Source organism: Achromobacter sp. HNDS-1 (assembly GCF_040084795.1).
In the GTDB taxonomy this organism is placed as follows: domain Bacteria; phylum Pseudomonadota; class Gammaproteobacteria; order Burkholderiales; family Burkholderiaceae_B; genus Achromobacter; species Achromobacter ruhlandii.
Map to the genome: position 1 here is coordinate 2,874,784 of NZ_CP157584.1, position 452,906 is coordinate 3,327,689.

At 65.9% G+C, this 452,906-nt stretch carries 408 protein-coding genes, 4 tRNA genes and 2 riboswitches (2 of these 414 only partly in view); of the genes, 189 read left to right on the top strand and 223 right to left on the bottom strand.

Annotated elements, in window-relative coordinates:
- From slmA to ABFG95_RS13365, 3 genes are all read left to right on the top strand, one after another.
- Nucleotides 1–84, top strand: the 3' end of a protein-coding gene (slmA, locus tag ABFG95_RS13355; protein WP_049076910.1) for a nucleoid occlusion factor SlmA. It extends 492 nt beyond the left edge of the window; only the last 84 of its 576 coding nucleotides appear in the window; its start codon lies off the left edge, out of view; the stop codon is at nt 82–84.
- A gap of 286 nt (nt 85–370) precedes the next feature.
- Nucleotides 371–1,864 (top strand): DASS family sodium-coupled anion symporter, encoded by a 1,494-nt coding sequence (locus tag ABFG95_RS13360; protein WP_080977523.1) that lies wholly within the window; start codon nt 371–373, stop codon nt 1,862–1,864.
- Between the two features lie 12 nt (nt 1,865–1,876).
- Nucleotides 1,877–2,926: an Ldh family oxidoreductase gene (locus ABFG95_RS13365; protein ID WP_049076915.1), complete on the top strand. Its 1,050-nt coding sequence runs from the start codon at nt 1,877–1,879 to the stop codon at nt 2,924–2,926.
- An 845-nt stretch (nt 2,927–3,771) separates the two neighbouring features.
- Here the strand turns inward: ABFG95_RS13365 and rodA are convergent.
- The 5 genes from rodA to ABFG95_RS13390 all read right to left on the bottom strand — a co-directional run bounded on the left by rodA (nt 3,772) and on the right by ABFG95_RS13390 (nt 9,419).
- A complete protein-coding gene (gene rodA / locus ABFG95_RS13370; RefSeq protein ID WP_049076918.1) occupies nt 3,772–4,908 on the bottom strand; it encodes a rod shape-determining protein RodA in 1,137 nt (378 codons plus the stop codon).
- A complete protein-coding gene (mrdA, locus tag ABFG95_RS13375) occupies nt 4,905–6,833 on the bottom strand; it encodes a penicillin-binding protein 2 (RefSeq protein ID WP_068953171.1) in 1,929 nt (642 codons plus the stop codon). Before mrdA ends, rodA begins: the two co-directional genes overlap by 4 nt.
- A 17-nt stretch (nt 6,834–6,850) precedes the next feature.
- Nucleotides 6,851–7,420, bottom strand: a complete 570-nt coding sequence (gene mreD, locus ABFG95_RS13380; RefSeq protein WP_049076923.1) for a rod shape-determining protein MreD — start codon at nt 7,418–7,420, stop codon at nt 6,851–6,853.
- The gene (gene mreC, locus ABFG95_RS13385; RefSeq protein WP_049076925.1) at nt 7,407–8,291 is read right to left on the bottom strand and encodes a rod shape-determining protein MreC; all 885 of its coding nucleotides are present in this window, start codon (nt 8,289–8,291) and stop codon (nt 7,407–7,409) included. The genes mreD and mreC overlap by 14 nt, the downstream gene beginning before the upstream one ends.
- Nucleotides 8,292–8,375: 84 nt before the next feature.
- Nucleotides 8,376–9,419, bottom strand: a complete 1,044-nt coding sequence (locus ABFG95_RS13390; protein WP_006216320.1) for a rod shape-determining protein — start codon at nt 9,417–9,419, stop codon at nt 8,376–8,378.
- 228 nt (nt 9,420–9,647) lie between these two features.
- On the opposite strand from ABFG95_RS13390, the gene gatC reads away from it, so the two are divergent.
- The 5 genes from gatC to ABFG95_RS13415 all read left to right on the top strand — a co-directional run bounded on the left by gatC (nt 9,648) and on the right by ABFG95_RS13415 (nt 13,909).
- Nucleotides 9,648–9,956 (top strand): Asp-tRNA(Asn)/Glu-tRNA(Gln) amidotransferase subunit GatC, encoded by a 309-nt coding sequence (gatC, locus tag ABFG95_RS13395; protein WP_049076928.1) that lies wholly within the window; start codon nt 9,648–9,650, stop codon nt 9,954–9,956.
- A gap of 3 nt (nt 9,957–9,959) precedes the next feature.
- Nucleotides 9,960–11,495 (top strand): Asp-tRNA(Asn)/Glu-tRNA(Gln) amidotransferase subunit GatA, encoded by a 1,536-nt coding sequence (gene gatA / locus ABFG95_RS13400; protein ID WP_049076929.1) that lies wholly within the window; start codon nt 9,960–9,962, stop codon nt 11,493–11,495.
- Nucleotides 11,496–11,497: 2 nt separating this feature from the next.
- Nucleotides 11,498–12,955 (top strand): Asp-tRNA(Asn)/Glu-tRNA(Gln) amidotransferase subunit GatB, encoded by a 1,458-nt coding sequence (gatB, locus tag ABFG95_RS13405; RefSeq protein ID WP_049076931.1) that lies wholly within the window; start codon nt 11,498–11,500, stop codon nt 12,953–12,955.
- A gap of 127 nt (nt 12,956–13,082) precedes the next feature.
- Nucleotides 13,083–13,334 (top strand): hypothetical protein, encoded by a 252-nt coding sequence (locus ABFG95_RS13410; RefSeq protein ID WP_063583586.1) that lies wholly within the window; start codon nt 13,083–13,085, stop codon nt 13,332–13,334.
- Nucleotides 13,331–13,909 carry a type II toxin-antitoxin system VapC family toxin gene (locus tag ABFG95_RS13415; RefSeq protein ID WP_278992883.1) on the top strand — a complete coding sequence of 193 codons (579 nt, stop codon included), beginning with the start codon at nt 13,331–13,333 and terminating at the stop codon, nt 13,907–13,909. The genes ABFG95_RS13410 and ABFG95_RS13415 overlap by 4 nt, the downstream gene beginning before the upstream one ends.
- Here the strand turns inward: ABFG95_RS13415 and pyrE are convergent.
- A complete protein-coding gene (pyrE, locus tag ABFG95_RS13420; RefSeq protein ID WP_063583587.1) occupies nt 13,824–14,513 on the bottom strand; it encodes an orotate phosphoribosyltransferase in 690 nt (229 codons plus the stop codon). The genes ABFG95_RS13415 and pyrE overlap by 86 nt on opposite strands.
- 134 nt (nt 14,514–14,647) lie before the next feature.
- Between pyrE and ABFG95_RS13425 the strand changes: the two genes are divergently transcribed.
- Both ABFG95_RS13425 and gdhA read left to right on the top strand, forming a co-directional pair.
- Nucleotides 14,648–15,436 carry an exodeoxyribonuclease III gene (locus ABFG95_RS13425; RefSeq protein ID WP_049076940.1) on the top strand — a complete coding sequence of 263 codons (789 nt, stop codon included), beginning with the start codon at nt 14,648–14,650 and terminating at the stop codon, nt 15,434–15,436.
- 452 nt (nt 15,437–15,888) lie between these two features.
- Entirely contained in the window at nt 15,889–17,235 is a 1,347-nt protein-coding gene (gene gdhA / locus ABFG95_RS13430) for an NADP-specific glutamate dehydrogenase (RefSeq protein WP_054500375.1), read from the top strand.
- 201 nt (nt 17,236–17,436) lie between these two features.
- Here gdhA and ABFG95_RS13435 read toward each other — a convergent pair whose 3' ends face one another.
- Nucleotides 17,437–17,928 carry a copper chaperone PCu(A)C gene (locus tag ABFG95_RS13435; RefSeq protein WP_068953177.1) on the bottom strand — a complete coding sequence of 164 codons (492 nt, stop codon included), beginning with the start codon at nt 17,926–17,928 and terminating at the stop codon, nt 17,437–17,439.
- Between the two features lie 19 nt (nt 17,929–17,947).
- A complete protein-coding gene (locus tag ABFG95_RS13440; protein ID WP_049076946.1) occupies nt 17,948–18,847 on the bottom strand; it encodes a LysR family transcriptional regulator ArgP in 900 nt (299 codons plus the stop codon).
- 149 nt (nt 18,848–18,996) lie between these two features.
- On the opposite strand from ABFG95_RS13440, the gene ABFG95_RS13445 reads away from it, so the two are divergent.
- The 7 genes from ABFG95_RS13445 to ABFG95_RS13475 all read left to right on the top strand — a co-directional run bounded on the left by ABFG95_RS13445 (nt 18,997) and on the right by ABFG95_RS13475 (nt 26,174).
- Nucleotides 18,997–19,629, top strand: coding sequence for a LysE family transporter (locus ABFG95_RS13445; RefSeq protein ID WP_049076948.1), 633 nt, complete (start codon nt 18,997–18,999; stop codon nt 19,627–19,629).
- A 5-nt stretch (nt 19,630–19,634) separates the two neighbouring features.
- Complete coding sequence (locus ABFG95_RS13450; protein WP_059272796.1) at nt 19,635–20,000, top strand: antibiotic biosynthesis monooxygenase; 366 nt, start codon at nt 19,635–19,637, stop codon at nt 19,998–20,000.
- Between the two features lie 52 nt (nt 20,001–20,052).
- Nucleotides 20,053–20,994: a LysR substrate-binding domain-containing protein gene (locus tag ABFG95_RS13455; protein WP_063569609.1), complete on the top strand. Its 942-nt coding sequence runs from the start codon at nt 20,053–20,055 to the stop codon at nt 20,992–20,994.
- A gap of 333 nt (nt 20,995–21,327) precedes the next feature.
- Nucleotides 21,328–22,491, top strand: coding sequence for an ABC transporter substrate-binding protein (locus ABFG95_RS13460; protein ID WP_049076952.1), 1,164 nt, complete (start codon nt 21,328–21,330; stop codon nt 22,489–22,491).
- Nucleotides 22,492–22,633: 142 nt separating this feature from the next.
- The gene (locus ABFG95_RS13465; RefSeq protein WP_049076953.1) at nt 22,634–23,506 is read left to right on the top strand and encodes a branched-chain amino acid ABC transporter permease; all 873 of its coding nucleotides are present in this window, start codon (nt 22,634–22,636) and stop codon (nt 23,504–23,506) included.
- A gap of 3 nt (nt 23,507–23,509) precedes the next feature.
- Nucleotides 23,510–25,435 (top strand): branched-chain amino acid ABC transporter ATP-binding protein/permease, encoded by a 1,926-nt coding sequence (locus ABFG95_RS13470; RefSeq protein ID WP_348996017.1) that lies wholly within the window; start codon nt 23,510–23,512, stop codon nt 25,433–25,435.
- Between the two features lie 16 nt (nt 25,436–25,451).
- Nucleotides 25,452–26,174 (top strand): ABC transporter ATP-binding protein, encoded by a 723-nt coding sequence (locus ABFG95_RS13475; RefSeq protein ID WP_047992089.1) that lies wholly within the window; start codon nt 25,452–25,454, stop codon nt 26,172–26,174.
- Nucleotides 26,175–26,660: 486 nt separating this feature from the next.
- Here the strand turns inward: ABFG95_RS13475 and ABFG95_RS13480 are convergent, their stop codons facing one another.
- The 3 genes from ABFG95_RS13480 to ABFG95_RS13490 all read right to left on the bottom strand — a co-directional run bounded on the left by ABFG95_RS13480 (nt 26,661) and on the right by ABFG95_RS13490 (nt 28,614).
- The gene (locus ABFG95_RS13480; protein ID WP_024070675.1) at nt 26,661–27,089 is read right to left on the bottom strand and encodes an organic hydroperoxide resistance protein; all 429 of its coding nucleotides are present in this window, start codon (nt 27,087–27,089) and stop codon (nt 26,661–26,663) included.
- A 154-nt stretch (nt 27,090–27,243) separates the two neighbouring features.
- Nucleotides 27,244–27,705 carry a MarR family transcriptional regulator gene (locus ABFG95_RS13485; RefSeq protein ID WP_049076957.1) on the bottom strand — a complete coding sequence of 154 codons (462 nt, stop codon included), beginning with the start codon at nt 27,703–27,705 and terminating at the stop codon, nt 27,244–27,246.
- A gap of 201 nt (nt 27,706–27,906) precedes the next feature.
- Nucleotides 27,907–28,614 carry a Crp/Fnr family transcriptional regulator gene (locus ABFG95_RS13490; RefSeq protein ID WP_054419840.1) on the bottom strand — a complete coding sequence of 236 codons (708 nt, stop codon included), beginning with the start codon at nt 28,612–28,614 and terminating at the stop codon, nt 27,907–27,909.
- A 168-nt stretch (nt 28,615–28,782) separates the two neighbouring features.
- On the opposite strand from ABFG95_RS13490, the gene ABFG95_RS13495 reads away from it, so the two are divergent.
- From ABFG95_RS13495 to ABFG95_RS13525, 7 genes are all read left to right on the top strand, one after another.
- Entirely contained in the window at nt 28,783–30,759 is a 1,977-nt protein-coding gene (locus tag ABFG95_RS13495; protein WP_059272799.1) for an AMP-binding protein, read from the top strand.
- Nucleotides 30,760–30,764: 5 nt separating this feature from the next.
- Entirely contained in the window at nt 30,765–31,661 is an 897-nt protein-coding gene (locus tag ABFG95_RS13500; protein ID WP_068952406.1) for an ABC transporter ATP-binding protein, read from the top strand.
- Between the two features lie 10 nt (nt 31,662–31,671).
- The gene (locus ABFG95_RS13505; RefSeq protein ID WP_049078187.1) at nt 31,672–32,601 is read left to right on the top strand and encodes a branched-chain amino acid ABC transporter permease; all 930 of its coding nucleotides are present in this window, start codon (nt 31,672–31,674) and stop codon (nt 32,599–32,601) included.
- Nucleotides 32,602–32,624: 23 nt separating this feature from the next.
- The gene (locus tag ABFG95_RS13510; RefSeq protein WP_049076964.1) at nt 32,625–33,689 is read left to right on the top strand and encodes a branched-chain amino acid ABC transporter permease; all 1,065 of its coding nucleotides are present in this window, start codon (nt 32,625–32,627) and stop codon (nt 33,687–33,689) included.
- Between the two features lie 227 nt (nt 33,690–33,916).
- Nucleotides 33,917–35,257 (top strand): ABC transporter substrate-binding protein, encoded by a 1,341-nt coding sequence (locus ABFG95_RS13515; protein ID WP_080977525.1) that lies wholly within the window; start codon nt 33,917–33,919, stop codon nt 35,255–35,257.
- A gap of 58 nt (nt 35,258–35,315) precedes the next feature.
- Complete coding sequence (locus ABFG95_RS13520; protein ID WP_049076966.1) at nt 35,316–36,158, top strand: ABC transporter ATP-binding protein; 843 nt, start codon at nt 35,316–35,318, stop codon at nt 36,156–36,158.
- A gap of 82 nt (nt 36,159–36,240) precedes the next feature.
- On the top strand, nt 36,241–37,509 hold the full coding sequence (locus ABFG95_RS13525; protein WP_049076969.1) for an AMP-binding protein: 1,269 nt from the start codon (nt 36,241–36,243) through the stop codon (nt 37,507–37,509).
- 77 nt (nt 37,510–37,586) lie between these two features.
- On the opposite strand, the gene ABFG95_RS13530 is transcribed toward ABFG95_RS13525, so the two are convergent.
- Genes ABFG95_RS13530 through ABFG95_RS13545 form a run of 4 tightly spaced genes read right to left on the bottom strand, consistent with a single transcriptional unit; the run spans nt 37,587 to nt 40,041 of the window.
- A complete protein-coding gene (locus ABFG95_RS13530; RefSeq protein ID WP_175144663.1) occupies nt 37,587–38,825 on the bottom strand; it encodes an FAD/NAD(P)-binding oxidoreductase in 1,239 nt (412 codons plus the stop codon).
- Between the two features lie 13 nt (nt 38,826–38,838).
- Nucleotides 38,839–39,276, bottom strand: a complete 438-nt coding sequence (locus ABFG95_RS13535; RefSeq protein WP_049076974.1) for a YeeE/YedE family protein — start codon at nt 39,274–39,276, stop codon at nt 38,839–38,841.
- A gap of 1 nt (nt 39,277) precedes the next feature.
- A complete protein-coding gene (locus tag ABFG95_RS13540) occupies nt 39,278–39,709 on the bottom strand; it encodes a YeeE/YedE family protein (RefSeq protein ID WP_175203240.1) in 432 nt (143 codons plus the stop codon).
- A complete protein-coding gene (locus ABFG95_RS13545) occupies nt 39,703–40,041 on the bottom strand; it encodes a metalloregulator ArsR/SmtB family transcription factor (RefSeq protein WP_054505676.1) in 339 nt (112 codons plus the stop codon). Before ABFG95_RS13545 ends, ABFG95_RS13540 begins: the two co-directional genes overlap by 7 nt.
- Nucleotides 40,042–40,167: 126 nt before the next feature.
- Between ABFG95_RS13545 and ABFG95_RS13550 the strand changes: the two genes are divergently transcribed.
- From ABFG95_RS13550 to ABFG95_RS13565, 4 genes are all read left to right on the top strand, one after another.
- Nucleotides 40,168–41,031 (top strand): MBL fold metallo-hydrolase, encoded by an 864-nt coding sequence (locus ABFG95_RS13550; RefSeq protein ID WP_175144662.1) that lies wholly within the window; start codon nt 40,168–40,170, stop codon nt 41,029–41,031.
- A gap of 101 nt (nt 41,032–41,132) precedes the next feature.
- Nucleotides 41,133–42,599, top strand: a complete 1,467-nt coding sequence (gene pap / locus ABFG95_RS13555) for a polyphosphate:AMP phosphotransferase (protein WP_049076982.1) — start codon at nt 41,133–41,135, stop codon at nt 42,597–42,599.
- Between the two features lie 20 nt (nt 42,600–42,619).
- Nucleotides 42,620–43,069 (top strand): GNAT family N-acetyltransferase, encoded by a 450-nt coding sequence (locus ABFG95_RS13560; protein ID WP_278989850.1) that lies wholly within the window; start codon nt 42,620–42,622, stop codon nt 43,067–43,069.
- Nucleotides 43,066–43,530 carry an HIT family protein gene (locus ABFG95_RS13565; protein ID WP_049076988.1) on the top strand — a complete coding sequence of 155 codons (465 nt, stop codon included), beginning with the start codon at nt 43,066–43,068 and terminating at the stop codon, nt 43,528–43,530. Before ABFG95_RS13560 ends, ABFG95_RS13565 begins: the two co-directional genes overlap by 4 nt.
- Nucleotides 43,531–43,560: 30 nt before the next feature.
- Here the strand turns inward: ABFG95_RS13565 and ABFG95_RS13570 are convergent, their stop codons facing one another.
- The gene (locus tag ABFG95_RS13570) at nt 43,561–44,709 is read right to left on the bottom strand and encodes a glycosyltransferase (RefSeq protein WP_049078193.1); all 1,149 of its coding nucleotides are present in this window, start codon (nt 44,707–44,709) and stop codon (nt 43,561–43,563) included.
- Nucleotides 44,710–45,209: 500 nt separating this feature from the next.
- On the opposite strand from ABFG95_RS13570, the gene nhaA reads away from it, so the two are divergent.
- On the top strand, nt 45,210–46,433 hold the full coding sequence (nhaA, locus tag ABFG95_RS13575; RefSeq protein WP_068981099.1) for a Na+/H+ antiporter NhaA: 1,224 nt from the start codon (nt 45,210–45,212) through the stop codon (nt 46,431–46,433).
- A gap of 50 nt (nt 46,434–46,483) precedes the next feature.
- A complete protein-coding gene (locus ABFG95_RS13580) occupies nt 46,484–46,885 on the top strand; it encodes a DUF488 family protein (protein WP_278989854.1) in 402 nt (133 codons plus the stop codon).
- A gap of 54 nt (nt 46,886–46,939) precedes the next feature.
- On the opposite strand, the gene ABFG95_RS13585 is transcribed toward ABFG95_RS13580, so the two are convergent.
- The 3 genes from ABFG95_RS13585 to ABFG95_RS13595 all read right to left on the bottom strand — a co-directional run bounded on the left by ABFG95_RS13585 (nt 46,940) and on the right by ABFG95_RS13595 (nt 49,827).
- The gene (locus tag ABFG95_RS13585) at nt 46,940–47,788 is read right to left on the bottom strand and encodes a lysozyme inhibitor LprI family protein (RefSeq protein ID WP_063581433.1); all 849 of its coding nucleotides are present in this window, start codon (nt 47,786–47,788) and stop codon (nt 46,940–46,942) included.
- 23 nt (nt 47,789–47,811) lie between these two features.
- Nucleotides 47,812–49,014, bottom strand: coding sequence for a hypothetical protein (locus tag ABFG95_RS13590; RefSeq protein WP_236749496.1), 1,203 nt, complete (start codon nt 49,012–49,014; stop codon nt 47,812–47,814).
- A 150-nt stretch (nt 49,015–49,164) separates the two neighbouring features.
- Entirely contained in the window at nt 49,165–49,827 is a 663-nt protein-coding gene (locus ABFG95_RS13595; RefSeq protein WP_278989859.1) for an N-acetylmuramoyl-L-alanine amidase, read from the bottom strand.
- Between the two features lie 409 nt (nt 49,828–50,236).
- On the opposite strand from ABFG95_RS13595, the gene ABFG95_RS13600 reads away from it, so the two are divergent.
- Together ABFG95_RS13600 and tenA are read left to right on the top strand one after the other, a co-directional pair.
- Complete coding sequence (locus tag ABFG95_RS13600) at nt 50,237–51,022, top strand: 3-hydroxybutyrate dehydrogenase (protein WP_049076994.1); 786 nt, start codon at nt 50,237–50,239, stop codon at nt 51,020–51,022.
- A 177-nt stretch (nt 51,023–51,199) separates the two neighbouring features.
- A complete protein-coding gene (gene tenA, locus ABFG95_RS13605; RefSeq protein ID WP_059272806.1) occupies nt 51,200–51,862 on the top strand; it encodes a thiaminase II in 663 nt (220 codons plus the stop codon).
- Between the two features lie 34 nt (nt 51,863–51,896).
- Here the strand turns inward: tenA and ABFG95_RS13610 are convergent, their stop codons facing one another.
- The 6 genes from ABFG95_RS13610 to ABFG95_RS13635 all read right to left on the bottom strand — a co-directional run bounded on the left by ABFG95_RS13610 (nt 51,897) and on the right by ABFG95_RS13635 (nt 64,892).
- On the bottom strand, nt 51,897–52,487 hold the full coding sequence (locus tag ABFG95_RS13610) for a hypothetical protein (protein WP_278989863.1): 591 nt from the start codon (nt 52,485–52,487) through the stop codon (nt 51,897–51,899).
- Between the two features lie 48 nt (nt 52,488–52,535).
- On the bottom strand, nt 52,536–53,216 hold the full coding sequence (locus ABFG95_RS13615; protein ID WP_278989865.1) for a hypothetical protein: 681 nt from the start codon (nt 53,214–53,216) through the stop codon (nt 52,536–52,538).
- 738 nt (nt 53,217–53,954) lie between these two features.
- Nucleotides 53,955–54,494 carry a DUF6862 domain-containing protein gene (locus ABFG95_RS13620; protein ID WP_278989868.1) on the bottom strand — a complete coding sequence of 180 codons (540 nt, stop codon included), beginning with the start codon at nt 54,492–54,494 and terminating at the stop codon, nt 53,955–53,957.
- 50 nt (nt 54,495–54,544) lie between these two features.
- Nucleotides 54,545–55,048, bottom strand: coding sequence for a hypothetical protein (locus ABFG95_RS13625; protein ID WP_278989869.1), 504 nt, complete (start codon nt 55,046–55,048; stop codon nt 54,545–54,547).
- Nucleotides 55,045–63,192: a hemagglutinin repeat-containing protein gene (locus ABFG95_RS13630; RefSeq protein WP_278989870.1), complete on the bottom strand. Its 8,148-nt coding sequence runs from the start codon at nt 63,190–63,192 to the stop codon at nt 55,045–55,047. Before ABFG95_RS13630 ends, ABFG95_RS13625 begins: the two co-directional genes overlap by 4 nt.
- 71 nt (nt 63,193–63,263) lie before the next feature.
- The gene (locus ABFG95_RS13635) at nt 63,264–64,892 is read right to left on the bottom strand and encodes a ShlB/FhaC/HecB family hemolysin secretion/activation protein (RefSeq protein WP_278989872.1); all 1,629 of its coding nucleotides are present in this window, start codon (nt 64,890–64,892) and stop codon (nt 63,264–63,266) included.
- Between the two features lie 384 nt (nt 64,893–65,276).
- Here ABFG95_RS13635 and ABFG95_RS13640 point away from each other — a divergent pair, with 384 nt between their 5' ends.
- From ABFG95_RS13640 to ABFG95_RS13650, 3 genes are all read left to right on the top strand, one after another.
- A complete protein-coding gene (locus ABFG95_RS13640) occupies nt 65,277–66,038 on the top strand; it encodes a uracil-DNA glycosylase (RefSeq protein ID WP_278989874.1) in 762 nt (253 codons plus the stop codon).
- A 277-nt stretch (nt 66,039–66,315) separates the two neighbouring features.
- On the top strand, nt 66,316–68,091 hold the full coding sequence (locus ABFG95_RS13645; RefSeq protein WP_059272810.1) for a DEAD/DEAH box helicase: 1,776 nt from the start codon (nt 66,316–66,318) through the stop codon (nt 68,089–68,091).
- Nucleotides 68,092–68,177: 86 nt separating this feature from the next.
- Nucleotides 68,178–69,359 carry an SAM-dependent methyltransferase gene (locus ABFG95_RS13650; protein ID WP_278989876.1) on the top strand — a complete coding sequence of 394 codons (1,182 nt, stop codon included), beginning with the start codon at nt 68,178–68,180 and terminating at the stop codon, nt 69,357–69,359.
- A 9-nt stretch (nt 69,360–69,368) separates the two neighbouring features.
- Here the strand turns inward: ABFG95_RS13650 and ABFG95_RS13655 are convergent, their stop codons facing one another.
- On the bottom strand, nt 69,369–70,472 hold the full coding sequence (locus ABFG95_RS13655) for a CCA tRNA nucleotidyltransferase (protein WP_278989878.1): 1,104 nt from the start codon (nt 70,470–70,472) through the stop codon (nt 69,369–69,371).
- The gene (locus ABFG95_RS13660; RefSeq protein ID WP_278989880.1) at nt 70,469–72,511 is read right to left on the bottom strand and encodes a lytic transglycosylase domain-containing protein; all 2,043 of its coding nucleotides are present in this window, start codon (nt 72,509–72,511) and stop codon (nt 70,469–70,471) included. The genes ABFG95_RS13655 and ABFG95_RS13660 overlap by 4 nt, the downstream gene beginning before the upstream one ends.
- Before the next feature lie 303 nt (nt 72,512–72,814).
- Here ABFG95_RS13660 and ABFG95_RS13665 point away from each other — a divergent pair, with 303 nt between their 5' ends.
- The 6 genes from ABFG95_RS13665 to ABFG95_RS13690 all read left to right on the top strand — a co-directional run bounded on the left by ABFG95_RS13665 (nt 72,815) and on the right by ABFG95_RS13690 (nt 79,222).
- The gene (locus ABFG95_RS13665) at nt 72,815–73,492 is read left to right on the top strand and encodes a 5-formyltetrahydrofolate cyclo-ligase (RefSeq protein ID WP_049078201.1); all 678 of its coding nucleotides are present in this window, start codon (nt 72,815–72,817) and stop codon (nt 73,490–73,492) included.
- A gap of 420 nt (nt 73,493–73,912) precedes the next feature.
- Nucleotides 73,913–75,343, top strand: coding sequence for a circularly permuted type 2 ATP-grasp protein (locus ABFG95_RS13670; protein ID WP_054418474.1), 1,431 nt, complete (start codon nt 73,913–73,915; stop codon nt 75,341–75,343).
- A gap of 2 nt (nt 75,344–75,345) precedes the next feature.
- Nucleotides 75,346–76,332 (top strand): alpha-E domain-containing protein, encoded by a 987-nt coding sequence (locus ABFG95_RS13675; protein ID WP_278989885.1) that lies wholly within the window; start codon nt 75,346–75,348, stop codon nt 76,330–76,332.
- Between the two features lie 13 nt (nt 76,333–76,345).
- The gene (locus ABFG95_RS13680; RefSeq protein ID WP_175144650.1) at nt 76,346–77,149 is read left to right on the top strand and encodes a transglutaminase family protein; all 804 of its coding nucleotides are present in this window, start codon (nt 76,346–76,348) and stop codon (nt 77,147–77,149) included.
- A gap of 55 nt (nt 77,150–77,204) precedes the next feature.
- On the top strand, nt 77,205–78,068 hold the full coding sequence (locus ABFG95_RS13685) for a proteasome-type protease (protein WP_054418480.1): 864 nt from the start codon (nt 77,205–77,207) through the stop codon (nt 78,066–78,068).
- Between the two features lie 155 nt (nt 78,069–78,223).
- Nucleotides 78,224–79,222, top strand: coding sequence for a tripartite tricarboxylate transporter substrate-binding protein (locus ABFG95_RS13690; protein ID WP_049077023.1), 999 nt, complete (start codon nt 78,224–78,226; stop codon nt 79,220–79,222).
- Nucleotides 79,223–79,389: 167 nt separating this feature from the next.
- Here ABFG95_RS13690 and metF read toward each other — a convergent pair whose 3' ends face one another.
- From metF to ABFG95_RS13735, 9 genes are all read right to left on the bottom strand, one after another.
- Entirely contained in the window at nt 79,390–80,232 is an 843-nt protein-coding gene (metF, locus tag ABFG95_RS13695) for a methylenetetrahydrofolate reductase [NAD(P)H] (protein ID WP_054418482.1), read from the bottom strand.
- A gap of 137 nt (nt 80,233–80,369) precedes the next feature.
- Nucleotides 80,370–80,705 (bottom strand): phage holin family protein, encoded by a 336-nt coding sequence (locus tag ABFG95_RS13700; RefSeq protein WP_006389784.1) that lies wholly within the window; start codon nt 80,703–80,705, stop codon nt 80,370–80,372.
- A 120-nt stretch (nt 80,706–80,825) separates the two neighbouring features.
- Complete coding sequence (gene ahcY / locus ABFG95_RS13705; RefSeq protein ID WP_049077027.1) at nt 80,826–82,244, bottom strand: adenosylhomocysteinase; 1,419 nt, start codon at nt 82,242–82,244, stop codon at nt 80,826–80,828.
- 100 nt (nt 82,245–82,344) lie between these two features.
- Nucleotides 82,345–82,480: riboswitch (S-adenosyl-L-homocysteine riboswitch) on the bottom strand.
- A gap of 67 nt (nt 82,481–82,547) precedes the next feature.
- Complete coding sequence (locus tag ABFG95_RS13710; protein ID WP_049077029.1) at nt 82,548–83,588, bottom strand: glycosyltransferase family 1 protein; 1,041 nt, start codon at nt 83,586–83,588, stop codon at nt 82,548–82,550.
- Nucleotides 83,589–83,667: 79 nt separating this feature from the next.
- Nucleotides 83,668–83,904 carry a DUF1289 domain-containing protein gene (locus ABFG95_RS13715; RefSeq protein WP_047993175.1) on the bottom strand — a complete coding sequence of 79 codons (237 nt, stop codon included), beginning with the start codon at nt 83,902–83,904 and terminating at the stop codon, nt 83,668–83,670.
- Nucleotides 83,905–84,112: 208 nt separating this feature from the next.
- Nucleotides 84,113–85,009 (bottom strand): alpha/beta hydrolase, encoded by an 897-nt coding sequence (locus ABFG95_RS13720; RefSeq protein WP_175144649.1) that lies wholly within the window; start codon nt 85,007–85,009, stop codon nt 84,113–84,115.
- Nucleotides 85,010–85,038: 29 nt separating this feature from the next.
- Nucleotides 85,039–85,677, bottom strand: coding sequence for a 3-isopropylmalate dehydratase small subunit (gene leuD / locus ABFG95_RS13725; protein ID WP_175144648.1), 639 nt, complete (start codon nt 85,675–85,677; stop codon nt 85,039–85,041).
- Nucleotides 85,674–87,095, bottom strand: coding sequence for a 3-isopropylmalate dehydratase large subunit (gene leuC / locus ABFG95_RS13730; protein ID WP_175144647.1), 1,422 nt, complete (start codon nt 87,093–87,095; stop codon nt 85,674–85,676). The genes leuD and leuC overlap by 4 nt, the downstream gene beginning before the upstream one ends.
- Before the next feature lie 61 nt (nt 87,096–87,156).
- Entirely contained in the window at nt 87,157–88,131 is a 975-nt protein-coding gene (locus ABFG95_RS13735) for a tripartite tricarboxylate transporter substrate binding protein (RefSeq protein WP_059272820.1), read from the bottom strand.
- A gap of 131 nt (nt 88,132–88,262) precedes the next feature.
- On the opposite strand from ABFG95_RS13735, the gene ABFG95_RS13740 reads away from it, so the two are divergent.
- Nucleotides 88,263–89,186 (top strand): LysR family transcriptional regulator, encoded by a 924-nt coding sequence (locus tag ABFG95_RS13740; protein WP_175144646.1) that lies wholly within the window; start codon nt 88,263–88,265, stop codon nt 89,184–89,186.
- A gap of 18 nt (nt 89,187–89,204) precedes the next feature.
- Here the strand turns inward: ABFG95_RS13740 and ABFG95_RS13745 are convergent, their stop codons facing one another.
- From ABFG95_RS13745 to ABFG95_RS13755, 3 genes are read right to left on the bottom strand one after another with little or no spacing between them, the layout of a single operon-like run.
- Nucleotides 89,205–89,828: a flavin reductase family protein gene (locus ABFG95_RS13745; RefSeq protein ID WP_175144645.1), complete on the bottom strand. Its 624-nt coding sequence runs from the start codon at nt 89,826–89,828 to the stop codon at nt 89,205–89,207.
- 1 nt (nt 89,829) lies between these two features.
- The gene (locus ABFG95_RS13750; RefSeq protein WP_006389774.1) at nt 89,830–90,594 is read right to left on the bottom strand and encodes a GntR family transcriptional regulator; all 765 of its coding nucleotides are present in this window, start codon (nt 90,592–90,594) and stop codon (nt 89,830–89,832) included.
- A 34-nt stretch (nt 90,595–90,628) separates the two neighbouring features.
- A complete protein-coding gene (locus tag ABFG95_RS13755; RefSeq protein ID WP_063583725.1) occupies nt 90,629–91,588 on the bottom strand; it encodes a polysaccharide deacetylase family protein in 960 nt (319 codons plus the stop codon).
- Between the two features lie 197 nt (nt 91,589–91,785).
- On the opposite strand from ABFG95_RS13755, the gene ABFG95_RS13760 reads away from it, so the two are divergent.
- The 3 genes from ABFG95_RS13760 to ABFG95_RS13770 are packed head-to-tail and all read left to right on the top strand — an operon-like array spanning nt 91,786 to nt 96,362.
- The gene (locus tag ABFG95_RS13760; RefSeq protein WP_047993169.1) at nt 91,786–92,976 is read left to right on the top strand and encodes an ABC transporter substrate-binding protein; all 1,191 of its coding nucleotides are present in this window, start codon (nt 91,786–91,788) and stop codon (nt 92,974–92,976) included.
- A gap of 18 nt (nt 92,977–92,994) precedes the next feature.
- The gene (locus tag ABFG95_RS13765; RefSeq protein WP_175144644.1) at nt 92,995–93,873 is read left to right on the top strand and encodes a branched-chain amino acid ABC transporter permease; all 879 of its coding nucleotides are present in this window, start codon (nt 92,995–92,997) and stop codon (nt 93,871–93,873) included.
- Nucleotides 93,873–96,362 (top strand): branched-chain amino acid ABC transporter ATP-binding protein/permease, encoded by a 2,490-nt coding sequence (locus tag ABFG95_RS13770; protein ID WP_348996020.1) that lies wholly within the window; start codon nt 93,873–93,875, stop codon nt 96,360–96,362. The genes ABFG95_RS13765 and ABFG95_RS13770 overlap by 1 nt, the downstream gene beginning before the upstream one ends.
- Nucleotides 96,363–96,416: 54 nt before the next feature.
- Here ABFG95_RS13770 and ABFG95_RS13775 read toward each other — a convergent pair whose 3' ends face one another.
- On the bottom strand, nt 96,417–97,391 hold the full coding sequence (locus ABFG95_RS13775) for an Lrp/AsnC family transcriptional regulator (protein ID WP_348996021.1): 975 nt from the start codon (nt 97,389–97,391) through the stop codon (nt 96,417–96,419).
- A gap of 112 nt (nt 97,392–97,503) precedes the next feature.
- Between ABFG95_RS13775 and ABFG95_RS13780 the strand changes: the two genes are divergently transcribed.
- The gene (locus ABFG95_RS13780) at nt 97,504–98,808 is read left to right on the top strand and encodes an MFS transporter (protein WP_175144641.1); all 1,305 of its coding nucleotides are present in this window, start codon (nt 97,504–97,506) and stop codon (nt 98,806–98,808) included.
- A 98-nt stretch (nt 98,809–98,906) separates the two neighbouring features.
- Nucleotides 98,907–100,334, top strand: a complete 1,428-nt coding sequence (locus ABFG95_RS13785) for an amidase (protein ID WP_175144640.1) — start codon at nt 98,907–98,909, stop codon at nt 100,332–100,334.
- Between the two features lie 65 nt (nt 100,335–100,399).
- Here ABFG95_RS13785 and metK read toward each other — a convergent pair whose 3' ends face one another.
- Nucleotides 100,400–101,563 (bottom strand): methionine adenosyltransferase, encoded by a 1,164-nt coding sequence (metK, locus tag ABFG95_RS13790; RefSeq protein WP_049077057.1) that lies wholly within the window; start codon nt 101,561–101,563, stop codon nt 100,400–100,402.
- 274 nt (nt 101,564–101,837) lie between these two features.
- Here metK and ABFG95_RS13795 point away from each other — a divergent pair, with 274 nt between their 5' ends.
- From ABFG95_RS13795 to xerC, 5 genes are read left to right on the top strand one after another with little or no spacing between them, the layout of a single operon-like run.
- Nucleotides 101,838–102,704, top strand: coding sequence for a lysophospholipid acyltransferase family protein (locus ABFG95_RS13795; RefSeq protein ID WP_059272825.1), 867 nt, complete (start codon nt 101,838–101,840; stop codon nt 102,702–102,704).
- Between the two features lie 47 nt (nt 102,705–102,751).
- Complete coding sequence (locus ABFG95_RS13800; protein ID WP_049077062.1) at nt 102,752–103,642, top strand: lysophospholipid acyltransferase family protein; 891 nt, start codon at nt 102,752–102,754, stop codon at nt 103,640–103,642.
- 51 nt (nt 103,643–103,693) lie between these two features.
- Nucleotides 103,694–104,605, top strand: coding sequence for a diaminopimelate epimerase (gene dapF / locus ABFG95_RS13805; protein WP_278989905.1), 912 nt, complete (start codon nt 103,694–103,696; stop codon nt 104,603–104,605).
- 4 nt (nt 104,606–104,609) lie between these two features.
- Nucleotides 104,610–105,287 (top strand): DUF484 family protein, encoded by a 678-nt coding sequence (locus tag ABFG95_RS13810; protein ID WP_049077067.1) that lies wholly within the window; start codon nt 104,610–104,612, stop codon nt 105,285–105,287.
- A 34-nt stretch (nt 105,288–105,321) separates the two neighbouring features.
- Nucleotides 105,322–106,296, top strand: coding sequence for a tyrosine recombinase XerC (xerC, locus tag ABFG95_RS13815; RefSeq protein WP_278989954.1), 975 nt, complete (start codon nt 105,322–105,324; stop codon nt 106,294–106,296).
- A gap of 13 nt (nt 106,297–106,309) precedes the next feature.
- Here xerC and ABFG95_RS13820 read toward each other — a convergent pair whose 3' ends face one another.
- From ABFG95_RS13820 to ABFG95_RS13840, 5 genes are read right to left on the bottom strand one after another with little or no spacing between them, the layout of a single operon-like run.
- On the bottom strand, nt 106,310–107,461 hold the full coding sequence (locus ABFG95_RS13820) for a nickel transporter (protein ID WP_278989908.1): 1,152 nt from the start codon (nt 107,459–107,461) through the stop codon (nt 106,310–106,312).
- Nucleotides 107,452–108,135, bottom strand: a complete 684-nt coding sequence (locus tag ABFG95_RS13825) for a DUF1007 family protein (protein WP_049077073.1) — start codon at nt 108,133–108,135, stop codon at nt 107,452–107,454. The genes ABFG95_RS13820 and ABFG95_RS13825 overlap by 10 nt, the downstream gene beginning before the upstream one ends.
- On the bottom strand, nt 108,096–109,091 hold the full coding sequence (locus ABFG95_RS13830) for a metal ABC transporter substrate-binding protein (protein ID WP_175144638.1): 996 nt from the start codon (nt 109,089–109,091) through the stop codon (nt 108,096–108,098). The genes ABFG95_RS13825 and ABFG95_RS13830 overlap by 40 nt, the downstream gene beginning before the upstream one ends.
- A gap of 18 nt (nt 109,092–109,109) precedes the next feature.
- Nucleotides 109,110–109,976 (bottom strand): metal ABC transporter permease, encoded by an 867-nt coding sequence (locus ABFG95_RS13835; protein ID WP_175144637.1) that lies wholly within the window; start codon nt 109,974–109,976, stop codon nt 109,110–109,112.
- A complete protein-coding gene (locus tag ABFG95_RS13840; protein ID WP_059272831.1) occupies nt 109,973–110,695 on the bottom strand; it encodes an ABC transporter ATP-binding protein in 723 nt (240 codons plus the stop codon). The genes ABFG95_RS13835 and ABFG95_RS13840 overlap by 4 nt, the downstream gene beginning before the upstream one ends.
- Before the next feature lie 337 nt (nt 110,696–111,032).
- Here ABFG95_RS13840 and ABFG95_RS13845 point away from each other — a divergent pair, with 337 nt between their 5' ends.
- The 5 genes from ABFG95_RS13845 to hslU all read left to right on the top strand — a co-directional run bounded on the left by ABFG95_RS13845 (nt 111,033) and on the right by hslU (nt 115,797).
- Nucleotides 111,033–111,536: a Fur family transcriptional regulator gene (locus ABFG95_RS13845; protein WP_063581460.1), complete on the top strand. Its 504-nt coding sequence runs from the start codon at nt 111,033–111,035 to the stop codon at nt 111,534–111,536.
- 375 nt (nt 111,537–111,911) lie between these two features.
- Complete coding sequence (locus ABFG95_RS13850; RefSeq protein WP_049077083.1) at nt 111,912–113,042, top strand: GTP-binding protein; 1,131 nt, start codon at nt 111,912–111,914, stop codon at nt 113,040–113,042.
- Nucleotides 113,043–113,168: 126 nt separating this feature from the next.
- Nucleotides 113,169–113,633, top strand: a complete 465-nt coding sequence (gene dksA, locus ABFG95_RS13855; protein WP_006389752.1) for an RNA polymerase-binding protein DksA — start codon at nt 113,169–113,171, stop codon at nt 113,631–113,633.
- 215 nt (nt 113,634–113,848) lie between these two features.
- Complete coding sequence (gene hslV, locus ABFG95_RS13860) at nt 113,849–114,388, top strand: ATP-dependent protease subunit HslV (protein ID WP_006391917.1); 540 nt, start codon at nt 113,849–113,851, stop codon at nt 114,386–114,388.
- 74 nt (nt 114,389–114,462) lie between these two features.
- Nucleotides 114,463–115,797 (top strand): ATP-dependent protease ATPase subunit HslU, encoded by a 1,335-nt coding sequence (hslU, locus tag ABFG95_RS13865; protein ID WP_049077084.1) that lies wholly within the window; start codon nt 114,463–114,465, stop codon nt 115,795–115,797.
- Between the two features lie 162 nt (nt 115,798–115,959).
- On the opposite strand, the gene ABFG95_RS13870 is transcribed toward hslU, so the two are convergent.
- A complete protein-coding gene (locus ABFG95_RS13870; protein WP_049077086.1) occupies nt 115,960–116,265 on the bottom strand; it encodes a copper-binding protein in 306 nt (101 codons plus the stop codon).
- Nucleotides 116,266–116,406: 141 nt separating this feature from the next.
- Here ABFG95_RS13870 and ABFG95_RS13875 point away from each other — a divergent pair, with 141 nt between their 5' ends.
- Nucleotides 116,407–116,970 (top strand): cob(I)yrinic acid a,c-diamide adenosyltransferase, encoded by a 564-nt coding sequence (locus ABFG95_RS13875; RefSeq protein ID WP_059272834.1) that lies wholly within the window; start codon nt 116,407–116,409, stop codon nt 116,968–116,970.
- 134 nt (nt 116,971–117,104) lie between these two features.
- Here the strand turns inward: ABFG95_RS13875 and lipA are convergent, their stop codons facing one another.
- On the bottom strand, nt 117,105–118,112 hold the full coding sequence (gene lipA / locus ABFG95_RS13880; protein WP_278989912.1) for a lipoyl synthase: 1,008 nt from the start codon (nt 118,110–118,112) through the stop codon (nt 117,105–117,107).
- A gap of 148 nt (nt 118,113–118,260) precedes the next feature.
- Here lipA and ABFG95_RS13885 point away from each other — a divergent pair, with 148 nt between their 5' ends.
- On the top strand, nt 118,261–119,073 hold the full coding sequence (locus ABFG95_RS13885) for a substrate-binding domain-containing protein (protein ID WP_278989914.1): 813 nt from the start codon (nt 118,261–118,263) through the stop codon (nt 119,071–119,073).
- Nucleotides 119,074–119,168: 95 nt separating this feature from the next.
- Here ABFG95_RS13885 and ABFG95_RS13890 read toward each other — a convergent pair whose 3' ends face one another.
- The 10 genes from ABFG95_RS13890 to ABFG95_RS13935 all read right to left on the bottom strand — a co-directional run bounded on the left by ABFG95_RS13890 (nt 119,169) and on the right by ABFG95_RS13935 (nt 127,495).
- On the bottom strand, nt 119,169–119,897 hold the full coding sequence (locus ABFG95_RS13890) for a tetratricopeptide repeat protein (RefSeq protein ID WP_278989916.1): 729 nt from the start codon (nt 119,895–119,897) through the stop codon (nt 119,169–119,171).
- A complete protein-coding gene (lipB, locus tag ABFG95_RS13895; protein ID WP_049077122.1) occupies nt 119,894–120,532 on the bottom strand; it encodes a lipoyl(octanoyl) transferase LipB in 639 nt (212 codons plus the stop codon). The genes ABFG95_RS13890 and lipB overlap by 4 nt, the downstream gene beginning before the upstream one ends.
- A gap of 11 nt (nt 120,533–120,543) precedes the next feature.
- Nucleotides 120,544–120,816 (bottom strand): YbeD family protein, encoded by a 273-nt coding sequence (locus ABFG95_RS13900; protein WP_047993153.1) that lies wholly within the window; start codon nt 120,814–120,816, stop codon nt 120,544–120,546.
- A 105-nt stretch (nt 120,817–120,921) separates the two neighbouring features.
- Entirely contained in the window at nt 120,922–121,788 is an 867-nt protein-coding gene (locus ABFG95_RS13905) for a D-amino acid aminotransferase (protein WP_049077123.1), read from the bottom strand.
- A gap of 97 nt (nt 121,789–121,885) precedes the next feature.
- Nucleotides 121,886–123,148, bottom strand: coding sequence for a D-alanyl-D-alanine carboxypeptidase family protein (locus ABFG95_RS13910; RefSeq protein WP_100508966.1), 1,263 nt, complete (start codon nt 123,146–123,148; stop codon nt 121,886–121,888).
- A gap of 148 nt (nt 123,149–123,296) precedes the next feature.
- The gene (locus ABFG95_RS13915; protein ID WP_049077126.1) at nt 123,297–123,950 is read right to left on the bottom strand and encodes an alpha/beta family hydrolase; all 654 of its coding nucleotides are present in this window, start codon (nt 123,948–123,950) and stop codon (nt 123,297–123,299) included.
- A gap of 33 nt (nt 123,951–123,983) precedes the next feature.
- The gene (locus ABFG95_RS13920) at nt 123,984–124,583 is read right to left on the bottom strand and encodes an ABC-type transport auxiliary lipoprotein family protein (protein WP_054418522.1); all 600 of its coding nucleotides are present in this window, start codon (nt 124,581–124,583) and stop codon (nt 123,984–123,986) included.
- Nucleotides 124,583–125,536 carry an MlaD family protein gene (locus tag ABFG95_RS13925; protein ID WP_049077130.1) on the bottom strand — a complete coding sequence of 318 codons (954 nt, stop codon included), beginning with the start codon at nt 125,534–125,536 and terminating at the stop codon, nt 124,583–124,585. The genes ABFG95_RS13920 and ABFG95_RS13925 overlap by 1 nt, the downstream gene beginning before the upstream one ends.
- Nucleotides 125,523–126,362: an ATP-binding cassette domain-containing protein gene (locus ABFG95_RS13930; RefSeq protein WP_049077132.1), complete on the bottom strand. Its 840-nt coding sequence runs from the start codon at nt 126,360–126,362 to the stop codon at nt 125,523–125,525. Before ABFG95_RS13930 ends, ABFG95_RS13925 begins: the two co-directional genes overlap by 14 nt.
- Nucleotides 126,362–127,495, bottom strand: a complete 1,134-nt coding sequence (locus ABFG95_RS13935; protein ID WP_049077134.1) for an ABC transporter permease — start codon at nt 127,493–127,495, stop codon at nt 126,362–126,364. Before ABFG95_RS13935 ends, ABFG95_RS13930 begins: the two co-directional genes overlap by 1 nt.
- Nucleotides 127,496–127,590: 95 nt before the next feature.
- Between ABFG95_RS13935 and ABFG95_RS13940 the strand changes: the two genes are divergently transcribed.
- From ABFG95_RS13940 to ABFG95_RS13950, 3 genes are read left to right on the top strand one after another with little or no spacing between them, the layout of a single operon-like run.
- On the top strand, nt 127,591–128,445 hold the full coding sequence (locus tag ABFG95_RS13940) for a biotin--[acetyl-CoA-carboxylase] ligase (protein WP_348996022.1): 855 nt from the start codon (nt 127,591–127,593) through the stop codon (nt 128,443–128,445).
- The gene (locus ABFG95_RS13945) at nt 128,442–129,248 is read left to right on the top strand and encodes a type III pantothenate kinase (RefSeq protein ID WP_054418525.1); all 807 of its coding nucleotides are present in this window, start codon (nt 128,442–128,444) and stop codon (nt 129,246–129,248) included. The genes ABFG95_RS13940 and ABFG95_RS13945 overlap by 4 nt, the downstream gene beginning before the upstream one ends.
- A gap of 18 nt (nt 129,249–129,266) precedes the next feature.
- Nucleotides 129,267–129,431: a hypothetical protein gene (locus ABFG95_RS13950; protein ID WP_167352803.1), complete on the top strand. Its 165-nt coding sequence runs from the start codon at nt 129,267–129,269 to the stop codon at nt 129,429–129,431.
- A gap of 21 nt (nt 129,432–129,452) precedes the next feature.
- Here ABFG95_RS13950 and ABFG95_RS13955 read toward each other — a convergent pair whose 3' ends face one another.
- Entirely contained in the window at nt 129,453–130,766 is a 1,314-nt protein-coding gene (locus ABFG95_RS13955; protein WP_278989925.1) for a 3-deoxy-D-manno-octulosonic acid transferase, read from the bottom strand.
- Nucleotides 130,766–131,797 (bottom strand): lipopolysaccharide heptosyltransferase I, encoded by a 1,032-nt coding sequence (gene waaC, locus ABFG95_RS13960; RefSeq protein ID WP_100508963.1) that lies wholly within the window; start codon nt 131,795–131,797, stop codon nt 130,766–130,768. The genes ABFG95_RS13955 and waaC overlap by 1 nt, the downstream gene beginning before the upstream one ends.
- Before the next feature lie 17 nt (nt 131,798–131,814).
- Here waaC and ABFG95_RS13965 point away from each other — a divergent pair, with 17 nt between their 5' ends.
- The 8 genes from ABFG95_RS13965 to ABFG95_RS14000 are packed head-to-tail and all read left to right on the top strand — an operon-like array spanning nt 131,815 to nt 140,506.
- A complete protein-coding gene (locus ABFG95_RS13965; protein ID WP_100508962.1) occupies nt 131,815–133,737 on the top strand; it encodes a nucleoside-diphosphate sugar epimerase/dehydratase in 1,923 nt (640 codons plus the stop codon).
- Nucleotides 133,734–134,765, top strand: a complete 1,032-nt coding sequence (neuB, locus tag ABFG95_RS13970) for an N-acetylneuraminate synthase (RefSeq protein WP_175144632.1) — start codon at nt 133,734–133,736, stop codon at nt 134,763–134,765. The genes ABFG95_RS13965 and neuB overlap by 4 nt, the downstream gene beginning before the upstream one ends.
- 7 nt (nt 134,766–134,772) lie before the next feature.
- Nucleotides 134,773–135,906 (top strand): UDP-N-acetylglucosamine 2-epimerase, encoded by a 1,134-nt coding sequence (neuC, locus tag ABFG95_RS13975; RefSeq protein WP_175144631.1) that lies wholly within the window; start codon nt 134,773–134,775, stop codon nt 135,904–135,906.
- Entirely contained in the window at nt 135,896–136,528 is a 633-nt protein-coding gene (locus ABFG95_RS13980; RefSeq protein WP_100508959.1) for an acetyltransferase, read from the top strand. The genes neuC and ABFG95_RS13980 overlap by 11 nt, the downstream gene beginning before the upstream one ends.
- Nucleotides 136,525–137,496 carry a Gfo/Idh/MocA family oxidoreductase gene (locus ABFG95_RS13985; RefSeq protein ID WP_100508958.1) on the top strand — a complete coding sequence of 324 codons (972 nt, stop codon included), beginning with the start codon at nt 136,525–136,527 and terminating at the stop codon, nt 137,494–137,496. Before ABFG95_RS13980 ends, ABFG95_RS13985 begins: the two co-directional genes overlap by 4 nt.
- Before the next feature lie 5 nt (nt 137,497–137,501).
- Nucleotides 137,502–138,200: an acylneuraminate cytidylyltransferase family protein gene (locus tag ABFG95_RS13990; protein WP_100508957.1), complete on the top strand. Its 699-nt coding sequence runs from the start codon at nt 137,502–137,504 to the stop codon at nt 138,198–138,200.
- Complete coding sequence (locus tag ABFG95_RS13995) at nt 138,200–138,994, top strand: SDR family oxidoreductase (RefSeq protein WP_100508956.1); 795 nt, start codon at nt 138,200–138,202, stop codon at nt 138,992–138,994. Before ABFG95_RS13990 ends, ABFG95_RS13995 begins: the two co-directional genes overlap by 1 nt.
- Nucleotides 138,995–139,006: 12 nt before the next feature.
- Nucleotides 139,007–140,506 (top strand): aminotransferase class I/II-fold pyridoxal phosphate-dependent enzyme, encoded by a 1,500-nt coding sequence (locus ABFG95_RS14000; protein ID WP_278989936.1) that lies wholly within the window; start codon nt 139,007–139,009, stop codon nt 140,504–140,506.
- A 14-nt stretch (nt 140,507–140,520) separates the two neighbouring features.
- On the opposite strand, the gene ABFG95_RS14005 is transcribed toward ABFG95_RS14000, so the two are convergent.
- The 6 genes from ABFG95_RS14005 to ABFG95_RS14030 form a co-directional block, all read right to left on the bottom strand.
- Complete coding sequence (locus ABFG95_RS14005; RefSeq protein ID WP_100508954.1) at nt 140,521–141,627, bottom strand: hypothetical protein; 1,107 nt, start codon at nt 141,625–141,627, stop codon at nt 140,521–140,523.
- Nucleotides 141,611–142,558 (bottom strand): Gfo/Idh/MocA family oxidoreductase, encoded by a 948-nt coding sequence (locus tag ABFG95_RS14010; RefSeq protein ID WP_100508953.1) that lies wholly within the window; start codon nt 142,556–142,558, stop codon nt 141,611–141,613. The genes ABFG95_RS14005 and ABFG95_RS14010 overlap by 17 nt, the downstream gene beginning before the upstream one ends.
- A 31-nt stretch (nt 142,559–142,589) precedes the next feature.
- Nucleotides 142,590–143,549, bottom strand: a complete 960-nt coding sequence (locus tag ABFG95_RS14015) for a Gfo/Idh/MocA family oxidoreductase (protein ID WP_175144630.1) — start codon at nt 143,547–143,549, stop codon at nt 142,590–142,592.
- Nucleotides 143,542–146,424: an O-antigen ligase family protein gene (locus ABFG95_RS14020; protein WP_175144629.1), complete on the bottom strand. Its 2,883-nt coding sequence runs from the start codon at nt 146,422–146,424 to the stop codon at nt 143,542–143,544. Before ABFG95_RS14020 ends, ABFG95_RS14015 begins: the two co-directional genes overlap by 8 nt.
- Nucleotides 146,421–147,662: a UDP-N-acetylglucosamine 2-epimerase gene (locus tag ABFG95_RS14025; RefSeq protein WP_100508950.1), complete on the bottom strand. Its 1,242-nt coding sequence runs from the start codon at nt 147,660–147,662 to the stop codon at nt 146,421–146,423. The genes ABFG95_RS14020 and ABFG95_RS14025 overlap by 4 nt, the downstream gene beginning before the upstream one ends.
- Nucleotides 147,663–147,750: 88 nt before the next feature.
- Nucleotides 147,751–149,076: a hypothetical protein gene (locus tag ABFG95_RS14030; protein WP_157810471.1), complete on the bottom strand. Its 1,326-nt coding sequence runs from the start codon at nt 149,074–149,076 to the stop codon at nt 147,751–147,753.
- 145 nt (nt 149,077–149,221) lie between these two features.
- Between ABFG95_RS14030 and ABFG95_RS14035 the strand changes: the two genes are divergently transcribed.
- Complete coding sequence (locus tag ABFG95_RS14035) at nt 149,222–150,391, top strand: acyltransferase (protein WP_348996023.1); 1,170 nt, start codon at nt 149,222–149,224, stop codon at nt 150,389–150,391.
- Nucleotides 150,392–150,439: 48 nt separating this feature from the next.
- On the opposite strand, the gene ABFG95_RS14040 is transcribed toward ABFG95_RS14035, so the two are convergent.
- Nucleotides 150,440–151,537: a sterol desaturase family protein gene (locus tag ABFG95_RS14040; protein ID WP_278989942.1), complete on the bottom strand. Its 1,098-nt coding sequence runs from the start codon at nt 151,535–151,537 to the stop codon at nt 150,440–150,442.
- A 110-nt stretch (nt 151,538–151,647) separates the two neighbouring features.
- Here ABFG95_RS14040 and ABFG95_RS14045 point away from each other — a divergent pair, with 110 nt between their 5' ends.
- From ABFG95_RS14045 to ABFG95_RS14080, 8 genes are all read left to right on the top strand, one after another.
- A complete protein-coding gene (locus tag ABFG95_RS14045; RefSeq protein WP_175144626.1) occupies nt 151,648–152,496 on the top strand; it encodes an aldolase/citrate lyase family protein in 849 nt (282 codons plus the stop codon).
- Nucleotides 152,497–152,523: 27 nt separating this feature from the next.
- The gene (locus ABFG95_RS14050; protein WP_278989944.1) at nt 152,524–154,011 is read left to right on the top strand and encodes a lipid II flippase MurJ; all 1,488 of its coding nucleotides are present in this window, start codon (nt 152,524–152,526) and stop codon (nt 154,009–154,011) included.
- Between the two features lie 37 nt (nt 154,012–154,048).
- The gene (gene asnB, locus ABFG95_RS14055; RefSeq protein ID WP_278989946.1) at nt 154,049–155,851 is read left to right on the top strand and encodes an asparagine synthase (glutamine-hydrolyzing); all 1,803 of its coding nucleotides are present in this window, start codon (nt 154,049–154,051) and stop codon (nt 155,849–155,851) included.
- Nucleotides 155,841–156,476, top strand: coding sequence for a sugar transferase (locus tag ABFG95_RS14060; RefSeq protein ID WP_254600971.1), 636 nt, complete (start codon nt 155,841–155,843; stop codon nt 156,474–156,476). The genes asnB and ABFG95_RS14060 overlap by 11 nt, the downstream gene beginning before the upstream one ends.
- Nucleotides 156,477–156,499: 23 nt before the next feature.
- Nucleotides 156,500–157,756 carry an O-antigen ligase family protein gene (locus tag ABFG95_RS14065; RefSeq protein ID WP_175144623.1) on the top strand — a complete coding sequence of 419 codons (1,257 nt, stop codon included), beginning with the start codon at nt 156,500–156,502 and terminating at the stop codon, nt 157,754–157,756.
- A gap of 110 nt (nt 157,757–157,866) precedes the next feature.
- Nucleotides 157,867–158,436, top strand: a complete 570-nt coding sequence (locus ABFG95_RS14070; RefSeq protein ID WP_175144622.1) for a carbon monoxide dehydrogenase subunit G — start codon at nt 157,867–157,869, stop codon at nt 158,434–158,436.
- 96 nt (nt 158,437–158,532) lie between these two features.
- Nucleotides 158,533–159,891: an MFS transporter gene (locus ABFG95_RS14075; protein ID WP_278989956.1), complete on the top strand. Its 1,359-nt coding sequence runs from the start codon at nt 158,533–158,535 to the stop codon at nt 159,889–159,891.
- Nucleotides 159,892–159,906: 15 nt separating this feature from the next.
- Nucleotides 159,907–160,791 (top strand): DMT family transporter, encoded by an 885-nt coding sequence (locus ABFG95_RS14080; RefSeq protein ID WP_175144621.1) that lies wholly within the window; start codon nt 159,907–159,909, stop codon nt 160,789–160,791.
- Here the strand turns inward: ABFG95_RS14080 and rfbC are convergent.
- From rfbC to ABFG95_RS14155, 15 genes are all read right to left on the bottom strand, one after another.
- Nucleotides 160,788–161,339, bottom strand: a complete 552-nt coding sequence (gene rfbC, locus ABFG95_RS14085; RefSeq protein ID WP_059272853.1) for a dTDP-4-dehydrorhamnose 3,5-epimerase — start codon at nt 161,337–161,339, stop codon at nt 160,788–160,790. The genes ABFG95_RS14080 and rfbC overlap by 4 nt on opposite strands.
- Nucleotides 161,339–162,232 (bottom strand): glucose-1-phosphate thymidylyltransferase RfbA, encoded by an 894-nt coding sequence (gene rfbA, locus ABFG95_RS14090; protein WP_278989950.1) that lies wholly within the window; start codon nt 162,230–162,232, stop codon nt 161,339–161,341. The genes rfbC and rfbA overlap by 1 nt, the downstream gene beginning before the upstream one ends.
- Nucleotides 162,229–163,281 carry a dTDP-glucose 4,6-dehydratase gene (rfbB, locus tag ABFG95_RS14095; protein ID WP_175144618.1) on the bottom strand — a complete coding sequence of 351 codons (1,053 nt, stop codon included), beginning with the start codon at nt 163,279–163,281 and terminating at the stop codon, nt 162,229–162,231. The genes rfbA and rfbB overlap by 4 nt, the downstream gene beginning before the upstream one ends.
- Before the next feature lie 63 nt (nt 163,282–163,344).
- Complete coding sequence (gene clsB, locus ABFG95_RS14100) at nt 163,345–164,556, bottom strand: cardiolipin synthase ClsB (protein WP_049077146.1); 1,212 nt, start codon at nt 164,554–164,556, stop codon at nt 163,345–163,347.
- Nucleotides 164,553–165,419, bottom strand: a complete 867-nt coding sequence (locus tag ABFG95_RS14105; protein WP_049077149.1) for an endonuclease/exonuclease/phosphatase family protein — start codon at nt 165,417–165,419, stop codon at nt 164,553–164,555. Before ABFG95_RS14105 ends, clsB begins: the two co-directional genes overlap by 4 nt.
- A 357-nt stretch (nt 165,420–165,776) precedes the next feature.
- Complete coding sequence (gene aspS, locus ABFG95_RS14110; protein WP_336728728.1) at nt 165,777–167,564, bottom strand: aspartate--tRNA ligase; 1,788 nt, start codon at nt 167,562–167,564, stop codon at nt 165,777–165,779.
- 40 nt (nt 167,565–167,604) lie between these two features.
- On the bottom strand, nt 167,605–168,267 hold the full coding sequence (locus ABFG95_RS14115; RefSeq protein WP_049077153.1) for a DUF502 domain-containing protein: 663 nt from the start codon (nt 168,265–168,267) through the stop codon (nt 167,605–167,607).
- Nucleotides 168,268–168,284: 17 nt separating this feature from the next.
- Nucleotides 168,285–168,602, bottom strand: coding sequence for an FmdB family zinc ribbon protein (locus ABFG95_RS14120; RefSeq protein ID WP_049077155.1), 318 nt, complete (start codon nt 168,600–168,602; stop codon nt 168,285–168,287).
- A 262-nt stretch (nt 168,603–168,864) separates the two neighbouring features.
- The gene (locus tag ABFG95_RS14125) at nt 168,865–170,148 is read right to left on the bottom strand and encodes a putative Na+/H+ antiporter (RefSeq protein ID WP_049077157.1); all 1,284 of its coding nucleotides are present in this window, start codon (nt 170,146–170,148) and stop codon (nt 168,865–168,867) included.
- 127 nt (nt 170,149–170,275) lie between these two features.
- A complete protein-coding gene (locus ABFG95_RS14130; protein WP_049077159.1) occupies nt 170,276–171,172 on the bottom strand; it encodes a hypothetical protein in 897 nt (298 codons plus the stop codon).
- Complete coding sequence (locus ABFG95_RS14135) at nt 171,169–173,100, bottom strand: StlD/DarB family beta-ketosynthase (protein ID WP_059272855.1); 1,932 nt, start codon at nt 173,098–173,100, stop codon at nt 171,169–171,171. The genes ABFG95_RS14130 and ABFG95_RS14135 overlap by 4 nt, the downstream gene beginning before the upstream one ends.
- Before the next feature lie 35 nt (nt 173,101–173,135).
- Nucleotides 173,136–174,044, bottom strand: coding sequence for a fatty acid desaturase (locus tag ABFG95_RS14140; protein ID WP_059272856.1), 909 nt, complete (start codon nt 174,042–174,044; stop codon nt 173,136–173,138).
- The gene (locus tag ABFG95_RS14145) at nt 174,028–174,804 is read right to left on the bottom strand and encodes a sterol desaturase family protein (protein ID WP_054419898.1); all 777 of its coding nucleotides are present in this window, start codon (nt 174,802–174,804) and stop codon (nt 174,028–174,030) included. The genes ABFG95_RS14140 and ABFG95_RS14145 overlap by 17 nt, the downstream gene beginning before the upstream one ends.
- Nucleotides 174,805–174,928: 124 nt before the next feature.
- Nucleotides 174,929–175,822, bottom strand: coding sequence for a 4-hydroxy-tetrahydrodipicolinate synthase (gene dapA / locus ABFG95_RS14150; RefSeq protein ID WP_238909635.1), 894 nt, complete (start codon nt 175,820–175,822; stop codon nt 174,929–174,931).
- Between the two features lie 308 nt (nt 175,823–176,130).
- Nucleotides 176,131–176,616, bottom strand: a complete 486-nt coding sequence (locus tag ABFG95_RS14155) for a GAF domain-containing protein (protein WP_348996024.1) — start codon at nt 176,614–176,616, stop codon at nt 176,131–176,133.
- Nucleotides 176,617–176,783: 167 nt separating this feature from the next.
- Between ABFG95_RS14155 and ABFG95_RS14160 the strand changes: the two genes are divergently transcribed.
- From ABFG95_RS14160 to ABFG95_RS14180, 5 genes are all read left to right on the top strand, one after another.
- The gene (locus ABFG95_RS14160) at nt 176,784–177,986 is read left to right on the top strand and encodes a PLP-dependent aminotransferase family protein (RefSeq protein ID WP_049077171.1); all 1,203 of its coding nucleotides are present in this window, start codon (nt 176,784–176,786) and stop codon (nt 177,984–177,986) included.
- 100 nt (nt 177,987–178,086) lie between these two features.
- Nucleotides 178,087–179,013, top strand: a complete 927-nt coding sequence (gene ubiA / locus ABFG95_RS14165) for a 4-hydroxybenzoate octaprenyltransferase (protein WP_049077174.1) — start codon at nt 178,087–178,089, stop codon at nt 179,011–179,013.
- A gap of 69 nt (nt 179,014–179,082) precedes the next feature.
- The gene (locus tag ABFG95_RS14170) at nt 179,083–179,493 is read left to right on the top strand and encodes a DUF1090 domain-containing protein (RefSeq protein WP_175144613.1); all 411 of its coding nucleotides are present in this window, start codon (nt 179,083–179,085) and stop codon (nt 179,491–179,493) included.
- A gap of 396 nt (nt 179,494–179,889) precedes the next feature.
- Complete coding sequence (locus tag ABFG95_RS14175; protein WP_080977534.1) at nt 179,890–180,285, top strand: DUF4148 domain-containing protein; 396 nt, start codon at nt 179,890–179,892, stop codon at nt 180,283–180,285.
- 208 nt (nt 180,286–180,493) lie between these two features.
- Nucleotides 180,494–181,612 (top strand): saccharopine dehydrogenase C-terminal domain-containing protein, encoded by a 1,119-nt coding sequence (locus ABFG95_RS14180; protein ID WP_059272857.1) that lies wholly within the window; start codon nt 180,494–180,496, stop codon nt 181,610–181,612.
- Nucleotides 181,613–181,614: 2 nt separating this feature from the next.
- Here ABFG95_RS14180 and glcC read toward each other — a convergent pair whose 3' ends face one another.
- Nucleotides 181,615–182,373, bottom strand: coding sequence for a transcriptional regulator GlcC (gene glcC / locus ABFG95_RS14185; protein ID WP_049077184.1), 759 nt, complete (start codon nt 182,371–182,373; stop codon nt 181,615–181,617).
- Nucleotides 182,374–182,609: 236 nt separating this feature from the next.
- Between glcC and ABFG95_RS14190 the strand changes: the two genes are divergently transcribed.
- The 3 genes from ABFG95_RS14190 (at nt 182,610) to ABFG95_RS14200 (ending at nt 186,692) form a co-directional block, all read left to right on the top strand.
- Nucleotides 182,610–184,784, top strand: coding sequence for a malate synthase G (locus tag ABFG95_RS14190; protein WP_278990912.1), 2,175 nt, complete (start codon nt 182,610–182,612; stop codon nt 184,782–184,784).
- A gap of 124 nt (nt 184,785–184,908) precedes the next feature.
- Entirely contained in the window at nt 184,909–185,526 is a 618-nt protein-coding gene (locus tag ABFG95_RS14195) for a TetR/AcrR family transcriptional regulator (RefSeq protein WP_049078203.1), read from the top strand.
- Between the two features lie 308 nt (nt 185,527–185,834).
- Nucleotides 185,835–186,692, top strand: a complete 858-nt coding sequence (locus ABFG95_RS14200; RefSeq protein ID WP_068950499.1) for a cysteine hydrolase — start codon at nt 185,835–185,837, stop codon at nt 186,690–186,692.
- 131 nt (nt 186,693–186,823) lie between these two features.
- On the opposite strand, the gene ABFG95_RS14205 is transcribed toward ABFG95_RS14200, so the two are convergent.
- The 6 genes from ABFG95_RS14205 to ABFG95_RS14230 all read right to left on the bottom strand — a co-directional run bounded on the left by ABFG95_RS14205 (nt 186,824) and on the right by ABFG95_RS14230 (nt 191,729).
- Complete coding sequence (locus ABFG95_RS14205) at nt 186,824–187,414, bottom strand: TetR/AcrR family transcriptional regulator (RefSeq protein ID WP_049077196.1); 591 nt, start codon at nt 187,412–187,414, stop codon at nt 186,824–186,826.
- A 131-nt stretch (nt 187,415–187,545) separates the two neighbouring features.
- Entirely contained in the window at nt 187,546–187,851 is a 306-nt protein-coding gene (locus ABFG95_RS14210; protein WP_049077199.1) for a DUF4148 domain-containing protein, read from the bottom strand.
- Nucleotides 187,852–187,928: 77 nt separating this feature from the next.
- A complete protein-coding gene (locus ABFG95_RS14215) occupies nt 187,929–188,234 on the bottom strand; it encodes a DUF4148 domain-containing protein (RefSeq protein WP_049077201.1) in 306 nt (101 codons plus the stop codon).
- A 249-nt stretch (nt 188,235–188,483) separates the two neighbouring features.
- Entirely contained in the window at nt 188,484–189,212 is a 729-nt protein-coding gene (locus ABFG95_RS14220; protein WP_348996025.1) for a class I SAM-dependent methyltransferase, read from the bottom strand.
- Between the two features lie 528 nt (nt 189,213–189,740).
- Nucleotides 189,741–190,262, bottom strand: coding sequence for a single-stranded DNA-binding protein (gene ssb, locus ABFG95_RS14225; protein WP_026382027.1), 522 nt, complete (start codon nt 190,260–190,262; stop codon nt 189,741–189,743).
- Nucleotides 190,263–190,544: 282 nt separating this feature from the next.
- Nucleotides 190,545–191,729, bottom strand: a complete 1,185-nt coding sequence (locus ABFG95_RS14230) for an MFS transporter (RefSeq protein WP_054419625.1) — start codon at nt 191,727–191,729, stop codon at nt 190,545–190,547.
- 127 nt (nt 191,730–191,856) lie between these two features.
- On the opposite strand from ABFG95_RS14230, the gene uvrA reads away from it, so the two are divergent.
- On the top strand, nt 191,857–194,718 hold the full coding sequence (uvrA, locus tag ABFG95_RS14235; RefSeq protein WP_348996049.1) for an excinuclease ABC subunit UvrA: 2,862 nt from the start codon (nt 191,857–191,859) through the stop codon (nt 194,716–194,718).
- 42 nt (nt 194,719–194,760) lie between these two features.
- Entirely contained in the window at nt 194,761–195,423 is a 663-nt protein-coding gene (locus ABFG95_RS14240) for a glutathione S-transferase family protein (RefSeq protein ID WP_063583662.1), read from the top strand.
- A gap of 85 nt (nt 195,424–195,508) precedes the next feature.
- Here the strand turns inward: ABFG95_RS14240 and ABFG95_RS14245 are convergent, their stop codons facing one another.
- The 3 genes from ABFG95_RS14245 to ABFG95_RS14255 are packed head-to-tail and all read right to left on the bottom strand — an operon-like array spanning nt 195,509 to nt 198,377.
- Complete coding sequence (locus ABFG95_RS14245) at nt 195,509–196,636, bottom strand: deoxyguanosinetriphosphate triphosphohydrolase (protein WP_054419639.1); 1,128 nt, start codon at nt 196,634–196,636, stop codon at nt 195,509–195,511.
- Nucleotides 196,637–196,662: 26 nt separating this feature from the next.
- Nucleotides 196,663–197,739, bottom strand: a complete 1,077-nt coding sequence (gene aroB, locus ABFG95_RS14250) for a 3-dehydroquinate synthase (protein WP_278990908.1) — start codon at nt 197,737–197,739, stop codon at nt 196,663–196,665.
- Nucleotides 197,736–198,377 (bottom strand): shikimate kinase, encoded by a 642-nt coding sequence (locus tag ABFG95_RS14255; protein WP_049077210.1) that lies wholly within the window; start codon nt 198,375–198,377, stop codon nt 197,736–197,738. The genes aroB and ABFG95_RS14255 overlap by 4 nt, the downstream gene beginning before the upstream one ends.
- A gap of 115 nt (nt 198,378–198,492) precedes the next feature.
- Here ABFG95_RS14255 and ABFG95_RS14260 point away from each other — a divergent pair, with 115 nt between their 5' ends.
- The gene (locus tag ABFG95_RS14260) at nt 198,493–200,940 is read left to right on the top strand and encodes a PBP1A family penicillin-binding protein (RefSeq protein WP_049077212.1); all 2,448 of its coding nucleotides are present in this window, start codon (nt 198,493–198,495) and stop codon (nt 200,938–200,940) included.
- Nucleotides 200,941–200,987: 47 nt separating this feature from the next.
- On the opposite strand, the gene cyaY is transcribed toward ABFG95_RS14260, so the two are convergent.
- Nucleotides 200,988–201,317 (bottom strand): iron donor protein CyaY, encoded by a 330-nt coding sequence (gene cyaY, locus ABFG95_RS14265; RefSeq protein WP_049077214.1) that lies wholly within the window; start codon nt 201,315–201,317, stop codon nt 200,988–200,990.
- A 55-nt stretch (nt 201,318–201,372) separates the two neighbouring features.
- Between cyaY and ABFG95_RS14270 the strand changes: the two genes are divergently transcribed.
- A complete protein-coding gene (locus ABFG95_RS14270; protein WP_049078207.1) occupies nt 201,373–201,540 on the top strand; it encodes a lipoprotein in 168 nt (55 codons plus the stop codon).
- On the top strand, nt 201,537–202,829 hold the full coding sequence (gene lysA / locus ABFG95_RS14275) for a diaminopimelate decarboxylase (RefSeq protein ID WP_063584691.1): 1,293 nt from the start codon (nt 201,537–201,539) through the stop codon (nt 202,827–202,829). The genes ABFG95_RS14270 and lysA overlap by 4 nt, the downstream gene beginning before the upstream one ends.
- Before the next feature lie 64 nt (nt 202,830–202,893).
- Here lysA and ccsB read toward each other — a convergent pair whose 3' ends face one another.
- The 3 genes from ccsB to ABFG95_RS14290 all read right to left on the bottom strand — a co-directional run bounded on the left by ccsB (nt 202,894) and on the right by ABFG95_RS14290 (nt 207,146).
- Nucleotides 202,894–204,240 (bottom strand): c-type cytochrome biogenesis protein CcsB, encoded by a 1,347-nt coding sequence (ccsB, locus tag ABFG95_RS14280; protein ID WP_006392019.1) that lies wholly within the window; start codon nt 204,238–204,240, stop codon nt 202,894–202,896.
- Nucleotides 204,241–204,248: 8 nt separating this feature from the next.
- Nucleotides 204,249–206,327 (bottom strand): cytochrome c biogenesis protein ResB, encoded by a 2,079-nt coding sequence (locus ABFG95_RS14285; protein ID WP_175144605.1) that lies wholly within the window; start codon nt 206,325–206,327, stop codon nt 204,249–204,251.
- Between the two features lie 117 nt (nt 206,328–206,444).
- A complete protein-coding gene (locus ABFG95_RS14290) occupies nt 206,445–207,146 on the bottom strand; it encodes a c-type cytochrome (protein WP_100503279.1) in 702 nt (233 codons plus the stop codon).
- Between the two features lie 255 nt (nt 207,147–207,401).
- On the opposite strand from ABFG95_RS14290, the gene yihA reads away from it, so the two are divergent.
- Together yihA and hemB are read left to right on the top strand one after the other, a co-directional pair.
- The gene (gene yihA / locus ABFG95_RS14295) at nt 207,402–208,025 is read left to right on the top strand and encodes a ribosome biogenesis GTP-binding protein YihA/YsxC (RefSeq protein WP_049077223.1); all 624 of its coding nucleotides are present in this window, start codon (nt 207,402–207,404) and stop codon (nt 208,023–208,025) included.
- Nucleotides 208,022–209,038 carry a porphobilinogen synthase gene (hemB, locus tag ABFG95_RS14300; RefSeq protein WP_049077224.1) on the top strand — a complete coding sequence of 339 codons (1,017 nt, stop codon included), beginning with the start codon at nt 208,022–208,024 and terminating at the stop codon, nt 209,036–209,038. Before yihA ends, hemB begins: the two co-directional genes overlap by 4 nt.
- Before the next feature lie 126 nt (nt 209,039–209,164).
- On the opposite strand, the gene ABFG95_RS14305 is transcribed toward hemB, so the two are convergent.
- From ABFG95_RS14305 to cutA, 3 genes are all read right to left on the bottom strand, one after another.
- On the bottom strand, nt 209,165–210,028 hold the full coding sequence (locus ABFG95_RS14305) for a DMT family transporter (RefSeq protein ID WP_049077226.1): 864 nt from the start codon (nt 210,026–210,028) through the stop codon (nt 209,165–209,167).
- 131 nt (nt 210,029–210,159) lie between these two features.
- Nucleotides 210,160–212,034 carry a protein-disulfide reductase DsbD gene (dsbD, locus tag ABFG95_RS14310; RefSeq protein ID WP_278990903.1) on the bottom strand — a complete coding sequence of 625 codons (1,875 nt, stop codon included), beginning with the start codon at nt 212,032–212,034 and terminating at the stop codon, nt 210,160–210,162.
- Nucleotides 212,034–212,381, bottom strand: coding sequence for a divalent-cation tolerance protein CutA (gene cutA / locus ABFG95_RS14315; RefSeq protein WP_278990902.1), 348 nt, complete (start codon nt 212,379–212,381; stop codon nt 212,034–212,036). The genes dsbD and cutA overlap by 1 nt, the downstream gene beginning before the upstream one ends.
- 119 nt (nt 212,382–212,500) lie before the next feature.
- Between cutA and ABFG95_RS14320 the strand changes: the two genes are divergently transcribed.
- On the top strand, nt 212,501–212,938 hold the full coding sequence (locus ABFG95_RS14320) for an HIT family protein (RefSeq protein ID WP_049077232.1): 438 nt from the start codon (nt 212,501–212,503) through the stop codon (nt 212,936–212,938).
- Nucleotides 212,939–213,041: 103 nt separating this feature from the next.
- Here ABFG95_RS14320 and rplQ read toward each other — a convergent pair whose 3' ends face one another.
- From rplQ to ABFG95_RS14415, 19 genes are all read right to left on the bottom strand, one after another.
- Entirely contained in the window at nt 213,042–213,434 is a 393-nt protein-coding gene (gene rplQ / locus ABFG95_RS14325) for a 50S ribosomal protein L17 (RefSeq protein WP_006389635.1), read from the bottom strand.
- A 187-nt stretch (nt 213,435–213,621) separates the two neighbouring features.
- Nucleotides 213,622–214,608, bottom strand: a complete 987-nt coding sequence (rpoA, locus tag ABFG95_RS14330) for a DNA-directed RNA polymerase subunit alpha (protein ID WP_006216514.1) — start codon at nt 214,606–214,608, stop codon at nt 213,622–213,624.
- 213 nt (nt 214,609–214,821) lie between these two features.
- A complete protein-coding gene (gene rpsD / locus ABFG95_RS14335) occupies nt 214,822–215,445 on the bottom strand; it encodes a 30S ribosomal protein S4 (RefSeq protein ID WP_006389633.1) in 624 nt (207 codons plus the stop codon).
- A gap of 11 nt (nt 215,446–215,456) precedes the next feature.
- Nucleotides 215,457–215,858, bottom strand: coding sequence for a 30S ribosomal protein S11 (gene rpsK, locus ABFG95_RS14340; protein WP_006216516.1), 402 nt, complete (start codon nt 215,856–215,858; stop codon nt 215,457–215,459).
- A 15-nt stretch (nt 215,859–215,873) separates the two neighbouring features.
- Nucleotides 215,874–216,239 (bottom strand): 30S ribosomal protein S13, encoded by a 366-nt coding sequence (gene rpsM / locus ABFG95_RS14345; protein WP_006389632.1) that lies wholly within the window; start codon nt 216,237–216,239, stop codon nt 215,874–215,876.
- 43 nt (nt 216,240–216,282) lie between these two features.
- Nucleotides 216,283–216,396, bottom strand: a complete 114-nt coding sequence (gene rpmJ / locus ABFG95_RS14350; RefSeq protein ID WP_003806928.1) for a 50S ribosomal protein L36 — start codon at nt 216,394–216,396, stop codon at nt 216,283–216,285.
- A gap of 34 nt (nt 216,397–216,430) precedes the next feature.
- Nucleotides 216,431–216,649 (bottom strand): translation initiation factor IF-1, encoded by a 219-nt coding sequence (gene infA, locus ABFG95_RS14355; RefSeq protein WP_003806927.1) that lies wholly within the window; start codon nt 216,647–216,649, stop codon nt 216,431–216,433.
- A 7-nt stretch (nt 216,650–216,656) separates the two neighbouring features.
- Nucleotides 216,657–217,982, bottom strand: coding sequence for a preprotein translocase subunit SecY (secY, locus tag ABFG95_RS14360; protein ID WP_006389630.1), 1,326 nt, complete (start codon nt 217,980–217,982; stop codon nt 216,657–216,659).
- Nucleotides 217,983–217,996: 14 nt separating this feature from the next.
- Nucleotides 217,997–218,437, bottom strand: coding sequence for a 50S ribosomal protein L15 (gene rplO, locus ABFG95_RS14365; protein WP_020925824.1), 441 nt, complete (start codon nt 218,435–218,437; stop codon nt 217,997–217,999).
- A gap of 9 nt (nt 218,438–218,446) precedes the next feature.
- A complete protein-coding gene (rpmD, locus tag ABFG95_RS14370) occupies nt 218,447–218,632 on the bottom strand; it encodes a 50S ribosomal protein L30 (protein ID WP_006216520.1) in 186 nt (61 codons plus the stop codon).
- A 3-nt stretch (nt 218,633–218,635) separates the two neighbouring features.
- Complete coding sequence (gene rpsE / locus ABFG95_RS14375; RefSeq protein WP_006389628.1) at nt 218,636–219,157, bottom strand: 30S ribosomal protein S5; 522 nt, start codon at nt 219,155–219,157, stop codon at nt 218,636–218,638.
- A gap of 15 nt (nt 219,158–219,172) precedes the next feature.
- Nucleotides 219,173–219,538: a 50S ribosomal protein L18 gene (gene rplR, locus ABFG95_RS14380; RefSeq protein ID WP_006389627.1), complete on the bottom strand. Its 366-nt coding sequence runs from the start codon at nt 219,536–219,538 to the stop codon at nt 219,173–219,175.
- Nucleotides 219,539–219,559: 21 nt separating this feature from the next.
- A complete protein-coding gene (gene rplF, locus ABFG95_RS14385; RefSeq protein WP_049077235.1) occupies nt 219,560–220,093 on the bottom strand; it encodes a 50S ribosomal protein L6 in 534 nt (177 codons plus the stop codon).
- A gap of 12 nt (nt 220,094–220,105) precedes the next feature.
- Nucleotides 220,106–220,501 carry a 30S ribosomal protein S8 gene (gene rpsH, locus ABFG95_RS14390; RefSeq protein ID WP_006216525.1) on the bottom strand — a complete coding sequence of 132 codons (396 nt, stop codon included), beginning with the start codon at nt 220,499–220,501 and terminating at the stop codon, nt 220,106–220,108.
- Nucleotides 220,502–220,511: 10 nt separating this feature from the next.
- Nucleotides 220,512–220,817, bottom strand: coding sequence for a 30S ribosomal protein S14 (gene rpsN / locus ABFG95_RS14395; RefSeq protein WP_006227037.1), 306 nt, complete (start codon nt 220,815–220,817; stop codon nt 220,512–220,514).
- A gap of 12 nt (nt 220,818–220,829) precedes the next feature.
- Nucleotides 220,830–221,369, bottom strand: coding sequence for a 50S ribosomal protein L5 (gene rplE, locus ABFG95_RS14400; protein WP_006389624.1), 540 nt, complete (start codon nt 221,367–221,369; stop codon nt 220,830–220,832).
- Nucleotides 221,370–221,381: 12 nt separating this feature from the next.
- Nucleotides 221,382–221,702: a 50S ribosomal protein L24 gene (gene rplX / locus ABFG95_RS14405; protein ID WP_006389623.1), complete on the bottom strand. Its 321-nt coding sequence runs from the start codon at nt 221,700–221,702 to the stop codon at nt 221,382–221,384.
- Nucleotides 221,703–221,713: 11 nt separating this feature from the next.
- Complete coding sequence (gene rplN / locus ABFG95_RS14410) at nt 221,714–222,082, bottom strand: 50S ribosomal protein L14 (protein WP_006216531.1); 369 nt, start codon at nt 222,080–222,082, stop codon at nt 221,714–221,716.
- A gap of 352 nt (nt 222,083–222,434) precedes the next feature.
- Nucleotides 222,435–223,199 carry an aspartyl/asparaginyl beta-hydroxylase domain-containing protein gene (locus ABFG95_RS14415; RefSeq protein WP_348996026.1) on the bottom strand — a complete coding sequence of 255 codons (765 nt, stop codon included), beginning with the start codon at nt 223,197–223,199 and terminating at the stop codon, nt 222,435–222,437.
- A gap of 186 nt (nt 223,200–223,385) precedes the next feature.
- Between ABFG95_RS14415 and ABFG95_RS14420 the strand changes: the two genes are divergently transcribed.
- Both ABFG95_RS14420 and ABFG95_RS14425 read left to right on the top strand, forming a co-directional pair.
- Nucleotides 223,386–224,813, top strand: coding sequence for an NAD-dependent succinate-semialdehyde dehydrogenase (locus ABFG95_RS14420; protein WP_278990894.1), 1,428 nt, complete (start codon nt 223,386–223,388; stop codon nt 224,811–224,813).
- A gap of 200 nt (nt 224,814–225,013) precedes the next feature.
- Nucleotides 225,014–227,170, top strand: coding sequence for a metallophosphoesterase (locus ABFG95_RS14425; RefSeq protein ID WP_278990892.1), 2,157 nt, complete (start codon nt 225,014–225,016; stop codon nt 227,168–227,170).
- A 70-nt stretch (nt 227,171–227,240) separates the two neighbouring features.
- On the opposite strand, the gene ABFG95_RS14430 is transcribed toward ABFG95_RS14425, so the two are convergent.
- Complete coding sequence (locus ABFG95_RS14430; protein WP_054419978.1) at nt 227,241–228,200, bottom strand: helix-turn-helix domain-containing protein; 960 nt, start codon at nt 228,198–228,200, stop codon at nt 227,241–227,243.
- Between the two features lie 165 nt (nt 228,201–228,365).
- On the opposite strand from ABFG95_RS14430, the gene ABFG95_RS14435 reads away from it, so the two are divergent.
- Genes ABFG95_RS14435 through ABFG95_RS14460 form a run of 6 tightly spaced genes read left to right on the top strand, consistent with a single transcriptional unit; the run spans nt 228,366 to nt 234,068 of the window.
- Complete coding sequence (locus ABFG95_RS14435) at nt 228,366–229,262, top strand: alpha/beta fold hydrolase (RefSeq protein WP_278990890.1); 897 nt, start codon at nt 228,366–228,368, stop codon at nt 229,260–229,262.
- Nucleotides 229,263–229,278: 16 nt separating this feature from the next.
- Complete coding sequence (locus ABFG95_RS14440; RefSeq protein ID WP_049077246.1) at nt 229,279–230,451, top strand: substrate-binding domain-containing protein; 1,173 nt, start codon at nt 229,279–229,281, stop codon at nt 230,449–230,451.
- A 12-nt stretch (nt 230,452–230,463) separates the two neighbouring features.
- Nucleotides 230,464–231,234 carry an ABC transporter ATP-binding protein gene (locus ABFG95_RS14445; protein ID WP_049077248.1) on the top strand — a complete coding sequence of 257 codons (771 nt, stop codon included), beginning with the start codon at nt 230,464–230,466 and terminating at the stop codon, nt 231,232–231,234.
- Nucleotides 231,231–231,983: an ABC transporter ATP-binding protein gene (locus tag ABFG95_RS14450; RefSeq protein WP_278990888.1), complete on the top strand. Its 753-nt coding sequence runs from the start codon at nt 231,231–231,233 to the stop codon at nt 231,981–231,983. Before ABFG95_RS14445 ends, ABFG95_RS14450 begins: the two co-directional genes overlap by 4 nt.
- On the top strand, nt 231,980–232,990 hold the full coding sequence (locus ABFG95_RS14455; protein ID WP_049077251.1) for a branched-chain amino acid ABC transporter permease: 1,011 nt from the start codon (nt 231,980–231,982) through the stop codon (nt 232,988–232,990). Before ABFG95_RS14450 ends, ABFG95_RS14455 begins: the two co-directional genes overlap by 4 nt.
- Before the next feature lie 10 nt (nt 232,991–233,000).
- A complete protein-coding gene (locus tag ABFG95_RS14460; RefSeq protein ID WP_068950490.1) occupies nt 233,001–234,068 on the top strand; it encodes a branched-chain amino acid ABC transporter permease in 1,068 nt (355 codons plus the stop codon).
- Nucleotides 234,069–234,116: 48 nt separating this feature from the next.
- Here the strand turns inward: ABFG95_RS14460 and ABFG95_RS14465 are convergent, their stop codons facing one another.
- The 17 genes from ABFG95_RS14465 to ABFG95_RS14545 form a co-directional block, all read right to left on the bottom strand.
- The gene (locus ABFG95_RS14465; RefSeq protein ID WP_236749500.1) at nt 234,117–234,698 is read right to left on the bottom strand and encodes a hypothetical protein; all 582 of its coding nucleotides are present in this window, start codon (nt 234,696–234,698) and stop codon (nt 234,117–234,119) included.
- 97 nt (nt 234,699–234,795) lie between these two features.
- A complete protein-coding gene (gene rpsQ / locus ABFG95_RS14470; protein WP_006216549.1) occupies nt 234,796–235,077 on the bottom strand; it encodes a 30S ribosomal protein S17 in 282 nt (93 codons plus the stop codon).
- A gap of 2 nt (nt 235,078–235,079) precedes the next feature.
- Nucleotides 235,080–235,271, bottom strand: a complete 192-nt coding sequence (gene rpmC / locus ABFG95_RS14475; RefSeq protein WP_003806912.1) for a 50S ribosomal protein L29 — start codon at nt 235,269–235,271, stop codon at nt 235,080–235,082.
- A 13-nt stretch (nt 235,272–235,284) separates the two neighbouring features.
- Nucleotides 235,285–235,701: a 50S ribosomal protein L16 gene (gene rplP / locus ABFG95_RS14480; protein WP_006389610.1), complete on the bottom strand. Its 417-nt coding sequence runs from the start codon at nt 235,699–235,701 to the stop codon at nt 235,285–235,287.
- Between the two features lie 2 nt (nt 235,702–235,703).
- Nucleotides 235,704–236,495 (bottom strand): 30S ribosomal protein S3, encoded by a 792-nt coding sequence (gene rpsC / locus ABFG95_RS14485; protein ID WP_006389609.1) that lies wholly within the window; start codon nt 236,493–236,495, stop codon nt 235,704–235,706.
- Between the two features lie 9 nt (nt 236,496–236,504).
- Entirely contained in the window at nt 236,505–236,834 is a 330-nt protein-coding gene (rplV, locus tag ABFG95_RS14490) for a 50S ribosomal protein L22 (RefSeq protein ID WP_006389608.1), read from the bottom strand.
- A gap of 3 nt (nt 236,835–236,837) precedes the next feature.
- Nucleotides 236,838–237,113, bottom strand: a complete 276-nt coding sequence (gene rpsS / locus ABFG95_RS14495) for a 30S ribosomal protein S19 (protein WP_006216555.1) — start codon at nt 237,111–237,113, stop codon at nt 236,838–236,840.
- A 12-nt stretch (nt 237,114–237,125) separates the two neighbouring features.
- Nucleotides 237,126–237,953 (bottom strand): 50S ribosomal protein L2, encoded by an 828-nt coding sequence (gene rplB, locus ABFG95_RS14500; protein WP_006389607.1) that lies wholly within the window; start codon nt 237,951–237,953, stop codon nt 237,126–237,128.
- Nucleotides 237,954–238,250, bottom strand: a complete 297-nt coding sequence (gene rplW, locus ABFG95_RS14505) for a 50S ribosomal protein L23 (RefSeq protein WP_006389606.1) — start codon at nt 238,248–238,250, stop codon at nt 237,954–237,956. It lies immediately after the preceding gene.
- Entirely contained in the window at nt 238,247–238,864 is a 618-nt protein-coding gene (rplD, locus tag ABFG95_RS14510; RefSeq protein WP_006389605.1) for a 50S ribosomal protein L4, read from the bottom strand. The genes rplW and rplD overlap by 4 nt, the downstream gene beginning before the upstream one ends.
- A gap of 4 nt (nt 238,865–238,868) precedes the next feature.
- Nucleotides 238,869–239,558 carry a 50S ribosomal protein L3 gene (rplC, locus tag ABFG95_RS14515; protein WP_006392074.1) on the bottom strand — a complete coding sequence of 230 codons (690 nt, stop codon included), beginning with the start codon at nt 239,556–239,558 and terminating at the stop codon, nt 238,869–238,871.
- 332 nt (nt 239,559–239,890) lie between these two features.
- On the bottom strand, nt 239,891–240,202 hold the full coding sequence (gene rpsJ, locus ABFG95_RS14520) for a 30S ribosomal protein S10 (protein WP_003806903.1): 312 nt from the start codon (nt 240,200–240,202) through the stop codon (nt 239,891–239,893).
- Nucleotides 240,203–240,276: 74 nt separating this feature from the next.
- Nucleotides 240,277–241,467, bottom strand: a complete 1,191-nt coding sequence (gene tuf / locus ABFG95_RS14525; protein WP_054495833.1) for an elongation factor Tu — start codon at nt 241,465–241,467, stop codon at nt 240,277–240,279.
- Between the two features lie 76 nt (nt 241,468–241,543).
- On the bottom strand, nt 241,544–243,646 hold the full coding sequence (gene fusA, locus ABFG95_RS14530; protein WP_049077256.1) for an elongation factor G: 2,103 nt from the start codon (nt 243,644–243,646) through the stop codon (nt 241,544–241,546).
- 18 nt (nt 243,647–243,664) lie between these two features.
- Entirely contained in the window at nt 243,665–244,135 is a 471-nt protein-coding gene (rpsG, locus tag ABFG95_RS14535) for a 30S ribosomal protein S7 (protein ID WP_006389600.1), read from the bottom strand.
- Nucleotides 244,136–244,310: 175 nt separating this feature from the next.
- The gene (gene rpsL / locus ABFG95_RS14540; protein WP_005017264.1) at nt 244,311–244,688 is read right to left on the bottom strand and encodes a 30S ribosomal protein S12; all 378 of its coding nucleotides are present in this window, start codon (nt 244,686–244,688) and stop codon (nt 244,311–244,313) included.
- Nucleotides 244,689–245,302: 614 nt separating this feature from the next.
- Entirely contained in the window at nt 245,303–245,947 is a 645-nt protein-coding gene (locus ABFG95_RS14545; RefSeq protein ID WP_263899455.1) for a winged helix-turn-helix domain-containing protein, read from the bottom strand.
- 317 nt (nt 245,948–246,264) lie between these two features.
- On the opposite strand from ABFG95_RS14545, the gene ABFG95_RS14550 reads away from it, so the two are divergent.
- Genes ABFG95_RS14550 through ABFG95_RS14560 form a run of 3 tightly spaced genes read left to right on the top strand, consistent with a single transcriptional unit; the run spans nt 246,265 to nt 250,456 of the window.
- Nucleotides 246,265–246,981 (top strand): response regulator transcription factor, encoded by a 717-nt coding sequence (locus ABFG95_RS14550; RefSeq protein ID WP_049077259.1) that lies wholly within the window; start codon nt 246,265–246,267, stop codon nt 246,979–246,981.
- A 33-nt stretch (nt 246,982–247,014) separates the two neighbouring features.
- Nucleotides 247,015–248,124: a FecR domain-containing protein gene (locus ABFG95_RS14555; RefSeq protein WP_278993391.1), complete on the top strand. Its 1,110-nt coding sequence runs from the start codon at nt 247,015–247,017 to the stop codon at nt 248,122–248,124.
- A gap of 10 nt (nt 248,125–248,134) precedes the next feature.
- On the top strand, nt 248,135–250,456 hold the full coding sequence (locus ABFG95_RS14560; RefSeq protein ID WP_278993390.1) for a CHASE2 domain-containing protein: 2,322 nt from the start codon (nt 248,135–248,137) through the stop codon (nt 250,454–250,456).
- Between the two features lie 20 nt (nt 250,457–250,476).
- Here ABFG95_RS14560 and ABFG95_RS14565 read toward each other — a convergent pair whose 3' ends face one another.
- Nucleotides 250,477–251,784, bottom strand: a complete 1,308-nt coding sequence (locus tag ABFG95_RS14565) for a hypothetical protein (RefSeq protein WP_063584699.1) — start codon at nt 251,782–251,784, stop codon at nt 250,477–250,479.
- A gap of 158 nt (nt 251,785–251,942) precedes the next feature.
- On the opposite strand from ABFG95_RS14565, the gene ABFG95_RS14570 reads away from it, so the two are divergent.
- The gene (locus ABFG95_RS14570; RefSeq protein ID WP_278993388.1) at nt 251,943–252,338 is read left to right on the top strand and encodes a TssQ family T6SS-associated lipoprotein; all 396 of its coding nucleotides are present in this window, start codon (nt 251,943–251,945) and stop codon (nt 252,336–252,338) included.
- 110 nt (nt 252,339–252,448) lie between these two features.
- Here ABFG95_RS14570 and rpoC read toward each other — a convergent pair whose 3' ends face one another.
- The 17 genes from rpoC to hisN form a co-directional block, all read right to left on the bottom strand.
- Entirely contained in the window at nt 252,449–256,693 is a 4,245-nt protein-coding gene (gene rpoC / locus ABFG95_RS14575; RefSeq protein WP_348996027.1) for a DNA-directed RNA polymerase subunit beta', read from the bottom strand.
- Nucleotides 256,693–260,805 (bottom strand): DNA-directed RNA polymerase subunit beta, encoded by a 4,113-nt coding sequence (gene rpoB, locus ABFG95_RS14580; RefSeq protein ID WP_020925808.1) that lies wholly within the window; start codon nt 260,803–260,805, stop codon nt 256,693–256,695. The genes rpoC and rpoB overlap by 1 nt, the downstream gene beginning before the upstream one ends.
- 163 nt (nt 260,806–260,968) lie before the next feature.
- Nucleotides 260,969–261,349 (bottom strand): 50S ribosomal protein L7/L12, encoded by a 381-nt coding sequence (rplL, locus tag ABFG95_RS14585; protein ID WP_006389590.1) that lies wholly within the window; start codon nt 261,347–261,349, stop codon nt 260,969–260,971.
- 81 nt (nt 261,350–261,430) lie between these two features.
- On the bottom strand, nt 261,431–261,955 hold the full coding sequence (rplJ, locus tag ABFG95_RS14590; RefSeq protein WP_006389589.1) for a 50S ribosomal protein L10: 525 nt from the start codon (nt 261,953–261,955) through the stop codon (nt 261,431–261,433).
- A gap of 270 nt (nt 261,956–262,225) precedes the next feature.
- Complete coding sequence (gene rplA / locus ABFG95_RS14595) at nt 262,226–262,927, bottom strand: 50S ribosomal protein L1 (protein ID WP_006389588.1); 702 nt, start codon at nt 262,925–262,927, stop codon at nt 262,226–262,228.
- Between the two features lie 2 nt (nt 262,928–262,929).
- Nucleotides 262,930–263,361 carry a 50S ribosomal protein L11 gene (gene rplK, locus ABFG95_RS14600; RefSeq protein WP_006389587.1) on the bottom strand — a complete coding sequence of 144 codons (432 nt, stop codon included), beginning with the start codon at nt 263,359–263,361 and terminating at the stop codon, nt 262,930–262,932.
- 61 nt (nt 263,362–263,422) lie between these two features.
- Nucleotides 263,423–263,956, bottom strand: coding sequence for a transcription termination/antitermination protein NusG (nusG, locus tag ABFG95_RS14605; protein WP_006389586.1), 534 nt, complete (start codon nt 263,954–263,956; stop codon nt 263,423–263,425).
- Between the two features lie 9 nt (nt 263,957–263,965).
- Nucleotides 263,966–264,346, bottom strand: coding sequence for a preprotein translocase subunit SecE (secE, locus tag ABFG95_RS14610; RefSeq protein ID WP_006389585.1), 381 nt, complete (start codon nt 264,344–264,346; stop codon nt 263,966–263,968).
- A gap of 63 nt (nt 264,347–264,409) precedes the next feature.
- A tRNA-Trp gene (locus tag ABFG95_RS14615) sits at nt 264,410–264,485 on the bottom strand.
- Between the two features lie 151 nt (nt 264,486–264,636).
- The gene (gene tuf, locus ABFG95_RS14620; protein ID WP_054495833.1) at nt 264,637–265,827 is read right to left on the bottom strand and encodes an elongation factor Tu; all 1,191 of its coding nucleotides are present in this window, start codon (nt 265,825–265,827) and stop codon (nt 264,637–264,639) included.
- Between the two features lie 68 nt (nt 265,828–265,895).
- A tRNA-Thr gene (locus ABFG95_RS14625) sits at nt 265,896–265,970 on the bottom strand.
- A gap of 12 nt (nt 265,971–265,982) precedes the next feature.
- Nucleotides 265,983–266,056: transfer RNA gene (locus ABFG95_RS14630), tRNA-Gly, on the bottom strand.
- A gap of 150 nt (nt 266,057–266,206) precedes the next feature.
- A tRNA-Tyr gene (locus ABFG95_RS14635) sits at nt 266,207–266,293 on the bottom strand.
- Between the two features lie 113 nt (nt 266,294–266,406).
- Complete coding sequence (locus ABFG95_RS14640; protein ID WP_175144595.1) at nt 266,407–267,570, bottom strand: iron-containing alcohol dehydrogenase; 1,164 nt, start codon at nt 267,568–267,570, stop codon at nt 266,407–266,409.
- Between the two features lie 20 nt (nt 267,571–267,590).
- The gene (locus tag ABFG95_RS14645) at nt 267,591–268,982 is read right to left on the bottom strand and encodes an aldehyde dehydrogenase family protein (protein ID WP_278991454.1); all 1,392 of its coding nucleotides are present in this window, start codon (nt 268,980–268,982) and stop codon (nt 267,591–267,593) included.
- Between the two features lie 43 nt (nt 268,983–269,025).
- Entirely contained in the window at nt 269,026–270,411 is a 1,386-nt protein-coding gene (locus tag ABFG95_RS14650) for a glutamine synthetase (protein WP_263899462.1), read from the bottom strand.
- Nucleotides 270,412–270,475: 64 nt separating this feature from the next.
- Complete coding sequence (gene hisN, locus ABFG95_RS14655; protein WP_049078213.1) at nt 270,476–271,282, bottom strand: histidinol-phosphatase; 807 nt, start codon at nt 271,280–271,282, stop codon at nt 270,476–270,478.
- Nucleotides 271,283–271,497: 215 nt separating this feature from the next.
- On the opposite strand from hisN, the gene ABFG95_RS14660 reads away from it, so the two are divergent.
- From ABFG95_RS14660 to ABFG95_RS14675, 4 genes are read left to right on the top strand one after another with little or no spacing between them, the layout of a single operon-like run.
- Nucleotides 271,498–272,508: an ABC transporter substrate-binding protein gene (locus ABFG95_RS14660; protein ID WP_278991451.1), complete on the top strand. Its 1,011-nt coding sequence runs from the start codon at nt 271,498–271,500 to the stop codon at nt 272,506–272,508.
- 51 nt (nt 272,509–272,559) lie between these two features.
- Complete coding sequence (locus tag ABFG95_RS14665; protein WP_263899464.1) at nt 272,560–273,567, top strand: ABC transporter ATP-binding protein; 1,008 nt, start codon at nt 272,560–272,562, stop codon at nt 273,565–273,567.
- Between the two features lie 37 nt (nt 273,568–273,604).
- Nucleotides 273,605–275,287: an ABC transporter permease subunit gene (locus ABFG95_RS14670; protein WP_278991448.1), complete on the top strand. Its 1,683-nt coding sequence runs from the start codon at nt 273,605–273,607 to the stop codon at nt 275,285–275,287.
- Between the two features lie 19 nt (nt 275,288–275,306).
- Nucleotides 275,307–276,068 carry a DeoR/GlpR family DNA-binding transcription regulator gene (locus ABFG95_RS14675; RefSeq protein ID WP_059268689.1) on the top strand — a complete coding sequence of 254 codons (762 nt, stop codon included), beginning with the start codon at nt 275,307–275,309 and terminating at the stop codon, nt 276,066–276,068.
- A 7-nt stretch (nt 276,069–276,075) separates the two neighbouring features.
- On the opposite strand, the gene ABFG95_RS14680 is transcribed toward ABFG95_RS14675, so the two are convergent.
- The 4 genes from ABFG95_RS14680 to ABFG95_RS14695 form a co-directional block, all read right to left on the bottom strand.
- Nucleotides 276,076–277,077 carry a tripartite tricarboxylate transporter substrate binding protein gene (locus ABFG95_RS14680; RefSeq protein ID WP_278991446.1) on the bottom strand — a complete coding sequence of 334 codons (1,002 nt, stop codon included), beginning with the start codon at nt 277,075–277,077 and terminating at the stop codon, nt 276,076–276,078.
- A gap of 166 nt (nt 277,078–277,243) precedes the next feature.
- Nucleotides 277,244–278,839 carry a rhodanese-like domain-containing protein gene (locus tag ABFG95_RS14685; RefSeq protein ID WP_278991444.1) on the bottom strand — a complete coding sequence of 532 codons (1,596 nt, stop codon included), beginning with the start codon at nt 278,837–278,839 and terminating at the stop codon, nt 277,244–277,246.
- A gap of 2 nt (nt 278,840–278,841) precedes the next feature.
- Entirely contained in the window at nt 278,842–280,053 is a 1,212-nt protein-coding gene (gene metC, locus ABFG95_RS14690) for a cystathionine beta-lyase (protein ID WP_278991443.1), read from the bottom strand.
- A gap of 5 nt (nt 280,054–280,058) precedes the next feature.
- Nucleotides 280,059–280,646 carry a hypothetical protein gene (locus ABFG95_RS14695; protein WP_054418885.1) on the bottom strand — a complete coding sequence of 196 codons (588 nt, stop codon included), beginning with the start codon at nt 280,644–280,646 and terminating at the stop codon, nt 280,059–280,061.
- A 130-nt stretch (nt 280,647–280,776) separates the two neighbouring features.
- Between ABFG95_RS14695 and ABFG95_RS14700 the strand changes: the two genes are divergently transcribed.
- Nucleotides 280,777–281,658, top strand: a complete 882-nt coding sequence (locus tag ABFG95_RS14700) for a LysR substrate-binding domain-containing protein (RefSeq protein ID WP_049077297.1) — start codon at nt 280,777–280,779, stop codon at nt 281,656–281,658.
- A gap of 47 nt (nt 281,659–281,705) precedes the next feature.
- Here ABFG95_RS14700 and ABFG95_RS14705 read toward each other — a convergent pair whose 3' ends face one another.
- The 8 genes from ABFG95_RS14705 to ABFG95_RS14740 all read right to left on the bottom strand — a co-directional run bounded on the left by ABFG95_RS14705 (nt 281,706) and on the right by ABFG95_RS14740 (nt 291,868).
- Nucleotides 281,706–282,710: an asparaginase gene (locus ABFG95_RS14705; protein ID WP_068950225.1), complete on the bottom strand. Its 1,005-nt coding sequence runs from the start codon at nt 282,708–282,710 to the stop codon at nt 281,706–281,708.
- A complete protein-coding gene (locus ABFG95_RS14710) occupies nt 282,703–283,620 on the bottom strand; it encodes a ParB/RepB/Spo0J family partition protein (RefSeq protein ID WP_026382435.1) in 918 nt (305 codons plus the stop codon). Before ABFG95_RS14710 ends, ABFG95_RS14705 begins: the two co-directional genes overlap by 8 nt.
- A 45-nt stretch (nt 283,621–283,665) precedes the next feature.
- Nucleotides 283,666–284,481, bottom strand: a complete 816-nt coding sequence (locus tag ABFG95_RS14715) for a GNAT family N-acetyltransferase (protein ID WP_059268696.1) — start codon at nt 284,479–284,481, stop codon at nt 283,666–283,668.
- Between the two features lie 12 nt (nt 284,482–284,493).
- Nucleotides 284,494–285,294 (bottom strand): AAA family ATPase, encoded by an 801-nt coding sequence (locus ABFG95_RS14720; RefSeq protein ID WP_049077304.1) that lies wholly within the window; start codon nt 285,292–285,294, stop codon nt 284,494–284,496.
- Nucleotides 285,291–285,980, bottom strand: a complete 690-nt coding sequence (gene rsmG / locus ABFG95_RS14725) for a 16S rRNA (guanine(527)-N(7))-methyltransferase RsmG (RefSeq protein ID WP_059268698.1) — start codon at nt 285,978–285,980, stop codon at nt 285,291–285,293. Before rsmG ends, ABFG95_RS14720 begins: the two co-directional genes overlap by 4 nt.
- Nucleotides 285,977–287,896, bottom strand: a complete 1,920-nt coding sequence (mnmG, locus tag ABFG95_RS14730; RefSeq protein WP_059268701.1) for a tRNA uridine-5-carboxymethylaminomethyl(34) synthesis enzyme MnmG — start codon at nt 287,894–287,896, stop codon at nt 285,977–285,979. The genes rsmG and mnmG overlap by 4 nt, the downstream gene beginning before the upstream one ends.
- 2,498 nt (nt 287,897–290,394) lie before the next feature.
- A complete protein-coding gene (locus tag ABFG95_RS14735) occupies nt 290,395–290,601 on the bottom strand; it encodes a cold-shock protein (protein WP_006389561.1) in 207 nt (68 codons plus the stop codon).
- Between the two features lie 232 nt (nt 290,602–290,833).
- A complete protein-coding gene (locus ABFG95_RS14740; RefSeq protein WP_054418877.1) occupies nt 290,834–291,868 on the bottom strand; it encodes an AbrB family transcriptional regulator in 1,035 nt (344 codons plus the stop codon).
- A gap of 114 nt (nt 291,869–291,982) precedes the next feature.
- On the opposite strand from ABFG95_RS14740, the gene ABFG95_RS14745 reads away from it, so the two are divergent.
- Entirely contained in the window at nt 291,983–293,149 is a 1,167-nt protein-coding gene (locus tag ABFG95_RS14745) for a pyridoxal phosphate-dependent aminotransferase (RefSeq protein ID WP_059268703.1), read from the top strand.
- Nucleotides 293,150–293,317: 168 nt separating this feature from the next.
- Here ABFG95_RS14745 and ABFG95_RS14750 read toward each other — a convergent pair whose 3' ends face one another.
- The 5 genes from ABFG95_RS14750 to ABFG95_RS14770 all read right to left on the bottom strand — a co-directional run bounded on the left by ABFG95_RS14750 (nt 293,318) and on the right by ABFG95_RS14770 (nt 298,663).
- The gene (locus tag ABFG95_RS14750) at nt 293,318–294,844 is read right to left on the bottom strand and encodes a tripartite tricarboxylate transporter permease (RefSeq protein WP_059268705.1); all 1,527 of its coding nucleotides are present in this window, start codon (nt 294,842–294,844) and stop codon (nt 293,318–293,320) included.
- Nucleotides 294,841–295,278, bottom strand: a complete 438-nt coding sequence (locus ABFG95_RS14755; protein WP_049077319.1) for a tripartite tricarboxylate transporter TctB family protein — start codon at nt 295,276–295,278, stop codon at nt 294,841–294,843. The genes ABFG95_RS14750 and ABFG95_RS14755 overlap by 4 nt, the downstream gene beginning before the upstream one ends.
- A gap of 119 nt (nt 295,279–295,397) precedes the next feature.
- The gene (locus ABFG95_RS14760) at nt 295,398–296,396 is read right to left on the bottom strand and encodes a tripartite tricarboxylate transporter substrate binding protein (RefSeq protein ID WP_049077321.1); all 999 of its coding nucleotides are present in this window, start codon (nt 296,394–296,396) and stop codon (nt 295,398–295,400) included.
- A 115-nt stretch (nt 296,397–296,511) separates the two neighbouring features.
- On the bottom strand, nt 296,512–297,888 hold the full coding sequence (locus ABFG95_RS14765; RefSeq protein WP_049078215.1) for a sensor histidine kinase: 1,377 nt from the start codon (nt 297,886–297,888) through the stop codon (nt 296,512–296,514).
- Between the two features lie 97 nt (nt 297,889–297,985).
- Nucleotides 297,986–298,663, bottom strand: coding sequence for a response regulator (locus ABFG95_RS14770; protein ID WP_049077324.1), 678 nt, complete (start codon nt 298,661–298,663; stop codon nt 297,986–297,988).
- A gap of 491 nt (nt 298,664–299,154) precedes the next feature.
- Here ABFG95_RS14770 and ABFG95_RS14775 point away from each other — a divergent pair, with 491 nt between their 5' ends.
- Nucleotides 299,155–300,546, top strand: a complete 1,392-nt coding sequence (locus tag ABFG95_RS14775; RefSeq protein ID WP_278991438.1) for a ClcB-like voltage-gated chloride channel protein — start codon at nt 299,155–299,157, stop codon at nt 300,544–300,546.
- Between the two features lie 265 nt (nt 300,547–300,811).
- On the opposite strand, the gene ABFG95_RS14780 is transcribed toward ABFG95_RS14775, so the two are convergent.
- Entirely contained in the window at nt 300,812–301,282 is a 471-nt protein-coding gene (locus ABFG95_RS14780; RefSeq protein ID WP_278991437.1) for a GNAT family N-acetyltransferase, read from the bottom strand.
- Nucleotides 301,283–301,287: 5 nt separating this feature from the next.
- Complete coding sequence (gene mnmE / locus ABFG95_RS14785) at nt 301,288–302,640, bottom strand: tRNA uridine-5-carboxymethylaminomethyl(34) synthesis GTPase MnmE (RefSeq protein ID WP_059268711.1); 1,353 nt, start codon at nt 302,638–302,640, stop codon at nt 301,288–301,290.
- A gap of 115 nt (nt 302,641–302,755) precedes the next feature.
- Here mnmE and ABFG95_RS14790 point away from each other — a divergent pair, with 115 nt between their 5' ends.
- From ABFG95_RS14790 to ABFG95_RS14830, 9 genes are all read left to right on the top strand, one after another.
- Nucleotides 302,756–304,342, top strand: coding sequence for an ABC transporter substrate-binding protein (locus ABFG95_RS14790; protein WP_175144585.1), 1,587 nt, complete (start codon nt 302,756–302,758; stop codon nt 304,340–304,342).
- 22 nt (nt 304,343–304,364) lie between these two features.
- Entirely contained in the window at nt 304,365–305,339 is a 975-nt protein-coding gene (locus ABFG95_RS14795; RefSeq protein ID WP_006389548.1) for an ABC transporter permease, read from the top strand.
- Nucleotides 305,336–306,253 (top strand): ABC transporter permease, encoded by a 918-nt coding sequence (locus tag ABFG95_RS14800; protein WP_348994711.1) that lies wholly within the window; start codon nt 305,336–305,338, stop codon nt 306,251–306,253. Before ABFG95_RS14795 ends, ABFG95_RS14800 begins: the two co-directional genes overlap by 4 nt.
- An 11-nt stretch (nt 306,254–306,264) precedes the next feature.
- The gene (locus tag ABFG95_RS14805; RefSeq protein ID WP_054504527.1) at nt 306,265–307,260 is read left to right on the top strand and encodes an ABC transporter ATP-binding protein; all 996 of its coding nucleotides are present in this window, start codon (nt 306,265–306,267) and stop codon (nt 307,258–307,260) included.
- On the top strand, nt 307,257–308,273 hold the full coding sequence (locus ABFG95_RS14810; RefSeq protein ID WP_081330292.1) for an oligopeptide/dipeptide ABC transporter ATP-binding protein: 1,017 nt from the start codon (nt 307,257–307,259) through the stop codon (nt 308,271–308,273). Before ABFG95_RS14805 ends, ABFG95_RS14810 begins: the two co-directional genes overlap by 4 nt.
- A gap of 132 nt (nt 308,274–308,405) precedes the next feature.
- Nucleotides 308,406–309,608 (top strand): M20 aminoacylase family protein, encoded by a 1,203-nt coding sequence (locus ABFG95_RS14815; protein WP_054504528.1) that lies wholly within the window; start codon nt 308,406–308,408, stop codon nt 309,606–309,608.
- Nucleotides 309,609–309,832: 224 nt separating this feature from the next.
- The gene (locus ABFG95_RS14820) at nt 309,833–310,747 is read left to right on the top strand and encodes a TauD/TfdA family dioxygenase (protein WP_059268717.1); all 915 of its coding nucleotides are present in this window, start codon (nt 309,833–309,835) and stop codon (nt 310,745–310,747) included.
- A 31-nt stretch (nt 310,748–310,778) separates the two neighbouring features.
- Nucleotides 310,779–310,973 carry a hypothetical protein gene (locus ABFG95_RS14825; protein WP_100503263.1) on the top strand — a complete coding sequence of 65 codons (195 nt, stop codon included), beginning with the start codon at nt 310,779–310,781 and terminating at the stop codon, nt 310,971–310,973.
- A 113-nt stretch (nt 310,974–311,086) separates the two neighbouring features.
- Nucleotides 311,087–312,013, top strand: coding sequence for a pyridoxal-phosphate dependent enzyme (locus ABFG95_RS14830; protein ID WP_348994712.1), 927 nt, complete (start codon nt 311,087–311,089; stop codon nt 312,011–312,013).
- A 301-nt stretch (nt 312,014–312,314) separates the two neighbouring features.
- On the opposite strand, the gene ABFG95_RS14835 is transcribed toward ABFG95_RS14830, so the two are convergent.
- The 5 genes from ABFG95_RS14835 to rpmH form a co-directional block, all read right to left on the bottom strand.
- Nucleotides 312,315–313,760, bottom strand: coding sequence for a catalase (locus ABFG95_RS14835; RefSeq protein WP_348994713.1), 1,446 nt, complete (start codon nt 313,758–313,760; stop codon nt 312,315–312,317).
- Between the two features lie 273 nt (nt 313,761–314,033).
- Nucleotides 314,034–315,722, bottom strand: coding sequence for a membrane protein insertase YidC (gene yidC, locus ABFG95_RS14840; protein WP_054418853.1), 1,689 nt, complete (start codon nt 315,720–315,722; stop codon nt 314,034–314,036).
- Between the two features lie 48 nt (nt 315,723–315,770).
- A complete protein-coding gene (gene yidD / locus ABFG95_RS14845) occupies nt 315,771–316,043 on the bottom strand; it encodes a membrane protein insertion efficiency factor YidD (protein WP_100503281.1) in 273 nt (90 codons plus the stop codon).
- A gap of 47 nt (nt 316,044–316,090) precedes the next feature.
- The gene (locus tag ABFG95_RS14850) at nt 316,091–316,462 is read right to left on the bottom strand and encodes a ribonuclease P protein component (RefSeq protein ID WP_026382422.1); all 372 of its coding nucleotides are present in this window, start codon (nt 316,460–316,462) and stop codon (nt 316,091–316,093) included.
- 46 nt (nt 316,463–316,508) lie between these two features.
- Nucleotides 316,509–316,643 (bottom strand): 50S ribosomal protein L34, encoded by a 135-nt coding sequence (gene rpmH / locus ABFG95_RS14855; RefSeq protein ID WP_003816025.1) that lies wholly within the window; start codon nt 316,641–316,643, stop codon nt 316,509–316,511.
- 426 nt (nt 316,644–317,069) lie between these two features.
- On the opposite strand from rpmH, the gene dnaA reads away from it, so the two are divergent.
- The 3 genes from dnaA (at nt 317,070) to gyrB (ending at nt 322,191) form a co-directional block, all read left to right on the top strand.
- Entirely contained in the window at nt 317,070–318,536 is a 1,467-nt protein-coding gene (dnaA, locus tag ABFG95_RS14860) for a chromosomal replication initiator protein DnaA (protein ID WP_278991428.1), read from the top strand.
- A 2-nt stretch (nt 318,537–318,538) separates the two neighbouring features.
- Nucleotides 318,539–319,648: a DNA polymerase III subunit beta gene (gene dnaN / locus ABFG95_RS14865; RefSeq protein WP_049077351.1), complete on the top strand. Its 1,110-nt coding sequence runs from the start codon at nt 318,539–318,541 to the stop codon at nt 319,646–319,648.
- Nucleotides 319,649–319,743: 95 nt separating this feature from the next.
- Complete coding sequence (gyrB, locus tag ABFG95_RS14870; protein ID WP_068950216.1) at nt 319,744–322,191, top strand: DNA topoisomerase (ATP-hydrolyzing) subunit B; 2,448 nt, start codon at nt 319,744–319,746, stop codon at nt 322,189–322,191.
- A 121-nt stretch (nt 322,192–322,312) separates the two neighbouring features.
- Here gyrB and ABFG95_RS14875 read toward each other — a convergent pair whose 3' ends face one another.
- Entirely contained in the window at nt 322,313–323,236 is a 924-nt protein-coding gene (locus ABFG95_RS14875) for a LysR family transcriptional regulator (protein ID WP_175183279.1), read from the bottom strand.
- Between the two features lie 315 nt (nt 323,237–323,551).
- On the opposite strand from ABFG95_RS14875, the gene ABFG95_RS14880 reads away from it, so the two are divergent.
- From ABFG95_RS14880 to ABFG95_RS14905, 6 genes are all read left to right on the top strand, one after another.
- Nucleotides 323,552–324,238, top strand: a complete 687-nt coding sequence (locus ABFG95_RS14880) for a hydrolase (protein ID WP_047992354.1) — start codon at nt 323,552–323,554, stop codon at nt 324,236–324,238.
- A gap of 117 nt (nt 324,239–324,355) precedes the next feature.
- Nucleotides 324,356–325,948: an MFS transporter gene (locus ABFG95_RS14885; RefSeq protein ID WP_063569790.1), complete on the top strand. Its 1,593-nt coding sequence runs from the start codon at nt 324,356–324,358 to the stop codon at nt 325,946–325,948.
- A gap of 42 nt (nt 325,949–325,990) precedes the next feature.
- Entirely contained in the window at nt 325,991–326,695 is a 705-nt protein-coding gene (locus ABFG95_RS14890) for a pirin family protein (protein ID WP_063580918.1), read from the top strand.
- Nucleotides 326,696–326,719: 24 nt separating this feature from the next.
- Complete coding sequence (locus ABFG95_RS14895) at nt 326,720–326,980, top strand: XapX domain-containing protein (protein WP_049070330.1); 261 nt, start codon at nt 326,720–326,722, stop codon at nt 326,978–326,980.
- 129 nt (nt 326,981–327,109) lie between these two features.
- Nucleotides 327,110–329,005, top strand: coding sequence for an amidohydrolase (locus tag ABFG95_RS14900; protein ID WP_348994714.1), 1,896 nt, complete (start codon nt 327,110–327,112; stop codon nt 329,003–329,005).
- An 11-nt stretch (nt 329,006–329,016) separates the two neighbouring features.
- Entirely contained in the window at nt 329,017–329,472 is a 456-nt protein-coding gene (locus tag ABFG95_RS14905; protein WP_348994715.1) for a DoxX family protein, read from the top strand.
- Nucleotides 329,473–329,547: 75 nt separating this feature from the next.
- Here ABFG95_RS14905 and ABFG95_RS14910 read toward each other — a convergent pair whose 3' ends face one another.
- Nucleotides 329,548–330,480, bottom strand: coding sequence for a LysR substrate-binding domain-containing protein (locus ABFG95_RS14910; protein ID WP_006389526.1), 933 nt, complete (start codon nt 330,478–330,480; stop codon nt 329,548–329,550).
- Between the two features lie 171 nt (nt 330,481–330,651).
- Between ABFG95_RS14910 and ABFG95_RS14915 the strand changes: the two genes are divergently transcribed.
- From ABFG95_RS14915 to ABFG95_RS14940, 6 genes are all read left to right on the top strand, one after another.
- Complete coding sequence (locus tag ABFG95_RS14915; protein ID WP_049070333.1) at nt 330,652–331,560, top strand: amino acid ABC transporter substrate-binding protein; 909 nt, start codon at nt 330,652–330,654, stop codon at nt 331,558–331,560.
- Between the two features lie 103 nt (nt 331,561–331,663).
- Complete coding sequence (locus ABFG95_RS14920; RefSeq protein WP_049070335.1) at nt 331,664–332,416, top strand: amino acid ABC transporter permease; 753 nt, start codon at nt 331,664–331,666, stop codon at nt 332,414–332,416.
- 8 nt (nt 332,417–332,424) lie between these two features.
- Nucleotides 332,425–333,114 (top strand): ABC transporter permease subunit, encoded by a 690-nt coding sequence (locus tag ABFG95_RS14925; RefSeq protein WP_054442481.1) that lies wholly within the window; start codon nt 332,425–332,427, stop codon nt 333,112–333,114.
- Between the two features lie 51 nt (nt 333,115–333,165).
- Nucleotides 333,166–333,900, top strand: a complete 735-nt coding sequence (locus ABFG95_RS14930; protein ID WP_049070339.1) for an amino acid ABC transporter ATP-binding protein — start codon at nt 333,166–333,168, stop codon at nt 333,898–333,900.
- Nucleotides 333,901–333,905: 5 nt separating this feature from the next.
- The gene (locus ABFG95_RS14935; protein WP_175146026.1) at nt 333,906–334,964 is read left to right on the top strand and encodes a GntG family PLP-dependent aldolase; all 1,059 of its coding nucleotides are present in this window, start codon (nt 333,906–333,908) and stop codon (nt 334,962–334,964) included.
- 40 nt (nt 334,965–335,004) lie between these two features.
- Nucleotides 335,005–335,910 carry an EamA family transporter gene (locus tag ABFG95_RS14940; RefSeq protein WP_049070341.1) on the top strand — a complete coding sequence of 302 codons (906 nt, stop codon included), beginning with the start codon at nt 335,005–335,007 and terminating at the stop codon, nt 335,908–335,910.
- Nucleotides 335,911–336,060: 150 nt separating this feature from the next.
- Here the strand turns inward: ABFG95_RS14940 and ABFG95_RS14945 are convergent, their stop codons facing one another.
- The gene (locus ABFG95_RS14945; protein WP_049070342.1) at nt 336,061–336,345 is read right to left on the bottom strand and encodes an acylphosphatase; all 285 of its coding nucleotides are present in this window, start codon (nt 336,343–336,345) and stop codon (nt 336,061–336,063) included.
- A gap of 161 nt (nt 336,346–336,506) precedes the next feature.
- Between ABFG95_RS14945 and ABFG95_RS14950 the strand changes: the two genes are divergently transcribed.
- On the top strand, nt 336,507–337,403 hold the full coding sequence (locus ABFG95_RS14950; RefSeq protein ID WP_049070344.1) for a phytanoyl-CoA dioxygenase family protein: 897 nt from the start codon (nt 336,507–336,509) through the stop codon (nt 337,401–337,403).
- A gap of 201 nt (nt 337,404–337,604) precedes the next feature.
- Nucleotides 337,605–338,768, top strand: a complete 1,164-nt coding sequence (locus ABFG95_RS14955; RefSeq protein ID WP_059268730.1) for an alpha-hydroxy acid oxidase — start codon at nt 337,605–337,607, stop codon at nt 338,766–338,768.
- A 471-nt stretch (nt 338,769–339,239) separates the two neighbouring features.
- On the opposite strand, the gene ABFG95_RS14960 is transcribed toward ABFG95_RS14955, so the two are convergent.
- Nucleotides 339,240–340,082 (bottom strand): IclR family transcriptional regulator, encoded by an 843-nt coding sequence (locus tag ABFG95_RS14960; protein WP_278992510.1) that lies wholly within the window; start codon nt 340,080–340,082, stop codon nt 339,240–339,242.
- A 197-nt stretch (nt 340,083–340,279) separates the two neighbouring features.
- Here ABFG95_RS14960 and ABFG95_RS14965 point away from each other — a divergent pair, with 197 nt between their 5' ends.
- The 9 genes from ABFG95_RS14965 to ABFG95_RS15005 all read left to right on the top strand — a co-directional run bounded on the left by ABFG95_RS14965 (nt 340,280) and on the right by ABFG95_RS15005 (nt 349,279).
- A complete protein-coding gene (locus ABFG95_RS14965) occupies nt 340,280–341,350 on the top strand; it encodes an ABC transporter ATP-binding protein (RefSeq protein ID WP_054418837.1) in 1,071 nt (356 codons plus the stop codon).
- 1 nt (nt 341,351) lies between these two features.
- Nucleotides 341,352–342,239: an ABC transporter permease gene (locus tag ABFG95_RS14970; protein WP_049070352.1), complete on the top strand. Its 888-nt coding sequence runs from the start codon at nt 341,352–341,354 to the stop codon at nt 342,237–342,239.
- A gap of 15 nt (nt 342,240–342,254) precedes the next feature.
- Complete coding sequence (locus ABFG95_RS14975) at nt 342,255–343,049, top strand: ABC transporter permease (RefSeq protein ID WP_054418835.1); 795 nt, start codon at nt 342,255–342,257, stop codon at nt 343,047–343,049.
- Nucleotides 343,050–343,086: 37 nt separating this feature from the next.
- Complete coding sequence (locus tag ABFG95_RS14980) at nt 343,087–343,416, top strand: (2Fe-2S)-binding protein (RefSeq protein WP_059268734.1); 330 nt, start codon at nt 343,087–343,089, stop codon at nt 343,414–343,416.
- Nucleotides 343,413–344,798 carry an FAD/NAD(P)-binding oxidoreductase gene (locus ABFG95_RS14985; RefSeq protein WP_348994716.1) on the top strand — a complete coding sequence of 462 codons (1,386 nt, stop codon included), beginning with the start codon at nt 343,413–343,415 and terminating at the stop codon, nt 344,796–344,798. Before ABFG95_RS14980 ends, ABFG95_RS14985 begins: the two co-directional genes overlap by 4 nt.
- Nucleotides 344,795–345,967 (top strand): FAD-dependent oxidoreductase, encoded by a 1,173-nt coding sequence (locus tag ABFG95_RS14990; RefSeq protein WP_049070360.1) that lies wholly within the window; start codon nt 344,795–344,797, stop codon nt 345,965–345,967. The genes ABFG95_RS14985 and ABFG95_RS14990 overlap by 4 nt, the downstream gene beginning before the upstream one ends.
- Complete coding sequence (locus tag ABFG95_RS14995; protein ID WP_348994717.1) at nt 345,964–347,031, top strand: ABC transporter substrate-binding protein; 1,068 nt, start codon at nt 345,964–345,966, stop codon at nt 347,029–347,031. Before ABFG95_RS14990 ends, ABFG95_RS14995 begins: the two co-directional genes overlap by 4 nt.
- Before the next feature lie 99 nt (nt 347,032–347,130).
- Nucleotides 347,131–348,069, top strand: coding sequence for a glyoxylate/hydroxypyruvate reductase A (locus tag ABFG95_RS15000; RefSeq protein ID WP_278992517.1), 939 nt, complete (start codon nt 347,131–347,133; stop codon nt 348,067–348,069).
- Between the two features lie 376 nt (nt 348,070–348,445).
- Nucleotides 348,446–349,279, top strand: a complete 834-nt coding sequence (locus ABFG95_RS15005) for an AraC family transcriptional regulator (protein WP_054418729.1) — start codon at nt 348,446–348,448, stop codon at nt 349,277–349,279.
- A gap of 84 nt (nt 349,280–349,363) precedes the next feature.
- Here the strand turns inward: ABFG95_RS15005 and ABFG95_RS15010 are convergent, their stop codons facing one another.
- A complete protein-coding gene (locus ABFG95_RS15010; protein ID WP_223203265.1) occupies nt 349,364–350,260 on the bottom strand; it encodes a LysR family transcriptional regulator in 897 nt (298 codons plus the stop codon).
- A 169-nt stretch (nt 350,261–350,429) separates the two neighbouring features.
- Between ABFG95_RS15010 and ABFG95_RS15015 the strand changes: the two genes are divergently transcribed.
- From ABFG95_RS15015 to ABFG95_RS15025, 3 genes are read left to right on the top strand one after another with little or no spacing between them, the layout of a single operon-like run.
- Nucleotides 350,430–351,410: a tripartite tricarboxylate transporter substrate binding protein gene (locus ABFG95_RS15015; protein ID WP_348994718.1), complete on the top strand. Its 981-nt coding sequence runs from the start codon at nt 350,430–350,432 to the stop codon at nt 351,408–351,410.
- A gap of 40 nt (nt 351,411–351,450) precedes the next feature.
- Nucleotides 351,451–353,508, top strand: coding sequence for a hydantoinase/oxoprolinase family protein (locus ABFG95_RS15020; RefSeq protein WP_348994719.1), 2,058 nt, complete (start codon nt 351,451–351,453; stop codon nt 353,506–353,508).
- Nucleotides 353,501–355,231 (top strand): hydantoinase B/oxoprolinase family protein, encoded by a 1,731-nt coding sequence (locus ABFG95_RS15025; RefSeq protein ID WP_348994720.1) that lies wholly within the window; start codon nt 353,501–353,503, stop codon nt 355,229–355,231. The genes ABFG95_RS15020 and ABFG95_RS15025 overlap by 8 nt, the downstream gene beginning before the upstream one ends.
- On the opposite strand, the gene ABFG95_RS15030 is transcribed toward ABFG95_RS15025, so the two are convergent.
- A complete protein-coding gene (locus ABFG95_RS15030; protein ID WP_049070371.1) occupies nt 355,218–356,015 on the bottom strand; it encodes a GntR family transcriptional regulator in 798 nt (265 codons plus the stop codon). The genes ABFG95_RS15025 and ABFG95_RS15030 overlap by 14 nt on opposite strands.
- Nucleotides 356,016–356,246: 231 nt before the next feature.
- Here ABFG95_RS15030 and ABFG95_RS15035 point away from each other — a divergent pair, with 231 nt between their 5' ends.
- The 13 genes from ABFG95_RS15035 (at nt 356,247) to ABFG95_RS15095 (ending at nt 378,953) form a co-directional block, all read left to right on the top strand.
- Nucleotides 356,247–357,278 (top strand): ABC transporter substrate-binding protein, encoded by a 1,032-nt coding sequence (locus ABFG95_RS15035; RefSeq protein WP_049070372.1) that lies wholly within the window; start codon nt 356,247–356,249, stop codon nt 357,276–357,278.
- Between the two features lie 56 nt (nt 357,279–357,334).
- Nucleotides 357,335–358,390, top strand: a complete 1,056-nt coding sequence (locus ABFG95_RS15040; protein ID WP_059268750.1) for an ABC transporter ATP-binding protein — start codon at nt 357,335–357,337, stop codon at nt 358,388–358,390.
- Nucleotides 358,387–359,253, top strand: a complete 867-nt coding sequence (locus tag ABFG95_RS15045; protein ID WP_278992522.1) for an ABC transporter permease — start codon at nt 358,387–358,389, stop codon at nt 359,251–359,253. The genes ABFG95_RS15040 and ABFG95_RS15045 overlap by 4 nt, the downstream gene beginning before the upstream one ends.
- 1 nt (nt 359,254) lies before the next feature.
- Entirely contained in the window at nt 359,255–360,055 is an 801-nt protein-coding gene (locus ABFG95_RS15050) for an ABC transporter permease (protein WP_006389497.1), read from the top strand.
- The gene (locus ABFG95_RS15055; protein WP_068951756.1) at nt 360,055–361,212 is read left to right on the top strand and encodes an FAD-dependent oxidoreductase; all 1,158 of its coding nucleotides are present in this window, start codon (nt 360,055–360,057) and stop codon (nt 361,210–361,212) included. Before ABFG95_RS15050 ends, ABFG95_RS15055 begins: the two co-directional genes overlap by 1 nt.
- Nucleotides 361,196–361,504: a (2Fe-2S)-binding protein gene (locus ABFG95_RS15060; protein ID WP_006389495.1), complete on the top strand. Its 309-nt coding sequence runs from the start codon at nt 361,196–361,198 to the stop codon at nt 361,502–361,504. Before ABFG95_RS15055 ends, ABFG95_RS15060 begins: the two co-directional genes overlap by 17 nt.
- Nucleotides 361,501–362,943, top strand: coding sequence for an NAD(P)/FAD-dependent oxidoreductase (locus ABFG95_RS15065; RefSeq protein WP_348994721.1), 1,443 nt, complete (start codon nt 361,501–361,503; stop codon nt 362,941–362,943). Before ABFG95_RS15060 ends, ABFG95_RS15065 begins: the two co-directional genes overlap by 4 nt.
- Before the next feature lie 9 nt (nt 362,944–362,952).
- The gene (locus ABFG95_RS15070; RefSeq protein WP_278992525.1) at nt 362,953–364,116 is read left to right on the top strand and encodes an FAD-dependent oxidoreductase; all 1,164 of its coding nucleotides are present in this window, start codon (nt 362,953–362,955) and stop codon (nt 364,114–364,116) included.
- Complete coding sequence (locus ABFG95_RS15075; RefSeq protein WP_049070378.1) at nt 364,113–364,499, top strand: RidA family protein; 387 nt, start codon at nt 364,113–364,115, stop codon at nt 364,497–364,499. The genes ABFG95_RS15070 and ABFG95_RS15075 overlap by 4 nt, the downstream gene beginning before the upstream one ends.
- A gap of 224 nt (nt 364,500–364,723) precedes the next feature.
- A complete protein-coding gene (locus tag ABFG95_RS15080; RefSeq protein WP_348994722.1) occupies nt 364,724–366,547 on the top strand; it encodes a ShlB/FhaC/HecB family hemolysin secretion/activation protein in 1,824 nt (607 codons plus the stop codon).
- A 67-nt stretch (nt 366,548–366,614) separates the two neighbouring features.
- Entirely contained in the window at nt 366,615–378,254 is an 11,640-nt protein-coding gene (locus ABFG95_RS15085) for a hemagglutinin repeat-containing protein (protein ID WP_348994723.1), read from the top strand.
- Nucleotides 378,255–378,260: 6 nt separating this feature from the next.
- Entirely contained in the window at nt 378,261–378,554 is a 294-nt protein-coding gene (locus tag ABFG95_RS15090; protein ID WP_175146038.1) for a hypothetical protein, read from the top strand.
- A gap of 144 nt (nt 378,555–378,698) precedes the next feature.
- Complete coding sequence (locus tag ABFG95_RS15095; protein WP_175146039.1) at nt 378,699–378,953, top strand: MafI family immunity protein; 255 nt, start codon at nt 378,699–378,701, stop codon at nt 378,951–378,953.
- 81 nt (nt 378,954–379,034) lie between these two features.
- Here the strand turns inward: ABFG95_RS15095 and ABFG95_RS15100 are convergent, their stop codons facing one another.
- The 5 genes from ABFG95_RS15100 to ABFG95_RS15120 are packed head-to-tail and all read right to left on the bottom strand — an operon-like array spanning nt 379,035 to nt 384,952.
- Nucleotides 379,035–380,312, bottom strand: a complete 1,278-nt coding sequence (locus tag ABFG95_RS15100) for an amidohydrolase family protein (RefSeq protein ID WP_278992755.1) — start codon at nt 380,310–380,312, stop codon at nt 379,035–379,037.
- A gap of 16 nt (nt 380,313–380,328) precedes the next feature.
- Nucleotides 380,329–381,279: an ABC transporter permease gene (locus tag ABFG95_RS15105; RefSeq protein ID WP_054418758.1), complete on the bottom strand. Its 951-nt coding sequence runs from the start codon at nt 381,277–381,279 to the stop codon at nt 380,329–380,331.
- 10 nt (nt 381,280–381,289) lie between these two features.
- Nucleotides 381,290–382,363, bottom strand: coding sequence for an ABC transporter permease (locus ABFG95_RS15110; RefSeq protein WP_020925735.1), 1,074 nt, complete (start codon nt 382,361–382,363; stop codon nt 381,290–381,292).
- A gap of 31 nt (nt 382,364–382,394) precedes the next feature.
- On the bottom strand, nt 382,395–383,924 hold the full coding sequence (locus ABFG95_RS15115; RefSeq protein ID WP_278992754.1) for an ABC transporter ATP-binding protein: 1,530 nt from the start codon (nt 383,922–383,924) through the stop codon (nt 382,395–382,397).
- Complete coding sequence (locus ABFG95_RS15120; RefSeq protein ID WP_054418762.1) at nt 383,921–384,952, bottom strand: BMP family protein; 1,032 nt, start codon at nt 384,950–384,952, stop codon at nt 383,921–383,923. The genes ABFG95_RS15115 and ABFG95_RS15120 overlap by 4 nt, the downstream gene beginning before the upstream one ends.
- 449 nt (nt 384,953–385,401) lie before the next feature.
- Between ABFG95_RS15120 and ABFG95_RS15125 the strand changes: the two genes are divergently transcribed.
- The 6 genes from ABFG95_RS15125 (at nt 385,402) to ABFG95_RS15150 (ending at nt 389,944) form a co-directional block, all read left to right on the top strand.
- Nucleotides 385,402–386,316 (top strand): VTT domain-containing protein, encoded by a 915-nt coding sequence (locus ABFG95_RS15125; RefSeq protein WP_049077355.1) that lies wholly within the window; start codon nt 385,402–385,404, stop codon nt 386,314–386,316.
- Between the two features lie 226 nt (nt 386,317–386,542).
- On the top strand, nt 386,543–387,469 hold the full coding sequence (panE, locus tag ABFG95_RS15130; RefSeq protein WP_049070394.1) for a 2-dehydropantoate 2-reductase: 927 nt from the start codon (nt 386,543–386,545) through the stop codon (nt 387,467–387,469).
- A 165-nt stretch (nt 387,470–387,634) separates the two neighbouring features.
- The gene (locus tag ABFG95_RS15135) at nt 387,635–388,246 is read left to right on the top strand and encodes an NAD(P)-dependent oxidoreductase (RefSeq protein ID WP_049070395.1); all 612 of its coding nucleotides are present in this window, start codon (nt 387,635–387,637) and stop codon (nt 388,244–388,246) included.
- A 161-nt stretch (nt 388,247–388,407) separates the two neighbouring features.
- Complete coding sequence (locus ABFG95_RS15140) at nt 388,408–388,860, top strand: nuclear transport factor 2 family protein (protein ID WP_049070397.1); 453 nt, start codon at nt 388,408–388,410, stop codon at nt 388,858–388,860.
- A gap of 12 nt (nt 388,861–388,872) precedes the next feature.
- Complete coding sequence (locus ABFG95_RS15145) at nt 388,873–389,442, top strand: flavin reductase family protein (RefSeq protein ID WP_049070398.1); 570 nt, start codon at nt 388,873–388,875, stop codon at nt 389,440–389,442.
- A 4-nt stretch (nt 389,443–389,446) separates the two neighbouring features.
- A complete protein-coding gene (locus tag ABFG95_RS15150) occupies nt 389,447–389,944 on the top strand; it encodes a nucleoside 2-deoxyribosyltransferase (RefSeq protein WP_278992753.1) in 498 nt (165 codons plus the stop codon).
- 43 nt (nt 389,945–389,987) lie between these two features.
- On the opposite strand, the gene ABFG95_RS15155 is transcribed toward ABFG95_RS15150, so the two are convergent.
- Nucleotides 389,988–390,668: a TetR/AcrR family transcriptional regulator gene (locus tag ABFG95_RS15155; protein ID WP_175146045.1), complete on the bottom strand. Its 681-nt coding sequence runs from the start codon at nt 390,666–390,668 to the stop codon at nt 389,988–389,990.
- A gap of 150 nt (nt 390,669–390,818) precedes the next feature.
- Between ABFG95_RS15155 and ABFG95_RS15160 the strand changes: the two genes are divergently transcribed.
- The gene (locus tag ABFG95_RS15160) at nt 390,819–392,027 is read left to right on the top strand and encodes an MFS transporter (protein WP_241121298.1); all 1,209 of its coding nucleotides are present in this window, start codon (nt 390,819–390,821) and stop codon (nt 392,025–392,027) included.
- 117 nt (nt 392,028–392,144) lie between these two features.
- Here the strand turns inward: ABFG95_RS15160 and ribB are convergent, their stop codons facing one another.
- Both ribB and ABFG95_RS15170 read right to left on the bottom strand, forming a co-directional pair.
- A complete protein-coding gene (ribB, locus tag ABFG95_RS15165) occupies nt 392,145–392,864 on the bottom strand; it encodes a 3,4-dihydroxy-2-butanone-4-phosphate synthase (RefSeq protein ID WP_068981151.1) in 720 nt (239 codons plus the stop codon).
- 108 nt (nt 392,865–392,972) lie between these two features.
- Nucleotides 392,973–393,130: riboswitch (FMN riboswitch) on the bottom strand.
- A gap of 643 nt (nt 393,131–393,773) precedes the next feature.
- The gene (locus ABFG95_RS15170) at nt 393,774–394,301 is read right to left on the bottom strand and encodes an SET domain-containing protein-lysine N-methyltransferase (RefSeq protein WP_006389476.1); all 528 of its coding nucleotides are present in this window, start codon (nt 394,299–394,301) and stop codon (nt 393,774–393,776) included.
- 109 nt (nt 394,302–394,410) lie between these two features.
- Between ABFG95_RS15170 and ABFG95_RS15175 the strand changes: the two genes are divergently transcribed.
- Nucleotides 394,411–395,331 (top strand): bestrophin family ion channel, encoded by a 921-nt coding sequence (locus ABFG95_RS15175; protein WP_059272877.1) that lies wholly within the window; start codon nt 394,411–394,413, stop codon nt 395,329–395,331.
- A 137-nt stretch (nt 395,332–395,468) separates the two neighbouring features.
- Here the strand turns inward: ABFG95_RS15175 and ABFG95_RS15180 are convergent, their stop codons facing one another.
- Nucleotides 395,469–395,939 carry an Lrp/AsnC family transcriptional regulator gene (locus ABFG95_RS15180; RefSeq protein WP_006389474.1) on the bottom strand — a complete coding sequence of 157 codons (471 nt, stop codon included), beginning with the start codon at nt 395,937–395,939 and terminating at the stop codon, nt 395,469–395,471.
- A gap of 93 nt (nt 395,940–396,032) precedes the next feature.
- Here ABFG95_RS15180 and ilvB point away from each other — a divergent pair, with 93 nt between their 5' ends.
- On the top strand, nt 396,033–397,853 hold the full coding sequence (gene ilvB / locus ABFG95_RS15185) for a biosynthetic-type acetolactate synthase large subunit (protein ID WP_156525640.1): 1,821 nt from the start codon (nt 396,033–396,035) through the stop codon (nt 397,851–397,853).
- Nucleotides 397,854–397,958: 105 nt separating this feature from the next.
- Here the strand turns inward: ilvB and ABFG95_RS15190 are convergent, their stop codons facing one another.
- The 5 genes from ABFG95_RS15190 to ABFG95_RS15210 form a co-directional block, all read right to left on the bottom strand.
- Entirely contained in the window at nt 397,959–398,741 is a 783-nt protein-coding gene (locus ABFG95_RS15190; protein WP_278991747.1) for an SDR family oxidoreductase, read from the bottom strand.
- A 14-nt stretch (nt 398,742–398,755) separates the two neighbouring features.
- Nucleotides 398,756–399,610, bottom strand: a complete 855-nt coding sequence (locus tag ABFG95_RS15195; RefSeq protein WP_054418774.1) for an ABC transporter permease — start codon at nt 399,608–399,610, stop codon at nt 398,756–398,758.
- A gap of 7 nt (nt 399,611–399,617) precedes the next feature.
- Entirely contained in the window at nt 399,618–400,388 is a 771-nt protein-coding gene (locus tag ABFG95_RS15200) for an ABC transporter ATP-binding protein (RefSeq protein ID WP_020925717.1), read from the bottom strand.
- Between the two features lie 2 nt (nt 400,389–400,390).
- The gene (locus tag ABFG95_RS15205; RefSeq protein ID WP_049070409.1) at nt 400,391–401,446 is read right to left on the bottom strand and encodes an ABC transporter substrate-binding protein; all 1,056 of its coding nucleotides are present in this window, start codon (nt 401,444–401,446) and stop codon (nt 400,391–400,393) included.
- A gap of 133 nt (nt 401,447–401,579) precedes the next feature.
- A complete protein-coding gene (locus tag ABFG95_RS15210) occupies nt 401,580–404,231 on the bottom strand; it encodes a DNA topoisomerase III (RefSeq protein ID WP_054485405.1) in 2,652 nt (883 codons plus the stop codon).
- Nucleotides 404,232–404,293: 62 nt separating this feature from the next.
- On the opposite strand from ABFG95_RS15210, the gene ABFG95_RS15215 reads away from it, so the two are divergent.
- Nucleotides 404,294–406,951 (top strand): GDYXXLXY domain-containing protein, encoded by a 2,658-nt coding sequence (locus tag ABFG95_RS15215; RefSeq protein ID WP_348994724.1) that lies wholly within the window; start codon nt 404,294–404,296, stop codon nt 406,949–406,951.
- A gap of 133 nt (nt 406,952–407,084) precedes the next feature.
- Here the strand turns inward: ABFG95_RS15215 and gluQRS are convergent, their stop codons facing one another.
- The 4 genes from gluQRS to ABFG95_RS15235 all read right to left on the bottom strand — a co-directional run bounded on the left by gluQRS (nt 407,085) and on the right by ABFG95_RS15235 (nt 411,849).
- Complete coding sequence (gene gluQRS, locus ABFG95_RS15220) at nt 407,085–407,966, bottom strand: tRNA glutamyl-Q(34) synthetase GluQRS (protein WP_278991751.1); 882 nt, start codon at nt 407,964–407,966, stop codon at nt 407,085–407,087.
- Between the two features lie 99 nt (nt 407,967–408,065).
- Nucleotides 408,066–408,524, bottom strand: coding sequence for a DUF494 domain-containing protein (locus tag ABFG95_RS15225; RefSeq protein ID WP_049070415.1), 459 nt, complete (start codon nt 408,522–408,524; stop codon nt 408,066–408,068).
- A 238-nt stretch (nt 408,525–408,762) separates the two neighbouring features.
- On the bottom strand, nt 408,763–410,787 hold the full coding sequence (locus ABFG95_RS15230; protein ID WP_049070417.1) for a TRAP transporter permease: 2,025 nt from the start codon (nt 410,785–410,787) through the stop codon (nt 408,763–408,765).
- 102 nt (nt 410,788–410,889) lie between these two features.
- Nucleotides 410,890–411,849 carry a TAXI family TRAP transporter solute-binding subunit gene (locus ABFG95_RS15235; protein ID WP_006389462.1) on the bottom strand — a complete coding sequence of 320 codons (960 nt, stop codon included), beginning with the start codon at nt 411,847–411,849 and terminating at the stop codon, nt 410,890–410,892.
- A gap of 198 nt (nt 411,850–412,047) precedes the next feature.
- Between ABFG95_RS15235 and ABFG95_RS15240 the strand changes: the two genes are divergently transcribed.
- Entirely contained in the window at nt 412,048–413,187 is a 1,140-nt protein-coding gene (locus ABFG95_RS15240) for a DSD1 family PLP-dependent enzyme (protein ID WP_348994725.1), read from the top strand.
- A 33-nt stretch (nt 413,188–413,220) separates the two neighbouring features.
- Here the strand turns inward: ABFG95_RS15240 and ABFG95_RS15245 are convergent, their stop codons facing one another.
- Genes ABFG95_RS15245 through ABFG95_RS15260 form a run of 4 tightly spaced genes read right to left on the bottom strand, consistent with a single transcriptional unit; the run spans nt 413,221 to nt 416,071 of the window.
- On the bottom strand, nt 413,221–413,958 hold the full coding sequence (locus ABFG95_RS15245) for an amino acid ABC transporter ATP-binding protein (protein WP_063583206.1): 738 nt from the start codon (nt 413,956–413,958) through the stop codon (nt 413,221–413,223).
- The gene (locus ABFG95_RS15250) at nt 413,939–414,595 is read right to left on the bottom strand and encodes an amino acid ABC transporter permease (protein ID WP_175143539.1); all 657 of its coding nucleotides are present in this window, start codon (nt 414,593–414,595) and stop codon (nt 413,939–413,941) included. Before ABFG95_RS15250 ends, ABFG95_RS15245 begins: the two co-directional genes overlap by 20 nt.
- The gene (locus ABFG95_RS15255; protein ID WP_006389456.1) at nt 414,592–415,260 is read right to left on the bottom strand and encodes an amino acid ABC transporter permease; all 669 of its coding nucleotides are present in this window, start codon (nt 415,258–415,260) and stop codon (nt 414,592–414,594) included. The genes ABFG95_RS15250 and ABFG95_RS15255 overlap by 4 nt, the downstream gene beginning before the upstream one ends.
- 28 nt (nt 415,261–415,288) lie before the next feature.
- The gene (locus ABFG95_RS15260) at nt 415,289–416,071 is read right to left on the bottom strand and encodes a transporter substrate-binding domain-containing protein (RefSeq protein ID WP_054418795.1); all 783 of its coding nucleotides are present in this window, start codon (nt 416,069–416,071) and stop codon (nt 415,289–415,291) included.
- Nucleotides 416,072–416,346: 275 nt separating this feature from the next.
- Between ABFG95_RS15260 and ABFG95_RS15265 the strand changes: the two genes are divergently transcribed.
- The gene (locus tag ABFG95_RS15265) at nt 416,347–416,676 is read left to right on the top strand and encodes a YegP family protein (protein ID WP_054485399.1); all 330 of its coding nucleotides are present in this window, start codon (nt 416,347–416,349) and stop codon (nt 416,674–416,676) included.
- A 164-nt stretch (nt 416,677–416,840) separates the two neighbouring features.
- Here the strand turns inward: ABFG95_RS15265 and ABFG95_RS15270 are convergent, their stop codons facing one another.
- Nucleotides 416,841–417,806 (bottom strand): tripartite tricarboxylate transporter substrate binding protein, encoded by a 966-nt coding sequence (locus ABFG95_RS15270; protein ID WP_063582404.1) that lies wholly within the window; start codon nt 417,804–417,806, stop codon nt 416,841–416,843.
- Between the two features lie 213 nt (nt 417,807–418,019).
- Between ABFG95_RS15270 and ABFG95_RS15275 the strand changes: the two genes are divergently transcribed.
- Nucleotides 418,020–419,213 carry an acetylornithine transaminase gene (locus ABFG95_RS15275; RefSeq protein ID WP_348994726.1) on the top strand — a complete coding sequence of 398 codons (1,194 nt, stop codon included), beginning with the start codon at nt 418,020–418,022 and terminating at the stop codon, nt 419,211–419,213.
- Between the two features lie 207 nt (nt 419,214–419,420).
- On the opposite strand, the gene ABFG95_RS15280 is transcribed toward ABFG95_RS15275, so the two are convergent.
- The 3 genes from ABFG95_RS15280 to ABFG95_RS15290 form a co-directional block, all read right to left on the bottom strand.
- On the bottom strand, nt 419,421–420,218 hold the full coding sequence (locus tag ABFG95_RS15280) for a TIGR02391 family protein (protein WP_348994727.1): 798 nt from the start codon (nt 420,216–420,218) through the stop codon (nt 419,421–419,423).
- 126 nt (nt 420,219–420,344) lie between these two features.
- Nucleotides 420,345–422,090 carry a hypothetical protein gene (locus tag ABFG95_RS15285; protein WP_348994728.1) on the bottom strand — a complete coding sequence of 582 codons (1,746 nt, stop codon included), beginning with the start codon at nt 422,088–422,090 and terminating at the stop codon, nt 420,345–420,347.
- A 38-nt stretch (nt 422,091–422,128) separates the two neighbouring features.
- Complete coding sequence (locus ABFG95_RS15290; protein WP_348994729.1) at nt 422,129–423,271, bottom strand: dsDNA nuclease domain-containing protein; 1,143 nt, start codon at nt 423,269–423,271, stop codon at nt 422,129–422,131.
- 520 nt (nt 423,272–423,791) lie between these two features.
- Between ABFG95_RS15290 and ABFG95_RS15295 the strand changes: the two genes are divergently transcribed.
- A complete protein-coding gene (locus tag ABFG95_RS15295; RefSeq protein WP_054504342.1) occupies nt 423,792–424,124 on the top strand; it encodes a hypothetical protein in 333 nt (110 codons plus the stop codon).
- A gap of 91 nt (nt 424,125–424,215) precedes the next feature.
- Here ABFG95_RS15295 and ABFG95_RS15300 read toward each other — a convergent pair whose 3' ends face one another.
- Nucleotides 424,216–424,695, bottom strand: a complete 480-nt coding sequence (locus tag ABFG95_RS15300) for a helix-turn-helix domain-containing protein (RefSeq protein ID WP_348994730.1) — start codon at nt 424,693–424,695, stop codon at nt 424,216–424,218.
- Nucleotides 424,696–424,795: 100 nt separating this feature from the next.
- On the opposite strand from ABFG95_RS15300, the gene ABFG95_RS15305 reads away from it, so the two are divergent.
- From ABFG95_RS15305 to ABFG95_RS15335, 7 genes are all read left to right on the top strand, one after another.
- Entirely contained in the window at nt 424,796–425,221 is a 426-nt protein-coding gene (locus ABFG95_RS15305) for a hypothetical protein (RefSeq protein WP_049054749.1), read from the top strand.
- A gap of 320 nt (nt 425,222–425,541) precedes the next feature.
- Nucleotides 425,542–434,202, top strand: coding sequence for a hemagglutinin repeat-containing protein (locus ABFG95_RS15310; RefSeq protein WP_348994731.1), 8,661 nt, complete (start codon nt 425,542–425,544; stop codon nt 434,200–434,202).
- A 1-nt stretch (nt 434,203) separates the two neighbouring features.
- Nucleotides 434,204–434,629 carry a hypothetical protein gene (locus ABFG95_RS15315; RefSeq protein ID WP_278991772.1) on the top strand — a complete coding sequence of 142 codons (426 nt, stop codon included), beginning with the start codon at nt 434,204–434,206 and terminating at the stop codon, nt 434,627–434,629.
- A gap of 300 nt (nt 434,630–434,929) precedes the next feature.
- A complete protein-coding gene (locus ABFG95_RS15320; protein WP_278991774.1) occupies nt 434,930–435,337 on the top strand; it encodes a hypothetical protein in 408 nt (135 codons plus the stop codon).
- A 635-nt stretch (nt 435,338–435,972) separates the two neighbouring features.
- On the top strand, nt 435,973–436,269 hold the full coding sequence (locus ABFG95_RS15325; protein WP_278991776.1) for a transposase: 297 nt from the start codon (nt 435,973–435,975) through the stop codon (nt 436,267–436,269).
- A gap of 356 nt (nt 436,270–436,625) precedes the next feature.
- Nucleotides 436,626–437,054, top strand: coding sequence for a hypothetical protein (locus ABFG95_RS15330; protein ID WP_348994732.1), 429 nt, complete (start codon nt 436,626–436,628; stop codon nt 437,052–437,054).
- A 562-nt stretch (nt 437,055–437,616) separates the two neighbouring features.
- On the top strand, nt 437,617–437,853 hold the full coding sequence (locus ABFG95_RS15335) for a hypothetical protein (RefSeq protein WP_278991782.1): 237 nt from the start codon (nt 437,617–437,619) through the stop codon (nt 437,851–437,853).
- A gap of 268 nt (nt 437,854–438,121) precedes the next feature.
- On the opposite strand, the gene ABFG95_RS15340 is transcribed toward ABFG95_RS15335, so the two are convergent.
- Together ABFG95_RS15340 and ABFG95_RS15345 are read right to left on the bottom strand one after the other, a co-directional pair.
- A complete protein-coding gene (locus ABFG95_RS15340; protein ID WP_348994733.1) occupies nt 438,122–438,412 on the bottom strand; it encodes a PIN domain-containing protein in 291 nt (96 codons plus the stop codon).
- A gap of 101 nt (nt 438,413–438,513) precedes the next feature.
- Nucleotides 438,514–438,666 (bottom strand): hypothetical protein, encoded by a 153-nt coding sequence (locus ABFG95_RS15345; protein WP_156430269.1) that lies wholly within the window; start codon nt 438,664–438,666, stop codon nt 438,514–438,516.
- A gap of 226 nt (nt 438,667–438,892) precedes the next feature.
- Here ABFG95_RS15345 and ABFG95_RS15350 point away from each other — a divergent pair, with 226 nt between their 5' ends.
- A complete protein-coding gene (locus ABFG95_RS15350) occupies nt 438,893–439,279 on the top strand; it encodes a YkvA family protein (RefSeq protein ID WP_348994734.1) in 387 nt (128 codons plus the stop codon).
- Between the two features lie 13 nt (nt 439,280–439,292).
- On the opposite strand, the gene ABFG95_RS15355 is transcribed toward ABFG95_RS15350, so the two are convergent.
- The 6 genes from ABFG95_RS15355 to ABFG95_RS15380 form a co-directional block, all read right to left on the bottom strand.
- On the bottom strand, nt 439,293–439,994 hold the full coding sequence (locus tag ABFG95_RS15355) for a hypothetical protein (protein WP_348994735.1): 702 nt from the start codon (nt 439,992–439,994) through the stop codon (nt 439,293–439,295).
- Between the two features lie 12 nt (nt 439,995–440,006).
- Entirely contained in the window at nt 440,007–440,639 is a 633-nt protein-coding gene (locus ABFG95_RS15360) for a LysE family translocator (RefSeq protein WP_348994736.1), read from the bottom strand.
- Between the two features lie 39 nt (nt 440,640–440,678).
- Nucleotides 440,679–441,203 carry a DUF4189 domain-containing protein gene (locus ABFG95_RS15365; RefSeq protein WP_054419529.1) on the bottom strand — a complete coding sequence of 175 codons (525 nt, stop codon included), beginning with the start codon at nt 441,201–441,203 and terminating at the stop codon, nt 440,679–440,681.
- A gap of 8 nt (nt 441,204–441,211) precedes the next feature.
- Nucleotides 441,212–441,820 (bottom strand): isochorismatase family cysteine hydrolase, encoded by a 609-nt coding sequence (locus tag ABFG95_RS15370; protein ID WP_049070447.1) that lies wholly within the window; start codon nt 441,818–441,820, stop codon nt 441,212–441,214.
- 113 nt (nt 441,821–441,933) lie between these two features.
- Complete coding sequence (locus ABFG95_RS15375) at nt 441,934–442,839, bottom strand: hypothetical protein (protein WP_348994737.1); 906 nt, start codon at nt 442,837–442,839, stop codon at nt 441,934–441,936.
- Between the two features lie 244 nt (nt 442,840–443,083).
- A complete protein-coding gene (locus tag ABFG95_RS15380; RefSeq protein WP_348994738.1) occupies nt 443,084–444,415 on the bottom strand; it encodes a PLP-dependent aminotransferase family protein in 1,332 nt (443 codons plus the stop codon).
- 141 nt (nt 444,416–444,556) lie between these two features.
- Here ABFG95_RS15380 and ABFG95_RS15385 point away from each other — a divergent pair, with 141 nt between their 5' ends.
- Nucleotides 444,557–445,297 (top strand): sulfite exporter TauE/SafE family protein, encoded by a 741-nt coding sequence (locus ABFG95_RS15385; RefSeq protein WP_278991794.1) that lies wholly within the window; start codon nt 444,557–444,559, stop codon nt 445,295–445,297.
- A gap of 70 nt (nt 445,298–445,367) precedes the next feature.
- Nucleotides 445,368–446,429: a DUF1963 domain-containing protein gene (locus tag ABFG95_RS15390; RefSeq protein ID WP_348994739.1), complete on the top strand. Its 1,062-nt coding sequence runs from the start codon at nt 445,368–445,370 to the stop codon at nt 446,427–446,429.
- A gap of 34 nt (nt 446,430–446,463) precedes the next feature.
- On the opposite strand, the gene ABFG95_RS15395 is transcribed toward ABFG95_RS15390, so the two are convergent.
- From ABFG95_RS15395 to ABFG95_RS15410, 4 genes are all read right to left on the bottom strand, one after another.
- Complete coding sequence (locus ABFG95_RS15395) at nt 446,464–447,696, bottom strand: MFS transporter (RefSeq protein WP_054419519.1); 1,233 nt, start codon at nt 447,694–447,696, stop codon at nt 446,464–446,466.
- A gap of 125 nt (nt 447,697–447,821) precedes the next feature.
- Complete coding sequence (locus ABFG95_RS15400) at nt 447,822–449,837, bottom strand: acetyl/propionyl/methylcrotonyl-CoA carboxylase subunit alpha (protein ID WP_348994740.1); 2,016 nt, start codon at nt 449,835–449,837, stop codon at nt 447,822–447,824.
- A gap of 180 nt (nt 449,838–450,017) precedes the next feature.
- Nucleotides 450,018–451,625, bottom strand: coding sequence for a carboxyl transferase domain-containing protein (locus ABFG95_RS15405; RefSeq protein ID WP_006386958.1), 1,608 nt, complete (start codon nt 451,623–451,625; stop codon nt 450,018–450,020).
- 303 nt (nt 451,626–451,928) lie between these two features.
- Nucleotides 451,929–452,906: the 3' portion of an acetyl-CoA C-acetyltransferase gene (locus ABFG95_RS15410; RefSeq protein ID WP_054495587.1), read on the bottom strand. Its footprint extends 204 nt past the window's final position; 978 of the gene's 1,182 nt are visible here — the last part of the coding sequence; its start codon lies beyond the right edge, outside the window — the gene reads right to left on this strand; the stop codon is at nt 451,929–451,931.

Below are 452,906 nucleotides of genomic sequence, written 5' to 3' on the forward strand. Positions count from 1 at the left end.
CGCTGGCTACGGTACGCCCAGAGCGGCTGGCGCGTGGTGCCCACGCTGCACCTTGACGAACAACTGCGCCTGGCGCTGGGCTGACTTCATTCGCGCCATAACACGAACGAAATAACGGTCTCGCGCGGCTGTGGCTGTGTCATTTGTTTGTTTTTATGCAACATTCGTAGGGTTGCGATTTTCGGCGGCCGACGAGCATAATCTCCGGATCGGTTTTCCGACAAGCACGATTGTCCCCCGAATTGACATCTATCAATACGGGTTTTCCTTAATGCCGTCACGATCATTCTGTAGCGTCGGCACTTCGCTTTGATCCAGCCTCGGGCTTGTCAGCGGCGTGCCGTCAGTTTGACCTCAACCGGAGATGGATATGACTGCGGAAACCGCTGTCCCTGCCTCGCAAGCCCCCAAGAAAACCAAAATACCGATCGGCCTGGTCGCCGGTTTCCTCGTCATGATCGGCGTGTTGATGATGCCGCTGCCCGCCGACCTGCCGGTCGCAGGGCATCGCATGCTGGCCATCCTGGCCTTCGCGGTGGTGGTGTGGATCACGGAAGCCGTGTCCTACGAAGCCAGCGCGATCATGATCACGACGCTGATGGCCTTCCTGCTGGGCACCGCGCCCACCATCAAGGATCCGCAGGTGGTCTATGGCACGTCGGCCGCCATCAGCATGGCCCTGACCGGCTTCGCCAACTCGGCGCTGGCGCTGGTCACCGGCGCGCTGTTCATCGCCGCGGCCATGACCTTCACCGGGCTGGACCGGCGCATCGCGCTGGTGACCCTGTCCAAGGTTGGCACCAGCACGCGCCGCATCCTGATCGGATGTATCGCGGTGACCATCGTGCTGAGCCTGGTGGTGCCCAGCGCCACCGCCCGCAGCGCCGCCGTGGTGCCCATCATGATGGGCGTGATCGCGGCCTTCGGCGTGGACAAGCGCTCGAACATCGCCGCCGGCATCATGATCATCGTGGCGCAGGCCACCAGCATCTGGAACGTCGGCATCCAGACGGCCGCCGCGCAGAACCTGCTGACCGTCGGCTTCATGGAAAAGATGCTTGGCCAGCGCGTGGCCTGGTCGGACTGGCTGATCGCCGGCGCGCCGTGGTCGCTGATCATGTCGGCCGTGCTGATCGTCATCGTCCTCAAGCTGCTGCCGCCGGAAAGCGACAGCATCGCGGGGGGCAAGGAAGCCGTCGAGAAATCGCTGCTTGAACTGGGCCCCATGACCGGCGCGCAAAAGCGCCTGATGGCCGTGTCCATCATGCTGCTGCTGTTCTGGTCGACCGAAGGCAAGCTGCACAAGTTCGACACCACTTCGACCACCTACTTCGGCCTGGTCCTGTTGTTGCTGCCGCGCTTTGGCGTGATGACCTGGAAAGACGTGCAATCGCGCATTCCATGGGGCACGGTGATCGTGTTCGGCGTCGGCATCAGCCTGGGCACCGCGCTGCTGACCACGCAGGCCGGCCAATGGCTGGGCAACCAGGTGGTGGCGCACACCGGCCTGGACCACCTCGGCCCGCTGGCCATCTTCGCGATCCTGTCGGCCTTTCTGATCATCATCCACCTGGGGTTCGCCAGCGCCACCGCGCTGACCTCGGCGATGCTGCCGATCCTGATCTCGGTGCTGGCCACGCTGCCGGGCGACTTCAGCCGCCTGGGCATGACCATGCTGCTGGGCTTCGTGGTCAGCTACGGCTTCATCCTGCCGATCAACGCGCCGCAGAACATGGTGTGCCTGGGCACCGAAACCTTCAACGCCAAGCAGTTCGCCAAGGTCGGCATCCTGGTCACCCTCGTCGGCTATGCGCTGATGATGCTGATGGGCATGACCTACTGGCGCTGGCTCGGCTGGCTGTAAGGAGGTCGCATCATGAAGATCTCCATCGCCCAAGCCAATGAATACGGCCGCCGCGTGCTGATGGCGCAAGGCGTGCCGGAAGACATCGCCCGCGACGTGGCCGAGCACCTGGTGGAGTCCGACCGGGTCGGCTACACCAGCCACGGCCTGTCGATCCTGACCAACTACCGGCGTGTGCTGGGCGAAGGCCTGGCGCAGGCCGACGGCCGCCCCGAGCTGCTCAACGACCGTGGCGCAATGCTGGCCTACGACGGCCACAACGGCCTGGGCCAGTACATCGGCAAGGTCGTGATCGAGAAGGCCATCGAGCGCACGCAGGAGCACGGCCAGTGCATCCTGACGCTGCGCCGCAGCCACCACCTGGGCCGCATGGGCCATTACGGCGAGATGGTGGCAGCCAAGGGCCTGATCCTGCTGGCCTTCACCAACGTGATCAACCGCGCCCCCACCGTGGCGCCGTTCGGCGGCGCGCGCGCCTGCCTGACGACCAATCCGCTGTGCTTCGCCGGGCCGCTGCCGGGCGGCCGCCCGCCTTTCATCGTCGACATGGCGACCAGCTCGATCGCGGTGAACAAGGCCCGCGTGCTGGCGGCCAAGGGCGAACAAGCGCCGCCGGGGTCGCTGATCGATGCGCAGGGCAATCCGACCACGGATCCGGGCGCGCTGTTCACCGATCCGCCAGGCGCGCTGCTGCCGTTCGGCGGCCACAAGGGTTACGCGATGGGCCTGGTGGCCGAGCTGCTGGCGGGCGTGCTGTCCGGCGGCGGCACGATCCAGCCGGAGCATCCGCGCAACGGGGTGGCGACGAACAACATGTTCGCGCTGCTGCTGGATCCGCAGGTGGACTTCAATACGGACTGGCGCTCGATGGAAGTGGGCGCGTTCATCGACTACCTGCATGCCTGCCCGCCGCAACCGGGCGTGGACGGCGTCCAGTATCCGGGCGAGTACGAAGCCCGCAACCGCGAGCTGAACGCGGAGTCGCTGGAATTCGCGCCTCCCATCTGGGAGGGATTGAAGAAGCTGGCCGCGGACTTAGGGGTGCCTGAAGCGTTGCCTTGAGGATTTGTGTTTACGGTTGTTTTTGCGGGCGGCTCAGGGGTTCTTGAGCCGCCCGTTGCGTTGGCGGGCGGGGGCGGCGGGGCTACGATTGCGGTCCGGAGCGTTCGCTCCGGACTGCCCCGTTGTCAACCTCGTACGCCTTCGGCTCCCTACGGTTTCCCTCGGGCGCATCTACACGCCCCGCCGCCCCCGCCCGCCAACGCAACGGGCTCACGTCGTCTCGGGTTCAACATCGCAGGGGCGAATTGGGTGCTTGGCGTTTTTGCCAGCGACGGAGGGGGAGAGGAGGATCTTGCGGGGCCCGCCCAAAGCCGGCCGCGCGGGCGGCCTTTTTGGGCTTACGCGATCAGGGACGTCGAAGGGATGGTGGCGGCGCCGCTGGTGAGGGGACGTGTTATGTTCATCGGCATCGTAGGTTCAAGACTGACTGACGGCTACCACCACATCGAAAAGCGGCCAATGCCGCATCGAAAAGCAGCGCTCTCGGATGCATCAGAATGCGCCGCGCACACAAGTAGCCCAACCACGCGCAGCGAACCCCGCCCCGACGCCAGACACCATGTATGCCGATGATGGCCGCCCGCGCGGCCATCATCGGCGGGCGACGCAAGACTCTCTCCTTACCCCACGCTGCAGCAGCGCCACATTTCTCGACAGCGGTAGCCCGGTGCGGGTGGCGCACGGGTGGGCGCGCCGTCAGATGCGCCCGACGGAAACCGAAGGCAGCCGCCGTAGGCGGCAACGAGGTTGAGTAAGGGGAAGTCCGGAGCGAACGCTCCGGACCGCAATCGCAGGCGCGCCCACCCGTGCGCCACCCGCACCGGGCAGCCTACGAAGCAAAACGCTCAGCTCTTGACCGACCGATGCCGACTGATGCTCATCATGATCCCAAACGCGATCCCCATGGTGAACAACGCCGTGCCGCCGTAACTCATGAACGGCAATGGCACGCCGACCACCGGCAGAATCCCCGTCACCATGCCCACGTTCACGAACACATAGATGAACAGCATCATCGTCAACGCCCCGGACAGCAACCGCCCGAACTGCGATGACGCGCGCGAAGCGATGGTCAGGCCGCGGGCCATCATCAGGCCGTACAGCACCAGGATGGCGATGCCGCCGTAAAGGCCGAATTCCTCGGCGTAGACGGCGAAGATGAAGTCGGTGGTGCGTTCGGGAATGAAGTCCAGGTGGGTCTGCGTGCCCTTCATGTAACCCTTGCCGTAGACGCCGCCCGAGCCCACCGCGATCATCGACTGGATCGTGTGGAAGCCCTTGCCGAGCGGGTCGGAGCTGGGATTGAGCAGCGTGCAGACGCGGTGCTTCTGGTAGTCGTGCAGCACCACCCAGTTGACGTCCGGTTCGCACAGCTGGTCTTCGTAGTACACCAGCGTGCCGATGCCGATGATGCCGGCCAGCATGACGGGAACCAGCAGCTTGAACGACAGGCCGGCGAAGTAGATGACGAAGAAACCGGCGCCGAACACCAGCAGCGCGGTGCCCAGGTCGGGTTGCAGCACGATCAGGCCGAAGGGGGCCGCCAGCATCGCGGCGGCGGCCAGGAAGTCGCGGATGCGCACGGCGCCCTCGTGGCGCTGGAAGTACCAGGCCAGCATCATGGGCACGGCGATCTTCATCATCTCGGACGGCTGGATGCGGGTCACGCCCAGGTTGAGCCAGCGCGTCGCGCCCTTGCTGGTCTCGCCAAAGAATTCCACGCCCAGCAGCAGCACCACGCCGACCACGTAGAACGGCAGCGCCAGCTTCATCAGCCACTTGGGCGGGATCAGCGCCATGGTCCACATGGCGAAGAAGGCGATGATGAAGTTGCGCGACTGCTCGGCGAAGCGCCAGTCGGTGCCGCCCACCGCCGAATGCATGACGGTCAGGCCGAGCGCGGCGAACATCATCAGGATCGCCAGCAGCGGCCAGTCGAAGGCCGTGAAGACGCGCAGCAGGATCAGGCCGAGACGCTTCATTGTTGGCGCACCAGGTCGGAGGTGATGGTTTCGACCGAGGCCGTCGACGCGTTGCGCTCGGGGCGCTGGATCTTGTCCTGGCGGTCCTTGGACAGCCAGTAGTCGAACACCTTGCGCGCCACTGGCGCGGCCACGCTGGCGCCCCAGCCGGCGTTCTCGACGATCAGGGCGACCGCGATGCGCGGGTGTTCCAGCGGCGCGAAGCCCATGAACAGCGCGTGGTCGCGCAGGCGTTCGTCGATGGCGCTGGCGCGGTAGTGGCCGCCGCGCAGGCTGAACACCTGGGCCGTGCCGGTCTTGCCGGCGGCCTGGTAGGGCGCATTGGCAAACGCGCGGCGCGCGGTGCCGGCACGGACCACGTCGGCCATGGCGTTCTTGATGACGTCGACGTTGGCCTGCTTGAGCGGAATGCGGTAGTCGGGCGCGGACTCGGTGGGCTTGGCCACGCCCGAGCGCGGATCGCGCACCGCGTGCACCAGGTGCGGACGACGGTACAGGCCGTTGTTGGCCAGGGTCGAAGTGCCCTGCGCCAGCTGCAGCAGGGTGAAGGCGTTGTAGCCCTGGCCCACCGCCACGGAGATGGTCTCGCCGGCGTACCAGCGCTGGCGTTCCTTGTCCTTGTAGGCCGAGCGCTTCCAGTCGGTGGACGGCAGCACGCCGCGCTTTTCGCCTTCAAGGTCGATGCCGGTGATCTGGCCGAAGCCGAACTGCTTGGTGAAATCGTGCAGCGCGTTCACGCCGATCTCGGGACCCAGCGAATAGAAATACGTGTCCGACGACACCACGATGGCCTTGTGCATGTCGGTCATGCCGTAGGCGGCGCCGCCGGCGTTGCGGAACTTCTGCCCGCCAAACTCGAAGTAGCCCGGGTCGGAGATGCGGTCGGTGGCGCGGCGCTTGCCCAGCTCCAGCGCCGCCAGGCCGACGAAAGGCTTGTAGGTCGAACCGATTGGATAGGTGCCGTACAGGGGACGGTTGATCAGCGGATGGTCCGGCGACTCGTTCAGCATGCGCCAGTTGTCCACGTCGATGCCATCGACGAACAGGTTCGGGTCGAACGAGGGCTGCGACACGAACGCCAGCACCTCGCCCGTGTCGGGGTCGATCGCCACCAGCGCGCCGCGCTGGCCCTCGAAGGCCTCCTCGGCCACTTTCTGCAGGCCCAGGTCGATCGACAGCATGATGTCCGAGCCGGGCACCGGGTCGATGCGGCGCAGCGTGCGCATGGGACGGCCGCCCGCGGTCACCTCGACCTCTTCCAGGCCGGTGCGGCCATGCAGCGCTTCTTCCCAGGTCTTCTCGATGCCCTTCTTGCCGATGACGTCGGTGCCGCGGTAGTTGCCCAATTGGCCGGCGCGCTCGAGTTCTTCGATGTCGCCCTCGGCAATGCGGCCGATGTAGCCAACCACGTGGGCGGCGGACTGGCCTTGCGGATACTCGCGCACCCAGCGCGCGCGCAGCTCGACGCCCGGGAACTGGAAGGCATGGGCGGCGAACCAGGCCGCCTCGGTTTCGTTGAGGTTGTTGCGCAGCTGCAGGCTGGCGTAGCGGCTGGACTCGGCCGCGCGGCGCTTGAAGCGGCGCTGGTCGGCCGGGCTGATATAGACCACCTGCGTCAGCCGCTCGAACAGCGCATTCATGTTGCCGGCCTGGGCCGGCACCACTTCGAGCGTGTAGGTGCGGTAGTTGCGCGCCAGCACCTCGCCGTTGCGGTCGAGGATCTCGCCGCGGCGCGGCGGAATCGGCACCACCGCGATGCGGTTGCGGTCGGCGCGCTCGGACAGGCCCTCGTAGCGGTCGACCTGCAGGTACCAGAACCGGCCCACCAGCACGCCGAAGCAGGCCAGCGCGAAGATGCCGCCCACCCAGGCGCGCAGGCGGAAGCGCTGCTTCTGCTGCTGGCCGGTTTTCTTGAATTCGAACATGGGACGCGGCGCCGCCGTCAGGCGGAGGAAGATTCGGCGTCGTCGGCGCCGCGCTGCGGCAAGTGCAGCACCCAGCCCGCCAGCGGCCACAGGGCGGCCGTGATGGCCACGCTGACGCCCCAATCCCAACCCGGCCACTTGCCGGCCAGCCAGGCGTGGATGATCTGGGTGAGGAAACGGGCGATCAGGAACACCGGCAGCATGTGCATGGCCTGGCTCCAGAGGTCGAACCGTTGCAGGCGGCGGTGCAGCACCACGGCGCCATAGGCGACCAGGGTGTAGGACAGCGCGTGTTCGCCGAGCAGGCCGGCGTCATGCACGTCCATCAGCAGGCCGAAGAAGAAGGCGGTGAACAGGCCGACCCGGCGCGGCTCGTGCACGCACCAGAAGGCGATGATCAGGATCAGGACATCCGGCGCGCCCTGCCACAGGCGCCAGGGCAGCAGCGACACCAGCCAGACCAGCAGGATGGTGCCCCAGACGAAGACCCCGTGCGCGGGGCCCGACAGGCGTTCCGGGTGCACGTTGCTGGGCGTGCCCAGGCGGCGCCGGGGTTGCCCGGATGATGGTTGATTAGTCCGATCCACCGGAATCGACCTCCTGACGGTTGGACTCGGCACGTTCCACATCCACCTGCAGGACCAGGAAGTGGCGATAGCGTTCAGGGTGGGCCAGCGGCTCGCAGACGGCGCGCGCGAAGCCGGAAGCGGTGTCGCGCTCGACCGAGGTTACCTTGGCCACCGGCAGGCCGGCGGGAAACAGCCCGCCGACGCCGCTGGTGACGATGGTATCGCCTTCCTTGATGTCGGCATTGGCGGCGAGGTAACGAACTTCCATCTTGCCGGGAGAATTCCCGCCGAAGGCGATCAGCCGCAGGCCATTGCGCAGCAACTGGACCGGGATCGACACCTGTTCGTCGGTGACCAGGGCGGCCTCGGCCGTCATGGGCGTGACGCGCACGATCTGGCCGACCACGCCGCCTTCGTCGATCACCGGCATGCCCGGCGCCAGGCCGGCCTTGCTGCCCTTGTTGAACACCAGCCGCTGGTTGAAGGCGTTGGTGGGTTCGTACAGCACTTCCACCACCACGGCCGACTGCGCCACGGTGTCGGTGACGCCGAGCAGGCGGCGCAATTGGGCGTTTTCGGCGGCCAGCTGGGCGGCGTGCGTGGCCACCTGGGCCAATTCGATGCGCTGGCGCTGCAGGGCTTCGTTTTCAGTGCGGATGAGGTTGGCGGCGTTGACCCATTCGTTGACCTGTTGGACCAGGTCGCGCGGCGCCATGACGGCGCGCTGGAAGGGGTAAAGCGCCACGGACATCGCCCGGCGCGCCGGTTCCAGCATGCGCCATTGCGAATCCATGATGATCAAAGCCAGTGCCAGGACGACCAGGATGACCAGCCGCACCTCCGCCGGAGGGCCGCGCCTGAATAGGGGAGGAGTCCCTTGTCGTTGCATGAATCTCAGCCCGGGCGCCCGCGCCCGCAGCCCCCGCAGCGGCCGGAGCCGTGGAAAAGCGGGGCTCCGGGCTGGCGGGCAGAATTAGTCGTTGATGAAGATGGCGCCCAGTTTCTCAAGGTGTTCCAGCGCCTCGCCGCAACCGCGCACGACGCAGGTCAGGGGATCATCGGCGACCACCACCGGCAGGCCGGTTTCTTCCTGCAGCAGGCGGTCGAGGTCGCGCAGCAGCGCGCCGCCACCGGTCAGGGCGATGCCCTTGTCGGTGATGTCGGCGCCGAGTTCGGGCGGGGTCTGCTCCAGGGCGATCTTGACGGCCGAGACGATCTGGTTGAGCGGATCGGTGAGCGATTCCAGGATCTCGTTGGACGAGACCGTGAAGCTGCGCGGCACGCCTTCGGCCAGGTTGCGACCCTTGACTTCGATTTCACGGACTTCGGAACCCGGGAATGCCGAGCCGATTTCCTTCTTGATCAGTTCGGCGGTGGGTTCGCCGATCAGCATGCCGTAGTTGCGGCGGATGTAGTTGACGATGGCCTCGTCGAACTTGTCGCCGCCAACACGCACCGAACCCTTGTAGACCATGCCTCCCAGCGAGATGACCGCCACTTCGGTGGTGCCGCCGCCGATGTCCACGACCATGGAGCCGCTGGCGTCGGAGACGGCCAGGCCGGCGCCGATGGCCGCGGCCATGGGTTCTTCGATCAGGAACACGTGCGAGGCGCCGGCGCCGAGGGCCGATTCGCGGATGGCGCGGCGTTCCACCTGGGTGGAACCGCAGGGCACGCACACGATGATGCGCGGGCTGGGCGCCAGCATGTTGCGCGGGTGCACCATGCGGATGAACTGCTTGAGCATCTGCTCGGTGACCGTGAAGTCGGCGATGACGCCGTCCTTCATGGGCCGGATGGCCTCGATGTTGCCGGGCACGCGGCCGAGCATCTGCTTGGCTTCGTGGCCGACGGCCTGGATGATCTTCTTGCCGTGAGGCCCGCCTTCATGACGGATCGCGACCACGGAGGGCTCATCGAGCACGATGCCCTTGCCGCGGACGTAGATCAGCGTATTGGCGGTACCGAGGTCGATCGCCATATCGCTGGAAAAATAACTGCGCAGGAATCCGAACATGGGAGCTCAGCTAAATTCTGGGGGGAATTGGGGTCATGCCGCGGGGCGTACGACCCAGGAAAGCCTGGGTGCGCCTGTCATCACGGCGATTAAACCGTGAATCATAACTTATAATTTCCCCGGAAATAGCGCATAAATGCAGGCTATTCAAGCTTTGTAACGGGTTTGGCATGTGCATACTGCCCAGTCCCGCCCCTCGGCCTCCGCTTCTCGATATTCGCACTCCCCATGGCGCTCAATGACACAGATGTGGCCCGCATTGCCAGGCTGGCCAGAATCGAACTGACCCCGGACCAGCGCGCCCACGCGCAGGCCGAACTCAACGGCATCCTCCACCTGATCGAACGGCTGCAGGCCGTCGACACCCAGGGCGTCGACCCCCTGGCCCACCCGTTGTCGGCCCACGAGGACATCGTGCTGCGCCTGCGCCAGGACGCCGTGACCGAAACCGCCTCGGAGGCCCGCCGCGCCGAACTGCTGGCCAATGCTCCCGACGCCCAGGACGGTCTTTTCCTGGTCCCCAAGGTTCTCGATTAAGCCATGACCCAACCCGCCCTGCATACTCAATTCGAGGGGATCGCCGCCCTGCGCGCGGCCCTCGCCCAACGCCAGGTCAGCGCCGTCGAACTGGCGCAAAGCTCGCTGGCGGCCGCCGAGGCGGCCAGCGGCCTGAACGCCTTCTTACATATTGATGCCGAATTGACGCTGGCCCAGGCCCGCGCCGCCGATGCCGCGCTGGCCGCCGGCAATGCCGGTCCGCTGGCCGGCGTGCCCATCGCCCACAAGGACGCCTTCGTCACCCGCGGCTGGCGCACCACCGCCGGCAGCAAGATGCTGGACGGCTACGTCAGCCCGTTCGACGCCACCGTGGTCGAGCGCCTGCAGGCCGCCGGCGCCGTGTCGCTGGGCAAGCTCAACTGCGACGAGTTCGCCATGGGTTCGGGCAACGAGAACTCGGCCTACGGCGCGGTCCGCAACCCCTGGGACCCGGCCGCCGTGCCCGGCGGTTCGTCGGGCGGTTCGGCCGCGGCGGTCGCCGCCCGCCTGGTGGCCGCCGCCACCGGCACCGACACCGGCGGTTCGGTGCGCCAGCCCGCCGCGCTGTGCGGCGTCAGCGGCATCAAGCCGACCTACGGCACCGTGTCGCGCTACGGCATGGTCGCCTTCGGCTCCAGCCTGGACCAGGCCGGCCCGCTGGCTCCCAGCAGCCGCGATCTGCTCGAACTGCTGGATGTCATCAGCGGCTTTGATCCGCGCGACGCCACCAGCCTGGAAAAATGCGACGCCGCCGTCAACGAGCCGGGCCGCGTGCGGCGCGATTTCGATGCCGCGCAAGGCAGGTTCGACGCCGCCGGCAGCCAGCCCCTGAAGGGCCTGCGCATCGGCGTGCCCGAGGAATACTTCGGCGCCGGCCTGGCCCCGGACGTGGCCGCCGCGGTGCAGGCCGCGCTGGCCCAGTTCGAAGCCCTGGGCGCGGTGCGCGTGCCGGTGTCGCTGCCGCGCACCGAGCTGGCCATCCCCGCCTACTACGTCATCGCCCCCGCCGAAGCGTCGAGCAACCTGGCGCGCTACGACGGCGTGCGCTACGGCCACCGCGCCAAGCAGTACGGCGACCTGAACGAGATGATCAGCCGCTCGCGCGCCGAAGGCTTCGGCGACGAGGTCAAGCGCCGCATCCTGATCGGCACCTACGTGCTGTCCCACGGCTATTACGACGCCTATTACCTGCAGGCCCAGCGCCTGCGCCGCATGATCGCCCAGGACTTCCAGCGCGCCTTCGCCGGCCAGTGCGACGTCATCATGGGCCCGGTGACCCCGACGGTGGCCAAGAACATCGGCGACAACCGCGACGACCCCACCGCCGACTGGCTGGCCGACGTCTACACGCTGGGCGTCAGCCTGGCGGGCCTGCCCGCGATGTCCGTGCCCTGCGGCTTCGGCGGCGCGGGCCGCCGCCCCGTCGGTCTGCAGATCATCGGCAACTACTTCGACGAAGGCCGCCTCCTGGCCATCGCCGACCGCTACCAACAAGTCACGACGTGGCACAAGGCCACGCCGGCCCAGCAGGACGCCTAAGCATGAACTGGGAAATCGTCATCGGCCTGGAAACGCATACCCAGCTTTCCACCGACTCCAAGATCTTTTCGGGCAGCAGCACCGAGTTCGGCGCCGCGCCCAACACCCACGCCAACGAAGTCGACCTGGCCTTGCCGGGCAGCCTGCCGGTCATGAACCGCGGCGCCGCCGAACGCGCCATCCGCTTCGGCCTGGCGGTCGGCGCCGAGATCGCGCCGCGCTCGGTGTTCGCGCGCAAGAACTACTTCTACCCCGACCTGCCCAAGGGCTACCAGATCAGCCAGTACGAGCTGCCGGTGGTGGTGGGCGGTTCGCTGTCGTTCTTCGTCGGCGAGGAAGAAAAGACCGTCAACCTGACGCGCGCGCACCTGGAAGAAGACGCGGGCAAATCCTCGCACGACAATTTCACCCTGGCCAACGGCTCGCCGGCCAGCGGCATCGACCTGAACCGCGCCGGCACGCCGTTGCTGGAAATCGTCACGGAACCGGAAATGCGCTCGGCCGCCGAGGCCGTGGCCTACGCCCGCGCCCTGCACAGCCTGGTGGTGTGGCTCGGCATCTGCGACGGCAATATGCAGGAAGGCTCGTTCCGCTGCGACGCCAACGTCTCCGTGCGCCCGGTCGGCCAGAAGGAATTCGGCACCCGCACCGAGATCAAGAACGTCAACTCGTTCCGCTTCCTGGAACGCGCCATCACCTATGAAGCGCGGCGCCAGATCGAGCTGATCGAGGATGGCGGCACCGTGGTCCAGGAAACCCGCCTGTACGACGCCGACCGCGACGAAACCCGCAGCATGCGCAGCAAGGAAGACGCGCACGACTACCGCTACTTCCCCGATCCCGACCTGCCCACGCTCGTGATCTCGCGCGAATGGGTCGACGAGGTCCGCGCCGCCATGCCCGAACTGCCGGCCGCCCAGCGCGCTCGCTTCGAGTCCGAGTATGGCCTGCCGGCCTACGACGCCGCCCAGCTGACCGTCAGCCGCGACCTGGCCGCCTATTTCGAGGCCGTGGCGCACGCGCTGCCGGCCGGCCAGGCCAAGCTGGCCGCCAACTGGATCATGGGCGAAGTGGCCGCCACCCTGAACAAGGAAGAAAAGGCCATCGCCGACGCGCCGGTGCAGGCGCCGGCCCTGGCCGCGCTGATCAACCGCATCATCGACGGCACGATCTCCAACAAGATCGCGCGCGAAGTGTTCGGCGCCATGTGGGCCGGCGAGAACGGCGGCCAGCCCGACGCCATCATCGAAGCCCGCGGCCTCAAGCAGATCAGCGACACCGGCGCCATCGGCGCCATGATCGACGAGGTGCTGGCGGCCAATCCGGCCATCGTCGAGGAGTACCGCGCCGGCAAGCAGAAGGCGTTCAACTCGCTGGTCGGCCAGATCATGAAGGCCGCGCGCGGCAAGGCCAACCCGCAGCAGGTCAACGACCTGCTCAAGCAGAAGCTGGATAGCTGATCCCCGCGCCGGCCCGTCATCACGAGGACCGGCGCAGTATCAGACCGAACCGAAGGCCGCGGCATCTTGCCGCGGCTTTTTGTTTGGCCAAGAATGGGCTGGTCGATTTCGCGCCGGAGACTTGGCCATGACTACCCCCTACCTATCCGTTCCACACGAACAGGTCGCGCAGCGCCTGGACGAACTTATCGAGGCCGCCCACGGGGGCACCCGGGTCGTCATCATGCGAGATGGCATGGCGTATGCCCAGTTCTGGCGGGTCAACCCCCTCCTGACCGAAGAGGCGCACCGCGCGATCGAGGAACTCAAGCAACTCAAGGGCATCCCGTATGTGGACGACGCCACCTGGTGGTACGCCGTCAAGGGGATACGCGAATGAAGCTCGTGCTCGATGCGTCGGTTGCCTTGAGTTGGCTGCAATTGCCCAGCCAGACCCACAGTGGACAAGCGCTCGCGATACTGGAAGGCCTGATTGATAAACCCGCCCTCGTCCCCTTGATCTGGAAGCTGGAGGTCGCCCAGGGAGCGCTGCGCATCGAACGGTCGCGGCAAGCCACGCCAGCCATGCTGGCCAAATTTTCAACGCGGTTGAAGAGGGCGCCAGTGGTCAACGAACACCGACCTGCCACCACATGGCTGCCGCGCTGTGTCGCCCTTGCCCGGCAACACGCCCTCACGGTGTACGACGCGTCGTATCTGGAACTTGCGCTTTGGCACGATGCCGCACTGGCCACCTTCGACAAGCGCCTGACGCAAGCGGCATATGCGTGTGATCTCGTCGTCATCGGCGCTGAGGGGCCGGCCAACAGGCTGGAGTCCCCTGGAGTCCGATACGGAAGCCGGCGGGCCAAGTCCCACCGGCCCGGGTTTACTTCACCCCGTACTTCGTCCGGTATGCCTGCACCGCCTCGCGGTGCTCGGCGAACGCGGCGTCGTCCTGCAGCAGCGCCATGATGTCGGCCAGCGAGGCAATCGCCACCACCGGGATACCGTAGGTCTTGGCCACGTCCTGCACCGCCGAGTGCGCGGACAGCGCGTCGTCGGCGCCCGCGCGTTCCATGCGGTCCATGGCGATCAGCACGGCGGCCGGTTCGGCGCCGGCGCTGCGGATGATCTCCACCGACTCGCGCACCGAGGTGCCCGCGGTGATCACGTCGTCGATGATGACGACCTTGCCCTTGAGCGGCGCGCCCACCAGCGTGCCGCCTTCGCCGTGGTCCTTGGCTTCCTTGCGGTTGTAGGCGAACGGCACGTCGCCGCGGCCCTGCATCGCCGGGTGGCCAGCCAGCGCCACGGCGGTGGCGGTGGCCAGCGGGATGCCCTTGTAGGCGGGCCCGAACAGCATGTCGAAGGCCACGCCCGAATCCAGCAGCGCCTGGGCGTAGAAGCCCGCCAGCTTGCCAACCGATGCGCCGCTGTTGAACAGGCCCGCGTTGAAGAAATAGGGACTGATACGACCGGACTTCACCTTGAAGCTGCCGAAGCGCAGCACGCCTTCGTTCAGGGCGAAGCGGACAAAGTCGAGCGAGGTGGCGGAGGCGGTATGGGCGGCAGACATGCGAGGAGGATCCGGGAGGTGGCAAACCCCGGCATTTTATCCGCTGTCGGGGCCTTTCCCGGACAACGTCGCCCAGTCGGTTAAATTCCTGGCATTGTTCCGGCCGTTTCCGGCCGCTCTACAGGAGTCCCGCTTTGCTGCGCATCACGTCGATCAACCTCAATGGCATCCGGTCCGCCTTCCGCAAGGGCCTGCAACCCTGGATGGAAAAGCACGCCGCCGACGTGCTGTGCCTGCAGGAAATCAAGGTGTCCGACGAGGATCTGACCGACGACCTGCGCCACCCGCCGGGCTACACCGGCCACTTCCACCATGCCGTCAAGAAAGGCTACAGCGGCGTCGGCATCTACCTGCGCGACGCGGCCGAGCGCGTCAACATCGGCCTGGGCTGCGAGGAGTTCGACCCGGAAGGCCGTGTCATCCGCGCCGACTGGAAAAACCTGTCCGTGATCAGCGCCTACCTGCCCTCCGGTTCCAGCGGCGACGAACGCCAACAGGCCAAGTACCGCTTCCTGGACCGCTTCGGCCCGTGGATCGACGAACTGATGCACGAACACAAGAAGACCGGCCGCGAATTCATCATCTGCGGCGACTGGAACATCGCCCACAAGGAAATCGACCTCAAGAACTGGAAGGGCAACCTGAAGAACTCCGGTTTCCTGCCCGAGGAACGCGCCTGGCTGACCGACGTGTTCGACAAGCGCGGCTTCGTCGACGTGTTCCGCACCATCGACGACCGCCCCGACCAATACACCTGGTGGAGCAACCGCGGCCAGGCCTGGGCCAAGAACGTCGGGTGGCGCATCGACTACCAGATCGCCACGCCGGGCATCGCCGCCCGCGCGCGCAGCGTCGCCATCTACAAGGACGAACGTTTTTCCGACCACGCGCCGCTGACCATCGACTACGACGCCACGCTCTGAAAGACGGGCGGCGGAAGACGGATTCCGCCGCCCGCACGCATGATCCTGCTCAAAATATATTTAGGGACATATTAAGTGGATCTGGCCCTGCAAGATGAGGACCATATCCCGCCAAAAGGCTGGATTCCCCTATGGGGCGGCGATCCCGCACCGCTTCCCAGATTCCCATAATATTGGGGACATATTAATTTTCCCTGTGAATTCAACGGCTCATGGCTTCTGCTATGAAGTCTCGGGTTCCACACCTGCACGCCCAAGCATAATGTGTCCCCAATAAAAATAAGAAAAAGTGCTTTGATATCAAGACGATGGCGCACTTTCCGGCTTTGCGCAGGGCAACAAATTAGCCCTACAATCCCGCACCAAGCCGGTGCCAATCGCACCAAAACGGAGACACCGCGCCCCAAAACGGCGCATCTCCGCACCCATTCGAAGCGCCCCCCAAGGAGATCATGTTGAAAGTGCAGCGTCTGGACGACTTCCTGCGTAGCGTCGCCGTGCGCGATCCGCAGCAACCGGAATTCATGCAAGCCGTCCAGGAGGTGATGCTGAGTCTGTGGCCTTTCATCGAAAAGCACCCCCACTACGCCGAGCACGCCCTGCTCGAGCGCCTGGTGGAACCGGAACGCGTGATCCAGTTCCGCGTGTGCTGGACCGACGACAAGGGCCAGGCGCAGGTCAACCGCGCTTTCCGCATCCAGCACAGCTCGGCCATCGGCCCGTTCAAGGGCGGCATGCGTTTCCACCCCTCGGTGAACCTGTCGATCCTGAAGTTCCTGGCGTTCGAGCAGACCCTGAAGAACTCGCTGACCACGCTACCCATGGGCGGCGGCAAGGGCGGCTCCGACTTCGACCCCAAGGGCAAGTCCGACGCCGAAGTCATGCGCTTCTGCCAGGCCCTGATGATCGAGCTGTACCGCCACCTGGGCCCGGACACCGACGTGCCGGCCGGCGACATCGGCGTGGGCGCGCGTGAAGTCGGCTTCATGGCCGGCATGATGAAGAAGCTGTCGAACTCCACCGCCAGCGTCTTCACCGGCAAGGGCCTGACCTTCGGCGGCAGCCTGATCCGCCCCGAAGCCACCGGCTACGGCACCGTCTACTTCGCCGAGGAAATGCTCAAGCGCGTCGGCAAGTCGTTCGATGGCCTGCGCGTGTCGGTCTCGGGCTCGGGCAACGTGGCCCAGTACGCCATCGAGAAGGCCATGGCGCTGGGCGCCAAGGTCGTGACGGTGTCCGACTCGAACGGCACGGTGGTCGACGAAGCCGGCTTCAACCACGAGAAGCTGGTGGCGCTGATGCACGTCAAGAACGACCTGCGCGGCCGCCTGGACGCCTACGCGCGCCAATTCGGCCTGGTCTACGAACCCGGCAAGCGCCCGTGGCACGTGCCCGTGGACGTGGCCCTGCCCTGCGCCACCCAGAATGAACTGGAACTGGCCGACGCCGAAACGCTGATCAAGAACGGCGTGCAGTGCGTGGCCGAAGGCGCCAACATGCCCGCCACCCTGGACGCCGCCAAGGCCTTCATCGCCGCCCGCGTGCTGTACGCCCCGGGCAAGGCCAGCAACGCTGGCGGCGTGGCCGTGTCGGGCCTGGAGATGGCCCAGAACTCGGCCCGCCTGGCGTGGACCCGCGAAGAAGTGGACACGCGCCTGCACGCCATCATGCGCGACATCCACGAGAATTGCGTGCGCCACGGCCACAGCGAGCGCGAATACGTGAACTACCTGGACGGCGCCAACATCGCCGGCTTCGTCAAGGTCGCCGACGCGATGCGCCAGCAAGGGCTGTATTGATCGACATGCCGGCGCCCTCCGGCGCCGGCAATGCGACGATAAAAAGGCGGCGGGCTGTTCGAGCCTGCCGCCTTTTTCCATTGCGGACCGCCGTGCGGCCAGAGATCATTTCGGATCTCTGCCCTGCCTGCCCTGATGCCGCAGCGCCCGGCGCGAACGGCATACGAGCCCCGTACCGGCGCGCCGCCGATGCCGCCGGGATCAGTGCTTCATCGCCCCGTGGTCATGGCTCATGCCGGGATTGTGCGAAGCCGGCTTGACCTTGAACTGCACCGCCACCTCGCCCGCCTTTTCAAACTTGAGCGTGGCCGGCACGGTGGCGCCCTCGGCGAACGGCGCCTTCAGCTTGATGAACATGACGTGATAGCCGCCCGGCGAAAGTTTGACCTCGCCATTGGCCGGCAGCGGGATGCCGCCCTCGACCGGGCGCATCTTGGCCACGCCGTTGGCGGTTTCGACCGTATGCAGCTCGACGCGCTCGGCGGCGTCGGACGAGATCGACAGCAGGCGGTCGGGCGTCTTGGCATCGTTGTCGATATCCATGTAACCGGCGCCGTTGGATTGGCCCGGCGCGGACGCGCGCACCCAGAGATCATCGACCTCGACCTCGCCAACCTTGTAGTCCTTGGCCCAGGCGGACCCGGCCGCGCACAGGCCCAGGATGGCGACAGCGGCGAACTTGCGGATGTTCATGAGGTGTTCTCCTAAAGGGTTAACGCCGCCGGACCAGGCTGCGGGCGGCTGACAGAACCGAGTCGGTCAAAGCTTCCATGGCCTCGGAGTTTACCCGCCAATGCTGCCAATACAGGGGCACATCCTCCCAGGCGCGGCCTCGCAGCAGCACCAGATGACCTGCGTCAAGGTGTTCCTGCACCAGCGGCAGCGGATTCATCGTCCAGCCCAGCCCGCCCAGCGTGGCCTGCACGAAGGCGCGCGTGGACGGCACCCACCAGACCGGCGGCTGCCACGGCGCCGGGTCGGAGATCTTGTGGGCGAAGCGGGCCTGCAGCGCGTCCTTGCGGTTGAACACCAGCACCGGCGCCTGCGCCAGCGTCTGCGCGTTCACGCCTTGCGCGAAATAGCGCTTGTGGAAAGCCGGCGTGCACGTCGCCACATAGCGCATGCTGCCCAGCGCGTGGATGCGGCAGCCCTGCACCGGATCGGCCAGCGTCGTCACCGCGCCGAGCACCGAGCCGTTGCGCAGCAACGCGGCGGTGTGGTCCTGGTCTTCGGACTGCATGTCGAGCGTGGCGCGGGTGCGGCTGGAAAACTGCAGCGCCGCGTCGACGAACCAGGTCTCCAGGCTGTCGTGGTTGACGGCGATGGGGATGCTGGCGTGCGGCACATCGTCGTCCGCCACGCCCAGCCGGTTCAGCGCGTCGTGCTCCAGCAGCGCGGTCTGCTCGGCCAATTGCACCAGTACCTGACCGTCGGCGGTGGCGGCGGCCGGCACGGTGCGTTGGACCAGCAGCCGGCCCATGCGGTCTTCGAGCGCCTTGATCCGCTGCGACACCGCCGACGGCGTCACGCTCAACGCCAGCGCGGCGCGCTCGAAACTGCCTTCGCGCACCACCGCGGCCAGGGCGCGCAGGTTGCCATGATCGATCTTCATAGGATTAGTTTTACTTAATATAGTGAAGGAAAATTAGCTGTATTTCATATTGGCGGCAAGCGAAAATGTTGCATTGCCGGCATGCGCGACGCTGCCGGCCCGGTATCCAAGCGCCGCCACAAGGCGTTGCAGTCAAAAGGTTCGCAGTCATGTTCGCCACGTTGTCCTCCCCCCTCTTCCTCACCGCCTGGGCCAGCGGCACGGCCACCGGGCTGGGCCTGTTCGCCGTTGTCGGCGCACAGAGCGCATTCATCCTGCGCCAGGGCTTGATGCGCGCGCACCTGCTGTCGGTGGTCGCCATCTGCGCCCTGATCGACGCCATCTTCATCTTCGCCAGCGTCTCGGGCCTGCAGGCCCTGACCGCCTGGTTCCCGTGGCTGACCACCGCGGTGCTGTGGTTCGGCGTGGCGTTCCTGTCCTGGTACGCGCTGCAATCGGCGCGCCGCGCCTGGACCGCCACCGGCGGCCTGGCCGCCGCGCGCGACGTGGTGCCCTCGCGCCGTGCCGCGATGCTGGGCGCCCTGGGCTTTTCGCTGCTGAACCCCCATTTCTGGCTCGACATGGTGGTGGTCGGCTCGCTGGCCCACGGCTTCGACGACGCCCGCATGGCGTTCGCCGCCGGCGCCTTCACCGCCAGCCTGCTGTGGCTGGCCGTGCTGGGCATCGGCTCGCGCCTGTTCGCGCGCTTCTTCGCCAGCGCCTCGGCCTGGCGCGTGCTGGACGGCGTCATCGCCGTGGTCATGGCCGGCCTGGCGATCAGCCTGGCGGTCAAGGGCGTCTGACGGCCGTGCCCGGTACCGCCGCCTGTCCTGCTGGCCCCGCCCACCCGGGGCCGGCGCGCTACACCGCCACCTTCATCTTCGCCAAGAAGCAGTTCGACGACGACTTCCACCGCCTCGACCAGGCCATCGCCACGGCGGCGCGGGCTACCCCCGGCTACCTGGGCGAAGAGGCCTGGGAAGATCCCGCGCGCGGCCTGTACGCCAATGTCTATTACTGGGAATCGCTTGAAGCCCTGGAAGCCCTGATCCGCCACCCTGCCCACCAGCAGGCCAAGGCCGCGCAGTCGCGCTGGCTGGACGGCTACCGGGTGATCATCGCCCAGGTGCTAAGGGAATACGGGGACGGACTGCCCGGTCCAGCACTTTTATAATCGCCGGGTTGCCACTCTTTCGTCGGGCGCATGGCCGGCCCGCCAGACGATCATGCGCGGACCCTCTCCTTCCAAAGACGTGCGCCTGCCGCCGCTGGCCGCCATCCAGGCCTTCGAGGCGGCCGCCCGGCTCGGTTCGTTCGAGCGCGCCAGCGAAGAACTGTTCGTCACCGCCAGCGCCATCGGCAAGCGCATCGCCGCGCTGGAAGCGCAGCTGGACGTCACCCTGTTCATCCGCAGCAGCCGCGGCGCCACCCTGAGCGCCGCCGGGCGCGAATACCTGGAGCAGGTGCGCACCGCGCTGGACCTGCTGTCGGACGCCTCGCTGCACAAGCGCGGCGAACCCAAGCTCGAACCCCTGCGGGTCGTGTCCACGCCCACCTTCGCCCGCCAGGTGCTGATCCCCGCCCTGCCCGGTTTCACCGCCGCCCATCCGGACGTCGAGCTGGAGATCATGCTGTCCATTCCCTACCTGGACATCACGCCGCCAAACGCCGATGTCTGGATCCGCTTCGGCAGCGGCAAATACCCCGGCCTGCATGCCCGGCCGCTGACCACCGACCCGGTGTTCGCCGTGTGCTCGCCGGCCTATCGCGACGCCCACGGCCCGTTCGACCGTCCCCAGGACCTGGCGCGCGCCGCGCTGCTGCGCTGCCCGATGGAACCCTGGCGTCCATGGCTGGCCGCGGCGGGATTGGACTGGCCCGAGCCCGCCCGCGGCGTCTGGCTGGTCGACCTGGGCATGATGCTGGCGGCGGCCCGCGCCGGCCAGGGCATCGCCTTGACCCGCCGCACCCTCGCCGCCGAATGGCTCGATGAAGGCAAATTGCTGCGCGTGCTCGACATCGAAACACCGGGTGAATCCCAGTACCACCTGTGCACCGAAATCTCGCGCCCGCCCGGCGGCGCGGCCCAAGCGTTTTCCCTATGGCTGGCCGAGGTCTGCGAACGCGCATCCCAATGGCCGCGCGGCCTGCCGGCCAAGCCGGAATAAATTTCCAGCCCCGGGCGGAAGGAAATTCCGCGCACCCTGGCGCATCGCTGGCTAGGATGCGCCGAACATGGCCGCGCGCCGGAGGCAGGCGCCGCGTCATGGCGTTGCCCGATCCTTTCCCATCTGATGCTGCATCGCAGCGCCCGGGTCCGGCACCCTTGCGCCCGTACTAGGTATTTACGCGGAAAAACCCCGCGCGGTCAGATTCGCGTAAGCGATTAAGCAGACAGTCACAACACGCAACACAGGAGCGCGCCACCAACCTCTTTCCTCGCCGCCTGGCGCCGGCACACGGTTTTCCACGCAGTTCTACTAATTACAACGGAGACATCCATGGATTTTCGTTTGAAGCTGCTTGCAGGAACCCTTGCTTTTGCCGTATCGGCCGCGGGCTACGCCGCCGACCCCATCAAGATCGGCGTGGCCGGTCCCTACACCGGGGGCTCGTCCTCCATGGGCGTCAGCATGCGCGACGGCGTGCGCCTGGCCATCGAGGAAATCAACAAGAGCGGCGGCGTGCTCGGCCGGCAACTGGTCGCGGTGGAGCGCGACGACGAAGCCAAGAACGAACGCGGCGTGCAGATCGCCCAGGAGCTGATCAACAAGGAACAGGTCACGGCCACGGTCGGCTACATCAATACCGGCGTGGCGCTGGCCTCGCAGCGCTTCTATCAGGACGCCAAGATTCCGGTGTTCAACAACGTCGCCACCGGCAGCGTCATCACGCACCAGTTCAAGGCGCCGGAGTACCCGGACAACTACGTGTTCCGCAACGCGGCGCACGACAGCATCCAGGCGCCGATGATTGTCGAAGAAGCCATCACGCGCCGCGGCTTCAAGAAGGTCGCGATCCTGGCCGACTCCACCAACTACGGCCAGCTCGGCCGCGAGGACCTGGAAAAGGCCCTGGACGCCAAGGGCATCAAGCCGGTGGCCGTCGAGAAGTTCAACATCAAGGACGTCGACATGACGGCCCAGTTGCTCAAGGCCAAGGCCGCGGGCGCAGAAGCCGTGCTGACCTACGGCATCGGCCCCGAGCTGGCGCAGATCGCCAACGGCATGGCCAAGCTGGGCTGGAAGGTGCCGATCATCGGCAGCTGGACGCTGTCGATGGCCAACTACATCGACAACTCCGGCGCCAATGGCGAAGGCGCGCGCATGCCGCAGACCTTCATCCAGGACCCGGACACGCCCAAGCGCAAGGCGTTCATCGACGCCTACCTGGCCAAGTTCAAGCCCAAGAACAACCGCATCGACTCGCCGGTGTCGGCAGCCCAGGGCTATGACTCGATCTTCCTGCTGGCCGCGGCCATCAAGCAGGCCAACTCCACGGATGGCCCGAAGATCCGCGAGGCGCTCGAAAACCTGCAGACGCCCGTCGAAGGCGTGGTGATGACCTACAACAAGCCCTTCACCCACGACAACCACGACGCGATTACCGCCAAGGAAGTGGTCATCGGCGAGGTCAAGGGCGGCCGCGTGGTCAAGGCCAACTAAGTTCGTCCGCAGCAATGCGGCGGCGGCTGCCCGGCCGCCGCCGCCGGCGTCCCCGTGCGCGGGGCGCCGGCATGCAGTCGCCTGACAACAGCGTTCTGCCCAAGGGGGTTGGGACGGAACACAGCGCCTCACGACACATACCATGATTCTTCTACAGCTTATCTATAGCGGTATCGCGCTAGGCATGATCTATGCCGTCATCGCGTTCGGATACCAGCTCACCTTCGCCACATCCGGCACCCTGAACTTCGGCCAGGGCGAAGCCCTGATGCTGGGCGCGCTGGTCGGGCTCACGCTGGTCGGACTGGGCGTGAACTACTGGGTCATGATCCCCATCGTCTGCATCTTCGGCTTCGCGCAAGGCGTGCTGGTCGAACGCGTCGGCGTGCGGCCGGCCATCAAGACGCGGTCGGAGTTCGGCTGGATCATGGCCACCATCGCACTGGGCATCATCTTCAAGAACGTGGCCGAGAATGTCTGGGGCCGCGACGACCTGCGCTTTCCCTCGCCGCTGCCCGAGGCGCCGATCCAGGTGCTGGGCGCCAACGTGCTGCCGATGGAGCTGCTGGTGGTGTTCGGCGCGCTGGCGATGATGCTGCTGGTGGAAGTGTTCAACCGCAAATCCATCTATGGCAAGGCCTTCGTCGCCACCTCCAATGACCGCGACGCCGCCGGCCTGATGGGCATCAACACTGGCATGGTGATCACGTTTTCGTATGCCCTGTCGTCGCTGACCGCCGCCTTCGCGGGCGTGCTGGTGGCGCCGCTGACGCTGACCGGCGCCACCATGGGCGCGGTGCTGGGCCTGAAGGCCTTCGCGGTCGCCATCATCGGCGGCCTGTCCAGCGGCATGGGCGTGGTGGTGGGCGGCCTGATCCTGGGGATCGCCGAAACCACCACCGGTTTCTATCTTTCGACGGGGTACAAAGACGTGCCGGGACTGGTCCTGCTGCTACTCGTACTGACCTTCAAGCCCGCCGGCCTGTTCGGCAAGACCGCGATCAAGAAGGTGTAATCGATGAAACCCCTGCACCTTCTGCTATCCATTGTGGCCGTGGCCTGCCTGGCCGCCGTGCCGCTGGGCGTGACCAACACGTACTACCTGCACCTGATCGAAACCATCATGATCTATTCGATCCTGCTGTTCGGGCTCGATATCGTAGTGGGCTATACCGGCCAGGTGTCGCTGGGCCACGCCGGCCTGTTCGGCATCGGCTCGTACGTGGCCGGCGTGCTGTTCTTCCATCTGCAGATGCCGATCTGGGTGACGCTGCCGGCGGCCATCCTGATCGCGGCGGTGTTCGGCGCGGTGCTGGCGCTGCCGGCGCTGCGGGTCACCGGCCCGTATCTGGCGATGGTGACGCTAGCGTTCGGCACCATCATCCAGATCCTGATCAACGAGATGACCTTCATGACCGAAGGCCCCCTCGGCATCAAGATTCCCAAGCCGTCGATCGGCGGGCACATCCTGACCAAGAGCGAGTACTTCTGGCTGGTGGCGGCGTTGCTGGTGCTGTCGCTGATCGTGGTGCACCGCATCCTCAAATCGCACCTGGGCCGCTCGTTCGAGGCCCTGCGCGACAGCCCGATCGCGTCGGACTGCATGGGCGTGTCGGTCTACCGGCACAAGGTGTTCGCCTTCGTCATCAGCGCCGGCTTCGCCGGCCTGGCGGGCGCGCTGTACTCGTATTCCGAGCAGTACATCTCGCCCAACACCTACAACTTCGAACTGACCATCCTGTTCCTGCTGGCCATCATCATGGGCGGACGCAAGAGCCGCACCGGCGCGCTGCTGGGCGCGTCGATCATCGTGCTGCTGCCCAAGATGCTGGACGACATCGGCACCTTCCGCCTGATCGCGCTGGGCGTGGCGATCCTGGTGACGGTGGGTAGCGCCATCGCCATCTCCAAGGGCCGCACCGAGGCCCGCCGGGTGGCGGTGCCGGTGGTCGGCACCATCCTGCTGGCGGTGTTCTCCTACTGGCTGGACGCGGTGACCGACTGGCGCCTGACGATCTTCGGCGCCATGATCCTGTTCGTCGTGTACTACCTGCCCGACGGCATCGTCGGCTTCGTGCGCAACCTGTTCTTCTCGACCCGCCGCGCGGCGCTGTCGGTCAAGAAGGACCTGGTCAAGGAGCAGGAGGCGGTCGCGCCCGAAAGCGCGCGCGGCCAGGGCGAGACCCTGTTGGCGGCCAAGCAGGTGCTGATGCAGTTCGGCGGCCTGAAGGCGCTCAACCAGGTCGACCTGACCATCAAGCGCGGCACCATCCACGGGCTGATCGGCCCGAACGGCTCGGGCAAGAGCACCATGATGAACGTGCTGACCGGCATCTACGTGCCGACGGCCGGCTCGGTGGAGTTCTCGGGCAAGTCGCTGGTGGGGCTGGCGCCGGCCGACATCGCCGCATCCGGCATCGCCCGCACGTTCCAGAACGTGCAACTGTTCGGCGAAATGACGGCGCTGGAGAACGTGCTGGTGGGCCTGCACCATACGTTCACCACCGGGCTGGCGGGCATCGCGCTGCGCACGTCCAAGTGGAAGGGCGAGGAGCAAGGCGCCCGCGCCCGCGCGCTGGCGCTGCTGGAGTTCGTCGGGCTGGACAGCATGGCCAACGAGGAGGCGCGCAACCTGCCCTATGGCAAGCAGCGCCTGCTGGAGATCGCCCGCGCGCTGGCGCTGGATCCGCAATTGCTGCTGCTGGATGAGCCGGCGGCCGGCCTGACGGCGCCCGACATCGTCGAGCTGCTGGCCATCATCCGCAAGGTGCGCGACCACGGCATCACGCTGATCCTGATCGAGCACCACATGGACGTCGTGATGGGAGTATGCGACACCGTGTCGGTGCTGGACTTCGGCCAGAAGATCGCCGAGGGGCTGCCCAACGAAGTGCAGAGCAACGCCAAGGTTATCGAGGCGTATCTGGGCGGCGCGCCCGCCTGACGCCAAGGACGACAACATGCTATCGATCAAGAATCTGGAAGCGGGCTACGGGAAGGTGAAGGTGCTGCACGGCATCAGCATGGAGGTCCCGAAGGCCAAGGTGGTGACGCTGATCGGCTCGAACGGGGCCGGCAAGACGACGACGATGCGGGCGCTGTCGGGGATGATCCGGCCGACCGCGGGCGAGGTCACATTGGGCGGCAAGCGCATCGACGGGCTGGAGTCGCATCGGATCGCGCGGCTGGGGTTGGCGCATTCGCCGGAAGGGCGGCGGGTGTTTCCTACGCTTTCCGTCACCGACAATCTGCTGCTGGGCGCATTTCCCCGGTTGACGGGTAGCCGGCCCAAGGGCGACGTGCAGGCGGACCTGGGGCGGGCGATGGATCTGTTTCCCCGCCTGAAGGAGCGACGCGAGCAGTTGGCGGGGACGCTGTCGGGCGGCGAGCAGCAGATGCTGGCGATGGCGCGGGCGGTGATGCTGAATCCGGAGCTGGTGCTGCTGGATGAGCCGTCGATGGGGTTGGCGCCGATCCTGGTGGAGGAGGTTTTCCGGATCATTGCGCGGCTCAAGGATGAAGGGGTGACGATGTTGCTGGTCGAGCAGTTTGCGGCGGCGGCGTTGAATGTCGCGGATTATGGGTATGTGTTGGAGAATGGGCGGATTTCTGTGCATGGGAGTGCGGAGAAGTTGAAGCATGATCCGGCTGTGGTGGCGGCTTATCTTGGGGGGGCGCATTAGTTTTTTTGTTGTTGCGTGGGATTGAGTTCTTGAGACGCACGGCGGGGCGGCGGGCGGTGGCGGGCAGGGCTACGATTGCGGTCCGGAGCGTTCGCTCCGGACTGCCCCTTCGTCATCTTCGTCACAGCCTTCGGCTGTTCCTTCAGATTCCCTCGGGCGCATCTACACGCCCCGCCCGCCACCGCCCGCCGCCCCGCCGTGCTCGCGATTGTTCTGATTCCTGCGTTGCCGGGGTTAGCCGTGTGCTTGGCATGCTTTGGCCGCGGGTGCTCTCGCTGAAGATCTTGCGGGGCCCGCCCAAAGGCGGCCGCGCGGGCGGCCTTTTTGGGCTTACGCGCTGGTTTTGCGTTGGCGGATGACGCTGCGCGCGGGTGACGGACGGCTTGGTGGGCCGCCTGTTCTTGGGAGTGGAGCGGATAAAAAAAGGCAGGATTGCGCTTGGCGCAATCCTGCCTTTGCTTTTGGCGCGCGGGACGCGCGCTGTGCTTAGACGGTGATGGTCAGGGTGACGTCGATGTTGCCGCGGGTGGCGTTCGAGTAGGGGCAGACGATGTGGGCGGCGGCGACGAGTTTTTCGGCTTCGGCGCGGTCCATGCCGGGCAGCGAGATCTTCAGTTCGGCTTCGATGCCGAAACCGGTGGGGATGGGGCCGATGCCGACCGAGCCGTCGATGGTGGCGTTGGCGGGCATGGCGATCTTGTCGCGGCCGGCGACGAACTTCATGGCGCCCATGAAGCAGGCGGAGTAGCCGACGGCGAACAGCTGCTCGGGGTTGGTGCCGGCTGCGCCGGCGCCGCCCAGTTCCTTCGGGGTGGTCAGCTTGACGTTCAGGTTGCCGTCGCTGGAGACGCCAGTGCCTTCACGGCCGCCGGTGACGTGGGCGTGGGCGCGGTAGAGGACTTTTTCGATGGACATGGTGCTTTCCTTTTGGATGAAGGTGAGGGACTGCCGGGCTGGCGGGAACGTTCCCGCTTCGACCCTTACTGATTTGATAGCACACGATTACATCGTGCGCTATTTATAACCGGGAATGACAGCGATTGCCATCATCCTCCGCAAAGACTGCGAATCAAAGACTGCTGACCAACTTTTCCCGCAATTCGTGCAACGACTTCATGGTGCCCTGCGCCTCTTCCAGCGAACACTGGGCCGCTGCGGCGATGGCGTGGGGCACGGCTTCGGCCTGGTTGCGCAGGTCGCGGCCCTGCCGGGTCAGGGTGACAATGACCTGGCGTTCGTCATCCTGCGCGCGGGCCCGGGTAACCAGGCCCGCCGCCTCCAGCCGCTTGAGCAGCGGCGTCAGGGTGGCCGAGTCCAGGAACAGGCGTTCGCCGATGTCGGTGACCGTGATTTCGTCGCGTTCCCACAGCACCAGCATGACCAGGTACTGTGGATACGTCAGATCCAGGCCGCGCAGCAGCTTGCGGTACACCTTGTTCATCGCCAGGGAGGTCGAGTACAGGGCGAAACACAGCTGGCTGTCTAGCAGCAGCGGGTTGAACGCGCTTTTGGGCTGGGATCTGGATTTCATTGTGCAATATTAAATAGCGCGCTATTTATCGTCAAGCACTTTTTCCGGGCTTTTGTATCCGCCATGGCGATTGGCGCCCCCTCGCGTGCTGCGCTGCGGCAGGAAGGCCCCGACGAAGATGGTGAGCAGGGGGGTACAGGCGACACCCCCAAGGGCCTGATCCCCGTGCCGTGTCGACCAAGGCAGGCGTCTCGGCCCCGTTCAGGCGGCGTGCTCGCCTTCCAGCGCCCCGCGGTCGGAACCGTAGCGCTTCAAGCCGTCCAGGTCCAGCACCCGCACGGCGCCGTACTCGACATTCAGCAGCCCGGCCTCTTCCAGCTTGCGCAGCGCCTGGTTGGCGCGCTGGCGCGAGACCCGCGCCAGGTAACCGACCTCTTCCTGCGTGATCGTCAGGCGCATGCCCATGCCGGGGTACAGCAGCGGGTTGAACAGCTCGGCCAGGCAGCGCGCCACGCGCGCATCCGGATCCAGCAGGCGGTCGTATTCGGCCTTGCCGATGAACTGGGCGACGCGTTCGTTCAGCTGGTGCAGCAGGTAGCGGTTGAAGGGAATGCTGGTGTCCAGCAGCCAATCGAAAGTGGCGGCCGGCAGGCGCGCGACGACGGAATCGCGCAGCGCCACGATGTCGTACTTGCGGACTTCGCGCTTGAGCAGCGAGCCTTCGCCGATCCAGCCGCCCGCGGGCACGCCGGTCAGCGATGCGACCTTGCCTTCGGCATTTCCCACCGACACCTTCACCAGGCCGGCCAGCACGCCGATCCAAGCCTGGGCGAGTTCGCCTTTGCGCTCTATGATCGACCCGGCGGCAACCTGCTGCACGGACAGGTCTCGCTCAACGCGCGCTTGCTGCTCGGCGTCGAGTACGCGAAACCAGGCCGCGGCCAGTTGCAGGGAGTCGGATAGCTGCATCGGGAATACCCTAAAAGTTCCTTGAATGTCGCGATGGTGACAGTTGGTAGCAACCCAACCTTATACCTTAACTCCTGCCGTAAATCTAAAACCAACTGGTCAAGCGCGATCTCCCGCGCGCCGCGTTAGCGGCCTCGGGTGCGATGTGCCCAAACCGGAGGAGACAACGTGGCACATTCATCGCCCGCATCCGCAACGATGCCGGCGGCGCTGGATACTTTTCCGGCGCTGCTGTTCGCGCATGCCGACGTACGCGGGTCGCGGCCCGCGATACGTGAGAAAGACCTGGGTATCTGGCAAACCCTTACCTGGTCGCAAGTGGCGGAGCACGTGCGCCAGGTCGCCCACGGGCTGGCATCGCTGGGCATCCAGCCCGGCATGCACGTGGCCGTGATCGGCGAGAACCGGCCGCGCCTGTACATGGCCATGATGGCCACGCAATCGCTCGGCGCCATTCCCGTTCCGCTCTACCAGGACGCCGTGGCCCAGGAGATGGTCTACGTGCTGCAGGACGCCGAGATCAGCGTTGCCGTAGTCGAGGACCAGGAGCAGGTCGACAAGATGCTGGAAGTGCGCGAGCAATGCCCCGCGCTCAAGCACGTGGTCTACGACGATCCGCGCGGCCTGCGCCACTACACCGATGCGATGCTGCTGTCGTACGACCGGCTCGAGGAGATTGGCCGCGAGTACGCCGCGCAGCATCCCGACTTCTTCGCCCGCGCCGTGGCCGCGGTGCAGCCGCACGACGCGGCCGCGATGTTCTATACCTCCGGCACCACCGGCAAGCCCAAGGGCGTGGTGCTGACGCACCATGCGCTGATCGACCGCGCCCGCGCCGTATCCGAAATGGAAAACCTGACCGACCGCGAGGACGTGCTGGCCTACCTGCCGCCGGCCTGGATCGGGCAGAACATGTTCTCGTACACGCAACTACTGGTCACGGGCTTCACCGTGAACCATCCGGAGTCGCCCGATACCGTGTCGATCGACATGCGCGACATCGGCCCCACCTACTACTTCGCGCCGCCGCGCGTGCTGGAAGGCCTGCTGACCCATGTGATGATCCGCATGGAAGACGCCGGTTATCTCAAGCGCAAGCTGTTCCATGCCTGCATGAAGCTGGCGCGCCGCGTCGGCACCCGCATCCTGGATGGCGAACCGGTCAACGCCTGGGACCGCCTGCGCTACGCGCTGGGCAATGTGCTGATCTACGGTCCGCTGCGCAATGCGCTGGGCATGAGCCGCGTGCGCGTGGCCTATACGGCCGGCGAGGCCATCGGCCCCGACCTGTTCGTGTTCTACCGCTCCATCGGCATCAACCTCAAGCAGCTCTACGGCTCCACCGAAACCTCGGTGTTCGTCTGCGTGCAGCCGGACGGCCAGGTGCGCGACGACACCGTCGGCCCGCCGGTGGCCGGCGTGGAGATCCGCGTGGCCGACAACGGCGAAATCCTGGTCAAGAGCCCCGGCCTGTTCAAGGAGTACTACCGCAACCCGGACGCCACGCAGGAGGCGCGCAGCGCCGACGGCTGGTTCCACACGGGCGACGCGGGCTACCTGGACACCGACGGCCAGCTCAAGATCATCGACCGCGCCAAGGACGTCGGCAAGCTGGCCGACGGCAGCCTGTTCGCGCCCAAGTACCTGGAGAACAAGCTCAAGTTCTTCCCGCACATCAAGGAGGCGGTGGCGTTCGGCGCCGGCCGCCAGGACGTGTGCGCCTTCATCAACATCGACCTGGAAGCCGTGGGCAACTGGGCCGAGCGCCGCGGCCTGCCCTACGCCGGCTATACCGACCTGGCGGGCAAGGACGAGGTCTACCAGCTCATCGCCGATTGCGTCGAGCAGGTCAATGCCGACCTGGCCACCGATCCCAAGCTGTCGGCCTCGCAGATCGGCCGCTTCCTGATCCTGCACAAGGAACTGGATCCGGATGACGACGAACTGACGCGCACCCGCAAGGTGCGGCGCGCCTTCATCGCGCAGAAGTACGGCGTGCTGATCGACGCCCTGTTCGAAGGCAAGCCGTCCCAGTACATCGAAACCGAAGTGAAGTTCGAGGACGGCCGCACCGGCAAGATCGCCGCCGACCTGAAGATCCGCCCGGTCAAGACGTTCCCCGCCATCACCGCCCGAGCCGCGTAGAGACCATGAGCAACAACGACCGCGACCAGCGCATCGGCGACGTGATGCTGGACATGCAGAACATCTCGCTGTCCTTCGGCGGCGTCAAGGCGCTGACGGACATTTCCTTCAATGTGCGCGAGCATGAGATCCGCGCCATCATCGGCCCCAACGGCGCGGGCAAGAGCTCGATGCTGAACGTCATCAACGGCGTCTACACCCCGCAGCAGGGCGGCATCGCCTTCCGCGGCGAGCGCTTTTCGCGCATGAATCCGCGCCGCGCCGCCGAAATGGGTATCGCGCGCACCTTCCAGAACCTGGCCCTGTTCAAGGGCATGAGCGTGCTGGACAACATCATGACCGGACGCAATCTGCGCATGAAGTGCGGGCTGCTGGCGCAGGCCTTCCGCCTGGGCGCCGCCGAGCGCGAAGAGATCGAGCACCGCCAGTTCGTCGAGAACATCATCGACTTCCTGGAAATCCAGGCGTATCGCAAGACGCCCGTGGGGCGCCTGCCCTACGGCCTGCAAAAGCGCGTCGACCTGGGCCGCGCGCTGGCCATGGAGCCGCGCCTGCTGCTGCTGGACGAGCCGATGGCCGGCATGAACATCGAGGAGAAGCAGGACATGAGCCGCTTCATCCTCGACGTGAACGACGAATTCGGCACCACCATCGTGCTGATCGAGCACGACATGGGCGTGGTCATGGACATCTCCGACCGCGTGGTGGTGCTGGACTACGGCAAGAAGATCGGCGACGGCAAGCCCGATGAGGTGCGCGCCAACGAAGACGTCATCCGAGCGTACCTTGGCGTCGGCGGCGAAGCCGTCGTCACCCAGGACGCCGAAGCGCAGGCAACAGCCCCCGCCCCTAACCCTCCTCCCGAGGGGAAGGGAGAAAACTCACTGGCTGCACGGACTTAAGGGGCGAATGATGGGATTTTTTCTGGAAACCTTATTCGGCGGCCTGATGAGCGGCATGCTGTACGCCCTGATCGGCCTGGGCTTCGTGCTGATCTTCAAGGCGTCGGGCGTGTTCAACTTCGCGCAGGGCGCCATGGTGCTGGTGGCGGCGCTGTCGATGGCGCGCTTCTCGGAGTGGATACCGCGCTGGTTCGGCTTCGAAAACATGATCCTGGCCAACGTGCTGGCGTTCATCGTCAGCGCCATCCTCATGTTCCTGCTGGCCGTGGCGATCGAGCGCTTCGTGCTGCGCCACCTGGTCAACCAGGAGGCCACCACCCTGCTCATGGCCACCCTGGGCATCAGCTATTTCCTCGACGGCCTGGGCCAGATCTCGTTCGGCAGCTCGGTCTATTCCATCAACGTCGGCATGCCGAAGGATCCCTTGATGATCCTGGACTCGGTGTTCGAAGGCGGCCTGCTCATCAACCTCGAAGACCTGACCGCCGCGGTCATCGCCGCGCTGCTGGTGGCCGCGCTGGCGCTGTTCTTCCAGTTCACCTCCACCGGCCGCGCGCTGCGCGCCGTGGCGGACGACCACCAGGCGGCGCAGTCCATCGGCATTCCGCTGAACCGCATCTGGGTCATCGTCTGGAGCGTGGCCGGCCTGGTGGCGCTGGTGGCCGGCATCATCTGGGGTTCCAAGTTCGGCGTGCAGTTCACGCTCTCGACGGCAGCGCTGCGGGCGCTGCCGGTGGTGATCCTGGGCGGCCTGACCTCGGTGCCGGGCGCCATTCTCGGCGGCCTGATCATCGGCGTGGGCGAAAAGCTGTCCGAGGTCTACCTGGGGTCGCTGGTGGGCGGCGGCATCGAAATCTGGTTCGCCTATGTGCTGGCGCTGGTGTTCCTGCTGTTCCGTCCGCAAGGGCTGTTCGGCGAGAAGATCATCGACCGCGTCTGACCACGGCCTTCTAGGATAAAAACATGTTCTATCGCGAAAACGGCCAATTCAAGACCAGCTATCGCGCCGACCAGCAGATCTTCCCGATCCGCCAGGACCGCGTCTTCATCTGGCTGCTGCTGGCGGTGGCGTTCATCGCCATCCCGGCGCTGTCCAGCGACTACCTGCTGCGCGCCATCCTGATCCCGTTCCTGATCCTGTCGCTGGCCGCCGTCGGCCTGAACATCCTGGTGGGCTATTGCGGCCAGATCTCGCTGGGCACGGGCGCCTTCATGGCGGTGGGCGCGTATGCCGCCTGGAACTTCGGCGTGCGCTTCCCGGGCATGCCGCTGATCGTCCAGATCCTGCTGGGCGGGTGCTTCGCCACCATCGTCGGCGTCATCTTCGGCATTCCCAGCCTGCGCATCCGCGGCCTGTACCTGGCCGTGGCCACGCTGGCGGCGCAGTTCTTCGTCGACTGGGCGTTCCTGCGCATCCCGTTCTTCACCAACTACTCGTCGTCGGGCAACGTCTCGGTGCCGCCGCTGACCGCCTTCGGCCTGCCGGTACAGAGCGCGCTGGAAAAGTACCTGTTCGTGCTGATCCTGGTGGTGATCTTCAGCCTGCTGGCCAAGAACCTGGTGCGCGGCGCCATCGGCCGCCAGTGGATGGCGATCCGCGACATGGACGTGGCCGCCTCGGTCATCGGCATCCGCCCGATGTACGCCAAGCTCACCGCGTTCGCCGTCAGCTCGTTCATCGTCGGCGTGGCCGGCGCGCTGTGGGGCTACATCCACCTGGGCTCGTGGGAGCCGCTGGCCTTCGACCTGACGCGTTCGTTCCAGCTGCTGTTCATGGTCATCATCGGCGGACTGGGTTCCATCATCGGCAGCTTCTTTGGCGCGGCCTTCATCGTGCTGGTGCCGGTGGCGCTGACCAACGTGCCGCACATGCTGGGCCTGTCGCTGTCGGTGGACACCGCCGCGCACGTCGAGCACATGGTGTTCGGCGCGCTGATCGTGTTCTTCCTGATCGCCGAGCCGCACGGGCTGGCGCGGTTGTGGAGCATCGGCAAGGAAAAACTTCGCATCTGGCCCTTCCCCCACTAATGATGGGCCCACCCCCGAAAGCGCCTGCGGCGCTTCCCCCCTCAAGGGGGCGCCGCTGGGGACCGGCAAAGCCGGATCCGCCGCGGCCCGGATGGTGCGGCTCCCGTTGTGATCATCGTCGGTAGTAGCGGTATGCGCGCCACGACCGACGTCCTGAATACCCGGCTCCAGACCGGGCCAACCCCGGTGTCCGAGGGTTTATGACCCAAACACCACGCAGGAGGTAAATGGAGATGAAGCGTCTTAACCTGAAGTTGGCGGCAGCCTTGGTGGCCGCAGCCGGCGCCGTGGGCGCCGTGGCCACGCCGGCAATGGCGGCGGAAGAGCAGTTCGTTCCGTTGCTGGTGTACCGGACCGGGTCGTTCGCGCCGCTGGGCATTCCCTGGGCCGATGGCAAGCTGGATTACCTGAAGCTGGTCAACGAACGCGACGGCGGCGTCAACGGCGTCAAGATCACCTACGAGGAATGCGAAACCGCCTACGCCACCGATCGCGGCGTCGAGTGCTACGAGCGCCTGAAGGGCAAGGGCACCGGCGCCTCGGGCTTCGACACGCAATCGACCGGCATCACCTTCGCGGTCAGCGACAAGGCCATGGTGGACAAGGTGCCGGTCGAGACGATGGGCTACGGCCTGTCGCAATCGGTCGATGGCAGCGTGTTCGAGTGGAACTTCCCGCTGCTCGGCACCTACTGGACCGCCGCCGACGTGATGATCCAGGACATCGCCAAGAAAGAAGGCGGCATGGACAAGCTCAAGGGCAAGAAGATCGCCCTGGTCTACCACGACTCGCCCTACGGCAAGGAACCGATCCCGCTGCTGCAGAAGCGCGCCGCCAAGGAGGGCTTCGAGCTGCTGCTGTATCCGGTGACCGCCCCCGGCGTGGAACAGAAGTCCACCTGGCTGCAGATCCGCCAGGCGCGCCCGGCCTATGTGCTGCTGTGGAGCGCCGGCATCATGACGCCCACCGCCATCCGCGAAGCGCAGGCCAGCGGCTACCCGCGCGACAAGATGTACGCGATCTGGTGGGCCGGCTCCGAAGGCGACGTCAAGGACCTGGGCGATGTCGCCAAGGGCTACAACGCCATCACCATCCACAACAGCGGCGCCGACCACGACAAGGTCTATGACGACCTGAAGAAGTACGTCTACGACAAGGGCCAGGGCTCGGACAAGACGGGCAAGACCACGCTCGGCACCATCGCCCACACCCGCGGCATGATGATCTCGATGCTGCAGGTCGAGGCGATCCGCACCGCGCAGGAAAAGTTCGGCAAGGGCAAGGCGCTCACGCCCGACCAGGTGCGCTGGGGCTTCGAGAACCTGAACCTGACGCAGGAACGCCTGAACCAGCTGGGCTTCGGCCAGATCATGCGCCCGGTCAAGACCTCGTGCAGCAACCACAAGGGCGACGACTGGGCCCGCATCGTGCAGTGGGACGGCGCCAAGTTCAAGGTCGTCTCGGACTGGTACCAGGCCGACAAGACCCTGCTGGACCCGATGGTGAAGGAAGCCGCGGCGAAGTACGCCAAGGAAAAGAACATCACGCCCCGCACTTGCGAGAACTGATGTGAACCGGCGGCCGGCGCCCCACGGCGTCGGCCGCCACCAAGCCGCAGGAACCGCCATGACCGCAGCAACGACTACCGCTACTACCGCCGACACCCCCAAGGTGCTGCTCGATGTGAACGGCATCGAGGTGATCTACAACCACGTCATCCTGGTGCTCAAGGGCGTGTCCCTGCAGGTGCCGGAAGGCCGGATCGTGGCCCTGCTGGGCGCCAACGGCGCCGGCAAGACCACCACGTTGCGCGCCATCTCGAATCTGCTCAAGGGCGAGCGCGGCGACGTCACCAAGGGCCACATCCAGTACCGCGACCAGCGCATCGAAAAGCTGTCGCCGGCCGAACTGGTCAAGCGCGGCGTGGTGCAGGTGATGGAGGGCCGTCATTGCTTCGCCCACCTCACCATCGAAGAGAACCTGCTGACGGGCGCCTACACCCGCGACCTCAGCCGCGGCGACACCAGCGCGGCGCTGGAGCGCGTCTATCAGTATTTCCCGCGCCTGAAGCAGCGCCGCGCCAGCCAGGCCGGCTACACCTCGGGCGGCGAACAACAGATGACCGCCATCGGCCGCGCGCTGATGGCCAACCCCAACATGATCCTGCTGGACGAGCCGTCCATGGGACTGGCGCCACAGATCGTCGAGGAAATCTTCGAGATCGTGCGCGACCTGAACCAGCGCGAGCGCGTCAGCTTCCTGCTGGCCGAGCAGAACACCAACATCGCGCTGCGCTATGCCGACTACGGCTACATCCTGGAGAACGGCCGCGTGATGATGGACGGCGCCGCGCAGGACCTGGCCCAGAACGAGGACGTGAAAGAGTTCTACCTGGGCATTTCCAGCGGCGAACGCAAGAGTTTCCGCGACAACAAGTTCTACCGCCGCCGCAAACGCTGGCTGGCCTGATCCCTGGAGCGGCGACGCCGGCGCGGTCCGGCTCGCCGCCGGCAACGACACCGCAGTACGGCACACGAGAGGGTGCGATCCCATGTCCGAGTTTTTCGATGTCCTGGAAACCCGAGCGCCCGAGCAACGCGAGCGCGACCTGATGGCGGCCCTGCCCGACGCCATCGCCCGCGCCATCGCCCGCGCGCCGGCCATTGCCGAGCAACTGCGCGGCATCGACCCCGCCACGGTCACCTCGCGCGCCGCGCTGGCGCGCCTGCCGGTGCTGCGCAAGCACGAGCTGCTGGAACGCCAGCAGCACAGCCGCGAACAGGCGGCGCAACCGGCCGGACCGCAAAAGGCCTTCGGCGGCTTCTCGGCCATCGGCTGGGGCGAAGCCATGCGCGTGTTCGCCTCGCCCGGCCCGATCTACGAACCTGAAAGCGCGCGCGCCGACTACTGGCGCTTTGCCCGCGCGCTGTACGCCGCGGGCTTTCGCGCCGGCGAGCTGGCCTACAACTGCTTCTCCTATCACTTCACGCCAGCCGGCTCGATGATGGAGACCGCCGCGCACGCCGTCGGCTGCACCGTGTTTCCCGGCGGCACCGGCCAGACCGAACAGCAGGTGCGCGCGATCCAGGACCTGGCGCCCAGCGGCTACACCGGCACGCCCAGCTTCCTGAAGATCATCCTGGAAAAGGCCGACGAACTCGGCGTGAAGCTGGATTCGCTGCGCCGCGCGCTGGTGTCCGGCGAGGCCTTCCCGCCGTCGCTGCGCGACTGGCTGGCCGCGCGCGGCATCGAGGGCTACCAGGCCTACGGCAGCGCCGACCTCGGCATGATCGCGTTCGAGACGCCGGCCCGCCAGGGCCTGGTGCTGGGCGAGGACATCATCGTCGAAATCGTGCGCCCCGGCACCGGCGAACCGGTGCCCGATGGCGAAGTGGGCGAAGTCGTGGTCACCACGCTGAACCCCGACTACCCGCTGGTGCGCTTCGGCACCGGCGACCTGTCGGCGGTGATGCCGGGCATCTCGCCCTGCGGCCGCACCAACACCCGCATCAAGGGCTGGATGGGACGCGCCGACCAGACCACCAAGGTGCGCGGCATGTTCGTGCATCCCTCGCAGGTGGCCGACGTGGTGCGCCGCCACCCGGAAATCCTGCGGGCACGCCTGGTGATCAGCGGCACCACCGGGTCGGACAAAATGGTGCTGCGGGTGGAATCACGCGTGCGCGGCGAAGACCTGGGCGCCCGCATCGCCGAATCGGTGCGCGACGTGACCAAGCTGCGCAGCGACGTCGAATGGGCCGAGGCCGGCTCCCTGCCGAACGACGGCAAGGTCATCGACGACATCCGCACCTACGAATAACAAGGATAAGAAGAAGAAAGGCGCGCGCCCGGGACCGGCAAAGCCCGGGCGCGGCAGCGCCGCCGGCGACGGCAGGCTCAATTGCCCAACGGACGGGCCAGCCATTCGCGGCCCTTGAGCATGCCGTTCCAGTAGATCCACGGGAGCATCGTCGCCTTCAGGAACCAGGCGCTCTTGCGCGGCACGGTCGGGTCCAGCGGGAAGGTGGGCAGCAGCTTGCCGCCATAGCCGAACTCGGCCAGCACGATGCGGCCGCGCTCGACCGTCAGCGGGCACGAGCCGTAGCCATCGTACGTGACCGGCAGCGCATGCCCTTCGCGCACCGCCAGCAGGTTCTCGGCCACCGTGACGATCTGCTTGCGCGCCGCCGCCGCGGTCTTGGCGTTGGTGGTGCTGATGCCATCGCCCAGCCCGAAGATGTTGTCGTAGCGCACGTGGCGCAGCGTGGCCGGATCGACCTCGCACCAGCCGGCCGCATCGGCCAGCGCGCTCTGGCGCAGGAAATCGTGCGGCACCTGCGGCGGCACCGCGTGCAGCATGTCGAATGACTTCTCTACACGGGTCACCGCCCCCTCGGCGTCCTTGACGTCGAACCACGCCTTGCGCGCCGGGCCGTCCACCGCCACCAGCGCCGAATTGAACGCCAGCGAAATGCCGTAGCTTTCCACATAGCGCATCAACGGCGGCACGAAGGTCGGCACGCCGAACAGCACCGCGCCGGCCAGGTCGAATTCGACCTCGACGCGATCCAGCACGCCGCTGCGGCGCCAGTGGTCGCACGCCAGGTACATGGCCTTCTGCGGCGCGCCGGCGCACTTGATCGGCATGGCCGGCTGCGTGAACAGCGCCTTGCCGCCTTTCAGGCCGCGCACCAGCTCCCAGGTATAAGGCGCCAGGTCGAAGCGGTAGTTGGAACTGACGCCATTGCGGCCCAGCGTTTCCGACAGGCCCTCGACCTTGTCCCAGGCCAGGCGCAGTCCCGGACACACGATCAATTGCTGGTAGCTGACCGCGCTGCCATCCGCCAGCCGGACCTGATTGGCCTCGGGCTCGAAACCCGCCGCCGCGGCCTGCAGCCAGGTGGCGCGGCCCGGCATCACCGACCGCGTCGGCCGCACGGTCTTGGCGACGTCGAACGCGCCCCCGCCCACCAGCGTCCAGGCTGGCTGGTAGTAGTGCTTGTCGCTGGGCTCGATGACCGCGATGCGCAGGTCCGGACGGCGGCGCAGCAGGCTGGCGGTCACGCCGATGCCCGCCGAACCGCCCCCGACCACCACCACGTCGAAATCGCGCCGCGCCTGTGCTGCCGTCTGCATGCTTGTCTCCCTGCTATCGACCGGTCCGGGGTGGCCGGTTCGTCATGTATTGAATTGCCGAGTACAGCGCCATGCCGGCCACCATGGCCGCCACGAAGATCAGGGCTTCCCGCACGCCGGCCGCCGCCGCCACCAGCGCCGGGCCGGGGCAGAAACCCGCCAGCCCCCAGCCCGCGCCGAACGCCAGGCTGCCCAACGCCAGCCGCGGATCGATGCGCGTGGCCGTGGGCCAATGCAGCGGCTCGCCGGACAGGCTGGCACGGCGACGGCGCAACCAGGCAAAGCCCGCTGCCGTCACGGCCAGCGCACCGCCCATCACCAACGCCAGCGAAGGATCCCAGCTTCCCGCCAGGTCCAGGAAGCCCAGCACCTTGGCGGGATTGGCCATGCCGGAAACGAGCAGTCCCAGCCCGAAAACCAATCCCGAGAGAAACGCGAACAAGGCCACCATGTCAGCCTCCCACCAGGTGCCGCGCGACATACACGGTGGCGAACCCCGCCGCCATGAAGAGCGCCGTCGCCGCCAGGGAACGGCGCGAGCCGCGCGCCAGCCCGCAGACGCCGTGGCCGCTGGTGCACCCCGACGCGTAACGCGTGCCGATGCCAACCAGCAGGCCGGCCGCGATCAGCCTTGCATTGCCCGCTTCCACCACGATCGGCGGCAGCGCGCTGCCCAGCCGATACAGCCAGGGCGACAGGCACAACCCCAGCAGGAACGCCAGCCGCCAGCCGGCATTTCGATCAGGCGGCAACAGCCCGCCGAGGATGCCGCTGATGCCGGCGATGCGGCCCGCGCCCAGCATCATGAGGACGGCGGCCACGCCAATGACCGCGCCGCCGGCGAGCGCGCTTGCGGGGGTAAAGGCGGACAGGTCGATCATGATGCGAGCGCCGCCATGGTCCGACCGCAATACAGGCTCGACAGTGTCTTCATGACCTGGTTGACCTCGAAGCTGGCCAGTTGGTAGTACACGTACTTGCCCTGGCGCCGCGTGCTCACCAGGCCCTCGTCGCGCAGCACGCCCAGTTGCTGCGACAGCGTCGGCTGGCGGATGCCGGTCAGGGATTCCAGTTCACCGACGTTGCGCTCGCCCTGCACCAGTTGGCACAGCAGCAGCAGCCGGTCTTCATTGGCCAGCGCCTTGAGCAGCGCGCAGGCCTGGGAGGCGGATTCGCGCAGCGCGGCGACTTCGCAATCGTTCAGGGCAGTCAGCATTTGATGGGGATCAATCGGCGGAAAAGAGTTTGATCATTATATTGACGGATAAACTATCCAACAATATTATTGAAAAATATATATTGTTCTGCGCACCCTCCTCCTTTGCTCCCGGCGCCCCCTCTCATGAACCCGCATATCCAGGCCTTCTTCGACCCGGTCACCGCCACCGTTACCTACGTGGTCCACGAGCCCGTGGCGGGCGGCGCCTGTGCCATCATCGATTCGGTGCTGGACTACGACCCCAAATCCGGCCGCACCAGCACCGCCAGCGCCGACCGGGTCGCCGCCTATGTGCGCGAACACGGACTACGCACCGACTGGCTGCTGGAAACCCACGCGCACGCCGACCACCTGTCGGCCGCGCCCTATCTTCAGCGCCAGTTGGGCGGCGTCATCGCCATCGGGCAGAGCATCCGCACCGTGCAGGGCGTATTCAAGAAGATCTTCAACCTCGAACCCCAATTCCAGCTCGACGGTTCGCAATTCGGCCGCCTCTTCGCCGATGGCGAAACCTTCCAGATCGGCGCCCTCACCGCGAGCGCCATGCACGTGCCCGGCCATACGCCGGCCGACATGGCCTACCGCATCGGCGACGCCGTCTTCGTCGGCGACACCCTGTTCATGCCCGACGTCGGCACCGCGCGCTGCGACTTTCCCGGCGGCGACGCCCACCAGTTGTACCGCTCCATCCGTCAGCTGCTGAGCCTGCCGGACGACACCCGCCTTTACATGTGCCACGACTATCCGCCCGCAGGCCGAGAAGCCGCGTGGCAGACCACCGTGGCCGAGCAGCGCCGCGCCAACATCCACGTGCGCGACGGCATCGGCGAAGACGACTTCGTCACCATGCGCACGCAGCGCGACGCCACCCTGTCCATGCCCACGCTGATCCTGCCCGCCATCCAGGTGAATATCCGCGCGGGCCATTTCCCGCCGGCGGAAGACAACGGCGTGCGCTACCTCAAGATTCCCGTCGACGCCCTGTAGCGGGCGCGCGCCGCGGCTTGCCGGGCGGCGCACTTGCGCGCCGCCGGGATATCCCGCAAGATCGGCCGGTCACAAGATTGCCGATCAAACGGAATCCCCTCATGTTCGCCGAAGCCGAAGCCGACCCCGTCCTGTCCAAGGAAGCCTTCAAGCCGCTGGAAGCCAAGCTGCGCGTCGCGCTGCTGAATGCGCAATACCAGCGTTTGCAGAAAGCGGAGAAATCCCTGCTGGTGGTGGTGGCCGGCATCGACGGCGCCGGCAAGGGCGCCACGGTCAACCTGCTCAACGAGTGGATGGACCCGCGCCACATCAGGACGCTGGCCTACGGCCCGCCGGAAGGCGGCGAACTGGAGCGTCCGCCGATGTGGCGCTACTGGAAAGACCTGCCGCCCAAGGGCAGCACCGGCATCGTTTTCGGTTCCTGGTACACGCCGCTGATCCGCGAAGCCGCGCGCAAGAAGCCCAACCAGGACAGCATCGAGGCGCAGTCGGTGGCCATCCGGCGCTTCGAGGCCATGCTGGCGGCCGAGGGCGTGCAAATCCTCAAGCTCTGGTTCCACCTGTCGTCCGACGCCCAGCGGGCGCGCGCCAAGCGCCTGCTGGCCAGTCCCGAGACCTCCTGGCAGGTCAGCCCGGTCGACCTCAAGGTGTACAAGAAGTATGACCGCATCCGCAACAGCGGCCAGGTGGTCATCAACCATACCGACAGCGGCCATGCGCCCTGGGTGGTGATTCCCAGCGCCGATGAAAACATGCGCGCCGCGCGCACCGCCGAAGCGGTCCTGGCCGCCATGCGCCAGCAGAGCGTGCCGCGCATCCCGCCGACGTTCGTGGCCCACACCGGCCCGGCCCGCATCCTCGACCGGTTAGGTCAATTGGACTATGACGCCAAGCTCGACCGCGAGGACTACGAGTCCGAGCTTGGCTTGTTGCAAGGCCGGCTGGCGCGCGCGGCGCGCTCGAAGAAGTTCCAGGAACGCTCGCTGGTGTTGGTGTTCGAGGGCCAGGACGCCGCCGGCAAGGGCGGCGCCATCCGCCGCATCACCCACGCGCTGGACGCGCGCCAGTTCGACATCACGCCGGTGGCCGCGCCCAACAGCTATGAACTGTCGCGCCCGTACCTGTGGCGCTTCTGGCGCCATGTGCCGCGCCGCGGCCGCATCGCGATCTTCGACCGCTCCTGGTATGGCCGGGTGCTGGTCGAACGGGTCGAAAAGCTCACCCCGCCCGCGCAGTGGCGCCGCGCCTATGCCGAAATCAACGACTTCGAGGCACAACTGGCGGGCAGCGGCGCGCTGGTGATGAAGTTCTGGCTGGCGATCACCGCCGATGTGCAGCTCGAACGCTTCAAGGACCGCGAGAAATCGCCGTTCAAGAACTTCAAGATCACCCCCGACGACTGGCGCAATCGCGACAAATGGAAGGAATACGCCGCCGCCACCAATGAAATGCTGGCGCGTACCGACGTCAAGCACGCGCCGTGGCACCTGGTGTCGGCCAACGACAAGCGCTACGCTCGCCTGCAAGTGCTGCGGCACATCGTCGAAACCCTCGAAAACCAACTTTGATCCGCAGGAGGCCCCGCGCCATGAGCTCCGCCGAAATCCGCCCCGCCGTCGCCACCGATTTTGACGTCTGGCTGCCGCTGTGGAAGGGCTACCAGGACTTCTATCGCGTTGACATCGCCGATGCCGTCACCCGCAACACCTGGGCCCGCTTCCTGGATCCCGCCGAGCCGATGCACGCGGCATTGGCCTACGACAGCGGCAGGGCGGTCGGCATGGTGCACTGGATCTTCCACCGCTCGACCTGGACGGCGGGCGATTACTGCTACCTGCAAGACCTGTATGTGGATCCCGCCACCCGCGGCACCGGCGCCGGCCGCAAGCTGATCGAGCACGTCTACGCCCAGGCCGCCGCCGCCAACTGCGCCCGCGTGTACTGGCTGACCCACGAGACCAACGCCACCGCCATGCAGCTGTATGACCGCATCGCCGACCGGTCCGGCTTCATCCAGTATCGCAAGGTGCTGCCGTGAGCGCGCGCGATCCGGACTGTCCGCTGTGCCAGACCGACGGCGGCACGTTGCTGTGGCGCGGTCCGCACCTGCGCCTGATCGAGGTCGACGACCCCGACTATCCGGGCTTCACCCGCGTGGTCTGGAACGGCCACCTGGCCGAGATGACCAGCCTGTCGACCCATGGCCGCGACCTGCTGATGCGGGCCGTGTACGTGGTCGAGGAAGCGCAGCAGTCCATCCTGGCGCCCGACAAGATCAATCTGGCGTCGCTGGGCAACATGGTGCCGCACCTGCATTGGCACGTCATCCCGCGCTGGCGCGGCGACCGCCACTTCCCCGACCCGATCTGGGCGGCCCCGCGTGTCGCCGCGGGTGCCGAATCCGCCGACTGGCACGCGCGCCAGGCACGCGTTCGCGCCTTGTTGCCACGCTACCGCGACCGGCTGGTCGAGGCCATGAACGCACTGCTGTGGCACTGAGGCAGCGGCACGGAACGCGCCGGCCCGATTTCACCGCCGGCCGCCGGCCCGCCAGCCGCGGGCGGCCAGCCAGCGCAAATAGACGTACTCCACCTGGGTGGCGGTGACGGCCGGCGAAAATCGCCCTCCCTCCACATAGGCGCGGCCCATCCGGCCCATGGCGCGCCGACGCGCCGGATCGTCCAGCAATTCGTCCAGCGCCCGCGCCAGCGCCGGCACGTCGCCCGGCGGCACCAGCAGGCCCGACACACCGGGCAGCATGGTTTCCGGCACGCCATCCACGTCGCCGCCGATCACCGGCACGCCAAGTCCGGCGGCCTCGATGAACACCGTGCCCAGGGCTTCGCGACGCGTCGGCAGCGCGAAGATGTCGAATGCACTCATGACGTCGCCGATGTCTTCCCGCCGGCCCAGGAAATGGACGTGGCCTGCCAGGCCGAGCGCCTCGGCGCGCTCGCGCAGCAATGACAACAACGGTTCGCCATCGCCCGCCAGCACCAACCGCGCCCGCGGATGCCGGATGACGACGCGGCGGAAGGCGTCCAGCAGGTCATGGTGGCCCTTGTCGGCCCTCATCGCCGCGACGCAGCCGATGACGGGCGTGTCGGCCGACAGGCCAAGCTCGCGCCGGACACGGCCGCCGCCATCCGCGCTCAGCGACTCGACCGGGGAATGGACCATGGCGACCTTGTCCGGCGACGCGCCGCCATCGAGCAGCTGGCGGCGCACGAAATCGCTGACGGCGATCACGCCGTGCGCCAGCCAGGTGTAGGCATAGAGCGAGTGGATCGGCTTGGCCAGGTGGCGGGTGCGCACGATCAACGGCGTGCGGGCCAGGCGGCCGGCGATGGCCCCCAGCACCGTATCGCGCCGGCTATGGGTATGGATGACGTCAAAGGGAGTCCGGCGCAATTGCCGGTGGATCCAGGCGATGGTGCGCCAGAAATTGGCCACGCCGTCCATCGGCAGCATGTGCACGATAAAGCCGGCCTGCTGCAGGCGCACCGCCAGTTCCGAGCGCGGCTGGCACACGGCTTCGAGATGGTGGCCGCGCTCGCGCATGGCGACCATTTCCTTGTAGATGCAGTATTCCTGGCCGCCGAACGAGGTGGCCGCCTCCGTGTGCAGGATGCGCAACCGGGGCGGACCGTCGTCGGGCAGGGCCGCCGGCCCGGCCATCTCCTGGTTCCAGCCGCAGCCCTGCCAGACCAGATAGGCGCCAAGATAGGCGCAATCATCGGGCGCAAGGCCCGGGGCCCCATCGCTTGGGGCTTCGGCGGCAACCAGCCGGGTGCCTTGCCAGACGCGGATGGCGCCCGCGGTGGACAGGTCGAACCGCGCCCCCTGTGCGACCCAATCCATCACCCGGGCGCTGGCCTGTAGATAGGCCACCCGATAGGCGGGGTCCGGCGCTACCATGGGCTCTGGCCGCACCTCCACCATCCGGCCGGGGCCGTCCGCTTTCGGGTGGTACATCAAGACGTAAAGCGGCGACAAAGCGTGATCTCCTGGCATTCGGAACGACGGATTCGGGATGGGACCGGACACCGGCCTCACCGGGTCGAACAGAGTCAAATCCTATAGAAATCAACGCCCTTTACGCCTAGGACTGGTCTGAATTCAGGTAATATTCAACATCACAGGTTTTACGCTGCACCGCAGCAATCAAGGAGTGGATATTGACCCTGCAGGCCCCGCGCCCGTCCCGGCCCGTCTCGTTTCTGCAGGCGTTCCTTCGCTCCGAAGCGCTCGGCGGCTATGTGCTGATGCTGGCGGCCGCGGTCGCCCTGGTCATCGCCAACAGCCCGCTCGCCCCGCACTATTTCGAAGTGCTCGGCACCAAGCTGGGATTCCAGGCCGGGCCGGTCATGCTCAAGGAATCCGTGCTGCACTGGATCAATGACGGCCTGATGGCCGTGTTCTTCCTGCTGGTGGGCCTGGAAATCAAGCGCGAGGTGCTGGATGGCCAACTGCGCGGGGCGGCCCGCATCGTGCTGCCCGGCATCGCCGCCCTGGGCGGCATGGCAATGCCTGCCCTGATCTACGTGCTGATCAACCTGGGCAGCCCCGACACCCTGCGCGGCTGGGCCATTCCGGCCGCCACTGACATCGCCTTCGCGCTCGGCATCCTGGCCCTGCTGGGCAGCCGCGTGCCAACCTCGCTGAAGGTGTTCCTGACCGCGCTGGCGATCCTGGACGACCTGGGCGCCATCGTCATCATTGCCTTGTTCTACACGTCCGAACTGAACCTGTTCGCGCTCGCCATGGCCGGCGCGCTGCTGGCCTGCCTGGTCTGCCTGAACCGGGCCGGCGTGCTGCGCCTGACGCCCTATCTGCTGATCGGCGCGGTGCTCTGGTACTTCGTGCTGAAGTCCGGCGTGCATGCCACGCTGGCGGGCGTGGCGCTGGCGCTGACCATTCCGCTGCGCCCGCAGAACCAGGGCCACGCCGGTGCGCACTCGCCGCTGCACGCGCTGGAACACGCGCTGCACAAGCCCGTGGCCCTGCTGATCGTGCCGGTGTTCGGCTTCGCCAACGCCGGCGTGTCATTCGCCGGCATGGGCCTGTCCAGCCTGGCGCAGCCGGTGCCGCTGGGCGTGGCGCTGGGCCTGTTCCTGGGCAAGCAACTGGGCGTGTTCGGGTTCGCCTGGCTGGCCATCAAATCGGGCCTCGCCAGCCTGCCGCGCCATGCCAGCTTCACGCAGCTCTATGGCGTGGCGCTACTGTGCGGCATCGGCTTCACCATGAGCCTGTTCATCGGCGCGCTGGCCTTCACCGATCCGGCCGCGGTGGACGCCACCAAGATCGGCGTGCTGACCGGCTCCCTGGCCTCGGCGGTCGTGGGTTTCCTGCTGCTGCGCGCTGGCGCCGCCGCCGCGCCCGAAGCCAAGGCCACGGTCTAGCACGGGGCTTGCCGGGGAGTAGACTTGGGGCATCCGCCACAGGAGCCGCCATGAAGCCGTCCGCCATTTCCGTGCAACGCGTCTACGAAGGCATCGGACCCGACGGGCACTACCGGGCCCTGGTGGACCGCCTGTGGCCGCGCGGCCTGCGCCGCGCCGACCTGGCGCTGGACGAATGGGCCAAGGACCTGGCCCCGAGCGCCGAACTGCGCAAGTGGTTCTGCCACGTCGACGAACGCTGGGACACCTTTCGCGAAAAATACCTGGCCGAACTGGCCGAACCCGCCCAGCAGGCCCGCATGGCCGCCCTGCTGCAAGCCGCCGGCGAACGTCCGCTGACCCTGCTGTATGGCGCCCGCGACACCGAGCACAACCAGGCGGTGGTGTTGCGCGACGCGCTGCTGGACCATGCCCGGCACCACCGCAAGCACCTGGCCCGGACCACGGGCTAGCCGACATTCACAAGACGCCTCGCAAGGTTGCCCGCAAGGGCAGTTTTTACAACCTTAGCGGCCCGCCGTGGTCGGGTTGGACAGCGGGAAGCTGCTGTCGGTCAGGCAGGCCTTGATCCAGCCGTAATCGTCGCTGTCGTCGACCTCGCCATCGACCTGGGGCAACGGCTTGGACGGATAGGTCGGCGCGTGCACCTTGGGCCCCGTATTCCAGCGCGCGTCATCGGCAATGCTGCCCGGACAGCTCTCGTCATTGCCGTTGTACGAGCAGGACGCCACTGGCACCGGCTTGTTGTCCACCACCTTCGCTACGTAGCGCTGGACGTAGACCGAGCCGGTGGCCCAGTATTCATCCGTGCTGCAGACGCGGTCATTGTTCTGGTAGTAGCGGGTGGCAAAGCAGGCGTAATACTTGTAGTCCGGCGGCAGCACGTCGCAGGACACGTCATAGCCGGAGTATGGACCGCCGGTGAACTGCTTGCGGAACTCGCGCTGGCTCAACGCCACGCGGATCAGCCTGGGGATATCGTCGCCCTTCCCGCGTTCCTTGAACTCGCTGGCGCGGGCACGGATCAGGTCGGCCGCGATCGCGCCGGGCGTCTTGTCGTCGGGCAGCGATTCGGGATCGGACGCCAGGCCCTCCAGGCGCAGGTCACGGGCTTCGACCCAACGCCGCTGGCTGGCCACCAGCATCGCGCGGATCTCCGCGTCCGGCGCCTGCTTCAGCAAGGCGGCGTAGGCGCGGTTCAACTCGGCGTCGGCGGCCACCGCCGCGCGATCCGAACAGATCAGCTTCTCGGCCGCGTTGCCGGCCTTCTGGCAATTGATTGCCAGCGCGGACGCCGATACCACGCTGATGCCCACCAGGCCCAGCAGTTGTGCCACGCGCTTGCCGAAATGCATTGTGCTTCTCCCCGGCGGCAGCCTCAGCGGCTGACGACCTCGCTGTCTTCCATGACGATGCGGTAGCGGTTGCGCAGGTCAAGGACGTAAGTGAAATTGGACGTGCCAGTCGCGGTCTTGCCCCGCTCCGGGCTCGACACCTTGAAATCGTAGAGGCCCTTGACCATGCACATCTGGTCCTGGCACTTGGCCTTGAGCGAATTCTGGTCCACCACGAATCGCCGCACCGGCCAGCGCGCGAAGTAGGCCTTCTTGTCCGCCAGGATCTCCGACTTCGGCCGCGACTTCTTGAAGTAGTCGACCGTGTCGGCATAGAACTCGCGCGTGAAATTCATCGCCTCTTCATTGGTGCCGCTGCCCGCCTGGATCATCAGGGTCGCGGCGTTGATCGCGCGCTGTTCGTCCGACAGCGGCGCGGGCGCGGGATCCTTGGTCATGTAGGGATTGGCCACCGGCGGCGGGTTGGACGGCGCCGGCGCGGCGGCGGGCGCGGCCGGCTTACGCGGCGGCAGCCGGGTGTCGTCGTCGGATGCCTGGGCCTGCGGCGCGGGCGCGGCGGCTGGCGTGGAGGCCGGCGCTGGCCGCTGGCCGCCCTGCTGCGACTCGTTGGCGGCCGTTTTCACATTGCCGGTGCGATTGATACCGTACTTGATGATCTCCTGCGGCGAGAAGAAATACATTTCCTTGGACGGGGTGCTGAACATGATGCCCAGCACGTCGGCCGACACCCCGTACTTGGGCAGGGTGGTGACGATATCCGACACGCCGAACTGCGCCTGTTCGCCCGTCATCTCCGGCGCGGTGATCTGGTGCACGCCGAGCCGGCCTTCGGCCAGACGCTGGCGGCCGGCGAAGAACACGAACGCGCACGCCGAGGCACAGTAGCTGTCCTTCGGAATGTAGGTGTTGAGCCCGCGTTCGTAGACCTCCTCGGCCACCACCAGCCCGATGTGCACCAGGCCGCCGCCGTTGTTCTGCAGGATCAGGGTGGAGATGGTCGGATGCTCGCGCAACGCCTTCTTCATGTGCAGCAGGTCGTTGGCGCTGACCGCGCCGACGTAGATCAACAGGTTCGGTTCGCTGGGCAGGTAGAAGAACGGGCCATAGCGCTCGGGTTCTTCCTTTTGCGGCGCGGGCGACTGTGCCTGGGCGGGCGCCATGGACAGGCCCGTCAGCGTGAGTGCCAGGCCCATGGCCAGTGTCGTCAGTTTTCTTTTCAGCATCATCAGTCCTTGTCCTCGGAACGCATGCCACGGGCCGGATCGCTTCCGGTTCGCGCCGTCATCCCCGCGTTGGGCGGCGCGGCCCGCCCCCTCGAATCCGGGATTTTATCCATCTCGCCGGCCATCGCCAGTTTCCGAGGCCCGCGAGTCGCGCTACCGCGCCTGGCAGGCCTGCACGCCGCCGGCAATCGCGCGCGCCAGCCACTGGATGGTCTCCGGCCTGGCAAGACGCGCCTCCTCGTCCGGATTCACGATCACGCCCGCCTCCACCAGCACCGCGGGCATGGTGGCGGTCTTGAGCACCGCCAGCCCGTCGTAGCGATGCACGCCCAGGCGCCGGTCCAGCAACGGCCGGTTTTCACCGGCGATGGGTTCGGCGTGATACAGCGACGGCTTCTCGCCCGCCGCCAGCAACGCCTCGCCGATCGCCTGTGCGCAGCGCAGGCTGTCTTCGTAGCGCGGATTGAGCTGCGAGACAAAGATGGAGAACCCGGCGAATTCACGCTGGCGGCCCGCGTCGATGTACTTCTGCTGCATCGAATCGTGGTGGATCGAGATGAAGAAATCCGCATCCGGCGCGATCCGGGTGCGCCGGCCCAGCGGCACCTCGGCGCCGTCGGCGGACACGCGGGTCACGCGGTTCCCGGCTGCCGCCAGGTCGGCGGCCACCGCGCCGCTCAGGTCCAGGTTGTACAGATACTCCACCCGGCCGCTGGCGCCGGTCGCGCCCGGCTGCTTCGGGGTATGGCCGGTGTCCACCACGACGTGGGCGGCCTGCGCCGCCCCTGCCGCCAGGACCAGCAAGGACGCCGCCATGCGCCGCGCCCATTTTCCCGCCACGTTCCCGCCCTTGCCCGCCTGACCCGCCATGACCGATGCCACGTTTGTCTTTGTCCTGTAAGAAATCCGGATAGCCGCCTCGCGGCGGCGTCGACTGCCGCGGATTCTCCCGCAGCGGGCAGCAATCGGCAATGTCCGCTTGGGGCGTGCAGGGCCGGTTGGTAACAGCCCGTCCCGGCGCGCGCCGCGCCGCCGACGGCCGCCTCTCGGCCGCGATGCCGGTGTCGGCTCTGGCGCGAAGCGCCGGTGGAAGCAAATGACATAGATGGTTACCGAGCCGTGGCGTTCAGGCCGCTCTCATTTTGGCGCGCTACCATCGAAACCATGCCCCTCGCATCCGCGGGCGCATCCCGGCTCGCGGCATCCTTACCCGGAGGTCCCCAGCATGAGCAATCTGAATGGAAAAGTCGCCGTCGTCACCGGCGCCGCCAGCGGCATCGGCAAGGAAATCGCGCTGACCCTGTCGCGCGCCGGCGCCGCGGTCGCCATCGCCGACCTGAACCAGGCCGGCGCTGACGCCGTCGCCCGCGAAATCGAACAGGCCGGCGGCAAGGCCATGGGCGTGGCCATGGACGTCACCAACGAAGACGCCGTCAACCAGGGCATCGACCGTGTCGCCGCCGCCTATGGCAGCATCGACATCCTGATCTCGAACGCCGGCATCCAGATCGTCAACCCCATCGAGAACTTCGCCTTCGCCGACTGGAAGAAGATGCAGGCCATCCACGTCGATGGCGCCTTCCTCACCACCAAGGCCGCGCTCAAGCACATGTACAAGGATGATCGCGGCGGCGTCGTGATCTACATGGGCTCGGTGCACTCGCACGAAGCCTCGCCGCTCAAGTCCGCCTACGTCGCCGCCAAGCACGCGCTGCTGGGCCTGGCGCGCGTGCTGGCCAAGGAAGGCGCCAAGCACAACGTGCGTTCGCACGTCATCTGCCCCGGCTTCGTGCGCACCCCGCTGGTCGAGAAGCAGATTCCCGAGCAGGCCAAGGAACTGGGCATCAGCGAAGAAGACGTGGTCAAGAAGGTGATGCTGGGCGATACCGTCGACGGCATCTTCACCACCGTCGAGGACGTGGCGCAGACGGCGCTGTTCCTGTCGACCTTCCCCAGCGCGGCGTTCACGGGGCAGTCGTTCGTGGTCAGCCATGGGTGGTACATGCAATAAGTGCAGCACGGAGCGAGAGCATCGCGGCCCGTCCCGAGGCCGCGGCCCGCCCCGCTATCGAGGTTCCGCCCATCGGCCTGGCGTGCGCGCAAACGCTGCCGGGAAGTCTTGATATCCTTGAACCGTAGCCACGGCGCTGCGCATGATGCGCCGTCCGACTTCGATTTGAGGATTGCCATGTCTTTCAGCACCGACGCCTGGGCGCGCAACGCCGCGCTGTACGAAAAAACGCGCACCATGCCGTTCAACCAGGAACTGGCCAGCGGCCAGCTCAGCGAGCAGGCGTTCCGCCACTACATGATCCAGGACGCGCACTACCTGCTGGCCTTCGGCCGCGCCCTGGCGGTCGCCGCCGCCAAGGCCGACCATGCCGACGGCGTGGTGCAGTTCGCCGATGCGGCCAAGAACGCGGTGGTGGTCGAACGCAGTCTGCACGAAGGCTTCATGAAGCAATTCGGCATCGATGCAGAGACGTTCGCCAGTACCCCGCTGTCTCCCGCCAGCCATCACTACACCAGCTTCCTCATCGCCACCGCGTGGAGCGCGCCGTATCCAGTGGCGCTGGCGGCGTTGCTGCCGTGCTTCTGGATCTATGCCGAGATCGGGCGCGACATCCACTCGCGCGCGACGCGTCCCAACCCCTATGGCGCGTGGATCGATACCTACGCCGGGGAAGAATTCCACAGTCTGGTGCGCGAAGTCATCGCATCGGTGGACCAGGCGGCGGACAAGGCGTCCGCGCAAACGCGCGAGGATATGCACCGGGCGTATACGCATGCGGCGCAGTTGGAATGGATGTTCTGGGACTCGGCGTATCGGTTGGGGGAATGGCCGGTGTGAGACGACGCGTAGCGGATAGGCCCTGCGACTGCGGTCAGACCTTCGGCATCACGGTCGCAGGGGGTTCCGGGCAGGGCGAAGCCGGCGTCAGCGGCACCTGCCGTTCCGCTGCGCTGGCGCCGGGCACCGTGATGTCCTGCACCACGACCGCGCGCCGCTCCACATAGACCTCGTAGTCCTTGCCAGCGGCTGGCGTGAAATACCCCGCATTCTTCGTCTCGGGCCAGCTCGTGGTGGTCACGGACCCATAAGGCCCGGCGCTTCTGTACGTCCCGCCGACCTGACCGTAAATGGTTACCGGAATACCCGCCTTGATGATGAATTCGTCGAACACCAGGCCCGAGATGTTCGGCGAAGGCGGCATTCCAACGCTACCGCTACCGCGCATGTGCGAGCGCTGGATCGTTTCCAGGCCGTCACCGTGACCGAACAGGCCCGATGCGGGCAGGAAGCACGTCCTGTCAAAATCCAGGCGGATGCGATCCGCCGTATACACATACACGCGAACCCGCGCACTGCTGCCAGCGTCGTAATGGCTGAGGATATTGGGATTGGTGGCGGAGCAACCCGCCAAGGCACCGCCCAGCAACAAAGCGGACGCCACGCAACGCAATACAGCAATCATCTACCACTCACTCAAAAGAAAGGAAATTAGCCAGGGCAAACGCGGTGCTCACTTGCCATAGGCATCGCGAGGCTCGGCCAGGCGGAACAAGCCCGTCTTGCCGCATTGATAAGGATAGGCCTCGGTGCAGCGCTTGCGCATCGTGCGCGCCAGCATTTGCGCCATATCCGCCGCGATCCGCAGGCCGTCTGCGGCCGGCCCCCGATTGGAGTAGTCGCGCAAGGAAATCGGATAGGTGTCTTCGGCGTAGCCGCGGTATTCACCCGATACGGCGTCATACAGGCGCACCTTGATGCTTACCGATGGGCCGTATTGCTGATAGCCGCCAAAGCCATAGGGTTCGCCCAATGCCACCACATACTTTGCCCCGATGGCCGCCGCGTCTTCCTTCAAGGTCAACGGCCGCGCGGAATCCGGATTGACCTTGCGCAGCTTGAATGTCGCCTTGATACCCGCCGCATCCATCGCGCCGGGTAGTTCGTTGTTCAGGGCCTTGCAGACCGCCTCGGCTGCATACAGCGCTGGCAGCGCAGTACGTGCGCCGATCCAGCCCGTGTCGTCGATTTTCTTCTGGTAATTGCAATCGGAGGTGTAGATCAGCACGGGAGTGATGACTTCGCCAGGCTCAGGGTTGGTGACAAGTGCCTTGGGAGGCGAACCCATGATGAAGGAGCAGCCTGACGTCAGCAGCAGCGAGGCCAAAGCAATAATTGACTTGATGCGGGTCATGTGATTCGGGAGATCGAAGCAAGATGAATTAGGACGAAGTAATAGACGCAGTGGTCCGATTTGTCTCAAGCGAAGCTTACCCAAGCATGACAAATAAAGGCACACCGGCAACTTTCAAACCTATATCTCTAACGACAGCAATGCGGTGAATTTAAGAGTCTATTTTTTTAGTGCTGGCGCAACACTTTCACGCCCTCGGATCTTCTCAACAAGAATGCCCAAATCCCTGCTGTTCCCATTGAGGGTCACGGGAATCCCTCTGAGCACAAGATTCAGCCTATTGCTCCCTGCCTCATATGGAAATCGAAGCCTTATCTCCCTATATTTGTATAGGATTGCACAGAACAAACATACCACCAGACAATTCTCATATGCGCTAAATCGGTAAAACCCTCCACCAAAATGCATCCCCCCTTTTCCAAAAAAAGCAACCACACGCACCTGAGCTAACAGCCGTCCCCCACTCTTTTCGCGCCCCCTCTTAATTCCGGGGATGACAATAAAAATAACGGAACAAGCCGCAAGCAGCACAAATAGCAATAACCAGCCATAGACCGGGGAAATTTCAGCAAAGTAGATTGGACTCATTCTTTACAGATGTGACATGCCGATAAAAAGACGTAATTCTGCTCAAGATCTTAAATTAACCATCAGCACGCAGATGCGTAACCAACCCTTCGCGACAATTACTCCGGCACCGGGCAGATGGGCCTGAGTCTCGACAAAACGTTCGCTCGATTACTGGTCGCATCCACGCACCGCAGATGCTATTCCACTCAGCGCGCCACCACCACTATCAATCGCCAGCCCTTCAGCAACACTGGCAGCTATCGTGTAATGCCAAGTTCCATCCCGGGGATCGGGCGAAGCTTGAAGCATAGGAGAATCAGCCCGCACGGCAAAAGGCACACCGCGCTGATCGAAGAACACAAAGTTACCGCTCGTTGTTGCCAGTTGGATAGCCACGCCGCACAGGGGAGATGTCCGATCCGCGCAGGCGCTTGCCAGGTCTTTGTCGCGTTGCGCCGATATGCCTCCCAGTTCTCGCGCCCGATCGCAGGCATCTGGATTCCTGGGACCGCAAGAAGCGATTGCCGCGTCGAATCGGCGCTGTTCGGCAGCCCAGAGCCCCTCGGGTTTCTGCCCGAGATAGTTGTTCTCGGTCTCGATCTGGGCAGCCAACGTCGCGACAGCGCTATCTCCACCCAGGGCAACAGTAAGGCCAGCGACAAGGCTAGCGACCAGGTTGACGCGTGCTTCTTTCTGCTCGGCCGTCAACTCTTTCGCGTCTTGACCAGAGAGCCCCTGGGAACCAGTCAATTGGAATATTAATTTTCAAGCACGCGCATAAACTTCTCGACATCAACCACATCAACATCCCTATATTCAGAACTCAGACTCGAACCACAAACAAATCCGACACTATTGCAATAAGCCGCATATATAGATCCTGCGTGGCAGTCAGGACGAAACACGTCCAACGAAGGACTAGAAAATTCGCCACCACACCACGAAATCAATGCCCCTCTATTAACAAACCAACGTAATGAGGCCTCAACACTCTCCTTCCAGCGTCTTTCTGTTGGCCATAAGTTGATCTTCATTTCGAAAGAAACGTTGCTTAAATCCTCCCCAACCCACTCACGCGCCTTTATTTCAGAAAAATCGTCCCAGATATTTTTAAAGGAAGATATATTCTTCGCCACGTCAGACGAATACCCTTCTTTCCAGTAACCAAAAAATATCAAACCAGGCACTTCTTCCTGATATATCTCCCCTGTATTCTTATCTACAACTGTCCAATAGATTCCAAGACTCGCACTAGTCCTCATAGGCCAAAATTCCTCATCTGTTGGGCGGAGGGCTTGATTGCCGTAACAATATCCCCAGCCGCAACTTTTCCAACGTTTTCTTTTGCCACAAAGATAATTACATCATCCCCGTTAATTTTCCTATAAAAGCCCTTTACCGCTTGCCCACCTTGACTCATAACATGATCGAAAGTTTTTTCTGGATTTGTCAAGATAATCTGTCCAATTTCCTGAAACGCTTGTCTGGCCGCTTTTGATCCAGAATTCGCTGTGATTATCCCTGCTTCGATCAAATGTCTAGCCGAATGATCTATTCGACCAATATTTGAAAGTGCGGCTCGCGCGGCATCTTCGGAAAATCCTAGCGCGGCCTTGCCACCGATTGAGCCTCCAATCTTGCCAACATCAACCGCCTTCCCCACGTCAGCAAAAACATGCAGCGCCTGCCCTCCCTTCTTCAGCATCCCTCCAACAACAGGCACCAGTCCCAACGAAGAGAAAAACCTGTTCGCCTCTTCGCCCGTCGCCGTCCTCCCCGTCACCAGTTCATACAGCGCACTGGCGTTTGACACCCCGGGCGCGAGGTCTAGCACCGCCTGGGCAAGTGTGTCGGCCTTCTCTTTGGTCAGTTGCGGGTAGTGGCTGAGTATCAGCGCCACATCGTAGGCCGACGCCATCCGGTCTGCTCGATCAAACCCATCCTGGAAGCAGCGCGCGTCGGTACACTCCCTCAACAACTCGTCAGTCAGCTCGGCTTTCAACCGCCCAACCTTATCGCGGTTCATATAGCGGCTGTTGTTCTCTAACTCGATACGCGCCGCGACTTGGGCAGCACTGGCTGCATTCGGATCGATAGCCGCCGCAATACCGGCAACAATGCTGGTTATCAGATTGACGCGGGCCTGCTGATCCTCCGCAGATAGATTCTTACCACCATCTCCCTCCAGATTTTCCAGCAGTTTGCTCAGCACCACGCCTGATAGCGCGCCCACACCGCCTGCTCCGCAGGAAGCTCCTTGAGCAGCCGCTCCCGCGCAGCCAAGCACGGCATGCAACGCCGCATGACCTGCCGAGCCTTCACCACCCAGCTCACGGCTCAACTCTTTGATCTGCGCAGCGCCCAGCGTCTGCAGGTAATTTACGGTGGCCGCCTGAACGAACTGACCCGTGCCTCCCATTACGTTGCCACTCGCCGCGCCCAGGATGATGGTGCCCCACTGGCTGTACGTTCCTCTGGCCCCCCATTTGCCTTCCAGATCTGCATACTCCTTCGCGGCTTGGATGCGCTCGGCATAAGACAAGCCCGGCTCTTCAGAGCGCTGCTTGGCAGCCTGTATTTCCCTAGCCCGATTCGTCAGGAACTGCCCCAACTGCCGGCTGGCCTCCGACGCGATCTCGAACCCCGCCTCGATCTTCTCCTTGTCAAAGATCGGCTTCAGCGTGTTCAACGTGTCCGACGTATCCCGATTCAGCGCCGCAATCGTCTCCGCCACAGTCTTGCCAGTCAGCGCCCGCTGTCCTTCTTCATCGCGGATGATGATGGTGCCGCCACTGATGGCGCTTTGGGTCGTGGAACTGCTATTGCCGCCGGCCGCAACCACCGTCGGTAAATTGGCGGAAAAGCCCCCACTCGACGCCAAGGAAGTGCCTGCGTCCTTGCTCGCGCCGCCGGCCACCTGGTTGCCCTTGGTGGTGCCCAAGCCAGCGGGGCTTTCTCCCCCCGCCGACGCACTACCGCCAAACCCGAACCCTCCGCCCACGGCGATTTGGTTGGCGCTATAGCTCGCCGAGTTCTTGATGTCGCGAGTGACCAATGTCCCGGTGCTAAGCATGTTCAGTCCATCTGCCACCGCCTTGTCGCTGCTGGCGATGACACTACCGATCAACGTCGTGTTGTTCTTGACGTCGATCAGGAACCCACCGTCGCCCGCCCACAAGCCCGTCTGTTCAGTGACAGACTTGAAGTTGCTGTTCATCTTGCCGGTGCCGAAGTTGGCGGCAGCCGTACTCTGGCCATAGCAATAGGGCGGAATGCACAACGTGATATTCACGCCAGCGCTGGTCTGTTTTGAGGTGTACGTGCTTGTATCTTGCAGGCTCTCCAGCAACAGGTTGCCTCCTACCGAGGCCAGAATCTGTTCAGCCTTTCCGGATGCGCCTTTTAGGGTCGTGTCTCCCCCCGACTGCAACGCGAGCACATTGCCCGCGGTGACGGAACTGTTGGTCCAGCTATCATCCCGGCCGTTCTCCTTGCCCCGTGCAATGGAGGCTCCCAACTCCACCGTCAAACCGTTGGATGTGCCGGTGCTGTAGCCGATACCAATATTGAAACCGCTGCTCTTGCTGTCCGTCTTCTGTTCGTAGAAGTTCTTGGCCGCCTGCAGCAGGATGTCGCCGTCGGCCTTCAGCACGGCATTGTTGCCCGCCGACAAGTTGGAACCCGAAACCGTTATATCCGATGCGCTTCCCGCGCCCTTGGCGACAATCGTCAGGTCCTTGCCCGCAGCGATGTTCGATCCCACCGAGGTGGACGAGCTTCTATCCGTAGTGCTGCTGCTCTTGCTGCTGCCGAAGCTGATCTTGATGCTGCCGCCGCCCATCTTGTCGATGGCACCGGCGTCCTTTACCGCGCCGGCGGCCGCGACCGCGTCATAGGCGTTGCTGGCCGCAAGCGCTGTGGTTCCACCCGCCAGCGCGGTCATGACAGGATTGCCGGACTTTCCGGACGCTTCCGCCATACGTCCGGCCGTTTGCATGGCGCTGACCACAGGTGTGCTGGCCGTGACACTGAAGCCAGACTGCTTCATCTCGTGCACTTCACGCTGGCGCATCGTGTCGAAACTGCCAACGATACTGACGTCCCGGCCGATCATCGTGATGTCGCCTTGCCGTGCCAGGACATCACTGCCAAGCACGTTCAACGAACCGCCCGCGTTGATCAGCACGTCCCCCGTCACACTGCCGATGGTGCTACCAGTATTCAGGCCACGCTTGGTGTCCATCCAATCCGTCGTCTGACGCGATCCGTAGCTGAGGCCTCCCAGTCCACCAAAGCCGGACTTCTTGATCTTCTCGTACTGGTATTCGTTGGCGGAGTTCTTTTCGGCAACGATATTGACATTGCGATCCGCCGACATGACCAAGTCGTTCTGTGCCGCCACGTTGGAACCCAGCACATTCAGATCACGCCCAGCCACCATCACGGCGCTATCGCCGGTGAAGGTGGAAGACACCGCCTGCGTCCAGGACGCTTCCTTGATGCGGTGTGTCGTCTTGCTGGAGAGGAACCCCTTCGTCTTGTAGTAAATCTCGTTGTAGGTATACCCGCTGGAATCCCCCGCCAGCACATTGATATCGCGCCCCGCGCCCAGCGCCAACTGCTTGTCGGACGACACTTGCGCGGCAATGGCATTGATATCCTGCGCAGCCATCAGCGTCAGGTTCCCGGCAGCGGCTATGCGGGTTCCCACGTCTTCCGTCGTACGCATCTCCGACCGGTTCTTCTTGCCGAAGTTGAACGACTCGCCATAGCTCGTTCCCGCGGCGGTCAGGTTGATATCGTTGCCGGCGCGAATGCTCGCATCACCGCTGGTGACGATGGCGGCAGCCTGCGCGTTGACGTCGCGGCCCGCCTGCGCATTCAGCGTTCCGGCGTCGATACGGGCGACCCCGTCGACGATGGTGTTGCTGATTCCGCCCCGCACGTTCGATTGGGTGCTGGCCGTGAGGTTGATATCGCGGCCCGCGGTCAGCGTGACGCCGTCACCCTTGAGCAGTCCCGCCAGGTTATCGATGTCGTTGCGCGCATTCAGGTTGACGGTCTTGCCCTGGATCGTGCCCACGGTGTTGCGCACGTTCTGCGCATCGACCACCAACGCGTTGCGTGCGCCGAGGGTGCCGCTGTTGTTCACGTCGCCCGTCGCGCTGATCTGCGTGTCACGGCCCGCGATCAGCGTGCCATCACCGCGCAGGTCGCCCGGCTTGACGGCCAGGTAGACCTGCGGCGCCAGCACCTTCTGCTGCGTGCCGTCGGGCAGCGTGACGGTCTGCTCCACCATCCAGACGATGTCGCTGGTCAGGTGGCGCATCTGCTCTTCGGTGAGCGCGGTGCCCACGGCCAGGCCGAACTGCTTGGCGAAGTCGGCGCCGGCGGAAAGCAGCGCCTTGTACTGGGTCTCGTTATCGGTGTAGTCGCCGACGAAGCGCTGGCCGGTCGCCAGCATGACCTGTTCGGCCACCAGCTTCTGCTCATAGAAGCCGTCGCCCAGGCGCTTGAGGACGTGGCCAGGGTCCTGGTTCAGTTTCTCCAGCAGGAAATCGCTGGACACCACGGGGCGCGAACCGATGAACTGGCTGTCGGTGGCGATCAGGTAGGGCGCGTTGGGCGCCGTGATGACCTGGTACAGCTTGCTGGTCGGAAGGGTCGGCGGCAGCACCACGACAGCGATGGTCTGGTTGCCCGGCAGCGTGATGCGCGTCAGGGTCGCCGGCGGCAACGCCTGGACGACGGTGCTGGCGCCCGGCGTCTGGCCAGACGGCGCGACCGCGGCGCCGCCCTTCGCGTCGCCCAGGCCGGTCTCGATGCGTTCGGCCAGAACGGTGGCGTTGTAGTCGGAACGGTTGTACTTGCGGGAGTCGTTCTTCTCGTAGGTGTAGGCCATGGTGCCGACACGGTCGACCGTGCGCAGTCCCTCGGCGCCGACGTTGCTCAGCGTTCCACCCTCGGTTTTCAAGGCGCCGCCGGCGAGGATGCGGCTCTTGTCGTTGACGATGTCGCCAACAAGGCGGGCATTGCCGCCCACGATGATCTTGCCCGGATCGCTCTCTGTGATGCGGGTCTCGCGCGTGATCTGGGTCACCTCATAGAAGGTGAAATCCTTGATCATGCGGTTGTTGCGGAAGTCGGCGTTGAAGTCCTTGATCTTCTCGTTCAGCGTGTCGTACAGCACCAGGTCGTGGTCGTACTGAGCCTGTTGCTGGGCCAGGTCCGCGGGGCAACGCAAGCCGCAATCATCCGGCGACGGGGGCCGCCTGATGCCGCTGGGACGCTCTACCTCGAAGACGGACCAGATCTTGGCGTCGGGCTTGTACAGGAACTGTGCGGGGTTGGTGTAGCACCCGCCCGCATCGCCGCCACTGCAGCCGGAGTATTCGGCGATATATGCCAGGCCAATCGGCGCGCTGACACCCGCGCGCCCCTGCTGGTCCTCCTGGATGTTGCTGTAGTCGAACGGCGGCCCATACTGGCTTTCCGGATAACGCGCCGACGGCATCAGCAGGCGCCGCTCGTCGTACTGTCCCATCCAGCTGGGGTCGCGACCGCAGATGGACTTGACGGTGTTGCAGAACCACATGCCTTCGCCGTCGACGATGTCGGTGGTGCCATCCAGGCGGTAGAACCATTTGGCTTCGCGGCTGACCTCGACGCTTTCGCTGGCGAAGTGCAGGTTGCGGTTCTGAATGCTGGCGGCGGCGATGTCGGCGTTGCGCTCGACTTCGATAGTGGCGGACTCGTTGGACAACAGCGCGGCCTGGCCGGCGGCCTTGCCGGTGGCGTCCAGCGTGCCGCCCAGCCGCAGGTCGCCCGCGGCGTAGATCAACGCGTGTTCGCGGTTGGTCAGCGTGCCCACGCCCAGGTCCATGTCGCCACGCGAGGCGATGACGGCATTGGGTTCGTTCTGCAACAACGGCGTCTTGATGCCGATGCGATCGCCGTAGATGCGGCCGGTGTTGAGCAGATTGCCCGCGTTGATGAGTGTGTAGCCGCCGTCGATCAGGCCGGCGTTGCTCAGCAGGCCGCCGATGATCAGTTCGTTGTTGCGCACCGCGATCAATTCGCCGCCGGCGCGGTTGGTCAGCGTATTGGCGGTGATTTTCAGGTCCTGGCCAGAGTGGATCTTGCCGTCGTTGTCGAGGTTGCCGGTGACCAGCTCCAGCGAGGTGCCGGCGGTCAGGGCGCCGCCGGTGTTGGTGATGCTGCTGAAGGCGAGCTTCGCATTGGCGTCGGACGAGACGTTGCCGCGCGCATTGTCGAGCGCGCCGGTGGACAGGGCCAGGTCCTGGCCAGCGCCGATGCGGCCAGCCTGGTTGTCGATGGATCCGGTGTCCAGCATGACCTGCTTGCCCATCAGGCCCAGGGCGCCCGCGGCCGTGCTGCCTGCGCCGGCGATGCCGTTGGCGAGGGTGTCGCGGTTCTTCAAGCTGCCGGCGGTCAGCGCCAGCGCGTTGTCGGCCTGGATCAGGCCGGCGCTGTTGTCCAGCGTGCCTTGCGTCTTGAGCGTGAGGCCGTTGGCCGCGACGATGCCGCGCGTGTTGGCCAGGCTTTGTGCGCTCAGCGCGGCCTGCCCTTGCGCGGCGATGGTGCCGCCGGCGTTGTCGATCGCGCCGACGGTCTTCAGGTCCAATTCGCCGCCGCTGGCGACCTTGCCGCCGCTGTTGGCGAGACTTGCCGCGTCGATGCCGACCGTGCCGCCATAGAGGCCGCCTGACTGGTTCTGAATCGCGCCGCCAGTGGTGACCGCGAGTTTGGCGTCGGCCTGGGCGATGCCATTGTGGTTGTCGAGGCTGGCCGCCTGGATGTCGGTGGCGCCGCCGAGCAGCTTGCCGCCACGGTTGTCGAGCGCGCCGGCCGTCTCGACGCGCAAGGCGTCGTTGGCCTGCACCGATCCCCCCTGGTTGTCGATGCCGTCGGCGCCGCGCAGTGCCACGCTCTGGCCCGAGATCACGCCACCGGCCGCGTTGACCACGGACCTGCCGCGCAGGTCCACCGCGCCGGCGCCGGCCAGCGTGCCACCGGTGTTGTCGATGGCGCCCGCCACCTGGCCGTCGAGCGCCGCACCGCTGGTGAGTTTGCCGCCCGTATTGTCCAGGCCGGCCGCGCGCAAGGCCACGGAGCCGCCATAGACAGAGCCGCCGCGATTGGTGACCGCGCCCGTGGCGTCCACGCGCAATGCGCCCCCGGCGACGAACTTGCCGCCCGACAGCCCCAGCGCGTTCGCGGTGATGGTGGCGTCCCCGCCTGCCACCAGGGTGCCGGGGCTGAGCAGCTGGTCCACCTGCGCGCTCAAGGCGCCGAGCGGACTGATGGAGCCGTCCGCCTGCAAGCCCGCCGTGAGCGCGCCGCGGTTCTCCAGCTGGCGCGCCACGATGCTGGCGTTGCCAGCCGAGGACATGGCCTGGTTGTTGATGACCTTGGCGGCGGCGTTCAAGCCCAGCGCGCCGCCCGCGGCGACCGTGCCGTCGTTGACGATGTCGCGGGCGCTTTGCACCGAGAGGTTCGTGGCGGCCTGCAGACGACCCGAAGGCTGGATCCGGACGTCGCCGTTGGCGCTGACCGTCAGCGTGCCCGTCAGCGCCGTCAGGTTGCCGCCGATGTTCACGCCGACCCCGGCTTCGGTGCCGATCAGGCGGATGCTGTTGGCATACATGCCGCCCAGCGCGGCGACGTCCAAAGCCACGCCGGTGCCCGCGCCGGCGCCGGTCAGGGCCGACACGTCGATGCCGTCATAGCCGACGCGCGCCGCGCCCGCGACCACGTTCAGATTGTTGGCCCAGACTTGGGCGTTCAGTTCCAGCGTGCGCGCCATCAGGTCGAGCTGACTGAGGTTGGCGCCGTAAAGGCCCGCGCCTTCGATGGCGAGGCGACCACTGGCGATGTCGAAGCCCAGCGCGCCATCCGGACCGATGACCGGCTTGCCGGTGGTCAGCGTGGCGCGGTTGGCGTTCAGGAAGCCGCAGCCGTTACAGGTGATGCCGGCGGGGTTGGCGACGATGACGTTGGCGCGGTTGCCCGCCACTTCGAGCATGCCCATCAGTTGCGACGGATTGGGCGCCGTCACCTGGTTCAGGATGGTGGCGGCGCGCTGGTTGCCCAGCATCGGGTTGCCCGCGACCTGTCCGGCCAGTTGCGTCTGGCTGGCCGCGCCGCTGTTGTTCAGCACCACCCCCGAGGGGCCAACGTTGAACTGGGTGTAGCGGTTGTTCGAGACGCCGCCGGCCGAAGGCGGCGCGATATTGACCACCGGCACGCCATTCGTTACGCCCACCACGGGCTTCTGGCCCGGCACGCTCTTGTCGACGGAGATGGGCAGGGTCTGCGCCAGGACGGGCGTCCAGATCTGCGTGTACAGGACCAACCAGACGACTGCGGAGCGAAGCTTGGACATGACGAGGCAACTCTCGGTAAGCGTGAAGCAACTGAACGGACGACGGCCGGGGCGCACGGCCCCTGTACGGTCTAGAACTCGAACATCAGCGTGGCGGCGAAGACCGTGCTTTGGGTCTTCAGGTTGTCGGGCTTTTTCAGGGGCCAGCCGGCCGACAGGTCGTAGCTGGCGTTGACCGCATTGGCAACCCCGGGCACGGCGATGCGGCCGCGCAGGCCCGCGACCGCGCCGACGAGGGTGCGGCTGGTCAGGTACTGCGCCGCCGGGCCGCCAACGCGGCCGGCATCCAGGCCCGTGTAAAGTTGCTGGCCCAGGTTGCCCAGGTTCAGCGACAGATCATTGCGCAGCGTCCAGCCGTCTTCCGCGGCCAGCGTCATCTGGCCATCGAAGCCGCGCACCGCATAGCGGTTGCCGATGGTGAAGTAGTCGGCGGGCACGATGGGCGTCTTGGCGTGCTGGATCTGCCAGTTGGCCTGGTACGCCATCTGCTGCCCCGCCACCTTGAAGGGCAGGTATAGACCTGCATTGGCCGTCAGGATGGTGCTGCGGCCGTTCCAGTCGGGATCGCCGTAGACGTAGCCGGGCTGGTCGGAGAACTGCGGCAGCGTGCCGCGCACGCCGCCGCCAACGTCCAGCACCATCTGGTCGATGTATTGGCGGTGGCCGTAGCTGAATTCGTAGCCGACCACGTCGCGCCGCTGCACCTCGATGTCGATGTCGTTGAGGGTGCTGCTCGCGCGCTTGCGCAGGAACTTCAGCATGGCGGTGCCCTTGTAGCTGGCGCCGCGGTAGGGCACCACCGACACGCCCGCTTCCACCTGCTTGCTGGTGCCGCCGTAGACGATGGGCTCATCGAAGCCGGCCACGGTCTGGCGGTAGCGCGACTTGCTGGCGCCGGCGAACAGGGTCCAGTAGCCGAACGGGATGCTGTAGTTGACGGAGGCGGCGCGCGAGCCGGCGTCGCTGTTGCGCAGGTCGGCGTTGCTGTTCCAGGAGACCGACAACTGGTCATACAGGAACAGCGGCGAGTCGAGCGTGAGTCCGGCGTTGACCTGGTTCTTGCCGGTGGATTCCAGGCCGGCGTTGTCCCCGCCCACGTAGGCATGCCAGCGCTTGCCGGTGCCGGGCTTGATGATGATGTCCGAGTCGCCCAGTTCAGGGCCGGGCGCGATGTCGATCGACGCGTCCGCCTGGCCGCCCAGGCGACGGATGTTCTCCAGCGCCTGGTCCAGATCGCGCTGGTTGACCTCGCCGCCCGGCCAGGTCGGCAAGGCGGTGCGCCACCAGCCGGGCGCGCCGTCGCTCTTGACCCCGGAGATACGGCCCGGCACATAGCGCAGGGTCAGGGTGCCGCTGGCCAGCGATTGCTCCGGCACCAGCACGCGGGCGGTGATCTGGCCACGGTCGATCAGGCGCGCCATGAGGTGTTCCTGCAAGGCGCGCAAGCCCTGCCCGCCGATGCATTGCCCCAAGACGGTATGGACGTCGCGGCGCAGCGCGGCCGGTGGCGGTGAGCCATCCCACACCACCTGGGCGATCGTGAAGCAGGGTGATTCCGCGGGGAAGACGAGCGGCCCCTCGCCGGGGACGACGGGCGGCGCCGACAGCACGTCCGGCCTTTCGGCGGCGCGTGCGCGCTGCGCGTCCAGCTCCTGCTCCTGGCGGCGTTGGATCTCGCTGGCGCGCGTGGCGGCCTCCACGGGGAGGGATTGCGCGACCAAGGGGGGCAGGAAGGCGATGGACGAAACGAACAACGCCAGGCAGGGAAGCCACCTCTGCCGGAGGCGGCCTCGCGATACGATGGTATGCACTTGTTTCTTATTGAAAATGCTAATTTCTTTCCATAACGGAAGATTTCACAGCTAATTAAGCGCATATTTCAATTTATGCCGTCTTTTTCCCCGATTTTCTCGCTTGAATAGAAAATACAAAATTTGGCGACAGCGCCCGAATGGCAACATTTGATTACGTGCATGCCTGCCGCCCGGGGGTGTCTCCTTGAGATGAAGCGGCTTTGAAAATGCGAAGGCGGCATGACTTCCGACCCGCCGCGACCTCGCCGGCGCTGTGCAAAAATCACGGCCATGCCGACCGATAACCGACTGATTCCCAATGCCCTCGCCGCCCAGACGGCGCAATTGCCTGCCTCTTGGCAGGCCGCCCTGCGCGCCCCGCGCGTCGCCGAAGCCCTGCAGGCCGTGACCGCCCATGTCGAGCGGCGCCTGGCCGAAGGCGCGGTGGTATATCCCGCCACGCCGCTGCGCGCCCTGCAGGGCCTGGAACCATCGGATGTGCGGGTGGTGATCCTGGGCCAGGATCCGTATCACGGCCCGGGCCAGGCGCAGGGCCTGGCGTTTTCCGTGCCGGACGACTGCAAGCGTCCGCCCAGCCTGCGCAACATCTTCAATGAGATCGCCCAGGAATACCCGGGCACGCCGCTGCCGACCGGCAACGATCTGAGTCCCTGGGCCGAGCAGGGCGTGCTGCTGCTGAACACCGCGCTGACGGTCGAGGACGGGCAGCCCGCCTCCCACGCCAAGCGCGGCTGGGAAACGGTGACGGATGCATTGATTGCATGGGTGGCGCAAGACCCGTCGCCCAAGGTGTTCATGCTGTGGGGCGCCCATGCCCAGGCCAAGCAGGCGTTGCTTCCGCACGACAGTGGCCACCTGGTACTGATGGCGAACCATCCCTCGCCGCTATCGGCCCGGCGTCCGCCCGTGCCGTTCCTGGGCTGCGGCCACTTCCTGGCGACCAACCGCTGGCTGGTCGACCAAGGGAAAAACCCTATTGATTGGAAGCTGGACAAAAAAATAATTCCCGTGCAAGGCGAATTCGGGTTATGATCGCCGCACTGCACCAAACGAGTTCGGCATTTACCGCCTTGATTTAGCGGAAATTTCAGCAGTCTGCCGGGCAACCAAGCCCAGCCCATGCCGAACATCATCGATTCCTGACCTCCTTTCCTTTCGCCCTGCGTTCCAAGCAGCATTACGGGAACGCGCCACGCGCACGGTTGATTCGGTCGGCACGATGCTCCATCAACCGTCGCCTGGATCCGGCCGCCTAATCCCCTGGCCCGACCAAGCACTGCGTCGCATTTGATCGCGGCAAGGGAAAGTTATGTCTTTCGAAAACCTGGGCCTCGCGCCCGCCCTGTTGTCGGCCCTGCAAGAAGCTGGCTTCACCACCCCCACCACCGTGCAAGCCTCGGCCATTCCGCAGGCGCTGGCCGGCCACGACCTGATGGTGTCGTCGCAGACCGGTAGCGGCAAGACCGCCGCCTTCATGCTGCCGGCGCTGCACCGCATCGCCCAGATGCCCGCCAACAAGGGCGTCGGCGTGCAGGTGCTGGTGCTGGCGCCGACGCGCGAACTGGCCCTGCAGGTCACCGAAGCCACCGCCACCTACGGCCGCAAGCTGGCTGACCTGCGCACCGCCACCGTCGTCGGCGGCATGCCCTACGGCGCCCAATTGAAGGCGCTGTCGCGCCGCGTCGACGTGCTGGTGGCCACGCCCGGCCGCCTGATCGACCACCTGAATTCGGGCCGCGTCAAACTCAATACCGTGCACACGCTGGTGCTGGACGAAGCCGATCGCATGCTGGACATGGGCTTCATCGAGGATATCGAGACCATCATCAGCCGCCTGCCGGCCGAGCGCCAGACGCTGTTGTTCTCGGCCACGCTGGACGGCACCGTGGCCAAGCTGGCCGCCCGCATGATGCGCGATCCGCAGCGCATCGAAGTCGCCGGCGCCAAGGAAAAGCACACCAACATCACGCAAAGCCTGCTGTACGCGGACGACGCCAGCCACAAGATGCAATTGCTGGACCACGTCCTGCGCGACGCTTCGCTGGACCAGGCCATCGTCTTTACGTCGACCAAGCGCGGCGCCGACGATCTGGCCGACCACCTGGCCGACCAGGGCTTTGCCGCCGCCGCCCTGCACGGCGACATGAACCAGCGCCAACGCACCCGCACGCTGTCGCAACTGCAACGCGGCCAGCTGCGCATCCTGGTCGCCACCGACGTGGCCGCCCGCGGCATCGACGTGCAAGGCATCAGCCACGCCGTCAACTTCGACCTGCCGATGCAGGCCGAAGACTACGTGCACCGTATCGGCCGTACCGGCCGCGCCGGCCGCAACGGCCTGGCGTTCACGCTGGCCACGCACTCCGAGCGCCACAAAGTGCGCCGCATCGAGCACTACATCGGCCAGTCCATCACGCCCGAAGTGATCGCCGGCCTGGAACCCAAGCGCACCCCGCGTCCCTCGACCGGCGGCGCGCCGCGCGGCGGCAAGCCGTTTGGCAAGCGTCCGGGCGGCTTCGGCGGCGGCTACCAGGGTCACCGTGAAGGCGGTTCGCGCGAAGGCCGTTCGTTCGGCGGCCCGCGTGGCGAATTCAAGCCGCGCGAAGGCGGTTACCAGGGCGCCCGCGAAGGCGGCGGCTACCAAGGCAACCGCCCGTTCGGCGACCGCCCGGCCCGTTCGTTCGGCGATCGTCCCAGCTTCGGTGATCGTCCCCAGCGCGAAGGCGGCTACCAGGGCAATCGTCCCTTTGGCGACCGCCCCCCGCGTGAAGGCGGCTTCCGTGGCGGCGATCGTGATTCGCGCCCGAGCTTCAGCGACCGCCCCAGCTTCGGCGATCGCCCGCAGCGCGATCCGCGTCCGTTCAACGAGCGCGGCCCGCGTGAAGGCGGCTTCCGTGGCGGCGACCGCGATTCGCGCCCGAGCTTCAGCGATCGCCCCAGCTTCGGCGACCGTCCGCAGCGCGAAGGCGGCTTCCGCGGCGGCGACCGCTCGGAAGGCGGTTTCCGTGACCGTCCCAGCTTCGACAAGCGCCCCGGCGGCCCCGCCAAGCGCTTCAACAAGCCGGCCGGCGCCCGCCGCGGCTAAGCCCTGATCGGCACCCAGCAAACCCCGCGCCTGTCGCGGGGTTTGTTTTTTGGGAAAATGCCCTCTTCGACGCTTCTTTTTCCGCCATGCAACGCCCCGCCCCTGCCAACCTGCCCCCGCTGCCTCCCGCCGCCCAGGCCCATAGCGAAGCCGTCGCCGCGCACCTGCGCGCCGCGATTGGCGCCGCGTCCGGCTGGCTGCCGTTCGATCATTGGATGGCCGAGGCGCTGTATGCGCCAGGGCTGGGTTATTACGCGGCCGGCAACGTCAAGCTGGCTGAAGCCGATGCGAGCGCGCCCGCGGGCGATTTCGTCACCGCGCCGCAACTGACTCCGCTGTTCGCCCGCACCCTGGCACGCCAGGTGGCCCAGGTGCTGCGGCAGACCGATACCCAGGCGGTGCTGGAGTTCGGCGCCGGCACCGGCGCGCTGGCCGAAGGCGTGCTGCGCGAACTGGACGCGCTGGGGCTGCAGGACACGCAGTACCTGATCCTCGAAGTATCGGCCGACCTGCGCGCGCGCCAGGCCGAGCGGCTGGCGCCGTTCGGCGAGCGGGTGCGCTGGCTGGATGCCCTGCCCGACCGTTTCCGCGGCTGCGTGCTGGCCAACGAAGTGCTGGACGCCATGCCGGTGTCGCTGTTCCGCTGGGGCGACGACGGCACGGTGCTGGAACGCGGCGTGGCGTGGGACGCCACGCAGGGTTTCGTCTGGGAAGATAGGCCAGCCCCGCCGCGCCTGGCCGAGGCGGTCGCGGCGCGCATGCCGGCGCTGCCTGGCTATGTGTCGGAGATCAACCCGCAGGCCGAAGCGTGGATCGACGCCATGGGCCGCTGGCTGGAACAGGGTGCGGCGCTGCTGATCGACTACGGCTTTCCGCAGGGCGAGTACTACCACCCGCAACGCGCCGGCGGCACGCTGATGTGCCATCTGCGCCACCACGCGCATGGCGACCCGTTCACCGCGCCGGGGCTGCAGGACATCACGGCGCACGTCGACTTCACCGCCATGGCGGACGCCGCGCAGGCGGCCGGCCTGCAGGTGCTGGGCTATACGTCACAGGCGCGCTTCCTGATGAACGCCGGCTTGATGGAACTGCTGGCGCAACTGGACCCGACCGATGCGCGCGCTTACGCGCAGGCGGTGGCGCCGGTGCAGAAGCTGCTGTCGGAAGCCGAGATGGGCGAACTCTTCAAGGTGCTGGCCGTGGGCCGCGGCATCGCGCAGTCGCTGATCGGCTTTGCGCGCGGCGCCCGCCTCGGCAAGCTGTAGCAGTCGGCGTCAGGCGGCGCGCAGCCGCTGCAGGCGCGCCTCGCGCACGCTCTGCTTGATGCGCGCCGGATCGCCGGCGCAGGCGCGGGCGATGGCGCCGGCATCCACGCCCCGCACCGCTTCGGCGCGTTCGCGCCAGGCGCCGATAGCCACCGGCCGCAGCACCGCCACCGTTTCCAACAGATCGAAAAAGCGCTCGGGCTTGCGCAGCGCGTCGACGCGCTCCATCAGCGCGAGCTGCGCGTCGGCTTCGTCGGCGCCGGGCGCCTGCGTGGCGTCCAAGCCCGTCAACATCTCGGGCAGGAGCCGTGCGTAGTCGTTGCATTCGGTGGGCACGCGCAGGCGCCGGCCCAGCGCTTCCCGCTCGGGTGACAGGCGGCACAGCAAGGCATAGCGGCCCGGCAGCGACAGGTTGCGCGCGGCCGCGCGATCGACGTCACCGCCGGTCTCCTCGGAGCCCTGCAACTCGGGCATGACGCGCTCCAGCGCGCCGGACTGCCGCAGCACGTCGAACATGCGCGACGGCGCGGCGGCCATCAAGCCACGCGATACTTCTTTCCAGACGCGCTCGGCCACCAGGGCGTCGGCCTCGCCGGCCTCGACCATGCGGCGGCACAGCGCCAGGGTTTCGGGCGCGACGCTGAAGTCGGCAAAGCGCGCGGCGAAGCGCGCCAGGCGCAAGATGCGCACCGGATCTTCCTCGAAGGCCTCGCCCACGTGGCGGAACACGCGCGCGCGCACGTCGGCCGCGCCGCCGAGCGGATCGACCAGTTCGCCGTCCTGCTTCTGCGCGATGGCGTTGACGGTCAGATCGCGGCGGCGCAGGTCCTCTTCGAGCGTGACGTCGGCGCCGGTGTAGAAGGTGAAGCCCTTGTAGCCGCGGCCCGATTTGCGCTCGGTGCGCGCCAGGGCGTATTCCTCTTTGGTGACCGGGTGCAGGAACACCGGGAAATCGCCGCCCACCGGAATGAAGCCGCGCCGCGCCATGTCCTCGGGCGTGGCGCCGACCACCACCCAGTCGTGATCGCCGGGCGTCAGGCCGAGCAGCGCGTCGCGCACTGCCCCGCCCACGATGTAGACCTGCAGGCCCTGCGTCGCCACATCCTCCATCATGGCAGGGTGGTGCTTTCCGCGCCCAGCGGGACCACGTTGCCCAGCCGCTCTTTCAGCGACTGCGGCTGGCCGCTGAACATGGCGGCGTAGTAGACCGAGTTGGACATCACGTTCTTGACGTAGGTGCGCGTCTCGTTGAACGGAATGGTCTCGGCGAAGATCGCGCCTTCGACGGGATGGTTGAAGGTGGAACGCCAGTTGTGCGGACGGCGCGGTCCGGCGTTGTAGCCGGCGCTGGCCAGCATCTGCGAGCCGTTCAGGTCGCGCAGCACCATATTCAGGTAGTTGGTGCCCAGCTCGGTGTTGGTGTCGAAGTCGTTGACGCTGTCGGGCGTGAAGTTGCTCATGCCGATCTTGCCCGCCACCCACTTGGCGGTGGCCGGCATCAACTGCATCAGGCCGGAGGCGCCGACGTGCGAGCGCGCGTCCATGATGAAGCGCGATTCCTGGCGGATCAGGCCGTAGACCCAGGCGGGGTCGAGCGCGATGGCGTTGGCCTTGGCCGTGACACGGCCTTCGAACGGCGCGATGAAGCGCTGGCTGAAGTCGAATTCCTTCTCGGTGCGGTCGGATGTGTTGACCACGCGATCGTAGATGTTCTCGGCGCGCGCCAGTTCGGCGGCGGCGAGCAGTTGGCGGTCGGTCATGCCGCGCAACGCGAAGTTCCATTCGGGCACGGCCTCCTGGCGCCAGCCCAGGCGGAACAGCTGTACCGCGCGGCGCAGGCCCGGGTTGGCACGGGCCTCGGCGATCTCGCTGTCCGTGATGGGCGCCGGACGCGGCGGCACGGTGATGCGGCGGCCCAGTTCCTCGGCGGCCAACTGGCCGTAGAAGTCGAAGCGATCGGCGATGGAGGCGTAGGCCGCGTTGGCCTGGTCGCGCCGGCCGGTCGCGGCCATACCGCGCGCCTTCCAGTAGATCCAGGACGGATCCTGCTGTTGCGCGGCGGGCATCTGATCGATGGATTCGATGACCCACTTCCAGTCGATCTTCGGTTGACGCAGCGCCGCCCGCACCTTCCAGCCGGCGTTGTATTCCGTCATGCGGATATGGCCGGCCTCGTGGTACCAGTCGTCGGCGCGGCTGTCCAGGTTGAGCGCGGCCACCAGCGCATACTGGCCACGGATCCAGGCCAGGTTCGACTTGGCCATGGACTTGGCCCACTCGCGCCGCAGGTAGGAATCGGCCACGTTGATATCGGAGCGGGCCAGGCGCGCCAGCGCGATGGTGACCAGCTCTTTCTCGTTGCGGCCCACCGGCAGGCGGTCTTGCCGCGTCAGCCAGCGCATCGGGTCCTTGATGAGGAGATCGTAGGTCTTCTGGTCGCGCGGCTCGAACATGTACTGCACGAACTTGCGCGCGTCGGCGGTCTTGTTGGCCTCGATGGCGTCGCGCAACTGCGGTTCGAGCTGATCCCAGCCCAGGACGTTGTCGGCGACCAGCTGGTCGTACAGCGCCCAGCAGGCGCCGCCCGGCGCGAACACGGCCATGGCCTGCGCGGCGGTGGCGCGCTGGCCGGTCATGTGCTTGGCGTTGAGGATGGCGCACTCGACCTGGGCGTTGCTGTTCTTGACCGGCGCCAGCTTGCGCACGGTTTCGAAGTCGCCGCTGCGCGCGGCGGCGAGCAGCCAGTCGGCGCGCAGCCGATCGGCCAGGTAGGCGTCGCCATTGCCGCTGATGAACTTCTGCAGTTCGGCGTTGGGCCGTCCGCCCGGGGGCGGCGTCCACAGCTGATAGCGCAACAGCCAGTATTCCGGATACATGCCCAGCGGGTCGGACTTGGCCTGCGGCACCAGGGCGCCCAGGATTGACCACTGCTTGCGATTCATGGCCTCGCGCGCGGCCACCACGGCGGCCAGGGCCGGCGTTTCGGCGGTGGGCGGCAAGCCCGCCAGCACGGCCGGCGGCACGGCGATGGCCGGTTGCGGCGCCTGCGCGGCGGGTTGGGGCTGGGGACTGACGGACGCGGTGCGTTGCTGGGCGTCGACGGGCGCGCAGGCGGCCGTGAACAGCGCCAGCAATGGCAACCAGCGACGCAAGCCTGCACGGGTGTCGACCGCGCGCAGGGATTTCCCACCGGTTTTCTGATACCGTCCGGATTGCGGGGCCCGGACTGCGCCCATGGCGTTGCGCGCGGGCTTCATGCGTGGACCCGGGCGGCGGCTTGCGGGTCCGCGCAGTGATAGGCGCAGAGACAGGCGCGGCGATGCGCGCCGTCGTGGGCGCGATGGCCAGCTTGGCGACTGGCTGCGTGATGATCCGCGCGCGGGTGCGCGCTATTGCACGTGTTATCACTGACCCGCATTGTCGCCCTCATTTTCCACCCCTGTTACAGCTACCGCATGACTACGCAAAATACTCCAGAGGATACCGCAAGCCAGCTACGCACGCGATTGCGGAAACTGCGTGCCGAACTGCCCGAAGACCAACGCAGCCGCGGCGGCCTGCTGATGCGCGCGCGGCTGTTCACCTGGCTTAACGTGGCCCGCGACGAAGCGGTGCGGGCCGGCCGGCGGGCGCCCGCGGTGGTGGCCGCCTTCTGGCCGATGGAAGACGAGCCTGACCTGCGGCCGCTGCTGGAGCAATGGACCGAAAATGGTGTCACCGTGGCGCTGCCGGTGGTGCGCGAGCGCAACGCGCCGCTGGCCTTCCTGCCGTGGACGCCGGACGCCGAACTGCGCGCCGGCCCCTACGGCATCCAGGAACCGGTCCAAGGGGCCGAGGTGCTGCCCGATGTGCTGTTGGTCCCGACCCTGGGGTACACCGAATCCGCCGACCGCCTCGGCTATGGCGGCGGTTACTACGACCGCACCCTGGCGGCGCTGCGCGACCGTGGCCACGCCTTCACCACGATCGGCGTGGCCTGGAGCTGCGGCGAACTGGAACCCGGTTATGAACCGGCCGCGCACGACTTCCGCCTGGACGCCGTCATCACGCCCGATGGCTGGGTGCCGCACGCGCCGCAGGAACAGCCTGGCCAGGGCGGCGGCGCCACGCTGCACCGCTACACGCTGCGCTGACGCACCAGTTTCGCCCCGGGGCTTGCACCATGACGGTGCAAGCCCTATGATCTGCCCCTGATATTCTCGATTGCCGCCTGGCGCGGCATTGCCGGCGGGCACGCCTTCCGCCGCGCTGCGCGGCCCGCTGCCTTGGCCCGTCCGCGGGACGCCGCCGCGCTCCCGCGCAGCCACGCTTCGCATCATTTCCCCACGCCATCCGCCCCCCGGGGACCCGCCGCCCCACCCGCGCCACCGCTGTCTCGGTGCATCCGGAGGCTAGCCATCCGCCGCCGACCAGAGGATATTTACCTCCAGGCTGTATCCCGACCGCGCCAGCGCAAGCTGGCACACGGGTTGCTTATTCATTCAGACCGGCCACGCAAGGGCCGGCCAACGGCCGCGCCCTAGCGGGCCGTCAGCATCTGCAACGGAGGAGCCATGAAGGACAGACCATCCCGTCCCGCCGCCTATGACGAAATGCGCGACAGCGCCGGCGGCATACGCTCCCACTACCAGGCCTTCGAGCGCTGGCACCAGGAGCAATCGGCGGAAGCCATGGCGGCGCGCCGCCTGGAGGCCGACCTGAGTTTCCGGCGGGTCGGCATCACTTTTTCAGTGGCCGGCGACGCGGCCGGCACCGAACGCCTGATCCCGTTCGACATGATCCCGCGCATCATCCCCGCCGACGAATGGCGCCGCCTGGAGGCCGGCCTGAAGCAGCGCGTGCGGGCGCTGAACATGTTCATCCACGACATCTACCATGGCCATGAGATCGTGCGCGCCGGCGTGGTGCCGGCCGAGCAGGTGTTCCTGAACGCCCAGTACCGCCCCGAGATGCAGGACGTGGACGTGGCCGAGGACATCTACTGCCACATCGCCGGGGTCGACATCGTGCGCGCCGGCGCCGGCGAGTTCTACGTGCTGGAGGACAACCTGCGGGTGCCGTCCGGCGTCTCGTACATGCTGGAGAACCGCAAGATGTCGATGCGGCTGATGCCCGACGCGTTCAGCCGCATCAAGGTCGAACCGGTGGCGCACTACCCCGACCTGCTGCTGGACAACCTGCGCGAAGTGGCGCCGCACGGCGGCGATGATCCCACGGTGGTGGTGCTGACCCCGGGCATGTACAACTCGGCCTATTTCGAGCATGCCTTCCTGGCGCAGCAGATGGGCGTGGAACTGGTGGAGGGCCAGGATCTTTTTGTCGAGCAGAACACGGTCTACATGCGCACCACGCAGGGGCCGCGCAAGGTGGACGTGATCTACCGCCGGCTGGACGACGACTTTCTCGATCCGCTGTCGTTCCGCGCCGACTCGGCGCTCGGCGTGCCCGGCCTGTTGTCGGTGTATCGCGCCGGCCGCGTGACGCTGGCCAATGCCATCGGCACCGGCATCGCCGACGACAAGTCCACCTACCTCTACGTGCCCGACATGATCCGCTTTTATCTGAGCGAGGAGCCGATCCTGTCGAACGTGCCGACCTGGCGCTGCGGCCGTCCCGACGAGCTGTCGCACGTGCTGGCCAACATGCACGAACTGGTGGTCAAGGAAGTGCACGGCGCCGGCGGCTACGGCATGCTGGTGGGACCATCCGCGACCCACGCCGAGGTCGAGTCGTTCAAGGATCGGGTGCGCGCCAATCCCGCCAACTACATCGCGCAGCCCACGCTGGCCCTGTCCACGGTGCCGACCTACGTTGAATCCGGCGTGGCGCCGCGCCACGTCGACCTGCGCCCCTACGTGCTGTGCGGCAAGGACATCCGCACCGTGCCCGGCGGGCTGTGCCGCGTGGCGCTGACCGAAGGCTCGCTGGTGGTCAACAGCAGCCAGGGCGGCGGCACCAAGGACACCTGGGTTCTGGAGGAATAACGATGCTGAGCCGAACCGCCGACAACCTGTTCTGGATGTGCCGCTACACCGAGCGCGCCGAGAACACCGCCCGCATGCTGGACGTGAACCTGCAGATGTCGCTGCTGCCGCAGGACGCGCAGACCCGCGAAGGCTCGTGGAACGCCGTGCTGCGCATCTCCGAGCTGCAACGGCTGTACCACGCCAAGCACGCCGCGGTGTCACCGCAGGACGTACTGCAGTACATGGTGCGCGATGCCGAGAACCCCTCGTCCATCTACAGCTGCATGCGCGCCGCGCGCGAGAACGCCCGCGCCGTGCGCGGCAGCCTCACCACCGAAGTCTGGGAGACCTACAACACCACCTGGCTTGAACTGCTCAAGCACCTGCACACCGGGTTGCTGGAACGCAACCCGGGCGAGTTCTTCGAGTGGGTCAAGTTCCGCTCGCACCTGGCGCGCGGCGTCACCATCGGCACCATGCTGGAGGACGAGGCGCTCTACTTCCTGCGCATCGGCATGCACCTTGAACGCGCCGACAACACCGCGCGGATGCTGGACGTGAAGTTCCACGAGCGCGACGGCAACGGCACGCCGCAACAACAGCAGGACGGCCGCGGCGAGGGCCCTGCTTCGGGCGCCCTGCAAAGCGAGTTCTACCGCTGGTCGGCGCTGCTCAGCTCGGTGTCCGGGCTGGAGATCTATCGCAAGGTGTACCGCGATGTGATTACGCCGGACCGCGTGGCCGAGCTGCTGATGCTGCATCCCGACATGCCGCGCTCGCTGCTGGCGGCCATGCGGGCGGTATCCGAGGATCTGGCCCGTGTGTCCAACCAGCGCTCGACCGAAACCCAGCGACGCGCCGGCATGCTGTGCGCCGAACTGCAATTCGGCCGCGTCGAGGACATTCTGCGCAGCGGCCTGCACCAGTACCTGGAGCACTTCCTGGACCGCATCAACGACCTGGGCAACCGGATCAGCCAGGACTTCCTGGTGCCGTTGTCGGCATGACAAGGAGACAGGCATGAAACAGATCATCACGCACGTCACGCACTACCGCTATACCGCGCCCGTCACCTACAGCATCCAGACGCTGCGGCTTACGCCGCGCGACGACGAGCACCAGCGCGTGCTGCGCTGGCACATCGAGGCGCCCGGCGTGCTCGAACAGCAGGTGGACGCCTACGGCAACATCACCCACACGCTGACGCTGAACCGGCCCCACACGGAAATCGAACTGCGCGTGGTCGGCCAGGTGTTGGTCGACCCGCTGGCGCAAGGCGCGCTGGGCGGCGAGGACAGCCGCCTGCCGGTGCACGCCTATTGCGTGCAGACGCCGCTGACGCAGGCCGACGACACCATCCTCGCCTTCGCCCACGCCGTGCTGCCTGACGGCCTGAACACGCCCGCCGACGTGCTGACACTGGCCACCGCGATCCACGACCGGGTCGCCTACGAGCCCGGCACCACCGACGTCACCACCGCCGCCGGCCAGGTGCTGGAGCTGGGCCATGGCGTCTGCCAGGACCACGCCCACCTGTTCCTGGCCTGCGTGCGCGGCCTGGGCGTGCCGGCCCGCTACGTCAGCGGCTATCTGTACACCACCAACGAACACGCGGCCAGCCACGCCTGGGCCGATGTCTGGCTGGCGGGCACCGGCTGGACCAGCGTGGACGTCACCAACCGCCAATTCGCGTCCGATTGCCACTGCCGCCTGGCGGTGGGGCGCGATTATGATTCCGCCTCACCCGTGCGCGGCGTGCGCACCGGCGGCGGCGAGGAGTCCATGGAAGTCTCGGTGCAGGTGCAGACGGCATTGCAGCAGTAACCCCGCCCGGCCACGCCGCAATACAATGCGGTGTGGTTTTTTCCCTTTTTCGATCATGACCTACTGCGTAGCCGCCCGCCTCGACGCCGGCCTGGTATTCCTGTCCGACTCCCGCACCAATGCCGGGGTCGACCAGATCAGTGTCTTCCGCAAGATGACCGTTTTCGAGCGCCCCGGCGAGCGCATGATGGTGCTGATGACCTCGGGAAACCTGGCCGTCAGCCAGGCCGTGCTGAACGCGCTGGCGCGCCAGCATGACGAGGGTGGCGAAACCGTCTGGAACGCGCCCGACATGTTCGAGGCCACCCGCCGGGTCGGCGCGGCGGTGCGCGCGGTGTACCACCGCGAGGCCGCGGCCTTGCACGAGCAGGGCGTGGATTTCAACGTCAGCCTGATCTTCGGCGGCCAGATCGGCGCCGAACGCTGCCGACTGTTCCAGGTGTATTCGGCCGGCAACTTCATCGAGGCCGGCTCCGAATGCCCGTACTTCCAGATCGGCGAGGCCAAGTACGGCAAGCCTATCCTGGACCGCGTGCTGCGCCCCGATACCTCGCTGGACGAAGCCGCCAAGTGCGCGCTGATCTCCATGGACTCGACGCTGCGCTCGAACATCTCGGTCGGCTTGCCGCTGGACCTGCTGGTCTATGACGCCGACGCGCTGCGCGTCACGCACTTCGCCAGCATCGACGAGCACAACGAATATTTCCGCATGATCCGCGGCACCTGGGGCGAACGCCTGCGCCAGGTGTTCGCCGAGATCCCGGATCCGCTCTGGACCCGTCCGGAAGACCCGGGTTCGCTGGTGCCCGCCAGCCGGGAGCACCAGCCGCTGCGGGCCGAACCGGTGGACGTGCCACAGGTCGTCTATCCCGCGCCGCAAGTGCTGGCGGAGGACCCGGGCAAGGATCAGCCGAACTAGGGCTCGGACCTGTCCCACCGTACAAACCCGGCTTTCCGCTTCCCTAAACCCGGCTTGTAAAACCACAAATTCTCATCTCGCGGCTGGCGCGCCACACTGACGCCAGCCCGCCATGCTTCGTCTTGCGGGTCGCCATAACACCATAAGGACGAGACATGACCCCGAATTTCCCGCGCGCCCTGCGGCGCCTGGCCGCGCCTCTGCTGGCGCTGGGCTGCCTGGCAGGCGGCCCGGCCACGGCCCAGGACAACTATCCCAACCACGCCATATCGCTGGTCGTGCCGTTCGCGGCGGGCGGCCCCACCGACGTCGTGGCCCGCAGCCTGGGAGCCGCCATGTCCAAGACCCTCGGCCAGAGCATCATCGTCGAGAACCGGCCCGGGGCGGGCGGCACGCTGGCGGCCACGCACGTGGCGCGCGCCGCGCCCGACGGGTATACCTTCCTGATCCACCACAACGGCATGGCGACTGCCCCGGCGCTGTACCGCAAGCTTCCGTTCAATCCGCTGACCGACTTCGCCTATGTCGGCCAGGTGGCCGACGTGCCCATGACGCTGCTGGGCCGCAAGGATCTGCCGCCCGCCGACATGGTGGAATTCATCAAGTACGCGCGCGCCAACGGCAACAAGATCAACCTGGCCAACGCCGGCCTGGGGGCGGTGTCGCAGCTATGCGGCATGCTGTTGCAGGAAGCGCTGGGCACGCAGTTCACCACGATCCCGTATGCCGGCACCGCCCCCGCGCTGACGGCGCTGCTGGGCGGTCAGGTGGATGTGCTGTGCGACCAGACCACGCAGACCATTCCGCACATCAAGGCGCAGCGGGTCAAGCTGTACGGCGTGACCACGCTGGATCGCATCAAGACGCTGCCCGATGCGTCGACCCTGCAGGAAAGCGGGCTGAAGGGCTTCGAGGTCAAGGTCTGGCACGGCGTGTACGCGCCCAAGGGCACCCCGCCGGAAGTGGTGGCGAAGTTCAATGCATCCCTGCGCGCGGCGCTCCAGGACCCTGCCTTCACGCAGAAGATGGCCGAGCTGGGCGCGGAAATCGTGCCCGAGGCCAAGCAGACGCCGGCCGGCCTGCAGAGCTGGCTACAGTCGGAAGTGGACAAGTGGGGGCCGATCATCCGCAAGGCGGGCGTATACGCCGACTGAAGCGTCATGCGGGCCGTTGAGGCGCGTTTGCCGTCGCCCCCAGCCGGCCCGTCGCTGCCACGCGGCGCGCGTGCCGGTCAGGCGCGCTGAGACCCTGACACGCCCGAGAAAAAAGGCCGGCAATAGCTGCCGGCCTTTGCGTTACTACGCGCTGCGCGCCGCGGGGATCACACGCTCAATTCCTTCCACACGGCCAACGGCGCTTCGGCGTGGTTGAGGGTGTAGAAGTGCAGGCCCGGCGCGCCATTGTCCAGCAGGTTCTGGCACAGCTCGGTGACCACATCCACGCCAAAGGCGCGGATCGAGGCCTTGTCGTCGCCGAGCTCGGCCAGGCGCAGGCGGATCCAGCGCGGCACTTCGGCGCCGCACATTTCCGAGAAGCGCAGCAGCTGGGTGTGGTTGGTGATGGGCATGATGCCCGGCACGATCGGCACCCGCACGCCCTTGGCCTGGGCCCGGTCGACGAAGTCGAAGTAGGCGTCGGCGTTGAAGAAGTACTGGGTGATGGCGGCATTGGCGCCCGCGTTGACCTTGGCCACGAAATGATCCAGGTCCGCCGACGGATTGGCGGCCTGCGGGTGCATTTCGGGATAGGCCGCCACTTCGATGTGGAACCAATCGCCTGTTTCCTCGCGGATGAACGACACCAGTTCGTTGGCGTAGCGCAATTCGCCGGCGTCGCCGCCCATGCCCGAGGGCAGGTCGCCGCGCAAGGCCACCACGCGCCGCACGCCTTCGTTCTTGTAGGCCTGCAGGATCTCGCGCAGGTCCTGGCGCGAGGCGCCGACGCACGACAGGTGCGGCGCCGCGTCGCAGCCCAGGTTACGCAGCGTGCGCACCGCGTCGGCCGTGCCGGCGCGGGTGGAGCCGCCGGCGCCGAACGTCACGCTGACGTACTTGGGCTGGATCGCCAGCATCTGCTTGGCCGCGCGGACCAGCCGCTCCTGGCCAGCCAGGTCGCGAGGCGGAAAGAATTCCAGGCTGAACGCCGGAGAAGTCGAGTCGGACATATCGGATCAGTTATCCATAGCGCCATGCGCATTGCATGAAACAGGTGCCGCCCCCTCGGGGCGCCGCGGACCGGCTTGGCCGGTCCGCTGGCACGCCCCCTTCGAGGGGAGAACGCGTAGCGCTCGGGGGTGGGAATTCAGGGGATCAGTTTGGTAAGCAGGCCCGAGATGATGCTGTACAGGATCGCACCGCCCACGGCCCACCAGAACCCGTTGACCTGGAAGCCCTTCAGCACGGAGCCGACGAACCAGAACAACAAGGCGTTGATGACGATGAGGAAGAGACCGAGCGTGACGATCGTGATGGGCAGTGTCAGCAGCACCAGCACCGGCTTGACCAGCATGTTGACCAGACCCAGCACCAGCGCGGCGATGAGCGCCGAACCAAAGCTGGCCACGGTGATGCCGGGCAGCAAGTAGGCAACGGCCAACAGGGCCACCGCGTTCAGGATCCAGACGAGTATCAATGCCATTGTTCGACCTCCTGTATTGACGCTCCGCGGCCCCGCCATCGCCAGGCGAGACGGGCAAGCCCCGCGGACCGGAAAGCCCGCGCCGACATGGCGCGGCACTTTCCTATTTTGCTACAAGCATCAGTAGCGGTAGTGATTCGGCTTGTAAGGACCTTCGACCGGCACGCTGATGTAGTCGGCCTGGTCCTTGCGCAGCGTGGTCAGGTTCACGCCCAGCTTCTTCAGGTGCAGGCGCGCGACCTTCTCGTCCAGGTGCTTGGGCAGCACGTAGACTTCGCCCGACTTGTAGGCTTCGTTGCGCGTGAACAGTTCGATCTGGGCGATGGTCTGGTTGGCGAACGACGACGACATCACGAACGAGGGGTGGCCGGTGGCGCAACCCAGGTTCACCAGGCGGCCCTGGGCCAGCAGGATGATGCGCTTGCCGTCCGGGAAGATGACGTGGTCGACCTGCGGCTTGATCTCTTCCCACTTGCAGTCGGCCAGGCTGGCGACGTCGATTTCGTTGTCGAAGTGGCCGATGTTGCAGACGATCGCCTGGTCCTTCATGGCGTTCATGTGCTCACGCGTGATGACGTGGAAGTTGCCGGTGGCGGTGACGAAGATGTCGCCGTGGGCGGCGGCTTCTTCCATGGTCACGACCTTGAAGCCTTCCATGGCGGCCTGCAGGGCGCAGATCGGGTCGATTTCGGTGACCCACACCTGGGCGCGCAGGGCGACCAGCGCCTGGGCGCAACCCTTGCCCACGTCGCCGTAACCGGCCACCACGGCGATCTTGCCGGCGACCATCACGTCGGTGGCGCGCTTGATGCCGTCGACCAGCGATTCACGGCAGCCGTACAGGTTGTCGAACTTGGACTTGGTGACCGAGTCGTTGACGTTGATGGCGGCGAAGGCCAGCTCGCCCTTCTGCGACATCTGGTACAGGCGGTGCACGCCGGTGGTGGTTTCCTCGGTCACGCCCTTGATCAGGGCGAGGCGGGTCGAGTACCACTTCGGATCTCGCTCCAGCGTTTTCTTGATGGCGGCGTACAGCACGCGCTCTTCCTCGCTGCCGGGGTTGGCCAGCACCGAGATGTCCTTCTCGGCCTTGGTGCCCAGGTGCAGCATCAACGTGGCGTCGCCGCCATCGTCGAGGATCATGTTGGCGTTCTGGCCATTAGGCCATTCGAAGATCTTGTGGGTGTACTGCCAGTATTCTTCCAGCGTTTCGCCCTTGACGGCGAAGACCGGCGTGCCCGACGCGGCGATGGCGGCGGCGGCGTGGTCCTGCGTGGAGAAGATGTTGCACGAGGCCCAGCGCACTTCGGCGCCCAGGGCCACCAGCGTCTCGATCAGGACGCCGGTCTGGATGGTCATGTGCAGGCTGCCGGCGATGCGGGCGCCCTTGAGCGGCTGCTTGGCGGCGAACTCTTCGCGGATGGCCATCAGGCCGGGCATTTCGGTTTCGGCGATGGCCAGCTCGCGACGGCCCCAGCCTGCCAGCGACAGGTCGGCGACGATGTAGTCGGAGAAGGATTTATCGGTGACAGCGTTCATGGTGTGTAGCTCCACGTGAATGACGAACGGCGCACGATACGGCCGGACAACGCGAAACCACCACGACAATCGAGTGCTCGCCTTTTCCGCCATACGCGACAAAAGGTGAGCGCCGTTGCTGTAACGCCGTGCGTGGCACGGCGCTTGAACAAGGATTCCTGAGCCTGGCGAACCGGGTTCCGCGGGCCATGGGAGATGGCGGGAACCGCGAGGTCGTCGCAACGCTCCTCAGGATTGACGGGCATTGTACCGGTTTGGCCCGGGCGGTGGAAAGCCCGATATGCAATGTCGGATCGGCGGCGCTCAGCCTGCCGGGGCCAAGGGCCTGGCCAGCTCCGCGCCGGGGGTCAGCGGCACCAGCGATGCCAGCAGATCCGTGGCCACGGCATCCCAGCTGCGCGTCAGGGCGTGCTCGCGCACGGCGTGCCGGTCCAGCGGCAAGGCGGCGCGGCAGGCGTGGGCCAGATCGTCGTCCAGGAAACCGGTGACGCCTTGCGTCACCACCGCCAGCGGCGCCTCGCTGCGGAACGCCGCCACCGGCGTGCCGCAAGCCATGGCCTCCAGCATCACCAGGCCGAACGTGTCCGTCAGGCTGGGAAACACGAAGACGTCCGCCGCGCCGTAGAACGTCGGCAGGGCCTCGTCGTTCTGCATGCCCAGGAACACCGCCTGGGGAAAGCGCTTTTTCAGCCGCGCCTCGTCGGGGCCCGCGCCCACCACCACCTTGCTGCCGGGCAGGTCCAGCGACAGGAACGCATCCAGGTTCTTCTCGCGCGCCACCCGGCCGACCGACAGGAAGACGGGGCGCGGCAGGTCCTGGAACGCCCGGCCCGGGGTGGGCTGGAATTTGCGCGGATCGACCCCGCGCGACCAGATGCGCAGGTTGGCGAAACCGCGCCGCACCAGGATGTCGCGCACGGTCGGCGTGGGCACCAGCACGCATTGCGACGGTCGGTGAAACCAGCGCAGGAAGCGCCACGGCAACGCGGCGGGAATGCCCATGCGCGCCTGCAGGTAGTCAGGGAACATGGTGTGGAACGAGGTGGTGAAGCGCCAGCCGCGCGACAGCGCCATGCGCCGCGCCGCCAGGCCCAGCGGGCCTTCGGTGGCGATATGGAGCGCGTCGGGCACGATATCGCCCAGGATGCGGCGCAATTGCCGCCCCGGCTGCAGGCACAGCCGCAAATCAGGCTCCGAGGGGGCCGGCACGGTGCGGCTGCCCTGGGGATTCACCACGATCAGCTCGTGGCCCCAATCGGTGAGGATCTGCTGCATGGTCGTCCAGGTGCGGACGACGCCGTTGACTTGCGGATGCCAGGCATCCGTAACCAGGACGATGCGCATGATGGGGCCGGAAGTGGGCAATAGCGCGATTTAGCCCGCGCCATGTGACACCCTCAAGACCGCGCCCGGCGCCGCCGGCCTAGTTGTTGCGGCGGGGATACCCCTGCGCCTTGATGCGGATCCAGACCTCGCGCTTTTCCTCTTCCGTCATGAAGACCCAGTTGGCCACTTCCATGGCCGTGCGGCCGCAGCCCCGGCAGATATCGTCGAACAGCGTGGAACAAACGGCAACGCAGGGGGAATCCGAGGCCCGGAAGGCGCGCTGGGCGTCCTCCGGTTCAGGCAATTCGGTCAGATCGGCAAAAGAGGGATTCATGGCCGAAGGTTACCACCGGCGGTGCGTCCCTTTTTGGATGGCCCTATCGCCCGCCGTGGCTTGATTGACAACAGGCCAAGGGACCATCCAGGCCGCAGGCCTGACTGCCGGCCGGTGGCGACGGCCGGCGTGGAGGGCGATGGAAAGTCGCCAAGCAGGCTGCTGCGGCACCCGCGCTGGCCCGTGCCGGCCGCGAGGGCAGCCGCCTCTATTCCCGCCCGCCCCAGCCGAAAAAGCCGGCCACTTCGCGCAGCAATGCGTCGGGCGTTTCCTCGGCCAGGTAGTGGGCGCCGGGCAACGGTCCGCCCGTGACCTCGTCGGCCACCGCCCGCCACAATCCCAGCACATCGAAATTGCGCCCCACCGCGCCGCGCTCGCCCCACAGCACGCGCAGCGGCATGCGCAGGCGCTCGCCGGCCGCGCGGCCCTGGCGGTCGTGCTCCAGATCCAGCGTGGCGGACGCGCGGTAGTCTTCGCAGATACCGGTGGCCCAACCCGGCAGGCGCGCGGCGCGTTCATACTCGGCCATCGCCTCAGCGGAGAAATGCGCCAGCCCGCCAGGCCGGCCGCCCATCACCGAACGCAGGTAGAACACCGGGTCGCGTTCGATCATGGTCTCCGGCATGGGCGCGGGCTGGATCAGCCAGAACCAGTGGTAGTAGGCCTGGGCGAAGGCGCGGGTGGTGTTTTCGTACATGTCCAGCGTCGGCGCGATGTCCAGCAGCATCATGCGCCCGACCGCGTCGGCATGGTCCAGTCCCAGCCGGTGCGCGACACGCGCGCCGCGGTCGTGGGCCAGCACATCGAAACGTTGATGGCCCAGGGCGCGCATCAGCGCCACCATGTCGGCGGCCATGGTGCGCTTGGAATGCGCGGCATGGTCCGGCATGGCGGCCGGCTTGTCGCTGTCGCCGTAGCCGCGCAGGTCGGCCGCCACGCACGTGTGGCGGCGCGTCAGCTCGGGCCACACCCGGTGCCAGATGGCGTGGGTCTGCGGATGGCCGTGCAGCAACAGCAGCGGCGGCCCCTGGCCGTCGATGCGGGCGGCGATGTGAATACCGTTGACCTCGTGGCGGCGCACGGGAAGATCGAAGAAAGCGGTCATTGCGGTCGGTGCCTCTCAGTCTGTGGCGTTCATTGGCCGAGCCGGTCGCGCACGCGGCGCGCCACGTCTTTCATCCAGGGATGCCGCGCCCAGTGGCCGGCCTCGAAGTGTTCCACATCCGCCAACTGCTGTAACGAGGCGCCCACCATGTCCTGCCCTTGCGAGAACATGCGGCGGTGCCGCGCCGGCAAGTCGAAATGCCCGGTCCAGCCGTCGGCGGCCCGCACCGTGCCCGCCAGCGCGTCGATCTCGACGCGGTTGGCGCCGGGGTCGGACACCCACGCCAAGAGCGCGTCGACATCGGCCGGCGGCAGGCTCACCAGCAGCAGACCATTATTGAGCGCGTTGAAGTAGAAGATCTCGCCAAAGCTGGCGGCCACAACGGCGCGGATACCGTACTGCATCAGTCCCCAGACGGCATGCTCGCGGCTGGAGCCGCAGCCGAAGTTGGGGCCGGCCACCAGCACCGACGCGCCCGCGTAAGCGGGCTGGTTCAGTACACAGTCCGGCCGCGGCTCGCCGTCGGCGTCAAAGCGCAGGTCATAGAGCAGGCCGCGATCCAACCCGGCCTTGTCGATGATGCGCAGGAACTGCTTCGGCATGATCTGGTCGGTGTCCAGATTGGAATACGGCAACGGCGCGGCAACGCCGCTGATGATCTGGTTCATTGCAGGTTCTCCAAGTCGCGCACGTCGACGATGCGGCCGGCCAGCGCGGCGGCGGCGGCCATGGCCGGGCTCATCAGATGGGTGCGCCCGGCGCGGCCCTGGCGGCCCTCGAAGTTGCGGTTGGTGGTGGATGCGCAGCGCTCGCCCGGCCGCAGCACGTCGTCGTTCATGGCCAGGCACATGGAACAGCCCGGCTGGCGCCATTCGAAGCCGGCATCGACCAGCGTGGCGGCGATGCCCTCGGCCTCGGCCTGGGCGCGCACCGCGCCCGAGCCCGGCACCACCATGGCGCGCACGCCATCGGCCACCTTGCGGCCACGCACGATGTCGGCCACCACGCGCAGGTCCTCGATGCGCCCATTGGTGCACGAGCCGATGAAGACCCGCTCGATCGGCACCCCGGCGATCGGCGCACCGGGCTGCAGGCCGATGTATTCCACGGCCTTTTCCAGCGCCAGGCGTGCCAGCGCATCCGGCTCGGCCTGGGGATCGGGGACCGTGCCGGTGATCGGCATGGCCTGGTCCGGGCTAGTGCCCCAGGTCACGAACGGCGCGATCAGCGCCGCGTCGAAGACATGCTCGGCGTCGAACGCCGCGTCGGCATCCGTGCGCAGGGTGGCCCAATAGGCGCGCGCCTGCGCCAGTTCGCTGGCGTCCAGGTGTCGCGCGCGGGCAGCGACATAGGCGTCGGTGGTGGCGTCGGGTGCGATCAGCGCGGCGCGGGCGCCGGCTTCCACCGTCATGTTGCACAGGGTCATGCGGGCCTCGGCCGACAGGCCTTCGATGGCGCTGCCGCAGAATTCCACGGCATGGCCGCGCGCGCCCTGCGCGCCGATGCGGTGGACCACGTAGATCACCAGGTCCTTGGCCGATACGCCCGCGCCCAGGCGGCCGTCGACGCGGATGCGCATGTTGCGCGCGACCCGGTAGACCAGCGTCTGCGTCGCCAGGATGTGCTCGACTTCCGAAGTGCCGATGCCGAAACCCAGCGCTCCCAGCGCGCCGTAGGTGGTGGTGTGGCTGTCGCCGCACAGCACCACCATGCCCGGCAGGATCATGCCGTGCTCGGGCGCGATCACGTGTTCGATGCCTTGCAACGGGTCGGTGGTGTCGAACAGCGCGATGCGCTGCTCGTCGCAATTGCGCTTGAGGTTGCGGGCCTGGCGCGAGGAAGCGTCATCCGCAATCACGCGCAGCGCGGCCGGCACCGGATGGGTGGGGATGATGTGGTCCACCACCGCCATCTGCTGCGCGGGCCGAAGCACATCGCGGCCGCGCGCGGCCAGGCCGCTGAAGGCCTGCGGACTGGTGTATTCGTTCATGATGTGCAGATCCACGTACAGCAGGATGTGCTCGTCGTCGATGCGGGCCACTTCATGGCTCGCCACCAGCTTGTCGTATAGCGTCATGCCAGGCATGTCGGTGCTTCCTTGCTTAGAACAACGCGCCCACGCGAGGCGCGCGATGTGTCGCCGGCCGTCAATTGGCCTCGATGCCGGCGTCCTTGACGATGCCGGCCCAGCGCGTCATTTCGCCCTTGACCATGGCGTCGGTCTCGGCGGGCGTCGAAACGAGCGGATCGAACCCTTCGCGGCGCATGCGATCTGACAATTCGGGCGATTGGAGGGCCTGCGCCAGCTTGGCGTTCAGCGTGTCCACGACAGCCTGCGGCGTGCCGGCCGGCGCGCTGACCGCGAACCAGGTGGTGAAGGCATAGCCGGGCAGGCCGGACTCGGCGATGGTAGGCACGTCCGGCAGCAGCGGCGAGCGGGTGGTGCCGGTCACGCCCAGTGCCTTGAGCTTCTTGCCGTCGACCTGCGGCTTGGCCGCGGACAGCACGGGGAAGCTCATCTGCACCTGGCCGCTGATGGTGTCGACCATGGCCGGACCGCCGCCCTTGTAAGGCACGTGCAGGATCTGCGTGCCGGAGACCGCCTTGAACAGTTCAGCGGCCATGTGAAAAGTGCTGCCCGTGCCGGCGGAGCCGAAGCTGAGTGCATTCGCCGGGCGCGCGCGGATGTAATCGAGCAGTTCCTTGACATCGTTCACCGGCAGCGACGGTGACACCGTCAGCACATGCTGCGAAGTTCCAACCGTGCCGACCGAACGCAGATCGCGGGCGGTGTCGAACGGCATGGCGCGGAACAGCGCCGGATTGATCGCCAGCGACATGGTGTTGATGCCCAGCGTGTAGCCATTGGGCTCGGCGCGGGCCACGGCGGCCATGCCGATGTTGCCGGAGGCGCCGGCGCGGTTTTCGACGATCACGCTCTGGCCCAGGGCCTTGCCCCAGGCGTCGGAAATCAGGCGCGCGGCGATATCCACGCTGCCGCCCGGAGCGAACGGCACCACCAGGGTGATCGGGCGCTGCGGAAAGGCATTGGCTGCCATGGCCGGCGCCGTCCAACAGGACGCGGCGGCGGTCAGCGCGCACAACAGATGGCGGACTTTCATGGGTGGGTCTCCTTGAGGGCGGCCGCGTCAGGCGGCTCTGTGTATCGGTCGACCCAGTGTATAAGTCCGTTCCATTCTTATAATGGATGAATAAAATAAATCTTTATTAAATTGAATTTATAAATAAATCCATGGACGCGCTGTCGGACCTAGCCTTCTTCTCCCTGCTGGTCAAGCACGGCAATCTGTCGGCCGCCGCGCGCGAGCTCGGCCTGACGCCGCCGGCGGTCAGCACGCGGCTGGCCAAGCTGGAACAGCGTCTGGGCGTACGCCTGCTGAACCGCAGCACGCGGCGCGTCAGCGTCAGCCAGGAAGGCGAGCTGTACTTGGCCGAGGGTAGCCGCATCCTGGCCGATCTTCAGGCGCTGGAACGATCCGTGTCGAGCAGCCGCGCCCAGCCGCAGGGGCTGCTGCGCCTGAACGCCACCTTCGGCTTTGGCCGCGCCCACGTGACGCCCGCCATCTCCGATTTCGCGCGGCAATATCCGGAAGTGGAAGTGCAACTGCGCCTGACCGACAGGCCCCTGAACCTGATCGAAGAAGGCTTCGACGCCGCGGTGCGCTTCGGCGACTTGCCCGACGCGCGCCTGACCGCGCGCAAGATCGCCTCCAACCGGCGCCTGCTGTGCGCGTCGCCGCGCTACCTGGAAACCTTTGGCGAGCCGCGCACACCCGGAGAGTTGCAGCGCCACCGCTGCATCGTGGTGCGCGAGAACGACGTCGCCTACGGCACCTGGCGGCTCGAATCCGGCTCGCGCACGGAAACCGTGAAGGTGCGCGGCCCAGTCAGTTCGAATGACGGCCAGAGCGCGCTGGAATGGGCGCTGGACGGCCACGGCATCGTCATGCGTTCGGAATGGGAGACCGCCGCGCTGCTGCGCGCCGGCCGCCTGCGCCAGGTGCTGACCGACTGGGCGACGCCGCCGGCGGACATCCACGTGCTGTACCCGGAGCGGCTCAACCTGCCGGCCAAGACATTGGCCTTCGTCGATTTCCTGGCGCAACGCTTCGCCCGCCACCTGCGCGCGCCGGGTTCGCAGGCCGCCGTGTGGTGACGAACGTCCCGCGCGCTGTCAGATCTCGTCGATGGCGGTGCTGGCCGGCATGTCGCCGATGGCATAGCGGTCGCGCGTGGTGACGTAGAAGCTGGCGCCAAAGCGGCCCACCGGAAAATAATCCTGCAGCCGCACGCGCCAGGTGTCCGTGTCGATCAGGCCGTCGCGCGCATGCAGCCAGCGCACCTGGCCGATGAAGATCTGGCGGCTGGCGGTTTCCAGGGTCTCGAACAGGGTGCATTCGAATGCCACCGGCGCCTGCACGATGCGCGGCGGCGCCACCCGCTGGCTGGGCGCGGCGTCCAGGCCGGCGTGCGCCAGCTCGCTGACGTCGGCCGGCAGGCGGTCGCCGCAGCGGTGCATCTTCTCGGCCATGGCCTCGTCGGTCAGGTGCACCACGAATTCGCGGTCGCGCGCGATGTTGCGCGCGGTGTCCTTCAGGTTGCCATCCTCGAGCCGGTTGATGCTGACCATGATGATGGGAGGATCCTCGCCCAGCATGTTGAACATGCTGAAGGGCGCGGCATTGACCACGCCGGTTTCGGACAGCGTGGTGATCAGCGCGATCGGCCGTGGCACGATCAGGCTGGCCATCAGCTTGTAGCGCTGGTATTCGGTGATTGAATCGAAGTCGATGTCCATGTCAGGCCATTCCCAGCATCTGGGCCAGGGTTTGTGCGGGCTGCGGGCGCTCCAGGCTGATGCGCCGCTCCAGGTCCGCGAGATGGTTGTCGTTGATCTTGACCGCCTCGGCCACCTGCCCCTGTTCCATCAGATCGACGATCTGCACGTGCTCGCCATGCTCGCAGGCGGCGTTGCCGGGCGGTTCATACAGCGCCACGATCAGCGAGCAGCGCGACACCAGTTCGGCCAGGTAGCCGTGCAGGATGGCGTTGCCCGACAGCTCGCCCAGACGCACATGGAAGGCGCTGGCCTGGCGCGCCCAGGCAGGCTGGCCGGCGCGGTGCAGCAAGGCGTGCTCGTCGCGCAACTGCTTGCGCAGCGAGGCGTAGTCGGCCTTGGTGGCGCGCGCGGCCGCCAGCGGCAACAGGGCCGCTTCCAGCGCGCGCCGCGCCTCGAAGATCTGGCGCGTGTCCTCGGGGGTGGGCTCGGCCACCACCGCGCCGCGGTTGTGGTGCAGGTCGACCACATGCTCGTGGGCCAGGCGCTGCAGCGCCTTGCGCGCGACCGAGCGCGAAACGCCGAAGATGTCGCACAGCGCCGCCTCGGGCAGCTTGGTGCCCGGTGTCAGCCGCTGGCTCATGACACTTTCATAGACCGCCTCGCAAATGCGGCGCTCCATGTCGGCATCGGGGGCGGTGTCCTCCAGGTGTTCGGACACGGCGGCGGCGGCGCGGCGCGAAGGCGTCGCCCTGGGACGGGATTTGGCGGGATCGCGGGTAGGCATGGCGGACTCGGTGGCAACGAAGACAAAGGGTCGGTCAACGGGAAGACAGTCCGGGCGCTGGCGACAGTCCATCGACGTGCGCGCAGATCTGGCCCGGCGTGGCGAACCAGATCTCGCCCCGGTCGCGCGCGGCCGCCAGCGGGGCCAGCGCCCGGCGCAGGTGCCGCAGACGGTAGGGCTGCCCCACGATATACGGATGCAGCGCGATGCCCATCACCAGGGGCTGGCGCTGCGCCTGGAGCCGCATTTCCTCGAACTGGTCGAGAATCATATCGGCAAAATCGCGCGCATCCATCTTGCGGCCCATGATCATGGGAATGTCGTTCAGCTCCTGCGGGTAGGGAATCGCCCACAGATCGCCGCCACGCGTGCGCATGCGCGTGGGCTGGTCGTCGTGGCACCAATTCAAGGTGTAGCGGTAGCCGGTCTCGGCCAGCAGGTCCGGGGTGGCGCGGCTTTCCGAAATCCATGGCGACAGCCAGCCGGCCGGGGCGCTGCCCGCGTGGCGGCCGATGCGCTCGCGGCAGTGTTCAAGCAGCGCTCGTTCCTCGGCCTCGCCCAACCCTCCCTGGCGATGCGCGTTGCTGTAGCCGTGGCCGATCAGCTCGTCGCCGCGCGCCAGGCAGGCATCGACCAGTTCCGGACAATGGTCATACAGCGCGGTGTTGATCAGCGCGCCGGTCGGCAGTCCCAACGCGTCGAACAGTTCCAGGCAGCGCCAGGCGCCCACCCGGTTGCCGTACTCGCGCCAGGCGTAATTGAGCACATCCGGATGCGGCGAGGCCGGCCCCAGCTCGGCGCCCAGCCCCTCGCCAAAGGCGAAATGCTCGATGTTGAACCCCAGGTAGACGGCCAGCCGCGCGCCGTTGGGCCAGGCGTAGTCCGCGCGGCCGGTGATGGGCTGGTAGGCGAAGCGGTCGTGGCCGGCCAGCGGCGCGGGAGACCAGGGCGCGGCAGGCCCCGCATTAGTGCCTTGAAGCAGGGATGGATTCATTTTGGTGCAAATCCTGATGCATGATTGTGAACAAAAACCCTGTTCTTTTGAAAACAAAAACAGGATCCAGCGTCGACAAACCACCAATTTCCCCCTGGGACACGCCCCCGAGGCGCGGGTGGCATGGATCTTGCATTGGGAACGGCAGCAGCACCTCTCCCATGCAAGATCCATTCCACTTTTCCAGGAGTGCCCCGATGCGCCCGACCCGCCGTTCCTTCATGCTCCGCGCCACTGCCGCCGCCCTGTTCGCGGCCGGCCTGGCCGCGCAACCCGCGCTGGCCGCCGACCCCATCAAGATCGGCCTGATCACCGCCCTGTCGGGGGAATCGGCGCGTGCCGGCGAAGCCTTGACGCGCGGCATGACCATCGCCATCGACGAAATCAATGCCAAGGGCGGCCTGCTGGGCGGGCGCCAGGTGGTGCTGGTGCGGCGCGACGACGAAGGCAACCCCGCCAAGGGCATGGCCGCGGCACGCGAACTGATCTACAAGGAAAAGGTCGCCGTGCTGTTCGGCGGCCTGGACACGCCGGTGTCGATGGCCATCGTGCCCATCGTCAACCAGGAGAAGGTGCCGTTCATGGGCCCCTGGGCCGCCGGCACCGCGATCACGCACAACAAGGGCAACCCAAACTTCGTGTTCCGCGTCTCGGCGATGGACGAGATCGTCGACAGCGCCATGGTGCAGTACGCCCGCAAGACGTTCCAGAGCGCCAAGCCGGGCATGATCCTGGTGAATAACCCCTGGGGCGAATCGAATGAAAAGGGGCTGGACGCCGCGCTCGCCGCCGCCAAGATCACGCCGGCCGGCGTCGAGAAATTCCAGCCCGCCGACCTCGACGTCACGCCGCAACTGAGCCGCCTGAAAGCGGCCGGCGCCGACACGCTGTTCCTGGTGGGCAACGTCGGGCCCTCGGCCCAGGTGGTGAAGTCGCTGGACCGCATGGGCTGGAAGGTGCCGGTGGTGTCGCACTGGGGCCCGGCCGGCGGCCGCTTCACCGAACTGGCCGGCCCCAACGCCAAGAATGTGCACTTCGTGCAGACCTACAGCTTCTTCGGCAAGCAGGGGCCGGTGGGCGAGAAAGTGATGCAGGCGCTCAAGGCCAAGTATTCCGACATCAAGGGTCCGCAGGACATCACCCCGGCCGTGGGCGTGGCCAATGCCTATGACGGCATGCAACTGGCGGCGCTGGCGATCGCGCAGGCCGGTTCCACCGACGGCGACGCCGTGCGCCAGGGCTTCTACAAGATCGGCAAGTATGAAGGCCTGATCAAGACCTACGAGCAGCCCTTCACGCCGGCCTCGCATGACGCCCTGCGCGAAGACGACTACGTGTGGACGCACTTCGTCGACAACCGCATCCTGCCCGTCAAGGGCGCGCAGTAAGCGCGAGGGGAGAGACGCATGCTGTGGATGTCCGCCATCGTCAGCGGCCTGGGGCTGGGTAGCATGTATGGGCTGATGGCCCTGGGCTTCTACCTGACCTACGCCGTGTCCGGCACGGTCAATTTCGCCCAGGGCAGCTCCATGATGCTGGGCGCGGTGCTGACCTATACCTTCGCGCAGACGCTGGGCTGGCCGCTGCTGGCCGCCTTGCCGCCGGCGCTGGCCTTGTGCGCGCTGTATGGCCTGGTGGTCGAGCGGCTGGCGGTGCGGCCATTCGCCAGCCGCGGCTCGAACGCCTGGCTGATGTCGACGGTGGCCTTGGGCATCGTGCTGGACAACCTGGTGATGTTCACCTTCGGCAAGGAGCCCCGCAGCCTGCCGTCTCCGCTGGCGCAAGCGCCGCTGGAAATCGGCGGCCTGGGGCTGGGCGTGTATCCGCTGCAACTGCTGATCCCGCTGGTCGGACTGGCATTGGCTGCCGCCCTGCACGCCTTGTCGCGACGCACGCGCTGGGGCGTGGCACTGTTGGCCGTGGTACAGAATCCCAACGCCGCGCGGCTGATGGGCATCCCGGTGCGGCGCGCCATCATGGCCGCCTTTGCCGTCTCGACGCTGTTCGCGGGCGTGGCCGGCGCGCTGGTCGCGCCGCTGTTCAACGTGCAGGCCGACATGGGCACCCTGTTCGGACTGAAGGCCTTCGTGGTCGCCATCCTGGGCGGCATCACCAGCGCCTGGGGCGTCATGCTCGCCGGCCTGCTGTTCGGCGTGACCGAAGGGCTGATCACCGTCGCGCTGGGCTCCGGCTACACCCAGATCATCAGCTTCGCGCTGGTCATCGCCATCCTGGCCATGCGGCCCAACGGATTGTTCGGCCGCGCGGCCGTGAGGAAAGTCTGATGGCCCGGCAATCTGCATTCTCTTGGCCGGCGCTGGCCGCCTACGCCCTGCTGGCGGTCGTCAGCCTGACCCTGGCGGCCAGCGTCAACGGCTATTACGTTTTCGTGATCGGCAACGTGGCCTTGCTGGCGCTTGCCGGCATCGGCCTGAACGTGCTGCTGGGGCTGACCGGCCAGATGTCGTTCGGCCATGCCGCGTTCTACGCCATCGGGGCGTACACGGTGGCTATCCTCACCGGCCAGGCGGGCTGGAATTTCTGGCTGGCATGGCCCGTTGCCGCGGCGGTGGCAGGGGCGTTCGGGCTGCTGCTGGCGCTCCCGGCGCTGCGAGTCCAAGGGCCCTACCTGGCGATGATCACGATCGCCTTCGGCTTCATCGTGGAACACACCCTGGTCGAGGGCGGCGATCTCACCGGCGGCCAGAACGGGCTGATGGGCATTGCGCAGCCCGCGCTCGGCGCGCTGGGCGGAGACCGCGAGGTGGCAATGCTCGCGATCGTGACGGTGTTCGCCGCGCTGGCCGGTTATGCGCTGCTGGCGCGCGGCAGTTGGGGCGCGGCCATGCGCGCGGTCAAGGACAGTGAAACGGCCAGTGAATCCATCGGCATCAACCCGCTGGTGGTGAAGGCCGTGGCCTTCATGGTGTCGGCGGCCGTGGTCGGCCTGGCGGGAGGCCTGTATGCGCCCCAGGCCGGCATGATCACGCCGCACAACTTCAACTTCATGCAGTCGATCCTGTTCGTGCTGGCCGTCACCATCGGCGGCGCCGGTTCGCTGGCGGGGCCCTTGCTGGGCGCGGTGGTGGTCGGACTGCTGCCCGAACTGCTGTCGAGCCTGGAGGAATATCGCCTGTTGTTCTTCGGCGCCTTCCTGCTCGTGGTGCTGTGGGCGGCGCCCGAAGGCGCGGCGGGACTGCTGGCCCGCTGGCGGCGACGCGGCCTGACACCGCGTCTGGCCCCACGCCAGGGCGGCCTGGCCGCCAATGGCCGGGCCCGCCGCGCCCTGCGCGCCGACACGCTGACCATGACGTTCGGCGGGGTGCGCGCGGTGCAGGGCGTATCGTTTCACGTCGCGCCCGCCGCCATCACTGCGTTGATCGGCCCCAACGGCGCGGGCAAGTCCACCGTCATCAACATGCTCAGCGGCTATTACCAGCCCACCAGCGGCAACGTCGCGCTGGGCGCCGCGCCACTGGCCGGCCTGCCGGCCCACCGCGTGGCGCGCGAGGGCATCGCGCGCACCTATCAGACCTCGCAGTTGTTCGACACTTTGAGTGTCGAGGACAACGTCGCACTGGGCCTGTTGCGCGGCCGGCTGGGCGGCCTGCTGGCCGCACGCCGTTATCTGTCGTCCGATGCGCGCGAGCGGGCCCGCGCCCTGCTGGCCTTTTGCGGATACGAAGGCGACCTGGACACGCCAGCCGCCGATCTTGCGCACGTGGATCGCAGGCTGGTGGAGATTGCCCGCGCGCTGGCCACCGACGCCGACGTCCTGTTGATGGACGAGCCCGCGGCGGGCCTGTCCCGCGAGGACAAGACACGACTGGCCGCCCTGCTGCGGCGCATTGCCGAGGCCGGCGCCGGCGTACTGCTGGTCGAGCACGACATGGCATTGGTGATGGGCGTCTCGGATCACGTTGTCGCCATCGACGCGGGGCGCGAGTTGGCGCAGGGATCCACCGGCGAGATCCAGCAGTCCGAAGCCGTGCGGCAAGCCTACCTGGGCGACGATGCGGCGCGCCAGGCGCCCACGGCGCGTGCGCGTCCGGCGACTGGCGGCGTCGCGCCGGAAGTGCTGGGCGTAGGCAGCCTGACCACCGGCTACGGCGCCAACCCGGTGCTGCATGGCATCGACCTGCAGGTCCGCGAGGGCGAAATGGTGGCGCTGCTTGGCGCCAATGGCGCCGGCAAGTCGACGCTGATGCGCACCCTGGCCGGGCTGCACCGGCCCGTCCAGGGCGGCATGCACCTGCAAGGGCAGGAATTGCAGGGGCTGAGCGCGGACCGCATCGTGGCGCGAGGGCTGGTCCTGGTGCCCGAGGGGCGGCAGGTGTTCCCGGACCTGAGCGTGCTCGACAACATCCGGCTGGGCGCCTTCCTGCATCCGGCCGATCGGGAAGCCCGCGTAGAGGAGATGCTGACGCGCTTTCCACGCCTGCGCGAGCGGCTGCACCAGCGCGCCGGCCTGCTGTCCGGCGGCGAACAGCAGATGCTGGCAATCGCGCGCGGGCTGATGTCCAAGCCGGTGATCCTGTTGCTGGACGAGCCGTCGCTCGGCCTGGCGCCGAAGATCATCGACGAATTGTTCGAAGCGCTGGACAGGCTGCGGGCCGAATCGATGACGATTCTGCTGGTGGACCAGATGGCCGCGCTGGCGCTGTCGCTGGCCGACCGCGCCTACGTACTGGAGTCCGGCCGCGTGGCGGCGCACGGCACGGCGCGGGAAATCGCCGCCGATGGAGCGCTGGCGCGCGCCTACCTCGGCGCGTGAGAATGCACCGGAGCCTGGCGCGGCGCAGGCGCGCCAGGCTCCGCGCCAGAACGCTCAGGCGGCCTCGCCGCCCAGCCGCGCGCCCTCGCGCACGATGCCGCAGCGCTTGTAGGCGCGCATCACCACGCCCACTTCACTGGCCAGCACGCCATCGAGTTCGCCAAGCCTGCGCGTGACCACGTCCCACAAGTTCAGGCTGTCGCGGCACAGCACATGCCAGAACAGTTGCGAAGCGCCGCTGGTGCCGAACAGGCAGCGCGTATTCGGATCCAGCGCCAGGTGCGCGGCCAGGGCATCGACCGCCTGCGGCCGCACCTGCACCGAGATCACCGCCTCCACCGGAAAGCCCACCAGGGCAGGCTCGACTTCCACGCGGAAACTCAGCGCGCGCCGCTCCACCAGGTGTTGCAACAGGCGATGGACGGTGGGCTCGCTGACATCGGCATGCGCAGCCAACTCGGCCAGGCTCGCGCGGCCATCGCGCATCAGATGGGCGACGATACGCTGTTCCGGCTCGGTCAGCGCGGCTGGCGTTTGCGCCGTCGCCGGTTCCGGTCCATCGGGCGGGCCGTCGCCGGCCTGGATGCGCCACTGACCGGCGCGGCGGAAAGGCCGCAGCACCAACCGCGCCTCCACGTGCTCCACCCCCTCGATCGACGGCAACACCCACGTCACCACGTCGGGCATGTCGGCTGCGTCCGCCAGCGTCAGTTCCGCCATCAAATCGGCCGTGCCGGCCAGGGTCACCACCAACTGAGTGATGCCGAGCTGCGCCAGGGCTTCCGCCGCCTCGGCCACGCGGCCCGAGCGGCAGCGCACCCAGGCGTGCAGCACCACGCCACGGCCTGTGGCCAGCGGGTCGGCCTCCGCAATGACGCGCAGGGCGTCGGCATCCATCAGCCGCTTGATCCGGCGCGCCACCGTGCGCTCGGCGATGCCGGTGGCCGCGCCCAGCTCGCGCCAGGACGCTCGCGGGTCGGCCTGCAAGGCGATCAGGCAGGCCAGATCGGTGTCATCGAGCGCCGGCATTAGGGACTTACCCTTACTTGACGTGACCATATTCATTAATCTAACGTTCGCGCATTGATAAAAACACAAAATTTAACGGTCTATTTGACCAAAAAATAAAACCGAGGACGTTATGAGTACCCCTTCCGCGACCCTGCGAGCCACGCAGGGGGCAAACGCCGCGCCCGTGTCGCGCGCCCGCACGATTCTGGCCGGTAGTGTAGGCAATGCGGTGGAATGGTTCGACTGGACCATCTATGCGTCATTCGCCATCTTCTTCTCCAAGCAGTTCTTCCCCGAAGGCAATGAAACCGCCGCGCTGCTGGCGACCTTCGGCATTTTCGCCGTCGGCTTCTTCATGCGCCCGGTCGGCGGCTGGGTGCTCGGCATCTTCTCCGACCGCTACGGCCGCAAGGCCGCGCTGGGCCTGACCATCCTGATGATGGCCGGCGGTTCGCTGATCATCGCCGTCACCCCGACCTATGCCACCATCGGCCTGGCCGCCCCGCTGCTGCTGACCGCCGCGCGCCTGCTGCAAGGCCTGTCGCTGGGCGGAGAGTATGCCTCGGCCACGACCTTCCTGGCGGAAATGGCGCCGCCCAACAAGCGCGGTTTTTACTCCAGCTTCGTCTTTTTCAGCGCCGCCGTGGGCATCCTGGCGGCGTCGGCGGTGGGCTGGCTGCTGACTTCGACCCTGACCAAGACCGAGATGGCCGACTGGGGCTGGCGCATTCCGTTCTTCCTGGGCGCGCTCGGTGGCCTGGCGGGCATGTGGATCCGCCGCGCGGTCCCCGAAACCGAGGCGTTCTCGCACGCCAAGAAGGCCGGCGTCGAAAAACAGCCGCTGCGCACCCTGCTGCGCGAGCACCCGCGTGAGGTGCTGCGCATCGTCGGCTTCTCGATTCTGACGACGTTCGCCTTCTATATCTTCGTGGCGTACGTGCCGACCTACGCCATCCGCCAGGTCAAGGCCGATCCGCAGGTGGCGTTCGCCGCCAACACCGTCGCGCTGATCGTCTTCATGCTGGTGCAGCCCGTGTTCGGCATGCTGTCGGACCGCATCGGCCGCAAGCCGCAGCTGATCTTCTTCGCCGCCGGCTACCTGGTGTTCTTCTACCCGCTCATGACCACGCTGGGCCCGTCGTTCGGCTCGATCCTGGCCGTGGAGCTGTTCGGCCTGGTGCTGTACGCCATGTACACGTCGATCGCGCCGGCCATCATGTCCGAGCAGTTCCCCACCAGCGTGCGCGCCGTCGGTATCGGCACACCGTACAACCTGGTCGTGGCGCTGCTGGGCGGCACCACGCCCTACCTGCTGACCTGGCTGCAAAGCAAGGGCATGGAGCGCTGGTTCTTCTATTACGTGCTGGCCGGCGCCGTCATCACGCTGATCACCTTCATCCGCATGCCCGAGACCCGGGGCCAATCGCTCAAGTAAGACCGGCTGAAACAAGACCGCCCCCGGCGCTGACGCCCCGTCTCAACGCTTTCCGGCTCCTCCTGGGCCGGAAAGCTTTTCCTTTTTTCGTGAGAGCCATGCCAGAACAAGACACCGCCCTGCACTTCCGAGAAGCCCGCGAACTCGCCCGCGCCATCCGTGCGGGCGAATTGAGTTCGCGCCAGATCACCACCCATTTCCTGGATCGCATTGCCCGCGCGGCCGACCTGGCCGCGTACAGCGAGGTGACGGCTGAACGCGCATTGGCCCAGGCCGAAGCCGCCGATCGCCTGCTGGCGGCCGGCATTTCGATGGGGCCCCTGCATGGCGTGCCGGTGGCGGTGAAAGACAGTGTGCAATGGGCCGGCACCACCGCCAGCGGCGGCTCGCAGACCCGCCGCGGCGTGGTCAGCGATGAAACCGCCACCGCCGTGCGCGGCCTGGCGGCGCAGGGCATGGTGATCCTGGGCAAGACCCGCATGACCGAATTCGCGTTCGGCCTGTCGGGCCAGAACCCGACCCAGGGCACCGCCCGCAACCCCTGGGACGCGGGCACCCCGCGCGCACCCGGCGGCTCGTCCAGCGGCGCCGGTGTCGCGGTGGCCGCGGGCCTGGCCCCGCTGGCGCTGGGCGGCGATACCGGCGGCTCCGTGCGCGCGCCCGCCGCGCTCAATGGCGTGGTCGGCTACAAGCCGTCCTCCGGCCTCATCAGCCGCGCCGGCTGCCTGCCGCTGTCCGAGACACTGGATGTGCTGGGCCCCATCGCCCGCAGCGTGGCCGATGCACGCCTGTTGACGCAGGTGCTGGCCGGTCCGGATATCGACGATGTCGCCACGCTGGACGTCTCCGCCGCCAGCATCGCCGCGCTGCGACGCCCGGCCCCGCGCCGCGGCGGCGCCATCGCGGTGCTGGCGCCTCAGGCCTGGCCCGCGGCATTGGCCGACGAGGGCCTGCGGATCTGGCACGAGGCGCAGGAACGACTGGACCAGGCCGGCGTCACGCCCGCGACCTGGCATCCGCCGGCGTCGCTGTCGTTCGCGCGCATGGCGGACGACAACTCGCTGGTGCTGGCCTACGAGGCCTACCGCCATTTCGGCCACCTGGCCGAGGACCCGGCGCAGCCGCTGTGGGAAGTCGTGCGCGCGCGCATCGCCGCCGGCGGCCGCATCGCGCCGGCCGACTACGCTGCCGCGCTGCAACGGCGGCAGGCCGACATGGCCACGTTCGCCGCCGCCATGCAGGGGATCGACGCCTTGCTGATGCCGGCCTGCGACCAGGCCGCACAGGCCTTGGACGCTGCCGACGTGCGCCATGCGGGCCTGGGCAGGCTGTTGCGTCCCGCCAACTTCCTGGGCGCGGCGGCCATCGCGCTGCCGGCCGGGTTCGACGCCGACGGCATGCCGATGGCGGTGCAATTGCTGGCGCCCGCCGGCGCCGATGCCGCGCTATTGGACTGCGCCGCGGCGCTGGAACGCATCCTGGCGCCAGTCATGCGCACACCCGACCTCTCGGCCTGGAACCTCTGACCCGGCCGAGGCCGTCCAAAAGAAAACGCCCCTGCATGCAGGGGCGTCTTGCCAGGCGGGGAGGATCAGGCCGACTTCTTCAGGGCCTGGACCTTGTCCGTGGCTTCCCACGAGAACTCCGGCTCGGAACGGCCGAAGTGGCCATACGCGGCGGTCTTGGTGTAGATCGGGCGCAGCAGGTCCAGCATGTTGACGATGCCCTTCGGACGCAGGTCGAAGTGCTCGCGCACCAGCTTGGCGATCTGGTCGTCGGGAATGACGCCGGTGCCTTCGGTGTAGACGGTGATGTTGATCGGCTCGGCCACGCCAATGGCGTAGCTGACCTGCACCTGGCACTGGCGCGCCAGGCCGGCGGCCACGATGTTCTTGGCCACGTAGCGGGCGGCGTAGGCGGCCGAACGATCGACCTTGGACGGATCCTTGCCCGAGAACGCGCCGCCACCATGCGGGCAAGCGCCGCCGTAGGTGTCGACGATGATCTTGCGGCCGGTCAGGCCGCAATCGCCCTGCGGACCGCCGATGACGAAGCGGCCGGTCGGGTTGACCAGGAACTTGGTCTTGGGCGTGATCAGGCCTTCGGGGAAGCTGGGCTTGATGATGTCTTCGATGACCGCTTCGCGGATCGTCTCTTGCGTGACGTCCGGCGCGTGCTGGGTCGACAGCACCACCGTGTCGACTTCCGCTGGGCGGCCGTCGATATAGCGGAAGGTGACTTGCGACTTGGCGTCGGGGCGCAGCCACGGCAGACGACCGTCCTTGCGCAGTTCGCTCTGGCGCTGCACCAGGCGGTGCGCGTACCAGATCGGAGCCGGCATCAGGTCGGGCGTTTCGTCGCAGGCATAGCCGAACATCAGGCCCTGGTCGCCCGCGCCCTGGTTCAGGTAGTCTTCCGAGCTGCGATCCACGCCCTGGGCGATGTCGGGCGACTGCTTGTCGTAGGCGACCAGCACCGCGCAACCCTTGTAGTCGATGCCATACTCGGTGTTGTCGTAGCCGATGCGGCGGATCGTGTCGCGCGCGACCTGGATGTAATCGACGTTGGCGGTGGTGGTGATTTCACCGGCCAGCACGACCAGACCCGTGTTGCACAGGGTTTCCGCCGCCACGCGGGCGTTGGGGTCCTGGGTGAAGATGGCGTCCAGAATCGCGTCGGAAACCTGGTCGGCTACCTTGTCGGGGTGCCCTTCGGAAACGGATTCGGAAGTGAAGAGAAAGTCGTTATTGGCCACAGATGCGTCCTTTCGTGTCCGGTACACGGAGCATAGGTTCACGAGGCGCGTTGCACCCCGGACGGCATGGCATGCACTGATCTGGGCGCGACGCTTTAGCGGATTTGGCAAGCGACGCATGACGCGCCTGGACCTTGCCGTCGCCCCGCAAGTTGTCGGTTAACTCGGCGACCTGCCGATTTTAAGCGAAAATGCGGGTCTTATGCTTGTGCCGGGGGTGGGGTCTTTCCCCCGAGTACCGGTATTACCATGCCCGATATCACTCATTTGCCGCATGCTGCTCGCCCTGTTCCGCCTGTTCGCCGCCCTGCCCCTGCCCGTCGCGCACGCGCTGGGGCGCCTGCTCGGCCGCATTGCCTACGCCTTCCCGGGCAAGTACCGGCGCCGCCTGCGGGCCAACGCCACGCAGGCCGGCTACCCGGACGCGGCCTTCGCGCGCCGGGCGGCCGGCGAAGCCGGCGCCATGATCCTGGAAATGCCGCGAGTCTGGTTTCGCAATGAACAAAGCCTGGCCCAGGTCATCTCGGACGACAACGCGGTGGTGGAAGCCGCCCGCGCCGAAAACCGCGGCATCCTGTTCCTGACCCCGCACCTGGGCTGTTTCGAGATCACCGCGCGCTACCTGGCCCGCCTGATGCCCATGACCGTGATGTTCCGCCCGCCGCGCAAGGACATCCTGGCGCCGCTGCTGGAAACCGCGCGCAACAGTTCGGCCGTCAATGCCGTGCCCGCCACCATGCAAGGGGTGCGGGAATTCGTGCGCGCCCTGCGCCGCGGCGAATCGGTCGGCATGCTGCCGGACCAGGCGCCGGGCGTCGGCGACGGCGTCTGGGCGCCATTTTTCGGACGCATGGCCTACACCATGACCTTGCCCGGCAAGCTGGCCACCCAGACCGGCGTGCCGATCATCCTGACCGCCGGGGAACGCCTGCCGGGCGGCCGTGGCTGGCGCATCCACTACGTACGGGTGCCCGAGCCGCTGCCGGCGGACCCGCAGGCCCAGGCCGCGCTGCTCAACGCTGCCATGGAAACGCTGATCCGCCGCTGCCCGCAGCAGTATCTCTGGAGCTACAACCGCTACAAGACCCCGCGCGGCGCCCCGCCCGCGCCCGCCGAGGACACGGCCACCGCCTCCCGCTGACGCCGCCGCCCCGCCGCCGCCCTGGTCCCAAGCCCCACAATCCGCCCATGAACGAATCCAAAACGCGCACGCTGGTCAACCTGCTGAAATGGTTCGGCCGCATGCGGCCGTCCACGCGCCTGCGCATCGGCGCCGCGCTCGGCTGGCTGGCCATGCGCCTGGCCAAGTCGCGCACCCGCATCGTGCGCCGCAATCTCGAGCTGTGCTTTCCGGACCAGCCCGAGGAAGTGCGCGAACGCTGGGTGCGCGAACACTTCCGGGCGCTGGCCCAATCCATCGTCGACCGTGGCGTGCTGTGGTACGGCACGCCCGAAGCCATCAAGGACATGGTCACGCAGAGCGGCGCCGAACGCATCAACGACCTGACCGCCCAGGGCCGCTCGGTGATCCTGCTGGCGCCGCACTTCATCGGCCTGGACGCGGCCGCGACCCGGCTCACCATGGAAGTGCCAAGCGCGGCCACCATGTACACGCCGCAAAGCGATCCGCACATCGACGCGGTGGTGGCCGCCGGGCGCGCCCGCTTCAACGAGGTGTTCCTGGTCAGCCGCAAGGATGGGGTGCGCGAACTGATCCGCCACCTGCGCGCGCCGCGGCCGGTGTACTACCTGCCCGACATGGACTTCGGCCGCCAGGGCGCGGTGTTCGCGCCTTTCTTCGGCGTGCAGGCGGCGACACTGCTGGCCACCGCCCAGCTGGCCAAGAAATGGGACGCGGCGGTATTGCCAATCCTGGACTTCTGGAACCCCGAAACCGGTCGTTATCACGCGGAAGTCCTGCCGCCGCTGGAGAACTTCCCCGGCGACGACTCGCTGGAAGAGGCCACCGCGCGCCTGAACCGCGAACTGGAAGCCTGGGTGCGCCGCTGTCCCAGCCAGTACTACTGGGTGCACCGCCGCTTCAAGACCCGCCCGCCGGGCGAACCCAAGATCTACTGACCCGCATCCGAGTTCCCCCGGGGCCGCGCGAAAGCGGTTTCCCCGGCCAGAATGGGCGATAATCCCCCCATGAACTGGAACTTCACCAAAATGCACGGCGCGGGCAACGATTTCGTCGTCCTCGACGGGGTCCGCCAGGCCATCGAGATGACGCCCGAGCGCGCCCGCGCCCTGGGCGACCGTCACTTCGGCATCGGCGCCGACCAGATCCTGCTGGTCGAACGCGCCACCCGGCCCGACGCCGACTTCCGCTATCGCATCTTCAACGCCGATGGCAGCGAAGTCGAACACTGCGGCAACGGCGCGCGCTGCTTCGTGCGTTTCGTGCACGAACAGGGCCTGTCCGACCGCAACCCCCTGCGCGCCGAGATCGCCACCGGCATCCTGGTGCTGAACGAAGGCGACGACGAGCAGGTCACCGTCGACATGGGCAGCACCCGTTTCGACCCGGCCGCGTTGCCGTTCGACACCGCTGGCCTGGCCTCGCGCACCGAAGGCCAGGACACACTCTGGCAGTTGGAACTCGATGTGCCCGCCGGCCTGCCGCGCGGCGTGGCCCTGTCGGCCGTGGCCATCTCCAACCCGCACGCCGTGCAGGTGGTGGACAACGTCGACACCGCGCCCGTCGCCATCGTCGGCCCGCTGATCGAAAATCACCCGCGCTTCGCCCGCCGCGTCAACGCCGGCTTCATGCAGATCGTCGATCGCCACAACATCCGCCTGCGCGTGCACGAACGCGGCGCCGGCGAAACGCTGGCCTGCGGCACCGGCGCCTGCGCCGCCGTCGCCGCCGGCATCCGCCGCGGCCTGCTCGATTCCCCGGTGCGCGTGCAGACGCGCGGCGGCGTGCTGACCATCGCCTGGAATGGCGACCAGCTGCGCATGACCGGCCCCGCCGAATCCGTCTTCACGGGCCAGGTCGATATCGACAAGCTCGTCTTCTCCATGGCGCTGAACCGATAACCCCATGACCGATACCGCTTTCACCGCCCAGGACATCGCCACTTTCCTGCAGGAACACCCCGGCTTCTTCGACCAGCACGCCGACGTTTTCGCCACGCTGCAGGTGCCGCATCCGCACGGCTCGCGCGCCATCTCGCTGGGCGAACGCCAGATCCTCACACTGCGCGAACGCAATCGCGAACTCGAGTGGCGCCTGAACGAACTGGTGCGCAACGCCACCGCCAACGAAACCATCGGCGGCCACATTTCCAAGTGGTGCTGCCGCCTGTTGTCCGAACCGGACCCGCAGCGTGTGCCCGGCGAGATCGCCCTGGGCCTGGCCGAACAATTCGACCTGAACCACGTGGCGTTGCGCCTGTGGAACCTGCCCGAACTGCCCGAGACCGGCTACGGCGAACCCGTCAGCCAGGACGTGCGCACTTTCACCGACAGCCTGAAGACGCCCTATTGCGGCACCGACACGGCCTTCGAGGCGGTCGCCTGGCTGGACGCCAAGCCCAAATCGCTGGCGCTGGTGCCGCTGCGCCTGGAGGCCGACGGCGCCAGCGTCGGATTGCTGGTGCTGGGTTCGGACGACGCCGAACGCTTTACGCCCGAGATGGGCACCGCGTTCCTCGAATCCATCGGCCAGCTGGCCTCGGCCGCGCTGCACCGGTTGAACCCGGCCGCGCCCAAGGCGTAAGCGCACCATGAGTACGGGAGCCCCGGAACACGCCATGCAGGATCCGGCGCCGGACGCTCCCCTGCCCGATCCGATGGCCGCCTGGCTGCGCCATCTGGAAAGCAACCGCCGTTATTCTCCCCACACGCTGGACGGCTACCGGCGCGAACTGCGATTCCTGCATGCGCTGGCCGAACGCGCCAGACTGCCGCTCGACCAGCTCGGCAACGGCCACATCCGGCAATTCGTCGCACGACTGCACGCCCAGGGCCGCGGCCCGCGCAGCCTGGCCCGCACGCTGGCGGCCTGGCGCGGCTTCTACCAATGGTGGGCGCCCACCATCGGGCTGGCCGGCAATCCGGTGGCCGGCGTGCGCGCGCCCAAGGCGCCGCGCGGCCTGCCCAAGGCCTTGTCGGTGGAGCAGACCCAGGCCCTGCTCGACCGCGCGCCGGCAAAGGTCGCGACCGAGCCGGCCGCGCTGCGCGACCAGGCCATGTTCGAGTTGCTGTATTCCAGCGGCCTGCGCCTGTCGGAACTGGTCGGGCTGGATCTGCGCTACACACGCTCGGCCGACTACGAATCGCGCGGCTGGCTGAACCTGGACGAAGCCGAGGTCATCGTACTGGGCAAGGGCGGCAAACGCCGGTCGGTTCCGGTCGGCCAGGCCGCCCTGGCGGCGCTGCGGCGCTGGATCGAGGCGCGCCCGCAACTGGCGCCGCCGGCGGCGTCGGCGGACGACGCCGCCGCGCTGTTCCTGGGCGCGCGCGGTCGGCGCATCTCGCCGCGCGTCGTGCAACTGCAGCTGGCGCACATCGCGCAAGCCGCCGGCCTGCCAACCCACGTGCATCCGCACGTGCTGCGCCACAGCTTCGCCAGCCACGTGCTGCAATCGGCCCAGGACCTGCGCGCCGTGCAGGAAATGCTGGGCCACGCCAACATCTCCACCACCCAGATCTATACCCGGCTCGACTTCCAGCACCTGGCGCGCGCCTACGACCAGGCGCATCCTCGCGCCGGCCGCAAGTCCTGAGACCGGCGCGCGTTCAACCGCCCCCTGCCAGCATGCCGCCCAGCAGCAGCACGCCCAACGCCAGCACCGCCAGCGCGGCCAACGCTTCCACCGCGTAGCGCAGCCGCGCCGCCGCCGCGCTCGACAGGCGCGCGCCCAGCGCATCCGCCGCGCCCCCGGCCGCGACCGCCAGGCAGGCCAGCGCCGCCACGGTCAAGCCCGTGCCCAGGCCCATCGCCAGCGCCGAAGCCACGCCCGCCAGGAAAAACCCCTGCGACAGCGCGAATACCAGCACGATCAGCGCGCCACTGCACGGGCGCAGGCCCACGGCAAGAATGGCGGACACGGCGCGGCGCCAGTTCAACGGCCCCGCCATCTGCTCCGCCGGCGGCACGTGGGCATGGCCGCAGCCGCAGGCGTCGTCATGATGCGGGTGATCATGGCGGTGGTGCCCATGGACGTGTGCGGGTTCGTGGAGCGCCGGCTGAGCGCGTGGCGCGGCGGCCTGCACCGTGATCGCGCGCAGCGCCGCGGCGCCCTTCAATCCCGGCCCGCCGGCGACCGCCGGCGTCGCGGGCCGGGCCGGCGCAGCCGCGACACGCGCGGCGGACGACCGTCGCCGCCACAGCGGCCTGATCGCCTTGACCCACACCAGCCACGCCCCCAACAGCGTTACCAGCGCATACGACGCCAGCTCCAGCCAGCGTGTCGCCTGGTTCATGGAAGCCGCCGTGGCGTTGAACACCAGCGCCAGCACCGCCACCATCGAAATCGCCACCAAGGCCTGCACCAATGACGACAGCAACGCCAGCAGCGCGCCATTGCGGGCGGTCTGTCGATTGGCCAGCACATACGACGAAATCACCGCCTTGCCATGGCCCGGCCCCAGGGCATGGAACACGCCATAGGCGAACGACAGGCCGATCAGCAGCCAGCCGCCGCCATCGGCCTGCCAGGCGCGCACCGCCGCCGTGAGTTGGCGGTAGAAATGGGTCTGCCATGCCGACACCTGGCCGAAAAAGCCCGCCAGCCAGCCGGGACCGCCCAGGCCCGCGCCGCCGCTCTCGGGCACGCCGAAGGGATGCGCGCCCTGCGCCGCTGCCTCCCCTGCCCAGGCCAGCGCGACGAACAGGGCCAGCAGCCACGCGAGCGTGACGGTTGGCGGACGGCCGCGCGCTACGGGCATTGCACCTCGATACGATGCGTCAGGCCCTTGGTGATGGCGAAAAGCTCCTCGGGCAACGCCTCCGGATCGGCCGGGATCGCGGCCAACTGCTGCATGGTGTTCCAATCCAGTTCCTTGGGCTTGCGGTAAGCCTGCTTGCAGGCCGCCGCGCCAGGCCCTTCCAGCGCGACCGCCCCCTTTTCATCGAAGGCGTAGGCAACGAAGTACGTCGGATCGTAGATATCGACCTGCGCCCCCGCGGCGTCCGGCGCGACGGGTTCGGCCAGCGGCAACGTGAACGCCAGCGCCAACCGCCCGGTCTTCGGATTCCAGGTCACGCGCGCATCGCGCGGCGCGGCGAACGCCGCACTCTTGCCCGCCACGGTGACACGCGTGAAATAGTGCGACACCGGCTCGCCCAGCGCCTTCATCCAATCCTGCGCCATGCCCTTCAGGGTGTCGTCGGGCAGCGTGCCCCCCTTGCCCTTCTTGAGTCCCTGCGTGGCATAGGCGCCGAACATCTCATCGAACTGCCAGACCTGCCGCACCGCGGTGACCCGATGCTGTTCGTCCAGGTCGATCACCGCGCGGGCGTCGATCCACATATGGGGATGCGCGCTGGCGGCGGTGGCCGCCAGCGCGCCCGCCATGGCGCTCAGGGCTGCAAGGCCGCGGCGAGCTGACGTACGTTCCATTCAAACATTTCCAGATAGGTGGCGCCGGGCTGTCCGGGCTTGGACAGCGCATCGGAATACAGCGTACCACCCACCCTGGCGCCGGTTTCGCGCGCGATCTGCTGCACCAGGCGCGGGCTGGTGATGTTCTCGACAAACACCGCCGGCACCTTGTCGCGCTTGACCTGCTCGATGATGCGCGCGACGTCGCCAGCGGACGGCTCGGCCGCGGTCGAGATGCCCATCGCGGCGATGAAGTCCACGCCGTAGGCATCGCCGAAATAGCCAAAGGCATCGTGCGACGTGACCACCTTGCGGCGCTCGGCCGGAATCGCGGCGAAGGTCTTGCGCGCGGCGGCGTCGGCGGCCTGCAGCCGGGCGACATAGGCGTCGGCGCGCTTGCGGTAGGCATCGGCATGAGCCGGGTCGGCCGCGGCCAGGCCCTCGGCGACATTGCGCGCATAGATCACGCCGTTGGCCAGGTTCTGCCACGCGTGCGGATCGGCGTCGCCATGATGATGGTGACCGTCATCCGCGCCATGGGCATGGCCATGATCGTGGTCGTGGTGGTCGGCGCCATGGTCATGCTCCTTGTCGCCATGGCCGGCGAACTTGCGCGGCGTCACGCCCTGGGATGCCACCACGGTGGCCCCGTTGAAACCGGACGCCTTGACCAGTCGCGGCAACCAGGCCTCGAAGTCCAGGCCGTTGACGAACAGCACCTTGGCTGCCGCCAGCTTCTTGGCATCGCCTGGAGTGGGTTCGTATTCATGGGCGTCGCCGTCCGGCCCGACCAGGATGTCAAGCCGGACGTCATCGCCGCCGACCTCGCGCACGATGTCGCCGAGGATCGAGAAACTGGCCACGACCGGCAACGGTTCGGCGGCATGCGCCGCGCCAAAGGTCGCGGACAGCCACAAGCCGGCCGCCGCGAGCAAGGCGCGGCGGCGCGAAAGCGCCGGCAGAATGGAACGCATAGCGAATCTCCTTGAGGTTCAGGCCCGGCGCGATCGGCGCGGCGCCCGCAGCAGCCCGCCATGCGGGCCGCCAACGATGGAAAACAGATAACAGACACCCGCCGCCAGAATGATGGCGGGCGAGGCCGGCACGTTGAAGTGGTAGGACACCAGCAGGCCGACGATCGAGGCGGTCACGCCGATACCGGCGGCCAGGGGGATCTGGCCGGCCGCGGAGCGCATCCAGAATCGGGCGGCCGCGGCCGGCAGCATCATGATGCCGACCACCATCAGCGTGCCCAGCACCTGGAACCCGGCCACCAGGTTCACCACCACCAGCACCAGGAAGCTCATGTGCACCCAGCCGCCCCGGCCGCCGCTGGCGCGCAGGAAACCAGGGTCCAGGCACTCGGCCACCAGCAGGCGGTAGAGCCCGGCCAGCGCCAGCAGCGTGACGCTGGCGGTCGTCGTCACCAGCAACAGCGCATCGTCATCGAGCCCCAGCACCGTGCCGAACAGCACGTGCAGCAGGTCCATGTTGGAGCCGCGCAGCGACACCAGAAGAACCCCCAGGCCCAGCGAGATCAGGTAGAACGCGGCAAAACTGGCGTCTTCGCGCAACGGCGTGAGCCGAGCCACCAACCCTGCCAGCAGGGCCACGGCCAGCCCGGTGACGATACCGCCCAGCATCATGGCGCCGAGCGACAGGCCGGACAGCAGGAAGCCCGCCGCCACGCCCGGCAGGATGGCGTGCGACATGGCATCGCCCATCAGGCTCATGCGCCGCAGCACCAGGAATACGCCCAGCGGCGCCGCGCCCAGGGAAAGGGCGCTGGCGCCGGCCAGCGCGCGCCGCATGAAACCGTAGTCGAGAAAGGGCGCCACGGCCCATTGCAGCGCCGTCATGCGAAGGCCCTCGTATGCCATTGGCGCGCCGTTCTCAGGTGCGTCTCGCTCAGCGCCATCCCGGTCTCGCCCCAGGCCACCACCGAACCGGACAGAAGCAGGCATTGCGGAAAGCGATCGCGCACCAGGTCCAGGTCATGCAACACGGCGATGACCGAGCGTCCCTGCCCATGCAGGTCGCAAAGCAGGGCCATCAATTCGTCGGCGGTATGGCTATCGACGGCGGTGAACGGTTCGTCCAGCATCAGCACGGGCGCATCCTGAACCAACATGCGGGCAAAAAGCGTGCGCTGCATCTGGCCACCGGACAGCGTGTCGATGCCGCGGCCGGCCATGTCCGCCAGGCCCACGGTCTCCAGCGCGTGCATGCAGCGGTCGATTTCCTCGCGACCGTAGCGGCGCCAGCTGCCGACCCGGCGCCAGGCGCCCAGCGCCACCAGGTCCAGGACCTTGGCGGGAAAGGCGCGGTCGAGTTCGGCGGCCTGCGGCAGCCAGGCCAATTCGGACCGCCCCGCGCCACCGATGGTGACGCTGCCGGCCATGGGCCGCAGCACTCCCATGATTCCCTTGATCAGCGTCGACTTGCCGGCGCCGTTGGGGCCCACCACGGCTGTCATCGCGCCGGGCTCGAAACGGCCCGAGATGCCGCGCAGGGCCGTATGCCCGTGCCAGCCGAAGGACGCATTGCACAGTTCGATGGCGACCGGCGCGGCCTTCATCGCGGCCACCAGTCCAGCGCCCAGCCGGTCAACGCCCACAGGGCAGCGGCTGCGGCCACCGCATAGGCCATGCGGCGCCAAGCGGAAGCGAGGAAGGCGGAACGGAAGGAAGTGCACGGGTCCGGGGCATTGCCGCGGTGCGGGGGTAGAAGCGAAGAGCGGGACATGGAAACGGCAAGCAGCAAAAACTGGAAAATGGCGCCGGCTGATTGAGCATATTATGTTATATCATAACCAATAAACTGGGATCGGTTGGTTTTGCCCGTAGCCAGTTGTTTTCTGCTACCTTCCTGACATCTCGCGCGTCGCGCGCGTCCCTATTCAGATGAAGCCCGCCATGCCTGCTCCACCCCGTTCCCCCCGCAGTGACACCGTAGGTGCCCAACTCAGCGTCGCTGAAGCGCTGTGCGAACAGCGCGGCCGGCGCCTGACGCCCATCCGCCGCAAGGTGCTCGAGCTGCTGCTACGCCACGGCCGCAGTCTCAAGGCCTACGAGTTGCTCGACGCCATGCGCGAAGTGCACCCTGGCGCCGCGCCTCCCACGGTCTACCGCGCCCTCGACTTCCTGATGGACGAAGGCCTGATCCACCGCCTGGATGCCGTCAACGCCTGGAGCGCCTGCCACGACGTCGGCGGCGCGCCGCACGACCTGCTGGTGGTCTGTACCGCGTGCGGCGCGGTCGCCGAGATATCCGATCCCGCCATGAGTCGTCAACTGGCCGAACGCGTGGCCCAGACCGGCTATGTGCTGGCCACCCACGAGACCGAGATCCGGGCCCTCTGCCCGCAGTGCCAGAAGAAGCAGCCCGCGGACGCCGGGCATCATCACCACCATCACTGACAGGGCCTGTCCCTGCCCGCTGCCGGACCCGCCACAGGCGATCAGGCAGCGGGGGCCGACGCCTCGCTCGTCGCGCGCTTTCCATCCGGCCCTTGAAATCCGGAAAATTGCCCCAAAATAGTGATATCGCCCGATACTTGACGGCGTACAGCCGCGATCTGGGCGGCTACGGCCCCCGGGTTGGCCCGGGGTTTGCCCCCCGCCCCCGACTGTGCTGTAATCCTGCGTCCGGCCGCGATAGGCGGCCCTCGCAGCCTGTGGCAGTAACATCGGTCGAGCGATGTCTGGCAGGCACTCGGCACCCACTGCCGGCCGCCAGACCCAGCGCTTGACCGCCGTGTTTAACCGCCTTTACTTCACGCAAGCAGCTTCGCCATGAACACCCCGCGCAGTTTGGACAAAATGGTTCCCGTCACCATCCTCACCGGCTTTCTCGGTGCGGGCAAGACCACCCTGCTCAAACGCATCCTGACCGAATTCCACGGCCGTCGCGTCGCCGTCATCGAAAACGAATTCGGACCGGAAAGCATCGACAACGACCTGCTGGTCCAGGACAGCGATGAAGAAATCATCGAGCTGTCCAACGGCTGCGTCTGCTGCACGGTGCGCGGCGACCTGATGCGCACCCTGTCCGACCTGCGCGCCAAGCGCGAGGCCGGCGCCCTGAATTTCGAACGCGTCATCCTGGAAACCACCGGCATGGCCAACCCCGGCCCGGTGTGCCAGACGTTCTTCATGGACGACGACATCGCCGAGTACTACCGCCTGGACGCGGTGGTCACGGTGGTCGACGCCAAGCACGGCATGGCGACGCTGGACGAACAACCCGAAGCGCAGAAGCAGGTCGGCTTCGCGGACCGCATCCTGATCTCCAAGAAGGACCTGGTCAACGACGTCGACTACGAAGCGCTGCGCAACCGCCTGCTGCGGATGAACCCGCGCGCGCCCATCACGCCGGTCAACTTCGGCGACGCCGACCTGAAGTCGATCATCGACATCAGCGGCTTCAACCTGAATTCCATTCTGGACATCGACCCGGACTTCCTGGCCGATGAGCATCCCGATGCCGCCCACAGCCATGCCCACGGGCACGGCCACGATCATGATCACGGCCACGACCACCACGGTCACGACCATGACCACGATCACGACGGCGAATGCGGGGCGCACTGCAATCACGCGCATCATCACCACCCCAAGCACGACGACGAGATCGGCGCCTTCGTGTTCCGCTCCAACAAGCCGTTCGATCCTGCCCGCCTCGAGGAATTCCTGGGCGGCGTGGTGCAGGTCTATGGCCCGGACCTGTTGCGTTACAAGGGCATCCTGTACATGAAGGGCATCAACCGCCGCATGTTGTTCCAGGGTGTGCACATGATGATGGGCGCCGAACCCGGCAAACCGTGGACCGCGGCCGAAAAGCCGTCCACCAAGATGGTCTTCATCGGCCGCAAGCTGCCCCAGGAGATTTTCACCCGGGGCTTGGAGCAGTGCCTGGCGGGGTAATCCCCTTTTTGGATACGTGACGCGGTGCGACGAAGGCAGTACTGTGAGGGTACGAATAGCGTAGGCAGCAAACACGGACCGGGAAGACAAGCCCGCGCCAGGATCGATTCATAGTGGAGTGTTTTCATGGCTACCAAGGCAGCAACCAAAAAATCAAGCAAGTCGACGAGCGATACGGCGATTGATCTGCCCAGCGAGAAGGAATTGCTGGCCATGCCCGAGTCCGACTACATGAACGAACGCCAACTGGCGTTCTTCAAGGAACGGCTCAAACAACTCGAACAGGACATCCTGGCCAACGCCGGCGAAACCACCGAGCACCTGCGTGAAACGCAGTTCGTGCCCGATCCCGCCGACCGCGCCACCATCGAGGAAGAACACGCCCTCGAGCTGCGCACCCGCGATCGCGAACGCAAGCTGCTCAAGAAGGTGCAACAGTCCATCGCCCGCATCGACAGCGGCGAATACGGCTGGTGCGAGGAAACCGGCGAACCCATCGGCATCCCGCGCCTGCTGGCCCGCCCCACCGCCACCCTGTCGCTGGAAGCGCAGGAACGGCGCGAAATGCGGCAGAAGCTGTACGGCGACTGATCCGTCCCGTTATTCAAGCGCCACATCGAAAGGCTATGCTGGTTTCCAGCATGGCCTTTTTTTCATTGCCGGGCCGCCTCATGCCAAGAATGCCCCTCTCACCGGGAAAGGCAGCCGGCAGAAGGCGCGGCGTGGGCGCCTCCATTCTTCCTCGGCCCGCAAGCCTTGATTTCGTTCGCTTCGCCCCCAGCTAGTCCTTTCAAAGGAAGGAACGCATGGAACAATTTCACGCCACCACCATCGTGTGTGTGCGCCGCGGCAACCGCGTCGCACTGGGCGGCGATGGCCAGGTCACCCTGGGCAACATCGTCATCAAAGGCACGGCGCGCAAGATCCGCCGCCTGTACCACGACAAGATCCTGGCCGGCTTCGCCGGCGCCACCGCCGACGCATTCACGCTGCAGGAGCGTTTCGAGGCCAAGCTCGAAAAGCACCAGGGCAACCTGATGCGCGCGGCCGTCGAACTGACCCGCGACTGGCGCACCGACCGCGTCCTGCGCCGGCTCGAAGCCATGCTGATCGTGGCCGACGCCGAGCACACGCTGGTGCTGACCGGCAACGGCGACGTGCTCGAACCCGAGCACGGCCTGGCCGCCATCGGCTCGGGCGGGGCCTATGCCCAGTCCGCCGCGCTGGCGCTGCTGCGCAATACCGACCTGGCGCCCGAGACCATCGTCAAGCAATCGCTCGAGATCGCCGGCGACCTCTGCATCTACACCAACCAGAACCACGTCATCGAGACGCTGGGCGACTGACGCGCGCCTCGCGGCGCCCACCCGGCGCCGCGGCCCGTCCTCCCAGCATCGCCCCGCTTCAAGGATCCGCCCTCATGTCCGCCTCCAACATGACGCCCGGAGAGATCGTCTCCGAACTCGACAAGTACATCGTCGGCCAGAACCGCGCCAAGCGCGCGGTGGCGGTGGCCCTGCGCAACCGCTGGCGCCGCCAGCAGGTGGCCGAGCCGCTGCGCCACGAGATCCACCCCAAGAACATCCTGATGATCGGCCCCACCGGCGTGGGCAAGACCGAGATCGCGCGCCGCCTGGCCAAGCTGGCCAACGCGCCGTTCATCAAAATCGAGGCCACCAAGTTCACCGAGGTGGGCTACGTCGGCCGCGACGTCGACACCATCATCCGCGACCTGACCGAATACTCGATCAAGCAGACCCGCGAGCTGGAAATGCGCCGCGTGCGCACCCAGGCCGAGGACGCCGCCGAAGACCGCATCCTCGACGCCCTGGTGCCGCCGCCCCGCGGCGCCTCGGGCGAGCCCGAGCGCGGTGAAGACAACAGCGCTCGCCAGACCTTCCGCAAGCGCCTGCGCGAAGGCAAGATCGACGATCTTGAGATCGAAATCGAAGTGGCCCAGGCCGCGCCGCAGATGGACGTCATGACGCCCCCAGGCATGGAAGAAATGGCCGAGCAACTGCGCGGCATGTTCGCCGGCCTGGCGCGCGACAAGAAGAAGTCCAAGAAGATGAAGGTGCGCGAAGCCTTCAAGCTGATCGTCGACGAGGAAGCCGCCAAGCGCATCAACGAGGAAGACCTGCGCACCGTCGCCATCAACAACGTCGAGCAGAACGGCATCGTGTTCCTGGACGAGATCGACAAGATCGCGGCGCGCCAGGAAAGCGGCGGCGCCGACGTTTCGCGCCAGGGCGTGCAGCGCGACCTGCTGCCGCTGGTCGAGGGCACCACCGTCAACACGCGCTACGGCATGGTCCGCACCGACCACATCCTGTTCATCGCCTCGGGCGCCTTCCACCTGGCGCGCCCGTCCGACCTGATTCCCGAGCTGCAGGGCCGCTTCCCGATCCGCGTCGAACTGGAATCGCTGACGGCCGAGGACTTCGTGCGCATCCTGGGCGATACCGACGCCTCGCTGACCAAGCAATACACGGCGCTGCTGGCCACCGAGGACGTGCAGCTGGAATTCACCGACGAAGGCGTGCGCCGCCTGGCCGAACTGGCCTACGAGGTCAACGAGACCACCGAGAACATCGGCGCCCGCCGCCTCTACACCGTGATGGAAAAGCTGCTGGACGAACTGTCGTTCGACGCCACCGCCTCCAGCAACAAGACGGTGAAGATCGACGCCGCCTACGTCAACGCGCAGTTGGCCGAAGCCGCCAGCAGCCAGGACCTGGCCCGCTACGTGCTGTAAGGTCCGCGCCCCGGCCCTGGTCGGCGGCACAGACACGAAGGCCCGCCGCAAGCGATTGCGGTGGGCCTTTTGCTTTTGCGTTGGGACTCGATATCGGCGCCTGCGGCAGCGATGGCGCTTCCCGTGCCAGGCGAGCGCCATATCGGCGCGCGCGGCGCCCGTTCAATTGGTGATCGAGGTCACCACGTACTTGCCATCCTTGCGCTCGGCGGTGAAACGCACCTTGTCGCCGGCCTTGATCTTGGCCAGCAGCGCCGGATCGGCGTCGTACACCAGCGTCATGGCCGGCAGGTCGAGCGCCTTGATGGCGTCGTGCTTGATGGTGACCTTGCCCGCGCCCGGGTCCACGCGCCGCACTTCGCCGCTGGCGTCGGCCTGCTGCGCGAACGCCAGCGGCGTGGCCAGCGACACAACGGCCATCGCGGTGGCCACGGCCATGGGCGTGGTGTATTTGCGATTGAAAGCCATGCTCTATCCTCCGATTGCCATGAAAGCGCCGCGCCGGTCTTGCCGCGCGCCCGCTTTCCACAATGCTAGGATACCGCCCTTGTGCAATAGTTTCCCCGTAATAACGCAACAATCCTGACGGTTGTTTGCAAAGGACATCTCATGGCCAACCGCCTTTCAGTCATTGCCACCCGCACCGGCGACGACGGCAGCACCGGGCTGGGGGACGGGTCGCGCGTGCCCAAGGACGCGGCCCGCATCGCCGCGCTGGGCGATGTAGACGACTTGAACAGCGTCATCGGCCTGCTGCTCACCGAACCCATGCCGGCGGACGTCGCTGCCGATCTGCTCACGATCCAACACGATTTGTTCGATATGGGCGCCGAATTGTGCATCCCCGGCCACGTCGCGCTGGCCGATGCCCAGGTTGCGCACCTGGATGCGCGGCTGGCGCATTACAACGCGGCCCTGCCGCCCCTGCGCGAGTTCATCCTCCCCGGCGGCTCGCGCGCGGCCGCGCAGGCCCATCTAGCGCGCACCGCCTGCCGCCGCGCCGAGCGTGCGGTGGTGGCGCTGGCGCGCGAGGAAGCGGTGAACGCGCCGGTGCGGCAATATCTGAACCGTCTGTCGGACCTGATGTTCGTGCTGGCGCGCTACCTGAACCGCGAAGCAGGCCGGCCCGACGTGTTCTGGACCAGCCGCGTGTCGCGCCAGGCCACGGAATGAGAGATGCCCCCCAGCCGCGCCTGCGGCTTGCTGCCTTCAAGGGGACGCTTTCATCTTGAGGATGCCTCGGCGCTGAAAAGAAAAATGCCCCTTCGCGGGGCATTTTCCTTGTTGGCGTCGAGACGGCAGGAGCCTTAGTTGGGCACGCCAGCCGCATGCGCCTGCTCATCGGCGTGGTACGACGAACGCACCATGGCGCCCACCGCCGCATGCGAGAAGCCCATCGCATAGGCCTCGCGCTCGAACATCGCGAAGGTGTCGGGATGCACGTAGCGCAGCACCGGCAGGTGGTGTTCCGACGGCTGCAGGTATTGGCCGATGGTGAGCATGTCGACGTTGTGTTCGCGCATGTCGCGCATCACCTGCAGGATTTCCTCGTCGGTCTCGCCAAGGCCGAGCATCAGGCCCGACTTGGTCGGCACGTTCGGATGCAGCTTCTTGAACTCGGCCAGCAGCTTGAGCGAGTGCATGTAGTCCGAACCCGGGCGGGCCTGCTTGTACAGGCGCGGCACGGTTTCCAGGTTGTGATTCATGACGTCCGGGGGACCGGCGTTCAGGATGGTCAGGGCGCGGTCCAGGCGGCCGCGGAAGTCCGGCACCAGCACCTCGATGCGGGTGGTGGGCGACAGTTCGCGGATGTGGGTGATGCAGTCGACGAAGTGGCCGGCGCCGCCGTCGCGCAGGTCGTCGCGGTCGACCGAGGTGATCACCACGTACGACAGCTTCATCGCGGCGATGGTGCGCGCGAGGTTTTCCGGTTCCTTGGTGTCGAGCGGGTCGGGGCGGCCATGGCCCACGTCACAGAACGGGCAGCGGCGGGTGCACTTGTCGCCCATGATCATGAACGTGGCCGTGCCCTTGCCGAAGCATTCGCCGATGTTCGGGCAGGACGCTTCTTCGCACACCGTGTGCAGGTTGTGCTCGCGCAGGATGCGCTTGATGTCGTAGAAGCGCGAACCCGGCTGGGCCGCCTTGACGCGGATCCATTCCGGCTTCTTCAGGCGTTCGGCCGGGATGATCTTGATCGGGATGCGCGCCGTCTTGGCCTGGGATTTCTGTTTCTGCGTCGGATCGTACGCCGTTTCCGCGGACGCGGCGGCGGCTTCGTTCGAGGGCACAGACGACTCGGCAAGCGTGGACATGGAACACCTTCACGACCGGCGCGCGCGGCGTTGCGGTCTGGGACAAAAGAAGACATTTTACCCCCTGCGCCCGAATCCGCCCCGAATGGCCCGGCGCCGGGCCGCGCCGGGTTATCGTCACGCCTGATGAATCCGTGCCGCCTGCCCCATGTCGACCTTGCCGCTCCCCCGCCCCATCGCCCTGATCGCCCCCCGGCTGGACGCCGGACCGGCCGCCCGCGCCGTGCAAGCCTGCGCCGAACGGCTGGCGCCTGCCGGCTACTACTTGGCCGCCGCTCCGTGGCGTGACGCGGCCCTGCTGCCGCTGCTGACTCCGTTGGCGCCGGCCGCCGCGCTGGTGATCGGCCCGCTGGACGATCCGCAGCTGCGCGCGGCCGTGGCGGCGCTGGAAATCCCGGTAGTGGAAACCTGGAGTCCGCCGGCCGCCCCGCTGGACAGCCTGATCACGGTCGACAATGCCGAAGCCGGCCGGCAGGCGGCCCGCCATTTCGCCGAAAAAGGCCACGCCCGCATCGCCTGCGTCAGCGCCGACACCCCGTGGGAGCGCGCCCGCCGCGAGGGCTTCATCGGCAGCGCGGCCGCGCTCGGGCTGGATCTGGTCGCCGACATCGTGCAACCCGAGGCGCAGCAACTGAACGATGGCCGCATGGCGTTTCTGCGCCTGCTGGCCACCAATACGATCTTCGATGCGGTGTTCTGCACGTCGGACGTGCTGGCCGCCGCCACGGTGTCGGAGGCCCACAACCGCGACTTGCAGGTGCCGCAGGACCTGGCGGTGCTGGGATTCACCGAGGACGGCAGCGCGCCGCAATGGGTTCAGGGCCTGACGACGCTGGGACTGGACGCGGCCGAGCTGGGCCGCCGCGCGGGCCAGTTGCTGCTGGACCGGCTCGATGGCGAACAGCCGGCCGGCACGCGCCTGACGCTGGACATTGTGTTCGATGCGCGCCTGAGCACATAGCGCGCGGACCGGGATGATGGACGAAGCCACGTTGGCACAAAGAGGAGTGCCTCGTACCGGGCCTGGCGCCTAGGGCGTGGCCCCGCCCGCGCCTTTCAGGCGCCGGTTTCGTACAGCGCGGGAAAGCCGCAGTCGCGCAGCATCGCGTCGGCTTCACGCAGGAAGGCCGGCGTGGAGGTCTCGGGCACGCGCGCCAGCCACTGCACCGCCTCTTCCTTGCGGCCGCGCAGCAGCAGCATGCGGCCCAGGTGGAACATGCCGCGGAAGTCGCCGCCCTCGGCGCAGCGCTGGTAGCAGTCGAACGCGCGCTCCAGGTCCTGCTCGACCACGTCACCCGCTTCGTAGAAGCGGCCCACCACGCCGATGGATTTGACGTGTCCGGCCTGCGCGGCCTGCTGGTACAGCGCCAGCGCCGCGGCGCGGTTCCGCGCCACGCCCCCGCGGCCGCTCTTGAGCATGTGGGCGTAGTTGTACATGCCCCAGTCCAGCCCGTGATCCGCGGCCAGCCGGAACCAGTAGGCCGCCACGGTATCGTCCGCCGCGACGCCCCAGCCGTTCTCGTAGCAGCGGCCGATCATGTTCATGGCCATCACGTGATCGGCGTTGGCGGCGCGCTTGAACCAGGCCAATCCTTCGGCCTGGTCCTGGGGCACCCCGACGCCGTCGAGCAGCATCTGGCCGAAAATGGTCTGGGCCTCGACCAGGCCCATTTCGGCCGCCGTGCGAATCCAGGCGGCGTATTGCGGCGCCGGCCCGGCGCGCAGGCCGGCCAACGCTTCAGGGGTGGTCGCGGCCACCTCGGCCGGGGTATAGCTTGTCTTCATGCGGGTGTCCTTGCCTGGCGCCACAAGCGGGCCAGGTTGCGCGCCAGCGCGTCGCCCACTTCCGTGGGCTCGCGCCGCACGCTACAGGACGCCATGTCGACCGTGCGCAGGCCGGCGTACCCGCAAGGATTGATGCCCAGGAACGGCGCCAGGTCCATCGCCACGTTCAGCGACACGCCGTGATAGGCGCGGCCGTTGCGGATCTTGATGCCCAGCGCGGCAATCTTGGCCAGATCGCCGCCCTCGGGATGCGCCACGTACACGCCCGGCGCGCCCGCCTTGCGGCAGGCGCCGGGCAGGCCCATCTCGTCAAGCGTGTCGATCACCGCCGATTCCAGCAGGGCCACGTACTCCTTCACGTACATGTCGACGCGGCGCAGGTCGAACAGCGCGTAGGCCATCACCTGGCCGGGGCCATGGTAAGTGACCTGGCCGCCGCGGTCGCAATGGACGATGGGGATGGCGCCGGGGTTGAGCACGTGCTCGGGCAGGCCCGCCTGGCCCAGCGTGTAGACCGGGGCGTGCTCGCACAGCCAGATTTCATCGGGCGTTTCGGCCGACCGCTGGTCGGTGTACGCCTGCATGTCCCGCCACACGGACAGGTAGTCCGCGGGCCGCGCGAGCCACTTGATCACAACCGCCGGCCCTACAGGACGATCGACACCATCGGGTGGCCGTGCAAGGCCTGATACAGGCTGTCGAGCTGCTCGCGCGAGGTGGCGCGCACCGTGAAGGTCAGGCCCATGTAGTTGCCGCCCTTGCTGGGCCGCATCTCGACCGTGGCGGCATCGAAACCCGGGTCGAAGCGCAGCACGACTTCGGTCAGCGTCTGCGCGAAGTCGGGATGGTGCTTGCCCATGACCTTGATGGGAAAGTCACTGGGGTACTCGATGAGGGATTCTTCGGGCGGAATATGCATGATGGATGGCCTGGGGCGTCAAACTATCTATATGGGGGCAGGCATCGTGCAGGCAAGGCCCGCCGCCGGCGCGGGGGGCCGCCAGGGCCGCCCCGCGTGGCCGTTCTAGAGCGCGGCGATGCGGGCATCATAACCCGCGCGCAATTGCGCAAAAACGGGGCCAGGCTTGCCCGAACCCACCGGCCGGCCGTCCAGCGACACGATAGCCAGCACTTCCTTGGTGGCCGAAGACAGCATCAGTTCATCGGCCTGGGCGACCTCGTCCTGGGTGATGCGGCGCGCCTCGAACGGGATGCCGGCTTCGGCGGCCAGCTCGCCCATCAGGCCGTAGCGGATGCCTTCCAGGATCAGGTTGTTCTTGGGCGGGGCCAACAGCTTGCCGCCGGAGACCACCCAGATGTTGGTGGACGAACCCTCCGTGAGAAAACCGTCGCGGAACTGCAGCACCTCGTCGACATGGGCATCGACCGCCTGCTGCTTGGCCAGCACGTTGCCCAGCAGCGACACCGACTTGATCTCGCAGTGCAGCCAGCGCTCGTCGGGGATGGTGATGGCGGACAGACCCTGCGCGCGGGCCGCGGCCGACGGCGGCGCCCAGGCCGAGACCATGCCGAACACCGTCGGCTTGACCGGCTCGGCCGGGAACTGGTGGTCGCGCTTGGCCACGCCGCGCGTGACCTGCAGGTAGACGATGCAGGTGTCCAGGTTCGAGCGCGCCAGCAGCTGCTCGATCAGGTCGATCCAGCCCGCGCGGTCGAACGGCTGGGCGATGCGCAGGGCCGCGAGGCTGCGGTCCAGGCGGTCCAGGTGTTCAGCCATGCGGAAGGCATTGCCGCGGTAGACAGGCACCACTTCGTAGATGCCGTCGCCGAAAATGAAGCCGCGATCGAGCACCGAGATCTTGGCCTCGTCGATACGCACAAACTCGCCATTGAGAAACACCTGGCTTTCGCCCGGCACGCCCGGAATCATGAGCCGCTCCTGAGAATCAAATGGATAGGGACGGGCCACCCGGCCCGCCCCTTCTTGGTGAAGCTTACACCCGCGACCGCGCCAGTGGCGCGTCCGCTTACTGGAACCAGCGCTTGACGGTGTCGACCATGCGGCCGAAGAAGCCGGCGCGTTCGACGGCGTCCTGCACCACCAGCGGCTCGGTGCGCAACACCTTGCCGTCCAGCGTGAACTGCAGCGTGCCGACCTGCTGGCCCTTGGCCAGCGGCGCGATCAGCGGATCGGTGCGCTGCGCCACGGGCTTGAGGTCGCCGGCCTTGCCGCGCGGGACCGCGATCGAGACCGGGTTGGGCGGACCGAGCTTGACGTTCTCGGCCGTGCCTTCCCAGACGCGGGCGTCGATGCCGGGCTGGCTCTTGTCGAACAGCTTGACCGTGTCGAAGTTCTGGAAGCTCCAGTTCAGCAGCTTCAGGCTTTCCTCGGCGCGCGTGGCTTCGCTGTCGGTGCCCACCACCACCACCAGGATGCGGCGGTCGCCGCGCACCGCGGTCGACACCAGGCAGTAGCCGGCCGAATCGGTGTGGCCGGTCTTCATGCCGTCGACCGAGGGATCGGCCCACAGCAGGCGGTTGCGGTTGGGCTGGGTGATCTTGTTGTAGGTAAAGCTCTTCTGCTTGTAGTAGTGGAAGAACTGCGGGTGATCGGTGATCAGGTGCGCCGACAGCGTGGCCAGGTCGCGCGTGGACGTCATGTGCTGCGGATCGGGCAGGCCCGTGGCGTTCATGAAGTGGGTGTTGCGCATGCCCAGGCGCTCGGCTTCCTGGTTCATGAGCGAGGCAAACGCGGTTTCGCTGCCGCCGACCGCTTCGGCCAGCGCGACCGAGGCGTCGTTGCCCGACTGCACGATCATGCCCTGGTTCAGCTCATCGACAGTAACGGGCTTGCGCGGCTCGATGAACATGCGCGAACCGCCGGTGCGCCAGGCGTGCTCCGACACGGGCACGGTCTGCTCCAGCGTCAGGCGCTTTTCCTCGAGCGCATTGAACACGACATAGGCCGTCATGATCTTGGTGAGCGAAGCCGGCTCGACCTTCATGTCGGGGTTCGACGCCGCCAGGGTCTGGCCGCTGTTCACGTCGATCACGATCCAGGCCTTGGCCGCGATGGTGGGCGCCGGCACCGCCGACACGTCGCCCACCGGCACCACGCCCGTTGCCGACGGCGCGGGAGCCGTGGCGCCCGCGGCCGCCGGCGCCGCGGCCGGCGCCTGCTGGGCCCAGGCCGGCAGCGAGGTCGCGAGCATCGCCGACAGCACCGCGCCGGCCAGGGCGCGGCGGGCAAAGACAACGGGGGAAGGGGTGGAGTGAGACAAATTCTTCATCGGCAACGTGGGTCCAGGAAAGACGCCCGCCGGCGCGGGGCAAGTGGCTGACAATTATAGGCAGTCGATGAGACCCGTCCGGCCCGGGATGGGTTCCTCGGCCATTTAAAACATGCAACTTGATGCAACGCGGCGCGTTGCGCGGCGCTCAGTCAAGCTTGACCTTCAGGTGCGCCTGCACCAGCTGGCGCAGCACCAGTAGCTTGCCGTGGAAAAAGTGCGATGCGCCGGGAATCACCACCACCGGGATCGAGCGCGGACGGGCCCAGTCCATGGCCTCGGACAGCGGCACCACCTCGTCCTCTTCGCCATGCACCATCAGCGTGTCGCCCGGCACCTGCACCTCGTGCGACTGGAAGCGGTTGACGGCGGGGCCCATCAGCATCAGCGCGCTGGGCAGCACCGCATCGCCCTGGTCGGCCAGTGCGGCATAGGTCTGCGCGGCGACCGCGGTGCCGAAGGAAAAACCGGCCAGCACCCACGGCGCGGACGCCAGTTCCGGATGGCGCTCGCGCATCTGCGCGACCACCGCCAGCATGTCCTGGGTCTCGCCCACGGATTTGTCGAATTCGCCTTCGGACAGCCCGACGCCGCGGAAGTTGGGCCGCACCGCCACCAGGCCATGCTGGACGCAGGCGCGCGACAGCGTGGTCACCACCTTGTTCTCGCGCGCGCCGCCCTGCAGCGGGTGCGGATGCAGCACCAGGGCCCAGCCCCGCGGTGTGCCGTCAGGCCAATCCACGGCGCAGTCGATGCGGCCGGCGGCTCCGGTAAAGGCGTGGGTTTCAGTGCTTGCGGGCATGTCGGACTCGTGCTGCGTGGAAAAGAAGAGATGTTAACCGCCGGGCCGCGCCGCGGCCTTGGGCTGGCTGGCCAGCCATTGCGCCAGCTGGTCGGCCGCATCGTCGGTGGCCTGGCGCAACGCGGCCACGCCGCCGGCGGCGTCCTGCGTCGGCGCCGGCGCCTGCGTCGCAATGCGCACCTGGCCCACCACGCTGCGGCCATTGAGCAGGACCGCCTGCAGCAGCACGCGGCCTTCGCTGGCCGCCCCATCGGGGGTGAACACCTGTTCGAACTGCGACAGGTAGACCTGCAACTGCGGCGTCTGGCCGCTGGCGCGTTCCGCCAGCACCGGCCCCTGGCGCGACAGGCGCTCGATCAGGCGCTGGCGCACCAGGTCGGACGGCGACGAGGCCCAGCGATAGGTGGCATAGGACTTGGGCGTGGCGCTGTCTCCGACGCGCCAGATGACGCCGGTGCTCGACAGCGTCGGCACCGCCGAGAACACCAGGGCGACCGGCTCGCGCGCCGGCAATTGCGGCGTCGGCCGGCTGTCCAGCCCCAGGTCGAACACGGCGGGCGGCGCGCCGACACGGCCCACGCCGCAGCCAGCCAGCGCCAGGGTCAGGATCAGGATTGCGCTACGCATCTTCATCACGGCTGTCTCCCAAAGCCGGCGAATCCGGCCTCGCCGGGTCCAGGCGCCGCCGGCGCCGGCCCGAACAATAACGATTGCGGCGTGTTGTCCACGCGCCGCAGGGTGAAAGTGGCGCCGCGCGCGGCCTCGGTGACGCTGGCCGCCATCCCGGTGACGGCGGGCAGGGTCTCGCCATCCAGCCGCGAAGCGGCAAAGGCAATGTCGTTCAGGCTGCGCGTGGCCGCGGCCAGCGCGCCGTCCGGCGCGTTCAGGCGCGCCAGCGACTGGCGCGCCTGCTGGGCCAGGTCGGCCACTTCGCGCGCCGCGCGGTCGGCCTGGCGCGAGGTGCTGCCCAACGAATCGACCAACGGTCCCAGCTTGGCCAGCGCCGGCCCCAGGTCGCGGCTGGCGTCCTTCAGCGACTGGGTGATGTCGGTGGCGTTCTGCAGGCTGGCGGTCAGGGCCTGCACATTCTGCTCGCTCAGCAGGCGCCGCAGCTGCTCAGTGGCGTCCTCGACGTTGGAAATGAGGCGGCCGCCGCGCTGCTCGATGCGGTCCAGAAAGCCGGGACGCAGCGGAATCGCAGCCGGGTTGGCGGCGCTGGATGCCAGCCGCTTGAACGAGCTGCCGTCGTCGCGCAGTTCGACATTGGCCATGCCGGTCACGCCCTGCACGCCCAGTTCGGCCCAGGTCGATTCAGTGATCGGCGTGTTCGGCGCCACGCCGATGCGGATGCGCACCTGGCCCGGCTTGTCGGGGTTCAGCGCCAGCGACTGCACCTTGCCCACCGGCACGCCCTGGTAGCGCACCGTCGACTGCGGGTTGAGGCCGCTGACGGCGGTCGCCGAGACGATTTCGTAGGTCTGCAGTTTGGTGCGGTCGCGGCCGATCCAGACGGCCACCAGCGCAGCGGCGGCCAACAGGACCAGCGTGAAGATGCCGGCCATGAGCGCGTGACTACGGTTTTCCATGATGCGTTCCCTTCGGCGCCATGTCCCCGAGCGCGCGCAAGCCGCGCTCGCCCAGGAAGAATGTATGAATGAACGGGTGGTCGACCTTCAGCACTTCCGGCACCGTGTCGCACACGATCACCCGCTTGTCCGCCAACACGGCGACACGCGTGGCCAGCGCGAGCAGCGTGTCCAGGTCGTGCGTCACCATGACGACGGTAAATCCCAACTGCCGGTGCAGGCTGCGCACCAGGTCCACGAATTCGTCCGAGCGCAGCGGATCCAGGCCCGCCGTGGGCTCGTCCAGGAACACCAGTTCCGGGTCCAGCGACAGCGCGCGCGCCAGCGCCACGCGCTTGACCATGCCGCCTGAAAGATCCGAGGGCCGCTTGTCCGCATCCTGCGCCGACAGGCCGACCATCGCCAGGCGGCACATCACGACATCGCGCACCAGGTCTTCCGGCACCGTGCGCAGCTCGCGCAGCGGCAGCGCGACGTTGTCGTACACCGACAGCGCCGAGAACAGCGCGCCCGCCTGGAACAACATGCCCCAGCGGTAGGACAGGCGCCGACGTTCGCTTGGCGTCAACTCGGACAAGGTGTTGCCGAGCACCTGGATGGTGCCGGCCGCCGGCCGGTCCAGTCCGATGATCTGCCGCAGCAACACCGTCTTGCCCGTGCCGGAACCGCCGACCAGCACCAGGATCTCGCCGGGAAAGACGGTCAGGTCCAGGTTGTCGTGCACCACGTGGTCGCCGAACGCCGTGCGCAGGCCGCGCACGGTGATCACGGGCGCGACCGTGACCTGCTCCTCGGTAAACAGGCGATGCTGTTCGGCGCCGGCCATCAGATGCCCACCGAACTGAAAATGACCGCGTACAGCGCGTCCAGCAAGATCACGCCAGTGATCGACGTGACCACCGACGTCGTGGTGCCGCGTCCCAGGCTTTCCGTGTTGGGCTGGATGCGCAGGCCGAAATGGCAGGCGATCAGCGCGATCAGGATGCCGAAGGTCACGCCCTTCAGGATACCGATCCAGTAATTGGTCAGGGAAATGGCGTCAGGCAGCGACTGCAGGAACCACTGCGCCGACACGCCCAACTGCACCTGCGCCGCCAGCATCCCGCCCAGGATCGCCATGGCGTCGGTCCACAGCACCAGCAGCGGCATGGTGATGGCTAGCGCCACCACCCGCGGCAGGATCAGCCGCTGGCCGTGCGAAATGCCCATCACCAGCATCGCGTCCAGCTCCTGCGTGACCCGCATGACCCCGATCTGCGCGGTGATGGCCGAACCGGAACGGCCCGCCACCAGGATGGCCGCCAGCACCGGCCCCAGCTCGCGCACGATCGATACGCCCAGCAGCCGCACGATGAAGCGGTCGGCGCCGATCATCTGCAATTGCTGGGCCGACAGGTATGACAGCACCACGCCAATCAGAAAACCCACCAGCGCCGTGATGCCCAGCGCCTGCGCCCCGGTGCGATACACCTGGGCCGAGATCTCGCGCCACGGCCCCCGCGACGGCCGGCGCAACATGCCGAAGAGGTCCAGGACCAGTTGACCCAGCATGGTCAGCAAGGCGCGGCCGTTCTCGCCGGCCTGCAGCACGGCCCCGCCCAGGGCGCGCAGCCAGCCCCACGAGGGCTCGGGACGAGGCGGCGCCTGCTTGCCGCCCTTGTTCGTGGCCAGGGCGGTGAACACGTCCTGCTGGCCGGCCGACCAGCGCACACGCTCGGGCAGTTTCTCGCCCCAGGCCTGCCAGATCAGCAGCGCGCCAATGGTGTCGAGCCGGCTGATGCCCTGCAGGTCCCAGCGCACGCCGGCATCGGCCGCCTTGGCCATCGCCGCGCGGCGGCGCTCGACCTCGCCCGGCTCCGCCAGCGCCAGGACGCTCCAGTCGCCCCCGACGTGGCACACACCCGCTTCCTGGCGGAAGGGCGTGGCGGCGCGGGACGCGGTCGGAGCGGAAAGCGGCATGTAGCGGGACAGGAATGCAAAAATGTATCCACAATCATATACGCTGGGGGCGACAGGCCGCGAGCGCGGCCCGCGCGTGCCCTACAATCGCCGCCATGTCCGATCACGTCCGCCCCATCGACCTGCCCGCGCCAGACGACCTGGCCCGGATGTTGGGTTCGCGCCTGCCCGCCTTCCAAGACATCGCCTGGACCGCCAGCACCGGCTCGACCAACGCCGACCTGCTGGCGCGCGCCCGCACGGGCGCGGGCGCCGGCAAGCCCTGGCTGCTGGGCACCCATCTGCAGGAAACCGGCCGCGGCCGCGCCGGCCGTCCCTGGCAGAACCGGGTAGGCGCGGCGCTGATGTTCTCGTGCGCTTTCGACGTGCACCTGCCCGCCGCGCAGCTGCCCGCCCTGTCGCCCTTGGCCGGCCTGGCGGCCTGCGAGGCGCTACGCGCCGTGGCGGGCCCTGGCGCCGATGGCCTCTGCATGAAATGGCCCAACGACATACAGTGGCACGACGCCAAGCTGGCCGGCGTGCTGGTCGAGACCACCCGCAACCCCGGTGGCCGCGAAACGGGCTATACGGTCGTCATCGGCATGGGCGTGAACCTGGTCGACGCCGACGCCTTGTCGCAGGCGCTGGGCCGTCAGGTCGCCGATTGGGCCGGCGTCACCCGCCACGCGCCTGGCCACGCCGCCACCGCCGCCGACCTGGTGTGCGCCGCGGCAAACGCCTGGCACGAGGCCGTCCGCGCCCTCGAACGCGACGGCTTCGCCGCCTTCTCGCAACGCTTCGACCAGGTGGACGCGCTTGCCGGCCGCGCGATCAACGTGCTGGACAAGGGCGACGTGATCCTCAGCGGCACCGCCTGTGGCGTCGATGGCCAGGGCCGCCTGCTGGTGCAAACGCCCCAGGGCGCCATGCCGATCTCGGTCGGTGAAATCTCGATTCGACGCCAAGCATGATCATCCTCATCGACTCCGGCAACAGCCGCCTCAAAGTGGGTTGGCTGGATCCCAGCAGCCCGGACATGCCGCGCGAGCCGGCCGCCGTCGCCTTCGACGGCCTGGACCTGGACGCCCTGGACCGCTGGCTCGCCGCCCTGCCGCAACGGCCGTCGCGTGCGCTGGGCGTGAACGTGGCCGGCGCCGAGCGTGGCGCCGCCATCTCCGCCATCCTGCAACGCCATGGCTGCGCGGTGACCTGGGCCTCCTCGCAGGCCACCACCCTGGGACTGGTCAACCGCTACAAGACGCCGTCACAATTGGGCGCGGACCGCTGGGCCTCGCTGCTGGGCGTGCTGTCGCGCCTGCCCGGCGCCCATCCGCCCTTCCTGCTGGCCAGCTTCGGCACCGCCACCACCATCGATACCGTGGGGCCGGACAACGTCTTCGCCGGCGGCCTGATCCTGCCTGGTCCGGCGATGATGCGCAACGCGCTGGCGCACGGCACCGCCAACCTGCCGATCGCGGAAGGCCAGGTGGTGCCCTATCCCACCGACACGCATGAAGCCATCGCCTCCGGCATCGCCGCCGCACAGGCCGGCGCGGTGGTGCGGCAGTGGCTCGCGGGCCGCCAGCGCTACGGCCAGACGCCGCAGATCTTCGCCGCCGGCGGCGGCTGGCCGGAAGTGCACCAGGAGATCGAACGTCTCCTGGCCGACGCCGGCGGCGCGTTCGGCGCCGCGCCGGTGCCGATCTACCTGAACCACCCCGTTCTGGATGGGCTGGCCGCCATCGCGCGCGCCAATCCGGCAACGGGCGCCTGACACCGACGAGGCCGCGCCATGCGAGTGCTCTTCATCCTGATCCTGCTGGCCAACCTGGGCGTCTACGCCCTCGGCCAAGGCTGGCTGGGCGTGCGCCCGGAAGACGAAGGGCGCGACACGCGCCGCTTCAGCCAGGAACTGAACCCCGGCGCCGTTACGCTGGTACCGCGCAAACCCGCCTGAGGCGCTTGGCGGGCGCGGACCTTACCGCAACCAGGGCGCCAGCGCGTCCATGGTCCGCGCGGTGGCGCCGGCATGGCCGGCGAACCAGGCCCGCGCCGCGTCACCGGCCGCCTGCCGCGCCACGGGGTCGGCCAGCAGCGCCAGCGCGGCCGCCACGGCCCGCTCCGGATCCGGCTGGCGTTGCGCCGCGCCCGCCTCGATGGCATCGCTGGCGGCCTGCTGAAAATTGAAGGTGTGTGGCCCGACGATGACCGGCACGCCGGCGGCGCAGGCTTCGATCAGGTTCTGCCCGCCCAGCGGCGCGAAACTGCCGGCCACCACGGCCACATCGGCGGCGGCGTAATAGAAAGCCATTTCCCCCAGCGTGTCGCCCAGCAACACGGTCGTGCGCGGCTCCGGCTCCTGGCCTGTCGACCGCCTCACATAAGGCAGGCCGGCCTGTTCCAGCAACGCGGCGGCCTCGTCGAAACGCTGTGGATGGCGCGGGATCAACAGGAACAGAGGCCCACCGGGCGTGCCCGCGAGACGTTTGAGGGCCGCGATGAAAGGCCCGTCCTCGCCTTCGCGGGTACTGGCCAGGGCGACCACCGGCCGGCCCAGGCGCGCGCGCCAGGCCTGCCCCTCCCGCACCCGGTCCTGGGGCAGAGACAGATCGAACTTCAAATTGCCGGAGACGGCCGGCTGCGGCGCGCCAGCCCGCGCCAGCCGCTCGGCGTCGGGCGCGGTCTGGGCCAGCACCAGGTCCAGGCCGGCCAGCGCCTCGCGCATGACGCCGCCCAGGCGTCCCGCCTGCCGCAGCGACGACTCCGAGAACCGGGCGCTCACCAGCGCCATCGGCACGCCTGCGCGTCGCGCCGCGGCCAGCAGGTTGGGCCAGATCTCGCGTTCGATGAGGATGCCGCAGCGCGGCTTGGCCGCCGCCAGGAAGCGGCGCGTGGCGCCGGGAAAATCGTAGGGCAGCCAGGCCTGCCGCAATTGGCCTTGGGCGATGGCCTCGGCAAACAGGCGCGCGCCTTCGGCACGGCCGGTGGCGGTGATGTGCGTCAGCAGCACCGGCAGGCCGCGATCGAGCAGGGCCTGCAGCAGCGGCTGCGCGGCACGCGTCTCGCCCAGGCTGACGGCGTGCACCCACACCGGGCCTTCGATCGCTGCGGTAGCCCCGGTTTTGCCGGGCGCAAAGCGGTCCGGCACGGTCGCGCCCGATACAGCCCGCCCGAATCGCTCGGGCGAAAAGATTCCCCATTCACCCCCGGCCCGCCTGGCGCGACGCGCCATCCACAGCCACACCAGGGGCGCCAGCGCCCGCAACCCCAGCGTGTAGACGGTGCGGTTCATCAGCGCGCGGCCAGCGCCTGCTCCACCGACGCCATGACAGCTTCGCGCGACGGCGAGGCGCCGCGGTCGCCCAGGCTGGCGGTGTAGTTCGAACCGACCAGCGGCGTGCGCACCGGCGTGGAAGCGCGGTAGATGCCGATGGTGGGACGGCCCAGCGCGGCCGACAGGTGGGTCAGGCCGCTGTCCAGGCCGACCATCAGGCGCGCCCCGGCCAGCAGCCGCGCAACCGAGGTCAGGTCCATTCGGGGCATGACTTCGACGTCTTCCATGCCGGCCACCAGCAGCTTGGCTCGCTCCGCCTCCCTGTCATTGCCGGCCAGTAATTTCAGCGCACAGCCCGCATCGCGCAAACGGCGGAACACTGCGCGCCAGTCATCTTCAGGCCAGAGTTTGTCGTCACGGCTTGCCGAAGGCATTATCACCGCGTAATCCTGGCTGGTATCCAGGTGCAGCACCCGCGACACTTCGTGCCCATGGTCTTCTCGAGACACATCCTCAGCGGGTGGATTGACGGATTGTCGACAAAATTCCTGCAGACCGAAATCCGGGTGGCCAGAATAGCTGTAGCCAAATGTCAACGCCGCCAACTTCCGCTGACGAATGACTGCCGGTTGCCAGAACTCGACTCGATGACGGACGTTATAGAATAGGCTCGCCAATGGCTCCCGCGCAGACCGCCAATCCAGACCATGCTTGACACCTCGCGTCTGGCGGACTAGCCATGCTGACTTCAACAGTGCCTGCATATCCAAAATGATATCGAATTCTTCAGCGCGCAAACGTTGTGCCAGCGCCTTCCGCTCAGCCCGGACTTCCGGGGACCACCAGGATTTCCGCCAACGGCGATGAGCAACCTTTATTACTTCGTGAACTCCTGGATGCCAGCTAGGAATCTCCGCGAATGCCTCCTCGACTATCCAGCTAATCCGCGCCTCCGGCACATGCCGAACGATATCGGATATGGCGGGCAGCATGTGAACCAGATCCCCAAGGGATGACGTGCGAACGATAAGGATACGGGGATGTTTCATTTAGGTAGAATTCTATAATGCCGATCACATTGCTAGCTTCACTTTCTGCGCGCCTGTTGAACTTGCCGCGAGCATACAAGCGTATTGCGACTATTGTTGTTGACGCTGCCCTGTTGTTCGTGTCGTTTTATGCCGCCCTTTGGCTACGCTTCGACTTCCTGTACTTCTCCAGGGAATACGGCCTCTACTCCGTCATCGCCGTACTCAGCGCGCTGTGTGGCATGTATCTTCTGGGAGCCTACCATTTCACCCTGAGATCGTTCAACGGGCGCACGCTCCTGTCGATCACAGGCGGCATCGTGCTATCGATCATGGCAATCGGCACGATCGACCTGTTCTTCAGAATTCTACCCGCCGTGCTTTCGCGCGGATTTTTGGTTCTTTACGTCTTGCTGGCAATCACGATGCTCGCACTGTCGCGAGTCTTGCTGCGCACTGCGTTCGGCGGGGGCCTGTTCCCGGAGACTCGTCGAATCCCCGTCATCATCTATGGCGCGGGCAAGGCAGGGCAACAGTTGGCCAACGCATTGCGCGCAACCCCGCACTACCGACCAGTGGCATTGGTGGACGATGAACGGGCCAAGCAGAAGCTGTGGATCGCCGGCCTGCGCACCTACGCGCCCTCAAGCATCCCGACATTGATTGATCGGTACCAAATCGAACAGCTCTTCATCGCGATGCCTAGCGCCGCACGCAGCCGGCTGCGTGAAATTGCTCTGGATCTTGCGTCGTATCATTTGCAGATCCGCACCCTCCCTCCTTTGGCCGAACTCATCGATAGCGAGATTGATCATCGGAAGCTGCGCACCATCCGGATCGAGGATTTGCTCGGCCGCGACCCTGTTCCGCCCATCCCTGATCTGATCAGCAAGTGCGTGACGGGCAAGTCCGTCATGGTGACTGGCGCTGGCGGCTCCATCGGATCAGAACTCTGTAGCCAGATTCTGGCGCAAGGACCCGCCAGACTGGTCATGCTGGAGGTGTCCGAAGCCGCGCTTTACACCACCGAGCAATACCTGCGTATCCATCACCGCGATTGCACCGTGGAGATCATCCCCATCCTCGGGAATGTGCGCCATCGGGAGTACTGCCTTGAGCAGATCCGCCGGTATGGCGTGCAAACCGTGTATCACGCCGCGGCATACAAGCATGTCCCTATCGTCGAACACAACATTTCAGAAGGCATCCTGAACAACGCGTTTGGCACACTGCATATGGTGCAGGCCGCAATTGAAGCCCGCGTCGAGCACTTCGTGCTTGTTTCGACCGATAAGGCCGTGCGTCCGACCAACATCATGGGAACCACGAAGCGCCTTGCAGAACTCATCCTTCAAGCACACTCGCGTACGCAGAGCTGGACTCAGTTGTGCATGGTGCGGTTTGGCAATGTGCTTGGCAGCTCCGGCAGCGTAGTCCCCCTATTTCGCAATCAAATACAGGCGGGCGGCCCCGTCACCATCACCCACCCGGACATCATCCGGTACTTCATGACCATCCCCGAGGCCGCCCAACTGGTGATGCAGGCTGGCGCGATGGGCAAGGGCGGCGAGGTATTCGTGCTCGACATGGGCGAACCGGTCAAGATCGTCGATCTGGCGCGCCGCATGATTCAACTATCGGGTCTGGAAGTCCGTGACGCCGACAATCCCGCGGGCGATATCGAAATACGCGTGACCGGGTTACGTCCAGGCGAAAAGCTCTATGAAGAGCTCCTGATTGGCGAAAACGTCGAAAAGACTGGCCATGAACGCATCATGCGAGCCAATGAACATGAACTCGAGTACGGCGAACTCATGGCTGGCCTTGAGCGCCTGGCCGCAGCACTGCGCGAAAACCGCCTCTTCGACGCTGTGACCTGCCTCAAGGAGCTGGTGCCCGAATACGTGTGCCAGCTCGACATGGGTCGCATCCCCAACCATCACCATCTCGTCACACAATGAACACGTTCATCATTGCCGAAGCCGGAGTCAATCACAACGGTGATACCGCTCTTGCTCTAGAGCTAGTAGACATTGCCGCGGACGCCGGGGCAGACGCCATCAAGTTTCAAACGTTCAGCGCCGACCGGCTCGTCCGCGAAGGAGCACCCAAGGCAGAGTACCAGCGCACCCAAACGGGAGATGGCGATCAGCACCAGATGCTGAAGGCGCTGGAATTGCCGGAAGCATCCTATGAAGCGCTGGTCCAGCGTTGCGCGGCCCGCGGCATCGAATTCATGTCGACGCCCTTCGACGAAGAAGCCGCCTCCTTCCTCATCGGTCTGGGCATGCGCCGCATCAAAGTCCCTTCCGGCGAAATCACCAACATCCCGTTCCTGAAGATACTGGCGGCCTACGGCGTGCCGCTCATTCTTTCCACCGGAATGGCGAATCTGCAAGAAGTCGAAGCGGCCGTTGCAGCGGTGCAGGCCACGCGCGAGGCCCTCGGCCACACCGGCAAGCTGTCCGACTACGTAACGGTCCTGCACTGCACATCCAACTATCCGGCGGCGGCTGCCGACGTTAACTTGCGCGCGATGGCCACCATGCGTCAGGCGCTGAATCTGCCCATCGGGTATTCGGACCATACCGATGGCATCGCCATTTCGATCGCCGCGGTCGCGCAGGGCGCGAGCGTCATCGAGAAGCACTTCACGATCAGCCGTGACATGAAGGGCCCTGATCACAAAGCATCGCTTGAGCCCGCCGAATTGCGCACCATGGTTCAGAGCATCCGGTTGGTGGAACAGGCCCAGGGTGATGGCGTGAAGACGCCTGCGCAAAAGGAACTGGCCGTACGAGACTTGGTACGACGCAGCGTCACGTCCGCCGCCGCGATCAAGAAAGGCGAGGTCTTCGGCGCTCATAACCTGACCTTGCTGCGCCCGGGAACGGGTATCGCTCCCGCTGACTTGGCCAATCTGTACGGCAAGACCGCCACGCACGATATCCCGTCCAGAACCACCTTGACCTGGACTGACGTCGAGTAGCCCGACCATGCGACGCATCGTCTATATCTCCGGCACTCGGGCCGACTACGGCCTGATGGCGGCCACATTGCACAGGATCCAGGCTAATCCTGCCTGCCAATTGAGCCTCATTGTCACGGGGATGCACCTCTCTCCCGAGTACGGCAATACCGTGGCGGAAATCGAGCACGATGGCCTGCCCATCCTGGCCCGCATCGTGCTCCCCATGAATACCGGCACGGGCGCAGGGATGGCCCGCGCGATCGGGTACATGGTCATGCAGTTCAGCGACGTCCTCGAACAAGCCCGGCCGGATATCGTCTTGCTGCTCGGTGACCGAGGTGAAATGCTGGCCGGCGCCATCGCTGCCGCACACCTGGGCATTCCGATCGTGCATATCCATGGCGGCGAGCGTTCCGGCACGATTGACGAACCCGTGCGGCACGCCATTTCCAAGCTTGCGCACTGGCATTGCGTCGCCACCCAGCAGTCGCGCGACCGCCTGATCCGCATGGGCGAGCAACCACGACATATTACCGTCACCGGCGCCCCCGGGCTGGACGGACTCGCCGAAACGCCTCGCGCGAATCGCACGGAACTTTGCCAGTCGCAGGGCCTGGACCCCGATTTGCCCCTGGCGCTGATGGTGTTCCACCCCGTCGTGCAAGAAGCCGACCGAGCCGCCGAACAGGTCGATACGCTGCTGCGGGCCGTCCTCGCCCACGGCTACCAGTTATTGGCGCTGAAGCCCAATTCCGATGCAGGTAGTACGGCGGTGGCCCAAGTTCTGGAGTCCCTGAAGGACAGGCCCGATGTCCGCGTGCTCACGCATCTGAGACGCCCGGAATTCATCGCCTGGATGGCCGCGGCCGACCTGATGATCGGCAACTCCAGCAGCGGCATTATCGAGGCCGCCACATTCGGCACGCCCGTCATCAATGTGGGGTCACGCCAAAACTTGCGTGAGCGCAATCCGAATGTCCGGGATTGCGACACCGACGCAGCGTCTATCGAGGCCGCGCTCAAGCACGTGCGACAGAGTCCCGGCCGCATATCTTCGGCTAACGTCTATGGCGACGGCCATGCCAGCGAACGCATTGCAGCGCTGCTGACCATGATGCCTCTGGACGATTCGATCTTGATGAAATCCAATGCCTACTAGCCAGGTGCTGATAGTCGGCGCGGGCGGCCATGCCAAAGTCGTCTTGGATGCCCTGCTGCTCATGGGCGGCTACTCGCCAGTCGTCATCGATGACAACCCCGCCCTGGACGGCACGACATTGCTGCATGTCGGTATTCGTGCGCCGCTGGATGACTCGATGTTCCGTGACCAGTATTTCCATATCGCCATCGGTTCAAATGTCGCGCGGGCAAAATTGTTCGCCCGATTTGTTCGCGCTGGTGGCAAGCCGCTGACCATCGCACATCCGACGGCATGCATTTCCCCGCACGCCTGCATTGCCGATGGCGTATTCATTGCCGCGCGCGCCGTCGTGGCGCCCGCGAGCCGCATCGAATCTGGGGTCATCGTCAATCACGGCGCCATCATCGATCACGACTGTGTCGTGGGCCAACATGCCCATATCGCTCCGCAAGCCTCGCTCGCCGGTGGCGTTCAGATCGGCGAACAGGTCATGATTGGCGCGGGTGCAAACATCCTGCCTGGACTGAAGATCGATTCACGCGCCACCGTCGGCGCGGGCGCAGTCCTGCGCAACGATGCCGGTCCGGACTCCCTGTGGGCGGGCGTTCCCGCCGTCCTGCGAAAGGCAACGGCGACATGAAGATACTCGTCATCGGCACAGGGTCGATCGGCCGGCGCCATATCAACAGCCTGAAATCGCTGCGCCAGGACCTTGGTTGGGTGCTGCTGCGGTCCCGCGCTTACCACGATGCGCTCAGTGCGAGCCTGGACGCGATCGTGTGCGACAACCTCGACGACGCCCTCGCCGAGAAGCCGGACCTCGCTGTCATCGCCAGCCCTTCCTCCCTGCATATCGAGGTCCTGCCAAAGCTGCTTGACGCCGGCATCGCGCTGTACATCGAGAAGCCTGTCGTGACGAATCGCGCACAGCTTGCCCAGCTCATCGAGGCGGCAGACAGGCACCGCGGCAAGGCGCCGACGCTGGTGGGCTGCAATCTCCGATTCCTGCCAGCGCTCGCGCAGATGCGCCAGCGGCTGCTCGAGACAGATATGGGAGCAATCGTGCGCGGCGACTTCCAGGCGGGCCAATGGCTGCCTGACTGGAGACCCGCGAGCGACTACCGCAAGAGCTACAGCGCCTCGTACGCGCTGGGTGGCGGCGTCATGCTGGATCTCATCCACGAGGTGGATGCCGCTCGCTGGCTGCTGGGCGAATTCGACAGCGTCAAGGCGTTTTCGGGCAAAGTGAGTTCGCTTGAAATCGAGACGGAAGATGTGGCCTGCATCGCGATGCGAGCCCGGCAAGGCGCGCTGGCGACCGTCAGCGTCGATTACATCTCGCGCCAGCCCTTGCGGCGTTATCTCGTCGTTACGGAGTCGGGCACCCTGGTCTGCGACCTGATCGGCAAGACGCTCCATCTGAACCAGGCGGGCGGCCGTCAACTGCTTTTGACCAATGACCCGGCAGATTTCGACGTGGCTGCCACATATCCCGCAGCCATGGCCGAGTTGCTCAGTGCCTTGGATACCAATCGAGAAACCAGTCAACCCCTTACCGAAGGCATCGCCAGCCTTGACTTGTTGTTGCGAGCCCGCGAAGCCTGCTGAAATCCATGAAAACCATTGCTACTATCTGCGCACGCGGGGGATCTGTTGGCGTGCCCCGCAAGAATATTCGGCTACTGCACGGCAAACCGCTGATTACTCACACGATTGAGCAGGCGCTTGCCTGCGACCTGATCGACGAAGTCTACGTTTCGACCGATGACGACGAGATCGCCGCCGTGGCGCGCCACGCAGGCGCGTTGGTGCCGCTTCTCCGTCCGGCTCATCTTGCCACCAGCGAGGCCGGTAAATTGCCGGTGATTCAACACATGGCCGATTGGGTGAACGCTAACGCGGGCCCCGTCGGGCGGGTGATTGATCTCGATGCCACATCCCCGCTGCGCAATGCGCAGGACATCGTTGACTGCATCGCCCTGCTGGACGACGATACCGATGTAGTGATCACGGGATACGAGGCCGAAAAGAACCCATATTTCAACATGGTGGAGCGTCAGCCGAACGGCAATATCGGTCTGGTCAAAGTGCCCGATCAGGCCGTGCTGGGTCGCCAACACGCTCCAAAGGTCTATGCAATGAATGCATCGATCTATGTATGGCATTACCATTCCCTGACAAAGGGCTTGTGGAACGGACGCACGCGGCTGCATGTCATGCCGCGCGAAAGATCAATCGATATCGATAGCGAAATCGACTTCCGAATTGTCGAGCTGATCATGGCATCCGCGCAGACGACTCAAGGCAAATAATGACTGACTTCACACTGACCGGAAAAACCATCCTGCTCACAGGCGCTGCTGGCATCCTGGGCTCACGACTGACCCGTCATCTTCTGGATGCCGGCGCACAGACTGTCATTGCGCTTGACCACTCCGAAGCAGCCTTGCGCACACTGGAACAGGATATCGGAGAGCCGTCTCGCTTGCGCGCTGAATGCGCCGACATCACGTCCAAGCCCGCACTGGAAGCGATCCGCGAACGCCTCAGCGCCGACATGCCCGCCATCGATGTATTGATCAACAACGCGGCAACCAAAAGTCCGAACTTCTTCGAGCCGTTCGAGACGTTCCCGCGAGACGACTGGGACATGGTCATGGACGTCAACGTGACCGGCGCCATGCATTGTTGCCAGGTGTTCGGGACCCCGATGGCGCAAGCAGGTCGAGGCAGCATCATCAACACCCTGTCCATCTATGGAATCGTCGCCCCCGATCAGCGCATATACGAAGGCTCCAGCTATCTGGGAAGAGCCATCAACACTCCCGCCATCTACAGCGTCAGCAAGGCCGCCCTCTGGGGCCTGACTCACTATCTGTCATCTTATTGGGGCGCTCAGGGTGTGCGCGTCAATGCCGTGACTCCCGGAGGTATATTCAGCGGACAGAACACTACCTTCGTTGACCGCTACTCAGCGCGAGTGCCGCTCAACCGCATGGCGCAACCTGATGAACTCATGGGGGCCTACCTGTACTTGGCCTCGGACGCATCCTCGTACACTACAGGCCAGAATCTCGTCGTCGATGGCGGCCTGACCGTTTGGTAAATGAGACAGAACATGAAACCTACCGAGAAAAAGAGTCCGATCACAGAGCTCTGCGTTACGCGGGGTGTCACGCTGCGCGAAGCGCTGGAGCGATTGAACCAATCCAACCACGCGCACGGCATGCTGCTCTTGGTCTCGCCGGACGGGCAATTGGAACGCACCGTGACCGACGGGGACTTGCGCCGTCTCATTCTCAATGGGGCAACGCTGGAAAAAACCCTGGAAACGCTGGATCGCACGACCCCCATTGTTCTGACGGAGGGGTATACCCGCCATACCGCGCTTGAATTGATGAACCAGCACGACATCAACCATCTTCCGGTGACGGATGCGCAAGGCAGGCCAATCAAGGTAGTAACGAGAGCAGACCTGGACGCTCAAGTTTTCCTTTCGTCACCCCACTTGGGAGAGCTGGAGCGAGAGTACGTCGAAGAAGCCTTCCGTACCAACTGGATCGCCCCCCTGGGGCCAAACGTCGACAATTTCGAGAAGGAGCTGGCAGCCTATGTCGGCATCGGCCACGCTGCCGCGCTCAGCTCGGGCACCGCTGCGATTCATTTGGCGTTGCGCATATTGGGAGTCACCACCGGTGACACCGTGTTCTGCTCTTCGCTGACGTTTTCGGCTAGCGCCAACCCGATTGTCTACCAGGGAGCGCAACCCGTTTTCATCGATTCGGAGCCAGAAAGCTGGAACATGTCGCCGCAGGCGCTCGCGCGCGCATTTGAAGACGCCAAGCGCAAGGGAAAACTGCCCAAGGCGGTGATCGTGGTGAACCTGTACGGCCAGAGCGCCGACATGGACCCGATCCTTGCCCTTTGCGACCAGTACGGGGTCCCCCTGGTTGAAGACGCCGCCGAGTCCCTCGGCGCACGCTACAAAGGCCGCGCCAGCGGCACGCTCGGCGCCATCGGCATCTACTCGTTTAACGGCAACAAGATCATCACCACGTCGGGTGGCGGCATGCTCGTGTCGAATGACAAAGCGATCGTCGACCGGGCCCGTTTTCTGTCCACTCAGGCCCGGGATCCGGCCCCGCACTATCAGCACAGCGAAATCGGTTTCAATTACCGCATGAGCAACATTCTGGCGGGCGTCGGCCGAGGTCAGCTCAAGGTGCTGGAGGACCGGGTACAAAGCCGGCGACACGTCTACGCCCAGTACCTCGACCGCTTCCAGCGCGTGCCTGGTGTCCACATGATGCCCGAACCCGATTGGAGTTTCTCGACCCACTGGTTGAGCGCGCTCACGCTGGATCCGAAGATCGGGGTGACGCCGACCGATTTGATCCAGGCGCTGGGTGCCGAGCACATCGAAGCTCGCCCGGTCTGGAAGCCGATGCATCTGCAGCCAGTCTTTGCATCTTGCGAGTATTTCAAGCACGGTGAAGAATCCGTTTCAGACGGACTCTTCCACAACGGTATCTGCCTGCCCTCCGGTTCGAACATGAGCGAAGGCCAGCTCGAGCGCACCATTGCGTGCATCGAAACAGCACTGAAAAAGCGCAAATAAACGCCTATTCAGGCTTAGAAGGCCTTCAGCAAAATGAGACTGCCGGTGATCCAGTTCAACACTTGAAGCTGGTCACCGCTGCAGCGCACGGTCAAGGGATCGAACAGCCTCCCCTTGCCTCGCCCGAATCCAAGCCGCTCACCGCGAGGCATGAAAGCGTGATCAAACGCAAAGACATTGCCTTGCTGCTTGCAGACCGCGTAGAAGCCTTTGGCCCCCTCGCAGATGTCATTCAATAGCAGTATTCCCGGCAGAGCCTGAACCCGGCAGGCAAGACTGCCAAGCTCCACTACGACGATGACGCCCGGGGCGGTCCAATCGGACAGATAGAGCCGATCGCCGATACGGCGCGCGCGATCCACCTGCCGAATAGGCAATTTGACTCCTGCCGCGTGATCGCCGATCGGAAAGACATGGCCGTCGTAATCCACTGCCCAGAGTTCCGCTGCCATGGAGAACATCAGGACAATAGGCCGATGATGTTCCACATGATCAATGGTGCCGTTATCAAATACATCAGCGCCATTTGAAAAAATCGAACCGATGCTAATGCGCCCAGGAGCGATCAAGTCCAGCTGACTCGGGTATCCGCAAGACTGCCCGCCGGATTTTCCCTGCCAATGCCACCGGACATTGTCTGGCCCCGAAATCAACAGGAGTCGCCCCCCTCCCTCCAGGTCCAGCCAGTCCCATGGCGCCGGCGCACCGAGCAACGTCTCTCCCTGCACGTCACGCACCACATCGACGTCGCGATCCAGCCAATCGCGCAGGAAGAAGTTCAATTGCTGCAACTTCATGCGTAGCGGTCTACGGCTCTTCCCGCCTTCAAGCAAGCGCGAGTAGAGCCTGGATGCATGGTCCGCCAGAGCAGTCAACCGCTCGTCCCGCTCTTGGTCCGCGCCGCCACCCAACAGCGCCGCCCGGATCAGATCGAGATCGCCTTCCGCCACCGTGTCGACCGTAGCTGCCAATAACCTGTCCACCAAATCGCCGATAACCGGCTTCTCGGGCAGACCCCGAACCGACCAGCCGTCCGATGGCAAGATATCGTAGAAGACCAGGGGATCCAGCGGCCGCGCAAGAAACGCGGCGACGTCCAGGGTTTTAGGCAACCGCGTCATAACCAAAGATTTTCTCAATGACTTCGAGATGAGCCACCAGATCGTTCAAACCCACGACGGCCGATTGACCAGCCGGCGCCAGCCAAGCCCTTAGCATTGGCTCAAAACCGCACTTGACCTCGCCCGAATAGGGCGCCATCAACGTTTGGGGTGCGATGGTCCCGCGTTCGGTGAAGGTCACGCCTTCCATCGGCATCAGGTCGTAGCGCCCCCGCGTTGTGCTCACGCTCAGCCACCAGCGTCCAGCGCTGCGCCAATCCGACATGTAAGTGAACGGAATATCTCTGTCCGAGCTTCCTGATCCGGCGAACACGGCGCCCGCAGGATGCCAGGATATGGTGTCCTTGCCGCCGATAACGCTATGCAGCGCCTTGGGCATGCCGATAAGGTCGAATGCGGTTGCTATCACGTGGATGCAGTTGCTGGCCCCCCACCGAGCGAGCTCGAGAGTGGAATACGCGGTGGCATCAATGCGATGCACCCACTCCGTGAACGAAAACGCGGCGCTGGTGACTTCTTCGCCCTTCATGTGCTCGCGCAGCAATTGAACGGAAGGGAAGTACAGGCGGTTCAGCGCGACGGCCGCATCAAACGACGGATGCGCCGCAATAAAGGTGCGCAACGCCTGGCTCGACAGCGCGACAGGCTTTTCGACGAGCACTTTTTGTGCGCCGATGTCAGCCAGCACATTCATCAGGGGCATCAAGCTTTCGATCGCGGATGCCAGCACAACGCCGTCGTACTTTCCACCGACCTTGGCCAGCGTATCCGCCCCACCGCCGAACGCCTGGCCCAATTGCCAATCCCGCGCAAGCTTCTGTGCGGAGGCTTCTGTGCGAGCCAACACATCGATATTCTGAACGCCTACAGCACGCAGCGCCTTGACATACTCGGGGGCAATCCCGCCCGCGCCAACCAACAAGATATTCATGAGTTCCAACTCCTCGTGCGCAACAGGCTATTCAGGTGATGGGGCAAGCGAGGTCACGCTCATGCCGCCCAGTCAATTGAACATTGAATGTCTTCAACATCAGACGGTTCATAGCCGCGGATTGCTCCAGGGTCGGCAACAAGCAGCGGCCCTCACGTTGCTCCGCAAGAATTGGCGCAGTCAGCGCGCTCACCCGTGGCACATTGAAGACAAGACCCTGCAATGGGGCGAGATCGCTGACCACGGAACCCGTCGCTTCATCGAACACGACCCGGCCGAATTCGCCTTCCACACAGATGCGCGGAGCCGCGGCTGGTGCCTTGTCGTGGTAAGTCACGCGAAGTTGACCTCCGAGATCATCGGACGCAACGGCCTTGCCCGTGAACTCCACGAAATTGCCGCCCCGCTTGGATTCGTGGACCGGCTTGTCGATTTCCGCCGCCAGCTCGCTCACGTTCGAGCCGGTCAGATAGGCAAAGAGATCGACGTAGTGAATGAGATTGCAGCCCATGCCATCGCCGTCGATGTCCACGGACATGGACACTTGCTGGCCGACCGTCAGGGCGCGCAATTTGTAAAGAGCGTCCAGGTAACGGTAGATATGGTTCACGCGGATATCTGCGCCTGCCTCGGCCGCCACCATCAACGCGTCATCCAGTTCTGCTTCGCTTTGAAAAAGCACCTTCTCGCACAGGACTCGCTTGATCCCCAGGCCAAGCACCGCGCGCAATACTTGCAAACGTCCTGGAGCGGGGGTGGCAATCACGGCCGCATGAAACGGCCCGCGCCGTGCAACATCGTCCAATGCGGCGAAAATCAACTCCTTGCCCTGGCAATTCGGCACATCGTGCCATCGCGTACGGGCAACTTCCGCAGCCGCCTGGCTGGGTTCCACCACCACCACGCGCCCGATCCACGGAGCATCTGCCAGACTCTGCAAATGCCGGCTTCCCAGGTTGCCAGCGCCAATTAGTAAGATGCTCTCATTCATAGTCAGGATTTCCAGAAAATTCGGTGTACAGCTTCACGCCAGAGACGGAGATAGGTTCGCTCTTGCTCTTGCCGGTCAACGTGAACCGGTAATAGTCATAACCCGGCGTTGACCGCAGCGCATACCACTCGGTTGCCCCTGGGGTCAGATCCTCACGGCGGCTGCGCCGATCCAGGTCGACCCAGGATTGACCATCGTTTGATCCCTCGAAGACCCAACTGACTGGCGGCTTGCCGTCTGGCTTGGCGTAGTTCGGCAGCATGATTTCATAAAGGAACGGTGCCGCGCGCTTGGCCCTGCGGGCATCGATTACGATTTGATCGCCATCACGTCCTGCCCACGACGTCGTGGCCTTTTCATCCCCCAGCACAGGCGCGGGCTTCACACCCTCCGCCGTCACCGTGGTAATTGCATCAGGACGCGCCAGATTCATGCCTACAGCGATCACGGCACCCGACTCCAGGCGTACGTAAGGGGCGTTGACGCGCATCGTCATATCAACCGCCTTCAGACGCTCTCCCTCGCCGAAAGCCAGGGGGATACTCCGATCCTCATCGATATGGACGCTGCGGCCATCCTGATAGATCAAGTCGAACTCCAAACCCGTGTGCCGCACTGGGGTCAGTTGCCGTTGAATGCGGCTGCGCTTTTCGGCTTCTGTCTGCGAGTCGCTCAGCTTGAACTGCAACTGAGTCACGAACGGTGCGATACGCCGCCATTCGCTCAGCTCATTCACCGGGACATGCGGGGCGCAGTCGCGCGGCGTTCCAAACAGCGAAACATCATCGTCACGGACTTTGCCGCACAGGACGTCGTCCAGCCCCAATGGCGCCACGTATGGTGAAGACCCCACCCTCAGCAGCGACACCGCCGGCGAACTGCTGCGGACCATCTCCCAACCATAGGGCAAATTGAAACTTGGCGCCAGGCCGTAAGGGCGGTAAAAATTGAAACGCTGGCTCTTCACCAGGTTGGGATAGGCACTGTCGTGCGCCCCAGACCAGAAGACCCAGGATCCCGTAGGCAGATCAAGCGCCTCGCCGTTATCACGCAATTGACGGAACGACACGTTCTTTATAGAGGGAATCCAGTTGCCCATCACGGAAAAGGCAAATCGTCCCACCGCCGTCAACAGACCCGAATTGCTGTAGACCACCTGAGGCACATGTTGCGCGTTCATGAGCGCGCGAGCGCGCAGAAAGTCCGTCAAGGGCATTGTGTAAGTCGGGCTCGTGAGCACGACCCAAAGGATCGATGCAAACGCGCTAAGCGCAATGCCAACCCGGCCCCAGCGGTTCACAAGGATCGAGCGCTCCCCCGTTGTAACCGACCCGTTGGGAGCACAGACTGCCAGCGCCAGGATCGCGAACACCATGAGAAGATTCCAGTCGCGCTCCTTGGGGAAGAACAAGGTGGCAATGCCCAGCATTACCACCATACCCACGACGCCAACCATGTACAGCCCGCAGGGATCACGACGGAACAAGACACGCCACAGGCAGTACCCGCCGATGCCCGCGAAGAACAGGAACAATAGCACCGGAGCCGGAATGCCCAGCATCAGCGCGGCGTCCACTAGAAGCACGTGAGACGAATCGGTGCAACGTTCGCCGCCCAACACGCGGCCGGACAAGGGAATCACGCAACTCGGACCATATCCCGACAGGGGCTGCTTTTCAATCGCCTTTAGCGCGCCGCCTGCCAGATCGAAACGGGCCACGTTGGTCTGAGCAAGGATTTCAACCGACGTACCATCTCCCTCGATCTTGCGTTCCGCTTTGTCATAGAACACCAGCGACGCAAACATGGGAATGACGAGTATCAACGCCACAATCATCGGGCGATACAGGCTTGCCCGCACCCGCCAAAAACAGACCAGGCATGCGACGGCGCCGAGACAGATACCAACACTCAATGCGCGGGTACTGTTCAGCGCCAACGTACAGGCCAGTATTGCAAAACCCGCCACTGGCAACCATTTCCGCCGCACGTTCGCCGTCAGCGACACCATGACGAACAGACCAATCGTCAGGAACAAATCCAGACTGCCGTGGTAATAATATGCTCCACGCACCCGGCGGATGTAGTCCAAGCCATCTGGAAATTCCAGGATGTAGGCCCAGTCTCCCACCGCCATCTGCACCAAAGCGATCAACGCCTGGAACACCATGGCCAGACCGACCGTCGATAGCAATAGGGTGCGATCGCGCTCGGTCTTGACCAAGAGCATGACCAAGAATGCAGTCAGGATGAATGCGTACCAGATGGCCGAGGCCGCCATTACGCTACTGACAGAACGCTCAAGCAAGGAGGCGCTCTCGGCGTCCGTCGACAACTCGCGAACGGCATCATAGAGACTCCACAGCGCATTGCCGAACAACCAGACGCCGAACAGCGCCAGCACGATGAGTACATACCGGCCCATCGGGTTATGCCGCGTATCCCGCCAGCAGAGAAACCCGAGCCCAGCGAAAAGAACACTATCGACGATGAGCAATTGCACTGCCGGCGCGAGGTTGAGCGGATAGCCCATGACATAGTGCACGGCATCCGCCACATACTGCAGCGGCCTGACCAGCAAGCCGGCATGCGAATGAGCCATTGGCAGGAGCATCAATCCCACCAGAGTCAACCCCAGGACCACACCCAGCCATCGGGGCACACGGGGATGAAGCACGAGAACGACGATTGCGAACAATCTACATGCATCGCCCCAGACGGGAAGGATCGGCAGACTCGCGGCGGTGAACAGCCCTAGGGCAAGCAGAACCAGCAACCTGCCCCGCCAGCGCGTCGCCACGTCATCGGCCACCAGCGGTGCCGAGGCGTCCTGCGCCGGCCCAGTCTCGCCGAATATTGCATTCTGCGGGCTCATGAACGGGCCTCTCGAATCTCGGCGAGCGTCTTCGCATGCTCATTTTCAAGCACATCGCAGACACGCTCGGCCGCGTTTCCTGGAGGCGGCAACGTCTTGCGGGCCGCAGCGAGTTTGCGGGCAAGCGGCGTGTCGTTCAGCACCTGTTCCAGACCTTGCCCCACTTCCTGCAGATCGCCAAGCACTAGCGCGCCGTCCGCTTCGCTGTAGCTTACCAACGCATCGTATTGGGACAACTGTAGGACGATGGCGGGTTTACCCGTCAGCAACATCTCCATCGCCACCGTGGACGTCAGCGTAACAACGGCATCCGCCGCGGCCGCCACCACCGGCAACGCATCTTCCGCAGGGCTGTGCAACGCGCCGTCGGGAATAACCTCACCACGCGGATCGGTACTGCTGGGGTGCAGTCGTACAACCAGGCGCCACCCTGCGCGCCGTGCGCAAAGCTCAGCGAGGAACGCCCTTACCCGCCGGGGCAGTTCGGGATTCGACGGTTCGGGCTGCTCCGCCCAGAGGATGAGCTTTTCTTGATCCGCGACCCCATGTCGATGGCGCCACTCCGCGCCCAGCCGTTGCAATTCGGGATCATTGAGCGCATCGAATGCCGGATTGCCAGTCACGAAAATACGTTCGCGCATCCGCCCGGCCTCCACCAGGCGATCGACCACGGTCTGCGAATAGACCGTCAGCAAGTGCCCGTTGTCAGGGCGGCGCAACCAAGGCAACTCAAGGATGGCAAAAAGATCGATGACGCAGATGCTGGGGATATGCAGCTGGCAGGCCGCCCGCAATAGCGCGGATTCCATGCGGGGCGAGGCTGTCGCCACCACCCAGTCAGGCTGTTCCGATTTGAGAATGCGGCTCGCCGTGGCCACCGGTGAAAACGCATTGAGGCCGCGCTCTTCATAAGCAGCCCACGCCGCGGTCTCTCCAATCTCATCAACCAGATCCCGCATCGAAGCGCCGAGGTAGGCAATGGACTCTTCCCTCGGAATGCCCTTGCCTTCCGTATGGTGCTTCTCGGCTAGCTTGCCACCATACAGCGCGACCCGCGCGTCAGTCGCATCAACATAATCACGGACCGTCCGGTGCGCGATACCCAATCGGCTCAACACCGCGGAAGCCGTCGTCAACGCGAGCGGCACAACCTCGTGACCTCTGTTTTTCAGCGAGCGGATAAGCGGAACGGCGGCGGTGACATGGCCCCCTCCGTAAAACACCAAGAATACTTTCATTATCTCTGGATCAGTATCGACGTTTCGAATCTGCTCGAATCATTTGTTCGGATCAATTATGAGGTCCGAGCAAGATTTCGGCGCTGCATCATACAACCGTATGTAACGCTACGTGGTATCCGCCAAAGCGACCCGCTGCTCCCACGCCAATGTGCGACAGACTCTGCAACATCATTGTCTGGTCGTCCAGCACATAAGTCCATTCGGAATTCGGCGTGATGACATCAAAATTGTCGTGAAAATAGCGCCCATCACGCGTGCGCAATGCAAGGAATGGCTGCGGACCGAAGACCTGTCCCGCAACCACGTTCACGTAAATACGATTATTTTCCACCCGAAGCGCAAGCTCCAACGGCTTTATCGATTCGCTTTCAGCGCTGACGTGCGCCTGTGCCGCCTCATGGGCCCCGGAAAACCGTATTTTCACGTCAGGAAACTCGGCACGCACCTCTTGCAACATTGCGCGCAAGGTTTGGACGTCTGGTCGAATATCCCGATAATCGTGATCGGCAAAGGCCAGAATCGCCGACCCATTCTCACTCGCCTGCCTGAAAGCATCCCTCACATGCTCGATCTGCATTACCCGCAAGCGCGTTCCCAGATTTAAACACCGAAAAATCCAGCGCCGGCAGTTTCCAGGCACTTGATAGTCGTCGTGACTGGGATGATAACCAAGCCAATCCGCCGGGGCACGGGACCAATCGCCAAACCGACCAAGCTGAGTATCACGCTGCGCCGAGATCGCCGACTCATGCGACTGACTGGCATAGTCAAAGGGAATCCACTGTTCGAAAAACAAATGCGAATCCGGGCGCTCGGCATGGAAGCCGGGCCGGTTGGTAGTGGGGAACCAGTGATTATCTATAATGCGTCGCGCAATAGTAGGCATCAAAATATCCATACTATTCGCAAAAGACGTTGCAGCATGAAGCGGGTGCCGAGTCAATGACAGCGGGTGGAAATGCCAATCAATTTCATCGAGCTCGGAATTCGTCTCGCGTATCTTGTCTTGGTAGTAGCGAAAAATATTTCCGTACCCAAAATCCTTACGCCGGGGATTCTCATTCAATCCCAAATGGTCCATGCAATGCCAGCTATAGACCCAACCACGGCCAAAATCATCGACCATCTGGTTGCGAAAGGGGGCGCTCATGCAATCATCAAGCATCGCGCCCACGTCATGCCAAGTGCGGTTATAGGCCATCAGCGAGGGCGAAACGACCTTGGCAACCTCGTCTTCCAGGCCATCCAGCGGGATCTGACGTTGCTGCAGCTTGGCCAGGTTCTCACGCGTGGGGGGAAGCACCACGTTAAACAACTGCCGCAGGCGAACAAAGGTATCCGCAAGGCTCTCGTCGAGCGGGCCCTCTGTGTCAATGCAGTGCACGACATGTAACGTGGGGTTATTTTTCATGGATAATTTCGCGGCAGTGGCCAATGTAGGTAGGCGAACATTATAGTGCGATGCCCGGGCTAGCCACACCCAAAACCGCCCACGCCCCGCCTACCTGTGCAAAAATTGCGCACTTCCGTCGCACCCCACCATTTCAATCGATGACATGATGACTTTCGCTCTGAGCGCCGGCTCCGCAGCCCATCCCAAGGACACCCTGGTTGCTCTGCCGCCTCGCAACAACTTCGACGCCCTGCGCCTTGCAGCGGCGTTCATGGTCGTGTACTCCCATGTGTTGCGCATCTTCGCCCTTGGCCCCTGTCCCGTGTTGCAATGGTCCGGCTATGACGACTTGGCGACCGTCGGCGTGATCACCTTTTTCGTGATCAGCGGCTTTTTGGTAACGCGCAGCTTGATTGCCTCGCCAACTATTGGCGGCTACATCGTCAATCGCTCAGTGCGCATCTTCCCCGGCCTGATCGTCTGCATGCTATGGAGCGCCTTGATCCTGGGCCCGATGGTCACAAGCCTGCCCCTTGCGAGCTACTTGTCCCACGAACGCACGTGGCTTTATCTGCTGAATATTTTCCTGTTCCCACTGCAAACCGTACTGCCTGGCGTTTTCGAAGGCCAACCCCGGCCCTTCACCGTCAACGGTTCCATCTGGACCCTCAGCATCGAGTTCTCGGCTTATCTCATCGCGATAGCCTTGCTGTTTGTCAGGGGCCGCAAGTGGCCGTACGTCCTCGCCCTGGCCATCATTGCCGCGGCCTTTTTTCTCAATGGCATGGCTACCAATGACAAGACACTTTGGTATGCGATGCAATCGATCAACAACAATAAAGAAGATTATTTTTTCTGGCTGTATTTTCAACCAGTGAATGCAGCCCGCTTCATCGCCTTTTTTTTCATCGGGGCGCTATTCAATTGGATACCCCTGCGCTTCTTGCGGCTTGACGTTGCGGCGATCCTGGTTGTTGTTTACATACTGACTTTCAAGACCAGCGCCTACTATCCTGTGCACTTCATCGCACTGCCATATATTGTCATGGCCATTGGAGTGCGCCATTCGCGACTGGCCGATGCCATCCACCGGATGGGAGACATCTCCTACGGTGTATACATATATTCGACACCGCTGCAGCAAATGGCGTATTACTACCTGAACGGCAAGGTTTCGCCCGTTGCAGGCGCATGGATCTCGGTCGCGTTCAGCATCACAGCGGGCCTGTTGTCCTGGTACTTGGTAGAGAAACCCGCCTTGCGGCTCAAGCGCTACTCAACGCGTCCTGAAGACCCCTCTCGCCGCGCCACAGCTGACATGCAGGCAAAGTAAGCATCGAACTGGCTCCCGTGCGCTGCCCGCGGCGGGAGCCGATGCTTCCTAGACCTTGACCGGTTTACGGAAAATTCCTCGCCAGAATCGCTTGAATGGCGCCCACATATCAAAACCGAATCCCCGCCGGTTAAAATAGTTGTCTGTCACGCCATAAACGGGATCAACATCCTTCCCTTTGTACCTTGTACCAAACAAGTCATCCCAAAACGAGAAAACCACAGCATAGTTTTGGTCGAAATGCTCAGGCTTGGACGAATGGTGCAACAGGTGAAAGCGCGGTGACACGATAATACGACCAAACCAGCCGAAGCCGACATTGAAATTGGAATGCTGCAGCAGAATCACCGCGTGGTGAATCATTGTGTAGACCACGTACTCCGGAATGCTGGGCCCGACCAGAATCAACGGAATCGCGCGCAGCGGATACTGCATCGCCACTTCGAATGGATGATTTCTGTGCGCCGTCAGCAGATTCATGCTGAGTGCGGAATGGTGGAACTTGTGCAGCTCCCAAAGCGACGTCGTTGTATGAGCGAAGCGGTGAAACCAATACGCCAGAAAATCCGCAACCAGGATGAATACAAGAAACGCCGCCCACGACGGCATATATTGCCCAATACCGATCTGGACGTTATTGACGAGAATCCCAAAAATAATAAAGGGCCCCAACAAGCCCAACGCCATGACCACCAACCCATCAAGCGACAGCGCGTAATACAGGAATAGGTAGAGATCGGTCCGTTCGCTCTTGTCGCCGAATGCAAAGCGATACAGCGACGTTTCGCGCATTCCAATTCGGAAGTCGCCCCGCTTCCACCAGTAGTAGAAAATCTCAAACACCAGCAAGGCAGTGGCAATTCCAATAATCATCAGAAAACCCACTGACGCGACCACCCCCCAAAAATCATATTTCTCCAGGACATTGTAGAAATAGTAGCTGGCGTAGCTTGAAATCGCAGCAGGCGTAGAGGTGAACAGATAATGCAGCACCGGACGAGGCCTTAGGCTACCCGAACCACTTGCCCCCACGATATAAAACCCGATGCACAATACGACAAACACCAGACCAACTCGGAGCATGGTTTGTCGAAAATTGAGATCGGGAGTTTCTTCCGAAGCGACGAGCTGACTTGATCTACTCATAGTTATTCATTGGTTCCGCTGACCAGAAACACACCAATTTGTATCTGACCGAAAACCCATTTATGGGCAGGATAGTGTACACTCTGCCCGCTATAGACGGGTGGACCACGATGAACTACATGCTGATCACGAACTTGCCGGACATCGCCCGGTACGTCGTCAAACACGGAGTAAGTCGTGTGTTTGTCGACCTTGAGTTCACAGGAAAACTGGCCCGCCAGGGTCATTTGAACACTGTCATCAGCCGCCACACGCTAAGCGACGTGGATACCATCCGGCAAGCAGCTCCCGACGCAGACCTCCTCGTACGCATCAATCCCCTGGACGGCAACACCCAGGAAGAGATTGAGCAGGTTTTGAGGCGGGGCGCCGACATCATCATGCTTCCGATGTTCGCGGACGCGGCTGCGGTCCGCCAAGTTAGCCAATGGATCGACGGCCGCGCCCGCCTGATTCCCCTGCTGGAAACCGTAGGCGCCACGCGATCTCTCGCCGAAATCGTCGAGATCGCCGGCGTATCCGAACTTCACATCGGGCTCAACGATCTGCATCTTGAGCTAGGCTGTACCTTCATGTTCGAGCCGCTGGCCAGCGGCCTCATCGACGAACTGGCCGCCATCGTGTGCAGCCAGGGACTCCCCTTTGGCATTGGAGGCATTGCCCGGGTTGGCGAAGGACAATTGCCCGCCGAAGTCATCCTCGGCGAACACGTCCGCCTCGGCTCGTCCAGCGTCATTCTGTCGCGCACCTTCCACCGGATGGCACAGAGCCTCGACGAACTCAAGTCCAACATGGACTTTGAACACGAAATCGGCAGGCTGAACCAGGCAATCGCCCAATTCAAGGCATCGCCCGCATTGGTGGATGAAAATCGGCTGCGCCTGCGGCGCATCGTGGATGATATCGTCTCGCAGAAGCAAATTGCCGCGGCCGCAGCCGGCTCAGCATCCAAGCCCTGACAACGCCGCCTCGCACCACGACACTCGATGGGCAAAAGCCTGATACGAATGGGAGTAGTCCTGTCCGTCGCCATCCTGGCGGGACGTATTACAGGCTTCCTACGCGAAATCGTTCTTGCCAGCCACTTCGGCGCCACCGCCCAGGCAGATGCCGCGGTGCTGGTGTTGACCCTGCCCGACCTGCTGGTCAATCTGCTGCTCGCTGGAGGGCTTGCAGGAGCACTCGTCCCGGAATTCAAGAGCCTGGACAAAACGCGCGCGGCGAACTTGTTCGTGCAATCCTCGCTTGTGATCGGTGGCCTGTTCGGCACACTCGCCCTGCTGATCGCATCGTTTCCCATCCAGGTTCTCGGCCTGCTCGGTCCCGGCCTTGTCGCGCAAGCCTATGACGACGGTGCGGTCGCAATGCGAATCATGGCGTGGGCGATCCCACTGAGCGCTCTGGCCGGCACAACAACCGCCTATCTACAAGCCAACGAGCGGTTCCTCTCCAGCGGGCTTGGCACACTGATTTTCAACACGTGCATCATCGCCGTTTTATTGATCCCCGGCGTGAACACATCGTTGATCGTAGCCCTGGCCCTCGCCATCAACGCCGGCGCGTTTTTCCGCTGGGCCGCGCAATTGGCGAATATCCCCCGGGAAAGGCCACGCAACATCTGGACGGACTGGCTAATAAACCGCGCCCTTTTGACCCGCTACTTCCAGGCACTCCTGTCCAGCAGCATCCTGTTGGCGGTACCCGTGCTTGCGCGCGCCTACGCCTCCGCCAGCGGAGAAGGCGGCGTCGCCATCTTCAACTACGCCAGCAAGCTAGTGGAACTCCCGCTATCTGTATTCATCACGCTGATCGCATCCATCACGTTCCCCAGGCTATCAAAGCACTTCACCGCTTCCATCCGGTCACCCGAAGGGTATGTGTTGCTGGGGCAGGCGCTGCGCCTGACGATCCTGCTGTCCGTGTCGATCACGCTAATCTGCGCGTGGTACGCCCTCCCCCTCGCAACGCTCGTCTATGGCCAGAGCGGTAGCCTGTCTGGCAAGGAACTCGACGATCTCGGCAGCCTGGCGGGAATCGGCTTCTTATCCTTGCCGCTGCAAGGGGCGTGCTATATGCTCGCCACAGCCCTGAACGCGCAAAAGCGCACCCACGTCCCTATGTGGATAAGCGGGTTGTGTGTCGGTGCGATGGCCATCGCCATGGCCTGGTTCGCGGGCGACCTCGCCATTGGCTCCGTTATGCTTATACTTAACGCGACCTACGCAGTGATGACGGTTTGCCTATGGATTGCAACCGGCCCGAAACTCTGGGGCAACAACGGAGTTTTCGACTCGCGAGTTGTGAGTGCGATCGTGATGTCATCTGCCGTCTTTGCGATGCTTGCCACCCTCCAGACCTACCTCTCCCTGCCGCACTGGATGCTGCTCGGATGGATAGCGCTGGCCGGCCTCGCGGTCCTCGCCGTGAATCTTGGCGTTGGCATACCAAATCTTAAATCTCTAGTCAGGCGCTGAAAATGCCGGCCCTGAAATCCAGATAGGAATTAAATAAATGTGCGGCATTTTTGGCTATTTTGACCGAGACAAGGCAAGTCTCAGCGCAGACACGCTTTCCGCCATGGCGAAGGTATTGCACCATCGCGGGCCGGATGAAAATGGCGTGCATGCCGAGGCAGGCGCTGCGCTGGGAAACTGTCGTCTTTCCATTATCGATGTCAAAGATGGGCATCAGCCCTTTATCTCCGATGATGGCCAGATCATTCTGGTTCAGAACGGCGAGATTTTCAATCACGTCGAACTCGCGGCGGAATTGGCGACAAAGGGGGTACACTGCCGCACCCATTCCGATACCGAGGTACTGCTTCGCCTGTATGAAACAGAGGGCATTTCGTTCGTAAGCAAACTCAATGGCATGTTTGCGATCGCTATTCTGGATAAGCGCGAGCAAGCCATGTACCTGATCCGCGATCGAATCGGCGTCAAACCGCTGTACATCGCCGAGCAAGGCAAGCGACTGGTTTTTGGATCGGAGATCAAGGCCTTGCTGCTGGCAGGCATTCCGGCCGTGCGTGACGAAGAGGCACTCCACCACTATCTGACCTACAACTACGTTCCCGCGCCTTACACCATGTTCAAGGGCGTGCGGCATCTGATGCCCGGACATTGGATGAAAATCAGCGCCGTCGGTAGTTCCGTACATCAGTGGTGGGATCTGGCCAAGGTGCAGCCAGAGCACAACCGCAGTGAATCCGACTGGATCGAAGAATTCAACGCCATCCTGGACGATGCGGTCCGCATTCGCCTGCGCTCCGACGTGCCAATCGGCGCATTCCTGTCGGGCGGCGTCGACTCAAGCAGCGTCGTCGGTCTGATGGCGCGCCACATGTCGCGCCCCGTACAGACATTCTGTATCGGCTTTGACGACCCGCGGTACGATGAAGCGTCTTTCGCTCAGGCCGCAGCGGATCGCTTTGGCACGCAGCACACGATGGAACGTGTTTCTCCCAACATGCTTGATCGTTGGCCCAAGGCAACCTGGTACTGCGACCAACCTCACGGAGACGTATCGTTTCTGCCGACGTGGCGTGTTTCCCAGCTTGCCGCCAAGCACGTCAAGGTGGTGCTGACCGGCGACGGCGGCGACGAGCTGTTCGCAGGCTACGACAAGTACCTGAGCTTCTTCTCGCAACCCGGCATTGATGAACTGGATCAGGCCTCATTTACCCGGCGCTATTTCGACAGCATCAGCCTGTTCTCGCCGGAAGCCAAGATCGACCTTTATCGGCCGGCGGATCAGCAACGCCTGAGCAACGTGGATTCGTTCGTCATGGCCCGCGACATCATGGCCCAGGTCCCGCACCAGGACCGGATCAATCAGGCCCTGTTTCTGGACATGCAATTGCTGCTGTCTGGCAATAACCTCGTAAAGCCGGACCGCATGGGCATGGCGGAGTCGCTCGAGGCGCGCACGCCGTTCCTCGATTACCGCATGATGGAATTCGCCTTCCGCATGCCCGGCACGCTGAAGCTGCGCGACGGCGTGACCAAGTACCTCTACAAGAAGGCAGTCGCGCCGATGATCGGCGATGATCTGGCGTACCGCCGTAAACAAATGTTCACGGTGCCGGTTGGTGACTGGTTCCGCAATGAGCTCGCGGGTTTTTGCAAAGACCATCTGGTTGGCGAAAAATCGAATCTGCCGGCCCTCTTCAAGCCTGAGCGTCTCAGATCGATACTGGACGATCACATCAGCGGCAGCCACAACTACACTCGCGAAATCCGGGCCTTGATCGCGCAGAACCTATGGGAAGAAGTTTTCCTGCGGAACACCGGGGAAAACCAACGTGCAGGGTAAGACCAAGCAGGCGTATTGCCTGAAACGCCCGATGGATTTCCTGGCGGCTTTGCTATTGCTGCTCGTTCTAGCGCCTGTCCTGGCAGGGTTGGCGCTGGCAGTCCTGATCAAGGAAGGCCGTCCGATTTTCTTTCGGCAGACCAGGGTAGGCAAGGATCTGCGCAGGTTTCGCATGCTTAAATTCCGAACGATGACTGTCGCTGTCGATGGCGGTGATGTACCGGAGAGCGTGCCCTTGGAAGACGTCAAGATGCAGAGGTCGGCATTCCGCACGACCGAAGTGAATGATTCGCGCATTACACCAATCGGGGCTTTCCTGAGAAGCACCAGCTTGGATGAACTGCCGCAACTCCTGAATGTGCTGACGGGAGACATGTCTCTGATCGGACCTCGGCCCATGACCCCCGTGCAACGTGCCGATTTCGCTGCTGATGATTGGCAACTGCGTCATGGCGTCAGACCCGGCATCACGGGCCTGGCCCAAGTCTGTGGCCGCAGCGCACTCACCCAGGAGGAGCTCGTCGCCTACGACACCGAGTATGTGCGCAATTGCACCTTGCGGCAGGATCTTCGCATCGCCTTCCTGACCCTGAAGATTGTTCTCAAACGCAGCGGCGCGAACTGACTGCGTCTACTATGCATAGATCTTTGAAATCTTTGCTGGTGGCGGTACTTGCCGCCATTCCATTGCTGAACATGGCCTCTGGTTACGGAGGCAGTCTGCTGTCCTACTTGGCGATAGTGATGGCTTTGGCGCTGTTGGCATGGCCGCGCAGCGCGCCCTCGCCCGATGCGCTCACGGCGACAGGCTACAGGGTGTTCATCGTGTTGATGTGCCTTCCGATGCTCACCGTCGTGCTGAGCCAATGGGCCAAGCACGGATGGTCATCATCGGATATCGAACGCGCCTTCCGACTGGGCCCGAGCGTTGTCATATTGCTCTTTGCGCTATTGCGCATCGATGAACAGAAACTCCGATTCGCAATCCTCGGCACTCTCGGGGCCGCGGTGGTCGGAGCAGCCACGGTGCTCGAACTCGCACTGACCACGAGCGGGCGGCCCGTTACCGGGGACTACAACGCCGTCAGCTATGCGAACTTGCTGCTGCTGTTCGGATGCATGAGCCTGTATTCATTGGCGGTGCCCTTCTCGCGACATCCTCGCGCGGAAAGAATCGCGAAACTGTTGATAACGGCCGCTTCCGTGATAGGTGTCATCCTGACGTTCACCCGCTCGACGTGGATGGCATTCCCAATTTTCGCGGCGATCGGACTGGTGCTTTTCTTTCCGAAGATTCGCCCGGTGCGCCTGGTGGCGGCAATGCTGGCGTTCACCGCCGCGGCATCCGCCCTCGCCTTCAGCAGCAGCGGATTCCGTGAGCGAATCTATCTGGCTCAGCAAGAAATACATGAGTGCATGACGCAAAATGATCGGGCTGACAGCTCGGTTTGCATCCGCGTCCAGCTGGCACGTGCTGCATGGCACATGTTCCAGCAGGATCCCTGGCTTGGCAGCGGCAATGGCAAGCGATATGAACAATCCTTGCCACGGCTTCAGGAAGCCGGAATAGTCTCGGAGTATGTCACCAACAACTTTGGTGAAACCCACAACGATATGCTCATGGCAATGGCCAGCTATGGCATCCTCGGCGCAAGCGCCCTGCTGATTGTTTATTTCGCACCAGCCGTCGTTTTCTTGCGTAGACTCAGGCAGCCTTTAGCGATGCCCGCCCGAGCCTCAGCGGCGATGGGATTGGCGCTCTGCCTGAGTTTTGTTGTATTTGGCCTGACTGAACTGATGTTCCGAGGCATGCGCACCATATCAATGTACGGCATGCTGATCGCCCTGTTTTTGGCCTTGTCTCACCCTCGCAGCGCCACCGGATCACCTGCGGAACGACGCTGATCACCAACTGAACCCGTGCAAGGGGGCCACCCGAGGGCTCGCACACGCTCATGGCAGATTTCCTGGTTTAGGGCCACAATACTCAAACAAGGCCCGAAAAGGAGACAGCCATGCGCATAGCCGATGCCCAGTGGATTCCTTCGACCCAGCATCAAACCTGGGACGCCCTCACGGATCCCGCTGTGTTACAGCGATGCATACCGGGTTGCATCAGCGTGACACAGCGGTCCGCCACCGAATATGCGGTCACATTGCGGGCCAAGGTGGCCGGCATCGATACCGACTACGAAGGCGAAATCCTGCTATCCGACGTAGACCCTCCCAATAGCTGCACGCTGGTATTCGAAGGCAAGGGGCTGGCGGCCTGCCTGGCGATCGGCACCGCCCAGGTCAATCTCAGCATCAAGGACGAAGGCACCCGCGTTGCCTACACCGTCGCCGGCATGACGGGGGGCAAGCTGGCCGAATGCGGCGAAAGCCTGGTGCTGAAGGCCGGAGAGAAAATCATCGACCGGTTTTTCACTGAATTCATCGATTACATGGCGGCGCAGCCCCGGGTGGCGCCGCCCCCCCCTCCGCCTGAGCCCCCGGGCCGCGGACTGTCTAATTCGCGCTGGTCGTGGGCGATCGTGGTGCTGGTCATCGCGGTTTTCTGGAGTTACCACGCGTTCTACAAGTGAAAACCCTAGTGGGCCGATGATATGCTTGGCGGCATGAACCCGCCCCCCCCATCGACCCAGCCCGCCGCCCCCGTGCATTCCCGCCGCGATCTGCTGATGGCCATGGCAGGGGTATCCGCCACCGTCGTGCTGGCGGCATTCGATTCCACCATCATCAGCACCACCTTGCCACGCGTGGCTGAGGCCCTCGACGGCATGTCCCTGTATGCCTGGGTGGGCACCGGCTACCTGCTGGCCACTGCTGCATCGATCCTGATCTTCGGTCGCCTGGGCGACATGTTTGGCCGCAAGCCGTTGATGTTGGTGTCGGTCCTGATCATCGCCTTGGGCTCCATCGCCTGCGGCCTGTCGCAATCCATGACGCAGTTGATCGTATTCCGCTCGCTGCAAGGCATCGGCGGCGGCATGATGATCGCGACCGCGTTCGCGGCGCCAGCCGACCTGTTCCCCGACGCCAAACAACGCGTACGCTGGATGGCGCTGGTGTCCGCCGCGTTCGCCATGGCGAGTGGAATCGGCCCGGTACTGGGCGGCGCAGTGACACAGGCCATGGGCTGGCGCGCCGCATTCTTCATTTCCCCGGTCGCGGCGGCCATCACGCTCTTCCTGCTCGCGCGCTATTTCCCTCGGATCCGGCCACTGCACAATGAAAGCCGCAAGATCGACTGGCTTGGCGCCATACTGCTGGTGGTCGCGGTGGGTGCGCCCCTGGCAGCCCTGGAGCTGGCCTTCGCCAGCGGCGACCACGCCCACCCCTTGGTGGGACTGGCCCTCGCCGTTGCTGGCGCGCTAGCCATCGCCGCCTTGATTCCCATCGAACGCCGCGTCGCATCCCCGATATTTCCGCTGCGTGTACTGGCGGCCTGGGAATCACGGTTGCTGAACCTTGCCGCCATGATGGTGGGCGCCGTCATGTTCGTCCTGATCTTCTACAGCCCGCTGCTGCTGCAACAAGTGCTCGGCTACACCCCGAGCGAGGCCGGCCTGCTGCTGACCCCGCTGGTGGCCGCGATCTCGGTGGGCAGCGTCATCAATGGCCGCCTGTTTCCCCGGCAGACGGAACCGCAGCGCCTGATGGTGTTCGGCGCCGGCCTGCTGGCGGTGGGCACGCTGATGGTGCTGCTGATTTCGCCGGGCACCTCGGCCTGGTGGATCCTGGCGGCGTTCTTCGTCAACGGCTGCGCGCTGGGCTTCCTGCTGCCCAACCTGACGTTGTTCATGCAGATGCTGAGCGAACGACGCGACGTGGGCGTGGCCTCGGCCCTGGTGCAGACCACCCGCGCCATCGGTAGCGCATTGGGCACCGCCGTAGTCGGCATCCTGATCTCCCACGGCACGATACTAAACGGAGTGCGCACCGGGCTGGTCCTGTGTATTGTCCTGTGCCTGACCTGCGCGGTACTCGCGCATCGGGTCAAGATGAAGAATCTGGCAACCAGCCGGAATTCCACCTGATTCTCAGGATTTATCATGCGCCGCCGCGATTTGCTGGACCTTCTGCTCCTGGCCGCCGTCTGGGGCGGCTCTTTCCTGTTCATGCGCTTGGCCGTGGGGGAATTCGGCCCGGTTGCGCTGATCGAGCTGCGCGTGGGCCTGGCCGCGCTGTTCCTGCTGCCAGCCGCTTTGTGGCGCGGCAAGCTGACCATCATCGGCAGGCACTGGAAGGCCATATTGGTGGTGGGCGTCTTGAACGCCGCCCTGCCGTTCCTGCTATACGCTTACGCCGCCCAATCGCTCGGCGCGGGATTCCTTTCCGTGGCCAACGCCGTCACACCAGTATGGGGTGCGGTGGTCGGCTGGCTATGGTTAAAGGACAGGCTGCCCTGGTCGCGTTCGCTGGGCCTCGCGATCGGCCTGCTGGGAATCGTGGTGCTGGTGTGGGACAAGCTCGATTTCCAGCGCGGCGGGACCGGCCCTGCCGTGCTGGCGGCTGTGTCGGCCCCCATCTTCTACGGCATCGCGGCAAACTGGACCAAGCGCTTCCTGACGGGCGTGGACGCCCTGTCCAACGCGACCGGCAGCATGCTCGCCGCCAGCCTGGTACTGCTGCCGCTGGCGCTGGCCGCTTGGCCCGAAGCGCCGATATCGGTCCGCGCGTGGGGGGCCACCGTTTTGCTGGCAGTTGTCTGCACCGGTGCCGCCTACATCATCTTCTTCCGATTGATCGCCAATGTCGGTCCCACCGGCGCGGTCAGTGTCACATTTCTAGTCCCGGTATTCGGGGTGGTGTGGGGCGCGTGGTTCCTGGACGAGGCCATCACCGTGTCGATCCTGACTGGCGCCGGCATCATCCTCGTGGGCACGGCGCTGGCACTGGGCCTGGTTGGCGGCAAGCGGCGTGCGGCGCCAGGCTAGCCCAGTTGGATCCGGGGAGCGCGATCCAGGGTCAGGCCATGCTGGTCCGGCAGCGACAATTGGGGGGGATCGCTCAATGGCCAGGGTACCGCCAGGGCCGGATCATTCCACAACAGGCACTGTTGATGCGCCGGTTGGTAGTAGGCCGTCGCCTTGTACGACACCACGGCACGCTCGGACAACACCAAAAAGCCATGCGCGTAGCCTTCCGGAATCCACAACTGAAGATGGTTCTCTGCCGACAAGCGCTGGGCCACCCACTGCCCGACGGTCGGCGAGTCCAGGCGCATGTCTACGGCCACATCGTAGATCTCGCCTTCGGTCACGCGTACCAACTTGCCCTGGGGATCCTGGGTCTGGTAGTGCAAGCCACGCAGGACGTGCCGATAGGACTCCGACTGGTTATCCTGGACGAAGCGCAGCTCGCGTCCGACCACGGCGTCCAGCACTGATTGCCGATAGGTCTCGAGAAAGCACCCGCGCGCATCGCGGTGCACTTCAGGTTCGATCAGCAGGATATCGGACAGCGACAGGGGTGTGATTTTCATCAGAAAGGCAGCCGTTTGAGCAGGCTCATCAAATAGTCGCCATAGCCGCTTTTCTGCAATGGACGTGCCAACGCCTCCAATTGCCCGGCATCGATCCATTGCTTGCGAAAGGCGATTTCCTCGGGACAGGCCACTTTCAGTCCCTGACGGCGCTCCAGCGTAGCGATGAACTGGCTGGCCTCAAGCAGACTGTCGTGCGTGCCCGTATCCAGCCAGGCATGCCCGCGGCCCATGATCTCGACATTGAGGCGGCCCAGTTGCAAATACGCTTGGTTCAAGTCCGTGATTTCCAGTTCGTTGCGGGAGGACGGACGGATGTGGCGCGCCATCTCCACCACTTGTTCGTCATAGAAATACAGGCCGGTGACGGCATAGCTGGACTGCGGCAAAGCCGGTTTCTCGTCAATCCGCTGCGCGCGGCCAGCGGCATCGAACTGCACCACGCCATAGCGTTGCGGATCCTGCACGTGATACGCAAACACGGTGGCGCCCGCCTGGCGCGCGTCGGCCCGCGCCAGCAACTGCGGCAGATCATGCCCGTAGAAAAGGTTGTCACCCAGGATCAACGCGCAAGGCGCCCCGCCAATGAAATCGGCACCGATGAGGAAAGCCTGCGCCAACCCGTCAGGCGACGGTTGCACGGCATACCGCAGGCTCAACCCCCAACGTCTACCATCCCCCAGCAAGTGGGCAAAGCGCGGCGCATCGTCGGGGGTGGTGATGATGAGAATTTCGCGTATGCCCGCCAGCATCAGCGTGCTGAGCGGATAGTAGATCATCGGCTTGTCGTAGACCGGCATCAGTTGCTTGCTCAGGGCCAGCGTGGCTGGATGCAACCGGGTACCGGACCCGCCGGCCAGGATGATGCCTTTGCGCGGCACGGTCGGACTCATGGCGCTGGATCTCCCTGGCGGTAGGCGCCCGATACGATGTCGGCAACCCATTGCGGGTTGTCCAGATACCAACGCACGGTTTTCTCCAACCCCGAAGCGAACGTCTCGGAAGGCCGCCAGCCCAATTCGCGCTGGGCCCGCGTCGTGTCGATGGCGTAGCGGCGATCGTGCCCAGGGCGATCCGCGACCTTCGCGATCTGCGTCTTGTAGGCCGCGCCATCGGCACGCGGGCGCAGCTGGTCCAACAGTTTGCAGACGGCCAGCACCACGTCCAGGTTGGTGCGCTCGCTGTTGCCCCCCAGATTGTAAGTTTCGCCGGGAAGGCCGCGGTCGAGCACCTTGCGCAGGCCGGCGCAATGATCCGTCACGTACAGCCAGTCGCGCACATGTAGGCCATCTCCGTAGACGGGCAATGGCAGGCCGGCCAGCGCATTTTGGATCATCAATGGAATCAGTTTCTCCGGAAATTGGCGCGGCCCGAAGTTGTTGGAGCAGTGCGTGGTCAGCACCGGCAGGCCGTGCGTCTTGCCGCAGGCCCGCACCAGGTGATCGCTGGCCGCCTTGCTGGCGGAATAGGGATTATTGGGCTGAAACGGGCTCGATTCGGTGAAGGCGGGGGCATCGGGCGACAGCGAGCCGTAGACCTCGTCGGTGGAAACATGCAGGAAGCGGAAGTCGTCGCGGGCCGGGCCGGTCAGGCCCGCCCAATACGTGCGCGCCGCCTCCAGCAGGCCATGCGTGCCGCAGATATTGCTCTGGATGAAATCCCCCGCCCCGGCAATGGAGCGGTCCACGTGCGACTCCGCCGCGAAATGCAGGATCGCGCGCGGCTGGTGCGTTTGCAGCAGACGGGTCACCAACGCGATGTCGCCGACATCGCCCACCACGAACACATGGCGCGCGTCGTCCTTCAACCCGTCCAGGTTGTGCCGGTTGCCGGCATAGGTCAGCTTGTCCAGATTGACCACGGGCTCGCCCCCCTGCGCCAGCCAATCCAGCACAAAGTTGGAACCGATGAATCCGGCGCCGCCGGTGACGAGAATGCTCATTGCGTAGTGCCCGAGTGAAGGCGCCGCCTTCCAATCCGGCAGTTTACCGCCGTGGCCGCCGGCTCAATACTTATCCGACGTCCCCGTCAACGCCACCCCGATCCGCAGCAACGTATACGACATCGCATCCACCCACCGCCGCACCCACCCCCGCCGCTGATACTCCAACGGACGGATGAAGCGCCCGCCTTCCTGGATCGCCGCTTCCAGCCGTTCCTGCAGGTCCCAGGCAAACGGCTGGTCGTCGACCACCACATTGGCCTCGCGCGCCAGCAGCAGGCTGAACGGATCCAGGTTGGACGAACCGACCGTGGCGACGTTGTCGATCACCGCCACCTTGGCATGCAGATAGCTTGGCATGTACTCATAGATCTCGATGCCATCGCGCAGCAGCTGGTCGTACAGCGAGCGAGTGGCGTGGTACTGCATGCGGTATTCGACCTTGCCCTGCAGTAGCAGCCGCACGCGCACGCCGCGCGCGGCGGCCTTGGCCAGGGCGCGGCGGAACTGGCGGCCGGGAAAGAAATAGGCGTTGGCGATGAGGATGTCGCGCCGCGCCTGCGTGATGCCATACAGGTAGGCGCGTTCGAAGGTCTGGCGGAAACGCAGGTTGTCCCGCAGCACCAGCGCGGCGCGCAGGGTGCCACAGGGCGCCACCGGCGCGTGGCTGGGCTTGGTCAGCCGCATGCGGTTCCAGTCGCGCGGATGGCGCCGCAGACGCGCCCAGTTCAGGCGCACCCACAGCAGGTCCTGCGCGTACGCCGCCTCTGTCACCAGCGGGCCGCGCACCTGGACCGCGAAATCGAATCGCGGCGCCGAGATGCCGTCGGTGGGATCGAGATCGTCATAATCGTCGATGATGTTGATCCCGCCGATGAAGGCGACGCTGCCATCGACGATGGTGACCTTGCGGTGCAGGCGCCGCAGGCGGCTGCGCGAGGGAATGAACTTCGCGAACCAGCGCGGCTCGGGACGGAAGATGCGGCATTGCGCCCCCGCGCTGGTCAAGCGCTCACGCAGGGTATCCGCGGTTTCGGCCGCGCCGAAGCCATCGAGCACCACGCGCACCTTGACGCCGCGCGCGGCCGCCGCCGTCAGGCAGTCCAGCACCTTCACGCCGGTGCGGTCCAGCATGAAGATGTAGGTTTCCAGATGCACGCTGGATTGCGCCGCATCGATCGCCTGGCACAGCGCCGGAAAGAAGTCGGTGCCGTTCTGCAGCAGCCGGATGTCGTTGCCGTCGGTCCACTCCAGCCTGACCTGCTCGGCCTTCACGGGAGTTCCAGCTCGGCCAGCAAGGGGGAATGATCGGACAGCCGCGCCCATTCGCGGCCGCGCAGCACGCGCGCGCTGCGCACGGCGAAGCCGCGCTGGTAGATGCGGTCCAGGCGGAACCAGGGAAACACGGCGGGAAAGGTGCGCGGCGGCGGCAGCAACAGGGGCGAATTGCCGTCCATGCCCAGCTGATTGGTGCGTTCCAGCACGGATACGCCGCTGTTGGGCAGGCCGCGCAGGGCGTTGCTCAGGCGCTTGACCGAATCGCGCAAGCGCGGCAATTCGCCGCCATGACTGCGCGGGGCGTGCGAAAACACCTCGTACAGGCCCAACTGCTGCACGAACAGCGGCGCCAGCCGGTCGCCCCAGTCGTTGAAATCGCCCGCGATCAGGATCGGTTCGCCATCGGGCACCATGCGCCGGATGCGCTCGGTCAGCGCCAGGATCTGGCGGCTGCGGCTGCCGGCGAACAGGCCCAGGTGCACCACGAAGCAATGCACCGCCCGGCCGTCGAGTTCGATGGTCGCGTGCAGCAGCCCGCGCTGCTCCAGGCGATGATCGGAGATGTCCTGGTTTTCGTGATCGAGGATGGGAAAGCGCGACAACAGGGCGTTGCCGTGGTCCGTGGCGCTGCGGATCGCGTTGCGGCCGTAGGCCACGTCCAGCTTGAGCGCGGCGGCCAGCGACTCGTGCTGGGCGTCGAGCAGCGATTTCTGCTCGTTGCGGCCCTGCACTTCCTGCAGGAAGACCAGGTCGGGGCGCAGGCCGTAAAGGCCCAGGCGCAGTTCGTTCAACGAGTCGCGACGACCCAGCGCCGAGCGACCTTTATGGATGTTGTAGCTGACGACACGAATGAGCGACATGGAGGAGATGGCGCCTTCTCAAGACAGTGAAACCGCCAACCGAGGCCCACAAAAAAGAAGCGTCCCGGCAAGCACCGCCAACCCAGGCGGCGTTTGCCAGATTACTCCAATTCCATGAACCCTTCCCACCTCGGAGACACCCTGAAACGCAGCGAACGGGCCCGGCGCGGCTCAGAGGCGCATCCGCTCAGGCAAAGCCCCGCACCCGGGACGCCCCCAAGCCGAGCACACACAAGGCAAGCAGAAAAACGCCACAAACCCGAGACACCATCCCTAGCCAGGCCGCCGGGATCCGGCTCCGCCGGTCCCGCGCGGCGCCCCCTTGAGGGGGAGCGCCGCAGGCGCTCGGGGGTGGGCTTACTTCGGCTCTGCGTTGCGCAGGCGGATATGCAGCTCGCGCAGTTGCTTCTCGTCGACTTCCGACGGCGCCTGGGTCAGCAGATCCTGCGCGCGCTGGGTCTTCGGGAAAGCGATCACGTCGCGGATCGATTCGGCGCCGGTCATCATCGTGACGATGCGGTCCAGGCCGAAGGCGATGCCGCCGTGCGGAGGCGCGCCGTACTGCAGCGCGTCCAGCAGGTAGCCGAACTTCTCGCGGGCTTCCTCGGCGCCGATCTTGAGCGCGCGGAACACCTTGCTCTGCACTTCCTCGCGGTGGATACGGACCGAGCCGCCGCCGATTTCCCAGCCGTTCAGGACCATGTCGTAGGCCTTGGCGAACGCCTTGCTGGGATCGGTCTCGAGGAAGTCCTCGTGGCCGTCCTTGGGGCTGGTGAACGGGTGGTGGGCGGCGGTGTAGCGGCCGTCTTCCTCGTCGTATTCGAACATCGGGAAGTCGACCACCCACAGCGGCATCCAGCCCGCGGTGAACAGGCCGGTCTTCTTGCCGAATTCGCTGTGGCCGATCTTCACGCGCAGCGCGCCGATGGCGTCGTTGACGACCTTCTCGCGGTCGGCGCCGAAGAAGATGATGTCGCCGTCCTGCGCGCCGGTGCGCTTGACCAGTTCGGCCAGGGCGGTGTCATGCAGGTTCTTGACGATGGGCGATTGCAGGCCGTCGCGGCCCTTGGCCACTTCGTTGACCTTAATGTAGGCCAGGCCCTTGGCGCCGTAGATGCCGACGAACTGGGTGTAGGCGTCGATCTCGCTGCGCGACATCTCGGCGCCGCCGGGCACGCGCAGGGCGACCACGCGGCTGCCGGGCGCCGTGGCGGCGGCGGCGAACACCTTGAAGTCCACGTCGCGCATGACGTCGGTCATGTCGGTGAATTCGAGCTGCACGCGCAGGTCGGGCTTGTCCGAACCGTAGCGACGCATCGCTTCGGTCCAGGTCATGATGGGGAACGGGTTGGCCAGGTCGACGCCCTGCACCACCTTGAACACGTGGCGGATCATGTTCTCGAAGATCTCGCGGATCTCGAGCTCGTTCAGGAACGAGGTTTCGCAGTCGATCTGGGTGAATTCCGGCTGGCGGTCGGCGCGCAGGTCTTCGTCGCGGAAGCACTTGGTGATCTGGTAGTAACGGTCAAAGCCCGACACCATCAGCATCTGCTTGAACAGCTGCGGCGACTGCGGCAGGGCGAAGAAGTGGCCGGCGTTGACGCGCGAGGGCACCAGGTAGTCGCGCGCGCCTTCCGGCGTGCTCTTGGCCAGCATCGGGGTTTCGATGTCGATGAAGCCCAGCTGGTCCAGGAACTTGCGGGTTTCGATCGAGACGCGGTAGCGCAGCATCAGGTTGCGCTGCATCTGCGGGCGGCGCAGGTCCAGCACGCGGTGCGTCAGGCGGGTGGTTTCCGACAGGTTGTCGTCGTCCAGCTGGAACGGCGGCGTGACCGACGCGTTCAGGATCTCGACTTCCTTGCACAGCACTTCGATCTCGCCCGAGGCCAGCTCGGCATTGGCGGTGCCCGCCGGACGCTCGCGCACCAGGCCGGTGACGCGGATGCAGAATTCGTTGCGCAGGCGCTCGGCGGTGGCGAAGGCGGCGTTATCCGGATCGAACACGATCTGCGCCAGGCCCGCGCGGTCGCGCAAGTCGATGAAGATGACCCCGCCGTGGTCGCGGCGGCGGTTCACCCAGCCATACAGGGTGACGGTCTGGCCGAGATGGTCGCGGCAAACCTGGCCGGTGTAGCAGGTACGCATCGGGATAACTCCGTTGTGTGCTTGGTAGTAGCGTAAAGGGTTACAGGTCGACGCCCGGCGCGCGCTGCGCGTCCGGCGTCGGAGAGAGCGGCGCCGGCCGGGCGCCCGGCGCGGCCGGACCCGGGGCGACGACGCCCATGGAAACGATGTACTTCAAGGCCGCGTCCACGCTCATCTGCAGGTCCACCGTGTCGGCACGGGGCACCATCAGGAAGAAGCCGGACGTGGGATTCGGCGTGGTCGGCACGTACACGCTGATGTGGTCCCCGGGCAGCCGGTCGGCCACTTCGCCGCTAGGCGTGCCGGTGACAAATGCGATGGTCCAGCTGCCGGCGCGCGGATACTGCACCAGCACCGCGCGGCGGAATGCCTGGCCATTCGGGGCCAGCACGGTGTCGCTGACCTGCTTGACCGAGTTGTAGATCGAGCGCACCAGGGGAATGCGGCCCAGCAGGTTTTCCCACTGGTCCACCATGGTGCGGCCGATCAGGTTGGCCGCGAAAATGCCCGTCAACAGCACCACCACGATGACCAGGACGAAGCGGAAGCCGGGAATGTCGACGCCGAACAGCGACTCGGACGACAGAAAACCAGGCACGAACCCTTCGAGGGTGGCGACCAGCAGACCCAGCACCCACACCGTGATGACCAGGGGAACCCAGATCAGCAGGCCGGTGATGAAGTACTTCTTGATGACGCGCATACGCATCGCGCGGTTACTCAGGAGGCGGTGGACGGCCCCGCGGCGGGCGCGGGGGCAGCGGCCGGCGCAGCCGGTGCGCTGGCCGCCGGCGCGGCGCTTTCAGCGGGCGTCGACGGGGCACTGGCGCCAGTGGCCTGCTGGCCGCCGCTGCCGTTGCCGCGGAAATCGGTGACGTACCAGCCCGAGCCCTTGAGCTGGAAGCCAGCCGCGGTCACTTGCTTGGAAAACGTGCTTTGGCCGCACTCGGGGCAAACCGAAAGCGGCGCGTCGGAAATCTTCTGCAGGACGTCTTTGGCATGGCCGCAGGCGCTGCACTTATAGGCGTAGATGGGCATCGAGGGCTCCCAGGCGCGGGCCCGGTGTATCAGTAACCGTCGGCCAGACGTTGCAAACCCATTGCGCAAAACCAGGGGCTCGAGGAGTCCTCCAAACCAAAGGGAGGCCCCGGGGCCGGAACTGGCGCTGGACCGGACAACGGCCGGGCACGGCCGGAAAAATACGGGAAAGTCTTGAATTTTAGCGGTTTTTCGTGAAAGGCCGGTGGCGTCCCCACAGCGGGGTGCCCGGGGGCTCCGCCGACGGGCTCGCCCCGCGCCCTCAGACGGGCAACAGGAACATCACGGCGGCCACCGCCGTCGGCCCCAGCGCGGACAAAAACAGCCGCCCGGACGAGATACTGCCGTCCGGAAAATGGTTCTTCAGGATGGCGAAACCGGCCGGATTCGGCGCGTTGGCGATCACGGTCAGACCGCCCCCCGTCACCGCGCCCGCCACCAGCATGTAGCGCCAGGCTTCGCTGGTGCCTTCCACCAGCGACCCCAGGTAGGTCAGCGCGGCGTTGTCGGTAATGGCCGTCAGCGCGGTCGCGCCCCAGAACAGCACGAACGGCTCCAGCCCGCCCAGCAGGTCCTGCAGCCACCACTTCTGCAGGCCGCCCAGCACCACCAGGCCGGCCAGGAAGAAGCCCACCATCAGCCCTTCCTTGATCAACAGGCGGTTCTGGTGGCGCTTGTAGGCCTCGGCAAAGCCGATGAACATCATCAGCAGGCCGAGGAAGATCGCCGGGTGGTGCGCGCTCAACACCACCGCCACCAGGAACACCAGGTGGATCAGCATCACCAGCGCCGGCACGGGCGGCCGGTTGTCCTTGCCTTCCGGGGCGTCGACTCCACCGCCCGTGCCCACCGAGCGCTCCAGCAACGCCTTGCGGCAGATGAAGGTCAGCAGGCCCGCGTTCAGGCACACCGCCACCGCCGCGCGCCAGCCGAAATGCTGCGCCATGAAGGCCGAGTCCCAGCCGAAGGTGGACGCCACCATCAGCACCGGCGGCGCCGCGTAGGAGGTCAGCACGCCGCCGATCGACACGTTGACGAACAGCACGCCCAGCGTCAGGTACTTGAAGCCGGCGCGGCCGCTGGTGCGGAAATAGGCATCACGCAGCAGGATTGCCGCCAGCGTCATGGCCGCCGGCTCGGTGATGAACGAGCCGCCCAGCGGCACCAGCGACATCACCACGAAGAACGTCGCCAGCTCGCGCGGCAGCGGCAGCGCGCGCGCCGTGGCGCGCACCAGCAACCCCACCAGCTCCAGGATCGGCCGGCTGGCCGCCACCACCATGATGGTGAAGACGAACAGCGGCTCGGTGAAGTTGCGGGTGTCCATGTAGCCGATGGCCGCGGACGGCCCCGACAGTGCCGCCATCGCCACGATCAGGGCGAACGCCCACACCCCGAAAACCGCCTCGACCTCGGCCAGCAGGTGCCAGAAGCCGGCATGCGGCCCGCCGCGATGGGCCAGGCGGGCGAACATGGGAACGGAAAAGGTGTGCAACACCGCCACGACGAACAGGAGGGTGGCGATGATCTCTATGGGCTGGGGCATCGAAAGCGCTTCCGGAATGAAGACCCGGGCCGCGCGCACGCGACCCCGAATCGGCGGACAAGGGTCGCACTATAGCGTAGCGAACCCGACCCGCCCTACAGGGACAACGCTAGGATTCGACCACTTTTCAGGCGATAGGCGCGGGCGGTTCGCCGCCCTGCTGTGCATCGCGCATCTCCATCAGCAGGCTGTGCAGCATTTCGGTCGACAGCCCATGCAGCACCAGCCGGTACCCGGCGCGCAGCGTCGACATGGGCACCAGCGGATGACTGTTGTTGACCAGGATCAGGTGCTGCGGCGCGCCCAGCAATTTGGCCGCGTAGATGCCGATGGTCTCATCCAGCTGCAGCGAATTGGCCGCGCGCCAGAAGTCGTTGTCGGTCAGCATCAGCTGGTAGAGCGGCGTGAACAGCTCGATGGCGCTTTGCAGGTCGAGGAAATTCAGCTTGCCCTGCGGCATGTCCTCGAGCTTGAGATCCGGGTCGCGGATCATCGAAAAGTCCACGCGCTCGGGCGCATGCATCTCCACGCCCGCGTCGCGCAAGGCCTGGTTCAGCCGGATCACGAAGTTGAACAGGTTGAGGTCGTGCTTGACGAACAGTTCGTCCTTGAGATCGTCGATCTCCATCGGTTCGAGCGGCGTGGTGGTGATGCGCACCGGCGAGTTGGCCGCGATGAACGCCAGGATCTGCGCGCCCAGATGGAAATGCCGCAGGATCAGCCAGTTGGCCTCTGGCGAGACGAAGCGCTTCAGGCCCCACGCCAGGATGCGATGCAGCAGCCGCGAATGCGACCAGCGGCGCGGCAGGAAGGTCTTGATGACCTGGATCAGGATGATGCAGGCGCGCGCCAGCGGCCGCAGGAACGGCAGCAGGTACTGGCGCGAGCCGCAGCTCGAATCGGTCAGCCAGGCCTTCTTGACCTTGTCCGGCAGCGGCGTGCTGCGATCCAGGTACAGCGCCAGCCACGGACTCGGATCGGCGGGATCGTGGCCCTTGGCCAGGAATTCCGGTTCCTTGTTCATGCGGCATCATCCTCCATCACGTGATGAAACTGCATCAGGTACAGCGCGGCCGTGCGGCGCGCGGTGTCGACGATACGCTGCTCGGCGCGGCCGTCCTCGTCGCAGTCCAGCGCCAGTTCCACCGCCGTCAGCCAGCGCGCCAGGTGGTTCTCGTCGTTGTGGCCATGGTATTCCAGGAAGCGGAAGGCGTCCGGCGGCAGCTTCAGGCTGGCCTTGAGCAGCGGCAGCAGGGCCGGCACGATGCGCTGGCCGGTGCCCTCGATGATGTAGATGGCGCCCAGGAGGCCGATCGGGTCGCGCGTGGCGGCCAGGCTGTGCAGATAGGCGTTGAGCGCCTCGCCGCCGGGGTTGCGGCGCAGCGCGTCGATGTTGTCGATGGCGCCGCCGGCCGTGCGGTAGTCCTGGAACAGGATCTGGAAATCGTTCTGCTCCTCGCCCGCATGCATGTCGATCAGCGCAGCCAGCGGCTGATATTGCTCGGTCAGCGAGGCCGCGCCTTCGCGCATCCACTTGCTGCCCTCGCGCACCTGCGGGATCCAGTTCTCCATCCAGTTCAGGTAATCGGCGGTCTCGAAGCGGCGGTTGCGCAGGCGCCGCACCACCGGCGTGCGCCAGACGCGCGAGCGGTAGTCGTGCCAGATCGCCGCCAGTTCGGTGAGCAACTGGCCCAGGCCCTGCGGCGCCATGTCCGGATCGTGCGGCGGCGCGATGGCGTCGGCATCGGCGCTGTGGGCGTCCTCGCGCCCGGCCGCCGCCGGCGTGGCGCCCACGGCCACCGACGGCGCGGCGTCATGCGCGGCCTCGGCCTCCAGCAGCATGTAGGCCGCCATGAAGCGGCCCGACTCGGGGATGTAGCAGAAGATCTGCTCGCCCGGCTTGATCTCGCGCGTTTCCAGGAACTCGGCCAGCATGATCAGGATCGACGCCGCGCCGGTGTTGCCACGCCAGGCCAGGTTGCTGAACCAGCGCTCTCGCGGGATCACCAGGCCGGCCTTCTCCATCAGGTCCTCGACCACCGGAATGAATTTCTCGGATGAGTAGTGGCACAGGAAATGATCGACCTGGTCCGGATCCAGCCAACCGTCGCGCACCAGCTTGGCGTACTCGTGGATGCCGATGTCGAACAGGTGCGGCAGCAGCCGGATGTCCTGGCGCAGCGACAGCGCGCCATCGGCCTCGGCCTCGTTCCACGACGGATAGTCCAGGTGGCCCTTCTGCCGGTCGGCCGACAGGCCCAGCTGCATGCACACCGGATAGTCGCCCGAGAACGAGCGCTGGTGCACCCACTTCAGGCGCAGCCGCACGCCCTTGGAGGCGCCCGGCAACGGCCGGCCGCCGCGTCCCAGCAGCAACGCGCCAGCGCCATCGGACAGCATCCAGCGCAGGAAATGCGCGTCGAAGTCGGCGTCGTAGCCGCGCGCGGCAAAGCGCGACCGCTTGAAAAGGCGTGACGGCAGCTCGGCCGCGACCGCCAGCGCGCTGGCATGGCCGCCCATCTCGACGCCCTGCGCCGCCACCTGGATCGCCGACACGCCCGCCGCGCAGATGCCGTGTACCGACAGCGTCTCCATCGGATGCGCGGCCAGCTCGCCCTGGATCATGTTGGCAAAGCCCGGCATCAGCGCATCGCCGCCGGACGAGCCGCTGGTCAGCAACGACACATCCGCCAGGTCGCCGTCATTGCGCCGCAGGCAATCGCGGATGGCGTTGGCGGCCAGCTGCGCGTTGGTGAAGACGGTGCCGCCCTCGGCATCGATCGCGTAGTAGCGCTGCTTGATGCCGTTCTCGGCCAGAATGCGGCTCTTGATGCGGCTGGACATGCGGTTCAGCGGCGCGATGTAGCTGTCCATGGCCTCGTTGGACACGGGTTCGCCCGGCATGAAATAGCCGGCGCTTTCCAGGTAGACACGATTGAACGCGATAGGCATGGCGGGTCTCTAGTGGCAGGTATGGAGTGGCGGCGCTAGCGCACGTGCTCGGGCGCCATGCACGAGCGGCTGCGAAAGCGCGGCAGGAAGGTGCCCAGCACGAACACGCGGAACATGTAGGGCGTCAGGCCGCCCTCGTTCAGCGCGGGCGTCACGCGGGCCCGGTAGTGGTCGCGGTGCAACCGGGTCAGTTCGGACCAGTGCGCGCGCGGATTCTCGTGGTGCGCGGTGTGCAGGCCGATGTTGAACAGCAGCGGATTGACCAGTCCTTCGAAGTTGCGGGCGTAGTTCAGGCCGGCGACGGCGCGCGGTCCGCCATCGGCGTGCGCATGTTGCAGGTAGTTGGTGGCCAGCAGCCAGTGCAGGCCGTGCAGTTGCGGGATGATGACGAACACCAGCGCCTTGACCGGATTGATGGCCAGCAGGCCGCCCCACAGCCCCAGCCAGGCGCCGTACTGGCACATGCAGTAGCGCCACGCGCCCGGCCAGTGCCGGCGCAGCCGTCCCAGCCAGGCGAAAAACAGCGGATACAGCACCCACACGGCCTGCACTGGATGGATCAGGTAGCCCCACAGGTGATTGGTGTCGCCGCCGAAGCGGTAGGTGCGTGCCACGTCGCGCGCGCCATGCTTGTAGCGGTGGTGGTTGGCCACGTGCGCCGGATAGAACACGAAAGTGGGATGCCCCTGCAGCAGCGTGATCCAGAAATCGGTGGCGCGGTTGGCCCAGCGGCCATGCCACATGCGGATGTGCGTGTGGTTGTGGTGGATCACGCCGATGCCCAGCGTCAGGAACAGCATCAGCGCGTACAGCGGCCACCAGAAGCCATGCAGCCACTGCCACGCCGCCAGGGCGGGCAGCGCGGCCAGGTAGGCCAGGCTCTGCCAATCGCGCCGGTTGCGCAGCGCGGGCAGCCGGCGCGTCTTGCTAAGCCCGTCCGCCAAGCGATTCTCGCTGCCGGAAAGCTTCCAGCTGGGGCGCGGCCGCCTCGGCCTTCAGCCGGGTGCGGAACAGGCGGTCCATGAACGTGAACTGGAAACCAAAATTGCCGTTGTAGCAGGCGTGGTGCAGGTGATGCCGACGGCTCGCCGCAAACCAGTGCGCATACGACACGTTGGGAAAGAAGTCGTAGTTGGCGTGGCCGATGCAGTTGAAGAACAGGCTGAACAGCGGCACCGACGCCAGCGACCAGAAGCTGAAATCATGCAGCACCATCGGCAGCATGATCACGTTGCCCAGCATTAGCGCTTCGATCGGATGGAAGCTGTAAGTCGAGAACGGCGTCGTCACCACCGAACGGTGGTGCGGCAGGTGGAAACGGCGCAGCAGCTTGGTGTGCAGCAGCCGGTGGTTGATCCAGAAATGCACGTCGTTCCAGGCCACCAGGGCCAGGATCTCCAGCGTGATTTTCTGCCAGCTGGCATCCGGATCCAGGTGCGCCCAGCCCAGCTGCAGCAGGCCCCACGGAAAGATCATGCCGGTGCCGAACAGCAGAATCGACACGCCCGACTGCGTGAATTCACGGCGCAACTGGCCCGGCGCCAGCGGCCGCGGATCGAGCGGCCGGCCGATGCCTAGCGCCGGCAGGATGTACTGGGTCAGCAGCCAGGTGGCCGCGCCGAACAGCAGGTAGATGCCGCCGAAGAACAGCAGGCCCGCCAGCATGACCTGCCAGGCGGACAACGCGACAAAAGCTTGGGCCATGAACGTTTTGTTTCACCCCGGAGAATGGCCGCATCATAAGCAATCCGTCAGCCGCGCGGTGAGACATTTATTACTAAATGAATCCGGACGCCACAAAGCTGCCGCTCCCAGGCCGAAGTTGCGCCTATTGGCAGGGAAACTGCCGGTTCAAGCCTGCTACCGCCGCATCCATGCGCCGAGCCAGGGCCGCGCTCGCGGCCGGCATCGGCTCGCGCAGCTCCGCGCTCAACAGCCCCTGGCGCCCCAGTTGCGCCTTGACCGGTCCCGGATTGGGTTCGGCGAACGCCAGTTGAATCACCGGCGCCAGCGCCTGGAACAGCTTGCGGGCCAGATCCAGTTGCTGCGCCCGCACCGCCTGGTACATGGCCACGAACAGGTCGGGCCGGATGTGCGCCGCCGCCGCGATCAGGCCGCTGCCGCCCAGGCACAGCAGCGACAGCGATTGCAGGTCCTCGCCCGCCAGCACGTTCATGTTGCCGTCGGCGATCAGCGCCAGGGTCTTGTCGAGCGAACCGCCGCAGTCCTTGACCGCGGCGATGTTCGGATGCGCGGCCAGCGACAGCAATGTCGCGGTCTCCAGCGTTGTGCCTGTGCGATAGGGAATGTCGTACAGCACCAGGGGAAAACGCGAGGCATCGGCCAGGCTGCGGAAATAAGCGGCCGCGCCGTCCTGGCCCGGGCGCACGTAGTACGGCGCCGGCGCCAGGATGCCGGCCAGCGGCCGGGTGCCGAACGCGGCCAGCCGCTGCAGCACGTGCCCCTGGTGATTGCCCGCCAGGCCCATCACCACCGGCATGGCGCCGGCCTCGTTCAGCACGGCGTCCAGCACCGCCAGCTGCTCGGCGTCATCGAGCGCCGCGGCTTCGCCCGTGCTGCCGCAGACGACCAGGCCGTCGACGCCCGCGGCCTTGAAATGGCGCACCAGCCGGCGCAAGGCCCCGCCATCGACGGCGCCGCCGGAAAACGGCGTCACCAGGGGGATCCAGACGCCTTGGAACGGGGATTGATGAGTTTGCATGAACACTCCTTCGGTGTAAGCGGACCGTGGTTGGGCCGTACAGAAGTGCTCGGGATACCAGGGGGTGCGCGCGAAGGCGCCGTGGCGCCGCCGTGAGGCCGCTGTTCCGTCGCCCATCTGACGGAACAGCATGCTCCGGTCAGATGAGCGGCTGTTTTTTGGATTTCAGGCCGGCGCAAACCGTCGCCACGCCGAGGGCGCGGAACAGGAAAGCGGACTGGATGGCCTGAGGAATCATGAATGGAATAAAGGGTTGAAACCGGCCGCGGGCGACCGATGCGCAAATCTACCGGGCCGCCGCCACGCTGTCAACGCAGGCTGGCCAGGAAGATCGCGCACAGCGCTTCCATGCCCTGGCGATCGTCTTCGTCGAAGCGGTCCGGCACCGGGCTGTCCACGTCCCACACGCCGATCAACTCGCCCTGGTGCACCAGCGGCACCACGATCTCGGAACGCGAGGCCGCGTCGCAGGCGATGTGGCCGGGGAACGCGTGCACGTCCGGCACCAGTTGCGTCTTGCGCTGGCTGGCGGCCGCGCCGCACACGCCGCGATTGAGCGGAATGCGCACGCAGGCCGGCTTGCCCTGGAACGGGCCCAGCACCAGCTCGGTGCCGTCGAACAGATAGAACCCGACCCAGTTCAGGTCGGGCAGCGCCTGGTAGGCCAGCGCGCTCAGGTTGGCGGCATTGGCGATGCGGTCGTGCTCGCCGTCCAGCAGGGCGCGGGCCTGCTTGGCCAGTTCGGCGTACAGCGCGGCCTTGGAGTCGGCGGTGATCGGGGCGGCTTCAAACATATATCTAAATGTAACTGTACAGGCGATTATCGATGCAAGTGATTTTAGGGGCTGCCCACGATAAAGGGGCCGCCTTGCCACGCTGTGGGACAATAGTTTACGCAGTAACGTCTTTACCGCGCCGTTGTCATCACCCCGTCACTCCCTTCTTGATTAAGAAGCAAACCATGGACAAGCCTCTCGAACCGACGTTCGCCTTTTCCGAACGCGCCCTGCAACTCACCAGCTCCGCGATCCGCGAGATCCTCAAGGTCACCGAGCGCCCCGAAGTCATTTCGTTCGCAGGCGGCCTGCCGGCGCCCGGCGGCTTCCCGGTGGAAGTGGTGCGTGCGGCATTCGACAAGGTACTGTCCACCAATGGCCGCGCGGCCTTGCAATACGGCCCCACCGAAGGCTACGCGCCGCTGCGCCAATGGGTCGCCGACGACCTGAACCGCGCCGGCGCCAACGTCGCCGCCGACCAGGTCCTGATCGTGTCCGGCTCGCAGCAGGCGCTCGACCTGCTGGGCAAGGTGCTGGTCGACAAGGACAGCAAGGTGCTGGTCGAAGACCCCAGCTACCTGGGCGCCCTGCAGTCGTTCAGCCTGTACCAGCCCAAGTACGTGCCGGTGCCCACCGATGACGGCGGCCTGATTCCCGAGGCCATCACCCCCGAGCTGGCCGCCGGCGCCCGCTTCCTGTACGCGCTGCCCAACTTCCAGAACCCCACCGGCCGCACCCTCAGCCTGGAACGCCGCATCGCGCTGGTCAAGCGCGCCGCCGAGCTCGGCTTGACCATCATCGAGGACGATCCCTACGGTGAACTGCGCTACGCCGGCGAACCGCAACCGGGCCTGATCGCCCTGGCCGCCGAATACGGCGCCAACGTCGTGCGCCTGGGCACGTTCTCCAAGGTGCTGGCCCCTGGCCTGCGCCTGGGCTACATCGCCGCCGCCCGTCCGCTGATCAACAAGCTGGTGCAGGCCAAGCAGGCCACCGACCTGCACACGCCCACGCTGACCCAGATGGCCGTGTACGAAATCGTCAAGGACGGCTTCCTCGAAGAGCACCTGCCCAACGTGCGCGAGATCTACCGCGCCCAGGGCAGCTGCATGCTGGACGCCATCGCGCGCGAATTTCCCGCCACCGTCAGCTGGACCAAGCCCGAAGGCGGCATGTTCATCTGGGTGACGCTGCCCGAGCACATCGACAGCACCAAGCTGCTGGAAAAGGCCATCGCCCAGAACGTCGCGTTCGTGCCGGGCGCGCCGTTCTACAGCGGCGCCGGCCGCGCCAACACGCTGCGCCTGAGCTTCGCCACCGTGCCGGAAGACAAGATCCGCACCGGCATCGCCATCCTGGGCAAGCTGCTCAAGGAATACACGGCCTGAAAACCGGGTCCTGACCAGGCTTGACGGTCCCACGGCCGGGCGCGATGCCTGGCCGTTGTTTTATGCTGTCGGCTTTCCTCCCTTTTCTTTCGCCGTGACAGTGAGCGCTCCGCAATCCTCTCCCGTCGACCTCAGCGACATTGTTTTCACCGACTGGGTCGAACGTTGGCTGCCCAAATCGTGGCGGCCCTACGCCCGCCTGTGCCGGCTCGATCGCCCCATCGGCACCTGGCTGACACTGCTGCCCTGTATCGCCGCACTGGTCCAGGCTGCCGGCGGCCTGCCCGACCTGCAACGCCTGGTGGTGTTCTCGCTGGGCGCGCTGCTGATGCGCGGCATCGGCTGCACCGTCAACGACATGTGCGATCGCAACTTTGACAAGCACGTCGAACGCACGCGCTTCCGTCCGCTGACCAGCGGGCAGCTCAGCATGCGTAATGCGGTCTGGTTTTTGCTGGGCCAATTGGTGGTCTGTGGGTCGCTTTTGTTCTTCCTGAATGGCATGAGTCGCTGGCTCGCCGTCGCCGTTCTGCCGTTCGTTTTCATCTATCCGCTGTGCAAGCGCGTGACCTACTGGCCGCAGGTGGTGCTGGGCATCTGCTTCAACTGGGGCATGCTGATGGCGTGGTCGGATACGCAGAACCATGTGCCCCTGGCGGCCATCGCGATGTGGTTCGGCGCGGTGCTGTGGCAGGTGGGTTACGACAGCATCTATGCCTACGTCGATGTGCGCGATGACCGCAGCCTGGGCCTGCATTCCACGGCCATGCGCTTCGGCGACCAGGGCAAATTATGGATCGGCGGCTTCTATCTCGGCACCGTGATTTTGTGGGCCTGGGGCGGCTTTGCCATCGGCATGTCGTGGGCCTATTACGTCGGCATGGCGGCGATCGCCGTGCACCTGGCGTGGCAGTTGAAAGTGTTCGATATCCAGCGTCCGGATCGCAACTTCATGCTGTTCCGCGCCAACCTCTGGCTGGGTGCGATCCTGGTCGCGGCGGCGCTCGCGGGCACCCTGATCGGCTGATCCGGCGCATTGCGGACGCGCCATGCTTGGGAGATGATGGCCGCTCCGACATGCTTTACGGAGTCACCGATGTCCGCTCTGACCAAAACCCTGCTGGCCTTTGCTTCGGCCAGCGCCCTGCTCGGCGCCCTGCCGGCTCACGCCCAGGCCACCACCGATTGCTCGGCGCAACGGGGCTGCGCCGCCAAGTTCTGCCGTCTCGAGAACGAAATCACCTACGCGCGCGCCCACGGCAACACGCACCGGGTGGCCGGCTTGCAGAGGGCGCTGGCCGAGGCCAAGGCGTACTGCACTGACAGCCGCCTGCAATCGCAACGCGAGGCCGATGTGCGCGACAAGCAGAACAAGGTGTCCGAGCGCGAAGACGAACTCAAGGCCGCCCGCGCCAAGGGCAAGCAGGAAAAGATCGACAAGGCCCAACGCAAGCTGGATGAGGCCCGTGCCGAATACGACGCCGCGCTGGCCGACCTGAACCGCTGATCCCTCCCCCTTGATCCGCCCCCGGGGCATCGTCCCGGGGTGGCGCGCGTTGCCCCTCGCTTGCGCTGCGGTATCTCCCCCGTCCTCGCCTCTGTTCCCGGCACGCCTGGCTCTGCCGCGTGCGCCCCATCGCGGGTCCGGCCCCCGCCCCTCCCCGCCCGATCTCTCCTGCGACCACTACCTATTGCGTCATCAAATGGAAATATCGCCACCTATGGTGCCATTTGGTAAGTTCCATCGTGATTAGTATTCATTTTGGAAAGATGTTTTCAGGGAATAAGGGTTTATCCCAAGGTTATTTGGGCCGAGAATGCAACTCATCGGGACACAGCAAGCGACCCCCGGCAATCAGGCCAGAGGATCGGATCCCAAGCTCAAGACATATGGAGGTCTGCTATGAAAACCCTTGCTACCGCTTTGATGCTGTCCATGTCCGTTCTGGCCGCCGCTGGCGCCCAAGCCGCTGAAGCCGACCAAGGCCCGACGCGCGCCCAGGTCCAGGCCGAACTGCAACAGGCCAAGGTTTCCGGCCAGTACACCTTCGGCGAAGAAGGCTACCCCGCCGCCATCGCCCAGAAGTCCAGCCTGACCTCGCAGCAAGTGCAAGAACAGCTTGCCCAGGCCAAGAACGCCGGTGAAGTCACCTTCGGCAACATGGACTACCCGCCCGTCGCCCACGCCGCCAGCACCACGTCGCTGAGCCGCAGCCAGGTCCAGACCGAACTGGCCCAAGCCAAGGCGGAAGGCCTGGTCACCTTCGGCAACATGGACTACCCCCCCATGGGCAGCTGATTGCATGGCCTGGCTTCCAGGCCCTGGCAATCGCCCCCCAAAAGCCCTCCGGCCTCACCCGGAGGGCTTTTCTTTTTGACGTTTCGGCATTCAATTAAGTCATAACGACGTTAGATATAACCGTTACGACGCTTTGGTATCTACAAATCGACAGCGCCCACGCATAGGATGAGGCCAACCCATCCCCCCTCTATGCAGGAGCCGCACCATGTCCCCCTCCCCCAAGCCCGTCCTCCTCCTGGGCGCCGGAAAAATCGGTTTCGCCATTGCCTTGATGCTTGAGCGCAGCGGCGACTATTCGGTCCTGGTCGCCGACCAGGACCCGGCGCGCCTAAGTGTTGTCGCGGAACTGGGCTGCGACACGCGCCAGATCAGTGACGATGCGTCGCTGGCCCGCTGCATCGAGGGCCGCTATGCGGTCGTCAACGCCTTGCCGTTTCATCGCGCCATCGCCGTCGCGCAACTGTGCGCGCAGGCCGGTGTGCACTATTTCGACCTGACCGAGGATGTCGCCAGCACGCACGCCATCCAGGCGCTGGCCGGCGATGCCCGCGCCGTCTTGATGCCGCAATGCGGCCTGGCGCCGGGTTTCATCGGCATCGTCGGCAACGCGCTGGCGCGACGCTTTGACACCTTGCTGGACCTGCGCATGCGCGTGGGCGCATTGCCGCGCTACCCCTCCAACAGCCTGCGCTACAACCTGACCTGGAGCACGGAAGGGTTGATCAACGAATACTGCAATCCGTGCGAGGCCATCGTTGACGGCCAGTTGACCAGCGTGCCGGCGCTCGAAGGCTACGAGACCTTCGCGCTGGATGGGGTCGAGTACGAGGCCTTCAACACCTCGGGCGGCCTGGGCACGCTGCCCGCGACCCTGCTGGGCCGCGCCCGCAATGTCGACTACAAGTCGGTACGCTATCCGGGCCACTGCAACCTCATGAAGCTGCTGCTCAATGACCTGCGCCTGCGTGACCGCCGCGATCTGCTCAAGGACATCTTCGAAACCGCCATTCCCACCACCGAGCAGGACGTGATCGTCATCCAGGCGCAGGCATCGGGCCATCGCCACGGCCGGCTGGAAGAAGAGTCGTATCCGATCCGCGTGTTCGGCGCCGATGTCGACGGCCATCGCCTCAGCGCGATCCAGTTGTCGACGGCGGCCGGCATCTGCGCGGCGCTGGATCTGGTGGCACAGGGTGTGTTGCCGCAGCGCGGTTTCGTGGGCCAGGAACAGATCGCGCTGGAAGCCCTGCTGGGCAACCGCTTCGGCCGCGTCTACGCCGGCAAGCCGCTGGCGCTGGCCAACGCCATGACCGAAGACCGCTAACGCTAAGTCCAGCCCTCCAGGCGCAGCGTCGCCCGCACCAGGCGCTGCTCTTCCTGCTCGATCTCGGCCAGGTTCTGCCGCACGCTGTCGACATGGTCGGCCGCGGCGCGGCGCGCCTGCTCCGGCTGGCGGCCGATAACGGCGTTGAACAGCCGCGCATGCTGCTTGTCGATCTGGCGCTTCTCGGGTTCGCGGTGGTACAGATTGTTGACACAGGCGAACACGGAACCAAGCATCAGGTCATTGAGCGACTGCAGCGTGTGCACCAGCACCGGGTTGTGCGAAGCCTCGCAGATGGCCAGGTGGAAGGCATGATCCAGGTGCGCGTGCGTGGCGGTGTCGGCGGCCTGGGCGTTCACCATCTCGTCGTAACGACGGCGGATCATGATGAAGTCGGCCTCGGTGCCGCGCAAGGCCGCCAGCCGCGCCGAATCCGCTTCCAGCAGCGAGCGCACTTCCAGCAGGTCGTACAGCGTGCGCGGCTGCGAATTGAACAGGTGCATCAGCGGACCGGCATCCACCTTCGAGATACGGGCCACGAACGAGCCCTTGCCTTGCGAGGTGTGGATGATTTCCCGGGCGCGCAGCAGCTTCAGGCCTTCGCGCAACGCGGTACGCGACACGCCCAGCTTCTCGGTCAGCCGCCGTTCCGACGGCAGCGCCTGGCCGGCCTTCAGGACACCGTCCAGGATCAGGCGTTCGATGCGCTCCGCTACTTCATCCGCCACCTGGCGGGGTTTTGCTTCAGTTTCCGCGTGCATGGGCTCTCCGCGCCAGTGGTATGACCAAGCACGCATACCAAGCAGCCTGCCAGATTCCACCTTCGTAAGTAGCTGATATAAAACCATAAAAAAACGATGTTTGCCCAGCAGTCCGCGAACAAACTGGTATGACCAGCGGGTTTTGATATGGACTTTGCGGCGCACGCGAACGATGATGTACGGACAGATTCGCCCGGCGCGCGCGCCGCCCAGACCTCCAATCGTCAGAGACCCGCATGACTCAACGCATCCAGCACCACGGCCTGCAAGTGGCGGCCAATCTCAGCCAGTTCATCGAACAAGAGGCGCTGCCCGGCTCCGGCCTGGACGCCGACGCGTTCTGGAAAGGGTTCGCGGCCCTGGTACACGACCTGGCGCCCAAGAACCGCGCCCTGCTGGCCGAACGCGATCGCCTGCAGGCTGAGCTCGACCGCTGGCATCGCGCCCACCCCGGCCCCATCGCCGACCCGGCCGCCTATCGCCAGTTCCTGGAAAGCATCGGCTACCTGCTGCCGCAGCCGGCCAGCGTGCGCGCCACCACCGACAACGTCGACACCGAAATCTCGCACCAGGCCGGGCCGCAACTGGTGGTGCCGGTGTCCAACTCCCGCTACGCCCTGAATGCCGCCAACGCGCGCTGGGGCAGCCTGTACGACGCGCTGTACGGCACCGACGCGATTCCCGCCACGCCCGGCGACAACGGCGCCGGCTACAACCCGGAACGCGGCCGCGCCGTCATCGCCCGCGCCCGCGCCTTCCTGGATGGCGCGGCGCCGCTGGCACAGGGGTCGCACGCCGACGCCCACGGCTACTCGGTCGAGAACGGACAGCTCAAGGTGGCGCTTGCCAACGGCGCCACCACGCTCAAGACGCCGGCCCAGTTCCTTGGCTACCAGGGCGACGCCGCGGCACCCGGCGCCATCCTGCTCAAGAACAATGGCCTGCATTTCGAGATCCAGGTTGATCGCGCCCACGCCATTGGCGCCACGGATGCCGCTGGGGTCAAGGACGTGTTGATCGAGGCCGCGCTGACCACCATCATGGATTGCGAGGACTCGGTTGCCGCGGTCGACGCGGACGACAAGGTTCACATCTACCGCAACTGGCTCGGCCTGATGAAGGGCGACCTGACCGAGGACGTCACCAAGGGCGGCAAGACCTTCACCCGCAAGCTCAATCCCGACCGCCAGTACACGCGTCCGGACGGCTCGGCGCTGACGCTGCATGGCCGCTCGCTGATGTTCGTGCGCAACGTTGGCCACCTCATGACCAACCCGGCCGTGCTCGACCGCGACAGCCAGGAGATCCCGGAAGGCATCCTCGACGCCGTCGTCACCAGCCTGGCGGCGCTGCACGACCGTGAGCGCAAGCTCAATTCGCGCACCGGCTCTGTCTACATCGTCAAGCCCAAGATGCACGGCCCCGCCGAAGCCGCCTTCGCGAGCGAGCTGTTCGACCGCGTTGAAGATCTCCTGGCGCTGCCGCGCCACACCCTGAAAATGGGCATCATGGACGAGGAGCGCCGCACCAGCATCAACCTCAAGGCCTGCATCGCGGCCGCGGCGGCGCGCGTGGCGTTCATCAACACGGGCTTTCTCGATCGCACCGGCGACGAAATGCACTCCAGCATGGAGGCCGGTCCGATGCTGCGCAAGGGCGACATGAAGTCCACCGCCTGGATCACCGCCTACGAGCGCAACAACGTGCTGGTCGGCCTGGACGCAGGCCTGCGCGGCCGCGCCCAGATCGGCAAGGGCATGTGGGCCATGCCCGACCTGATGGCCGCCATGCTCGAGCAGAAAATCGCGCACCCCAAGGCCGGCGCCAATACGGCCTGGGTGCCCTCGCCCACCGCCGCGACGCTGCACGCGCTGCACTACCACCAGGTGGACGTGCAGGCGGTCCAGCAGGGACTCGAACGCACCAAGCTCGACAGCGTGCGCGACGAACTGCTGGCCGGCCTGCTGACGGTGCCGGTGGGCGACCGTTCCAAGTGGTCCGCCGCCGATATCCAGCAGGAGCTGGACAACAACGTGCAGGGCATCCTGGGCTACGTGGTCCGCTGGATCGACCAGGGCGTGGGCTGCTCCAAGGTGCCGGACATCCATAACGTCGGCCTCATGGAAGACCGCGCCACGCTGCGCATTTCCAGCCAGCACATCGCCAACTGGCTGCGCCACGGCGTGACCAACAACGACCAGGTCATGGAGACCTTCAAGCGCATGGCCAAGGTAGTCGACGGCCAGAACGCCGGCGATCCCCACTACCTGCCGATGGCCGGCAACTTCGACCGTTCGCTGGCGTTCAAGGCCGCCTGCGCCCTGGTGTTCGAAGGCCTGACCCAGCCCAATGGCTACACCGAACCGCTGCTGCACAAGTTCCGCCTGGAATTCAAGGCCGCCCAGGCCTGATTGCCAGAGGCCGCCGGCTACGGCGGCACGCCTCACATTCCGGACAGCCCAGGCTGTCCGTTTTTTTTGCCGGCTTCAGGAATGGCCGAACCATTTTTCGCACAGTCGTGCTAAATTTCAGCGCATGACTGCCAAGACTGAAAAAAGCGAACTGACGTTCGCGGCCATCGTGGACGCGGCGCTGGACATGGCCGCCGCCCAGGGCCTCGAAAGCCTGTCGCTCGGCCAGGTGGCCAAGCGACTGGACATCAGCAAGAGCGGCGTATTTTCGCGCGTAGGGTCGCGCGAAGCCTTGCAGCAGGCCGTGCTGGACGAATACGAACGCCGTTTCGTGGCCGCCGTCTTCACCCCCGCCATGTCGCAGCCACGGGGGTTGCCGCGCCTGAATGCGCTGATGAGCCTGTGGATCGAACGCGCCTGCAACGTCGAACTGCTGACCGGCTGCATCTATATCGCCGGCGCGTTCGAATTCGACGACGTCGAATCCCCCTTGCGCGAAATCCTGGAAAACAACCTGCGGCGCTGGCGCGGGGTCATGGTGCGCACGGTGCGGCAGGCGCTCGACGAAGGCCACTTGCGGCCGGACACCGATCCCGAGCAACTGGTGTTCGAGGTCTACAGTCTCATGATCGGGCTGATGCATGACGCCCGCTTCCTGCGCGACCCCAAGGCCCGCGAGCGGGTCCGCGCCGCTTATGAACGCCTGATTTCCACGTATCGCAGTTTCAAGTACATCGAGTAGTCGTTATCCGGAAGCCGGCGCCAGCCGGCATGGTTTTCAATCAATTTCGCACGATCGTGCGATTTATGCGGCATGGAGCGGATCATGGTTTTCTATCTCAGCGCGGCGGCAGTAGCGGTGGCGGGCATGGCGCGAGCGTGGCTCTCATGGCGTGCGCTGCTGCGCCAGTTGCCCGATCTGCCCCGCCACTTGGTACTGTTCTGAGACACGTTGGCCGCGGGGGCCGGCCAGGGCCGCAGACGCGCGGACGCTCGCGCGCAGCGCGCCTCCCGGTCTATATTGCATACTCACTCCCCGCCTGTGCCTCCATGTCGCGTTCCGCTCATCTCCTGATCATCGATCCGCAGAATGATTTCTGTGACCTGCCCGCCAGCCATCTGCCTGTCGATCCCCTGAGCGGCCAGGCCATGGCCCCCGCGCTGCCGGTCCCCGGCGCGCATGCCGATATGCAGCGGCTGGCGCGCTTCATCGACGCCACCGCGCCCGCCTTGTCGGCCATTACCGTCACGCTGGATTCACACCACCGGCTGGATATCGCCCATCCCACCTTCTGGCGCACCGGCGACGGTCGCGCGGTCGCCCCTTTCACCCCCATCACCGCCAGCCAGGTACGCTCGGGCGCCTTCCAGCCGCGCCACGCCGACGACCTGCCGCGCACGTTGACCTACCTGGAGGAGCTGGAGGCGCGCGGCCGCTACACCCTGATGGTATGGCCGGTGCATTGCGAGATCGGCAGCTGGGGCCACAACGTCCATGCGGATGTGCGCGCGGCCTATGCCCGTTGGGAAGACGAACGCCAGTTCATCGTGCGCAAAGTGCCCAAGGGCGCCAACCCGTGGACGGAGCACTACAGCGCACTGATGGCTGAAGTGCCCGACGCCGATGACCCGCGCAGCCAGCTCAACCGCCGGCTGCTCGATTCGCTCGACCGCGCCGATCTCATCATCGTTGCCGGCGAGGCTGGCAGCCATTGCGTCAAGGCCACCGTCGAGCACATTGCCGAATACCTGCCGGGAGGCAATCTGTCACGCGTGGTCCTGCTGACGGACTGCATCAGCCCGGTCACGGGTTTTGGCGAAGCCCAGGCGGGTTTCCTGCAACGCATGCGCGACCTGGGCATGCAGGCACGCAGCAGCACGGACATGGCGCGCGCACTGACGGCCTGACGCTACGGGCGGCCGGACTTCCCGACGTCCGCGACTGGCGGCGCACAACACGACAGCGTCGGCGCGGATCCGTAAACACAACGGCCGCAAGCTTGCGCGTTGCGGCCGTGGCGGAGGAAAGACGGAAAGCCTCAGGCGGCGGGCTTGTCCTGGCATTGGACGTAGAGGGCGCTGATCGCCTCGCACAAGGCCGGCGGCGCCTGGAACAGGCGCGACACCAGCATGCAGCCCTGCACCGTGGCGAACACCGCCCGGCCGGCCGCTTCGGCGGAGCCCGAGAACTTCAGCGTGCCTTCCTCGGCGCCTTGCGCCAGCACGCGAGCCAGCCAGGCTTCGTGCGCCCGGAAAAATCCCTGCAAGGCGCCGCGCACGCGGTCGGGCAGGCTCATCATTTCGGCGGCCAGCATGCCACCCAGGCACAACTCACCGTGGCCACAGGCCTTGGACTCCATCATCGACAGATACGCGTCGAGCTGGGCATGTGCCGGCTGCGCGGTGTCGATGCTGCGCACGGACGCCAGGGCGCGGGCGCTGTAGGCCTCGACGGCCTCGTACAACAGGTCGTCCTTGCCGGGAAAGTAGTAATGGATGCTGGACGTCTTCACGCCCACATGCTCGGCCAGATCTCGATAGCTGAAGCCGTTGCAGCCGCGGGTACGGATCAGCTTCTCGGCGTGGGCCAGCAGCTGGTCGCGGGTGGTGTTGGGGGTCGGAGTGTCCATGGCTGAATATTACCTACTAATAGGTCGGTACGTCATCGGCGGTATTCCCTATGCGGGGCTCCGATGCAACCGTGCGAACCCCGGCCGGGAATGTTCCCGCCCCCCGGGGTTCGCAGTGGCCGACATCGGACTCAGCCTTGCACGGGCGGATAGTCCAGTTCACCGCTTTCGGTCAGGCCCTGGGCGCGGGCGGCGGCCAATTCCTGCTTGACCTGGGCGCGGCTCTTGTCGCCGGCGCTGGCGTAAGCGGTAGCTGCGTAGCCTTCTTCGCCGCTGGCCAGTTCACCGTTGGCGCGAGCGGCCGCCAGTTCTTGCTGCACCTGCGCGCGGGTCACCGTGCTGTGGGTGTCGACGGCGGGCGGATAGTCCAGTTCGCCGGCATGGGCGGCACCGAGGAACGAGGCGGTCAGGATCAGGGCGGATACGAGGGTCTTCATGGTTGATCTCCAGTAAGGATCGGCAATGCGATTCAGGAAGTGCTATCTATCCATAGATAGATTCGAGGTCAAAAACATCAGCCTTGGACGGGCGGGTAGTCCAGTTCGCCGCTTTCGGTCAGGCCTTGGGCGCGAGCGGCGGCCAGTTCCTGCTTGACCTGGGCGCGGCTCTTGTCGCCAGCGCTGGCAAACGCGGTGGCGGCGTAGCCTTCTTCGGTCGTGGCCAGTTCACCGTTGGCGCGGGCCGCGGCGAGTTCTTGCTGCACTTGGGCGCGCGTCACGGTGCTGTGGGTGTCCTGGGCGGGCGGATAGTCCAGTTCGCCGGCTTGGGCGGCGCCGATGAAGGAAGCGGACAGGATCAGGGCGGATACGAGGGTCTTCATGAGGGATCTCCAAATAGCGATGGCTAGGTTGTTTCGTCTAAACTATCTACTTATAGGTAGATAACACGGCAAATAAAAAGGGGGGTGCTACTGTATTTCTGGTTTGGGCGACGCCGCGTTGCTGTCTGGGTGCTGCGTCGATGGATGAATCTTACCTACTACTAGATAGATAGCGCAAGCAGGTTTTGTGCAACATATTATTTCACTGTATTCGACGTCCCCTCTTCCCTCCCGCCAGGGCGTTCTCCCCTACCGGTTTGCCGCCACCAGCAGCATCATGGGCCGATCCCGCTCCTGCGCCAGCGCCGGTTGCGCGGCCAGCTGGGCCGCGTCGGGCGCCCATTCGTCCAAGTGCGTGAGCGTGAACCCGGCGCCGATCAGCAGGTTCACATAGTCCGCCACCGTGCGGTGCTGCTTGATCACGCCTTCGGCGAGCCAATCCGTGCGCCGTTCGCCACGCAAGGCGTATTGGTTCAACGGCCAGATTCGTTGCCCTTCGCTATCCTCGATGAACCCGGGGCGCGCCGGCGCGGTGTAGATGGGATGCTCGCAGGAAAACACGAAGCGCCCTCCGGGCCTGAGCGCCCGGTGCACGGTCGCGACCAAGGCTGGCAGGCGCTCCAGGTAATGCAGGGTCAGCGAGCTGTAGGCAAGGTCGACGCTTTGCGCGGGCAACTGCAACCGCTCCAGGTCTGAATGTTCATAGCGGATGGTGGCGCTGATGGTCGTGGCGCGCGCCCGCGCCAGCATGTTGGCGGACACGTCCAGCCCCAGGATGCTGGCCGCTCCCTGTTCATCGGCCCAGCGGCAGAACCAGCCAAAGCCGCAACCCAGGTCGACCACGTAGCGCCCCCTCACGTCCGCCACCAGTGCCCGCAGCGCCGGCCATTCCGGCGCGCCGTCCAGGCCATGCACCGAACGGGCCAGGCGGCTGTAGCCCTCGAAGAATTCGGGCGTGTCGTAGATGTTCTGAGTCATGGGGATTTCCTCGCGGGACCGGTCGGCGCGGTCACGGCATGTGGCGCACGGATGATCGACGGCTGATGGCGGACAGCGACAATCCTAGCGCGAACCCGACAACCCGCCCCGCCCCCTGTTGAAAAGCTGTGGAAAACCCCCGAATAGCGCTGGATAAGCTGTGTAAATGCTGTGGGCAGCCTGTGGATAGGGACCGCCCCGCACCGATGCGGACCAAGGCGGCTTGCGGGCTACCGTCGATCACGAAGTTGGCGGACGATATCCCGCCAAGTGGAAAGACTGGAAAGCCTCGATAACAGCGCCAATCCGGCCTTTGCACCCCTTGTGCAAAAGCTGTGGAAAAGGCCGGAAAATCGGTGGGAAAGCTGTTGAAATGCTGTGCACAGCCTGTGGACAGCTGTCCGGGATTCAGGGGGAAGACCACGGTTTCCGTAGACACACGGGAGCGGCGAGACGCCCAAACGACACAAAGCCCGGCAAGCGCGAGGCTTGCCGGGCTTTGTCGATCGACCGCCGGGAAGGCGGAAATCAGAACGGAATATCGTCGTCCATATCGGCCAGGTTGGCGCCGCCGCCCGCGGGCGCGGCCTGGGGCGCGGGACGCTGTTGCGGCGCCGGACGCTGGGCCGGGGCGCGCTGCTGCGGCTGGCGCGCCGGGGCGTCGTCGTAACCGCCGCCGCCACCGTAGCTGCCGCCACCGCCGCCGCCGTCTTCGCGGCCACCCAGCATCTGCATCTGGTCGGCGACGATTTCGGTGCTGTAGCGGTCAGCGCCGGTGTCCTTGTCCTGCCACTTGCGGGTCTTCAGACGGCCTTCGATGTAGACCGAGCGGCCCTTCTTCAGGTATTCGCCGGCGATTTCGGCCAGGCGGTTGTACATGACCACGCGGTGCCATTCGGTTTCTTCGCGGCGTTCGCCCGAGGCCTTGTCCTTCCAGGTGGAGGTGGTGGCGATGGACATGTTGCAGATTGCGGCCCCGTCGGGGCTGTAGCGGACTTCCGGGTCGCGACCCAGGTTGCCCACGAGAATGACTTTGTTAACCGATGCCATGCCGTTGTCCCTCTGTTGTTGACAGCCTGTGCCACGCGTTGCCGCGAGCGCGCCGGCAACAACATAAATAGCAATGTTGAAGACCGGCTTCATGAAACTCGCCGGTCATCGCAGCGATGACCGGCGACGCCGGTGAAGCCCTAATTTGCCTTCTATTATCGACGAAAAGCGCCCGCCGCGCCAAACCCGATTGGTGACAAAGCCGTCCACCCGGGGAAACGATTTCACCGCTGTTGGACACCGTTGGCGGCGCGATCCGCGACTTTCGCCAACGGCAGCCGCCTAGGCCAGCGGCTTGAGCGCCCAGGTCACGGCCAGCCAGACGGCGGCCAGCACCGCGGCGCCGATGAACACGGCGCCGGCGCCGGAATGCGAAGCGACCCAGCCGCCCAGCGCGCCGCCCGTGAACAGGCCAGCGGCCTGGGCGGTGTTGTAGAAGCCCAGCGCCAGGCCCTTGTAGGCCTGCGGCGCCACGCGCGACACCAGCGAGGGCTGCAGCGCCTCCAGTACGTTGAAGGCCACGAAGAAACCGGTCAGGGCCGCCGCCAGGGGGTAGAAGCCATGGCTGGCCGCCGGCAGCAGCGCGCACACCAGCACCAGCCCGGCCACGGCGGCGCGTAGCGCACCGCGGTGGGCGCGGCGCTTTTCGGCCACGAACACCACTGGCACCATCAACACGAACGACACCAGGATCACAGGCAGGTAGACCTTCCAGAGCTCACGCGCGTCCAGGCCGCCGGCCTTGGCCAGCAGCGCTGGCACCACCACGAACAGCGACACCTGGATCATGTGCAGCACGAACACGCCAAAATTGAGCCGCAACAGATCGGTGTGGGTAAGAACCTGGCGCGGACTGGCGGCCTGCATGCTGCGGGCCTGCGTGCGCGGCACCACCGGCACCACCCAGCGCGCCACCGCCAGGCAGATCACGCCCAGGCAGGCAATGGTCCAGAACAGGCCCGACAGGCCCCACCAGCCCACCAGCACGGGCGACAGCACCAGCGACGCGGCGAACGACAGGCCGATCGAGCCGCCCACCATGGCCATGGCGCGGGTGCGCACCTCGTCACGGGTGGCGTCGGCCAGCCAGGCGGTCACGGCGGCCGAAATCGCGCCCGCGCCCTGGATGGCGCGGCCGATGGTGATCCAGAACACATCATCGGCCTGCGCACAGACCACGCTGCCCGCCACGAACAGCAGCAGGCCGAACAGCACCACGGGCCGGCGCCCCCAACGGTCCGACGCCAGCCCGAAGGGAATCTGCATGAACGCCTGGGTCAAACCGTACATGCCCAGCGCCAGCCCGACCCGGGCGGGGTCGTCGCCCCCGGGCAGGCCACGGGCGGCCACGGCGAACACCGGCAGCAACAGGAACAACCCCAGCATCCGCGCGGCGAACAAACCGGCCAGCGCCACGCTGGCGCGGCGCTCGGAAGGCGTCAATTTCAGTTTCGTGTCTGCCGGCATGCGAATTTTCAACGGTGACGAGGGCCGTTCGCGCGCGGATGTCATGCGCTTGCGGTCTGATCTATGGCCTGAGGACTCGGCGCGCTATAGTACCAAGTTGGCCTTTGCAACCGCTTAAAAGAGCCCGATAGACGTGACCATACGCATTCGGGGTGCCCGCACCCACAATCTCAAGAACGTCTCGCTGGATCTGCCGCGCCACAAGCTGGTGGTGGTCACGGGCCTGTCCGGCTCGGGCAAGTCCTCGCTGGCATTCGATACGCTCTACGCGGAGGGGCAGCGGCGCTACGTCGAAAGCCTGTCCGCCTACGCCCGCCAATTCCTGCAGTTGATGGACAAGCCCGACGTCGATCTGATCGAGGGCCTGTCGCCGGCCATCTCGATCGAACAGAAGGCGGCGGGCCACAACCCGCGCTCCACGGTCGGCACCATCACCGAAATCCACGACTACCTGCGCCTCTTGTACGCGCGGGTCGGCACGCCCTATTGCCCGGACCACGGCCTGCCGTTGCAGGCGCAGAGCGTCAGCCAGATGGTGGACGCGGTGCTGTCCTGGCCCGCCGACACCCGCCTGGCGGTGCTGGCTCCCATCGCGCGCGGCAAGAAGGGCAGCTTCGAGGACGAATGCGCCAGCCTGCAGGCGCAGGGCTACGTGCGTCTGCGCGTGGACGGCCAGATGGTGGAAATCGACGGCATGGCGCCGCTGAAGAAAACCGAGAAGCACGACATCGACGTGGTCATCGACCGCCTGCGCATCAAGCCCGAAAGCAAGCAGCGCCTGGCCGAGAGCTTCGAGACCGCGCTGCAGCTGGCCGACGGCCGCGCGCTGGCGCTGGACATGGACGGCAGCCGCGAACAGGTGTTCTCCAGCCGCTACGCCTGCCCGGTCTGCAGCCACAGCCTGCCGGAACTGGAACCGCGCCTGTTCAGCTTCAACAACCCGATGGGCGCCTGCCCCAGCTGCGACGGCATCGGCCAGGTCGGTTTCTTCGATCCCAAGCGCGTGGTCGCCTTCCCCGAGCTGAGCCTGGCGGCCGGCGCCATCCGCGGCTGGGACCGCCGCAACGCGTTCACCCACTCGCTGCTGACCAGCCTGGCGGCGCACTACGAATTCGATATCGAGGCGCCCTTCGAGGACTTGCCCGAAGCGCTGCGCGACAAAGTGCTGTATGGCTCGGGCGACGAGGAAATCTCGTTCCTGTACCTGAACGAAAAGGGCCGCAGCACCGTCAAGCGCCACACCTTCGAAGGCGTGATCCCGAACCTCGAACGCCGTTGGCGCGAGACCGATTCGGCCACCGTGCGCGAGGAGCTGGGCAAGTACCGCAACATCAAGACCTGCCCCGACTGCGGCGGCTCGCGCCTGCGGCCGGAAGCGCGCAACGTGTTGATCGGCCAGGACCCGCGCGGCGGCGAACGCCATGGCCAGGCCATCTATGAAGTCGAAGCGATGCCGCTGTCGACCTGCCTGGCGTGGTTCCGCGACCTGGCCCTGACCGGCGCCAAGCAAGAGATCGCGCAGCGCATCGTGCGCGAGATCGAGGCGCGCCTGAGCTTTCTGAACAACGTCGGGCTGAACTATCTGTCGCTGGACCGAAGCGCCGACACCATCTCCGGCGGCGAGGCCCAGCGCATCCGCCTGGCCAGCCAGATCGGCTCAGGCCTGACCGGCGTGATGTACGTGCTGGACGAGCCCTCCATCGGCCTGCACCAGCGCGACAACGATCGCCTCATTGGCACGCTGCAGCATCTGCGCGACCTGGGCAACAGCGTCATCGTGGTCGAGCACGACGAAGACATGATCCGCATGGCCGACTGGGTCGTGGACATGGGGCCGGGCGCGGGCGAGCATGGCGGCGAGGTGGTTTCGCAAGGCGATCCCGAGACCGTGCAGCGCGACCCGAATTCGCTCACTGGCCAGTACCTGAGCGGCCAGCGCGCCATCGCCATTCCCAAGCGCCGGCCGGTCACCGAGGACCTGCCCTGGTTGACGCTCACGGGCGCCAGCGGCAACAACCTCAAGAACGTCGACCTGCGCCTGCCCGCCGGCCGCCTGATCTGCGTCACCGGCGTGTCCGGTTCGGGCAAGTCGACCCTGGTCAACGACACGCTGGCGGTAGCGGTATCGCGCCAGTTGCATCACGCCCAGAGCGAACCCGCCCCCTACGCCGCGATGCAGGGCCTGGAGAACTTCGACAAAATCATCAGCGTCGACCAGAGCCCGATCGGCCGCACGCCGCGCAGCAACCCGGCCACCTACACCGGCCTGTTCACGCCGATCCGCGAACTGTTCGCGGGCGTGCCCGAGGCCCGCACCCGCGGCTACGATCCCGGCCGCTTCAGCTTCAACGTCAAGGGCGGGCGCTGCGAGGCCTGCCAGGGCGACGGCGTGGTCAAGGTCGAGATGCACTTCCTGCCCGACATGTACGTGCCCTGCGACGTGTGCCACGGCAAGCGCTACAACCGCGAAACGCTCGAGATCCGCTACCGCGGCCGCAACATCAGCGAAGTGCTGGACCTGACCGTCGAGCAGGCGCTGGAGTATTTCGAATCGGTGCCGGCGATCGCGCGCAAGCTGCACACGCTGATCGACGTCGGCCTGTCGTACATCCGGCTGGGCCAGAGCGCCACCACGCTGTCGGGCGGTGAAGCGCAGCGCGTGAAGCTGTCGCAGGAACTGTCGCGCCGCAGCACCGGCCGCACGCTGTACATCCTGGACGAACCCACCACCGGCCTGCATTTCCGCGACATCGAACTGCTGCTGCAGGTGCTCAACCAGCTGGTGGACAGCGGCAACACCGTGCTCATCATCGAGCACAACCTGGACGTCATCAAGACCGCGGACTGGCTCGTCGACATGGGCCCGGAAGGCGGCGACGGCGGCGGCCGGGTGGTGGCGCAAGGCACGCCGGAAGACGTGGCGGCGGCGCCGGAAAGCCACACCGGACACTATCTCGGCAAACTGCTGCGCCGCACGCCCGGCGGCTGAACGGCGCGGCGCAATCAGGGCCTGTCACGAAGGGGAATCGGCATGTACACCTTGATCATCGGCAACAAGAACTACTCGTCGTGGTCGCTGCGGCCCTGGCTCGCGCTGCGCGCCACCGGCGTCGCCTTCACCGAACAGAAGCTGGGCCTGTTCACCGAGGCATTCGCCCGCCATCTGGAAACGCTTACGCCGGCCGGACTGGTGCCGGTGCTGCTGGATGGCGACCTGGCGGTCTGGGACTCGCTGGCGATCTGCGAATACGTGGCTGAACAGCATCCCGAGGCCCGCCTGTGGCCGCAGGACGCCCGCGCCCGGGCCCGCGCCCGTTCGCTGACCGCGCAGATGCACAGCGGTTTCGGCGCGCTGCGCCAGGCGCTGCCGATGAACATCGAGGCGCACCTGCCCGGCATCGACATCCCCGAGGCCGCGCGCCAGGAGATTTCGCGCATGCACGCCATCTGGCAGGACACGCGCGCGGAATTCGGCCAGGGCGGCCCGTTCCTGTTCGGCGCCTTCTCGATCGCCGATGCGTTCTTCGCCCCCGTGGTGTCGCGCTTCGTCACCTACGGCATCGCCGCGGCCGGCCCGGTGCGCGACTACATGGACGCGGTGCTGGCGCTGCCGGCGATGCAGGAATGGATGCGCGACGCGCGCGCCGAAGCCACCTTCGTCGAAGCCGACGAACCCTACCGCAAGCATCGTTGACGCCGCAGGGCCGCGTCTCGCCACCAGAACCCGGCGCGGGTGCCGCCAAGGACACGCCAGCCTGAACGCCGCCTGGCGCCGGCTCCTAGCTCATGTCGAACAGGCGCCGGTGCTCGCGGATGGCGTAGCGGTCGGTCATGCCGGCGATGTAGTCGGCGATGGCGCGGGCCTGGTCGTTGAAGGCGGCGCGCCGATAGTCCGGCGGCAACAGACGCGGATCATCCAGGAACGCCGCGAACAGTTCGCGCACGATGCGCCGCGCCTTGGTGGTCATGCGCAACACGCGGTAGTGTCGGTAGAGATTGTCGAACAGGAACTTCTTGAGTTCGTCGGCTTCGCGCCGAATGTCGTCCGAAAATCCAGCCAGCGGCGGCGCGCGGCGCACGTCGTCGGCGCAGGCTGGCGCCGCCTCGCGGATGCGCGCCAGCGACGTGCGCGTCAGGTCGCCGATCAGCGTATTTATCATGCGGCGGATGGTCTCGGCCACCGCGCGGCGCGACGCCAGATCGGGGTAACGCGCCAGCACCTCGGCATGATGACGCTGGAAGATGGACACGCCCTGCAATTGCTCCAGTGTGATCAGTCCCGAGCGCAGGCCGTCATCGATGTCGTGGTTGTTGTAGGCCACTTCGTCGGCCAGGTTGGCGATCTGCGCCTCCAGCGACGGCTGAGTGCGGGCCAGGAAGCGTTCGCCCACTGCGCCCAGCTGCCGCGCATGGGCCGCCGAGCAATGCTTGAGGATGCCCTCGCGGGTCTCGAAGCACAGGTTCAGGCCGTTGAAGTCGGCATAGCGCTCTTCGAGCTCGTCGACCACCCGCAGGCTCTGCAGGTTGTGCTCGAAGCCGCCGGCCTCGGGCGCCAGCTCGCGCATGCAGGCATTGAGTTCGTCCTGGCCGGCGTGCCCGAACGGCGTGTGGCCCAGGTCGTGCGCCAGCGAAATGGCTTCGGTCAGGTCTTCCGACAGCCCCAGGCTGCGCGCCAGGGTCCGCGCGATCTGCGCCACTTCCAGGCTGTGCGTCAGGCGCGTGCGGAACAGATCGCCTTCGTGGTTCACGAAGACCTGGGTCTTGTACTCCAGCCGCCGGAACGCGCCGGAATGGATGATGCGGTCGCGATCGCGCTGGAATTCCGTGCGGTTTTCCGGCGCGGGTTCGGCATAGGCCCGGCCGCGCGATCGGGACGGGTCGGATGCATAGGAAGCCAGTTCTTTCATCTGCGACACCGTCTCTCCAGCGATCTTTATTGAGTGGTTCGGGCCAGTACGGCGCGCACGGCATCGGCCGGCGCCGCCCGCATCATCGCTTCGCCGATGCGGGTCATGAGCACGTAGCGGATCTCGCCGCCCTCGGTCTTCTTGTCGACCTGCATCAGGTCGAGCCAGCGATCGGCTCCCAGGTCGGGCGCGACCACGGGACAGCCAATGGCTTCGACCAGGGCGCGCACGCGGGCCACGTCGGCGCGGGGGAAGCCGGCCACGTCGGCCGACAGTTCCGCCGCCTGCACCATGCCGCAGCCGACCGCCTCGCCGTGCAACCAGGCGCCATAGCCCAGGCCCGCCTCGATGGCGTGGCCGAAGGTGTGGCCCAGGTTCAGGATGGCGCGCAGGCCGGATTCGCGTTCGTCCTTGCCCACCACCTGCGCCTTCAGTTCGCACGAGCGGCGGATGGCGTAGGCAATGGCCTGCGGGTCCAGGCTGCGCAATTTCCGCGCATTCTGTTCGCACCAGGTCCAGAATTCCGGATCCAGGATCAGGCCGTACTTGATGACTTCGGCCAGGCCGGCCGACACTTCGCGCGCCGGCAGCGTGGCCAGCACGGCGGTGTCGATCTCGACCGCCAGCGGCTGGTAGAACGCGCCGATCATGTTCTTGCCAAGCGGGTGGTTCACGGCCGTCTTGCCGCCGACCGACGAATCGACCTGGGCCAGCAGGGTCGTGGGCACCTGCACGAAACGCACCCCGCGCATGTACACCGCGGCGGCAAAGCCGGTCATGTCGCCAATCACGCCGCCGCCCAGGGCCACCAGCACGCAGCGGCGGTCCAGGCGATTGCCCAGCAGCGCGTCGAAGATCAGGTTCAGGGACTGCCAGTCCTTGTACGACTCGCCGTCGGGCAGTTCGATGCGCAGCACCCGCTTGCCGGTGCGCGCCAGGGCGGCTTCGGCGCGCTCGCCATACAGCGCCGCCACGGTCGGGTTGGTCACCACCGCGATGGCGGTGGCGTCGGCGGGGATGCTTTCGTCCAGGGCATCCAGGCGCCTCGGCGCGATGCGGATGGGGTACTGTCCGCCCGGGGTGTCGACCTCAACAACGTTCATATCTGCTTCTCGAAGGCTTGTAATTGCGGCAGGAGCGCCTTGACCAGGGTGTGGATGGGCATGGAGCCGGTTTCCACCACCAGGTCGGCGACTTCCTTGTAGAGGGGCTCGCGCAGGGTCATGAGGTCGCGCAGCGTGCCGCGCGGATCGGCGGTGGCCAGCAGCGGCCGGTTGCGATCGCGGCAGGTGCGGCGGAACAATTCGTCCACGCTGGCCCTCAAATAGACCACGATGCCCCGCTCGCGCAGGCGCAACCGGTTCTCGGCGGCCAGGATGGCGCCGCCACCGGTGGCGAGAATTATGTTGCGCCGTTGGGTACACTCTTCCAGGGCGGCGGATTCCCGGCGACGGAAACCGGCCTCACCCTCGATTTCAAAGATTACCGGCACCCGTACGCCGCAACGCGCCTCGAGCTCATGGTCCAGATCGATAAAATCGCGCCCCAGGGCACGCGCCAGGCCACGGCCGATGGTCGTCTTGCCCGCCCCCATCATCCCCACCAGGAAGATGGGCAGGTCGTGCGGCAACGACACGGTCTTGCCCAGGCACTCCGAGGCGCAAGGCGGGTTTTCGGGCGCCTCGCCGGAGGGCGCCGGGTCCGGGTCAGCCTCCGGACATGAATGAGCGGAAAAGTTCATGACGGCATTATCACATCTGCCGCCAAGTTGCCCGCGCACCACACTGAACTATCTTGTTACAGAAACCGATCCGCCACACTGAGGCGGGACCGGAGATACCCGTAAAATCGCCGCGATGAGCAAGCCGCAGAATTCCTCCAAAAAAGACAAGCCCGCCAATAACGGTTCCCCGATATTGCGTTTTTTCGTCAAGACCGGCATTTTCTTTGCCGGCCTGTTCCTGTGCGGCGTGCTGCTGGCGGGCATGGCGCTGGCGCTGGCCTGGCCCAACCTGCCGGACCTGAACGCCATGACGGACTACCGCCCGCGGGTGCCGCTGCGCGTCTACACGGCGGACAAGGTGCTCATCGGCGAATTCGGCGAAGAACGCCGCAACGTGCTGCGCTTCAATGAAATCCCGGACGTGATGAAGTCCGCGGTGCTGGCGGCCGAAGACGACCGCTTCTACCAGCACGGCGGGATCGACTGGACCGGCGTGGTGCGCGCCGGCCTGACCAACCTGATCAACATGTCCAAGACGCAGGGGGCCAGCACGATCACCATGCAGGTGGCGCGCAACTTCTACCTGTCGTCCGAAAAGACGTACTCGCGCAAGTTCTACGAACTGCTGCTGACGTTCAAGATCGAATCGGAGCTCACCAAGGACCAGATCCTCGAGCTCTACATGAACCAGATCTACCTGGGTCACCGCGCCTACGGCTTCGCCGCCGCCTCGCGCACCTATTTCGGCAAGCCGCTGTCCGAAGTAACCCCGGCCGAAGCCGCCATGCTGGCGGGCATCCCCAAGGCCCCGTCGCGCTTCAACCCGATCTCCAACCGCCCCCGCGCCGAGCTGCGCCAGCGCTACGTGCTGGGCCGCATGCTGTCGCTCGGCTACCTGACCGAGCCTGAATACAAGACGGCGATGGCGCAGCAGATCGTCATGAAGTCGGCCGAAGGCACGCCGGCCGGCGGCTACAGCATCCATGGCGAATACGTGGCCGAACTGGCGCGCCAACTGCTGTTCAACGTGTACCAGGACAACGTCTATTCGCGCGGCATCAACATCTACACCACGGTCCAGTCCAAGGACCAGGAAGCGGCCTACCGCGCCGTGCGCGAAGGCGTGCTTGAATACACCCGCCGCGCGCCCTACCCCGGCCCCGAGGAACAGCTCGACCTGCCCCCGGGCACCGAAAACAACCCGCAGGCCCTGGACGAATTCCTGGACGGCGTGTTCGACAAGTTCAGCGACAGCGGCGACCTGCTGACCGCGCTGGTGCTGTCGGCCAGCCCCACCGAAGTGAAGCTGGCGCGCAGCTCGCGCGAGATCATCACCGTCACCGACAAGAAGGTGCTGGGCGTGGTGGCGCGCGCGCTCAACGACAAGGCCAAGCCCGAGCAGCGCATCAAGCGCGGCTCGGTGGTCTACATCCGCAAGCTGGGCGACAACTGGGAAATCATCAACCTGCCGTCGGTGCAGGCGGCGTTCGTGGCACTGTCGCCGCAGGACGGCGCGATCCGCGCCATGGTCGGCGGCTTCGACTTCTACCGCGGCAACTTCAACCGCGTGACGCAGGCCTGGCGCCAGCCCGGCTCGAACATCAAACCGTTCATCTACGCCGCGTCGCTTGAGCGCGGCCTGACGCCGGCCACGCAGATCTCCGACCAGCCGTTCGAACTGACCGCGGCGCAGACCGGCTCCAAGGCCTGGAACCCGAAGAACTACGGCAACCAGTACGAGCCCATGCTGACGCTGCGCCAGGGCCTGTACAAGTCCAAGAACATGGTCTCGATCCGCATCCTGCAGGCCATCGGTCCGCAGTACGCGCAGGACTACCTGACCCGCTTCGGTTTCGACAAGGCGCGCCAGCCCGCGGTGCTGCCGCTGGCGCTGGGCGCCGGGTCGGTGACCCCGCTGCAACTGGCCGGCGCGTTCTCGGTGTTCGCCAACGGCGGCTATCGCGTCACGCCCTACCTGATCGACCGCGTCACCGACAGCAGCGGCAAGATCGTGATGCAGGCCAAGCCCACCGTGGCCGGCGACGCCGCGGCCCGCGCCATCGACCCGCGCACCGCCTGGATCATGGACGACGTGCTGCGCGGCGTGGCCACCTACGGCACCGCCGCCCGCGCCCGCGTGCTGCTCAAGCGCAACGACATCGCCGGCAAGACCGGCACCACCAACGAATCCGTGGACGCCTGGTTCTCGGGCTACACGCCGTCGCTGGTGGCCACCGCCTGGCTCGGCTTCGACCAGCCCAAGTCGCTGGGTTCGCGCGAAACCGGCGGCGGCGTGGCCATGCCGATCTGGGTCGACTACATGCAGGACGTGCTCAAGGGCGTGCCGGAAGAAAAGCCGCGCCCCCGTCCCGACGGCATCATCGTCGAGAATGGCGAGTACTACTTCTCGGAATTCCCGCCCGGCCAGGCGGTGGCGCGCCTGGGCCTGCCGCAGGCGGATACCCTGGGCGAGTTCCTGAACGGCCTGAACAGCGACAGCGGCGAGGACAACCGCATCAAGGTCGCGCCTGGCGTGGGCACGCAGAGTGCCCAGCCCTGGTCGCAGAAGATCCCGTTCTGAACGGAATGAAAAAAGCCGGCGATTTCGCCGGCTTTTTTTGTTGAACGCTACAGTCGGATCGTGACGGGCACGCCGGCCGCGGCCGAACAGATCTGCGATAGCGCATCGGGCAGATTCGGGCCGCCTCGGGTATCGTTCCAGTGTTGGCCGTCGTAGCGATAGTGGAAGCCGCCGCTGCGCGCGGCCACCCACAGTTCCTGCATGGCGGCCTGGCTGTTCACCACCACGTGGGTATTGTCCTCGAACACCATCGTCAGCACATTGCCGCTGCGGCTGGTTTCGACGTCGACGTCGAGCGAAGCCGCCCAGTCATCGGCCTGGCTTTCGATGCTGTTCAGCACCTGGTCGATCAACGCAAGAAATTCGGATTCGGTCATAATCGAGCCTGCAAGAATTACGGAGTTCCCAGTGTTCCAATTGGCATTCAGCCGCATGTCTCTTCGCATTGTAGCCACGCTCGTGGCGACCGGCATGGTTGCGGCCTGCGGCTACAAGGGTCCTTTGTACATGCCCACGCCCGACGGCAAGCCGCCACCCGCCGGGCAGGGCCAGACCACGCCCCAGGTGCCGCAGATACCATCCGCGCCCTCGCTGCCATGACCGCCGCGTTCCCGGTTCCGCCCGACCTGGCCGGGCACCCGTTCTTCCAGTACCGCAACAACGTGCTGTACGCCGAAGACGTGCCGCTGGACCATCTGGCCGGGCAACTGGGAACGCCGCTCTACGTCTACTCCCGCGCGGCGCTGCGAGCCGCCTGGAACACCTACCACAGCGCTGTCGGCCAGCGGCCCGTGCTGGTCTGCTACGGCATGAAGGCCAACTCCAACCTGGCCGTCCTGAAGGAATTCGCCCGCCTCGGCGCCGGCTTCGATATCGTCTCTGGTGGCGAACTCAAGCGCGCCCTGGCCGTCGGCGCCGACCCCGCCCGCATCGTTTTCTCCGGCGTCGGCAAGCAGGCCTGGGAAATGCGCGCGGCCCTGGATGCCGGCGTCATGTGCTTCAACGTCGAATCCGAAGCCGAGCTGCAGCGGCTGTCCGACGTAGCCCAGGAAGCCGGCCGGCGCGCCAGGGTGGCGCTGCGGGTCAACCCGGACGTCGACGCACAGACCCACCCCTACATTTCCACCGGCCTCAAGGAAAACAAGTTCGGCATCCCCATCGGGGCGGCGCTGGACGCCTATCGCAGCGCCCGGCTGCTACCCGGCCTGGAAGTCACCGGCCTGGACTGCCATATCGGATCGCAGCTGACCGACATCAGTCCCTATTTTGATGCGCTGGAAAAGCTGCTCGATCTGGTCGCCGACCTGGAAGGCATCGGCATCCGCCTGTCGCACCTGGACCTGGGCGGCGGCCTGGGCATCCGCTACAGCGATGAAACACCGCCCTCGCCCAAGGCGTTGCTGGACGGCGTGTTCCAGCGTCTGCAGGCCCGCGGCCAGGGCCATTTGCGCCTGGTGCTGGAGCCCGGCCGCTCGCTGGTGGGCAACGCCGGCCTGCTGCTGACCACCGTCCAATACCTCAAGCACGGCGAGGCGCGCAATTTCGCCATCGTCGACGCCGCCATGAACGACCTGCTGCGGCCGGCGCTGTACGATGCCTGGCACGGCTTGCGGCCATTGCTGCCGCGCGCCGGCGATGCGCTCGACTATGACGTCGTCGGCCCGGTCTGCGAAAGCGCCGACTGGCTCGCGCGCCAGCGCGCGCTGGTCATCGAGCAAGGCGACGTGCTGGCGCTGGAATCAGCCGGCGCCTACGGCATGACCATGGCCGGCAACTACAACACCCGCCCGCGCGCGGCCGAGGTCATGGTCGACGGCGACCACTATCACGTGGTGCGCCAGCGCGAAACACTGGACGACCTGCTGCGCGGCGAATCGACGCTGCCCTGAACCTCTCCTGCCACGCATGAAAAAGGCCCCGTCGAGACGGGGCCTTTAGCCATGCGAGCTGGAATTACAGCTGCCCGTAGGAATGCAGCCCCGACAGGAACATGTTCACGCCCAGGAAGGCGAAGCCGGTGATCAGCAGGCCCGTCAGCGCCCAATAGGCCGCCATCGTGCCGCGCAGGCCCTTGATCAAACGCATGTGCAGCCAGGCCGCGTAGTTCAGCCAGACGATCAGCGCCCAGGTTTCCTTGGGGTCCCACTGCCAGTACGCGCCCCAGGCGTCCGCGGCCCACAGCGCGCCCAGGATGGTCGCCACGGTGAAGAAGGCGAAGCCGATGGCGATGGCGCGGTACATGATGTCGTCCAGCACCTCCAGCGGCGGCAGCGCGGCGGCGATGCGGCGCCGGCCCAGCAGGATGGCGCCGACGATCACGGCGCCGATGCCGAAATACAGCATCCAGGTGGCCGACAGGCCGTCGGTGCGGAATACCATCGGCTCGGCGCACAGCAGCACGCCCAGCACGAACAGCGGCGCCAGCTTGAGCCACGACGAGGTCTGCCCGTGCTGCTTGACCAGGTAGGCAAAGCCGACCATCGCCGCCAGCGAGAAGGTGCCGTAGCCGATGAAGTTGGCCGGCACGTGCAGCTTCATCCACCAGCTCTTGAGCGCCGGCACCAGCGGCTGGATCTGCCCGGCATCGCGCGTGAACGAATACCACAGCAGGAACACAACCGCCGAGGTCACCACCAACAGCACGAAGCCGCCCAGCGCGCGCGTGGCGTACTTGCGTTCGTAGTAGAGATAGAACAACGCCGTGATCAGCGCGAACAGCACGAACACTTCGTACAGGTTGCTGACCGGGATGTGGCCCAGGTCGGGGCCCATCAGATGGCCCTCGCGCCAGCGCACCAGCAGGCCGGTGACGCCCGCGAACACCGCGCCCCAGGTCAGGGCCGTGCCCAGCCAGGCCGCGGTCGGGCTGAAGAAGCCGATCCAGTAACACACCATGGCCAGCGCGAACAGCGCGCTCATCCACAGGATGGCCGATTGCGACGAGAACAGGTATTTCAGGAAGAACACCTGCTCGGCCCGCGCCAGGTCGTTGCCGTAGAGCATCAGCGCCAGGCCGGCCGCGATCGCACAGGCCACCATCAGGCGGCGCAGGGGCCGCCACAGCCAGCCCATCCAGGCCAGCACCGGCACGGTGCCGCACAGGATGATCTTCTCGTAGTAGTCCATGGCGCCGCTGAAGCGCGTCAGGGCGAAACCGGCGCCCGCCGCCAGCAGCAGGAAGAACACGATGTCAGTCCAGTCCGGCCGGCCACGCTGCGCGCGGCTGTCACCGGTCTCGGACAGGCTGTCCTGCCAGAGGTTGTCGGGCGTGGGGGAATGCGTGGTGGTCGTCGTGGACATAGGAAACCTTAAGACCCTTTCTGGCGCAGCAGCGCCTGCTTGAAGCGATCGAACTCCTGGTTGAAGTCGAGTGTACGCTTCTGCGAAGTCATCGCCGCCAGGATGCCGCTGCCGCCTTCCTGCGGCTTGATCCAGATCCAGACACGACGATCCCGAATATAGAACATCGAGAACACGCCCAGCACCAGCAGCAGGCTGCCAAGGTAGACCGTATTCTTGCCCGGCGTGCGGCTGACCTGGAACACGCTGGCCTGCACGTGGTTGAAATCGGCCAGGGAGAAGAATACCGGCGCCGGGTAGACGGTCAGGTCGGACAGCGCCGCGACCGACAGGCGCGACCACAGCGCCGCGCGCTCGGCCTCGGGCCCCTCGGTGGCCACGGGCGGCAGGCCGGCGCGTTCGCGCTCGACCGCGCGCAGCTCGTTCATGCTGGCGCCGATCAGCCGGATCACCACGTCCGCCGCGCGCTCCAGGTCGGTCGCCGGCGTGTTGGCCTGCAGGAACGCCGCCACGGCCTGCAGGCCGCCGCCGGCGTAGGTTTCCAGGGCGCGCTCGGCGGCCGTCTGCAGCGGCTGGCGATCGGCGCCGCTCGGGCTGTTGCGCTCCGCGAAGCGGCGCGCCGCCTCCTGGCGCGCCGTCGGGTCGGCGAGCGCGGCGCGCAAGCGCATGAATTCGGCCACCGAACCCTCATCGTCCGCCGGGATCCGCAGGTAGCGGAACGGCTCCGAGGCGTTGTTGCGCACGCCGGCCAGGAACACGCTGGCGCCGTCCAGCTGGACCGGCAGCATGTAATTTTGGAATTCATGCGCCTGGCCGGCGTCGTCGATCAGCTTGTATTCGACGCTGGGGCCCACATTGCGCAGGTTTTCGTTCTTCTTGCCCGCCGCGCTGCCGGCCACCGAAGCCACGTGCTCAGCGAAGCTCTGGCTGCCCCCCTTGGGTTCGCCGCGGGTCAGGTCCTCGACGTTGATCGGGCGCAGGGCCGTGATCTCCACGCCCATGCTGCGCGGGCCACGCGCAGTGTTAGCGCTTACTTCCGCGGTCTTGCCCACGGTACCATCGACTGTGAACGTGGTGTTGGCCGTACCCACCAGCGGATAACCCTTGAGCACCACCGTGCTGCCGCCGTCATCGAAGCTGGACTGGTAGACCGTCATGCCCTTGAAGCGCAGCGGTTCATTGACCTCGATGGTGGAATCGAAACTCTTGCCCGTATCCGGATCCGTCACCTCCACTTCGCTGGCGAAGCGGCTGGGCATGCCCGTCGAGTAGTAGTCGACAACGAATTTCTTCAACTTGAGGGTGAAAGGCATCGGCTGCACCAGGGCGCCATCCCCCACCATCACCACCGCCGTGCTGGCCTGGCCGTTCTCCGGCACCAGCACACTGGCGCGGAAACTCGGATTGTTGACCGACAGCCTGCCGCTCTCCGGCACCTCGGAAATCAGCATGTTCTCGACGATCGGCTTCTTGCCGCCAAACATGACCTGCAGGCGCACCGGCAGCTCGCTGTCGAGCAGGCCGCCGATACAGATGATGACCATGGCGGCGTGGGCGAACACGTAACCCAGCCGGTTGGCGCTGCCCTTCTTGGCCGCCAGCAGCACGCCCGTGCTGTCCTGGCGCTCGCGCACCGCATAGCCCATGCGCTTGAGCAGCGCCGTCAGGCCGGCCGCGGTGCGCGGCACGTCGGTGGGCGCCTCGGTCTCGACGCGGTGCGGAAAGGCCCGCAGGCTGCCGCCGCGCACGTGCTCGCGGAACGAACGCGCGTCGCGCAGCATCTTGGGCGCGTTGCGGATCAGGCAGACGGACGTCGAGATGACCAGGAACGCCATGATCAGCAGGAACCACCAGCTGTTGTAGACGTGCCAGATCGAGAACTTGTCGAACACCTCGAACCAGAACGGCCCGAACTGGTCGATGTAGTTGTTGGACGAGCGGTTTTGCTGCAGAACCGTCCCCACCAGGCTCGCCACGCAGATGAACATCAGCAGGCTGACGGCGAAACGCATCGAGCCTAGCAATTCAAACAGATCGCGGGGCAGGCTGCGCAGGGAGGGACGGGAGTGTGTCTGAGTCGAATTCATGAAAAAAGGGGGGCCGCGCGATCGGCTACCCCCCTCGTAGACAGCGCATGACGGAATCAGGTTCCGCCATGCCAGGTTGCGTGAACGCGGACCAGCCGCGCGCGTGCCGGCGTACGGCTACCGCAGGCCAGCCGCGTAGTCCGCCACGGCCTTGATGTCGGCATCCGACATCCGGTCGGCCACGGCGTGCATCACGTCGTTGGCGCGATCGCCGCTGCGGAACAGCTTGAGCTGCTCTTCGATGTACAAGGGGAACTGGCCCGACAGGCGGGGGTACTGGCCCGGAATGCCCGCGCCATTGGCAGAATGGCATGCGGCACAGGCCGGAACATTGCGCTCGGGCAAACCGCCGCGCCAGATCTTTTGACCCAGGTCAACCAACTTCTCCTGGCCGGCCGTGGCGGGTTCTTTCAGCGGCTGCTGCGCCAGATACAGCGCAATGTTCTGCATGTCTGCCGGCGTCAGGTTCTGCGCCATGGCGGTCATGGGGGTCGGATTGCCGCCGGGGCCATTGCGCACCGGCAGCTTGGCGCCCTGCTTGACCTGGAAATCGGTCAACTGCTTGACCAGGTATTCGTGGGGTTGCGCGGCCAGGTTGGGGTTCACCGGGATGGTGCTGTTACCCGCCGCGCCATGACAGGACGCACAGGCGATGATGCCGCGCGAGGCATCGCCCTGGTCAAACAGCTGCCCGCCCTTGGCGGCATCCGGCTTGGCCGGGCCCGCGGCGCCGTCAGCGGCGAAGCTCGTAGTAGAAAAGGCGGAGGCGCCGAGCAACAGCCCGCTCGCAACCAACATCCGGGACAGCACACGCTTCATGAAGACCTCGACGATCACATCGATCAAGGCGCAAAAAGGCGCCCACGCCTGCCCGCACATCTGGAAAACCGTATCGAACCTGATTTGCCCATTTGCCTGCGCGTCAAAGGCGGGTGTACCTGCGAAGCCGGATGACCGGCGGGTACGAAATGCCCTCAACGGTAAGCAAAAGAGACGGCTCCGCGCACGGGGACCACTGTTGCAAACGCCGGATTATACAATAGGGCTCGAAACCAACCGTATCCAAAGCCACCCGTGTCCCTCCTACATCGCGCCTCTTTTCTCACGTCGGCCGCTCGCCTCGACCAGTTGCCGCCTCCTGACGCGCCCGAGGTTTGCTTCGTCGGCCGCTCCAACGCCGGCAAGTCCACGGCCATCAACGTGCTGTGCAACCAGCGCCGTCTCGCCTTCTCCAGCAAGACGCCGGGCCGCACGCGCCTGATCAACATGTTCGGCCTGCCCGACCCGTTGAACCCCGAAGGCCACATCGGCTATCTGGTCGACCTGCCCGGCTACGGCTATGCCTCCGTGGCCCGCGACGAAAAGGAAAAGTGGGCCGACATCCTGGGCGGTTATTTGCGCGACCGCGAATCGCTGGCCGGCATCGTGCTGCTCATCGACATCCGCCGCGGCGTCACCGAACTGGACCGCCGCCTGGCCAATTTCATCGCCCCCACCGGACGCCCGGTGCTGGCGCTGCTCACCAAAGCCGACAAGCTGCCCTACGGCCAGCGCGTGCGCACCGTGTTCTCGGTGCGCAAAGACCTGGCGGACATCGGCGCCCTGCACACCATCCCCTTCTCGGCGCCGGAGCGCATCGGCCTGGAAGAAGCTGGCGCGCACATAGAAAACTGGATTTCTCCCAAGGTCGTACCATGAACCCGCAGATCATCACCCCCGACTTCCCGGTTTCCCGCCCCCGCCGCCTGCGCCGCGACGACTACACCCGCCGCCTGGTGCGCGAGAACGCCCTCACCGTCAACGACCTGATCTATCCGGTCTTCGTGGCCGAGGGCAGCGGGCTGAAACAGGCCGTGCCGTCGCTGCCGGGCGTGGTGCGCTATTCGCTGGATACGTTGCTGCCGGTGGCCGAGGAATGCGTGGCGCTGGGCATCCCGGTGCTGTCGCTGTTTCCCGCCATCGACCCGGCGCTCAAGACCCCCGACGGCATCGAAGCCACCAACCCCGACGGACTGATCCCGCGCGTGGTGCGCGAGCTGAAGAAGCAATTCCCCGACCTGGGCGTGCTGTGCGACGTGGCGCTGGACCCGTACACCAGCCACGGCCAGGACGGCGTCATTGATGAAAACGGCTACGTCGTGAACGAGCCGACCGTCGAGATCCTCGTCAAGCAGGCGTTGACGCAGGCCGCGGCCGGCGTCGACATGGTCGCCCCCAGCGACATGATGGACGGCCGCATCGGCGCCGTGCGCCGCGCGCTGGAGGCCAACGGCTACATCCACACCCAGATCATGGCCTACTCGGCCAAGTACGCCAGCGCCTTCTACGGCCCGTTCCGCGACGCCGTGGGCTCGGCCACCAATCTGGGCAAGTCCAACAAGATGGCCTACCAGATGGACCCGGGCAACCTGGACGAAGCGCTGCGCGAAGTCGCCGCCGACCTGCAGGAAGGCGCCGACATGGTCATGGTCAAGCCCGGCATGCCGTACCTGGACGTGCTGCGCCGCGTCAAGGACACCTTCCGCGTGCCGACCTTCGCCTACCAGGTGAGCGGTGAATACGCGATGATCAAGGCGGCTTCCGCCAATGGCTGGCTGGACCACGACAAGGTCATGATGGAAGCGCTGCTGGCGTTCAAGCGCGCCGGCGCCGACGGCATCCTGACGTACTTCGCGATCGAAGCGGCGCGGCTGCTCAAGCAGCAGCGCTGATCCCGGCTGGCGGGGCCTGCTCGGCCCTGCCCCGCTCGTCATCCGCGCGCCTCGGCATGAAACGCGCACACGAAACGCGCCCATGCAACGCCAACTACCGGCGGGCCCTTGCGGCCCGCCGCGGTTTCAACGCGACGCCGGCGCGCCGCGGCGCAGGCCCAGCCAGGTGCCACTGAGAATGCAGGCCAGCCCCGCCACGTGCACCAGCGTGACGTGCTCGTCCAGGAACAGCGCGGCGAACAGCAGGCCGAAGATCGGGAGCCAGTTCACGAACAGCGCCGCGCGGCTGATGCCCAACCGGGCGATGCCCGCGTTCCACAGGATGTTGCTGACACCCGAGGCGATCACCGCCGAGAACAGCAGCACCAGCCACGGCCACCACGTCATGCTCCAGTTGTCCGCGTCATACGACGATGGCGTCATCGCCGCGTGCACCATCAGCATCAGGCCGCCGGCCAGGTACATGTACCAGAGCATCGCCAGCGGATCGAGCGTGCGCGAGATGCGCTGGATCACCAGCCCGCCGAACACGAACACCGCCACTGCCAGGAACACGATGGCGTCGCCCCAGCCGGTCAGGCCAATCTGCGCGCCGCTGCCCACCACCACCATCGCCACGCCGGCCAGGCCCAGCAAGGCGCCGGCGATGCGCAGCCATGTCAGCCGCTCGCGATAGAACAGGGCCGCCAGCAGCGCCGACAGCAAGGGGCTGGTGGCCATCAGCAGCGTGCCGTTGGCGGCCGACGAGAACTGCAGCCCGTACACCAGCGCGGTCTGGTGCGCATACACCACCAGGAAGCCCGCCAGCGCCACCCAGGCCAGTTCCACGCGTCCCAGCTTCGGAATGCGGCCGCGCCGCGCCTTGACGATGAGGGTGACGGCGACGAACGCCACGGCGATCCGCAAGGCCGCCAGGGCGCGGATATCCATGTGCTGCGTCAGATACTTGATGGAGACGATGTTCAGGCCCCAGGTGGCCATCACGAACATCAATTGCAGATAGATCAGACCGGTGCGGTCCTGGCTTGCATCGACTGTCGGAGACGTCACGGGCGCCGGCCTGAGGGGTTGGAGGCGCCGCCCACGCGGCGCGAACCCTCATGGTAGCGGCCGGCCGCCGCTCAACGCAATAGCACGCGGTCCAGCGACTCGGTGAAGCGCTTGGCGTCCTGGAAGCCCACCACGCGCGCGTCCGGCAATTCCTTGCCGCCGGGTTCGAAGAACATGATCCCCGGCGGGCCGAACAGGCGGAAACGCTTGAGCAACGCCCGATCGTCGGCATTGTTGGCGGTCACGTCGGCCTGCACCAGCAACATGCCGGCCATGCGTTGCGCCACGCCCGGATCGGTGAAGGTGAAGCGCTCCATCTCGCGGCACGACACGCACCAGTCGGCGTAGAAGTCCAGCATCACCGGCTGCGTGCTCGCGGCCAGCAGCGCGTCCAGCTCGGCGTTATTGCGCACGCGCTTGAACTGCAGCTCGCCAGCATGCGCGGCGGCGCCCGAGGCCGCCGGGCCGCCGGAGGCAAAATGCGACAGCGGCTGCAGCACGTCGCGGCCGCCGCTGGCCGCGCCAATCAGCCACGCGGCGGCGGCCAGGGCCAGCAGCAGGCCGATGCCCTTGCCGAACATGCGCGCCGAGCCGGCGCCCGCCGGCAACGCGTCGAACGCGCGCAGCATCACCGCGCCGACGATCGCCAGGAAGGCCCAGCCCGTCATCTGCACCCAGGTCGGCACCACCGGAATCAGCATCCACCAAGCCGTCGCCAGCAGCAGCATGCCGAACAGCCGCTTGACACCGTCCATCCACGGCCCGGCCTTGGGCAGCAGCGCGCCCGACGAGGCGCCGACGATCAGCAGCGGCACGCCCATGCCCCACGCCATCGCGAACAGGGCCGCGCCGCCCAGCACCACGTCGCCGGTCTGCGAGATGTACAGCAGCGCGCCGGCCAGCGGCGCGGCCACGCAAGGCCCGACGATCAGCGCCGACAACGCGCCCATCAGCAACGCGCCGGTGTAACGGCCGCCAGGAATGCGCGACGAGCGCTCGGCCAGCCGCGCCTGGATGCCGGACGGCATCTGGAAGGTGAAGGCATCGAACATCGCCAGCGCCAGCACCGCCAGCAGGATCGCGAACAGCGTCAGGATCCACGGCGTCTGCAGCCACGCGGCCAGGCCCGCGCCGCTCAAGCCGGCGGCCACGCCCAGCGCGGTATAGACCACCGACATGCCCAGCACGTAGGTCGCCGCCAGCGCCAGGCCGCGGCCGCGCGTCGGACGTTCCTGGCTGGCGCCGCCCAGCACGATCGAGGACAGGATGGGAATCATGGGCAGCACGCAGGGCGTGAACGCCAGCAGCAGGCCCAGCACCAGGAACACGCCGGCCGTCTTGATCCAGCCCAGTCCGCCCAGGGCATCGGCCAGGCCGGTGTCGCCCGCGTTCACCAGCGCGCTCAGGCCACCGCCCGAAGCCACCGGCGCGGCCGAGGCGCCGCCGCTGCCCGCCAGCGCGTAGCCGCCCGCCACCGGCGTCAGCTTCACGCTGCTGTCCATCGGCGGATAGCACAGGCCGGCATCGGCGCAGCCCTGCCCGGTCAGCGTCAGCGTGAACGGCTGGCCTCCGGCCGTCACCGGCACGCGGATCAGCACGTCCTGGTGATAGACCTCCATGTCCTTCTCGAAGGTCGGGTCGTATTTGACGTCGCCCTTGGGGTAGACCGGCTCGCCCAGCGTGGCCGCGCCCAGCGGACTGATGCTGATGCCGAAGCGCTCGCGGTACATGTAATAGCCCGGCGCCACCCGGAAGCGCAACTCGACGGTATCCGGCGTGGCCATCGCCGCGCTGAAGACGAAGGCCTTTTCGGGTTCGAGGAACTCGGCCTCGGCGCGCGCCGGCGCGTGCCAGGCCAGCCACAGCATGGCCATGGCCAGCAGCGCCAGCAGCTTGGGGAAAAAGGCACGCATCGGTGCGCCGGTTCGGACCGCGGGTTGCAACATCAGTCTCTCTTGTTCTGCTCGATGGCCGTCTGCTGGCGCACCCAGTCGAGATAGGGCGCCGCGCCGCCGATAACCGGCAGCACGATGATTTCGGGCACGTCGTAGGGATGCATCTGCGCCAGGGCCTGGACCACGGCCTTGTGGCGCGCGTAGGTGGTCTTGATGTGGATGGGGATTTCCTCGGCCCCTTCCACCTCGCCTTGCCACCGGTAGATGGACAGGCCCGGCGCCCCAAGGTTCACGCAGGCGGCCAGGCCATCCTCGACCAGCACGTGGGCGATACGCTTGGCCAGCAACAGGTCCGGCGCATTGCTGATGACCAGCACGACGTCGTCATCGCGCAACATGGAGCCTCCTGGGAATACCCGTGTGGGATGTAACTCGGGGTATTTTATCGGTATCGCCGCCCGCGTCCGCCGACAATCAGACCCGCGGCCACCGCGCACCCATCCCCTCCGAGGCAAGCATGTCCGATAACTGCCTGTTCTGCCGCATCGCCCGCCACGAGATCCCGGCCCACATCATCCACGAAGACGACCGCCTGATGGCCTTCCTGGACATCCAGCCGGTGCGCCCCGGCCACACGCTCATCATTCCCAAGCAGCACTATCCCTACTACGAGGACATGCCCGCCGACCTGGCCGGCCACATCGTCAACCTGGGGCAGAAGCTGGGGCGCCACATGAAGCGGCTTTACGGCGTGGACCGCGTCGGCTTCGCCTTCACCGGCATCCACGTCGCGCATACCCATGCGCACGTGATCCCGATGCATCATCCACAGGACGTCACCTCGACCCAGTACATCGAGCAGCAGGACCTGACCTTCCGCATGCCGCCGCAGGCGCCCCAGGAGGCCCTGGCGGCCACCGCCGCGCAATTGCGAGGGGAACTGTACGCCTCGTAGCGATCGGCCCGCCTGCGCCGCCTGGGCGATCCGCAAGCGTCGCGCAAAAAAAACAAGGGCGGGTCCGAAGACCCGCCCTTGTCGCTTATCTAGACACCGAAACTTATTCGGCGCTGTCCTCAGCGGCCTCATCGACTTCCGGACGGTCGACCAGCTCCATGAAAGCCATGGGCGCGTTGTCGCCTTGACGGAAACCCATCTTCAGCACGCGGGTGTAGCCGCCGTTGCGGGCCGCGTAGCGCGGGCCGATTTCGGCGAACAGCTTCACCACGGCGTCGCGATCGCGCAGACGGGCAAAAGCCAGACGCTTGTTCGCGAGGGTGGGTTCTTTACCCAGCGTGATCAGGGGTTCGATGACGCGGCGCAGTTCTTTCGCCTTGGGCAGCGTGGTCTTGATGGCTTCGTGGGTGATCAACGAAACGGCCATGTTGCGGAACATGGCAAGACGGTGACTGCTGGTGCGGTTGAGCTTACGCAAGCCATTACCGTGACGCATGATAAGTATCCTTTGAATCTAATGAAGGCGTTTCCGCCATCGGGTTATCCGGCTCTTCTATCAACCTGCGATCAGGCCGCGGTCCGGTGGAAAACGGTGCATTTTACGACGGTTTCGCAAACCGCCCGGCGGTGAGGCCGGGCGCCGCGGGAAACGCCCCCGCGAGAGGGGCGCCACCCTGCAAGACTTACGGACGCTCCAGGCCCAGCGGGGGCCAGTTTTCGAGCTTCATGCCCAGCGTCAGGCCGCGTGCGGCCAGGACTTCCTTGATCTCGTTGAGCGACTTGCGACCCAGGTTCGGGGTCTTGAGCAGTTCGTTCTCGGTACGCTGGATCAGGTCGCCGATGTAGTAGATGTTTTCGGCCTTCAGGCAGTTGGCCGAACGCACGGTCAGTTCCAGGTCGTCGACCGGACGCAGCAGCACCGGGTCGATCTGCGGCGTGCCGCGGACCGGGGCTTCGTACGAATCGCCGGCGCCTTCCAGGGCGGCGAAGACCGAGATCTGGTCCATCAGGATGCGAGCCGACTGGCGCACCGCTTCCTCGGGCGAGATGACGCCGTTGGTTTCGATGTCCAGGACCAGCTTGTCCAGGTCGGTGCGCTGTTCCACACGGGCGCTTTCAACCGCGTAGCTGACGCGGCGGACCGGGCTGAACGAGGCGTCCAGGACGATGCGGCCGATGGTGTGGGTGCGGTCTTCCGACAGCGCGCGCACGTTGCCCGGCACGTAGCCGCGGCCCTTCTCGACCTTGATCTGCATTTCCAGCTTGCCCGCGTCCGTCAGGTTGCAGATGGCGTGGCCGGGGTTGATGATCTCGACGTCGTGCGGCAGCTCGATGTCGCTGGCCAGCACGGTGCCGGCGCCGGTCTTGCGCAGGACCAGGGTGACTTCGTCACGGTTGTGCAGCTTGAAGACCACGCCCTTCAGGTTCAGCAGGATGTCGACGACATCTTCGCGAACGCCCGGGATGGTCGAGTATTCGTGCACCACGCCCGTCATCTGGACTTCGGTCGGCGCGTAGCCGGTCATCGAAGACAGCAGGATGCGGCGCAGGGCGTTGCCCAGCGTATGGCCGTAGCCGCGCTCGAACGGCTCCATCACGATCTTGGCATGGTGGGTGCCGACCGGTTCGACTTCAATGGAGCGCGGCTTCAGGAAACCTTGAGTGGACATGTACTGTGTTCCTTTTCAATACCCTCGGCTCGTTACACCGATAAGGCTGATGGACAGGTTGAAACGTGAAACGCGGGCAGCGCAAAAAGCCGCCCGATACTTACCGCAAAGCCCGCCCCGCCAAAAGGCGGAAAGCGGGCTGCTGCGAGACTTGCAAACCGGTCGCGAAACCAGCGTGCCAGCACCTTGCGAAGGAGGCGCCGGCAGGCGTGATTAACGCGAGTACAGTTCGACGACCATCGATTCGTTGATGTCGCGAGCGACGTCAGCGCGATCGGGAGCCGACTTGAACGTGCCGGTCAGCTTGGTCGTGTCGACTTCCACCCACTGGGGGATGCCGATGCTGGTGGCCAGGTCGAGCGATTCCTTGATACGGCCTTGCTTCTTGGCCTTTTCGCGGATCGAGATGACGTCGCCAGCCTTGACCAGCATCGAAGCGATGTCGGCGGTGTGGCCGTTCAGTTCGATGGCGCGGTGGCTCACCAGCTGGCGAGCTTCGGCGCGGGTCGAGCCGAAGCCCATGCGGTAGACGACGTTGTCCAGGCGCGATTCCAGCAGCTGGATCAGCGTTTCGCCGGTGTTGCCACGGCGACGCTCGGCTTCAGCGAAGTACTTGCGGAATTGCTTTTCCAGCACGCCGTACATGCGCTTGAGCTTTTGCTTTTCGCGCAGCTGCAGGCCGTAGTCGGAAGTGCGGGCACCCGAAGTGCGGCCGTGTTGGCCAGGCTTGGAATCCAGCTTGCACTTGGAATCCAGCGAGCGGCGGGCGCTCTTCAGGAACAGGTCAGTACCCTCGCGACGCGAGAGCTTGCATTTGGGTCCAATATAACGTGCCATGTGGATTCCCTTTAGATACGACGACGCTTCGGCGGACGGCAGCCGTTGTGCGGAACGGGCGTGATGTCGGCGATGGACGAGATCTTGATGCCCAGCGCGTTCAGGGCGCGGACCGACGATTCACGGCCGGGGCCGGGGCCCTTGATACGCACTTCCAGCGTCTTGATGCCGTATTCCAGCGCGACACGGCCGGCCGTTTCAGCGGCGACCTGCGCGGCGAACGGGGTCGACTTACGCGAACCCTTGAAGCCAGCACCGCCCGACGTGGCCCACGACAAAGCGTTGCCCTGACGGTCGGTGATGGTGATGATGGTGTTGTTGAACGAAGCGTGAACGTGCGCGATGCCGTCCGAGACGTTCTTCTTGACCTTTTTGCGCACGCGCGAAGCGCCGCTGGTGGAAGCTTTCGCCATAATCCAGTTCCTCGATTATTTCTTCAGGGACGCAGCAGCACGACGCGGGCCCTTGCGGGTGCGGGCGTTGGTGCGAGTGCGCTGGCCGCGCACGGGCAGGCCGCGCTTGTGGCGCATGCCGCGGTAGGTTCCCAGGTCGATCAAACGCTTGATCGAGAGCTGCACTTCACGACGCAGGTCACCTTCGACCGTGAACACACCAACGTGTTCGCGGACGCGTTCCAGTTCAGCGTCGCTCAGATCCTTGACCTTTTTGTCAAACGGGACGTTAGCCGCTTCGCAGATCTTGCGAGCGCGCGTACGACCGATGCCAAAAATGGCGGTCAGGCCGATCTCGGCGTGCTGATGCGGCGGAATGTTAATGCCAGCAATACGGGCCATGACTGTTCCTTGAATAAATCCGTTGCGTAGTCGCTAACCCGAGTTAGCCTTGACGCTGCTTGTGACGCGGGTCGGTGCAGATAACGCGCACCACGCCGTGACGTTTGATAACTTTGCAGTTGCGGCAGATCCGCTTAACCGATGCCATTACTTTCATGGTTGACTCCTAATTTTCCGTAATCCGGTTTCGCTCACTTGGAGCGGAAAACAATCCTGGCTCGCGTCAGGTCATAGGGCGTGAGCTCCACTGTGACCTTGTCACCCGGCAGGATCCGGATGTAATGCATACGCATCTTGCCGGAAATATGGCCCAACACCACGTGGCCGTTTTCGAGCTTGACGCGAAATGTCGCGTTCGGGAGGTTCTCAAGAACCTCGCCTTGCATCTGAATGACGTCGTCCTTGGACATCTTTTGCTTACCGCATCGGCAAACCCGCGCCCTTGAAGTTAGCCTTCTTGAGCAACGAGTCGTACTGGTGAGACATCATGTAGGCCTGGACCTGCGCCATGAAATCCATCGTCACCACCACAATAATCAACAGAGACGTACCACCGAAGTAGAAGGGGACGTTCCACCGCATCACCAGGAATTCCGGCAACAGGCACACCAACGTGATGTAGATGGCACCTGCGAGCGTCAGACGCATCAGGATCTTGTCGATGTAGCGGGCCGTCTGTTCGCCCGGACGGATGCCCGGAACAAACGCACCACTCTTCTTCAGGTTGTCCGCCGTTTCGCGGCTGTTGAACACCAGAGCCGTGTAGAAAAAGCAGAAGAAAATAATCGCGACCGAATACAGCGTGATGTAGAGCGGTTGACGAGGCGACAGGGCCGCAGCCAGGTCGCTAAGCCAGCGCATGTTCTCACTGCTGGAGAACCAGCTCGTGATCGTGGCCGGGAACAGGATGATCGACGACGCGAAGATCGGCGGAATCACCCCGGCCATGTTCAGCTTCAGCGGCAGGTGCGAGCTTTGACCACCGTAGACCTTGTTGCCGACCTGACGCTTGGCGTAGTTCACCGTGATCTTGCGCTGTCCGCGTTCCACGAACACCACAAAAGCGGTAACCAGCACCACCAGGGCCACGATGAACAGTGCCGACAGCACGGACATCGCGTTGGTGCGGACCAGGTCCAACAGTGCAGCCAGCGCCGCGGGCAGGCCCGCAACGATACCTGCGAAGATCAGGATGGAAATCCCGTTGCCGAGACCGCGTTCCGTGATCTGCTCACCCAGCCACATGACGAACATGGTGCCGGTGACCAGGGTCACGACGGTCGTGAAGCGAAACAGCATGCCCGGATCGATCACAAGTCCCTGCTGGGACTCAAGCGCAACCGAAATGCCCACTGCCTGCACCAGCGCCAGCACGACCGTGCCGTAGCGGGTGTATTGGGTAATCTTCCGACGGCCGGCCTCGCCCTCTTTCTTGAGCGCTTCCAGCGACGGCACCACCACCGACATCAACTGCATGATGATGGATGCCGAAATGTACGGCATGATCCCCAGGGCAAAAATCGAGAAGCGCGAGAGCGCCCCGCCCGAGAACATGTTGAACAGGCCCAGGATCCCGCCCTGGTTCTGACGGAACAAGTCCGCCAGCGCGTCCGGGTTGATACCCGGAACGGGGATGTGTGTACCCAAACGGTAAACCACCAGGGCGAGCACCAGGAACACGAGGCGGCGCTTGAGGTCGCCGTACCGCGTTCCGGTTTTACCCAATGCCTGCGCGTTAGCCACTCGTCACCTCGTGATCAAGCAAGCGAGCCGCCCGCGGCTTCGATGGCGGCGCGAGCGCCAGCCGTCGCGGTAATGCCCTTGAGCACGACCTTGCGCGAGAGTTCACCCGACTTGATGACCTTGGCGTAACGAACCGCCTGGCCAATCACGCCAGCCGCCTTCAGCACTTGCACGTCGATTTCGTCGACGGGCACGGCTTGCAGGTCCGACAGACGGACTTCGGCGTACAGGTGCTGACCGAGCGGGGTGAAACCACGCTTGGGCAGGCGACGCTGCAGCGGCATTTGACCGCCTTCGAAGCCAACCTTATGGAAACCGCCCGAGCGCGACTTCTGACCCTTGTGACCACGGCCGGCGGTCTTACCCAGACCCGAACCGATGCCACGGCCGACGCGGCGCTTGGCGTGCTTGCTGCCCTCGGCGGGCTTCAGCGTATTAAGTTGCATATCCGACATGGTGATTCCTTAGGCTTCCGAGACGGAAACGAGATAATCCACCTTACGGATCATCCCACGCACCTCGGGCGTATCGACCAGCACGCGGCTGCTGTTGATACGGCCCAAGCCCAGACCGCGAACCGTGTCACGGTGCGATTGCTTGGTACCGATCACGGAGCGCACGAGGGTCACTTTGATCTGCTTCTGAGCCATGATTTACCCCAGGATCTCTTCGACGGTCTTGCCGCGCTTGGCAGCAACATCCGCCGGGGTCAGGGAAGCGCGCAGGCCATTCAACGTGGCGCGAACCATGTTGTAGGGGTTGCTCGAGCCCAGGCTCTTGGCAACCACGTTACGCACACCCATCACTTCGAAAATAGCGCGCATCGGGCCGCCGGCGATGACGCCGGTACCTTCAGCAGCGGGCGAAATCAGCACGGTGGCGGCGCCATGCTTGCCGACCACGGTGTGGTGCAGCGTGCCGTTCTTCAGGGCCACCTTGAACATGCCGCGACGGGCCTGTTCCATAGCCTTCTGAACCGACACCGGCACTTCACGCGCCTTGCCCTTGCCCATGCCGACGCGGCCATCGCCATCGCCAACCACGGTCAGCGCGGCAAAGCTCATGGTGCGACCACCCTTGACCACTTTGCTCACGCGGTTGACCGCGATCATCTTTTCGCGGAGGCCGTCATCGTTCTCTTTTTCCGCGGCGTTCTTGCCTTGTACTTTAGCCATTTGACAGATCCTCGCTTAGAACTTCAGGCCGGCTTCACGCGCGGCATCGGCCAGCGCTTTCACGCGGCCATGGTAACGAAAGCCCGAGCGATCGAAAGCGACCAGTTCGATACCGGCAGCCTTGGCCTTTTCAGCCACGCGCTTGCCAACCAGCGAAGCGGCGGCCTTGTTGCCACCTTGGCCGGTCTGGCCAGCCAGCTGGGCGCGCACTTCGGCTTCCACCGTCGAGGCGCTGACCAGAACGCGATCGCCTTCCGGCGAAATGATATTGGCGTAGATGTGCTGGTTCGAGCGGAAAACCGAGAGGCGATGAACGCGCAGCTCGTTGATCTTCCGGCGGGTCGGAACCGCACGACGCAAACGGGAAACTTTTTTGTCCATGATTCGTCCTTGCGTGCGCCGTTATTTCTTCTTGGTTTCTTTGATGACGACGCGTTCGTCCGAGTAACGCACGCCCTTGCCCTTGTAGGGTTCGGGTTCGCGGTACGCGCGGATTTCAGCGGCCACCTGACCGACGACTTGCTTGTTGGAGCCCTTGATGACGATTTCCGTCTGGGTGGGGCATTCGGCCTTGATACCGGCCGGCAACTTGTGCAAAACGTCGTGCGAGAAACCGAGCTGCAGCTTAACGGCGTCGCCTTGAATCGAGGCGCGGTAACCCACGCCAACCAGATTCAGCTTGCGCTCGAATCCCTTGCTCACGCCGTTGACCATGTTGGCCACCAGCGCGCGCACGGTACCCGACATGGCGTTGGCGTGACGGGTTTCGTTGGCGGCGACAAACGTCAGCTTGCCGTTGTCCAACTGAACCGTAACGTCGCCAGTCAGGGCTTGGGTCAGGGAACCCAGCGGGCCCTTGACGGTGATCTGATCCTGCTTGATGTCGGCTTCGACACCCTTGGGCAGGTCGACCGGATACTTAGCGATACGTGACATTCGAATTTCTCCTTAGGCCACGTAGCACAGCACTTCGCCGCCGACGCCGTTGGCGCGAGCCTTACGGTCGGTCATGACGCCGCGCGAGGTCGACACGATAGCCACGCCCAGGCCGTTCATGACCTGAGGAATGCTGGTACGGCCCTTGTAGATACGCAGACCAGGGCGCGAAACGCGTTCGATGCGCTCGATGACCGGACGGCCAGCGTAGTACTTCAGGGTGATCTCGAGCTCAGGCTTGGCCTGGGTGCCCTTGATTTCAAAGCTGTCGATGTAGCCTTCGTCCTTCAGCACGGCGGCAATGGCCGCCTTCAGCTTCGAGGAGGGCATGCTCACCGTAACTTTGTCCACTTGCTGCGCATTGCGAATGCGGGTCAGCATATCGGCGATGGGATCGCTCATGCTCATATTCTTTCTCCTACCAGCTGGCCTTGGTGATGCCGGGGATTTCACCCTTCATCGCCATTTCACGCAGTTTGTGGCGCGTCAGGCCGAACTTGCGGAACACACCGCGCGGACGACCGGTGACCACGCAACGGTTACGTTGACGCGTCGGGTTGGCATTGCGCGGCAGCTGTTGCAGCTTGAGCCGAGCTTGGTAACGTTCTTCGTCGGTCTTCGACTGGTCGTCGATGATCGACTTCAACTCAGCGCGCTTGGCGGCGAACTTGTCAGCCAGCTTGGCGCGCTTGATGTCGCGATTGATGAGGGAAAGTTTAGCCACGTCATCAGCCCCTTAGTTACGGAACGGGAAGCTGAAGGCCGTCAACAGCGCCTTGGCTTCTTCGTCGGTCTTCGCGGTGGTGGTGATGCTGATGTTCAGCCCACGCAGCGCGTCGATCTTGTCGTACTCGATTTCGGGGAAAATGATCTGCTCTTTCACCCCGATGTTGTAGTTGCCACGGCCGTCGAAAGCACGACCCGAGATGCCGCGGAAGTCGCGCACGCGAGGCAGCGCAACCGCCACCAGGCGATCCAGGAATTCGTACATGCGTTGACCACGCAGCGTGACCATGCAACCGATCGGGTAGTTTTCGCGGATCTTGAAACCGGCGATAGCCTTCTTGGTCTTGGTCACGACAGGCTTTTGGCCAGCGATCTTGGTCAGGTCCGAGACAGCGTGCTCGATGACCTTCTTGTCGGCGACGGCTTCCGAGACACCCATGTTCAGGGTGATCTTGGTGATGCGCGGCACTTCCATGGCGCTCTTGTAGCCGAACTTGGCCTGCAGGTCGCCAGCGACCTTGCTCTTGTAGAAATCTTGCAAACGAGACATGTCTATCGCCCCTTACGCCTTGGCGCCGACAACGGCACCATTGGAACGGAACACGCGAACCTTGCGGCCTTCGACTTCTTGCACGCCGACGCGGTCGCCACGACCGGTGGCGGGGTTGAAGAGCGCCACATTCGAGATGTGGATCGGCATGGTCTTTTCGACGATGCCACCCGGGTTGTTGGCCATCGGGTTGGCTTTCACGTGCTTCTTGACGACGTTGACGCCTTCGACCAGGACGTGGTCGGCATCGACGCGCGCCAGCACGGTACCGCGACGCTTCTTGTCGCGGCCGGTCAGGACGATGACTTCGTCGCCTTTACGAATGTTGTTCATCGTAGGGCTCCTTACAGCACTTCCGGGGCCAGCGACACGATCTTCATGAACTTCTCGGTACGCAGTTCACGCGTAACGGGTCCGAAGATGCGGGTGCCGATGGGCTCCAGCTTGGCATTGAGCAACACGGCGGCATTGCCACCGAAACGAATCAGCGAACCGTCCTTACGGCGCACGCCCTTGGCGGTACGAACCACCACGGCATTGTAAATTTCGCCTTTCTTGACGCGTCCGCGCGGAGCCGCATCTTTGACGCTCACCTTGATGATGTCGCCGATACCGGCATAACGGCGCTTGGAGCCACCGAGCACCTTAATGCACATGACATGACGCGCACCAGTGTTATCGGCCACGTCCAGCGTGGTCTGCATTTGGATCATGATTTTTCCTGTTCCAACTTAACTGGAAATACGGTTTTCCCCAAAAAAGGGAACACTGCAATTCCTGCCAGTTTTGGTCCCGTCAGGTCAGCCGCCCTGCTTTGTTGCTGGCTGGTCTTGAGCTTTCGCCCTAAAACCATCAGCTGGTGGCAACGCAACGACCCTGGGTTGAAATCCTGCGGGTATTCCCCCAACACGTTGGCCCGGCTAGTTCCAGGCCAATCGACAATCTGGGAAAGCTGACCATTCTAGCCTGGTTAGATTTTGAGCGCAAGCCCTTTGTGAAAGAGAGAGCAAATACACGACAGTGCCTGTGGACAACTGTCGCGTTGCCCCCGCCGAGGATGCCGCCTTAATCCACCCCCGTTTTATTTCGATAGTAGTTCCGCTCCCAGGCGTCGTGGTTGGCCTTGCCACGCCGGATCTCGTCGGTGAAGGGCGCCGCCATCAGCACCAGCCGGTTCAGCCAACGGATCGGGGCACGACAGGGACGCTCGAAGTCGACGAACAACACGGCGCGGGTGCCGTCCGTGTCGTTGTGCACCTGGTGCGGATACAGGTCGTCGAACACCACGGCCTCGCCCTCCTTCCACTGGTAGCGCTCGCCCCCCACCTCGATCCAGCAGCGCTCGGCCGGCTCGGGCACCAGCAGTCCCAGGTGCAGGCGCAGCACCCCGTTATAGGGACCGGTATGCAGGGGAATGCGTTTGCCGGGTTCGAGGATCGAATAGAAGGCCGTGCGCAGGCCGGGGATTTCGCGCAGCGCCTGCGCCGTGGCCGGGCAGCGGGCCAGGTTGCGGTCGGAACGCAGGCCATAGCCCATGAAGACGAAGGTCTTCCACTGATCATCGGAGGTGATCATGCCGACATCCGGGGACAGTTCATGGAAAGACGGCAGCCGCTCGCGCTCGGCCAGCAACGCCATCAACTCGGCGCGGATGGCGGGCGCCTGGGCCTCCAGGCGCGCGACCCAGGGGAACTGACTGTTGTGGAAGATCGGGCGGTCGCCCACCAGGGACGCCTGCGCGATACGGTGGCGCAGCCAATCGATGAAACGGAAAAAGACACGGGAATAGGCACTGGGCTGGCTGGGCGGACGCGTATCGACAGGTTGCACAATAAGTATCTGTATAGACAGCCAAAGATGCACCATTTTGTCCATGCCGCCCCCGCGACGCAAGAGGCGTCCATTGGCTCCAAGGCGGCGACAGGGATTGGCCCTCCCCGCGGCGGACAAGCTGGTTTAGACTGGCATGGGCGATTGCGATCGCTACCCACTCCTATTTCGCAAGGAAAGACAGGCATGTATGAACAGTTGGCGCTGTATATCGACGGCGAATTCGTCGCCGGCGAGGGCAGGCGCACCCAGGACGTCATCAACCCGGCCACGCTGGAAGTGCTCGGCCAGCTGCCTCACGCCACCGAAGCGGATCTGGACCGTGCGCTAGCCGCCGCCCAGCGCGCGTTCGAATTCTGGAAGAAATCTTCTCCCATGGATCGTTCGGCCATCCTGCGCAAGGTCGCCACCCTGTCGCGCGAGCGCGCCAAGGAAATCGGCCGCAACATGACGCTGGACCAGGGCAAGCCGCTGGCCGAGGCCATCGGCGAAGTCACCTCCTGCGCCGAACACGCCGACTGGCACGCCGAGGAATGCCGCCGCATCTACGGCCGCGTGATCCCGCCGCGCAACCCCGACGTGCGCCAGATCGTGGTGCGCGAGCCGATCGGCGTCTGCGCCGCCTTCACGCCCTGGAACTTCCCTTACAACCAGGCCATCCGCAAGATCGCCGCCGCGCTCGGCGCCGGCTGCACGGTCGTGCTCAAGGGCCCGGAAGATTCGCCCAGCGCCGTCATGGCGATCGCGCGCATGTTCCATGACGCCGGGCTTCCCAAGGGCTGCCTGAACATCGTCTGGGGCGAACCGGCCAAGATTTCCGACTACCTGATCCGTTCGCCGATCGTGCGCAAGGTGTCGTTCACCGGTTCCGTGCCGGTGGGCAAGCAGCTGGCCGCGTTGGCCGGCGCGCACATGAAGCGCGTCACGATGGAACTGGGCGGCCACTCGCCGGTGCTGGTGTTCGACGACGCCGACATCGACCGCGCCGCCACCATGCTGGCCAAGTTCAAGATCCGCAACGCCGGCCAGGTGTGTGTCTCGCCGACCCGTTTCTACGTCCAGAACGGCGCCTACGAGCAATTCCTGGCGCGCTTCTCCGACGTGCTCAAGAACATCAAGGTTGGCGACGGCCTGGAAGCCGGCACCGACATGGGCCCGCTGGCGCACGAGCGCCGCGTCCCCGCCATGAGCGCCTTCATCGACGACGCCAAGAAGCATGGCGGCAAGGTAGTGGTCGGCGGCGGCCCGCTGGACCGCAAGGGCTTCTTCTTCGCCCCCACGGTCGTGACCGACCTGCCCGACAACTCCATGCTGATGACCGAGGAACCCTTCGGTCCGGTCGCGCCGGTGGTTCGCTTCACGGACACCGATGAAGTGCTGGCGCGCGCCAACAGCCTGCCGTTCGGCCTGTCTTCCTACGTCTTCACCAACTCGTTGCAGACCGCCACCAAGGTCTCCAACGGCCTGGAAGCCGGCATGGTCAACATCAACCATTTCGGCAGCGCGCTGGCCGAGACGCCGTTCGGCGGCATCAAGGACAGCGGGATCGGCAGCGAAGGCGGCCTGGAAACGTTCGACGGCTACCTGGTCACGAAGTACATCACGCACATCTGACCTCGGCGCTTCGCCCCCAGAAAAGCCCCTTACGGGGCTTTTTTTTCGCCCGCGCGCAAGCAACCCCATTCATTTTGGCGCCATTCTTTCATGTTGCTGTAACCCTGGCCGGCGAGGATTGCGCCTCACTCGCGGGCGGCATCTCCCAGGAACAGGGAAGCCACGCCTGAAGAAAAACTTGTTCCAACCCGAGAAGCACAATGCATCGATATCAGCAAAGCGCGCGCGCGCTGGGCGCGGCCGCGCTCATCAGCCTGGTGGCCGCCTGTGGCGGCGACAAGGACGACGACAACGACACCTCCCCGGTTGCCGAGACGCCGCCGGTGGCGCAACCCGCCGCGGTGCAGGTCGCCTTCATGCCGGACATCCATTTCCACGATGTCTACGCGGACTTCAAGGACGGCTCGTTCCCGGGCATCCCGAATCCCAAGCGCGGCGACAACGCCACCATCCGCACGATGTACGCGCAGCTGACCTCGACGCGCCTGTTCAACGAGAACTACTTCGCCTTCCTGGCCGCGCTGGACGACGCGGTGGCGCGTGGCGTGAAGTACATCGCCCTTCCCGGCGACTTCTCCGACGACGGCCAGCCGGTGCACATGCGCGGCCTGGTCAAGATCATGGACGATTACACGCGCAAGCATGGCATCCAGTTCTTCGCCGCCCCCGGCAACCATGACCCGGTGCGGCCGTTCAACCAGGCCAACGGCAAAAGCGACTACCTGGGCCTCGATCCGACGACGGGCGCGATCGGCTTCTCGCAGCCGATCTACAGCCGCGGCGGCAACGCCGCCTGCAGCACGCCCTATGCCGGCGACTGGGCGCGCGTGGGCGATACCTACTGCACCGAGGAGGTGCTGCACATGGGCTACGCGGGCATCACCGAGGCCCTGACCCAGCACGGCTTCATGCCCAAGCCCGAATACCTGTACTACGAGACCCCGTACAGCAGCTACAAGTACGAGGACTACAACTACAACACCGCGTTGTCGCAGGCCAGCTGGATCAACCGCCAGTACGAGATCTGCGCGCAAGGCACCGGCGGCCCGAACAAGCCGGCCAACTACACCTTCTGCAAGATGGTGCCGGACACCTCGTACGTGGTCGAGCCGGTCAAGGGCGTGTGGCTGGTCGGCATCGACGCGAACGTCTACGTGCCGACCGGCAACGGCGCCAACGACTTCACCGGCTCGGGCGACCAGGGCTACAACAAGATGCTCACGCACAAGGCGCACGTCATCAAGTGGCTGGCCGACGTGGTGGCGCGCGGCAAGGCGCAGGGCAAGCAGGTAGTGGCGTTCAGCCATTTCCCGATGACCGAGTTCTTCAACGGCGCCTCGGACGATATCGAGGCGCTGCTGGGCGCCAACAAGATGCAGATGGTGCGCCGCCCGGCCGAGAACACCACGCGCGCGCTGGCCGACACCGGCCTGAAGGTGCACGTGGGCGGCCACATGCACTTCAACGACACCGCGTCGCGCAACTACGGCGGCGACAAGGCGCTGTTCAACATCCAGGCGCCGTCGATGGCGGCCTACGTGCCGGCCTACAAGCTGATGACGATGCAAGGCCCCGACCAGATCGAGCTGCAGACCATCCGCCTGGACAAGGTGCCGCGCTTTGACGAACTGTTCGACCTTTACCGCGCCGAGCACGCCTACACCGTGCCGCCGCGCTGGGACGTGTCGATTCTGGATGCCAAGGACTACGGCGACTTCAACTACCGCTACATGAGCGAACTGGTGCGCCTGCGCCTGCTGAACGATGACTGGCGCTGCGAAATGCGCGAGCTGGTCAAGAGCCCGCTGACCGGCGCCGACCTGCTGGTGCTGTCGCAGCTGCGCACTTCGGTGACGCTGGGCGAACTGCAGAACACCGGCGACCGCGCCCAGCTGACGCCCGAGTTCTTCAACTGCCTGTACGTCGCGGGCGGCCCGACCGCCAGCAACCCGGCCTTCGCCGGCGACATGGCCGACGCCACCACCCGCGCCCAGGCGCTGGCGCAGGCCAACGGCATGCAGCTGGCCGACTTTGCCAGGTGGAAGGCGCTGGACATGGCGGGCGACTTCGTGCGCCTGGCCAACGCCGGCGACCTGGCCTACGCCGACATCCCGGCGCAGCGCGCCAGCCAGTACAAGCTGCTGGCCCAGGCCCTGAGCCAGACCAACGCCAGCATGCAGATGAACGGCGACCGGGTCAGCGACGCCAACACCCCGGCCGACATGTTCAAGGCGCGCTTCAAGCCGCTGATGGCGATCATGCTGAAGCTGGCCGATGGCCTGCCGTCCGAGCACATCCGCCTGGACCTGAAGACCAACAGCCTGGTCAACCTGTCAGCCACGCCGTCACCGTTCTGATCGAACACGGGGCGCTAGCCCGATGCGACAAGGCCCGCGCGAGCGGGCCTTTTCATTGCGCGGCGCGAACCTAGCCGCGCGCGCGCCATTCGCGCGGCGACACGCCGAAGCGGCGCTTGAACAGCCGGCTGAAATGCGAGGGATGGGCGAAGCCGGCCTGGTACGCCAGCTCGGCGATGCCGCGGTGGCGTTGCGCCGGGTTCAGCAGCAATTCGCGGCAGCGCTCCAGGCGCTGGTCGAAGACGAAGCTTTCCACCGACAGGTCGCCCGCCTGGAAGATGCGGTGCAGGTAGGCCACCGACAGGCCGCAGCCCTGCGCCACCCGCTGCGGCGACAGCGCCGGGTCAGCCAGGTGCTGGCGGATGTAGGCCATGGCGCGCTGGCGATGCGCCATGGTCACGCTGCTGTCGGCTTCCGAGGCGTGGCCCTGCCCCGGCTGCACCAGGAACAGCACGATCAGGTCGATCAGCCGTTCGCCCAGTTCGGCCGCCTCCGCCGGCGACCAGCCGTCCAGCCCCTTGAAAAGGTGGTCCATGTAGCTGGCCAGCATCGCGCCGCGCGGCGACCCGTCATCGACGCGCAGCTTGTAGAAGGGGCCGATGCGCGAATCGCGCTGCGACAGCGCGCTGCGCGGGAACGACACGCTCAGGCTGCGGTAGCCGTCGGCGCCGAGCGCGGTGGCCTGGTAAGGCAGGCTCTGGTTCATCAGGTAGACGCAGCCGGGCTCGACCTGGAACTCGCGGCCCTGCTGCACCACGGCCAGCGGCCCGGCCAGCGGCAGGCCGAAGGTGTAGAACTCCTGGTCCAGCCGCGAGGCATTGCCGGCGGTGCGCTCGATCTTCTGTCCCTGATAGTGCAGGTCGTTGAACTGCAGGCTGGCGCGCCGCACATAGCGCACGTGGCCGGCGAACTGGCCGGCCTGGCCGTGGTGCACCTCGAACGGCCCGAAGGCATCCGACAGGGCCGCGCGCCATTGCTCGTACCGCTCGACGCCAGCGATGGCCGAAGTGGCGAATTCCGTGTCGGGCATGGCGCGGTCTCCTGGTTCGCGAGGGTCGGCGGGGGCTCGTGACCCTGCGTCTACATATTCTTGACTCACCCTGCCGCGGGTGGTCCGGCGCATTGTGGCCGCGCCTGGCGCAAGTCTATAGTCAGCGCCACAAGCATACAACCTGGACAACCCGGGAGGAGACGCATGGCCAACGCGCCCGCACAGGCCGCTCGCCACACGCCGGCTTCGCGCTATCTGCGCTGCGAAGGCCGCGAGCTGCATTACACCGAATGGGGCCGCCCGGACGCCCCCACGCTCATCATGTGGCACGGCCTGGCCCGGACCGGCCGCGACTTCGACGAGCTGGCGCAGGCGCTGGCCGGCGACTACCGCATCCTCTGCCCCGACACGATCGGGCGCGGACTGTCGCAATGGAGCCCCGATCCGGTGGCCGAGTACCGGCTGGACTTCTACGCCCGGCTGGCGCGCGCCCTGCTCGACGGCCTGGGGCTGGACCGGGTGCGCTGGGTCGGCACCTCGATGGGCGGCGCCACCGGCATGTACGCCGCCGCCACCACGCTCAAGGACCGCATCTCGCACCTGGTGGTCAACGACATCGGGCCGTCGCTGCCGCAGCCGGCCATCGACCGCATTCTGGCCTATGCCGGCAACCCGCCGGCCTTCGACACTGTCACCGAGCTGGAGACCTGGCTGCGCGCCGCCTACAAGCCGTATGGCTGGCAGAGCGACGAGCAATGGCGCCGCATGGCCGAGACCTCGGTGCGCCGCCTGCCCGACGGCCGCGTCACGGCGCATTACGATCCGGCCATCGTCGGCCAGTTCCACCACCACCCGGCGGACTATGAACGCTGGGCCGAATACGACACGCTGCGCCTGCCGCTGTTGCTGCTGCGCGGCGCCGATTCCGACCTGCTGCTGCCCGAGGTCGCCGAGGCCATGACCCGCCGCGGCCCGCGCGCCCGGCGCATCGACTTCCCTGACTGCGGTCATGCGCCGGCCTTGAACGTCGAGCCGCAGATCGAGGCCGTCCGCCAATTTCTCGCCACGCCGGCCGCCGACGCAGCCGCCGGCGCCTACTAGAACCAAGGAGACTCCCATGAAACGCATCCTGCTCGCCGCGCTGGCCGGCCTGTGCCTGAGTTCGGCCGCCATGGCCAAGGACTTCGTCGTGGCGCACGTCTACGACAAGACCGGGCCGCTGGAGGCCTACGCCAAGCAGACCCACAACGGCCTGATGCTGGGCCTGGAATACGCCACGCAAGGCACCATGACGGTGGCCGGGCGCAAGATCCGCGTGATCGAGAAGGACAACCAGGGCAAGCCCGACGTTGCTCGCGCCCAGCTCGCCTCGGCCTACGCCGATGACAACGCCGACATCGCGGTGGGCCCGACCTCGTCGGGCGTGGCGCTGGCCATGCTGCCGATCGCCGAGGAATACGAGAAGATCCTGCTGGTGGAACCCGCGGTGGCCGACTCGATCACCGGCGACAAGTGGAACAAGTACATCTTCCGCACCGGCCGCAATTCGTCGCAGGACGCCATCGCCAACGCTGTCGCCTTCGACCAGCCGGATACGTCCATCGCCATGCTGGCGCAGGACTACGCGTTCGGCCGCGACGGCGTCAAGGCCTTCAAGGGCGCGCTCAAGCAGGCCAGGATCGTGCACGAGGAATACCTGCCGGCCAACGCCACCGACTTCACCGCCGGCGCGCAACGCCTGTTCGACGCGCTCAAGGACAAGCCGGGCCGCAAGATCATCTTCATCCTGTGGGCCGGCGCCGGCAATCCGTTCAAGATCGCCGATCTCGACCCCAAGCGCTTCGGCATCGAGATCGCCACCGGCGGCAACACGTTGGCCGCGATGACGCCGCTCAAATCGCTGGCCGGCATGGAAGGCGCGACCTATTACTACTACGGCATCCCCAAGAACCCGATCAACGACTGGCTGGTGGCCGAGCACCAGAAGCGCTACGGCCAGCCGCCGGACTTCTTCACCGCCGGCGGCATGTCGGCCGCCATCGCCATTGTGACGGCGCTGAACAAGAGCGCCGGCAAGAGCGACACCGACACGCTCATCAAGACGATGGAAGGCATGAGCTTCGACACGCCCAAGGGCAAGATGACCTTCCGCCCGGAAGACCACCAGGCCATGCAGTCGATGTACCACTTCCGCATCAAGAACGACGCCTCGGTGCCGTGGGCGGTGCAGGATCTGGTCAAGGAAATCACGCCCGACCAGATGGCGGTGCCGATCCAGAACAAACGCTGAGCCCTGCCCTTCATGCTGGAAACCCAATCGCTCACGATCCGCTTCGGCGGCCACGTGGCCGTCAACGCGGTGAGCTGCCGCTTCGCGCCGGGCAGCCTGACGGCCATCGTCGGGCCCAACGGCGCGGGCAAGACCACCTATTTCAACCTGATCTCGGGGCAACTGCGCGCCAGCGCCGGTTCGGTGCACCTGAACGGCCGCGACCTGACCGGGCTGTCGGCGCCGGCGCGCATGCATGCCGGCCTGGGGCGCGCCTTCCAGCTGACGCAGCTGTTCCCGCGCCTGTCGGTGCGCGAGAACGTGCGGCTGGCGCTGCAATCGCGCCAGCAGGGCCTGGGCTGGCGCCAGATCCGCTTCTGGCGCACCTGGGACGATGACCGGGCGCTGCTGGCGCGCGCCGACGCGCTGCTCGAACGCACCCGCCTGACGGCCCGCCGCGACCAGGCCGCGGCCGACCTGCCGCACGGCGACCAGCGCAAGCTCGAGATCGCCATGCTGATCGCGCTGGAGCCGCAGGTGTTCATGTTCGACGAACCCACCGCTGGCATGAGCGTGGACGACGTGCCCGTGGTGCTGGACCTGATCCGCGAGATCAAGGCCGACGCGTCCAAGACGATCCTGCTGGTGGAACACAAGATGGACGTGGTGCGCGAACTGGCGGACCGCATCGTGGTGCTGCACAACGGCGAATTGATGGCCGACGGCGAGCCCGCCGAGGTGATCGCCTCGCCGATCGTGCAGCAGGCCTACCTGGGCGCCGCCCTGCCGGAGAAGACGACATGAGCGCGGCCACCTTGCTGGAACTGAAGGACGTGCACACGCACATCGGCGCGTATCACATCCTGCACGGCGTGGACCTGGCGGTTCCCGCCGCGGGCGTCACCATGCTGCTGGGCCGCAATGGCGCGGGCAAGACCACCACGCTGCGCACCATCATGGGCCTGTGGAAGGCGACACAGGGCCACATCGGCTTTGACGGCGCCGCGGTCGGCGGTCCGGGCGTGCGCACCTCGCCGCCCGACATGGCGCGCCAGGGCATCGCCTACGTGCCGGAGAACATGGGCATCTTCGCCGACCTGTCGGTGAAAGAGAACATCCTGCTGGCCGCGCGCCAGGCGCGAAGCGCCGCGCAGCTGGACACCGCGCGGCTGGAATGGATCTTCGGCTTCTTCCCCGCGCTGCGCAAATTCTGGCTGTACCCCGCCGGCAAGCTGTCGGGCGGCCAGAAGCAGATGCTGGCCGTGGCGCGCGCCATCATCGAGCCGCGCCGCCTGCTGCTGGTCGACGAGCCCAGCAAGGGCCTGGCGCCCGCCATCATCCAGAACATGATCGACGCCTTCATGGAACTCAAGCAGGCCTCCACCACCATCCTGCTGGTGGAGCAGAACTTCAATTTCGCGCGCCAGGTGGGCGACCACGTCGCGGTCATGGACAACGGCCGGGTGGTGCACGCCGGCGGCATGGCCGAGCTGGCGCACGACGACGCGCTGCAGACCCGCCTGCTGGGCCTGTCGCTGGGAGCGCACCAATGAGCGCCGCCGATATCGATACGCCGCTGCCGCAAACCCGCGCGGACCTGCGCCCGGTGCTGCTGGTGCTGGCGCTGGCCGCCATCGCGCTGCCGCTGGTCGGCTCGTTCTCGACCTGGGTGACGCTGACCTTCGCCGGCCTGGCGATGGGCATGATCATCTTCATCGTGGCCTCCGGCATGACGCTGGTGTTCGGCCTGATGGACGTGCTGAACTTCGGCCATGGCCTGTTCATTGCGATCGGCGCCTACATGGCGGCCACGGTGCTTGGCGCGATGTCCGACTGGACCCAGACCGGCAGCCTGTGGCTGAACCTGGCCGCGGTGCTGCCCGCCATGATCGTCGGCATGCTGGTGGCCGGCGCGGTGGGCGTGGCGTTCGAGCGCGTGATCGTGCGGCCGGTCTATGGCCAGCACCTCAAGCAGATCCTCATCACCATGGGCGGCATGATCATCGGCGAAGAGATCATCAAGATGCTGTGGGGTCCGCAGACGCTGTCGCTGCCCCTGCCCGAAGCGTTGCGCGGCGCGCTGCTGGTCGGCGACGCCGCCATCGAGAAATTCCGCATCGTCGCGCTGGTGGTGGGCCTGGCGGTGCTGGGCGGCATGCTGTGGCTGCTCAACCGCACCAAGCTCGGCCTGCTGATCCGCGCCGGGGTCGAGGACCGCGAGATGGTCGAGAGCCTGGGCTACCGCATCCGCCATCTGTTCGTCGGCGTATTCGTGGCCGGCTCGATGCTCGCCGGCCTGGGCGGCGTGCTGTGGGGCCTGTACCAGCAATCCATCGTGCCGCAGTTGGGCGCGCAGGTGAACGTGCTGATCTTCATCGTCATCATGATCGGCGGGCTGGGCTCGACGGTGGGCTGCCTGATCGGCGCGCTGCTGGTCGGCTTGATGGCCAACTACACCGGCTTCCTGATGCCCAAGGCCGCGCTGTTCTCGAACATCGCGCTGATGGTCGCCATCCTGCTGTGGCGCCCGCAAGGCGTGTACCCGGTCACGAATCGCTAGGAATCGCCCCATGTCCTTCCGCCTGCTATCCGGCGATCCTCCGCGCAGCACGCTGCTGGCGGTCATGCTGATCGTCATCGTCGTCGCGCTGGCCGCGGCGCCCTTCCTGTTTCCCGGCCCCAAGTCGCTGGCCGTGGCGGCCAAGATCCTGGTATTTGTGATCCTGGTCGCCAGCTACGATCTGCTGCTGGGTTATACCGGCATCGTCAGCTTCGCCCACACCATGTTCTTCGGCATCGGCGCCTACGGCGTGGCAATCGCCAGCGTCCGCATGGAGGCCGGTTGGCTGGCGGTGCTGACGGGCACGGCCGCGGGCCTAGCCGTGTCGCTGGTGTTCGCCCTCATCATCGGCCTGGCCAGCCTGCGTGTTCGCGCCATCTTCTACGCCATGATCACGCTGGCAGTGGCGGCGGCATTCCAGACCCTGGTGTCACAGCTGTCCGACCTGACAGGCGGCGAGGACGGACTGAACTTCAAGGTGCCCCAGGCCCTGCGCCCGGCCTTCCGGCCCCTGTCCGAACCGCTGTTCGGCGTGAACATCGATGGCCGCATCATCACCTACTATCTGATTGCCGCGGTTTGCGTGGCGCTGTTCCTGATGCTGCTGCGCATCGTCAATTCGCCGTTCGGCCGCGTGCTGCAGGCGATCCGCGAGAATCCGTTCCGCGCCGAAGCGATCGGCTACCGCACGGTGCTGTACCGCAGCCTGTCGAACCTGCTGGCGGCGGCCTTCGCCACGCTGGCCGGCGCGCTGTATGCGCTCTGGCTGCGCTACAACGGGCCGGACACCTCGCTGTCGTTCGAGATCATGCTCAACATCCTGCTGATGGTGGTGATCGGCGGCATGGGCACGATGTACGGCGCAGTGATCGGCGCCAGCCTGTTTGTGTTCGCGCAAAGCTACCTGCAGGACGGTCTGCACGTCATCCACGATGCCGTAGGCAGCGTGGCACCGTTGGCCCTGTTGTTCGAACCCGACCGCTGGCTGCTGTGGCTGGGCATCCTGTTCGTGCTGTCCGTGTATTACTTTCCCACCGGGGTCGCCGGACGCCTGCGGGAGCTGGCCCGGCCGCGCTAAGCCGTCCGTGCCCTTGCCCGCCGGAATCGCCGGAGGGGACAGCCGCGCTCAGCGCGGTCCCTGCCTCAGCGCCTCGCCGCCACGCCGCATTTCGTTGACCCGCCTTTGCATCTGGTCCACGCTGCGTTGCGCCTCGCCACCGCCCAATTGCGAGCCGGAGGGCGCGGGCGCGAGCGGCGCCATATTCATAGGCGTGCCGGTGGTCAGCGGGATCATTGCCGGTGGAAACGGGTCCGTCGCCGCCGGCTTCCGCGTCAGCAGCCGCTCCAGGACACGCAGTTGCTCTTGCTGCGCCTGTAGCGCGCGTTCGTTGTCCAGCAACGCCTGTTCATCCTCATCCTGCGTGCCGAAGATGGCCGCGTGATCGAGCGACAGGCCATCCAGCCGCACGCGCGGATCCGGGCCCGCATTGAGCGCGTTGCGGCCGATCGCGGCGGGATCGGCGCTGGGCGTCACGACACCTGGCGGCCTTGCCTGGGCGTCGGCGGGGGCGGTAGCCACCGGCGCCGCCGGCCCGCCTCGTTCCGCATCCGCGGCCTGGGCACCCGTACCTGCCGTCAGCGCACCCATGGCGACCCACCCGCCGTGCACAATCGCTTTCCTGAAACCGCGCATGATGTCCTTGGACAATCCATTCCAAAACGAAACCGCGAGACGAAAAAAAACGGCAAGGGCCTGAACCCTTGCCGTTTTACCTCAGAACGGCGAACCGTTCCGAAATCTTCACTTAGATGATACGCGCGGCTTCAACCAGACGCACCACACGCCACGACTTCGAGCGCGAGATGGGACGGCCTTCAGCGATTTCAACCGTATCGCCTTCGTTGTACTGGTTCGACTCATCGTGCGCCTTGTACTTCGCGGAACGCATGATGATCTTGCCGAAGATGGGGTGCTTGACGCGGCGTTCAACCAGAACGACGACAGTCTTGTCCATCTTGTTGCTGACGACCTTGCCGACCAGCGTACGCTGGCGCTTGGCCACTTGGGTGTTTTGAGTTTCGCTCATCTTTATTTCCCTGCCTTCTCGGTCAGCAAGGTACGCACGCGCGCGATGTCGCGGCGCACGTTACGCAGCTGGCTGGTGTTGGCAAGCTGCTGCGTGGCCTTCTGCATACGCAGACCGAATTGTGCCTTCAGCAGGCTTTCGAGCTCTTTGCCGAGCTCGGCGGCGTCTTTCGAACGGAGTTCGCTGGCTTTCATGTCTTAGTACTCCTTAAGCACCGATATGACGCGCGACGAACGTGGTCGAAATCGGCAGCTTGGCAGCGGCCAGGCGGAAAGCTTCACGCGCGAGCTCTTCGCTAACCCCTTCCATTTCGTAGAGCACCTTGCCGGGCTGAATCTCGGCGACCCAGTACTCCGGGTTGCCCTTACCGTTACCCATACGGACTTCGGCAGGCTTTTGCGAGATGGGCTTGTCCGGGAAAATGCGAATCCAGATGCGGCCGCCGCGCTTGATGTGACGGTTGATGGCACGACGAGCGGCTTCGATCTGGCGAGCGGTCAGACGGCCACGGCCGGTGGCCTTCAGACCGAATTCGCCGAACGACACGTGGGTGCCACGGGTCGCCAGACCGGTGTTGCGGCCCTTCTGCTCTTTGCGATACTTTCTGCGAGAGGGTTGCAGCATGGTTATTCTCCTTCAGGCGCCGGAGCAGCGTCCGCCTTGCGGGGACCACGGCCACGACCACCCGGACGACCGGTGCGAGCACCGTCCGGACGATCACCACGCGGAGCGCGGCGCGGACGACGTTCTTCTTCACGCGGGGCGGCGGTTTCCGGCGGCAGTTCGCCGTTGGCCAGCATGTCGCCCTTGTAGACCCAGACCTTGATGCCGATCACGCCGTACGTGGTGTGGGCTTCGGAGGTGCCGTAGTCGATGTTGGCCTTGAGGGTGTGCAGCGGCACACGGCCTTCGCGATACCACTCGGTGCGAGCAATTTCGATACCGTTCAGACGGCCCGAGCTCATGATCTTGATGCCTTGGGCACCCAGACGCATGGCGTTCTGCATCGCGCGCTTCATGGCGCGGCGGAACATGATGCGCTTCTCGAGCTGTTGCGAGATCGAGTCGGCGATCAGTTGAGCATCGGTTTCCGGCTTGCGGATTTCTTCGATGTTGACGTGCACGGGCACGCCCATCAGGCGCTGCAGATCAGCCTTCAGGCTTTCGATGTCTTCGCCGCGCTTGCCGATCACCACGCCCGGACGAGCCGAGTAGACGGTGATGCGGGCATTCTTGGCGGGACGCTCGATGATCACGCGACCGACGGAGGCGCTCTTGAGCTTCTTCTTCAGGTACTCGCGGACGCGGATGTCTTCGGCCAGCATGCTGCCGAAGGCCTTGTCGTCGGCGAACCAACGCGAGGACCAATTACGGGTGACCGCGAGACGGAACCCAGTGGGGTGAATTTTCTGACCCATCGTGACTCCTTAAGCTCCGACCTTGACCGTGATGTGGCAGGTCTGCTTCTCGATACGGTTGCCGCGGCCCTTGGCGCGAGCGGAGAAGCGCTTCATCGACTGAGCCTTGTCCACGAAGATCGTGGTGACTTTCAGTTCGTCGATATCGGCGCCGTCGTTGTGCTCGGCGTTGGCGATGGCGGACTCGACAGCCTTCTTCAGGATGGCGGCGGCCTTCTTCGGCGAGAAGGTGAGGATCTCGAGCGCACGGCCGACCTTCTGGCCGCGGATCAGATCCGCAACCAGACGCGTCTTTTGAGCGGAGATGTGAACCCCACGGATAATGGCAGTAGTTTCCATCGCTTACCTCTTCGCCTTCTTGTCCGCGGCGTGACCCTTGAACGTACGGGTCAGCGCGAACTCGCCCAGCTTGTGACCGACCATGTTCTCGTTGATGTAAACGGGAACATGCTGCTTGCCGTTGTGCACAGCGATCGTCAGACCGATGAACTCGGGCAGGATCGTCGAGCGACGCGACCAGGTCTTGATCGGCTTCTTGTCTTTGCCCGCGACGGCCGTGTCCACCTTTTTGATCAGGTGAGCATCGACAAACGGGCCTTTCTTGATCGAACGTGACATAGTGTTCGCCTCTTACTTGCGCTTGCGCCGTTGGACGATCATATTGTTCGTCCGCTTGTTGCGACGGGTCTTGTAACCCTTCGCCGGAGTGCCCCACGGGCTGACCGGTTCGCGTGCTTCACCGGTACGGCCTTCACCGCCACCGTGCGGGTGGTCGACCGGGTTCATGGCCACGCCACGAACCGTCGGGCGGACACCGCGCCAACGCATTGCACCGGCCTTGCCGATTTGGCGCAGGCTGTGTTCTTCGTTACCGACTTCACCGATGGTGGCACGGCATTCGATGTGCACACGGCGAACTTCACCCGAGCGCAGACGCACTTGAGCGTAGGTACCTTCGCGGGCCAGCAGGACGGCGGAAGCGCCGGCCGAACGGACCATCTGGGCACCCTTGCCAGGCAGCATTTCGACGCAGTGAATCGTCGTACCCACCGGGATGTTGCGGATCGGCAGCGTGTTGCCGGCGCGGATCGGGGCTTCGATGCCCGAGATCAGCGTGGCGCCCACTTCCAGGCCGCGCGGAGCGATGATGTAGCGACGCTCGCCGTCGGCGTAGCACAGCAGAGCGATGTGCGCCGTACGGTTCGGGTCGTATTCCAGACGCTCGACCTTCGCGGGGATGCCGTCCTTGTCGCGACGGAAGTCGACGACACGGTAGTGTTGCTTGTGACCGCCGCCACGGTGGCGGATCGTGATGTGACCGTTGTTGTTACGGCCCGAACCACGGGTCTTCTTTTCCAGCAGCGGCGCGTAGGGCTCACCCTTGTGCAGGTTCGGGCTGACAACCTTCACCATGCCACGGCGGCCAGCCGAAGTCGGCTTAACTTTTACGAGGGCCATTTACTTCACCTCCGCAAAGTCGATTTCCTGGCCGTCCTTGAGCGAAACGTAGGCCTTGCGCTCGTCGCGACGACGGCCAACGAATCGGCCAAAGCGCTTGACTTTGCCCTTACGGTTGAGGACCTGCACGGACTCGACCTGCACCTTGAAGAGCAGTTCGACGGCAGCCTTGATTTCCGGCTTGGTAGCGTCAGCCACGACACGGAAAGCGACTTGCTGATTCTTCTCAGCGACGAACGTGGCCTTTTCGGTCACGATCGGAGCCAGAATGACTTGCATCAAGCGTTCAGCGTTCATCCCAGCATCTCCTCGAGTTGAGCGATGGCCGGCTTGGTGATCAGCACTTTCTTGTAGTGGACCAGCGACAACGGATCGGCATAACGGGGCTCGACAACGGCAACGTGCGGCAGGTTGCGGGTGGCGAGGTAAACATTTTCATCGACGTTGTCGGTGATGATCAGGACCGAGTCCAGGCCCAGGCTCTTCAGCTTTGCAGCGGCAGCCTTGGTCTTGGGCGATTCCAGATCGAACGATTCGACGACGGCGATGCGGTCTTCGCGAGCCAGCTGCGACAGGATCGAGCGGATCCCGGCGCGGTACATCTTCTTGTTGACCTTCTGGCTGAAGTTCTCTTCCGGCGAGTTCGGGAAAATCCGACCACCGCCACGCCACAGCGGCGACGAGGTCATACCGGCGCGAGCGCGGCCGGTACCCTTCTGGCGCCAGGGCTTCTTGGTCGAGTGCTTGACTTCCGAGCGATCCTTCTGAGCGCGGTTGCCGGCACGGGCGTTGGCTTGGAAAGCCACCACGATCTGATGAATCAGCGCTTCGTTGAAGTCACGGCCGAAGATCGTGTCGGGCGCGCTGAAAGTCGCGGCCTGACCTTGGTCGTTCAGGAGCTTGAGATCCATTTACTTACGCTCCCTTCTTGGCCGGGGCCTTGATGGCCGGACGCACGACGATATCGGCGCCAGCGTGGCCGGGGACAGCGCCCTTGACCAGCAGCAGGCCGCGCTCCACGTCAACGCGAACGACGTCGAGGTTTTGAACGGTGCGGGTGACATCACCCAGGTGACCCGCCATGCGCTTACCCGGGAAAATACGGCCCGGATCTTGAGCTTGGCCGATCGAGCCGGGAACGCGGTGCGAACGGGAGTTACCGTGCGAGGCGCGTTGCGAGCCGAAGTTGTGGCGCTTGATGGTACCGGCAAAGCCCTTACCAATGGTGGTGCCCGTGACGTCGACCTGTTGGCCGGCTTCGAACACCGATTCCACGGCAATCACGGAACCGGCCGCAAATTCAGCGGCGCGAGCGGGATCAAGGCGGAATTCTTTGAGGATGCTACCGGCTTCAACGCCGGCCTTGGCGTAGTGGCCCGTTTGTGCTTGCGGCACGCGCGAGGCGCGACGAGCGCCATAAGCCACCTGGATCGCGGCGTAGCCGTCGGTTTCCAGCGACTTAACTTGGGTCACGCGGTTGTTCGACACGTCCAGCACGGTCACCGGGATGGATTCACCTTCCTCGGTAAAAATGCGGGTCATGCCGACCTTGCGACCCACCAGCCCCAGCCGGTGAGCGGCGGGCGTGGGTGTCGAATTCGACATCGTTTTCTCCATTCCCGACTGCGATTGGTCGGGGCTAATCAGGCAAAAGGTAACGGCCTTTGCCCTACGACTATGTTCAACCTGGCTTGGGGTTGCCGGCCCGGAAAATCCCGGACTTGCGCGCGCCTCACCATAGTTAGACCTGCCACAAAATGGCAAGCTTGGCATATTAGCACGTTTTTTTCAGGCAGCACAAGCACTTAGCGTAAAAGGACCTATGCCCACTGCCGGCACGCCAGGGTTGTGGCGCAAAAACAAAATGGCCGCAGTCCCGAAGGATTGCGGCCATTCTTCACGAGCCCACCGGCGAAGGTGGCGGACCCGGGAGCGCCTTATTGCAGCGCGATTTCGACGTCGACGCCGGCCGGCAGGTCCAGACGCATCAGGGCGTCAACGGTCTTGTCGGTGGGGTCAACGATGTCCATCAGGCGCTGATGGGTGCGGATTTCGAACTGGTCACGCGACGTCTTGTTGACGTGCGGCGAACGCAGCACGTCGTAACGACGGATACGCGTGGGCAGCGGCACCGGGCCGCGGACAACGGCGCCCGTGCGCTTGGCGGTGTCGACGATTTCAGCGGCCGATTGATCGATCAGCTTGTAATCGAAAGCCTTCAAGCGGATACGGATCTTTTGGTTTTTCATGGCGTTTCCTAAAGAACGAGAGGCGAGGGCTTTGATAGGCCCTCGCTGGTTGTGTGCTGCTTAAGTGATCCGGATTACTTCAGGATCTTGGCGACGACGCCGGCGCCGACGGTACGACCGCCTTCACGGATGGCGAAACGCAGGCCTTCTTCCATGGCGATCGGGGCCAGCAGCTTGACGGTCATCGTCACGTTGTCGCCCGGCAGGACCATTTCCTTGTCGGCCGGCAGGTCGATCGTGCCCGTCACGTCCGTCGTGCGGAAGTAGAACTGGGGACGGTAGCCGTTGAAGAACGGGGTGTGGCGGCCGCCTTCTTCCTTGGACAGGATGTACACCTCGGAGGTGAAGTCCGTGTGCGGGGTGATCGAGCCCGGCTTGGCCAGAACCTGGCCGCGCTGGACGTCTTCACGCTTGGTGCCGCGCAGCAGGATGCCCACGTTGTCGCCGGCTTGACCTTGGTCCAGCAGCTTGCGGAACATTTCCACGCCGGTGCAGGTCGTCTTGACCGTCGGGACGATACCGACGATTTCGATTTCTTCGCCGACCTTGATCACGCCGCGCTCGATACGGCCGGTCACCACGGTGCCGCGACCCGAGATCGAGAACACGTCTTCGACCGGCATCAGGAACGCGCCGTCAACGGCACGCTCGGGCGTCGGGATGTACGTGTCCAGGGCTTGGGCCAGCGACAGGATCGCTTGCTCGCCCAGTTCGCCCTTGTCGCCTTCCAGCGCCAGCTTGGCCGAACCCTTCACGATCGGGGTGTCGTCGCCCGGGAAGTCGTACTTGCTCAGCAGTTCGCGAACTTCCATTTCCACCAGCTCGAGCAGCTCGGCGTCGTCAACCATGTCAGCCTTGTTCAGGAAGACGATGATGTACGGCACGCCAACCTGGCGGCTCAGCAGGATGTGTTCACGCGTTTGCGGCATCGGGCCGTCAGCGGCCGACACGACCAGGATCGCGCCGTCCATCTGCGCCGCGCCCGTGATCATGTTCTTGACGTAGTCAGCGTGGCCCGGGCAGTCAACGTGCGCGTAGTGACGCGTTTCCGTTTCGTACTCGACGTGCGCCGTGTTGATCGTGATGCCGCGAGCCTTTTCTTCAGGTGCCGCGTCGATCTGGTCGTAGCCCTTGGCTTCGCCACCGAACTTGGTCGACAGAACGGTCGTGATGGCCGCCGTCAGGGTGGTCTTGCCGTGGTCGACGTGACCGATGGTGCCGACGTTCACGTGCGGCTTGGTGCGTTCAAACTTGCCTTTTGCCATGATCTCTATCCTTTGACTTTCAAGGAAATTTCGATATTTGCCGCGCCGCCTTGTGGGCGGTCGCGGCGAGGGTTATTTACTTGGCCCGAGCGGCGATGACTTCGTCAGCGACGTTCTTGGGGGCCTCGGAGTAATGCTTGAATTCCATCGTGTACGTGGCACGACCTTGCGTCAGCGAACGCAGGTTCGTGGCGTAACCGAACATCTCGGCCAGCGGGACTTCGGCCTTGATGGTCTTGCCACCACCGACCATGTCGTCCATGCCCTGGACCATGCCGCGACGCGAGGACAGATCGCCCATCACGGTACCGGCGTAGTCTTCAGGCGTTTCGACTTCAACGGCCATCATCGGTTCCAGCAGCACGGGGCTAGCCTTGCGCATGCCTTCCTTGAACGCCATCGAGCCGGCCATCTTGAACGCGTTTTCGTTCGAGTCCACATCGTGGTACGAACCGAAGAACAGCGTGACCTTGACGTCCACGACCGGGTAACCGGCCAGGATGCCGGCAGGCAGCGTTTCCTGGATGCCCTTGTCCACCGCGGGGATGAATTCGCGAGGAACCACACCGCCCTTGATGGCGTCGACGAATTCGTAGCCACCGCCCGGCTCGAGCGGCTCGACCTTCAGGACCACGTGACCGTACTGACCACGACCGCCCGACTGCTTGACGAACTTGCCTTCGACTTCTTCGCAGGTCTTGCGGATCGTTTCGCGGTAGGCCACCTGGGGCTTGCCGACGTTCGCTTCCACGCCGAATTCGCGCTTCATGCGGTCGACCAGAATTTCCAGGTGCAGCTCGCCCATGCCGGAAATGATGGTCTGGCCGGATTCTTCGTCGCTGCGCACGCGGAACGACGGATCTTCCTGCGCCAGGCGCGACAGCGCCAGGCCCATCTTTTCCTGGTCAGCCTTCGACTTGGGTTCGACGGCCTGCGAAATCACGGGCTCGGGGAACTCCATGCGCTCCAGCAGGATGTGCGAATCGACGTCGCACAGCGTTTCGCCGGTCGTCACGTCCTTCAGGCCCACCACGGCGGCGATGTCGCCGGCCAGAACTTCCTTGATTTCCTCGCGGTTGTTCGCGTGCATCTGCAGGATGCGGCCGATACGTTCCTTCTTGCCCTTGATGGGGTTGTAGACCGTGTCGCCCGACTTCAGGACGCCCGAGTAGACGCGCACGAAGGTCAGCTGACCCACGAACGGATCGCTCATCAGCTTGAACGCCAGCGCCGAGAACTTCTCGTTGTCGTCAGCCTTGCGGTTGATGGCGTTGCCATCGTCGTCCTGGCCGTCAACCGGGGGAATGTCCACGGGCGAAGGCAGGTAGTCGATGACCGCGTCCAGCATGCGCTGCACGCCCTTGTTCTTGAAGGCGGTGCCGCACAGCATCGGCTGGATTTCGCCAGCGATGGTGCGTTGACGGATGGCCAGGTTGATTTCGGCTTCGTCCAAGGAACCCGTTTCCAGGTACTTGTTCATCAGCTCTTCCGACGATTCGGCGGCGGCTTCAACCAGCTTTTCGCGCCATTCGGCGGCGGCGCCTTCCAGTTCGGCCGGAATGTCCTTGTAGTCGAACTTGGTGCCTTGGCTGGCTTCGTCCCAGATGATCGCCTTCATCTTGACCAGGTCGATCACGCCTTGGAACGTGTCTTCGGCGCCGATGGGGATCACGATGGGCACGGGGTTCGCGCGCAGACGCGTCTTCAGCTGGTCATAGACCTTGAAGAAGTTCGCGCCGGTACGGTCCATCTTGTTGACGAACGCCAGACGCGGCACGCCGTACTTGTTGGCTTGGCGCCACACGGTTTCGGACTGGGGCTGAACACCACCCACCGCGCAGTAGACCATGCAGGCACCGTCCAGGACGCGCATGGAACGTTCCACCTCGATGGTGAAGTCCACGTGCCCCGGGGTGTCGATGATGTTGATGCGGTGCTCGGGGTAGTTGCCGGCCATGCCACGCCAAAACGCCGTCGTAGCAGCCGACGTAATGGTGATGCCACGCTCTTGCTCTTGTTCCATCCAGTCCATGGTGGCGGCGCCATCATGCACTTCGCCAATCTTGTGATTGACGCCGGTGTAGAACAGGATACGTTCGGTCGTGGTGGTTTTCCCTGCATCGATGTGCGCAGAGATGCCAATGTTGCGATAGCGCTCGATCGGGGTTTTGCGGGCCATGGTGGGTTAGTCCTTAAATTACCAGCGGAAATGGCTGAAGGCCTTGTTGGCCTCGGCCATCTTGTGCGTGTCTTCGCGCTTCTTCATCGCGGCGCCACGACCTTCGGAGGCGTCGATCAGTTCGCCAGCAAGACGCAGATCCATCGACTTCTCGCCACGCTTCTTGGCGGCTTCACGGAGCCAACGCATAGCCAGGGCCAGGCGGCGCACGGGGCGCACTTCAACCGGCACTTGGTAGTTGGCACCGCCAACGCGGCGGCTCTTCACTTCGACGATCGGCTTGATGTTGTTGATCGCCAGGCTGAACACCTCGATCGGCTCCTTGCCGGTCTTGGTGGCGACTTGCTCGAGGGCACCGTAGACGATGCGCTCGGCGACGGCCTTCTTGCCGTCCAGCATGACGACGTTCATGAACTTGGCGAGTTCGACGCTGCCGAACTTGGGATCGGGCAGAATCTCGCGCTTGGGTACTTCGCGACGACGGGGCATTGTTGCTTCCTTGTGTCTGTTCAGTTGAACCGTGTTTCATTACACGGCCATGGCCGTCCAATAAGACGACCCCTTACGTGCCGCGCACCTTCCTGTATTGCGGACGGCGCGGTTGCACTTCCCTAATGACGGATGGCCGCCACGCGGGGGTACTGCTGATTCGCGTTGCGAACCCTTAGGCCTTCTTCGGGCGCTTGGCGCCGTACTTCGAGCGGGCTTGCTTGCGATCCTTGACGCCTTGCAGGTCGAGGGAACCGCGCACGATGTGATAACGCACACCGGGCAAGTCCTTCACACGACCGCCACGCACCAGAACCACCGAGTGCTCTTGCAGGTTGTGGCCTTCACCGCCGATGTACGAAATGACTTCGTAACCGTTGGTCAGACGCACTTTGGCAACCTTACGCAGAGCGGAGTTCGGCTTCTTGGGGGTGGTGGTGTACACGCGAGTGCACACGCCGCGGCGTTGCGGGCAGTTTTCGAGCGCGGGGCTCTTGCTTTTGATGATGCTGACTTCGCGCGGCTTGCGCACGAGTTGGCTAATGGTAGGCATGACCTTTGAAATCCCTTTTACGTACCACTGGTAAGTACTTACGTACTCGTCTCCTCAAGCGATGACTCTTGGAGAAGGCGGCTCGCGCAAGACCGCCTCAAACGTTCAAATACGTAAAAGAGCGGGCCTGCCAACAAACCATGACAAACGCACAAACCGGATGCTTCGGAGATGGCAGCGTCGGATGACGGGGGCTCGTGACGCACCCCTTTGGCCTTGGGCCGCCGGATGATTGCGTTCGAAGTTCATTCGAACGTTTCACCGGAAAACGACTGGCCGGACCTGTCTTTCCTGGCGCCTTGATCACACGTGATCGCCATTCCTGGCATCAAACTTTGCGCGCGAATAAAGCAGTAAGCCCTTTAGCATAGCTTAGAACTTGGCGCACTGTCAAAAACTTTTGTGCGCGAAACGCGCGGGCGCGTTGCCGGCAAAAGACGGCCAGATAAGCGCAGGTCAAACGCAGGTCGATAAAAATGGGGCCAAATTACCGACCGACCCATTGATGGCGATCCGGAGGGCCCGGAGTCGACAAGCCCGCCATGGCGCCGGGCGGCGGACGGGAGTCCGCAAGCCAGCCGGCAGTGTAGCCGGTGACGATGGGCGTGGATAGTTTATTGGTCGGCGAACAGGTAGCCGCTTCCGTAGACGGTGCGGATCGGCAACATCACCCCGGCCAGCTCGGCCTTGCGGCGCAGACGGCTGACGATGACGTCGATGCTGCGCGTGCCGCTGGAGCGCGCCCCGCCCCCCTCCACCCGAAGCTCATCTCCCAACTCGTTGCGACCGACTGCCCGGCCCGCCACTTCCAGCAGCGACCGCACGATCAAGCGCTCGTTGGCGGACAGCGAGATCGTGGTGCCGGAGGGCGCCGCCAGGGTCCAGCCCTGGTCGCGCAGTTCCCATTGACCTGGCACGGGCTCCTCGACCGCGGCGGCGTCCTGGCCGGCAGGCAGGCGTCGGGCCAGCGCCAGCAGGATGCAGGCCAGTTCGCGCGGATCGTGCGGCGGCGGCAGGCAGGCGTCCGCGCCGCTCTGCAGACAGCGCAGGCGGGTTTCCAGGGACAGGTTGGTGCCCATCACCACGATGCCCAGGGGCGAGGAGCCATGCAGGCGAGCCACCAGGGCATAGCCGATTTCGCCGAGCGTGCCCACATTGAGCACGACGGCGTCGTAGGTGCCATTGCTGAGCAGGCCAAATAATTCCAGAGAAGTCGAACAGCCGCGGGCCGAAATTCCCGCTTGAAGCAGTGCGGACACAGCGGTGTTACGTGCAGCCTCGTCCGGCGACATCATCAGTACGCGCAATTGATTCATAGGTTCTTTCCATCCCTTCTGCCCCCCCGGTGCCGGCAGACCGCGCCGGTTCGCGGGAAGGTTGAGGACAGTTTGACCGGTTGTTGTGCAACAACTCCAGTCAAGATTCGTCAAGTTTGCAATGTTTGACAGTTCTTGGCACAACGTAGCCAACGGTGACGCGACGCGAGTTATCATTCCATTACACAATCCTTTCCTCTTCTTGCATTGGGGCGCCACAGGGCGCGCTTGCGCAGCCAACCTTCGCGAGACCACGTCTGATGAAAATCGCGTCGCTGGAAGACGACCTGGACCAGGCGAAACGTATCCAGCAAGTCCTGACTGCCGCCGGATACACCTGCACCAGCTATCAGCAAAGCCGCGACCTGCTTGCCGCTTTGCGCAATGAATCGTTTGACCTGGTGCTGCTGGACTGGCACCTGCCTGATATCGATGGCGACGATGTGGTGCGCTGGTTGCGCGCCAACATCGGCCCGCGCATTCCCGTCATCTTCCTGACCAACCGTTCCAGCGAGGATGACCTGGTCGAGGGCCTGCGCGCCGGCGCCGACGATTACATCGTCAAGCCCCTGCGGCCGCTGGAACTGCTGGCGCGCGTCGCGGCACTACTGCGCCGCAGCCAGATCGCCGAACCGGCCGATGAAGCATTCGATGTCGCCAACTACCGCGTCGATCCCGCCGCGCGCACGATCTCGCTCGATGGCGCGGCGGTTGCGCTGGCGCCCAAGGAATTCGAACTTGCGCTGCTGTTTTTCCGCAACCTGGGCCGGCTGATGTCTCGCGACGTGCTGGCCGAATGCGTCTGGAATCGCGAGATTCCCGCCACCTCCCGCACACTCGACACCCATCTGTCGAACATCCGCCAGAAGCTCCAGCTGCGTCCGGAGCATGGCGTGCGCCTGAGCTCGTCCTACGCGCTCGGCTACCGGCTGGAATTGATCAGCGCGTCGGAAGATAGCCCGCCCTCCGCGCCCTAGCGCCTGACGGCCTTACCTGGAGAATTGAAAGTCATGAGCCGCTGCCGCGCGCTTTCTTTGCTTGCCCTGCTTTCCGGCCTGCTGCTCGCAACAACCTCGCATAGCCAACCCGCGGGCGCGCTGGGAGAGAACTTCATCTACCGCGTGCGCCCTGGCGATACGCTGATCAACATCGCTTCGACCTACACGCGCAACCAGGCCAACTGGAACCCGCTGCAGACGCTCAATAACGTGACCACCCCTGAACGCCTGCCGATCGGGCTGGAGCTGCGCATTCCGCTGTCGATGATTCCCGAACGCGCCGCCCAAGCGCGCGTGGTGCATGTCAGCGGCCAGGCCAACCTGGACGGACAGGCGCTCAAGCCGGGCGCCAACGTGGCCGAAGGCAGCAAGGTCGTCACGGCGCCAAACGGCTTCGTGACGCTGGAACTGGCCGACGGTTCCAAGCTCACGCTGCCGGCCGACGGCTCCGTGGAACTGACCCGCCTGCGGCAATTCGAAGGCACCAACCTGACCGATTCGGTCATCCATGTGGAGCGCGGCAGTGTCGAATCCAGCGTCGCCCCCGCGGGCCAGGGCGTGGGCCGCTTCGAGGTGCGGACACCTGTTGCCGTAACCGGCGTGCGCGGCACGCGTTTTCGGGTGCAGAGCGGCAGCCATGGGGTGCACAGCGAAGTGCTGGAAGGCAGCGTAAGGTTGCAGCCGCACGCGCCCGGCGCGGCGCCGGCACGGCCGGTGGCGGTGGCCAAGGGCTATGGCGCGGCCGTCGGCGCCGATGGCAATGTCGCCGGGGTGCGGCCGCTGCTGGCGGCGCCGCAACTGGCGGAACCGGTGCGCGCCGGCGGCGGGGTCTGGACCAGCACGTTCGCCCCCGTGCCCGGCGCGCAGGGCTACCTGGTGCGCGTGGCGCGCGATGCCGAGGGAACGCAGCCGGTCTCCTCGACCCGCTTTCCCAGCCCCGACATCCGCTTCAGCGCGCCCGGCGCCGGCACCTTCTATGTATCGGTGCGCGCCATCGACGAGCTGGGCCTGGGGGGCGAGGACGCGATGGCCACGTTCATCGGCGTAAGCCAGCTGATGACCAGCAGCGGGCTGGGCGTCGCCACCGGCAGCGGCGGATTCGTGACGCTGACCGAATACTAGAAAGGCGCCCATGGCAGACGCCGCCGACCCCATCGACCGGACCTCGCGATCAGGCCTGTGGTTGACGGTGGCGCTGGCGCTGCTGGCGGCGCTGCTCGGCTGGGTCAATGGACTCGGACGCGTCGACCAGATCCTGTATGACCGCGCCGTCGCGCTGACCGGACGCGACATCTCGCCCGACATCGTGATCGTCGCGATCGACGATGCCAGCATCGACGCGTTGGGCCGCTGGCCCTGGCGCCGGGCGGTCCACGCGGCACTGCTGGACCGACTGCGAGACGCCCGCGCGGTCGGCCTGGACCTTATCTTCGCCGAACCCGACACCACCCATCCGGGCGACGACGCCATCCTCGCCGACAGCATCCGGCGCAACGGCCGCACCGTGCTGCCGGTCGTGCTGGATCGTCTGGCCTACCCTTCCTCGATCAGCACGCCCATTCCCCTGCTGGCGCAAGCCGCGGCGGGCAGCGGCTTCATCAATGCCAGCCTGGACGCGGACGGCGTGTTGCGATCGGCGGTGCTGACCACGCGCTACGGGGGCGAGCGCTGGCAGCATTTCGCGTTGAGCATGCTCGACGTAGGCGGACAGAAGCCGCTGGCCGACAGGCTGCTGCGGCGCGCCGCCCCGGACGGCAGCATCCTGATCCCGTACGCGGGACCGGTAGCGCATACGCGCGCGGTCTCGTACCTGTCGGTATTGCGTGGCGACGTGCCGACCGAACAGCTGCGCGGAAAATATGTCCTGGTGGGCGCCTGGGCCACCGGACTGGGCGACGCCTACACCACGCCGGTATCGCACAACGTCAGCGGCATGCCGGGCGTAGAGATCATCGCCAACCTGCTGCAGGCCGCCAATGACGACATCGCCTTCCAGCCCGCCGCCCCCTGGCTCAACGCCCTGTTCTCCGCGCTGCCGGTGCTGTTGGCCTGTCTGGCGCTGTGGCGCCTGTCACCCAACCGGGCGCTGCTCGTCAACATCGCCCTGCTGGCGCTGATTCTGCTCGCCAGCCTGCTGCTGCTTGGCCACAGCTACCGGTGGTTTGCGCCGACTGCCGCGCTGCTGGGCGTGGCGCTGTGCTATCCGCTATGGAGCTGGCGCAGCCAGGAGGCCGCGCTGCGCTACATGGACAACGAGCTACGGCGGCTGCAACGCGAATATCCGCCGGTGCTGAACGAGGCTCGGGCGCAGTCCGGCGGGCCCAGCGCTTCGCTCGAAAGCCGTGTCGGCGAATTGCGGCGCGCGCTGGCGCGCGTGCGCAACCTGCGGCGCTTCCTGGCGGACGGGCTGGACGGGATGCCCGATGCGACGTTGGTGTTCGACCAGGACGGCCGCATGCAATTCCGCAACCAGGCCGCCGTGATGTACTTCCAGCGGCTGGGTATGCGCCCGCCGCGCGTCGGCCACCCGGCCATCCACCTGCTGGAGAAAACCATCGGCGACGAGCCGACGCGGCAACGCGTGGCGCAGGTGCTGAGCGGCCAGGGGCCGGTCGCCGAGCAATCGCCGTGGAGCGCCGACCTGGAGGTGCGCGACCATGCCGGCCGCGACCTGATCCTGAAGTGCGCGCCGATCCACACGGCCGAAGGCAATTTCGCGGGCACCGTCGCCACGTTGACCGATATTTCCGGCATCCGCCAGGCCGAGCGCCAGCGCGAAGAGACGCTGCGCTTCATCTCGCACGACATGCGCGCGCCGCAAAGCTCCATCCTGGCACTGGTCGAAATGAAGCAGGACGGAGATCCCGCGGATAGCCGCGACGATACGCTCACCCGCATCGCCGCGCTGGCCAACCGCACGCTGCATCTGGTCGACGACTTCGTGCACCTGACGCGCGCCGAATCGATGGCCATCAACGCGGTCGACCTGGACCTGGGCGGCTTGCTGCAGGATGGCGTCGACGAGTTCTGGGCGGCCGCGCACAAGCGCGGCATCGTGCTGGAAGTGACCTCGCCGCTGCCGGCGGCCTACGTCCGCGGCGACCAGACGCTGCTGATGCGGGCCTTGAGCAACCTGATCGACAACGCCATCAAGTACAGTCCGCCCCACACCCGCATCACCTGCGCCATCGAGGAGGCGGCCGGCTATTGGCGCGTGCACATCCGCGACCAGGGACAAGGCATCGCGCCGCCGGACCTGGCGCGCCTGTTCGAGCCTTTCTCGCGCGTCGGCGTGGCCAAGCGCGGCGATGTGGGAGGAGCGGGACTGGGGCTGGCCTTCGTGCGCACCGTGGCCCAACGCCACGGCGGCGAGGTCGAAGTGACGAGCGAAACGGGCGTGGGATCGGTGTTCACGCTGTGCCTGCCGATGGCGCCCGAGGAAACCGCGGACTGACGGTCCGCCTTGCCGGCGCCCTATTCGAAGACGTGCGAGATGACGGCCGGCTTGCCGGCTTTCACTTCCAGCGTCGCCCGGTAAGGCGGCAGGTTGGCATTGCGTAGCACCACCTGGTACTTGCCGGGAATCAGCCGCAACTCCTTCACCGGCGGGCTGATGCCGCGGGCAACACCGTTGATCCACACCTCGCCCCACGGCCGGATATCCAGCCGCACCAGGACCGGCACGGGCTTGGGCTTGGGCGCCTCTTCCTGGACCGCGGGCGCGGCTGGCTCCTGGACCGCCGGCGGGATCGGCGCTGGCGCGGACATGCCCGGTTCGGCGGGCGTGACGGGCACCGGCGCAACGGGCGGGACCGCGGCCGAGCCAGGCGTTACGGGCGCCCCCGCTTCCGGAGCGGACGTCGTCGTACCCGGATTGGCGGATTCGGGCGGGGCCGGCTGCGATGCGGAGGGCGCGGGCGGTTCAGGCGACGGTGCGGGAGCAGCCGGCGCAACGGGCGCGGGCGCAATCGCGGGCGGATTTGGCTGCACCAGCTCCGAACGGGTGATCACGGCATTGCTGCCTCCCAGGCCGTAACGGACCCAGGCATAGATACCCGCGCCGATCAACGCCAACACCAGCAACAACGCCAACAGGGGCCGGCCGCCGCCGCGCGGCTTGCCGGCAACCGCCACCGGGGCGGGAGGCGCGGATATCGCCTCCGCCTGCGACGTTTTCTGGGCCGCGGGGGGCGTCTCGGCGTAGGCGGAGATTTCCAGCATGGCCGCCAGTTCGGCCAACGTCTGCGGCCGGTCGGCCGGCAGCATCGCCAGGCCACGGTCAATCACGCCCAGGAAAGCCGGGCTGTACTTCGTCAGGCCGAGCGAGACCAGGGGTTCGTAGCTGTCGGCGGCGCGGCGCTCGGGCGCCGGAGGCGGGCGCAGGCCGGTGACCAGCGCATGCATCACCGCGCAGAGCGCGTAGACGTCGGTCCAGGGACCGCGCGGCCATTCCGCGGAATCCGTATAAAGCTCAAATGGAGCGAAACCCGGAACCGGCGTGACTCCCGCCCGGTGCGAACGCGGCACCGCCAGTTCCGGCAACAGATGGGCGCGCGCGCCTTCATCCATGCCCACCGTGTCCAGGGAAATATCGCCGCATATTTCCCCCTGCGCATGCAGGCCCATCAGCGCTGGCAGCAGATCCGCCAACAAGCGCTTGATGCGCGACTCCGGCACGCCCCCGGCCGCGCTGGCGGCGATGGCGCTCAAGGGTCGCAAGGCGAGCGGCGCGGCGCCAGAAAAGGGGCTGCGCGGCGTATGCAGGCCGACGGATGAAGACATATTCAAAAATGCTGGGCGACGGACGCGAAAACGGGTTGGCGGCTGGTAGGCGGAATATTATCCAATCCGTTACGCAAGGACATTGCCGAAAATGTCCGAGCGCATCAGGCTGTGGCACGATAGCGTATCGCCAAATTCCCTCAATTCACTGAAAGCCTATGAAAATTCGCCTTCTCTGCAGTTCGCTCGGATTATCGATGGTATTGGCCGGCTGCGCCGGCCTGCCCACCAGCGCGCCCGAACACCCGCCCACGCCGGAGGCGCTGGAACAGCTGCAACGGGTGCGCGACCAGTACAGCGCCGGCCAGTACGGCGAAGTGATCCGCGGCGTGGCCCGCTCCGACGAGCTGGCCGCGTCCAGCAAGGCCGTGCGCATCGAGGCCTACAAGCTGCAGGCGTTCAGCTACTGCGTCAGCCGCTACACGCAATTGTGCGAGGACAGCTTCAGCCGCATTCTGCAGATCGATCCCGCCTTTGAGCTGGCGCCCAACGAGGCCGGCCATCCGGTCTGGGGCCCGGTGTTCCAGCGCGCCAAGAGCCAGGCCGCCAAATAGCGCCGCCCCGCCCCGCGCGGGCAAAAAAAGGCCGCTGATTCGCATCAGCGGCCTTTTTGCTTCTGGCCTCCCCCGCCGGACCTGCGCGGGGGGTGCTCCGGACGTCGCCCTTATTCGGCGGCGTCCTCGCTGCCCAGGTCGGACGACGGGACATCGGCGTCCGAGCCCACCGTGACCGGCGAGTCTTCGAACGGGTTGGCCAGCTGGCGGGCGGCTTCGCGTTCCGCGGCCTCCAGGGCTTCCTTGTCCTTGCGGGCATGGTGGTACGCCAGGCCGGTACCGGCCGGGATCAGGCGGCCGACGATGACGTTTTCCTTCAGGCCACGCAGGTCGTCGCGCTTGCCCATGATGGCGGCTTCGGTCAGGACACGCGTGGTTTCCTGGAACGAGGCGGCCGAGATGAACGAGTCGGTCGACAGCGAGGCCTTGGTGATACCCAGCAGCACGTTTTCGTACGTGGCCGGACGCTTGTCTTCAGCGTTGACGCGGTCGTTCTCGTTCAACAGCTCGGAGCGCTCGACCTGCTCGCCCGGGATGAACTCGGTATCGCCCGCATCGACGATGTTCACACGGCGCAGCATCTGACGAACAATCACTTCGATGTGCTTGTCGTTGATCTTCACGCCCTGCAGACGGTACACGTCCTGCACTTCGTCGACGATGTAGGTCGCCAGCTTCTCGATGCCCTGCAGGCGCAGGATGTCGTGGGGATCGGCCGGGCCGTCCACGATCATTTCGCCCTTGTTCACCACCTGGCCGTCGTGCACCAGCACCTGCTTTTCCTTCGGAATCAGGAACTCGTGGCTGACGCCTTCCAGGTCGGTGATGACCAGGCGCTGCTTGCCCTTGGTGTCCTTGCCGAACGAGACCGTGCCGGTGACGTCGGCGAGCATGCCGGCATCCTTGGGCGAACGGGCTTCGAACAGCTCGGCCACGCGCGGCAGACCGCCGGTAATGTCGCGGGTCTTTTGCGATTCCTGCGGAATACGCGCCAGGACTTCACCCACGGCAACCTGCTGGCCGTCACGCACCGTGATCAGCGCGCCGACCGGGAACGAGATGTTCACCGAGTGATCGGTGCCAGCGATCTTGACGTCTTCGCCGTTCTCGTTGACCAGCTTGATCTGCGGACGCATGACGATCTTGCCGCCACGGGTCTTGGGCGTGATGACGACGAGCGTCGACAGGCCGGTGACTTCGTCCACCTGCTTGGCCACGGTCACGCCTTCCTCGATGTTCTCGAAGCGGACGGCGCCACCGTATTCCGACACGATCGGACGGGTCAGCGGATCCCACGTCGCCAGGCGCGCGCCGGCCTTCACGGCCTCGCCATCGCCCACCAGCACGGTCGCGCCGTACGGGATCTTGTGGCGTTCGCGTTCGCGGCCGTTGTCGTCGAAGATCGCCAGTTCGCCCGAGCGCGAAATCGCGACGCGTTCGCCCTTGGCGTTGGTGACGTAGCGCATGGTGCTGGCAAAGCCGACCACGCCGCTGGACTTGGTTTCCACCGCGCTGGCCAGGGCCGAACGCGACGCCGCGCCACCGATGTGGAACGTACGCATCGTCAGCTGCGTGCCCGGTTCACCGATGGACTGGGCGGCGACGACGCCAACCGCTTCGCCCTGGTTGACCGGCGTGCCGCGGCCGAGGTCACGGCCATAGCAGTGCGCGCAGAGGCCATGGCGCGTTTCGCACGTCAGCGGCGTGCGGACCTTGACTTCGTCCACGCCGATGCGGTCGATCATGTCGACCATGTCTTCGTCCAGCAGGGTGCCGGCGGTGATCGCCGTTTCCTGCGTGTCCGGGTTGACGATGTCGATGGCGGCCACGCGGCCCAGGATGCGGTCGCGCAGCGGCTCGATGACTTCACCGCCTTCCACCAGGGCCTTCATGTTGTAGCCCTGCGAGGTGCCGCAATCGTCCTCGGTGATCACCAGGTCCTGCGTCACGTCGACCAGACGACGGGTCAGGTAACCCGAGTTCGCGGTCTTCAGTGCCGTGTCGGCCAGACCCTTACGCGCGCCGTGAGTCGAGATGAAGTACTGAAGCACGTTCAGGCCTTCACGGAAGTTCGCGGTAATGGGCGTCTCGATGATCGAGCCGTCCGGCTTGGCCATCAGGCCGCGCATGCCGGCCAGCTGGCGGATCTGGGCGGCCGAACCGCGGGCGCCCGAGTCAGCCATCATGTAGATGGAGTTGAACGACTCCTGGCGCACTTCCTCGCCGTGACGGTTGATCACGGGTTCGGTGGCCAGTTGCTCCATCATCGCCTTGCCGACCTTGTCGCCGGCCTTGCCCCAGATGTCCACCACGTTGTTGTAGCGTTCCTGGGACGTGACCAGACCCGACGAGTACTGCTTGTCGATTTCCTTCACTTCACGGCTGGCTTCGGCCAGGATGCCTTCCTTGGCCGACGGGATCAGCATGTCGCCCATGGCGATCGAGATACCGCCGCGGGTGGCCAGGCGGAAGCCCGACTGCATCAGCTTGTCGGCGAAGATCACCGTGTCGCGCAGGCCGCAACGGCGGAACGACTGGTTGATCAGGCGCGAGATTTCCTTCTTCTTCAGCGCCTTGTTCAGCACGGTGAAGGGCAGGCCCTTGGGCAGGATCTCGGACAGCAGCGCGCGGCCGACGGTGGTTTCGTGGCGGCGGATCACCGGCTGCCATTCGCCATTCTCGTCACGCTCGTGTTCCTTCAGGCGCACGGTGATGCGGCTTTGCAGCTCCACTTCGCCGTTGTCGTAGGCGCGTTGCACTTCAGCGACGTCGGTGAAGAAAATGCCTTCGCCCTTGCCGTTGATGCGCTCGCGCGTCGTGTAGTACAGACCCAGCACGATGTCCTGGGACGGCACGATCGACGGTTCGCCGTTGGCCGGGAACAGCACGTTGTTCGAAGCCAGCATCAGCGTGCGCGCTTCCAGCTGGGCTTCCAGCGACAGCGGCACGTGGACGGCCATCTGGTCACCGTCAAAGTCGGCGTTGAACGCCGCGCAGACCAGCGGGTGCAGCTGGATGGCCTTGCCTTCGATCAGGACCGGCTCGAACGCCTGGATGCCCAAACGGTGCAGCGTGGGCGCACGGTTCAGCATGACCGGGTGTTCGCGGATGACTTCTTCCAGGATGTCCCAGACCACCGGTTCCTGGCTTTCCACCAGCTTCTTGGCGGCCTTGATGGTCGTGGCCAGGCCCATCATCTCCAGGCGATTGAAGATGAACGGCTTGAACAGTTCCAGGGCCATCAGCTTGGGCAGGCCGCACTGGTGCAGCTTGAGCTGCGGACCCACCACGATGACCGAACGGCCCGAGTAGTCGACGCGCTTGCCCAGCAGGTTCTGACGGAAACGACCGCTCTTGCCCTTGATCATGTCGGCCAGGGACTTGAGCTGGCGCTTGTTGGCGCCGGTCATGGCCTTGCCGCGGCGACCGTTGTCCAGCAGCGAGTCGACGGCTTCCTGCAGCATGCGCTTTTCGTTGCGCAGGATGATTTCAGGGGCCTTCAGCTCCAGCAGGCGCTTCAGACGGTTGTTGCGGTTGATGACGCGGCGGTACAGGTCGTTCAGGTCGGAGGTCGCGAAGCGGCCGCCGTCCAGCGGCACCAGCGGACGCAGGTCCGGCGGCAGCACGGGCAGCACTTCCATGACCATCCACTCGGCCTTGATGCCGGACTTCTGGAAGCCTTCCAGCACCTTCAGGCGCTTGGAGATCTTCTTGATCTTGGCTTCCGAGCTGGTGGCCTTCAGTTCGCCGCGCAGCGTTTCCACTTCGCGGTCGATGTCGATGGTGCGCAGCAGTTCGCGCACGGCTTCGGCGCCCATCAGGGCACGGAAGTCGTCGCCGTATTCCTCGGTCTTGGCCAGGAAATCGTCGTCCGACATGATCTGGCCGCGCTTGAGCGGCGTCATGCCGGGTTCGATCACGCACCAGGCTTCGAAGTACAGGACGCGTTCGATGTCGCGCAGGGTCATGTCGAGCACCATGCCCAGACGTGACGGCAGGCTCTTCAGGAACCAGATGTGCGCGACGGGGCTGGCCAGCTCGATGTGGCCCATGCGTTCACGGCGAACCTTGGCAACGGTAACTTCAACGCCGCACTTCTCGCAGATCACGCCACGGTGCTTCAGGCGCTTGTACTTGCCGCACAGGCACTCGTAGTCCTTGATCGGGCCGAAGATCTTGGAGCAGAACAGACCGTCACGCTCGGGCTTGAACGTGCGGTAGTTGATGGTCTCGGGCTTGCGAACTTCGCCGTAGGACCACGAACGGATCTTCTCGGGCGAGGCGATGCCGATCTTGATGGCATCGAATTGCTCGTCTTGCGAGACTTGCTTAAAGAGGTCGAGTAGCGCTTTCATTAGTTACGCTCCAAATCCATGTCCAGGGCCAACGAGCGGATTTCCTTGACCAGCACGTTGAACGATTCCGGCATGCCGGCATCGATGACGTGATCGCCCTTGACGATGTTTTCGTATACCTTGGTGCGGCCGGTGATGTCGTCGGACTTCACCGTCAGCATTTCCTGCAGGGTGTAGGCGGCGCCGTAGGCTTCCAGCGCCCACACTTCCATTTCCCCGAAACGCTGGCCACCGAACTGCGCCTTGCCGCCCAGCGGCTGCTGGGTCACGAGCGAGTACGGACCGGTCGAACGCGCGTGCATCTTGTCGTCGACCAAGTGGTGCAGCTTCAGGTAGTGCATGTAGCCGACGGTGACCGGACGCTCGAACTTCTCGCCGGTGCGGCCGTCGTACAGCCACGCCTGCGTGCGCGAGGGCGTCAGCGCCATGCGCTTGGCGACGTCGTCCGGATAGGCCAGTTCCAGCATCTTGGTGATTTCCTCTTCGGTCGCGCCGTCGAAGACGGGCGTCGCGAACGGCACGCCGTTCTTGAGGTTCTGGGCCATTTCCATGACTTCTTCGTCGGTCAGCTCGTCGATGCGCGCGCCGGTGCCGGTCGTGTTGTAGACCTTGTCCAGGTACGCACGGACGTTCTTGACCTGCGCGGTGCGCTCGTCGCGCAGCATGTCGGCGATGCGGTGACCCACGCCCTTGGCAGCCCAGCCCAAGTGCACTTCCAGCACCTGGCCCACGTTCATCCGCGAGGGCACGCCCAGCGGGTTCAGAACGATGTCGGCCGGCGTGCCGTCAGCCATGTGCGGCATGTCTTCCACCGGGGTGATGCGCGAGACGACGCCCTTGTTGCCGTGACGGCCTGCCATCTTGTCGCCAGGCTGCAGACGACGCTTCACGGCCAGGTAGACCTTGATCATCTTCAGCACGCCCGGGGGCAGCTCGTCGCCCTGCGTCAGCTTCTTGCGCTTCTCTTCGAAGGCCAGGTCGAACTGGTGACGCTTCTGCTCGAGCGATTCCTTGGCCTGCTCCAGCACGACGGCGTGGGGCTCGTCGGCCAGGCGGATGTCGAACCACTGCCAGCGATCCAGGTCGGCCAGGTAGGCCTTGGTGATCGTCGCGCCCTTGGCCAGCTTGCGCGGGCCGCCGTTGACGGTCTTGCCGACCAGCATCTTCTCGATACGGTCGAACTGGTCGTTTTCAACGATGCGCAGCTGGTCATTCAGGTCCTGGCGATAGCGGCGCAGTTCATCGTCGATGATGGACTGGGCGCGCTTGTCGCGCACGATGCCTTCGCGGGTGAACACCTGCACGTCGATGACGGTGCCGGTCATGCCCGAAGGCACGCGCAGCGAGGTGTCCTTAACGTCGGACGCCTTTTCACCGAAAATGGCGCGCAGCAGCTTTTCTTCCGGCGTCAGCTGGGTCTCGCCCTTGGGCGTGACCTTGCCGACCAGCACGTCGTCGGCGCTGACTTCGGCGCCGATGTAGGTGATGCCGGAATCGTCCAGGCGGTTCAGTTGCGTCTCGGCCAGGTTGCTGATGTCGCGCGTGATTTCTTCCGGACCCAGCTTGGTGTCACGGGCCACGACCGTCAGTTCCTCGATGTGCACCGAGGTGTAGCGGTCATCGGCCACGACCTTTTCGGAGATCAGGATCGAGTCTTCGAAGTTGTAGCCGTTCCAGGGCATGAACGCGATCAGCATGTTTTGGCCCAGGGCGAGTTCGCCCAGGTCCGTCGATGCGCCGTCGGCCAGCACGTCACCCTTGGCGACACGGTCGCCGCGCTTGACGATGGGACGCTGGTTGATGTTCGTGTTCTGGTTGGAACGCGTGTACTTGATCAGGTTGTAGATATCGACACCGACTTCGCCGGCGACGTTTTCTTCGTCGTTCACGCGAATAACCACGCGCTCGGCGTCGACGTGGTCGACCAGGCCGCCACGCAGCGCCTGCACGGTGGTGCCCGAGTCAACGGCCACGGTGCGCTCGATACCCGTGCCCACGACCGGCTTTTCCGGACGCAGGCAAGGCACGGCCTGACGTTGCATGTTGGCACCCATCAGCGCGCGGTTCGCGTCGTCGTGCTCCAGGAACGGAATCAGCGAGGCGGCGACCGACACGATCTGCGACGGGGCCACGTCCATGTAGTGCACGTTGGCCGGGGCGGTCAGCATGGTTTCGCCGGCTTCACGGCAAGCCACCAGGTCGTCCACGAACTTGCCTTCGTCATCGAGCGCGGCGTTGGCCTGCGCGATCACGTAATGGCTTTCTTCGATGGCCGACAGGTAGTCGATCTGGTCGCTGACGCGGCCGTCGACGATCTTGCGGTAAGGCGTTTCCAGGAAGCCGTACTCGTTCAGGCGAGCGTACAGCGCCATGGAGTTGATCAGGCCGATGTTCGGGCCTTCCGGCGTTTCGATCGGGCAGACGCGGCCGTAGTGGGTCGGATGCACGTCACGGACTTCGAAGCCGGCGCGCTCGCGGGTCAGGCCGCCCGGGCCCAGTGCCGAAACACGACGCTTGTGCGTGATTTCCGACAGCGGGTTGGTCTGGTCCATGAACTGCGACAGCTGGCTCGAACCGAAGAACTCCTTGATGGCGGCCGAGATCGGCTTGGAGTTGATCAGGTCATGCGGCATCAGGTTTTCGGTCTCGGCCTGGCCCAGACGTTCCTTGACGGCGCGTTCGACGCGCACGAGGCCGGCGCGGAACTGGTTCTCGGCCAGTTCGCCGACGCAACGCACGCGGCGGTTGCCCAGGTGATCGATGTCGTCGATCTGGCCACGGCCGTTACGCAGCTCGACCAGCACCTTGATGGTTTCAAGGATGTCTTCGTTGGTCAGCGTCATCGGACCGGTGATGTCTTCACCACGGCCCAGACGGCTGTTGACCTTCATGCGGCCGACGCGCGACAGATCGTACGTTTCTTCGCTGTAGAACAGGCGCTGGAACAGCGCTTCCACCGCTTCCTCGGTGGGCGGTTCGCCAGGACGCATCATGCGGTAGATGGCAACGCGCGCGGCCATCTGGTCGGCGGTTTCATCGGTGCGCAGCGTCTGCGAGATGTACGGGCCGCGATCCAGATCGTTCGTGTAGAGCGTCTGGATGTCGTGCACGTTGGCGGCGCGCAGGGCGCCCAGCACGCTTTCGGTGATCTCGTCGTTGGCGTTGGCGATGACTTCGCCGGTATCGGCGTCAACGATGTTCTTGGCCAGCACGCGGCCGTACAGGAAGTCTTCCGGCACGGAGATGCGCTGGATGCCGCCGGCAGCCAGGTCGCGCAGATGCTTGGCGTTGATACGCTTGTCTTTTTCGACGATGACCTTGCCGGAGCGGTCCGCGATGTCGAAGCGGGCCATTTCGCCCTTCCAGCGCTCGGGCACGAATTCCATCATGGCGCCTTCGCTCTTCAACTCGAAGTTGTCGAAGTCGAAGAAGTTGGCCAGGATCGATTCCGGCGTCATGCCGATGGCCTTGCACAGGATCGTGACAGGCATCTTGCGGCGACGGTCGACGCGGAAGAACAGGATGTCCTTGGGGTCGAATTCGAAGTCCAGCCACGAGCCGCGGTAGGGAATCACGCGGGCCGAGAACAGCAGCTTGCCCGAGCTGTGCGTCTTGCCGCGGTCGTGTTCGAAGAACACGCCGGGCGAGCGGTGCAGCTGCGAGACGATGACACGCTCGGTGCCGTTGATGACGAACGAACCGGTGCCCGTCATGAGCGGAATTTCGCCCATGTAGACTTCCTGTTCCTTCACTTCCTTGACGGTGGGCTTGCTGACTTCGCGGTCAAGCAGCACCAGGCGGACCTTGGCTCGCAGGGGCGAGGCATAGGTCAGGCCACGTTGCTGACATTCCTTGACATCGAACACCGGTTCGCCGAGCACATAGCTCACGAACTCCAAGCGCGCCATACCGTTGTGACTAACGATCGGGAAAATCGACGAAAACGCCGCCTGCAAACCGTCGGCTACGCGATCGGACGGGGCGGTATCCGCCTGCAGGAAAGTTAGGTAGGATTGAAGCTGAGTCGCCAAAAGGAAGGGAACGTTTTGAACGTCTTCACGCTTGGCGAAGCTTTTGCGGATGCGCTTTTTTTCGGTGTACGAGTAAGGCATGAGCACTCCGACTCGAGGTTGCATGGGCCGTCAACCACGGCCCCAGGTGATACGACTCCAGGAAACCCCTCTGGAAAGGGCATGACCCCAGCAGGGGTTTCCTGGAAACGCAAAAGCCCGGGGACGGCAAATTGCGCTGTCCCCGGGCAAATTGACGCAGGTCTTACTTGACTTCGACCTTGGCGCCAGCTTCTTCCAGCTTCTTCTTGGCGGCTTCGGCGTCAGCCTTGGCAACGCCTTCCTTGACGGGCTTCGGCGCGCCGTCGACCAGGTCCTTGGCTTCCTTCAGGCCCAGACCGGTCAGCTCGCGCACGGCCTTGATGACGGAAACCTTGTTGGCGCCGGCTTCAGCCAGGACAACGGTGAACTCGGTCTGCTCTTCAGCAGCGGCGGCAGCGCCACCGGCGGCCGGAGCGGCCACGGCCACAGCGGCGGCAGCAGCCGACACGCCGAACTTCTCTTCCATTTCCTTGATCAGCTCGGACAGTTCGAGCACGGTCATGCCAGCGATGGCGTCAAGGATTTCAGCTTTGTTAAGTGCCATTTTTAAGAACTCCAAATATTGGGTAATGCCAGGGTTTGGGTGTCGCTCGGTCGTTCAGCGAATTTCCGTGAAGGGCGGGGATTAAGCCGCGGCCTTCTGGTCGCGCACGGCGGCGAGGCCACGGGCGAACTTGGTCGGAACTTCGTTGAGCGTACGCACGAATTGCGCGATGGGGGCTTGCATGGTGCCCAGCAGTTTCGACAGCAACTCTTCGCGCGAGGGCATGGTGGCCAGAGCCTTCACGCCTTCTTGGTTCAGCAGGCTGTTGGGCAGAGCGCCCGCCTTGATGACCAGCTTGTCGTTGCTTTTCGCGAAACCTGCGAGGACCTTGGCCGCCGTAACCGGGTCAGCGCTGATGCCATAGATCAGCGGACCGGTCAGTTGCTCGGCCAACGGCTCGAAAGCCGTGCCGGCAACAGCACGACGGGCCAGCGAGTTCTTCAGAACACGCAGATACACGCCCGATTCACGCGCAGTTTTGCGCAGTACGGTGACAGAGGCGACGTCCAGACCACGGTACTCGGCGATAACAATCGATTGCGCCTTGGCCACTTCGGCCGAGACTTCCTCGATTACCACCGCTTTCTCTTGACGATTGAGACTCACGGTTTGAACACTCCATCAAAAGACGCCTGGGGCCGGAGCCTTGCGCGTCAACCGAATGCGGCGCCTGGTCGAGTTCTTCGGGTAAAGAAATCTTCCTGGGGACGCCGTCTACGCTGGATCCGAACTGTGCGAGCTTCGGGATTAAGCGGGGCAGCGAGGGTACTGCTTCCAGCGGAAGGAGAACCTTCGCGCTGACCTGCTCCAGCGGTCTTTGACAGCAGCATCCGGAGGAATCCGGATGCGGCCCAAAGTACGTTTACAGCTGTTGGCTTAGTTGGTAGCCGACAGCGAGGCAATTTCCACGCGCGCACCGCCGCCCATCGTGGACGAAACGGCCAGCTTGCGCAGGTAGATGCCCTTGGCAGCGGCGGGACGAGCCTTTTGCAGGGCGTCGACCAGCGCGGCCAGGTTGGTTTGCAGCTGTTCCACGCCGAACGACGCGCGGCCGATCGTGGCGTGGATGATGCCGGCCTTGTCGGTGCGGTACTGAACCTGACCGGCCTTGGCGTTCTTGACGGCGGTGGCGACGTCGGGGGTCACGGTGCCGACCTTCGGGTTCGGCATCAGGCCACGCGGGCCCAGGATCTGACCCAGGGCGCCGACGACACGCATCGTGTCGGGCGAGGCGATGACCACGTCGAAGTCCATTTGACCGGCCTTGATCTGGTCAGCCAGGTCGTCCAGGCCGACGATGTCGGCGCCAGCGGCCTTGGCGGCCTCGGCCTTGTCGCCTTGGGCGAACACGGCGACACGGACCGACTTGCCGGTGCCGGCGGGCAGCACGACCGAGCCGCGGACCAGTTGGTCCGACTTCTTCGGGTCGATGCCCAGCTGCACGGCCACGTCAATCGATTCGTTGAACTTGGCGACAGCGGTTTCCTTGACCAGGGTCAGGGCTTCGGCGACCGGGTACAGCTTGGTGCGGTCGATCTTTTGCGCAATGGCGGCGGCGCGCTTGCTCAGTTTTGCCATGATTAGATCCCCTCAACCGTGATGCCCATGCTGCGGGCGCTGCCAGCGATCGTACGGACGGCGGCGTCCAGATCGGCGGCGGTCAGATCGGGGCCCTTGGCCTTGGCGATTTCTTCAGCTTGCGCGCGGGTCAGCGTGCCGACCTTGTCGGTATGCGGCTTGGACGAACCCTTTTGCACGCCGGCGGCCTTCTTGATGAGGACCGTCGCGGGCGGGGTCTTCATGATGAAGGTGAAGCTCTTGTCGGCGAAAGCGGTGATCACCACCGGAATCGGCAGACCAGGCTCCATGCCTTGGGTCTTGGCGTTGAACGCCTTGCAGAATTCCATGATGTTCAGGCCACGCTGACCCAGGGCCGGGCCAATCGGGGGGGAGGGGTTAGCCTTACCAGCCGGCACTTGCAGCTTGATAAAGCCGACGATCTTCTTCGCCATGCTTTGCTCCTTGCGGGTTATATCGCCCTAGCGCGCGGCCAGGGCTCCCCGGGGGTTGAAATCAGGTCTTTTCGACCTGGCTGAAATCCAGTTCGACGGGGGTGGCACGACCGAAGATCGTGACAGACACGCGAACCTTGCTCTTTTCGTAGTTGACTTCTTCGACGTTGCCGTTGAAGTCCGCAAACGGACCTTCCTTGACCCGAACCATCTCGCCCACTTCGAACAGGATCTTGGGGCGGGGTTTCTCGACGCCCTCTTCCATCTGGGAGAGGATTTTTTCGACTTCCTTTTCGGAAATCGGGGTCGGACGATTGCCCGAGCCACCCAAAAAACCGGTGACGCGGTTAGTGTTCTTGACCAGGTGCCACGTTTCGTCGGTCAGGTCCATTTCAACCAGGACGTAACCGGGGAAAATGCGGCGCTCGGTGATCGACTTCTGGCCACCCTTGACCTCGACGACTTCCTCGGAGGGCACAAGAATGCGGCCGAAAGACGTTTGCAGGCCCGCGCGCTCGATGCGCTCGTTCAGGGCCTTGTGTACGCTTTTTTCCATGCCGGAGTACACATGGACGACATACCAACGCTTACTCATTCGCCGTCCTTATTTCCAGCCCAACAACAGGCCGTAGAGAATCCATTCGATGCCCTTGTCGAGCACCCACATGAAAATGCCCATGACCGCCACGAACGCGAAAACGATGCCCGTCATCTGGGTCGTTTCCTTGCGGGTCGGCCACGACACACGCTTGACTTCGTTGTAGGACTCGCTGGCAAAGCTCAGGGTGCGACGGCCGGGTTCGCTGAACCAGGCGATCACGGCTGCGATCACGAGGCCGCCGACAAAGACGCCGATACGGGCAGGCATCGGCTGTGCGCTGAGCACGGAAAACCCGACGATGCCAGCAATAACGACAAGAACCGCCAGCCCGAGCTTGACCCGGTCGGCGGTACTGGTTACGGTTTCTACGCTGGTATTAGACATATTGCGACGCGAGCCGCCTGAATGCGTAACTCGCGATGATCTCCCGCGGGTTTATCCTGGCGGTGGCAGGGGCAGTAGGAATCGAACCTACAACCTTCGGTTTTGGAGACCGACGCTCTGCCAATTGAGCTATGCCCCTAAAACTCACACATCACTACACGTGCACTACACTTTCGCCGTTCCTGCCAGGCCGCCACGCGTAGCGGCTTGCGGAACCAAACATCATACTACTTTTACAGCAAAGATGGATAGAGGGACTTGAGAGTCCACTCTACCCATCCGGGTATTGCTTACTTCAGGATCTTGGCGACGACGCCGGCGCCGACGGTACGACCGCCTTCACGGATGGCGAAACGCAGGCCTTCTTCCATGGCGATCGGGGCCAGCAGCTTGACGGTCATCGTCACGTTGTCGCCCGGCAGAACCATTTCCTTGTCGGCCGGCAGGTCGATCGTGCCCGTCACGTCCGTCGTGCGGAAGTAGAACTGGGGACGGTAGCCGTTGAAGAACGGGGTGTGGCGGCCGCCTTCTTCCTTGGACAGGATGTACACCTCGGAGGTGAAGTCCGTGTGCGGGGTGATCGAGCCCGGCTTGGCCAGAACCTGGCCGCGCTGGACGTCTTCACGCTTGGTGCCGCGCAGCAGGATGCCCACGTTGTCGCCGGCTTGACCTTGGTCCAGCAGCTTGCGGAACATTTCCACGCCGGTGCAGGTCGTCTTGACCGTCGGGACGATACCGACGATTTCGATTTCTTCGCCGACCTTGATCACGCCGCGCTCGATACGGCCGGTCACCACGGTGCCGCGACCCGAGATCGAGAACACGTCTTCGACCGGCATCAGGAACGCGCCGTCAACGGCACGCTCGGGCGTCGGGATGTACGTATCCAGGGCTTGGGCCAGCGACAGGATCGCTTGCTCGCCCAGTTCGCCCTTGTCGCCTTCCAGCGCCAGCTTGGCCGAACCCTTCACGATCGGGGTGTCGTCGCCCGGGAAGTCGTACTTGCTCAGCAGTTCGCGAACTTCCATTTCCACCAGCTCGAGCAGCTCGGCGTCGTCAACCATGTCGGCCTTATTCAGGAAGACGATGATGTACGGCACGCCAACCTGGCGGCTCAGCAGGATGTGTTCACGCGTTTGCGGCATCGGGCCGTCAGCGGCCGACACGACCAGGATCGCGCCGTCCATCTGCGCTGCGCCCGTGATCATGTTCTTGACGTAGTCAGCGTGGCCCGGGCAGTCAACGTGCGCGTAGTGACGCGTTTCCGTTTCGTACTCGACGTGCGCCGTGTTGATCGTGATGCCGCGAGCCTTTTCTTCAGGTGCCGCGTCGATCTGGTCGTAGCCCTTGGCTTCGCCACCGAACTTGGTCGACAGAACGGTCGTGATGGCCGCCGTCAACGTCGTTTTGCCGTGGTCAACGTGACCAATCGTACCCACGTTCACGTGCGGCTTGGTACGTTCAAACTTGCCTTTTGCCATGGCTGACTCCTGACCTGGATTGCGCTTTTGACTGAAGCTGCTGACTGAAGAAAAGACTTTGGAATTTGTGGTGCCCATGGCGCGGATCGAACGCGCGACCTCTCCCTTACCAAGGGAGTGCTCTACCACTGAGCCACATGGGCATGTGTACTGCTTGGAGCGGGTGAAGGGAATCGAACCCTCGTCGTAAGCTTGGAAGGCTTCTGCTCTACCATTGAGCTACACCCGCGGCTGTCCTTTCACCACCTCACTATCTATCCCAGACTTTCAAAACTAAGGCCTTGGAGAACCAGCCACCTTCGTTGCGAAGGCCGCCCAGTTCCCTAGGCCTACATTTTAAAATCCAGGCAAACATCGCCTGGATTCAGGTTTGGGTCTCTGGTGGAGGAGGTTGGATTCGAACCAACGTAGGCGCAAGGCCAACAGATTTACAGTCTGCCCCCTTTAACCACTCGGGCACCCCTCCAGCGGAGAACTTGAGATTATGAACACTTTCAAATCCGCTGTCAAACGCCTGGGACGAAAAATATTCAAAACTTTCGTTCTGCCTGCCGCGTTTCCGCGCAGAGGGGGCGAAGCTTACAAGATTCCGCGAACGGCTGCACGAAAAAGTTCGGCGTACTGGTCCGGGGTGTAGGTAACCGGGTTGGTACCGCCGGACGGATCCTCGCTGGCCATGCGCCCTATCCGCTCGGCTTGTGCGTCGTCGATGCCGATATCGGCCAGGGTGTGCGGGATGCCGACGGTCTCGCGCAACGCCAGCACCCAGTCGAGCACGGCGCCGGGACTGTCGTCCGGCAACGCCAGGTAGCGCGCCAGCGCCTGCAGCCGCGGCGCGACCGCGTGCTGGTTGGCCTTGAGCACGTAAGGCATGAGGATGGCGTTGAGCATGCCGTGGTGGGCGTCGTACAACGCCCCCAGCGGATGCGCCAGCGCGTGCATCGCGCCGAGCCCGCGCTGGAATGCGGTGGCGCCCATGCTGGAGGCCACCAGCATCTGCTGGCGCGCCTGCAGGTCGGCGCCATCGGCCACGGCCTGCGGCAGGTATTCCTTGATCATGCGCATGCCTTCCAGCGCGATGCCGGCGGCCATCGGATGGAAGAACGGCGAACAGTAGGCCTCGAGGTTGTGCGACAGCGCATCCATGCCGGTGGCCGCGGTGATGCGCGGCGGCAGGCCGACGGTGAGCTCGGGATCGAGGATGACGATGGCGGGCAGCATGCGCGCGTGGAAGATGATGCGCTTGACCTGCGCCGCCTCGTCGGTGATGACGGAGGCGCGCCCCACCTCCGAACCGGTGCCCGCGGTGGTCGGCACCGCGACGACTGGCGCCATGCCGGCCACGTTCACGCGCAGGTAGTTGTCACCCACATCTTCGAAGTCCCACAGCGGACGTTTCTGTCCGGCCATCAGCGCGATGGCCTTGGCCGCGTCCAGCGCCGAGCCGCCGCCGAACGCGATCACGCCGTCGTGGCGGCCTTCGCGATAGCGCGCCACGCCATCGTCCACGTTCTTGCCGGTGGGGTTGCCCTTCACTTCGTGGAACAGGCCGCATTCGAGTCCGGCCTGGCGGCAGCCGCGCACCGCATCGGCGATCATGGGCAGCGCGGCCAGGCCGGGATCGGTGACCAACAAGGGGCGCGCCATGCCGAGTTCGCGGCACCAGTCGGGCAACTCCTTGATGCGGCCGGGGCCGGCCTTGATGGCGGTGGGATAGTTCCAGTTGACGCTGGGGACGGTCATATCGGCTCCTGGTCGCGCGCTCAGGCGTTGCGGCGCAGATGGAAGGATTTGGCTTGGGTGAGCTGTTCGTAGCCGACGCGCGACAACGAAACGCCGCGGCCGGTTTGCTTGACGCCGGTCCACGCCAGGGCGGGATCGAGGTAGTCGCAGCGGTTCATGAAGACGGTGCCGGTGCGCAACTGGCGACCGAGGTGCAACGCGGCCTCTTCATCCTGCGTGAAGACGGCGGCGGTCAGGCCGTAGGGACTGTCGTTCATCAGGGCCACGGCCTCTTCGTCGCTGTCGACCGGCATCACGCCGACCACGGGGCCGAAGCATTCATCGTTCATCACACGCATGCGGTGATCCACCTGCGTCAGCAGCGTCGGCGCCACATACGGCGTGCCGGCGCGCGCGGCGTCGAAACGCGCGGCATCGACCAAATTGCGGGCGCCGCGCGCTTCGGCTTCGGCGATCACCTCGCGCACCTCGTCGGCGGCGCGCGTGCGCACCACCGGACCGAGCGTGGTGTCCGGCTGCAAGGGATCGCCCAGCACGTACTCCTGGGTCAGCGCCGCGGCGCGATCGATGAAATCCTGGTAGCGGTCGCGCGCCACGTAGATGCGCTGGATGCCACAGCACGATTGGCCGGAGTTGAAGAAGGCGCCGTCGACCAACGTCTCGACCGCGTGCGCCAGATTGGCGTCGGCGCGCACATAGGCGGGGTCGTTGCCGCCCAGCTCCAGGCCCACGCCGATGAAGCGGCCGGCGGCGGCCTGCTCCACGCTCTGGCCGCCGCGCACCGAACCGGTGAAGGACACGTAGCCGATCTCGGGCGCGCGGATCAGGCGTTGCGCGATGTCGTGGTTCGCGTGCAGGTACTGGAACACGCCATGCGGCACGCCCGCTTCGCTGAAAGCGCGGCCGATGAGCTCGGCGCACAGCGGGGTCTGGTCGGAGTGCTTGAGGATGACAGTGTTGCCGGCCATCAGCGCCGGCACGATGCTGTTCACGGCCGTCAGCAGCGGATAGTTCCACGGCGCGATCGTCAACGCCACGCCGATCGGCTCGCGGCTGATGAAGCGCGTGAAGCCCGCGATCTCGGGCACCTGGATCGGCGCCAGCGCTTCGGCGGCGATGCCGATCATGTGACGCGCGCGCGCCTCGAAGCCATCGACCTCACCCGGCGTGTAGCGCAGCGGACGGCCCATCTGGATCGTGATGGCCCGCGCGATCTCGGCCTTGCCCGCGACAAAGCGCGTCACCGCCTCGGACAGGATGCGGCCGCGCTGCTCGATGCCGAGCGCGTGCCAGGCACCCTGCGCGGCCTGCGCGTCGGCCAGCGCCTGCGCGACCTGCGCCTCGCTGGCGTAGGGACGGCGCACGACTTCGCGGCCGTCGATGGGACTGATGGTGATGAGTTCCTGCGTCATGGCGACCCTGTGCATGCGTGGAGAAAAGATGAAGCGGCGGCGTTCAGATGATCTCGAAATAGCGAGCCAGTTCCCAGTCCGTGACGTGACGGCGGAACTGGCGTTCTTCCCATTCGCGCGTGGCGGCGTAATGCTCGACGAAGGCATCGCCGAACAGCTCGCGCGCGGCTTCGGATTGGCGCAGGCGCTGCGCCGCTTCCCACAACGTCGTGGGCAGGCGCAGGTGCTCGGGAAACTGCTGCGTGTAGGCGTTGCCCTGCACCATCGGTTCGGGTTGCAGGCCCTGTTCGATCCCGCGCAGGCCCGACGCCAGCGCGGCCGACAGCGCCAGGTACGGATTGGCATCGGCCGAGCCGATACGCACTTCGACACGTTGCGACTTGTCGCTGCCCGGGATGAGACGCAGCGCGGTGGTGCGGTTCTCCATGCCCCAGGTCGCGTCCAGCGGGGCCCAGTAGCCCGGCACCAGGCGCGAATAACTGTTGATGGTCTGCGCGTATAGCGCCATGAATTCGGGCAGGTAGCGCTGCACGCCGGCCATGAAGGCTTCCTGTGTCGCGCTCATGCCGTGCGGGCGCGACTCGTCGTGGAACGCCGAGCGGCCGCTGGTGCGGTCGCGCAGCGACAGATGGATGTGACCGCTCTGGCCGGGATGATCGTGCGACCACTTCGCCATGAAGGTGGCCATCAGCCCATTCTGCTGCGCCAGCGCCTTGGTGAAGGTCTTGAAGAGGAAGGCCTTGTCGCCGGCGGCGGCGGCCTGGTCGACCGCGATGGCCGCCTCCAGCACGCCGGGACCGGTCTCGGTATGCAGGCCCTCGATCGGCATGTCCATGCGCTCGCACATGTCGAGCAGCTTGCGGTAGAAATCGCCCTGCACCGTGCTGCGCAGCACCGAGTAGCCGAAGTTGCCGGGGGTCCAGTTCTCCATGTCGCGGTAGTGCTTGGCGCGCACCGAGTGCGGCGTTTCGCGGAACATGAAGAACTCGTATTCGAGCGCGGCGTAGACCTCGAAGCCCATGTCGGCGGCGCGGTCCAGCGTGCGGTGCAGCAGGCGGCGCGGGCAGATGTCGGCGGCGGGGCCTTCGAACTCGGCCAGGAACAGCAACATGTCCTCGCCCCCGGGGCCCTGCTCCAGCGGCAGCCGGCGGCAGGTGCTGGGCACGATGCGCAGCTTGGCATCGGGATAGGCCGTGTGCCAGCCGGTGTACTTGGTGTTGTCGTAGAGCTGGTCGTCCAGGTCCCAGCCGAACACCACGTCGCAGAACGCCAGCCCGCCGCGCAGCGCGGCCAGGAATTTATCGCGCCTGACATACTTGCCCAGCATGACGCCATCGACGTCGGACAGGCCGATCTTGATATGCGAGAGCGTGCTGGCCTGGACCAGCCGCTCCGCGTCTTCCACCGTTGCTACCCCTAGTGCATGCATGGCTCGTTCACCTTGTCGTGGCTGAAGCGTTGCGTTGACGTGCGGGGTCGCGGGGCGCGGTGTATCAGGTCACGGCCGCCCCCAGCATCCGCATCGCCTCGCGATGCAGTTGCGGCGTGGCGGCCGCGATCACGCGGCCCTGCGACGCGAGGCCTAACGGCTGCCCCGACCAATCGGTAATGACGCCGCCCGCGCCTTCGATCACGGGCATCAGCGCCAGATAGTCATACGGCTGCAGGCCGGCCTCGACCACCAGGTCGACATGGCCGCTGGCCAGCAGGCCATAGCTGTAGCAATCGCCGCCATAGCGGCGCATGCGCACCGAGCGCGCCAGCGCCTCGAACGCGTCCAGGTCGGCGCCTTCGAAGATGTCGGGCGAGGTGGCGTAGAGAATCGCCTGGTCCAGTTCGGTGCAGGGGCGCGCGCGGCAGGGTTCGCCGTTCAGGCGCGCGGGCGAACCGGCAACGCCCAGCCAGCGTTCGGCCATCATGGGAATGTCGATCAGGCCCAGCACCGGGCGGCCGCGGTGCAGCAGGCCCAGCAGCGTGCCCCACAGGGGATTGCCGGAGATAAAGGCGCGGGTGCCGTCGATGGGATCGAGCGACCACACCCACTCGGCCTCCGCATGGCTGGCGCCGTATTCCTCGCCGAAGATGCCGTGATCCGGATACTGGCGGGCGATGGCTTCGCGCAACGCCTGCTCGACCTCGCGGTCGGCACGGGTGACGGGACTTTCATCCGCTTTGGTTTCGACCATCAGGGGGTGGCGGAACCACTGGCGCGACAAGGGCCTGACCTGGTCCGCCAGCGTCTGGGCGAACGAGGAAAACGCGGCCAATTGCTGCGCGGTAAGCGGCGGCGAAGTTTGCATGACGAGCTCCGAGGCGTAACGCGGCGCGGAAAGACCCATGCGATTCGGGTTTTTCCAGTCTAGACACGTTGCCACAAATTTGCAAATATACCTAAAAACGCAACCCGGGAAACGCAACGTTTCCTCGCGCAACCCTACCGCCCCGCCCCGCAGGTCGCCGTTCGCAGAAAAGCAGCTCATCGCCGTTGCCGTGTATTCCTTTCCGGAGTCCCATCATGCAATGTAAGAAGAAGCTTGGTCTCGTGGTTGCAGTGATTTCCCTAGTTTTGACCCAGGCCGTCCACGCTGGCGCCATCACCGTCTACACCGCGCTGGAGGAAGACGAGATCGCCGCCTACCTGAAGGCCGCCAATGCCGCGCTGCCGGACGTGAAGGTGAACGTGCTGCGGCTGTCCACCGGCGACCTGGGCGCGCGCCTGATCGCCGAGGCCGGCAATCCGCAGCAGGACGTGATCTGGGGATTTGCCGTCAGCAACATGCTGGATCCGCGCCTGCAGAAGCTGCTGGAGCCCTATGCGGCCAAGGGCATCGACGCCCTGCCGGCGCAATACAAGGCCGCCGACAACAAGTGGTTCGCCGCCACCGGCTACGTGGCCGCGTTCTGTGTCAACACCGACCGGCTCAAGTCCAAGAACCTGCCGATGCCGACCTCATGGGAAGACCTGACCAAGCCGGTCTACAAGGGCGAGATCGTCATCCCCAGTCCGGCCGCATCCGGCACCGGTTATCTGCAGATCGTGGCGCTGCTGCAGGGCCTGGGCGCCGAGAAAGGCTGGGCGCTGCTCAAGGACCTGGACAAGAACGTGGCGCAGTACACGCCGTCGGGTTCCCGCCCCTGCAAGATGGCGCGCGCCGGCGAGTATGCGATCGGCGTGTCGTTCGCGTTCCCGGCGATGCAATCGATCGAGGAAGGCTTTCCGGTGAAGATGGTGATCCCGTCGAAATGGGTGGGCTATGAACTCGAAGCCTCCGGCCTGATGAAGACGTCGAAGAATCCCGCGGACGCCAAGCGCTTCCTCGACTGGACGCTGTCGGCGCAGGCCGGCGGGCTGTACAGCAAGTACAAGGAACTGGTGACGATTCCCGGCGCCGCCCCCAACAAGGCGGCCGAAGCCGCGGGCTTGCCCAAGGACCTGACCGCCGTGCTGTATCCGGTGGACTTCCAGAAATCGGCGGCGGAACGCGACGCCATCATCAAGACCTGGCAGGACACCATCAAACGCTGACGGCGCGCGCGGCCGGCGCCGCCGGCCGCCACGCCACCGCCTGGAGCGGCCATGTACCTGGAATTGCGCGGGATCCGCAAGACCTTCGACGGCGCGGTGGCGCTGGAAGGCATCGACCTGTCGGTGGGCGAACATGAATTCGTCTGCCTGCTGGGACCCAGCGGCTGCGGCAAGACGACCCTGCTGCGCATCGTCGCCGGGTTGCTGCCGTTCGACAGCGGCACCATCACCCTGGGCGGACGCGACCTGTCGGCGCTGCCGGCGCGCAAGCGCGGCTTTGGCATCGTGTTCCAGTCGTATTCACTGTTTCCCAACATGACCGTGGCCGAGAACGTCGGCTACGGGTTGCGCATCCGCGGCGAGACGCGCGAGCGCATCGACGCACGGGTGCGCGAATTGCTGGCGCTGATCAAGCTGCCGGATTATGCACAGCGTTATCCCCACCAGTTGTCCGGCGGCCAGCAGCAGCGCGTGGCGTTGGCGCGCGCGCTGGCGGTGGACCCGGCGCTGATCCTGCTGGACGAACCCTTGTCGGCGCTGGATGCGCGCGTGCGCACCGACATGCGCGCCGAGATCCACGAGGTGCAGCGCCGCCTGCGGATACCGACCATCATGGTGACGCACGACCAGGAGGAAGCGCTGACGCTGGCCGACAAGATCGTGTGCATGAATGACGGCCGCGTCGAGCAGGTGGGAACGCCCTCCGATCTGTATCTGCGGCCGAGCACACGCTTCGTCGCCAACTTCGTCGGCCTGAGCAACCTGCTGCCGACCGACTGGGTGCGCGAGGCCATGCCGGCGTTGCTGGCGACCCGGCCCGATGGCGCCAGCGAGCGTTTCGAGGCCTGCCTGCGGCCGGAAAGCCTGCGCATCGCCGCCGACGAGCGCGGGCCGGGCCGGGTGCGCGAAATGACCTTCATGGGCAACCTGACGCGCGTGCGGGTGGACTGGCGAGGCCGCGAGTTGCTGGTCGAACAACAGGGCGCGGCAGGCTTGTCGCAGGGCGCGCCCGTGCGGCTGGACATGGCGCCGGAGCAATGCGCCTGGGTTCGCGTATGACTGCGTCCGCCACGCCGGCACGCGCGGGAGTCCGAGTATGAATACGGTTCGTATCGGCGCCGCCGCGTCGTCCCGCGCCGGCCGCGCGTCCGTGTCGCTGGACCGGGTGTTGCTCTGGACCTGCGTCGGCATCCCGATGGCCGGGCTGGCGTTGTTCTTCCTGTATCCATTGGCCACGGTCGGCTGGCGCAGCCTGGTGGAAAAGGACGGCGCTATCGGCCTGGGCAACTACGCCGACGTGTTCGCCACCCGCGGCATTCTGACCGCCACCGCCAACAGCCTGACGATGAGCGCGGCCACCACCGTCGTCAGCCTGCTGCTGGGCTTTGCCATCGCCTTCGGCCTGGACCGCAGCCGCATGCGCGGCAAGGCGCTGGTGAAACTGGCGCTGGTGCTGCCGCTGCTGGCGCCGTCGCTGGTGCAGGGGCTGGGACTGATCTTTCTGCTCGGCCGCAACGGCCTGGTGCATCGCTGGACCGGGTGGGAATTCGATATCTACGGCTTCTGGGGCCTGCTGATCTCGAACGTGTTCTACGCCCTGCCCCAGGCCGTGCTGATCCTGCAGGCGGCGCTGCGCAACACCGATGCGCGTTATTACGACGCGGCCGAGGTGATGGGCGCGTCGAGCGCGCGGCAGTTCTTCGACATCACGCTGCCCAACTGCAAATTCGGGCTGCTGAGCGCGGCGTTCGTCGTGTTCGTCATCACCATCACCGACTTCGGCAACGCCGCGGTGATCGGCGGCAACTATCGCGTGCTGGCCACCGAGATCTACAGCCAGGTGTCGGGGCAGATGAATTTCGGCATGGGCTCGGTGGTCGGCATCCTGCTGCTGCTGCCGTCGCTGATCTCGGTGCAGATCGAACGGGTGGCGTCGCAGCGCCAGTTCGGCGCCGCCTCGCCCAGCGGGCTGCGCGTCACGCCGCAGCCGGCGCGCGGCCGCGACCTGGCGTTCACGGCCGGCGTATTGCTGTGCGCCAGCGCCATCGTGGTGACGGTGGGCACGGTGGTGTTCGCGAGCTTCATGCGGCTGTGGCCCTACCGCATGGAGTGGACTTTGAAGCACTACGACATCACCGTCAGCGGCGGTTATGCGCCGTTGTGGACCTCGCTATACCTGTCGCTGGCGGCCGCGGCCGGCGGGGTGCTGCTGCTGTTCTTCCTGACCTTCGGTGTCTGCCGCATCCCGCGCGCCTGGGCCAAGCTGGTGTACCTGGTGTCGGTGCTGCCGGTGGGCGTGCCGGGGCTGGTGCTGGGGCTGTCCTACATCTTCGCCTTCAACTCGCCCGCCAATCCGCTCTACGCGCTGTATGGCAGCGCCGCGCTGATCGCGCTGTGCAACTTCTACCACTATCACACGCAGGGCTTCCTGACGATGATGACCGGCATGCGCGCGGTGCCGCAGGCGCTGGAGGAGGCGGTGAACTGCCTGGGCGGCGGCACCCTGCAGGTGCTGCGCGACGCGGTGCTGCCGCAGATCGCCCCAACGGTGCTGGGCGTGTTCTTTTTCCTGTTCATGCGTTCCATGGTGACGCTGTCGGCGGTGATCTTCCTGGTCACGCCGTCGGTCAGCGTCGCGCCGGTTTCCGTACTGCGGCTGGACGAAGCGGGATTCGTCTCGCAGGCGGCGGCCTATTCGACGCTTATCATGCTGGTCGTGGGCGGTTCGCTGCTGGCGATGCGCGCGTTGATCGCGCTGCCGACGCGACGCCGCAAATAGAGATTAGGAAGCATCCGATATGTGGCAAGAAGAGCGGTATCAGAGAATCCGCGCCCTGCTGTCTTCGCTGCAGCAGGTATCGACCGACCGTATCGTCGGCGAATTGGGGGTATCGCGGGAGACCGTCCGGCGCGATCTGCTGGAACTGGAGGCGATGGGCGAATTGCGCCGCGTGCATGGCGGCGCGGTGCCGGTGCACAGCGAGCCGCCGATCACCGAGCGCGTGCACACCCGCGTCAAGTACAAGCGCGCCATCGCGCGCGCCGCCGCCGGCCTGGTGACGAGCGGCCAGACGCTGTTCCTGGACGCCGGCAGCACCACCAGCATGCTGGCGGACGAGCTGGCCAAGCTGAGCGGCCTGACCCTCATCACCAATTCGTTCGACGTGGCGCTCAAGGTCGGCGCCGCCGGTAGCGGCGCCAATGAACTCATCATGCTGGGCGGATCGGTGGGCGGGCCGGTGTGCGCCACCGCCGGCGACATCACCATCGCCGAGATCCATCGCTACCGCGCCGACGTGGCGTTGCTGTCGCCGGTGGGCGTGGATGCCGAATGCGGCGCCACCAGCTACGACCTGCGCGAAGCCGAGGTGGCGCGCGCCATGGCGGCCAACGCCAAGCAGCGCATCCTGCTGGCCGACTTCAGCAAGATCGGCCTGTGCAGCCGGGTGTCGTACTGCGAGGTGAACCGCATCGATCACCTCGTCACCAACACCAATGCGCAGAAGCAGCCGGCCTTCGCGGCCCTGAAGAACGCGGTCGGCAAGATGCTGGTGGTGTAGCGCCGCCTCAATCCACCGACACACCCGCAACCTTCACCATGTCTGCCCAGTACGCGGTGTCCTGCTGCAGGCGCTTGCCGAACGCATTGGGCGCGCTGCCGACGGGCTGGCTGCCGCCCGCCTGGATCTTGGCGATGACGTTAGGCGACTTCATGGCCTGCGCCACCGCCTGCGCCAGGTAGGCGACGCGTTCGGGCGGCGTGCCGGCCGGCGCGAACAGGCCGTACCAGTCGTCGGCCGTGATGCCGTCCATGCCGGATTGGCCAAGCGTGGGCGCGCCCTTGAAGATGCCGATGCCGTTCTCATGGCTCAGCGCCAGGATGCGCAGCTTGCCGGCCGCCACCATCGGCTCGGCCGAGGCCGGCGAGGTGATCAGCATATCGACCGTGCCGCCCATCAGGTCGGTGATGGCGGGCGCGGCGCCACGGTACGGCACGTGCACCAGCTTGACGTTGGCCTTCTGCGACAGCAGCGCCCCCATCAGGTGGCTCATGGTACCGTTGCCGGGCGTGGCGTAGGTGATGACGCCGGGCTGCTTGCGCGCGGCGTCCAGGTAGTCGCCCAGCGACTTGTAGGCGCTTTCGCTGCGCGCCACCAGCACCAGCGGCGCCGAGGTGATCTGCGAGATCGGCACGAAATCCTTGAGCGGATCGAAGCCGACGTTCTTGTACAGGCGCGGATTGACCGCCATGACGCTGGTCTGCGACATCACCAGCGTGTAGCCATCGGGCTTGGCGCGCGACACCTGCGAGGTGCCAACGTTGCCGCCCGCGCCGGAGCGGTTTTCCACCACCACGCTCTGGCCGATGAGGGCGCCCAGTTCCTGCGCGATGAGACGCGCCACGCCATCATTGCCGCCCCCGGGCGGGAACGGCGACACCACGGTGATCGCCTGCTTGGGATAGTCGGCCAATGGCGCCGGCGCCTGGGCGTGGACATTCATCCCCCAGGCCAGGCAGGCCAGGGCCGCGGCGGTCTTGCAGGCATGCTGCAGGTTGAGCTTGTTCATCGGTATTTCCCCTTGTGGTTGGCGGCCGGATGCTCGGCCGTCCATTGCATTTCGGTTCGCCATGAACCGTCCGCGCCCCGCCGTCGAAAGCGTCGGGGCGTGCTGATCGGATGAAGCGTTGCGCGCGGCCGCCATGGCGGCCGCGAGGGTCATGCAGTCGCGGCGGTCACCCGGCCGGGAAGCGGTAGGCGGCGCGTTCGCGCGCGTCGATCTGCTTGACCAGGTTGGTCTCCCAGGCGAGGTACTGGCGCGCGGCGGCCTTGTTGCCGTCGTGGCGGTCGTGCACGAAGAACAGGTAGTCGATGCAATCGGCGTCGGCCGGTTCGGCCGGCGTGGACACCAGCGCCAGGCCGGCAGCCGACCAGCCCGCGGGCGTGCCCAGGTTGGCCTTGACGTCGCGCACGCCGAGCGCGCGCAGGTCCGCCGCGGCCCAGGCGGCCACCGCGCGCTCTTCGGCCAGCAGCACCAGCGGACGCGAGGGATCCAGCGCCAGGTCGGCAAAACGCGGCCGCACCGACCAGCGCGCCCCATCGATGTGCTGCGCGCGATAGCGCATGCTGGGACGGATGTCGAGCAACTGGGCGCCTTGCGCCTGCGCGTCGACCAGGGCCGCGTCGTCGAGCAGCGTCAACGCGGGCTCCGCCGCCGGGGCGAGCGGCGCTTGCAGGTCGGCGGCCACGCCTTCCCGCAACACGCTCGCGTCCCAGCCCATCTGGCGCAGCCAACTGGCCACCACCGGCGCGCGCACGCCTTCGCCATCGAACACCACGATGCGTGCGCCGCGCACCGCCAGGTATTGGTCGGTGGCCTGGATCAACTGGCCGCCAGGCGTGTGCTGGGCGCCTGGCAGCGAGCCGCGCGCGAATTCCTCGGCGCTGCGCACGTCGCACAGGAAGGTGCTGCGGCTGGCGTCGTCGAGCCATGCGCGTACCTGCGCGGCATTCACTTCCGGCACGCCATGACGACGCGCCAGGCCGGCCGAGCGCTGCGCCAGGTCGGGCAGGTCCGCGGCGGCAACGGCGTCGTCGTAGCGGCGGCTGGCGCCGTGGTCCAGCTTGAAGTCCGCCAGATACCAGCCCTGCGTGCCGTTCTCCAGCGCATAGACGGGGTTGGGGACGCCCAGGTTGATGAGCGTCTGTGCGCCGATGATGCTGCGCGTGCGGCCGGCGCAATTGACCACGATGGTGGTGTTCGGGTCGCGCGCCAGCGTGTGGGCGCGCAGGGCCAGCTCGCCGTTGGGGCAGCAGATGCCGCCGGGAATGCTCATCTTCTGGTACTCGCTGTAGGGCCGGCCGTCCAGCACAATCAGGTTGTCGCCACGGCGCTGGCGCTCGGCCAGCTCGGCGGCGCTGATGCGCGGGGTGTGGAAAACCTCTTCGGCCAGTTCGCCAAAGGTCTTGCTCGGCACGTTGACCCCGGCGAAGGCCGCGTAGCCGTCGCGCTGCCATTGCGCGATGCCGCCGGCGAGGCGATAGACCCGCGTGTAGCCCAGGGCGCGCAACGCTGTCGCCGAACGCGCGGCGACGTCGTCATCGCCGCCTTCGTCATAAACCACCAGGCGCACGTCGCGGCGCGGCGCCAGGCGCGCGATGTCGGCCTCGAGCCGGCTGAACGGCACGGGCGCCGCATAGAACAGATGGGACTCGCCATACTGGCCGTGTTCGCGCACGTCCAGCAGCGCAATCTCGCCGCCGTCGTGCAGCCAGCCCTTGAGGGTGTGCGAGTCGATATCGGCCAGTTTCAGGTCGGAATGGGAATGCATCGTTAAATCCGCAGGGAATCGGGAGAATGGGAGTTCGGGGCCTGCAGGCTCGGCCGCAATTGGCCGAATGCCTGTTCGAGGTCGGCGATCAGGTCGTCCGGGTCCTCCAGGCCGATATGCAGGCGCAACATGGCGCCGTGCGCGGCGACGGGCAGGGAACGCGCCTTGGCCAGATTGACGGGAATCACCAGGCTTTCGAAGCCGCCCCAGGAGGCGCCGATGCCGAACAGGCGCAGCGCGTCGATGGCGCGTTCCATGTCGGCGTCGGCGATGCCGGCGGCGAACTCAAGCGTCAGCAGGCCGTTGGCGCCGGAGCATTCGCGCCGCCAGACCGCATGCGCGGGATCGTCGGGCAAGGCCGGGCACAGCACGCGCGCCACTTCCGCCCTGCCCTGCAGCCACTGGGCCACGCGCAAGGCGCTGCGGGCGTGCTGCGCCATGCGCAGCGGCAGCGAACGCATGCCGCGCAGCACCAGGAAGGCGTCGTCGGCGCCGACGGTCTGGCCGAAGTCGATGCTGGCGCGTTCCAGCGCGCGCCAGGCGCGGGCATTGGTCACCACCGCGCCCATCATCACGTCGGCATGGCCGCCCAGGTATTTGGTGGCGGCGAGGATCGAGATATCCGCGCCCAGCGCCAGCGGCCGGCATAGCAATCCCGACGCCCAGGTGTTATCCACAGCCAGCCAGCAATCGTGGCGCCGCGCCAACTCGGCCAGCTGCCGCAGGTCCGGCATCTCGTAGGTCAGCGAGCCGGGCGACTCGGCATAGATCATGCGCGTGTTGGGACGCAGCAGCTGCGCCAGGCCGGCGCCGTCCGGCCGATAGAAGGTGAATTCGATGCCCAGCCGCGCCAGGTGCTCGGCGCAGAAGCGGCGCACCGGTTCATAGACCGCGTCGGTCACCAGCACGTGATCGCCGGCGCGCAGATAGGCCAGCAGCACGACGGCGATGGCGGCCTGACCCGTGGGATACAGCTGGGCGCGATGGCCCTGCTCCAGCTCGACCAGCGCGTCTTCCAGCGCGTGCGTGCTGTCGGTGCCGCGCGCGCCGTATGACGGCAGGCGTTCCTGTTCGCGGCGGGCGCGGGTGTCACGCCAGGCCGCGACGCTGTCGAACACAAACGTGCTGGCGCGCGTGACCGGGGTATTGACCCAGCCGGCATGGGGACGCCCGGCGCGCAGCAGGCGCGTCGCGGGTCGCAGGGGCTTGTTCATGATGCTCAGCGACGCGTCTGCACGCCGATCGGCATGACCTTGCAGGTGCCTGCCGCCAGGTCGAAAGCGAGTCGTTCGGTCAGCGTCTCCAGGGCGCGGCCATACATGTGCAGGTGGCGGATGACGCTGTCGCCCTGGATCTCGACGGCATGGATGTCGTCGGGCATCAGCGCGATGCCGGTGCCGGGTCCCACCACCACGGTGCCGGTCTTTTCCAGGCGGCCCACGCCCGGCACCGAACCGTCGTCGGTGCGGTCGTAGACGTAGTTGTATTCCACCCCTTCCACGGCGGCGATACAGGCCCAGGTGGTGTGGTTGTGCGGCACGATCTGCTTGCCGGGGCGCATCACGTTCAGGTAGAGCGCGTAGCGCTTGTCGGCGTCTTCGCCGATCAGGTAGCGCGCCTGGCGCTCGCCCTCTTCCGGCGCCGGGTAGCGGTCCTGGCCCCACCAGTCGGTGTGGCTGGCCAGGCCGATCAGCTCATCCAGCACGGCCTTCAGGCTGTTGCGGTTCAGGCCCTTATTTCCTAAAGTATTTTTAATATTTCCGATGGCAGTGTCGATGCCCTGCTGGTGGGGGTGCGTGGTGCTCACAGTGATTTTCCCTCGTGTTCCATGAGTTATTTGAGCCACTGTATCGCCGCAAGCGAGGTCCAACAATTTAAATTGCCTTAATATTCCATAAGCGTTTCTAATACTTCCCCTGCCCTTTGCTGCACCCGCCATGCGCCATCTCGACCTCGACCTGCTGCGTACGCTGACCGCGATCGCGCGCCACGAAACGTTCTCCGAGGCCGCCAACCGGCTGCATAAGACGCAATCGGCGGTGACGCAGCAGATGCAGCGGCTGGAAGCGACGCTTGGCCTGCCCTTGTTCGAAAAGCAGGGCCGCAACAAGATCCTGTCCTCGCATGGCAGGCGGCTGGTGGAATACGCGCGCCATATGCTTGCCATCAACGACGAGGCGTTGCGCGCGCTGCAGGACGGCCCGCTGGAGGGCGACCTGCGCCTGGGCGCGCCGCTGGATGTGGCGGACACCATCCTGCCGACGCTGCTGACTCATATCGCGCGCTCGGCGCCGCGCGTGAAACTGGAGATCCGCACCGACCGCAGCCCGTTCCTGATGGACGCGCTACGCGCGGGCGAACTGGACCTGACGATCTCGACGCGTTTCGACCAGGACTTCGAAGGGGTGGCATTGCGCACTTCGCCCACGGTGTGGCTGGCTTCAGCCGACTATGTCCACGATGTGACCGCGCCCGTGCCACTGGTGCTTGCTGACGAGCCCAGTATCTTCCGCCGGCTGGCGTTGACGGCCCTGGAACAGGCGCAGGTACGCTGGCACACCAATTACGTCGCGCCCAACCTGGTCGGCATCAAGGCCGCGCTGCGGGCAGGCTTGGGCGTGACGGCGCGCAGCGTCGAGCTGCTGGCGCCGGAAATGCGGGTGCTGGGAGAAAAGGAGGGGCTGCCGCCCTTGCCGGACGTGACCTACTTCCTGTGGATAAGGCGCGACCTGATCAATCCGCTGACGCGGCAGGTCTATGACATGTTGCGGACCAGCCTGGGGCTGGCGCATGGCGCGGATGCGCCGGTCGGTCCATGACGCTGGCGCGGGCATTCAAAGGCGGCCCCTTGAATGCCCTGCGTATCTCAATAACGATCGAAGCAGCGCTGCAGCGCCGCGGTGTCGCGCGTGACGCATAGTGCCAGCATCAGCAGGATCCTGGCCTTCTGCGGATTGAGATCGCCGGCGGCGATGAAGCCGAGGGCCGCGTCGTCCAGTTCGACATCCCGCGCGACGAAGCCGCTGCCGGTACGGCTGGACCGCGCCACCGCGACGCCGGCGGCCGCGGCGCGCGTCAGACCGTCGATGGCCAGGTCGGTGGCGTTGCCATCGCCCACGCCGGCCAGCACGATACCGTCGGCGTGGCGGGCGACGAAGTCGATGACGTCCGACTGCAGATTGGCGTGCGCATAGACGACGTCCACCCGGGGCCAGCCGGCCTGTTCCAGTAATGCGAGTGAAAACTCGCTTTGTGTCGTGTGCGTGGTGGTGTTGCGCGAATAGAAGCACGGCGTGCCGCCATGCATCACGCCGGCACGACCGCGATTGGGCGACGCGAAAGCGTTGATGCCGGCGCTGGCGATCTTCTGGATCTCGCGGGCATAGTGCACGTCTTCATTCATGACGACCAACGGACCGCGGCCGCGCGCGTCGGGATGGCGCGCCAGCGCCACCGCGTTGTACAGGTTGGCGGGACCTTCCGCCCCCAGCGCGGTGGCCGGACGCATCGCGCCCACCAGCACCACCGGCTTGTCGTGCTGAATCACCAGGCTCAGGAAGTAGGCGGTTTCCTCGAGCGTGTCGGTGCCGTGCGTGATGACGATGCCGGCAACGGACGGATCCGCGCACAAGGCCTCGACACGCTGCGCCAGCGCGCGCCACACGTCGTGCGTCATGTTCTGGCTGCCGACGTTGGCAACCTGCTCGGCGCGGATCTCGGCCAGGTTCGACAATTGCGGCACCGCCGCCAGCAGATCGCCCACCGAGAACGAACCGGCCTTGTAGCCGGCGGACGTGGCATCGGCCTGGGCGCCGGCGATCGTGCCGCCGGTGGCCAGCACCGCGATAACGGGCAGCGCCTGCTCAGGCATCAACCACCCCGGACAGGCCTTGGCGCTCGAGCAGCGAATTCAGATGTTCCCAGCCGTGGAAGTCGATGACGATCTGGCCCTTTTCCTTGGCGCCGACCTTGAGCGCCACGCGCGTGCCCAGGTGATCGGACAGCGCTTCTTCCAGGCGCGTCAGGTCGCGCGACACGCCGTTGGCCTTTTTCTTGGGCGAGGCGGCGCTCTCGGCTTCCTTGGCGGTCTTGGCTACGAGCTTTTCGGCTTCGCGCACCGACAGGCGACGCGCGATGATCTGGTTGGCCAGCTGGATCTGCGTGGCCGCGTCCACCGCCAGCAGCGCGCGCGCATGGCCCATGTCGACATCGCCGGCCAGCAGCATGGTCTGCACCGCGGAAGCCAGGTTCAACAGGCGCAGCAGGTTGCTGGTGGCCGAACGCGAGCGGCCGATGGCCTGGGCGGCCTGCTCGTGGGTCAGGCCGAATTCGTCCAGCAGGCGGCGCACGCCATGCGCCTCTTCGAGCGGATTGAGGTCTTCGCGCTGGATGTTCTCGATCAGCGCCATGACGGCCGCGTTCTCGTCGGCGACTTCGCGCACCAGCACCGGCACTTCCTTCAGGCCGGCCAGCTGCGCGGCGCGGAAACGGCGTTCGCCCGCGATGATCTCGTAGTGGCCGGGCGCATCGCTCAGCGCGCGCACAAGAATGGGTTGCATGATGCCTTGTGTGCGAATCGACTCGGCCAGTTCGCCCAACGCGCCCTCGTCCATGCGGGTGCGCGGCTGGTATTTGCCGGCCCGCATCTTCGAAACAGGCAAGGTGGACGGCAGACCCTCGGGCTTGGCCGGGGCCTTGCCGATATTGTCGATGGCAGGCGCGTCGGCGCCCAGCAAGGCGTCGAGTCCGCGACCCAATCCCTTGGGTTTCTTGGTGGCCATAGTTAAATCCTCTTTCCTTCTGTTTTTGGTATCCCGAGCCGGGGCTCAGGCGGCCGCCTGCTCGGCGGGCAGGCGGTACCAATACGCGTAACAGTCTTTGAAACCGTAGCGGCCATACAAAGCGCGCGCGGCGGTGTTTTGCGGCTCCACCTGCAGGTAGGCCGTGCTGGCGCCGTCTTCGACGCACAGCGCCAGCAGATGGTCGACCAGCATCGCGGCGTATCCCTTGCGCCGCTGCGCCGGGTCCGTCACCACGTCGAACAGGCCTGCCAGATCACCGTCGCGCACGGCCATGCCGCCGGCCACGCAGGCGCCAGCGGCGTCGAATGCCAGCACCGGCAGGATATCCACAGCCAGGCCTTCCAGGCGCGCCTGGTGCTCGGCGATGTGCTCGGGGCGGGATTCGCGCATGCGTCCGACCGCCGCCGCAAAGCGGGCGGCGTCCACCGTCCTGAAAAGCAGATCGCCCCGGGCGGCCAGCCTGGGGGCGAGCGGCATGCTCATGACTCGGGTCTCTTCGGTAAGGAGGTAACCCCGGGAAGCCAGTTGGGCGTCCAGGGAGAAATCGGGGCCGATGGAGGTCAGGCGCAACACCATGGGCAAGCCATGGCGCGCGTACAACGTTGAACAATACGCCAGCCGCTCATCGAGCGGACGTGTGGATAACCCCAGCACATTGATGCTGCGTACCCGTTTGGCCGAAGACGGCGCGTAACGAACCAGCCAGCCATCGTAGAGCACCTGCGCGCGCACCGCCGTGGCGTTGAGCGCGGCCTCTTCCAGCCGCACGCGCAGCCCGTCCCGCACGTCGGCAGGCGGCGTGTGGGTGGCGTCCGGGGACAGGCGGATGACGGCGGACATGATGCGGACAGCTTATTTGTTGAGTTCACGGACGCGCTCGATCATCTCGGCGCCAAAAGAGATGTACGCCTGCGCGCCACGCGAGGCACGGTCGTACACCACCCCGGGCATGCCGTAGCTGGGCGCTTCGGCCAGGCGCACGTTGCGCGGCACGACGGTCTTGAAGACCTTGTCGCCGAAGTGCGATTCGAGCTGGGCCGACACCTGCTGTTGCAGGGTCATGCGCGGATCGAACATCACGCGCAACAAGCCGATGACGCGCAGGTCGTCGTTGATGTTGCGATGCACGCGCTTGATGGTGTTGACCAGGTCGGACAGGCCTTCGAGCGCGAAGTACTCGCACTGCATCGGGATGATGACGCCGTGCGCCGCGGCCAGGCCGTTCAGCGTCAACAGCGACAGCGTGGGCGGGCAATCGATGAGCACGAAGTCGTACTGGCTGCCGACGGTGTCGATGGCGGCCTTGAGCTGACGCTCGCGTTCGTCCATCTGCACCAGGTCGATCTCGGCGCCGGACAGTTCGCGGTTGGCGGGCAGCACGTCGTAGCCACCCGACTCCGAGCGCACGCGCGCCTGTTCGATGGTGGCTTCACCGATGAGCACCTGGTACAGGTTCGACTCGAGCGAATTCTTGTCGATGCCGCTGCCCATGGTGGCGTTGCCCTGCGGATCCAGGTCCACCAGCAGCACGCGTTGCTTGTGCGTGGCCAGCCCGGCCGCCAGGTTGATGGCGGTGGTCGTCTTGCCGACGCCGCCCTTCTGGTTGGCGATGCAGAAAACGCGGGCGGTCGAGCTGGGGGGTAAGTTCTTCATAGGGTTCCTTGACTGCGGCGCATCCAGATCAGGCAGCGTTCCGCTTGCAGCTCCGGCACCTGGAGCGGCTGTATGTGGTCGACCTGCCATTCACCACGCGCGTGCAGCGCCTGGATTTCATCATCCGGGACCTTGCCCTTCATGGCGACGAGGGTACCATCGTTGCCCACATGTCTGCCTGCGAGCATCGCAAAATCCTCCAAGGAGGCGAATGCCCGCGACGTCACAATGTTGCAGCCGGCCGGTTCCAGCGTTTCGATGCGCGCATGGCGCGCCTGCAGATTCGGCAATGCCAGCGCGCCGCTCATCTGCCGGACGAATGCGGTTTTCTTTTCAACGGCGTCGATGCAGGTCACCGACCATTCGGGCCGCATGACGGCCAGGACCACGCCCGGCAGGCCGCCGCCGGATCCAACGTCGTAGATCTTCGCCGGCGTGCCGGGCGCGCCCAGCGCCTGGCTGAAAGGCCCCACGGCGGCCAGGCTGTCGAACAGGTGCTGCACCAGCATCTGCCGTGGATCGCGAATCGCGGTCAGGTTGTAGGTCCGGTTCCAGCGCTGCATCTGCGCCAGGTAGTCGAGCAGCTTGGCGGACGCCGCGGCGTCCGCCTGCAGTCCGAGCTGCTCGAAGGCATGCGAGAGGCGGCCGGCCATGTCCGCGCCGGCCGGGTTGGGCTGGGCGCTCATGCGGCTTGCTTGCGCGAGCCGTAGTGCAGGCGCTTCAGGTGGATGAGCAACAGCGAGATCGCCGCCGGCGTCACACCCGAGATGCGGCCGGCCTGGCCGATGGTCTCGGGCCGGTGGGTCTTGAGCTTCTGGCGCACCTCGAACGACAGGCTGGTGACGGCGTCGTAATCGACGTCCGCCGGAATCGGCTGCTGCTCGTGCGCAATCTGCTTCTGGACTTCGTCCTGCTGGCGGGCGATGTAGCCCGCGTACTTCACCTGGATTTCGACCTGCTCGGCCAGCACCTCGTCGGCGGACACGCCCGGACCGGCCAGCAGCGTGCCGTCGACGTTGCGGGCGGCCATCAGCGCTTCATAGGAAACATTGGGCCGTTTCAGAAGGTCTGCAAGTGAGTACTCACGTTCAATCGCCTTGCCCAATAGCGGTTCGGCCACTTCCTGCGGCAGCACACGGGGATTGACCCACGACGACTTCAGGCGTTCAACCTCGGCCGCGACAGCATCCCGCTTGCGGTTGAAGGCATCCCAGCGGGCATCATCGACGATACCGAGCTGGCGGCCGATTTCGGTCAGGCGCAGATCGGCATTGTCTTCGCGCAGGCTGAGGCGATATTCCGCGCGCGAGGTGAACATGCGGTACGGTTCGGTCACGCCGCGCGTGACCAGGTCGTCCACCAGCACGCCCAGGTAAGCTTCGTCGCGGCGCGGCGTCCACTGCTCGCGGTCCAGCGCGGACAGGGCGGCGTTGACGCCGGCCAGCAGGCCCTGGGCCGCGGCTTCTTCATAGCCGGTGGTGCCGTTGATCTGGCCGGCAAAGTACAGGCCGGCGATCGCCTTGGTTTCCAGCGTGCTCTTCAATCCACGTGGATCGAAGTAGTCGTATTCGATGGCGTAGCCCGGGCGCAGGATATGTGCGTTCTCCAGGCCCGGCAGGGAATGGATCAGCGCCAGTTGCACGTCGAACGGCAGGCTGGTGGAAACGCCATTGGGATAGACCTCATGCGTGTCCAGCCCTTCGGGTTCCAGGAAGACCTGGTGCGATTCCTTGTCGGCGAAGCGGTGAATCTTGTCTTCGATCGACGGACAGTAACGCGGGCCAACGCCTTCGATGACGCCGCTGTACATCGGCGAGCGGTCCAGACCGCCGCGGATGATGTCATGGGTACGGGCGTTGGTGTGCGTGATCCAGCACGGCAGTTGCCGCGGGTGCATGGCCACGTTGCCCATGTAAGAAAACACCGGGATCGGATCCAGGTCGCCCGGCTGCTCTTCCAGAATGCCGTAGTTGATGCTGCGGCCATCGATACGCGGCGGCGTGCCCGTCTTCAGGCGCCCTTGGGGCAACTGCAATTCCTTCAGGCGCTGCCCCAGTGAGATCGCGGGCGGATCGCCCGCACGGCCACCGGAATAGTTCTGCAGTCCCACGTGGATCAAGCCATTCAGGAACGTGCCGGCGGTCAGCACCACCGTCTTGGCGCGGAACTTCAGGCCAACCTGGGTCACGGCGCCCACCACTCGGTCGCCCTCCACCATCAGGTCTTCCACCGCTTGCTGGAACAGCCAGAGGTTCGGCTGGTTCTCCAGGCGGCCACGGATAGCCTTGCGGTACAACACCCTGTCGGCTTGGGCACGGGTAGCGCGCACGGCCGGGCCCTTTGAGCCGTTCAGGATGCGGAATTGAATCCCTGCTTCGTCCGTCGCCAGCGCCATCGCACCGCCAAGGGCGTCGACTTCTTTGACGAGGTGGCCCTTGCCGATCCCGCCAATGGAGGGATTGCAGGACATTTGGCCTAGGGTCTCGATGTTGTGGGTCAGCAGCAGCGTCTGGGCACCAGTGCGTGCCGCAGCCAGCGCCGCTTCGGTACCGGCGTGGCCGCCTCCGACGACGATGACATCGAATTCGCGGGGATAATCCATGATGGGGAGATAAGAGAGCGTTCGGTGCTCATTATAGAGGCAGGGGGGGCATGTTTCACGTGAAACATGGCCAAGCAGGGAAAAGCTGGTGGAGATGCGCCGAGCGTGTGCAAATTGGCAACGGGGCATGGGTCGCACGGCGTTTGAATATGTCGGCAATTGCCGGTGTTCAGCGGTGTTCCACGTGAAACAGCAAGTGGAACAACGCTCTGCCGGGATGTTTCACGTGAAACATCGACTGCGTAGTTACGCCTGGGCTTGTCCAATACCGGTCATTATCTAGGAAAAGTGGAAAGTGCCTGGGGCTGAGCGCAAGCATCGTTCCGCAAGAAAAGTGGGGCGCACTCGGCCGGCGATGTTTCACGTGAAACATCGCCGACTTCGGGTTGCCGTGACCGGGCTTAACCTCCGTTATGCTGCCCCTCTTGCCGCCAGTTAACCTCACCGACGGACTGTGCTTATGTTTCACGTGGAACATTGCTTCCTTCCACCGTAAGGTTACGTCGTCGGTGGGGTAGCGTTCCGCATCGCCCCGACCGCCAGTCAGCATCTGACACCCTGCGTGCTTCCGCCAATAAGCACGTAGCCGGATCAGCCAGCCTCGGATCAATTTTCACAAATCTTCCCGCTGCTGTTCAATGTTCCACGTGAAACAACACAGATAAGAGCCTGAGCGCCTCTGTGACACGCCTACCAGGCGGGAGACAGTATCGGTGACATCCCGGTTTGGCACGTAAAAGGCATCTTCAAATTCAGCGCCTGAGTACGGTTATATCGACGTTCCACGTGAAACCAATGTCGAGAAAAAAGCGATTTTTCCACCCCTACCTCTACCCCACCCCTGAAATGTCGAATTTTTCGCCGTTTCACGTGAAACAGCGCGCTGCCAGCCATCAACCACCGAGGCGCCCATCCTCAACACACATGCGCTTATTTGGCCCGCGCACTTTGAATATCATCCGTCATTCCCGTGAAACATTGCACCCCTAAGACAAACTTGTCGCACCTTGGCGGAGGCAATACCTAAGCGCCGCCAGGAATCGACAAACCGTATGGGAAACCTGCCATACGGGCCTTGGTCTATTCTTGGCGTCCCCGGACAATTGATTCGCCGGTAACGCCACCCTTGGCAGCGCACAGCCAAGTCGGCTATGGGCTATTTCTGCCGGATCGAGGGCCCCACCCCTTGGCGAACCCCATCGGCGACTTATCAACACCCGGCGTCACATTCAAGACCCGGTTTCACGTGGAACAACTCTGGGGATAAGTTACTCGTCCGGCCCGGACTAGAATCTGCCGCGCTGGGCAAAAGGCGCAACGGTATTCTTCTCGTCACGGCAAATACCCAGATTCAGGAAAACACACAAAACCCCAAAGAGGTTGGAAAATTCGCCCCGACTCACATCCCGAGAACCCGTAACCGACGCGGCCATGAACCAGGAATTCCGGGCGTCGACGAAGGCCCACAAACCGGTGGAAAAAGATGTGGATAAGCCTGGACTATCGGCTCGATAAAGATAGCCTGGAGGGACGCGGCTGAGCCCGGCAGTCAGTGACTCCGGATCTCGAATATGAGCTGCGAGTTCGGGGCGGCCGCCGCGGGAACTTCAACATCGGCCAAGGGTCCAATCGCCGCCCGGATCTCTTCCTGGTGTTTTCCACATGCCGATCCCCCGGGCCGAGCCACCATCGCCGCGCTGTGCATAACTATGGACAGGCGACGCTTGAGGGGACAACTATCTTGCCTCTCTCCCCTCCTTCGCGCCATCATCCTTTCGGCTGAGACCCGCGAACAGGTGCCGAGCTTAATTGCTCGCGCTGTGGAAAAGTCATCGGGCCGTCGCGCGGGTCAAAATCTCTTCCACATGAAATAACCCCGCGTCCCAGAGCGGCAATCCGCCGCGACAATTGCACCGCGCGGGAATCGACTTACCCTGTTCCAGCACCGCTATCCCCATTTCTATCCACAGGTTGAGCACCCCTCTTTTGGCTATCCCGGGTGTCATTCTGTGCATAACCAGCATGGGGATATCTTTGTGAACAACCACCGCTGGAAGCGTGCGACATCGGCTTAGCGGCCCGGCAAAGGGCCCTCTGGCAAGCAGCGGCTATGGCCGTCCCGACACCGAAAATCGGGCGTAAGCGCCTGGTTTTCATAGGGAAAAGCACTCTTCTGGCTCGGTTCGCACAGGCTCTCCAGTATTGGCAGGGCGTGTTGCACGTCTTCAGGACAACGCGTCGGACTCATCACAAAAATGTGCAAAACCGTCATCCGCAAATCGCTGTTGCTTCATTACTGCGCAACGAATTGCTCATGTCCCAAAATAATTATCCACAAACTTATCCAAGGGTAGAAAATATGTTAGTGAACACTAACAATCGCTGTGGAACGCCCACACAGCCGCCCCACGCCAAATGAAACAACGCCCCAGACCGTGAGGTTCTGGGGCGTTGTAGCCAGGCCTGGCCTGGCGGACGGGAAATTGGGATTTCCCGATTTAGAGCGGGCGAATTTCGGCCGCTTGAGGTCCTTTCGGACCATCCTTGACTTCGAATTCGACTTCCTGGCCTTCGTTCAGGCTGCGATAGCCGCGGCCCTGGATGGCGGAAAAGTGTGCGAAAACATCGGTACCGCCGGCGTCCGGCGTGATGAAACCGTAACCCTTGTCAGCGTTGAACCACTTAACTTTGCCCTTCTGAGCCATTTTCCTAGCGTCCTGTAATTAACGAGATGCAATGAATCAAGGACGCCGTGAGAACTGAACGACCGGTAGGGATACCTGCGTTGCTGCTGCGTTCTCGCTTGCCGCAAAAGCGGCAGACAAGTCCGCGCGCTGCTTGAATCAACTGCGGAAACCAGCATACTCACCCCACATTACAGAGTCATATAGTTGTTTTCCCCAATGTCGTATTTTTCTGACTGGAAACCCAATACCGCTACGCGGAATTTGCCTGCCGCCGCGCCAGCCACGCATACATCGGACCCGTGACGAGCACGACGAATACCATGCGGGTCACGTGGAATGCGGTAACCACCGGCACGCCCAGCTGCAGCACCTTGGCCGTGATCGCCATCTCGGCGATGCCGCCCGGCGTGGTGCCCAGGATCAACGTCGGAATCGGCGCCGCAGACCATAGGGACAGCAACGCGCCCAGGCCGAATGCCAGCGCCAGCGCGACCACCGTGAACGCCGCCACCACCGCGATGAAGCGCGGCGCGGCGCGAAAGAAGTCCGGCCGATACCGATCGCCCAAGGACCAGCCGATCAGCAGTTGGCCGATCTTCGGCACGTAGTCCGGCAACGCCGACAGTTCGATGCCGAACGCGGTCAACGTCATCGCCACCAGCATCGGCCCCAATACCCAGGGATTGGGCCAACGCAGCTTCATGAAAAGCAGGCCGCCGACACAGGTCAGCGCCACCAGCTCCGCCAGGCCCGCGCCATGCACGGTACGCGGCCCCGGCACGGTGGGATCCAGGCCTGCCACGCCCCACCACTGGAAGATGAACGGCACCGTCACCACCACCAGCAGCACCCGCACGCTGTGCGCAGTCGCCACGCGATCGATACGGGCGCCATGGCGCTCGGCCAGGCTCGCCATTTCGCTGGCGCCGCCGATCGCCGATGCAAACCAGGCGGTCTTGAAATCCGCATCGGTGTAGCGCCGCAGCAGCGCCGTGCCGATGAATGCCAACCCCAATGCGAACAGCATGCCCGCAATGATGGGGCCGGCATTGCTGCCGATATGACCGATGACCTGTGGCGTGAAATACAGGCCCAGCGAGGTGCCGATGACCCATTGGCCGGCGTTGCGCGCCGGCCGTGGACACACCGTGCCGCCGCCCGCGATGCGCACCGCCGCCGTCAACAGCAGCGCGCCCAGCATCCATGGCAAGGGCAGATGCGCCCATACCGCCAGCAACGCGCCGGCCAGCGCGATCGCCAAACCGCCAACGACCCTCCACCACATGTTCCGAAGCACGATACCGCCCACGCCATAAGCTCATGAGAATCCCGAATTATGAGTTAGTGGGATACTTACGAAAACTCTTGCGCACACCCAGCGTTCCTTTTCGCGTCCACCATGATCCGATCCAAACTTCCCGACGTCGGCACCACCATCTTCACCGTCATGAGCCGCCTGGCCATCGAGCACAAGGCCATCAACCTGGGCCAGGGCTTTCCGGACTTCGATCCCGATCCCGCGCTATGCGCGCTGGTCAGCAAGGCCATGGCCGACGGCCACAACCAGTATCCCTACATGCCCGGCGTGGCGCCGTTGCGCGAGGCCATCGCCGCCAAGACGCAGGCCCTGTACGGCCGCGCCTACGATCCGGAAACCGAGATCACCGTCACCAGCGGCGCCACCGAAGCGCTGATGGCCACCGTGCTGGCCGCGGTCAACAGCGGCGACGAGGTCGTGGTCATCGAGCCGTGCTACGACTCCTACCTGCCCGCCATCCGCCTGGCCGGCGGCACGGCCGTGCCGGTGCCGCTGCGCGCGCCGACCGCGGACGATCCCTACTACCGCATCGACTGGCAGCGTGTGCGCGACGCCATCACGTCGAAGACCCGCCTGCTGATGCTGAACTTTCCGCACAACCCGACCGGGGCGGTGCTGGACGACAGCGACCTGGATGCGCTCGAAGCCATCGTGCGCGATACCGGCGTGCTGCTGGTGTCGGACGAGGTCTACGAACACATCGTGTTCGACGGCAAACCGCACGCCAGCGTGGCGCGCCGCCCGTTGCTGGCCGAGCACGCATTCGTGATCTCGTCGTTCGGCAAGACCTATCACACCACCGGCTGGAAGATCGGCTACTGCTGCGCGCCGCGCCAGCTCAGCGCCGAGCTGCGCAAGGTGCACCAGTTCATGGTGTTCACGGTCCCGTCGCCGATGCAGTTCGCACTGGCTGAATTCATGCGCGACCCCAAGCCTTACCTGGCGCTGCCGGCCTTCTACCAGGCCAAGCGCGACCGCCTGTCGCAAGGCCTGGCCAAGACACGCTTCAAGCCGTTGCCCAGCCCCGGCACCTTCTTCCTGCTGGCGGACTACAGCGAAATCTCCAAGCAGAACGAAGCGGACTTCGCGCGCGACCTGACGGTGCGCCACGGCGTTACGGTGATTCCGGTTTCCGCCTTCTACCAGAAGCCCGACGCGGCCGAATCGAACCATCGCATCGTGCGCTTCTGCTTCGCCAAGAAGGACGCCACGCTCGATGCGGCGCTGGAACGCCTGGCGCAGGTCTGAGAACGTCTCGGTTCAAGACAAAGCGCCCTGCCCGGGCGCTTTTGTTTTGTCTCGACACAAAACGCGGCGATGAAAAAAGGAGCGCCGCGGCGCTCCTGAACGACCTCCGGCGTGACAGGCTCCGACGTCGCGCGGCCCCGCGCCGGCGGGGCCGCGGCGCGGAACCCGTCACACCGGTTCGGCGGCAACCTTCCTGGCCCGGCGCGCGCGGCGCAGTATCTGCGGCACCACCACGACGGCGATGGCGGCCGTCCACAGCGCAATGGCGACCGGGCTGGCGAACAGCACCGACACATTGCCGTCGGTTATCGACAGGGCGCGGCGCAGGTTCTGTTCCATCATGTCCCCCAGCACCACGCCCAGCACCAGCGGCGCCATTGGCACGCCGAACTTGCGCAGGAAGTAGCCCAGCGTGCCGATGCCGGCCACCAGCAGCAGATCGAACGTGCCCGCGTTGATCGCGTACACGCCGATGTAGCTGATGCACAGGATGCCCGGCACCATCAGCCAGCCCGGCACCGACAGCACCTTCGAGAACAGGCGCACCATGGGCACATTCATGACGAACAGCAGCACGTTGGCCACGAACAGCGAGGCGATCAGGCCCCACACCAATTCCGGCTTGGAATCGAACAGCACCGGCCCCGGCGTGATGTTGTAGAGCGTCAGCGCGCCCATCATCACCGCGGTGGTGCCCGAACCCGGCACGCCCAGCGTCAGCATGGGCACGAAAGAACCGATGGCCGAGGAAGTGGCGGCGGCTTCGGGCGCGACCAGGCCGCGCATGTCTCCCTTGCCAAACTTGGCATCGGGATCCTTGGCTTCGATGATGCGCTTTTCCTGCGAATAGGCCACGGCGGCGGCCACGCTGGCGCCCGCGCCCGGCAGCACGCCCACGCCGAAGCCGACGAAGGCGCTGCGCACCACGCTCCACCAGGTGAAGGCCAGCTCTTTCAGGTTGAACAGCTTGCGGCCGCTGGGCTTGACCTCGACACTGTGACCCGCCATCACCTTCTCGAGCATCTCCAGCATCTCGCTGACCGCGAACAGCGCGATCACCACCACCACGAAATCGATGCCGTCGGCCAGGTGCACCGAGTCGAAGGTGTAGCGGTATACGCCCGAATTCGCGTCCACGCCAATCACCGAGATCGACAAGCCGATCATCGCCGCCAGCACGCCCTTGATGGGCTGCTTGCCGAGCAGGCTGGTCAGGCAGCAGAAGGCGAAGATCATCAGCACGAAGTATTCGGCCGGACCGAAGGCCAGCGCCCATTTGGCCAACAGCGGCGCCAGCAGGATGATGCCCACCACCGACACGATGGCGCCGAAGAACGCCGACCACGCCGACAGCGACAGGGCGACGTTGGCCAGCCCCTGGCGCGCCAGCGGATAACCGTCGAGCGTGGTCATGATGGCGCTGGCCTCGCCCGGCACGTTCAGCAGGATCGAGGTGATGCGGCCGCCGTATTCCGCGCCGACGTACACGGCCGCCAGCAGGATCAGCGCGGTCTCGGGCGGCAGGTTCATGGCGAACGCGATCGGGATCAGCATCGCCACGCCGTTGATCGGGCCCAGGCCGGGCAGCACGCCGACCATGGTGCCGAAGAATGAACCGATCGCGGCCACCAGGATGTTGGTCCACGACAGCGCCACGCCAAAGCCGATCGACAGGTGATCGAGGATTCCGCTCATATCAGGTTCTCCAGCAGTCCGCCGGGCAGGACCACGTCCAGCACCTTGTCGAACAGGACAAAGAAGAAAGCGCTCATGACGATGCCGCCGATCGCGCACTTGGCCCAGCCGCCGCCGAACAGGCGGCCGACGAAGACCGTCATCAGCGCGGTGGCGATGATGAAGCCGAGCCACTGGAACAGGAACGCATACGCCGCGGCGAACACCACCATCAGCGCGATGCGGCCATTGGCGCCGGCGGGATTGGGCTCGACCGCGTTGCCGCCCTTGTAGGCCAGGCGCAACCCGCACAGGCCGATGATCAACGCCAGCAGCAGCGGGAAGGCGCGCGGGCCCACCGGTTCATAGGCGAACGGTGCCTCGATGCCCCACCCCGCCCAGGTCATGAAGGCCGCCAGCGCCAACGCCGCGATGCCCAGTATTCGATCGTTCATGATCAGCTTTCCGTTAGTAGAAGGACCGCGCGGCGCAAGCCCGCCCCGGCCGCCGGTTGCGGGCCGGCGGCACAAGGTGCGCGTTCACCCGCGCGCGGTCGGAGGGCAAGCCTTGTGGCTTATTTCTTGATCAGGCCGAAGGAATCGGCCAGTTCGGCGTATTGCTTGACCTGCTGCTTGACGTAGGCATCGAGGTCGGCGCCGGTTTTGTTGAAGGGGAACAGGCCCTGCTGTTCGCGCAGCTTGGCGAACTCGGGCGCGTCGGCAACGCGATTGAAGGCATTGACCCAGAACTGGTAGTCGGCATCCGAGACCTTGGGACCGACATAGAAACCACGGATGATGGGCCAGACGATGTCGTAGCCCTGTTCTTTCGCGGTCGGCACCGTGCCCAGCTTGCCTGGCAGGCGCTGGTCATTGAACACCGCGAGCACGCGGATGGGGGCGCCGCCTTCCAGCATCGTGAAGGCCTCGGCGGCATCGCCCATGTAGGCCTGGATATGGCCGCCACGCAGCGCCGTCACGGCCTCGCCGCCGCCTTCAAAGGCCACGAAGCGCATCTTCTTGAAATCGACACCGGCCGCCTTGGCGGTCAGCGCGGCTTTCATCCAGTCCTGGCTGCCGACGGTGCCGCCCGCGCCCAGCACGATCTTGGTCGGATCCTGCCTGAAGGCTTCCATCAGCCCTTTCAGGTCGGTGTACGGCGAATCGTTGCGCACCACGGCCACGCCGTAATCGGTGCCGATGGCCGCCAGCCAGCGCACGTCGTTGACGTTGTACTTGCCGAACTTGCCTTGCGCCAGGTTCAGCAGCGAACCGCCCGAGAATGCGACGATAGTGCCGGGCTCGTTGGGATGCTGCGCCACGATGTTGTTGTAGGCCACGGCGCCGATGCCGCCAGGCATGTAGACGATGCGCATGGCGCTCTTGAGCGCCCCGCTCTGCTTCAGGCCCTCGGTGGCCAGGCGGCAGGTCAGGTCGAAGCCGCCGCCGGGCTGGGCCGGCGCAATGCACTCGGGGCGGCGCGGCTCGTCAGCGGCATGGGCGGCGCCCAGGGAAAGGGTGATCGCGCCGAGCGCCGCGACGGCGGCCAGGCGCAGCTTGAGGCTGGTCTGCATTCTTGCGTCTCCGAATTTATAGGTCTAGGCATGGCTGGCGATCGGGGCGGTGGTCTGCCGCCGGGTCGGGCTCCAGCGGATGCAACCGTACAAAATCGAAGCTTTCCAATACCTTTCAAAAATCGCCATTTTCCTGATGCGGCGCAACATCGGACGCCGTTTCGAGGGAAAACACCAAAGCGGCGCGCAGGCCTGGCAGGGGCGCCCGGTTCTCCAGCACCAGGCGCGCTCCCAGCAGCCCGGCAATGGTGTCGACGATGGCCAGTCCGAGGCCGGCGCCGGGCTTGTTCTTGCCGGCCGCGCCGCGGCGAAAGCGGATGCCGGCCCGGGCGATGTCTTCGGCCGACATGCCGGGACCGCTGTCTTCCACGGCCAGGCTGGCCTGGCCCGACTCGCCGCGCACCACCACCGTGACCACGCCGCCTGGGGCGGTGTAGCGGATGGCATTGTCGACCAGGTTGCTGACCGCCTCGCGCAGCAGCCAGTCCACGCCCTGGACCCGCACCGGGTCGTCGCCGGCGTCCAGGCCGATGTCGATCTGCCGCGCACGGGCGGTCGGCAACAGGGCCCGGATGACGCCGTGGGCCAGCCCGACCAGGTCGACCGGCTCGGCCGCCAGGCCGCCTTCGGCCAGCGAGGCGTCTTTAGCGCGCGCCAGGGCGAGCATCTGGTTGGTGGTGCGTACGGCCCTGTCCAACCCCTCCTGCATCGCCAGAAGGGCTGTACGGACCTCCTGGGGGCATGTTTCGCGCAAGGCATATGCCGTCTGGGTGCGCAAAACCGACAAAGGCGTGCGCAACTGGTGCGAGGCGTCGTCCAGGAACTGGCTCTGGACCCTCGCCTGGGCCGCGTAGCGGGCCATGTGGAGGTTTACGGCCGCCACCAGGGGTAGGACCTCACCTGGCATCTCCGATGCGCTGACGGGGCTTAAATCGTCCGCGGAACGCCTTTCCACTTCCTGGCGCAGGCGCTCCAGGGGGCGCAGGGCCATGAAAACCCCCAGGACGATGACCAGGACGCTGATCAGGATCACCGCCAGGTCGCGTTCGACCGAGCGTACCAGCACCTGGTGCAGGAAGGCCTGGCGGCTTTCCAGGCCCTCGGCAACCTGGACGATAACCCGTCCCCCTTTGTTGGCATACAGCGGCGGGTCCATGGCCCGGGCCAGGGCCGCGACGCGGACCGGCGCGCCCAGGTAGGTGGCGTAGAAAAACTGCGGTTCGCCGGATACCAGCGGCTGGCTTGGCATGGGCAGGCCGGGATGGCCGATTTCGGCCAGCCCGTCCTCGGTGGCCACGCGGTAGAACACGCTGCCATTGGCCGTCAGCTCGAAGAATTCCAGCATCAGGTACGGCTGCTCCATGGCTAATCCACCGCTGGCTGTGGATATGTTGTGGTCGATCGCGCGCAGCGCGCCGGCGAGCGATCGGTCATAGGCGATGTCGACCTGGTTGCGCAGCTGGTGGTTGGACAGCCACAGGGCGCCCATCATCACCAGCACCAGTGTCGGAATCAGCCACCAGAGCAACTGCGTCTTCAAGGTGCGATTGCGGCTTTTTTTCCTGGAAACCGGGGTTTTTTCCGGAAAACTAGTTGTCAACAGCGTTCTCCAGGCAGTACCCCATGCCCCGCATGGTGGTGATCTGCACGCCGGTATCCGTCAATTTTTTGCGCAGCCGGTGCACCAGCACCTCAATGGCTTCGAGGTTGATGTCGGCATCGTCGGTCACGATGCGATCCAGGATCTGCTGCTTGTTGATCGGTTCGCCGCTTTTCTGGATCAGCACTCGCAGGACCGCGTGTTCACGTGGGGATAACTGCAAAGTCTGTCCGGAGACAGAGAATTTTTGCGCGGAAGTCTCGAAAACCAGGTTTCCCAGGGCGAGCCGCGGATGTTCGCGACCGCGGCTGCGGCGTACCAGCGCGATCAATCGCGCTTCCAACTCTTCCACAACAAACGGTTTCGGCAGGAAATCGTCCGCGCCTTCATGAAGTGTCCCGATTTTTTCGGCCAGTGAATCGCGCGCGGTCAGGACCAGCACCGGCGTACGGTCGTCCCGCGCGCGGATCTTCGCCAGCAAGGTATGGCCATCCATGCCCGGCAGTCCCAGGTCGAGGATGACCGCATCGAACTCTTCGACCGCCAACCTTCTTTCGGCGATCAATCCGTCATCAGCCCATTCGACAACGAAGCCCGCATGCCGGGCCAGGCTTCTTGAGAGCCAGCGAGCAAGTTCGGCTTCGTCTTCTATCAGGAGGATGCGCATGGACGGAGTCCGGGGGGGCGTGGCTGGGAGGTAGGAGAAAGCATGTTTGTCTTTTCCCTGTATTTCTCTTTATATAAAGACTAATAATTAATAAGGCCTGTGGATAACTACCTTAACCTTGGAAACCTGTTTTTTTTCATCAGGTTGCGAGCGTTTTTGGCTGTGCAAGAACTCTGTGTGGGAAAAGAGCCGAAGTTGGACAAGATTTCGGACCCGACCGAAAACCCCCGCTTGTTCAACTCGCCTCCACACAATGTGCACAACCCGCCGCCTTAGGAGTTATCCACAGCCCTGTTCTGCCGAACCGGGTCGGGAAGCGGCACTTTTACCCCGAAAAAACACCCCTTGCCTACCCAGGTTTTCGCCCCTTTCCAGGCCCGTAAAGGCCCCTGGAGGCGTTGCCGGAACCGACTATGTGAGGGGTGGCGTCTCTCTGCGGTTGACGTTGCGCTGAACAAAAAGTGAGCAGATTTCCGCCGTAGAATCCGCCCATGGCACGACAACTCAGAATCAAGAAACCGGCCTGGGCGACCTGGCTGAGAGGCCGTTTGCTGGCCGACAATCTGCCCGCGACCTTGTGCGCGGCCGCGCTGATGGGATTGGCCGGCGCGCTGGCGACCGTGATCTTTCGGGAGCTGTTGGGCTGGATACAGATGTTGCTGGGCGGGGTCGATTCGCCGCACGGCATGGTGTCGCTGGCGCGCGGGCTGGCGTCCTGGGAGCGTTTCCTGCTGCCGGCGGCCGGAGGCGCGATCGCCGGGCTGATCCTGCAGGCCGCCGCCAGGCGCCTGCCGCCCCGTGGCGCCGCCGACTACATGGAAGCCATTGCCATCGGCCGCGGCGTGATCGGCTTTCGCCAGACCGTGGCGCGCAGCATTTCTTCTTTGTTTTCAATCGGTTCGGGGGCGTCGATCGGCCGTGAAGGGCCGATGGTGCAGCTGGCGGCGATGTTCTCGTCGCTGTCGGGCCGCTACCTGGTCTTGCCGCCCCGGCATCTGCGGCTGCTGGTGGCCTGCGGCGCCACCGCCGGGATCACCGCTGCCTACAACGCGCCGATCGCGGGCGCGCTGTTCATTTCCGAGATCGTCTACGGCGCCATCTCGTCGGCCACGCTGGTGCCCCTGGTGGTGTCATCGGTGGTCGCCAATATCGTGACGCGCCAGATCCTGCACTACGACGCGGTCTTTCACATGCCGCCGTTCGAATTCGTGTCGGGTTGGGAAGTCGTCAATTACCTGGGGCTGGGCCTGATCGCCGGGATGGTGGCGCCGCAATTCCTGCGGTTTCTCGATGGGTCGAAGGCGCTTTTTCGCCGCCTGACCCTGCCGTTGTGGGCCAAGATGGCGCTGGGCGGACTGGTGGTCGGCGCCCTGTCGGTGTTCAAACCCGAGGTCTGGGGCAACGGCTACAGCGTGGTCAACAGCATGTTGCACACGGAATGGGCCTGGCAGGCAGTGGCGGCGATCCTGCTGTTCAAGATCGTGGCCACCGGCGCCAGCGTCGGCTCCGGCGCGATCGGCGGCGTGTTCACGCCAACCCTGTTCGTGGGCGCGGCGGTCGGGGCGCTGTACGGCTCCGGACTGCATGCGTTGTTTCCCGCTGGCGACCTGTCGGCGGTGTCGAGCTACGCGGTGGTTGGCATGGGGGCGCTGCTGGCGGCCACGACCTATGCGCCGCTGATGTCGATCTTGATGATCTTCGAGATGACGTTGAGCTATGAGGTGATGTTGCCGCTGATGCTGGCGTGCATCACCGGCTTCGTGATCGCGCAACGCATCCGGCCGGATTCGGTGTATGCGAAATCGCTGGCCAGCAATCGCATTGCGCGCGAGACCTTGAAGGCGGCGCCGGTGCTGCCAGGCAAGAAGCCGCGTGATGCCTGATTCGCGTTTTTTTCATGAAAAGTCCCATGAAAATAGGTGTGAGCAAAAGCTCATATATTTTTTTGGAATGGATGTTGATGAATGAGAGCGGAGGGAGATGGGCGCTGGATTCCTTCGTTCTGCCTGTCGTCATTGACGTCGAAATCGGTTGCCTTGACGAGCGGTGTCAACCTGTCGTGGCGAAACGGCCGTGGATGGATTTGCTGTCGCCAGCGGCGTGGAGTTTTTTAAATAAGTGAGCTATTGCTCATTTATTCCGAGCTGATCAATCCAGGCATTTGGCCATGAATACGCGCTTCAGGCCGATCTCTTCGGCGCGATGCGTTTCGACATAGCCATAGCGCTGATAGATGGCGATGTTCTCGCTCATCGCTTCCTGGGTATAGAGCCGGATGCGGCGATACCCGGCCTGCCGCGCCGCGATTTCCGCCCATTGCATCAACGCGCGGCCATAGCCGCGCCCTTGCGCGCCAGGCGACACCGCCACATTGTCGAGCAACAGGCAATCCGCTTCGCGCACCAGGACCAGCACGGCCTGGACGCCGGTTTCGTCTTCCAGCACCTGCGTCTGGCCCTGCGCGATGCGCATGCGGTAATCGTCGCGCATCGGTCCCGGCGTGGCGCCGATGCGCGCCACGTAATGACGGTAGGCGTCGTGGACGATGCGTTCGACCGCCGCCAGGTCATCGACCGTCGCCGGGCGGATCCGGTGAGGCGTACTGGCTGAGGCGGCCATGAGCGCTATTTCCCGATGCAGAAGCTTGAGAAGATCTCGCCCAGCAAATCGTCGCTGGTGAACTTTCCGGTGATGCTCGACAGGCTGTCATGCGCCAGCCGTAGTTCCTCGGCGAACAGGTCTAGCACGCGGTCGTCCTGTTCGGCGTGCTCGGCCGCCAGCGCCAGGTGGTCGGCGGCGTCCTGCAGCGCGTGCAGATGGCGCTCGCGCGCCAGCCAGGGCGACTCGGCGCCGGGATTCCAGCCGGCGATGCGCAGCAGTTCGGCCCGCAACGCGTCCAGGCCGGCGCCGCGCTTGGCGGAAATGCCCAGTTCGCCGGGACCGGCGACAAACGCTGTGGATAACAGGTCCACCTTGTTGAAAACCTTCAACACCGGCGTGCGCGGCGGCAGGCGCGCGGTGATCTGCGCGTCCAGTTCGTCGCCCGGCTGGGTGGCGTCCTGCAGGTGCAGGATGACGTCGGCGCGTTCGATTTCCTGCCAGCTGCGGGCGATGCCGATGCTCTCCACCGTGTCTTCGGTTTCGCGCAGGCCGGCGGTGTCTACGATGTGCAGCGGCACGCCGTCGATATGGATCTGCTGCACCACTTTGTCGCGCGTGGTGCCGGCGATCGGCGTGACGATGGCGACGTCGTCGCCGGCCAGCGCGTTCAGCAGGCTGGATTTGCCGACGTTGGGCTGGCCCGCCAGCACCACATGCAGGCCTTCGCGCAGGATCACGCCCTGGCGCGCCTGGGCGATGAGATGACCGAGGTCGCCGGCCAGCTTTTCCAGCGTGGGGCGCGCCTGGTATTTCTCAAGGAAGTCGATTTCCTCTTCGGGGAAATCGAGCGTGGCCTCGACCAGCATGCGCAGGTGGATGATGCGGTCGGACAGGTCGTTGACGCGCGCCGAGAAGTCGCCCGACAGCGAGGCCATGGCGCCGCGCGCGGCCGCCACCGAAGAGGCCTCGATCAGGTCGGCGACCGCTTCGGCCTGCGCCAGATCCATGCGGTCATTGAGGAACGCGCGGCGGGTGAACTCACCCGGTTCGGCCAGCCGCAGCCCGAGGTCACGGCCCGCCGCCAGGCAGCTGTCGAGCACGCGTCGCAGCACCGCGGGGCCGCCGTGGCCTTGCAGTTCGAGCACGTCTTCGCCGGTGTAGGAATGCGGCCCCTTGAAGTACAGCGCGATGCCTTCGTCGAGCAGCTCGCCATCGACCGCCTTGAACGGCAGATAGTGCGCATGGCGCGGCGTGAGTTCGCGCTGGAACAGGCGACGCACCAATTCGGACAGGTCCGCACCAGAAACGCGCACGACGCCGATGCCGCCTCTTCCGGGGGCGGTGGCAATGGCGGCAATAGGGGCATGGACGGACATATCGGGGACAACGCGAGGCAAGGACAATAGGGGAATATAACTGTTGCGCGGGGCCTTGTTTGCTGGTTAAGGTGCGCCAGAGGTTTAAAACCCGAAACATCCCTGGGAGATCATGATGGCATCTCGGTTTTCGCGTGCGTTGGCCTGTGGTTCGGTAGCGGTTCTATTGGCCTTCGGCACCCTCAATTCGGCGCTGGCGCGCGATCTGGTGATCGGGCTGAAGACCGAGCCATCGTCGATGGATCCGCAGTATCACGCGCTGACGCCGAACACCCAGATCTCCCAGACCATCTTCGACACGCTGGTGGCCACCGACGCGCAGCTCAAGCCGGTGCCGGCGCTGGCCGAGTCCTGGACCGTCGATGGCAAGGTGTGGACCTTCAAGCTGCGGCCTGGCGTCAAATTCTCCGATGGGTCGCCGTTCACCGCCGAGGACGTGGTCTTCACCTATGACCGCGTGCCCAAGGTGCCGAACAGCCCGTCGCCGTTCACGCTGTACCTGGGCTCGGTGGCCAAGGCCGAAGCGGTGGATCCGATGACCCTGCGTATCACCACCAAGGAAGTGGCGCCGAACCTGCTGGTGAACCTGGCGCAACTGCCCATCATGTCGAAGAAGGCCGCCTCCGGCCCCGCGGCCGAAGGCAAGACCACCACCGAATTGAACAGCGGCGACGGCCTCATCGGCACCGGTCCCTACAAGTTCGTCTCGTGGAAGCGCGGCGCCGAATTCGTGCTGGCGCGCAATGAAAACTACTGGGGCAAGAAGCCCGTGTGGGACAAGGTGATCTATCGCCCGATCAGCAATGCCGCGGCGCGTGTGGCCGCCCTGCTGGCCGGCGATGTCGACATGATCGAGGATCCCCCGACCGATGACCTGCCCAAGCTCAAGGGCGACAAGAAGCTGTACGTCGAAGAGACGCCGTCGGTGCGCGTGGTGTACGTGGCGCTGGACCAGTACGCCGAGCCCTCGCCCGGCATCCAGGGCACCGACAAGAATCCGTTGAAAGACAAGCGCGTGCGCGAAGCGCTGTCGCTGGCGATCAACCGCGATGCGCTGGTCGAGCGCGTGATGGGGGGCGTGGCGCTGCCCGCCGGCAATCTGCTGCCCTACCCCATGTTCGGTTCCAGCAAGGAACATTCCAAGGCGCCCAAGGCCGATGTCGAAAAGGCCAAGGCGCTGCTGAAGGAAGCCGGCTATCCCAACGGTTTCTCGATCACGCTGGGCTCGCCCTCGGGCCGCTACGTCAACGACTCCAAGGTGGCGCAGGCGATCGCCTCGATGTGGACCCGCGTGGGCGTGAAGACCAGCGTCGACGCCATGGCGCCGCCGGTGTTCTTCAAGAACCGCGACAGCTATGCATTCTCGGCCTATCTGGCCGGCTGGTCGGTGACCAGCGGCGAGATGTCGAACGCGCTGACTTCGCTCCTGGTGACGCGCAATCCGGAAGCCGGCCTGGGCACCACCAACCGCAGCCGCTACTCGAATCCCAAGATGGACGAGTTGGTCAAGGAAGCCTCGTCCACCATGGATGACGCCAAGCGCGCCGAGCTGCTGTCCAAGGCCAGCAACATCGCCATGGACGACTTCGCGATGCTGCCGGTGCACTTCGAGCTGTCGGTGTGGGCGATGAAGAACGACATCCGCTACCAGGGCCGTCCCGACCAGGTCACGCTGGCGCAGTTCGCAACGCTGAAGAAGTAATGCGCGCAGCGGGCGGTATGACGTGCTAGCGACAATCGTACGAAGACTGCTGCAAACCATCGTCGTCATGCTGGTCATGTCGGCGCTGGTCTTCGCCGGCATCTACATGGTCGGCGATCCGGTATCGATGCTGGCCAGTCCGGAGGCCACCGAGGCGCAGCGCGCCGCCATCCGCGCCTCGCTTGGCCTGGACCTGCCGCTGTGGCGGCAGTACCTGATCTTCATGGGCCAGGCGGTGCGCGGCGATTTCGGCAACAGCTTCCTGACCGGCGAGCCGGCCATGCGCCTGATCCTGGAGCGCATGCCGGCCACCGTCGAGTTGGCCTGTGTGGCCATGCTGCTGTCGGTGCTGATCGGGGTGCCGCTGGGCATCATCGCGGGCCTCAAGCCCAAGGCGGCCGGCTCGCGCGCCATCATGACCGGATCGGTGCTGGGCTTCTCGCTGCCCAATTTCTGGGTGGGCCTGATGCTCATCATGGTGTTCGCGGTGATGCTGGGCTGGGTGCCGGCCGGCGGCCGCGGCCAGACCGTCAGCATCGGTTCGCTGCAGCTGAGCGTGCTGACGCTGGATGGCTGGCTGAGCCTGGCGCTGCCGGCCGCCACCATCGCCTTCGCCAAGTGCGCCATGATCATCCGCGTGACGCGCGCCGCCACGCGCGAGGCGCTGCCGATGGACTACATCAAGTTCGCGCGCGCCAAGGGGCTTTCGGAAAAGCGCGTGCTGGGCGTGCACCTGCTCAAGAACATCCTGATCCCGGTGGTCACCGTGGCGGGCCTGGAGTTCGGCCAGGTGATGGCCTTCGCGGTGGTGACCGAGACGGTGTTCTCGTGGCCCGGCATGGGCAAGCTGCTGATCGACTCCATCATCAACCTGGACCGGCCGGTGGTGGTGGCGTACCTGTTGCTGATCGTGTTCTTCCTTGTGATGCTGAACCTCGTGGTGGACATCATCTATACGGTGCTGGATCCCCGCGTACGCCTGGATAGCCGCCGATGACCGCCCCCGTGACTGCTGCCGTACCCGCCGCCGCCAGGGAACAGACGCCGTGGCGCCGTTTCGTGGGCGATTTCTTTGCCAGCAAGCTGGCCACGCTGGGCCTGGTGATGCTGGTGCTGATCGTGGGCGCCGCCTTGCTGGCGCCGTGGATCGCGCCGCATAATCCGTATGACCTGGCGACGCTGGACATCATGGATTCCAAGCTCAAGCCCGGCAGCGAAAGCGGCGATGGCAGCATGCATTACTGGCTGGGCACCGATGGCCAGGCGCGCGACCTGTTGTCGGCGATCCTGTACGGTATGCGCACCAGCCTGCTGGTGGCCACCGTGTCGGTGCTGGCGGCCTTCGGCATCGGCGCCACCGTGGGGCTGATCGCGGCGTACTTCGGCGGGCGCATCGACGCGCTGCTGATGCGCATTGTGGATATCCAGTTGTCGTTCCCGGCGATCCTGGTGGCGTTGATGCTGCTGGCGATCCTGGGCAAGGGTGTGGATAAGGTGATCATCGCGCTGATCGTGGTGCAGTGGGCCTATTTCGCCCGCGCCGCGCGCGGCGCCGCATTGGTCGAACGCGGCAAGGAATACGTCGAGGCGGCGCGCTGCATGTCGCTGTCGTGGGGGCGGGTGCTGTTCCGCCACGTGCTGCCCAACTGCATGCCGCCGCTGATCGTGATCGCCACCATCGACCTGGCGCACGCCATCGCGCTGGAAGCCACGCTGTCGTTCCTGGGCGTGGGCGTGCCGGTGACCGAGCCGTCGCTGGGCATGCTGATCTACAACGGTTTCGAGTACCTGCTGTCGGGCCAGTACTGGATCTCGTTCTTCCCCGGCATCGCGCTGGCGCTGGCCATCATCGCCATCAACCTGGTGGGCGACCACCTGCGCGATGTGCTCAACCCGCGCCACGCGAATTGAGGGCGGACGCGATGCAGATACAAGCTGTGGAAAAGTCGCCGGTCCTCGATGTGCGCGGACTGAAGACGCATTTCTTCACCCGTAACGGCGTGGTCAAGGCGGTCGATGGCGTCGACCTGACGCTGGCCGAGGGCGAGATCCTGGGGCTGGTGGGTGAATCCGGGTCGGGCAAGAGCATCACCGGCTTCTCGCTGATGGGCCTGCTGGACGAGCCCGGCCGCATCGTCGAGGGCGAACTGCGCCTGAACGGCGAGGACCTGCGCGGCGCGTCGCCGGCGCGCTGGCGGCAACTGCGGGGCCAGGAGATCGCCATGATCTTCCAGGACCCGATGATGACGCTGAACCCGGTGCTGCGCGTCGATACGCAGATGATCGAAGCGGTGCAGGCGCACCACAAGGTATCGCGCGAACAGGCGCGTGAGCGCGCCCTGCAGACGCTGACGATGGTCGGCATTCCGTCGCCGCAGGAACGCCTGCGCACCTATCCGCACCAGTTGTCCGGCGGCATGCGGCAACGCGTGGCGATCGCGATCGCGCTGCTGAATTCACCGCGCGTCATCATCGCCGACGAGCCCACCACGGCGCTGGACGTGACCATCCAGGGGCAGATCCTGTTCGAAGTGCAGAAGCTGTGCCGCGAGACCGGCACCGGCCTGGTGTGGATCACCCACGACCTGGCGGTGGTGGCGGGCCTGGCCGACCGCGTGTCGGTGATGTACGCCGGCCGCGTGGTCGAGACCGGCAGCACGCGCGACGTCATCAGCCATCCGATGCATCCCTACACGCACGGCCTGATCGCCTCGATTCCGACGCCGGAATCGCGCGGCCGGCCGCTGGTGCCGATTCCCGGCATGACGCCGTCGTTGCTGAACCTGCCGCAGGGCTGTGCGTTCCGCGGGCGTTGCCCGCGTGCCAGCGAGGCCTGTCTGACCGAACCGCAGCCCGTGGAAGTGCGCCCGTCGCAATGGGTGCGTTGCTGGCATGCCGGCGCGCCGGAGGTCCAATGAACGCCGCCGATCGCAACGCCGCCCCCATCCTGTCGCTGCGCGGCGTGGAGCTGCGCTTCACGCAACATGTGGACCTGGCCGGCCGCATTGCCAACCTGCTGGGCGCGGGTTTGAAGACGCAAGTGGTGCACGCCGTGGCGGGCGTGGACCTGGACGTGCAGCCGGGTGAGGTCATCGGCATCGTCGGTGAATCGGGTTGTGGCAAGTCGACGCTGGGACGCATCGTTTCCGGCATCCTGCCGCCCTCTTCCGGCGAGGTGCACTACCAAGGCCAGGCCGTGAAAGCCATGGCGCCGCCGCAGCGGCGCGCCTACGAGCTGGGCGTGCAGATGATTTTCCAGGATCCCTACGCCTCGCTCAACCCGCGCATGCGGGTGCGCGAGATCATCGGCGAGGCGCCGGTGGCGCACGGCCTGATCCGCGCGCGCGACAAGGCCGAGTATGTCGCCGGCCTGATGCGCCAGGTGGGGCTCGACCCGGCCTTCGCGCAGCGCTATCCACACCAGTTCTCGGGCGGCCAGCGCCAGCGCATCGGCATCGCGCGGGCCCTGGCGCTGAAACCCTCGGTGATCGTGTGCGACGAGGCCGTGGCGGCGCTGGACGTGTCGATCCAGGCGCAGGTGCTGAACCTGTTCGAGCAACTGCGCGACGAGCTGGATCTGACGTATCTGTTCATCAGCCACAACCTGAGCGTGGTCAGCCACATCTCGGATCGCGTCGCCATCATGTACCTGGGCCGCGTGGTCGAGCTGGCGCCAACCGACACCGTGTTTCAGCGCGCCAACCATCCGTACACGCAGGCGCTGCTCAAGGAGTTGCCGACGCTCACGCCGGGGCGCCGCAGCTACCAGCCGATCAAGGGCGAGCTGCCGTCGCCGCTGGATCCGCCGGGCGGCTGCGCCTTCCATCCGCGTTGTCCCCAGGCGATGCCGCGCTGCAAGACCGAACGGCCGCTGCTGCGCGAGGTGGCGCCGATGCAGTTCAGCGCCTGTCACCTGAACGACGCGGCCTGACGCCAATCCGTAACAACGCTGGACGCGGTCGGCGACGGGCGCGAGAATTTTCCGATACGCTGTCATACGACATCCGTTCTCTCGTTTGCGTCCTGTCCTTTCCGCCCTATTCTCTTCCGCCTATCCACCGCCATGAAAACCCTAGCCGAAATCGAACGCGCCCACGGTGAACTGACCGAACTGCGCCGTGACATCCACGCCCATCCCGAACTGGCCTTCCAGGAAACGCGCACCTCCAACCTGGTGGCCGAGCGCCTGCGGCAATGGGGGCTGGAAGTCCACACCGGGCTGGGGAAAACCGGCGTGGTCGGCGTCCTGCGCGGCGGCAGCGGCGGCAAGACCATCGGCCTGCGCGCCGACATGGATGCGCTGCCCATGCCCGAGCACAACCGCTTCGCGCACAAGTCCACCATCAGCGGCCGCATGCACGGCTGCGGCCACGACGGCCACACCACGATGCTGCTGGGCGCGGCGCAATACCTGTCCACGCATCGCGATTTCGACGGCACCGTGGTGTTCATCTTCCAGCCGGCCGAGGAAGGCGGCAACGCCGGCGCGCGCGCCATGATGCAGGACGGCCTGTTCGAAAAATTCCCCTGTGACGCGGTATTCGGCATTCACAACATGCCCGGCATGCCGGTCAACCAGTTCGGCTTTCGCGCCGGTCCCACCATGGCGTCGAGCAACCGCTGGGACATCGTCATCAAGGGCGTGGGCGGCCACGCCGCGCAGCCGCATGCGTCGGTCGACCCGATCATCGTCGCGGCCGACATGGTGCACGCGCTGCAGACGGTCATCTCGCGCAGCAAGAATCCGCTGGAGCAAGCGGTGCTGTCGATCACGCAGATCCATGCCGGCGATGCCTACAACGTGATTCCCGGCGAAGCGGTGCTGCGCGGCACGGTGCGCACCTATTCGGTCGAAGTGCTCGACAAGATCGAGGAAGACATGCGCCGCATCGCCACCACGCTGCCGCAGGTGTATGGCGGCACCGGCACGCTGGACTTCGTGCGCGCCTACCCGCCGCTGGTGAACTGGGACAAGGAAACCGCGTTTGCCGCGCAGGTGGCCGAGGACACCTTCGGCGCCGAGAACGTGGTGCGCGACATGCCGCCCTTCATGGGCGCAGAGGACTTCTCGTTCTTCCTGGAAGCCCTGCCCGGCACCTATCTGTTCCTGGGCAACGGCGACGGCGACCATCGCATGGAGAGCTATCACGGCATGGGGCCTTGCCAGCTGCACAATCCGAACTACGACTTCAACGACGCGCTGCTGCCGGTGGGCGCGACGTATTGGGTCAAGCTGGTCGAGGCCTACCTGCCCAAGCACAAGTAGCGTGCCACGGCGCTTCAGGCATTGCGGTTATTTGCTTATGCGCCATGCCGCCCCAAGCCGCCCGGCTCTCCGGGCGGTTTTTCTATATGACGCCAGGCTTTGTTCAAACGCCGATAACTTCGTTTGAGATACAAGGCGCGCTTTCCATAATCAGTCATTCCTGATCCATCCGCGGATGGACCGCAGCGCCGGCGGCAACGCCGCCACGCCAACCGGAGTGACCGATGTCCCAGAGCAACGCCGTGCGGCGCGAAGAGGCCGCCCCCGTCCCGCCGCCCCCGGCCGCGCAGGCGTTCGAGCTGCGGCCGCTGCCGGGCCCGGTGGGCGCCGAACTGATCGGCCTGGACCTGGGCCGCGAGCTGTCGCCTGCCGACTTCAAGCGCGTGCACCAGGCGCATCTGGACCACCATCTGCTGGTGTTCCGCGACCAGCGCATCACGCCGCGACAGCACATCGACTTCAGCCGCCGCTTCGGGCCGCTGATGATCCACGTGCTGCACCAGTTCCACCTGGCCAATCATCCCGAGATCCTGATCGTCTCCAACATCGTCGAGAACGGCCAGCCGGTCGGCCTGGGCGATGCGGGCAAGTACTGGCATTCGGACATCTCGTACAAGGAACTGCCCAGCCTGGGCTCGCTGCTGCACGCGCAGGAATTGCCGGCGCAAGGCGGCGACACGCTCTTCGCCAACATGCACCTGGCCTATGACACCCTGCCCGCCGCATTGCGCAACGCCGTCGAGGGCAAGCGCGCGGTGCATTCGTACCTGGCCAAGTACGGCCAGTTGCAGAAGGAAGGCAACTGGCGGCCCAACCTGAGCGCGCAGCAGGTGGCGCAGGTGCAGGCGGTATCGCATCCGGTGGTGCGCACCCATCCCGAGAATGGCCGCCGCGCCCTGTTCGTGAGCGAAGGCTTCACCACCCACATCGAAGGCCTGCCGGAAGACGAGAGCCGGCAATTGCTGGACGAACTGTTCGCGCACAGCGTGCGGCCCGAACACATCTACCGTCACCGCTGGCAGCCGCACGATCTGGTGTTCTGGGACAACCGCTCGCTGATCCACCTGGCGGGCGGTACGCCGGATCATCTGCGCCGCAAGCTGTACCGCACCACCATCGAAGGCGACGTGCCGTTCTAGGCCGGCCCGCGACTTATCCACAAGGAACGCCATGCGTCTGTCTCCTGAACTGCGCGAACGATTGATCCGCACCGTCACGGCGGCGGGCGTGGCATTGGCGCTGGCCGTGGTGGCCCTGGCCTCGCCCACGCCCGCGCTGGCCGCCCCGTCCATCGACAGCGTCCGCGCCACGCCCGCGCACGATACGGCCCTCGCGCCGTCCGGGATCGCGCCCCGACGCGGGTGAGCGGCGCCCGCCCCGACCTGTGGATACCCCAGCATCCCTAAAATAGTCCGGTACGCATCGACCGCGCCTTCGGCATCCCACGGATGCGCGCGGTTGCGCCTATCGGACTCGACATGCTGGCAACCTCTTCCATTGAACTCATCGGCAACACCCCCCTGATCACGTTGAGCCGGGCGCACGACGGTCCCGGCCGAATCGTGGCCAAGGCCGAATTCCTGCAACCGGGCGGCAGCGTCAAGGATCGCGCCGCCAAGGCCATCCTGCTGGCCGCGCGCGCCGACGGCCGCCTGGCGCCCGGGATGCCGGTGGTGGAGATGACCAGCGGCAACATGGGGGCGGGCCTGGCCGTGGCCTGCGCCGCGCTAAGGCATCCGCTGGTGGTCACCATGTCCGCGGGCAACAGCCCGGCCCGCGCCCGCATGCTGGAAGGACTGGGCGCCGAGGTGGTGCTGGTGCCGCAGGTCGATGGCGCCCCAGGGCAGGTCACCGGCGCCGACGTCCAGGCGGCGGCCGAGGTGGCGGCGGCTTTGGCGCGCGAACGCGGCGGCTTCTACGTCGACCAGTTCAACGCCGTCGAATGCATGGCCGCGCACGAAAGCGGCACCGGCCGCGAAATCCTGCAACAGCTTGGCGCGCCCGTGGACGGCTGGGTCGCGGCCGTCGGCACCGGCTGCACCTTCATGGGCGTGGCGCGCGCGCTCAAGGCGGCCAGCGCCGCCACCGTTTGCGCGGCGGTCGAGCCGCTGGGCTGCGAAGTGCTGGCCGGCGCGCCGGTGACCAAGGCGCGCCACTTGATCCAGGGCACCAGCTATGGCGCGGTGCCGCCGCACTGGGATCCGTCCCTGATGGACCTGAGCATTGCGGTCACCGACGACGAGGCGCAGGAATGGCGGCGCCTGCTGGCCGTGCGCGAGGGCCTGTACGTGGGTTATTCCGCCGCCGCCAATGTATGCGCGGCCGCCAGGCTGTTGCGCTCGGGCCGGCTGCGTGCGGACGCGACGGTGGCCACGGTGCTGTGCGATACGGGCCTGAAATACTAGCAAGCGGGTTTTCCACAGCATGCCCGGGCAAGACTATCCACAGCGCCTGTGAAAATCCTGTGGATTGCCTGTGAATTGGCTGTGGACGAATGGGGATAACTTTTTTCGGCCCTGCTGTGGAAAAGTCGCTTGCGGCGGTTTCGGGAGCAAAGCGCAGGCGAGGAATGCGGACGCGGCCACGGGAACAAGCCGTGAAGGCCGGCGAAAAGCGCTCGATAGACAAAGAAATCGGGCGACCCGCGGGCCGCCCGATGTGTATTGCACGGCGTGTCGGCCGCGCGTGGACGCGGCCCTTACCGCCTTACAGCTTCAGCCCCAGCGCCTTGGCCACGCCCGCCGCGTAGGCCGGATCGGCCTTGCGGAAGTGTTCCAGCTGGCGGCGCTGGATTTCCTCGGGCACGCCGGCCATGTGGCGGCCGATGTTGCCGAACAGCAGTTCCTGCTGCGCCGGCGTCATCAGGCGGAACAGCGCGCCCGGCTGCGAGTAGTAGTCGTCATCGACGCGGTGGTTCCAGCGCGCGGCGGCCTGGCCGTCCAGCGGCAGCGGCGGTTCGCCGGCCGACGGGGTTTCCTTCCATTCACCGGCGCTGTTGGGTTCGTAGTTGAGCGTGCCGCCGGCATTGCCGTCGACCCGGGCCGCGCCGTCGCGGTGATAGCTGTGGAACGGGCAGCGCGGGGCGTTCACCGGGATCTGGTGATGGTTGATGCCCAGGCGGTAGCGGTGCGTGTCACCGTAGGAGAACAGGCGGCCCTGCAGCATCTTGTCCGGCGAGAAGTCGATGCCGGGCACCACGTTGGCGGGCGTAAAGGCGGCCTGCTCGACCTCGGCGAAGTAGTTCTCCGGGTTCTTGTTCAGTTCCAGCACGCCCACTTCGATCAGCGGGTAATCGCCGTGCGGCCACACCTTGGTCAGATCGAACGGATTGATGTGATAGGTCTCGGCTTCGGCCGCGGGCATGATCTGCACCTTCAGCGTCCACTTCGGGAAGTTGCCCTGCTCGATGTTGTCGAACAGGTCGCGCTGCGAGCTCTCGCGATCGTGGGCCACGACCTGCGCGGCTTCCTCGTCAGTCAGACAGGCGATGCCCTGCTGCGACTTGAAGTGGAATTTCACGTAGAAGCGTTCCCCTTCGGCATTGACGAAGCTGAAGGTGTGCGAGCCGAAGCCATGCTGCTGGCGCAGGTTGGCCGGAATGCCGCGGTCGCTCATCAGGATGGTGACCTGGTGCAGCGATTCGGGGCTGAGCGACCAGAAATCCCAGGCCGCCGTGGCGCTGCGCAGGTTGGTCTTGGGATCGCGCTTCTGGGTGTGGATGAAGTCGGGGAACTTGAGCGGGTCGCGGATGAAGAACACCGGGGTGTTGTTGCCGACCAGGTCCCAGTTGCCTTCGTCGGTGTAGAACTTGATGGCGAAGCCGCGCACGTCGCGCTCGGCGTCGGCGGCGCCGCGTTCGCCGGCCACGGTCGAAAAACGCAGGAACAACGGAGTCTGCTTGCCGACCTTGGAGAAGATGCTGGCGCGGGTGTACTTGGTGATGTCGTGGGTGACGGTGAAGGTGCCGTAGGCGCCCGAGCCCTTGGCGTGCACCACGCGTTCGGGGATGCGTTCACGGTCGAAATGGGCGAGCTTTTCTATCAGCCAGAAGTCCTGCAACAGCGCCGGGCCGCGCGGACCGGCGGTCAGGGTGTTGGTGTTGTCGGCCACCGGGGCGCCCGAGGCGGTGGTCAGATGCTTCTTGTCGGTCATGGACACACTCCCTACGTAATTCCTGGAATGCGCGGCGCCTCAGGGGCCGCGCAACGTGATCGGATACCGCTCCGTATCATTGCCGGCCGGAGGGATATCTCCGACACATCATAGGGGTCATCGTTTGTAGTGTGAAGTTGATTGATTAACCAAATTCAATTGAAAATAACTATGATGAACACGACTTGACCCGCATCGCCGACAAACCGCGCTGAAACATGGACAAAAAAAGCCGGCCCCTGAGGGCCGGCTTTTCATTGCGCGAGCAGAAGGTCAGCGGTTGGCCGCGGCTTCCGTCTTGCGCTGCATGGCGCGCGTGATGGACCACTGCTGCGCGATCGACAAGGTGTTGTTGACGCACCAGTAGAGCACCAGGCCGGCCGGGAAGAAGAACATCATCCCGCCGAACACCAGCGGCATGATCATCATGACCTTGGCCTGGACGGGGTCCGGGGGCGTCGGGTTCAGTTTGATCTGCAGGAACATGGTGGCCATCATGATGGCGGGCAGAATGAAGTACGGGTCGCGGATCGACAGGTCGTGCACCCACAGGATCCACGGCGCGCCGCGCATTTCCACGCTGGCCAGCAGCACCCAGTACAGCGAGATGAACACCGGGATCTGCACCACCATCGGCAGGCAGCCGCCCAGCGGATTGATCTTCTCGGTGCGGTACATCTCCATCATGGCCGCGTTGAGCTTCTGCTTGTCGTCGCCGTACTTTTCCTTCAGGGCCTGCAGGCGCGGGGCGACCTGCTTCATGCGGGCCATGGAGCGGTAGCTGGCGGCGGCCAGGGGGTAGAACAGCGCCTTGATCAGCACGGTCAGGGCGACGATGGTCCAGCCCCAGTTGCCCAGGATGGAGTGCAGCCAGGTCATCAGCGTGAACAGCGGCTTGGCGATGATGGTCAGCCAGCCGTAGTCGACCACCAGTTCCAGGCCGGGGGCAAGCGCCGCCATGGCCTTCTGGTCCTGCGGGCCGACCCACAGGTGCGAATCGACGCGGGCGGCGGCGCCCGGGGCGATCTCGCCGACGGCTTCGATGGTGCGGGCGGCGTACAGGTTCTTCTGCACTTCCAGCACTTCGTTGTTGCGCGGCTTGCCTTGCGGCGGCACCCAGGCGGTGGCGAAGTAGTGCTGCACCACGGCGATCCAGCCGTTGTCCGCCTGCTTGATGTAGTTGGCCTTTTTCTTCTCGATGTCGGCGAAGGTCATCTTCTGGAACTTGTCCTGTTCCGAGTAGACGGCAATGCCGGTGAACGTGTGATAGAAGCTGGAGGTATCGGCCGGATCGTTGCCGTCGCGCTCGAGCTGCAGGTACAGCGCCGGCGTCACGGGGGCGGCGCCGACGTTGGCCAGGTCGTGGCGCACGTCGATGTCATAGCGGCCGCGATGCAGCGTGAAGGTCTTGGTGACCTTGACGCCACCCGATTCGGCTTCGAACGCCACCACCAGGCTGTCGCCGGTCAGCTGGCGGTCGGTCGAGACCACGCGGAACGGCGTCTGGTGGGTGGGGAAATTCTGGCCGTTGGCGGCGCCGACCACGCCGGTCTGGGCAACGTAGTTCAGGCCCGCGGTGCGGTCCAGCAGCACGGTGGGCTTGTCGGGCTGGCCGGTGGCCGGGTACTTCAGCAGCTCGGCGCGCACCAGTTGGGCGCCCAGCGTGTCGAAGGTCAGGCGCAGCACGTCGGTGGTGACGACCACTTCTTCCGAGCGCGTCGGCACCGGCGCGGCGGCGCCAGGCACGGCCGAAGGCGCGGCGGCGGCGGTCGCGGGCGGCGCATTGGGCACCGAGGGCGTCGCGTTGTTCGCGGCGGCCGGCGTGCCGTTGGCGGTCGTGCTGGCCGTGGGCGTGGGCGCCCCGAACAACGACGGTTTGCCGTTATGGATCTGCCAGTTGTTCCAAAGGAGCAACAGCGAGAAGGAGAAAATCATCCAGAGGACGGTTCGTCGGATATCCATGGTGCCTACTGAAGTGAATACGGGCCAGCAAAGCCCGCCAGTTTAGCGTCAATCATGCTCGGTGCGGTGGCCATGGGAGCAGCAGGCCCCGCGCTTGGTTCCCTTGTCGGCGGGAACCGGGTCCCAGCCGCCGGGCGACCAGGGGTGGCAGCGGCCAATGCGTCGCAGCATCAGCCAGAAGCCGCGCCAGGGTCCGTGGCGCTCGATCGCCTCGATCGCGTACGCCGAGCAGGTCGGGGTGAAGCGGCATTGCCGGCCGATCCAGGGACTCAGGAAAAACCTGTAGAACCGGATCGGGGCAATGAGGATTGCGGCCCCCACGGAACGCCCGCGCTGCGCGCGGCCTGCCTGCCGGGGGGATGGGCCGTTCATCGCGCGATCCGCTCGAAGTGAGCGTCCGCTTCGGCCCGGGCCGCCTGTTTCAGCGCGGTGAGCGTGGCGGGCGTTACCTTGCTGTGCAGCCGGACGACGTAGTCTTTCGCCGGCAACCCCAGCCGCCGGTGGCGGAACGCCTCGCGGATGACCCGCTTGAGGGCGTTGCGCGTGGTGGCGTGGGCGGCGAAGCGCTTGGCGATCACCAGGCCCAGCCGGGCACAGGGAGCCTGGCCGGGGGGCAGATCGTTGGAAGCGGCGCTCACAACGAAAAACGCCCCTCGGGCCAGACGCCGGCCTTTGAGGGCGGCGGCGAACTCGGAGGGGCGATGCAGCCGCGCCTCCGGCGGAAGCGTGGCGCGCGGCATGGACTGCGGGTCAGGCGTGGGTCAAGTGTCTGCGCGACAGCGAGACTTAGACGGCCAGACGCTTGCGGCCCTTGGCGCGGCGGGCGTTCAGGATGGCGCGGCCAGCGCGGGTCTTCATGCGCACGCGGAAACCATGGGTGCGCTTGCGGCGGGTAACGGAAGGTTGGTAGGTGCGTTTCATGGACGATCCACAAAAAGAACAAAAGTCAGAAGGGACCTGCCCGGAGGGTTCCTGGTCGCAAATCCGGTAGCGGGTATCTAGTAAGCGTTTCGCTGCGAATCCGTATGTGACATTGACATGCACATGCGGATTCGCTGGCAAAGACAGGCTTGTAGACGGGGCTCTGGTCCGGGCAATACCCGGGCGACCTATTCAGCAAGGCACAGTTCCGGGGGCGGGGTAAGTGTAACCATTACCCTATTACCCGTGTGAACCTGGGCCTTCTGCGAAACCTTCTGACAGACAGAATTCGGAAAAGCCCACCATTTCAGCAAGTTTTCCCTGTCTTGTCAAACAGTTAAGGGGGCAGATTGTGCACGCCCATGCCCTACCCTGTGGATAACCCGTGCCCAGGCAAGGTAGAATCGAGGTTTGAATAAGAGCGACATGAAAGAATTCTGGCAGACCTGCGTCAGTCGTCTTGAGCAGGAACTCCCCCCCCAACAAATCAGCGCGTGGATACGACCGCTGGTCCCGCTTGCGTATGACGAAACGCAGGCGGTGCTGCGCGTTGCCGCCCCCAACCGGTTCAAGCTGGACTGGGTGCGCAAGAACTTCTCCCACCAGATCGAAGCGTTGGCCGCGGAGTGGTTCGAGCGTCCGGTACAGGTGCTGTTCGAGTTGCCCACGCAGGGCGCCACGCCGCGCATGCCGGTGGCGCCGGTGCGCGCCGCGCAGCCGTCCGCGCCGTCCGCGTCCGCGGGCGCCATGCCCATGGGCGGCGCGCCGCCACCCGGCATGCCGGCGCAGCAGCCCGCCGCGCCCGCCCCCGTCGCGACCACCGCGGCGGCCGCGGCCGTGAACGCGGACGCCGCCAACATCGTGTACGAGCGCTCGCGCCTGAACACCGACCTGACGTTCGAGAACTTCGTGACGGGTAAGGCCAACCAGCTGGCGCGCGCCGCCGCGCTGCAGGTGGCCGAGAACCCGGGCACGTCGTACAACCCGCTGTTCCTGTACGGCGGCGTGGGCCTGGGCAAGACCCACCTGATCCACGCTATCGGCAACGCCATGGTGGCGGCGGGCACCGGGGTGCGCGTGCGCTACGTGCATGCCGACCAGTACGTGTCCGACGTGGTCAAGGCGTACCAGCGCAAGGCATTCGATGACTTCAAGCGCTACTACCATTCGCTCGACCTGCTGCTGATCGACGATATCCAGTTCTTCTCCGGCAAGAACCGCACGCAGGAAGAATTCTTCTATGCGTTCGAAGCGATGGTGGCGCAGCGCAAGCAGATCATCATCACCAGCGATACGTATCCGAAGGAACTGTCGGGCATCGACAGCCGCCTGATCTCGCGCTTCGATTCCGGCCTGACGGTCGCGATCGAGCCGCCCGAACTCGAAATGCGCGTGGCGATCCTGCTGCGCAAGGCCGAGTCCGAAGGCGTGCCCATGCCCGAGGAAGTGGCGTTCTTCATCGCCAAGCACCTGCGCAGCAACGTGCGCGAGCTCGAAGGCGCGTTGCGCAAGGTGCTGGCCTATGCCCGTTTCCACGGCCGCGACGTGCTCACCGTGGACGTCTGCAAGGAAGCCTTGAAGGATCTGCTGTCCGTGTCCAACGGCCAGATCACCGTCGAGAACATCCAGAAGACGGTGGCGGATTTCTACAAGATCAAGGTGGCCGACATGTATTCGAAACGCCGGCCGGCCAATATCGCTTTGCCGCGCCAGGTCGCCATGTACCTGGCCAAGGAGCTGACCCAGAAAAGCCTGCCGGAAATCGGCGATCTGTTCGGTGGCCGTGACCACACCACCGTGCTGCACGCCGTACGCAAGATTTCCGACGCCCGCGCCAAGCAAGCGGAGCTCAACCATACCCTGCACGTGTTGGAACAAACTCTAAAAGGATGACCATGCAACTCGTACAAACCACACGCGATGCATTGCTGAAACCGCTGTCGACCGTGGCGGGCATCGTCGAAAGACGCCATACCCTGCCCATCCTGGCGAACATCCTGATGCGCAAGGAAGGCAACAAGGTTGCCTTCATTGCGACCGACCTGGAAGTGCAGATCACCACGCACGCCGACTTCGGCGTGGGTCACGACAACGAGTCCACCACGGTGGCGGCGCGCAAGCTGCTGGACATCCTGAAAGCCCTGCCGGACACCGGCGACGTGCGCCTGGCGCTGGCCAGCAACAAGCTGTCGGTGCAGTCGGCCAAGAGCCGCTTCGCGCTGCAGACGCTGGCCGCCAGCGAATTCCCCACCGTGGCCCAGCCCGAGCAGTGGGACGTGTCGCTGACCATGCCGCAACGCACGCTGCGCCACCTGTTCAACATGGTGCACTTCGCCATGGCGCAACAGGACATCCGCTACTACCTGAACGGCATGCTGCTGGTGTTCGAACCGGGCCGCGTGCGCGCGGTCGCCACCGACGGCCACCGCCTGGCGCACTGCTCCACCGAAGCCGACGGCATCAGCGAGCGCCACGAAGTGATCGTGCCGCGCAAGACCGTGCTGGAAATGCAGCGCCTGCTGGAAGACTCCGACGAACCCGTCTCGATCGACGTGGCGCCGGGCCAGATCCGTTTCCGCTTCGGCGACGTCGAGCTGGTGTCCAAGCTGGTCGAAGGCAAGTTCCCCGACTTCACCCGCGTCATCCCGACCAACTACACGCGCCACTTCCTGGTGAACCGCGAAGCCCTGCAGGGCAGCCTGCAGCGCGCCGCCATCCTGACCACCGACAAGTTCAAGGGCGTGCGCCTGCAACTGGCGCAGAACCAGATGAAGATTTCTTCTTCCAACGCCGAGCAGGAAGAGGCGCAGGAAGAAATCGACATCGACTACGGCCACGAGCCGCTGGACGTGGGCTTCAACGTCGGCTATCTGCTCGACGTGCTGTCCAACGTCAAGGTGGACAACATCCAGTGGTCGGTCATGCCCGATGCGAACGCGTCGGCGCTCATCACCCTGCCCGAAGACGACCAGTTCAAGTACGTCGTCATGCCCATGCGGATCTGAGTCCGCGCAGCTGTGGGTTTGTGCCGCCCGCGGGCCCGATGGCCCGCCGGCGGTCCGGCCGCCAGGCCGTTCTTTAAAGCGTTATCGATACAGACATGTCAGATCAGCAGAACACCACTCCCGAGAACGGCGGCTACGGCGCCGACTCGATCAAGATGCTCAAGGGGCTGGAGGCCGTGCGCAAGCGCCCCGGCATGTACATCGGCGACACATCGGACGGCACCGGTCTGCACCACATGGTGTTCGAAGTCGTCGACAACGCCATTGACGAAGCGCTGGCTGGCTATTGCGACGACATCGTCGTCACCATCCACACCGACAACTCTATCTCGGTCACCGACAACGGCCGCGGCATTCCCACGGATATCCACAAGGACGACGAATTCCACCGCAGCGCGGCGGAAATCGTCATGACCGAACTGCACGCCGGCGGCAAGTTCGACCAGAACTCCTACAAGGTGTCCGGCGGCCTGCACGGCGTGGGCGTGTCGTGCGTGAACGCGCTGTCCGAGTGGCTGCGCCTGACCATCCGCCGCAACGGTGAAGTGCACCAGATGGAATTCCGCCAGGGCGAGCGCGTCGCGCCCCTGGCCGTGACCGGCACGACCGACAAGCGCGGCACCGAAGTGCGCTTCCTGGCCGACCCGATCATCTTCACCAACGTCGAATACCACTACGAGATCCTCTCCAAGCGCCTGCGCGAGCTCTCGTTCCTGAACAACGGCGTCAAGATCCGCCTGATCGACCAGCGCCAGGGCAAGGAAGAGAACTTCGCCTTCTCCGGCGGCGTGAAGGGCTTCGTCGAATACATCAACCGCGCCAAGACGGTGCTGCACCCGAACGTGTTCTCGGTCACCACCGAGTCGTCGGCGGGCGGCGTGCCAGTGGGCGTGGAAGTGGCGATGCAGTGGAACGACAGCTACAGCGAAAGCGTGCTGTGCTTCACCAACAACATCCCGCAGCGCGACGGCGGCTCGCACCTGACCGGCCTGCGCGCGGCGATGACCCGCATCATCAACAAGTACATCACCGACAACGAACTGGCCAAGAAGGCCAAGGTCGAGACCTCCGGCGACGACATGCGCGAAGGCCTGGCCTGCGTGCTGTCGGTGAAGGTGCCCGAGCCCAAGTTCAGCAGCCAGACCAAGGACAAGCTGGTCTCGAGCGAAGTGCGTCCGGCGGTCGAAGAGGCCGTGGCCCGCACGCTGGAAACCTGGCTGCTGGAGCATCCGAACGACGCCAAGGCCCTGTGCGGCAAGATCGTCGAAGCCGCCCGCGCGCGCGAAGCGGCCCGCAAGGCGCGCGAAATGACGCGCCGCAAGAGCGTGCTGGAAGGCGCCGGCCTGCCCGGCAAGCTGGCCGACTGCCAGGAAAAGGATCCGGCGCTGTGCGAGCTGTACATCGTCGAGGGCGACTCGGCAGGCGGCTCGGCCAAGCAGGGCCGCGACCGCAAGTTCCAGGCCATCCTGCCGCTGCGCGGCAAGGTGCTGAACGTCGAGAAGGCGCGCTTTGACCGCCTGATCGCCAGCGAACAGATCGCCACGCTGATCACCGCGCTAGGCACCAGCATCGGCCCGGACTTCAACGTCGACAAGCTGCGCTACCACCGCCTGATCATCATGACCGACGCGGACGTGGACGGCGCGCACATCCGCACGCTGCTGCTGACGCTGCTGTACCGCCAGATGCCCGAGCTGGTGCAGCGCGGTTATGTGTACATCGCCCAGCCGCCGCTCTACAAGGTCAAGGTCGGCCGCGAAGAGCGCTACCTGAAGGATGACCAGGAAGAAGCGCAGTTCATGCTGCAACTGGCCCTGAAGGATGCCGAGATCATCGCGGGCGGCAACATCATCCGCGGCGATGAGCTCAACGAACTGGCGCGCCAGTACGTGGCCGCCGACGGCGTCATCGCGCGCCTGTCGCGCGTGTTCGACGTGGCCGCGCTGTCGGCCATGGCCGAGGGCGTCGAGATCAATCTGGACACGGCCGAGGCCGCCGCCGATTCGGCCAAGCGCCTGGCCGATGCCATGCGCGATCCGATCAGCGGCAATGGCGTCGAAGTCGTGCCCGAATTCGATGCGGCCACCGAACGCCATCGCCTGTCGATCCAGCGCATGCATCACGGCAACGTGCGCGTCAGCATCATCGACGCCGACTTCATTGGCGGTTCGGATTACGCCATCCTGTCCAAGGCCGCCAAGAGTTTCTCCGGCAAGGTCGGCCCGCAGTCGCTGGTCGCCCGTGGCGAAGGCGACAAGCGCAAGGAGCAAAGCGTCTCCGACTTCCGCGAGGCCATGCAGTGGCTGCGCGGCGAAGCCGAACGCGGCATCTCCAAGCAGCGCTACAAGGGCCTGGGCGAAATGAACCCCGATCAGTTGTGGGAAACCACCATGGACCCGAAGGTGCGCCGCCTGCTGCGCGTGCAGATCGAGGACGCCATCGCGGCCGACGAGGTCTTCACCACGCTGATGGGCGACGACGTGGAGCCGCGCCGCAACTTCATCGAGGCGCATGCGCTGTCGGCGGGGAATATCGACGTTTGAGCGCGATGGGTTGCCCGCAAGCCCTACCGGGCTTCGCGGCATGCATGAAAAAGGGGCTGCCTTGCGCAGCCCCTTTTTATTTGCCGGCGCCTTTGCATGGGGCGCCTGCCCAGCCCGTTGCCTACCCCTGCACGTCACTCGCCCAAGGTTCCGCCGTCAACCGTTCCGCAAGATACTCGATCAGCGCCTGCACCCGCGCCGGCCGCCGGCGCCCGGGCGGCGTGACGATGTGCAGCGCGATGGGGTCGACCCGCCAGTCGTCCATGGCGGTTTCCAGCGCGCCCGATTGCAGGTCTTCCCAGGCCAGGAATTCCGGTTGCAGCGCCAGGCCCAGGCCGGCCTGCAGCGCGGGTGACAGCGCCTCGGCGTTGTTGACGTTCAGCTGCACCGGCAGCGACTGCGAGAACTCGCCGTGCTTGTCGTGGCGGAAGCGCCAGCTCGAGCCGTTGCGCGCGTACATGTATTGCAGCGCGGTGTGCTGCGCCAGGTCGCGCGGATGCTTGGGCTTGCCGGCGCGTTTGAAGTAGCCGGGCGCGCCCACCAGCAGGATGCGCACCGAGCACAGCCGCCGCGCCAGCAGCGTCGAGTCCACCAGGTTGGAGATGCGCAGGGCCAGGTCGAAGCGCTCGGACACCAGGTCCGACTGCTTGTCGTTGAATTCGATCTCCAGGTCGACGTCGGGATGCGCCTGCATGAAGGGCGGCAGCATCGGCGCCAGGTGCGTGACGCCGAAGGACATGGGCGCGGCCAGGCGGATCTTGCCGCGCAGGCTGGTGGATTTCTCGGTGACCTCGGCCTCGACCGCCTCGCCCTCTTCCAGGATGCGGGCGGCGCGCTCCAGCGCCGCGTAGCCGGACTCCGTCAACGACATGCTGCGCGAGGTGCGGTGGAACAGCATGGTCTTCATCTTGGTCTCCAGACGGGTGATGGTCTTGGACACCGTGGCCTGGGACAGGGACAGTTCGGCCGCCGCCTTGGCGAACGAGCCCGTGTCGGCGACCTTGGCGAAGATCGCCCAGCCTTCCAGATCCGGCAGTTTGTTCATGATGATTCTCGCAAAGAAAGTGGCGTCGATGATAGCGGCTGGCTATGTGACGAACAAGAACGCCCGGGGAAGGCCGGGCCGGAAACGTCCGGGTCATGGGGATCATGCAAAAAATGGAAAGGATGCAATTCCCGGTTGCGGATTCTCAGGCGGAGGGCGGATCCCTAATATGCCCATACCGACAGACGACGTGAACGAAACCCCTCAAGCGGCATTCGGACACGGCGGCAGCGGGGCAAGCCGGAACGGTTTGCGCAGTGCCCGAATTCACCTAGCCGCATTTCCTTGAACGATTCCTTGAAAGAGAGAGCCACCATGTCCGCCAACAAGTACCTCGAAGTCCTGACCCCGCAAAACAGCCAGATCATCTTCATCGATCAGCAGCCGCAGATGGCCTTCGGCGTGCAGTCGATCGATCGCCAGACGCTCAAGAACAACGTGGTGGGCCTGGCCAAGGCCGCGCGCACCTTCAACATCCCGACCACCATCACCACGGTGGAAACCGACGGCTTCTCGGGCAACACCTTTCCCGAACTGCTGGCCGTGTTCCCCGAGAACAAGATCCTGGAACGCACCTCGATGAATTCGTGGGACGACCAGAACGTGCGCGATGCGCTGGCCGCCAACGGCCGCAAGAAGATCGTGGTGGCGGGCCTGTGGACTGAAGTCTGCAACACCACCTTCGCGCTGTGCGCCATGCTGGAAGGCGACTACGAGATCTACATGGTGGCCGACGCCTCGGGCGGCACCTCGGCCGACGCGCACAAGTACGCGATGGACCGCATGATCCAGGCCGGCGTGGTGCCGGTGACCTGGCAGCAGGTGATGCTGGAGTGGCAGCGCGACTGGGCCCGCAAGGAGACCTATGACGCCGTGACCGGCATCGCCAAGGAACACTCGGGCGCCTACGGCATGGGCATCGACTACGCCGTCACCCATGTGCACAAGCTGGCCGAGCGCGTGACGCACGGCGAACGCATCGGCCCCAACCCGGCCAAGTAAGCCGCCTGCCGGGCCGGCGGTGGCGCTGCCCCTCCGGCCCGGCGTGATTCCCTTTCGAACACGGCAGGCGGCATGATGAACGCCCCTGGCGACCCCCGAGCGATCCAGGAGCGTTCCATGCCGAACACCCCCCCTCATTCCCCGGGCAGCGGCTTCGCGCCGCTGCGCCAACCCGTCTTCGCCGTGCTGTGGGCGGCCGCGGTGCTGGGCAACGTCGGCAGCTTCATGCGCGACGTCGCCAGCTCCTGGCTGGTGACCGACCTGTCGGCCAGCCCGGCGGCGGTGGCGCTGATCCAGACGGCGGCGACGCTGCCGATCTTCCTGCTGGCGATTCCGGCCGGCGTGCTGTCGGACATCCTGGACCGCCGGCGCTTCCTGATCTTCGTGCAGTTGCTGCTGGCATCGGTCAGCGGCACGTTGCTGCTGCTGTCGCACTTTGGCGCGTTGACGGTGGACTACCTGATCGCCCTGACGTTCGTCGGCGGCATCGGCGCGGCGCTGATGGGGCCGACGTGGCAGTCGATCGTGCCGGAGCTGGTGCCGCGCGAGGACCTCAAGGGCGCCGTGGCGCTCAATTCCCTGGGCATCAACATCGCGCGCGCCATCGGTCCGGCGGCGGGCGGCCTGATCCTGGCCAGCTTCGGCGCGGCGGTGACCTACGGCATGGACGTATTGAGCTACGCGTTCGTGATTGCCGCCTTGCTGTGGTGGAAGCGCCCCGCCAAGGTCGACAGCGCCCTGTCGGAGAACTTCTTCGGCGCGTTCCGGGCCGGCCTGCGCTACACGCGGGCCAGCAAGGAACTGCATCGCGTGCTGCTGCGCGCCGCCGTGTTCTTCCTGTTCGCCAGCGCGGTCTGGGCCCTGCTGCCGCTGGTGGCGCGGCAGATGCTGGGCGGCTCCTCGGGCTTCTATGGCGTGCTGCTGGGCGCCGTGGGCGCGGGGGCCATCATCGGCGCGCTGGTCATGCCCAAGCTGGGCGCCAAGCTCAATGCGGACGGCCTGGTGCTGCTGGCCTCGGTCGTCAGCGCGGTGGTGATGGGCGTGCTGGTGTTCGCGCCGCCCAAGTGGCTGGCGGTGCTGATGCTGGTGCTGCTGGGCATGGGCTGGATCACGGCGCTGACCACGTTCAATGGCGTGGCCCAGGCGATCCTGCCCAACTGGGTGCGGGGCCGCGGCCTGGCGGTGTACCTGATGGTGTTCAACGGCGCGATGGCGGCGGGCAGCCTGGGCTGGGGCCTGGTCGCGCGGGAGATCGGCGTGCCGTATGCGCTGGTGGTGAGCGCGGTCGGCCTGGTGGCCGTGGCGCTGCTGTTTCACCGGGCGCGGCTGCCGGTGGGCGAGGCCGACCTGCAGGCGTCGAACCACTGGCCCGAGCCGCTGGTGTCCGCGCCGGTGGCCAATGACCGCGGTCCGGTGCTGATCCAGGTCGAATATCGCGTTCGGCAGGCGGATCGTCCCGCCTTCCTGGAAGCGATGCAGCGCCTGTCGCAGGAGCGACTGCGCGACGGCGCCTACGCCTGGGGCGTGGTCGAGCACACGGGCGATCCGGAGCGCGTGATGGAGTGGTTCTTCGTCGAGTCGTGGGCCGAGCATCTGCGCCAGCATCATCGCGTCTCGCACGCCGATGCCGACCTGCAAGCCGAAGCGCTGCGCTTTCACATCGGTCCCGACAAACCCGAAGTGCATCACTTCCTGGCGTTGAAACGCTGACCGCAACGCGCGGCACCCATTCCCCCGACCTGGAGTCTTGTCATGATCGAGCGCCGTCCCCTTACTACCCTGGGCCATGCCCGCCGTGGCTGGCTCGACGTGAAGCACCATTTCTCCTTTGCCAACTACCAGGATCCCGCGCGCATGCGCTGGGGGGCGCTACGCGCCTGGAACGACGAGACCATCGCGCCAGGCGCGGGCTTTGAACCGCTGCTGCACACGGATGTGGAAATCATTACCTGCGTGCGCGAAGGCGCGCTGACGCACGAGGATGACCTGGGCAACCGCGGCCGCACGCGTGCCGGCGACGTGCAGGTCATGAGCGCCGGCAGCGGCGTGACGCACGCCGAATTCAATATGGAAGGCGGCCCCGCGCGCGTGTTCCAGATCTGGCTGGAGCCGGACCGCCGCGGCGTGCCGCCTAGCTGGGGCCGCAAGTCGTTCGCCCGCGAGGCCTGCAACGGCCGCTTCGTCACGCTGGCCAGCGGCATCGAGGGTGACGACGACGCCCTGCCGATCCGCAGCGACGCGCGGCTGCTGGCCGTGGCGCTCAAGGCCGGCGAAGCCGCCACGTATCGCTTTGCGCACGGACGGCGCCGTGGCTACCTGGTGTCTTCCAAGGGACGGCTGACCATCAACGATGTCGAGATCGGCAGCGGCGACGGCGCCGCGATCCTGGACGAGACCGACGTGCGCATCACCGCGCTGGACGATGCCGAGCTGCTGTTGGCCGATACCCATGCATGACCCATCACACACACGAGGACGCACATGAAGATCTATCTACTTTCCCTGGGCGCCGGCCTGCTGGTCGGCGTGGTGTACAGCCTGCTGCAGGTGCGTTCGCCCGCGCCGCCGCTGGTGGCGCTGATCGGCCTGCTCGGCATCCTGGTCGGCGAGCAGATCGTGCCGGTAGGCAAGCAACTGCTCAACGGCACGGCGTTCGTTGCCGCCTGCGACAAGGAGAAGGCGGTCAGCCACGTATTCGGGCAACTGCCCGGCCGACAGGTGAAAGACAAGGACCATAGCTGATTCCCTTCCCGCACCAGAGGAGATAATCGTATGCCGACCCGCCGCGACCTTATCGGTGTTGCTTCCACGCTTGCTCTGAACAGCCTGTTGGGCGGATGTGCCACTGCCCGTTCCAAAGGAGAACCCCCCATGTCAAATGCCTCGAACGCCACTCCCGATGTCATCTTCCACAACGGCCGCATCACCACGCTGGACCGCGCCAAGCCGCTGGCCAGCGCCGTGGCCATCAAGGACGGCCGCTTCGTCGCCGTCGGCACCGACGCCGAGGTCATGGCGCTGGCCGGGCCCGCCACCCGGCGCGTCGACCTCAAGCAGCGCAGCGCCCTGCCCGGCCTGTTCGACAACCACACTCATGTGGTGCGCGGCGGCCTGAACTACAACATGGAACTGCGCTGGGACGGCGTGCGCTCGCTGGCCGACGCCATGGCGATGCTCAAGCGCCAGGTCGCCATCACGCCGGCGCCGCAATGGGTGCGGGTGGTGGGCGGTTTCACCGAGCACCAGTTCGCCGAGAAGCGCCTGCCCACGATCGAAGAAATCAACGCCATCGCGCCCGACACGCCGGTGTTCCTGCTGCACCTGTATGACCGCGCCCTGCTCAACGGCGCCGCGCTGCGCGCGGTGGGCTACACCAAGACCACGCCCAATCCGCCGGGCGGCGAGATCATCCGCGACGCGCAGGGCAACCCCACCGGGCTGCTGCTGGCCAAGCCGAATGCGACCATCCTGTACGCCACGCTGGCCAAGGGCCCCAAGCTGCCGTTCGACTACCAGGTCAATTCCACGCGCCATTTCATGCGCGAGCTGAACCGCCTGGGCGTGACCGGCGTGATCGACGCGGGCGGCGGTTTCCAGAACTACCCCGACGACTATGCCGTGATCCAGAAGCTGGCCGACGAAGGCCAGATGACGGTGCGGCTGGCCTACAACCTGTTCACGCAGAAACCCAAGCAGGAGAAGGAAGACTTCCTCAAGTGGACTTCGAGCGTGAAGTACAAGCAGGGCACCGACTACTTCCGCCACAACGGCGCCGGCGAAATGCTGGTGTTCTCGGCCGCCGACTTCGAGGACTTCCGCGTCGAGCGCCCGGACATGCCGCCGGAGATGGAAGGCGAGCTGGAGGAAGTGGTGCGCGTGCTGGTGCAGAACAAGTGGCCGTGGCGGCTGCATGCCACCTATGACGAGACCATTTCGCGCGCGCTGGACGTGTTCGAGAAGGTCAACCAGGACACGCCGCTGACCGGGCTGAACTGGTTCTTCGACCATGCCGAGACCATTTCCGACAAGTCGATCGACCGCATCGCCGCCCTGGGCGGCGGCATCGCCGTGCAGCACCGCATGGCCTATCAGGGCGAGTATTTCATCGAGCGCTACGGCGCGGCCGCGGCCGAGGCCACCCCGCCCATCGCCAAGATGCTGGATCGCGGCGTGAAGGTCTCGGCCGGCACCGACGCCACCCGGGTCGCGTCCTACAACCCTTGGGTGTCGCTGTCGTGGATGGTGACCGGCAAGACCGTGGGCGGCACGCGCCTCTATCCGGCGCGCAACTGCCTGGACCGCGAGACCGCGCTGCGCATGTGGACCGAGAACGTGGCCTGGTTCGCCAACGAGGAAGGCAAGCGCGGCCGCATTCAGCCGGGCCAGCTGGCCGACTTCATCGTGCCGAGCAAGGACTATTTCCGCTGCAGCGAGGACGAGATCTCGTTCCTGACCTCGGACCTGACGGTGGTCGGCGGCCGCGTGGTCTACGGCGCGGGCGAATTCGGGTCCGAGGACGACAACGCGCTGCCGCCGGCCATGCCGGACTGGTCGCCCACGCGCCTGTTCGGTGGCTATGCCGCCTGGGGCGACCCCGACGGCGCCGGCCGCAATTCGCTGGGCTACCGCAACATGGCGGCCTGCGCGTGCGCCAGCAGCTGCGGGCTGCATGGGCATGACCATGCCAAGGCCTGGGCCTCGAACGCGCCCAGTTCCGACCTCCAGGGCTTCTTCGGCGCGCTGGGTTGTTCCTGCTGGGCAGTCTGAGGAGGCCGGCCATGAACGCGACCTTTCAATGGGAGCGGCGGCTGGCCAGCCTGGCCCGGCCGCTGTTCGGCTCCTCCGCCGTGCGGTTCCTGGCCTACCTGGGCCTGTGCGCCGCGTACCTGCAGGGCGGGCTGGTCAAGCTGACCGACTTTCCCGGCGCGCTGGCGGAGATGGCGCATTTCGGGCTGGCGCCCGGGCCGTTGTTCGCGGTGCTGGTGATCGCGCTGGAACTGGCGGCCTCCGCCATGATCCTGAGCGGCCGCCTGCGCTGGCTGGGAGCGCTGGCGCTGGCTGTCTTCACGCTGGTGGCCACGGGCATTGCGCTGCGCTACTGGGAGATGCCGGTCGGCCAGGAACGCTTCATGGCCGCCAATGCGTTCTATGAGCACCTGGGGCTGGCGGGGGGATTGTTGCTGGTGGCGTGGCTGGATCTGCGCGAGCCGCGCCCGGACGGCGCGACCGCCTGACGGCGGGACGCCGCGGGCAAAAAAAGGCCCCGATTCCGGGGCCTTGTCGTTTCCAGGCGAGGGGGGCCGCTGCCCTCACCGCCCCGGCCGCGCCTTCAGGTCCGCCATTTCCTCCTGCATCAGCTGGTGCGCATAGCGCGAGAACACGCTCACCAGCCGGGTACGGGTATGGTACGGCGGGTACAGCAGCGCCACCGTGACCGGCACCGCCGGGCTGAAGGGGCGGACCTCGACGCCGTTGGCTTCGTATTCCTCGCGCGCCGCCAGCGGGTTGATCAGCGCCACGCCCAGGCCGGCGCCGACCAGCGCACAGACCGACGAGCCCAGCCCGGCCTCGGCCACCGTCTGGCGCTCGACCTTGGCGGCCTTGAAGACCGCGTCGATCTTCTCCCGCAGCGGCGTGGCGCTGGGGAAGGCGATGAAGGGTTCGCCGGCGAAGTCGGCGGGCTTGAGCTTTTTCAGCTTGGTCAGCCGGTGGCCCTTGGGCAGCACCGCCACGCAGTTCATGGTCAGCACCGGTTCAACCTGGATGCCGGGGCTGTCGCCCGACAGCATGGCCAGGCCGGTGTCGCAGAAACCCGAGCTGATCCAGTTGTGCACGGCGCTGGCGTTGCCGGAGTGGATCGAGACCATGACGTCCGGGTATTCGGTCTTGAAGGCGGCCACGATGCGCGCCAGCAGGCCGCCGGCCAGGCGCGGCATGGCGGCCACGCTCAGGCGGCTGGCGCTGAACGAGCGGATGCTGGCCGCCGCCGATTCCAGGCCGGCCAGGCCAATGAAGGTCTTTTCCACCTCTTGAAAGAAGCGCGAGCCGTCCTGGGTGGGGGTCAGGCGGCTGCCATTGCGGTCGAACAGGGGAAACTGGGTGATTGCTTCCAATTGCGCGATTAAGCGGCTAACGTGCGGCTGCGAGGTGTGCACTCGTCGCGCCGCCGCCGTCATGGATCCGGTCATCATGACAGCACGGAAAGCCTCGATGTGTCGCAAGCCCATTCGTGTAATGGCCATATCAAATCCGTATAGAGGAATACCCGATTGGAACTGGATAAAACCATAACGCTAGTTGATACTTTTTGCCAGCCGCGGGGCTCATCGCGGGACGCGGCGGTTCGCATGCAATCCGGCACCGCTGTTCGTGAACATAAACACGCGCCGCACGACCGGCGCCAAGGGAATACGATGAAAGCATTTGCCGCGATTTCGGTCGCCGCCGCCCTGTTCGGCAGCGCCGCCGCCCACGCCGAAGGCCCCAGCCGCCTGGACAAGATCCGCGACACCGGCGTGATCACCATCGGCCACCCCGAGACCTCGGTGCCGTTCGCCTACCTGGACGGCAACCAGAAGCCGATCGGCTATACCGTCGAGATCTGCCAGGAAATCGCCCAGCACATCAAGACCGCGCTGAAACTGCCCAAGCTGGACGTGCGCTACAACCCGACCACGTCCGCCACCCGTATCCCGCTGCTGGCCAACGGCACCATCGACCTGGAATGCGGCAACACCACCAACAACCTCGAACGCCACAAGCTGGTGTCGTTCGCGCCCACCACGTTCGTGGCGCAGGTGGTGCTGGTGGCGCGCAAGGACGGCGGCGTCGATCCCAACAACCTGGCGTCGTTCCGCGGCAAGACCATCGCCGCGCAGGCCGGCGGCCAGACCTTCAAGCTGATCTCGCGCCTGAACGCCGAGGGCAACCTGGGCATCAGCATGGCGCCCACCAAGGATACGGCGGAAACGCTGCTGATGGTGGAATCCGGACGCGCCGCCGGGTCGGCCAACGATGACGGCATCGCCTATGGCGTGGTGGCCTCGTCCAAGAACCCGGACGCTTTCGTGATCGGCACCAAGGGCCTGGAACTGGCGCCCTACGGCATCATGCAGCCCAAGGACGATCCGGCCTTCAAGAAGGTGGTGGACGACGCCGTGCTGGACCTGATCAAGACCGGCCGCGTCGCCGCGATCTACGACAAGTACTTCAACTCGCCGATCCCGCCCAAGCAGATCAACCTGAAGTACCCGATGAGCGACGCGCTCAAGCGCGCGCTGGCGCATCCGACCGACTCCGGCGACCCCAAGGCCTACGAGTAAGCCGGCCCGCCGCGGCGGCCCTGTCATGGGCGCCGCGGCGCCGCGCGACCCGGGGCGCCGCCCGCCGGCGCCCTCTTCTTTGGTTGTCCACAGGTCCTGAAGCATGAATTACAACTGGAACTGGAGCATCTTCCTGGAGATGTCGCCCGACGGCGTGCATACCTTCCTGGAGACGATCCTGATCGGCGTGGGCTGGACCCTGGCGCTGGCCCTGACGGCGTGGGTGTTCTCGCTGTTGCTGGGGTCGTGCCTGGGCGTGATGCGCACCGCCTCGTCGCGCCTGGCCAATGCCGTCGGCGCGACCTATGTCGAGATTTTCCGCAACGTGCCGCTGCTGGTGCAGATGTTCCTGTGGTACTTCGTGCTGCCCGAGCTGCTGCCGCACGCCTGGGGGCTGGCCATGAAGCAGATGCCGCAGCCCTGGGGGCAATTCCTGCCGGCGGTGCTGTGCCTGGGCTTCTACGGTTCGGCGCGCGTGGCCGAGCAGCTGCGCGCCGGCATCCAGTCGCTGCCGCGCGGCCAGTTCCAGGCGGGCACGGCGCTGGGGCTGACCGAGACGCAGGTGTACCGCTACATCATCCTGCCCGAGGCCTATCGCATCGTGCTGCCGCCCCTGACCTCGGAGTTCATGGGCACGATCAAGTATTCGTCGGTGGCGCTGACCATCGGCCTGCTGGAACTGACCGGCCAGACCCGCTCGATGGCCGAGTTCAGCTTCCATATCTTCGAGGCCTTCACGGCCGCGACCGTGATCTACCTGATCCTGAACGGCATCGTGGTCCTGGGCATGCGCCTGCTTGAACGCCATGTGGCGGTTCCCGGCCTGATCGGCGCGGCGGCCAAGAACGGGCGCTAGGAATCGACATGGGCAAATTCGATTTCGACGTCATCGGCAGCGCGCTGCCGTACCTGTTCCAGACCGGCATGACCTTCACGCTGACCCTGACGCTGCTGGCGGCGGTGATGGGGCTGGCGCTGGGCACGGTGCTGGCCATGATGCGGCTGTCGCGCTTCCGGATCCTGTCGGTGCCGGCGGGCATCTACGTGAACGTGATGCGTTCGGTGCCGCTGCTGCTGGTGATCTTCTGGTTCTACTTCCTGGTGCCCTATATCGCCGCCTGGATCGTGGGTTCGCCCACGCCGCTGCGGGTGGGAGCGTTCAATTCGGCGGTGGTCACGTTCACGCTGTTCGAGGCCGCGTACTTCTGCGAGATCATGCGCGCCGGCATCCAGTCGATCGCGCGCGGCCAGGTCTCGGCCAGCATGGCGCTGGGCCTGAACCACTGGCAGGGCATGCGCTACGTGATCCTGCCGCAGGCCATCCGCAACATGGTGCCGGCGCTGCTGACGCGGGTCATCATCCTGTTCCAGGACACCTCGCTGGTGTACGTGCTGTCGCTGACCGACTTCCTGGGCGCGGCGTCCAAGATCGGCCAGCGCGACGGCCGGCTGGTGGAACTCTATCTCTTCGTGGCGGTGGTGTATTTCGTGATCTGCTTCACGGCATCCCGTCTGGTCAAACGGCTGGAAAAGCGCGTGCGGGTGCTGCGCTAGGCGCCCAGGTTATCCACAGGTCCAACGATGCAACTCTCTTCGAAACCCCCGATGATCGAGATCAAGCAGGTCAGCAAGTGGTATGGCGACTTCCAGGTGCTGGATGACTGCTCCACCACCGTTGGCCGGGGCGAGGTCGTGGTGGTGTGCGGCCCGTCCGGGTCGGGCAAGTCGACCCTGATCAAGACCGTCAACGCGCTCGAACCCTTCCAGAAGGGCGACATCGTGGTCAACGGCATCCATGTGGGCGATCCACGCACCGACCTGCCCAAGCTGCGTTCGGTGGCCGGCATGGTGTTCCAGCACTTCGAGCTGTTCCCGCACCTGTCGGTGACCGAGAACCTGTGCCTGGGCCAGCTCAAGGTGCTCAAGCGCGGCAAGGACGAGGCCCGCGCCCGCGCGCTGGCGCTGCTGGAGCGGGTCGGCCTGTCGGCGCACAAGGACAAGCATCCGGGCGAGCTGTCCGGCGGCCAGCAGCAGCGCGTGGCGATCGCCCGCGCCCTGTCGATGGATCCGGTGGTGATGCTGTTCGACGAGCCGACCTCGGCGCTGGATCCGGAGATGGTCAACGAAGTGCTGGACGTGATGACCGACCTGGCCGGCGAAGGCATGACGATGATGGTGGTGACCCATGAAATGGGGTTCGCCCGCCGCGTGGCCGACCGTGTGATTTTCATGGACGGCGGCAAGATCGTCGAAGACTGCCCGAAGACGGCCTTCTTCGACGATGTCGAGGCGCGCGCGCCGCGCACGCGCCAATTTCTTTCCAAAATTCTGCAGCACTGATTGTTATGACCCAGCGGATTTCCGTCGACTCCTCCAGCGCACTCGTCGACCTGCGCAGCGACACGGTGACCCACCCCACCGCCGCCATGTACGAGCGCATGCGCACCGCCCCGATCGGTGACGACGGGCTCGATGGCGACCCCAGCGTGCGCGCGTTGGAGGCCCACGTTGCCGCGCGCCTGGGCAAGGAAGCCGGGCTGTTCGTGCCCAGCTGCACCATGGCGAACCTGCTGGCGGTGCTGGCGCAGAGCCAGCGCAACGAGCAGGTGGTGCTGGAATCGGCCGCGCACATGTATACGTCCGAGCGCGGCGCCGCCACTTTCACCGGGCTGTTCTACCAGGGCGTGACGGGCACCGATGGTGCCATGGACCTGAACCGCCTGGAAGACGCGCTGCAGTCCGGCGGCCACAAGCTCAAGACCGCGCTGGTGGCGATGGAGACTTCGCACAACAACGCTGGCGGCACGGTGCTGCCGCTGGAACACATGCAGGCGGTCCATGGCATGGCGCAGGACTGCGGCGTGCCGGTGCACCTGGACGGGGCGCGCCTGTTCAACGCCGCGGTGGCGCTGGGCGTGGCGCCGGCCGAGATCACGCGCCATGCCGACACGGTGTCGCTGTGCCTGTCCAAGGGCCTGAGCGCGCCGGTGGGCGCGGTGCTGACCGGCGCGCGGCCGGTGATGGCGCGCGCCCGCATGCTGCGCCGCATGCTTGGCGGCACGCAGCGCCAGGCCGGCATCATGGCCGCGGCCGGGCTGGAAGGCGTGCAGACCATGGGCGACCGCCTGGTCGAGGACCACGCGCGCGCGCGCCGCCTGAGCGATGGCCTGAACCGGCTCGATCCGTCCTTGTCGGCCACGGTGCCGCAGACCAACATCGTCCAGGTCGAGACCGCCGACACGGGCATGACCAATGCGCACTGGGTCACGGCGCTGGAAGGCGCGGGCCTGCTGACGCGGCCGTGGGGCCGCACGCGCCTGCGCTGCGTGACGCACCGCCATATCGACGACGAGGACATCGACCGCGCCATCGAGGCCTTCAAAAAGGTGCTGGCAAGCCGCTGAATCGGCGTTTTTCGGGGGCGGGCGATGCGATAATGCAGGCATGTCCGCTACCCACCTCTCCAAGAAAGACTATCTCTGCGCGCTGGCGGTAGTGGTGATCTGGGGCCTGAACTTCGTGGTCATGAAGTTCGGCCTCAAAGGCCTCTCGCCCATGATGCTGGGCGCCCTGCGGTTCGCCCTGGCGGCTTTCCCCCTGGTGTTGTTCGTGCGGCCGCCGCGCCTGCCCTGGCAATGGATCGCGGCCTATGGACTGGTGCAGGGCCTGGGCCAGTTCGGCCTGTTGTTCACGGCCCTCAAGTTCGGCATGCCGGCGGGCATGGCTTCGCTGGTGATCCAGACCCAGGCGTTCTTCACGCTGCTGCTGGCCGCGCCGATGCTGCGCGAGCGAGCCCGGCCGCATCATTGGGCCGGATTGGGCGTGGCGGCGCTGGGGCTGGCGGTGATCGCCGCGGGCCGCGGCGACGGGCCGGGGCAGATGACCATGGTGGGCTTTGTCCTGACGCTGGGCGCGGCTTCCATGTGGGCGGTGTCCAACATCATCGTGCGGCTGGCCAGCCGCAAGGCCCCTGGCTACGATCCTTTCGCCTTCATTGCCTGGAGCAGCGCCGCGCCGGTGTTGCCCTTTCTGGCGTTGGCGGTGATGGCGGATGGCTGGGACGCGGTGACGGACATGATCCTGGGCATCGGCTGGGGCGAGGCGCTGTCGGTGCTGTACCTGGCGGTGCTGGCCACGCTGCTGGCCTATACCCTGTGGACCCAGCTGCTGACGCGCCATCCGGCCGCCAAGATCGCGCCGTTCTCGCTGCTGGTGCCGGTGGTGGGGTTGTGGGCCGCATCGGCGGCCTTCGACGAACGGTTGCAGCCGTTGCAGTGGGCCGGCGCGGGCTGCGTGCTGATGGGGCTGGTCATCAACCAGGTGGGCGGGCGCTGGCTGCGCAACCGCTGATCCCGCCGCGCGCATTGCGCTTCGTCGATTCGGCGGTCGCCGCGCCCGCCTCGGCGTTGCTGCGCCGGTTCTCATCCCGCGGTATTCATCCTTCCCTGGCCGTGTCCTCCACCCACTTTGGGATGAAAGGCGGGACGCCTGGCGTGCGTTCTACAGCTGTTCGAAATGGGCGTAGCGCTTGTCGGTGTACTCCCGTCGCGTGACCATTTCGGTGACCTCGGCGCCCGGCGGCCCGCGCCGCAGCCATTCCAGCATGTGATCGACCTGGTCGGGCGTGCCCTGCACCAGCGCCTGCACGGTGCCGTCCAGCATGTTCTGCACCCAGCCGCGCGCGCCCAGCAGGTGGGCGCGGCGCACGGCGGCATGGCGGTAGCCCACGCCCTGCACGGCGCCGCTGACGGTCACATGAACGGTTTCTATATGGGTGTCTTGCATTGGAATTCCTTCGGATGATGCGCCGCGGCGCGCCGGCGGGCTAGACGGTTCCGGCTACAGCGGATGGTCGATAGGCCCCCCGGGCATCGAAGCGATACGTTAGTGCACATGTCGAAACGTGCCAACGGGAACGCCCGCAAGCAAAGCTTGGAGAAGCCATTATGGAAGAGACCAGTTTGTTGTCGGAAGCAGAAACAGCGCGGTACAGGGAACGGGGCTACCTGGCCCTGCAGGATATGTGCCCGCAGGACGAGGTGGGCTACATCCGGCGCACGTTGCTGGACTTGTTCGCGAACAAGACCGGCTATAACGAGGGGGCGCAGTACGACTTCATCAGCCGCGACGACCCGACCAAGCCGGCCAAGTTTCCCAGTCTGCACGATCCTCGCCATTATGCCCCGGGCCTGCTGAAGACCCAGTATCACGAACGCACGCTGGAGCTGGCGCGCCAGCTGTTGGGCGAGGACGCCGCGCTGTACGGCGAACACGCGCTGCTCAAGCCGGCGCTGGTCGGGCCCGAGACGCCGTGGCACCAGGACGAGGCGTTCCGTTCGCCCGATTTCATCTACAACGAGCTGAGTATCTGGCTGGCGCTGCAGCCGGCCACGCTGGAGAACGGCTGCATGCAGTTCATTCCGGGATCGAACAAGGGCGAGGTGCTGGAGCACCGCTCGCCGGGCGGCGACAAGACGCTGCATCCGCTCGAATGCTGCGCCGACTTCCCGCGCGAGCAGGCGGTGGCCGAGCCGCTGCAACCCGGCGGCTGCACCGTGCACGATGCGCGCACGCTGCATTTCACCGGCGCCAATACCTCGCCGCAGCCGCGGCTGGCGTACATCCTGATCTACAACACGCCGCCGGTCTACAAGCCGGGACGGCGCGAGTTTCCGTGGCTGGAAGGCCGTTGGACCGACAGCCAGACGCGCAAGAAGGAATGGCATCGCCGCGGCGGCCTGGCGGTGGATGTGATGCGGCGCTTGCCAGCGGCGCGCCTGACCAGCCCGCGCTGGGTGGCGTGGGCCACGATCCGGGCGGTGAGCAAGGTCTGGCCGAGGTAGCGGCGGCCGGGCAATCGGCGGCGACGTAGGGGGGGCACGGGGCCGGCAAGGGACGCTTGCCGGCCTCGGCGCGTATACTGGGCGGCGCCGCAGGGCCTGGCCGCCATGCGCGACCCCGGATGTCCTTGCGACGCGGGCGGGTTGCGCGCAGGGGTGGGCGCGCTGCGGGATCGCGACCCCTCTTTCCCCAGAAGAATAACCATGACCGCTGACCTTTCCACGATCACCTGCATCGAAGACCTGCGCGCGATCGCGCGCAAGCGCGTGCCGCGCATGTTCTACGACTACGCCGATTCGGGCGCCTGGACCGAGGGCACCTACCGCGCCAACGAAAGCGATTTCCAGAAGATCAAGCTGCGCCAGCGCGTGGCGGTGAACATGGAAGGCCGTTCGCTGCGCACCACGCTGGTGGGCCAGGATGCGGTGATGCCGCTGGCGATTTCGCCGACGGGCCTGACCGGCATGCAGCACGCCGATGGCGAGATCCTGGCGGCCAAGGCGGCGGCCGATTTCGGCGTGCCGTTCACGCTGTCGACCATGAGCATCTGCTCGCTGGAAGACGTGGCCGCGGCCACCGGAAAGCCGTTCTGGTTCCAGCTGTACGTGATGCGCGACCGCGAGTTCGTCGGCAACCTGATCGACCGGGCCAAGGCGGCGGGCTGCTCGGCGCTGGTGCTGACGCTGGACCTGCAGATCCTGGGCCAGCGCCACAAGGACATCAAGAACGGGCTGTCGACGCCGCCCAAGCCGACCCTCCGCAATCTCATCAACCTGGCGACCAAGCCGCGCTGGTGCCTGGGCATGCTGGGCACCAAGCGCCGCACGTTCGGCAACATCGTCGGCCATGCGAAGGGCGTGAGCGACCTGTCGTCGCTGTCGTCGTGGACGGCCGAGCAGTTCGATCCGCGCCTGAGCTGGGACGATGTGGAGTGGATCAAGCAGCGCTGGGGCGGCAAGCTGATCATCAAGGGCATCCTGGATGTCGAAGATGCGCAGCTGGCGGCCAACAGCGGGGCGGATGCGCTGATCGTCAGCAACCACGGCGGGCGCCAGCTCGATGGCGCGATGTCGTCGATCGCGGCGCTGCCGTCGATCGCGGATGCGGTGGGGTCGAAGATCGAAGTGTGGATGGATGGCGGCGTGCGCTCGGGGCAGGATATCCTCAAGGCGGTGGCACTGGGCGCGCGCGGCGCGATGATCGGGCGGGCGTTCCTTTACGGCCTGGGCGCATATGGGCAGGCGGGCGTCAAGCGCGTGCTGGAGATCCTGTACAAGGAAATGGATACGACGATGGCGCTTTGCGGGCGGCGCAATATCGAAGTCGGGGATCGGAGCATTCTCCTGCCGGGGACTTATCCCGTTTGAGCGTTGCGCTGATTGGCTGGAAGCCGGTGGGTCGCTGTTGCGGCTTGCCGGCTTTTTTGTTTTCTTGCTTTGGGGTTTTTGCTTGGCGAGTCGTGCTTCGTAGGTCGGCCGGCGCGGCGAGGGGCGGGCGGGGCGCGCCTACGATTGCGGTCCGGAGCCTTCGCTCCGGACTGCCCCATCGTCATCCTCGTTGCCGCCTGAGGCGGCTGCCTACGGATTCCCTCGGGCGCATCTACACGGCGCGCCCCGCCCGCCCCTCGCCGCGCCGGCCTGCGGGTGTCGAGAGTTGAGGCGTTGTTGGAGCGGAGGGGGCATGAAGAGTGTGCGTTGCCCGTCATGGTCGGCTGCGCGGGCAGCCGGCCATGACTTACGCGGTGTCTTGTGGTGGCGCGATGTGCGCTGCGCGACGTTGATGCGGGGCTGGGTTGGCCCGGCCTTGGGTGGGGAGAGGGGGCGGTGTGGCTGGTCGTTTCAGTCGCGGTTGCCGGTTCCCAGGAATTGGCTGGGGCGCCTTAGCGCCGGGTCGAAGGGGTTGAGTTGGGCGCTGATGCCGGCGGCTTCGCGGCGCAGAATCTCCACGATCAGGGGCAGGCGTTCGTCGCTGATGCGTTCGACGGGGGCGGCGATGCTGAGGGCGGCGACGGTGATGCCGTTGGGGTCGTGCACGGGGACGGCGAGGCCGGCGATGTTGGGGAAGATGCCCTGGCCCTTGCTGCGGGCGTATTGGAGTTCCTGGCATTCCTTGATGCCGGCGCGCATGGTGATTTCGTCGACGAAGCCCAGGTGGTGCAGGCGCGGGATGTTGAAGCGCAGGACTTCCTCGCGTTCGGCGTCTGGCAGGTTGGCCAGCAGCAGCAGGCCGCCCTGGCCGAGGCCGAGCGGGACGCGGCCGCCGATGTCGCCGGTGTGCGAGCGCACCGGGAAGGCGCCGTCGATGCGGTCCAGGCAGACGGCGTCGAAGCCGCTGCGCACCAGCAGGAAGATGGTGTCGTTGAGCATGCCGCTCAGGCGCAGCATGGCGGGACGGTAGATCGAACGCAGGGTCGATTGGTGGTTGCCGGCGTTGGCCGCGAGCGAGAAGAAGGCGACGGTGAGTTGGTAGCCCTTGCTCTGCGCGGGCTGTTCGACCATGCCTTCCTGCACCAGGCCCTGCAGCACGCGGTGCACGGTGGCCTGGGCCTGGCCGGTGCGGGCGGCGATGTCGGTCAGGCGCAATTTTTCGCCCTTGGCGTCGGACAGGACGCGCAGCACGGCGAAGGCGCGTTGCAGGACGCCCTGAGCGCCGGCGTCGTCGGCGGCTTCTGATTTCTTCATTGTTCAATTCCGATAATCAAAATATACGGCTGTATTTTTATCAGGAAATTCAGCTATACGGAAATAATAAGTAGAAAATTCGATTCTTCGGAAAACCCTAATTGACCGGCCTTTTCGGCCCCTCCTAGACTGCCCTGCATCGATTGCAACGCGGGCGGGTCCCGCGCACCGCGCCTTACCGGGCAGGGGGTTGGAATATGTCATTTCTGCGGCTGGACAACGTCTCCAAGAATTACGGCGACCTGCGGGTGGTCTCGGACCTGAGCCTGGCGGTCGAGAAAGGGGAATTCGTGTCCTTGCTGGGGCCGTCGGGCTGCGGCAAGACCACCACGCTGCAGATGATCGCGGGCTTTGCCGACGTGACGCGCGGCAGCATCACGCTCGACGGCCGCGACATCACCCATGCCAAGCCGAACACGCGCGGGCTGGGCATCGTGTTCCAGAGCTATGCGCTGTTTCCGCACCTGACGGTGGCGGACAACGTGGCGTTCGGGCTGAAGATGCGCAAGGTCGAGCGCGCCGAGCGCCAGGCGCGGGTGCGCGAGGCGCTGGCGCTGGTGAAGCTGGACAAGCACGCCGACCGCTTTCCGCGTGAACTGTCGGGCGGGCAGCGCCAGCGGGTGGCGCTGGCGCGCGCGCTGGTGATCCGGCCGCCGGTGCTGTTGCTGGACGAGCCGTTGTCGAACCTGGACGCCAAGCTGCGCGAGGACATGCAGTTCGAGCTGCGCAGCATCCAGAAGCAGATCGGCACCACCACCGTGATGGTGACGCACGACCAGGCGGAGGCGCTGTCCATCAGCGACCGCGTGGTGGTGATGCAGGACGGCCGCGCCACGCAGGTGGATGCGCCCTACCGCATGTACGAGCATCCGCAGAGCGAGTTCATCTCTCGTTTCGTCGGCAAGACCAATCTGCTGCCGGGCCGCGTGACGCGCTGCGGCGCGCAGGCCGAGGTGGAGACCGGCGCGCTGCGCGTGCTGGTCGACGGCGCGGGGCTGCGCCATGGCGACAGTGTGCAGCTGTCGCTGCGGCCGGAGAAGCTGGTGCCGGTGCCGGCCGGCCAGGGCAAGCTGTCCTGTGTGGTCAGCACGCGCTACTTCCTGGGCAGCCAGTGGATGTACGGGCTGGATTCGCCGGTGGGGGCGCTGACGGTGCTCACGCCCAACGACGGCCGCCGGCCGCACGATGATGGCGACCAGATCGGCCTGGACTGGGCCGAGGGCGTGCTGCGCGTGCTGCCCGTCGCGGCCGTTGCCGAAGAGGCCTGACATGGCGACGCTGACCCAACCCGGCGCCGCCAGCGCGCCCAAGCCGCGCACCGACGGGCTGCTGGCCATCCTCGGTTCGATCCCGCTGGCGATCGTGTTCCTGACGCTGGTGCTGACGCCGCTGGCGTTGACGCTGGTGCTGTCGTTCCGTCCGTTCGACTACAGCGCGGGCATCCTGCCCGGGCACACCTTCGAACACTACCTGGCGGTGGTGACCGACGGCTATTTCCTGGAGATCTTCTGGCGCACGTTCTGGATCGCGGGCGTGACCACGCTGATCTGCGTGCTGATCGGCGCGCCCGAGGCCTACATCCTGTCGCGCATGGGCAAGCCGTGGCGCTCGATCTTCCTGCTGGTGGTGCTGTCGCCGCTCTTGATCTCGCTGGTGGTGCGCGCCTTCGGCTGGAGCATGCTGCTGGGGCCGGGCGGGGCCATCGGCCGCGCGGCCGCGGCGCTGGGCCTGGGACCACTGCTGTACACGCCTACCGCCGTCATCATCGGCCTGGTGCACGTGATGCTGCCGTTCATGGTGATTCCGGTGTGGACCTCGCTGCAGAAGCTGGACCCGACCGTGGAGCACGCGGCGCTGTCGCTCAATGCGTCGCGCTTGCAGACGCTGCTGCGTATCGTGCTGCCGCAGGCCATGCCGGGCATCCTTTCGGGCAGCCTGATCGTGTTCGGGCTGTCGGCCAGTTCGTTCGCCATTCCCGCGCTGCTGGGCGGACGCCGCCTGAAGATGGTGGCCACGGTGGTCTACGACGAATTCCTGACCGAATTGAACTGGCCGCTGGGCGCGGCCATCGCCATCGTGCTGCTGGTGGTCAACGTCGTCATCATGATGGCGTACAACCGCGTGGTGGAACGTTCCTACCGGCGCAGCCTGGGTTGAGCGAGGACAGCGATCATGCAGAAAAACGGTCCCTTCGCCCTGCTCTTCAATGCCCTGGTGGTGCTGTTCGTGCTGGCGCCGCTGGCCATCGTGTGTCTGGTGGCGTTCACGCCCGAGTCGACGCTGACGGTGCCGACCACGCAGTTCTCGCTGCGCTGGTTCCACGCGGTGTTCGAGCATCCCAACTTCATGCAGGCGTTCAAGAACAGCTTGTGGCTGGCGTTCCTGTCGGCCAGCATCGCCGTGTGCCTGGCGGTGCCGGCGGCCATCGCCATTACGCGCTACCGCTTTCCGGGACGCGATGCGCTCAACGGCCTGTTCCTGTCGCCGCTGATGATCCCGCACCTGGTGCTGGGCGTGGCGCTGCTGCGCTTTTTCGCGCTGCTGGGCACCACCGGCAGCTTCGGCTGGCTGGTGTTCAGCCACGTGGTGGTGATCACGCCGTATGTGATGCGGCTGGTGATCGGCGCGCTGGTGGGCTTTGACCGCTCGGTCGAGCACGCCGCGCTGTCGCTGGGCGCGAGCCGCGCCACCGTGTTCTTCCAGGTGACGCTGCCGCTCATCATTCCAGGCGTGTCGGGCGGCTGGCTGCTGGCCTTCATCAACAGTTTCGACGAACTGACCATGTCGGTGTTCATCACCGCGCCCTCGACCATCACGCTGCCGGTGCGCATGTACATGTACGCCACCGAGTCGATCGACCCGATGATGGCGGCCGTGTCGGCGCTGGTGATCGGCCTGACCGCGGTGACCATGCTGCTGCTGGACCGTGTCTACGGCCTGGACCGCGTGCTGGTGGGACAGAAATGACGATCACGCCGGGTACGCAACGGGAGACCCCGCCATCATGGCAATACTGAAACGCCTGGCCGAAACGGCCCGGCCCGCCGTCGCCTTCACGCTGGACGGCAAACCCTGCAGCGCGCTGGCGGGCGATACCGTGCTGACGGCGGTGCTGACGCAGGCCGAGCGCCTGCGCGTCTCGGAATTCGGCGGCGGGCCGCGCGCCGGCTTCTGCATGATGGGCGCCTGCCAGGACTGCTGGATGCAGCGCGAGGACGGCACGCGGCTGCGCGCCTGTTCCACCTACATCGAAGCGGGCATGCGCCTGCGCAGCGCGCCGCTGCGCGCCGAGCAGGTGCCGGGCACGCTGGCGGCGGAGGGCGACGCCTCATGAACCTGATCCTGCCCGTGATCGTGGGCGCCGGCCCCGCCGGCATCCGCGCCGCGCAGACGCTGGCGTCCCAGGGCCTGCGGCCGGTGGTGCTGGACGAGGCGCCGCGCGCCGGCGGCCAGATCTACCGGCAGCCGCCGCCGGGCTTCGCGCGCTCCAAGGCGTCGCTGTATGGCTTCGAGCACCGCAAGGCCGATGCGCTGCATCGCAAGATGGACGAGCTGGCGCCGCAACTGGATTACCGGCCCGGCAGCCTGGTGTGGAACGCCGAAGGCAAGACGCTCGATGTGCTGCGCGACGGCAAGAGCGCGCCCGTGCCCTACACCCACTTGATCCTGGCCACCGGCGCCACCGATCGCGTGCTGCCGTTCCCGGGCTGGCTGACGCCGGGCGTGTACACGCTGGGCGGTTCGCAGGTGGCGTTGAAGCACCAGGGCTGCGCCATCGGCGAGCGCGTCGCGTTCCTGGGCACCGGCCCCCTGCTCTATCTGGTCGCCTACCAGTACGCCAAGGCCGGCGCCCGCGTTGTGGCGGTGCTGGATACCTCGCGCTTCGCCGACCGCCTGGCGGCGTTGCCCGGCATGCTGCGCGCGCCGGGCCTGCTGGCCAAGGGGCTGTACTACATGGCCTGGCTGCGCGCGCATGGCGTGCCCATGGCCAGCGGCGTGCGGCCGGTGCGGGTCGAGGGCGAGACGCGCGTCACCGGGCTGGCCTACCGCCAGGGATCGCGGCAGCGGCGGGTGGATTGCGACGCCTTGGGCTATGGCTTGTCGCTGCGCTCCGAAACGCAACTGGCCAGCCTGGTGGGCTGCCAGTTCGCCTTCAATGTCCGCGACCGTGGCTGGACGCCGCGCCTGGACGCGGCCGGGCGCAGCAGCGTGGCCGGCGTGTACGTGGCTGGCGACGGCGCCGGCATCGGCGGCGCCGACGCGGCCGAGCTGGCCGGCGAGCGCGCCGCGCTCGCCTTACTGGAGGATGCGGGCCATGCGCAGCCGGCGCAGCGGGCGCGCCAGCTCGAAGCCCGCCTGGCCGCCAACGGCCGCGTGCGCGATGCGCTGGAGCGCGCCTTTCCGTTTCCCGAGGATTGGGCCGCCGACATCGCCGACGACACCGTGGTGTGCCGCTGCGAGGAAGTCACCGCCGGCACGCTGCGCGCGGCGGTCCACGGCACCGGCGCGCGCGAACTGAACCGCCTGAAGGCGCTGACGCGCGTCGGCATGGGCCGCTGCCAGGGCCGCATGTGCGGCGCCGGCGCGGCCGAAGTGCTGGCGCACGCCTGCGGCGCCGGGCCGGACGGCGTCGGCCGCCTGCGTGGCCAGCCGCCGGTCAAGCCGATCCCTGTGGATATCGTCTGTCTCGACCGCACGGAGAAGGCCGCGCCATGACCGAACGCATCGACACCGAAGTCGCCATTCTTGGCGGCGGCATCGTCGGCGGCAGCGCCGCGCTGTTCCTGCGCCGGCTGGGCGTGCCGGTGGTGCTGCTGGAGGCCGCGCTGTGCGGGGCCCGCGCCAGCGGCGTCAACTATGGCGGCGTGCGCCGCCAGGGCCGCGACCTGGAGCAGATGCCGCTGGCGCGCCGCGCGCACGAACTCTGGGGCCAGCTGCCGCAACTGATCGGCATCGACGGGGAATACGTACGCTCGGGGCACCTGAAGCTGGCGTGTTCCGATGCGGACCTGGAAGCCCTGCATGCCTACCGCGCGCGGACGCGCGGCTTCGGCATGAACCTGGAAATGCTGGACCGCGCCGCGCTGGCGCGGCGTTTCGGCTGGCTGGGCGCGCACGTGGTGGGCGGCTCGTTCTGCCCCGAGGATGGCCACGCCAACCCGCGCCTGGTGTCGCCGGCCTTCGGCCGCGCCGCCCGCGCACTGGGCGCCGATGTGCGCGAAGGCACCCCCGTCACGCAGGCCATCCACGACGGCGAGCGCTTTATCCTGCGCGCCGGCGATGCGCTGGAGGTGCGTTCGCGCTTCCTGCTCAATTGCGCCGGCGCCTGGGCCGGACGCTTCGCGCAGGACTTCGGCGAAACCGTGCCCGAGACCGCGATCCATCCGCTGATGATGGTGACCGAGCCGCTGCCGCTGTTCATGGATGTCAGCCTCGGCATGCAGGGCGGCGGCATCTACGCGCGCCAGGTGGCGCGAGGCAACTGCGTCATCGGTGGGGGCCGCGCCGTGTCCGCCGGCCCCGATTACGCCCGTCCCGGCCGCGAGGCGCTGGGCCCGCTGATGGCCAACGCCGCGCGCCTGCTGCCGCCGTTGCGCGGGGCGCAGGTCATCCGCTTCTGGACCGGGGTCGAGGGCAACATGCCCGACCACAACCCGGTGCTGGGCCCCAGCGCCACCGTGCCGGGCCTGTTCCATGCCTTCGGCCTGTCCGGCGCGGGCTTCCAGATCGGCCCCGCCGTGGGCGAAGTGCTTTCCGAACTGGTCGTTAACGGCCGGTCTTCCATTCCCATCGACGCCTTCGGCATCGGACGATACACGGGGGCCGCTCACGGCGCCGTGGCTCGGTTGGGGCCTGTTCGTGAGCAAACGCTGGAGTCACCATGAAGCACAACAAACAGGGCGTTCGCCGCCCGTCCAAGGGGAAGTGGCTGCTGGGCCTGGCGCTGGCCGCGCTGTCGGCGGGCGCCATGGCGCAGCAGAAGACGCTGTACGTCGGCATGAACGGCGGCGACATGGAGCGCGCCTTCACGCAGTACGTGTTCCCGGATTTCGAGAAGGCCAACAACGTCAAGATCGTGGTGGTGCCCGGCACCTCCACCGACGTGCTGGCCAAGGCCCAGGCGTTCAAGGACAAGCCGCAGATGCACGTCATGTTCCTGGACGACGGCATCATGGCGCGCGCCATCTCCATGGGCCTGTGCGAGCCGCTCAACGACGATCCGGTGCTCAAGGACCTCTACCCCACCGCCGTCATGAAGGACCGCATGGCCGCGGGCATCGACATCGGCATGACCGGCCTGGGCTACAACACCCGCCTGTTCAAGGAGAAAGGCTGGGCCGCGCCGACCTCGTGGATGGACCTGGCCGATCCCAAGTTCAAGGGCAAAGTGGTGTTCCAGTCGGCCTCGGGCAGCACCTTCGGCCTGCACGGCTTCCTGATGTTCAACCGCATCCAGGGCGGCAACGACCAGAACACCGAGCCCGGCTTCAAGCAGTGGCCGTCCACCATCGGCCCCAACGTGCTGGAATACATCCCCAACTCGGCCAAGCTGGCCGAGATGATCCAGTCCAACGAAGCCGCCATCTTCCCGCTCACGCCCACCGCCATCGCCCGCCTGAAGAAGCGCGACATCCCGGTGGAATACGCCCAGCCCAAGGAAGGCTCGGTGATCCTGATGGTGGCCGAGTGCGTCATCGCCAAGAACAGCGAGCCGGAACTGGCGCAGAAGCTGGCGCTGTACCTGCTGTCGCCGCAGGCGCAGGCCAAGGCACTGGAAATGGGCGGCCATTTCCCGTCCAATAAGAACGTTCAACCGCCGGCCGGCAGCGAAGAGGCGCTCAAGCGCTTCCAGGGCTACATGGCCAACGCCAAGATCCTGGACTGGGACCAGATCAACGCCACCCGTCCCGCCTTCAACGCGCGCTGGAACCGCTCGGTCGAACGCTGAGGACAGGCGCGCCTTGCCGACCGCGACGCTGCGCGCGTCGCGGTCGGCAAGGCGCCGATCACATCCAGGGCGCGCGCGCCCTTCACGCAGGAGCGAGGCATGCGGCTCATCATCAGGTCTGGCGGCGAATCGGCCATGGAAGAATGGCGCGAGCAGTTCAAGCGCCACGCGCCCGATCTGGAGATCGTCAGCTGGTTCGACGACGTCGACCCCGCCTCGGTCGACTACGCCCTGGTCTGGGCGCCCGAGCCCGGCCGCCTGGCCACCTTCCCCAACCTCAAGCTCATCATCAGCGCCGGCGCCGGCGTCGACCACATCGTCTCCGACCCCGCCTGGCCGCGCCACCTGCGCATTGCCCGCATGGTCACCCCGCGCACCGAAACCGAGATGGCCGAGTTCGTGCTGACCAGCGCCCTGATGCTGACCCGCGACCTCAAGCGCGCCATCGACCAGCAGGCCCGTCGCCACTGGGAACTGTACGACTCGCTGCGCGTGGCCGCCGACATGCGCGTCGGCATCATGGGCCTGGGCCACCTCGGCATCGCCGCCGCCCGCCTGCTGGCCAAGGTCGGTTTCCCCGTCAGCGGCTGGTCGCGCGGCGCGACCACCTTGCCCGACGGCCTGCCCTCCTACGCCGGTCCCGACCAGTTCCCCGAATTCCTGTCCCGCACCGACCTGCTGGTCTGCCTGCTGCCCGCCACCGAAGCCACCCGCGGCATCCTCAACCGCGACACCTTCGCCCGTCTCCCTCGCGGCGCCAGCCTCATCAACGCCGGCCGCGGCGCCCACATGGTCACGCAGGACCTTCTCGACGCCCTCGACAGCGGCCACCTGCACCAGGCCTTGCTGGACGTCTTCGACCCCGAACCCCTGCCGCCCGAGTCCCCCCTCTGGACCCACCCCCAAATCATCATCACCCCGCACTGCGCCGCCATCCCCGACCGCCAGGAACGCGCCCGCCACACCGCCTGGCTCATCACCGCCAACGAACGCGGCGAGGCCTTGCCCAACATCTACGACCCCATCCGCGGCTACTGAAAACCCCGCCAAGCACTTATCCACAGCCGGCGCGTTGCACAGAAAAACGAGACCCTGTGGAAAACTCGCTTTCCCCACCAGCGCCCTTGAAGTGAAATCAACAAGAGCCCGGCACGCCGGGGCGAGGGGATGCGGGGCGTGTAGATGCGCCCGACGGAATCCGTAGGGAGCCGAAGGCGGACGAGGATGAGGATGGGGCAGTCCGGAGCGGAGGCTCCGGACCGCAATCGTAGCCCCGCATCCCCTCGCCCCGGCGTGCCGGGCGTCTAAAGAACCCCACTCCCCACCAGCAACAACAACTACCCAACTCAAAGAAAAAAAACCGCAAAATCTGCAAACCAGGCCCGCCTACATTGCTCCCCAAGGAGCCACGCACTTGAAACCCCAAACCCGCGCCACCTACGCCCACCGCCTGGACCCCGTCCTGCGCTGGCTGGCAAGCCACCCCGACGCCGACCCCGACCTGTACCAGTTGGCCGACCTGGCTTGCCTCTCGCCCTATCACTTCCACCGCGTCTACCGCGCCGTGATGGGCGAAACCGTGAACGCCACCGTGCAGCGCATCCGCATGCACCGCGCGGCCGTTTCATTGGGCAGTACCGGGGATTCCTTGCGTGACGTTGCGCAGCGCGCCGGCTATGAGTCGGACGCCGCCTTCAACCGCGCGTTCGGCGCGACCTTCGGCATCCCGCCGGGGCGCTACCGCGCGACCCGCTCCCGACCCTTCGACCCCAAGGAGCTAGGCATGTACCCCATCACCATCGAAACCTTCCCCGGCGCCGTGCTGGCCGCCCTGCCGCACCGTGGCAGCTACCAGGAAATCGGCCCGGTCTTCTCCCGCGCCTTCATGCTCGCCGCCAGCCGCGGCCTGGCGCGTCCCGAGGCCATCGGCTTCGGCATCTACTTCGACGATCCCGAGCAGGTGCCGCCGGCCCAGTTGCGCTCGATGGCGGGTGTGTCGGTCGCGCCCGACGCCGTGCTGGGCGACGAGCTGGAGCGCTTCGAAATCCCCGCCAGCCGCTGCGCCATGCTGACCTACACCGGCCCGTACAACGAGATGGACAAGGCCTACAACTGGATGTTCTCGGAATGGCTGCCCGGCAGCGGCATGGTGCCGGCGGACTTCCCCATGTTCGAGCAATACCTGAACGACCCGCGCACCACGCCACCGGCGCAACTGCAGACGCGCATCTGCATGCCGTTGAAGTAAACGCCGGACACCACGCGATGGCCCGCGCTGCCGGGGCCGTCGTTCACGCCGTGGGCGCGGCGGCCCTGGCATCGAGCGCCGCCGCTACCCCAGCACGCTCGCCAGGTACTGCCGCAGCCACGCATGCGCCGGGTCATCCTGGTAGCGCTCGTGCCAGTACAACGACACGGTGATCGCCGGCAGGCTCAGCGGCGCCTTGAGCGTGACGATGCGCGCGCTGCCCGACATCGCCTTGGCGATGCTCGCCGGCATCGTGGCGATGAGGTCCGAGGCCTCGACGATGAACGGGCACACCATGTAGCTCGACAACGTCGCCACGATGCGGCGGCTGCGGTTCTGCCCCATCAGGATGCGGTCGATGGCCTTGCTGAAGTAGCGCGTGTGGGCCGCCAGGTCCAGGTGCCCATAGCTCAGGTAGGCGTCCAGGTTCCAGCGCTTGCGCAGACAGGGATGGCCTTCGCGCACGATACACACCGCCGGCTCCTGGTACAGGAAGCGCGTGCGCAGGTCCGGCGCCGGGTCCGGAAAATAGCCGGCGATCAGCTCCACATGGTTGGTGTCCAGCATGCTCAGGCCGTGCTGCGGCCGCGCCGGCACGATCAGCAATTGGAAGTGCGGCGCGTCCACCGCCAGGCGCGGGATCAGCTTGGGCAGCAGCGTGTACTGCACGTAATCGGTGGCGTAGAACGACAGGCTGCGGGCCGAGTGCGCCGGGTCAAACACCTCGCGCGTGCGGGTGGCGCGACGCCAACCTTCCAATAGCGGCAGAAAGCCCTGGTGCAGTTCGTGCGCGCGCTGCGTCGGCTGCCACGCGCCGCCTTCGCGCACCAGCAGCGGATCGCCGAACAGTTGCCGCAGACGGTTCATCGCGGCGCTCATGGCGGGCTGGCTGATGCCGAGTTGCTCGGCCGCGCGCGACACATTGCGGCAGGTCATCAACGCGTCGAAATGCACAAGCAGATTCAGGTCCGGATGCTTCACCGCCGCCCACCTATAAATGGCATCTATATCAATATAAACCGCAAGGACTGCTGGCGCGCGCCGGCCAGGCCTAGGATGTTCCCGTTGTTGCAGTGAACCCGAGGCAATGCCTCTCAGGCCCGGCGTCCATGATCGGGCCGCAAGGAAGTTCTATCAACAAGGGGAAGTCATGAACGCAGCGTTCATTCGCAGTTGCTGTCTTGCATTCGGGGCGGCGGCGCTGGCCGCCACCGCGCTACCGGCCCGCGCCGAGTGGCCCGACAAGGTGATCCGCATCGTGGTGCCGTTCGCGGCGGGCGGGTCCACCGACCTGATCGCGCGCAAGATCGCCGAAGGCCTGGGCCAGCGCCTGTCGGCCAATGTCATTGTCGAGAACCGGCCCGGCGCCGGCGGCACCGTCGGCACCGAGTACGTGGCGCGCCAGCCGGCCGATGGCTACACCATCCTGATGGGCTCGGTCAGCACGCACGGCAGCGCGCCCTGCGTGTATTCGAAGCTGCCGTACGACGCGCTCAAGGATTTCACGCCGCTGACCGTCGTCGCCACCATTCCCAACGTCATGTCGGTGAACAAGTCGGTGCCGGCCAGCAACCTGCGGGAATTCGTGGCGCTGCTCAAGAAGGAGCCCGAGAAATACTCGTTCGCCTCCAACGGCCAGGGCACATCGAACCATCTGGCCGCCGAGCTGTTCAAGAGCACGGCCGGCGTGTCGATGGTGCATGTGCCCTACCGCGGTTCGGGCCCCGCGTTGATCGACCTGGTGGGCGGCCAGATCAACATGATGATGGACGTGGTGATGACGTCCTATCCGTATATCAAGGACGGCAAGATCAAGGCGCTGGCGGTGACGTCGCTGCAACGCTCGCCGATGCTGCCCGACGTGCCGACGGTGGCCGAGTCCGGCTATCCCGGTTACGAAGCGATGGTGTGGTTCGGCATGCTGGCCCCGGCCAGGCTGCCCGAGCCGCTACGCGTCAAGCTCACCGACGCGCTGGCGCAGACGCTGCACGCGCCCGCCATGAAGACCTATCTGGAACAACAGGGCGCGCAGGTCTCGGACGTGGCCGGGCCGGCCTTCGGCGCCATGATCAAGAGCGAAATCGACAAATGGTGCGGCGTGGTCAAACAGGCCGGCATCAAGCTGGACTGAGCGCGGCCGCGCCCTTCTTTTCTTTCAGGGAAGCACAAGCATGTATCGCATAGGGATAGACGTCGGAGGCACGTTTACCGACTTCACGATGATCGACGAAGATCAAGGCATCGTGCATTTTCACAAGGTGCCGTCGACGCCGTCCGATCCGTCGGAAGCCATCGCCACCGGCATCGGGCAGATGCTTAATGACCATGGCGTGGCGCCGTCGCAGGTGTCGCACGTGGGCCATGGCACCACGGTGGCGACCAACCTCATCATCGAGCGCAAGGGCGCGCGCGTCGGCCTGATCACCACGCAGGGGTTTCGCGACGTGCTGGAGATCGGCCGGCAGACGCGGCCGCACCTGTACGACTACAGCGTCGGCAAGCCGCCGGTGGCGGTGACGCGCGAGTTCCGCGCCGAGGTCAATGAACGCGTCAATGCGCAGGGCGAGGTGCTGACGCCGCTGGATGCGGACGCGGTGCGGGCGGCGGCGCGGCGCTTTGCCGCCGCCGGCATCGACGCGGTCACGATCTGCTTCCTGCATGCCTACCGCAACCCGGCGCACGAGCAGCTGGCCGCGCGCATCGTGGCCGAGGAAATGCCCGATGCGTATATCAGCCTGTCGTCGGACGTGCTGCCGGAGTTCCGCGAATACGAACGCCTGTCGACCACGGTACTGAACGCGGCGGTGGGCCCGAAGATGGCGCGCTACCTGGAACGCTTCCTGCAGCGCGTGCGCGAGCTGGATATCGGCCACGAGCCGCACACCATCCATTCCAACGGCGGCCTGATGTCGATCGCCACGGTGCGCCAGTATCCGGTGCGCACCTGCCTGTCGGGGCCGGCCGCCGGCGTGGTGGGCGCGGCGGCCGTGGGCCGCGCCATCGGCAGCCTGAACCTGGTGACGTTCGACGTCGGCGGCACCAGCACCGACGTGTCGCTGATCTGCGATGGCCGGCCGCTGTTCACCTCGCATCGCCAGGTGGCGGGCTATCCGGTGAAGACGCCGATGGTGGACATCCACGTGATCGGCGCGGGCGGCGGCAGCATTGCCTGGCTCGATGACGCGGGCGCGCTGAAGGTCGGACCGCACAGCGCCGGCGCGGTGCCGGGGCCGGTGGGCTACGGCCGCGGCGGCAGCGAGCCGACCATCACCGATGCCGAGATCGCGTTGCAGCGCCTGAATCCGGTGGCGCTGCTCAACGGCCGCATGCCGGTGCACGCCGAGGCCGCGCGCCAGGTGATCGACGAACGCGTGGCGCGGCCGCTGGGCCTGACGCGCGAGGCGGCGGCAGAAGGCATTTTGCGCATCGCGGCGGCCAACATGAGCCGCGCCATCCGCGCCGTGTCGACCGAACGCGGCTATGACCTGTCGCAATTCGCCCTGTATGCCTATGGCGGCGCGGGCCCGCTGCACGCGGTCGAGGTGGCCGAGGAATGCGGCATCCCCACGGTGATCGTGCCGCAGGAGCCGGGCACCATGTGCGCGCGCGGCATCCTGCTCAGCGACATCTCGTTCGACTTCGTGCGCAGCGAGATCGCGCTGGCCAGCGCGGAAAGCTGGGACGGCGTATCGACGATCTTCGACGGACTGCGCGATCAGGCCGAGCGCTGGCTGGAAGAAGAACGCGTGGAACCGGCGCTGCGCCTGTACCGCAGCGCCATCGACGCGCGCTACGAGGGCCAGAACTTCGAAGTGCAGGTGGCGCTGGACGATACCGGCGCCGGCGGCTACGCCGAGTTCGCGCGCCGCTTCGCCGAGGCGCACGAGCGCGAGTACGGCTACACCGTCGATGACCGCAAGGTGCAGATCATCAACTGCCGCATGCAGGCGGTGGGCCAGGTGGTGAAGGCGCCGCTGGCGCCGCGCCAGGTCGATGGCACGCTGGACGGCGCGCGCATCGGCGAACGCCGCGCCCATTTCGGCGAGCGCCACGGCTGGCTGGACACGCCGGTCTATGACCGCGACCGCGTGCCCACCGGGGTGCGCTTCCGCGGCCCGGCGCTGCTGGAGGAAATGAGCTCGACCACCGTGGTCGGCGCGGGCCAGGACGTCGAGGTCGACGCCTACGGCAACCTGATCATCCGTTTGCAAGGAGGCTCGCATGCGTGAAGCCCATCAAGCCAATCAAGACACCGGCGTGGCCCTGGCCGACCCGGTCGGCATGGAGGTGTTCTGCAACCGCCTGCTGTCGATCACCGAAGACATGAACAACACGCTGGTGCGGGCCTCGTTCTCGACCAACATCAAGGAACGCAAGGACTGCTCGGTGGCGCTGTTCGACGCCGCCGGCCGGCTGGTGGCGCAGGGCACGCAGATTCCGCTGCACCTGGGCTCGCTGGACGGCGCCATGGGCGCGATATTGCGCGCCTTCCCGGCCGACCAGATCCGCGACGGCGATGTGTTCATCTGCAACGACCCCTACCTGGCCGACGGCAGTCACCTGCCCGACATCAACATCGTCACGCCGGTGTTCTGGGAAGGCACGCTGCGCTTTTTCGCCGCCAACATCGCCCACCATTCCGATGTGGGCGGCGCGGTGCCCGGCTCGATCGCCGGCGGCCTGAAGTCGATCTTCGAGGAAGGCATCCGCATTCCCGCCTGCCGCATCGCGCGCGCCGGCGAGGTGGACGAGGATTTGCTGCGCCTGATCTGCGCCAACACCCGCGACCCCGAGGAGCGGGTGCTGGACCTGCGCGTGCAGATGGCCACCAATCGCCGTGGCGCGGCCGCGGTGCAGGGCCTGATCCGGCAGATGGGCCTGGCGGCCGTGCTGCGCTCGGTGGATGACGTCATCACGTACACGCGCCGCCGCCTGCTCAACCGCATCGGCGAGCTGGCGCAGGGCAGCTACACCTTCCGCAGCGACCTGGACGACGACGGCATGGGCGGCGATCCGGTGCCGATCCAGGTGACGCTGACGGTCAGCCGCGACCGCCTGCATTTCGATTTCGAGGGCTCGGGTAAGCAGGCGCGCGGCGCCATGAACCTGCCGTTCAACGCGCTGCGGGCCTGCGTGTATTACGCGGTCAAGGCGCTGCTGGATCCGGACCTGGCGCCCAACGCCGGCCTGTTCGACCCGATCAGCGTATCAGCGCCGGTGGGCACCATCACCAACCCCGAGCATCCGGCGGCGGTGGGCGCGCGCTCGATCACCGCGCAGAAGGTCGCGGGCGCCATCTTCGGCGCGTTCCGCGGCCTGCTGCCGGCGGAAAAGACCATGGCGTCCAGCAACGACTGCTGCCCGGCCATCGTGTTCTCGGGCCGCTGGCGCGAGCGCGCCGGGCACTTCGTCTACCTGGAGACGCTGGGCGGCGGGGCCGGCGCGCGCTACGACAGCGACGGCATGGACGCGGTGCACGTGCACATGACCAATACCTCCAACCTGCCGGTGGAAGCGCTGGAGAACGAGTATCCGCTGCTGATGGACGAGTACGCCATGATCCCCGATTCCGGCGGCGCCGGCCGCACCCGCGGCGGCATGGGCATCGCCAAGCAGATCCGCGCGGTCGGACCGGGCATCGTGTTCTCGGCGCGCTCGGACAGCCACACCGTGGGCGTGGCCGCCGGCGTCGATGGCGGCGCCGATGGCCGCCGCGCGCGGCTGGTGCGCAATTTCGGCACGCCGGCCGAAGAGGAACTGTTCTCCAAGACCGCCAACATCACGCTGGCGCCGGGCGAGAGCGTGCGCATCGAGACCCCGGGCGCGGGCGGCTACGGCCCCGCGGCCGAGCGGGCCCGTAGCCGCATCGAGCGCGATCTGGCCGACGGCAAGATCAGTCCGGAAGCGGCGCGCGCGGCCTATGGCTACGAAGCCCCCGTTACGCCACGTTGAGCGACATCGAGTACTTCATCTTGTCATGCGGAAAAGTGGTGATCGTGGCCAGCAGCAACACCCCGCCGCTGCCGTAGTAGCGGCGGGTGATGACAAAACCCGCCGTCTGCGGTTCGACCTGGAGCTGTCTGGCGATCCCCGCCGCGATGGGCGTGGCCGAGAACTCCTGGTTGACCTCGTGGATGCGGTTGCCGAAGTGGTCCTCGATCAGCCGCAGCAGCGAAATGCGCGGCTGGATGTCGGCGCGCAGGTCGGAATGCGCCGGATCGGCGTAGATCAGCGTGCACGCCACCGGCGTGTCCTGGTCGCCCAGCGTCTTGATGGAGTTGATGTGCAGCCACGGCTGGCCGGGCTCGGCGCCCAGGCTCTCGGCCAGCCGCTTGGTGAGCTTGATGGTGCGCACGTCCTGCACCAGCAGCGCGGCGTTGCGCGCGTACTGCAGCAGGTCGGGAAACTGCGAGATGCGTTGGGTGAAGCGGGTGCTGGCGTGGGCGGTCTCGACGCGCGTGCCGACGCCGGGGCGCCGCGACACCATGCCGGCCACCGTCAGCATGCGGATGGCCTCGCGGATGGTGTGGCGGCTGGCGCCGAATTGTTCGCACAGTTCGTGTTCGGTCGGCAGCAGCGTCATGACCGGGTAGCGGCCGCTGCCGATGTCGCGCGCCAACTGCTGGTAGATGCTTTTGTAGCGCGGACCGCCAGCCTCGTCGTCCGGCCCCGTGGCCTGGCCGCGGGCCTCGCGCGCGGCGGCCGGGTCGGGCGCGCGTTCGGAGGATCGGGTCATGGGGGTGGCTCCTTTTCTCGTTCTATCGGGGTTTGTACGGACAATAACCCATTGACAGGGCCCGCCTTGCGGATCCATTATTTGTCCGGACATTCATGTACGGACAAATTGTACGGCGGACATGAGGTCGCGGGGCAAGCGGGTCCGCATTTTTTTCTGCGGCGAGTCCATCCCCGGATTCAGGCAGCACCGGCAGTTCTTGCAGTTCTCTTCCAATAAACGGGGGTTTTCATGGGCAAGGTACTCGCAGTCCTGGCGGCGGCCACGGTGGCCGTCGGCGTATGCGCCACGGCGCAGGCGCAGCAGAAGTTGGTGGTGGCCGGCTACGGCGGCTCGTTCGAAGACATCATGCGCAAGGACATCTTCCCGCCCTTCGCCAAGCAGCATGGCGTCGAGCTGGATTACGTGGCCGGCAACTCCACCAACACGGTGGCGCGCCTGCAGGCGCAGAAAAGCAACCAGCAGATTGACGTCGCCATCATCGACGACGGCCCCATGTACCAGGCCATCGCGCTGGGCTTCTGCGCGCCCATCCAGGGCCTGCCGGCCGACGACATCTACGGCACCGCGCGCTACAAGGACGACAAGGCCGTGGCCATCGGCATCGTCGCCACCGGCATCATGTACAACAAGAAGGTCTTCGACGAGCGCAAGTGGGCCGCGCCCACCTCGTGGAAGGACCTGAAGGACCCCAAGTACAAGAAGCAATTGGTGGTGCCGCCGCTGAACAACACCTACGGCCTGCACGCGCTGGTGGAATACGCCCGGGAGGGCGGCGGCGGCGAGAAGAAGATCGACGCCGGCTTCAAGACCTTCAAGGACGAGGTCGGCCCCAACGTGCTGGTGTACGAACCGTCGCCGGGCAAGATGACCGAGCTGTTCTCCAGCGGACAGGCCACCATCGCCGTGTGGGGCAGCGGCCGCGTCAAGGCCTTCGCCGACACCGGCTTCCCGGTGGGCTTCGTCTATCCGCAGGAGGGCGCCTACGCGTTGCTGTCGTCGGTGTGCCCGGTGGCCAAGGCCAACGCCAATCCGCTGGCGCAGGCCTTCGTCAACTATCTGGTCAGCCCGAAGGTGCAGGAGCAGCTGGCCAGCGCCTACGGCTATGGTCCGGTCAACAAGCAGGCCAAGGTGGCCGACGATCCGCGCGTGCCGCTGCCGATCGGCAAACGCGCCGCCGACCTGATCGTGATCGACTGGGACACGGTCAACCAGAACCGGGACGACTGGAACAAGCGCTGGACGCGTGAAATCGAGCGTTGACGTTTCGTACACCAGGACGCAACGGCGGCGCGGGCGCGCCGCCAGCGGGAGCATCCATGAGTTATCTCGTATTGAACCGCCTGTCCAAGCGCTACGGCGACCTGACGGCGGTCGAGGACCTGAGTCTGTCGGTCGAACGCGGCGAGTTCATCTCGCTGCTGGGGCCGTCCGGCTGCGGCAAGACCACCACCCTGCAGATGATCGCCGGGTTCGTCGAACCCAGCGGCGGCAGCATCGTGCTGGACGGCAAGGACGTCAGCAGGACGCCCGCGAACAAGCGCGGGCTGGGCATGGTGTTCCAGAACTACGCGCTGTTTCCGCACATGACCGCGGCCGAGAACGTGTCGTTCGGCCTGGAGATGCAGCGGGTCGGCAAAGACGAGCGGCAGGCGCGGGTGGCCGAGGCGCTCAAGCTGGTGGGACTGTCGCACCTGGCGGATCGTCATCCGGCGCGCATGTCGGGCGGCCAGCAGCAGCGCGTGGCGCTGGCGCGCGCGCTGGTGATCCGCCCCAGCGTGCTGCTGCTGGACGAGCCGCTGTCGAACCTGGACGCCAAGCTGCGCGAGGAAATGCAGCTGGAGCTGCGCAGCATCCAGCGCACCGTCGGCACCACCACCATCCTGGTGACGCACGACCAGTCCGAAGCGCTGGCGCTGTCCGATCGTATCGTGGTGATGAACCAGGGCCGGGTCGAGCAGGTGGCCGAGCCGTTCGCCGCGTATGAAGGGCCATCCAACCGCTTCGTCGGCGGCTTCCTGGGCAAGGCCAATGTGTTCACGCCCACGCCCCAGTCTTATGACGGCGAGGTGCGGGCGCGCATCGGCGAGGCCCACATCGCCATGGACGGGCAGCCCGTGCCGCAGGGCGCGGTGATCGTGCGGCCCGAGAAGATCCTGTTTGCCGAGGCCGGCGCCTGTGCCCTGCCCGGCCGCATGAAGACGCGCGTGTTCCAGGGCAACCACTGGCTGTGCCAGGTCGAGACCTCGGTGGGCGAAGTCATGGTGATCCGCCAGAACGACGGCGTGCCGGTGCCCGCCGAGGGCGCGACGGTACATCTGCGCTGGCGCGCGCAGGACATGTGCGCGTTGGCCGGCCAGGAGCCGGCAAAATGAGCGCGCGCGCCAACCCCTGGCTGCTGAGCGCGCCGGCGCTGGCGGTGTACGCCACCTTCCTGGTGGTGCCGATGGCCCTGGTGCTGCTGATCAGCTTCTTCGAGTTCCAGTTCTACGGCGGCATGCAGGCCACCTTCACCTGGAAGAACTACATCGAGATTTTCAGCGACGGCTATTACTACGAGATCTACGCCCGCACCTTCGGCGTGGCGGCGCTGGTGACGCTGGCCTGCCTGGTGCTGGGCACGGCCGAGGCCTACGTGCTGTCGCGCATGGCCAATCCGTGGAAGGGCCTGTTCCTGATGGTGGTGCTGGGGCCGCTGCTGATCTCGGTGGTGGTGCGCACGCTGGGCTGGGCGCTGCTGTTCGGGTCCACCGGACTCATCAACAAGGCGTTGATGGGAATCGGCCTGATCGCCACACCGATCGACCTGATGTACAGCAACCTGGGCGTGGGCATCGCGCTCACGCACGTGCTGGTGCCGTTCATGGTGATCGCGGTGTGGGCGTCGTTGCAGCGGATCAATCCGTCGACCGAGGCCGCCGCGCTGTCGCTGGGCGCCAGCCAGTTCACCGTGATCCGTCGCGTGATCGTGCCGCAGGTCATGCCGGGCATCCTGTCGGGTTCGATCATGGTGTTCGCGATGGCCGCCAGTTCCTTCGCCACGCCGGCCATCATCGGCGGCCGGCGCCTGAAGAACGTGGCCACCGCCGCCTACGACGAGTTCCTCAACACGCTCAACTGGCCGCTGGGCGCGGCGCTGGCGGTGGTGCTGCTGGTGGCGACCGTAGTGGTGCTGTTGTCGGCCAACCGGCTGATCGAGCGCCGCTATGGCGCGGTCTTCAATCCGTCGGGGGCCTGACATGAACTTCCGCAACGGTCCCATCGGCCTGCTGTTCCATACGCTTTTCATCCTGTTCATCCTGGCGCCCATCGTGATGGTGTGCGCGGTGGCGTTCACGTCCGAAGGCTTCATCTCGCTGCCCAGCGGGGGGCTGTCGCTGCGCTGGTTCCGCGCCATCCTGGACAACCCGCGCTTCATCGAGGCGTTCTGGTTCAGCCTGGGGCTGGGCACGCTGTCGGCCACGCTGGCGATCGCGCTGGCGGTGCCGAGCGCGCTGGCGCTGGCGCGCAACCGCTTTCGCGGCCGCGAGGCGCTGGTGGCGTTCTTCCTGTCGCCGCTGATGATTCCGCACGTGGTGCTGGGGCTGGCCTTCCTGAAGTTCTTCACCACCGTGGACCTGGCCGGCACTTACGTGGGGTTGGTGGTGGCGCACGTGATCCTGGTGATGCCCTATGCGCTGCGGCTGGTGCTGGCCTCGGCCACCGGCATCGATCCGGCGCTGGAGCGCGCGGCGCAGTCGCTGGGCGCGTCCCACTGGACCGCGTTCCGGCGGGTGGTGCTGCCGCTGCTGCTGCCGGGCGTGGTCAGCGGCTGGGTGATCGCCTTCATCACCAGCTTCGACGAGCTGACCATGTCGATCTTCATCGCCTCGCCGTCCACCACCACGCTGCCGGTGCGCATCTTCCTGCACATCGAGGACACCATCGACCCGCTGGTGACGGCGGTGTCGGCCGTGCTGATCTATGTGACCATCATCGCCATCTTCATCCTGGACCGCCTGGTCGGCCTGGAAAAGCTGTTTGTCGGAAAGGGACGCTAATGACGGAAGAAATACAACAGGCGCCGCGCGCGCCGGCGCATCGCGGCGTCTACGACGCCGTGGTGATCGGCGGCGGCCTGGTCGGCTCGGCCGTGGCCTACGGGCTGCGGCGCGAACTCGACCACGTCGCGGTATTGGACGAAGGCGACGTGGCCTACCGCGCCTCGCGCGGCAACTTCGGCCTGGTCTGGGTGCAGAGCAAGGGCATGGGCCTGCCGCGCTACGGCGTGTGGACCATGACCTCGGCCGGCGCCTGGCCGCGGCTGGCGGCCGAGCTGCGGGAGCAGACCGGCGTGGACGTGCACCTGGAGCAGCGCGGCGGCCTGCACGCGTTGTTGAGCGACGAGGAAATGGAAGCGCGCGCCACCTTCATGCGCACGCTGCTGGCGCAGCCCGGCATGGCGCAGTACGACTGGAAAATGCTGGACCGCCACGAGCTTGCCGACATGGTGCCCGGCATCGGCCCCGAGGTGCGCGGCGCCACCTGGACGCCGGTGGACGGCATCGCCAATCCGCTCAAGCTGCTACGCGCGCTGCACATGAGTTTTGCACAGCGGGCTGTGGATTACCTGCCGCGCTGCCCGGCGCAGCAGATCCGCCAGCGCGACGGCGTGTTCGAGGTGACCACGCCCACCGGCACGGTGCGGGCGCGCAAGCTGGTGCTGGCCAGCGGCCTGTCGAACAAGGCGCTGGGCGAACAGGTCGGCCTGACGGTGCCGGTGCGGCCGCAGCGCGGCCAGATCGTGGTGCTGGAGCGCACCCGCCGCCTGCTGGAAACGCCACTGTCCACGCTGCGCCAGACCGACGAAGGCACCTGGCTGATCGGCGACTCGCAGGAAGAAGCCGGCTATGTGGACAACCAGGTGGGCCTGCCGATCCTGGGCACGCTGGCCGACCGCGCCGTGCGCACCCTGCCCGCCCTGCGCGAAGTGCGGGTGGTGCGTAGCTGGGCCGCGCTGCGCGTGATGTCCAAGGACGGTTTCCCCATCTATCAACAATCCGAGACGTGCCCCGGCGCCTTCGTCGCCACCTGTCACAGCGGCGTCACCCTGGCGGCCGCGCACGCGCTCAAACTGGCGCCCATGATCGCCGCCGGCCAGTTGGCCGACGACATGGCGCCCTTCTCGACCCGGAGGTTCCATGTTCAAGAGGCTTGACGAGGCGCAGCGCCAGGCGCAGGGCGCGCCGGTGCGGGTGACGGTGAATGGCGCCGAGCTGCAATGCCGCGCCGGCGACAGCGTGGCCGCGGCGCTCTTTGCCGGCGGCATGCAGGCCTGTCGCGACACCGCGGTGGGCGAAGTGCCGCGCGGCCCCTATTGCATGATGGGCGTGTGCTACGACTGCCTGGTCACGATCGACGGCCAGGCCAACCAGCAGGGCTGCATGACGGCCGTGCGTGATGGCATGAAGATCGAGCGCCAGCTGGGCGCGCGCAAGGTGCAGGCATGATCGAGACGACGCAATGCGATTTGCTGGTGGTGGGCGCGGGTCCCGCCGGGCTGGCCGCCGCCACCACCGCCGCCCGGCTGGGGGTGGATACGGTGCTGCTGGATGAGCAACCCGCGCCGGGCGGACAGATCTACCGCGCCATCACCACCACGCCGGTCACCGACCGCGCGGTGTTGGGACCGGATTACTGGCACGGCGCCTCCCTGGTCGAGCCGTTCCGGCAGTCGGGCGCGCGTTATGTGCCGGGCGCGACCGTGTGGGCGGTGGCCGAGCGCACCGCGCCCGAGCCGCAGCGCGGCTTCGAGGTGGCGTACTCGGTGGCGGGCGAGGCGCGCATCCTGCATGCGCGGCGCCTGCTGCTGGCCACCGGCGCGCAGGAACGGCCGTTCCCGATTCCGGGCTGGACGCTGCCCGGCGTCATCACCGCCGGCGCGGCGCAGATCCTGCTGAAGTCCGCCGGCGTGGTGCCGGCCGACCGCACCGTGCTGGCCGGCTGCGGCCCGCTGCTGTACCTGGTGGCCTGGCAATACCTGAACGCCGGCGTCAAGGTCGACGCGCTGCTCGAAACCACGCCGCCCGGCCGCTTGCGCCAGGCCTTGCCGAAGGTGTGGGACTTCCTGCGCTCGCCCTATCTGGGCAAGGGGCTGTCGCTGCTGCGCGCGGTCAAGGCGGAAATACCCATCATCAGGGGCGTGACGGCGCTGGAAGCGTTGGGGCAGGACAAGCTGGAAAGCGTGCGCTACTCCGCCGGCGGCATTACCAAGACGCTGCCGGCGCAACAGTTGATGCTCCACCAGGGCGTGGTGCCCAACGTCAACCTGTCGCGCGCCATCGGCGCCGAGCATCGCTGGAACGCGGCGCTCGATTGCTGGGAACCGGACGTGGATGACTGGGGCCTGACCTCGGTGGACGGCGTTGGCATGGCGGGCGACGGCGCCGGCATCGCGGGCGCGCTGGCCGCCGAACAACGCGGCCGGCTGGCGGCGTTGCAGGCCGCGCATCTGCTGGGCCGCATCGACGCGGCGCGGCGCGACAGCGAGGCCACCGCGCCCCGCGCCGCGCTGGCGCGGGCGGTGCGCGGACGCGAGTTCTTCGATGCCTTGTACAAGGCGCCCGAGCGTTTCCGCCGCCCTACCGGCGACACCATCGTCTGCCGCTGCGAGGAAGTGACGGCGGCGCAGGTGCGCGATACCGTCAAGCTCGGCTGCAGCGGCCCGAACCAGATGAAGGCCTTCCTGCGCTGCGGCATGGGGCCGTGCCAGGGCCGCTTCTGTGGCCTGACGGTATCGGAGATCATCGCCGAGGAACGCGGCGTGCCGGTGCCCGAGGTCGGCTACTACCGCCTGCGCTTCCCGACCAAGCCGTTGACGCTGGGCGAGCTGGCCTCGCTGCCGCAGACCGACGAGTCGCGCCAGGCGGTGGTGCGGCTGAAGAAATAGGAGCCCGCCATGACGGACGCTTCGCGCTCGGCCGCCGTCATCATCATCGGCGGCGGCCTGCACGGCAGTTCGGCGGCGCTGCATCTGGCGCGCGCCGGCGTGCCGGCGCTGGTGATCGAGAAGAACTACGTCGGCCGCCATGCCTCGGGTGTGAACGCCGGCGGCGTGCGCACCCTGGCGCGGCACCTGGCCGAAGTGCCGCTGGCGCTGGCCTCGCGCGAGCTCTGGTATCGCATTGGCGAGCTGGTCGATGACGATTGCGGTTTCGAACAGCATGGGCAGGTGCGCGTGGCCGAGAACGAGGCCGACGCGGCGGCGCTGCGCGCGCGCCTGGCGACCATGCAACAGCATGGCTACACGCATGAACAATGGATCGACCGTGACGAATTGCTGGCGATGATTCCCGCGCTGACGCCCACGGTGCAAGGCGGCCTGATCGCGCGCGAGGACGCCGCCGCCGATCCCTACCGCACCACGCTGGCGTTCCGCCGCAAGGCCGCCAGCCTGGGCGCGCGCTTCCTGGAAGGCGTGCGCGTGCTGCGCACCGCGCATGAAAATGGCCAGTGGCGGGTCGAGACCGACGCTGGCGTCTACACCGCGCCGCAGGTGCTCAACTGCGCCGGCGCCTGGGCCGACCGCGTCGCGGCCGAATGGGGCGAGCCGGTGCCGCTGACCGCCATCAGCCCGATGATGCTGGTGACGCTGCGCATGGATCATTTCCTGGACGCGGTGGTGCTGGGCACCGGCCGGCCGCTGTCGTTCAAGCAGCGCGCCAACGGCACGGTGCTGATCGGTGGCGGCCGCCGCGCCTGGGTCGATCGCGACGCGGAATGGACCGAGCTGGACTTCCGTTCACTGGCCGAGGGCGCGCGCACTGTCTGCGACCTGTTTCCGCACATGCGGCAAGCGATCGTGAACCGCGGCTGGGCCGGCATCGAGGCCGCCATGCCCGACGAGATCCCGGTGATCGGCCGCAGCCAGCGTTACGACAGCGCCTTCCACGCCTTCGGCTTCTCGGCCCACGGCTTCGAGTTGGGCCCGATCGTTGGCCGTATCATGGCCGATCTGATCACCACTGGCGCGACCGATCTGCCGATCGCGCCGTTCGCCATCGATCGTTTCGCCGGCGCCGCGGGCGCGCCGGCATCCACTTCAAAGGAGCAGCACTCATGAATGACATCGTGCGCAAGGATTCCAACGAGCGCCTGAGCCGCATCGTGATTCACGGCAACACCGTGTACGTCGCGGGCGTGACCTCGTCGGCCGAAGGCGGCATCGCCGCGCAGACGCGCGACGTGCTGGCCAAGATCGACGGCTATCTGAAGCAGGCTGATTCGGACAAGACGCGGCTGCTGTCGGCGCAGATCTGGCTCAAGGACATCGAGCGCGATTTCGCCGGCATGAACGCGGTGTGGGCCGAGTGGGCGCCGGCCAATGCGCTGCCGACGCGCGCGACCTGCGAGGCCAAGCTGGCCTCGCCCGATCTGCTGGTCGAGATCATCGTCACGGCCGCCAAGCGGCCGGGATATGTCGGCGGGCCAGTGTCGGAAGCCTGATCGGCCACAACGATCCGGCAGCGTGCTGCCGGATCTTTCCCGTGGCGTCCCGTCGCGATCCTGACAGCGGCGGGTGAAGGCCAGGTCCAGCCTCGGACACGCCTTATTTCGTTATCCCGCGATGCATTTTCCCGGTTTTGCGCTTTCTCGCTGTTGATAATCGGCGCGTTGACAAGGAAGTGCTTTGGATGGGCCGGCAAGTTCGGCCTTCGGGAATTCGTAGCGTGCCAGCCGGTCAGGTTTTCATCCGCAATATCGAGGCCTCTTGCCGCCACCATCATGGTGCGCCGCGAGGCTGGTGGCGTCCCAGGCGGGCCGCCGCGCACCGTGCCGCCAGCCTGAGGCTGTGCCTTGGGTTCACCGCCGCCCTGGCTTTCCCGTCATGGCCGGCCGCGCAACCCCTGCCCGCGGATGCCGCGACGCGCGCCAGCGAGATTCAACGCCGCCAGGAGCAGGAGCTTGACGCGCAGCGCGCCCGCGCCGCCGAAAGGCCGGACGTGCTGTCGGCGCCGCCCGCCGTCCCCGGCGAGGGGCCGCTCGTCTTCCCCGAGGAATCGCCCTGCTTCACCATCGCCCAGGTGGTGTGGGATGGCTCACCGCCACCGGCCGCGCTGCGCCGCAACGTCAATACCGTCTTGGGGCAATGCATCGGCGGGCAGGGCCTGCGCGTCCTTCAGGAACACCTGATGGCGCGCCTGATCGACCGCGGCCAGATCACCGCCCGCGTGCTGGTGCCTGAGCAATCGCTGGCCAGCGGCACCCTGACCCTGCGCTATGTGCCGGGCCGTATCTCCGGGGTCAAGAGCGACGGCGCGCCCGGCTGGTGGCGCACCGCGCTGCCCACCTGGCCGGGCGGCGAGGTCAACCAGCGCGATCTGGACCAGGCGCTGGAGAACATCCGTCGCCTGGGCGGCCAGGCGGACGCGTCGATCGACGTCGCGCCCGGCCCTGAACTGGGCGACTCGGACATCATCATCAAGCCCGGCACGGGCAAGCGCTGGCATGCCTACTTGGGCGGGGACAACGCCGGCATGGAATCCACCGGCAAGAACCAGGTCAACGCCGGACTCACGCTCGACTCGCCGCTGTTCCTGTATGACCAGTTGTCGGTCTCCTGGAACAGCAACGCCGACCTGCGCAACAGCGACGCCGGCTCGCGCGCCGCCTCCGTCAACTACAGCATCCCGTTCGGCTACTGGACCCTGTTCGCCGGCGCCAGCAAGTCGCGCTACCGCCAGACCGTGGCCGGCTTCGATGAGCCCATCGTCTACGGCGGCACCAGCAAGCAGGTTGAGGCGGGCGTGTCGGTGGTGCCCTACCGCGGCGCCAGCTACAAGGGCACCGCCATGCTGAAGTTCCTGCGCAAGCGTGCCAACAGCACCCTCAACGACATCGACATCGAGGTGCAGCGGCGCGACGTGGTCGGCTACGAGTTCAGCTACGGCCATCGTCACTACATCGACCAGATGGTGCTGGACGTTGGCGGCGGCGTGCGCGGCACGTTGCCGCAGTTCTCCGACCAGCCCGGCTACGTCTACGGCGATCCGGACTGGAACGGGCGCAGCACCATCCTGACGGCCAATGCAGGTCTATACCTGCCCTTCAAAGTGGCGGGGCAGCAGATGGCGTACCAGGTCAACTGGCAGATCCAGCACGCCAAGACGCCCATCGTGCCCGCCGACTACTTCACCATCGGCAACCGCTACGCGGTGCGCGGCTTCGATGGCCAGATGACGCTGGCCGCGGAAGACGGCTGGACCCTGCGTAATGACCTGTCGCTGGACCTGGGCGAGCTGCTGCGCGCGCCCGGCCATCAGGGGTATGCGGGTCTGGACGTGGGCCGCGTGGGCGGCCCGTCTGCGATGTGGCTGTCCGGCCGCACGCTGGCCGGCGCGGTGATCGGGCTGCGCGGCCGCGCCGCCCTGCCCGGTGCCGCCAATGCGGTCAGCGCCAGCTACGACGTTTCCGCTGGCTGGCCATTGCAAAAGCCTGAGTCGTTGAAAACCGCCTCCCCCGTATTCGCAGCGACGCTGATGTTCGAGTTCTAAGCCCGCCGCCTTGCGTTGTCGAGACATTCACAAGGCCAGTTCCCATTCTTGGTTCAACCGAGTACGCATGATGTCCAAGTTACGTTCCCTGATCGTGTGGTCCGTGGTCTTCACGCAGGTCTGGTCGCCGGTGCTGGCGCAGACCCTGCCGATCTCGGTGGACAGAAGCGTGCCGGGTGCCAAGCCCTTCGTGAGCGTCAGCCATGGCGTGCCGGTGGTCAACATCGCGCCGCCTTCGGCCGGCGGCGTGTCTAACAACCGCTACACGCAATTCAACGTCGGCCCATCCGGTGTGGTGCTCAACAACAGCGGCGGCGCCAGCCAGACGCAACTGGCCGGGCAAGTGTCGGGCAATCTCATGCTGGGCAATCGGCATGCTGGCACCATTCTCAACCAGGTCACCGCGCCCAACCCGTCGCAATTGCTCGGCACGTTGGAAGTGGCGGGCAATCGGGCCAACATCATCGTCGCCAACCCGGCGGGCATCACCTGCAATGGCTGCGGATTCCTGAACGCGGACCGCGCCACGTTGACCACCGGCAAGCCGCGCGTCGGGCCGGACGGCGGCATCGGTTTTGACGTGACGACAGGCCGGCTCGCGGTCGAGGGGCAAGGCCTGAACGGCATGAACCTCAGCCAAGTGGACCTGCTCGCGCGCACGCTGGAGATCAACGCGGGCATCTGGGCGAACCGGCTGAATGTGACGGCTGGCGCATCGCGCGTTGACTATGGCTCGGACGCCATATCCGCGCAGGCGGGTGATGGCCCCGCGCCCATCGTGGCGCTGGACACCGCCGCGCTGGGCGGCATGTACGCCAACAGCATCCGCCTGATCGGCACCGAGGCCGGCGTGGGGGTGAACATCGGCGGCAATCTGGCCGCGCTGACGGGCGATCTGCAAGTCAATGCCGCCGGCGATGTGCGCATTGCGCCGCGCGCCACTGTGCAGGCGGCCGGCGATCTGCGCATGCGCAGCGGCGGCGAACTGGCCGTGCAGGGCGCGGCGCAGGCGACAGGCGCGGCCGCGCTCGTCGCCACGCGCAACGTGACGATCCCGGGCGCGGTCGGCGCGGGCTCGTCGCTGAGTATCGAGGCGGGCGGCGATGCGGCGGTGGGCGCACAAGGCAGCCTGCGCACCCAGGGCGCCTTGCGCGTGGCCGCAGGCCGGGATCTTTCGCTGTCGGGAGGCCTGCTAACGTCCGGACAGGACGCGCGCGCGCAATCGGGCCGCAATCTGACGGTGGCCGCTCAGGCGGCAATGCCGGGCGGAGCCACCGAAAGCGGCGCCGGCGCGGACGCGGAGGCAGGTGCGCAGCCGGGCAAGCCATTCGGCCCAGCCACGCCCAGCGAGCCGCCCGGCGGCGTATCCACGGTGGACGGCGTGGTGTCCGCGCAAGATGGCGTCACGCTGCAAGCGGGCCGCGACCTGGTGCTGCCGCAACAGGTGCTGGTGTCGGGAACGCTGCTCACCGAGGCAGACGGGCGCGTGGCCTTGGCGGCCGGCACGCAATTGCAGTCGGCCGGCAACGTGACGATACGAGCGAGCCAGGACATGGCCCTGGGCGGTGCGGTCCTGACCGACGCGGCGCTGAGCCTGATCAGTGGCGGCGATCTGGTGCAGGGCGCGGCGGGCAGGCTGCAAGGCAAGCAGGTGCAGGCCAGTGCCGGCCGCGACCTGGCCTTGGGCGGCGCATGGGTGTCCGCAGCCGATGCCCAGGCGCGGGCCACGCGCGATATGCGCTTGGACGGAAAACTCAGCGCCGGTGGATCGTTGGATCTGGATGCGGGGCGTCATCTGCGGGTTGGCGCCGACGGGCAAGCAGACGCGTCGGGCCAGGCGCGCATGCACGCGGCCGGCGACCTCTCGCTGGCTGGCCTCGCGCAAAGCAATGCTGGCCTGACCTTATCATCCGGCCGTGATCTGCAGGTCGATGGCGGCGCGTTGGCCGATGGCGGCTCCGTGTCCATGACCGCTGGCCAGGCGTTGACGCTAGGCGCCGCGAGCCGCGTGCAAGGTGGGGACCTCATCGCGCGCGCGGGCAGCGATGTGGACGCCCGAGGCGAAATGGGCGCGCAGGGTGATATCGGGCTCCTGTCCGGCCGCGATCTGCGGCTTTCGGGCAAGAGCGCCGCCTCGGGCAATCTCGGCCTGCAGGCCAGGCGCGACCTGTTCGCCGACGCCAATGGGCTTTGGGAGGCGAACTGCGGCGCAACTATCGAGGCCGGGCACGATGCGGCATGGGCAGGCACCTTGCGCGCCAATCGCGGCATCGCGCTGGATGCCGCGCGCCGGCTGTCCGTCGACGGCCTCGTCACCACGGCCGAAGGCGGGCTGCTGAGCGCGGCGGGGGACGCGTTGTCCATCGGCGTGACGGGCCGCCTGATTTCCAGGGATCGCCTGGGGGTGACGGCGGGCGCGGACCTGGTGATCGATGGCGAACTCAGTTCGTTGGACGAACTGTCTGTGCAGGCGGCGCGCGATGCGCGGGCCGGCGGCAAGCTGCATGCCACGACCTCGTTGCGCATGGCGGCCGGTGGCGACCTTGCCCTGCTGCGCGGCGCCAGCGTCCGCAGCGATGGCGAAGTGGCGCTGCACGCCGACCAGGATCTGGCGCTGGCCGGCATGGCGGCGGCGGACGGTGGCATGGTCTTGAACGGGGCGCGTGACCTGACGATGGCGGGCGAGGCATTCGCTTTCGGCGGGCGGTTGCGCCTGGAGGTTAGCCAGAATGCGCGGTTGGAAGCGGGCAGCCGCCTGCAAGGCCTGGGCGTGGACGCGCGCGCTGGTGGCGACTTGAGCCAGGATGGCCAACTGGTGTCCTTCGCGGACATCAATCTGGCTGCCGGCCATGACCTGAGCGCAGGCGGCGGAATCGTTGCCGATGGCAAGCTGGATCTGTCCGCTCAGGGCGACGCGCGGATTGGCGAGGCGGGGCGTCTGCAATCGGCGGGTCTGGCCACGCTGCGCGCGGACGGCGAAGTCGCCGTCGCCGGCGAACTGCGCGGCGATGGCGGCACGGCGGTCAATGCGGGCGGCACGCTGAATGTGCAGGGCTTGATCGCGTCGGCGCAAGGTGCGCTGACCATGAATGCCGAACAGGACCTGACGTTGGGCGCGAACGGCAGCGCCTTGGCGAGCGGCCCATTGAAGGCGCAGGCCGGCGGGGCGTTGGCCAGCGCGGGAATGCTGTCATCGCTAGCCGACCTGGCATTGGAGGCAAGCAGGAACCTGACCTTGCAGGGCCAGAGTCTCGCCACCGGCGACATGCGCCTGAATGCGGGTGGCAGGCTCGTCAGTGCCTCCAGCGCGCAGACGCAGGCCAACGGCGCGTTGAGCGTGAACGCCGATTCGGCGATGCTGGCCGGCCAGGTTGTCGCTGGGGGCGTGACCAATCTGCGCACGAACGGCGAACTGCTCCTGGACGGTAGCTTGCTGGCACCCGGGAACACACTCACGCTGGCCAGCGGCGGCGATCTGAAACTGGCCGCATCCAGCGCCATGAAGGCGGGCGGACGGCTGACCGCGCGAGCTGGCGGCGCGTTGCTTGCCGACGGCGCGATACAGGGCGACAGCGATATTCACCTGTCCGCCACGTCGGACGCGGTGCTGAACGGCAACACGGCCGCCAACGGCCTGTTGAACGTCATGGCAGGCAAGGGCCTGGGCGACCTGCGGGTCGGGCAAGACGCGCACCTGCGGGCGGCCACCACGTTGGACATGCGCGCAGGCCGCGACCTGACCGTCGCGGGGACGCTGGCTTCGACCGCGGATCTGACGCTGGCCGCTGCGCGCGACATACGCGTGGATGGCGTGGCGGCCAGCGACGCGGGTTTGACCTTGACCGGGCGCGACATCACGGTGGGCGACCCGGGCCTGATCCAGGCGGCCGCCACCATGGCTGGCGTGGCCGACCGCTCGATGACGATCGCGGGCCGCGCGGTGGCGGGCCGTACGCAATCGCTGGGCGCGGGCGAGCGCCTGTCGATCGCGGGCACGGTCGCGGCCTTGCAGGGCGATCTGTCTCTGGCTGCCACGCGCGGCGATGCCATCTTCGGCGCGGCATCGCGTCAACAGGCGGGCGGCTCGCTCATGTTGACGGCGGGCGGCGCATTGCAGATGTCGGGCAGCAGCAGCGCCGGCCAGGATTTGTTCTTGCGCGCCGGCACTGATGCCCAGCTCGATGGCGTGATCGCCACGCGGCAAGGCACGCTCGCGGCCACCGCCGCCCGCGACCTGCGGATAGCGGCGGGCGGCCGCCTGCAAGCAGGCGCCGGACTGGCCCTGGCGGCTGGCGACGTCCTGACGCATGCGGGTGTCGCCGTTGCGGGCGCACAGGCAGACCTGAGCGCCAATACCGCATTGAGCAATACCGGCTCGGTGCTCGCCGCCGGTGATCTGCGCGTTCGCGTTCCGGGTCTGCTGCACAACGCCGGCCGCCTGGTGGCCGGTGTCGACGCCGATGGCGGATTGCGCCTGCCAGGCGGCCTCCAGGTCGACGCGGGCACGATCCAGCATCCTGGCGTCAGCCTGGCCGGCAAGGACATGACGTTGTCCGCCAATGGGTTGCAGCTTGACGGCGGCGCGCTGTCGGCGATGGGCCAGATGACGCTGGCCGTCACGGGCGACATCGACACGGCCGGGGCCCTCCTGCACGCCGGGGCGTTGGATCTGTCGGCGGTTCACCTGCGCAACCCGGGTGGCGCGCTCACCGCCACGGGCGCGGCCCGCATCTGCCTGGGCGCGGGCCTGGACAACACCAACGGCAAGCTGATCGCCGCCGGCCATGCGCGCGTGGACGCAGCCAGCATCGACAACCGCGACGGAACGCTCGCCGGCGGCGATCTGACCATCGTCACCCCGGGCGCGGTCGACAACCGCAGTGGCCTGATCCAGGCGGACGGCACGCTAGCGCTGTCGGCCGCAAGCCTGGACAACCGCGCAGCCACCGCGCCGGCCGTGCCGGTTCGTGGCTTGCTGGGCCGAGTGGTCGCCGTCGAGGCTGACGGCATCAACAATCAGGGCGGCGCGATCAACGCCATCGAAGGCCTGTCGCTCAAGGCCCGTGACATTGACAACACCGCGGGCCGGATCGTCTCGCAAGGCGATGCCAGCATCGAGACCGACGTCCTGCAAAACGGCCGAGGCGAGCTGGCGGCGGGCCGGAACCTGGCGCTCGGCATCAAGGCCTCGCGGACCCTGGGCGCGCTGCGCGCGGGCGGCGATCTGTTGCTGGATTACGCCGGCTCGCTGAACCTGGATAGCGATATCACCGCGGGCCGTGACCTGACACTGAAGCTGGGCGGCGCGCTTGATAACCGGGCGCGCGTCAGTGCCGGGCGCGACCTCGGCATCCGCGCCGAGTCGTTCGTGAACCATGAGACGGGCGAATGGATTGCCGGCCGCGGCAACACGATTGATGTCGCCAACGGGCTGGTCAATGAAGGCCTGATCGATGGCAAGACCACCCGCATTGCGGCCGGCTTTGTGGATAACCGGGGCCGCATTTACGGCGACCAGGTATCGATCGGCGCCGGCACACTGATCAACACGGTTGGAACCAAGGGCGCGGCGGTGATCGCCTCGCGAGCGGACATGGATCTGGGCGCTGGCTCGCTCGTCAACGAGCAGGGCGCCCTGATTTACTCGGCGGCGGACCTGCGAGTGGGCGGCGCGCTGGACGCGGTAGGTACCGCCACGGGCCAGGCCGCGCGGGTGCGCAACAGCGCGGCGACGATCGAGGCGGCAGGTCAGGCCAGCATCGCCGCGTCGCTGATCGAGAACTTGAATCCCAGCTATGCGAGCCGGACTGAACAGGTTTCGTCCGAGCCGAAATTCTATTTCCGGCAGGTCAATCAGGACCGGCAGGAGTTCGGGCCGTTGATGGACGGCAGCGAGTTCTTCTGGGTGTGCCATGAGTACCGGGGAATCTGCTCGCAGAATCCCGCGCAGGGCGTGGGCAAGCAGAACTGGCTGCTGCTATTGCCACCCAGCGAGAAGTACCCGGCCGCGCGCTATGGGCCGCCCTTCGACTATGGCGTGCCGAACTGGTATGGAGACTGGGGCCTGGATCCGACGGCGACCACCTGGCCGATCGCGCCCTCGTACACCCCGGCGGAGCCGGGCTGCGCGGGCATGGCCGACGACGACTGCGATATCCCGCAAGACCTCTTCGCCTACGCCCCGGATGCACGGATCTGGTCGGTCTTCGGGGTCACCCCGCCCGACGGTCCGATGCCGCAATGGGATGAAACCGAACCGGCGACATGCCGTAACGGCAAATCATCGGTTTGCGAAGCCTATGCCGCGCGCCGCGGCGCGTATGAGCAAGCCTACGCCGACTACAAGGCGCGGCACCTCGAACTCGACACACGCATCAAGGCCTTCAACCGCGACGTGAACGACCGCTGGCAACACGCGTTCATGTACTACCGCGTCAATGAGACGGTTGTCGAGACCCGGACGGTGTCGTCCGATCCCGGGCAGATCCTGTCTGGCGCCGCGATGACCTTGACCGGGGCGGTCACCAACGACAAGAGCCGCATCGCCGCTGGCGGCGCGCTGTCCGTGGTCGGACCCGCCATCGACAACATCGGCGCCAGCGGCACGCACACCGTGACGCGCGAAGGCGTCATGACCTTGAGCTTCGAGAAGCAGCGGCACGCGCGCAAATCCACGCGCTGGGAAAGCAGTAGCCCCTACGCCAGCACCTTGGCGGCCGAAGCGATTGACCTGCCGGTCGCCACCGCGACGGGCGGCGCCGCCCTGACGCTGTCGGGCGGCGCGCCGGCCGCGACCCCCATAGGCGCGCCGGAGCCGGTGCGGGTCTTCAGTGTCGACCTGCCGGGCGGCAAGGCCATCCGCACCGTTGCCCGTCCGGCCGGTATTCCCGACAACCAGCTCTTCGTGGTCAACAGGCAGCCGCAGGCGCCCTACCTGGTGGCGACCGACCCGCGCTTTACTGCCGGCCACGCCCACGTCTCCAGCGACTACCTGCTCGATCTGCTGCGGCAGCCCGGCACGCTGCCTGAGGCCTCGGCCGGCGAGAACGCGGGCGGTGGCGATCGCCGCGCCGGCGATCCCGTCCTGGTATCGCCACCCGCGCGCCAGAACGGCGATATGGCAGGCGCGGGGGACGCCGTGACGGTGGCACATCTGGGCGGCTGGGACGACCTGATCCCGCCGGGCGCCAAGTTCCTCACGCCGGCGGGCCAGCCCCGGCGCCTGGGCGACGGATTCCATGAGCAAAAGGTGGTATCCGACCAGATTCTCGCCACCAGCGGCCAGCGCTTCCTGGAGAACTACAGCAATCAGGATGCGCAGTACAAGGCCTTGCTCGCGGCCGGCGCCCGCTTCGCGCAGGCGCACGGCATCAAGCTGGGCGCCAGGCTGACCGAAGCCCAGCAGCAGTTGCTGCTCACCGATCTGGTATGGCTGGTGGAACAGCCCGTGACCCTGGCCGATGGCAGCGTCCAGTCGGTGCTGGTGCCGCAGGTGTATCTCCTGGTCCGGAAGGACGACCTGAAGGGGGACGGCACGTTGATCGCCGGGCGCGACGTCGACATTGCCGCCGAGGGCGATTTCGTCAACAGTGGCGCCGTCGCGGGGCGTCAAGCCACCGTGATCCGCGCCGGCAACATCGTCAACCGGGCCGGCGGCACTCTCCAGGCGGGCGGCACCATCGACCTGATCGCGCGCCAAGACATGACCAATCTGGCATCGCTGATCAAAGGCGACAAGATTGGCCTGAGCGCCGGACGCGACATTGCGCTGACCTCGACCTCGGCGTCCGAACGCGCCAGCAATACCTGGGGCACCTATCTCACGGGCAAGGCGCGGATCGACGCGGGCAGCCTGGACGTGCGGGCGGGGCGCGACCTGCGCCTGACCACGGCGCAAATCGCCGCCCGGGACGACGCGCGCCTGCAAGCCGGCCGCGACGTCAACATGGCCACCCTGACCGAGCGCAAGGGCGAACGCCTCGAGCGCGACCCGCGCAACCGCTACGAACTGAGCACAGGCCGCGAGATCGGCGCGGCGCTTGCCGCCGGCGGCAGCCTGACCCTGGCGGCGGGCCGGGACATCAACGCGCGCGCGGCCGATGTCACCGCGGGCAAGCATCTGGCGGTGCAAGCCGGGCGCGACATCAACGCGACGGCCGGCGTGCGGACGCAGCACTCCTATATCGAGTCCTACAGCAAGCAGCGCGGCTTCCTGTCCAGCCGTTCCAATCACATGGTCAACGCCATCACGACCGAGCGGGCGCAGGCCACGACCTTCACGGGCGACACGGCAACGCTGACGGCCGGCCGGGACGTAGCGGTCAGCGGCTCGAACCTGGGCGCGCAGCATGACCTGGCGGTGTCGGGCGCGCGGGATGTGAAGATCACCGCCGGCGCCAACACCATGGACATCCGCCACTACGAGCAGGACAAGCAGTCCGGCTTGGGCGCGATGGGCGGGTTGAGCTACGGCACGCGCAGGCAAACCGACTCGCTCGATGGCAAGAACGTGTTCCATACCGCGAGCATGGTGGGCAGCGTTGAGGGCGACACGCTGATTCGCGCGAACCGCGCGCTGAACCTGACGGGCAGCAACATCGTGGCGCGCCAGGGCGATGTGGCGCTGATCGGGCGCGGCGTCAATATCGCCGCGGCGATCGACACCACGCGCGACAAGGAATACCACGAGGTCAAGCAGTCCGGCTTCAGCATCAACGCCAGGACACCCGTGATCGATGCGATGCAGACGGCGGGAAAAATGCACCAGGCCGCCGGCAAGACCGACAACAAGGTCATGCAGGGCCTGGCGCTGGCGACCACGGGTATGGCCGCGCTCAATGCCTACGACTCGGTGATGGCGGATCCCAAGAGCGCCGGCGGCGCAAGCCTGAGCATCGACCTGGGCGCCAGCAAGAGCCAGAGCGCCACGGACCGCGCGTCTGCATCGACGGCCGGATCGACCGTGGCCGCCGGCAGGGATATCACGCTCCTGGCCCGGGGCGCTGGGGCCGCTTCGGACATTGCGGTCACGGGATCGCGCTTGTCGGCGGGCGGCAATGCCGTGCTTGAGGCCGAGGGAAGCATCCTGCTGCGGGCCGCGCAAAACACATACGAGCAACGCACAAAGAACAAGAGTTCCAGCGCAAGCGTGGGTATCGGCGTGTCGGCCGATAGCGAGAACGGGGTTGGCGTCATGGTCAACATCGGCGTCAGCGGCGCTCGCGGCCATGCCGATGGCCAGGATGCGAGTTGGGCCTACAGCAACGTGAGCGCCGGCAATGTGCTTGCGCTGCACTCCGGCGGCGACACCTCCTTGATCGGCGCGGCGGCACAGGCCGACCGGATCATGGCGTCGGTAGGAGGTGGCTTGCGCATCGAGACCTTGCAGGATGTCAGCACGTACGCCTCCAAGCAGCAGAGCGCCGGTGTCCAAGCCAAGATCTGCGTTTATGGCTACTGCAAGAGCTCCGTATCCGGCAACGTGGCGCAAGGCCGGATGGACAGCAACTTCAAGTCCGCCAGCGAACAGGCGGGATTGAAGGCCGGTGATGGCGGCTTCCAGCTGGATATCGCGCGAAACACAACCTTGGTCGGCGCGGCGATATCCAGCAGCGAGCGCGCGGCGCTGAAAGGCCGAAACGCGCTCGCTACCGGCACGCTGGTGGTTCAGGACGTCAAGAACACGGCGCGATACAAGGCCGATCAGATTGCCCTGAGCGGGGGCTATAGCTGGGGCGGCGACGGCGGGGGCGCACCCAAGAAAGACGACGCAGGCAAAACGGACGTAGGCGCGAACACCAACGGCCAGGCGGCGGGCGGCGCCGACAAGGCGCGGGACCCGGGCGACAAGGGCGGGGCGTCGGCAGGCCTGCCTGTCGTCGTGGGCGCGTCCGGCAATGCCAGCTCGACCACGCGCAGCGCGATCAGCGTGGGTGCGATTGTGATTCGCAATGAGGCCGCGCAGCAGGATCTGACGGGGATGACAGCGGTACAGACGATTGCTGCGCTGAATCGCGACACGTCGTCGGATACGTTGAATGCGCTCAAGCCGATCTTCGACAAGGAGAAGATCGAGGCGGGGTTCGAGATCGCGTCGGAGGCGCAGAAGCAGGTCGGGCAGTTCCTGGAGACTCGGGCCAGGCAAGCCAAGGCACTGGAAGATGCGCTGAAGAACGAGCCTGAAGGACCGCGTCGCGATCAATTAAAGCAAGCTTTTGAGGATGCGAAGACGTGGGGGCCGGGTGGCGAGAGCCGTCGTTGGCTGACCGCGATCTTGGGGGCTGTGAGCGGCAATGTGACCGGCGCGGCGGGTGACGCGATCCAGGCGACCGCAGTCAATTATCTGCAAGGATTGGCGGCATCCGACGTGAAGCAAATCGTCTCGGCGTTGGGCGACGGCCCCATGGCGGAGACGGCTCGCGCCGCCATGCACGCGATTGTGGGTTGCGCGGGCGCGGCAGGCAAAGGCAGCGATTGCGGCGCGGGCGCGCTGGGCGCGGGTTCCGGTGCGGTGCTGAATGCGCTGTTGGCGGGCGATGCCTCGAAGATGACCCCGGAAGAGAAGGAAGTTCGTCGCAACCTGATCGGCTCGCTGGTGGCGGGGATTGCGGAAACGTCAGGCGTCTCGGGCGCGGAGGCAGTCTTCGCGGCGATCAATGAAACGGAAAACAACTATCTCAAGCCGGATGAGTTGAAGTTGTACCTTGCGGCGCGGCAGGTATTGAAGGATTGCGCCGGGGATGTTTGCGTGCAAGCCCGCAAGGAAGTGGATCGGCTCAATGCCATCAGTGTGAACCGCAACAACGGGGCGGAACGCGCTTGCATTGAGAACCCGCAGGCATGCGCGGCGGTGGCGCAAGTGCTGCGCGCCGATATCACAGCCCTGGAGACACAGGCCAACAGCCTGGACCGCACGGAAGCAGCCACGGCCGCCAACAATCTGCTGCAGGCGCGCACGCAGTACTACACGAACCTGGAATTGCGGGCGCTTGCCGCCGAGCAGGCGCGCGAGCGCGAGGGCCAGGGATCATGGCTGAATACGCTGTCCAAGGAAGATCTGTCTGCGAGTGGCTATCTGACGGCGCAGGAGGTGCAGGATCTGGAAGCGATGCGAAGCCAGGGACTGAAGGTGGGGGTTCTGGCGGTATTGCCGGCGGTGGCCGATGGCGTGATGAAGGGGATCGGATCGGTTGGGGGGCGGCGGGTGCAATTGGCGCCTGAGAAGGCGAAATCTCCAAACTTGAATGGTGCAAAAGATGAAGGCGCAGGCTTTAGTGGTGGTAAGCCGACTGTTCCAGGTGATCCGTATAACCCAAGCACTGTTTCTGAGCGGTCCGGATTAAACAGAAATAATTATGGGCGGGAAAATTCTACTGATGAATTTCCTGCCGGTCTTCCCAATTACGCAAACCACTCCACTGCAAAGAATTATCAGTCTAGGGTGCCGCGAGACTTGAATGAGCAGATTTTGTGGAACAGAGTTAAAGAGAATCCCTCTGCTGGTCGAGACACCAAGCTGGCTGGTGACAAAGATTTTCCACGAGCTGAGGGATGGAAAAAAATGGAAGTGAGCCACAGATTGCCTAGCGGAGAGAACATAACCATTCATTATCAGTACAATTCCGCGACGGGAAAAGCATACGATATGAAAATTACTACCCCTCAACCATTGCCTCCCGCACTCCAGCCCGGGAAAACCTTAGAGTAATGCGAAATGATTATTAAAGAGCTAGGACGCGAAGAGCCGGTGCAGGTATATGGAGTGTATTGGATTAATAGTGAAAGATTTTATTGGGTCATTCCCTATGAGGGTTACGGTGGTTTGATGGCACTCGGTGATAAGGATGTCAAGATCGTTGACTCTTCCTTATCAAGTGATCTTATCCTCTGCAAAGATGGGGACGGGTCGGACATGATTTTGCACTGGGCTGCGGAAGGCTTGATCGATGATTTGGCTGAGCGTGATCCAATAGCGATGGCCGAGTTTTTAAGGCGCTTAAAGAGTTGATAGTTGGTAGCGAGCGACTTCCGGGGTTATCGGAGGTCGGTAGAGTCGTATGCCGGTGCAGATAGCCAACTGAAGCGGACGTGAGGGGATTGTTACCGCAGGTCAAAAATAGAGGTCCCCGCGATGAGTGAATTGGAAAAAAGAATGCAAGCTGTTCTGGACGAGATTTCGCAATATCTTGTCCCCGATACAGAAAGAAATGTCAGAGAGCTGCTTGTGCACGGGGAGGCAGGAATAGCTTTGGAACTACTCTGCTCTCAATTGGCGGAGTTCGATATAGCTATTCCACTGAAAATCAAAGAGCAGCTCGCGGTGTTTGCGAAGGATATGGGTATAGAGGTTAGTGAGTTGCAGGAGTTGAGGTCTTTTACGGGAGTTTCACGAGATGGCTCCTATTGAGCCATCGGTGCGAAATGAACCTCCCGGGTGTTTCGCAGAGGTCAGTCAGCTTGAGTCAGACTGCGCCGACCAGCCCCCCGCTCACGCGCGCACCTGAAAACTCACCTGCCCCGGCCGCCCCGGCAGGTTCAACGTCGCCGTGGCCGGCGGCGTTGTCGCCACGACCACCCCGGCGCGCAGCACCATCAGGCGCGTGGCGCGCAGGCGCAGCGCCTCGACCGGGTCGCGGGCCTGCAGCAGCACCATATCGGCGCGCTTGCCCACTTCCAGCCCGGTCTCGTCCAGGCCCAGGATCTTCGCCGGCGTGGCCGTGACGGCCTGGAAACAGGCGCGCATGGCGTCCTGCCCGGTCATCTGCGCCACGTGCAGCCCCATGTGCGCCACTTCCAGCATGTCGCCCGAACCCAGGCTGTACCAGGGGTCCATCACGCAGTCGTGGCCGAAGGCCACCGGCACGCCGGCGGCCAGCAGCTCGGGTACGCGGGTCATGCCGCGGCGCTTCGGGTAGGTGTCGTGGCGGCCCTGCAGCGTGATGTTGATGAGCGGGTTGGCGATGGCCGACACGCCGGCCTCGCGCATCAGCGGGATCAGCTTGGACACGTAGTAGTTGTCCATCGAGTGCATCGAGGTCAGGTGCGAGCCCGTGACGCGGCCCTGCAGGCCCAGGCGCTGCGTGTGATAGGCCAGCGTCTCGATGTGGCGCGACAGCGGGTCGTCGCTTTCGTCGCAGTGCATGTCCACGCGCAGGCCGCGCTCGGCCGCCAGTTCGCACAGGATGCGCACCGATTCGGCGCCGTCCTGCATGGTGCGCTCGAAGTGCGGAATGCCGCCGACCACGTCCACGCCCATGTCCAGCGCGCGCTTCAGGTTATCGAGCGCGCCCGGCGCGCGCAGCACGCCGTCCTGCGGGAAGGCGACCAGTTGCAGGTCCAGGTACGGCTTGACCTGCTCGCGCACGTGCAGCAGCGCTTCCACCGCCAGCAGGCGCGGGTCGCACACGTCGACGTGCGAGCGGATCGCCAGCAGGCCGCGCGCCACCGCCCAGTCGCAATAGGCCAGCGCGCGCTCGACCAGCGCTTCCTGCGTCAGCAGCGGCTTGAGTTCACCCCACAGCGCGATGCCTTCGAGCAGCGTGCCCGATTGGTTCACTCGCGGCAGGCCGAACGACAGGGTCGAGTCCATGTGGAAGTGGGCGTCGACGAACGGCGAGGTCACCAGTTGGCCGGCGGCGTCGATGGTCTGCGCGGCCTCGGCCTTCAGCGCCGGTTCGAGCGCCACGATGCGGCCCTGGGCCACGCCGATGTCGATGTGCTGGCGGCCGTCCGGCAGCGTGCAGTTCTTGAGGATCAGATCGAGCATAGTCAAACCTTGTGGATCACCGTTCGCCCTTGCGGTAGGGCTTCATCAGGGCCTGCGGGTAGGCGGCGCGGCGCGCCATCACCACCAGGGCCAGGATGGACAGAATATAGGGCAGCATCAGGTAGACCTGATAGGGCAGCTCGGGCAGGCCCGGCAGCGCCGCCCCGCCCTGCTGCAGCCGCAGCTGCAGCGCGTCGAAGAAGGCGAAGATCAACGCGCCCAGCAGCGCCTTGCCGGGCCGCCACGAGGCGAACACCACCAGCGCCACGCAGACCCAGCCACGGCCGTTGACCATGTTGAAGAAGAAGGCGTTGAAGGCCGCCAGCGTGAGGAAGCTGCCGGCCACGCCCATCAGCGCCGAGCCGGCGACGATGGCGCCCATCCGCAGTTTCGTTACCGACAGGCCCTGGCCCTCGGCGGCGGCGGGGTTCTCGCCCACCATGCGGATCGCCAGGCCCACCGGGGTGCGGTTCAGCACCCAGGCCAGGATCGGCACCGCGGCCAGCGCCAGCAGCGTCATCGGCGTCTGCCCGGCCAGCACCGGGCCGATCAGCGGAATGCCGTCCAGGAATTTCATTTCGGCGAACGGCGTGATGGTGGGCGGCGTGTTCACGCTGGGAAACGTGACGCGGTACGCGAAGTAGCTCAGGCTGGTGGCCAGCAGCGTCACGCCCAGGCCCGAGACGTGCTGCGACAGGCCCAGCGGCACCGTCAGCACCGCGTGCAGCAGGCCGAACACGGCACCCGCCAGCGCGGCGGCCAGCACGCCCACGTACAGCGGCGCGCCCAGGTACACCACCAGCCAGCCGGTGAAGGCGCCGGCGGCCATGATGCCTTCGATGCCCAGGTTCAGCACGCCGGCGCGCTCGCACAGCAGCACGCCCAGCGTGCCCAGGATCAGCGGCGTCGCCAGCCGCAACACCGCGACCCAGAAGGCCGCGGAACTCAACAGGTCCATCCATTCCATGGCGTGCTCCTCAAGCCCGGTTGCGGCGCAGGCGGTACTGCGCGAACAGCGTCGCGACCAGCATGGCGAGCAACGACGTGGCGACGATGACGTCGGCGATGTAGTTCGGCACCGCGATGGCGCGGCTCATGCTGTCCGCGCCCACCAGCATGCCGGCCACGAAGATGCTGGCCAGGATCACGCCCAGCGGGTGCAGGCCGGCCAGCATGGCCACCACCACGCCGGTGTAGCCGTAGCCCGGCGACATGTCGAGCGTGACGTAGCCGGTGCGGCCGGCCACCTCGATGGCGCCGGCCAGTCCGGCCAGCGCGCCCGACAGCATGGCCGTGCCCAGCATCACGCGGTTGACCGGCAGGCCCAGGAAGCGCGAGGCGTGGGCGTTGGCGCCGACCGCGCGCATCTGGAAGCCGAACACCGTGTAGCGGTTCAGCAGCCACAGGCCCAGCGCCAGGCCGGCGGCCCACAGCAGGCCAGTGTGGGCGCGGGTGCGCTCGATCAGCTTGCCCAGCTCCAGGTCGGGATTGAGCGCCACCGATTGCGGCCAGCCCATCGCCATCGGGTCTTTCATGGGGCCGTCCAGCATCATCGAGACGAACAGCAGCACGATGAAGTTGCCCAGCAGCGTGGTCACCACTTCGTCCACGCCCAGGCGCGTCTTGAGGAGCGCCGGGATCAGCAGCAGCAAGGCGCCGGCCAGCGCCGCCGCCAGCATCATGCCGCCGAATAGCGCCGGCAGGGGCAGGTCGAAGCCGGTGCCGTCATGCAGGCCGCCCACCGCCACGGCGGCCAGCGCGCCCAGGTACAACTGGCCTTCGGCGCCGATGTTGTAGAAGCGCGCGCGAAAGGCTACGGCGCAGGCCAGGCCGGTCAGCATCAGCGGCGTGGCGCGCGTCAGAGTCTCGGACAGCGCGAATTTGGAGCCGAACGCGCCTTCGAACAGCAGCGCGTAGGTGCGGCCCACCGGCGCGCCGGCCCAGGCCACCAGCAGCGTGCACACCGCCAGCGTAAAGAGGATGGCCGCGATCGGGGCCAGGGCCAGCGCGGTGCGGCTGGGCTCGGGGCGGCGTTCCAGGATCAGTTTCATTCGAGAAATGCTCAGTAGAGGGGGCACGGTGTCAGGCGCGCGTGCCCGTCATGGCCAGCCCGACGGTGGCGGGCGTCCATTGCGCGACCGGCTTGTCGGCGACCAGCTTGCCGCCGCACAGCACCGCGATGCGGTCGGCCAGCGCGAAGATCTCTTCCAGGTCTTCCGATACCAGCAGGATGCCGGCGCCGCGCCGGCGCGCGGCCAGCAGCTGTTCGCGCACGTAGGCCACCGCGCCGATGTCCAGGCCCCAGGTGGGCTGGTCGGCGACGATGAAGCGCGGTTCGCGCGCCAGGGTGCGGCCCAGGATCAGCTTCTGCATGTTGCCGCCCGACAGGCTGCGGGTGCGCACATCCAGCGAGGCGGCGCGCACGTCGAACTGCTTGGCCAGCGCCGCCGCGTAGGCGCGGCCGGCCTTGGCGCGGATCAGCCCGAAGCGCGAGAAGCGCGGGTCCTTCAGGTCTTCGACGATGGCGTTTTCCCACAGCGGGCTGTCGCCGATCATGCCTTCGCCGTGGCGATCCTCGGGAATGCGGCCCACGTGCGCGGCGGTCCAGCCGGCCGGCGTGGTGGGCGCGGCCGCGTGTTCGGGGCCCAGGCGGATGGTGCCGTCGGCGGGCTGGCGCAGGCCGGTCAGCACCGACACGAGCGCCTGCTGGCCGTTGCCGGCGACGCCGGCGATGGCCACGATCTCATGCTTGTGCACCACCAGGTCCAGGCTGTCCAGGCGCGGCGCGCCGCCGCGCGGGTCGCGCACGGTGACCTGCGACAGCGTCACCACCGGCGCGGCTTGGCCGGCCGCCGCCATGGCTTCGGCGTGCGGCATGGCGACCTTGCGGCCCACCATCAGCTCGGCCAGTTCGGCCGGCGTGGTGGCGGCGGTGTCGCGCTCGGCCACCAGCTTGCCCTGGCGCAGCACCGCGACGCGGCGCGACACGGCCATGACCTCGTCCAGCTTGTGCGAAATGAAGATGACGGCCAGGCCCTCGTCGACGAAGCCGCGCAGCGTGGCGAACAGGTCCTGCACTTCCTGCGGCGTGAGGACGGCGGTGGGCTCGTCCAGGATCAGCACCTTGGCGCCGCGGTACAGCGCCTTGAGGATCTCGACGCGCTGCTTCTCGCCCACCGACAGGCTGCCGACGCGCGCGTCCGGATCCACCCCCAGGCCGAAGCGCTGGCCCAGTTCCACCAGGCGGCGGCGCGCCGGGCCGCGGCCCGAGGCCAGCTTCCACAGCGACTCGGTGCCGACCATGATGTTGTCCAGCACGGTCAGGTTGTCGGCCAGCGTGAAGTGCTGGTGCACCATGCCGACCCCCGCCGCCAGCGCGGCGTCGGGCCGGCCCGGCGGCAAGGGTTGGCCGAAGACTTCGATACTGCCGGCGTCGGCCACGTAGTGGCCGAACAGGATCGACACCAGGGTCGATTTGCCGGCGCCGTTCTCGCCCAGCAGGGCCAGCACTTCGCCTTGCGCCAGCGTCAGCGAGACATCGTCATTGGCCGTCAGGCTGCCGAAGCGTTTGGTGATCCCTGCCAGCCGCAGGGCGAGAGCCGCTTGATTCATCGTGCCGACGACTTGGGTTCTTTGTCGTTGACCTGCACGCTGAAGCTGCCGTCCAGGATGGCCTTCTGCTTGGCCTGCACCTTGGCGATCAGGTCAGCGGGGATCTTGCTCTCGAAGGTGCCCAGCGGCGCCAGCGACGAACCCTTGTATTTCATCAGCGAGTATTGGCCGAAGTCGGCGGCCTTGAAGGTGCCGGCCTTGACCTGCTTGAGCGCCTCGTCGATGGTCGGCTCCATGCTCCACAGCGCCGAGGCCACCACGGTCTCGGGGTACTGCGGCTGGGTGTCGATGACGTTGCCGATGGCCAGCTTGCCGCGTTCCTTGGCGGCGTCCGACACGCCGAAGCGCTCGGCGTACAGCACGTCCGCGCCCTTGTCGATCATGGCGAAGGCGGCTTCCTTGGCCTTCGGGGGATCGAACCACGAACCGATGAAGGTCACGGTGAATTCGGTCTTGGGGTTGATTTCCTTGGCGCCCTCGATGAAGGCCTGCATCAGGCGGTTCACTTCGGGGATGGGGTAGCCGCCCACCAGGCCGATCTTGCCGGTCTTGCTCATGCCGGCGGCGATCATGCCGGTCAGGTAGGCCGGTTCCTGGATGTAGTTGTCGAACACCGAGAAGTTGGGCTGCTGCGGCTTACCCGACGAACCCATCAGGAAGGCGGTCTGCGGGTAGTCCTTGGCCACCTTGCGGGCGGCGGCCTCGACCGCGAAGGCCTCGCCCACCACCAGCTTGTTGCCCTGCTCGGCGTACTGGCGCATGACGCGCTCGTAGTCGGCGTTGGTGACGTTTTCCGAGAACGTGTATTCGATTTCACCCCGGTCGCGCGCGGCGGTCAGCGCCTTGTGGATGCGCGACACCCATTGCTGTTCCACCGGCACCGTGTAGATGGCGGCAACCTTGGTCTTGGCGGGCGCCTGGGCCTGGGCGCCAGCCGACAGCAGCAGCGCGCCGGCGGCGGCCGCGGCCAGCTTCAGCAGGCCACGGCGGGCAATGCCGCCGGCGGCCGGGAGGGAAAGGGATTTCATGCGCAAGTCTCCTTCGCGGGGATGGAAAGGGAATGGGAGGAATGGCGGCGATGTCCGGGCGTCGCGGTGCGGCACGCGTGGGCGGGCGGGGTCGAGGGCGTGGGATCGGTCATCGGATGGGGGAGCGCCGGGGCGGCGCGCCCCATCCGAATGGGCAGGTTCGCGGCCAGTCCTGGCGAAGCAAGTTGTATGCCATGCGGCATTCCCGCGACAAGTCGGGGGAATCCTGATGGCCGGGCGCGATTATAGGCACCCTGGCGGCCAAGCGTGGCACCAGCATGGTGCGCACCGTTGCGGTGCGTGGACACTTTTCGGCGTGGAACAGCCTGTTGCGGCTGAAATGGGCCCGAAAGGCCCTGGAGGCCTATCGCCATGCGGCCATCGGCGCGGCCGCGGGCCTAAAATTCCCGCATAGCGCCGCGCCCGTGCGCGGCAAGCCGGAATCCATCATGCAAGACATTCAATTGCTGCTTGAGCAGTACGGCGGCTGGCTCGTCTTCGCCAACGTGCTGGTCGAGCAGGCGGGCCTGCCCGTGCCCGCCTATCCCATGCTGATCGCCGCCGGCGCCCTGGCCGGCGCGGCCGGCTGGCTGGTGCCGTGGCTGGCGGCCACCGTCGCCTGTCTGCTGGCCGACTCGCTCTGGTACGCGGCCGGCCAGCGCTACGGCTCGCGCCTGCTGGGCGTGATCTGCAGGATGTCGCTGTCGCAGGACTCTTGCATCCGCCAGACCCAGCGCCTGTATCTGCGCATCGGCGTGCGCGCCCTGCTGGTCTGCAAGTTCCTGCCCGGCGCCGGCGCCCTGTCCACCGTGATGGCCGGCCTGACCGGCACGCCGTACCGCCGTTTCCTGGCCTATGACCTGGTGGGCGCCATGATCTGGGCGGGCTCGGCGCTGCTGCTGGGCGGGCTGTTTCACGGCGTGGTCAACGACGTGCTGGACGTGCTGGGCACTTACGGCCCCATGGGGCTGGCCCTGCTGGCGGCGGTGCTGGCGCTGTACATCATCGCCCGCGCCCTGCGGCGCTGGATCCTCAAGCGCCACCTGCGCGTGATTCCGCGGCTGTCGGTGGACGAGCTGATGCAGTGGCGCCAGGACGGCCGCCAGGCGCTGGTGTTCGACGTGCGCCCCGAGGCGGTGCGCGAGGAAGACCGCATCCCCGGCGCCATCGCCGTTGACCTGCGCGCCCCGCTGCCGGCGCTTGAAGCCGGCAGCGAGGAGGCCGATATCGTGGTCTATTGCGCCTGCCCCAACGAGGTTTCGGCCGCGATGCTGGCCGCGCGCCTGCGCGCCGCCGGCTACCCCAAGACCTGGGCGCTGCGCGGCGGCTACGAAGCCTGGGCGCGCCACGCGCACCCGGCCTGACATCGTGCCGGGGGCGTGACGGCGGCCGCCGGTCGCAGGTCACGCGGGCGCTCCGCCCGCGATCGTTCCCCTCTACCTCCACCCACCTGGATGCGGGCCTTTGGCGGGCCGCGCCGGCGTCTGTCCGGGCCATGGGCGCCCGCGCGGTTTCGGTCCGCGCCCGGCGCCGCCACGGGCGCATAATGGCTCCATCGGCCCGCGCCTTTGACGGGCCAGGGAGACAGGCATGAAGTTGTTGTTCTTGGGCGCCGGTGGAACCGGCGGCTATTTCGGCGGCCGCGCCGCCCAGGCGGGCGCGGACGTGACCTTCCTGGTGCGCGAGGCCCGCGCCGCGCGCCTGCGCGAGCAGGGCCTGCGCATCGAAAGCCCGTTCGGCGACGCCACGCTGCAGCCGCAATTGGCCACCGCCGACACGCTGAAGGGCTTCTACGACGTGGTGGTGCTCAGCTGCAAGGCCTATGACCTGCAAAGCGCCATCGACGCCATCCGCCCCGCCGTGGGCCCCGACACCGCGGTGCTGCCCATCATGAACGGCGTGCTGCAGTACGACGTGCTGGACCGCGAATTCGAACCGCACCGCGTGCTGGGCGGCCTGTGCCAGATCAACGCCACGCTCGGCCCCGAAGGGCAGGTGATCCACCTGGGCAAGCACGCCAGCATCGTCTTCGGCGAACGCGCCGGCCCGGCCCGCAGCGCCCGCTGCGAGGCACTGGCAGAGGCCCTGGCCGGCGGCGAATACGTCAGCCGCCTGAGCGAAGACATCTACCAGGACATCTGGGAAAAATACGTGTTCCTGACGACGCTGGCCGCCGCCACCTGCCTGATGCGCGGCACGGTCGGCCAGATCGCCGCCACCGACGACGGCGCCGACATCGTGCGCGGCCTGCTGCGCGAATCGCAGGCGGTTGCCGCCGCCAGCGGCCACGCGGTGCGGCCCGAGGCCGACGCCAACGCGCTCAAGATCCTGACCGATCCGTCCCAGGCCATGACCGCCTCGATGTTCCGCGACCTGCGCCAGGGCCTGCCGGTCGAGGCCGACCACATCGTCGGCGACATGGTGCGGCGCGCGCGTACGCTGGGGGTGGATGCCTCCACGCTGCGCACGGCCTACGCGCATTTGCAGGTCTACCAGGCGCAGCGCGCCGCGGCCTGACCGCGCGGCCCGGGCTCATTGGTGCATGGATTGCAAAAAACTCTTCCGTGCCCGTGGGTTCCGGGATCCGATCCGGCCGAATAGTATGGGTTTGCCCGTGCTCCGGACCGTCCAGCGCCGCCTGTCGCGGCCATCGTCCGGGGCCCACCTACCAGGAGCAACACCATGAAAATCGCATTGATCGGAATCACGGGCCGCGTCGGCTCGCGCGTGGCGGACGAGCTGCTCAAGCGCGGCCACCAGGTCACGGGCATTGCCCGCAACCTGGGCGACGTCAACGCCCAGCCCGGCCTGACCGTCCAGCAGGGCGACGCCACCGACCCGCAGGCGCTGACGCCCCTGCTCAAGGGCCATGACGCCGTGGTCAGCGCCTCGCGCTTCGTGTCCGCCGACGCCAAGCCGCTGCTGGCGGCCGTGAAGGACGCCGGCGTGCCGCGCCTGCTGGTGGTCGGCGGCGCCGGCAGCCTGGAAGTGGCGCCCGGCAAGATGCTGATCGACACCCCGGAATTCCCTGACGCCTACAAGCCCGAGGCGCGCGCCGGCGTCGTGTTCCTGGACGCCTTGCGCCAGGAAAAGGTGCTGAACTGGACCTTCCTGTCGCCGTCGGCGCTGTTCGAGCCGGGCGAGCGCACCGGCGCCTTCCGCCTTGGCGATGACAGCCTGCTGGTCGATGCCGGCGGCAAGAGCTGGATCTCGATGGAAGACTACGCCATCGCCCTGGCCGACGAGATCGAGACGCCCAAGCACTCGCGCCGCCGCTTCACCGTGGGCTACTGATTCCGTCCGCTTCCCCCCGGATCGCCTGACGCGGCTCCTTGGACCCAAGGGGCCGCGTCGTTTTTCAGGCGAAAGCCGCAATGGCGGCAGGGTCGAATCGGCCGGTTTTGTTTGTAAACTGGCAAACCGCCAGCCGGCGTCACGATCCCCGAGTAGTCAGTATGAGCATGAAGTTCAAATCGTTGGCCCTTTGCCTGTTGCTGGCCGCCAGCTGTGTGGCGCCGGTACAGGCCGCCGCGCCGCAGTCCAACAAGGACATCGTGTTGGCGTTTTTCCGCATGATGTTCCAGGACCGCGAGATCGACGAGGCGGTGCGCCTGTATGTCGGCAAGAACTACATCCAGCACAACCCCTACATGCGCGACGGCGTCGAGCCGATGGTGGATTTCTTCCCGCACTACTTCGAGCAGCATCCGCAGGCCACGGTCGACATCAAGCGCGTCATCGCCGAGGGCGACCTGGTGATGATCCACAACCTGTGGCGCGAATCGCCCGAAGACCGCGGCCAGGCCGTGGTCGACATCTTCCGGGTCGAGAACGGCAAGATCGTCGAGCACTGGGACGTCAGCCAGGAAATCCCGGAAAATCCCGCCAACAAGAACGGCATGTTCTGAGACCGGTAAACCATGTCCGCCATCGAACCCGTCGACCTGCCACGCGCCTACCTGCTGCTGAACCACGGCCCCACCGTGCTGGTCACCAGCGCCCACGGCGCCGAGCGCAACGTCATGGCCGCGGCCTGGGCCATGCCGCTGGATTTCAGCCCGCCCAAGATGCTGGTGGTGGTGGACAAGAACACCCACACGCGCACGCTGATCGAGGCTTCCGGCGAATTCGCGCTGTGCATCCCCTCGCGCGCGCAGGCCCAGGCCACCCTGCAGGTTGGCTCGCATTCGGGGCGCGACGAAGACAAGTTCAAGGCCAGCGGCCTGGCCACCTTCGCCGCCAGCAAGATCGGCGCGCCGCTGATCGAAGGCTGCCTCGGCTGGCTCGAATGCAAGGTGGTGCCCGAGCCGCATAACCAGCAGGCCTACGACCTGTTCATCGGCGAGGTGGTGGCCGCCTGGGCCGCGCCCGACGTGTTCTCCGGCAACCGCTGGCACTTCAATGACGACGCGCGCCGCTCGGTGCATTACGTCGCGGGCGGTTCGTTCTTCGCCACCGGCGAAGCGTTCTCGGTTGCCGATCCGGAGTAAGCCCATGCGCCGCGTCTACCTTGCCGGCTTCGACGTGTTCCTGCCCGACGCGGTGGCGCACGGCGAGCGGCTCAAGACGCTGGCGGCCGCGCATGGCTTCGAGGGGCTCTACCCGCTCGACAACACGCCGCCGGCCGGTCTGTCCGGCGCCGCGCTGGCGCAATGGATCTACCAGGCCAACGCGGCGATGATCCAGCGCGCCGACCTGGTGATGGCCAACCTCAACCCGTTCCGTGGCGCCGAACCCGATTCGGGCACGGCCTTCGAGGTCGGCTACGCCATCGCGTTGGGCAAGCCGGTGTGGGGCTATACGTCGCAGGCCGGCAGCGTGCGTGAGCAGGTCGCCGTGGGCGTGGCCGCCGACGATGCGGCGCGCGCGGTGGACGCGCAGGGCTACACGGTGGAGGACTTCGGCTTGAACCTGAACCTGATGCTGGCGTGCAGCGCCCGCATCGTGGTGGGCGACGCGGCCGACTGCCTGGCGCACATGGCGCGCGGTTAGCGCGCCAGCGGCGGCCCGTTGGCGCCCGCCGTCATCCCCGGCTTCAGGCCTCGCCGGCGCGGCCTGGCTTGCGGGCCGTGGCGCGATTGGCCCGGGCCTTGACGCTGGCGGTCGGCGTGCCCAGGTATCCCATCACCGCGTCCACCACCGCCCGTTCCAGTTGCCGCGGATCGAACCCGGCCGGCGGCTCCAGCGCCACCGCGTGCACCAGCGACTCCATGATGCGCAACACCACGTAGGTCGCCAGCTCGCGATCCTGCTGCGCGATTTCTTCGCGATGCAGCTCCAGCAGGTGGCGCATGCGGCGGTGGATGTCCTGGTCGGCGCGGCTGTGGTCGCGCGGCTGGTCAAAGAGCGGGAATTCGCGCTCCAGCACGCGGTGCAGCGCCGGCTCCAGCAGGTGCGCGCGCAGCGACGCGGCAACGATGGCCGCGACCCGTTCGCGCAGCGTGGCCGCGGGGTTGCCGTCCAGCACCTCGTCGATCAGCGCCAGCATCTGCTGGTCGTGGCGGTCGTGCAAGGCCGCGATCAGCGCGTTCTTGTTGGGGAAGTACTGGTACAGCGAACCGACGCTGACGCCGGCGGTCTCGGCGATGCGGTTGGTGTTGGTGCCGGCGTAGCCGTGCTCGGCCAGAACGCGAGCTGTCGCTTGCAAAATGATGTCGACGGTTTGCTGTGAACGTTGCTGGCGCGGCGATTTACGGGGCTGCGGGATGGATGTCATTGGGTTCGGGGAAAGCGAGTTTCAAACCTGAGCATCGGTTCATAAAATTTCGGTACGCAACGGGCATCGCGCCGAACTCCGGCCGATTATGCCATCGTCGATTGCGACGAGCGGGCCACCGGGTGCGTTTCCCACTTCCAAGGAATCCTCATGTCGACTTCATCGACGGCCACGGCGCTGCCCGCGGCCGGCGGGACCGCGCGTCCCGTTTTCATGCAGATATTGCCCCTGACGCTGGCGGTCTTCGTCGGCTTTTTCATGGTCGGCCTGCCCATGCCGGTGCTGCCGCTGTACGTCGACGGCGTGCTGGCGCAGGGGGCGCTGGTGGTCGGCATCGTGGCCGGCCTGCAGTTCGCGGCGGCGCTGCTGTCGCGTGCCTGGTCCGGTTCGCTGGCCGATCGGCGCGGCGCCAGGCGCGCGGTGGTCACCGGCTTCCTGCTGGGGTCGGTGGCGGGTCTGCTGTACCTGCTGGCCAACGCGCAGGCAGCGCAACCGCGCGCGGCGCTGGCCGCGTTGATGGCCGGCCGCGCCCTCATGGGCTGCGCCGAAAGCCTGATCGTCACCGGCGCGTTGAGCTGGGGCGTGGGCCGCGTCGGGCCGCGGAACGCGGGCCGCGTGATGGCCTGGATCGGCGTGGCGATCTACGCCGCATTCGGGTTGGGCGCGCCCGCTGGCATGCGCTTGTACGGCGCGGCCGGTTTCGAAGGCATCGCCTGGGCCACGGTGTTCATCCCCGTGCTGGCGTTGGCGCTGGTGCTGCCACAGCGCGGCGTGCCAGCGGCCGGGGGCGCGCGCACGCCGTTCTACCGCGTGCTGGGCATGGTGATGCTGCCGGGCCTGGGGTTGGCGCTGACCAGCGTGGGATTTGGCGTCATCACCGCCTTCATCAGCCTGCTGTTCGCGCAGCGCGGCTGGGACGGCGCTGCGTGGATGTTCAGCCTGTTCGGCGTGGGCTTCATCGTGGCGCGGCTGTTCTTCGCCGGGCTGCCCGACAAGCTGGGTGGCGCGCGCGTGGCGTTGGTGTGCGTGCTGATCGAGGCGGTCGGCCAGTGGCTGATCTGGATGGGCCCGACGCCGGCGTGGGCGTTTGCCGGCGCGCTGTTGAGCGGCGCGGGTTATTCGCTGGCGTTCCCGGCGTTCGGCGTGGAAGCGGTGCGCCGGGTGCCGCCGGCCAGCCGTGGCGCGGCCATGGGGGCGTATGTGGCGTTCCTGGACGTGGCGCTGGGCATTGCCAGTCCCGTTGCCGGCTGGCTGGCCGGCGTGCAGGGCTACGGCGCGGTGTATGCGTTGGGGGGCGCGTGCGCGCTGGGCGCGGTGCTGGTGGCGATGGCGCTGCGCGGTCGCGTTGCCGTGCCATAGGGTGATTGCCGCCAGGCAACGGCAGCGCGCCGACGCCGACGGTTGGCGAGGCTGCCAGGTCGCGCGTATTTATTGATTGAGGGTGACGGCGCCCGCCGATGCGGGCGCCGTTGGCGTTCAGACCGTGGCGGCCATTTCCAGCACTTCGTCATCGACCGGCTGGGCCTGGCCGTCGCGCAGTTGCCGCAGGTGGTCGGCCAGTTCGGCGATGGTCAGGGCGACCAGGCCGTGCTGGGCGGCATAACGCTCCAGCGCGGCGCCGCGCATCATGGTGCCGTCGGCGTTCATCAGTTCGCACAGCACGCCGGCGGGACGCAGGCCGGCCAGCGTGGCCAGGTCGACCGAACCTTCGGTGTGGCCACGGCGGGTCAGCACGCCGCCGGGCTGGGCGCGCAGCGGGAAGACGTGGCCGGGGCTGACGATGTCGTCGGCCTGCGCGGTGGGCGAGATGGCGGCGCGGATGGTGGTGACGCGGTCCACGGCCGACACGCCGGTGCTGACGCCTTCGCGCGCTTCGATCGAGACGGTGAAGGCGGTGGCGAAGCGGCTCTGGTTGCGCTGGACCATGGGGGCCAGGTCGAGGCGGTCGAGGGTTTCGCCGGGCAGGCACAGGCAGACGATGCCACTGCCGTCGCGGATCAACTGGGCCATGACGGGCACGGTCAGCTTGTCGGCGGCGACGATGAGGTCGGCTTCGTTTTCACGGTCGAAGTCATCCATGAGGATGACGGGACGGCCCAGGCGCAGGTGATGCAGGGCGCGTTGCAGGCGCGCGGCGAAGGGCTGGGCGGCCAGGCTGGGGATGGGGGACTGCGGGGTAAGGGTAACGTTGGACATTGAAACGCTCTCGCGAAAAAGTGGGCGAAAAACGTTTCAGGGCTAATCGACAGCCGAACGCAAACCAATTGCCCGCGCGTGTGGGGCGCGGACAGGGGGCGTGTGACGGCACATCTTCTCTCATCCGGACTGTGACCGTCGGCCCTGGCATCTCACCAGATCTGCTGACCCCGGTGTCCTCCGTGAAGGACGCCGGGCGCTCGCGGGCTCGCCAAATTGCTTGGCATACCGCCGGTGGGGAATTTCGCCCCGCCCTGAAGACGTACTGCTTGTTTGTCGTGTTAACGACATCGGGGATTTTACGCTGGTCTTGGGGGTGGTGCTGAATATGCTTATTGCGGGTGGGGTTTTGGGTGGGGGTGGGTTCTTAAGACGCCGGGGTGGCGGGGCTTGGGGGAGCGGGGCTACGATTGCGGTCCGGAGCGTTCGCTCCGGACTGCCCCTTCGTCATCTTCGTCACAGCCTTCGGCTGTTCCTTCAGATTCCCTCGGGCGCATCTACACGCCCCGCTCCCCCCAAGCCCCGCCACCCCCGGCTCGGTCGGTTGTCACTTCACGGGCGTGGGGGCGGGTGGCTTGCTTGGCGTTTTGGCCAAGAGCCGGGCTGGGTCGGAGGGGGGGGCGGGGTCGCCAAAGGCGGCCGCGCGGGCGGCCTTCTTTGGCATTTGGGTGTGTTGCGTCGGGGCGGTGCCGGGTTGGCTGCTGGGCCGGCGTGGCGGCGCAGCGGCTGGCGTTAGGGATGGGCGTCGCGTGGTCTTGGGATGGGTGGGCCGTAGATTCGGGCGGGGCGGGTATCGCCTCGGCCGCGGGCCGCATGGCTGTGGCGCGAGCGTGGTTGGGGCGGGCTGGATAACGGGTGTTGGGCGAGCGCAGCCGTTGTGGCTGCGCTGTTGGCGCCCGCGCCGCTTGCTTACTTCGTGGTTTCCGGTTCCGCTGGCGCTTCGGCCTTTTTCTTTTTCTTCTTCTTTTCGGGCAGCGCCAGCATGGTGCCGCGGCACGGGGGGGTGCCGCAGAGGCACTTGTAGCCTTCCTTCAGGGCCTTGGTGATGCGGCCGTCCAGGACGAGGCCGTAGTCGTAGGAGAGTTCCGTGCCGCGCGGGATGTCCTGCAGCGCGACGATGTAGACGCGCTTGCCGTGCTTGCCTTCCTGGGCCTCGCAGTTGGGCTCACAGGAGTGGTTGATCCAGCGGGCGTCGTTGCCCTGGTCGCCGCCGTCGATGACGCGGCCGGAGCTGAGGGCGAAGAAGAAGGTGTGGAAGGGATCGTCGGGGTTGGTGGGGTGGCGACGGTCGGCTTCCTTGGCGCTGATGCGGGCGCCGCCGTACTCGATGATGCGGGTGCCCGCGGGAATCTTGCGGGCGGCGAAGACGCCGTTGCCGTGCAGCTTGGAGCGGCGCACGACGTACCAGGGCTTGATGGGGGTGTCTTCGGAGGTCATTGAGTGGCGGCAGTGTGGCGGTGAGACGAAACAGAATTATATCGGCGCGCTCATGACAGGATGACAGGCGTATAGTGAGCGCCGCCTTGTTTCTTTGTTTACCCGCACCATGATTGTCCGTCCGCGTCCTTCCGCGCTGGGTTTGTTCTTTGTTTTGCGCGGTTCGATCATTCCCCGCATCTTCAGCCGCATCCTGGTCATTACGCTGCTGTCGTGCGTGGTGGTGTGGATGTACCACCGTCAATGGTTCTCGCCCACGCACCTGTCGGCGGTGCCGTTCTCGCTGTTCGGGCTGGCGCTGTCGGTGTTCATGGGGTTTCGCAACAACGTCTGCTACGACCGCTGGTGGGAAGCGCGCAAGCAATGGGGCGACCTGATCGTGCAGGCCCGCAGCCTGGCGCGCGAGAGCGCGGTGCTGCTGGCGGCCAGCACCGCCAATCCGGTGCAGGAAAGGCTGGTGCGGCGCTGCATCGGCTTCGGTTATGCGCTGGCGGCGCGGCTGCGCGACCAGGACGTGCTGGAAGCGGTGCGGCCCTGGGTGCAGCCGGATGAGCTGGAAACGCTGGCCGGCAACCGCAATGTGCCCGACGCGCTGCTGCTGGCGATCAACCGCGACCTGGCGGCCTGCCTGCGGCGCGGGGAATTGACCGACATCCTCTATCAGGCGCTGACCCAGCGCGTGGCGCAGTGCGCGGCAATCCAGGCGGCCTGTGAGCGCATCAAGTACACGCCGACGCCGTTCGCCTATTCGCTGCTGCTGCATCGCACGGCCTGGCTGTTCTGCCTGCTGCTGCCGTTCGGGCTGGTGGGCACGCTGGAATACCTGATGCCGGTGGCGGTCACCATCATCGCCTATACCTTCTTCGGGCTGGACGCGCTGGGCGACGAGCTGGAAGATCCGTTCGGCCTGGAGGAAAACGACCTGCCGCTGTCGGCGCTGGCGCGGGTGATCGAGATCGACCTGCTGGACGGGCTGGGCGTGCGGCCGCTGCCCGAGCCGGCGCAGCCGGTGGACTGCGTGCTGCGCTGACCTCGCCGCGGCGCCGTGCAGGCGGCGCGTAGCGCCTGGCGCGTGTCTGGGCGCGGCATGCGTTGTCTTGACCGGCCCCGGCGCGCCTGCGCGCCCACGGTTCCTGCGCGCCGGCTCCGCTGCCCGGCCGCGCTCGTTCAGGTCGTCGGCCCGTTCAGCGGCAGCATGGTTTCCTTCAGGCGGCGCAATACGAAGCAGGATTTGCTGTGGCGGATGCCGGGGATGCGGTACAGCTGCTCGCGCAGCAGCCGCTCGTAGTCGCGGGTGTCGCGCACGGCGATGCGGATGTAATAGTCGTAGTCGCCCGACACCAGGAAGGCTTCCAGCACCTCCGGAATCTGCGCCAGCGCCCGCCCGAACTCATACAGCGTTTCCTCGCTGTGGCTCTCCAGCGTGACGTGGACGATGACGGTGTCCATGAAGCCCAGGCTGGCCGGGTCGATGTCGACCGTATAGCCGCGGATCACGCCGGCGGCCTCCATGCGCTTGATCCGGTTCCAACAGGGCGTGGACGACAGGCCGACCGCCGCGCCGATGTCGTTGAGGCTGGCGCGGGCGTTCTCTTGCAGCACGCGCAAAATCGCCAAATCAAACTTGTCCAGGTTCATTTTCTTTGATTTCTCCGATCCAAAGATAAATTTACTGCGTTTGCCGGCAATGCGTGGAAAAGAAGATAAATATTCTCCCGGATTCCCAATAAGATGGATAGCATGAACGATCGCCTGCACCCCTCCGTCGCCGCCGCGCTTGCCGCCCCTGAAACTCCCCCCGCCAATGGGGCCAGGATTTTGCTGGAAACGCTGATTGCGCACGGCGTGGACACCGTGTTCGGCTATCCCGGCGGCGCCGTGCTGCCGCTGTACGACGCGCTCTACGCCGAGCCGCGCCTGCGCCACGTGCTGGTGCGCCACGAGCAGGCCGCCGTGCATGCCGCCGAGGGCTACGCCCGCACCACCGGCCGCACCGGCGTGGTGTTCGTGACCTCCGGCCCCGGCATGGCCAACACCACCTCGGGCCTGCTGGACGCCATGTGCGACTCGATCCCGGTGCTGTGCATCAGCGGCCAGGTCGCCACCAGCGCCATCGGCACCGACGCCTTCCAGGAGTGCGACGCCATCGGCATCTCGCGTTCCGTGACCAAGTGGAACACCCAGGTGCGGTCGGTGGACGACGTCGCCGCCGTCACCGCCCGCGCCTTTGAACTGACGCGCCAGGGCCGGCCCGGCCCGGTGCTGCTGGACTTCCCCAAGGACGTGCAGTTGGCCGTGCCGCGCGACGCGGACGGCGACGACGACACCCCGTCGCAGCAGAAGCTGGCGGCGCTGCGCGCGCGGCGCCAGTCGGGCAAGCTGGCGCCCAAGCTGCCGCAGTCGGCGGTGCGCCGCGCCGCCGCGCTGATCGCGCAGGCCAAGCGCCCCATCTTCTACGGCGGCGGCGGGCTGGTGAACGCCGGCCCCGAGGCCTGCGCCGCCTTCACCGAGCTGGTGCGCGCCAGCGGCGCGCCCTGCACCCTGACGCTGATGGGCCTGGGGGCGTTCCCCGCCTCCGACCCGCAATTCGTCGGCATGCTGGGCATGCACGGCACCGTCGAGGCCAACCTGGCCATGCACAACGCCGACCTGGTGGTCTGCATCGGCGCCCGCTTTGACGACCGCATCACCGGCAAGCTGTCCGAGTTCTGCCCGCATGCGCGCAAGATCCACATCGACATCGACCCCGCTTCCATCAACAAGGTGGTGCGCGTGGACGTGGCCCTGGTGGGCGACTGCCTGCCGCTGGTGCGCGCCCTGCAGGCCGAGCTGGGCGGGCCGCTGGACCCGGCGCGTCTGGCGCCGTGGTGGGCGCGGGTGCAGGCCTGGCGCGCGCAGGACTGCCTGGGCTATACCCCGGCGGCCGACGCCATCCTGCCGCAGCACCTGATGTCGCGCCTGAACGCGGCGCTGGCCGGGCGCGACGCCATCGTCTCGACCGACGTCGGCCAGCACCAGATGTGGGCCGCGCAGTATCTGCGCTTCGACCAGCCGTACCGTTGGCTCACCTCCGGCGGCGCCGGCACCATGGGCTACGGCGTGCCGGCCGCCATCGGCGCGCAGGTCGCGCATCCGGACAAGACCGTGGTGTGCGTCAGCGGCGACGCCTCGGTGCTGATGAACATCCAGGAACTCTCCACCGCCATGCAGCACCAGGCGCCCGTCAAGGTCGTGCTGTGCAACAACGGCTACATGGGCATGGTGCGCCAGTGGCAGGAACTGATCCACGGCGGACGCTACAGCCACAGCTACAACGCCTCGCTGCCCGACTTCGTTGCGCTGGCGCGGGCCTTCGGCTGGGGCGCGGCGCGGGTCGAGGATCCGGCGCAACTGGACGCGGCGCTGGCCGAGTGCCTGGCGCACGACGGCCCCTACTTCCTCGACGTGGCGGTGACGGCGCAGGAGAACTGCTTCCCCATGATGCCGGCCGGCCATGGCCACCACAAGATGATGCTGGCCGAGGGCGTCTGGTACCAGGACGAGACGACCTGAGCCGGCGGCGATTGCCGGGCAGGCGGACATCCCTGCCGGGACCGCCGGAATGATGAAGGGGCCCTTTGCGGGCCCCTTCGTTTTTGCCGCACGGCCAGCGCGCTGTCAGAACTGGATCGACAGGCCGCCGTCCACCACCAGCACGTGGCCGTTCACGTACGACGCCGCCTTGGACGCCAGGAACACCGCCGCGCCGGCGATCTCCTCCGGCTCGCCCCAGCGCCCGGTCGGGTTGCGGGCCGCGATGCGCGGGCCGACCGCCGGGTCGGCCACCATCTGCGCATTGGTCTCGGTGGCGAACGTGCCCGGCGCGATCGCGTTGCTGGTGATGCCGCGCCCGCCGAACTCCGCCGCCAGCGCCCGCACCATGCCGGTCAGGCCCTGCTTGGCGGCCGGATAGACGGCGTCGCCGGCGCGCGCCAGCTCGCCCACCACCGAGGTGATGGCGATCAGGCGGCCGCCGCCCTGGCGCGCCATGCGTTCGGCGGCGTGCTTGGCCAGCAGGATGCCGGCCACCAGGTCGGTGTCGATCAGTTCGCGGATCTCGGCGGCGCTGGTGTCGGCCAGCGTCTTGCGGTTGCGCGCGCCGACGTTGTTCACCAGGATGTCCAGGCGGCCGTGTTCGGCGTCGATGCGCGCGAACGCCCGCGCCATGGCCGTATCGTCGCTGACGTCGAAGGCCAGCGCGTGCGCGTCCAGGCCGTCGCCGCGCAGCGCGGCGGCGGTGCTTGCCGCGGCCTGCTCGTTGCGGCCGTTGATCAGCACGCGCGCGCCGCTGCCGGCCAGCGCGCGGGCGATACAGAAGCCCAGCCCGCGGGCCGAGCCGGTCACCAGCGCGACCTGGCCGCTCAGGTCGAAGTTGCGCAGATAGGGCAAGGAAGTCGTCATGGTTGCGGCTCGGTTCATTCGCGGAATTCGGGCGCCCAGTGCAGCAGCCGCCGTTCCAGCCAGGTGACGCAGTACACCAGCGCGATGCCGACGATGGACAACAGCGTGACCGCCGCGAACATGTCGGTGGCGTTCAGTGTAGCCAGCGCGGTGATCATCAGGTAGCCCATGCCGGTGGTCGAGCCGACGAACTCGGCCAGCACCACGCCGATCAGCGCGAAGCTGATGGCGTTGGGCAGCGCGGCGAAGGTCCAGGCGGCGGCGGTCGGGATGCGCACGCGCCACAGGATCTGGCGCGGCGATCCGCCCAGCGTGCGGCAGAAGTCCACCAGTTCGCGCTCGACGCTGCGCCCGCCCTTGTAGGTGTTGAAGAACACCAGGAAGAACACCACGAACCACGAGGTCACCACCTTGGACGCCAGCCCCAGGCCGAAGAACATGGTGATGAGCGGCACGAAGGCGATGCGCGGCATCGAGTTGAAGGCCACGATGAACGGGTTGAACACGTCCGCCAGGAAGCGGCTGCGGCTGAGCGTCATGCCGACGATGAAGCCGCTGCCCACGCCCACCACCAGCCCCACCAGCGTGGCCTGCAGCGTCAGCCACAGGTGCGGCCAGACCGAGCGCGGCCCGGGCTGCAGCCATTCCCACAGCCGCACCGCCACGCGCGACGGCTGGCTGATGAAGAACGGATCGAACAGCGTGTTCTGGGTGAACCACGGGATGCGCGTCAGCGTTTCCCAGGAACCGAGGATGAGGGCAAGGATCAGCACTTGCCACAAGGTGATGCGCAGGCGCCGCCGCGCGCTGGCGCGGCGGTCCAGCCGCAACTGGTCCTGCAGGGTATCGTTGAATTCGGGAGCGGTCATGGCGGAATCAGGCGGCGGCGCGGAACTGCTGGCCCAGCACGCTCCAGAGGCTTTGCACGTGGGTGACGAACTGCGGCGTCTCGCGCAGGGTGAAGACGTCGCGCGGATGCGGGATGGCGATGCGCTCGTCCAGCAGCACGCGGCTGGGCGGGCCGGACAGCACCACCACGCGGTCGGACAGCAGGATGGCCTCGTCCAGGTCGTGCGTGACCAGCACCACGGTCTGGCCCAGCTTGCGCCAGATCTCCATCAGCTCGCGGTGCAGGTGGGTCTTGGTGTGCGTATCGAGCGCGCCGAACGGCTCGTCCAGCAGCAGGATGCGCGGCTCCACCGCCAGGCTCATCAGCAGCGCCACGCGCCGCCGCATGCCGCCCGACAGTTGGTGCGGAAAGGCGTCGGCGAAGGCCGTCAGGTGGCCCAGCTCCAGCAGCTCGGCCACCCGGCTGGCGATGCGCGCGGCAGGCACGCCCTGGAACTTCAGGCCCAGCGCCACGTTCTTCCTGACGCTGAACCACGGCAGCAGCGTGTCCTTCTGGAAGATGTAGCCCAGCGCCGGCGGCACCTGGCCGTCGACCACCCGTCCGTCCACCACGATGCGGCCGGTGGTGGGCGGCAGGAAGCCGGCGATCATGTTCAGCAGCGTGCTCTTGCCGCAGCCCGAGGGGCCGACGATCGACACGAACTCGCCCGCCGCGATCTCCAGGCTGACTTCGCCCACCGCGTGGGTGGTGCCCTGGCGCGTCTGGTAGGCCTTGCCCACCCGGTCCAGCGTGATCATCGCTAGCTCCGCGCGCGGCGCACGAAGCGCATGTCGACGCACTTGTCGTACGGCACCGTCTTGATCTCGTCGTTCGAGAACTGGCGGCCGTCGCCCATGATGGCGGTCATGCGGTTGTAGGCGTCCTCGGTGATGACGTTGTCCCCCAGGAACACCGTGTCCTTGTACACGCCCAGCGTCTTCTCGATGGCGGCGCGCGGGAAGGCGTTCAGGTAATCGTCGTAGATCACGTCGGCGATCTCGGCGGCGCTGTGGGCGGTGATGAAGTTCTGTGCCTTCACCAGGCCGGTGACGAAGGCCTGCACGGTTTCCGGCCGCTTCTGGATGGTGTCCTGCAGCGTCAGCGCGGCGATGCCCGGCACGTCGCCGCCCATGAATTCGTTCCACGAGGCCTCGGTGGTGGCGTCGAAGATCGGCACGCCCCAGCCTTCCTGCCGGGCCTGCTCCATCATCGACATGGTGGCCATGCTGGCGGCCACCGAGCCGGTCTTGAGCGCGCCCAGCATGGTGGCCAGGTCGCCCAGGGGGCGGATATCGACCTTGTCGGCCACGCCGGCCTTCTGCATCAGGTACAGCGCCATCAGCCAGGTGCTGGACTGCGGCTGGGTCGCGCCCACGCGCTTGCCGGCCAGGTCCTTGAGCGACTTGATCTTGCCGCTGTCGAAATCCTCGCGCCGCACGATGACGTTGGCGTAGGTCAGCTTGCGGTCGAAGCCGAACACCAGCGCGGCCGGCTTGCCGGCCAGCGTCAGCGCCGGCGCGGCGGTGGCGGCCGTGGCGCCGAACGCGATCTGGCCGGCCGCCAGCAACTGGTTGGTGCGCGGGCCGCTCTGCGAATTCAGGTACTCGACCTCCAGCCCCGCTTCGCCGAAGTAACCCTTCTTGAGCGCCACGTAGCCAGCCGCGAAGAACGGGTCGATGCTGCCCTGCCCGTAGACTACGCGGCCCAGCTTGGGCTGCGCGAAGGCGACGCGGCCGCCGATCAGGGTGACGCCGGCCAGCGCCCCGGTAGCGGCCAGCACGCGGCGGCGGGTGGTGAAGTGGGGGCTCGTGCTCATGTCTTCCTCGGTCTCGATCGGGTGTGGTTGTTTGGCGTCAACAATACCGCAGCGGCGCCTGCCGTCCAACAATGGAAAACGCCCGGTTGCCCGGGCGTTCTCGTCGTGCCACGCAAGTGTAGACCGTGGCGGCTTATGCCGCGGTCTTCTTGGGCGCGGCCTTCTTCACGGCTTTCTTGGCGGCGGTCTTGGTCGCCGTCTTGGTGGCCGTTTTCGTGGCGGTCTTGGTGGCGGTCTTCTTCACCGCGGCCTTCTTGGCCGGCGCCTTCTTCGCCGCCGTCTTGGTGGCGGCGCCGGCGGTCTTGGCCGGGGCGCGGCCGCGGCCGGGTTTCTCCGGACGCGGTTCGAACTCGAAGCCGATCTTGCCGTCGGGCTGGCGCACCAGGAAAGCCTTGAACTTGCGGTTGGTGCGGCTGGACACGAAGCCGTCGAGCAGGTCGGTGCGGCCGTCGGTCAGCAGCTTTTCCATCTGCTCGCGCGAGATTTCCTGCTGCAGGATGACCTTGCCCGAGCGGAAGTCGCAGCTCTTTTCAGGGCCGACAGACTTTTCGCAGACGTAGCTCATGCCGTGCTCGAACACGCGCGACTGGCATTTGGGGCAGGTGCCCACCGGCGTGTGGCCGGAGAAGTCCACCGCCTCGTTGTCGTCCTCGTCGTTCTGGCCGAAGTCGAATTCCAGCTTGTACTCGTCGCTGATGCGCAGGATGGCGGCGAACGGCCGGCCCATCTTGCTGATGAAGCCCTGCAGCGGACCGATCTCGCGCTTGGCCAGCAGTTCCTCGACTTCCGGCAGCTCGAAGGTGCGGCCGCCCGGGTGCTTGCCGATCGAGAAGTCGCAGTTGGTGCAGGCAAAGCGGCGGTAGTTTTCCTTGACCACCCCGCCGCACTTGGGGCACGGCGTCTGCAGCGTGGCGTAGTCGCCGGGCACCGTGTCGCGCTCGTATTCCTTGGCGCGCTTGACGATCACCTGCGTCATCTGGGCGATCTCGCGCATGAAGGCCTGGCGGTCCAGCGCGCCCTGCTCGATCTGCTTGAGCTTGTGTTCCCATTCGCCGGTCAGCTCGGGCGAGGTCAGTTCCGACACGTCCAGGCCCGACAGCAGCGTCATCAGCTGGCGCGCCTTGGCGGTCGGCACCAGGTCGCGGCCCTCGCGGCGCAGGTAGACCTCGTTGAGCAGGCCTTCGATGATGGCCGCGCGCGTGGCCGGCGTGCCCAGGCCGCGCTCGGACATGGCCTCGCGCAGTTCCTCGTCGTCCACCAGCTTGCCGGCGCCTTCCATGGCCGACAGCAGCGTGCCTTCGTTAAAGCGCGCCGGCGGCTTGGTGGTCAGGCCCACGGCTTCGACGTCCTCGGTGCGCACGGTCTCGCCGTCGCCCACCGGCACCAGGTTGGCGTCCTCGCCCTGGGCTTCCTTGCCGTACACGGCCAGCCAGCCCGGATTGACCAGCACCTTGCCGTCGGTGCGGAAGCGATGCCCCTGCACCTCGGTCATGCGGGTGGTGACGCGGTATTCGGCGGCCGGGAAGAACACGGCCAGGAAGCGCTTGAGCACCAGGTCGTACAGCTTGGCCTCGGCCTCGCTCAGGTCGTGCGGGATCTGCAGCGTCGGGATGATGGCAAAGTGGTCCGACACCTTCTTGTTGTCGAAGATGCGGCGGTTCGGCTTGACCCAGTGCTGGCTGACCACGGTCTCGGCATGGCGCGACAGCCCGCCGACGGCGTTGGAGCCGCCCTTGGCCAGCGCGCGCATGGTTTCCTGCACCGTGCCGATGTAGTCCTCGGGCAGATAGCGCGAATCGGTACGCGGGTAGGTCAGCGCCTTGTGGCGTTCGTACAGGGTCTGGGCCAGCGCCAGGGTGGTCTTGGCCGAGAAGCCGAAGCGGCCGTTGGCCTCGCGCTGCAGCGAGGTCAGGTCGTACAGGGCCGGCGACATCTGGGTCGACGGCTTGGATTCCTCGGTGACGCTGCCCGGCTGGTCGCGGCAGGCGGCCACCACGCTCTGGGCGGCGGCCTGCGACCACAGGCGCGACTCGCGCTTCTCGGGGTCGCGCTCGTCCTTCTTGAAGTCCGGATCGATCCAGCGGCCTTCGTACAGGCCGGCGGCGGCCACGAAGGTGGCGCGCACTTCCCAGTAGTCGCGCGGCACGAAGCGGCGGATGCGTTCCTCGCGCTCGGCCACGATGGCCAGCGTGGGGGTCTGCACCCGGCCCACCGGCGTCTTGAAGAAGCCGCCGTCCTTGCTGTTGAAGGCGGTCATGGCGCGGGTGCCGTTGATGCCCACCAGCCAGTCGGCCTCGGCGCGCGAGCGGGCGGCGGCCTCCAGCGGCTTGAGCTGGCTGTCGTCGCGCAGGTTGGCGAAGGCCTCGCGGATGGCGGCCTGCGTCATGGATTGCAGCCACAGGCGCTGGATGGGCTTTTTCACGCCCGCATACTGAATGATGTAGCGGAAGATCAGTTCGCCCTCGCGCCCCGCGTCACAGGCGTTGATGATGGCATCGACGTCCTTGCGCTTGGCCAGGCGCACCAGCAGCTTGAGGCGCTCGGCGGATTTCTTGTCGGTCGGCCCCAGCTCGAATTCAGGCGGAATTACTGGCAGGTGCGTGAAGCTCCATTTCCCCTTGACCGGATCGTTGGGCGCGACCAAGCTAAGCAAATGCCCGATGCTGGACGCCAGTACGTAACGTTCGCTTTCAAAATAGTCGCCCTCGCGCGCAAAGCCTCCCAAGGCGCGTGATATATCAAGGGCCACCGAGGGCTTCTCGGCAATAATCAGCGTTTTATTCATGTGTATCCAGTGGCGGCAGTCCCGCCGTAGTAGCGCGGATAATAAGATCGGAGTTTCGCGAGATGCAAGTCGGCATTGAACGGCAAGTGGGATCGGAACTTCACGCATGGCGTCAATTCCTGGCGCGCAGCACCCTCTGGCTGGGGGTCCTGCTGCTCGGCAGCGCCGCCATCTGCTGGGTCGCGGCGAACTGGCAGGACATGACAAAAATCCAGCGCTTCTCCGGCACGCAGGGCCTCCTGGCCCTGACCGCGCTGGCGGCCGCCTGGACCGGTTTGCGCCTGCGCGCCACCCCTGGCGTGCGCCGCAGCATTCCCGGCGCGCTGCTGGCCCTGGCCGGCATCCTGCTCGGCGCCCTGCTCGCGTTATTAGGCCAAACTTACCAGACTGGCGCCGATACCTGGGAATTGTTCGCCTGGTGGGCGGTCCTGCTGCTGCCGTGGGCATTGGTGGCGGCCAGCCAGGCCGTCTGGCTGCTGTGGGCGCTGGTGACCAACGTCGCCCTGGTCCTGTGGCTGGGCGAGCGCGCCTTCACCTGGTGGCTGATCCTGGGCGGTCCCCAGATCGCCAGCCTGATCGTGGCCGCCTGGAACCTGCTGTTGCTGCTGGGCTGGGAACTGGCGGCGCGCCGCTGGCGCGCCAGCACCTTGGTCGGACCGCGGGTCCTGGCGGCGCTGGTGATCAGCGCGCTGGTGACGGCGCTGGTGTTCGGCCCGATGGTGACGGTGCTGGTGATCGGCAACGGCCTGTCGCGCGGCCTGGGCTCCGTCAACAGCCTGGCCTGGATCGCGGTGACGCTGGGCCTGGGTTTCTATTACCAGCGCGGCCGCCGCGACCTGGTCATCCTGGCCATGCTGGTGGCCGGCGTCATCTGCGTCTCGCTGCGGGTGGTAGGCGAATGGCTGCTGCGGCTGGAGCCTGGTATCTGGGCGGCCCTGCCGCTGGCGGCGCTGCTGATGGCCGAGGCCGTCTGGGCGGCGCGCTGGCTGCGCGGACTGGCCGCCGGGCCGCGGGCGGCGGTCGCGGCCCCGGCCGATGCCGAGCCCGCCGCCGCCTCGGCCGGCAACGCGGTCGATCCCGGCGAGGCCGGCGAACCCGTGGCGCAACTGGCGCCGCCCGCCGTGCCGCACACCGAGCCGCCCTGGTACGTGCAATGCATCCTGGCGCTGAGCGCCTGGCTGTCGACGGTGCTGTTGCTGGCGTTCGTCGCCTTCTCGGGCATGATCAATTCAGAGGAAGGCGCGCTGGTGGCCGGCCTGGTGCTGTGCGCCGCCGGCGTGGCCGTGCTGCGCAGCGACGCCGGCCCGTTCTGGCGCCAGTGCGGCACCGCCATGGCCTTCGCCGGGCAGATCCTCATCATCTACGGCATGTCCAGCTCGACCTCGTTCGCCAGCGCCTGCCTGTTCGTGCTGCTGATGGCCACGGCGGTGTACGCGCTGGGGCCGGACGTGATTCTGCGCTTCCTGAGCGGCGGGCTGATCGCCCTGGCCGGCGCCGGCCTGATCTGGCGCATCCTGGCGCCCGAGCTGCTGCGCGAGGACATGATCGACTCCCTGCTGTATCTCGACATGGCCCGCGCCGCCTTCATCTGGCTGCCCATCGCCGTGACCGGCGCCTGGGCCACGGCGGTGATCCTGACCCTGGCGCACCGGCTGGGCGGCAAGCGCGGCCACGCGCTGCAACCGCTGGCCTGGGCCTTTCTGCTGTCGGTGCAGGGCATGGTGTGGCTGGCCAGCGGCCTGTCGGTGCTGCAACTGCCGGCCATGTGGCAACTGCACGCACAGACCGCCGTGCTGGTATGCGCGGGCGCGCTGCTGCCAGCGGCGGCGGCAATGGCGGTGCTGTGGCCGCGCCGCCAGGTGCTGACGGGCGGCGTCACCTGGGGCGTGCCCATCGCCCTGCTGCTGCTGGCGCTGTTCTGGCTGCCCAGCCCCGGCGTGGGCTTCGCGCTGGCCTGGCTGCTGCTGGGCTTCGGCCTGAACCAGCCGCGGGTGGCGCTGTTCGGCGTCTTCAGCCTGCTGGCTTACCTGGGCGTCTATTACTACCAGCTGGACGTGCCGCTGCTGCAGAAGTCCTTGTGGCTGGGCGGCGGCGCCGTGCTGCTGTTCGTGCTGCGGGGGCTGGTGTGGCTGGTGCCGCGCTTGATGCGCACCCAGGAGCCGTCGCGCCGCGCGCCGCTGCCGCCGGTCTCGCCGGCCCTGCGCTGGCGCACCCTGGCGATCCTGGGCGGCCTGGCGCTGGTGCTGGTGGTGGCCAACGGCAGTATCTGGCAGCGCGAAAAACTGCTGGCCAACGGCAGGCTGGTGATCCTGGAATTGGCGCCGGTCGACCCGCGCTCGCTGATGCAGGGCGACTACATGGCGCTCAACTTCGCCGCCGGGCGCGAAGTCACCCGGCTGCGGTTGAGCGGCGAGCGCCGGGACACGGAGGACGCCGTCATGGGCGAAGCGTCCGACGGCTACGTCATGCTGACCGGCGATTCGCGCGGCGTGTACCAGCCCGTGCGCATCCAGACCGACGCCAAGCCGCATGGCGACGGCGAAGTGCCGCTGCGCTATCGCGTGCGCGACAACCAGGTGCGTATCGTCACCAATGCCTATTTCTTCCCTGAAGGCCAGGCCAAGCGCTATGAGGTCGCCAAGTTCGGCGAGCTGCGCGTGGCCGAGAACGGCGAGGCCCTGCTGGTGCGCATGCTGGGCGAGGATCTGCAGCCGTTGTAGGGATCACAGGTCGGCGGCGCTCCACCCGGCGTGATGTGGCCGGGTGGCCGTCGGCCATGCATCGGAACGGGCGTCTCGGCACGCGCGATTGCACTGCCCGTGACGGCCGCCGGCTCCTGCCGGCCATGCCGGATCAGGGCAGCGGAAAGCGCGCGGCCCAGCGCGCCGTCGCCTCGCGCAGGAAGGCCGCCGTGTCCGGCGCGTCCAGCGGCGCGAAGCCCAGCGCGCGCCAGGCGTCTTGCAGCGACGCCAGCGGCGCGCTCGTGTCGATGGCCGGGGCGCCGTTCTGCTTGGACAGCTTCAGGCCGCTGGCAGGGTCCAGGATCAGCGGCACGTGCAGATAGCGCACCGGCGGCAGGCCCAGCAGCCGGCCCAGCACGCGTTGGCGCGCCGTGGAGCTGAGCAGGTCGGCGCCGCGCACCACGTCGGTCACGCCCTGCGCGCCGTCGTCCACCACCACCGCCAGTTGATAGGCCCACAGGCCATCCGCGCGCTTCACGGCGATGTCGCCCACCGCCCGCGCCACGTCCTGCTCCTGCGGCCCCAGCCAGCGGTCCTCGAAACGCTCCACCCCTTCCGGCATGATCACGCGCCAGGCGCGCGCCTCGCGTCCCGGCGCCAGGCCGTGGCGGCAGGTGCCGGGGTATGGGCGTTCACCGTCCGCGCCCGGCGCCGCCTGGCCGCGCAGCGCCGAATCGGCGATCTCGCGGCGGGTGCAGCCGCAGCCATAGACCAGCCCGCGCGCGGCCAGCGCGTCGAAGGCCGACTGATAGGCGTCGCCGCGTTGCGATTGCCAGACGATGTCGCCATCCCAGCGCAGGCCCAGGGCCTCCAATTGGCCCATGATGGTCTCGGCCGCGCCGGGCACCGTGCGCGGCGTGTCCACGTCCTCGATGCGCAGCAGCCAACGGCCGTGGTGGGCGCGCGCATCCAGCCAGCTGGCCAGCGCGGCCACCAGCGAGCCCGCGTGCAACGGGCCGCTGGGGCTGGGGGCGAAGCGGCCGGTGTAGGTCACGGGATGGCGAAGCGGAGCAAGGGGGTTGCGGCGTGGCGACGCCGCGCGCAGCAAGCGCGCGCGTCGCGGGGATACGAACGCCGGCCGGCGCCGGCGCCGTCAGTGCAGCAAGCGCGTGCCGTCTTCGTCCAGCAGCTCTTCCAGGACCAGGTTGTCGATCTCGGCTTCCTGGCTCCAGAGAACCATGAGGGCGATGATCTTGATCTTGGAGAGCGGCACGGGCGATTCCGGCGCCGCCAGGCCCCGGTCGATGACGATCTCGCGCAAGGGCGCGGGCAGCACGCCGGCCGATTCCAGGAAGGCGATGAAGCCGATGGATTCGGAGCCGAGCTGCTGGTATTCGTTATCGGTGTAGATCCGGGTACCGGTGGCGGGGGCTTGGGCGAGATCGACGCAGCGTTCGGTGGTTTCGGCCAGGCCGTAGAGCCAGCCGAGCGCGTCATCGATGTCCTCGTGCTCGAACCCGGCGGCGGCCAGCCGTTTGGCCAGCACGTCAGCGGCGGGACAGGCTTGCGGCGTGTAGTAATTCTCGTACAGGTAAACCAGGATATCGAACATATGGCGCAGTCTTGTGCCTGTTTGCACAGTCGGCCCGCATATCGGCAGACCAGCAAACATGAATTTTACTTTACGCTGATTTATTTGCCCGGGCAACCGCCGGAAAGACTGGGAACGGGGGGCGTAGTGGCCTTGCGACAGTCATGAAAACCGCGCGGAAAGGCTGACAGAATAAGGGGTTGCGCGATGTGGCCGAGGCGGACTGCCGGGGTCCGCCCCTCTTTAATACCCCTACGCTTCAGACGGTTTTCGGCGCCGTTTCCAGTTTCAGCTGCGCCAGCTGGCGGATGAACACCGGAATGCAGATGGCCAGTCCGATCAGCCCGCTGGTCAGCCCCGGCAGGATGGTCAGCAGCGCGCCCAGCGTGCACAGCCAGCGTTCCCAGCTTTTCATGCCCACCAGCATGTAGCGCGAGAACGCCGCCGAGAGCAGCACCAGCCCCACCATGCAGCCGAACAGCGTCACGAAGAAGTCGTACCACGTGAAGCCCTGCACCGAGATCAGCAGCGACGGCGAGAACACGAACACGAACGGCACGATCAGCTTGGTGATGCCCAACCGGAACGCGGTATTGCCGGTCTTGAAGGGATCGCTGCCCGCCATGCCCGCCGCCGCGTAGGCCGCCAGCGCCACCGGCGGCGTGATGTCGGCCAGGATGCCGAAATAGAACACGAAGAAGTGCGCCGCGATCGGCTGCACCCCCAGCTGCACCAGCGTCGGCGCGGCCACCGCCACCATGATCAGGTAGTTGGCGGTGGTGGGAATGCCGCAACCCATCAGGATGCAGACGATGCCCGTCATGATCAGCGCCGCGACCAGCGTCAGCGACTGGGCGTTGGCGATGGTCTCGGGAATGATCGCGCCCGCCACGCCGGCGATCGATTGCGCCGCCGAGATCACGATGTACGAGATCTTGAAGCCCACGCCCGTCAGCGTCACCACGCCGATCACGATGCCCACGGTGCCGGCCGCCGCGCCCACCGCCAGCGCGTACTTGGCGCCGGTCTCGAAGGCTTCGTACAGATCGCGCCAGTGCAGCCGCTGGAACGGATTGAGCAGGCCCACGATGATGCAGCCCGTGATGCCGGCAAACGCCGCCAGGTACGGCGTGCGGCCGCTGGCCAGCACGCCGATCAGCAGGATGAGCGGAATCAGCGTCGGCCAGCGCATCTTGAACGACTGCTTCAGCTTGGGCATTTCCTCGGCCGTCAGCCCGCGCAGGCCCTCGCGCTTGGCCTCGAAGTGCACCTGCATGAACATGCCGAAGAAATACAGAAAGGCCGGGAAGATGCCCGCAATCGCGATCTGCTGGTACGGAATGCCCAGGAACTCGATCATCAGGAACGCCGCCGCGCCCATGATCGGCGGCGTGATCTGTCCGCCCGTGCTGCTGGCCGCCTCCACCCCCGCCGCGAAGTGGCGCGGATAGCCGATGCGGATCATCGCCGGAATGGTCAGCGAGCCCACCGTCACGGCGTTGGCCACCGACGAACCCGACAGCATGCCGAACATGGCCGACCCGAACACCGATACCTTGGCCGGGCCGCCCGCATAGCGTCCGGCGATGGTGGACGCCACGTCCAGGAACAGCTGGCCCAGGCCGATGCGCGTGGCCAGCACGCCGAACAGCACGAAGTGGAACACGTAGGTGGCCACCACGCCCACCGCCACGCCGTACACGCCCTGGCTGGTCAGGTACATGTGGTTGACGATCTGCGACCACGTATTGCCCGCGTGCTGCAGCAGCCCGGGGAAATACGGCCCGAAGGCGGCGTAGGCCATGAACACCAGCGCGATGATCGGCAGCGGCCAGCCCATGGCGCGGCGCGTGGCCTCCAGCAACCCGATCAACAGAATCGAGCCCATCAGCACGTCGATCGGCAGCGGGTTGCCGACGCGGAACGCCAGATCCTCGAAGATATAAGGGATGTACAGCACCGACAACGCCAGCGCGATGGCGATGATCCAGTCATACAGCGGCACGCCGCCCGGCGCGTACCAGGTGGACTTCGGCTCGCGCTGGTAGTGCGCCTTGGAAAAGCCGAACACCAGGAAGATCAGGCTCAGCACGAAGGCCAGGTGCACGCCGCGATGCGTGGCTTCGCGCAGCAGGCCGAAGCCGGCGGTGTAGTAGTGGAACAGCGACAGCGCCACCAGCAGGCCCGAGACGATCCAGGTTGCGCTCTTGTGCAGCGGCCGGAAGCGGATCTCGGAATCGTACTTTTCCGCCAGCTGCTGTGTTTTCTCGTGGTCTATTTCCATAGCCGTGTTTCTCAGGTGAATCGCGAACAGGGCCGCCCGAGGCGGCCCTGTGCAAGCGCGGCGCCGGCGGCCGCGCGCTTCCCGATGGGAACGGATCGGCGCTTACTTCAGCAGGCCGATTTCCTTGTAGAACTTCTCGGCGCCCGGATGGAACGGGATGCCCGCGCCCTTGACCGCGTTGTCGCGGGTGATGAGCTTGCCCTTGGCGTGGCCGTTGTCCAGGGTCTTGCGGGTGGCGTCGCTGTACAGCGCCTTGGTGACGTCATACACCACCTGCTCGGACAGCTTGGCCGACGTGACCATCTGCGCGTTGACCGAGATGGTCTTGACCTCGGGCAGATTTTGGTAGGTGTTGGCGGCGATGGTGTCCGGCGTGAAGAATTCCTGCTTGGCGCGCAATGCGTCGATTTCCGGGCCGACCAGCGACACCAGTTCGATGTTGCCGGAAGACGCCAGTTCGGCGATGGCGCCAGCCGGCGCGCCGCCCACGAAGAAGAACGCATCCAGGCCGCCGTCCTTGAGCTTGTCGCCGGCCTGGTTGGGCTTGAGGTACTCGGCCTTGACGTCCTTGTCGGTCATGCCATAGGCGCCCAGGATCAGGCGCACGTCCACCAGCGTGCCGGAACCCGGCTCGTCCATCGACACACGCTTGCCCTTCAGGTCGGCCACGCTCTTGATGCCCGCGCCCTTGCGCGTCACCAGGTGGATGCTTTCCGGATACAGCGTGGCGATCAGGCGCAGGTCCTGCGCCTTGGGCTTGCCTTCGAAGGTGCCGGTGCCGCTGTAGGCCCAGAACGCCACGTCCGACTGCGTGAAGCCGGCTTCGAACGAACCGCCCATGATGCCGTTGATGTTGGCCACCGAACCGTTGGAGGCGACCGCGGTGGCGATCAGCTTGCCGGGTTGGGACACGGCGTTGGCAATGATGCCGCCGATGGGGTAGTAGGTGCCGGCGGTGCCGCCGGTGCCGATACGGAAGAACTGCTGGGCTTGCGCGGCCCCGGTCGCGCCGACAGCGGCGGCGGCCATGGCCAGGGTGGCGATCCAATTCCTGAGTTTCATGCGAGCTTCTCCGTTATGAGTGGAAGTAACCTATTGTTGTGTTGAAATTCTGGCACGCCACCCGCCCTGCGCCAATGGCCTGGAAGCTATCGTTTACCAGGGGTTGCCGCAGTGTGGAAACGTCAACGGTCCGGCGTGGGCCATCGCGCGCGGCGGCGGTTCACGGTTACGCCGCAGGTTTGATCACGGAGCTATTCGATGTCCCAAGAAGTCATACGCGGCATTGCGCTGCCCCCGCCCGCGCAGGCCGGCGATCCCCTGGCCAGCGTCGACACGCCCAGCCTGGTGCTGGATCTGGCCGCGTTCGAGGCCAACCTGCGCGCCATGCAGGCCTGGGCCGACCGCCACGAGGTCGCGCTGCGGCCCCACGCCAAGGCCCACAAATGCCCCGAGATCGCGCGCCGCCAGCTGGCGCTGGGCGCGCGCGGCATCTGTTGCCAGAAGGTCAGCGAGGCCGTGCCCTTCGTGGCCGCCGGCATCACCGACATTCACATCAGCAACGAAGTGGTCGGCCCGGCCAAGCTGCGCCTCTTGGCCCAACTGGCGCGCGCTGCCAAGCTCAGCGTCTGCGTCGACAACGCCGCCAACCTGGCGCGGATCTCGCAGGCCATGGCCGCGGCCGGCGCCGAGATCGACGTGCTGGTGGAAGTGGACGTGGGCCAGGGCCGCTGCGGCGCGTCCGACGACGCCACCGTGCTGGCGCTGGCGCAGCAGGCGCGCGACCTGCCGGGCGTGACCTTCGTCGGCCTGCAGGCCTACCACGGCTCGGTGCAGCACTTGCGCACCCGCGAAGAACGCGCCGCGGTCTGCCGCCAGGCCGCGCGCATCGCCGCGTCGTATCAACTGCTGCTGCGCGAGAGCGGCATCGCCTGCGACATCATCACCGGCGGCGGCACCGGCAGCGCCGAATTCGATGCCGCCAGCGGCGTCTACACCGAACTGCAGGCCGGTTCCTACGCCTTCATGGACGGCGACTACGGCGCCAACGAATGGGACGGCGCGCTCGCCTTCCAGAACAGCCTGTTCGTGCTGTCCACCGTGATGAGCACGCCGGCGCCGGACCGCGTCATCCTCGACGCCGGCCTGAAGTCCACCACCGCCGAATGCGGCCCGCCCGCGATCCACGGCGCCCAGGGCCTGCAATACGCCGCCATCAACGACGAACACGGCGTGGTGCGCGTGGCGCCCGACGCGCAGCCGCCGGCGCTGGGCGACACGCTGCTGCTGGTGCCCTCGCACGTCGATCCCACCTTCAACCTGCACGACGGGCTGGTGGTGTATCGCGACGGCATCGTGCAGGACATCTGGGAAATCTCGGCGCGCGGGTTCTCGCGCTGATGGCGGGGGCGGGCCGTCGGCAACGGCCCGCGCCTAGCGCGCCAGATCCGTCATCCCCAGGAACTGCCGCAGCTCCGGCGTGGCCGGCGCAGTGAACAATTCCTCCGGCGGCCCGATCTCGTGCACGCGCCCCTGGTGCATGAACACCACGCGGTCGCACACCTCGCGCGCAAAGCGCATCTCGTGCGTCACCATCAGCAGCGTCATGCCGTCGGCGGCCAGCTCGCGCACCACCGCCAGCACCTCGTTGACCAGCTCCGGGTCCAGCGCCGACGTGATCTCGTCGCACAGCAGCGCCAGCGGCTGCATCGCCAGCGCGCGCGCGATCGCCACGCGCTGCTGCTGCCCGCCCGACAACTCCTCGGGCCAGGCGTCGAACTTGTGTGCCAGCCCCACCCGCGTCAGCATCGCCCGCGCCAGGTCGGCGGCCTGGTCCTGCGGCATGCGCTTGGCCACCATCGGCGACAGCATCACGTTGCGCCCCACCGTCAGGTGCGGGAACAGGTTGAACTGCTGGAAGATCATGCCCACCTTCAGCCGCAGCGCGCGCAACCGCAACTCGTCGTCGCCCAGTTGCGCGTCCGCCACCATGATGGCGCCGCTGTCGATCTGCTCCAGCCCGTTCACGCAGCGCAGCAGCGTGCTCTTGCCGGAACCGCTTTTGCCGATGATGGCGATGACCTCGCCGGGCTCGACGCGCAACGTCACCCCTTTCAGGACTTCGTTGTCGCCGAACTTCTTGCGGACGTCTTCAAGGGCGATGAGGGGCATGCAACTTCCTTTCCAGCAGCAGGCTGAGGCGCGACAGGGGCCAGCACAGCGCGAAATAGATCAGCGCGGCGCAGGCATAGACAGTGAAGGGGCTGAAGGTGGCGTTGGTGATCACCGTGCTGGCCTTGGACAGCTCGGTGAAGCCGATGATGGAGGTGAGCGCCGTGCTCTTGACGATCTGCACCGCGAAACCTACGGTCGGCGCCACCGCGATGCGCAGCGCCTGCGGCAGCACCACGTAGCGCATCTGCTGCACGTAGCCCAACGCCAGGCTGGCCGAGGCTTCCCACTGGCCTTTCGGAATCGCTTCCACGCAGCCGCGCCAGATCTCGGCCAGGAACGCGCCCGACCACAACGTCAGCGCCGCGCCCGCGGCCAGCCACGGCGGCACCTCGACCCCGGCCAGCGACAAGCCGAAGAACGCCAGGAACAACTGCATCAGCAGCGGTGTGCCCTGGAACAGTTCGATATACGCCCAGCTCACGCGCCGCAGCAGCGCCACGCGCGAGGTCCGCATCATCAGCGCCAGCCCGCCCATCAGCGCGCCGCCGGCAAACGCCACCAGCGACAGCACGATGGTCCAGCGCGCCGCCAGCAGCAGGTTGCGGACAATGTCCCAGGTGGTGAACTCGATCATCGCGCCGCCTTGCGGAACAACCGCCTGCCCGTCATGCGCAGCAACTGGCGCAACAACACCGCCAGCACCAGATAGATGCCGGTGGTCACGAAATACACCTCGAACGCGCGGAAATTGCGCGACTGGATGAAATTGGCCGCGAACGTCAGGTCCTCGGCCGCGATCTGCGAGCACACCGCCGACCCCAGCATCACGATCACGATCTGCGACGACAGCGCCGGCCAGATGCGCGCCAATGCGGGTTTCAGCACCACATGGCGGAACACCTGCAAACGCGTCATCGCCAGGCTGGCGCCGGCCTCGTACTGGCCCTTGGGCGTGGCGTCGATGCCGGCGCGGATGATCTCGGCGCTGTAGGCGCCCAGGTTCAGCGCCATCGCCAGGCAGGCCGCCTGCATCTCGCTGAACTGCACGCCCAGCGACGGCAGCCCGAAGAACACGAAAAACAACTGGATCAGGAACGGCGTGTTGCGCACCACCTCCACATAGGCGGTGACCGGCGCGCGCAGCCAGCGCGGCCCCTGCGTGCGGGCCCAGGCGCAGGCGATGCCCAGCGCCACGCCCGCCACCGCGCCAAACGCGATCAGCTCGACCGTCACGCCAATGCCCTTGATGAGCACCGGCGTGTAGTCGAACACGGAAGCGAAGTCGAATTGATAAGCCATGAACAGCGCTCCGGCGCGCGCGCCTGCCTTACAGATCCTTGGGCAGATCGGCGCCCAGCCACTTCTTGGAGATCGCCGTCAGCGAGCCGTCGCGCTTGGCATTGGCCAGGATCTCGTTGACCTTGGCGCGCAGCTTCGGCTCGTCCTTGTTCAGGCCGATATAGCAGGGCGAATCCTTGATCAGGAACTTGGTCTCCGGCTTCTTCGGCGGGTTGCGCGCCAGGATCGCGGCCGCCACCACGTTGCCCGTGGCGATCAGCGGCACCTGACCCGACAGAAAGGCGGTGATGGTGCCGTTGTTGTCTTCATAGCGCTTGAGCGTGGCCGTGGGCGGCGCGATCTTGGTCAGCTCGATGTCCTCGACCGCGCCGCGCGTCACGCCGATGGTCTTGCCCGCCAGGTCGGCGGCCGACGCCACCTTCACATCGGCCGGGCCGAACACGCCATTGAAGAACGGCGCATACGCGTCGGAGAAATCGATCGCCTTCTCGCGCTCGGGATTCTTGCCCAGGCTGGAGATCACCAGATCCACCTTGCGGGTCTGCAGGTACGGCACGCGGTTGGCGCTGGTCACCGGCACCAGCTCCAGCTTCACACCCAGCTGCTTGGCGATCAGCGCGGCCGTGTCGATGTCATAGCCCAGCGGCTTCATGTCGGCGCCGACCGAGCCGAACGGCGGGAAGTCCTGCGGCACCGCGACCTTGAGGGTGCCGCGCTTGACGATGTCGTCCAGGGTGTCGGCATGCGTGAGCGGCGCGGCCAGCAGCGTGGCGGCGGTGCAGAGGGACAGCAACAGGGTTCTACGGTTCATGAGGACCTCTCCAGGGCGCGCCGCCCCGGGAGCGGGGTCGAGCGTTGCACACCAATTCGGTATACAAAACTGGAAAAGCAAGTTCCGTGCCATTTTGGGCACGCCGTGGGCCGCCGCGACGAGGGTCGCGAAATGCACCGAGGTGGTGCGCGACGCGCCAAGGCGGCGCATTGCCGGCACCGCAATGGGCCGGGCTCCGTTACTATCGTCCGGCGTTCACCTGCACGCATCGCAGTATCAGCCAATCCTCGAAGCATCCCCCTACGGAGATTTCCATGAGTGGTTACTACGATTTGAAGCGCAGCGGCGACCAATACATGTTCAACCTCAAGGCCGCCAATCATGAGGTCATCCTGACCAGCGAGCGCTACACCAGCAAGGCCAGCGCCCTGGAAGGCATTGCCTCGGTCCGCCAGAATTCGCCGGTGGATGCGCGCTACCAGCGCAAGACGGCCACCAACGGCTCGCCCTTTTTCAACCTGACCGCCACCAACGGGCAAATCATCGGCCATAGCGAGATGTATTCCAGCGCCGCGGCCCGCGACAACGGCATCGAATCCGTCAAGAGCAACGGCCCCACCCCCACGGTCAAAGACAACACCTGAACGTGAACAGGGGCGGCGGCATCACTGCCACCGCCCCTGTTTCGCAGAGGGGGCACGGGGCGCGGCGATTCGTCGCCATGCCCCGCCCCACGACGCACTCGGCAGGCCTGGCGCAAGAGGCCATCCGGCCCCTGCGATCCCCCCGCGCGTTTTCAAACGAGCAATCAGTCCACCTGCGCGCCCGACTGCTTGACCGCCTTGCCCCACTTGTCGACCTCGCCGGCGATGAACGCGCCGGTGGCCTCGGGCTTCATCGGCATCGGCTCCGCGCCGCGATCACGGAAGAACTTCTGCATCTCGGGCGTGCCCAGCACGTGGGCGATCTGTTGGCTCAGGTAATTGGTCACAGCCGGCGGCGTATCACGCGGCGCCAGCACCGCCGCCCAGCCGATCGCCTCGAAACCGGGATAACCGCTCTCGGCCACCGTCGGCACGTCCGGCAGTTGCGGCAGGCGCTTGGCCGTCGTCACCGCCAGCGCCACCGCCTTCTTGCTCTGCACGTGCGGCAGCCCCGCCGTCACCGAATCCACCATCAGCGGCACCTGGTGCCCCAGGAAATCCGCCTGCGCCGGGCCGCTGCCCTTGTACGGAATATGGCGGATGTCGATATTGGCCGCCGCCTTGAACATCTCGGCCGACAGATGCTGCGTGCCGCCGATGCCGGCGCTGGCATACGCCAGCTCGCCCGGATTGGCGCGCGCCTGCTTGACCAGCTGCTGCAGCGACGTGATGCCCGAAGCCGGCGTCGCCAGGAACATCAGCGGCACCGAGAACACCCCCGACACCGGCGCGAAATCCTTGGTCAGGCTGTAGTTGATGGTCTTGTACAGCGTCTGGTTCACCGCCGCGGCCGAGCCCGCGATCACCAGCGTGTAACCGTCCGGCGTCGCGCGCGCGGCCTGCTCCATGCCGATATTGCTGCCGGCGCCGGCGCGGTTCTCCACCACGATCGGTTGTTTGACGGCCGTGCCCAGCTTCTCGGCCAGCGCGCGGGCGAAGATATCGGTGGCCTGCCCCGGCGGGAACGGCACGATCAGGCGGATGGGACGGTCGGGATATTCGGCATGCGCGGCCGTCGCGGCCGCCGCCAGCACCAGGCCGGCGGCAAGACTGGAAAGAATTCGTGTCATGATCGGTCAGTAAAAAGCGACAAAGCGCGGCGTCCGGCGCCGGCCCTGTTGCATAAAATAGAGAGCCCCGCGCAAGCGGCCCTTTTGGGGCGGCCGTGGGGCGGATCGGCTGGGGGTGCGTCACGATAGCATTCCCCCGCCGGTGCTAAATTCGGCATTTAGCGTTTCCCCTTCTTTTTCAACCCCTGTTCTCTCCTTTCAGCAGGAACCGCCATGGAATTCAGCCAGTACAACGTCAACGCCCTCATGGAGATCACCTCCCGTCCGGACCTCGTGTTCGTGCGCGGCCAGGGGTCCTGGCTGGAGGATCACGCGGGCAAGCGATACCTGGACTTCGTCCAGGGCTGGGCCGTCAACACCCTGGGCCACAGCGCCCCGGAAATGCAGAAAGCCCTGCTGGACCAGTCCAAGCTGCTGATGAACCCGTCGCCGGCGTTCTACAACCTGCCCTCCATCGAACTGGCCACCCGCCTGACCGGCGCCTCGGTCTTCGACCGCGTCTTCTTCGCCAACAGCGGCGGCGAAGCCAACGAAGGCGCCATCAAGCTGGCGCGCAAATGGGGCCAGGTCAACAAGAAAGGCGCCTACAAGATCATCACCATGAACCACGGCTTCCACGGCCGCACCCTGGCCACGATGTCCGCGTCCGGCAAGCCGGGCTGGGACAAGATGTTCGCGCCGCAGGTGGAAGGTTTCCCGAAGGCCGAGATCAATGATCTGGAATCGGTGCGCAAGCTGATCGATGATCAGACCGTGGCGATCATGCTCGAACCCGTCCAGGGTGAAGCCGGCGTCATCCCGGCGACGAAGGAATTCATGCAGGGGCTGCGCAAGCTGGCGGATGAGCACAAGCTGCTGTTTATTGTGGATGAAGTGCAGACGGGAATGGGCCGTACCGGCACCCTGTTCGCCTATCAGCAATCCGACGTGGTGCCGGACATCATGACGCTGGCCAAGGGGATTGGTGGTGGGGTGCCGCTGGCTGCGTTGCTGGCCCGTCAGGAAGTTTGCGTGTTCTCGCATGGGGACCAGGGTGGCACGTATAACGGGAATCCGTTGATGGCGGCTGTCGGGGTGGCGGTGTTTGATGCGCTGGCTGCGCCGGGCTTCATGGAATCGGTTAATGCGCGCGCCAAGCAACTGTCCGAAGGGCTGCTGGCTTTGTCGGCCAAGTATGGTATGAAGGGTGAGCGCGGGATGGGGTTGCTGCGTGCGCTGGTGATGGATCGCGATGATGGCCCCGCTATCGTCGAGGCTGCGCGGAATCTGGCGCCCAATGGCCTGCTGCTGAATGCGCCGCGGGGGAATTTGCTGCGCTTTATGCCGGCGTTGAATGTGACGGCGGAAGAAATCGATACGATGCTTACGCAGTTGGATGGGTTGATTGCGCAGGTGCGTAAGGTTTGAATATCGTTTTATCGTAGGTAAAACACGGGCTGCTTCTGCGGCCTTTGTTTTTTCCATATGACTATTTATTTGGCATCGAAATCGAATTATGGCCGCTTTCGGTCAAAGCAGTCGTACTGATCACGGGAAAGCAGAAATTCAACGGTCACGCTAAGCTGCGCCGAATCGAATCGGAGGGAGGCTTCGCCGCGCACGTCGTCCAGAGGCTCAGCCTCTTGGCGGCATGCGGGCCCGGTCAAGGCGGCGATGGATAAGAGAGACCATCGTCAGTAAGTCCTCGGCGTCCTCCTTCGGCATCGCCCAGTTAACTCTTGCTTCGTGAGCCGTCGGGTTGCGGAACATACCGAATGTTCCACGCACGAGGTTGGCGAAACCATTCTGCTCGCTTTTTTCGCTGGCCGTGGAGCGCGGATTGATTGCGAGCAATGGAGGTTCACCGCTTAGGGCTCGATCTACCAAGGAGGCACCGTCATCGGTGAGGCCGGTCCGGGATCGCATCTTGTCGGCAACACTCTTCACGGCTTCCTGCACGGCGTGAAAATAGTTGTCGGCCAAAAGTTCGGCGCGGCAGAATCTTAGGACATCTGGGTGGACGCCTCGGCCCTCAAGGTCGGCCCGCAATTCGCGTGCACGTCGCTGTGCTTCGGGCAGAGTCCGTGCTACCTCCGAAGAACTGAGCTCGCCGGCCTGGTCCACGACCAGTCCAGCAAAGGCGAGCGCTTGATTAAGAAGTGCGCGCAACGGCTCGTAGCGGCTGGGCTCGCGGCTATAGCGTGCGGGCTTCATAGCGTGCCGGATGAACGCCAACACATGGGTCCGGTTCTGCTTAGTGTTTTGGCTCTCGGCAAACGCGTTGTAGATGCGAACCCTTTTCGTAATCGGGCCGGGATCGGTCATCTTGCTCGAGGCGATAAGGTGTTGGATCTCATTGCCAGTAAGCCCGGCGCTCGTATCGCCAAGCGCTCCCGCTATTGCTTCCAACTGATCTTGCGAAAAGAGTGCCATCAAACTTACCTCCTTTCTTCGCGGGTGGCTGTAGGTAGAAGGCCTGTAAACCCCGGACAGGTATGCCGTGTAAGGTGCGCGCAAGTGGGCCGAGATGCACGAGTCAAGACGGTGAGGCGGATCACATTATTCAACGGTGTCAGAGGCGGGGTCACGCCTGTTGGTTTCGTCCAGCGGTGTGTTCAATAGTGCCGAATTCATCTGCCGGTAGAGCGGACCAATGTCGGTTTCGACCTCTTCGTAGAACTCAGAAAGCAGCATGCTGTACTTCTTGTCGAAAATGATCGTCTTGTCGAGCTGCGTGTCCGAGTGCTTCGTGACGCAGACTATTAACTGCATGGAAACCGGAAGGTTTTCGGCAATAAATCCGAGTACGACGTGCAGGTTCAGATCGTCCTGGTCCTGCTGGTTTGGAGAGTCGATGACCACGGGGATCGACATACCCACTTGCTCATCGTGGCATACCTTCCATAGCGCGGCGTAGTAAGCGAGGAGTAGGCGGGGACCGCCGCTACCCGATCGGTTAGGTCTGCTGACAATGTTGGGGTTGCCCGCTGGATCTGGCACGTTGAGCGCCTTCCTCGCGTGTGCGTAAGCTTCCCTGAATGCCGTTACGATTCTTTTTGTCCGCTTCTTGTCGGTCAATGCGACCAGACGTGCATCGATTTCTAATAGCTTGACGTTCCAGTCCGCAAGTTCACTAGTAATCTGTTCCCTTTCCGCGTCGAACGCCCTATGGGCAGCTTGCGACCCGTGGGATTCCACGACTTCGCGGAATCGTAGCTCCCCGCGCTTATGCTCAAGTATGTCGTTGATCCTCGCGTAGTTGCCTCGTAGCGACTGGAGCTCCTTGCTAGTCGATTCCAGTTGGCGCTTCGCATCAACAAGGTGTTTTTGGAGCGTTCGCGTCAGTTCCTCCAGGATCCTCGCATCCTCCGCATAACCAAGGTGGTGTAGGAACGATTGCTCGTGCTCAGCCCCGCAGGTAGGGCATACAATTTCGTGTGCGTTGGCCGTACTGGCAAGGTATTTTTGGTCACCCGCGTATTCCCTTAACGATGCGAAGGCCACTTGGATTTGGTGGTTGATACTTGCGATCACCTCGCCTTCGCGGACGTGCTTAGCACGTAGCGCCTCCTGAAGACGGTTGAGGTCGTTCGCTTCTGCCGTTAGGCGTCGGATATCCTCTTCGAAACCTTTCTCTGAAAGCTTTACGGTATCAACCGGGAGCGCGTGACTAAGTCGACTGCGAGTGCGCTCAAGAAGCTTCATCTCATTAACCAGCGCGTCAGCCTCCCTCGACACCTCACTGTGCTCGCTTTTGAGGTCATAGTATTTTGCAGGCTTGATTCCGCTGAAATACTCGAGAATGCTGCGAACCGGGGCCGCATACTGCATCGTTGCAGGGAAGGTGTCCCACTTGTCCCGCCAGCTTCCGTCTTGGTCGATGTAGAAAGGAAGGAAAAAGCACGCAGGATCGGCAAGCGTGCCTTGGCCCGTCTTTTTAGAGGTCAGCATGAGTTTGAAGCCGACGAGCGTCGCGAACGCCTCCGTCCAGGCCGCATGCGAATCAGTTGCCTTTAGGAGTTTGCCCGAAGAATCGTAAAGCGCGCGCGAGCCGCTGTGGTGGATCGCCGTGAAAGACTTTCCGTCTACTTTGAACCGCACCGCGGAGACGGTCTGCGGATCCCACTGTTCAAGGGTACCCAGAGGTTTGGCTCCGAGCGTTAAGAAGAGATGTTTAACGAGGCTTGACTTGCCTGTGTGATTCTCCCCTTGGATCAGGTTCCTGTGAGGGTGAAAGCTCACCTTCCTTGCCCTTTTGTCGCGGTGCGATAGCAGCGAAATGCTGTCGAATTGGAAGGTTCTCATAGGATCTTGTAGATAAAGCTCGGAGGAGTTTCCTGAAATTAGGCTGCGGCATTTTTCGTGACCTGAATTAGCAAATACGCAAACACTTCAGCTTTTTTGAATGCCGGATGCAATGCGGCGATCCTTTCAACCTCGGCGCCCAGCGCCGGAAGCAACGGCGCAGCGCCCATTAGCGCCGGCGCCGCCTTGACGCATTCGTCGATCAAAGCAAGTTCGTCGGTTCCCCATACTCCCGAGACGAGGGCGGAAAAGTATTTCGCAATCCCGATGTCTATCGTTATGCGCATGAGTGGCGAAAGCCCCTCTAGCAACAGTGCAACAAGGACAGAGTCGAGGTGCAATTTCAGGTCGGGCACGCCCTTGAGGTCTGCTAGAGCAGCGTCCAATTCGGCGATCGAGTACCCCCGTTGGCGCCGGAGTTCCCTAAAGGAGGTAACGGGTTCCGTCTGCCTTCCGAGCGCGCTGAGTTGGACAAACAGAGCGTCTATGAATGCCTTCGCCTGACCAGCGCTCGCCGGCAGATGCTTGCTCAGGTAGGCTGTTGCGGCCCCAAGCGCCAAGAGATGCGGATTGTCTGGATGCAGGGTGGTTTTTCGGAGGGCAAGCCGTTTGAGATCAGGTATCTCGCTAGGGGTCGCATGTAGCAGGGCCAAACCTTCGGTCAGCAAGGACGCGTGGCTGCTGTCCAGTTCCGACGCTAAGCACTTGAGCAGAGACGACGCGGTTCCGCTCGCCGCCAGCGGAAGGTCGCAACCCGCGTTTGATACGAAATGCGCGGTGGCGTCCAATTGCTGTATGGCTAAGCCAGCCTTGTAGAGTTTGCCGACAGGGCTCTTCTCCACTCTGGACAAGGTAGGAGCCACCTTCTTTTTACGGGCGTCCGGCTTGCGTATTCCAGTAAGTTCATTGAACGACCACTCGCCGCCATCCTTCTTTTTGATTTGATAGATATCGATCCGAGTGGGAGCCGTTTCGGAATCAAACTCAGCAACATCTTGGATCGATTCAAAAAGGAGGAGAAAATCGGTCGCCGCAGCTTCCTTAAGCTCAATTATCCGAAGGATTGCCCAGTAGCGCTGGAAGTCCACTCCTTTCTGTCCGTGGCCGCCGCCAGCCTCCGCAAAAGCCGGATTTTGGCTAAGCGAGAATATTTCGGTGAATTTTTCTTCTGCGGGCGCCATAGCTGGTTTGATGGATATCGCTCGTGGAACCGTAGTTTCGCGTGCCGTTGTACCGCGTGGATCCGGCTAATTTATCAGCGCGAGGGCCGGTGTGCAACCTCTTGTTACTGACCGGAAAAAAGCAAACCAACTAGCGTTTTTTAGGTTGAAAACTCAACTTTCTGTATAAGTGTCGCGATTGACGTCCGCTTTGGGTCGAAAGCAGACCTCACTTGTTGTCTGCGCCAGTGGCAAAATTGCCTCCTTTTGCAGATAAAGTACCGATCACCGCCTTATACTCCCTACACTACTGTCACCAACGGTAGCCCCGGTTTGGAAGCCGGCAATGTCTTTGGCGGACCGCCGCCGCTTGGCGGCTTTTTCACGTCCGTACGCCTCTGCACGTCCCTATGGGCGGGCCCTGGCGAGGGTGCGTTCGCGCACGCCGGTTTCCAAAGACGCCGGTCTTCCAACCTTGCCTTGCGCCCGCCCACCCCATTTGGAAGTGGGGAGCGGGCTTCATCAGTCTTTGGAGCCTGTCATGCAATCCCACCCCCTCACCCAAAACCCCTGGCTGGTCGACACCGACCCCGAGCACGCCCCGGTCCCCCTCTCCCACCTCTACAACATCGAACGCGCCCGCTACGCCATCCAGACCATCGCCCGCCTGGTCGGCAACAGCGCCTCGGAGCCCGCCGCCACCGGCAGCCAGCCGCTGGATGCATGGACGGTGGCCGCGTTGATGGGCGGCGTGGAGGGCCTGTGCGATCACCTCGGCACCCTGACCGACGCCATGCTGGAATCGGCCCGCGCTTACGCCGATGACGCCGCGTTCGACGCCGCCACGCACAACGCGCCGCGCTCGATCCAGTAACCCGAAAAAGACCAACGGCCTGCCGCGTAATGCGTCAGGCCAGTTCTAGACCAAGCGTCAGGCTGCCCCATTCCCAAGCATCAAGCCACCCTCACCCCGCCCGCCGGAACGCCCGTCGATACCCCATCGGGCTCGTCCCCACGATCCCCGTGAAATGCTCCCGTAGCGACACCGCTGACCCGAACCCCACCTCCATCGCCACCCGCTCCACCGGCAGGTCCGTCGTCTCCAGCATTCCGCGAGCACGATTCACCCTCGCCTGGATCACCCATTGCAGCGGACTGACCCCCAGCAGTTCCTGAAACCGCCGGTTCAAGGTGCGCACGCTGACCGCGGCCTGGGCGGCCAGCGCGGCGACGGTCAGGTTCTCGGCCAGCCGGTGTTCGATCCAGTGCAGCAGCGGCGTCAGGTTGGTGTGCGAGGCCGGCGTGGGCCGGACGATGAATTGCGCCTGGCCGCCGGCGCGTTCCAGCGGCACGACGGCGAGGCGGGCGCTGTTGGCCGCGCCGGTGCTGATCATTCTGCTGGTGGTGCTGAAGCCGTTCTGACCTCGTCCGTGAAGCGCAGTCATTCGCTTCGTCCGAAACCCACGGCCTGCACGCGCATGGACGCCTTGAAGCCCTTCAAAATGGGTTTCAGTCTATCCACGATAGTGATACGCGTGCATTGCCATGAATGCCCTGTTTGTCGAACGGCCCGAGTTCTCGCGCGACCGCGAGAAGTTCCTGGACGATGACGCATTTCGCGCGCTGCAATGCATGATGCTGAAAATGCCGGAGGCGGGCGTGGTGCTCGAAGGCACGGGCGGACTGCGCAAGCTGCGCTACGCCGATCCCCACCGCAGCCGGGGCAAGCGCAGCGGCCTGCGGGTGATCTATTACTGGTGCGATGCCGAACGGCAATTCTGGCTGTTCCGGCTGTACGTCAAGGTGGACGTGGACGAAGACACCGTCGGCCGCCGAATCGTGTCAGGCAAGCAACTGGCGCGGGCGCTGGGCAAGGCGGGACTACCCCTTGAGGCCGCGACGCGGCAATCACGCAAGCGTTCGTCGCATTATCGGGCGCCCAAGCATTCGGCGAAGGTGGGCCTGGACTGAACGGACGAAAGGCATTGAGCGAGGCCGGCGCGGGGCTTTCGATCCCGCGCAGCGCGATTGCCGCCGATGCGCGCACTACCCACACAACATGCCATTCATCCGATTTTCGTGCGCATCGCGCCGAATCTCGGATCGTTCCTACGTCGTGCACGAACGGAGCGCGACTAAAAATGAAGTCCTGCATGGCGCTTTGCGAAGCGCGCAATTGCCGATTCCAGATATCGCCGGCGATCCGTGGCGGGTGACGGGGTGTGGGGAGTCCCGCAGTCATCAAGACGATTGCGACGCCCTCCCTCCAAGCCGCCTTCAACCGAATACGAATGATGTCCAAGCTCCGTTCCCTGATGGCGTGGTCCGTGGCCTTCACGCAGGTCTGGTCGCCCGTGCTGGCGCAGACCCTGCCGATCGCGGTGGACAGAAGCGTGCCGGGCGCCAAGCCCTTCGTGAGCGTCAGCCATGGCGTGCCGGTGGTCAACATCGCGCCGCCTTCGGCCGGCGGCGTGTCGAACAACCGCTACACGCAATTCAACGTCGGCCCGTCCGGTGTGGTGCTCAACAACAGCGGCGGCGCCAGCCCGTCGCAACTGGCCGGGCAAGTGGACGGCAACCCCATGCTGGGCAATCGGCATGCGGGCACCATTCTCAACCAGGTCACCGCGCCCAATCCGTCGCAACTGCTCGGCACGTTGGAAGTGGCAGGCAACCGGGCCAACGTCATCGTCGCCAACCCGGCGGGCATTACCTGCAATGGCTGCGGATTCCTGAACGCGGACCGCGCCACGTTGACCACCGGCAAGCCGCGCATCGGGCCGGACGGCGGCATTGCCTTTGACGTGACGACAGGCCGGCTTGGCATCGAGGGGCAAGGCCTGAACGGCATGAACCTGAGCCAGGTGGACCTGATCGCGCGCACGCTGGAGATCAACGCCGGCATCTGGGTGAACCGGCTGAACGTGACGGCTGGCGCATCGCGCGTTGACTATGGCTCGGGTGCCATATCCGCGCAGGCGGGCGACGGCCCCGCGCCCATCGTGGCGCTGGACACCGCCGCGCTGGGCGGCATGTACGCCAACAGCATCCGCCTGATCGGCACCGAGGCCGGCGTCGGCGTGAACATCGGCGGCAATCTCGCCGCGTTGACGGGCGCGCTGTCGGTCGACGTGAACGGTGATGTCCGTATCCAGCCATCGGGGCATATGCAGGCCGCCACCGACTTGACGGTACGTAGCGCGGGCGATGTCGTGAACGCGGGCGCGGTTGCCGCGGCCGGCGCTTTGGCCTTGGATGCCGCAGGCAGGATCGCCAACGACGGGGCCATGTCCTCGGGCGCCGGCAGCCGCCTTGTGGCTGGCCGTTTCGACAACGGGGGGGCGGTGACCGCTGGCCTGCAAGCGGATGGCTCGCTGCGGCCGGCCACGCTGGATGTGCAAGCCGCGCGCATCGGCAACACGGGCACCCTGCTGGCGGGCGGCGATGTCCTGTTGCGCGGCGACACCCTCGATCTGTCGAACGGTCAGTCGGCGGCCAGCGGCGTATTGGCGTTGGACGCCACGGGCGCGTTCGTCAACCGAGGCGGCGCGCTATATGGCGCATCGGTCTCGCTGCATGCCGGCAGCCTGGACAACGCGCTTGGCAAGCTCACCAGCGGTGGCGCGCTCAACGGCCACGTGGCAGGCGCTATCGATAACGGTGGCGGCACGATCGCTGGCGGGGATACGGTGGCGCTGGACGGCGACGTGGTCGTCAACGGGACTGGCGGCGTGGTGTCGGGCCGTGCCGTGGCGATCAGCGGCACCCGCCGAATCGACAACCAGGAAGGCGTGATCCAGGCCCGCGACACCGCCCGCATCGATGGCGGCGGCGCGTTCCACAACCGGGGCGGCAAGCTGCTGGGCGGCGATATCGCGCTGCAAGCGGCCGATGTCGATAACCGCGATGGCGTCTTGCAGGCGCAAGGCACGCTGGCGGTCGCCAGCGTGGGCGCGCTGCGCAACCAGGGCGGCCGCGTCTATGGCGGCGTGGTTGGCATCGATGCCGGCAGCCTGGTCAATGCCGCAGGCAAGCTCGCCAGCGCTGGCGCCTTGGACCTTGCCATCTCGGGCCGCCTCGACAACGCGGACGGCAGCCTGCTCGCCCAGGGGCGCGCCACGCTGGGCGCGGCGGACATGTTCAACGAACGTGGCCACGTCGCGGCCGACAGGTTGGCGTTGGACATCCTTGGCGACCTGCGCAACCAGGATGGCAGCGTCTACGGCGGCGTGGCCGACATCCGCGCCGCGGGCGTGGACAATGCGCGAGGCAAGATTCTTGGCGCTGACGAACTTACGCTGAATGCCGGCGGCAAGTTCGACAACGCTGGCGGCACCTTCGCCGCCGAGGGCGTGGCCTTGCTGCGCGCGCAGGAGGTGGCGAACGCAAACGGCCTGCTGGCAGCCAGCGACCTCACCCTGCAGACGCAAGGCGTGCTCGACAACCGTGCCGGCCGGATCCAGGGAGACGATGCGCTGGTCCTGCGCGCGGGCCGCGTGGACAATCGCGACACGCTGGCCGGCGGTATCGCGAGCGCTGTTGCCGGCGCCACGGACACTGACGCGGCCGATACCGATTCCCTCCCCGTTCGCCTTGGGTTGGCGGGGGCGCGCATCGCGCTGGTGACGGATGCCCTCGACAACCAGTCCGGCCGCATCGGCGCCGGCCGCGAACTGGACCTGACTGCCGGCGCGCTCGACAACAGCGGCGGCAGACTCGCCTCCCAAGGCGATGCGCGGTTTCAGGTCGGCGACCTGCGCAATGGCGAGGGCGAGCTGGCCACGGCCGGGTCGCTGGCCTTGGCCACCGGCACGCTGCGCAACGACGGCAAGCTGCACGCGGGCCAAGACTTGCGGATCACCGCCGACGCGCTCACCAATGGCGCGACGGGGGAACTCATCGGCCTGCGCGGCGTCGACCTGGCCATCAGCGGAGAGCTGGCCAATGCCGGCCTGATCGACGCAGGCGACAGCCACATCCGGGCGGGCAGTCTGCGCAACAGCGGGCGCCTTTACGGCGACCGCATCGCCATCCTGGCGCCGACGTTGTTGAACGATGCCGACGCCGTCATCGCCTCGCGTGGCGATATGGATCTGGGCGCGGGCACGCTGACCAACCGCGAGCATGCCCTGCTGTACGCGGCGGACGACCTGCGGATCGGGCGCGAGTTGGATACCGCGGGTCTCGCGGCGGGCCAGGCGGACACGGTATCGAACATCTCCGCCACCATCGAGGCCGGCGGTGACGCCCGCATCGCCGCCGACCGCATCGAAAACCTCAATCCGCACTTCACCAGCGAACAGGTGCAGGTCAGCCATGCCGACCGCAAGATCTACTACCGGCTGGAGAACGGCACCGAACTGCTGGACGGCGCCACCACGTGGCTGTGCGATTCGGTCACCACCTCGTGCGGCAAGGACCCGGCGTTCCTGAACGACGACCCCGACCGCAGCCTGTTGCTGCCGTCGGCCAAGTATCCGGAGTCGCGCTACGGTCCGCCGTTCGACTACGTGCCCCGGGTCAAGGGTGAAGAGGGCGTGGACGCACCTATTCCCCCGGCCTATGCGTGGGTACGGTCAGGGGGCGTACTGTCGGCACGCGTTCCTGTCCCTCGCTACCACGCCGGCGATCGCGTCTGGCAAGTGTTCGACGTGGAAGAACCGGTGCCCGTCCCTGCCCCACGGCAAGGCCAGTGCAATACCGACGATTGCGCAAAGGCAGCCGCCGCAGCGCGGGAAGAGGCGCAGGCGATCAACAAGGCGCGCCACGACGAACTGCAAGCCAGAATCCGCGCCTTCAACGCCGACTTCAACAACCGTCTGGTCCGCAACTTCTTCTACTACATCGTGCGCGAGGACGTCAGCGAGACCCGCGTCACGTCGTCGGACCCGGCCAGCATCGTGGCGGGCGGAGATGCCATTTTCACGGGCGCCGTCTTCAACGACAAGAGCCGCATCATCGCCGGCGGCATGCTGGGCGTGAACGGTCCGGCCATCGACAACCGGGGCGCGCAGGGCGAGCGGCGGGTCGAGCGCGTCGGTGTCGAGGTCCACACCGTCACCCGCAGGCGCCATCGCAACGAGTCCCAGGCGACGTACCAGGACACCGCCGGCTCCGAGCGCCGGGACGTGCCGGTAGGGGCCGTCACGGACCACGCCGTCCCTGGTGACACTGCGCTCACCGCGCCGCCGACGAGGCCCGCCCTCAATCCCCCAAGCTTTGCGCCGCCGTCCCGGCGGCCCGTCGCACGCATCATCGACATCGGCGCTCCGGGCAGCCAGACGGTGCGCGTGGTCACCCTGCCGCCCGTATTGCCGGCCAACAAGCTCTATCAGGTGATCACCGCGCCGGACGCGCCGGCCCTGGTCGTCACCGACCGCCAGTTCACCGGCTCGCGCAGTGCCGTCTCCAGCGACATGCTGCTGCGCCGTCTCAACCAGGACCCAGGCCTGACACTCAAGCGCCTGGGCGATGGCTTCTACGAACAGCGCCAGGTGGCCGAGCAGATCATGCTGGCCACCGGCAGCCGCTTTGTCGGCGACTACGCCGACAATGAATCGCAGTACAAGGCGCTGCTCGCGGCCGGCGCCGACTTTGCCGGCCGATTCGACCTGACGCTGGGCACCGCCCTTACCGAAGACCAGATGCGCCGCCTGACCGGCGACATCGTCTGGCTGGTCGAGACCACTGTCACGCTGCCCGACGGCTCGCGCCAGACAGTGCTTGCGCCCCAGGTCTACCTGGCCGTCAAGCCGGGCGACCTGCGCGGCGACGGCACCCTGATCGCCGGCCGCGATACCCGCATCGACGTGGCCGGCGACCTGACCAACAGCGGCACGCTGGGGGCGCGCCGCGCCCTGGTCGTCAACGCCGGCGACGTGCGCAATGCCGTCGGCGCCATGCAGGCCGGCAGCATCGACCTGAGCGCCCGCAACGACATCCACGACCTGGCGGGCCTGCTCAAGGGCGGCGCCATCGCGCTCAAGGCGGGCCGCGACATCACCCTGTCGGCCTCGACCCGATCCAGCGCCAGCGGCGGCGTCTCCAGCACCCGCATCGATGGCGTGTCGCGCATCGACGCCGGCACGCTCGACATCCAGGCCGGGCGCGACCTCTCGGCCCAGGCCGCCGTCATCGACGCCACGGGCGATGCGCGCATCCAGGCCGGCAACGACATCAACCTGACCAGCGCCGAGACCCGCTACGCCGAATCCTTCCGCTACGACAGCCGCAACCGCGCCGAGCTGCGCGCCGCGACCGATGTCGGCACGCGCATCGCCGCGGGCGGCGACCTGACGCTGCTCGCCGGCAACGATGTCAACGCCCGCGCCGCCGATGTCTCGGCGTCGGGCGCCCTGGGCGTGAACGCGCAGCGCGATATCAACGTGCTGGCGGGAGACTCGGCCGGCTACACGTACAACGAGACCTACTTCAAGGAAAAGGGATTCCTGTCCAGCAAGAAAACCCATCGCAAGAGCGAGACGGAATGGACGCAAGGCGTGAGCTCGACCTTCGGCGGCGACACGGTCGCGATGCTGGCCGGGCGTGACATCACTGTCCTTGGCTCGAACGTCCTGGGCGACCACGACGTCGGGATCGCTGTCGGCAGGGACTTGCAGGTTCTGGCCAAGGACGAAACCTACAAGGACTACCAGTACGAAAAGGTCAAGAAGTCGGGCTTCGGCGGCGGGGGCGGATTCAGCATCGGCTACAGCACGCAACAGCGCACCGATTGGATGCGCGGCGCCAGCGGGGGCTATTCGGCCAGCACGGTGGGCAGCGCGGGCGGCAACCTCGGTATCGATGCGGCACGCAATGTCGATGTCATGGCCAGCAACCTGCTGGCCCAGGATGGCAACATTTCCGTGGCCGGCAGCAACGTGGCGATCCTCGCCGGTGTCGGCGACGCGCGGCAACACGAATACCACGAGCTCAAGCAGTCCGGCCTGACCATCGGCGTGGCTGGCGGCATGCTGGGCGCGGCCCAGCAGGTCCAGGGAACCTTGCAGCAAGCCAGAGAGGCCAAGGATGGCCGCCTGGCCGCCGTCAAGGTCGGGCAGGCGGCCTATCAGGTCGTGCAGGCCAATCGGATGATGGAGGCGGCGAAGGCCGACAACGCAACGGCGGCGCGGAAGGAAGCCGCCAGCGCCCAGATCCAGATCAGCCTGGGCGCCAGCAAATCCGTCAGTGAAACCCGGCGCACCCAGGACACCGCCTTTGCCTCGTCCGTCATGGCCGGGGGCGATCTTTCCCTTGTGGCCGCGGGCGAAAAAGACGCCGCCGGCACGGGCAACGTGTCCCTCATCGGCAGCGATCTGGCCGGCAGGAACGTCCTGCTGGCGGCCACCAATGACTTGATGCTGCAAAGCCAGGCCGAGACCGCCACCGAAGTCTCCACCAGCAAGAACAGCGGCTGGAAGGTCGGCGTCGGCATCGGCGTGTCCGATAGCGGTAGTGGCGGCGGCATCAACATCTTTGCCAGCGGCTACGTGGGCAGTGGCAAGGCCCACGGCAACGGCACGACCCATCGCGAGACGCAGGTCAGCGCGCGAGACAACCTCGCGCTGCTTTCCGGGCGCGACACCCTGCTGGAGGGCGCCCAGGCGCGCGCCGACCGCATCCGCGCCGATCTCGGCCGCAACCTGACGCTGGCGAGCCAGCAGGATTCAGACCGCTACGACGCCAGGCAGAAGCAGGTCAACGCCGGAGGGAGCTTCAGCTTTGGTTCGATGACAGGCAGTGCCTATCTGGGCGCGAGTGTCGGCAAGACCAAGTCCAACTACGACAGCGTCATCGAGCAGACGGGGCTGTATGCGGGCGCGGGCGGTTACGACATCCACGTGGGCAGGCACACCCAATTGGATGGCTCGGTCATCGCCAGCGACGCCGATGCGGCGAAAAACGGATTGTCCACCGAGACGCTGGGATTCCGCGATATCCACAACACGGCGCAATACAAGTCGACCACGGTCGGCATCAACCTGGGCATGTCGGGTGCGTTCGACAAGCCGAACAAAGGCGCCGCGCTGGGCGCCGGGCCATCGGGGTTGAGTTTCGCCAGCACCAGCGGCAGCGAATCCGGCACGACCCGCGCGGCGGTGTCGGCGGGCACGCTGGCGGTGCGTTCGGACGCGGGAACGGGACGGGATAGCACGGCCGGGCTGAGCCGGGATACGGCCGGGGCGAACGGCAGTATTGGGAAGATCTTCGACAAGGACAAGGTCCGCGAGCAACTGGAGTTCCAGCAGGCGTTTGGGCAGTTGGGGATGCAGATTGCGGGGGATGTTGCCGATAGGCTCACGGCGGACGATCAACAACTCTGGGGCGAGGGCAAGCCTGGGCGCATGGCGCTGCATGCGGCCATCGCCGGGATTGGCGCGGCGCTGGGCGGTGGCGATGTGGCCGGCGCCATCTCGGGCACGCTGGCCGGTGACGCGGCCTCTAACCTCTTGCGCGATCAGGTCAATCAGGCGGTTGCGGGTTTGCCGGCGGATGCGCGCGATCAGGTGTCCAAGGTCATTCTGAACGTCGTGGCGAGCGCTGCGGGGGGAGCGACCGGCGGTATGAGCGGCGCCTCGGGTGCGTCGTTGGCCGATATGTACAACCGGCAACTGCACCCTGACGAAGGCGATTGGATCAAGAAAAATGCCAAGCGCTATGCCGAAAAGGAAGGGATCTCCATTGCTCAAGCCGAAGCCGAGCTTACATCGCAGGCATTGAGGCAAACGGATTCGGTCGCGGCTGAGCGGTACATTGAAAATAAGAATGCCAGGTCATTCTTGGCAGAAATGACGGGCTCGCAAGGGACGGACTTTGTCTTCTTTGACGGACGAGCTGGCGCCACGTTCGACAACCAACTCTTGCACGCGGGTGGCATCAAGGGCAATGCCGATCTAGCGGAGCTTTACGAACTTGCTTGGCAGCGCCGGCAGGAGGGTCTAGAGCATCGCTCGAATCTGTCGGGTTCAAATCTGGCGCTTGCCGATGCGACACGTGACGTTGCGAACTACGTCAATAATCCCGAGGATGTCGCGAAGGTGGCGCAGGCCCTACGAGACGAAAGAGCCAAGGCGGAAGCTGCTCGGGATTTCACGCTGGTTCGCGTTATAGACGACAAGCTAACGAACATTACCCTTATGGAACAGGGAGGAGTGTTTGATCTCAGAAATCTCACATGGGAACAACGTGAGGCGTTGGGAATGGCCCTGCAGGCCGGACTGGAGGGCGGTAGGCTTTCGGCCTCTCAGGTTCGGGCTATGGTCGCCAAGGCTCGAGTTGAAGCTGTGGCAGCAGGGAAGGGATCTTCTACTCTGCTACCGATTGACGCGTCGAAGAACGGAACAGCACAGACGTTACGCAATTCCGAGGTGGTGGACAAGGATGGAACCGTATTGGTTCGTCAGAATCCGGCAACGGGAGAGTACGAGGTAGTCAATCAACGGCAGTATTCCGGCAACGTGACAGTCGGAGGGGAGCTTATTGAGAGCCCATTGCGTCTTGTATTTACTCCGACCCCCGCTGTGCTTCAGACTCCGCGCGTTGGCTCTGTGGTCGCGAATGCTCTCTCTGCAGAGGAGGCAGCGCAGGCTAACGACATAGTGGCTCAAAGAGGTGGGCATTTTATCGGCGCACCGACAAGCAACTTTGCTGGTATTGATGGATGGTTGGATGGCATGCCTGTCCAAATGAAAATCGTGAAGGGACAGAGTATGCTGGCAATTCAGAGAAATATTGTTGGTGCGGCAAAGGATATGGACAGGGAAGGCTATAAAGGTGATGTATATATTGATGCTGTGGCATCGGGGATTAAAATAAATGAAATTACGGCCTTTGTGAAGGCGGGAGGCCCTATCGGAAATATTCTAAACGAAGGTGTTGTGAATAATATTAATATAAAAACCTCGGAAGGATGGTTGGTGATTACACGCTCCACGCTAAAGATAAGGCAGTAGCATGGCTAACAGCATATATGTCCCGGTACGCACGCTCCCTGTCAGTTTGGAGCAACTTAAGGAATGGTTGGAGAGTGCGGCAGTGTTGTTTGGCGGCAGTGAGGTTCGAATAAATGTATCTAATGAGAAAGGCAAAATTCCTTTTAATGAGGGTTCGTTGACTGTTGAGGGGTGGGCGTCAGGGTTTGAATGCTCGTTATCCTTTTTTTCTTGTTCTGAGGAAATCTCCGAACGTGAAGGATATTTTCATATGGCCGACATAAAAACTAGGGGGGATTGGTGGTTCGCCGGTGTGGTTGCATATGCAGTGCTTGTTAATTCCGGATATATTGTTTTCGATGATTCCGGGAGATTGGGCGTCAAGTCGGCTTACACGGAGGAGTCTCTGCGGCTTATCCTAAAAAAAAAGAACATGCCGTCTAGCTAATTTAGTGAAAATCGAATTCGGTCGGCTCAGGCAGGCTACGGCCGAGTAGACGGCTTCCGCCCGTCCGCAGTTTGCTTCATTGAATACCACGAATATCGTGCGTTCACTCAAGCTTGGACGAAGCACGCCGGCATGAGTATTACGAGTTCAAACAGTCCGGTCTGACCATTAGCGTGGCAGGCGGCATGTTGGGCGCTGCCCAGCAGGTTCAGGGCTCGCTGCAGCAAGCTGGCAACGCCAAGAGCGGTAGGCTCACATATATTTATAGTCCCGGAGGATGAATTCGATAAGGGAATTGCAATGAATGTGATGATTGGGGGGTATTTGGTAATGCCAAGAAAGGGGCGTACGCAGCTTCAAGTTTTGCTGAATCCAGATTCAGCGGCGTTGGACGAAAGGCTGCGGGAATATTCAAACGGGCTGCCTGGCGTGCTTGTGGCGAGATTGGATCCATTGCCGAAATTTGGACCGCATAAATTAAGGCTGTATGCTGAGGAATTTAATTATCTATTAATGCTTGAGGAATATTCTGGCAATGGAGATTGTTTGGTTCGAACTCTTAGGACCTCATCGGCAGACACTTTCAAGACTATTTTTGGGGAGCCTTATCCAGCTGCTGCCATAACGACTGATTTCTTACTTGTTTGTCAGATATTCAAAGAGTTTGTCGAGCGCCATGATGTTTCGAAGGAAATGATGTCGGAATGAAAAGAGGCGTTTGCCATCTGTTCTGATTATATCTTTGCCCGCAGTGATGCAATATATATGAGTGGTATCCCCTCTGCCGTTCAGAGGGAGCTGGCTAATTGGCCTGAATGCGCTGCAGGCTTGGCAAGGTTATGAGCCCTGCGGACTATAACGATCGCGGCAACCAGAATGCGGATGTGATTGCATATCTGGCTAAAGCAAATGGTCATTTCGGCGCGCTAGCGGGAACGCTCGGGAGAGTGCCAAGTCCGTACGCTCTTATAGTTAGATAAGGGGGGCTTGTGTTCATAAAAAACGGGAATTTTCATCCGCTGTTTCAACTCTTCCTCGTAATTTCTGGCATGGGAGTGGGTTGGCTCGGTTCTTGGTTGTCTTCCTATTGGATAACTCTTGTCGGGGTGATTATTTGTGCAGTCGGGGGATATTCAGCTAGGGCAGGTTCTATTGGAGTGAAGCCATTCAAAGAGCGACGACAGCATGACAAAACCTGATGGATGTGAAAGGAGTCAATTTTGGATGAACGATAGGATTTTTGGAATCCGTCGGACAACACGGCCGGGCTGAGCCGCGTTTTGAGCCGCCTAACTGACTGCTACGGAGTGCCAGACGCGATTCGGTTGGACAATGGTCCCGAGATGATCACCCAGGCCTTCACTGAATGGGCCGCCACCCGGGGCATCGCAGTGCGCTACATCCAGCCGGGCAAGCCGAATCAGAATGCCTTCATCGAGCGTTTCAACCGAACGTACCGAACCGAAGTGCTCGACGCACATCTGTTCGCCAATCTGGACCAGGTCCAGGCTATCACCGACCAATGGCTGGTCGACTACAACGAATACCGTCCGCACGAAGCGCTGGGCGGCATCCCGCCGGTGCAATACATGCCCCGGTTAACCCACGCTCCGAATCTCTATCGGGCTCTGTCTACTTGACAGGGGTGCTTACGAAGGAAAGTGAGATGCAAATCTGTGATGCTCTGGTTATTGCTGAAAATTATATAGAAAATAGTATGAGGCCATGCGACGGCGATCGCTATGTTGTTATAAAGGACGCAATAGTCTCTGCGAAAGATGGTTGGTATTTTCCATATCAATCGAAGAGATATTTGGACACGGGTGATATGGATTTCTCACTTGTCGGTAATTGGCCCATATTCGTCGCGATCGACGGTAGTTGCAATGGAGGGAAGATTCCTGCCAAATGAAATGTAGCGTCAAATCGATTTTCCTCTTAGGAAGAATCATTGCGACAATTTAGCACCGTTGGCAGGTGGGTGCTGCATTTTGGAATGAAACCATCCGTCGATTCGGAACTGCGGTTGAAAAAAATGGTCGACGTGCCTTGGCTTGATGCTCTCAAAAAAGCATTTTTTTCCACGGGTCTTGATTATGAAGATCTTTACGCGTTGATAGAGACCTCTATAATTAGAGAGAAAACTAATTTCCCTGCGTTTGTCTATGACGCCTCGCACGGATTCGGCTTCACTGTGAGCGAAGGTTTTTCCTATTCTCTTGATCAGAACTGGGACGATCCGGAGAGTTTCAACGAGGTTAGCTTTTTCTTGGGCGAAATGGAAACCTCCAGTATTTCCGTGTCTGACTACGTATCTCTTATGAAAATTGCTGCTGATATTTATTCAGCCTTCTTCCCTGATGAAGGGAATGGTGTTCTCAGATCTGCTGAAAGACTAGAAGAGCGGTATTCAAGGAGACTCTAGATCGAGGTGAATCGACGTTCAGGCAGCAGTCCGAACGGAGCCTACGTGGTTGGTGGCGGAGTTGTCCTAGCTGTGAAAGGGCTGGTGCAGTTGTTCCGGATGGGGGCATTCTATTCGACGAGCTTGGTGAATATCTGAAGGCTAGATATGCAGATTAAAACGAATTCGATTGTTGATGTGGTTTATCGAATTTTCGTGAAAGAGGGTAACGTGGCCCCTGTTTGCCGCTACTCTTTGTTAATTATTGGGGTGGCCGTAATTTTTTTGATATCAAGATCTGGAATACGGGTTGGGTTTTTTATTTAGGCCTTGTATTTGCGTCGGTTGGTGGGTACTCGGCACGGGCGGCTCAGTTGAATATCCGTCCCTTCGATCGTGCGCCTTATCCATCAGGGTGGCTGAAGGCCAGAAAGAAAGAGCGAAGGGATAGAACTGTTCAAGATAATGAGAGGCGTTGAATCATTTGACGTCAAAAGCGCCGGTTGCAAGGGTAGTTATTGTGCGTTGGCGCGTAAAGGCTATTCGAATGTAGTTCGTGGGGAGTAAGGTGGAGTTTGATAATTTGATCATTGCTGAAGGGAATTTCAAGCGCTGGTTTCGCGGGTTGCTAATGTGCGTCGGGGTTGCCTTGACCCTGCTTGGACTGAAGTTCAATGTTTACGTCTTGGCATTGGTCGGCGTGGTAATCGGAGCTGTAGGAATGTATGCAGCGAAGGCGTCGATGCTAGGCATCAAGCCATTTGCTGATCGCCCCAAGGTGCAGTCAAGGTATGGCGATGACAATTCTGATACGCCATAGAACGCGAAGCTGAAGTTTGGCCAGAAAGCGATGAATGAGCCAAGCGGCCCACGCGCTCCGTTATTTCAAGGACCGGCGAAAGGAACTGATGTCTGAGGAATGTGGGGAGCAGTTGGGCAGATCGAACCTAAACGCCTCCAAGGCTGGTGGAGGGGTGATCTAGCCTTGAATACGGCCGAAGTAGCTCCGTCGAATGGAGCTATTGCAGATTGGCGGTATGGGAACGCGTGGTCTCGATGCTGCAAAAGAACGAGACGATGTGCTCGATTCAGGCCAGCCAGTTTTCCACGGCGAGTCCGGGGATACGTTCGAATTCCCGGGTATTACCCGTCACCAGCGTCAGCCCGAGCGTGCAGGCGTGCGCGCCTATCCACAGATCGTTTGCGCCAATCGGCTCGCCAGCGGCTTCCAGTTCGGCGCGCAGGCTGCCGTACTTAATGTCGACGGGCACATCCACGGGCAGTACAGGGAGCGCGCCCAGCAGGCTTGCGACTTTCGCTTGCAGCTTCGCCGACCCCTTTGGCGCAGCCGTAGCGCAGTTCCGCCGCGACGACGGCACTGGTGAAGATCACCTTTGGGCCTACCCGCTCTGTGGCGGGCCACCGGGCCGTTGGGATCACGCAGCAGCGCACTGATTGTCGGTGTCCAGCAGATAACTGTTCACAGGACGTCTTCCGACTTGAGCGGCGCGTCGGCGACGTCTGGAAATTGGTCTTCCGCCCCAAGCGGTTCGTCCTGTCGCCATTTGGCCAATAATTCCGCGATGTCGCGTGGCCCGATTACCGGCTCAATAAAGAGGGATTGGTCTGGCATGGTGGTCGTCTATCGTCGGCCACAAACGCTGCAACCGACTTTTGCAGTCCATCGAAGGTAGCGCCAGGGTTGCTCATCCCACATAGCCACCGGTCTGATTTGCCACGGATGTAGATCAGACCCCCTGCACAAACGCCAGCCTATATGGATCGCCCGACTGTGGTTTTATCCTTCGGGTTATCAGCGTGGAATTCATCGCCGTTCCGCGAGCCGTAGAGCCCATCCCATGTCAACCCGCGACCGCCTCAAAACCTGGGCCCGGCGCATCAAGCGCGATGGCCTGACCCTCTGGTTCGCCGGCAAGCACCCCCGCACGCCGTGGCACGCCAAGGCGCTGGGCGTGTTCGTGGTGGCCTACGCGCTGAGTCCGATCGACCTGATTCCCGACTTCATCCCGGTGCTGGGGTATCTGGACGACGTGCTGTTGCTGCCGGGCCTGATCTGGCTGGCCATCAAGCTGTTGCCGCCCGATGTGCTGCGGGAATGCCGCAACCAGGCGGACGCGTGGATCCAGGCCAAGCGCGAAAAGCCGCGCAGCCGGGTGGGCGCGGTTGTGATCGTGGCGTTGTGGGTGGCGGTGGTGACGGCAGTCGGCTACTGGCTATGGCGCTGACGCGGCACGCGCTTCACTCTTCCAAAAATCCCAGCGTGCGCAACTCCGCGATCGCGCCCAGCTCCTCGTCACGCCGCTTCTTCGGCGCGCCCATTGATGCGGCCAGCAGCATGGCTGGCCTGTCGGATTCGTCGAAGCCGCGCAGCACGCTGTCGGCAACGGGAAAGGCCTTGGCGAAGCTCGCATCCAGCGCCTGCTGCCCACGATAGCGCCCGCGCTTGTCCAGGATCACCTGCGTTTGCGGATCGCGCCGGATCAGGTGCAGCGGCACGCCTTCGCAGCGCAGCCCCAGCAGCCTGGCTTCGCTGATGTCCAGCGCCCAATCGGTCTCGGCATAGAACGTGGCGCGGGCGGTCTCGAACTGCCGCAGGCGATCCGCATCCGTGCAGAACGCTTCGGGCGTCAGGTTCAAGTTGATCTTGCCGATCTTGCCCTTCAACGTGACCCGGCGAAGGAACGCGGCCCACACCAGCAGGATGGGGTTGGTGGACAGGTCTTCGACCACCACGTCCTCGAACACGCACGGCTTGATTTCTGAATTCACGACGCGGCATTGCGACAGCGTCACGTTCCGCACGCGCGACATGCGTTGCGGATACTTGACCATGGATAGGCCGCAGTTGTCGAAGGCGCAGTCGTGCAGGTACAGGTCGTGGAAATGCGTGTTGCCCTTGTCCAGGGCCTTGCGGAATTCCTGGCCTTCGATCTTTTGCATGGAGCGCGCGCGTCAGTTGCGGCTGGCGGTGGCCAGGCGCAGCGCCAGCGCCAGGAACACCGAGCCCAGCACGTACTGCGGCCAGCGCGACACGCGTTGGCGGCCGGCCCAGCGCCGGCTGAGCTGGTGCGCGGCCAGGATGACGGCGCCGTTGATGAACAGGCCGATGACGTTGAGGAGGGTGGCCAGCACCAGGATCTGCAGGGCCACCGAGCCGTCCTGCGGGCGCACGAACTGCGGGAACAGCGCCAGCACGAACAGCGCCATCTTGGGGTTGAGCAGGTTGGTCAGCAGGCCTTGCAGGAAGACTTCGCGCACGGGCGAGCGGGCCCGGCCGGCATCGGGCATGTGCGACACGGGGCGCGAGCGGAACGCGCGCACGGCCAGGTACAGCAGGTAGAGCGCGCCGGCGAAGCGCACCGCGTCGTAGGCCATGGGCACCGCCACGAATAGCTGCGACAGGCCGAAGGCCGCCAGCAGCGCGTGGCAGTAGGTGCCGGCCTGGATGCCGGCCAGCGAGGCGAAGCCGGCGGCCCTGCCCTGCGCGGCGCTGCGCGAGGCGATCAGCAGCATGTCGGGGCCGGGCGTCATGGCCAGCGCGACGCAGGCGCCGCCAAAGAGGACGAGGGTGGCGGGGTCGAGCATGGAAGGTCCTTCGAGGGATGCGGGCCGGCGAGACGCCGATTATTGAGCCGGCGGGGGCAGGCTGCAACCGGTGTAGAACGTTTGGCAGCTGGCGCCAGCGCCTTTCTCGCAGCTCTCCAAAGCGCGCATGCGGGCCAGTTCCTCGCTGGCGGCGGTGGCGGAATTGACCAGCACGCCGCTGCCTTGGGGCGACGGGCCGTAGGCCACGGCCACGCACTGGTCGTGATAGGTGGTGTTGATGACGCAGCGCGCGCCGCCCTTGGTGGCGCATTGGCCCAGCGCGTCTTTTTCGGCCTTGGCCTTGCTGGCCCGGTCGGCCGAGATGCCGATCGCGCCGGAGAGCGCGTCATAGGCCACGGCGCCCCAGCGCTGGGCGTCGCGCGAGGCGGGGGTGGACGCGGCGCCCGCGGCGGGCGCGATCTCCACGGGGATCGGCACGCATTGCTGGCCGGGCGTGCCGACGCTGGGCGCGTAGCCGTCGGGGCAGCCTTGTTCGGCTTGCGCCAGGGCGGCGTGCGAGAAATTCAGGGCGACGAGGAAGGAGGCAGTGATCAGGGTACGCATGGGTCAACTCATTCTTTGTGGTGCAGCCCGGGCCCGGCGGCGGTGGCCAGCAAGGACAGGGCATCGTCCAGGGAAAGCACCGTGGTGCGCGACTCGAAGGCGGTCGCGAACAGGTGGTCGTGCACGACCGGGTCGGGGTCGTAGCAACAGTCCTTGACGGTCAGCAGGCGGTAGTCGGCGTCGCTGGCGTGGGCGATGGACGACAGCATGACGCCGGTGGACGCGACGCCCACCATGATCAGGGTGTCGATGCCCTGCGCCGATAGCCGGGGTTGCAGGTCGGTGCCGAAGAACACGCTGGCGCGGTGGGCGAGGATGATGGGTTCGTCGTCGCGCCGGCCGAGTTCGGGCGAGACGCGGTCATGCACGAAGCGGCCCAACTGGCGGATGCCCTGCCCGTTCTTGTTGAGCGGGCTGACTTCCGGGTAGCCGGGACTGAAATGGATCTTGGCGAAGTAGACGCTCACACCGGCGCGGCGGGCGGCATCGCATAGCTGCCGCGTGTTGGCCAGCAGCGTGGGGGCGACCGACGGGAACAGGTCCATGATGTCGGTCTGGTAGTGCATGACCAGCAGGGCGCTGCGCGCCGGGATGATGGCCAGGGGCTGGGAGGTCATGGTTCGCTCCGTGAAGAGGGTCTGCATGACCTGTCAGTGTAGCGGCAGTCGCGGGAGGGGTTGGGCGGGCGGCGGCGCGGGCCGGGGGGCCGGCGCGCCTGCCGCGTCATCGTTTACTTCTCGGTGTACTTCTTGCCGGCTTCGTCGTAGACGTAGCTGACCGCGTCGGCGGGGCCCAGTTTGCGGGTCTTGCCCGGGCCGGAGATTTCGGTGCCGCTGGGGGTGACGGTCAGGCGCGGCATGTCGCTGCCGTTCTGCGCGGTGAAGGTCAGCTTGCCGGTCTTGGCGACGCAGGGCATGACGTCGCCGTCGGCGCAGGCGGCGCTGTTGTCGTCGCCGGTGAGAATGCTGCCCAGGTAGGTCCAGACCTTGTCCTTGAGCTCGTCGCGCGGGCCGGGGTTGAAGACGAACAGGGCGTAGCCTTCGAAGCTGGTGCCGTTGTCAAAGCCCTGGGTCGGCACGGCCAGCAGCAGCTTGCCTTCCGGGGTGCGGTAGTCGAGCGGCTTGCGGCCGAGGTCCACGGCTTCGGCCCGTTCGTAGGCGCCGAACATGCCGATGGTGTGCTCAATGCCGCGGAACTTCCAGGGGCGTTCGGCGGTGGAGCCGGTCAGGGTGAAGGTGGCTTCGGCCAGGTTGACCTGGGTTTCGGGGCCGGCTTCGTCTTCGCCGGGCTTGCCGTATTTTTCGCGGGTGTCCCAGGTGAACCCGGTGAAGTATTGCGTGCCGTTCAGTTCGAAGGCGTGGCCGAACCAGTAGGTGGCGACGCTGCCGTTGGCGACTTCGTACGAGTCGGCGCCCTTGCCGTCGATCTGGTAGATGGCGTACATCACCGTGGGGGCATCGGGCGGGGTGACGGCGGTGGCCTGGGCGGCGGCGGGCTTGGGGGCGGCCGGCTCGGCGGCGTCGGCCGCCAGGGCGCCCGGGCTGGCGAACGCGGCCAGTGTGGCGGCAAACAGGCCGGCGAGCGTGGCGCGCAGCAGCGGGCGGGGGGACGGGCGGACGTTCAGACGCGTTTTCATGTCGGACTTGTTCTCATCGGTCTTCGGTAAGCGCATGTGGCGCATGATGCGGCGCCATCTTAGTGGCCGGCCTGGGCTGGCGTCGGACAGCAATTTGCCAATTGTGTCCGACTGCAAGGCCTGCGCGCAGGCGCGTCGATGGCGCGGGCGGAAAAGCAACAGTGGGCGCATCCGGCAAGGCGGCCGTCCGGCATTCCCGCCGGGGGGGCGAATCGCCCTTGCGCGTTGCGCAGGCCTGCCCGCCCTACCTGTCCGTCTGGTCCGCCACCACCCGCGCCACCGCTTCCAATGCGCGCCGCAAGGCGTCCAGGTCCACCGAGCCCAGCGCCAGCCGGATCGCGTGCGGCACGTGTGAGACGGCGAAGGGATGAGCCGTGGAGACGGCGATGCGTTCGCGCATCAGCGCCATGGCGATGGCGTCGGCGCGCACTTCCGGCGCCAGCGGCAGCCAGACGAAGTATGACGAGGGATGGGCGACCGGATGCAGCGGCCCCAGGATCTGCGCGGCGATGCGTTGGCGCTGCGCGGCATCGCGGCGCTTCTCGGTCTCGAGCCGCCGCACGGTGCCGTCTTCGAACCAGCCCTGGACGATGGCCGTCAGGGTGGCGGGCGTGTTCCAGGTGGTGGCGCGGATGGCGCGTTCCAGCTTGGGAATCCAGGCTGGCGGCGCGCTGACCGAGCCGACGCGCAGGCCGGTGGCGACGCTCTTGGACAGACTCGATATGTACAGCGTTGCCTCGGGCGCCAGGGCCGCCAGCGGCGATGGCGCTTGCGCGGCGAGGAAGGCGTAGGCGCCGTCCTCGATCAGCATCAGGCCGTGGCGGCGCGCCAGATCCACCAGGCTCTCGCGCCAGGCCAGGCCGGTGACCCAGCCTAGCGGGTTGTGCAGGGTCGGCATGGCGTAGACCGCGCGGACGCGGCGCCGGCGGCAGAGGTCGGCCAGCGCATCCAGGTCCATGCCGTTGTCGGCGGCGGGCACGGGCGCCAGTTCCAGCCGCGAGAATTCCGCCGCCAGCTTGAAGCCGGGGTAGGTCAGCGCGTCCACGGCCACCACGTCGCCTGGTTCGAACAGCGCCATGGCGGCGATGGTCAGGCCGTGCTGCGCGCCGCTGACGAGCAGGGTCGAGGCGGCTGTCGCCGCGACGCCCCGATGCGCCAGGTGCGCGGCGGCGGCGGCGCGTTCGGGGTCGCTGCCGCCATGCGGGCGGTAGCGCAGCAAGGCGTCGGCGTCGCCTTTGGCGGCCAGACGGCGCAAGGCGCTGCGGTACAGCGCGGCCTGGCCCGGCAGGGTCGGCGAATTGAAGGTCAGTTCGGTGGTGTCGTCGTTCCAGGCGCGCAGGTCGATGCCGTGGCCGCGCGGCAGCGCCTCTTTGACGAAGGTGCCGCGGCCGGATTCGCCGCTGACCAGGCCCATGGTCTGCAGCTCGGCGTAGACGCGGGTGGCCGTCATCAGCGCCAGGCCTTCGCGCGCCGCCAGTTCGCGGTGCGTGGGCAGGCGCGTGCCGGGCGGCAGGCGGCCGCCGCGGATGTCGGCCGCCAGTTGATCCACCAACTGCTTGTAGCGCGACGCGGGCATGGCGAAAGCGTATCCAGGACGATTATTTTGATGGGCAGATTATCCGGCCTAGGATGGCGTCACACAACGCCGCGCGGCGGCGTTTTTCAATGTCTGCTTCTGTCTTGCCGGGCCATGGATCTGAATTTCTACGTTGTTGCGATGTCGCTGCTTGCCGTCGGGGTGATCGGTTTCATGAAGGGGGCGTTTGGCGGCGGGTTCGCCATCATCGGCATTCCGCTGATGGCGCTGGTGATGGACCCGATCACGGCCGGCAGCGTGCTGGCGCCGGTGTTCGTGGCGATGGATCTGTTCGCCCTGCGCTACTGGAAGCCGCGCACCTGGTCGCGGCCGGACCTGGCGTGGCTGGTGCCGGGTTTGCTGGTAGGCGTCGCCGCGGGCTACGTGGTGCTGCGGCAGGTCGACCGCCATTTCGTCGAGGTGTTGATGGCCGTGACGACGTTGCTGTTCGCCTGGCTGTGGTGGCGCGGCGGCGCATCGGTGACGGCGCGGCCGCGTTCCAGCGGCAAGGCCTTGCTGGCGGGCGGCGCGTCCGGCATCACGACGATGGTGGCGCACTCGGGCGGGCCGCCGCTGGCCATGTACTTGTTGCCGCTGGGCCTGTCCAAGGAAGTCTATGGCGGCACCACCAGCATGTTCTTCACCATCGGCAATCTGCTCAAGGCCGGGCCGTGGCTGGCGGTGGCTGACCTGTCGCGCGGCTACTGGAGCCTGGTGGCCATGAGCCTGCCGGCGGCGTTCGTGGGGGTCTGGGCGGGGTGGCGGTTGCATCACCGCTTGAACCAGGCGCAGATGTACCGACTGTGCTACGGGCTGCTGGTGGTGACGGCGGTGAAGCTGCTGTGGGACGGCATCGCGGGGTACGTCACGGCGCCGTCCTAGAATGGTGCATTCGGCGGCGACGCCCGCCGCACTTTCGCCAGCGCGCCGCGCCCCAGGAGGATTCGCCGTCATGGACTTCACCCCGTTGCCTTCGGACCAGGACGCCCTGCGTCGTTCGCTCGACGCCACCGATCTGCCAGCCGGCGTGATCTCCCGACTGCTGGAACAGGCGCGTCCCGCGCTGGTGCTGGCGACCACCGCCTGCGAGGAGGACGCGATCCCCCTGGGCGCCAGCAAGATCGGCGGACGCCCGGACCTGCCGCGCGGCACGGCCTGGCCGACGCGGCCGGCCTATCCGGACGCGAACGAGCGCGCCGCCGGCCATCGCAAGGAGGCCGAGCGCCTGCTGGCGGACTCGAAGAAAAAAGGATCGTGGATGACGCCGGCGCAGGGCGAGCGTTTCAGCGCGGATGCCCGCGCCCGGGCGGATGCGGTGGAAACGGCGTTTCCGCTGACATTCCTTGGGCAGTTCGATCTGGCCGCGTTGTCGCGGGAAGCGGGATTCGACGCCGCGCTGCCGCGCGAGGGCCGGCTGCTGGTGTTCTACGATTTCCTGGAACAGGCCGAGAGCTTCACGCCGGCGGCTTCGGTGGGTTGGCGCGTGCTGTGGGACACCACGCCCGCGGCGGGGCTAGAACGGGCGCCGGCGCCGCATGCGCTGGCCTCGCTGTCGGACGACGAATGGACCTGCGTGTTCCGCGCGGCGCCGGTCTCGGCCCGCACGGTGCTGACGCCGATCGGTGTCGATGACGCGGGCTGGGATGCGTTTGCCCTGGAGGACGACGAGGCCTACGAAAGCTACCAGGATTGGCGGTCGCGGTTCGGCACGCCGGACATGGATGGCCGCGACAACCATCAGCTCGGCGGCTATCCACAGTCGTTGCAGAATGGCATGCAGGCCACTTGCCAGCTGGTGTCGCACGGCCTGGATTGCGGCGGCAGCGCGGTCTGGCGCAGCGAGGCCGCGCAGGCCCTGTTGCCGGGGGCGCGGGACTGGCGGCTGGTGTTGCAGATCGGCGCCGACCCGCACGCCGGCATTCCGCAGCCGGGCGCCTATTACGTGCTGATGCGCGAGCAGGATATCGCGGCGCGCCGGTTCGACCTGGCGCGTGTCACGTATCAATGCGACTAGTCGCCCGGACGCGCGCGTCGTGGCCCTTGCCGGGTCAGGCCGGTTCGGTTTCCGGATGCAGCGAACGCAGCCTGCGCAGTTCCGGGAACCAGTGCATCCACAGCCCCGCCACCGCGATGGTGCCCAGGCCGCCGACCACCACCGCCGGCACCGCGCCCAACAGCGCCGCCATCACGCCGGACTCGAATTCGCCCAACTGGTTCGAGGCGCCGATGAACAGCGTGTTGACCGCGCTGACGCGGCCCAGCATGTGGTCGGGCGTGTTCAGCTGCACCAGCGACGAGCGCACCACCACGCTGATGGCGTCGGCCGCGCCCAGCACCACCAGCGCGCCCACCGAGAGCGGGATCGAGGTCGACAGGCCGAACACGGTGGTGGCCAGGCCGAACAGGATCAGCGCGCCGAACAGCAGGCGGCCGACGTGCTCGCCCAGGCTCAGCCGCGCCAGCGTCAGCGACATCAGCATGGCGCCACAGGCCGGCGCGGCGCGCAGCGCGCCCAGCGCCCACGGACCGGCGTTGAGAATGTCCTTGGCGAAGATCGGCAATAGCGCCGTGGCGCCGCCCAGCAGCACCGCGAACAGGTCCAGCGACAGCGTGCCCAGCAGGATGCGGCGCTGGAAGATGAAGGTGATGCCGGCGAACAGCGTGCGCCAGGTGGTGGGCTCCCTGCGCGGCGGGGCGCGGTCGATCGACATGCTGGCGATGCACGCGAAGCCGCACAGGTACAGCGCGGCCGCCACGCAGTAGATCCACCCTGCTCCCAGGCCGTAGCCGATACCGCCCAGCGCCGGGCCGGCGATCTGCGCGATCTGGCCGCCGGAGGACGACAGCGCGGTGGCGCGCGGCAGCCACTCGCGCGGCACGATGGCCGGAATCAGCGTGGTCAGCGTGGGCGCCTCGAAGGCGCGCGCCGAGCTCATGATGATGAGGGTGGCGTAGATCAGCGTCTTGCCGCCGACGCCGTGCAGCGCCGCGATCGCCAGCAGCAGCGTGGCCAGGGTCTCGACCGCCATGCAGATGGCGACGATCTTGCGGCGGTCGTAGCGGTCGGCCACGTGGCCCACCACCAGCGTCAGCGCCGCCATCGGCAGGAACTGCGCCAGCCCGATCAGGCCCAGGTCGAGCGCGCTGCCCGAGAGCGCGTAGATCTGCCAGCCCACCGCCACCGAGACGATCTGGAAGGCCAGCGACGCGCCGATGCGCGCGAACAGGAAGTGCAGGAAGGCGGGTCGGTAAAGCGGACTGGGGGAGTCGGGGGCGGGCATCGGGGCGGAACGCGCGGCAGGCGCGCGGACGGCGCCGGAATGCGCATTCTATAAACAGCCGGCTGACGCCAAACTAAAGCGCCAGCCGGCCGTGGGGTCTTGCGCGCCGCGGGGGCGGGGCCGCTTCAGCTGCCGATCGACACCAGTTCCGCGCCTTCCGTGACCTGGTCGCCCACCGCGTAGAACAGTTCCTCGACCTTGCCGTCGGCCGGCGCGGAGATGGTGTGCTCCATCTTCATGGCTTCCATCACCAGCAGCGGCTGGCCCTTGGCGACGCTGTCGCCGGCCTTGACGGCGATGGAGATGATCTTGCCCGGCATGGGGGCGGTCAGGCCGCCGCCGTGGTCGCCCTGGGTGTCCTGGGCGTGCGCCAGCGGGTCGTACAGGTCCAGCACGCGCGCGCCGCCGTCGCCGAAGACGTGGGCCTTGTCGGCGTGCAGCACCACGGTGCCGGCGCGTTCGCGGCCGTCCAGGGTGATGCGCAGCACGCGGGCGGGGCCGTTGTGGTCCTCGGCGCGCCAGGCGAAGGGCCGGGCGCCGTCGCCGCTGTCCAGCGTCCAGTCGGCGCCCTGGCGCGCGACGGTGACGTGACGGGTCTCGCCATTGTCGATCCATTGCAGCGTGCGCTGGTAGCGGCCGCCCAGGCGCCAGCCATCGCGCGTGTCCCACGGATCGGCCGGGGCGGCGGCATGCGGCGCCGATTGCGCCTGGCCCTGGCAGGCCAGCACGGCGGCCGTGGCCAGCGCCAGCGTGGCGGCGTCGGCCGGGGTCGGCTCGGGCAGCAGCGTGGCGCGCTGGCGCTCGATCAGGCCGGTGTCGAGGTCGGCGGCGGCGAAGGCGCTGTCGCGCATCAGGCGCGACAGGAAGGCGACGTTGGTCTGCACCCCCACCGCCTGGGTCTGCGCCAGCGCCCGCAGCATGCGGGCGCGGGCCTGGTCGCGGTCCGCGCCGTGCACGATCAGCTTGGCGATCATGGGGTCGTAGAACGGCGTGATGGTGTCGCCGGTGCGCACCCCGCCATCGACGCGGATGTCGCCGTTGGCGAAGGCGACGTGGGCCGGCAGGCCCAGGTAGGCCAGCGTGCCGATGGAAGGCAGGAAGCCTTTCTCGGGGTTCTCGGCGTAGATGCGGGCCTCGATGGCGTGGCCGTGGATGCGCAGGTCTTCCTGGCGCGCCGGCAGCGGCTGGCCGGCGGCCACGCGCAACTGCCATTCGACCAGGTCATGGCCGGTGATCATCTCGGTGACCGGATGCTCGACCTGCAGGCGCGTGTTCATTTCCATGAAGTAGAAGCGGCCGTCGGGCTCGGCGATGAATTCCACCGTGCCGGCGCCCACGTAGCCAACCGCGCGCGCGGCGGCCACGGCGGCTTCGCCCATGGCGCGGCGGCGTTCCTCGGTCATGCCGGGCGCGGGCGCTTCCTCGATCACCTTCTGGTGGCGGCGCTGCACCGAGCAGTCGCGCTCGAACAGGTAGACGCAGTTGCCGTGGGTGTCGGCGAACACCTGGATCTCGATGTGGCGCGGCTTCTGCAGATAGCGTTCGATCAGCACGCGGTCGTCGCCGAAGCTGGAGGCGGCCTCGCGCTGGCACGAGGCCAGCGCATCGAGGAACGCGCCGGACGATTCGACCACGCGCATGCCCTTGCCGCCGCCGCCGGCGCTGGCCTTGATCAGCACCGGGTAGCCGATGGCGTCGGCCTGCTCCTTGAGGAATTGCGGGTCCTGGTTGTCGCCGTGGTAGCCGGGCACCAGCGGCACGCCGGCTTTTTCCATCAGCGACTTGGCCGCGGACTTGCTGCCCATGGCGGCGATGGCCGAGGCCGGCGGGCCGACGAAGGCGATGCCGGCCTGTTCGGCGGCTTCGGCGAAGGCTTCGTTTTCCGACAGGAAGCCGTAGCCGGGGTGGATGGCTTGGGCGCCGGTATCGCGCGCGGCCTGCAGGATGGCGTCGGCGCGCAGGTAGCTGGCGCGCGGCTCGGGGCCGCCGATGTGCACCGCGATGTCGCAGGCGGCGACGTGGCGGGCGTTGGCGTCGGCGTCGGAATAGACGGCGACGGTGCGGATGCCCAGGCGGTGGGCGGTGGCGGCGACGCGGCAGGCGATTTCGCCGCGGTTGGCAATCAGCAGGGTATCGAACATGGCGTTATCCAGACTGGGATGATTCGTTGACTACGTGCAGCGGCGAGCGCGTTGCATCCAAAACCCTCACACGTCGCATCACGCCGACCTTACCGGGGACACCGCGGATCCGGCTTCGCCGGTCCGCCGGTGTCGCCCCCTTGAGGCGGCGCGCGCAGCGCGTAGGGGGTGGGCTTTCTTCTACATCCGGAAGACGCCGAAGCGCGTGTCTTCGATCGGCGCGTTCAGCGCCGCCGACAGCGCCAGCCCCAGCACGCGGCGCGTGTCCGCCGGCGCGATGATGCCGTCGTCCCACAGCCGCGCGGTGGCGTAGTACGGATGGCCCTCGCGTTCGTACTGCTCGCGGATCGGCGCCTTGAAGGCGTCTTCCTCGGCCGCCGACCACTGGCCGCCGCGCGCCTCGATGCCGTCGCGCTTGACCGTGGCCAGCACGCTGGCGGCCTGCTCGCCGCCCATCACCGAGATGCGCGCGTTGGGCCACATGAACAACAGGCGCGGCGAGTAGGCGCGGCCGCACATGCCGTAGTTGCCGGCGCCGAACGAGCCGCCGATCAGCACGGTGAACTTGGGCACGTTGGCCGTGGCCACCGCCGTCACCATCTTGGCGCCGTGGCGCGCGATGCCTTCGTTTTCGTACTTGCGGCCGACCATGAAGCCGGTGATGTTCTGCAGGAACACCAGCGGGATCTTGCGCTGCGCGCACAGCTCGATGAAGTGCGCGCCCTTCTGCGCCGATTCCGAGAACAGGATGCCGTTGTTGGCGACGATGCCCACCGGCATGCCGTGGATGTGGGCAAAGCCCGTCACCAGCGTGGGGCCGAAGCGCGCCTTGAATTCGTCGAACTCGGAGCCGTCGACGATGCGCGCGATGACCTCGCGCACGTCATACGGCTTGCGCGTGTCGGCGGGGATGATGCCGTTCAGTTCGGCCGGGTCGTAGCGCGGTTCGCGCACCGGCACGGTGGCCAGCGGCGCCGGCTTCTTGCGGTTCAGGCGCGCCACGGCGCCGCGCGCCAGCTGCAGCGCGTGCATGTCGTTGGCGGCCAGGTGGTCGGCCACGCCCGACAGGCGCGTGTGCACGTCGCCGCCGCCCAGGTCCTCGGCGCTGACTTCCTCGCCGGTGGCGGCCTTCACCAGCGGCGGGCCGCCCAGGAAGATGGTGCCCTGGTTCTTGACGATGATGGACTCGTCGCTCATGGCGGGCACGTAGGCGCCGCCGGCGGTGCACGAGCCCATCACCACCGCGATCTGCGCGATGCCCTGCGCCGACATCTGCGCCTGGTTGTAGAAGATGCGGCCGAAGTGTTCGCGGTCGGGAAAGACCTCGTCCTGCTGCGGCAGGTTGGCGCCGCCGGAATCGACCAGGTACACGCACGGCAGCCGGTTCTGCGCGGCGATCTCCTGCGCGCGCAGGTGCTTCTTGACCGTCATCGGGTAGTAGGTGCCGCCCTTGACGGTGGCGTCGTTGCAGACAATCACGCATTCGGTGCCGGCGATGCGGCCGATGCCGGTGATGACGCCCGCGCCCGGCGCGTCGCCGTCGTACATGCCGTGCGCCGCCATCGGCGACAGTTCCAGGAACGGCGACCCCGGATCAATCAGTTGCTCGACGCGGTCGCGCGGCAGCAGCTTGCCGCGCGCCACGTGCTTGGCGCGCGACGATTCGCTGCCGCCTAGCGCGGTCCGCGCCAGTTGCTGGCTCAGGTCGTCCAGCTGCGCCTGCATGGCGCGCGCGTTGTCGGTGTAGTCCTGCGACCGCGGATTGATGCGGGATTCGATGATGGGCATGGGGTACCACCCGTCCTGCTGATTGGGATGTTGAAGGCGCTCGGAGGGCCGGCAGGCGCTTCCTAGCGGTTTGTCTCGCTGCCCGCTGAACCGGGCATTCTTGTCATGGATTAACTCAGCTGCATTTCGTTGCGCCTCTCCCGCACGGCCCGCGACCGACCCGTCGCGGACTTCGCCTTGCGGAAAAGGCGCAGCGAAATGATGCCCCTCGGTGTGCCCGCCACGCGGGCTTGCGGCCTCCCGAGGCGGCGCTTTTTCCCAGGGACATCCAGGGAAAAAGCGCGGCTCGGGAGAAATACCGCCTTAGACCATCTCGATTGCCATCGCCACGGCTTCGCCGCCGCCGATGCACAGCGTGGCCACGCCGCGCTTGCCGCCGGTCTTGCGCAGCGCGCCGATCAGCGTGGTCATCAGGCGCGCGCCGGAGGCGCCGATGGGGTGGCCCAGGGCGGTGGCGCCGCCGTGGATGTTGACCTTTTCATGCGGCAGCTTGAAGTCGGTCATGGCGGCCATGGTGACCACGGCGAAGGCTTCGTTGATCTCGTACAGGTCCACGTCCTCGGCCTTCCAGCCGGTCTTGGCGAACAGGTTCTTCAAGGCGCCGACCGGGGCGGTGGTGAACCAGTTCGGTTCCTGCGAGTGCTGGCTGTGCGCCACGATGCGGGCCAGCGGCTTGACGCCGAGCTTCTCGGCGGTGGAGGCGCGCATCAGCACCATGGCGGCGGCGCCGTCGGAGATCGACGACGAGTTGGCGGCGGTGACGGTGCCGTCCTTCTTGAATGCCGGCTTGAGCGTCGGGATCTTTTCCGGCATGGCCTTGGTGGGGGCCTCGTCGGTGTCGACCACGGTGTCACCCTTGCGGCCGGCGACCGTGACCGGGGTGATTTCCCACTTGAAGCTGCCGTCTTCGGTGGCGGCGCGGGCGCGGCGCAGCGATTCCAGCGAGAACGCATCCTGCTGCTCGCGCGTGAAGGAATACTTGGCGGCGCAATCCTCGGCGAACACGCCCATGGCTTTGCCCTTGTCGTAGGCGTCTTCCAGGCCGTCCAGGGCCATGTGGTCATAGATGGTGCTGTGGCCGTAGCGATAGCCCTGGCGGCCCTTGAGCATCAGGTAGGGGGCGTTGCTCATGCTTTCCTGGCCGCCGGCGACGACGATGTTGGCCGAACCCGCGGCCAGCAGGTCGTGGCCGAACATGGCGGCCTTCAGGCCCGAGCCGCACACCTTGTGGATGGTGGTGCACGCCACGCCCAGCGGCAGGCCCGCGCCCAGGGCGGCCTG

What these genes read in the sequence shown, in the direction of transcription:
- ABFG95_RS13360 (WP_080977523.1), top strand. Translation starts at nt 371, where the DNA reads ATGACTGCGGAAACCGCTGTCCCTGCCTCGCAAGCCCCCAAGAAAACC.
- ABFG95_RS13365 (WP_049076915.1), top strand. Translation starts at nt 1,877, where the DNA reads ATGAAGATCTCCATCGCCCAAGCCAATGAATACGGCCGCCGCGTGCTG.
- rodA (WP_049076918.1), bottom strand. Translation starts at nt 4,908, where the DNA reads ATGAAGCGTCTCGGCCTGATCCTGCTGCGCGTCTTCACGGCCTTCGAC.
- mrdA (WP_068953171.1), bottom strand. Translation starts at nt 6,833, where the DNA reads ATGTTCGAATTCAAGAAAACCGGCCAGCAGCAGAAGCAGCGCTTCCGC.
- mreC (WP_049076925.1), bottom strand. Translation starts at nt 8,291, where the DNA reads ATGCAACGACAAGGGACTCCTCCCCTATTCAGGCGCGGCCCTCCGGCG.
- ABFG95_RS13390 (WP_006216320.1), bottom strand. Translation starts at nt 9,419, where the DNA reads ATGTTCGGATTCCTGCGCAGTTATTTTTCCAGCGATATGGCGATCGAC.
- gatC (WP_049076928.1), top strand. Translation starts at nt 9,648, where the DNA reads ATGGCGCTCAATGACACAGATGTGGCCCGCATTGCCAGGCTGGCCAGA.
- gatA (WP_049076929.1), top strand. Translation starts at nt 9,960, where the DNA reads ATGACCCAACCCGCCCTGCATACTCAATTCGAGGGGATCGCCGCCCTG.
- gatB (WP_049076931.1), top strand. Translation starts at nt 11,498, where the DNA reads ATGAACTGGGAAATCGTCATCGGCCTGGAAACGCATACCCAGCTTTCC.
- ABFG95_RS13410 (WP_063583586.1), top strand. Translation starts at nt 13,083, where the DNA reads ATGACTACCCCCTACCTATCCGTTCCACACGAACAGGTCGCGCAGCGC.
- ABFG95_RS13415 (WP_278992883.1), top strand. Translation starts at nt 13,331, where the DNA reads ATGAAGCTCGTGCTCGATGCGTCGGTTGCCTTGAGTTGGCTGCAATTG.
- pyrE (WP_063583587.1), bottom strand. Translation starts at nt 14,513, where the DNA reads ATGTCTGCCGCCCATACCGCCTCCGCCACCTCGCTCGACTTTGTCCGC.
- gdhA (WP_054500375.1), top strand. Translation starts at nt 15,889, where the DNA reads ATGTTGAAAGTGCAGCGTCTGGACGACTTCCTGCGTAGCGTCGCCGTG.
- ABFG95_RS13435 (WP_068953177.1), bottom strand. Translation starts at nt 17,928, where the DNA reads ATGAACATCCGCAAGTTCGCCGCTGTCGCCATCCTGGGCCTGTGCGCG.
- ABFG95_RS13440 (WP_049076946.1), bottom strand. Translation starts at nt 18,847, where the DNA reads ATGAAGATCGATCATGGCAACCTGCGCGCCCTGGCCGCGGTGGTGCGC.
- ABFG95_RS13445 (WP_049076948.1), top strand. Translation starts at nt 18,997, where the DNA reads ATGTTCGCCACGTTGTCCTCCCCCCTCTTCCTCACCGCCTGGGCCAGC.
- ABFG95_RS13455 (WP_063569609.1), top strand. Translation starts at nt 20,053, where the DNA reads ATGCGCGGACCCTCTCCTTCCAAAGACGTGCGCCTGCCGCCGCTGGCC.
- ABFG95_RS13460 (WP_049076952.1), top strand. Translation starts at nt 21,328, where the DNA reads ATGGATTTTCGTTTGAAGCTGCTTGCAGGAACCCTTGCTTTTGCCGTA.
- ABFG95_RS13465 (WP_049076953.1), top strand. Translation starts at nt 22,634, where the DNA reads ATGATTCTTCTACAGCTTATCTATAGCGGTATCGCGCTAGGCATGATC.
- ABFG95_RS13470 (WP_348996017.1), top strand. Translation starts at nt 23,510, where the DNA reads ATGAAACCCCTGCACCTTCTGCTATCCATTGTGGCCGTGGCCTGCCTG.
- ABFG95_RS13475 (WP_047992089.1), top strand. Translation starts at nt 25,452, where the DNA reads ATGCTATCGATCAAGAATCTGGAAGCGGGCTACGGGAAGGTGAAGGTG.
- ABFG95_RS13480 (WP_024070675.1), bottom strand. Translation starts at nt 27,089, where the DNA reads ATGTCCATCGAAAAAGTCCTCTACCGCGCCCACGCCCACGTCACCGGC.
- ABFG95_RS13485 (WP_049076957.1), bottom strand. Translation starts at nt 27,705, where the DNA reads ATGAAATCCAGATCCCAGCCCAAAAGCGCGTTCAACCCGCTGCTGCTA.
- ABFG95_RS13490 (WP_054419840.1), bottom strand. Translation starts at nt 28,614, where the DNA reads ATGCAGCTATCCGACTCCCTGCAACTGGCCGCGGCCTGGTTTCGCGTA.
- ABFG95_RS13500 (WP_068952406.1), top strand. Translation starts at nt 30,765, where the DNA reads ATGAGCAACAACGACCGCGACCAGCGCATCGGCGACGTGATGCTGGAC.
- ABFG95_RS13505 (WP_049078187.1), top strand. Translation starts at nt 31,672, where the DNA reads ATGGGATTTTTTCTGGAAACCTTATTCGGCGGCCTGATGAGCGGCATG.
- ABFG95_RS13510 (WP_049076964.1), top strand. Translation starts at nt 32,625, where the DNA reads ATGTTCTATCGCGAAAACGGCCAATTCAAGACCAGCTATCGCGCCGAC.
- ABFG95_RS13515 (WP_080977525.1), top strand. Translation starts at nt 33,917, where the DNA reads ATGGAGATGAAGCGTCTTAACCTGAAGTTGGCGGCAGCCTTGGTGGCC.
- ABFG95_RS13520 (WP_049076966.1), top strand. Translation starts at nt 35,316, where the DNA reads ATGACCGCAGCAACGACTACCGCTACTACCGCCGACACCCCCAAGGTG.
- ABFG95_RS13525 (WP_049076969.1), top strand. Translation starts at nt 36,241, where the DNA reads ATGTCCGAGTTTTTCGATGTCCTGGAAACCCGAGCGCCCGAGCAACGC.
- ABFG95_RS13530 (WP_175144663.1), bottom strand. Translation starts at nt 38,825, where the DNA reads ATGCAGACGGCAGCACAGGCGCGGCGCGATTTCGACGTGGTGGTGGTC.
- ABFG95_RS13535 (WP_049076974.1), bottom strand. Translation starts at nt 39,276, where the DNA reads ATGGTGGCCTTGTTCGCGTTTCTCTCGGGATTGGTTTTCGGGCTGGGA.
- ABFG95_RS13545 (WP_054505676.1), bottom strand. Translation starts at nt 40,041, where the DNA reads ATGCTGACTGCCCTGAACGATTGCGAAGTCGCCGCGCTGCGCGAATCC.
- ABFG95_RS13550 (WP_175144662.1), top strand. Translation starts at nt 40,168, where the DNA reads ATGAACCCGCATATCCAGGCCTTCTTCGACCCGGTCACCGCCACCGTT.
- pap (WP_049076982.1), top strand. Translation starts at nt 41,133, where the DNA reads ATGTTCGCCGAAGCCGAAGCCGACCCCGTCCTGTCCAAGGAAGCCTTC.
- ABFG95_RS13560 (WP_278989850.1), top strand. Translation starts at nt 42,620, where the DNA reads ATGAGCTCCGCCGAAATCCGCCCCGCCGTCGCCACCGATTTTGACGTC.
- ABFG95_RS13570 (WP_049078193.1), bottom strand. Translation starts at nt 44,709, where the DNA reads ATGGCCGGGCCGGCGGCCCTGCCCGACGACGGTCCGCCCCGGTTGCGC.
- ABFG95_RS13580 (WP_278989854.1), top strand. Translation starts at nt 46,484, where the DNA reads ATGAAGCCGTCCGCCATTTCCGTGCAACGCGTCTACGAAGGCATCGGA.
- ABFG95_RS13585 (WP_063581433.1), bottom strand. Translation starts at nt 47,788, where the DNA reads ATGCATTTCGGCAAGCGCGTGGCACAACTGCTGGGCCTGGTGGGCATC.
- ABFG95_RS13590 (WP_236749496.1), bottom strand. Translation starts at nt 49,014, where the DNA reads ATGATGCTGAAAAGAAAACTGACGACACTGGCCATGGGCCTGGCACTC.
- ABFG95_RS13595 (WP_278989859.1), bottom strand. Translation starts at nt 49,827, where the DNA reads ATGGCGGCGTCCTTGCTGGTCCTGGCGGCAGGGGCGGCGCAGGCCGCC.
- ABFG95_RS13600 (WP_049076994.1), top strand. Translation starts at nt 50,237, where the DNA reads ATGAGCAATCTGAATGGAAAAGTCGCCGTCGTCACCGGCGCCGCCAGC.
- tenA (WP_059272806.1), top strand. Translation starts at nt 51,200, where the DNA reads ATGTCTTTCAGCACCGACGCCTGGGCGCGCAACGCCGCGCTGTACGAA.
- ABFG95_RS13610 (WP_278989863.1), bottom strand. Translation starts at nt 52,487, where the DNA reads ATGATTGCTGTATTGCGTTGCGTGGCGTCCGCTTTGTTGCTGGGCGGT.
- ABFG95_RS13615 (WP_278989865.1), bottom strand. Translation starts at nt 53,216, where the DNA reads ATGACCCGCATCAAGTCAATTATTGCTTTGGCCTCGCTGCTGCTGACG.
- ABFG95_RS13625 (WP_278989869.1), bottom strand. Translation starts at nt 55,048, where the DNA reads ATGAGGACTAGTGCGAGTCTTGGAATCTATTGGACAGTTGTAGATAAG.
- ABFG95_RS13630 (WP_278989870.1), bottom strand. Translation starts at nt 63,192, where the DNA reads ATGTCCAAGCTTCGCTCCGCAGTCGTCTGGTTGGTCCTGTACACGCAG.
- ABFG95_RS13640 (WP_278989874.1), top strand. Translation starts at nt 65,277, where the DNA reads ATGCCGACCGATAACCGACTGATTCCCAATGCCCTCGCCGCCCAGACG.
- ABFG95_RS13645 (WP_059272810.1), top strand. Translation starts at nt 66,316, where the DNA reads ATGTCTTTCGAAAACCTGGGCCTCGCGCCCGCCCTGTTGTCGGCCCTG.
- ABFG95_RS13650 (WP_278989876.1), top strand. Translation starts at nt 68,178, where the DNA reads ATGCAACGCCCCGCCCCTGCCAACCTGCCCCCGCTGCCTCCCGCCGCC.
- ABFG95_RS13655 (WP_278989878.1), bottom strand. Translation starts at nt 70,472, where the DNA reads ATGATGGAGGATGTGGCGACGCAGGGCCTGCAGGTCTACATCGTGGGC.
- ABFG95_RS13665 (WP_049078201.1), top strand. Translation starts at nt 72,815, where the DNA reads ATGACTACGCAAAATACTCCAGAGGATACCGCAAGCCAGCTACGCACG.
- ABFG95_RS13670 (WP_054418474.1), top strand. Translation starts at nt 73,913, where the DNA reads ATGAAGGACAGACCATCCCGTCCCGCCGCCTATGACGAAATGCGCGAC.
- ABFG95_RS13675 (WP_278989885.1), top strand. Translation starts at nt 75,346, where the DNA reads ATGCTGAGCCGAACCGCCGACAACCTGTTCTGGATGTGCCGCTACACC.
- ABFG95_RS13680 (WP_175144650.1), top strand. Translation starts at nt 76,346, where the DNA reads ATGAAACAGATCATCACGCACGTCACGCACTACCGCTATACCGCGCCC.
- ABFG95_RS13685 (WP_054418480.1), top strand. Translation starts at nt 77,205, where the DNA reads ATGACCTACTGCGTAGCCGCCCGCCTCGACGCCGGCCTGGTATTCCTG.
- ABFG95_RS13690 (WP_049077023.1), top strand. Translation starts at nt 78,224, where the DNA reads ATGACCCCGAATTTCCCGCGCGCCCTGCGGCGCCTGGCCGCGCCTCTG.
- metF (WP_054418482.1), bottom strand. Translation starts at nt 80,232, where the DNA reads ATGTCCGACTCGACTTCTCCGGCGTTCAGCCTGGAATTCTTTCCGCCT.
- ABFG95_RS13700 (WP_006389784.1), bottom strand. Translation starts at nt 80,705, where the DNA reads ATGGCATTGATACTCGTCTGGATCCTGAACGCGGTGGCCCTGTTGGCC.
- ahcY (WP_049077027.1), bottom strand. Translation starts at nt 82,244, where the DNA reads ATGAACGCTGTCACCGATAAATCCTTCTCCGACTACATCGTCGCCGAC.
- ABFG95_RS13710 (WP_049077029.1), bottom strand. Translation starts at nt 83,588, where the DNA reads ATGCGCATCGTCCTGGTTACGGATGCCTGGCATCCGCAAGTCAACGGC.
- ABFG95_RS13715 (WP_047993175.1), bottom strand. Translation starts at nt 83,904, where the DNA reads ATGAATCCCTCTTTTGCCGATCTGACCGAATTGCCTGAACCGGAGGAC.
- ABFG95_RS13720 (WP_175144649.1), bottom strand. Translation starts at nt 85,009, where the DNA reads ATGACCGCTTTCTTCGATCTTCCCGTGCGCCGCCACGAGGTCAACGGT.
- leuD (WP_175144648.1), bottom strand. Translation starts at nt 85,677, where the DNA reads ATGAACCAGATCATCAGCGGCGTTGCCGCGCCGTTGCCGTATTCCAAT.
- leuC (WP_175144647.1), bottom strand. Translation starts at nt 87,095, where the DNA reads ATGCCTGGCATGACGCTATACGACAAGCTGGTGGCGAGCCATGAAGTG.
- ABFG95_RS13735 (WP_059272820.1), bottom strand. Translation starts at nt 88,131, where the DNA reads ATGAAAGTCCGCCATCTGTTGTGCGCGCTGACCGCCGCCGCGTCCTGT.
- ABFG95_RS13740 (WP_175144646.1), top strand. Translation starts at nt 88,263, where the DNA reads ATGGACGCGCTGTCGGACCTAGCCTTCTTCTCCCTGCTGGTCAAGCAC.
- ABFG95_RS13745 (WP_175144645.1), bottom strand. Translation starts at nt 89,828, where the DNA reads ATGGACATCGACTTCGATTCAATCACCGAATACCAGCGCTACAAGCTG.
- ABFG95_RS13750 (WP_006389774.1), bottom strand. Translation starts at nt 90,594, where the DNA reads ATGCCTACCCGCGATCCCGCCAAATCCCGTCCCAGGGCGACGCCTTCG.
- ABFG95_RS13755 (WP_063583725.1), bottom strand. Translation starts at nt 91,588, where the DNA reads ATGAATCCATCCCTGCTTCAAGGCACTAATGCGGGGCCTGCCGCGCCC.
- ABFG95_RS13760 (WP_047993169.1), top strand. Translation starts at nt 91,786, where the DNA reads ATGCGCCCGACCCGCCGTTCCTTCATGCTCCGCGCCACTGCCGCCGCC.
- ABFG95_RS13765 (WP_175144644.1), top strand. Translation starts at nt 92,995, where the DNA reads ATGCTGTGGATGTCCGCCATCGTCAGCGGCCTGGGGCTGGGTAGCATG.
- ABFG95_RS13770 (WP_348996020.1), top strand. Translation starts at nt 93,873, where the DNA reads ATGGCCCGGCAATCTGCATTCTCTTGGCCGGCGCTGGCCGCCTACGCC.
- ABFG95_RS13775 (WP_348996021.1), bottom strand. Translation starts at nt 97,391, where the DNA reads ATGCCGGCGCTCGATGACACCGATCTGGCCTGCCTGATCGCCTTGCAG.
- ABFG95_RS13780 (WP_175144641.1), top strand. Translation starts at nt 97,504, where the DNA reads ATGAGTACCCCTTCCGCGACCCTGCGAGCCACGCAGGGGGCAAACGCC.
- ABFG95_RS13785 (WP_175144640.1), top strand. Translation starts at nt 98,907, where the DNA reads ATGCCAGAACAAGACACCGCCCTGCACTTCCGAGAAGCCCGCGAACTC.
- ABFG95_RS13795 (WP_059272825.1), top strand. Translation starts at nt 101,838, where the DNA reads ATGCTGCTCGCCCTGTTCCGCCTGTTCGCCGCCCTGCCCCTGCCCGTC.
- ABFG95_RS13800 (WP_049077062.1), top strand. Translation starts at nt 102,752, where the DNA reads ATGAACGAATCCAAAACGCGCACGCTGGTCAACCTGCTGAAATGGTTC.
- dapF (WP_278989905.1), top strand. Translation starts at nt 103,694, where the DNA reads ATGGGCGATAATCCCCCCATGAACTGGAACTTCACCAAAATGCACGGC.
- ABFG95_RS13810 (WP_049077067.1), top strand. Translation starts at nt 104,610, where the DNA reads ATGACCGATACCGCTTTCACCGCCCAGGACATCGCCACTTTCCTGCAG.
- xerC (WP_278989954.1), top strand. Translation starts at nt 105,322, where the DNA reads ATGCAGGATCCGGCGCCGGACGCTCCCCTGCCCGATCCGATGGCCGCC.
- ABFG95_RS13820 (WP_278989908.1), bottom strand. Translation starts at nt 107,461, where the DNA reads ATGCCCGTAGCGCGCGGCCGTCCGCCAACCGTCACGCTCGCGTGGCTG.
- ABFG95_RS13825 (WP_049077073.1), bottom strand. Translation starts at nt 108,135, where the DNA reads ATGGAACGTACGTCAGCTCGCCGCGGCCTTGCAGCCCTGAGCGCCATG.
- ABFG95_RS13830 (WP_175144638.1), bottom strand. Translation starts at nt 109,091, where the DNA reads ATGCGTTCCATTCTGCCGGCGCTTTCGCGCCGCCGCGCCTTGCTCGCG.
- ABFG95_RS13835 (WP_175144637.1), bottom strand. Translation starts at nt 109,976, where the DNA reads ATGACGGCGCTGCAATGGGCCGTGGCGCCCTTTCTCGACTACGGTTTC.
- ABFG95_RS13840 (WP_059272831.1), bottom strand. Translation starts at nt 110,695, where the DNA reads ATGAAGGCCGCGCCGGTCGCCATCGAACTGTGCAATGCGTCCTTCGGC.
- ABFG95_RS13845 (WP_063581460.1), top strand. Translation starts at nt 111,033, where the DNA reads ATGCCTGCTCCACCCCGTTCCCCCCGCAGTGACACCGTAGGTGCCCAA.
- ABFG95_RS13850 (WP_049077083.1), top strand. Translation starts at nt 111,912, where the DNA reads ATGAACACCCCGCGCAGTTTGGACAAAATGGTTCCCGTCACCATCCTC.
- dksA (WP_006389752.1), top strand. Translation starts at nt 113,169, where the DNA reads ATGGCTACCAAGGCAGCAACCAAAAAATCAAGCAAGTCGACGAGCGAT.
- hslV (WP_006391917.1), top strand. Translation starts at nt 113,849, where the DNA reads ATGGAACAATTTCACGCCACCACCATCGTGTGTGTGCGCCGCGGCAAC.
- hslU (WP_049077084.1), top strand. Translation starts at nt 114,463, where the DNA reads ATGTCCGCCTCCAACATGACGCCCGGAGAGATCGTCTCCGAACTCGAC.
- ABFG95_RS13870 (WP_049077086.1), bottom strand. Translation starts at nt 116,265, where the DNA reads ATGGCTTTCAATCGCAAATACACCACGCCCATGGCCGTGGCCACCGCG.
- ABFG95_RS13875 (WP_059272834.1), top strand. Translation starts at nt 116,407, where the DNA reads ATGGCCAACCGCCTTTCAGTCATTGCCACCCGCACCGGCGACGACGGC.
- lipA (WP_278989912.1), bottom strand. Translation starts at nt 118,112, where the DNA reads ATGTCCACGCTTGCCGAGTCGTCTGTGCCCTCGAACGAAGCCGCCGCC.
- ABFG95_RS13885 (WP_278989914.1), top strand. Translation starts at nt 118,261, where the DNA reads ATGTCGACCTTGCCGCTCCCCCGCCCCATCGCCCTGATCGCCCCCCGG.
- ABFG95_RS13890 (WP_278989916.1), bottom strand. Translation starts at nt 119,897, where the DNA reads ATGAAGACAAGCTATACCCCGGCCGAGGTGGCCGCGACCACCCCTGAA.
- ABFG95_RS13900 (WP_047993153.1), bottom strand. Translation starts at nt 120,816, where the DNA reads ATGCATATTCCGCCCGAAGAATCCCTCATCGAGTACCCCAGTGACTTT.
- ABFG95_RS13905 (WP_049077123.1), bottom strand. Translation starts at nt 121,788, where the DNA reads ATGATTCCGGGCGTGCCGGGCGAAAGCCAGGTGTTTCTCAATGGCGAG.
- ABFG95_RS13910 (WP_100508966.1), bottom strand. Translation starts at nt 123,148, where the DNA reads ATGAAGAATTTGTCTCACTCCACCCCTTCCCCCGTTGTCTTTGCCCGC.
- ABFG95_RS13915 (WP_049077126.1), bottom strand. Translation starts at nt 123,950, where the DNA reads ATGCCCGCAAGCACTGAAACCCACGCCTTTACCGGAGCCGCCGGCCGC.
- ABFG95_RS13920 (WP_054418522.1), bottom strand. Translation starts at nt 124,583, where the DNA reads ATGAAGATGCGTAGCGCAATCCTGATCCTGACCCTGGCGCTGGCTGGC.
- ABFG95_RS13925 (WP_049077130.1), bottom strand. Translation starts at nt 125,536, where the DNA reads ATGGAAAACCGTAGTCACGCGCTCATGGCCGGCATCTTCACGCTGGTC.
- ABFG95_RS13930 (WP_049077132.1), bottom strand. Translation starts at nt 126,362, where the DNA reads ATGGCCGGCGCCGAACAGCATCGCCTGTTTACCGAGGAGCAGGTCACG.
- ABFG95_RS13935 (WP_049077134.1), bottom strand. Translation starts at nt 127,495, where the DNA reads ATGCCGCTTTCCGCTCCGACCGCGTCCCGCGCCGCCACGCCCTTCCGC.
- ABFG95_RS13940 (WP_348996022.1), top strand. Translation starts at nt 127,591, where the DNA reads ATGTCCGATCACGTCCGCCCCATCGACCTGCCCGCGCCAGACGACCTG.
- ABFG95_RS13945 (WP_054418525.1), top strand. Translation starts at nt 128,442, where the DNA reads ATGATCATCCTCATCGACTCCGGCAACAGCCGCCTCAAAGTGGGTTGG.
- ABFG95_RS13950 (WP_167352803.1), top strand. Translation starts at nt 129,267, where the DNA reads ATGCGAGTGCTCTTCATCCTGATCCTGCTGGCCAACCTGGGCGTCTAC.
- ABFG95_RS13955 (WP_278989925.1), bottom strand. Translation starts at nt 130,766, where the DNA reads ATGAACCGCACCGTCTACACGCTGGGGTTGCGGGCGCTGGCGCCCCTG.
- waaC (WP_100508963.1), bottom strand. Translation starts at nt 131,797, where the DNA reads ATGAAACATCCCCGTATCCTTATCGTTCGCACGTCATCCCTTGGGGAT.
- ABFG95_RS13965 (WP_100508962.1), top strand. Translation starts at nt 131,815, where the DNA reads ATGCCGATCACATTGCTAGCTTCACTTTCTGCGCGCCTGTTGAACTTG.
- neuB (WP_175144632.1), top strand. Translation starts at nt 133,734, where the DNA reads ATGAACACGTTCATCATTGCCGAAGCCGGAGTCAATCACAACGGTGAT.
- neuC (WP_175144631.1), top strand. Translation starts at nt 134,773, where the DNA reads ATGCGACGCATCGTCTATATCTCCGGCACTCGGGCCGACTACGGCCTG.
- ABFG95_RS13980 (WP_100508959.1), top strand. Translation starts at nt 135,896, where the DNA reads ATGCCTACTAGCCAGGTGCTGATAGTCGGCGCGGGCGGCCATGCCAAA.
- ABFG95_RS13985 (WP_100508958.1), top strand. Translation starts at nt 136,525, where the DNA reads ATGAAGATACTCGTCATCGGCACAGGGTCGATCGGCCGGCGCCATATC.
- ABFG95_RS13990 (WP_100508957.1), top strand. Translation starts at nt 137,502, where the DNA reads ATGAAAACCATTGCTACTATCTGCGCACGCGGGGGATCTGTTGGCGTG.
- ABFG95_RS13995 (WP_100508956.1), top strand. Translation starts at nt 138,200, where the DNA reads ATGACTGACTTCACACTGACCGGAAAAACCATCCTGCTCACAGGCGCT.
- ABFG95_RS14000 (WP_278989936.1), top strand. Translation starts at nt 139,007, where the DNA reads ATGAAACCTACCGAGAAAAAGAGTCCGATCACAGAGCTCTGCGTTACG.
- ABFG95_RS14005 (WP_100508954.1), bottom strand. Translation starts at nt 141,627, where the DNA reads ATGACGCGGTTGCCTAAAACCCTGGACGTCGCCGCGTTTCTTGCGCGG.
- ABFG95_RS14010 (WP_100508953.1), bottom strand. Translation starts at nt 142,558, where the DNA reads ATGAATATCTTGTTGGTTGGCGCGGGCGGGATTGCCCCCGAGTATGTC.
- ABFG95_RS14015 (WP_175144630.1), bottom strand. Translation starts at nt 143,549, where the DNA reads ATGAATGAGAGCATCTTACTAATTGGCGCTGGCAACCTGGGAAGCCGG.
- ABFG95_RS14020 (WP_175144629.1), bottom strand. Translation starts at nt 146,424, where the DNA reads ATGAGCCCGCAGAATGCAATATTCGGCGAGACTGGGCCGGCGCAGGAC.
- ABFG95_RS14025 (WP_100508950.1), bottom strand. Translation starts at nt 147,662, where the DNA reads ATGAAAGTATTCTTGGTGTTTTACGGAGGGGGCCATGTCACCGCCGCC.
- ABFG95_RS14030 (WP_157810471.1), bottom strand. Translation starts at nt 149,076, where the DNA reads ATGAAAAATAACCCCACGTTACATGTCGTGCACTGCATTGACACAGAG.
- ABFG95_RS14035 (WP_348996023.1), top strand. Translation starts at nt 149,222, where the DNA reads ATGATGACTTTCGCTCTGAGCGCCGGCTCCGCAGCCCATCCCAAGGAC.
- ABFG95_RS14040 (WP_278989942.1), bottom strand. Translation starts at nt 151,537, where the DNA reads ATGAGTAGATCAAGTCAGCTCGTCGCTTCGGAAGAAACTCCCGATCTC.
- ABFG95_RS14045 (WP_175144626.1), top strand. Translation starts at nt 151,648, where the DNA reads ATGAACTACATGCTGATCACGAACTTGCCGGACATCGCCCGGTACGTC.
- ABFG95_RS14050 (WP_278989944.1), top strand. Translation starts at nt 152,524, where the DNA reads ATGGGCAAAAGCCTGATACGAATGGGAGTAGTCCTGTCCGTCGCCATC.
- asnB (WP_278989946.1), top strand. Translation starts at nt 154,049, where the DNA reads ATGTGCGGCATTTTTGGCTATTTTGACCGAGACAAGGCAAGTCTCAGC.
- ABFG95_RS14070 (WP_175144622.1), top strand. Translation starts at nt 157,867, where the DNA reads ATGCGCATAGCCGATGCCCAGTGGATTCCTTCGACCCAGCATCAAACC.
- ABFG95_RS14075 (WP_278989956.1), top strand. Translation starts at nt 158,533, where the DNA reads ATGGCCATGGCAGGGGTATCCGCCACCGTCGTGCTGGCGGCATTCGAT.
- ABFG95_RS14080 (WP_175144621.1), top strand. Translation starts at nt 159,907, where the DNA reads ATGCGCCGCCGCGATTTGCTGGACCTTCTGCTCCTGGCCGCCGTCTGG.
- rfbC (WP_059272853.1), bottom strand. Translation starts at nt 161,339, where the DNA reads ATGAAAATCACACCCCTGTCGCTGTCCGATATCCTGCTGATCGAACCT.
- rfbA (WP_278989950.1), bottom strand. Translation starts at nt 162,232, where the DNA reads ATGAGTCCGACCGTGCCGCGCAAAGGCATCATCCTGGCCGGCGGGTCC.
- rfbB (WP_175144618.1), bottom strand. Translation starts at nt 163,281, where the DNA reads ATGAGCATTCTCGTCACCGGCGGCGCCGGATTCATCGGTTCCAACTTT.
- ABFG95_RS14105 (WP_049077149.1), bottom strand. Translation starts at nt 165,419, where the DNA reads ATGTCGCTCATTCGTGTCGTCAGCTACAACATCCATAAAGGTCGCTCG.
- aspS (WP_336728728.1), bottom strand. Translation starts at nt 167,564, where the DNA reads ATGCGTACCTGCTACACCGGCCAGGTTTGCCGCGACCATCTCGGCCAG.
- ABFG95_RS14115 (WP_049077153.1), bottom strand. Translation starts at nt 168,267, where the DNA reads ATGCGCGTCATCAAGAAGTACTTCATCACCGGCCTGCTGATCTGGGTT.
- ABFG95_RS14120 (WP_049077155.1), bottom strand. Translation starts at nt 168,602, where the DNA reads ATGCCCATCTACGCCTATAAGTGCAGCGCCTGCGGCCATGCCAAAGAC.
- ABFG95_RS14125 (WP_049077157.1), bottom strand. Translation starts at nt 170,148, where the DNA reads ATGCCCCAGCCCATAGAGATCATCGCCACCCTCCTGTTCGTCGTGGCG.
- ABFG95_RS14130 (WP_049077159.1), bottom strand. Translation starts at nt 171,172, where the DNA reads ATGAACAAGGAACCGGAATTCCTGGCCAAGGGCCACGATCCCGCCGAT.
- ABFG95_RS14135 (WP_059272855.1), bottom strand. Translation starts at nt 173,100, where the DNA reads ATGCCTATCGCGTTCAATCGTGTCTACCTGGAAAGCGCCGGCTATTTC.
- ABFG95_RS14145 (WP_054419898.1), bottom strand. Translation starts at nt 174,804, where the DNA reads ATGGCCCAAGCTTTTGTCGCGTTGTCCGCCTGGCAGGTCATGCTGGCG.
- dapA (WP_238909635.1), bottom strand. Translation starts at nt 175,822, where the DNA reads ATGCAAACTCATCAATCCCCGTTCCAAGGCGTCTGGATCCCCCTGGTG.
- ABFG95_RS14155 (WP_348996024.1), bottom strand. Translation starts at nt 176,616, where the DNA reads ATGTTTGAAGCCGCCCCGATCACCGCCGACTCCAAGGCCGCGCTGTAC.
- ABFG95_RS14160 (WP_049077171.1), top strand. Translation starts at nt 176,784, where the DNA reads ATGGACAAGCCTCTCGAACCGACGTTCGCCTTTTCCGAACGCGCCCTG.
- ABFG95_RS14170 (WP_175144613.1), top strand. Translation starts at nt 179,083, where the DNA reads ATGTCCGCTCTGACCAAAACCCTGCTGGCCTTTGCTTCGGCCAGCGCC.
- ABFG95_RS14175 (WP_080977534.1), top strand. Translation starts at nt 179,890, where the DNA reads ATGAAAACCCTTGCTACCGCTTTGATGCTGTCCATGTCCGTTCTGGCC.
- ABFG95_RS14180 (WP_059272857.1), top strand. Translation starts at nt 180,494, where the DNA reads ATGTCCCCCTCCCCCAAGCCCGTCCTCCTCCTGGGCGCCGGAAAAATC.
- glcC (WP_049077184.1), bottom strand. Translation starts at nt 182,373, where the DNA reads ATGCACGCGGAAACTGAAGCAAAACCCCGCCAGGTGGCGGATGAAGTA.
- ABFG95_RS14190 (WP_278990912.1), top strand. Translation starts at nt 182,610, where the DNA reads ATGACTCAACGCATCCAGCACCACGGCCTGCAAGTGGCGGCCAATCTC.
- ABFG95_RS14195 (WP_049078203.1), top strand. Translation starts at nt 184,909, where the DNA reads ATGACTGCCAAGACTGAAAAAAGCGAACTGACGTTCGCGGCCATCGTG.
- ABFG95_RS14200 (WP_068950499.1), top strand. Translation starts at nt 185,835, where the DNA reads ATGTCGCGTTCCGCTCATCTCCTGATCATCGATCCGCAGAATGATTTC.
- ABFG95_RS14205 (WP_049077196.1), bottom strand. Translation starts at nt 187,414, where the DNA reads ATGGACACTCCGACCCCCAACACCACCCGCGACCAGCTGCTGGCCCAC.
- ABFG95_RS14210 (WP_049077199.1), bottom strand. Translation starts at nt 187,851, where the DNA reads ATGAAGACCCTCGTATCCGCCCTGATCCTGACCGCCTCGTTCCTCGGT.
- ABFG95_RS14215 (WP_049077201.1), bottom strand. Translation starts at nt 188,234, where the DNA reads ATGAAGACCCTCGTATCCGCCCTGATCCTGTCCGCTTCCTTCATCGGC.
- ABFG95_RS14220 (WP_348996025.1), bottom strand. Translation starts at nt 189,212, where the DNA reads ATGACTCAGAACATCTACGACACGCCCGAATTCTTCGAGGGCTACAGC.
- ssb (WP_026382027.1), bottom strand. Translation starts at nt 190,262, where the DNA reads ATGGCATCGGTTAACAAAGTCATTCTCGTGGGCAACCTGGGTCGCGAC.
- ABFG95_RS14230 (WP_054419625.1), bottom strand. Translation starts at nt 191,729, where the DNA reads ATGCCGGCAGACACGAAACTGAAATTGACGCCTTCCGAGCGCCGCGCC.
- ABFG95_RS14240 (WP_063583662.1), top strand. Translation starts at nt 194,761, where the DNA reads ATGTACACCTTGATCATCGGCAACAAGAACTACTCGTCGTGGTCGCTG.
- ABFG95_RS14245 (WP_054419639.1), bottom strand. Translation starts at nt 196,636, where the DNA reads ATGAAAGAACTGGCTTCCTATGCATCCGACCCGTCCCGATCGCGCGGC.
- aroB (WP_278990908.1), bottom strand. Translation starts at nt 197,739, where the DNA reads ATGAACGTTGTTGAGGTCGACACCCCGGGCGGACAGTACCCCATCCGC.
- ABFG95_RS14255 (WP_049077210.1), bottom strand. Translation starts at nt 198,377, where the DNA reads ATGAACTTTTCCGCTCATTCATGTCCGGAGGCTGACCCGGACCCGGCG.
- ABFG95_RS14260 (WP_049077212.1), top strand. Translation starts at nt 198,493, where the DNA reads ATGAGCAAGCCGCAGAATTCCTCCAAAAAAGACAAGCCCGCCAATAAC.
- cyaY (WP_049077214.1), bottom strand. Translation starts at nt 201,317, where the DNA reads ATGACCGAATCCGAATTTCTTGCGTTGATCGACCAGGTGCTGAACAGC.
- ABFG95_RS14270 (WP_049078207.1), top strand. Translation starts at nt 201,373, where the DNA reads ATGTCTCTTCGCATTGTAGCCACGCTCGTGGCGACCGGCATGGTTGCG.
- lysA (WP_063584691.1), top strand. Translation starts at nt 201,537, where the DNA reads ATGACCGCCGCGTTCCCGGTTCCGCCCGACCTGGCCGGGCACCCGTTC.
- ccsB (WP_006392019.1), bottom strand. Translation starts at nt 204,240, where the DNA reads ATGTCCACGACGACCACCACGCATTCCCCCACGCCCGACAACCTCTGG.
- ABFG95_RS14285 (WP_175144605.1), bottom strand. Translation starts at nt 206,327, where the DNA reads ATGAATTCGACTCAGACACACTCCCGTCCCTCCCTGCGCAGCCTGCCC.
- ABFG95_RS14290 (WP_100503279.1), bottom strand. Translation starts at nt 207,146, where the DNA reads ATGAAGCGTGTGCTGTCCCGGATGTTGGTTGCGAGCGGGCTGTTGCTC.
- hemB (WP_049077224.1), top strand. Translation starts at nt 208,022, where the DNA reads ATGAACCCGCAGATCATCACCCCCGACTTCCCGGTTTCCCGCCCCCGC.
- ABFG95_RS14305 (WP_049077226.1), bottom strand. Translation starts at nt 210,028, where the DNA reads ATGTTCGTGATGGCCACCTGGGGCCTGAACATCGTCTCCATCAAGTAT.
- dsbD (WP_278990903.1), bottom strand. Translation starts at nt 212,034, where the DNA reads ATGTTGCAACCCGCGGTCCGAACCGGCGCACCGATGCGTGCCTTTTTC.
- cutA (WP_278990902.1), bottom strand. Translation starts at nt 212,381, where the DNA reads ATGTTGCGCGATGACGACGTCGTGCTGGTCATCAGCAATGCGCCGGAC.
- ABFG95_RS14320 (WP_049077232.1), top strand. Translation starts at nt 212,501, where the DNA reads ATGTCCGATAACTGCCTGTTCTGCCGCATCGCCCGCCACGAGATCCCG.
- rplQ (WP_006389635.1), bottom strand. Translation starts at nt 213,434, where the DNA reads ATGCGTCACGGTAATGGCTTGCGTAAGCTCAACCGCACCAGCAGTCAC.
- rpoA (WP_006216514.1), bottom strand. Translation starts at nt 214,608, where the DNA reads ATGTCCACTCAAGGTTTCCTGAAGCCGCGCTCCATTGAAGTCGAACCG.
- rpsD (WP_006389633.1), bottom strand. Translation starts at nt 215,445, where the DNA reads ATGGCACGTTATATTGGACCCAAATGCAAGCTCTCGCGTCGCGAGGGT.
- rpsK (WP_006216516.1), bottom strand. Translation starts at nt 215,858, where the DNA reads ATGGCGAAAGCTTCCACCAGCGGCGCTTCGCGCGTGCGCAAAAAGGTC.
- rpsM (WP_006389632.1), bottom strand. Translation starts at nt 216,239, where the DNA reads ATGGCCCGTATTGCTGGCATTAACATTCCGCCGCATCAGCACGCCGAG.
- rpmJ (WP_003806928.1), bottom strand. Translation starts at nt 216,396, where the DNA reads ATGAAAGTAATGGCATCGGTTAAGCGGATCTGCCGCAACTGCAAAGTT.
- infA (WP_003806927.1), bottom strand. Translation starts at nt 216,649, where the DNA reads ATGTCCAAGGACGACGTCATTCAGATGCAAGGCGAGGTTCTTGAGAAC.
- rplO (WP_020925824.1), bottom strand. Translation starts at nt 218,437, where the DNA reads ATGTCGGATATGCAACTTAATACGCTGAAGCCCGCCGAGGGCAGCAAG.
- rpmD (WP_006216520.1), bottom strand. Translation starts at nt 218,632, where the DNA reads ATGGCTCAGAAGCAGATCAAAGTGACCCTCGTGCGCTCCGTGATCGGT.
- rpsE (WP_006389628.1), bottom strand. Translation starts at nt 219,157, where the DNA reads ATGGCTAAAGTACAAGGCAAGAACGCCGCGGAAAAAGAGAACGATGAC.
- rplR (WP_006389627.1), bottom strand. Translation starts at nt 219,538, where the DNA reads ATGGACAAAAAAGTTTCCCGTTTGCGTCGTGCGGTTCCGACCCGCCGG.
- rplF (WP_049077235.1), bottom strand. Translation starts at nt 220,093, where the DNA reads ATGTCACGTATCGCTAAGTATCCGGTCGACCTGCCCAAGGGTGTCGAA.
- rpsH (WP_006216525.1), bottom strand. Translation starts at nt 220,501, where the DNA reads ATGAGCATGAGCGATCCCATCGCCGATATGCTGACCCGCATTCGCAAT.
- rplE (WP_006389624.1), bottom strand. Translation starts at nt 221,369, where the DNA reads ATGTCTCGTTTGCAAGATTTCTACAAGAGCAAGGTCGCTGGCGACCTG.
- rplX (WP_006389623.1), bottom strand. Translation starts at nt 221,702, where the DNA reads ATGAACAACATTCGTAAAGGCGACGAAGTCATCGTCCTGACCGGCCGC.
- rplN (WP_006216531.1), bottom strand. Translation starts at nt 222,082, where the DNA reads ATGATCCAAATGCAGACCACGCTGGACGTGGCCGATAACACTGGTGCG.
- ABFG95_RS14420 (WP_278990894.1), top strand. Translation starts at nt 223,386, where the DNA reads ATGTATGAACAGTTGGCGCTGTATATCGACGGCGAATTCGTCGCCGGC.
- ABFG95_RS14425 (WP_278990892.1), top strand. Translation starts at nt 225,014, where the DNA reads ATGCATCGATATCAGCAAAGCGCGCGCGCGCTGGGCGCGGCCGCGCTC.
- ABFG95_RS14430 (WP_054419978.1), bottom strand. Translation starts at nt 228,200, where the DNA reads ATGCCCGACACGGAATTCGCCACTTCGGCCATCGCTGGCGTCGAGCGG.
- ABFG95_RS14435 (WP_278990890.1), top strand. Translation starts at nt 228,366, where the DNA reads ATGGCCAACGCGCCCGCACAGGCCGCTCGCCACACGCCGGCTTCGCGC.
- ABFG95_RS14440 (WP_049077246.1), top strand. Translation starts at nt 229,279, where the DNA reads ATGAAACGCATCCTGCTCGCCGCGCTGGCCGGCCTGTGCCTGAGTTCG.
- ABFG95_RS14445 (WP_049077248.1), top strand. Translation starts at nt 230,464, where the DNA reads ATGCTGGAAACCCAATCGCTCACGATCCGCTTCGGCGGCCACGTGGCC.
- ABFG95_RS14450 (WP_278990888.1), top strand. Translation starts at nt 231,231, where the DNA reads ATGAGCGCGGCCACCTTGCTGGAACTGAAGGACGTGCACACGCACATC.
- ABFG95_RS14455 (WP_049077251.1), top strand. Translation starts at nt 231,980, where the DNA reads ATGAGCGCCGCCGATATCGATACGCCGCTGCCGCAAACCCGCGCGGAC.
- ABFG95_RS14460 (WP_068950490.1), top strand. Translation starts at nt 233,001, where the DNA reads ATGTCCTTCCGCCTGCTATCCGGCGATCCTCCGCGCAGCACGCTGCTG.
- rpsQ (WP_006216549.1), bottom strand. Translation starts at nt 235,077, where the DNA reads ATGAGCGAAACTCAAAACACCCAAGTGGCCAAGCGCCAGCGTACGCTG.
- rpmC (WP_003806912.1), bottom strand. Translation starts at nt 235,271, where the DNA reads ATGAAAGCCAGCGAACTCCGTTCGAAAGACGCCGCCGAGCTCGGCAAA.
- rplP (WP_006389610.1), bottom strand. Translation starts at nt 235,701, where the DNA reads ATGCTGCAACCCTCTCGCAGAAAGTATCGCAAAGAGCAGAAGGGCCGC.
- rpsC (WP_006389609.1), bottom strand. Translation starts at nt 236,495, where the DNA reads ATGGGTCAGAAAATTCACCCCACTGGGTTCCGTCTCGCGGTCACCCGT.
- rplV (WP_006389608.1), bottom strand. Translation starts at nt 236,834, where the DNA reads ATGGAAACTACTGCCATTATCCGTGGGGTTCACATCTCCGCTCAAAAG.
- rpsS (WP_006216555.1), bottom strand. Translation starts at nt 237,113, where the DNA reads ATGTCACGTTCGATCAAGAAAGGCCCGTTTGTCGATGCTCACCTGATC.
- rplB (WP_006389607.1), bottom strand. Translation starts at nt 237,953, where the DNA reads ATGGCCCTCGTAAAAGTTAAGCCGACTTCGGCTGGCCGCCGTGGCATG.
- rplW (WP_006389606.1), bottom strand. Translation starts at nt 238,250, where the DNA reads ATGAACGCTGAACGCTTGATGCAAGTCATTCTGGCTCCGATCGTGACC.
- rplD (WP_006389605.1), bottom strand. Translation starts at nt 238,864, where the DNA reads ATGGATCTCAAGCTCCTGAACGACCAAGGTCAGGCCGCGACTTTCAGC.
- rplC (WP_006392074.1), bottom strand. Translation starts at nt 239,558, where the DNA reads ATGTCGAATTCGACACCCACGCCCGCCGCTCACCGGCTGGGGCTGGTG.
- rpsJ (WP_003806903.1), bottom strand. Translation starts at nt 240,202, where the DNA reads ATGAAAAACCAAAAGATCCGTATCCGCTTGAAGGCTTTCGATTACAAG.
- tuf (WP_054495833.1), bottom strand. Translation starts at nt 241,467, where the DNA reads ATGGCAAAAGGCAAGTTTGAACGCACCAAGCCGCACGTGAACGTCGGC.
- fusA (WP_049077256.1), bottom strand. Translation starts at nt 243,646, where the DNA reads ATGGCCCGCAAAACCCCGATCGAGCGCTATCGCAACATTGGCATCTCT.
- rpsG (WP_006389600.1), bottom strand. Translation starts at nt 244,135, where the DNA reads ATGCCCCGTCGTCGCGAAGTACCCAAGCGCGAGATTCTGCCCGATCCC.
- rpsL (WP_005017264.1), bottom strand. Translation starts at nt 244,688, where the DNA reads ATGCCTACCATTAGCCAACTCGTGCGCAAGCCGCGCGAAGTCAGCATC.
- ABFG95_RS14550 (WP_049077259.1), top strand. Translation starts at nt 246,265, where the DNA reads ATGAAAATCGCGTCGCTGGAAGACGACCTGGACCAGGCGAAACGTATC.
- ABFG95_RS14555 (WP_278993391.1), top strand. Translation starts at nt 247,015, where the DNA reads ATGAGCCGCTGCCGCGCGCTTTCTTTGCTTGCCCTGCTTTCCGGCCTG.
- ABFG95_RS14560 (WP_278993390.1), top strand. Translation starts at nt 248,135, where the DNA reads ATGGCAGACGCCGCCGACCCCATCGACCGGACCTCGCGATCAGGCCTG.
- ABFG95_RS14565 (WP_063584699.1), bottom strand. Translation starts at nt 251,784, where the DNA reads ATGTCTTCATCCGTCGGCCTGCATACGCCGCGCAGCCCCTTTTCTGGC.
- ABFG95_RS14570 (WP_278993388.1), top strand. Translation starts at nt 251,943, where the DNA reads ATGAAAATTCGCCTTCTCTGCAGTTCGCTCGGATTATCGATGGTATTG.
- rpoC (WP_348996027.1), bottom strand. Translation starts at nt 256,693, where the DNA reads ATGAAAGCGCTACTCGACCTCTTTAAGCAAGTCTCGCAAGACGAGCAA.
- rpoB (WP_020925808.1), bottom strand. Translation starts at nt 260,805, where the DNA reads ATGCCTTACTCGTACACCGAAAAAAAGCGCATCCGCAAAAGCTTCGCC.
- rplL (WP_006389590.1), bottom strand. Translation starts at nt 261,349, where the DNA reads ATGGCACTTAACAAAGCTGAAATCCTTGACGCCATCGCTGGCATGACC.
- rplA (WP_006389588.1), bottom strand. Translation starts at nt 262,927, where the DNA reads ATGGCAAAACTGAGCAAGCGCGCCGCCGCCATTGCGCAAAAGATCGAC.
- rplK (WP_006389587.1), bottom strand. Translation starts at nt 263,361, where the DNA reads ATGGCGAAGAAGATCGTCGGCTTTATCAAGCTGCAAGTGCCGGCTGGT.
- nusG (WP_006389586.1), bottom strand. Translation starts at nt 263,956, where the DNA reads ATGAGTAAGCGTTGGTATGTCGTCCATGTGTACTCCGGCATGGAAAAA.
- secE (WP_006389585.1), bottom strand. Translation starts at nt 264,346, where the DNA reads ATGTCTAATACCAGCGTAGAAACCGTAACCAGTACCGCCGACCGGGTC.
- tuf (WP_054495833.1), bottom strand. Translation starts at nt 265,827, where the DNA reads ATGGCAAAAGGCAAGTTTGAACGTACCAAGCCGCACGTGAACGTGGGT.
- ABFG95_RS14640 (WP_175144595.1), bottom strand. Translation starts at nt 267,570, where the DNA reads ATGACCGTCCCCAGCGTCAACTGGAACTATCCCACCGCCATCAAGGCC.
- ABFG95_RS14645 (WP_278991454.1), bottom strand. Translation starts at nt 268,982, where the DNA reads ATGACGCAGGAACTCATCACCATCAGTCCCATCGACGGCCGCGAAGTC.
- ABFG95_RS14650 (WP_263899462.1), bottom strand. Translation starts at nt 270,411, where the DNA reads ATGCATGCACTAGGGGTAGCAACGGTGGAAGACGCGGAGCGGCTGGTC.
- hisN (WP_049078213.1), bottom strand. Translation starts at nt 271,282, where the DNA reads ATGCAAACTTCGCCGCCGCTTACCGCGCAGCAATTGGCCGCGTTTTCC.
- ABFG95_RS14660 (WP_278991451.1), top strand. Translation starts at nt 271,498, where the DNA reads ATGCAATGTAAGAAGAAGCTTGGTCTCGTGGTTGCAGTGATTTCCCTA.
- ABFG95_RS14665 (WP_263899464.1), top strand. Translation starts at nt 272,560, where the DNA reads ATGTACCTGGAATTGCGCGGGATCCGCAAGACCTTCGACGGCGCGGTG.
- ABFG95_RS14670 (WP_278991448.1), top strand. Translation starts at nt 273,605, where the DNA reads ATGAATACGGTTCGTATCGGCGCCGCCGCGTCGTCCCGCGCCGGCCGC.
- ABFG95_RS14675 (WP_059268689.1), top strand. Translation starts at nt 275,307, where the DNA reads ATGTGGCAAGAAGAGCGGTATCAGAGAATCCGCGCCCTGCTGTCTTCG.
- ABFG95_RS14680 (WP_278991446.1), bottom strand. Translation starts at nt 277,077, where the DNA reads ATGAACAAGCTCAACCTGCAGCATGCCTGCAAGACCGCCGCGGCCCTG.
- ABFG95_RS14685 (WP_278991444.1), bottom strand. Translation starts at nt 278,839, where the DNA reads ATGCATTCCCATTCCGACCTGAAACTGGCCGATATCGACTCGCACACC.
- metC (WP_278991443.1), bottom strand. Translation starts at nt 280,053, where the DNA reads ATGAACAAGCCCCTGCGACCCGCGACGCGCCTGCTGCGCGCCGGGCGT.
- ABFG95_RS14700 (WP_049077297.1), top strand. Translation starts at nt 280,777, where the DNA reads ATGCGCCATCTCGACCTCGACCTGCTGCGTACGCTGACCGCGATCGCG.
- ABFG95_RS14705 (WP_068950225.1), bottom strand. Translation starts at nt 282,710, where the DNA reads ATGCCTGAGCAGGCGCTGCCCGTTATCGCGGTGCTGGCCACCGGCGGC.
- ABFG95_RS14710 (WP_026382435.1), bottom strand. Translation starts at nt 283,620, where the DNA reads ATGGCCACCAAGAAACCCAAGGGATTGGGTCGCGGACTCGACGCCTTG.
- ABFG95_RS14715 (WP_059268696.1), bottom strand. Translation starts at nt 284,481, where the DNA reads ATGTCCGCCGTCATCCGCCTGTCCCCGGACGCCACCCACACGCCGCCT.
- ABFG95_RS14720 (WP_049077304.1), bottom strand. Translation starts at nt 285,294, where the DNA reads ATGAAGAACTTACCCCCCAGCTCGACCGCCCGCGTTTTCTGCATCGCC.
- rsmG (WP_059268698.1), bottom strand. Translation starts at nt 285,980, where the DNA reads ATGAGCGCCCAGCCCAACCCGGCCGGCGCGGACATGGCCGGCCGCCTC.
- mnmG (WP_059268701.1), bottom strand. Translation starts at nt 287,896, where the DNA reads ATGGATTATCCCCGCGAATTCGATGTCATCGTCGTCGGAGGCGGCCAC.
- ABFG95_RS14735 (WP_006389561.1), bottom strand. Translation starts at nt 290,601, where the DNA reads ATGGCTCAGAAGGGCAAAGTTAAGTGGTTCAACGCTGACAAGGGTTAC.
- ABFG95_RS14740 (WP_054418877.1), bottom strand. Translation starts at nt 291,868, where the DNA reads ATGTGGTGGAGGGTCGTTGGCGGTTTGGCGATCGCGCTGGCCGGCGCG.
- ABFG95_RS14745 (WP_059268703.1), top strand. Translation starts at nt 291,983, where the DNA reads ATGATCCGATCCAAACTTCCCGACGTCGGCACCACCATCTTCACCGTC.
- ABFG95_RS14750 (WP_059268705.1), bottom strand. Translation starts at nt 294,844, where the DNA reads ATGAGCGGAATCCTCGATCACCTGTCGATCGGCTTTGGCGTGGCGCTG.
- ABFG95_RS14755 (WP_049077319.1), bottom strand. Translation starts at nt 295,278, where the DNA reads ATGAACGATCGAATACTGGGCATCGCGGCGTTGGCGCTGGCGGCCTTC.
- ABFG95_RS14760 (WP_049077321.1), bottom strand. Translation starts at nt 296,396, where the DNA reads ATGCAGACCAGCCTCAAGCTGCGCCTGGCCGCCGTCGCGGCGCTCGGC.
- ABFG95_RS14765 (WP_049078215.1), bottom strand. Translation starts at nt 297,888, where the DNA reads ATGATGGGCGCCCTGTGGCTGTCCAACCACCAGCTGCGCAACCAGGTC.
- ABFG95_RS14770 (WP_049077324.1), bottom strand. Translation starts at nt 298,663, where the DNA reads ATGCGCATCCTCCTGATAGAAGACGAAGCCGAACTTGCTCGCTGGCTC.
- ABFG95_RS14775 (WP_278991438.1), top strand. Translation starts at nt 299,155, where the DNA reads ATGGCACGACAACTCAGAATCAAGAAACCGGCCTGGGCGACCTGGCTG.
- ABFG95_RS14780 (WP_278991437.1), bottom strand. Translation starts at nt 301,282, where the DNA reads ATGGCCGCCTCAGCCAGTACGCCTCACCGGATCCGCCCGGCGACGGTC.
- mnmE (WP_059268711.1), bottom strand. Translation starts at nt 302,640, where the DNA reads ATGTCCGTCCATGCCCCTATTGCCGCCATTGCCACCGCCCCCGGAAGA.
- ABFG95_RS14790 (WP_175144585.1), top strand. Translation starts at nt 302,756, where the DNA reads ATGGCATCTCGGTTTTCGCGTGCGTTGGCCTGTGGTTCGGTAGCGGTT.
- ABFG95_RS14800 (WP_348994711.1), top strand. Translation starts at nt 305,336, where the DNA reads ATGACCGCCCCCGTGACTGCTGCCGTACCCGCCGCCGCCAGGGAACAG.
- ABFG95_RS14805 (WP_054504527.1), top strand. Translation starts at nt 306,265, where the DNA reads ATGCAGATACAAGCTGTGGAAAAGTCGCCGGTCCTCGATGTGCGCGGA.
- ABFG95_RS14810 (WP_081330292.1), top strand. Translation starts at nt 307,257, where the DNA reads ATGAACGCCGCCGATCGCAACGCCGCCCCCATCCTGTCGCTGCGCGGC.
- ABFG95_RS14815 (WP_054504528.1), top strand. Translation starts at nt 308,406, where the DNA reads ATGAAAACCCTAGCCGAAATCGAACGCGCCCACGGTGAACTGACCGAA.
- ABFG95_RS14820 (WP_059268717.1), top strand. Translation starts at nt 309,833, where the DNA reads ATGTCCCAGAGCAACGCCGTGCGGCGCGAAGAGGCCGCCCCCGTCCCG.
- ABFG95_RS14825 (WP_100503263.1), top strand. Translation starts at nt 310,779, where the DNA reads ATGCGTCTGTCTCCTGAACTGCGCGAACGATTGATCCGCACCGTCACG.
- ABFG95_RS14830 (WP_348994712.1), top strand. Translation starts at nt 311,087, where the DNA reads ATGCTGGCAACCTCTTCCATTGAACTCATCGGCAACACCCCCCTGATC.
- ABFG95_RS14835 (WP_348994713.1), bottom strand. Translation starts at nt 313,760, where the DNA reads ATGACCGACAAGAAGCATCTGACCACCGCCTCGGGCGCCCCGGTGGCC.
- yidC (WP_054418853.1), bottom strand. Translation starts at nt 315,722, where the DNA reads ATGGATATCCGACGAACCGTCCTCTGGATGATTTTCTCCTTCTCGCTG.
- ABFG95_RS14850 (WP_026382422.1), bottom strand. Translation starts at nt 316,462, where the DNA reads ATGCCGCGCGCCACGCTTCCGCCGGAGGCGCGGCTGCATCGCCCCTCC.
- rpmH (WP_003816025.1), bottom strand. Translation starts at nt 316,643, where the DNA reads ATGAAACGCACCTACCAACCTTCCGTTACCCGCCGCAAGCGCACCCAT.
- dnaA (WP_278991428.1), top strand. Translation starts at nt 317,070, where the DNA reads ATGAAAGAATTCTGGCAGACCTGCGTCAGTCGTCTTGAGCAGGAACTC.
- dnaN (WP_049077351.1), top strand. Translation starts at nt 318,539, where the DNA reads ATGCAACTCGTACAAACCACACGCGATGCATTGCTGAAACCGCTGTCG.
- gyrB (WP_068950216.1), top strand. Translation starts at nt 319,744, where the DNA reads ATGTCAGATCAGCAGAACACCACTCCCGAGAACGGCGGCTACGGCGCC.
- ABFG95_RS14875 (WP_175183279.1), bottom strand. Translation starts at nt 323,236, where the DNA reads ATGAACAAACTGCCGGATCTGGAAGGCTGGGCGATCTTCGCCAAGGTC.
- ABFG95_RS14880 (WP_047992354.1), top strand. Translation starts at nt 323,552, where the DNA reads ATGTCCGCCAACAAGTACCTCGAAGTCCTGACCCCGCAAAACAGCCAG.
- ABFG95_RS14885 (WP_063569790.1), top strand. Translation starts at nt 324,356, where the DNA reads ATGCCGAACACCCCCCCTCATTCCCCGGGCAGCGGCTTCGCGCCGCTG.
- ABFG95_RS14890 (WP_063580918.1), top strand. Translation starts at nt 325,991, where the DNA reads ATGATCGAGCGCCGTCCCCTTACTACCCTGGGCCATGCCCGCCGTGGC.
- ABFG95_RS14895 (WP_049070330.1), top strand. Translation starts at nt 326,720, where the DNA reads ATGAAGATCTATCTACTTTCCCTGGGCGCCGGCCTGCTGGTCGGCGTG.
- ABFG95_RS14900 (WP_348994714.1), top strand. Translation starts at nt 327,110, where the DNA reads ATGTCAAATGCCTCGAACGCCACTCCCGATGTCATCTTCCACAACGGC.
- ABFG95_RS14905 (WP_348994715.1), top strand. Translation starts at nt 329,017, where the DNA reads ATGAACGCGACCTTTCAATGGGAGCGGCGGCTGGCCAGCCTGGCCCGG.
- ABFG95_RS14910 (WP_006389526.1), bottom strand. Translation starts at nt 330,480, where the DNA reads ATGGCCATTACACGAATGGGCTTGCGACACATCGAGGCTTTCCGTGCT.
- ABFG95_RS14915 (WP_049070333.1), top strand. Translation starts at nt 330,652, where the DNA reads ATGAAAGCATTTGCCGCGATTTCGGTCGCCGCCGCCCTGTTCGGCAGC.
- ABFG95_RS14920 (WP_049070335.1), top strand. Translation starts at nt 331,664, where the DNA reads ATGAATTACAACTGGAACTGGAGCATCTTCCTGGAGATGTCGCCCGAC.
- ABFG95_RS14925 (WP_054442481.1), top strand. Translation starts at nt 332,425, where the DNA reads ATGGGCAAATTCGATTTCGACGTCATCGGCAGCGCGCTGCCGTACCTG.
- ABFG95_RS14930 (WP_049070339.1), top strand. Translation starts at nt 333,166, where the DNA reads ATGATCGAGATCAAGCAGGTCAGCAAGTGGTATGGCGACTTCCAGGTG.
- ABFG95_RS14935 (WP_175146026.1), top strand. Translation starts at nt 333,906, where the DNA reads ATGACCCAGCGGATTTCCGTCGACTCCTCCAGCGCACTCGTCGACCTG.
- ABFG95_RS14940 (WP_049070341.1), top strand. Translation starts at nt 335,005, where the DNA reads ATGTCCGCTACCCACCTCTCCAAGAAAGACTATCTCTGCGCGCTGGCG.
- ABFG95_RS14945 (WP_049070342.1), bottom strand. Translation starts at nt 336,345, where the DNA reads ATGCAAGACACCCATATAGAAACCGTTCATGTGACCGTCAGCGGCGCC.
- ABFG95_RS14950 (WP_049070344.1), top strand. Translation starts at nt 336,507, where the DNA reads ATGGAAGAGACCAGTTTGTTGTCGGAAGCAGAAACAGCGCGGTACAGG.
- ABFG95_RS14955 (WP_059268730.1), top strand. Translation starts at nt 337,605, where the DNA reads ATGACCGCTGACCTTTCCACGATCACCTGCATCGAAGACCTGCGCGCG.
- ABFG95_RS14960 (WP_278992510.1), bottom strand. Translation starts at nt 340,082, where the DNA reads ATGAAGAAATCAGAAGCCGCCGACGACGCCGGCGCTCAGGGCGTCCTG.
- ABFG95_RS14965 (WP_054418837.1), top strand. Translation starts at nt 340,280, where the DNA reads ATGTCATTTCTGCGGCTGGACAACGTCTCCAAGAATTACGGCGACCTG.
- ABFG95_RS14970 (WP_049070352.1), top strand. Translation starts at nt 341,352, where the DNA reads ATGGCGACGCTGACCCAACCCGGCGCCGCCAGCGCGCCCAAGCCGCGC.
- ABFG95_RS14975 (WP_054418835.1), top strand. Translation starts at nt 342,255, where the DNA reads ATGCAGAAAAACGGTCCCTTCGCCCTGCTCTTCAATGCCCTGGTGGTG.
- ABFG95_RS14980 (WP_059268734.1), top strand. Translation starts at nt 343,087, where the DNA reads ATGGCAATACTGAAACGCCTGGCCGAAACGGCCCGGCCCGCCGTCGCC.
- ABFG95_RS14985 (WP_348994716.1), top strand. Translation starts at nt 343,413, where the DNA reads ATGAACCTGATCCTGCCCGTGATCGTGGGCGCCGGCCCCGCCGGCATC.
- ABFG95_RS14990 (WP_049070360.1), top strand. Translation starts at nt 344,795, where the DNA reads ATGACCGAACGCATCGACACCGAAGTCGCCATTCTTGGCGGCGGCATC.
- ABFG95_RS14995 (WP_348994717.1), top strand. Translation starts at nt 345,964, where the DNA reads ATGAAGCACAACAAACAGGGCGTTCGCCGCCCGTCCAAGGGGAAGTGG.
- ABFG95_RS15000 (WP_278992517.1), top strand. Translation starts at nt 347,131, where the DNA reads ATGCGGCTCATCATCAGGTCTGGCGGCGAATCGGCCATGGAAGAATGG.
- ABFG95_RS15015 (WP_348994718.1), top strand. Translation starts at nt 350,430, where the DNA reads ATGAACGCAGCGTTCATTCGCAGTTGCTGTCTTGCATTCGGGGCGGCG.
- ABFG95_RS15020 (WP_348994719.1), top strand. Translation starts at nt 351,451, where the DNA reads ATGTATCGCATAGGGATAGACGTCGGAGGCACGTTTACCGACTTCACG.
- ABFG95_RS15025 (WP_348994720.1), top strand. Translation starts at nt 353,501, where the DNA reads ATGCGTGAAGCCCATCAAGCCAATCAAGACACCGGCGTGGCCCTGGCC.
- ABFG95_RS15030 (WP_049070371.1), bottom strand. Translation starts at nt 356,015, where the DNA reads ATGACCCGATCCTCCGAACGCGCGCCCGACCCGGCCGCCGCGCGCGAG.
- ABFG95_RS15035 (WP_049070372.1), top strand. Translation starts at nt 356,247, where the DNA reads ATGGGCAAGGTACTCGCAGTCCTGGCGGCGGCCACGGTGGCCGTCGGC.
- ABFG95_RS15040 (WP_059268750.1), top strand. Translation starts at nt 357,335, where the DNA reads ATGAGTTATCTCGTATTGAACCGCCTGTCCAAGCGCTACGGCGACCTG.
- ABFG95_RS15045 (WP_278992522.1), top strand. Translation starts at nt 358,387, where the DNA reads ATGAGCGCGCGCGCCAACCCCTGGCTGCTGAGCGCGCCGGCGCTGGCG.
- ABFG95_RS15050 (WP_006389497.1), top strand. Translation starts at nt 359,255, where the DNA reads ATGAACTTCCGCAACGGTCCCATCGGCCTGCTGTTCCATACGCTTTTC.
- ABFG95_RS15055 (WP_068951756.1), top strand. Translation starts at nt 360,055, where the DNA reads ATGACGGAAGAAATACAACAGGCGCCGCGCGCGCCGGCGCATCGCGGC.
- ABFG95_RS15060 (WP_006389495.1), top strand. Translation starts at nt 361,196, where the DNA reads ATGTTCAAGAGGCTTGACGAGGCGCAGCGCCAGGCGCAGGGCGCGCCG.
- ABFG95_RS15065 (WP_348994721.1), top strand. Translation starts at nt 361,501, where the DNA reads ATGATCGAGACGACGCAATGCGATTTGCTGGTGGTGGGCGCGGGTCCC.
- ABFG95_RS15070 (WP_278992525.1), top strand. Translation starts at nt 362,953, where the DNA reads ATGACGGACGCTTCGCGCTCGGCCGCCGTCATCATCATCGGCGGCGGC.
- ABFG95_RS15075 (WP_049070378.1), top strand. Translation starts at nt 364,113, where the DNA reads ATGAATGACATCGTGCGCAAGGATTCCAACGAGCGCCTGAGCCGCATC.
- ABFG95_RS15085 (WP_348994723.1), top strand. Translation starts at nt 366,615, where the DNA reads ATGATGTCCAAGTTACGTTCCCTGATCGTGTGGTCCGTGGTCTTCACG.
- ABFG95_RS15090 (WP_175146038.1), top strand. Translation starts at nt 378,261, where the DNA reads ATGATTATTAAAGAGCTAGGACGCGAAGAGCCGGTGCAGGTATATGGA.
- ABFG95_RS15095 (WP_175146039.1), top strand. Translation starts at nt 378,699, where the DNA reads ATGCAAGCTGTTCTGGACGAGATTTCGCAATATCTTGTCCCCGATACA.
- ABFG95_RS15100 (WP_278992755.1), bottom strand. Translation starts at nt 380,312, where the DNA reads ATGCTCGATCTGATCCTCAAGAACTGCACGCTGCCGGACGGCCGCCAG.
- ABFG95_RS15105 (WP_054418758.1), bottom strand. Translation starts at nt 381,279, where the DNA reads ATGGAATGGATGGACCTGTTGAGTTCCGCGGCCTTCTGGGTCGCGGTG.
- ABFG95_RS15110 (WP_020925735.1), bottom strand. Translation starts at nt 382,363, where the DNA reads ATGAAACTGATCCTGGAACGCCGCCCCGAGCCCAGCCGCACCGCGCTG.
- ABFG95_RS15115 (WP_278992754.1), bottom strand. Translation starts at nt 383,924, where the DNA reads ATGAATCAAGCGGCTCTCGCCCTGCGGCTGGCAGGGATCACCAAACGC.
- ABFG95_RS15120 (WP_054418762.1), bottom strand. Translation starts at nt 384,952, where the DNA reads ATGAAATCCCTTTCCCTCCCGGCCGCCGGCGGCATTGCCCGCCGTGGC.
- ABFG95_RS15125 (WP_049077355.1), top strand. Translation starts at nt 385,402, where the DNA reads ATGCAAGACATTCAATTGCTGCTTGAGCAGTACGGCGGCTGGCTCGTC.
- panE (WP_049070394.1), top strand. Translation starts at nt 386,543, where the DNA reads ATGAAGTTGTTGTTCTTGGGCGCCGGTGGAACCGGCGGCTATTTCGGC.
- ABFG95_RS15135 (WP_049070395.1), top strand. Translation starts at nt 387,635, where the DNA reads ATGAAAATCGCATTGATCGGAATCACGGGCCGCGTCGGCTCGCGCGTG.
- ABFG95_RS15140 (WP_049070397.1), top strand. Translation starts at nt 388,408, where the DNA reads ATGAGCATGAAGTTCAAATCGTTGGCCCTTTGCCTGTTGCTGGCCGCC.
- ABFG95_RS15145 (WP_049070398.1), top strand. Translation starts at nt 388,873, where the DNA reads ATGTCCGCCATCGAACCCGTCGACCTGCCACGCGCCTACCTGCTGCTG.
- ABFG95_RS15150 (WP_278992753.1), top strand. Translation starts at nt 389,447, where the DNA reads ATGCGCCGCGTCTACCTTGCCGGCTTCGACGTGTTCCTGCCCGACGCG.
- ABFG95_RS15155 (WP_175146045.1), bottom strand. Translation starts at nt 390,668, where the DNA reads ATGACATCCATCCCGCAGCCCCGTAAATCGCCGCGCCAGCAACGTTCA.
- ABFG95_RS15160 (WP_241121298.1), top strand. Translation starts at nt 390,819, where the DNA reads ATGTCGACTTCATCGACGGCCACGGCGCTGCCCGCGGCCGGCGGGACC.
- ribB (WP_068981151.1), bottom strand. Translation starts at nt 392,864, where the DNA reads ATGTCCAACGTTACCCTTACCCCGCAGTCCCCCATCCCCAGCCTGGCC.
- ABFG95_RS15170 (WP_006389476.1), bottom strand. Translation starts at nt 394,301, where the DNA reads ATGACCTCCGAAGACACCCCCATCAAGCCCTGGTACGTCGTGCGCCGC.
- ABFG95_RS15175 (WP_059272877.1), top strand. Translation starts at nt 394,411, where the DNA reads ATGATTGTCCGTCCGCGTCCTTCCGCGCTGGGTTTGTTCTTTGTTTTG.
- ABFG95_RS15180 (WP_006389474.1), bottom strand. Translation starts at nt 395,939, where the DNA reads ATGAACCTGGACAAGTTTGATTTGGCGATTTTGCGCGTGCTGCAAGAG.
- ilvB (WP_156525640.1), top strand. Translation starts at nt 396,033, where the DNA reads ATGGATAGCATGAACGATCGCCTGCACCCCTCCGTCGCCGCCGCGCTT.
- ABFG95_RS15190 (WP_278991747.1), bottom strand. Translation starts at nt 398,741, where the DNA reads ATGACGACTTCCTTGCCCTATCTGCGCAACTTCGACCTGAGCGGCCAG.
- ABFG95_RS15195 (WP_054418774.1), bottom strand. Translation starts at nt 399,610, where the DNA reads ATGACCGCTCCCGAATTCAACGATACCCTGCAGGACCAGTTGCGGCTG.
- ABFG95_RS15200 (WP_020925717.1), bottom strand. Translation starts at nt 400,388, where the DNA reads ATGATCACGCTGGACCGGGTGGGCAAGGCCTACCAGACGCGCCAGGGC.
- ABFG95_RS15205 (WP_049070409.1), bottom strand. Translation starts at nt 401,446, where the DNA reads ATGAGCACGAGCCCCCACTTCACCACCCGCCGCCGCGTGCTGGCCGCT.
- ABFG95_RS15210 (WP_054485405.1), bottom strand. Translation starts at nt 404,231, where the DNA reads ATGAATAAAACGCTGATTATTGCCGAGAAGCCCTCGGTGGCCCTTGAT.
- ABFG95_RS15215 (WP_348994724.1), top strand. Translation starts at nt 404,294, where the DNA reads ATGCAAGTCGGCATTGAACGGCAAGTGGGATCGGAACTTCACGCATGG.
- ABFG95_RS15225 (WP_049070415.1), bottom strand. Translation starts at nt 408,524, where the DNA reads ATGTTCGATATCCTGGTTTACCTGTACGAGAATTACTACACGCCGCAA.
- ABFG95_RS15230 (WP_049070417.1), bottom strand. Translation starts at nt 410,787, where the DNA reads ATGGAAATAGACCACGAGAAAACACAGCAGCTGGCGGAAAAGTACGAT.
- ABFG95_RS15235 (WP_006389462.1), bottom strand. Translation starts at nt 411,849, where the DNA reads ATGAAACTCAGGAATTGGATCGCCACCCTGGCCATGGCCGCCGCCGCT.
- ABFG95_RS15240 (WP_348994725.1), top strand. Translation starts at nt 412,048, where the DNA reads ATGTCCCAAGAAGTCATACGCGGCATTGCGCTGCCCCCGCCCGCGCAG.
- ABFG95_RS15245 (WP_063583206.1), bottom strand. Translation starts at nt 413,958, where the DNA reads ATGCCCCTCATCGCCCTTGAAGACGTCCGCAAGAAGTTCGGCGACAAC.
- ABFG95_RS15250 (WP_175143539.1), bottom strand. Translation starts at nt 414,595, where the DNA reads ATGATCGAGTTCACCACCTGGGACATTGTCCGCAACCTGCTGCTGGCG.
- ABFG95_RS15255 (WP_006389456.1), bottom strand. Translation starts at nt 415,260, where the DNA reads ATGGCTTATCAATTCGACTTCGCTTCCGTGTTCGACTACACGCCGGTG.
- ABFG95_RS15260 (WP_054418795.1), bottom strand. Translation starts at nt 416,071, where the DNA reads ATGAACCGTAGAACCCTGTTGCTGTCCCTCTGCACCGCCGCCACGCTG.
- ABFG95_RS15265 (WP_054485399.1), top strand. Translation starts at nt 416,347, where the DNA reads ATGAGTGGTTACTACGATTTGAAGCGCAGCGGCGACCAATACATGTTC.
- ABFG95_RS15270 (WP_063582404.1), bottom strand. Translation starts at nt 417,806, where the DNA reads ATGACACGAATTCTTTCCAGTCTTGCCGCCGGCCTGGTGCTGGCGGCG.
- ABFG95_RS15275 (WP_348994726.1), top strand. Translation starts at nt 418,020, where the DNA reads ATGGAATTCAGCCAGTACAACGTCAACGCCCTCATGGAGATCACCTCC.
- ABFG95_RS15280 (WP_348994727.1), bottom strand. Translation starts at nt 420,218, where the DNA reads ATGGCACTCTTTTCGCAAGATCAGTTGGAAGCAATAGCGGGAGCGCTT.
- ABFG95_RS15285 (WP_348994728.1), bottom strand. Translation starts at nt 422,090, where the DNA reads ATGAGAACCTTCCAATTCGACAGCATTTCGCTGCTATCGCACCGCGAC.
- ABFG95_RS15290 (WP_348994729.1), bottom strand. Translation starts at nt 423,271, where the DNA reads ATGGCGCCCGCAGAAGAAAAATTCACCGAAATATTCTCGCTTAGCCAA.
- ABFG95_RS15295 (WP_054504342.1), top strand. Translation starts at nt 423,792, where the DNA reads ATGCAATCCCACCCCCTCACCCAAAACCCCTGGCTGGTCGACACCGAC.
- ABFG95_RS15300 (WP_348994730.1), bottom strand. Translation starts at nt 424,695, where the DNA reads ATGACTGCGCTTCACGGACGAGGTCAGAACGGCTTCAGCACCACCAGC.
- ABFG95_RS15305 (WP_049054749.1), top strand. Translation starts at nt 424,796, where the DNA reads ATGAATGCCCTGTTTGTCGAACGGCCCGAGTTCTCGCGCGACCGCGAG.
- ABFG95_RS15310 (WP_348994731.1), top strand. Translation starts at nt 425,542, where the DNA reads ATGATGTCCAAGCTCCGTTCCCTGATGGCGTGGTCCGTGGCCTTCACG.
- ABFG95_RS15315 (WP_278991772.1), top strand. Translation starts at nt 434,204, where the DNA reads ATGGCTAACAGCATATATGTCCCGGTACGCACGCTCCCTGTCAGTTTG.
- ABFG95_RS15320 (WP_278991774.1), top strand. Translation starts at nt 434,930, where the DNA reads ATGAATGTGATGATTGGGGGGTATTTGGTAATGCCAAGAAAGGGGCGT.
- ABFG95_RS15325 (WP_278991776.1), top strand. Translation starts at nt 435,973, where the DNA reads ATGATCACCCAGGCCTTCACTGAATGGGCCGCCACCCGGGGCATCGCA.
- ABFG95_RS15330 (WP_348994732.1), top strand. Translation starts at nt 436,626, where the DNA reads ATGAAACCATCCGTCGATTCGGAACTGCGGTTGAAAAAAATGGTCGAC.
- ABFG95_RS15345 (WP_156430269.1), bottom strand. Translation starts at nt 438,666, where the DNA reads ATGCCAGACCAATCCCTCTTTATTGAGCCGGTAATCGGGCCACGCGAC.
- ABFG95_RS15350 (WP_348994734.1), top strand. Translation starts at nt 438,893, where the DNA reads ATGTCAACCCGCGACCGCCTCAAAACCTGGGCCCGGCGCATCAAGCGC.
- ABFG95_RS15355 (WP_348994735.1), bottom strand. Translation starts at nt 439,994, where the DNA reads ATGCAAAAGATCGAAGGCCAGGAATTCCGCAAGGCCCTGGACAAGGGC.
- ABFG95_RS15360 (WP_348994736.1), bottom strand. Translation starts at nt 440,639, where the DNA reads ATGCTCGACCCCGCCACCCTCGTCCTCTTTGGCGGCGCCTGCGTCGCG.
- ABFG95_RS15365 (WP_054419529.1), bottom strand. Translation starts at nt 441,203, where the DNA reads ATGCGTACCCTGATCACTGCCTCCTTCCTCGTCGCCCTGAATTTCTCG.
- ABFG95_RS15370 (WP_049070447.1), bottom strand. Translation starts at nt 441,820, where the DNA reads ATGACCTCCCAGCCCCTGGCCATCATCCCGGCGCGCAGCGCCCTGCTG.
- ABFG95_RS15375 (WP_348994737.1), bottom strand. Translation starts at nt 442,839, where the DNA reads ATGAAAACGCGTCTGAACGTCCGCCCGTCCCCCCGCCCGCTGCTGCGC.
- ABFG95_RS15380 (WP_348994738.1), bottom strand. Translation starts at nt 444,415, where the DNA reads ATGCCCGCGTCGCGCTACAAGCAGTTGGTGGATCAACTGGCGGCCGAC.
- ABFG95_RS15385 (WP_278991794.1), top strand. Translation starts at nt 444,557, where the DNA reads ATGTCGCTGCTTGCCGTCGGGGTGATCGGTTTCATGAAGGGGGCGTTT.
- ABFG95_RS15390 (WP_348994739.1), top strand. Translation starts at nt 445,368, where the DNA reads ATGGACTTCACCCCGTTGCCTTCGGACCAGGACGCCCTGCGTCGTTCG.
- ABFG95_RS15395 (WP_054419519.1), bottom strand. Translation starts at nt 447,696, where the DNA reads ATGCCCGCCCCCGACTCCCCCAGTCCGCTTTACCGACCCGCCTTCCTG.
- ABFG95_RS15400 (WP_348994740.1), bottom strand. Translation starts at nt 449,837, where the DNA reads ATGTTCGATACCCTGCTGATTGCCAACCGCGGCGAAATCGCCTGCCGC.
- ABFG95_RS15405 (WP_006386958.1), bottom strand. Translation starts at nt 451,625, where the DNA reads ATGCCCATCATCGAATCCCGCATCAATCCGCGGTCGCAGGACTACACC.